General features: G+C 73.7%; 349 protein-coding genes, 7 tRNA genes, 55 pseudogenes and 3 riboswitches (1 of these 414 cut by a window edge). Of the genes and pseudogenes, 210 read left to right on the top strand and 201 right to left on the bottom strand.

What is annotated here, in order from left to right:
* On the bottom strand, positions 1-2086 hold the 5' portion of the coding sequence (locus REH70_RS18185; RefSeq protein ID WP_310749502.1) for a PEP/pyruvate-binding domain-containing protein. 389 nt of this gene lie to the left of the window's left edge; only the first 2086 of its 2475 coding nucleotides appear in the window; it begins with the start codon at positions 2084-2086; the stop codon falls past the left edge of the window.
* Positions 2087-2142: 56 nt separating this feature from the next.
* Here REH70_RS18185 and REH70_RS18190 point away from each other — a divergent pair, with 56 nt between their 5' ends.
* A complete protein-coding gene (locus tag REH70_RS18190) occupies positions 2143-2376 on the top strand; it encodes a hypothetical protein (RefSeq protein ID WP_310749504.1) in 234 nt (77 codons plus the stop codon).
* Between the two features lie 79 nt (positions 2377-2455).
* Here the strand turns inward: REH70_RS18190 and REH70_RS18195 are convergent.
* From REH70_RS18195 to REH70_RS18205, 3 genes and pseudogenes are all read right to left on the bottom strand, one after another.
* Positions 2456-3117, bottom strand: a pseudogene (locus REH70_RS18195) (methionine ABC transporter permease).
* On the bottom strand, positions 3114-4217 hold the full coding sequence (locus REH70_RS18200) for an ATP-binding cassette domain-containing protein (RefSeq protein ID WP_310754404.1): 1104 nt from the start codon (positions 4215-4217) through the stop codon (positions 3114-3116). Before REH70_RS18200 ends, REH70_RS18195 begins: the two are co-directional and overlap by 4 nt.
* Before the next feature lie 113 nt (positions 4218-4330).
* Positions 4331-5239 carry a MetQ/NlpA family ABC transporter substrate-binding protein gene (locus REH70_RS18205; RefSeq protein WP_310749508.1) on the bottom strand — a complete coding sequence of 303 codons (909 nt, stop codon included), beginning with the start codon at positions 5237-5239 and terminating at the stop codon, positions 4331-4333.
* Between the two features lie 214 nt (positions 5240-5453).
* Positions 5454-5553: riboswitch (SAM riboswitch) on the bottom strand.
* Between the two features lie 153 nt (positions 5554-5706).
* On the opposite strand from REH70_RS18205, the gene REH70_RS18210 reads away from it, so the two are divergent.
* Entirely contained in the window at positions 5707-6909 is a 1203-nt protein-coding gene (locus tag REH70_RS18210) for an FAD-dependent oxidoreductase (protein ID WP_310749510.1), read from the top strand.
* A 90-nt stretch (positions 6910-6999) separates the two neighbouring features.
* On the opposite strand, the gene REH70_RS18215 is transcribed toward REH70_RS18210, so the two are convergent.
* From REH70_RS18215 to REH70_RS20935, 3 genes and pseudogenes are all read right to left on the bottom strand, one after another.
* A complete protein-coding gene (locus REH70_RS18215) occupies positions 7000-8214 on the bottom strand; it encodes a hypothetical protein (protein ID WP_396134773.1) in 1215 nt (404 codons plus the stop codon).
* Positions 8212-11366 (bottom strand): annotated as a pseudogene (locus REH70_RS18220) (NAD-glutamate dehydrogenase); the annotation flags it as partial. The gene REH70_RS18215 and the pseudogene REH70_RS18220, both read right to left, overlap by 3 nt.
* Positions 11348-12028, bottom strand: a complete 681-nt coding sequence (locus tag REH70_RS20935; protein WP_396134575.1) for a hypothetical protein — start codon at positions 12026-12028, stop codon at positions 11348-11350. The pseudogene REH70_RS18220 and the gene REH70_RS20935, both read right to left, overlap by 19 nt.
* 208 nt (positions 12029-12236) lie before the next feature.
* On the opposite strand from REH70_RS20935, the gene REH70_RS18235 reads away from it, so the two are divergent.
* Together REH70_RS18235 and REH70_RS18240 are read left to right on the top strand one after the other, a co-directional pair.
* A complete protein-coding gene (locus tag REH70_RS18235; RefSeq protein WP_310749517.1) occupies positions 12237-14351 on the top strand; it encodes a family 43 glycosylhydrolase in 2115 nt (704 codons plus the stop codon).
* 1281 nt (positions 14352-15632) lie between these two features.
* Entirely contained in the window at positions 15633-17252 is a 1620-nt protein-coding gene (locus REH70_RS18240; protein ID WP_396134774.1) for an RNA-directed DNA polymerase, read from the top strand.
* Positions 17253-17468: 216 nt separating this feature from the next.
* Here REH70_RS18240 and REH70_RS18245 read toward each other — a convergent pair whose 3' ends face one another.
* The 5 genes from REH70_RS18245 to REH70_RS18265 all read right to left on the bottom strand — a co-directional run bounded on the left by REH70_RS18245 (position 17469) and on the right by REH70_RS18265 (position 23983).
* Positions 17469-20603 carry a type I restriction endonuclease gene (locus REH70_RS18245; protein ID WP_310749519.1) on the bottom strand — a complete coding sequence of 1045 codons (3135 nt, stop codon included), beginning with the start codon at positions 20601-20603 and terminating at the stop codon, positions 17469-17471.
* On the bottom strand, positions 20600-21289 hold the full coding sequence (locus REH70_RS18250; RefSeq protein WP_310749521.1) for a restriction endonuclease subunit S: 690 nt from the start codon (positions 21287-21289) through the stop codon (positions 20600-20602). The genes REH70_RS18245 and REH70_RS18250 overlap by 4 nt, the downstream gene beginning before the upstream one ends.
* Positions 21211-21840 carry a hypothetical protein gene (locus REH70_RS18255; protein WP_310749523.1) on the bottom strand — a complete coding sequence of 210 codons (630 nt, stop codon included), beginning with the start codon at positions 21838-21840 and terminating at the stop codon, positions 21211-21213. The genes REH70_RS18250 and REH70_RS18255 overlap by 79 nt, the downstream gene beginning before the upstream one ends.
* Before the next feature lie 167 nt (positions 21841-22007).
* On the bottom strand, positions 22008-22295 hold the full coding sequence (locus REH70_RS18260) for a hypothetical protein (RefSeq protein WP_310749525.1): 288 nt from the start codon (positions 22293-22295) through the stop codon (positions 22008-22010).
* Positions 22296-22309: 14 nt separating this feature from the next.
* The gene (locus tag REH70_RS18265; protein WP_310749527.1) at positions 22310-23983 is read right to left on the bottom strand and encodes a class I SAM-dependent DNA methyltransferase; all 1674 of its coding nucleotides are present in this window, start codon (positions 23981-23983) and stop codon (positions 22310-22312) included.
* Positions 23984-24235: 252 nt separating this feature from the next.
* On the opposite strand from REH70_RS18265, the gene REH70_RS18270 reads away from it, so the two are divergent.
* Positions 24236-24724 (top strand): HD domain-containing protein, encoded by a 489-nt coding sequence (locus REH70_RS18270; RefSeq protein WP_310749529.1) that lies wholly within the window; start codon positions 24236-24238, stop codon positions 24722-24724.
* Here REH70_RS18270 and REH70_RS18275 read toward each other — a convergent pair.
* Positions 24721-25161 (bottom strand): NUDIX domain-containing protein, encoded by a 441-nt coding sequence (locus tag REH70_RS18275; protein ID WP_310749532.1) that lies wholly within the window; start codon positions 25159-25161, stop codon positions 24721-24723. The two genes, REH70_RS18270 and REH70_RS18275, sit on opposite strands and share 4 nt — an antisense overlap.
* A gap of 98 nt (positions 25162-25259) precedes the next feature.
* Complete coding sequence (locus tag REH70_RS18280; protein WP_310749535.1) at positions 25260-25931, bottom strand: XRE family transcriptional regulator; 672 nt, start codon at positions 25929-25931, stop codon at positions 25260-25262.
* A 140-nt stretch (positions 25932-26071) separates the two neighbouring features.
* Here REH70_RS18280 and REH70_RS18285 point away from each other — a divergent pair, with 140 nt between their 5' ends.
* From REH70_RS18285 to REH70_RS18310, 8 genes and pseudogenes are all read left to right on the top strand, one after another.
* Positions 26072-26506, top strand: coding sequence for a plasmid replication, integration and excision activator (locus REH70_RS18285; RefSeq protein WP_310749537.1), 435 nt, complete (start codon positions 26072-26074; stop codon positions 26504-26506).
* A gap of 2 nt (positions 26507-26508) precedes the next feature.
* On the top strand, positions 26509-26706 hold the full coding sequence (locus REH70_RS18290; RefSeq protein WP_310749539.1) for a hypothetical protein: 198 nt from the start codon (positions 26509-26511) through the stop codon (positions 26704-26706).
* Entirely contained in the window at positions 26703-28175 is a 1473-nt protein-coding gene (locus REH70_RS18295) for an FtsK/SpoIIIE domain-containing protein (RefSeq protein WP_310749541.1), read from the top strand. The genes REH70_RS18290 and REH70_RS18295 overlap by 4 nt, the downstream gene beginning before the upstream one ends.
* A 56-nt stretch (positions 28176-28231) precedes the next feature.
* Complete coding sequence (locus REH70_RS20940) at positions 28232-28492, top strand: WhiB family transcriptional regulator (RefSeq protein ID WP_396134576.1); 261 nt, start codon at positions 28232-28234, stop codon at positions 28490-28492.
* Positions 28489-29907 (top strand): replication initiator, encoded by a 1419-nt coding sequence (locus tag REH70_RS18300; protein WP_310749543.1) that lies wholly within the window; start codon positions 28489-28491, stop codon positions 29905-29907. The genes REH70_RS20940 and REH70_RS18300 overlap by 4 nt, the downstream gene beginning before the upstream one ends.
* A gap of 138 nt (positions 29908-30045) precedes the next feature.
* Positions 30046-30237, top strand: a complete 192-nt coding sequence (locus REH70_RS18305) for a helix-turn-helix domain-containing protein (RefSeq protein WP_310749545.1) — start codon at positions 30046-30048, stop codon at positions 30235-30237.
* A gap of 200 nt (positions 30238-30437) precedes the next feature.
* Positions 30438-30716, top strand: a pseudogene (locus tag REH70_RS20945) (phage integrase central domain-containing protein); the annotation flags it as partial.
* 143 nt (positions 30717-30859) lie between these two features.
* A complete protein-coding gene (locus REH70_RS18310) occupies positions 30860-31369 on the top strand; it encodes a site-specific integrase (protein ID WP_310754407.1) in 510 nt (169 codons plus the stop codon).
* Between the two features lie 161 nt (positions 31370-31530).
* Here the strand turns inward: REH70_RS18310 and REH70_RS18315 are convergent.
* Positions 31531-31603: transfer RNA gene (locus REH70_RS18315), tRNA-Arg, on the bottom strand.
* 183 nt (positions 31604-31786) lie between these two features.
* Positions 31787-31875, bottom strand: a tRNA-Ser gene (locus REH70_RS18320).
* A 161-nt stretch (positions 31876-32036) separates the two neighbouring features.
* On the opposite strand from REH70_RS18320, the gene REH70_RS18325 reads away from it, so the two are divergent.
* Both REH70_RS18325 and REH70_RS18330 read left to right on the top strand, forming a co-directional pair.
* Positions 32037-32540, top strand: coding sequence for a GNAT family N-acetyltransferase (locus REH70_RS18325; protein ID WP_310749547.1), 504 nt, complete (start codon positions 32037-32039; stop codon positions 32538-32540).
* A 371-nt stretch (positions 32541-32911) separates the two neighbouring features.
* Positions 32912-34141 (top strand): annotated as a pseudogene (locus tag REH70_RS18330) (DUF4153 domain-containing protein); the annotation flags it as partial.
* A gap of 221 nt (positions 34142-34362) precedes the next feature.
* On the opposite strand, the gene REH70_RS18335 reads toward REH70_RS18330, so the two are convergent.
* A tRNA-Ser gene (locus REH70_RS18335) sits at positions 34363-34454 on the bottom strand.
* Positions 34455-34733: 279 nt separating this feature from the next.
* On the opposite strand from REH70_RS18335, the gene REH70_RS18340 reads away from it, so the two are divergent.
* The 4 genes and pseudogenes from REH70_RS18340 (at position 34734) to REH70_RS18355 (ending at position 38342) form a co-directional block, all read left to right on the top strand.
* A complete protein-coding gene (locus REH70_RS18340; protein ID WP_310749550.1) occupies positions 34734-35681 on the top strand; it encodes a PfkB family carbohydrate kinase in 948 nt (315 codons plus the stop codon).
* Positions 35682-35823: 142 nt separating this feature from the next.
* Positions 35824-36675, top strand: a complete 852-nt coding sequence (locus tag REH70_RS18345; protein ID WP_310749552.1) for a class II fructose-bisphosphate aldolase — start codon at positions 35824-35826, stop codon at positions 36673-36675.
* Between the two features lie 9 nt (positions 36676-36684).
* Positions 36685-37662 carry an NAD(P)H-quinone oxidoreductase gene (locus REH70_RS18350; protein ID WP_310749555.1) on the top strand — a complete coding sequence of 326 codons (978 nt, stop codon included), beginning with the start codon at positions 36685-36687 and terminating at the stop codon, positions 37660-37662.
* Between the two features lie 129 nt (positions 37663-37791).
* Positions 37792-38342 (top strand): annotated as a pseudogene (locus REH70_RS18355) (bacterial proteasome activator family protein).
* Between the two features lies 1 nt (position 38343).
* Here the strand turns inward: REH70_RS18355 and REH70_RS18360 are convergent.
* The 7 genes from REH70_RS18360 to serS all read right to left on the bottom strand — a co-directional run bounded on the left by REH70_RS18360 (position 38344) and on the right by serS (position 45259).
* Complete coding sequence (locus tag REH70_RS18360) at positions 38344-38775, bottom strand: EamA family transporter (protein ID WP_310749558.1); 432 nt, start codon at positions 38773-38775, stop codon at positions 38344-38346.
* On the bottom strand, positions 38706-39236 hold the full coding sequence (locus REH70_RS18365) for a hypothetical protein (protein ID WP_310749560.1): 531 nt from the start codon (positions 39234-39236) through the stop codon (positions 38706-38708). Before REH70_RS18365 ends, REH70_RS18360 begins: the two co-directional genes overlap by 70 nt.
* Positions 39237-39348: 112 nt before the next feature.
* Positions 39349-40305: a carbohydrate ABC transporter permease gene (locus REH70_RS18370; RefSeq protein WP_310749562.1), complete on the bottom strand. Its 957-nt coding sequence runs from the start codon at positions 40303-40305 to the stop codon at positions 39349-39351.
* Positions 40302-41333: a sugar ABC transporter permease gene (locus tag REH70_RS18375; RefSeq protein ID WP_310749566.1), complete on the bottom strand. Its 1032-nt coding sequence runs from the start codon at positions 41331-41333 to the stop codon at positions 40302-40304. Before REH70_RS18375 ends, REH70_RS18370 begins: the two co-directional genes overlap by 4 nt.
* A gap of 164 nt (positions 41334-41497) precedes the next feature.
* Complete coding sequence (locus tag REH70_RS18380; protein ID WP_310749568.1) at positions 41498-42913, bottom strand: ABC transporter substrate-binding protein; 1416 nt, start codon at positions 42911-42913, stop codon at positions 41498-41500.
* 217 nt (positions 42914-43130) lie between these two features.
* On the bottom strand, positions 43131-43985 hold the full coding sequence (locus tag REH70_RS18385; protein WP_310749570.1) for an HAD family hydrolase: 855 nt from the start codon (positions 43983-43985) through the stop codon (positions 43131-43133).
* A complete protein-coding gene (gene serS / locus REH70_RS18390) occupies positions 43982-45259 on the bottom strand; it encodes a serine--tRNA ligase (protein ID WP_310749572.1) in 1278 nt (425 codons plus the stop codon). Before serS ends, REH70_RS18385 begins: the two co-directional genes overlap by 4 nt.
* A 52-nt stretch (positions 45260-45311) precedes the next feature.
* Here serS and REH70_RS18395 point away from each other — a divergent pair, with 52 nt between their 5' ends.
* Both REH70_RS18395 and REH70_RS18400 read left to right on the top strand, forming a co-directional pair.
* Entirely contained in the window at positions 45312-46547 is a 1236-nt protein-coding gene (locus tag REH70_RS18395) for a diacylglycerol kinase family protein (RefSeq protein ID WP_310749574.1), read from the top strand.
* 174 nt (positions 46548-46721) lie between these two features.
* On the top strand, positions 46722-48296 hold the full coding sequence (locus tag REH70_RS18400; protein WP_310749576.1) for an alpha/beta hydrolase domain-containing protein: 1575 nt from the start codon (positions 46722-46724) through the stop codon (positions 48294-48296).
* A gap of 31 nt (positions 48297-48327) precedes the next feature.
* On the opposite strand, the gene pheA is transcribed toward REH70_RS18400, so the two are convergent.
* Positions 48328-49299: a prephenate dehydratase gene (gene pheA / locus REH70_RS18405; protein ID WP_310749578.1), complete on the bottom strand. Its 972-nt coding sequence runs from the start codon at positions 49297-49299 to the stop codon at positions 48328-48330.
* Positions 49300-49442: 143 nt separating this feature from the next.
* Between pheA and REH70_RS18410 the strand changes: the two genes are divergently transcribed.
* A complete protein-coding gene (locus REH70_RS18410; protein ID WP_310749580.1) occupies positions 49443-51929 on the top strand; it encodes a hypothetical protein in 2487 nt (828 codons plus the stop codon).
* Between the two features lie 68 nt (positions 51930-51997).
* Here the strand turns inward: REH70_RS18410 and REH70_RS18415 are convergent, their stop codons facing one another.
* From REH70_RS18415 to REH70_RS18425, 3 genes are all read right to left on the bottom strand, one after another.
* Entirely contained in the window at positions 51998-52732 is a 735-nt protein-coding gene (locus REH70_RS18415) for a glycosyltransferase family 2 protein (protein ID WP_310754409.1), read from the bottom strand.
* A gap of 104 nt (positions 52733-52836) precedes the next feature.
* Positions 52837-53664 carry a DUF5926 family protein gene (locus REH70_RS18420; RefSeq protein ID WP_310749582.1) on the bottom strand — a complete coding sequence of 276 codons (828 nt, stop codon included), beginning with the start codon at positions 53662-53664 and terminating at the stop codon, positions 52837-52839.
* Between the two features lie 70 nt (positions 53665-53734).
* Positions 53735-54031, bottom strand: a complete 297-nt coding sequence (locus REH70_RS18425; protein ID WP_310749584.1) for a rhodanese-like domain-containing protein — start codon at positions 54029-54031, stop codon at positions 53735-53737.
* An 86-nt stretch (positions 54032-54117) separates the two neighbouring features.
* Between REH70_RS18425 and pgm the strand changes: the two are divergent.
* Positions 54118-55796: pseudogene (pgm, locus tag REH70_RS18430) on the top strand (phosphoglucomutase (alpha-D-glucose-1,6-bisphosphate-dependent)).
* Between the two features lie 57 nt (positions 55797-55853).
* Here the strand turns inward: pgm and REH70_RS18435 are convergent.
* Positions 55854-56051, bottom strand: a complete 198-nt coding sequence (locus tag REH70_RS18435) for a GNAT family N-acetyltransferase (RefSeq protein ID WP_310749586.1) — start codon at positions 56049-56051, stop codon at positions 55854-55856.
* A gap of 236 nt (positions 56052-56287) precedes the next feature.
* Here REH70_RS18435 and REH70_RS18440 point away from each other — a divergent pair, with 236 nt between their 5' ends.
* Positions 56288-57667, top strand: a complete 1380-nt coding sequence (locus REH70_RS18440) for an MFS transporter (RefSeq protein WP_310749588.1) — start codon at positions 56288-56290, stop codon at positions 57665-57667.
* A gap of 1 nt (position 57668) precedes the next feature.
* Here REH70_RS18440 and REH70_RS18445 read toward each other — a convergent pair whose 3' ends face one another.
* The 3 genes from REH70_RS18445 to REH70_RS18455 form a co-directional block, all read right to left on the bottom strand.
* A complete protein-coding gene (locus tag REH70_RS18445; protein WP_310749590.1) occupies positions 57669-58013 on the bottom strand; it encodes a YtxH domain-containing protein in 345 nt (114 codons plus the stop codon).
* A gap of 56 nt (positions 58014-58069) precedes the next feature.
* Positions 58070-58861 carry an HAD family hydrolase gene (locus REH70_RS18450; RefSeq protein WP_310749592.1) on the bottom strand — a complete coding sequence of 264 codons (792 nt, stop codon included), beginning with the start codon at positions 58859-58861 and terminating at the stop codon, positions 58070-58072.
* Positions 58862-58925: 64 nt separating this feature from the next.
* A complete protein-coding gene (locus REH70_RS18455; RefSeq protein ID WP_310749594.1) occupies positions 58926-60077 on the bottom strand; it encodes a VIT1/CCC1 transporter family protein in 1152 nt (383 codons plus the stop codon).
* Between the two features lie 97 nt (positions 60078-60174).
* On the opposite strand from REH70_RS18455, the pseudogene REH70_RS18460 reads away from it, so the two are divergent.
* Positions 60175-60420, top strand: a pseudogene (locus REH70_RS18460) (ATP-binding protein); the annotation flags it as partial.
* Between the two features lie 165 nt (positions 60421-60585).
* Here REH70_RS18460 and REH70_RS20950 read toward each other — a convergent pair.
* From REH70_RS20950 to REH70_RS18480, 4 genes and pseudogenes are all read right to left on the bottom strand, one after another.
* A pseudogene (locus tag REH70_RS20950) lies at positions 60586-61577 on the bottom strand (TIGR03557 family F420-dependent LLM class oxidoreductase).
* A 106-nt stretch (positions 61578-61683) separates the two neighbouring features.
* Positions 61684-62343: a Gfo/Idh/MocA family oxidoreductase gene (locus REH70_RS18470; protein ID WP_310749597.1), complete on the bottom strand. Its 660-nt coding sequence runs from the start codon at positions 62341-62343 to the stop codon at positions 61684-61686.
* A complete protein-coding gene (locus REH70_RS18475) occupies positions 62340-62690 on the bottom strand; it encodes a Gfo/Idh/MocA family oxidoreductase (protein WP_310749600.1) in 351 nt (116 codons plus the stop codon). The genes REH70_RS18470 and REH70_RS18475 overlap by 4 nt, the downstream gene beginning before the upstream one ends.
* A gap of 119 nt (positions 62691-62809) precedes the next feature.
* A complete protein-coding gene (locus REH70_RS18480) occupies positions 62810-63703 on the bottom strand; it encodes an SDR family oxidoreductase (protein WP_310749603.1) in 894 nt (297 codons plus the stop codon).
* 193 nt (positions 63704-63896) lie between these two features.
* On the opposite strand from REH70_RS18480, the gene REH70_RS18485 reads away from it, so the two are divergent.
* Entirely contained in the window at positions 63897-64841 is a 945-nt protein-coding gene (locus REH70_RS18485) for an FKBP-type peptidyl-prolyl cis-trans isomerase (protein WP_310749604.1), read from the top strand.
* 359 nt (positions 64842-65200) lie between these two features.
* Here REH70_RS18485 and REH70_RS20955 read toward each other — a convergent pair.
* Positions 65201-65248, bottom strand: a pseudogene (locus REH70_RS20955) (hypothetical protein); the annotation flags it as partial.
* Between the two features lie 49 nt (positions 65249-65297).
* Positions 65298-66817, bottom strand: a pseudogene (locus REH70_RS18495) (sodium-dependent transporter); the annotation flags it as partial.
* Between the two features lie 209 nt (positions 66818-67026).
* Between REH70_RS18495 and REH70_RS18500 the strand changes: the two are divergent.
* Positions 67027-67866 (top strand): annotated as a pseudogene (locus REH70_RS18500) (NAD(P)/FAD-dependent oxidoreductase); the annotation flags it as partial.
* A gap of 152 nt (positions 67867-68018) precedes the next feature.
* Here REH70_RS18500 and REH70_RS18505 read toward each other — a convergent pair.
* The 3 genes from REH70_RS18505 to REH70_RS18515 form a co-directional block, all read right to left on the bottom strand.
* Complete coding sequence (locus tag REH70_RS18505; RefSeq protein WP_310749606.1) at positions 68019-69068, bottom strand: glycine betaine ABC transporter substrate-binding protein; 1050 nt, start codon at positions 69066-69068, stop codon at positions 68019-68021.
* A 92-nt stretch (positions 69069-69160) separates the two neighbouring features.
* Positions 69161-70045 (bottom strand): proline/glycine betaine ABC transporter permease, encoded by an 885-nt coding sequence (locus REH70_RS18510; protein ID WP_310749607.1) that lies wholly within the window; start codon positions 70043-70045, stop codon positions 69161-69163.
* Entirely contained in the window at positions 70042-71307 is a 1266-nt protein-coding gene (locus REH70_RS18515; RefSeq protein ID WP_310749610.1) for a betaine/proline/choline family ABC transporter ATP-binding protein, read from the bottom strand. The genes REH70_RS18510 and REH70_RS18515 overlap by 4 nt, the downstream gene beginning before the upstream one ends.
* Positions 71308-71942: 635 nt before the next feature.
* On the opposite strand from REH70_RS18515, the gene REH70_RS18520 reads away from it, so the two are divergent.
* Positions 71943-72590 carry a methyltransferase domain-containing protein gene (locus REH70_RS18520; protein ID WP_310749612.1) on the top strand — a complete coding sequence of 216 codons (648 nt, stop codon included), beginning with the start codon at positions 71943-71945 and terminating at the stop codon, positions 72588-72590.
* Between the two features lie 464 nt (positions 72591-73054).
* Here the strand turns inward: REH70_RS18520 and REH70_RS18525 are convergent, their stop codons facing one another.
* The gene (locus REH70_RS18525; RefSeq protein WP_310749614.1) at positions 73055-73708 is read right to left on the bottom strand and encodes an NAD-dependent epimerase/dehydratase family protein; all 654 of its coding nucleotides are present in this window, start codon (positions 73706-73708) and stop codon (positions 73055-73057) included.
* Positions 73705-74007: a hypothetical protein gene (locus tag REH70_RS18530; protein ID WP_310749616.1), complete on the bottom strand. Its 303-nt coding sequence runs from the start codon at positions 74005-74007 to the stop codon at positions 73705-73707. The genes REH70_RS18525 and REH70_RS18530 overlap by 4 nt, the downstream gene beginning before the upstream one ends.
* 165 nt (positions 74008-74172) lie before the next feature.
* Between REH70_RS18530 and REH70_RS18535 the strand changes: the two genes are divergently transcribed.
* The 4 genes and pseudogenes from REH70_RS18535 to REH70_RS18550 all read left to right on the top strand — a co-directional run bounded on the left by REH70_RS18535 (position 74173) and on the right by REH70_RS18550 (position 76682).
* Positions 74173-74928 carry a TetR/AcrR family transcriptional regulator gene (locus REH70_RS18535; RefSeq protein WP_310749618.1) on the top strand — a complete coding sequence of 252 codons (756 nt, stop codon included), beginning with the start codon at positions 74173-74175 and terminating at the stop codon, positions 74926-74928.
* A pseudogene (locus REH70_RS18540) lies at positions 74925-75703 on the top strand (uracil-DNA glycosylase). The gene REH70_RS18535 and the pseudogene REH70_RS18540 overlap by 4 nt, the downstream one beginning before the upstream one ends.
* An 86-nt stretch (positions 75704-75789) precedes the next feature.
* Positions 75790-76212, top strand: coding sequence for an organic hydroperoxide resistance protein (locus REH70_RS18545; RefSeq protein WP_310749620.1), 423 nt, complete (start codon positions 75790-75792; stop codon positions 76210-76212).
* Between the two features lie 44 nt (positions 76213-76256).
* A complete protein-coding gene (locus REH70_RS18550; protein WP_310749623.1) occupies positions 76257-76682 on the top strand; it encodes a DUF4190 domain-containing protein in 426 nt (141 codons plus the stop codon).
* Between the two features lie 28 nt (positions 76683-76710).
* Here the strand turns inward: REH70_RS18550 and REH70_RS18555 are convergent, their stop codons facing one another.
* Positions 76711-77397 carry a hypothetical protein gene (locus REH70_RS18555; RefSeq protein ID WP_310749625.1) on the bottom strand — a complete coding sequence of 229 codons (687 nt, stop codon included), beginning with the start codon at positions 77395-77397 and terminating at the stop codon, positions 76711-76713.
* A gap of 177 nt (positions 77398-77574) precedes the next feature.
* Positions 77575-77865 carry a hypothetical protein gene (locus REH70_RS18560; RefSeq protein WP_310749627.1) on the bottom strand — a complete coding sequence of 97 codons (291 nt, stop codon included), beginning with the start codon at positions 77863-77865 and terminating at the stop codon, positions 77575-77577.
* A gap of 157 nt (positions 77866-78022) precedes the next feature.
* Here REH70_RS18560 and REH70_RS18565 point away from each other — a divergent pair, with 157 nt between their 5' ends.
* Both REH70_RS18565 and REH70_RS18570 read left to right on the top strand, forming a co-directional pair.
* Positions 78023-78238, top strand: coding sequence for a helix-turn-helix transcriptional regulator (locus tag REH70_RS18565; protein WP_310749629.1), 216 nt, complete (start codon positions 78023-78025; stop codon positions 78236-78238).
* Entirely contained in the window at positions 78235-78747 is a 513-nt protein-coding gene (locus tag REH70_RS18570) for a hypothetical protein (RefSeq protein ID WP_310749631.1), read from the top strand. The genes REH70_RS18565 and REH70_RS18570 overlap by 4 nt, the downstream gene beginning before the upstream one ends.
* 49 nt (positions 78748-78796) lie before the next feature.
* Here REH70_RS18570 and REH70_RS18575 read toward each other — a convergent pair whose 3' ends face one another.
* Positions 78797-79207: a PPOX class F420-dependent oxidoreductase gene (locus REH70_RS18575; protein ID WP_310749633.1), complete on the bottom strand. Its 411-nt coding sequence runs from the start codon at positions 79205-79207 to the stop codon at positions 78797-78799.
* Positions 79208-79293: 86 nt separating this feature from the next.
* Between REH70_RS18575 and REH70_RS18580 the strand changes: the two genes are divergently transcribed.
* Positions 79294-80217 (top strand): NADP-dependent oxidoreductase, encoded by a 924-nt coding sequence (locus tag REH70_RS18580; RefSeq protein ID WP_310749635.1) that lies wholly within the window; start codon positions 79294-79296, stop codon positions 80215-80217.
* On the opposite strand, the gene REH70_RS18585 is transcribed toward REH70_RS18580, so the two are convergent.
* Positions 80201-82159, bottom strand: coding sequence for a hypothetical protein (locus REH70_RS18585; protein ID WP_310749638.1), 1959 nt, complete (start codon positions 82157-82159; stop codon positions 80201-80203). The two genes, REH70_RS18580 and REH70_RS18585, sit on opposite strands and share 17 nt — an antisense overlap.
* Before the next feature lie 353 nt (positions 82160-82512).
* On the opposite strand from REH70_RS18585, the gene REH70_RS18590 reads away from it, so the two are divergent.
* Positions 82513-83874, top strand: coding sequence for an MFS transporter (locus REH70_RS18590; protein ID WP_396134775.1), 1362 nt, complete (start codon positions 82513-82515; stop codon positions 83872-83874).
* A 31-nt stretch (positions 83875-83905) separates the two neighbouring features.
* On the opposite strand, the gene REH70_RS18595 is transcribed toward REH70_RS18590, so the two are convergent.
* The gene (locus REH70_RS18595) at positions 83906-86443 is read right to left on the bottom strand and encodes a helicase-associated domain-containing protein (protein ID WP_310749641.1); all 2538 of its coding nucleotides are present in this window, start codon (positions 86441-86443) and stop codon (positions 83906-83908) included.
* A gap of 295 nt (positions 86444-86738) precedes the next feature.
* Between REH70_RS18595 and REH70_RS18600 the strand changes: the two are divergent.
* From REH70_RS18600 to REH70_RS18625, 6 genes and pseudogenes are all read left to right on the top strand, one after another.
* Positions 86739-87617: pseudogene (locus tag REH70_RS18600) on the top strand (exodeoxyribonuclease V subunit gamma); the annotation flags it as partial.
* Between the two features lie 140 nt (positions 87618-87757).
* The gene (gene recC, locus REH70_RS18605; RefSeq protein ID WP_310754413.1) at positions 87758-90169 is read left to right on the top strand and encodes an exodeoxyribonuclease V subunit gamma; all 2412 of its coding nucleotides are present in this window, start codon (positions 87758-87760) and stop codon (positions 90167-90169) included.
* Positions 90166-93366, top strand: coding sequence for a UvrD-helicase domain-containing protein (locus REH70_RS18610; RefSeq protein WP_310749643.1), 3201 nt, complete (start codon positions 90166-90168; stop codon positions 93364-93366). Before recC ends, REH70_RS18610 begins: the two co-directional genes overlap by 4 nt.
* Entirely contained in the window at positions 93252-93731 is a 480-nt protein-coding gene (locus REH70_RS18615) for a PD-(D/E)XK nuclease family protein (RefSeq protein ID WP_310754415.1), read from the top strand. The genes REH70_RS18610 and REH70_RS18615 overlap by 115 nt, the downstream gene beginning before the upstream one ends.
* On the top strand, positions 93728-95863 hold the full coding sequence (locus tag REH70_RS18620) for an AAA family ATPase (RefSeq protein WP_310749645.1): 2136 nt from the start codon (positions 93728-93730) through the stop codon (positions 95861-95863). The genes REH70_RS18615 and REH70_RS18620 overlap by 4 nt, the downstream gene beginning before the upstream one ends.
* Positions 95864-95958: 95 nt before the next feature.
* The gene (locus REH70_RS18625) at positions 95959-96744 is read left to right on the top strand and encodes a hypothetical protein (RefSeq protein WP_310749647.1); all 786 of its coding nucleotides are present in this window, start codon (positions 95959-95961) and stop codon (positions 96742-96744) included.
* A 238-nt stretch (positions 96745-96982) separates the two neighbouring features.
* Here the strand turns inward: REH70_RS18625 and REH70_RS18630 are convergent, their stop codons facing one another.
* Entirely contained in the window at positions 96983-97795 is an 813-nt protein-coding gene (locus REH70_RS18630) for a response regulator transcription factor (RefSeq protein WP_310749649.1), read from the bottom strand.
* The gene (locus tag REH70_RS18635; RefSeq protein WP_310749651.1) at positions 97792-98940 is read right to left on the bottom strand and encodes a histidine kinase; all 1149 of its coding nucleotides are present in this window, start codon (positions 98938-98940) and stop codon (positions 97792-97794) included. Before REH70_RS18635 ends, REH70_RS18630 begins: the two co-directional genes overlap by 4 nt.
* A gap of 130 nt (positions 98941-99070) precedes the next feature.
* Here REH70_RS18635 and REH70_RS18640 point away from each other — a divergent pair, with 130 nt between their 5' ends.
* Together REH70_RS18640 and REH70_RS18645 are read left to right on the top strand one after the other, a co-directional pair.
* On the top strand, positions 99071-99790 hold the full coding sequence (locus tag REH70_RS18640) for an ABC transporter ATP-binding protein (RefSeq protein ID WP_310749654.1): 720 nt from the start codon (positions 99071-99073) through the stop codon (positions 99788-99790).
* Positions 99787-100695 carry an ABC transporter permease gene (locus REH70_RS18645; RefSeq protein WP_310749656.1) on the top strand — a complete coding sequence of 303 codons (909 nt, stop codon included), beginning with the start codon at positions 99787-99789 and terminating at the stop codon, positions 100693-100695. Before REH70_RS18640 ends, REH70_RS18645 begins: the two co-directional genes overlap by 4 nt.
* A gap of 144 nt (positions 100696-100839) precedes the next feature.
* Here the strand turns inward: REH70_RS18645 and mscL are convergent, their stop codons facing one another.
* The 3 genes from mscL to REH70_RS18660 form a co-directional block, all read right to left on the bottom strand.
* On the bottom strand, positions 100840-101232 hold the full coding sequence (gene mscL / locus REH70_RS18650; RefSeq protein WP_310749658.1) for a large conductance mechanosensitive channel protein MscL: 393 nt from the start codon (positions 101230-101232) through the stop codon (positions 100840-100842).
* A 98-nt stretch (positions 101233-101330) separates the two neighbouring features.
* Positions 101331-102140: a DUF4440 domain-containing protein gene (locus REH70_RS18655; protein ID WP_310749660.1), complete on the bottom strand. Its 810-nt coding sequence runs from the start codon at positions 102138-102140 to the stop codon at positions 101331-101333.
* A gap of 133 nt (positions 102141-102273) precedes the next feature.
* The gene (locus REH70_RS18660; protein ID WP_310749662.1) at positions 102274-102714 is read right to left on the bottom strand and encodes a hypothetical protein; all 441 of its coding nucleotides are present in this window, start codon (positions 102712-102714) and stop codon (positions 102274-102276) included.
* A gap of 204 nt (positions 102715-102918) precedes the next feature.
* On the opposite strand from REH70_RS18660, the gene REH70_RS18665 reads away from it, so the two are divergent.
* Entirely contained in the window at positions 102919-103422 is a 504-nt protein-coding gene (locus REH70_RS18665) for a hypothetical protein (protein WP_310749664.1), read from the top strand.
* Positions 103423-103469: 47 nt separating this feature from the next.
* Here the strand turns inward: REH70_RS18665 and REH70_RS18670 are convergent, their stop codons facing one another.
* Positions 103470-103943 (bottom strand): hypothetical protein, encoded by a 474-nt coding sequence (locus REH70_RS18670; RefSeq protein ID WP_310749665.1) that lies wholly within the window; start codon positions 103941-103943, stop codon positions 103470-103472.
* A gap of 250 nt (positions 103944-104193) precedes the next feature.
* Here REH70_RS18670 and REH70_RS18675 point away from each other — a divergent pair, with 250 nt between their 5' ends.
* The 5 genes and pseudogenes from REH70_RS18675 (at position 104194) to REH70_RS18695 (ending at position 109594) form a co-directional block, all read left to right on the top strand.
* Complete coding sequence (locus REH70_RS18675) at positions 104194-105054, top strand: HNH endonuclease family protein (RefSeq protein ID WP_310749667.1); 861 nt, start codon at positions 104194-104196, stop codon at positions 105052-105054.
* 27 nt (positions 105055-105081) lie between these two features.
* A complete protein-coding gene (locus REH70_RS18680; protein WP_310749669.1) occupies positions 105082-105393 on the top strand; it encodes a hypothetical protein in 312 nt (103 codons plus the stop codon).
* Positions 105394-105477: 84 nt separating this feature from the next.
* A pseudogene (locus tag REH70_RS18685) lies at positions 105478-106859 on the top strand (multidrug effflux MFS transporter).
* A gap of 63 nt (positions 106860-106922) precedes the next feature.
* Positions 106923-107924, top strand: a complete 1002-nt coding sequence (locus tag REH70_RS18690; RefSeq protein WP_310749671.1) for a TIGR03885 family FMN-dependent LLM class oxidoreductase — start codon at positions 106923-106925, stop codon at positions 107922-107924.
* A complete protein-coding gene (locus tag REH70_RS18695) occupies positions 107921-109594 on the top strand; it encodes an alpha-amylase family protein (RefSeq protein WP_310749673.1) in 1674 nt (557 codons plus the stop codon). The genes REH70_RS18690 and REH70_RS18695 overlap by 4 nt, the downstream gene beginning before the upstream one ends.
* A gap of 29 nt (positions 109595-109623) precedes the next feature.
* Here the strand turns inward: REH70_RS18695 and REH70_RS18700 are convergent, their stop codons facing one another.
* The 4 genes and pseudogenes from REH70_RS18700 to REH70_RS18715 all read right to left on the bottom strand — a co-directional run bounded on the left by REH70_RS18700 (position 109624) and on the right by REH70_RS18715 (position 115808).
* On the bottom strand, positions 109624-112770 hold the full coding sequence (locus REH70_RS18700; protein WP_310749676.1) for an AAA family ATPase: 3147 nt from the start codon (positions 112768-112770) through the stop codon (positions 109624-109626).
* Positions 112770-113974, bottom strand: a pseudogene (locus tag REH70_RS18705) (exonuclease SbcCD subunit D). Before REH70_RS18705 ends, REH70_RS18700 begins: the two are co-directional and overlap by 1 nt.
* 72 nt (positions 113975-114046) lie before the next feature.
* The gene (locus REH70_RS18710; protein WP_310749678.1) at positions 114047-115375 is read right to left on the bottom strand and encodes an APC family permease; all 1329 of its coding nucleotides are present in this window, start codon (positions 115373-115375) and stop codon (positions 114047-114049) included.
* A gap of 52 nt (positions 115376-115427) precedes the next feature.
* Complete coding sequence (locus REH70_RS18715) at positions 115428-115808, bottom strand: STAS domain-containing protein (protein WP_310749680.1); 381 nt, start codon at positions 115806-115808, stop codon at positions 115428-115430.
* A 203-nt stretch (positions 115809-116011) separates the two neighbouring features.
* Here REH70_RS18715 and REH70_RS18720 point away from each other — a divergent pair, with 203 nt between their 5' ends.
* The 3 genes from REH70_RS18720 to REH70_RS18730 all read left to right on the top strand — a co-directional run bounded on the left by REH70_RS18720 (position 116012) and on the right by REH70_RS18730 (position 118944).
* Complete coding sequence (locus REH70_RS18720) at positions 116012-116509, top strand: YbaK/EbsC family protein (protein ID WP_310749682.1); 498 nt, start codon at positions 116012-116014, stop codon at positions 116507-116509.
* Positions 116509-116955, top strand: a complete 447-nt coding sequence (locus tag REH70_RS18725; protein ID WP_310749684.1) for a MarR family transcriptional regulator — start codon at positions 116509-116511, stop codon at positions 116953-116955. Before REH70_RS18720 ends, REH70_RS18725 begins: the two co-directional genes overlap by 1 nt.
* Positions 116956-117300: 345 nt before the next feature.
* Entirely contained in the window at positions 117301-118944 is a 1644-nt protein-coding gene (locus tag REH70_RS18730; RefSeq protein ID WP_310749686.1) for a DUF222 domain-containing protein, read from the top strand.
* Positions 118945-119029: 85 nt separating this feature from the next.
* Here REH70_RS18730 and REH70_RS18735 read toward each other — a convergent pair whose 3' ends face one another.
* From REH70_RS18735 to REH70_RS18750, 4 genes are all read right to left on the bottom strand, one after another.
* The gene (locus REH70_RS18735) at positions 119030-119860 is read right to left on the bottom strand and encodes a hypothetical protein (protein WP_310749688.1); all 831 of its coding nucleotides are present in this window, start codon (positions 119858-119860) and stop codon (positions 119030-119032) included.
* Positions 119857-120633 carry a SigE family RNA polymerase sigma factor gene (locus REH70_RS18740; RefSeq protein WP_310749690.1) on the bottom strand — a complete coding sequence of 259 codons (777 nt, stop codon included), beginning with the start codon at positions 120631-120633 and terminating at the stop codon, positions 119857-119859. Before REH70_RS18740 ends, REH70_RS18735 begins: the two co-directional genes overlap by 4 nt.
* Before the next feature lie 2 nt (positions 120634-120635).
* Positions 120636-120842 carry a peptidoglycan-binding protein gene (locus REH70_RS18745; RefSeq protein WP_310749692.1) on the bottom strand — a complete coding sequence of 69 codons (207 nt, stop codon included), beginning with the start codon at positions 120840-120842 and terminating at the stop codon, positions 120636-120638.
* Between the two features lie 145 nt (positions 120843-120987).
* Positions 120988-121173, bottom strand: a complete 186-nt coding sequence (locus tag REH70_RS18750; RefSeq protein WP_310749694.1) for a hypothetical protein — start codon at positions 121171-121173, stop codon at positions 120988-120990.
* Positions 121174-121969: 796 nt separating this feature from the next.
* Here REH70_RS18750 and REH70_RS18755 point away from each other — a divergent pair.
* From REH70_RS18755 to REH70_RS18765, 3 genes and pseudogenes are all read left to right on the top strand, one after another.
* A complete protein-coding gene (locus REH70_RS18755) occupies positions 121970-123520 on the top strand; it encodes a helicase-related protein (RefSeq protein ID WP_310754417.1) in 1551 nt (516 codons plus the stop codon).
* A gap of 38 nt (positions 123521-123558) precedes the next feature.
* Positions 123559-125235, top strand: a pseudogene (locus tag REH70_RS18760) (DUF3418 domain-containing protein); the annotation flags it as partial.
* A 377-nt stretch (positions 125236-125612) separates the two neighbouring features.
* Positions 125613-126488 carry a DUF3418 domain-containing protein gene (locus REH70_RS18765; protein WP_310754418.1) on the top strand — a complete coding sequence of 292 codons (876 nt, stop codon included), beginning with the start codon at positions 125613-125615 and terminating at the stop codon, positions 126486-126488.
* A 70-nt stretch (positions 126489-126558) separates the two neighbouring features.
* Here REH70_RS18765 and REH70_RS18770 read toward each other — a convergent pair whose 3' ends face one another.
* Together REH70_RS18770 and REH70_RS18775 are read right to left on the bottom strand one after the other, a co-directional pair.
* Positions 126559-128235, bottom strand: a complete 1677-nt coding sequence (locus REH70_RS18770) for an ATP-binding protein (RefSeq protein ID WP_310749696.1) — start codon at positions 128233-128235, stop codon at positions 126559-126561.
* A gap of 209 nt (positions 128236-128444) precedes the next feature.
* The gene (locus REH70_RS18775) at positions 128445-129734 is read right to left on the bottom strand and encodes a glucose-1-phosphate adenylyltransferase family protein (protein WP_310749698.1); all 1290 of its coding nucleotides are present in this window, start codon (positions 129732-129734) and stop codon (positions 128445-128447) included.
* Positions 129735-129924: 190 nt separating this feature from the next.
* A riboswitch (SAM riboswitch) is annotated at positions 129925-130020 on the top strand.
* Between the two features lie 4 nt (positions 130021-130024).
* Here REH70_RS18775 and REH70_RS18780 point away from each other — a divergent pair.
* Positions 130025-130900 (top strand): annotated as a pseudogene (locus tag REH70_RS18780) (methylenetetrahydrofolate reductase); the annotation flags it as partial.
* Between the two features lie 160 nt (positions 130901-131060).
* Positions 131061-133510 (top strand): annotated as a pseudogene (gene metE / locus REH70_RS18785) (5-methyltetrahydropteroyltriglutamate--homocysteine S-methyltransferase).
* Between the two features lie 126 nt (positions 133511-133636).
* Here metE and REH70_RS18790 read toward each other — a convergent pair.
* The 8 genes and pseudogenes from REH70_RS18790 to REH70_RS18825 all read right to left on the bottom strand — a co-directional run bounded on the left by REH70_RS18790 (position 133637) and on the right by REH70_RS18825 (position 142803).
* Complete coding sequence (locus tag REH70_RS18790; protein WP_310749700.1) at positions 133637-134116, bottom strand: Hsp20/alpha crystallin family protein; 480 nt, start codon at positions 134114-134116, stop codon at positions 133637-133639.
* A 206-nt stretch (positions 134117-134322) separates the two neighbouring features.
* A pseudogene (locus REH70_RS18795) lies at positions 134323-134825 on the bottom strand ((deoxy)nucleoside triphosphate pyrophosphohydrolase).
* Between the two features lie 111 nt (positions 134826-134936).
* Positions 134937-135680 (bottom strand): putative sulfate exporter family transporter, encoded by a 744-nt coding sequence (locus REH70_RS18800; RefSeq protein WP_310749701.1) that lies wholly within the window; start codon positions 135678-135680, stop codon positions 134937-134939.
* Between the two features lie 492 nt (positions 135681-136172).
* The gene (locus REH70_RS18805; RefSeq protein WP_310749704.1) at positions 136173-136370 is read right to left on the bottom strand and encodes a helix-turn-helix transcriptional regulator; all 198 of its coding nucleotides are present in this window, start codon (positions 136368-136370) and stop codon (positions 136173-136175) included.
* 391 nt (positions 136371-136761) lie between these two features.
* A complete protein-coding gene (gene gcvH, locus REH70_RS18810) occupies positions 136762-137133 on the bottom strand; it encodes a glycine cleavage system protein GcvH (RefSeq protein ID WP_310749706.1) in 372 nt (123 codons plus the stop codon).
* A 111-nt stretch (positions 137134-137244) separates the two neighbouring features.
* Entirely contained in the window at positions 137245-138426 is a 1182-nt protein-coding gene (gcvT, locus tag REH70_RS18815; protein ID WP_310749708.1) for a glycine cleavage system aminomethyltransferase GcvT, read from the bottom strand.
* A pseudogene (locus tag REH70_RS18820) lies at positions 138423-141424 on the bottom strand (glycine dehydrogenase (aminomethyl-transferring)). The gene gcvT and the pseudogene REH70_RS18820 overlap by 4 nt, the downstream one beginning before the upstream one ends.
* Before the next feature lie 211 nt (positions 141425-141635).
* Positions 141636-142803, bottom strand: a pseudogene (locus REH70_RS18825) (pyridoxal phosphate-dependent aminotransferase).
* Between the two features lie 173 nt (positions 142804-142976).
* Between REH70_RS18825 and REH70_RS18830 the strand changes: the two are divergent.
* From REH70_RS18830 to REH70_RS18840, 3 genes are read left to right on the top strand one after another with little or no spacing between them, the layout of a single operon-like run.
* Complete coding sequence (locus REH70_RS18830) at positions 142977-143870, top strand: magnesium and cobalt transport protein CorA (protein WP_396134578.1); 894 nt, start codon at positions 142977-142979, stop codon at positions 143868-143870.
* A gap of 24 nt (positions 143871-143894) precedes the next feature.
* Positions 143895-144158 (top strand): hypothetical protein, encoded by a 264-nt coding sequence (locus REH70_RS18835; RefSeq protein ID WP_310749712.1) that lies wholly within the window; start codon positions 143895-143897, stop codon positions 144156-144158.
* A 5-nt stretch (positions 144159-144163) separates the two neighbouring features.
* Positions 144164-144514 (top strand): hypothetical protein, encoded by a 351-nt coding sequence (locus REH70_RS18840; protein WP_310749715.1) that lies wholly within the window; start codon positions 144164-144166, stop codon positions 144512-144514.
* A gap of 21 nt (positions 144515-144535) precedes the next feature.
* Here REH70_RS18840 and REH70_RS18845 read toward each other — a convergent pair whose 3' ends face one another.
* Complete coding sequence (locus REH70_RS18845; protein WP_310754420.1) at positions 144536-145048, bottom strand: low molecular weight protein-tyrosine-phosphatase; 513 nt, start codon at positions 145046-145048, stop codon at positions 144536-144538.
* A gap of 56 nt (positions 145049-145104) precedes the next feature.
* The gene (gene map, locus REH70_RS18850) at positions 145105-145965 is read right to left on the bottom strand and encodes a type I methionyl aminopeptidase (RefSeq protein WP_310749717.1); all 861 of its coding nucleotides are present in this window, start codon (positions 145963-145965) and stop codon (positions 145105-145107) included.
* A gap of 615 nt (positions 145966-146580) precedes the next feature.
* Here map (REH70_RS18850) and REH70_RS18855 point away from each other — a divergent pair.
* Positions 146581-147727, top strand: a pseudogene (locus REH70_RS18855) (ScyD/ScyE family protein).
* A gap of 90 nt (positions 147728-147817) precedes the next feature.
* Here REH70_RS18855 and REH70_RS18860 read toward each other — a convergent pair.
* Positions 147818-148420, bottom strand: coding sequence for an NAD(P)H-dependent oxidoreductase (locus REH70_RS18860; protein WP_310749719.1), 603 nt, complete (start codon positions 148418-148420; stop codon positions 147818-147820).
* A 49-nt stretch (positions 148421-148469) separates the two neighbouring features.
* Here REH70_RS18860 and REH70_RS18865 point away from each other — a divergent pair, with 49 nt between their 5' ends.
* Positions 148470-149171: an NADPH-dependent F420 reductase gene (locus REH70_RS18865; protein WP_310754422.1), complete on the top strand. Its 702-nt coding sequence runs from the start codon at positions 148470-148472 to the stop codon at positions 149169-149171.
* 83 nt (positions 149172-149254) lie between these two features.
* Here REH70_RS18865 and REH70_RS18870 read toward each other — a convergent pair.
* Positions 149255-149336 (bottom strand) — tRNA-Leu (locus REH70_RS18870).
* A 272-nt stretch (positions 149337-149608) separates the two neighbouring features.
* Here REH70_RS18870 and REH70_RS18875 point away from each other — a divergent pair.
* From REH70_RS18875 to pknB, 8 genes and pseudogenes are all read left to right on the top strand, one after another.
* The gene (locus REH70_RS18875; RefSeq protein ID WP_310749721.1) at positions 149609-150319 is read left to right on the top strand and encodes a DUF3662 and FHA domain-containing protein; all 711 of its coding nucleotides are present in this window, start codon (positions 149609-149611) and stop codon (positions 150317-150319) included.
* A 9-nt stretch (positions 150320-150328) separates the two neighbouring features.
* Complete coding sequence (locus REH70_RS18880) at positions 150329-150823, top strand: FHA domain-containing protein (protein WP_310749723.1); 495 nt, start codon at positions 150329-150331, stop codon at positions 150821-150823.
* Between the two features lie 10 nt (positions 150824-150833).
* A complete protein-coding gene (locus REH70_RS18885; protein WP_310749725.1) occupies positions 150834-151529 on the top strand; it encodes a protein phosphatase 2C domain-containing protein in 696 nt (231 codons plus the stop codon).
* A 757-nt stretch (positions 151530-152286) separates the two neighbouring features.
* Positions 152287-153797 (top strand): annotated as a pseudogene (locus REH70_RS18890) (FtsW/RodA/SpoVE family cell cycle protein).
* 53 nt (positions 153798-153850) lie between these two features.
* Complete coding sequence (locus tag REH70_RS18895; protein WP_310754424.1) at positions 153851-154597, top strand: penicillin-binding transpeptidase domain-containing protein; 747 nt, start codon at positions 153851-153853, stop codon at positions 154595-154597.
* A pseudogene (locus REH70_RS18900) lies at positions 154489-155244 on the top strand (penicillin-binding transpeptidase domain-containing protein); the annotation flags it as partial. The gene REH70_RS18895 and the pseudogene REH70_RS18900, both read left to right, overlap by 109 nt.
* On the top strand, positions 155241-156848 hold the full coding sequence (locus REH70_RS18905; protein WP_310749727.1) for a serine/threonine-protein kinase: 1608 nt from the start codon (positions 155241-155243) through the stop codon (positions 156846-156848). The pseudogene REH70_RS18900 and the gene REH70_RS18905, both read left to right, overlap by 4 nt.
* 9 nt (positions 156849-156857) lie before the next feature.
* Positions 156858-159149 (top strand): Stk1 family PASTA domain-containing Ser/Thr kinase, encoded by a 2292-nt coding sequence (gene pknB, locus REH70_RS18910; protein WP_310749730.1) that lies wholly within the window; start codon positions 156858-156860, stop codon positions 159147-159149.
* Here pknB and REH70_RS18915 read toward each other — a convergent pair.
* The 3 genes and pseudogenes from REH70_RS18915 to REH70_RS18925 form a co-directional block, all read right to left on the bottom strand.
* Positions 159046-159670: pseudogene (locus tag REH70_RS18915) on the bottom strand (aminodeoxychorismate/anthranilate synthase component II). The gene pknB and the pseudogene REH70_RS18915 sit on opposite strands and share 104 nt — an antisense overlap.
* 315 nt (positions 159671-159985) lie before the next feature.
* A pseudogene (locus REH70_RS18920) lies at positions 159986-160570 on the bottom strand (class E sortase); the annotation flags it as partial.
* 107 nt (positions 160571-160677) lie between these two features.
* On the bottom strand, positions 160678-161508 hold the full coding sequence (locus REH70_RS18925) for a DUF881 domain-containing protein (protein ID WP_310749731.1): 831 nt from the start codon (positions 161506-161508) through the stop codon (positions 160678-160680).
* A gap of 178 nt (positions 161509-161686) precedes the next feature.
* On the opposite strand from REH70_RS18925, the pseudogene REH70_RS18930 reads away from it, so the two are divergent.
* A pseudogene (locus REH70_RS18930) lies at positions 161687-161848 on the top strand (cell division protein CrgA); the annotation flags it as partial.
* Positions 161849-162088: 240 nt separating this feature from the next.
* Here REH70_RS18930 and REH70_RS18935 read toward each other — a convergent pair.
* Together REH70_RS18935 and REH70_RS18940 are read right to left on the bottom strand one after the other, a co-directional pair.
* Complete coding sequence (locus REH70_RS18935; protein WP_310749733.1) at positions 162089-162706, bottom strand: rhomboid family intramembrane serine protease; 618 nt, start codon at positions 162704-162706, stop codon at positions 162089-162091.
* A 273-nt stretch (positions 162707-162979) separates the two neighbouring features.
* Positions 162980-163519: a peptidylprolyl isomerase gene (locus REH70_RS18940; RefSeq protein ID WP_310749735.1), complete on the bottom strand. Its 540-nt coding sequence runs from the start codon at positions 163517-163519 to the stop codon at positions 162980-162982.
* Positions 163520-164005: 486 nt separating this feature from the next.
* Between REH70_RS18940 and REH70_RS18945 the strand changes: the two genes are divergently transcribed.
* Positions 164006-164812: a hypothetical protein gene (locus REH70_RS18945; RefSeq protein WP_310749737.1), complete on the top strand. Its 807-nt coding sequence runs from the start codon at positions 164006-164008 to the stop codon at positions 164810-164812.
* 130 nt (positions 164813-164942) lie between these two features.
* Here REH70_RS18945 and REH70_RS18950 read toward each other — a convergent pair.
* The 11 genes from REH70_RS18950 to dnaA form a co-directional block, all read right to left on the bottom strand.
* Positions 164943-165015, bottom strand: a tRNA-Ala gene (locus REH70_RS18950).
* Between the two features lie 38 nt (positions 165016-165053).
* Complete coding sequence (locus REH70_RS18955; protein WP_310749739.1) at positions 165054-165173, bottom strand: DLW-39 family protein; 120 nt, start codon at positions 165171-165173, stop codon at positions 165054-165056.
* Positions 165174-165201: 28 nt separating this feature from the next.
* Positions 165202-165275: transfer RNA gene (locus REH70_RS18960), tRNA-Ile, on the bottom strand.
* Positions 165276-165365: 90 nt separating this feature from the next.
* Positions 165366-165677 carry a DUF3566 domain-containing protein gene (locus REH70_RS18965; RefSeq protein ID WP_310749741.1) on the bottom strand — a complete coding sequence of 104 codons (312 nt, stop codon included), beginning with the start codon at positions 165675-165677 and terminating at the stop codon, positions 165366-165368.
* A gap of 732 nt (positions 165678-166409) precedes the next feature.
* Positions 166410-168944: a DNA gyrase subunit A gene (gene gyrA, locus REH70_RS18970; RefSeq protein ID WP_396134776.1), complete on the bottom strand. Its 2535-nt coding sequence runs from the start codon at positions 168942-168944 to the stop codon at positions 166410-166412.
* 224 nt (positions 168945-169168) lie between these two features.
* The gene (gene gyrB, locus REH70_RS18975; RefSeq protein ID WP_396134579.1) at positions 169169-171220 is read right to left on the bottom strand and encodes a DNA topoisomerase (ATP-hydrolyzing) subunit B; all 2052 of its coding nucleotides are present in this window, start codon (positions 171218-171220) and stop codon (positions 169169-169171) included.
* Between the two features lie 152 nt (positions 171221-171372).
* Positions 171373-171654 (bottom strand): DciA family protein, encoded by a 282-nt coding sequence (locus tag REH70_RS18980; RefSeq protein ID WP_310749742.1) that lies wholly within the window; start codon positions 171652-171654, stop codon positions 171373-171375.
* Positions 171655-171984: 330 nt separating this feature from the next.
* Positions 171985-173229, bottom strand: coding sequence for a DNA replication/repair protein RecF (gene recF, locus REH70_RS18985; RefSeq protein ID WP_310749744.1), 1245 nt, complete (start codon positions 173227-173229; stop codon positions 171985-171987).
* 43 nt (positions 173230-173272) lie between these two features.
* Positions 173273-174211 (bottom strand): phosphogluconate dehydrogenase (NAD(+)-dependent, decarboxylating), encoded by a 939-nt coding sequence (gene gnd / locus REH70_RS18990; protein WP_310749746.1) that lies wholly within the window; start codon positions 174209-174211, stop codon positions 173273-173275.
* A gap of 15 nt (positions 174212-174226) precedes the next feature.
* Positions 174227-175357 carry a DNA polymerase III subunit beta gene (dnaN, locus tag REH70_RS18995; protein ID WP_310754428.1) on the bottom strand — a complete coding sequence of 377 codons (1131 nt, stop codon included), beginning with the start codon at positions 175355-175357 and terminating at the stop codon, positions 174227-174229.
* Between the two features lie 584 nt (positions 175358-175941).
* On the bottom strand, positions 175942-177405 hold the full coding sequence (gene dnaA / locus REH70_RS19000) for a chromosomal replication initiator protein DnaA (protein WP_310749748.1): 1464 nt from the start codon (positions 177403-177405) through the stop codon (positions 175942-175944).
* Between the two features lie 390 nt (positions 177406-177795).
* Between dnaA and rpmH the strand changes: the two genes are divergently transcribed.
* From rpmH to REH70_RS19040, 8 genes are all read left to right on the top strand, one after another.
* Positions 177796-177933, top strand: coding sequence for a 50S ribosomal protein L34 (gene rpmH, locus REH70_RS19005; RefSeq protein ID WP_012880118.1), 138 nt, complete (start codon positions 177796-177798; stop codon positions 177931-177933).
* A 9-nt stretch (positions 177934-177942) separates the two neighbouring features.
* Positions 177943-178311, top strand: a complete 369-nt coding sequence (gene rnpA / locus REH70_RS19010; protein WP_310749754.1) for a ribonuclease P protein component — start codon at positions 177943-177945, stop codon at positions 178309-178311.
* A 28-nt stretch (positions 178312-178339) separates the two neighbouring features.
* Entirely contained in the window at positions 178340-178654 is a 315-nt protein-coding gene (gene yidD / locus REH70_RS19015) for a membrane protein insertion efficiency factor YidD (RefSeq protein WP_310749756.1), read from the top strand.
* 27 nt (positions 178655-178681) lie between these two features.
* On the top strand, positions 178682-180211 hold the full coding sequence (gene yidC, locus REH70_RS19020; RefSeq protein WP_310749758.1) for a membrane protein insertase YidC: 1530 nt from the start codon (positions 178682-178684) through the stop codon (positions 180209-180211).
* Positions 180132-180602 carry a R3H domain-containing nucleic acid-binding protein gene (locus tag REH70_RS19025; RefSeq protein WP_310754429.1) on the top strand — a complete coding sequence of 157 codons (471 nt, stop codon included), beginning with the start codon at positions 180132-180134 and terminating at the stop codon, positions 180600-180602. The genes yidC and REH70_RS19025 overlap by 80 nt, the downstream gene beginning before the upstream one ends.
* Before the next feature lie 217 nt (positions 180603-180819).
* Complete coding sequence (gene rsmG / locus REH70_RS19030; protein ID WP_310749760.1) at positions 180820-181515, top strand: 16S rRNA (guanine(527)-N(7))-methyltransferase RsmG; 696 nt, start codon at positions 180820-180822, stop codon at positions 181513-181515.
* Positions 181516-184375: 2860 nt separating this feature from the next.
* Positions 184376-185290, top strand: a complete 915-nt coding sequence (locus REH70_RS19035; protein ID WP_396134777.1) for a ParA family protein — start codon at positions 184376-184378, stop codon at positions 185288-185290.
* Complete coding sequence (locus REH70_RS19040) at positions 185283-186446, top strand: ParB/RepB/Spo0J family partition protein (protein ID WP_310749764.1); 1164 nt, start codon at positions 185283-185285, stop codon at positions 186444-186446. The genes REH70_RS19035 and REH70_RS19040 overlap by 8 nt, the downstream gene beginning before the upstream one ends.
* A 168-nt stretch (positions 186447-186614) precedes the next feature.
* Here REH70_RS19040 and REH70_RS19045 read toward each other — a convergent pair.
* From REH70_RS19045 to REH70_RS19090, 10 genes and pseudogenes are all read right to left on the bottom strand, one after another.
* Positions 186615-187554, bottom strand: a pseudogene (locus REH70_RS19045) (D-alanine--D-alanine ligase).
* A 166-nt stretch (positions 187555-187720) separates the two neighbouring features.
* Positions 187721-189046: a PLP-dependent aminotransferase family protein gene (locus tag REH70_RS19050; RefSeq protein WP_310749766.1), complete on the bottom strand. Its 1326-nt coding sequence runs from the start codon at positions 189044-189046 to the stop codon at positions 187721-187723.
* 117 nt (positions 189047-189163) lie between these two features.
* Positions 189164-189532 carry a thioredoxin gene (trxA, locus tag REH70_RS19055; RefSeq protein WP_310749768.1) on the bottom strand — a complete coding sequence of 123 codons (369 nt, stop codon included), beginning with the start codon at positions 189530-189532 and terminating at the stop codon, positions 189164-189166.
* Complete coding sequence (gene trxB, locus REH70_RS19060) at positions 189529-190545, bottom strand: thioredoxin-disulfide reductase (RefSeq protein WP_310749770.1); 1017 nt, start codon at positions 190543-190545, stop codon at positions 189529-189531. Before trxB ends, trxA begins: the two co-directional genes overlap by 4 nt.
* Before the next feature lie 271 nt (positions 190546-190816).
* On the bottom strand, positions 190817-191131 hold the full coding sequence (locus REH70_RS19065; protein ID WP_310749771.1) for a hypothetical protein: 315 nt from the start codon (positions 191129-191131) through the stop codon (positions 190817-190819).
* The gene (locus tag REH70_RS19070) at positions 191128-193032 is read right to left on the bottom strand and encodes a protein kinase family protein (RefSeq protein ID WP_310749773.1); all 1905 of its coding nucleotides are present in this window, start codon (positions 193030-193032) and stop codon (positions 191128-191130) included. Before REH70_RS19070 ends, REH70_RS19065 begins: the two co-directional genes overlap by 4 nt.
* A 127-nt stretch (positions 193033-193159) precedes the next feature.
* Entirely contained in the window at positions 193160-195001 is a 1842-nt protein-coding gene (gene murJ, locus REH70_RS19075) for a murein biosynthesis integral membrane protein MurJ (RefSeq protein WP_310749775.1), read from the bottom strand.
* Positions 194998-196749, bottom strand: coding sequence for a DUF6049 family protein (locus REH70_RS19080; protein ID WP_310749777.1), 1752 nt, complete (start codon positions 196747-196749; stop codon positions 194998-195000). The genes murJ and REH70_RS19080 overlap by 4 nt, the downstream gene beginning before the upstream one ends.
* 3 nt (positions 196750-196752) lie before the next feature.
* Positions 196753-197157 (bottom strand): DUF6049 family protein, encoded by a 405-nt coding sequence (locus REH70_RS19085; RefSeq protein ID WP_310749779.1) that lies wholly within the window; start codon positions 197155-197157, stop codon positions 196753-196755.
* 304 nt (positions 197158-197461) lie between these two features.
* Positions 197462-198009, bottom strand: a pseudogene (locus REH70_RS19090) (NUDIX hydrolase).
* A 189-nt stretch (positions 198010-198198) separates the two neighbouring features.
* On the opposite strand from REH70_RS19090, the pseudogene REH70_RS19095 reads away from it, so the two are divergent.
* Positions 198199-199622, top strand: a pseudogene (locus tag REH70_RS19095) (CCA tRNA nucleotidyltransferase); the annotation flags it as partial.
* Positions 199623-199717: 95 nt separating this feature from the next.
* Entirely contained in the window at positions 199718-200323 is a 606-nt protein-coding gene (locus REH70_RS20960) for a pyrimidine dimer DNA glycosylase/endonuclease V (RefSeq protein ID WP_396134581.1), read from the top strand.
* Here REH70_RS20960 and REH70_RS19105 read toward each other — a convergent pair.
* The 3 genes from REH70_RS19105 to REH70_RS19115 all read right to left on the bottom strand — a co-directional run bounded on the left by REH70_RS19105 (position 200280) and on the right by REH70_RS19115 (position 203465).
* Positions 200280-201596 (bottom strand): MFS transporter, encoded by a 1317-nt coding sequence (locus REH70_RS19105; RefSeq protein WP_310749781.1) that lies wholly within the window; start codon positions 201594-201596, stop codon positions 200280-200282. The genes REH70_RS20960 and REH70_RS19105 overlap by 44 nt on opposite strands.
* Before the next feature lie 124 nt (positions 201597-201720).
* Positions 201721-202824 carry an inositol-3-phosphate synthase gene (locus tag REH70_RS19110; RefSeq protein ID WP_310749783.1) on the bottom strand — a complete coding sequence of 368 codons (1104 nt, stop codon included), beginning with the start codon at positions 202822-202824 and terminating at the stop codon, positions 201721-201723.
* Positions 202821-203465, bottom strand: a complete 645-nt coding sequence (locus REH70_RS19115) for a PadR family transcriptional regulator (RefSeq protein ID WP_310749784.1) — start codon at positions 203463-203465, stop codon at positions 202821-202823. The genes REH70_RS19110 and REH70_RS19115 overlap by 4 nt, the downstream gene beginning before the upstream one ends.
* A 397-nt stretch (positions 203466-203862) precedes the next feature.
* Here REH70_RS19115 and REH70_RS19120 point away from each other — a divergent pair, with 397 nt between their 5' ends.
* The 5 genes from REH70_RS19120 (at position 203863) to rplI (ending at position 208173) form a co-directional block, all read left to right on the top strand.
* Entirely contained in the window at positions 203863-206265 is a 2403-nt protein-coding gene (locus tag REH70_RS19120; protein WP_310749786.1) for a penicillin-binding protein, read from the top strand.
* A 245-nt stretch (positions 206266-206510) separates the two neighbouring features.
* The gene (gene rpsF / locus REH70_RS19125; protein ID WP_310749788.1) at positions 206511-206798 is read left to right on the top strand and encodes a 30S ribosomal protein S6; all 288 of its coding nucleotides are present in this window, start codon (positions 206511-206513) and stop codon (positions 206796-206798) included.
* Between the two features lie 59 nt (positions 206799-206857).
* Complete coding sequence (locus REH70_RS19130) at positions 206858-207394, top strand: single-stranded DNA-binding protein (protein WP_310749790.1); 537 nt, start codon at positions 206858-206860, stop codon at positions 207392-207394.
* Positions 207395-207472: 78 nt separating this feature from the next.
* Complete coding sequence (rpsR, locus tag REH70_RS19135; protein WP_146898683.1) at positions 207473-207709, top strand: 30S ribosomal protein S18; 237 nt, start codon at positions 207473-207475, stop codon at positions 207707-207709.
* 14 nt (positions 207710-207723) lie between these two features.
* Positions 207724-208173 carry a 50S ribosomal protein L9 gene (rplI, locus tag REH70_RS19140; RefSeq protein WP_310749793.1) on the top strand — a complete coding sequence of 150 codons (450 nt, stop codon included), beginning with the start codon at positions 207724-207726 and terminating at the stop codon, positions 208171-208173.
* A 111-nt stretch (positions 208174-208284) separates the two neighbouring features.
* Here rplI and REH70_RS19145 read toward each other — a convergent pair whose 3' ends face one another.
* Positions 208285-209637 carry an MATE family efflux transporter gene (locus REH70_RS19145; protein ID WP_310749795.1) on the bottom strand — a complete coding sequence of 451 codons (1353 nt, stop codon included), beginning with the start codon at positions 209635-209637 and terminating at the stop codon, positions 208285-208287.
* Positions 209638-210037: 400 nt separating this feature from the next.
* Between REH70_RS19145 and dnaB the strand changes: the two genes are divergently transcribed.
* From dnaB to REH70_RS19180, 7 genes and pseudogenes are all read left to right on the top strand, one after another.
* Positions 210038-212515: a replicative DNA helicase gene (dnaB, locus tag REH70_RS19150; RefSeq protein ID WP_396134778.1), complete on the top strand. Its 2478-nt coding sequence runs from the start codon at positions 210038-210040 to the stop codon at positions 212513-212515.
* Between the two features lie 356 nt (positions 212516-212871).
* A complete protein-coding gene (locus REH70_RS19155; protein ID WP_310749800.1) occupies positions 212872-214236 on the top strand; it encodes an ABC transporter substrate-binding protein in 1365 nt (454 codons plus the stop codon).
* Positions 214233-215363, top strand: coding sequence for a sugar ABC transporter permease (locus REH70_RS19160; RefSeq protein WP_310749802.1), 1131 nt, complete (start codon positions 214233-214235; stop codon positions 215361-215363). Before REH70_RS19155 ends, REH70_RS19160 begins: the two co-directional genes overlap by 4 nt.
* On the top strand, positions 215360-216259 hold the full coding sequence (locus tag REH70_RS19165) for a carbohydrate ABC transporter permease (protein WP_310749804.1): 900 nt from the start codon (positions 215360-215362) through the stop codon (positions 216257-216259). The genes REH70_RS19160 and REH70_RS19165 overlap by 4 nt, the downstream gene beginning before the upstream one ends.
* A 332-nt stretch (positions 216260-216591) precedes the next feature.
* Positions 216592-218184, top strand: coding sequence for a diguanylate cyclase (locus REH70_RS19170; protein ID WP_310749806.1), 1593 nt, complete (start codon positions 216592-216594; stop codon positions 218182-218184).
* A gap of 76 nt (positions 218185-218260) precedes the next feature.
* Positions 218261-218338 (top strand): annotated as a pseudogene (locus REH70_RS19175) (FAD-binding protein); the annotation flags it as partial.
* On the top strand, positions 218308-219507 hold the full coding sequence (locus REH70_RS19180; RefSeq protein WP_310749808.1) for an FAD-dependent oxidoreductase: 1200 nt from the start codon (positions 218308-218310) through the stop codon (positions 219505-219507). The pseudogene REH70_RS19175 and the gene REH70_RS19180, both read left to right, overlap by 31 nt.
* 152 nt (positions 219508-219659) lie before the next feature.
* On the opposite strand, the gene REH70_RS19185 is transcribed toward REH70_RS19180, so the two are convergent.
* Positions 219660-219845, bottom strand: a complete 186-nt coding sequence (locus REH70_RS19185; protein WP_310749809.1) for a heme biosynthesis protein HemY — start codon at positions 219843-219845, stop codon at positions 219660-219662.
* A gap of 82 nt (positions 219846-219927) precedes the next feature.
* Between REH70_RS19185 and REH70_RS19190 the strand changes: the two genes are divergently transcribed.
* The 3 genes from REH70_RS19190 to REH70_RS19200 all read left to right on the top strand — a co-directional run bounded on the left by REH70_RS19190 (position 219928) and on the right by REH70_RS19200 (position 224369).
* A complete protein-coding gene (locus REH70_RS19190; protein WP_310749811.1) occupies positions 219928-220509 on the top strand; it encodes a hypothetical protein in 582 nt (193 codons plus the stop codon).
* 421 nt (positions 220510-220930) lie between these two features.
* Positions 220931-223072, top strand: coding sequence for a DEAD/DEAH box helicase (locus REH70_RS19195; protein WP_310749812.1), 2142 nt, complete (start codon positions 220931-220933; stop codon positions 223070-223072).
* A gap of 121 nt (positions 223073-223193) precedes the next feature.
* Positions 223194-224369 carry an aminotransferase class I/II-fold pyridoxal phosphate-dependent enzyme gene (locus tag REH70_RS19200; protein WP_310749814.1) on the top strand — a complete coding sequence of 392 codons (1176 nt, stop codon included), beginning with the start codon at positions 223194-223196 and terminating at the stop codon, positions 224367-224369.
* A 104-nt stretch (positions 224370-224473) separates the two neighbouring features.
* On the opposite strand, the gene REH70_RS19205 is transcribed toward REH70_RS19200, so the two are convergent.
* Complete coding sequence (locus REH70_RS19205) at positions 224474-224689, bottom strand: hypothetical protein (protein ID WP_310749816.1); 216 nt, start codon at positions 224687-224689, stop codon at positions 224474-224476.
* A 116-nt stretch (positions 224690-224805) separates the two neighbouring features.
* Between REH70_RS19205 and REH70_RS19210 the strand changes: the two are divergent.
* Positions 224806-225783 (top strand): annotated as a pseudogene (locus tag REH70_RS19210) (NTF2-like N-terminal transpeptidase domain-containing protein); the annotation flags it as partial.
* Between the two features lie 314 nt (positions 225784-226097).
* Positions 226098-226838: a penicillin-binding transpeptidase domain-containing protein gene (locus tag REH70_RS19215; RefSeq protein ID WP_310749818.1), complete on the top strand. Its 741-nt coding sequence runs from the start codon at positions 226098-226100 to the stop codon at positions 226836-226838.
* A gap of 30 nt (positions 226839-226868) precedes the next feature.
* Here REH70_RS19215 and REH70_RS19220 read toward each other — a convergent pair whose 3' ends face one another.
* The 8 genes and pseudogenes from REH70_RS19220 to REH70_RS19255 all read right to left on the bottom strand — a co-directional run bounded on the left by REH70_RS19220 (position 226869) and on the right by REH70_RS19255 (position 232790).
* Positions 226869-227849: a carbohydrate-binding domain-containing protein gene (locus REH70_RS19220; protein ID WP_396134583.1), complete on the bottom strand. Its 981-nt coding sequence runs from the start codon at positions 227847-227849 to the stop codon at positions 226869-226871.
* A gap of 8 nt (positions 227850-227857) precedes the next feature.
* Positions 227858-228787, bottom strand: a complete 930-nt coding sequence (locus REH70_RS19225) for a carbohydrate-binding domain-containing protein (protein WP_396134585.1) — start codon at positions 228785-228787, stop codon at positions 227858-227860.
* The gene (locus REH70_RS19230) at positions 228784-229683 is read right to left on the bottom strand and encodes a polyphosphate polymerase domain-containing protein (RefSeq protein ID WP_310749820.1); all 900 of its coding nucleotides are present in this window, start codon (positions 229681-229683) and stop codon (positions 228784-228786) included. The genes REH70_RS19225 and REH70_RS19230 overlap by 4 nt, the downstream gene beginning before the upstream one ends.
* On the bottom strand, positions 229680-230354 hold the full coding sequence (locus REH70_RS19235; RefSeq protein WP_310749822.1) for a DUF4956 domain-containing protein: 675 nt from the start codon (positions 230352-230354) through the stop codon (positions 229680-229682). The genes REH70_RS19230 and REH70_RS19235 overlap by 4 nt, the downstream gene beginning before the upstream one ends.
* Before the next feature lie 120 nt (positions 230355-230474).
* On the bottom strand, positions 230475-230873 hold the full coding sequence (locus REH70_RS19240) for a sensor histidine kinase (RefSeq protein WP_310749824.1): 399 nt from the start codon (positions 230871-230873) through the stop codon (positions 230475-230477).
* 184 nt (positions 230874-231057) lie between these two features.
* A pseudogene (locus REH70_RS19245) lies at positions 231058-231723 on the bottom strand (histidine kinase dimerization/phospho-acceptor domain-containing protein); the annotation flags it as partial.
* A gap of 76 nt (positions 231724-231799) precedes the next feature.
* Positions 231800-232027: a hypothetical protein gene (locus REH70_RS19250; RefSeq protein ID WP_310749826.1), complete on the bottom strand. Its 228-nt coding sequence runs from the start codon at positions 232025-232027 to the stop codon at positions 231800-231802.
* A gap of 4 nt (positions 232028-232031) precedes the next feature.
* The gene (locus REH70_RS19255; RefSeq protein WP_310749828.1) at positions 232032-232790 is read right to left on the bottom strand and encodes a response regulator transcription factor; all 759 of its coding nucleotides are present in this window, start codon (positions 232788-232790) and stop codon (positions 232032-232034) included.
* A 210-nt stretch (positions 232791-233000) separates the two neighbouring features.
* On the opposite strand from REH70_RS19255, the gene REH70_RS19260 reads away from it, so the two are divergent.
* Together REH70_RS19260 and REH70_RS19265 are read left to right on the top strand one after the other, a co-directional pair.
* Positions 233001-233474: a hypothetical protein gene (locus tag REH70_RS19260; RefSeq protein ID WP_310749830.1), complete on the top strand. Its 474-nt coding sequence runs from the start codon at positions 233001-233003 to the stop codon at positions 233472-233474.
* Between the two features lie 93 nt (positions 233475-233567).
* The gene (locus REH70_RS19265; protein ID WP_310749832.1) at positions 233568-234608 is read left to right on the top strand and encodes a 1-acyl-sn-glycerol-3-phosphate acyltransferase; all 1041 of its coding nucleotides are present in this window, start codon (positions 233568-233570) and stop codon (positions 234606-234608) included.
* Between the two features lie 76 nt (positions 234609-234684).
* On the opposite strand, the gene REH70_RS19270 is transcribed toward REH70_RS19265, so the two are convergent.
* The 3 genes and pseudogenes from REH70_RS19270 to REH70_RS19280 form a co-directional block, all read right to left on the bottom strand.
* Positions 234685-234918: a DUF6480 family protein gene (locus REH70_RS19270; protein WP_310749834.1), complete on the bottom strand. Its 234-nt coding sequence runs from the start codon at positions 234916-234918 to the stop codon at positions 234685-234687.
* Between the two features lie 78 nt (positions 234919-234996).
* The gene (locus tag REH70_RS19275; protein WP_310754431.1) at positions 234997-235548 is read right to left on the bottom strand and encodes a D-arabinono-1,4-lactone oxidase; all 552 of its coding nucleotides are present in this window, start codon (positions 235546-235548) and stop codon (positions 234997-234999) included.
* 386 nt (positions 235549-235934) lie between these two features.
* Positions 235935-236315, bottom strand: a pseudogene (locus tag REH70_RS19280) (FAD-binding protein); the annotation flags it as partial.
* Between the two features lie 171 nt (positions 236316-236486).
* Here REH70_RS19280 and REH70_RS19285 point away from each other — a divergent pair.
* Entirely contained in the window at positions 236487-237533 is a 1047-nt protein-coding gene (locus REH70_RS19285) for a hypothetical protein (RefSeq protein WP_310749836.1), read from the top strand.
* Complete coding sequence (locus tag REH70_RS19290; protein WP_310749837.1) at positions 237530-237853, top strand: helix-turn-helix transcriptional regulator; 324 nt, start codon at positions 237530-237532, stop codon at positions 237851-237853. Before REH70_RS19285 ends, REH70_RS19290 begins: the two co-directional genes overlap by 4 nt.
* Before the next feature lie 69 nt (positions 237854-237922).
* Here the strand turns inward: REH70_RS19290 and REH70_RS19295 are convergent, their stop codons facing one another.
* Together REH70_RS19295 and REH70_RS19300 are read right to left on the bottom strand one after the other, a co-directional pair.
* Positions 237923-238114: a cupin domain-containing protein gene (locus REH70_RS19295; protein ID WP_396134587.1), complete on the bottom strand. Its 192-nt coding sequence runs from the start codon at positions 238112-238114 to the stop codon at positions 237923-237925.
* An 82-nt stretch (positions 238115-238196) separates the two neighbouring features.
* On the bottom strand, positions 238197-238508 hold the full coding sequence (locus tag REH70_RS19300; protein ID WP_310749839.1) for a helix-turn-helix transcriptional regulator: 312 nt from the start codon (positions 238506-238508) through the stop codon (positions 238197-238199).
* A 47-nt stretch (positions 238509-238555) separates the two neighbouring features.
* Between REH70_RS19300 and REH70_RS19305 the strand changes: the two genes are divergently transcribed.
* The 3 genes from REH70_RS19305 to REH70_RS19315 all read left to right on the top strand — a co-directional run bounded on the left by REH70_RS19305 (position 238556) and on the right by REH70_RS19315 (position 240704).
* A complete protein-coding gene (locus tag REH70_RS19305; protein WP_310749841.1) occupies positions 238556-239470 on the top strand; it encodes a class I SAM-dependent methyltransferase in 915 nt (304 codons plus the stop codon).
* 86 nt (positions 239471-239556) lie between these two features.
* Positions 239557-240009 (top strand): FAD-dependent oxidoreductase, encoded by a 453-nt coding sequence (locus REH70_RS19310; RefSeq protein ID WP_310749843.1) that lies wholly within the window; start codon positions 239557-239559, stop codon positions 240007-240009.
* Complete coding sequence (locus REH70_RS19315; RefSeq protein WP_310749845.1) at positions 240006-240704, top strand: NAD(P)/FAD-dependent oxidoreductase; 699 nt, start codon at positions 240006-240008, stop codon at positions 240702-240704. The genes REH70_RS19310 and REH70_RS19315 overlap by 4 nt, the downstream gene beginning before the upstream one ends.
* A gap of 152 nt (positions 240705-240856) precedes the next feature.
* On the opposite strand, the gene REH70_RS19320 is transcribed toward REH70_RS19315, so the two are convergent.
* Positions 240857-242026 (bottom strand): pectinesterase family protein, encoded by a 1170-nt coding sequence (locus REH70_RS19320; RefSeq protein WP_310749847.1) that lies wholly within the window; start codon positions 242024-242026, stop codon positions 240857-240859.
* 19 nt (positions 242027-242045) lie between these two features.
* On the bottom strand, positions 242046-242885 hold the full coding sequence (locus REH70_RS19325; RefSeq protein ID WP_310749849.1) for a rhamnogalacturonan acetylesterase: 840 nt from the start codon (positions 242883-242885) through the stop codon (positions 242046-242048).
* Between the two features lie 365 nt (positions 242886-243250).
* Between REH70_RS19325 and REH70_RS19330 the strand changes: the two genes are divergently transcribed.
* The 8 genes and pseudogenes from REH70_RS19330 to REH70_RS19365 all read left to right on the top strand — a co-directional run bounded on the left by REH70_RS19330 (position 243251) and on the right by REH70_RS19365 (position 253786).
* A complete protein-coding gene (locus REH70_RS19330; protein ID WP_310749851.1) occupies positions 243251-244849 on the top strand; it encodes an NAD(P)/FAD-dependent oxidoreductase in 1599 nt (532 codons plus the stop codon).
* A 153-nt stretch (positions 244850-245002) separates the two neighbouring features.
* Positions 245003-247528, top strand: a pseudogene (gene nirB / locus REH70_RS19335) (nitrite reductase large subunit NirB).
* Positions 247525-247860, top strand: coding sequence for a nitrite reductase small subunit NirD (gene nirD, locus REH70_RS19340; RefSeq protein WP_310749853.1), 336 nt, complete (start codon positions 247525-247527; stop codon positions 247858-247860). Before nirB ends, nirD begins: the two are co-directional and overlap by 4 nt.
* Positions 247857-249281 carry a uroporphyrinogen-III C-methyltransferase gene (gene cobA, locus REH70_RS19345; RefSeq protein ID WP_310749855.1) on the top strand — a complete coding sequence of 475 codons (1425 nt, stop codon included), beginning with the start codon at positions 247857-247859 and terminating at the stop codon, positions 249279-249281. The genes nirD and cobA overlap by 4 nt, the downstream gene beginning before the upstream one ends.
* Positions 249269-250174: a hypothetical protein gene (locus REH70_RS19350; protein ID WP_310749858.1), complete on the top strand. Its 906-nt coding sequence runs from the start codon at positions 249269-249271 to the stop codon at positions 250172-250174. The genes cobA and REH70_RS19350 overlap by 13 nt, the downstream gene beginning before the upstream one ends.
* Positions 250138-250527 (top strand): hypothetical protein, encoded by a 390-nt coding sequence (locus tag REH70_RS19355; protein WP_310749862.1) that lies wholly within the window; start codon positions 250138-250140, stop codon positions 250525-250527. The genes REH70_RS19350 and REH70_RS19355 overlap by 37 nt, the downstream gene beginning before the upstream one ends.
* Positions 250524-253262 carry a multicopper oxidase domain-containing protein gene (locus tag REH70_RS19360; RefSeq protein ID WP_310749864.1) on the top strand — a complete coding sequence of 913 codons (2739 nt, stop codon included), beginning with the start codon at positions 250524-250526 and terminating at the stop codon, positions 253260-253262. Before REH70_RS19355 ends, REH70_RS19360 begins: the two co-directional genes overlap by 4 nt.
* 59 nt (positions 253263-253321) lie before the next feature.
* Positions 253322-253786 carry a DUF2249 domain-containing protein gene (locus tag REH70_RS19365; protein WP_310749867.1) on the top strand — a complete coding sequence of 155 codons (465 nt, stop codon included), beginning with the start codon at positions 253322-253324 and terminating at the stop codon, positions 253784-253786.
* Between the two features lie 75 nt (positions 253787-253861).
* Here the strand turns inward: REH70_RS19365 and REH70_RS19370 are convergent, their stop codons facing one another.
* The gene (locus REH70_RS19370) at positions 253862-255235 is read right to left on the bottom strand and encodes a pectate lyase (protein ID WP_310749870.1); all 1374 of its coding nucleotides are present in this window, start codon (positions 255233-255235) and stop codon (positions 253862-253864) included.
* Between the two features lie 417 nt (positions 255236-255652).
* Between REH70_RS19370 and REH70_RS19375 the strand changes: the two genes are divergently transcribed.
* From REH70_RS19375 to REH70_RS19400, 6 genes are all read left to right on the top strand, one after another.
* Entirely contained in the window at positions 255653-256660 is a 1008-nt protein-coding gene (locus REH70_RS19375; protein WP_310749873.1) for a hypothetical protein, read from the top strand.
* Positions 256661-256748: 88 nt separating this feature from the next.
* On the top strand, positions 256749-258278 hold the full coding sequence (locus REH70_RS19380) for a hypothetical protein (protein ID WP_310749876.1): 1530 nt from the start codon (positions 256749-256751) through the stop codon (positions 258276-258278).
* Positions 258279-258445: 167 nt separating this feature from the next.
* Positions 258446-259102 (top strand): ABC transporter ATP-binding protein, encoded by a 657-nt coding sequence (locus tag REH70_RS19385; protein ID WP_310754435.1) that lies wholly within the window; start codon positions 258446-258448, stop codon positions 259100-259102.
* Between the two features lie 498 nt (positions 259103-259600).
* Positions 259601-260428, top strand: a complete 828-nt coding sequence (locus tag REH70_RS19390) for an ABC transporter permease (RefSeq protein WP_310749879.1) — start codon at positions 259601-259603, stop codon at positions 260426-260428.
* Between the two features lie 124 nt (positions 260429-260552).
* Positions 260553-261059, top strand: coding sequence for a 2'-5' RNA ligase family protein (locus REH70_RS19395; protein ID WP_310749882.1), 507 nt, complete (start codon positions 260553-260555; stop codon positions 261057-261059).
* Between the two features lie 76 nt (positions 261060-261135).
* On the top strand, positions 261136-261636 hold the full coding sequence (locus REH70_RS19400) for a DUF2975 domain-containing protein (RefSeq protein WP_310749883.1): 501 nt from the start codon (positions 261136-261138) through the stop codon (positions 261634-261636).
* Here REH70_RS19400 and REH70_RS19405 read toward each other — a convergent pair.
* From REH70_RS19405 to REH70_RS19410, 3 genes are read right to left on the bottom strand one after another with little or no spacing between them, the layout of a single operon-like run.
* Positions 261572-262405, bottom strand: coding sequence for an FAD-dependent monooxygenase (locus REH70_RS19405; protein WP_396134779.1), 834 nt, complete (start codon positions 262403-262405; stop codon positions 261572-261574). The two genes, REH70_RS19400 and REH70_RS19405, sit on opposite strands and share 65 nt — an antisense overlap.
* Positions 262342-262728 carry a hypothetical protein gene (locus REH70_RS20965; protein ID WP_396134780.1) on the bottom strand — a complete coding sequence of 129 codons (387 nt, stop codon included), beginning with the start codon at positions 262726-262728 and terminating at the stop codon, positions 262342-262344. The genes REH70_RS19405 and REH70_RS20965 overlap by 64 nt, the downstream gene beginning before the upstream one ends.
* Entirely contained in the window at positions 262650-263885 is a 1236-nt protein-coding gene (locus REH70_RS19410) for an SDR family NAD(P)-dependent oxidoreductase (RefSeq protein WP_310749887.1), read from the bottom strand. The genes REH70_RS20965 and REH70_RS19410 overlap by 79 nt, the downstream gene beginning before the upstream one ends.
* A 67-nt stretch (positions 263886-263952) precedes the next feature.
* On the opposite strand from REH70_RS19410, the gene REH70_RS19415 reads away from it, so the two are divergent.
* The 5 genes from REH70_RS19415 (at position 263953) to REH70_RS19435 (ending at position 267664) form a co-directional block, all read left to right on the top strand.
* Positions 263953-264690 carry a GNAT family N-acetyltransferase gene (locus tag REH70_RS19415; protein ID WP_310749889.1) on the top strand — a complete coding sequence of 246 codons (738 nt, stop codon included), beginning with the start codon at positions 263953-263955 and terminating at the stop codon, positions 264688-264690.
* A gap of 169 nt (positions 264691-264859) precedes the next feature.
* Positions 264860-265447, top strand: a complete 588-nt coding sequence (gene sigK / locus REH70_RS19420) for an ECF RNA polymerase sigma factor SigK (RefSeq protein ID WP_310754436.1) — start codon at positions 264860-264862, stop codon at positions 265445-265447.
* 355 nt (positions 265448-265802) lie between these two features.
* Positions 265803-266240 carry an anti-sigma factor domain-containing protein gene (locus REH70_RS20970; protein ID WP_396134592.1) on the top strand — a complete coding sequence of 146 codons (438 nt, stop codon included), beginning with the start codon at positions 265803-265805 and terminating at the stop codon, positions 266238-266240.
* Positions 266241-266316: 76 nt separating this feature from the next.
* Entirely contained in the window at positions 266317-267099 is a 783-nt protein-coding gene (gene map / locus REH70_RS19430) for a type I methionyl aminopeptidase (RefSeq protein ID WP_310749895.1), read from the top strand.
* Positions 267100-267163: 64 nt separating this feature from the next.
* Positions 267164-267664 (top strand): superinfection immunity protein, encoded by a 501-nt coding sequence (locus REH70_RS19435; RefSeq protein ID WP_310749898.1) that lies wholly within the window; start codon positions 267164-267166, stop codon positions 267662-267664.
* Between the two features lie 106 nt (positions 267665-267770).
* On the opposite strand, the gene REH70_RS19440 is transcribed toward REH70_RS19435, so the two are convergent.
* Positions 267771-268481, bottom strand: a complete 711-nt coding sequence (locus REH70_RS19440; RefSeq protein ID WP_310749901.1) for a fasciclin domain-containing protein — start codon at positions 268479-268481, stop codon at positions 267771-267773.
* Positions 268482-268638: 157 nt separating this feature from the next.
* On the opposite strand from REH70_RS19440, the gene REH70_RS19445 reads away from it, so the two are divergent.
* From REH70_RS19445 to REH70_RS19460, 4 genes and pseudogenes are all read left to right on the top strand, one after another.
* Positions 268639-269376 (top strand): hypothetical protein, encoded by a 738-nt coding sequence (locus REH70_RS19445; RefSeq protein WP_310749904.1) that lies wholly within the window; start codon positions 268639-268641, stop codon positions 269374-269376.
* A gap of 104 nt (positions 269377-269480) precedes the next feature.
* Positions 269481-269729, top strand: coding sequence for a hypothetical protein (locus REH70_RS19450; RefSeq protein WP_310749908.1), 249 nt, complete (start codon positions 269481-269483; stop codon positions 269727-269729).
* Entirely contained in the window at positions 269681-270934 is a 1254-nt protein-coding gene (locus REH70_RS19455; RefSeq protein WP_310749911.1) for a cytochrome c biogenesis protein DipZ, read from the top strand. The genes REH70_RS19450 and REH70_RS19455 overlap by 49 nt, the downstream gene beginning before the upstream one ends.
* A 151-nt stretch (positions 270935-271085) precedes the next feature.
* Positions 271086-271403: pseudogene (locus REH70_RS19460) on the top strand (cytochrome c biogenesis protein DipZ); the annotation flags it as partial.
* A gap of 71 nt (positions 271404-271474) precedes the next feature.
* Here the strand turns inward: REH70_RS19460 and REH70_RS19465 are convergent.
* The 4 genes from REH70_RS19465 to REH70_RS19480 form a co-directional block, all read right to left on the bottom strand.
* Positions 271475-271732, bottom strand: coding sequence for a Txe/YoeB family addiction module toxin (locus REH70_RS19465; protein ID WP_310749914.1), 258 nt, complete (start codon positions 271730-271732; stop codon positions 271475-271477).
* A complete protein-coding gene (locus tag REH70_RS19470) occupies positions 271729-271974 on the bottom strand; it encodes a type II toxin-antitoxin system prevent-host-death family antitoxin (protein WP_310749916.1) in 246 nt (81 codons plus the stop codon). Before REH70_RS19470 ends, REH70_RS19465 begins: the two co-directional genes overlap by 4 nt.
* A gap of 113 nt (positions 271975-272087) precedes the next feature.
* Positions 272088-272978 (bottom strand): ABC transporter permease, encoded by an 891-nt coding sequence (locus tag REH70_RS19475; protein ID WP_310749919.1) that lies wholly within the window; start codon positions 272976-272978, stop codon positions 272088-272090.
* Complete coding sequence (locus REH70_RS19480; RefSeq protein WP_310749922.1) at positions 272950-273849, bottom strand: ATP-binding cassette domain-containing protein; 900 nt, start codon at positions 273847-273849, stop codon at positions 272950-272952. Before REH70_RS19480 ends, REH70_RS19475 begins: the two co-directional genes overlap by 29 nt.
* 130 nt (positions 273850-273979) lie before the next feature.
* Here REH70_RS19480 and REH70_RS19485 point away from each other — a divergent pair, with 130 nt between their 5' ends.
* The 4 genes from REH70_RS19485 (at position 273980) to REH70_RS19500 (ending at position 277242) form a co-directional block, all read left to right on the top strand.
* Positions 273980-275398, top strand: a complete 1419-nt coding sequence (locus REH70_RS19485; RefSeq protein WP_310749924.1) for a histidine kinase — start codon at positions 273980-273982, stop codon at positions 275396-275398.
* Positions 275389-276051 carry a response regulator transcription factor gene (locus REH70_RS19490; RefSeq protein ID WP_310749926.1) on the top strand — a complete coding sequence of 221 codons (663 nt, stop codon included), beginning with the start codon at positions 275389-275391 and terminating at the stop codon, positions 276049-276051. The genes REH70_RS19485 and REH70_RS19490 overlap by 10 nt, the downstream gene beginning before the upstream one ends.
* A 150-nt stretch (positions 276052-276201) precedes the next feature.
* Complete coding sequence (locus REH70_RS19495; RefSeq protein WP_310749929.1) at positions 276202-276744, top strand: RDD family protein; 543 nt, start codon at positions 276202-276204, stop codon at positions 276742-276744.
* A gap of 63 nt (positions 276745-276807) precedes the next feature.
* A complete protein-coding gene (locus tag REH70_RS19500; protein WP_310749932.1) occupies positions 276808-277242 on the top strand; it encodes a hypothetical protein in 435 nt (144 codons plus the stop codon).
* A 145-nt stretch (positions 277243-277387) separates the two neighbouring features.
* On the opposite strand, the gene REH70_RS19505 is transcribed toward REH70_RS19500, so the two are convergent.
* The 3 genes from REH70_RS19505 to REH70_RS19515 form a co-directional block, all read right to left on the bottom strand.
* Entirely contained in the window at positions 277388-277894 is a 507-nt protein-coding gene (locus REH70_RS19505; protein ID WP_310749935.1) for a DUF1648 domain-containing protein, read from the bottom strand.
* Between the two features lie 146 nt (positions 277895-278040).
* A complete protein-coding gene (locus REH70_RS19510) occupies positions 278041-279261 on the bottom strand; it encodes a lysylphosphatidylglycerol synthase transmembrane domain-containing protein (protein WP_310749938.1) in 1221 nt (406 codons plus the stop codon).
* A 44-nt stretch (positions 279262-279305) separates the two neighbouring features.
* Positions 279306-280502, bottom strand: a complete 1197-nt coding sequence (locus tag REH70_RS19515; protein ID WP_310749941.1) for a hypothetical protein — start codon at positions 280500-280502, stop codon at positions 279306-279308.
* Between the two features lie 822 nt (positions 280503-281324).
* Here REH70_RS19515 and REH70_RS19520 point away from each other — a divergent pair.
* On the top strand, positions 281325-282071 hold the full coding sequence (locus REH70_RS19520) for a DUF222 domain-containing protein (protein ID WP_310749944.1): 747 nt from the start codon (positions 281325-281327) through the stop codon (positions 282069-282071).
* 41 nt (positions 282072-282112) lie between these two features.
* Complete coding sequence (locus tag REH70_RS19525) at positions 282113-282910, top strand: HNH endonuclease signature motif containing protein (RefSeq protein WP_310749948.1); 798 nt, start codon at positions 282113-282115, stop codon at positions 282908-282910.
* Positions 282911-283086: 176 nt separating this feature from the next.
* Here the strand turns inward: REH70_RS19525 and REH70_RS19530 are convergent, their stop codons facing one another.
* Positions 283087-283875: a CPBP family intramembrane glutamic endopeptidase gene (locus tag REH70_RS19530; protein ID WP_310749951.1), complete on the bottom strand. Its 789-nt coding sequence runs from the start codon at positions 283873-283875 to the stop codon at positions 283087-283089.
* 143 nt (positions 283876-284018) lie between these two features.
* On the opposite strand from REH70_RS19530, the gene REH70_RS19535 reads away from it, so the two are divergent.
* The 4 genes from REH70_RS19535 (at position 284019) to REH70_RS19550 (ending at position 287180) form a co-directional block, all read left to right on the top strand.
* Positions 284019-284717, top strand: coding sequence for a hypothetical protein (locus tag REH70_RS19535; RefSeq protein ID WP_310749954.1), 699 nt, complete (start codon positions 284019-284021; stop codon positions 284715-284717).
* On the top strand, positions 284717-285184 hold the full coding sequence (locus tag REH70_RS19540) for a transcriptional regulator (protein ID WP_310749957.1): 468 nt from the start codon (positions 284717-284719) through the stop codon (positions 285182-285184). The genes REH70_RS19535 and REH70_RS19540 overlap by 1 nt, the downstream gene beginning before the upstream one ends.
* Positions 285181-286269, top strand: coding sequence for an ABC transporter ATP-binding protein (locus tag REH70_RS19545; protein WP_310749960.1), 1089 nt, complete (start codon positions 285181-285183; stop codon positions 286267-286269). The genes REH70_RS19540 and REH70_RS19545 overlap by 4 nt, the downstream gene beginning before the upstream one ends.
* Before the next feature lie 179 nt (positions 286270-286448).
* Positions 286449-287180 (top strand): ABC transporter permease, encoded by a 732-nt coding sequence (locus REH70_RS19550; RefSeq protein ID WP_310754438.1) that lies wholly within the window; start codon positions 286449-286451, stop codon positions 287178-287180.
* 104 nt (positions 287181-287284) lie between these two features.
* Here the strand turns inward: REH70_RS19550 and REH70_RS19555 are convergent, their stop codons facing one another.
* The 10 genes and pseudogenes from REH70_RS19555 to hemE all read right to left on the bottom strand — a co-directional run bounded on the left by REH70_RS19555 (position 287285) and on the right by hemE (position 298373).
* Positions 287285-289873 (bottom strand): heavy metal translocating P-type ATPase, encoded by a 2589-nt coding sequence (locus tag REH70_RS19555; protein ID WP_396134593.1) that lies wholly within the window; start codon positions 289871-289873, stop codon positions 287285-287287.
* A 139-nt stretch (positions 289874-290012) separates the two neighbouring features.
* On the bottom strand, positions 290013-290240 hold the full coding sequence (locus REH70_RS19560; RefSeq protein ID WP_310749963.1) for a cation transporter: 228 nt from the start codon (positions 290238-290240) through the stop codon (positions 290013-290015).
* 98 nt (positions 290241-290338) lie between these two features.
* Positions 290339-290620: a metal-sensitive transcriptional regulator gene (locus REH70_RS19565; RefSeq protein ID WP_310749967.1), complete on the bottom strand. Its 282-nt coding sequence runs from the start codon at positions 290618-290620 to the stop codon at positions 290339-290341.
* Between the two features lie 303 nt (positions 290621-290923).
* A pseudogene (gene hemL / locus REH70_RS19570) lies at positions 290924-292320 on the bottom strand (glutamate-1-semialdehyde 2,1-aminomutase).
* Positions 292317-293447, bottom strand: coding sequence for a porphobilinogen synthase (hemB, locus tag REH70_RS19575; protein WP_310749970.1), 1131 nt, complete (start codon positions 293445-293447; stop codon positions 292317-292319). The pseudogene hemL and the gene hemB overlap by 4 nt, the downstream one beginning before the upstream one ends.
* 10 nt (positions 293448-293457) lie before the next feature.
* On the bottom strand, positions 293458-294315 hold the full coding sequence (locus REH70_RS19580; RefSeq protein ID WP_310749973.1) for a uroporphyrinogen-III synthase: 858 nt from the start codon (positions 294313-294315) through the stop codon (positions 293458-293460).
* 125 nt (positions 294316-294440) lie between these two features.
* On the bottom strand, positions 294441-295460 hold the full coding sequence (gene hemC / locus REH70_RS19585; protein WP_310749977.1) for a hydroxymethylbilane synthase: 1020 nt from the start codon (positions 295458-295460) through the stop codon (positions 294441-294443).
* A gap of 188 nt (positions 295461-295648) precedes the next feature.
* Positions 295649-296899 carry a protoporphyrinogen oxidase gene (locus tag REH70_RS19590; protein WP_310754487.1) on the bottom strand — a complete coding sequence of 417 codons (1251 nt, stop codon included), beginning with the start codon at positions 296897-296899 and terminating at the stop codon, positions 295649-295651.
* 146 nt (positions 296900-297045) lie between these two features.
* A pseudogene (locus REH70_RS19595) lies at positions 297046-297273 on the bottom strand (FAD-dependent oxidoreductase); the annotation flags it as partial.
* Positions 297274-297278: 5 nt separating this feature from the next.
* Positions 297279-298373 (bottom strand): uroporphyrinogen decarboxylase, encoded by a 1095-nt coding sequence (hemE, locus tag REH70_RS19600; protein WP_396134781.1) that lies wholly within the window; start codon positions 298371-298373, stop codon positions 297279-297281.
* A gap of 31 nt (positions 298374-298404) precedes the next feature.
* Here hemE and REH70_RS19605 point away from each other — a divergent pair, with 31 nt between their 5' ends.
* The gene (locus REH70_RS19605; RefSeq protein ID WP_310754441.1) at positions 298405-300057 is read left to right on the top strand and encodes a glutamyl-tRNA reductase; all 1653 of its coding nucleotides are present in this window, start codon (positions 298405-298407) and stop codon (positions 300055-300057) included.
* A 98-nt stretch (positions 300058-300155) separates the two neighbouring features.
* Here the strand turns inward: REH70_RS19605 and purB are convergent, their stop codons facing one another.
* The 5 genes and pseudogenes from purB to REH70_RS19630 form a co-directional block, all read right to left on the bottom strand.
* A complete protein-coding gene (gene purB, locus REH70_RS19610) occupies positions 300156-301610 on the bottom strand; it encodes an adenylosuccinate lyase (RefSeq protein WP_310749984.1) in 1455 nt (484 codons plus the stop codon).
* 62 nt (positions 301611-301672) lie between these two features.
* Positions 301673-302266 (bottom strand): GNAT family protein, encoded by a 594-nt coding sequence (locus REH70_RS19615; RefSeq protein ID WP_310749987.1) that lies wholly within the window; start codon positions 302264-302266, stop codon positions 301673-301675.
* A gap of 87 nt (positions 302267-302353) precedes the next feature.
* Entirely contained in the window at positions 302354-303547 is a 1194-nt protein-coding gene (locus tag REH70_RS19620; RefSeq protein WP_310749990.1) for a methyl-accepting chemotaxis protein, read from the bottom strand.
* Between the two features lie 170 nt (positions 303548-303717).
* A pseudogene (locus tag REH70_RS19625) lies at positions 303718-303966 on the bottom strand (MCP four helix bundle domain-containing protein); the annotation flags it as partial.
* A 63-nt stretch (positions 303967-304029) separates the two neighbouring features.
* Positions 304030-305022 (bottom strand): DMT family transporter, encoded by a 993-nt coding sequence (locus REH70_RS19630; RefSeq protein WP_310749993.1) that lies wholly within the window; start codon positions 305020-305022, stop codon positions 304030-304032.
* Between the two features lie 234 nt (positions 305023-305256).
* On the opposite strand from REH70_RS19630, the gene REH70_RS19635 reads away from it, so the two are divergent.
* Genes REH70_RS19635 through REH70_RS19645 form a run of 3 tightly spaced genes read left to right on the top strand, consistent with a single transcriptional unit; the run spans position 305257 to position 307239 of the window.
* Positions 305257-305649: a hypothetical protein gene (locus REH70_RS19635; RefSeq protein WP_310749996.1), complete on the top strand. Its 393-nt coding sequence runs from the start codon at positions 305257-305259 to the stop codon at positions 305647-305649.
* Positions 305639-306364 (top strand): hypothetical protein, encoded by a 726-nt coding sequence (locus REH70_RS19640; protein WP_310749999.1) that lies wholly within the window; start codon positions 305639-305641, stop codon positions 306362-306364. Before REH70_RS19635 ends, REH70_RS19640 begins: the two co-directional genes overlap by 11 nt.
* Positions 306361-307239, top strand: coding sequence for a hypothetical protein (locus tag REH70_RS19645; RefSeq protein ID WP_310750002.1), 879 nt, complete (start codon positions 306361-306363; stop codon positions 307237-307239). The genes REH70_RS19640 and REH70_RS19645 overlap by 4 nt, the downstream gene beginning before the upstream one ends.
* Here REH70_RS19645 and REH70_RS19650 read toward each other — a convergent pair.
* On the bottom strand, positions 307208-307597 hold the full coding sequence (locus tag REH70_RS19650; protein ID WP_310750005.1) for a phage holin family protein: 390 nt from the start codon (positions 307595-307597) through the stop codon (positions 307208-307210). The genes REH70_RS19645 and REH70_RS19650 overlap by 32 nt on opposite strands.
* Positions 307598-307723: 126 nt before the next feature.
* Here REH70_RS19650 and hisC point away from each other — a divergent pair, with 126 nt between their 5' ends.
* Complete coding sequence (gene hisC / locus REH70_RS19655) at positions 307724-308806, top strand: histidinol-phosphate transaminase (protein ID WP_310750008.1); 1083 nt, start codon at positions 307724-307726, stop codon at positions 308804-308806.
* A gap of 24 nt (positions 308807-308830) precedes the next feature.
* Here the strand turns inward: hisC and REH70_RS19660 are convergent, their stop codons facing one another.
* Positions 308831-309415: a GGDEF domain-containing protein gene (locus REH70_RS19660; protein WP_310750010.1), complete on the bottom strand. Its 585-nt coding sequence runs from the start codon at positions 309413-309415 to the stop codon at positions 308831-308833.
* The gene (locus tag REH70_RS19665) at positions 309412-309750 is read right to left on the bottom strand and encodes a PAS domain-containing protein (RefSeq protein ID WP_310750012.1); all 339 of its coding nucleotides are present in this window, start codon (positions 309748-309750) and stop codon (positions 309412-309414) included. Before REH70_RS19665 ends, REH70_RS19660 begins: the two co-directional genes overlap by 4 nt.
* A 380-nt stretch (positions 309751-310130) precedes the next feature.
* On the opposite strand from REH70_RS19665, the gene pdhA reads away from it, so the two are divergent.
* From pdhA to REH70_RS19720, 11 genes and pseudogenes are all read left to right on the top strand, one after another.
* Complete coding sequence (pdhA, locus tag REH70_RS19670; protein ID WP_396134594.1) at positions 310131-311324, top strand: pyruvate dehydrogenase (acetyl-transferring) E1 component subunit alpha; 1194 nt, start codon at positions 310131-310133, stop codon at positions 311322-311324.
* Positions 311321-312451, top strand: a complete 1131-nt coding sequence (locus REH70_RS19675) for an alpha-ketoacid dehydrogenase subunit beta (protein WP_310750017.1) — start codon at positions 311321-311323, stop codon at positions 312449-312451. Before pdhA ends, REH70_RS19675 begins: the two co-directional genes overlap by 4 nt.
* Positions 312452-312597: 146 nt before the next feature.
* Positions 312598-314162: pseudogene (locus tag REH70_RS19680) on the top strand (dihydrolipoamide acetyltransferase family protein).
* An 83-nt stretch (positions 314163-314245) separates the two neighbouring features.
* A complete protein-coding gene (locus tag REH70_RS19685; RefSeq protein ID WP_310750020.1) occupies positions 314246-316471 on the top strand; it encodes a bifunctional copper resistance protein CopD/cytochrome c oxidase assembly protein in 2226 nt (741 codons plus the stop codon).
* Positions 316472-316515: 44 nt separating this feature from the next.
* Positions 316516-318649, top strand: a pseudogene (locus REH70_RS19690) (prolyl oligopeptidase family serine peptidase).
* A gap of 165 nt (positions 318650-318814) precedes the next feature.
* On the top strand, positions 318815-319270 hold the full coding sequence (locus REH70_RS19695; protein ID WP_310750023.1) for a hypothetical protein: 456 nt from the start codon (positions 318815-318817) through the stop codon (positions 319268-319270).
* 147 nt (positions 319271-319417) lie between these two features.
* Complete coding sequence (locus REH70_RS19700; RefSeq protein WP_310750027.1) at positions 319418-319645, top strand: DUF6458 family protein; 228 nt, start codon at positions 319418-319420, stop codon at positions 319643-319645.
* Positions 319646-319859: 214 nt separating this feature from the next.
* Positions 319860-320855, top strand: a complete 996-nt coding sequence (locus tag REH70_RS19705) for a hypothetical protein (protein WP_310750030.1) — start codon at positions 319860-319862, stop codon at positions 320853-320855.
* Positions 320856-320907: 52 nt separating this feature from the next.
* Entirely contained in the window at positions 320908-321126 is a 219-nt protein-coding gene (locus tag REH70_RS19710) for a hypothetical protein (RefSeq protein WP_310750033.1), read from the top strand.
* Between the two features lie 9 nt (positions 321127-321135).
* The gene (locus tag REH70_RS19715) at positions 321136-321411 is read left to right on the top strand and encodes a hypothetical protein (protein WP_310750035.1); all 276 of its coding nucleotides are present in this window, start codon (positions 321136-321138) and stop codon (positions 321409-321411) included.
* A gap of 69 nt (positions 321412-321480) precedes the next feature.
* Positions 321481-323438 (top strand): annotated as a pseudogene (locus tag REH70_RS19720) (NHL domain-containing thioredoxin family protein).
* Between the two features lie 209 nt (positions 323439-323647).
* Here REH70_RS19720 and REH70_RS19725 read toward each other — a convergent pair.
* The gene (locus REH70_RS19725; RefSeq protein ID WP_310750038.1) at positions 323648-324253 is read right to left on the bottom strand and encodes a TetR/AcrR family transcriptional regulator; all 606 of its coding nucleotides are present in this window, start codon (positions 324251-324253) and stop codon (positions 323648-323650) included.
* A 343-nt stretch (positions 324254-324596) separates the two neighbouring features.
* Here REH70_RS19725 and REH70_RS19730 point away from each other — a divergent pair, with 343 nt between their 5' ends.
* The 4 genes from REH70_RS19730 to REH70_RS19745 all read left to right on the top strand — a co-directional run bounded on the left by REH70_RS19730 (position 324597) and on the right by REH70_RS19745 (position 327103).
* Positions 324597-324926 carry a DinB family protein gene (locus REH70_RS19730; RefSeq protein WP_310750041.1) on the top strand — a complete coding sequence of 110 codons (330 nt, stop codon included), beginning with the start codon at positions 324597-324599 and terminating at the stop codon, positions 324924-324926.
* 406 nt (positions 324927-325332) lie between these two features.
* Positions 325333-326259, top strand: a complete 927-nt coding sequence (locus REH70_RS19735) for an ABC transporter ATP-binding protein (protein WP_396134782.1) — start codon at positions 325333-325335, stop codon at positions 326257-326259.
* Positions 326256-326681 carry a hypothetical protein gene (locus tag REH70_RS19740; RefSeq protein ID WP_310750047.1) on the top strand — a complete coding sequence of 142 codons (426 nt, stop codon included), beginning with the start codon at positions 326256-326258 and terminating at the stop codon, positions 326679-326681. The genes REH70_RS19735 and REH70_RS19740 overlap by 4 nt, the downstream gene beginning before the upstream one ends.
* 11 nt (positions 326682-326692) lie before the next feature.
* Positions 326693-327103, top strand: a complete 411-nt coding sequence (locus REH70_RS19745) for an ABC transporter permease (RefSeq protein WP_310750049.1) — start codon at positions 326693-326695, stop codon at positions 327101-327103.
* 22 nt (positions 327104-327125) lie between these two features.
* Here the strand turns inward: REH70_RS19745 and REH70_RS19750 are convergent, their stop codons facing one another.
* Both REH70_RS19750 and REH70_RS19755 read right to left on the bottom strand, forming a co-directional pair.
* Positions 327126-328214 carry a manganese transporter NRAMP gene (locus REH70_RS19750; protein ID WP_310750052.1) on the bottom strand — a complete coding sequence of 363 codons (1089 nt, stop codon included), beginning with the start codon at positions 328212-328214 and terminating at the stop codon, positions 327126-327128.
* Positions 328211-328588, bottom strand: a complete 378-nt coding sequence (locus tag REH70_RS19755; protein WP_310750055.1) for an Nramp family divalent metal transporter — start codon at positions 328586-328588, stop codon at positions 328211-328213. Before REH70_RS19755 ends, REH70_RS19750 begins: the two co-directional genes overlap by 4 nt.
* Positions 328589-328940: 352 nt before the next feature.
* Here REH70_RS19755 and REH70_RS19760 point away from each other — a divergent pair, with 352 nt between their 5' ends.
* Positions 328941-329279 carry a DUF3140 domain-containing protein gene (locus REH70_RS19760; RefSeq protein ID WP_310750058.1) on the top strand — a complete coding sequence of 113 codons (339 nt, stop codon included), beginning with the start codon at positions 328941-328943 and terminating at the stop codon, positions 329277-329279.
* 165 nt (positions 329280-329444) lie between these two features.
* Here the strand turns inward: REH70_RS19760 and REH70_RS19765 are convergent.
* Positions 329445-331064, bottom strand: a pseudogene (locus REH70_RS19765) (peptide chain release factor 3).
* A gap of 78 nt (positions 331065-331142) precedes the next feature.
* Positions 331143-331544 (bottom strand): four-helix bundle copper-binding protein, encoded by a 402-nt coding sequence (locus tag REH70_RS19770; protein WP_310754443.1) that lies wholly within the window; start codon positions 331542-331544, stop codon positions 331143-331145.
* Positions 331545-331674: 130 nt separating this feature from the next.
* Here REH70_RS19770 and REH70_RS19775 point away from each other — a divergent pair, with 130 nt between their 5' ends.
* From REH70_RS19775 to REH70_RS19790, 4 genes are all read left to right on the top strand, one after another.
* Positions 331675-332001 carry a biopolymer transporter Tol gene (locus REH70_RS19775; RefSeq protein ID WP_310750061.1) on the top strand — a complete coding sequence of 109 codons (327 nt, stop codon included), beginning with the start codon at positions 331675-331677 and terminating at the stop codon, positions 331999-332001.
* Positions 332002-332086: 85 nt separating this feature from the next.
* Positions 332087-332983, top strand: a complete 897-nt coding sequence (locus REH70_RS19780; protein ID WP_310750065.1) for an SDR family oxidoreductase — start codon at positions 332087-332089, stop codon at positions 332981-332983.
* A gap of 134 nt (positions 332984-333117) precedes the next feature.
* Entirely contained in the window at positions 333118-333642 is a 525-nt protein-coding gene (locus tag REH70_RS19785; RefSeq protein WP_310750068.1) for a septum formation family protein, read from the top strand.
* An 80-nt stretch (positions 333643-333722) separates the two neighbouring features.
* Positions 333723-334184 carry a DUF3817 domain-containing protein gene (locus tag REH70_RS19790; RefSeq protein ID WP_310750070.1) on the top strand — a complete coding sequence of 154 codons (462 nt, stop codon included), beginning with the start codon at positions 333723-333725 and terminating at the stop codon, positions 334182-334184.
* Between the two features lie 178 nt (positions 334185-334362).
* On the opposite strand, the gene REH70_RS19795 is transcribed toward REH70_RS19790, so the two are convergent.
* A complete protein-coding gene (locus REH70_RS19795) occupies positions 334363-334560 on the bottom strand; it encodes a hypothetical protein (RefSeq protein WP_310750072.1) in 198 nt (65 codons plus the stop codon).
* A gap of 164 nt (positions 334561-334724) precedes the next feature.
* Between REH70_RS19795 and REH70_RS19800 the strand changes: the two genes are divergently transcribed.
* The 5 genes and pseudogenes from REH70_RS19800 to REH70_RS19820 all read left to right on the top strand — a co-directional run bounded on the left by REH70_RS19800 (position 334725) and on the right by REH70_RS19820 (position 337734).
* Entirely contained in the window at positions 334725-335663 is a 939-nt protein-coding gene (locus REH70_RS19800; RefSeq protein ID WP_310750075.1) for a chemotaxis protein CheB, read from the top strand.
* Positions 335611-335850, top strand: coding sequence for a hypothetical protein (locus REH70_RS19805; protein ID WP_310750078.1), 240 nt, complete (start codon positions 335611-335613; stop codon positions 335848-335850). Before REH70_RS19800 ends, REH70_RS19805 begins: the two co-directional genes overlap by 53 nt.
* Before the next feature lie 46 nt (positions 335851-335896).
* A pseudogene (locus tag REH70_RS19810) lies at positions 335897-336619 on the top strand (CheR family methyltransferase); the annotation flags it as partial.
* Positions 336523-337080: pseudogene (locus REH70_RS19815) on the top strand (PAS domain-containing protein); the annotation flags it as partial. The pseudogenes REH70_RS19810 and REH70_RS19815, both read left to right, overlap by 97 nt.
* Before the next feature lie 216 nt (positions 337081-337296).
* Positions 337297-337734 carry a PAS domain-containing protein gene (locus REH70_RS19820; RefSeq protein ID WP_310754444.1) on the top strand — a complete coding sequence of 146 codons (438 nt, stop codon included), beginning with the start codon at positions 337297-337299 and terminating at the stop codon, positions 337732-337734.
* Here the strand turns inward: REH70_RS19820 and REH70_RS19825 are convergent.
* Together REH70_RS19825 and REH70_RS20975 are read right to left on the bottom strand one after the other, a co-directional pair.
* On the bottom strand, positions 337715-338140 hold the full coding sequence (locus REH70_RS19825) for an ANTAR domain-containing protein (protein WP_310750081.1): 426 nt from the start codon (positions 338138-338140) through the stop codon (positions 337715-337717). The genes REH70_RS19820 and REH70_RS19825 overlap by 20 nt on opposite strands.
* A gap of 454 nt (positions 338141-338594) precedes the next feature.
* Positions 338595-339251 (bottom strand): annotated as a pseudogene (locus tag REH70_RS20975) (PAS domain-containing protein); the annotation flags it as partial.
* Between the two features lie 12 nt (positions 339252-339263).
* Here REH70_RS20975 and REH70_RS19830 point away from each other — a divergent pair.
* Positions 339264-340454, top strand: a complete 1191-nt coding sequence (locus tag REH70_RS19830; RefSeq protein ID WP_310750084.1) for a sensor domain-containing diguanylate cyclase — start codon at positions 339264-339266, stop codon at positions 340452-340454.
* A gap of 4 nt (positions 340455-340458) precedes the next feature.
* Here the strand turns inward: REH70_RS19830 and REH70_RS19835 are convergent, their stop codons facing one another.
* Together REH70_RS19835 and REH70_RS19840 are read right to left on the bottom strand one after the other, a co-directional pair.
* Positions 340459-341145: a PP2C family protein-serine/threonine phosphatase gene (locus REH70_RS19835; protein ID WP_310750086.1), complete on the bottom strand. Its 687-nt coding sequence runs from the start codon at positions 341143-341145 to the stop codon at positions 340459-340461.
* A gap of 115 nt (positions 341146-341260) precedes the next feature.
* Positions 341261-342034: a hypothetical protein gene (locus REH70_RS19840; protein ID WP_310750088.1), complete on the bottom strand. Its 774-nt coding sequence runs from the start codon at positions 342032-342034 to the stop codon at positions 341261-341263.
* 252 nt (positions 342035-342286) lie between these two features.
* Here REH70_RS19840 and REH70_RS19845 point away from each other — a divergent pair, with 252 nt between their 5' ends.
* From REH70_RS19845 to REH70_RS19865, 5 genes and pseudogenes are all read left to right on the top strand, one after another.
* Complete coding sequence (locus tag REH70_RS19845; protein WP_310750091.1) at positions 342287-342922, top strand: TetR/AcrR family transcriptional regulator; 636 nt, start codon at positions 342287-342289, stop codon at positions 342920-342922.
* A gap of 142 nt (positions 342923-343064) precedes the next feature.
* Positions 343065-345583: pseudogene (locus tag REH70_RS19850) on the top strand (MMPL family transporter).
* A 128-nt stretch (positions 345584-345711) separates the two neighbouring features.
* Positions 345712-346293 carry a sugar O-acetyltransferase gene (locus REH70_RS19855; protein ID WP_310750094.1) on the top strand — a complete coding sequence of 194 codons (582 nt, stop codon included), beginning with the start codon at positions 345712-345714 and terminating at the stop codon, positions 346291-346293.
* Positions 346290-346856, top strand: coding sequence for a TetR family transcriptional regulator (locus REH70_RS19860; protein WP_310750097.1), 567 nt, complete (start codon positions 346290-346292; stop codon positions 346854-346856). Before REH70_RS19855 ends, REH70_RS19860 begins: the two co-directional genes overlap by 4 nt.
* 59 nt (positions 346857-346915) lie before the next feature.
* Positions 346916-348154 (top strand): MFS transporter, encoded by a 1239-nt coding sequence (locus REH70_RS19865; RefSeq protein ID WP_310750100.1) that lies wholly within the window; start codon positions 346916-346918, stop codon positions 348152-348154.
* On the opposite strand, the gene REH70_RS19870 is transcribed toward REH70_RS19865, so the two are convergent.
* The 5 genes from REH70_RS19870 to REH70_RS19890 all read right to left on the bottom strand — a co-directional run bounded on the left by REH70_RS19870 (position 348132) and on the right by REH70_RS19890 (position 352391).
* Positions 348132-349379 carry a TIGR03862 family flavoprotein gene (locus tag REH70_RS19870; protein ID WP_310750103.1) on the bottom strand — a complete coding sequence of 416 codons (1248 nt, stop codon included), beginning with the start codon at positions 349377-349379 and terminating at the stop codon, positions 348132-348134. The two genes, REH70_RS19865 and REH70_RS19870, sit on opposite strands and share 23 nt — an antisense overlap.
* Positions 349372-349887, bottom strand: coding sequence for an isopentenyl-diphosphate Delta-isomerase (idi, locus tag REH70_RS19875; protein ID WP_310754446.1), 516 nt, complete (start codon positions 349885-349887; stop codon positions 349372-349374). The genes REH70_RS19870 and idi overlap by 8 nt, the downstream gene beginning before the upstream one ends.
* A gap of 161 nt (positions 349888-350048) precedes the next feature.
* Positions 350049-351530 carry an FAD-dependent oxidoreductase gene (locus REH70_RS19880; protein ID WP_310750106.1) on the bottom strand — a complete coding sequence of 494 codons (1482 nt, stop codon included), beginning with the start codon at positions 351528-351530 and terminating at the stop codon, positions 350049-350051.
* A 34-nt stretch (positions 351531-351564) separates the two neighbouring features.
* Positions 351565-351765, bottom strand: a complete 201-nt coding sequence (locus REH70_RS19885; protein WP_310750109.1) for a hypothetical protein — start codon at positions 351763-351765, stop codon at positions 351565-351567.
* A complete protein-coding gene (locus REH70_RS19890; RefSeq protein ID WP_310750112.1) occupies positions 351747-352391 on the bottom strand; it encodes a UbiA family prenyltransferase in 645 nt (214 codons plus the stop codon). The genes REH70_RS19885 and REH70_RS19890 overlap by 19 nt, the downstream gene beginning before the upstream one ends.
* A 332-nt stretch (positions 352392-352723) precedes the next feature.
* Here REH70_RS19890 and REH70_RS19895 point away from each other — a divergent pair, with 332 nt between their 5' ends.
* Both REH70_RS19895 and REH70_RS19900 read left to right on the top strand, forming a co-directional pair.
* Positions 352724-353026 carry a glycosyltransferase gene (locus REH70_RS19895; RefSeq protein ID WP_310754448.1) on the top strand — a complete coding sequence of 101 codons (303 nt, stop codon included), beginning with the start codon at positions 352724-352726 and terminating at the stop codon, positions 353024-353026.
* Entirely contained in the window at positions 352951-353910 is a 960-nt protein-coding gene (locus REH70_RS19900; protein ID WP_310750116.1) for a nucleotide disphospho-sugar-binding domain-containing protein, read from the top strand. The genes REH70_RS19895 and REH70_RS19900 overlap by 76 nt, the downstream gene beginning before the upstream one ends.
* A gap of 75 nt (positions 353911-353985) precedes the next feature.
* Here REH70_RS19900 and REH70_RS19905 read toward each other — a convergent pair whose 3' ends face one another.
* The 8 genes and pseudogenes from REH70_RS19905 to REH70_RS19935 form a co-directional block, all read right to left on the bottom strand.
* The gene (locus REH70_RS19905) at positions 353986-354756 is read right to left on the bottom strand and encodes a hypothetical protein (RefSeq protein WP_310750119.1); all 771 of its coding nucleotides are present in this window, start codon (positions 354754-354756) and stop codon (positions 353986-353988) included.
* Positions 354757-355135: 379 nt separating this feature from the next.
* Positions 355136-355714 (bottom strand): annotated as a pseudogene (locus REH70_RS20980) (ATP-binding cassette domain-containing protein); the annotation flags it as partial.
* 20 nt (positions 355715-355734) lie between these two features.
* Positions 355735-356379, bottom strand: a complete 645-nt coding sequence (locus REH70_RS19910) for an ABC transporter ATP-binding protein (RefSeq protein WP_310750122.1) — start codon at positions 356377-356379, stop codon at positions 355735-355737.
* Positions 356376-358013 (bottom strand): hypothetical protein, encoded by a 1638-nt coding sequence (locus REH70_RS19915; protein WP_310750125.1) that lies wholly within the window; start codon positions 358011-358013, stop codon positions 356376-356378. Before REH70_RS19915 ends, REH70_RS19910 begins: the two co-directional genes overlap by 4 nt.
* Positions 358014-358098: 85 nt before the next feature.
* Positions 358099-358524: a hypothetical protein gene (locus tag REH70_RS19920; RefSeq protein WP_310750128.1), complete on the bottom strand. Its 426-nt coding sequence runs from the start codon at positions 358522-358524 to the stop codon at positions 358099-358101.
* Positions 358525-358591: 67 nt separating this feature from the next.
* Entirely contained in the window at positions 358592-359200 is a 609-nt protein-coding gene (locus REH70_RS19925) for a hypothetical protein (protein WP_310750130.1), read from the bottom strand.
* Between the two features lie 23 nt (positions 359201-359223).
* Complete coding sequence (locus REH70_RS19930) at positions 359224-359835, bottom strand: stage II sporulation protein M (protein ID WP_310750133.1); 612 nt, start codon at positions 359833-359835, stop codon at positions 359224-359226.
* 101 nt (positions 359836-359936) lie between these two features.
* On the bottom strand, positions 359937-360260 hold the full coding sequence (locus tag REH70_RS19935) for a hypothetical protein (protein WP_310750136.1): 324 nt from the start codon (positions 360258-360260) through the stop codon (positions 359937-359939).
* A 714-nt stretch (positions 360261-360974) separates the two neighbouring features.
* Here REH70_RS19935 and REH70_RS19940 point away from each other — a divergent pair.
* The 3 genes from REH70_RS19940 to REH70_RS19950 all read left to right on the top strand — a co-directional run bounded on the left by REH70_RS19940 (position 360975) and on the right by REH70_RS19950 (position 363297).
* Positions 360975-362534: an endo-1,4-beta-xylanase gene (locus tag REH70_RS19940; protein ID WP_310750139.1), complete on the top strand. Its 1560-nt coding sequence runs from the start codon at positions 360975-360977 to the stop codon at positions 362532-362534.
* Positions 362535-362671: 137 nt separating this feature from the next.
* Positions 362672-362920, top strand: a complete 249-nt coding sequence (locus REH70_RS19945) for a type II toxin-antitoxin system prevent-host-death family antitoxin (protein WP_310750142.1) — start codon at positions 362672-362674, stop codon at positions 362918-362920.
* Entirely contained in the window at positions 362905-363297 is a 393-nt protein-coding gene (locus REH70_RS19950; RefSeq protein WP_310750144.1) for a type II toxin-antitoxin system VapC family toxin, read from the top strand. The genes REH70_RS19945 and REH70_RS19950 overlap by 16 nt, the downstream gene beginning before the upstream one ends.
* Positions 363298-363345: 48 nt before the next feature.
* Here the strand turns inward: REH70_RS19950 and REH70_RS19955 are convergent.
* Positions 363346-363416 (bottom strand) — tRNA-Gly (locus tag REH70_RS19955).
* 102 nt (positions 363417-363518) lie between these two features.
* Here REH70_RS19955 and dcd point away from each other — a divergent pair.
* The 8 genes and pseudogenes from dcd to mnhG form a co-directional block, all read left to right on the top strand.
* Positions 363519-364093: pseudogene (dcd, locus tag REH70_RS19960) on the top strand (dCTP deaminase).
* A gap of 5 nt (positions 364094-364098) precedes the next feature.
* Positions 364099-365157: a hypothetical protein gene (locus REH70_RS19965; RefSeq protein ID WP_310750147.1), complete on the top strand. Its 1059-nt coding sequence runs from the start codon at positions 364099-364101 to the stop codon at positions 365155-365157.
* Between the two features lie 204 nt (positions 365158-365361).
* Positions 365362-368517 (top strand): Na+/H+ antiporter subunit A, encoded by a 3156-nt coding sequence (locus tag REH70_RS19970; RefSeq protein ID WP_310750150.1) that lies wholly within the window; start codon positions 365362-365364, stop codon positions 368515-368517.
* Positions 368514-368993 (top strand): Na(+)/H(+) antiporter subunit C, encoded by a 480-nt coding sequence (locus tag REH70_RS19975; RefSeq protein ID WP_310750153.1) that lies wholly within the window; start codon positions 368514-368516, stop codon positions 368991-368993. Before REH70_RS19970 ends, REH70_RS19975 begins: the two co-directional genes overlap by 4 nt.
* A pseudogene (locus tag REH70_RS19980) lies at positions 368990-370644 on the top strand (Na+/H+ antiporter subunit D). The gene REH70_RS19975 and the pseudogene REH70_RS19980 overlap by 4 nt, the downstream one beginning before the upstream one ends.
* On the top strand, positions 370641-371222 hold the full coding sequence (locus tag REH70_RS19985; protein ID WP_310750156.1) for a Na+/H+ antiporter subunit E: 582 nt from the start codon (positions 370641-370643) through the stop codon (positions 371220-371222). The pseudogene REH70_RS19980 and the gene REH70_RS19985 overlap by 4 nt, the downstream one beginning before the upstream one ends.
* Positions 371219-371590, top strand: a complete 372-nt coding sequence (locus REH70_RS19990; protein ID WP_310750158.1) for a monovalent cation/H+ antiporter complex subunit F — start codon at positions 371219-371221, stop codon at positions 371588-371590. Before REH70_RS19985 ends, REH70_RS19990 begins: the two co-directional genes overlap by 4 nt.
* Positions 371590-371886: pseudogene (gene mnhG / locus REH70_RS19995) on the top strand (monovalent cation/H(+) antiporter subunit G); the annotation flags it as partial. The gene REH70_RS19990 and the pseudogene mnhG, both read left to right, overlap by 1 nt.
* Positions 371887-372066: 180 nt before the next feature.
* On the opposite strand, the gene REH70_RS20000 reads toward mnhG, so the two are convergent.
* Positions 372067-372318, bottom strand: a complete 252-nt coding sequence (locus REH70_RS20000) for a DUF4235 domain-containing protein (RefSeq protein ID WP_310750161.1) — start codon at positions 372316-372318, stop codon at positions 372067-372069.
* A 131-nt stretch (positions 372319-372449) separates the two neighbouring features.
* Positions 372450-372565, top strand: a riboswitch (TPP riboswitch).
* 83 nt (positions 372566-372648) lie between these two features.
* On the opposite strand from REH70_RS20000, the pseudogene REH70_RS20005 reads away from it, so the two are divergent.
* The 4 genes and pseudogenes from REH70_RS20005 to REH70_RS20020 form a co-directional block, all read left to right on the top strand.
* Positions 372649-373344, top strand: a pseudogene (locus REH70_RS20005) (thiamine ABC transporter substrate-binding protein); the annotation flags it as partial.
* 80 nt (positions 373345-373424) lie between these two features.
* Positions 373425-373745 carry a hypothetical protein gene (locus tag REH70_RS20010; RefSeq protein ID WP_310750163.1) on the top strand — a complete coding sequence of 107 codons (321 nt, stop codon included), beginning with the start codon at positions 373425-373427 and terminating at the stop codon, positions 373743-373745.
* Between the two features lie 56 nt (positions 373746-373801).
* Positions 373802-375482: pseudogene (locus tag REH70_RS20015) on the top strand (ABC transporter permease).
* A 213-nt stretch (positions 375483-375695) separates the two neighbouring features.
* On the top strand, positions 375696-376865 hold the full coding sequence (locus REH70_RS20020; protein ID WP_396134783.1) for an ABC transporter ATP-binding protein: 1170 nt from the start codon (positions 375696-375698) through the stop codon (positions 376863-376865).
* Between the two features lie 51 nt (positions 376866-376916).
* Here REH70_RS20020 and REH70_RS20025 read toward each other — a convergent pair whose 3' ends face one another.
* Entirely contained in the window at positions 376917-378029 is a 1113-nt protein-coding gene (locus tag REH70_RS20025; RefSeq protein WP_310750170.1) for a GNAT family N-acetyltransferase, read from the bottom strand.
* A gap of 78 nt (positions 378030-378107) precedes the next feature.
* Here REH70_RS20025 and REH70_RS20030 point away from each other — a divergent pair, with 78 nt between their 5' ends.
* The 3 genes from REH70_RS20030 to REH70_RS20040 all read left to right on the top strand — a co-directional run bounded on the left by REH70_RS20030 (position 378108) and on the right by REH70_RS20040 (position 379923).
* On the top strand, positions 378108-378551 hold the full coding sequence (locus tag REH70_RS20030; protein WP_310750172.1) for a hypothetical protein: 444 nt from the start codon (positions 378108-378110) through the stop codon (positions 378549-378551).
* Positions 378524-378751: a hypothetical protein gene (locus REH70_RS20035; RefSeq protein ID WP_310750175.1), complete on the top strand. Its 228-nt coding sequence runs from the start codon at positions 378524-378526 to the stop codon at positions 378749-378751. The genes REH70_RS20030 and REH70_RS20035 overlap by 28 nt, the downstream gene beginning before the upstream one ends.
* An 869-nt stretch (positions 378752-379620) precedes the next feature.
* Positions 379621-379923: a hypothetical protein gene (locus REH70_RS20040; RefSeq protein WP_310750177.1), complete on the top strand. Its 303-nt coding sequence runs from the start codon at positions 379621-379623 to the stop codon at positions 379921-379923.
* A 108-nt stretch (positions 379924-380031) separates the two neighbouring features.
* On the opposite strand, the gene REH70_RS20045 is transcribed toward REH70_RS20040, so the two are convergent.
* Entirely contained in the window at positions 380032-380667 is a 636-nt protein-coding gene (locus REH70_RS20045) for a DUF305 domain-containing protein (RefSeq protein WP_310750180.1), read from the bottom strand.
* Between the two features lie 255 nt (positions 380668-380922).
* Positions 380923-382002, bottom strand: coding sequence for a tryptophan--tRNA ligase (gene trpS / locus REH70_RS20050; protein WP_310754449.1), 1080 nt, complete (start codon positions 382000-382002; stop codon positions 380923-380925).
* A gap of 908 nt (positions 382003-382910) precedes the next feature.
* Here trpS and REH70_RS20055 point away from each other — a divergent pair.
* Entirely contained in the window at positions 382911-383501 is a 591-nt protein-coding gene (locus REH70_RS20055) for a hypothetical protein (RefSeq protein WP_310750182.1), read from the top strand.
* A gap of 115 nt (positions 383502-383616) precedes the next feature.
* On the opposite strand, the gene REH70_RS20060 is transcribed toward REH70_RS20055, so the two are convergent.
* From REH70_RS20060 to REH70_RS20080, 6 genes and pseudogenes are all read right to left on the bottom strand, one after another.
* Entirely contained in the window at positions 383617-384285 is a 669-nt protein-coding gene (locus tag REH70_RS20060) for an EcsC family protein (RefSeq protein ID WP_310750185.1), read from the bottom strand.
* A 68-nt stretch (positions 384286-384353) separates the two neighbouring features.
* On the bottom strand, positions 384354-384662 hold the full coding sequence (locus tag REH70_RS20065) for a hypothetical protein (protein WP_310750187.1): 309 nt from the start codon (positions 384660-384662) through the stop codon (positions 384354-384356).
* Positions 384663-385017: 355 nt separating this feature from the next.
* The gene (locus tag REH70_RS20070) at positions 385018-385245 is read right to left on the bottom strand and encodes a hypothetical protein (RefSeq protein WP_310750190.1); all 228 of its coding nucleotides are present in this window, start codon (positions 385243-385245) and stop codon (positions 385018-385020) included.
* 577 nt (positions 385246-385822) lie between these two features.
* Positions 385823-386215, bottom strand: a pseudogene (locus REH70_RS20985) (helix-turn-helix domain-containing protein); the annotation flags it as partial.
* Positions 386216-386641: 426 nt separating this feature from the next.
* Positions 386642-386863, bottom strand: coding sequence for an RNA polymerase subunit sigma-70 (locus REH70_RS20075; protein ID WP_310750194.1), 222 nt, complete (start codon positions 386861-386863; stop codon positions 386642-386644).
* A 92-nt stretch (positions 386864-386955) separates the two neighbouring features.
* Positions 386956-387150 carry a hypothetical protein gene (locus REH70_RS20080; protein ID WP_310750198.1) on the bottom strand — a complete coding sequence of 65 codons (195 nt, stop codon included), beginning with the start codon at positions 387148-387150 and terminating at the stop codon, positions 386956-386958.
* A gap of 323 nt (positions 387151-387473) precedes the next feature.
* Here REH70_RS20080 and REH70_RS20085 point away from each other — a divergent pair, with 323 nt between their 5' ends.
* The 4 genes from REH70_RS20085 (at position 387474) to REH70_RS20100 (ending at position 392356) form a co-directional block, all read left to right on the top strand.
* Positions 387474-388607: a DEAD/DEAH box helicase family protein gene (locus REH70_RS20085; protein ID WP_310750201.1), complete on the top strand. Its 1134-nt coding sequence runs from the start codon at positions 387474-387476 to the stop codon at positions 388605-388607.
* On the top strand, positions 388493-390214 hold the full coding sequence (locus REH70_RS20090) for a hypothetical protein (protein WP_310750206.1): 1722 nt from the start codon (positions 388493-388495) through the stop codon (positions 390212-390214). Before REH70_RS20085 ends, REH70_RS20090 begins: the two co-directional genes overlap by 115 nt.
* Before the next feature lie 3 nt (positions 390215-390217).
* Positions 390218-391291, top strand: a complete 1074-nt coding sequence (locus REH70_RS20095) for a DNA methyltransferase (protein ID WP_310750208.1) — start codon at positions 390218-390220, stop codon at positions 391289-391291.
* Positions 391292-391489: 198 nt separating this feature from the next.
* Positions 391490-392356, top strand: coding sequence for a DNA methyltransferase (locus tag REH70_RS20100; protein WP_310754450.1), 867 nt, complete (start codon positions 391490-391492; stop codon positions 392354-392356).
* Positions 392357-392532: 176 nt separating this feature from the next.
* On the opposite strand, the gene REH70_RS20105 is transcribed toward REH70_RS20100, so the two are convergent.
* Positions 392533-393342: a hypothetical protein gene (locus REH70_RS20105; protein ID WP_310750212.1), complete on the bottom strand. Its 810-nt coding sequence runs from the start codon at positions 393340-393342 to the stop codon at positions 392533-392535.
* Positions 393343-393541: 199 nt separating this feature from the next.
* Here REH70_RS20105 and REH70_RS20110 point away from each other — a divergent pair, with 199 nt between their 5' ends.
* A complete protein-coding gene (locus tag REH70_RS20110; RefSeq protein WP_310750215.1) occupies positions 393542-393826 on the top strand; it encodes a hypothetical protein in 285 nt (94 codons plus the stop codon).
* A gap of 187 nt (positions 393827-394013) precedes the next feature.
* On the opposite strand, the pseudogene REH70_RS20115 reads toward REH70_RS20110, so the two are convergent.
* Positions 394014-394617: pseudogene (locus tag REH70_RS20115) on the bottom strand (IS5 family transposase).
* The gene (locus REH70_RS20990) at positions 394517-394924 is read right to left on the bottom strand and encodes an IS5 family transposase (protein WP_396134596.1); all 408 of its coding nucleotides are present in this window, start codon (positions 394922-394924) and stop codon (positions 394517-394519) included. Before REH70_RS20990 ends, REH70_RS20115 begins: the two are co-directional and overlap by 101 nt.
* Before the next feature lie 445 nt (positions 394925-395369).
* Here REH70_RS20990 and REH70_RS20120 point away from each other — a divergent pair, with 445 nt between their 5' ends.
* From REH70_RS20120 to REH70_RS20995, 3 genes are all read left to right on the top strand, one after another.
* Positions 395370-395978, top strand: coding sequence for a hypothetical protein (locus tag REH70_RS20120; protein WP_310750218.1), 609 nt, complete (start codon positions 395370-395372; stop codon positions 395976-395978).
* On the top strand, positions 395975-396205 hold the full coding sequence (locus tag REH70_RS20125) for a hypothetical protein (RefSeq protein WP_310750221.1): 231 nt from the start codon (positions 395975-395977) through the stop codon (positions 396203-396205). Before REH70_RS20120 ends, REH70_RS20125 begins: the two co-directional genes overlap by 4 nt.
* 356 nt (positions 396206-396561) lie before the next feature.
* On the top strand, positions 396562-397350 hold the full coding sequence (locus REH70_RS20995) for an S-layer homology domain-containing protein (RefSeq protein WP_396134597.1): 789 nt from the start codon (positions 396562-396564) through the stop codon (positions 397348-397350).
* On the opposite strand, the gene REH70_RS20130 is transcribed toward REH70_RS20995, so the two are convergent.
* Complete coding sequence (locus REH70_RS20130) at positions 397256-397492, bottom strand: hypothetical protein (RefSeq protein WP_310750224.1); 237 nt, start codon at positions 397490-397492, stop codon at positions 397256-397258. The two genes, REH70_RS20995 and REH70_RS20130, sit on opposite strands and share 95 nt — an antisense overlap.
* Positions 397493-397935: 443 nt before the next feature.
* On the opposite strand from REH70_RS20130, the gene REH70_RS20135 reads away from it, so the two are divergent.
* Both REH70_RS20135 and REH70_RS20140 read left to right on the top strand, forming a co-directional pair.
* Positions 397936-398850, top strand: coding sequence for a hypothetical protein (locus REH70_RS20135; protein ID WP_310750227.1), 915 nt, complete (start codon positions 397936-397938; stop codon positions 398848-398850).
* 325 nt (positions 398851-399175) lie between these two features.
* On the top strand, positions 399176-399631 hold the full coding sequence (locus REH70_RS20140; RefSeq protein ID WP_310750229.1) for a hypothetical protein: 456 nt from the start codon (positions 399176-399178) through the stop codon (positions 399629-399631).
* Between the two features lie 269 nt (positions 399632-399900).
* On the opposite strand, the gene REH70_RS21000 is transcribed toward REH70_RS20140, so the two are convergent.
* The 5 genes from REH70_RS21000 to REH70_RS20160 form a co-directional block, all read right to left on the bottom strand.
* Positions 399901-400512: a Pycsar system effector family protein gene (locus REH70_RS21000; RefSeq protein ID WP_396134598.1), complete on the bottom strand. Its 612-nt coding sequence runs from the start codon at positions 400510-400512 to the stop codon at positions 399901-399903.
* Entirely contained in the window at positions 400439-401173 is a 735-nt protein-coding gene (locus REH70_RS20145; protein ID WP_310750232.1) for an SEC-C metal-binding domain-containing protein, read from the bottom strand. The genes REH70_RS21000 and REH70_RS20145 overlap by 74 nt, the downstream gene beginning before the upstream one ends.
* A 3-nt stretch (positions 401174-401176) precedes the next feature.
* The gene (locus REH70_RS20150; RefSeq protein ID WP_310750235.1) at positions 401177-402682 is read right to left on the bottom strand and encodes an adenylate/guanylate cyclase domain-containing protein; all 1506 of its coding nucleotides are present in this window, start codon (positions 402680-402682) and stop codon (positions 401177-401179) included.
* A 135-nt stretch (positions 402683-402817) separates the two neighbouring features.
* Positions 402818-402949 carry a helix-turn-helix domain-containing protein gene (locus REH70_RS20155; RefSeq protein ID WP_310750237.1) on the bottom strand — a complete coding sequence of 44 codons (132 nt, stop codon included), beginning with the start codon at positions 402947-402949 and terminating at the stop codon, positions 402818-402820.
* A complete protein-coding gene (locus tag REH70_RS20160) occupies positions 402928-403182 on the bottom strand; it encodes a recombinase family protein (RefSeq protein WP_310750239.1) in 255 nt (84 codons plus the stop codon). Before REH70_RS20160 ends, REH70_RS20155 begins: the two co-directional genes overlap by 22 nt.
* On the opposite strand from REH70_RS20160, the gene REH70_RS20165 reads away from it, so the two are divergent.
* Positions 403144-404133, top strand: coding sequence for a hypothetical protein (locus tag REH70_RS20165; RefSeq protein ID WP_310750243.1), 990 nt, complete (start codon positions 403144-403146; stop codon positions 404131-404133). The two genes, REH70_RS20160 and REH70_RS20165, sit on opposite strands and share 39 nt — an antisense overlap.
* Positions 404134-404221: 88 nt before the next feature.
* Here REH70_RS20165 and merA read toward each other — a convergent pair whose 3' ends face one another.
* A complete protein-coding gene (merA, locus tag REH70_RS20170) occupies positions 404222-405598 on the bottom strand; it encodes a mercury(II) reductase (RefSeq protein WP_310750246.1) in 1377 nt (458 codons plus the stop codon).
* A 72-nt stretch (positions 405599-405670) separates the two neighbouring features.
* On the opposite strand from merA, the gene REH70_RS20175 reads away from it, so the two are divergent.
* Complete coding sequence (locus REH70_RS20175; protein WP_310750249.1) at positions 405671-406111, top strand: heavy metal-responsive transcriptional regulator; 441 nt, start codon at positions 405671-405673, stop codon at positions 406109-406111.
* A gap of 143 nt (positions 406112-406254) precedes the next feature.
* Here REH70_RS20175 and istB read toward each other — a convergent pair whose 3' ends face one another.
* Positions 406255-407013 (bottom strand): IS21-like element helper ATPase IstB, encoded by a 759-nt coding sequence (gene istB, locus REH70_RS20180; RefSeq protein WP_310750252.1) that lies wholly within the window; start codon positions 407011-407013, stop codon positions 406255-406257.
* 47 nt (positions 407014-407060) lie between these two features.
* Positions 407061-408779 carry an IS21 family transposase gene (istA, locus tag REH70_RS20185; protein WP_310750255.1) on the bottom strand — a complete coding sequence of 573 codons (1719 nt, stop codon included), beginning with the start codon at positions 408777-408779 and terminating at the stop codon, positions 407061-407063.
* Positions 408780-408904: 125 nt separating this feature from the next.
* Between istA and REH70_RS20190 the strand changes: the two genes are divergently transcribed.
* Positions 408905-409348, top strand: coding sequence for a hypothetical protein (locus REH70_RS20190; protein WP_310750257.1), 444 nt, complete (start codon positions 408905-408907; stop codon positions 409346-409348).
* A gap of 682 nt (positions 409349-410030) precedes the next feature.
* Here REH70_RS20190 and REH70_RS20195 read toward each other — a convergent pair.
* On the bottom strand, positions 410031-410894 hold the full coding sequence (locus REH70_RS20195; protein ID WP_310750260.1) for an RHS repeat-associated core domain-containing protein: 864 nt from the start codon (positions 410892-410894) through the stop codon (positions 410031-410033).
* Between the last annotated feature and the right edge of the window lie 552 nt (positions 410895-411446).

Genomic DNA, 411446 nt, shown 5'->3' on the forward strand with positions numbered 1-411446 from the left:
AGGGGCTCGCGGCGAGCTCCGCGTACGCCGACCGCCGCCGTCGGACGGCGCCGCGCAGGTCGACCGCGGCGTCGCCCGTCGCGGTGCGGTGGTCCACCGTCGCGGTGCGGTCGTCGACCGTCGCGAGCTCGTCCAGGGTCAGCATCCACACGTCCTCCGCGTCGTCCAGCAGCCCGCGGCGCTGCAGCCGGCGCCCCGCCTCCTCGACCGCGCGCCGGACCGGTGGCATGGTCCGGGTGAGCTCGAAGTGGGTGTCCTCGCGGAAGGCCACCCCGGCCGCGGCCCGGTGGACCAGTCCCTCGAGGCGCGCGCGGGAGCGGGTCAGCCGCACCACCGGGTGCCGGAGCAGCACCTCACGGGCCGCCGCGCTCCGGGTGCGGGCGTCGCCGCCGCCGCGCTCGTCCAGCAGCACCCGCACCAGCCTCAGCACCGTGCCGGGCGCCTCGCCCCAGCCCGGGTCGCGCACCAGCAGGATGCTCGTGGTCTCGCGGTGGCCGAAGGTCGCGGCGAAGTCGTGCAGCCGCGCCCGCAGCCCGGCCGCCGCGTCGTCGTCGGCGACGAGCGCGGCCGCCCCCGTCGGGTCCGCAGCGGTGAACGCCGCGACCAGCCGCGGGTCCTGCCGCACGAGGTCCGCGAGCGCGCCCAGGGCCGCGTTGGCCGCCTTGGTCGCGGTCGGCGCGTCGAGGACCAGGTCCCCGAACAGCCGGCCGCGGTGCAGCACGGCGAGCAGCACCCGCAGGCGGCCCAGCGCCAGGCCGGCCGCCGGCAGGTGGTCGACGCGCAGACCGGTCACCAGGTCCACCAGCTCCGCCGCGCGCGCCGGGACCGCGATCAGGTCGGCCCACGCCGACCCGGCGGGGTCGGTCGCGCCGAGTGCGTCGACGCCGTCGCGGTAGCGGCCGTACCGGGGGTCGGACCGCCAGTCGTCGAGCCGCACGTGCCGCGCCCGCCGGAGCGACCGCCACAGCCGGACCGGGGTCCGCCGGGTGGGCCGGGGGCTCGGCGGCACGAACGCCTGGACGTCGTCGTCGTCGGCCGGCAGCAGCGCGTCGAAGCGGAGCGCGACACCCGCCGCGCCCGCGAACATGCGCTCGAGGTGCGTCGCGACCGTCGGCCGGATCCACGCCGTGAGCTCCATCGGCAGGGGCCGCCGCGGCAGCAGCTCGAGCAGGACGGGTCCGACGCGGCGCTGGACCGGACCGAGCCGGACCGGTGGGGGCGGCAGCGCGGTCATCGGCCGGGCCTGCAGGACCCACAGTCGCGTGCCCTGGATCGCCCACTCGACGTCCTGCGGACGCCCGAAGTGCGCGGCGACCCGGCGTCCGACGTCGGCCAGGCGCACCAGGTCGACGTCCGGCACTGCGGGGAGCTCGCCGCCGGGGACCCGGTGCATCCCCGTCCCGTCGCCGTGGGCGGTGAGGACGACCTCGCGCCGGCCCGCGCGGCGCTCGACGACCCGGCCCCGGGCGTCCAGCACGGCGTGGTCCGGCGTGACCAGCCCGGAGACGACCGCCTCGCCGAGCCCGGGGCTGGAGTCGACGACGACGCGCGACCGGTCACCGGTCACCGGATCCGCCGTGAGCAGCACCCCCGCGTGGTCCGCGACCACGAGCCGCTGGACGACGACCGCCATCGCCACCTCGGTCGCGTCGATCCCCAGGCGCTGCCGGTAGGCCACGGCGCGCTCGGTCCACAGCGACGCCCAGCACCGGCGGACCGCGGCGACCACGTCGTCGGCCCCGAGCACGTCGAGAAGGGTGTCCTGCTGGCCGGCGAAGGTCGCGCCGGGCAGGTCCTCCGCGGTGGCGCTCGACCGCACCGCGACCGGACCGGCGCCGAGCTGCGCGTAGGCCGCCCGGATCGCGGCCGCCACGTCACGCGGTACCGGTGGCGCCGCGACGTCGTGCGTCGGTGGCGGCTCGGTGCGGCCGTGGGCGAGCCGGTAGGCCGCGGTGGTCACCACGAAGCCGTCCGGGACGTCGAAGCCGGCGCGGACCAGCTCGCCCAGGTTCGCGCCCTTCCCACCGGCCAGCGGCACGTCACCGCTGCCCAGGTCCGACAACGCGCGGCAAAGGGCGCCCGCCATGACCCCACCGTAGCGAGCCGTGGACTCCTGGTGGGGAGGGGCGATCTCCTACCGTCGTGGCATGCCCCGGACGCGCCACCCGCGAGATCGCGAACCCCGCCCAGGTCCGCATGTTCGACGACGTCGAGGTCGGGCGGCGCGTCGCCCCGCACCTGCGGGTCGCGTTCGAGGTGGACGACGCCGCGTCGACCAGGAGCTCGACGCCCCCGAGCAGCGGGCTGCGGAGCCCGGCGCCGGGACCGAGGCCACGCGCGGCTAGGTGCACCGGTGGCGGCCGGCCGGCCGGCTGAGCGCGCCGGTCGCAGCGGAGCCGCCCGGCCGAGGGAACGGCTCACCCGGGCCCGGTCCGCCGGCCGGCGCGCCCCGCGGTCAGCGGCGCAGGACGCGCCGCGCCAGACCGTTGCCCACCATCTGCGCCCCCTGGACGACGATGATGATGACGCCCACGGTGACCCACGTGACGGCCGGGTTGAACCGCTGGTAGCCGTACACCAGCGCGAAGTCCCCGAGGCCGCCCCCGCGACCGCTCCCGCCATGGCCGACATGTCCACGATCGCCACGAACAGGAACGTGTAGCCGAGGATCAGCGGCCCCAGCGCCTCCGGGATGATGATCGTGCCGATGATCCGCAGGCGGCTCGCGCCCACCGCCCGGGCGGCCTCCACCACGCCGGGGTCGAGCGCGACGAGGTTCTGCTCGACGATCCGTGAGGTCCCGAAGATCGTGATGATCGCCATCGGGAAGATCACCGCACGGGTCCCGAAGCTGGCGCCGGTGACGCTGTGGGTCAGCGGCAGGATGGCGGTGATGAAGATGATGAACGGGATCGGCCGGAAGATGTTCACGAGGACGTTGAGGACCGAGAACACCCCGCGGTTCGCGAGCACGTTGCCGGGCCGGGTGACGTAGAGCAGCGTCCCGAGGGCCAGACCGCCGAGCCCGCCCGCCGCCAGGGTCGCCGTGACCATCCACAGCGTCTCGCCCAGCGCGGTCAGCAGCAGCGGCCAGAGGTTGGTGCCCCCGTCGGTCATCGGACCTCCTCCGAGGACGCGCCGCCGACGGCGGCTGTGGTGGCGGTGGTTCGGGACGGCAGCGGCCGGCCCGCGTCGTCGTACTCCACGACGTCGGACCGCACCCGCAGGTCGTCCAGGACGGCGTCGACGCGGTCCGGGGCGCCCACGAGCTCGAAGGTGAGGGAGCCGAGCGGTCGGGCCCCGACCTCGGTGATGCCGCCGAACACGACGGAGGCGTCGACGTCGTGGGCGCGGAAGGTCTCCGTCAGCGGGGTGCGGTCCTCACCGGTGACCTCGCGCACGGTCACCGTGACGATGCGGCCGGGATGGCGCTCCCGCAGGCGCGCGACGACGTCGGGTCCGGGCCGGTCGTGCAGCGCGGTCCCGATGAACCTCCGCGTCACGTCCCGCTGCGGCGCGGAGAAGACGTCGTACACGTCACCGAGCTCGACGACCTTCCCCGCCTCGAGGACCGCGACCCGGTGGCACAGGTAGGAGACGACCGCCATCTCGTGGGTGATGACGACGATCGTCACGCCGAGCTCGGTGTTGATCCGCCGCAGCAGGTCCAGGACGTCCCGCGTGGTCTCCGGGTCCAGGGCGCTCGTCGACTCGTCGGCGAGCAGGAGCGCCGGCGACGTCGCGAGCGCCCGGGCGATGCCCACACGCTGCTTCTGCCCGCCGGAGAGCTGGTCCGGGTACTGGCGCGCCTTGTCGCCCAGCCCGACGAAGTCCAGCAGCTCGGCGACGCGCTCCTCGCGCCGCTTGCGCGACCAGCCGGCGACGCGCAGCGGGTAGCCGACGTTGCCGGCGACGGACCGCGAGGACCAGAGGTTGAACTGCTGGAAGATGAACCCGATCCCGGTGCGTGCGCGGCGCAGCTCGCGCTCCGACGCCCGGGTGAGCGACTGCCCGTCGACGACCACGTCGCCGCTGTCGGGGAGCTCGAGCGCGTTCATCAGCCGGACGAGCGTGCTCTTCCCGGCGCCGGAGTAGCCGATCACGCCGAAGATCTCGCCCTTGGCGATGTCCAGGCTCAGGCCGTCGACCGCTCGGACGGGTCCCTCCTTGCCGGGGAACACCTTCGTCACGTCGCGCAGCGACACCATCGTGGTCATCAACAAGCCGTCCTCGTCGGGCGCCCGGTGGCGCGGTCCTCGGCGTGCGGTGGTGTTCGCCGGAGCGGCGGCGGTGCGGGTGGTCCCCGCACCGCCGCCGCCGGCGGTCATGGTCAGCCGGCGTCGCTGGTCCGGACGAGCTCCTCGAGCTCGGCCAGCTCCGCCTGGAGCTCCTCCGGCGGGACGACCTCGGTGATCGCGGTGCCGCCGTTCTGCTCCTCGAGCGCCTCCAGCACCTCCGGCGACTGGTAGATCTCCACGAGCTCGAGGTACGTCGGGTCGTCGGCGTCCTCGGCCCGCGCGACCCAGACGTTCAGGTACGGGCGCGCGGCCTCGGTGTCCTGCAGGTCGGAGTAGATCGCCGTCGTCGGGTCGATGCCCGCGTCCGTCGCGAAGTTGTTGTTGATGACGGCGGCGTCCAGGGTGTTGACCTGCACCGCGGTCTGGTTGGCGTCGACCGGGACCACGGTCACGCGCGACGCCTCCTCGTCGATCTGGGCCGGCGTCGAGAACGCGTTGCCGCCGCCCTCGAGCTCGATCAGCCCGGCCGACTGCAGCACGAGCAGCGCGCGCGCCTGGTTGACGACGTCGTTCGGGATGGCGATCTCGGCGCCGTCGGGGATGTCGTCCGGGGACTCGTAGCCCTCCGTCGTGTAGAGCCCGAGCTGGTAGAGCGCCGTGGACCCGACCGGCACGAGGTCGTCGTCCGCGGCGACGTTGTAGTTCGCCAGGTACAGCAGGTGCTGGAACTGGTTGAGGTCGAGGTCGCCCTGGCTGAGGATCGGGTTCGGCTGGGTGTAGTCGGTGAAGTTGACGAGCTCGACCTCGATCCCGGCCTCCGCCGCGAGCTCCTCGAAGGTGCGCCAGTAGTCCTGGGCCTGGTCGGCGACGCCGATCTGGATGGGGCCCTCGGGCTCGGCCCCGCCGGCGGCCGCGCCGTCCGCACCGTCGGCACCGCCGCACGCCGCGAGGCTCGCGGCGACGGTGGCGGTGGTGAGGAGTCCTGCGATGGTGCGCTTCATGGGGGTGGTGCCTCTCTGGGGTACGGGTGCTCGGGGATGCCCGGCGGCGTGCGCCGGTCGCGGGACTGGCCCGGACGTGGTGGTGCGAAGGGTGGCAGCGCAGCGCTGCGTGGGACGGCGTCCGTCGGGCCCGGGGCGGGGGTGCGGTCGGACGGTCGGTCCCCGCCGTCCCCGACGTCTCGTCGTGGGTCGCCTGCGTGCTCGGTCGCCAATGCCTCCATCGGTCCTGGCGGTAGCACCCATGTCGGGACACGGTGGTCCCCGGGTTGCTGCGGCGTCGTCGAGCCAGATCTCTCGGCCGCTCTGGATGGTCGAGGTGATGGTAGGAACGCCGACCGCGGCACGTCCAGCCACAACCCTCGGTCGCCCAAATAGCGAGATGTTTCTCTCGTCATTCGACACGCGCTCGGGGTGGGCGGTCACAGTGGGGCACGGGGTGCGCCCGGCACCGGGTGGGAGGAGCGACCATGACGGACAGGGTCGACGTCGACGTCGCCGTCGTCGGGGGCGGCGCGATGGGTTCCGCCGCGGCGTGGCAGCTCGCCGGCCGCGGGCTCGACGTGGTGCTGCTCGAGCGGTTCGCGCCCGGGCACGTGCACGGTGCGTCCCACGGGGCCTCCCGGCTGTTCCGCCACAGCTACCCGGAGCCGGACTACCTCGACCTGGCCGAGGAGGCCCGTCGGCTCTGGCGCGAGCTCGAGGACGTCGCCCGGACGGAGCTGCTGACGATCACCGGGGGCGTGACCCACGGCCCCCGCATCGACCCCCACCTCGCCGACGCGCTCTCCGCCCGCGGGGTGCCGTTCGCCTGGCTCGCGCCGGACGAGGCAGCCGAGCGGTGGCCCGGGCTGCGGTTCGACGGACCGGTGCTCCACGAGCCGCACTCCACCGGGCGGCTGCACGCCGACCGGGCCGTCGCCGCCCTCCAGCGCGCCGCCGGCCGGTCCGGCGCCACGGTGCGGCACGAGGCCCCCGTCCGCCGGCTCGAGATCGCGCTCAGCGGGGACGCGGTCCGGGTGGTCACCGACGGGGGCTCCGTGGTCGCCCGACGCGTGGTGGTGACCGTGGGCGCGTGGTCGGCCGCTCTCCTCCAGGGCGTCGCCGGCTTCCCGGCGGACGCCGGAGCGTGGCCGCTCGTCGTCACCCAGGAACAGCCCGCGCACTTCGCGCTGCGGGACGGCGCGCCGGCTCTCGCCGACTGGCCGGGCTTCGTGCACGCCGTCGCCCCCGGGACCTGGCCCAGCGTGACCTACGGCCTGGCCACCCCCGGTGAGGGGATCAAGGTCGGCTTCCACGGGACCGGGCCGGTCACCGACCCCGACCGGCGCACCTTCGCCCCGGAGCCGGCGCAGCTCGAGCAGCTGCGGTCCTACGTCGCCCGGTGGGTCCCGGGCGCCGACCCGGACGTGCTCGACCCGATCTCGTGCACCTACACGACCACGCCGGACAGCGACTTCGTGCTCGACCGACGGGGTCCGGTCGTGGTGGGCGCGGGCTTCTCCGGGCACGGGTTCAAGTTCGCCACCGCGATCGGCCGCGTCCTCGCGGACCTCGCCGACCCGCGGACGCCGTCGTCCGGCACCGCGCGCGGCGCCGGCGAGCGGTTCGCGCTCGCCCGTCTGGTCACCGGTGCCTCGTCGCGCGCCACCGCGCCGTCCCGGGCGCGCTGACCCGCCGGGCGCAGCTGACGACGACCTGACGTGATCGCCGGCGGTCGAGCCGCGGCCCGTCGTCCCGCCGTCAGTCCGAGCCGGCCCGGATCACGGAGCGCAGCGAGCGCAGGGCGACCGACAGGGGGCGAGCTCCACCCGATCGAGGCCCTTCATCTCCTCGATGGTCCGGCGCGTGCGGGCGAGCTGGCCGGCGTTCTCCTGCTCCCAGGCGGCGGTCCGCTCCTCGACCGAGCCGTCACCGTCCAGGGTGAGGACCGAGCGCGTGAGCGCCTCCAGCGCTGCGTAGAGGTCGTCGCGCATCGCCCCCCGGGCGAGGGCCTGCCAGCGGTCGCCGCGCTCCAGCTGCGCGATGCGGTCCAGCAACGCGCTCGCGCCGTAGCGCTCGGACAGGTGGAAGTACAGCCTCGCCACCTCGTCGGCGTCCTCGGTGGCATGGGTAGCCGTCTCGGCGACGTCGAGGAGCGCGAACTCGTCGAGCAGCCCGGCGTACCGGGTGGCGAGCTCCTCGGGGACGCCGAGGGCCAGCATCTCCTCGGCACCCCGGCTGATCCGCTCGTGGTCGGACCCGACGAGGAGTTCACCCATGCGGCCGCGCCAGCGCCGGACGACCGGGGCGAAGCGCCCGATCTCCGCGGCGACGTCGAAGTCGTCCCGGACGTTGCGCAGGAACCACCGGACCGACCGGTCCAGCAGGCGCCGGAACTCCAGGTACATGGTGGTCTGCACGCCCACGTCCACGACGTTGTCCAGCGCCTCGACGGCGTCGACGTACTCGCGCAGCCCGAACAGCTCGCGGCAGACCGCGAAGGCACGGGCCACGTGCTCCACGCTCGCCCCCGTCTCCTCCACCGCGCGGGTGACGAAGGTGATGCCGCCGCGGTTCACCATGTCGTTGACGAGGCACGTGGTGACGATCTCCCGGCACAGCGGGTGGCTCTCGAGCCGGTCGCCGTACCGCTCCACCAGCGGCTGCGGGAAGTAGTCCCGCAGCAGCCGGCGGCTCCACGGCTCGTCCGGCAGCGCTGTGGCGAGCAGTCGGGCGGCCAGGGTCATCTTCGAGTACGCGGCGAGGACGGCGAGCTCCGGGCTCGTGAGCCCCAGGTGGGCGTCCTTGAGCGCGTCGAACTCGGCGTCCGTGGGCAGGAGCTCCAGGGCACGGTCCAGCAGCCCGTCCGCCTCGAGCGCGCGGACGAACTGGTGGTGCACGTGGAGCATCGACGGGGCCAGCCGGCGGGCGTTGCCGAGCAGCACGTTCTGCTCGTAGTTGTTGCGCAGCACCAGCCGACCGACCTCGTCGGTCATGGCCTCCAGCAGCTGGTCGCGCCCCTCGCCGGTGAGGTCGCCGTCCTCGACCACCGCGTTGAGCAGGATCTTGATGTTGACCTCGTGGTCGGAGCAGTCGACGCCGGCCGAGTTGTCGATCGCGTCGGTGTTGATGTGGACGCCGGACCGCGCCGCCTCGACCCGCCCGCGCTGGGTGAACCCGAGGTTGCCGCCCTCCCCGACGACCCGGACCCGCAGGTCGGCGCCGTCGACCCGGATGGCGTCGTTGGCCTTGTCACCCACCTCGGCGTGCGACTCGGTCGAGGCCTTGACGTAGGTGCCGATGCCGCCGTTCCAGAGCAGGTCGACCGGCGCGGTCAGGATCGCCGACAGCAGCTCGGCCGGGGTCAGGTGGGCGGGCCGGCCCTCCAGGCCGAGCACCCTGGCCACCTCGGGGGTGATCGGGACCGACTTCGCGGACCGGGGTGCACGCCTCCGCCCGGGCTGATCAGCGCGGGGTCGTAGTCGGCCCAGGACGAGCGCGGCAGCCCGAACAGCCGGCGCCGCTCGGCGAAGGACGCCGCCGCGTCGGGGTCGGGGTCGAGGAAGATGTGCCGGTGGTCGAACGCGGCCACGAGGCGGATGTGCTCGCTGAGCAGCATCCCGTTGCCGAACACGTCACCGCTCATGTCCCCGACCCCGACGACGGTGACCTCCTGCGACTGGGTGTCGACGCCCAGCTCCCGGAAGTGCCGCTTGACGGACTCCCACGCTCCCCGGGCGGTGATCCCCATCGCCTTGTGGTCGTAGCCCGCCGACCCGCCCGACGCGAAGGCGTCGCCGAGCCAGTGCCCGTACTCCGCCGAGACCGCGTTGGCGATGTCCGAGAAGGACGCCGTCCCCTTGTCCGCCGCCACGACGAGGTAGGCGTCGTCGCCGTCGTGCCGCACGACCCGGGGCGGTGGCTGCACGCGGCGACCGCCGGGGGCGGAGTCGTCCGCCACGATGTTGTCGGTGACGTCGAGCAGCCCGCGGATGAACGTCCGGTAGCAGCGCACCCCCTCGGCGAGCCAGGCGTCGCGGTCGACGGCCGGGTCGGGCAGCGCCTTGCCGACGAACCCTCCCTTCGCGCCGGTCGGCACGATCACCGCGTTCTTGACCATCTGCGCCTTGACGAGCCCGAGCACCTCGGTGCGGAAGTCCTCCCGGCGGTCGCTCCAGCGCAGACCTCCGCGAGCCACGGCCCCGAACCGCAGGTGCACGCCCTCCACGGTGGGCGCGTAGACCCAGATCTCGAACGCCGGCCGCGGCTCCGGCAGGTCGGGGAGCCGGGTGGGGTCGATCTTGAACGAGGTGTAGTCCTTGGGCCGGCCGGTCGCGTCGCGCTGGTAGAAGTTCGTCCGCAGCGTCGCGGTGATGACGCGCAGGAGCGACCGCAGGATGCGGTCGTGGTCGAGGCTGGCGACGTCGTCCAGGGCGGCCTCGATCCTCTCGGTGAGCGCGGCCGCCGCCTCGGCGCGGCCGGCGACGTCCGCGTCCGGGGCGCCGTCCGGGGTGCCGTCCGCACCGTCCGGGGCGCCGTCCGCGGGGCCCGCGGCGTCCGTGGGGAGGAACCGGGCCTCGAACAGCTGCACCAGCAGCCCCGTGATGCCCACGTTGGCGGCGAGGCAGCCCTCGACGTAGTCCTGGCTGAAGGTCGACCCGGCCTGGTGCAGGTACTTCGTGTACGCACGCAGGATCACGACCTGGCGCCAGGTGAGGCCGGCCCGCAGCACGAGGTGGTCGAGCCCGTCCGACTCGGTGCTGCCCTGCCAGGCGGCCAGGAAGGCCTCGGTGAAGGTGGTGTGGGCGTCGTCGGACGCGGCCTGCACCGGGAACCGGAGCCCGAAGTCGTAGATCCAGGCGGTCGTGCTGTCCGGACGGCGCAGGTGGTAGGGACGCTCGTCGATCACCTCCACGCCGAGGTTGCGGAAGTACGGCAGGACGGCCGTCAGGGACAACGGTGCGTACCGGAACAGCTTGAACCGCCGCTCCTGCGGGTCGGCGCCGGGTGGTCGGTACAGGTCCGTCGCGAACGCCCGCTCCACGGCGCCGGCGTCCCCGGCCGCCGCGCGGTCCCGGGTGTCGGCGGCCAGCCGGTCGAGCCGGCGCAGGTCCCCCACCGCGACGCTCGCCGGGAAGTCCTCCTTGTACGCCTCGGGGAAGGACCCGCCCCACACCCGCTGCATCCGGGCCGCGACCTCGTCACCCAGGTCGTCGCGCAGCGACTCGGCCAGGTCCTCCTCCCAGCTGCGGCAGGCGTCGACGAGCCGGGCCTCCAGCGCGCGCTCGTCGACGTCCGGGACCTCGTCACCGGGCGCGACGCGCAGCACGAAGTGCAGACGCGCGAGGACGGACTCGCTGACCCGGGTGGTGAAGTCGACCGACTCGGCATGCAGAGCGTCCTTGAGGATGCCCTCGATCCGCAGCCGGATCGCCGTGGTGTACCGGTCGCGCGGCAGGAAGACGAGGGCGGACATGTAGCGGCCGTACACCTCGCGGCGCAGGAACAGCCGCGTCCGCCGACGCTCCTGGAGCCGCAGGACCGCCAGCGCGGTGGTGTAGAGCTCCTCGACGTCCACCTGGAAGAGCTCGTCGCGCGGGTACGTCTCCAGGATGGCCTGCAGGTCCTTGCCCGAGTGCGAGTCCGGCGCGAAGCCCGACCGGGCCAGGACCGCGTCGACCTTGGCGTCCACGAGCGGCACGCGCCGGACGCTCTCGGTGTAGGCCGCCACGGAGAAGAGCCCGAGGAAGCGGCGCTCGCCGACGACGCGGCCGGTGCTGTCGAACGACTTCACGCCGACGTAGTCGAGGTAGGCGGGCCGGTGGACCGTGGCGCGGGAGTTGGCCTTCGTCAGCACGAGCACCCGGCGCTCGCGCGCCTTGGCACGTGCTCGCGCCGGGAGCCTGCTGAAGCCGCCGCTGTTCTGCCCCGCCGCGGACCGCAGGATGCCCAGACCGCTGCCGGGGGCGGCGCTCAGCGCCTCCTCGCCGCCGGCGTCCGCGAGCGCGTACTCGCGGTACCCGAGAAAGGTGAAGTTGTCGTCCGCGAGCCAGTCGAGGAACCGTGCCGCCTCGGCGGCCTCGCCCTCCAGGTCGGACGGCGGCTGCTCGCGGAGCTCGCGGGCGAGCGTCAGCGCCGCCGTGCGCATCGCGGGCCAGTCCTCCACGGCGGCGCGGACGTCGTCGAGCACGCCGTGCAGGGACGACGTGAGCGCCGCGAGCGCGGCCTCGTCCGGCTCCCGGTCGATCTCGACGCGGATCCATGACTCCACGCGGGCGTCGGCGGCCAGGGCGCGTCCGTCGTCCTCGCCGGCCGCGGACGGCGACACGTCGAGCACCTCCACGAGGTCGCCCCCTCGTCCCTGCGGACGAGCAGGGTCGGGTGGATCACGAGGTGGATCCCGCGGTGCTGGCGGGAGAGTTCGGCGGTCACGGAGTCGACGAGGAACGGCATGTCGTCGTTGACGATCTCGACGACCGTGTGGCCGCCGCCCCGGCCGTGCTCCTCCACGGGCGGCGTGTGCAGGCGGACGTTGGCTGTCCCGTCCGGCCGCCGGGAGGCGAGCTCGCGGTGGCGCAGCACGCACGCAGCGAGGCCGTCGGGGCTCCACGCCGCGAGGTCCTCGTCGGCGACGTCCCGGACGTACCGGGTGAGGAGCACGCGGAGCTCGTCCGCCGGCAGGTCGCCGCGGTCCCCGGCCCCGACAGCCGCGTCGATGGCCTGCGCTCGTGAGTCGTCGACAGAGGGCATCGTGGCGGACCACCTCAGTGTGAGCACCGGTGAGCGCACGCTTCGCGCATGCGGGCGCATCTGACCTCACGACCCTAGACCGATGGGGTGCGCAGCGTCCGTCGGGCCGTCCACCCCGAGGAGCCGGCCTGCCGGGATGCCTCTTTACATCGTTGTAGACCGTGGTCATACTCCTGCGTGACTGCTGGCACGCACCATGCAGCGACGCATGCCCGAACGACGGCAGCGTCCGCGACGAGGCGGGCGCCCTCCGAGAAGAGGTCTCTCCATGACCCGTTCCTTCCTCCGCCGCGCGTGGGCAGCCGCGCTCACGGCAGCCGTGCTGGTGGCGCCGGCGGCGATCGCGGCGCCCACCGTCGCGGCACCCACGCCCGACCCGCTCCCGCTCGTCGCCCCGCCCGACCGCCCCGAGGACCCTGTCTCCCACGACCCGACGCTGGCCAAGGAGGGCGACTGGTTCTACCTCGCCAGCACGGGTGACGCGGCCACCGGCACCGACTACATCCCGATGCGGCGCTCGAAGGATCTGCGCACCTGGGAGGACCTCCCGCCGGTCTTCACCGAGCTCCCCGCCGGCGTCCTCGCGGCCATCGGCGCCACCGCAGCCGACGCCCCGGCGGACGCCTGGGCGCCGGACCTCAGCTGGACCGGCACCGAGTGGCGGCTCTACTACTCTGTCTCGCGCTTCGGCACCACCAACTCCGTGACGGCACTGGCGACCACGACGTCGCTGGACCCGGCCGACCCCGACTACGGCTGGGTGGACCGCGGCGCGGTGCTCGAGAGCGAGCCCAACAGCGACGCCTTCAACGCGATCGACGCCAACGTCGTCGAGGACGCCGAGGGCGGCACGTGGCTGACCTTCGGCTCCTTCTTCGGCGGGCTGAAGATCGTCGCGCTCGACGCCGCGACCGGCATGCTCGCTCCGGGCGCCGAGATCTTCCCGCTCGTGGACCGGCAGATCCAGTTCAACCCGGTCGAGGGACCCTCGATCATCCGCAACGGCGGCTTCTACTACCTCTTCGCGGCGTTCGACTACTGCTGCCGCGGCGTGGACAGCGACTACCGGGTGGTGGTCGGCCGGTCGGAGACCGTCACCGGCCCCTACCTGGACAAGGACGGCGTCTCCCTGCTCGCGGGCGGCGGCAGCGAGGTGCTGCGCGGCTACAACGAGTTCCAGGGCACCGGTCACCCGGACGTCCTCTCCTCGGGCGGCGTCGACTACTTCGTCAACCACTACTACGACGCGCTCTCCGACGGGTTGCCGCGCCTGAACGTGCGCACCCTGTCGTGGTCCGACGGCTGGCCGACGGTCAGCGACCCGGTCAACCCCAGCCGCTCGGCCGGGCACGGCTCGGCCTACGTCCGGCCGATCCCGCGGGACAGCGACACCGTCGTGTCCAACGCGACCTGCGGCTACGCCGGGGCCGACGTGACGCTCGCCGCGCCCTCCCCGACCGACCTCTGCCAGCAGTGGCAGATCGACGCCCGCGACGCCGTCCAGGTCACCGACGGCAGCGAGACGGGATCCCGCTTCCAGAACCGCCGCAGCAACATGGCCGCCGACTTCCCTGGCTGCGCGGAGGCGCAGACGACCGGTGACGTCGGCCAGTTCGACTGGCTGGGCAGCTTCTTCTACAACGTCTGCCAGCGGTGGCTGTTCGCGCCGGCGGCCGACGGCTACACGACGATCAGCTCCATCGCGGGGCGCAACCTGGTCTGGACCGCCGAGGGCACGAACCCCGGCGCCGACCTCGGCGTCGCGACACCGACCGGTGCGGCCAACCAGCAGTTCCGGTTCCAGCCGGTCGGTGAGGTCCTGCTGGGCAGCGCGACCGACCCGACCCGGACCCTCGGGGTGGCCGGCTGCAAGCCGGCCCGGGGCAACGGCAACCAGGTGCGGATGGAGACCCGCGTCGCCGACTCCTGCCAGACCTGGACGATGACCTCCACCGGCGGCGCCGGCTACACGGTGACCAACGCGGCGACCGGGTCGGTCCTCACGGCGACGTCGTGCGACCGCGGCAGGGCCCCGGCCCGACTCCGCCTGCTCCCGGCCGGCCGGGCGGACGCGACCTGCAGCGCCTGGACGCTCGTGCCGGGCAACGACGGCACGTGGACGCTGGCCACCACCGGCAGCGCGCAGACGGTCCGGCTGCTCCTCCCTGACGGCATCGTCGCTGCCGACGGGGCGACGGCCGGCGTCCTGCACGAGGACGCCGGCCGTCGCGCGTGGCGAGCGAAGGCGGCGGCCACCGTGCCCGGACGGCAGAAGGCCCCGACCGCATCCATGCCGGTCAGGGCCTTCTCACTGCTGTCTGTCACCTGTGACTTGTACTTGTGCGCCCGAAGGGATTCGAACCCCCAACCTTCTGATCCGTAGGCGCCCGGCCCGTCCACCCTCCGAGGCATCAGCGCTGCTCGGGCGCAGGCGTCGCAACGTGGTGGCCGTCGACTTGCCGCCGCACATGGACCGCGTTGCTGTCAGGATTGCTGTCGGAGCCGACAGGCTGAGCCACCGACCCGTAGCGGAGCACAAGAGCGCGACGGAGGGCCGGGGCAAGGGTGGCCGAAGGCCATCGCGGAGCGACGCGAAGCGCCCTTGCGGCGGACCGGAGTCAGTGCGGATGCTCGGCGCAGGGTCGGCGGCGGTTGTGTGCTCACCGGGATCTGTGAGCCGTGCCCGATGTCCTTGGCAGCGTGTCACAGAGGCGCGGCACGAGATGATCGAAGGCCATCGCCCGGCTAGGCGAGGCGCCAGGCGATGTGACTCGCAGTCCCGCGGCTGATCGGATTAAAGGCCGGCGGAGGATCGTCGACATCAGGGCCGTAACAGGCGCGCCCGCCACTCCACGTCCGGTCCCACGTGTGACCGGCGTCGCGGGGGCCAAGCCAGAATGGTGCGGTTCTGCGCCGGGCCATAGGCTGCCCGGATGGAGCACAACGGTCACATTCGTAGCGAGCTCACGCGACGGATCTACCGGGCCATGCGTGATGGCGACGGCCAACCGGACCGTGGAACGAGTTCTAGCGCCCTGGGTGTGCGCGTGCCCATGGACCTTCCCGTGAACGACGACGGAACGGTGGTTCCCGGCACGGGTGGTATGTCGGTCGCGCCGGACGATCCCCGATATCTCCAACAATCCAGGCGGCCTCGCAGCCTCGGAGGCACGGGGCGGCACCCTGTGTGGTGGATAGAAGTGAAGGCGCAGGAGGCGCCGGTGAGTTTCCTCCACGACAGACCGCCGGGCCATGGAGTGGTCGAGCCCGCCTACCAAATGCCATTCGAGGACTACGTGGAAGGCCTGTACGCAACGGCTCCCCACTGGGTGCGGTTCACCTCGGAGTCATCGCTCCCGCTCCCGCCAGAGGGAGCGTCGATCGGACGGGAGGGGGCGGAGCATTGAGCGACTCAAACTCTTTGCAAGGTGATCACGGCGTGTTCTCGCCCGTGCGTAGTGATGGCAGCAGTCCTGACTCGCTCGAAACACTCCTCCGTAATGACGGGACTCCAGAGCAGCTGTTTGTTGTGCTTCGGCTCCTCCAAAACGAGGGCCTTGACGCGGCTGACCTCCGTGTGCATATCGAACGAGTTCGCGCGGTGAATGAGTCGCGGGAAGCACCCGATGAAGACCTCGAAGATCGGTGTCTGTGGGCCCTTGACATGGTCGAGGGAGTCGCCCCCGGGAGGTCGCTTAGGTGGGATCCGGCTAGTACGGCAAAGGTCTATATCGGACGAGTGCTTTCGCCTGCTGCGATACGGGATTCTCTGGCATTCGCACTCACTCCGAGCGACCTGCTGCCACCGCGGCCGACGCAAGATTTGAGCGCCCAAGACACCGCCAGCGTGGTCGCACAGGTCACATTACGGTTTTGGGAACGCGAGTACCGTCCCGCGCTCGCGGATACTTTCAGGGTACCTAAGGGGCCTATGACAAGTCGGCCCGCTTCTTTGCTTGCGCCGATCGATCGAGTCGTGTATGAAGCGCTAGCTGGGACGGTTCTAGCAAGCGTTCGCGACCGCATGGCTCCGACAGTTTTCTGGCCACGAGACAGAGCCTCCGACCCCGCCGCCGCAGCCCTCGCGCACGGCGTCTATGCATCGCAGCCTTTGCTGTGGCAGCACGACTACGTAGTGGTCGCGGACATCGAAAGCTTCTACGAGAGCATTTCCCACAAGCGGCTTGCTACCATGATGCAACGAGACTACGCGCCTACCGACCCCTCATTTGGCGCCGCACTCGAACTTTTTCTGGATGCCGTCATGGGCTCCGAGTACGGGTTGCCTCAGGGTCCGCTCGCCAGTGATGTGTTCGCAACAGCGTTCCTAGCACGCATCGACCAGTCATCCGCGACGTCAGGTTTCCCCTACGCTCGTTACGTCGACGATATGCTTATTGGTTGCGACTCAGTGCAGCACGCCCGTCGCAGGATCGATTTGCTTGAGGGCCAACTTGCAGACCTCGGTCTACGGCTAAGCGGATCGAAGACTCGAGTGATGAAGACGGCTACTTACGTAGCCAACCTCGACCGGCCTGGCAACTCAGAGGGCCACCAACTAGGCGAACGCCACCGTCACGTTTCGGAAAGCTCCGGCTTGGGGGAGAGAAGCGCAGAGGACGACATCCCGGGCCTCGAGGACGTCGACTGGGACGAAGATGAGGTCTCCGATTCGATCTACCGTTGGACGGCGAACGTTGACGATGTCGTAGCAAGTTATAGGGTAGATCTTGATCCCCGCCTGGTCGAGGCGTTCGCGCAACGCTTCGCCGAAGCGACGTCGGCCCTCGACCAGCACGAGGCTGGGTCAAAATACTGGGCTATCGAACGCGACTTCCGGGACAGCATTCCGTACCTCGCTGCCGGGGATTATTTGGTCGAACTAGGAGCGCTGTCCCGAGCGGTTCGATGGTTTCCCGCGCTAGCGCCATTGGCGGGCGCGTACATGGCGGCTATCTCGCATCGATACCCCGCGCCGGTGGCGGAGGAAATTGAGGTGTGGCTTTCGTCTTCGGACGAGAGCGATTGGGTAGTCGCCTGGATTGCGCACGCTGCCCGTAGGTCGTCGCTGCCGACTCGCCAGCGCCTACTGGCGCCGCTCATGGCGGCCGCTCTTGCGGGCCAGCCTTTGACCCGAGCGAGCGCTACCTGGACGTTGTATCAAGAGGAAGCGGTGGACGACTACCTGCTCGCGTCGCTAGCCGCGTCACTTAGCAGTGCGCTCTGGGCAGAGATGCGGTTCGGCGGTTTGGGCGCCGGGCGATACCCACGCCTTCTGGAATGAGGTGCGACTGTCGATCCACACTCCTTCGATAGCGTCATGGTGGCCGAGGACGGCGCGCCAGCGCCGCCTGCAGGCCGTGCGCCGGCGGAGCCGGCGCCTTGATCTCATAGAGGTCAATTCGGCAGTGCGACCCTCAGACCCTCAGACCCTCAGCGAAGACCCTTGGCGGCCCTCCGCGACTCTCCTGCCGCTGCAAGCCCTGGGACCCGCGGGCTGCTAAGCGCTCTTGCCGTAGGTTTGGCGGAACACCGCGTCTGCGAGCCAGGCCCGGAAGCTGTCGTTATCGCTGAACTGCTTGAACAACTGCGTCTCGTCTCGCATCATCGAGAGCACGACGCGTCCGAGGGCCTTGTCGAGCTCGATGCGGGCGTTGACGGGATCGTTGTTGAGCTGGGCATTCTGGTAGGCGACGTCCTCGGCGACCCTGGCGGGGATCTCTTCGGTGATGCGCTTGCGGACGCGGTCGGCGTCGTCCCACTCAATGTTGCCGAATTGGTCATTGAACGAAGCCAGGATATGTGAGAGTCGCTCGAGGTCGGGATCGGGCTTGGTGCCTCCGCCGGCGGTGGGGACGGGACCAAGTTCGCCGTCCTCGTCGGCTAGGGCAATGGCCATAGCGGTGCGCTTCTCCACCCGGTAGGAGTCCATGTCGACGGTCTCAAGGATCCCGGCGGACAGGTCGTCTTCCTTAGGGGCGGGCAACTTCGGCAGGAGGAAGTCGAGGAAAATCGACAGCTTTTCCCATTCGACATTGGAGTAGGGCAGGATCGCCGAGAGGAAGCCGTAGGTCCTCACAAACGCTTTCGCCGAGCCCTTGAACGCGACCTGGTCGTCCTCGTCAAGGTGCTCGATGTACTCGGCGGCGCACGCGTCGAGCAGCGGGTCGAGCTGGTCGCGAGGGACCTCAGTCAAGTACCTCTCCACGAACGTGTCGACGTGCTCGGAGGTGAATACGCCAGACGCACGCAGGTCGCCGGCGAGGTCGTGGAGTTTGTTGGGGTCAGTCTCCTCGGCCAGCACGGTGGTGCGGTAGTAGTCGGCAAACGACCTCTCGATCGCGTCAACGTCGTTGGCGAAGTCCAGGATCGCCACGTCGCGCTTGTCGGGATGGGCGCGGTTGAGCCGGGACAGGGTCTGCACGGCCTTGACCCCAGAGAGGGTCTTGTCGACATACATGGTGTGCATCAGGGGCTCGTCGTAGCCGGTCTGGAACTTGTCTGCGCATACGAGAATCCGGTAAGGGTCCTCGCGGATGCGGTCGGCGATGTCCTTACTGGGGAAGCCGTTGTAGTCGGATTCGGTGACCTTGACCCCGTCGCGATCGGTGTCGGAGAACGCCACGATCGCCCGGTAGGGGCTCTTGCGCTCGGTTAGGTAGGCGCTGATCGCCTCGTAGTAGTCGATCGCCCGGTCGATGCTGGAGGTGACGACCATGGCGCGGGCCTGGCCCTTGATCTTCTGCTTGGCAAGTACCTGGGTGTGGAAGTGGTCGACCATGATCTCGGCCTTGAGCCGGATTGCGTGTCGGTTCGACTCGACGTAGGTACGGAGCTTCTTCGAGGCGCGGCTCGCGTCGAACTCCGGGTCGTCCTCGACGGTCTTGACGAGCTTGTAGTAGCTGTCGACCGGGACGTACGAGGCCAAGACGTCCAGGATGAAGCCTTCTCCGATGGCCTGCTTCATCGTGTACGCGTGGAACGGACGGTGCCCCGTCTTCCCGTCCGGCTTGGGGAACGGCACCCCGAAGGTCTCCAGTGTCTTGTTCTTCGGAGTGGCGGTAAACGCGAAGTAGGAGGCGTTCGTGGGCATCTTCTTAGCTTCCATAAGCCGGTTGAGCTGGTCCTCGACCTCGTCACCTTCCACCACCGGCAGCCCCGCGGCGGACAACGAGGTCGCCAGCGCTGCGGTGGCCTTGCCGCCCTGGCTGGAATGCGCCTCATCAATGATGATCGCAAAGCGGCGGTCCCGGTGACCGGTGCCAAGGTTGGCGACGATGTAGGGAAACTTCTGCACCGTGGTGACGATCACCTTCTTGCCCGCCTCGATCGCCGTGCGCAGGTCGGCGGACCGGTCGGCGTGCACGACCGTCGAGCCGACCTGAGAAAAGCCCTTAATGGTCGCCTCGATCTGACGGTCGAGAATCTTGCGGTCGGTCACGACGATGACCGAGTCGAACGCCGCCTCACCGTCGTGGCGAGCGGTGGTGAGTTGGTGGGCCAGCCACGCGATCGAGTTCGACTTGCCGCTGCCGGCCGAGTGTTCGATCAGGTACCGCTGGCCCGCCCCGTTGGCCTCCACGTCGGCAAGCAGGCGCCGCACTACGTCAAGCTGGTGGTAGCGCGGAAAGACCTGCGCGCTGGTCTTCTTGCCGGTCCGCGGATTCTTGACCGTGACGATCTGGGCGTAGTTCTCGATGATGGTCGCGAGTGACGCTGGCTTAAGGATGCGCCGCCACAGGTAGTCGGTAGCTAGGCCGTCAGGATTCGGCGGGTTGCCGGCGCCGTCGTTGAAGCCCTGGTCGAAGGGCAGGAACCACGAAGCCTTTCCCGCAAGTTCCGTGCAGAATCGGACCCGGTGGTCGTCGACCGCGAAGTGCGCCATGCAGCGGCCGAACGCGAACAGCAACTCGCGCGGATCCCGGTCGCGCTTGTACTGCTCGACGGCGTCCTCGACGGTTTGCTTGGTGATGGAGTTCTTCAACTCGAACGTCATCAGGGGCAGGCCGTTGACGAAGAGCGCCAAGTCCAGGGCCCGGCCGGTGTCGGTGGGGCTGTAGCGCAGCTGGCGGATGATGGTGAACCGGTTGAGGGCGAACCGGTCTGCCGCGCGGGCGTTCCCCGGCGTGGGCGTCGGGTAGTACAAGTCGATCGTGTGCGCACCGTGCTGCACACCGTTGCGCAGCGCGGCTACCCCTCCGTGCTTGGTCACCTCGCCCTGGAGCCGAGCCAGGAACGCACGCCTCGTGGTCGAGTCGTGCTCCAGGTCGAGCGCCTCGGCGGTGGCGGGCTGAGTGGCCTTAAGGAATGCCGTCAGGTGGGTGAGGTCGACGGCGTGCGCGCGGTCGTAGTCGCCTGCGGAGCCCTCGATCCACCGCACCGCGTCGCTCGCTGAGTCGCCGGTCATCTGGGCGACAATCAGCGTTTCGAGGCTCTCCTCATTGAGGCTGGCGACCATCGGTTCGTTCCCCCTGTGTCCGGTGTCGCTCGCAGCTGAGCAAAGCACCTTGATCACTGATCGAATCGGCTGCCGCACCACTGAACTCCAGTCCGCGACGACGTGTCCGAGCCGGCGCGCCTTTCGGTGCATAGGGTGGTCAACCTGGCTATGCGCCACCGACTCTGGCTGGCTCACGCGTCGACCTCCTCAAGAACCTCTGCAGAGTCGTCGAGAAGGTCATCGTCGCTGCCATCGGAGACCTTCTCCGAATCTAGGGCGGGGAGCGTTGCCGCGATGTGCCGGACGTCGAACCGCCCAGTCACCACATCCGACGTTAGACGAGTGCGGTATTCGCGGAGCAGAACGATTTCCGTCTCGATAACCCGACGGCGTTGCCGGCTTGCGCTTTCCTCTCTCGCGAGAACCTCGACGATCTCACGTTGTTCTGTGATCGGAGGAACCGGCAAACGCAAGCGAGCGATCATCTGGGCATTCAGGTTTGGCATGGTTGCGCCGGTGGACTGCGCCGCCAACTCGGCACGGGTCGCGGCCGAAGACACGCGCACCTGAAGGTATCGCGAATCGATACCGTGATCGGGCCTCACGATCAGGCTTCCTGTGCCGCATAGCCACCCCGCTTCCTCGACACCCACCACGGCGCATCGACCCAGTTCGCCGCGCCGAGCGATAACCACGTCGCCGACCTGGAAGCGATGCCTCGACAAGCGCACGGCCGTACGTTCAGAAACTGAGACGCGAAGGTCCGCGTCGATGCCTGAAGTGGAAATATGCGACGGGTTGATCACCGGAACCCCACCGCTGACGTACTCGTCGGCGTGGAGCTGGCTGCCGAACGGGCCCGTCTGCACGAGTGTCGACACCGCGCCGATGGGTTTGACGTCCCAGTGAGCTGGTACCTGTCCCAGCCAGAGGATGCCTGTGTCTTTGAGGGGGCCGTGGAGTCGAGGCCGCGGCTGACGGCTTTATTGATGATCGCCTGCTTCTGCTCTTCGAGCAGGGTGATGAGTTTGCGCTTGGCGGCGATGGTCTGGGCGATGCGGTGGTGAGCGTGGCTGAGGTACTTCACGATCGCCGCCTGCTCGTGGGCGCTCGGGATCAGGACGGGTAGACCCCGGAATCGGTTAATCGCGAGGTCCCACTGCCCGATCCGAACACCGTCAGAGGCCGCAGCAAACAGATCCACGTAGCGGCGACTGCGGAGCAGCGCTTGCAGGTAGTAGCGATCATCAAAGTCGACTCCGTACACGTAGTAGGCCGGGCTCACCAGCCCATCGCACGGGGCAAGACCGAGCGAACCCTGCCATGCCTTCATCTTGTTGATGACCAAGTCGCCAGAAAGCGCGACCTTGTAATTAGTGAGGTCCTCGGGAATCGCGTTATGGTTCTCGTCATCAGCCGTGCGGACGAACACGCCCCGCTCACGGGCTACGGATAGGAGCGGAAGGTCTGACCTGTTGCGCTGAGAGCGTGACCGCAGGAGGGCTCGCATGGGCTTAACTTCCCAGTGCCGCGGAGCCTCGACCAGTCCAGCGTCGCAGAGAGGCCTGTATGAGTCATACGGCTTGAGGTCGCTAAACATCAGCCGACGATCTCACTGAGCAGGTCCTCGGTCTCTGCTTCGACCGCGCGGATGTCGGCTCTGATCTCATCGAGGGTGCGTAGTGGCCTGGGCTTATAGAAGTGCTCCGTAAAGCTGATCTCGTATCCAACCTTCGTCTTGGTCTCGTCGACCCAGGCGTCGGGGGCGTAAGGCAGCACGTCACGTCGGATGTAGGCCTCGATACCGTCGCGCCATTCACCTGCGGGTTCGGTGAGGGGAATCTGCTCGAATCCCCGCAGGTCGCTGTCGGGCTCGTACTCGACCACCCGGGTGTGCCCGTCTACCACCGCCTCGAATCGGCCGAGCAGCGGGTCCGCACGGGTCCCCACACGGTGGAGCTTCTTAATGACCGGTGCGGCGGACTCGTCCCGCTCCGCAGATTCCTTAAGCTTGCGGATCTCGGCAGCTGTGTAGACCCGCCCGGCGTCGGCACCGGCGAGCCGCAGTGGCCTCTCGACGACGACCTTGAAGTAGCCAAAATCAGCGTTGTCGAAGACCTTGGAGTAGTCGGCGCCGTCGGCGTCTTCGAAGGCGAGGAACGTCGCGAGTACGCGGTCGATGTCCGCCGTGGACAGCTCGCAATTCTTCTTGCCGAGGTTCTTGCGCAGGGGGTGGACCAGCCGCTCGCGTCAATGAGTTGCACCTTGCCCTTGCGGTGGACGGGCTTGCGGTTGGTCAGCACCCACACGTAGGTGGCGATGCCAGTGTTGTAGAACATATTCAGCGGCAAGGCGACGATCGCCTCGAGCCAGTCGTTCTCGATAATCCAGCGGCGGATGTTGGACTCGCCCTGGCCCGCATCACCGGTGAACAGCGACGAGCCGTTGTGGACCTCGGCGATGCGGCTTCCAAGCGGGGTCTTGTGCTTCATCTTCGAGACCAGGTTGGCCAGGAAGAGCAGCTGGCCGTCGCTGGAGCGAGTGAGCAGGGAGTACTCGGGGTCATCATCATGGGTGACGATGAAGCGGGGGTCGCGAATGCCGGTCTTGCCGCCCATGCGGTCCAGGTCGGTCTTCCAGGACTTGCCGTACGGAGGGTTGGAGAGCATGAAGTCGAACTCCATGCTGGGGTAGGCGTCGTTGGAGAGGGTCGACCACTCAGGCCCGCCGACGACATCGTCGGCGGCCTTGCCCTTGCCCTTGAGGATGAGGTCGGCCTTGGCGATGGCGTAGGTCTCGGCGTTGATCTCCTGGCCGTACAGGTGGGTGGAGACTTGAATGCCGCGAGCCGCGGTGAGGCCTTCGAGGGTCTCCTCGGCGACGGTCAGCATGCCGCCGGTGCCCATTGCGCCGTCGTAGAGCAGGTAAGTGCCTGAGGGGATCTGGTCGGCGATCGGCTCGAACATCAGCCGGGTCATCAGCCGCACTGCGTCGCGCGGGGTCCAGTGCTCGCCGGCCTCCTCGTTGTTCTCCTCGTTAAACCGGCGCACAAGCTCCTCGAACACAGAGCCCATGCCGTGGTTGTCCAGGCCGCCGGGGTTGGCTGCGGTGCGCGGGGAGAGGTCCAGGGTGGGATCGAGGAACTTTTCGATGAGCGCGCCCAGTGCGTCGGCCTTCGTCAGACGCGAGATCTGGTTACGGAACTCGAAGTTGTCCAGGATCTCCTGCACGTTCGGGGAGAAGCCGTCCAGGTACGCCTCGAAGTCAGCCCGCAACTGAGCTTGCGATCGGGCTGCCCGCAGATCGCGCAAGGTGAACGGCGAGGTGTTGTAGAAGTCTTGCTCGGCTGCCTGGCGCAGCGCGGCGTCCTGGTTGTCGATGCCGCTGTTGTCCAGCGCGGACTTCATCGTCAGGACGGACTTCTTCGTCGGCTCCAGGACGCTGTCCAGGCGTCGCAGCACCGTGAAGGGCAGGATGACGTCGCGGTACTTGCCGCGAACGTACAGGTCCCGCAGCACGTCGTCGGCAATGCCCCATATGAACGAGACGATCCTGGAATGGGTGCTGCTGTTCAACTGGTGATGCTCCTTGCTGAGGCAAGCCTGCCGTCCGGACGTCGTCTGGGAGCAGAGTAGTGATCTCGTCGGTCAGGTAGAGGACGACCGGGGCTGCCTTCACTCTAGCGAGGGTGCCGGGCCTCTTAGGTCACGCGCCGGTGGGGGTCTCGGGGGATTGACTAGTCTGCAGCCATGGGGCCTCGAACTCTCGGGCACGCAGTGGAGCTCGCACGGGAGCACCTCGCTCGACTGGAGCCACGGTGGACCCACGTGCGAGCGGTTGGTGAGCGCGCCGAAGTCCTGTGTCGGGAGCACCGGCTGACCGACGACCTTGCAGCGGCGGCCTGGCTGCACGACGTCGGCTACGGCGAGCAACTCATGGCGACTGGCTTCCATCCGCTGGACGGCGCACGGTTCCTTAGGCGCATCGGCGTCCGAGATCTGGTCACGTCACTCGTGGCGCACCACTCCGGAGCGACGTTCGAGGCAGAGGAGCGAGGGCTCGTGGTGGAGCTCCGCGAGTTCGCGCTGCCGCCTCAGGACCTCCTCGACGTCCTCAACCTCGTCGACATGACCACGAGCCCGACCGGGGAGCGAGTGTCTGTGGACGATCGACTCTCCGAAATCCTGAGCCGCTATGAGGCCTCGGACCCGGTATCTCGTGCCGTCAGCCGCTCGGGTCCTGTGCTGCGTGTGTCCGCTGCAAGAGCTGCTGCGCGACTCGGCTCAGCCGATGTAGGGAGTCTGCCGGTCCTCTAGCGCGTGCTGGATGCGGAGGCGCATGGAGGGTGCAGCTCCAGACTTGGAAGTCGCGCTGGCTCCATCCACTCCACGGCCTTGCTTTCACTGCTCGTGCGAGGCGTGCCCCCGAGCAGCCGCGCACGAAAGGCGATCGAGAACTGCTGCCGCACTTCCCCATCGTCGTACGCCATGACGTGTGCCGGGTTGGTGTAGAGGCCGGTGACTCGCTCGACCGCGACGTCGTAGCCGGTCTCTTCCTTCACCTCTCGAACGACGGTGTCGGCGATCGACTCACCGATCTCGTGGCCTCCACCCGGTAGCGCCCAAAGGTTGTTGTCCGTCTTGTGGATGAGCAGGACGCGGCCAAGGTCGTCGGCGACGATCGCAACGACCGAGGGCACCACGCTGTTGGCCTTCGGGGCGTTCGGGTCGTCGATGTAGTCGATGCGAGCCACCTTGCGAGCCTAGGACGTCGTCGTGGGCTCCACGGGGCGCGCCGTCTCCCACACCCGCTCGAAGGCCGCCATGAAGTGCGGGAAGAGCCGGCCGCCGGCTACGCGATGGAGATGCAGGACCGGCGAGTGGTTGGCCGGCGCACCGTAGGCGTGGGTGTTGGCGAGCAAGTCTTCATCGCAGCGGAAGACCAGACCGTGGAGTAGAGGGTCGTGTCGTGGGCTCGCGCTTCGATGCCCGGCACGCCGAGGCATGGCCGAAGGTACTTCCAGGTCAGGGAGCATCGCGCGGCCAGCGACTCACCGATGCCCTCCTCGTCTCCTCGGATCCGTACGGCCTGACCACCCGGGTCGCCGAAGAGCAGGCGGACGCGTACGCCGTCCCGCGCCTTCCGCAGGAGCAGCTCGTCGAAGTCGGCGATGGTGTCGTGCAGGAAGCTCGCGGCGAACGCCAGCAGGTCGATGGACTCGTCCGCTGCTTCCAGGAGCGACTGCCAGGTGCCAGCAGGGACGGAGCCGCGGTTCGGGTGGATCGCAACGAACTCGGCCTGACTGGCAGACTGCGCCCGCGCCTCGGACACCGCGGCAGGCCAGAGGAAGTCCTCGTCGCGGCCGAGGGCGGCGCTGAGGGCCTGACGGTTCTTTCGGTGCGGGACGCGCTCCGTGGCAACCCACCGCTCGATGGTCTTGGTGTCGACGCCGATCCGCTCACCAAGCGCGGGCGCCGTCATGCCAGATCTAGCGATAGCCGAGCGGAGCCTCTCGTTGGCCATGCCAACCACTGTGCCGTATTGGGACGTCCTGTCAACAACAAGACGTCCTCAAACGTCCTGCGGCGTGGTGATGCCGTCCGCGACCGCAGCGGTCCCCTTGGCGAGGAGCCACTCCGGCTCATCACCAGGGAGGAAAGCAGATGGCGATCGCGCGGCGGTTCAAGATCACGCACGACGAGGTGTTCCCGTTCGGGGCGTACCTGATCAGTGAGGTCGGGCCGGTGTTCGACTTTGAGAAGTCGACCAAGGACACCAAGGTGCAGCAGGTCGATAAGGACACCGGCCTGCTGCTGTGGTCCGTCGACGTCCTGGACGCGGACCCGGACGCGGGCCGCAAGTCGCGGACCGTGTCGGTGAAGATCGCGGCTAAGCACCAGCCGGTCCCGCCGCCGGCACAGGAGGGGTCGCCGTTCCGGCTGGTGGTGTTCGAGGGGCTGTCGGCGCTGCCGTACATCGAGGAGTCGGGGAACTTCTCCCGGATCGCGTGGTCGTTCAAGGCCGACGGCCTGACCGCGCCGACCCGCGCCCCGCGCGCTGTGCCAGGGCAGGCGTCGGCTGACGGGAAGGCGGCGTAGCGATGAGCGTCGTGGCGGTCGCCGTGGTCATCGCGGCGGTGGTGGTCCTGCTGCTGCGCACCAACCAGCTGAAGGTCGGCTCGGCGGTGGTGTGCATTCTTCTTGGCCTGGTGCTCGGGGCGACCCCGGCGGGTCCGGCGATCAACGACGCGGTCAACGGCGCCGGGGCGTGGCTGTGGGCTCAGGTGACGGAGCTGTGAACCGCCTCGGCGGCGACCGTCGCGACACCGGCCCGCTCCGGCTGAACGTCGCCAAGGTGCATGTCCCGCTCACCGCTGTCGTGTTCGCGTGGGCCGGGCGACGCGCAGCAGCCGCGGCGTGGTGGCTAGCTCGTCGCCCGGTGGCCGTCGCGCTGCTCTTGGTCGTCCTGCTGGCGACCTGGTTCACGTCGGCGCACGGCCCCCTGCCGCTGCTCGCCGTCGCGGCCGTGGTGGGTGCGACGTTGCTGATCTGGCGGCATGTCAGCCCCGGGACCTACACGCCGCTGGTGGTGTGGCGGGTGCGCGGGTTGTGGCGGTCGGCATCGGTGTACCGGTGGGCGTGGCAGCCCGCCATGGTGGCCACCGGGCTGGCGATGCGAGTGGACAGCACCGAGTACCTGCCCCGCATCGCATCGCTCACCTCGACCGGGTCGGTCGACCGGGTGAGAGTGCGGATGCTCCCCGGCCAGACGCAACCCGACTGGGCCACGAACGGCCAACGCCTGGCGCAGACCTTCGGGGCGGTGGACTGCAGTATCCGCTCCGTGCCCGGGCGCGTGCACGAGCTGGTGCTGTCGTTCCTCACCGAGGACCCACTGACTGAGCCAGTGCCGCCGTTCGAGCCGGCCGACCCACCCGCGCTCACCGCCCTGCCGGTCGCGAAGGGTGAGGACGGGCAGATCCACCGAGTGCGACTGCTTGGTGCGCACCTCCTCGTCGTCGGAGCCACCGGAGCCGGGAAGGGTTCGGTGCTCTGGTCCCTGATCACGGCTCTGGCCGCCGGCATTCGCAACGGGCTGGTTCAGGTGTGGGCGATCGACCCCAAGGGCGGCATGGAGCTGGCGCCCGGAAGCCCGTTCTTCAGTCGGTTCGTCTACGGCGACACACCCAATGGCGGTGATGGTGGGGCGGCCTACGAGCTGGAGTTCGCCCAGGTGCTCGAGGACGCCGTCAGCGTCATGCGCCGTCGGCAAGCGACGCTTCGTGGCAACGCTCGGCTGCACACCCCCACCACGGCGGAGCCGCTCATCGTGGTGATTGTCGACGAGCTCGCCTCGCTCACTGCGTACGTGGTCGACCGGGACGCGAAGCGACGCATCACCGCCGCCCTGTCCCTTCTGCTGTCCCAGGGCCGCGCCGTCGGTGTCTCCGTGGTGGGGGCGGTGCAGGACCCCCGCAAGGACATCGTCTCCATGCGGGACCTGTTCCCTACTCGCATCCTGCTGCGGGTCACCGAACCCGAGCACGTGGCCCTCACCCTCGGGCAGGGGGCACGCGACCGCGGCGCCACCGCCGACCTGATCGACGACGCCACTCCGGGCGTCGCCTACGTCGGGCAGGACGGCGCACCGGAGGCCGCGCGGGTCCGCTTCACGCACGTCACCGACGACGACATCACGGCCCTCGTCCAGCAGTACACGCCTAGGGCGGTGCCGATGCTGCCGGGCGGACTCACGGTGGTGGCCTGATGCCCGCCCACGGGCTGCCGGCTCGCTGGAGCGACGCCGATCACGGCACAGATTGGATGCGTCACGGAGCCTGCCTCCCAAGGACCGACCTGCCGTGGACAGCCGACGGTCACCGCACCACGTCGATCGAACGACTGGAGATGGCCGCGGTGTGCGCCGGTTGCCCGGTGCTGGCGCGATGCTCGGACTTCGCCGCCCTCGCCCGCATGACCGGAGGGTTCTGGGCCGGAGCAGCGCGCGATGAGGCCTCGACCACGACACTGACGGCGCGCCTGCAGTTGCCGGGAAGTACGGGCGACGTAGGCGGTGCCGCATGAGCCGATCGCCGCTCGGGATCACGGACGACGTCGTGCGCACGCTGGCCGTCGCGGAGGCGGTCTGCGTCCGGCCCCTCATGCGCCGGGTGACGGACCGCGCCACCGGAGCCGTCACCACGGTCGCCATCGCGTGCGGCTCCACCCGGGATGCCAAGTGCCCCAGCTGCGCCGTGAAGGCTCGAAGGCTGCGCATGACCCAGTGCGCCGAGGGCTGGCACGCCGACGTCGAGCCTGTGCCGATGGACGGCCGACGGCCGACGGACGCGCCTGCCGAACAAGACGAGGAGCTGGGCGACTGTGAAGGTGCTGGACGCCAGACCCGGTCGACGCGGCGTCGCTCCGACGTCCCAGACCTGCCGACCCGCCCGGTCGAGAACCGCACCGTCGGGCAGGTGTTCGCCGCCCCGGACGGCAAGACCTACCGGCCGTCCATGTTCGTGACGGTGACGCTGCCGTCGTACGGCAAGGTCAAGCCCTTCACCGGCGTCCCCGTGAACCGAGCCGCGTACGACTACGACCGGGCTGCGCTGGACGCCCTGCACTTCTCCAAGCTCGTCGACCGGTGGGTGCAGAACCTCCGCCGGTGCGCCGGCTACAAGGTGCAGTACTTCGGTGCCGTCGAGGCGCAGCGCCGGCTCGCCCCGCACTTCCACGTGGCGATCCGCGGCGCGATCCCCCGCGCCACCGTCAGAGCGGTGACGAGGGCCACCTACTTCCAGCTGTGGTGGCCGCCCATGGACCGTCCCGTGTACGTCCACCGGATCCCGATCTGGGACGGCGAGCGGTACCGCGACCCCGACACCGGGTTGGCGCTGCCCACCTGGAAGCAGGCCATCGCAGCCCTCGACGACGATCCGGACGCCAGGCCGGCGCACGTCATGCGCTTGGGGCAGCAGGTGGACATCAAGGGCCTGATCGCCGGCACGCCGGACTCCGACCGCGCGGTGCGCTACCTGACCAAGTACCTCACCAAGGCCGTCGCCGAGACCTACGCCGACGAGGACGGCACCGATCCGGCGTACGAGTCCCACATCGACCGGCTGCACGAGCAGGTGCGCTGGCTGCCGTGCTCGGAGGAGTGCGCGAACTGGCTGCGATTCGGGGTCGAGCCGAGGAACGCCGGCCCTGGGCTGATGCCCGGGTGGTGCCCGTCCAAGGCGCACGACCGTGAGCACCTCGGGGTCGGCGGCCGCCGGGTGCTGGTCTCTCGCAGCTGGTCCGGCAAGACGCTCACGGAGCACAAGGCCGACCGGGCCGCCGTGGTGCGAGCTGCCCTGGAGGCCGCCGGCATCGCTCCCCTGCTGCGGACCGGATGGCGGCGGAGACGCTCGACGAGGACGGGCGACCTCGCTTCATCTGGGCTGACGTGCCGGTCGGCTCCCTCGACTACGCGCGGGTCGTCATGGCCACCGTGATCGAGGCACGGCGTTGGCGCGCTCAGTACGACCGCGCGAAGGCGCTCGCAGGTGGTGCTGACCCTCCTGTGGACAACGGTTCGGCAACCGGCCGGCCGATGTCATCACTGGCTGCTGTCTGACGAGGGAAGGAACACCATGGAGAAGCTCCTGCTGACCGTCGGTGAAGCGGCGGTCGTCCTGGGCGTCGGCAAATCGCGCGTGTACGACCTGATGCGGCTCCGCCAGCTGCGCAGCGTGAAGATCGGACGCTCTCGACGCGTGCCGGTGGACTGCTTGCGCGAGTACGTGGAGCGCATCGCTGCCGAGGATCACGAGGTGGTCCCGTGACGCGGCGTCGGAACGGTGAGGGGTCGATCTACAAGCGGTCCGACGGCCGCTGGACCGGTGCGACCTACGTGCTCAACGCCGACGGGGGACGTCAGCGGCGTCAGGTCTACGGCGCCACGCCCGCCGACGTCGCGGAAAAAATTGCCGAGCTCCGGGTCCGGACGGCCCACGGTCTCCCCTCGGCCGCCAACCGGTCGACGGTGAGGACGTTCGGCGATCTGTGGCTGGCGCAGCTCCCGCAGTCGGGACTGAAGCCGGCGACGGTGAGCAACTACCGGTGGACGCTCGAGCGGTACGTGTACCCGGAGGTCGGCTCGGTCCGCCTGACGGCGTTGACGCCTCAGCACGTGCGCCAGGTGATGACCGCGGTGACGCGTCGTGGCGCCTCGGCGAGGACCGCGCAGCTCACCCGCGCCGTGCTCCGGTCGATGCTGGCTGACGCCGAGCGGGAGCAGGTCGTGCACCGCAACGTGGCCACCCTGGTGCGCGGTCCACGGGTCGAGCGGGTGGAGGTGGTCCCGTGGTCTGCGCAGGAGGCAGCGAAGTTCCTCGCCTCGATGCGTGAGCACCGGCTCTACGCCTTGGTCGCGGTCGGTATCGCTCTCGGGCTACGCAAGGGGAGCTGCTTGCGCTGCGTTGGGACAACGTTGACCTCGAGGGCGGAACGCTGCGAGTGGTGGAGACGGTGCAGCGTCTGGGCAAGGGGGTCGGCCTGGTCACGGGCACCCCCAAGACGGCGCGGTCACGCCGGACCGTCCCGCTGCCGGAGGTCTGCCGGCACGCACTCCTCGACCACCGGGAACTCCAGGACAAAGAGCGGGAGGCCGCTGGCGCCGGCTGGACCGAGCACGGCCTGGTCTTCACCACCCGCACCGGGACCGTGCTCGAGCCTCGCAACGTCAATCGGCTCCTCGACGAGCGCATCGCGGCAGCCGGCCTCCGGCGGATCCGCTTCCACGACATGCGGCACACGTGCGCATCGCTGTTGCTCTCGCAGGGGGTCCCGGTGCGTGTCGTGATGGAGGTCCTCGGCCACTCGCAGATGGCCATCACGACCGACCTCTACGGGCACGTGATGCCGCTCGCGACCCGCGCCGCGGCGGCCGCCATGGACGACGTCCTCGGTGGATAAATGCGCAGGTCAGACGGCTACCCGGGTGTTGGGCTGCTGTCAGGGCTGCTGTCAGTGTCGTCGCAGCCGCCCACGGGATGCCTGCCCGGGCCGGAACCAGAACGGCCCCGGATCCGCGTTTCCGCAGGTCCGGGGCCAGTCGTAGTCGCTGTCTCAACGAGTGCGCCCGAAGGGATTCGAACCCCCAACCTTCTGATCCGTAGTCAGATGCTCTATCCGTTGAGCTACGGGCGCGTGGCCTTGCGGCCGGGTACGAGAGTAGCGTCCCGGCGCCGTGCACCCAAACCGGGGCGGCGCGGCGGACGCGTGTGCTCGGTCACGCGCGCCCGGACCCGTGGCCTCGCCGCCACACCGACCGCCACGCACGGGGCTGAACGCGATCGGCCCCGGTCCACGAGGAACCGGGGCCGATCGATGCGGAGACGGTGGGATTTGAACCCACGGAAGGGTTGCCCCTTCACGACCTTAGCAGGGTCGCGCACTAGACCTGGCTATGCGACGTCTCCAGGCTCGCACAGGCTACCTGCCCGGCCGACCGCCTCGCAAAGCGCATGCGCCGCCGCCCGACCGCCCACCCGGACGGCCGGCCACAGGCCCCGATCGGCCCCCTCACGTTCCCACCGACGACGGTGACGGGTATGTTCGAGCGGCCTGCGAGGAGGACACCGTGCCCTACACCGTCATCACCATTCGCCCGGAGCAGTGGGTCGAGTTCCGCGACATCCGTCTGCGGATGCTGGAGGACGCCCCGATCGCCTTCGGCGAGACGCTCGAGCACGCGCAGGCCACCCCGGAGGCCGGCTGGCTCGCGCGGGTCACCCGCGCGACCCAGCCCGACCGCACCGCGGTCGCCGCGGTCGACGACGACGGCACGTGGGTCGGCACGATGAGCGCCTACCTCTCCGAGTCGGGGGCCGCCACGGTCGCGGCCGTCTGGGTCGACCCCGAGCACCGTGGCGCCGACGCGGGCGTCACCGACCGCCTCATGGAGGCGATCGTCGAGTGGGCCCGCACCACCGCGCGTGCCAGCCGCCTGCGCCTGTCCGTGCACGAGAAGAACGAGCGCGCCGCCGCCTACTTCGCGCGCGCCGGGTTCGCCCCGACGGGCGAGACCCAGCCGTACGAGCTCGAGCCCGGCGGCTCCCTGCGGATCATGCAGCGCGACCTCTGACCCGTCGCTCGTCGAGTCACCCGCACTACCCCACCGGGCGCCCCGCGCGCCGGGCGAGTCGGCCCGCTGACGTCCATCTGCACACGTCGTGCGCAGGTCGTCACAGCCGGCACGTCCCGCGCACAGCATCCGCACCGGATGTCCCGACGTCGTCCCGTCGGCCGCGCACGCAGGCTCCTAGCGTGACCGGCATGACCGACCGCCCCCTCCCCGTCGACACCGTCCCCGACGACGCCCTCTCCGCCGACACCGTCCCCGCCGACGCCCTCCCCGGGAGGGCAGCACCCACCGCGGCGCGCGCGGTGGCCCCGCGTCCGCCCGGGCCGCTGACCGGCGTCCTGACGCGGTTCTGGGCGGGCGCCCGAGCGCCGATGCCGACCACCGCGCTGGTGGGCAGCGCCGTGGCCGGGGTCGCGGGCGGCGTCGTGCTGGTCGGGCACCGGCCGGGGCTGGGAGCGGCCGTCGTCGGGCTGGTCGTGTGGCTCCCCGCCCTGCACGTGCTGGCACGCCGGCGGTCCGCCGGGGACGCGGTCACCGCCGCACTGTCCCTCGCCTTCCTGGTGGTCGTGGCCGTGCGCGACGCCGGCTGGGTCGTCGCCCTGTGCACGGTCGTGGCGGTGTGGGCCGGCGCGGTCGCGGTGACCGGCGCCCGGTCCGCACCGGCCGTCGTCCTCAGTGCGCCGGCGTGGGCGGCCGGTCTGCTGCGCGCGGTCCCGTGGGTCAAGCACGCCGCCGGCGGCCTCGCCGGCTCCCGTCGTGACCACCTGCGCGCCGCCGCCCGCACCGGTGCGGTGACGCTCGGCCTCCTCGTCGTCTTCGGGCTGCTGTTCGCGAGAGCGGACCGGGTCTTCGCGAGCTACCTGCCGAGCCTGACGGCGGACAGGCTGCCGGGTCAGGTCGTCGTCGGTGCCCTGGTCGCCGTCGTCACCGCCGGTCTCGCGCACCTCGCCCTGGCGCCGCCGGCGCTGTCCGACGTCGCCGTGCGCCCCGGACGGCCGGTCCGTCGCGTCGAGTGGCTGGTGCCCGTGCTCGCCCTCGACGCGCTCGTGCTGGCGTTCGTGCTCGTGCAGGTGGGTGCGCTGCTCGGTGGTCACCGGCACGTGCTCGCCACCGCCGGCCTGTCCTACGCCGAGTACGCCCGGGAGGGCTTCGCCCAGCTCGTCGTGGTGACGGCGCTGACCCTCGTCGTCGTGGCCGTGGCCGCCCGCCGTGCCCCGCGCGGGTCGACCCGTGACGCGCTGCTGACGCGGCTCGCTCTCGGCCTGCTGTGCGGGGCGACGCTCGGGGTGGTGGCCTCGGCGCTGCGCCGGATGGACCTCTACGTCGACGCGTTCGGGCTGACCCGTCTGCGCGTGCTCGCCGTGACGCTCGAGCTCCTGCTGGCCGTGGTGCTGGTGCTCGTCCTCGTGGCGGGCGCACGGTGGCCCAGCACCCCCGCGCGATGGCTGCCCCGCGCCGTGGTGCACGCGACGGCGACCGCCGCGCTCGCGCTCGCCGTGGCGAACCCGGACGCGCTGATCGTCCGGCACAACGCCGCGGCGGACCTCGACGGCGGGCTCGACGTCGGCTACCTGCAGGGGCTGTCCGCCGACGGCGTCGCCGCCATGGCCGCCCTCGACGAGCCGCTGCGTTCGTGCCTGCTGCGCGGTGTCGGCGTCGACGCGCCGGCCGGACCGGTCGACTGGAACCTCGGCCGCGCCCGGGCGGCGGACGCGCTCGCCGGTGCCGACCCGACAGGCTGGTCGCCGTGCCGCCCCCGGGCGATCCGACGGGCCGGTAGTCCGTCGGAGCTTCGGTTGGGACCACGTCGGGACCACGTGGGCGGAGGGCGTGGGATTCGAACCCACGAGAACGGGGGTGTCCCGCTCCAACGGTTTTCAAGACCGTCTCTTTCGGCCGCTCAGACAGCCCTCCCGTGCGGGGGACATCATGCCAGCCCCGTGCGGCGCGTCCCACGGGCGCGGGGCGTGGGAGCGGCCGGGAGGATCACCGTCCCGCTTCGCCGGACGCCGCCGGGGGCGTCGGCCAGGATGTGGGCACCGACCCGCGGCCCGGCCGCACCAGCGAAGGACGCGCAGTGACCCTCATGACCGAGCGGGCCCACCGCCGGACCGCGGACCGGCCGTCGGGCCCCGCCCGCCCCGGCGCGGACGCTGCCGGGCCTGGCGCGGTCGGCCCCCGATGATCTCGGCGGTGGCTCTGAGTGCGTCGCTCGACATCACGTACGTGGTCGCCGAGCTGCGGGGGATCCAACGTCCGACCGACGTCCGGCACGTGGGTGGCGGCAAGGCGCTCAACGCGGTCCGCGCGGCCTCCCGCCTCGGCGCTCCCACCCGGGCCGTCGCCGTCCTGGGTGGGGGGACGGGTGAGGCGGTCCGGGCATCCGCCGTGTCCGACGGCGTGGAGGTGGAGATGGTCGACGGCGGCGAGCCCACCCGGGTCTGCGTGTCCGTCCTGTCCCGGGACACCGGTGAACTGACCGAGATCTACGAGCACGCGACGCCGGTCGGCCCGGACGTCCTCGACCGCGTGCTCGACCGTGCGGAGGGCGCCGCGCGAGCCCGTCCGGGCTGGTGGCTCGTCTCCGGCGGGATGCCGGCGTCCCTCGGCGACGACGTGCTGCTCCGGGTCGTCGCCGTGCTCCAGGGCGCCGGCTGCCGCGTCGCCGTGGACAGCCACGGGCCGGCCCTGCGCGCGGCGCTCGCCGGGTCCAGCCCCGACCTCGTCAAGGTCAATCGCGCCGAGGCGGCCGAGCTCGTCGACCACCCGGTCGACACGCCCCTGCCGGACCTGCTGCGCCTGGTGGCGACGCGCACGCGCGGCCTGGTCGTCGTGACCGACGGCGCCGCCGGGGCCATCGCGGCCGGCCCCACCGATGGGACCGAGCACGGACCCGGCGTGCGCGCATGGTTCGACGGACCGGCCGGCCGGTTCCCCGTCGGCAGCGGTGACGCCTTCCTCGGCGGGATGCTCGTCGCGCTCGACGGCGGCGCCGACCTCGCCGGGGCGATGCGGACCGCGACCGCCGTAGCCGTGGCCAACGCGCAGGTCGCGGGGGCCGCGGTGTTCGACCCGACTGCCGTCGGGCCCATGACCGACCTCGTCCGGGTGACCTCGCTGCCCGAGGCGGTGGGGCGGTGACGCGCGGGCGCTTGCCCCCGGCGCCCGTGGCCACCCAGGATCCGGGCATGGTCGCGCCCGTCCCCACCCTCGATCCACCGCCACAGCCGCAGCCGCAGCCGCAGCACGCACCGCTGCGGACCCTCCTCCCGGTGGACCGGACGTGACGCTCGCGGCGACCGGCGGGCTCGTCGAGCGAGCGGTGTCCGCCCGCTCCGGCCTGCTGGCGTTCAACGTCATCACGCTGGAGCACGCGGAGGGCATCGTGTCGGGCCTCGAGGCGGCCGGGGTGGCCGGCACGCTCGGGATCAGCGAGAACGCCCTGCTCTTCCACGGCGGGCGCCTGGCTCCGCTCCTCTCGGCGTGCCGGGAGCTCGCGGACGCCGCGCGGGTGCCGGTCTCGATCCACCTGGACCACGTCCAGGACCCCGCCCTGTGCCGGGACGCCATCGCCTCCGCCGAGCGGCTGGGCGTCACGTCCGTCATGGTCGACGCCGCCCACCTCGACGACGACGCCAACGTCGCGCGCACGCGAGAGCTCACCACGCTGGCGCAGGCCGCCGGGCTGTGGGTGGAGGCGGAGCTGGGCGAGGTCGGCGGGAAGGGCGGCGCGCACGCGCCCGGGGTCCGGACCGACCCCGACGAGGCCGCCGACTTCGTCGCCCGCACCGGCGTCGACGCGCTGGCCGTCGCCGTCGGCAGCACCCACGCGATGACGACCACCACCGCGGAGCTCGACCTCGAGCTGGTGGCGCGGCTCGCGGCCGCGGTGCCCGTCCCGCTGGTCCTGCACGGGTCCTCCGGGGTGCCGCCGCAGACGGTCCGCGCAGCGGTCGCCGCCGGCATGCGCAAGGTCAACGTGGGCACCGCGCTCAACGTCGCCTACACGGCCGCCGTGCGCGAGCGCCTCACGGCCGACCCCCGGCTCACCGACCCACGCCGCTACCTGCGCCCCGCGCGGGACGGCGTCGCCGACGCCGTCGCCCGCCTGTGCGCGGAGGTCCTCGCGACCTAGGGTCGTCGGATGCATGCCGTGACCGTCCCGCAGCCCGGCGGGCCCGACGCCCTCGTCGCCACGACCGTCCCCGACCCGGTCCCCGGGCCCGGCCAGGTCCTCCTCGACGTCGCCGCCGCCGGCGTCAACCGCGCCGACCTGCTGCAGCGCACCGGTCACTACCCGTCCCCGCCGGGCGCACCGGAGTGGCCCGGGCTCGAGGTCTCCGGGACGGTCGCCGCGCTGGGCGACGGCGTGGACACCTGGACGGTGGGCGAGCCGGTGTGCGCGCTGCTCGCCGGCGGCGGGTACGCCGAGCGCGTCGTCGTCGACGCCGGCCACGTGCTGCCGGTCCCGGACGGCGTGGACCTCGTCGACGCCGCCGGCCTGCCCGAGGCGGTGTGCACCGCGTGGTCCAACCTGGTCGACGTCGGCCGGCTGCGGGCCGGGGAGCACGTGCTGGTCCACGGCGGCTCGGGCGGCGTCGGCTCGATCGCGATCCAGCTCGCCGCGGCGCTGGGGGCGCGCGTCCTGACCACCGCCGGCGGCCCGGACCGCGCCGCGCGGTGCCGCAGCCTGGGCGCCGCCGTCGCGATCGACCACCGGTCCGACGACGTCGTCGCTGCGGTCCGCGACGCGACCGGCGGGCGGGGGGTCGACGTCGTCCTGGACGTCCTCGGCGCCGGCGCGCTCGCCGCCAACCTCGACTGCCTCGCGACCGGGGGCCGGCTCGTCGTGATCGGGATGCAGCGTGGACGGCGCGCCGAGCTGGACCTCGGGCTGCTCCTGACCAAGCGGGCCACCGTCGTGGGGACCACGCTGCGCTCGCGGCCCGCGGCCGAGAAGACGGCGCTCGTCGCCGCGGTGCGCGAGCACGTCTGGCCGATGCTCGCCCGCGGCGCCGTCCGGCCGGTCGTGCACGCCCGCGTCCCGCTCGCCGAGGCGGGCCGGGCGCACGCGATGCTCGACAGCGGTGACGTGTTCGGCAAGCTCCTGCTGGTCCCGTGACACCGCCGGCGCGCAGGTGCGACACCACGCGCGCCGTGGTGATGATGGACGCATGACCACGCCACCGCCCCCGGCTCCGGCTCCGGCCCCGGGCGCCCCACCGACGACGACGGCGCCCCCGCGCCCCGGATCGTCGTCGTCGGCGCGGACGGGCACCCGGTCGAGCGCCGGCCGACCGACCCTCAGCCGGCGCAGGCGGCGCAGCCCGCCGATCGCGACGACGACGCGGAGACGTCCTCGTCGGTGGACCAGCCGACGAAGGTCATGCGGATCGGCACGATGGTCAAGCAGCTGCTCGACGAGGTCCGCAGCGCCCCGCTGGACGAGGCCGCCCGCGCCCGGCTCGCCGAGATCCACGCCCGCTCGGTGCGCGAGCTCGAGGACGGCCTCTCCCCGACCTCGTCGACGAGCTCCGTCGGATCACGCTGCCGCTCGAGGTCGACGGCCCGCCGTCGGACGCCGAGCTCCGGATCGCGCACGCGCAGCTGGTGGGCTGGCTCGAAGGCCTGTTCCACGGGATCCAGGCCGCGCTCGCCGCGCAGCGGATGGCGTCCCAGGCCCAGATCGCCCAGGCGCGGCACGCCCTGCCGCCCGGCGCCGTCGTCGGGCAGCCCCCGGCGCGGCCGGGCGCTGCCGGTGAGGGGCCCGACGTCCGGCCGACCCCGGGTCAGTACCTGTGACCTAACCCGGGGTCACCGGCTCCGGGGCCCGGGACGCCGGTGCGGACCGGCCCGAGGTCAGCACGATCGCGCCGGAGACCGCCAGCAGCCCGACGACCTCGAGACCGTGCGGCCACTGCCGCAGCCCCACGGCGCCGACGACCGCCGCCGTCGCCGGCAGCAGCGCGAGGAGCACCGCGAACGCGGCCGACCCGATCCGCCGCAGCACGACCTGGTCGATCGCGTACGGCACCGCGGAGGACAGCACGCCGACCCCGACCACCGCGAGCGCGAGCCGCCAGTCGACGAGGACCGGGGCGGCGTCGCGCGCGAGGAACGGCGCGAACACGACCGCCCCGGCGAGCATCGCCAGCGACAGCGAGCTCACCCCGGAGCCGCGGACCGCGATCCGCCGGCCGAGCAGGATGTACCCGGCCCAGCACAGCGCCGACACGCCGATCGCGACCAGCCCGACGACGACGTCGGGCCCCCGCCCGCGTGCACCGTCACGCCGGCGAGCAGGACGACGCCCGCGGCGGCGAGCGCGATGCCGACGCGCTCGCGCCAGCCGCGCCCGGTGACCGCGGCCACCGCGACCGGGCCGATGAACTCGATCGCCACCGCGGTGCCGAGCGGCAGGTGGTCGATCGCGACGTAGAAGGCGACGTTCATCGCCGCCAGGACGGTCCCGAACAGTGCGGCCGCGGCCAGGTCGCGGCGCTCCCAGCGCACCCGCCAGGGCCGGCGCCACGCGAGCAGGACGACCGCGGCGACGACGATCCGCAGCCACGCGACCGTGGGCGCCGCGAGGGTGGCGAACAGCCCGACGGCGATCGCCGCACCGACGTACTGGGTGAGGCCGGACGCGACGAACAGCGCGGGCGCGGGGACGCGGTCGAGGGCACCGGATCGCACGCCGACCCCTCCCGCCATGCGCCCGCGAGCGCCGTCCGGACCCCGGCGCAGACGCGTCCGGGCGCCGAGGTCAGCAGACCTCGACGCCCGGACGGTAGCCCACCCGCGGCGGTCAGCCCTTGACGGAGCCCGCCAGCAGACCGCGGACGAAGTACCGCTGCAGCGCCAGGAACACCACGACCGGGACGACCATCGCGACGAACGCCCCGGACGACAGCAGGTGCCACGTCTCCCCGCGGTCACCGGCCAGCGTCGCGAGCCGCACGGTCAGGGGCGACACCTGCTGCCCCGGCCCGAAGACGAGGGACACGAGCAGGTCGTTCCACACCCACAGGAACTGGAAGATCCCGAAGGCCGCGACGGCCGGGACCAGCAGCGGCATGAGCACGCGGAAGAAGATCTGCACGTGCCCCGCCCCGTCGACCCGGGCCGCCTCGACGAGCGAGGGCGGGATGTCCTTCATGAAGTTGTGCAGCAGGAAGATCGCCAGCGGCAGCGCGAAGATCGAGTGCGAGAGCCACACCGCCCAGAACGTCCCCGCCACCTCCCACCGGTTGTACTGGGTGAGGAGCGGGATCATCGTGATCTGGATCGGGATGATCTGGAGCGCGAACACCGCGACGAACAGGATGTTGCGGCCCTTGAAGTCGATCCACGCGAACGCATAGGCGGCGAGCAGCGCGATGCTGATCGGGATGATCACCGCGGGGATCGTCACGACGACCGAGTTGAGGACGTACTGGGCCAGCGGCTGGTCGCCCTCGAACAGCACCTCGCGGTAGTTGTCCATCGTCACGCTCGGGCTGGTGAAGAAGTTCCACCAGCCGTTCGCCCGGATGTCCTGGACGGGCCGGAACGAGGTGACGAGCAGCCCGAACGTCGGCACCGTCCACAGGATCGCGATGACGATCGCGATCCCGGACGCCCACGGCGAGGACAGGCGCTTGCGCGCCACCTCGGCGCGCTCGCCGACGCCCTTCTTGCGGCGTCCGGGCGGGGACCCGCCGTCGACCTCACCGGGGCCCTTGGTAGTCGCGAACGCCTGCGGCGGTGCCGGGTTCGTGGTCATCGGATCTCCTCGGACAGACGCAGCTGGCGGACGTTGTAGATGACGACCGGGATGACGATGATGAACAGGATCACGGCGAGCGCGGCACCCATCCCGGCGTCCCCCTGGACGAACGACTGGGAGTAGAACTCGTTCGCCACGACCGACGTCCCGAAGTTGCCGCCGGTCATCGTGCGCACGATGTCGAAGACCTTGAGCGTCGTCATCGCGATGGTCGTGATGACGACCACGAGCGCCGGCCGGATGCTCGGGACGGTGATGTACCGGAACATCTGCAGGCCCTTGAGCCCGTCGAGCGTTGCGGCCTCCACGATGTCGTCCGGGATGGCCTTGATCGCCGCGGAGAGGATCGTCATCGCGAACCCGGCCTGGATCCAGATGAGGACGGCGATGAGGAAGACGTTGTTCCACGGCTGGTCGATGAGGAACTGGTACGGCTCCAGGCCCAGCCACACGAGCAGCTGGTTGGCCAGGCCGGTCTGCGCGCGGGACCCGTCACGGAACTCGTACACGAACCGCCAGATGATCGACGCGCCCACCAGGGAGATCGCCATCGGCAGGAAGATGAGCGCCTTCGCCACCTTCTCGAAGCGGGTGCGGTCCACGAGCACCGCGTAGACGAGCCCGAAGAACGTCGCCAGGGTCGGCACGAGGAGCACCCACAGCGCGGTGTTGCGCAGGACGACCTGGAACGACTCCTGCGTGAAGGCCGTGACGTAGTTGTCCAGGCCGACGTACTCGGAGCCGTTGCGGTTGAGGAAGGACTGGTAGGCCGTGCGCAGGGCCGGGTACACGAGCCCGAAGCCGAGGGCGACGACCGCGGGCCCGGCGAACCCGAGCGTCACCACCCAGTTCGGGATGTGCTTGGGCCGGTCGACCGCGAGCAGGATCGCTCCCATGACGACGACGAACAGCAGCACCGCCACGAGCATGAGGGCGAGCTTGTGCCCCGGCGTCTCGGCGTTGAGCAGGAAGTCCTTGACCGGCTCCCAGAAGTAGTTGATCCACAGTCCGATGTTCTCGAGCATCCATGCCTCCGCAGCTGTTGGTCCCACCGCACCGCTGCGGTGGACCCGCCGATCAGGACGGTGTGCCGCGCCCCACGGTGCACCGGCGACGTCCGCGGTGACGAGGTGGGGACGGGCCGACGGCAGGGGCCCGGCGTGGCCGGGCCCCTGCCGTCGTCACTGCGTCAGCTCGACGGCCAGGAGCCCTCGATGAAGGTCAGCACCGAGTCCTCCGTGGTGGACGGGTCGCTGAGGTAGTTCGTCATGCCCGTCCAGAACGACCCGGCACCCACCGGGCCCGGCATGAGGTCGGACGCGTCGAACCGGAAGGTGTACTCGTCGCTCGCGAGGATCTCGCTGGCGAGGCGGTCGATCGGCGACTGCAGGAGCTCGACGTCCAGGCCGCTGTTCGCGGAGACCCAGCCGGCGTTGGACACCTCGGCCTTGTCGTTGGCCCACACGTCGCTCGCGGTGAACGCGTGGAAGGCGTGCACCTCGGGGCGGTCCTCGAAGGACACCACGAACTCGCCACCACCGAGCATCGGCCGCTCGTCCGCGCTCGCGGCGGGCAGGTAGAACGCGAAGACGTCGCCGTCCTCGGCGATCTCGACGTCGGCCTGGGCCTGCTGCCAGTTCACGCCGTAGAAGTTCGCCGCCCGGTGCATCCAGCACTGGCCGTCGAGGATCGGGAAGCCGGCGGCGTCCCACTCGGTGGTGGCGATGCTGGAGACGTCACCGAGCCCGCCGTTGACGTAGTCCGAGTTCCGGATGATCTCGCCGGTGGCCTCGAGCGCCGAGACGATCTGCGGGTCGTTGAACGGGATCTCGTGCGTGTACCACTGGTCGTAGACGTCCGGACCGGCGGTGCGCAGGACGACGTCCTCGAGCCAGTCGGTGGCCGGCCAGCCGGTCGCGTTGCCCGAGGCGATGCCGACGCACCACGGCTTGGTGTCCGGGTGCTCGGCGACGATCTGGTCGGAGAGCGCGATCATCTCGTCCCACGTGGTGGGGATCTCGTAGCCGGCCTCCTCGAACATGCTCGGGGAGTACCAGACGAACGACTTGGCGTTGGCGCCGAGCGGCGAGCCGTACAGCGTGCCGTCGACGGTGCCGTAGTCGCGCCACTCCTCGGTGAAGAACTCGTCGACGTTGGCGGCGACCTCGTCCGAGGCGGGCAGGATCGCGTCCGGGAAGTCGTTGACCAGCCGCTGGAGCAGACCAGGCTGCGGGATGTAGGCGACGTCGGGCGCGCTGCCGGACTGGATGCGCACGGCGATCTGCGCCTCGAACTCGTCGTTGGCCTCGTAGACGATGTCCGAGCCGGTGCAGCGCTCGTACTCCTCGTACGACGCCTCCTGCGCCTCGGCCTCGTCACCGGTGATGGTCGTGTAGACGGTCACCTCGGTGCCGTCCAGGTCGCCCATCTCGATGAACTGCTCGTAGTCCTCGCAGCCCTCGGCGACCTCACCGCCACCGCCTCCACCGCCCGTGCCGCCGCCCTCGTCCTCCGGCGGCGGGGTGCAGGCGGCCAGGACGAACGCCAGGGACATCGTCCCGGCGAGCGCCGTCGCGAGTCCGCGACCTCTCGTGATGCTGCTCATGCGGCTTCCTCCACGTCGACGAGGGCGTCGTTCACCCCGGACCAGCCCGACGACATACACGGAATCGCGCACCGCGCCGGGCACCGATGCCATGCAAGCGTTCCCACACCGACCGAAGCAACCCATATCGGCCACATTGCGATACGTGTCCGGTAACGATGTGGTCACGCTCCCGCACGACCGGCGTGCCGGCCCCGAGCGCCGTCCGGAACCCGGGTCAGGGGACGAGGCGGCGCAGGACGTCCAGCAGACCGTCGTCGTCGATGGTGCCGGTGACCTCGTCCGCGACCGCCCGGACGGGTTCGGGCGCGTGCCCCATGGCGACCCCGAGCGCCGCCCACTCGAGCATCGCGAGGTCGTTGTTGCCGTCCCCGACGGCGACCGTCCGCGACGGCTGGACGTCGAGGTCGCGCCGCACGTGCTCGAGAGCGCTGGCCTTGGTGACGCCGTGCGGCGCGACGTCCATCCACGCGGTCCAGCCGATGGCGTAGGTGACGTCCTCGAGGCCCATGCGGTGCACGAGCCGGTGGAACTCCTCGGTCGTGTGCCCGGGGCTGCGGACGACGAGCCTCGTCACGTGGTGCTCGGAGAGCTCGTCGATGCTCACCACCGCGTGCACCCCGGTGAGCTCCCCGGGCGGGAACGGCGCGCTCATCCGGAAGCCGACGCCGACCTCCTCCACGGCGAACAGGGCATCGGGCATGGCGGCGTGCATGAGCCGCAGGGCCGGGCCGGGGTCGAAGGTGATGAGGTCGGTCACGCGGTAGCCGCCGGCCTCCGCGGGGTCCAGCCGCGCGGTCACCGACCCGTTCGACGCCACCGCCCAGCCCTCGGTGATGCCGAGCTCGTGCGCGACCGGGACGGTGGCGTGCAGCGACCGGCCGGTGGCCAGCACGACGTGCGCCCCGGTGGCGCGCACCGCGGCGACGGCCTCGCGGACGTCGTCGCTGATCCGCTCGTCGTAGGTCATGACGGTGCCGTCGATGTCGAGCGCGACGAGCAGCGGCCCGTGACCGACCAGGCCGGCCCGGTCGAGGCGGTCGTCGGCGGGCCCGGCGCCGGACGCGGTCATCGGGTCACCGGCTCGAGGACCTCGAGGCCGCCGAGGTAGCCGCGCAACCCCTCCGGCACGCGCACCGAGCCGTCGGCCTGCTGGTGGTTCTCGAGGATCGCGACGATCCACCGCGTCGTGCCCAACGTGCCGTTGAGCGTGGCGACCGGCCGGGTCTCGCCGGACGCCGTCCGCTCCCGGGTCCCCAGGCGCCGCGCCTGGAACGTCGTGCAGTTCGACGTCGACGTCAGCTCGAGGTACCGCTCCTGGGACGGGAGCCAGGCCTCGCAGTCGAACTTGCGGGCGGCGCTCGAGCCGAGGTCACCGGCTGCGGTGTCGATGACCCGGTACGGCAGCTCGGCGCGGGTGAGCATCTCCTCCTCCCAGGCGAGCAGGCGCCGGTGCTCGGTCTCCGCGTCCTCTTCCCGGCAGTAGGAGAACATCTCGACCTTGTGGAACTGGTGCACCCGGATGATGCCGCGGGTGTCCTTGCCGTAGGACCCCGCCTCGCGGCGGTAGCACGCCGACCAGCCCGCGTACCGGCGGGGACCGGCCGCGAGGTCGAGGATCTCGCCCGCGTGGTAGCCCGCGAGCGCGACCTCGCTCGTGCCGGTGAGGTACAGGTCGTCCGCCTCCAGGCGGTACACCTCGTCCGCGTGCGCGCCGAGGAACCCGGTGCCCGCCATGACCTCGGGCTTGACCAGCGTCGGGGTGATCATCGGCGTGAAGCCGGCCGCGACGGCCTGGTCGACGGCCGCGTTGAGGATCGCGAGCTCCAGCCGCGCGCCGATGCCGGTGAGGAAGTAGAAGCGCGAGCCGGAGACCTTGGCGCCCCGCTCGGTGTCGATCGCGCCGAGCGCCTCGCCAATCTCGAGGTGGTCGCGGACCGTGACGCCCTCCGCCGCGAAGTCGCGGCGCCGGCCCTCCTCGCGGAGCACGACGAAGTCGTCCTCCCCGCCCACCGGGACGCCGTCGCCGACGACGTTCGGGATGCGCCACAGCGTCTCGTCCAGGGCGGCCGCGGCGGCGTCCGCCTCCGCCCCCCGCGCCTTGACGTCCTGCGCGAGCTGCTTGGTGCGGACCAGCAGCGCGGCCTTCTCCTCGCCCTGCGCGCCGGCCACCTGCTTGCCGAGCGCCTTCTGCTCGGCGCGCAGGCCTTCGAAGTCGGTGAGCGCCGCCCGACGGCGGGAGTCGGCCTCCAGCGCGGCGTCGACGAGGGCGGGGTCGTCACCGCGGGCACGCTGGCTCGCTCGGACGACGTCGGGCTGGTCTCGGAGCTGGCGCAGGTCGATCACCCTGCGAGGGTATCGACCCGGCCCGTCCGGTGATCCACCGTACGGTTGCGCCATGGTGTGGTCGGAGTGGCTCAGCGTCCTCGCCCTGCTCGTGGCGATCGGCGCGCTGCTCGTGTCGACCGTCGCGCTGCGGGTCGCGCAGCGCACCCGTCGCACCCGGCTGCGTCCGCGTCCGGTCCGTGGGGCACGCGCTGCCGTGGCGGTCACCGCGGCCACGGGGGTGGGCGCGTTCGCCCAGCCGATGTCCCCGACGAGCGGCGCGCAGGTCGCCTTCGTGTGCAACCCCACCAAGCCGGGTGCGGTCGAGCTGCGCGACGCGGCGATCCGCGCGTGCGCGTCGCGCTACATGCCCGAGCCGATGTGGTTCGAGACCACCGCCGCGGACCCGGGCGTGGGTCAGGCGCGCGCCGCCGTCGAGCGGGGGGCGATGACCGTCGTCGCCGTCGGCGGGGACGGCACCGTCCGTGCGGTCGCCGAGGCCCTCGCGGGCACGGACGTCGCGATGGGCCTCATCCCGCTGGGCACCGGCAACCTGCTCGCCCGCAACCTCGACCTGCCGTTGACCGACACCGACGAGCTGCTGCGGCTCGCCCTCACCGGACCGCCGCGCGCGATCGACGTCGGCTGGCTGCGGGTCGAGCGGTACGAGGACTCCGTCGCGGACGACATCGCCGAGGCTGCCGACGACGTCCCGGACGCGTCCGGCGGGCGCGTCGGCGCGTCGGCGCCGGACGGGGTGGGCGAGCCGCCGCGCGACCACATCTTCCTCGTGATCGCGGGCCTGGGCTTCGACGCCGCCGTGATGGGTGCCGCCGACGAGGACCTGAAGAAGCGCGTCGGCTGGTTCGCCTACGCCCTGGCCGGCATCCGCCATCTCAACTCGAGCCGGATGCGGCTGACGATCGCCGTCGACGGCGGGGAGCCGACCCCGGTGCGCGTCCGGAGCCTCCTCGTCGGCAACTGCGGGCGCCTGCCCGGCGGGATCACGCTGCTCCCGGACGCCCGCATCGACGACGGCGTGCTCGACCTCGGCGCGATCGACACCCGCGGCGGCATCGCCGGGTGGACCCAGCTCGTCGGGGAGGTCGCCCTGCAGGGCATCGGCGTGCGCACCGAGCTGCCGGGGAAGATGGGCAAGATCGAGCACTCCCGCGCGCGGACCCTGCACGTCGTCGCGGACCACCCCGAGCAGATCCAGGTCGACGGCGACAACATCGGCGAGGCGTTCGAGCTCACCGTGCGGGTGGACCCGCGCGCGCTGCGCGTGCGGACCGCGACGCCGGCCTGACCTGGCTCGCCGCCGGCAGCACCACCCAGCACCCCGGTCACTGCACGTTCGTGCACGCTCCTTGTGCGCCCACCCGACCGCGAGAAGCATGACCGCGGGGGCACGGGCGGCGACGGAGCCGCTCCGACGACCCCGCGTTCCGGATCGCTGACGGGGTCGATCGAGGAGGAGACCGTGAAGAGAGCCGCACGCTCGCTGGGCGCGTTGATGGCATGGACGTTCGCCGTGGCCGGGACCGTGGGGGCCGCGGCACCCGCCGCATCGGCCGCCCCCGGGTCCCACCCGGCGACGGCGGCGGTGGAGGACGCGCGCGTGACGCCGGTGCCGGACGTGTCCGGACCGCTGCCGGCGACCGACGACTCGTACCCGTTCGGCGCCGCCGACCGGCAGCTGGTCCCCCAGGACCTGTCCCGCGAGCACTACGTCGAGGAGGAGTTCGTCGTCAGCGGCACGGCGAACGTCTACACCTGGCCCGAGACCGGGCCCGCCGTCGTGCGCACGCCGGACGCGCCGTACACCACGCGGGTGCTCGTGCGCCGGCCCGCGAACGGCGCCCGGTTCAGCGGGAACGTCGTCGTCGAGATGCTCAACCCGTCGAACCTGTTCGACCTCAACATCGGGTGGGCGGTCGCGCACCGGCAGATGATCGCCAACGGCGACGCGTGGGTCGGGATCACCGCCAAGCCGATCGCCGTCGACGCCCTGCAGACCTTCGACCCCGGGCGCTACGGCGCCCTCTCCTTCGCGAACCCGCTGCCGCTGGACGACCCGCTCAACTGCGCGACGGTCGCGGCCGACAGCTCGCGCCTCACCGAGAACGGCCTGGTGTGGGACATCTACAGCCAGGTCGGCACGTGGCTGCGCAGCGACGACGCGAGCAACCCGCTGCGGTACCGGTCCACCGAGAGCCAGGTCGAGCGGGCGTACGGGTTCGGCTACTCCCAGACCGGCGGGTACCTCGTCAACTACATCAACGCGGTGCACCCGCTCGTCGTCGAGTCCGACGGCGCCCCGGTCTACGACGCGTACCTCGTGGCGGTCGCGGGCGGCGGGTTCGCCGGTGCCTACCCGATGAACCAGTGCGAGCCCGCCCCGCCCGCGGGCGACCCGCGACGGCAGATCCACGACGCCGGCGTCCCCGTCATGCGGATCATGTCCCAGTCGGACTACCTGCCCGGCATCGGGTCACGCCGTCCGGACAGCGACGTGCCCGGCGACCGGTATCGCCACTACGAGATGGCCGGTGCCGGCCACGCCACCCCGGACGAGCTGTACTACTCCGCGCAGCCGGCGGACATCCTCCGGGCGGACCGCAGCGTCCCGCCGATGTCGTGCGACGAGGGGCCGCGCAGCCGGTTCCCGAGCGCGATCTTCTTCGACGCCGCCCTACGCAACCTCGACCTGTGGGTCCGTGAGGGCGTCGCCCCGCCGCGCTCGGAACCGATCGAGGTGGTCGACGGCGCCCCGGTGCTCGACCGGTTCGGCAACGTCCGGGGCGGGCTGCGCTCGCCGTACCTCGACGTGCCCACCAGCACCTGGTACGGCACCGCGACCGGTGCGTCCTTCTGCTTCATCGCCGGGTACGAGCGGCCGTTCGACACCGCGACGCTCACCGAGCTCTACGGCAACGAGGGCGTCTACATCCGCGCGGTGCGGGCGAGCATCAATGAGCTTGTCGACGAGCGGTGGCTCACGAAGGACGACGCGCGGTGGCTGTTCCGCGAGGCGACGCGGGTCGACATCCGCTGATGCGACCGCGCTGTGATCAGACCTGGACGCGTCAGCTCGCGCGTCCCCCGCGCAGGTCCTCGACCCACTGCCGGGCGCCGGCGAAGGCGTCGTCGGTCATGCCGGGCTCGATGCGCGGGGCGACGCCGTCGGCCCGCGGGTAGGAGCCCAGGAAGCGCACGTGCGGGCACACCCGGTGCAGCCCCATGAGGGCCTCCGCGACGCGCTCCTCGGCGACGTGCCCCTCGGCGTCGATCGAGAACGAGTAGCGGCCCATGAGGTCGCCGATGGGCCGCGACTCGATCCGGGACAGGTTCACCCCGCGCGCCGCGAACTGCTCGAGCATCTCCAGCAGCGCACCGGCGTCGTTGCTCGGCAGGTGAACGACGAGCGACGTCTTGTCCGAGCCGGTCGGCGCCGGCACCGGGCCGGGCCGGCCCACGACGACGAACCGGGTCACCGCGCGCTCGTTGTCCGCGACCTGGGTCGCGAGCACCTCGAGCCCGTACAGCTCGGCGGTCAGCGGCGCGACCAGCGCCGCCTCGAAGCCGGGGTCGGCCGCGGCGCCGGACCCGGCCGCCGGGTCGGCGAGCAGCGCACCGGCGGCCGCGGTCGACGTCGCCGGGACGTGCACCACCCCGGGCAGGTGGGTGTTGACCCAGCGCCGGCACTGCGCCCACGCGTGCGGGTGGGTCGACACCCGCCGGACGTCGGCGAGCCGGGTGCCGGGTCGCCCGGCGAGCACGAACGTGATCGGCACGAGGACCTCGCGCAGCAGGACGAGCGCCAGGCCGGTCGCCAGGGTGTCCAGGGTCGCGGTGACGCCGCCCTCGACGGAGTTCTCGATCGGCACGACGGCGTAGTCGGCCCGCACCGCCCGCACTGACTCCAGCGCGGAGACGACGTCGACCTGCGGCAGGTACTGCGCCTCGTCGGGGGACGCGACCTGCCGCAGCGCGGCCTCGGTGAACGTGCCGGCCGGTCCCAGGTAGGCGTAGCGCGGGGGCGGTGCGGTGGCTGGCACGGTGGCGCTCCTGAACGGGTCGCGGGACGCGGGCGCGGCCGGTCGGCCGCAGCGCGGCGCCCTGCCAGGACGATGGGCAGCAGGGCGCTGCGAGCCTAGTGGCCGGTCCGTCGCGGCACCGGGGGCGCCCGTAGGCTGGAGCGGTGCCCCTGCGTCCGAGGTCCGTCCGTGCGCTGTGCGCCGCCGTGATGGCCGCCGCAGCCGTGCTGCTGACCGGTCTGGCGGGTGTGCTCACCGCGCCCGCCGCCGTCGCCGCCCCCGAGCCGGACGAGCGCCGCGTCGTCGTCGTCGGTGCCGCGGGGCTGCGCTGGGACGACGTCGGGGCGCTGACCACCCCGGCGCTGTGGGCGCTGTCGCGCGAGGGCGCGGTCGGCACGGTGTCCGCGCGCAGCGTGCGGTCGTCGGCGTGCCCCGTGGACGGGTGGCTCGCCCTGTCCGCCGGCGCCCGCGCCGCGGACCTGCCCGGCGAGACCTCGAACGAGTGCCGCCGCATGCGGCTGCCGGCCACGGGCGAGCCCGTCCCGGGCTGGGCCGACTACCTGCAGTCCGCCGACGAGGAGGCGTTCAGCGCCCGGCCCGGGATCCTCGGCGACGCCGTCCGGGACGGCGGCGTGACCGCGACCGGGTTCGGCGGGGGCGCCGCGATCGCGCTGGCCGGGCCGGACGGTCTCCCGGTCGGCGAGGTGCGCCCCGTGCCGGTCGACGCCGACGCACTGGCCGACCGCATCGGGGACGCCCTGGCGGCCTCGGAGCTGGTCGTGCTCGACGCCGGCTCGGTGCGCGACCCGGGCCAGGGCCTCGTCGACCGCCCGTCGTCCGGCCTGGACGCCGACGGCGACGGCCTCCCGGACCCGGACGCCGAGCCGGTCCCCGAGCCCGAGCCCGTGGACGACGACAGCCTGACCGCCCCGGACGCCGTCACCGAGCCGACCCGCTCCGAGCAGGTGCGCGTGCTCGACGAGCGCGTCGGCGCGGTGCTCCGCGCGGTCACCCGCGCCGACCACGCCACCACCGTCCTGGTCGCGTCGCTCGCCGACTCCGGGCGGTCCCCGCACCTGCAGCTCGCCGCGGCGCTCGGACCGCCCGCGGTCGCCGGCACCGGTGCGTTCGACGGCGACCTGCTGTCCTCGCGCTCGACCCGCCAGCCGGGGTACGTCATGACGACGGACCTCACCCCGACGGTGCTGACCGCGCTCGGCGTGCGCGACGCCGCCCCGAGCGGCGCGCTCGTCGGATCGCCGGTCACGACCGTCGACGGCCCGCCGCTGGCGAGCCAGCGGGTCGCGGCGATGATCGACGAGGACCGCCACGCGTGGGCGGTCCGGCCCCTGGTCGGGCCGTTCTTCACGCTGCTCATCGTGGTCAACCTCGTGCTCTACGCCCTCGTCACGCTCGGGCTCAACGGCGCCGTGCTGGAGAGCCTGGGCAGCGGGCTCAACCGGGTGCTGCCCGGTCGGTGGGGTCGTGCGGTCGCGTCGGCGCTGCACGGGCGACCCGTCCCCGTGCTCGCCGGGCTGCGGGTCGCCGGGGTCGCGGTGGCGTCGGTCCCGGTCGCGACGTTCCTGGCCAACCTCCTGCCGTGGTGGCGCGCGACCCCGCCGTCGTACGCGCTCGCCGGGCTCGTCGTCGCGTGGGTCGCGGTCGTGACGGCGCTGGCCCTGCTGCCCCGGTGGAAGACGTGGCCGCTCGGACCGCTCGGCGTGGTCGCCGCGGTGACCGCGGTCGTCGTCACCGCCGACGTCGTCACCGGCGGCCGCCTGCAGATCTCCTCGCTCATGGGGGTCCAGCCGCTCGTCGGGGCGCGGTTCTACGGGTTCAACAACCAGGCGTTCGCGCTGTTCGCGGCGAGCAGCGTCCTGCTCGCCGTCGCGCTCGCCAACCCCCTCGTGCAGCGCGGCCGACGCCGCCTCGCGGCCGCCCTGGTCGCCGTCCTCGGCGTGGTCGCCACGGTGCTCGACGGCATGCCCGGCCTCGGCAGCGACTTCGGCGGGCCGCCGGCGCTCGTGCCGGGCTTCGCCGCCCTCGCCCTGCTCGCGGCGGGCGTCCGGATCAGCTGGCTCAAGGCGGTGGGCGTGCTCGCCGGAGCCGCGGTCGTGGTGATCGGCTTCGCGGTGATCGACTGGACGCGTCCGCCCGACGCCCGCACGCACCTGGGCCGCTTCGTCGAGACCGTGCTGGACGGCGGGCTGTGGCCGGTCATCGTGCGCAAGGCCGGGCAGAACCTGGAGATCCTGTTCGGCAACTGGCTGACCCTGCTCGCGATCGGCGGGATCGCGCTCGTCGTCCTCGTCCTGGGCCGCCCGCTGCGGACGGCGGCGTCCGCGCCCGACGGCGGCCCGTTCGGCTGGCTCTCGGCCGGTGCGCCGCTCACCCGGCTCGAGTCCGACGCGCCGATGCTGCGCCCGGGGCTGATCGCGCTCGCCGTGACCCTCGGGATCGGGTTCGCGATCAACGACTCCGGCGTCGTCATCCCGGCAGTCGGCGTCGCGGTCGCCGTCCCCCTGCTGGTCGCGGCGTGCGCGGGCTGGATGCTGTCGGTGCGCCCGGAGCCGGGCACACCGGCGCCGGCCATGCCGCGGGCGCCGTCGGGCACGCCGGCGGGGGCGACGCGCGCGACGACGCCGCGCTGACCGGCTGACCGGCCGGCCGGCGAGGTCGCGCGGCGCTGCGCCGACGCTCGGTCGGCCGGTGCGCCGGGTCAGCGGTGCGTGCGCGGCCCGGGCGGCGGCAGGACCGTCTGGCGGGCGCCGCCGACCGCGGAGCGCAGCCGGCGGTTGCTCACGGCGAGCATGACGTCGCGGTACTGCGCGGCCCGGTGCAGTTGACCCTTGAGGTCCTTGCCGGACGGCCGGTGCCGCAGCTCGCACGGGACCTCGACCGCGATGAACCCCTGGCGCAGCAGGTCGATCGTCATGCCCGTCTCGACACCCCAGCCGCGCGCGAGCGGCGTCGCGGCCTCGAACGCCCGCCGGGTCAGGCAGCGCATGCCGGACAACGGCTGGGTCGGCGTCCACCCGGTGGCGCGCTGGATCGCCCGTCGCGCGGCGCCGACGACGATGCCGTGGCCGCCGGCCCCCGGCTGCCGGGGCAGCAGCGCGATGGAGACGTCCGCCTGCCCCTCGAGGACCGGTGGGACGAGCGGCGCGGTGTTGACCGCGGTGTCCCCGAGGTCGCCGTCGATGAACAGCAGCAGCCGGGGCGGCCGGTCGGCGACGTCGCGCATCGCGACGACCGCGGCACCGGTCTCCATCGCGGCGGCCTTGCCGCGGTTGTGCGAGTGCCGCACGACCACGGCGCCGGCCTCGCGGGCGACGTGCTGGGTGTCGTCGACGCTGCCGTCGTCGACCACGAGGACGAGGTCGACGTGCGGGATCGCCCGCGCGGACCGGACCGTCGCCGCGATCCGGCGCGACTCGTCCTTCGCCGGGATGATGACGGCGACGCGCTGCCGGGCACGCGCGGCACCGCGGGGGCTGCCGGCTGCGTCGTCACGCGTTCCACCCTAACGAGATGTCCGGACGGGGCCAGGCGACCACGTCAGCGCAGGGTGACCTGGCGCGAGACCAGGCCGGCACGGGCCCGGCGGGCCGCGGGGTCGAGCGGCGACGTGTCCGCGAGCGCCTCGGCGAACCGCTCGCCCCACTCGACCGCGGGGGCCTCGACCTCGCCGGCCTCGGTCCCCGGCGGCAGCTCCCACACGGGAACGACGACGCCGCTGGAGCGGAAGTAGCCGACGAACCGTGCGTCCCCGATCGCCGAGCGGCGGGCGCCGTGCAGGCGCGCGAGCGCGTCGACCATGACCTGCTCGTCGTGCGGCATGGCCCAGCGCAGGAACTCCTTGTCACCCATCCGGCACCAGTAGGCCGACTCGACCGACGTGAGCTTGACCGTCGGGATGACCGTGGAGTTGGCCTCCTCGAGGGACGCGGTCACGTCCGGGGTCACCTCGGTGTCCGGGGCGAGCCAGTAGTCGAAGCCGTCGTGCACGGTGACGTCGAACGGGACGGTGGGGTCGAGGATGTCCTGCAGGCGCGGGCCGGGCTCGGGCAGCGCGGTCGTGGTGACCGGCATGCCCGGCTCGAGCTCGAGCGCCTCGAGGAGCGCCGCGGCGACGTCCCGGCTCGCGTCGCCCGAGCCGGCGCGGGTCTGCAGGGCGAGCAGGACGACGCCGTCGGCGCGGTGCAGCGCGGGCCAGCCCATGGGCAGCAGCGTCGTCACGACGACGTCCCGGGCGCCGTGCTCGGCGGTGGTGCGGGCGGTCGCTGTCGCGGCCGGGACGATCTCGCGCATCGCGACCCAGTCGGGCTCGCCCGGCAGCCCCTCGAAGGGGCGCAGCACGAACGGGACGGGAGCTTTCTTTGCCATGCCGTGAGACTACCGGGCTGTGCCGGTGAGCTGCCGGTGGACTGCCGGTGGGGCCGGGCTGACCGACCGGTCAGACGACGGGCAGCCCGGCGCGCGCCCAGTCGACCATGCCGCCCTCGACGTTGACCGCGTCGCGGCCGCCCTGCACGAGCCAGGCCGTGGCCTGGGCGGAGCGCCCGCCGGCGTGGCACACCACGAGCAGCCGCTGGTCCTCGGGGAGCTCGTCGACGCGGTCGGGCAGGTCGCCGAGCGGGATGTGGACGGCGTCGGGCGCGTGGCCGGCGTCCCACTCGTCCTGCTCGCGGACGTCGAGCAGGACCGTGCCCGACGGCACGGGCTGGGCGGGGTCGAGATCGGTTACGGCCACGGAGGGCACCTGAGGCGGGAACATCGCCTCAGGCTAGTGCGGGCGAACCCGTGCCGCAGGGGCCGCCCGGTGCAAGGATCGGCGCCATGCACCCGCGCGCCGGAACCACCGCCCTGCCCGAGGACCTCATCGACACCGATGCCGTCGTGAGCGCCTACTACGACCGCGTGCCCGACCTCGACGACGTCGCCCAGCAGGTCGTGTTCGGCACGTCCGGGCACCGCGGGTCCAGCCTCGACGGCGCCTTCAACGAGCCGCACATCATCGCGACCACCGCCGCGATCGTGGAGTACCGACGCGCGCAGGGCACCGACGGGCCGCTGTTCATCGGGCGCGACACCCACGCGCTGTCCGAGCCGGCCTGGCGCACCGCCCTGGAGGTGCTGGCCGCGGCGGGTGTCGAGGTGCACGTCGACGCGCGGGACAGCTTCACCCCGACCCCTGCGGTGTCGCACGCGATCCTGCTGCACAACGGCGCCGCGACGTCGCAGGGCGTGCGCACGAACGGCCCCGGTCTCGCCGACGGCATCGTCGTGACGCCGTCGCACAACCCGCCGCGCGACGGCGGCTTCAAGTACAACCCGCCGCACGGCGGCCCCGCCGGGTCGGACGCCACCGGCTGGATCGCGAACCGGGCGAACGAGCTGCTGCGGTCGGGCGTGGGTCAGGTGCCGCGGGTCAGCGTGGAGAAGGCGCTGGCCGCGGACACCACGCGCCGGCACGACTTCCTGTCGGCGTACGTCGACGACCTGCCCAACGTGCTGGACCTCGCCGCGATCCGCGACGCCGGCGTGCGCATCGGCGCCGACCCGCTGGGCGGCGCCGCGGTCGAGTACTGGGGCGCGATCGCCGAGCGGCACGGGCTCGACCTCACCGTGGTGAACCCCGCGGTCGACCCGCGGTGGTCGTTCATGACGCTGGACTGGGACGGCAAGATCCGGATGGACTGCTCGTCGCCGTCGGCCATGGCGTCCCTGGTCGCCACCATGGCCGGTTCGGGCGGGTCAGCCCCTACGACATCGCGACCGGCAACGACGCCGACGCCGACCGGCACGGCATCGTCACCCCGGACGCCGGGCTGATGAACCCGAACCACTACCTCGCCGTCGCCATCCGGTACCTGTACTCCGGTGCGCGCCCGCAGTGGCCCGCCGGGGCGGCGATCGGCAAGACGCTGGTGTCCTCCGCGCTGATCGACCGGGTCGCCGCGGCGACCGGCCGGACCCTGCTGGAGGTCCCGGTCGGCTTCAAGTGGTTCGTGCCGGGGCTGCTCGACGGCTCGGTCGGCTTCGGTGGGGAGGAGTCCGCCGGCGCGTCGTTCCTGCGCCACGACGGCAGCGTGTGGACGACCGACAAGGACGGCATCCTGCTCGCCCTGCTCGCCTCGGAGATCACCGCCACGACGGGCAGGACGCCGTCGCAGCACCACGCCGAGCTCGTCGGGCAGTTCGGGGAGTCCTGGTACGCCCGGGTTGACGCCGCCGCGACGCTCGAGGAGAAGGCGACCCTCGGCAAGCTCGCCCCCGAGCAGGTCACCGCGACCGAGCTCGCCGGCGAGCCGATCACCGCGAAGCTCACCGCGGCACCGGGCAACGGCGCGGCGATCGGCGGGCTCAAGGTGACCACGGAGAACGCGTGGTTCGCGGCGCGGCCGTCCGGCACGGAGAACGTCTACAAGATCTACGCCGAGTCCTTCGTCTCCGCCGAGCATCTCGAGCGGGTGCAGAGCGAGGCCAAGGACGTCGTCGCGGGCGCCCTGGGCTGAGCGGCCGGTCGGCCGGGTCCGCCCGGCCGGCGGGGTCCGCCCGGCCGGCCGGGGCGGTCAGCCGCCCTGGCCCCGCCCCGCCTCGGTCCGCACCAGGTCCTGGTAGTCGGGGTGCTCGCGGATGAACGCCGAGACGAACGCGCACAGGGGCATGACGCCGCGCCCGGACGCCCGGACCTGGTCCAGCGCCTCGCGCACGAGCTGCGTCCCGATGCCGTGGCCCTCCTCGCCGGGGTCGACCTCGGTGTGCACCATCTCCAGGTCGGCGGCCGAGGAGTCCTCCCCGTGAACTGCGCGGGCCGGTAGTCGATGAACCCGACCACCTGCCCGTCCGGCGTGCGGGCCTCGAAGCGGGAGCGCTCGGGGTGGTCCTCGACGGTGATGGTGTCCATGACCCGATCCTGCACCGGTGCGCCGGGGTGCGCAGCGTCACCGGTTCCCAGGCCTGCGCCGGCGGCGCCGGCGTGCGCGCCGGGTGGGACACTGCTGCGGTGCTGCGCCCCTACCGTGACGTCCTGAGCCGACCGGGGGCGCTGGCCTTCTCGATGACGGGCCTCCTCGCCCGTCTGCCGATCGCGATGGTCGGCATCGGCATCGTCCTGATGATCTCCACGCTGTCCGGCTCGTACGGTCTCGCCGGGCGTGTCTCCGCCGTGTACGTCATCGCCAACGCGGTCTGCGGGCCGCGGATCGCGCGGCTCGTCGACCGGCACGGCCAGGCGCGCGTCATGCGGCCGGCGATCGCGATCGCGACGCTCGGCCTCGGTGCCCTCGTCGTCGCGGCGCTCGTCGAGGCGCACCCGGTGTGGCTGTACGCGACCGCGGTGCTCGCCGGCGCCCCGGCCGGGTCGTTCGGCGCGCTCGTGCGCGCCCGCTGGTCGCACGTGCTCACCGACCCCCGCCAGGTGCACACCGCCTACTCCCTGGAGTCGGCGTTCGACGAGGTCGTCTTCGTCATCGGCCCGGTGCTCGCGACCGTGCTCGCGACGTCGGTCGCGCCGGCGGCGGGGCTGGTCGTGCCGATGGTGGCCGCCGTCGTCGGCGGGTACGCGTTCCTGTCGCTGCGCGGCACCGAGCCGCCGCCCCGCCCGCTGTCCGCCCGAGAGGTCGGCGCACCGCCGAGCCGCGCCGTCATGCGGTCCCGCGGCATGGTGGTCATCGCGCTCGTCTTCGTCGCCGTCGGGGCGATGTTCGGCGCGACCGACGTCTCCACCGTCGCCTTCGCCGAGGAGCAGGGGTCGAAGGGCTCGGCCGGCTTCGTCCTCGCCGCCTTCGCGATGGGCTCGCTCATCGCGGGACTGGGCTACGGCGCCCGCCACTGGCTGAGCCCGCTGTGGCAGCGCTTCGTCCTCGGCGTCGTCGCGCTCGCGGTCGGGGTGTCGTTCTTCCTGGTGGTCACGAGCATCCCGGCGCTGGCCGTGGTCATGTTCGTCACCGGGTTCGCGATCGCCCCGACGCTCATCAACGGCAACGGCCTCGTCCAGCAGCTCGTCGCGCCATCACAGCTCACCGAGGGGCTCACCTGGGTGGCGACGTCGCTCGGCGTCGGGGTGTCGCTCGGCTCGTCCGTCGCGGGTGTCCTCATCGACCGGCAGGGCGCGCACGGGGGCTTCACGGTCGTCGTCGTCGCGGCCACCGCGGCCGTGGTCGTGACCCTGCTCTCCGCCGGCGTGCTGCGCGCGGACAGCTCGGACGGCGAGGCGCAGCCGGTCACGGAGCCGACCGTCGTCGAGGCCGCTGCCGCACCGGGGCACCCGCCCGTGCCGCCGCCCGGCAGCCCGACCGCGGGGGCCGCGGTGGCGAGCGCCCCGCTGCCGGACGCCGCCGCCGACCGCCGCGCGGAGGACGGCGACGACGCCCGCGAGGGGTAGGTCAGACCGTGCTCGACGGCGTCCCGTTGCCCGCGGCGGTGCCGGGCACCACGGGGGCACCGGGCGACACCGGGACGGTCCCGACCGGCTCCGCGGGCGCGAGCCCGCGCGCGGACCCCAGCGACGTGCGCACGCTCTCGGTCACCCGACCCTTGATCGCCTGCGCCTCGGAGCGCGCGAGGTCGGCCGCCCTGCCCTTGAGCTCGGTGACGCCGGCCTGCACGCGCGGGTTGCTCCACGCGGTCGCCGTCCAGCCCTTGATCGTGTCGAACCGCTGCCGGCCCGCGCGGGTCCCGAGCACGTAGCCCAGCCCCGTGCCTGCGATGAATGCCGCCTTGGACCCCATGTGCTGCCTCCTGTGGAACCGGGTGGTCGCGGACCCCTGGCCCGCGGACGCCGACGCTACCCGGCCGACGCCTGCGCCCGCGCCTGGACCGACCCGCTGGACCCGGCGGTCCACATGGCGGCGAGCGGGGAGTCGTCGATCTCCCGCAGGAGGTGGGCGGCGTCGTCGTAGACCGCGACGGCGCCCGCCTCGGTCAGCTCGGCCGCGCTCGTGCCGCCCGCGAGCAGGCCGACGCACGGCACCCCGGCGCGGGCGGCGGCCTGCACGTCCCACACGGCGTCGCCGACGAACACCGCCCGGTCCGGCGGGACACCGGCCTTCCGCAGCGCGGTCTCCACCAGCTCGGGGTCGGGCTTGGCCGCGTCGACGTCCTGGGCGGAGGTGATCGCGTCGAGGACGTCGTCGAGGTCGAGCAGGGACTGCAGCCGCTCGAGCTCCTCGGGGGCCGCGGACGTCGCGAGCACCGTCACCGCGCCGCGGTCCGCGACCGCCCGCACGAGCTCCCGGGCGCCGTCGAACGCGCGCAGCCGGTCGCCCAGCTCCGCGTACCGCTCGGCGTGCCCGTCCTTCACCGCGTCGCCGAGGCGGTCGACGTCGTCACCGAGGAGGTCGGCGAGCAGGAGCGGCGACCCCATCCCGATCGACCGGTGGATGCGCCATGCGTCGACCGGGTGGCCAGCGTCCGCGAACGCGAGGGCCCAGGCGTGCACGTGGAGGAAGTTGGAGTCGACGAGCGAGCCGTCGATGTCGAACAGCACCGCGCCGGGACCGGCCCAGGTGTCGGCCCCGGGCTCGGGCCGGTCCGGCTCGGGGGCGGCCGCGTGGTCGGCGTCAGGGGTGGGAACCATGCCGTCAGGTCTACCGTGCACCGGTCCACCGTGCGCGGTGGCCGGTCGCCGCCCGCGAGCGCGGTCAGGCGATCGTCGTGCCGAACGCCAGCCCGAGGACGTAGGTGATCCCGGCGGCGCCGAAGCCGATCGCGAGCTGCCGCAGCGCACGGCGCAGCGGTGACGCTCCGGACAGCACGCCGACGGTCGCGCCGGTCGCGAGCAGCGCCACGCCGACCAGGGCGCACGCCACGAGCACCGCGGTCAGACCCTCGAGGCCGAACAGGTAGGGCAGCACCGGGATCAGCGCGCCGGACGCGAAGAAGCAGAAGCTCGACGCGGCGGCGCCCACGGCCGAGCCGACCGCCTCGTGCTCGTCGACGTCGTCCGGCGGGACCGGGGGCGGGGCGTCCGCACCCGGGCCGCGCGACGCCGCGCCACCGGCGTCCAGGCCCTCGAGCACCTCCCGCGCGTGCTCCGCCGCCTCGTCGGCGTCCATCCCGCGGGCCCGGTACACGAGCGCGAGCTCGTTGGCGTCGACGTCCAGGTGCGGGAGGACCTCGCGGGCCCGCGGGTCGGGGGTCGACGCGGCGAGCAGCTCGCGCTGCGAGCGCACGGAGACGAACTCCCCCGCCGCCATCGACAGCGCCCCGGCGAGCAGACCGGCGATCCCGGTGAGCAGCACGGTCGCGTGCGCGACTCCGCTCGCACCGACGCCGAGCACGAGCGCGAGGTTGCTCACCAGCCCGTCGTTCGCCCCGAAGACGGCGGCCCGGAAGCTGCCGGAGATGCGGTTGCGGCCCCGGGTCGCGAGCCCGCGGACCACCTCCTCGTGGATGCGCTCGTCCGCCGCCATCGTCGCCGTCGCGTCCGCCTCGGTCGCGTAGTCCGACCGCGCCTCGGCCCGCTGGGCCAGCGCGAGCACGAACACCGAGCCGAACCGGCGAGCGAGCAGCGCGAGGATCCGGGTGCGGACATCACCGCGCCGGGGCCGGCCGACGTCGGGGCCGAGCAGCGCCAGCCAGTGGTCGGCGTGGCGTCCCTCGGCCTCCGCGAGCGCGAGCAGGATCGCTCGCTCCTCACCGGTGCGGCGTCCGGCGAGGTCGCGGTACACCGCGGCCTCGGCGCGCTCGTCGGCGAGGTACTGGCGCCAGCGGCGCAGGTCCCGGGGTGTGCGGGTGGTCCCCGGGGCCTGCTGAGACGGGTGGCGCGACGGGTCCTGGGTCGACGCGGGCATGGGGAGGATCATCCCAGACCGTCCGAGTTGCCGACCCCCTGCTCATGCCCGACCGTGGACGGGCCCGTCCAGACGCCGCGGGAAGGGGGCGGGACGCATGCACGACGCACGACCCATCGAGGCGGAGCTGTCCTCGATCACGCCAGCACGCCGGTGGGCGCGCGAGCGCTTCGACGAGGCCGGACTGCGGCCCGAGGTCCGCGACCTGCTCGTCCTGCTCGTGAGCGAGGTGGTCACGAACGCCGTCGAGCACGCCGCCCCACCGCTGCTCCTGCGCATCGACGTGACCGACGAGGCGACGCGGGTCGAGGTCCAGGACCGGGCGCGCGACCTGCCCATCCTCAAGGACCCCGACCCGACCGAGCTCGGTGGGCGCGGCGTGAAGTTCGTCGACGACCTGGCGACCCGGTGGGGCACCGAGCCACCCGCGGAGCCGGACGGGCTCAAGACGGTGTGGTTCGAGGTCGCGCACCCCGTCGACGACGGCGCCCAGCCCCCGGGGCCTGAGTCAGCCCGCGGACGGCGCCGCGGCGCGCAGCTTCTCCAGCAGCGGACCGGCCGCGGTGTCGAGGAACCGCTGCTGCGCCTCGTCGCCCACCTGGACGAGCGCGATGTCGGTGAACCCGGCCTCCCAGTACGGCCGGACGGACTCCACGATGGCGTCCAGGTCGGGGCCGCACGCGATCTGCTGCGCGACGTCCTCGGGCCGGACGAACTGGCTCGCGGCGTTGAACGCCTCGGTGGTCGGCAGGTCGGCGTTGACCTTCCAGCCACCCGCGAACCAGCGGAACTGCTCGTGCGCGCGGGCGACGGCGGCGTCGGCGTCCGTGTCCCAGCTGATCGGGATCTGCCCGACCTTGCGGCCGGGGGCAGGTCCACCTTCGCCCGCTCGGCGTCCCAGTGCGCGAGTGCGTCGCCGTCGGGCTCGGTCGTGATGAGATGGTCGGCCCAGGGCGAGAAGCGGGAGATGGACTGCGGCCCGGAGACGGCGATCCCGATCTCCACCTTCTCGGCGGGCAGGTCCCAGATCTTCGCGGAGTCGACCCGGAAGTGGTTGCCGTCGTACGTGAGCCGCTCGCCCGCGAGCAGCTCACGGATGATCTCGACCGCCTCCTCGAGCATGTCGTGGCGCTCGCCGACCGCCGGCCACCGCTCCCCGACGACGTGCTCGTTGAGGTTCTCCCCCGCGCCGAGCCCGAGGACGAACCGGTCGCCGGACAGCACGCCGAGCGTCGCGGCCGCCTGCGCGATGACCGCGGGGTGGTACCGGACGGTCGGGCACGTCACGTAGGTCATCAGCTCGACCCGCTCCGTGACGTGCGCGACCGCGCCGAGCATCGACCAGGCGAACCCGGCGTGCCCCTGCGCGTCGAGCCACGGGAAGTAGTGGTCGCTGGAGACCTCGAAGTCGAAGCCCCGGCGCTCGGCGTCGACCGCGTACCCCACGAGGTCCTTGGGGCTGCTCTGCTCGGTCATCAGGGTGTAACCGAATCGCGTCATGCCGTCAGGTTGGCACCGGCCCGCCGACCCGGCATCCCGGGACGGGCACCGGGACGCGGGTCGGGACGGGACCCCGGCACGGCCGCCGCCCCGAGCGCCCGCTCGATCAGCCCGCCCAGGGCTCGACCGCCGTCCGCACGGGCGTCCCGGTGCGCGCCGACTCCACGATCGCCCGCCCGACGAGGTGGTCCTGGCAGCCCTCGGCCAGCGGGTACGGCGGCGGCCCCTCGCCGGCAACCCACGCCGCCGTGCCGGCGAGCAGGGCAGCGCCCGCGATGTCGTCGTCACCGAGCCGCGCGCCCTCGAACGGGTTCCGCCAGAGCACCTCGCCGTCGAGGCTCAGGTGCTCGAGGTCGAAGCCGGGCAGGTCCTGCTCGACGCCGGTCTGCCGCCGGACGAGGTGCGACTCGACGATCGTGCGCGGACCGGTCATCCGCATGAGGCGGTCGTCGATCATCTCGCCGTGGCTGCCGCGGACGACGATCCGGTTGCCCCGGAGCCGGTTGCGGGACTGCGCGTCGGTGAAGTCGTACAGGGCGCTGCGTCCACCACCGAAGTCCAGGGTGGCGAGGGTCGTCGTGGCGTCGCGCGGCTCGTCGTCGTCGGTCCACCCGCCGCGGTCGAGCGGGCTGACCAGGGGCGCGGTGAAGGTGCGCGCGTGGACCTCGACGGGGTCGAAGCCCGTGCCGAGCAGCGCACGCACCAGGGAGACCGCGTGGTACTCGTGCGTCGAGGAGACCTGCACGGACGTCGGCGTGCCGATCACCCCCGGCGCGCGAGCGTGATCCGCGCCGCGTGGGCCGGCATCGACGGGCTGTGCTCGGCGACCTGGACGAGGCCGGACGCGCCGACGTCCGCCCACAGCGCGCGCAGGCCGGCGACGTCCGACGCGGGCGGGGTCTCCGCGAAGACCGGGACCTCCGCGGCGACGAGCTCCCGGATCACGCCGGGCGCGACGTCCCACGGCACCGAGACGAGCACGAAGTCCGGCCGGTCGGCGGCGAGCGCCTCGGCCACGGTCCGGTACGCCGGGACGTCCCAGGCGCGTTCCACCTCACCGCCCGGCTCGGCGCGACGGCTCACCACACCGGTGACCGTGAACCGGTCCGGCATCACGCGGGCGAGGCGGTTGAAGAACTGGGCACGGTAGCCGCTGCCGACGACGGCGAAGCGCGCCCGCCGGGTCGTGCTCGAGGCACCACCCGGCGGGGCGATCTGGGGGTGGGGTCACGTCAGGACAGCAGCTCTCCACCGGTGGCACCGAGGACGTCCCCGGTGACGTAGCTCGACTCCTGGGAGGCGAAGAAGACGTACAGCGGCGCGAGCTCGGCCGGCTGCCCGGCGCGACCCATCGGGGTGTCGGTGCCGAACGACTCGACCTTGCCCTCCGGCATGGTCGCCGGGATCAGCGGCGTCCAGATGGGCCCCGGGGCGACCGCGTTCACGCGGATGCCCTGCTCGGCGAGCTGCTGGGACAGCCCGCGCGTGAAGTTGAGGATGCCCGCCTTCGTCGTCGCGTAGTCGAGGAGGGCCGGGCTCGGGTCGTACGCCTGGATCGACGTGGTGTTGATGATCGTCGAGCCGGCCCCCAGGTGCGGCAGCGCGGCCTTCGTGATCCAGAACATCGCGTACAGGTTCGTCTTGAACACGCGGTCGAGCTGCTCGGTCGAGATGTCCGCCAGCCCGTTCGGCTGCGCCATCTGGTACGCCGCGTTGTTGATGAGGACGTCCAGGCCGCCCAGCTCGCGGACGGCCGTCTCGACCAGCTCGGAGCAGAACGCCTCGTCGCGGATGTCGCCCGGGATCGTCACGGCCTTGCGGCCGGCGTCCCGCACGTGGCCCGCGGTGACCTGGGCGTCCTCCTCCTCGTCGGGGAGGTAGGACAGCGCGACGTCGGCGCCCTCGCGGGCGAAGGCGATCGCCACCGCCCGGCCGATCCCGGAGTCACCGCCGGTGATGAGGGCCCGCTTGCCCTCCAGCCGCCCGGAGCCCTGGTACGTGTCCTCGCCGTGGTCGGGCTCGTCCGGCATGTCGCCGGTGAGACCCGGGTGGTCGATCTTGTCCGAGACGTTCTCGCCGTCGTCGAACTGCGTGGTCGGGTCCTGGGGGGTGGTCTGATCGCTCATGCTCCAGTGGTACCCCGGGGTGACGTGGCTCACCACCGGAGGCGGCCGGCCGTCCGCATGGTGACGGCCGGCACCGCTGTCACAGCGGACGTCCAGGTTCGGGGCGTACCGTGATGACCCACAGCCCCGCCCGCAGGCGCCCTCGTGCGCCACCTCTTCCGGGGCCGGCCTCCCAGAACCGAAGGACTCCATCTTGCGCCGACTCGCTACCGCCACGGTGTCCGCCGCCGTGGCGTCCCTGCTGCTCCTCACCGGCTGCGCCGGCTCGGACGCGGGCGACACCTCGACGCCCTCGCCCAGCGCGAGCGAGGCCACCGAGGCCGCACCGGCCGGCCCCACCGCCGAGGACGTCGCCGCGCTCGACGCCGTGACCGTCGAGGGCGAGGCCGGCGCGGAGCCGACGCTCGCCTTCGAGCAGCCGTTCGAGGTCTCCGCCGCGGTCGCCCGCGTCGTCTCCGAGGGCACGGGTGCGGCGCTCGAGGACGGCCAGATGCTCTCCATGAGCGTCGTCGAGGTCAGCGGCGAGGACGGCAGCCCGCTCAACAGCACCTACGGGGGCGCGCCCTTCGAGCTCCAGCTCGGTGGTACGCGGATGCCGCCGATCATCGGCGACATCCTCGCCGGGCAGGCCGTGGGTGTCCGCGTGCTCCTCGCCTCGCCATCTCCCGAGGCCACGATCCTCACCGCTCTCGAGGTGACGGACGCCCGAACGGTCCCGACCCGCGCCGAGGGCACGCCGGTCGAGCCGGCCGCCGGCCTCCCGACCATCACCCTGGCGGAGAACGGGGCGCCCAGCATCGAGCCGGTCACGGGTGAGCCGCCGACGGAGCTCGTCGTCCAGCCGCTCATCACCGGCGCCGGTCCCGCCGTGGAGTCCGGGCAGAGCGTGACGGCGCACTACACCGGTTGGCTCTGGGACGGGACGCAGTTCGACTCGTCGTGGGACCGCGGCGAGGCGTCGACGTTCAGCCTCGAGCAGGTCATCGCCGGCTGGGGTCAGGGACTCGTGGGCCAGACGGTCGGCAGCCAGGTGCTGCTGGTCATCCCGCCGGAGCTCGGGTACGGCGACGCGGAGCAGAACGCGATCCCGGCGAACTCGACCCTCGTCTTCGTCGTGGACATCCTCGCGGCGTCCTGACGCACCACCGCATGACGACGCCCCTCGGCCCTCCGGGCCGGTGGGCGTCGTCGTCGGTGGGCGTCGTCGTCGGTGGGCGTCGTCGTCGGTGGTCCGAGCGCGGCGTCGTCGTGCCCGCAGCGGGAGCGGGCGACGTCGTCGGGGCCCGCAGCGGGCGACGGCGTCGGTGGACCGGACCGACGGCGTCGAGGGACCGCGCCGGCCCAGCTCGGGTCAGGACCGGGTGGGCCCCGTCGTGGTCCCGCCGGTGCTCGCTCCCCGGACGGGCCCCCGGCGGCGTCGTCGTCGTCGGCGCCGTCATCGAGGTCGTCGGTGGGGTGGGCGCGCAGGTGCAGGATGCTCGCCGTCAGGCCGCCCCACACCACGGTGATCGAGATGACCAGGAACAGCACCGCGATGGGGGTCATCGCCGGGCCTCCGTCCTTGGGCCGCGGGCGACGACGCCCGGCAGCGGCTGGGGGTGAAGCGGTCGACGTCGCGGCGCCACCGGATCGCGGTGAGCACAGCGGCGGACACGGGCAGGAGCGCGACGACGCCCCAGCCCAGCACGTTGGTGAACCAGGACGGGTACCCGGCGTAGCCCTCGGTGACGAGCGCGATCACGCCGGTCACGAGGATGTAGCCGAGCACGACCGGCACGACCACCCCGACGAGGACCCGCCACCATGCGCCCAGGCGCAGCGACGACACCGCGTTGAGGTGGGCCTGCAGCTCGGGCAGCCGCCGGACGCCCCACGTCACCAGGACGGTGGTGAGGACGGCCGAACCGACCACGCCGATCTCGTTGACGTACTTGTCGACCGTGTCCAGCACCGGCAGCGCCGTCGTCGTGGAGAACAGCGCGAGCGAGATGACCGCCGCGACGCCACCGATCCGCAGGGCCCCCTGGCGCACCGTGAGGCCGAACTTCTCCTGGAACGCCGCCGAGACGACCTGCAGGATCGACAGCAGCGACGTCAGCCCGGCGAGCGTCAGCGAACCGAAGAACAGCACGCCGAAGATGGGGCCGCCGGGCATCATCGAGACGATCTGCGGGAAGGCGATGAACGCCAGCGACACCCCGGTGATGCCCTCGAGCTCGGCGACCGACGTCCCACTCTGCAGCGCCATGAACCCCAGGGCCGCGAACACCCCGATGCCGGCGAGGATCTCGAACGACGAGTTCGCGAACCCGACGACGAGGCCCGTGGACGTGAGGTTGGAACGACGCCGCAGGTAGGAGGCGTACGTGATCATGATCCCGAACGCGATGGACAGCGAGAAGAAGATCTGGCCGTAGGCCGCGATCCAGACACCGGGATCAGCGAGCGCGGACCAGTCCGGGGTGAAGAAGGCGTTGAGGCCGTCCATCGCGCCGTCGAGGAACAGCGCCCGGACGACCAGGGCGAGGAACAGCACCACGAGCACCGGCAGGAACACGAGGTTCGCCCGCTCGAGCCCCTTCTGGACGCCGAGGGCGAGGATGGCGAGCACGACCACCCACACGAGGAGCAGCGGGACGAGCACCGACGGGACGACGTCGAGGCTCACCCCGGGTCCGCGGCCTGCAGGTACTCACCGACGAAGAACCCCGCGGTGTCGTCCCCCCAGGCCTCGGTCACCGAGAACACGAGGTAGCTCGCGGACCACGCGATGATCACCGTGTAGTACAGGATGATCGCGAAGCTGATGGCGACCTGGAACCACCCGAGCGCCTCCCCGCCGCGGCCCGCCAGCCGCCGCAGCGCGGCGGGTGCCGACCCGCGGAAGCGGTGGCCGATCGAGTAGTCGAGCAGCAGCACCGGGATGCCGGCGGTCAGCAGCGCGACCAGGTACGGGACCAGGAACGCGCCCCCACCGTTGTCGTACGCGACCCCGGGGAAGCGCCAGATGTTGCCCAGACCGACCGCGGAGCCGATGGCCGCGAGGATGAACCCTCGCTGGCCGGACCACTGCTCGCGGGGGCGGGACGACTGCTTCGGCGCGGCTGGCGACATCGTGTCCTCGTTCCGGCGGTGGACGTTCGGGGCCCGGCCGGGCGCGCCGGGTGCACGTCGGCGTGGCGGCCCGGGGCCGACCCTAGTGGCGGGTGCCCCGGCGTGTCGCGACGACATCCGCGCGTGGGCGCCGACCGGTGCGCGGCCGGTGCCCCCGGTTGTAGGACCCGGTGCGGCGGGTCACCGTGATCCTCGTGACCACTGCCGACGTGCTCGTCATCGGGGCCGGCCCCGCCGGGCTCAGCGCCGCCCTCGTGCTGGGCCGCGCGCGGCGTCGCGTCGTCGTCGTCGACTCCGGCCGCCCTCGCAACGCGGCGGCGGGGAGCATGCAGGGCTTCCTGTCCCGGGACGGGACCCCGCCCGGTGAGCTGCTGGAGGTCGGCCGGGAGGAGGTCGCCCGGTACGGCGTCGAGGTCCGCCACGGTGAGGTGGTCCGGCTCGAGCGCGACGGTGACGTCCTCGTCGCGACGGTCGCCGACGGCGAGCGGCTCACCGCGCGCCGGGTGCTGGTCGCGACGGGTCTGCGGGACGCCCTTCCGGCCGTCGACGGCGTCGCCGAGCGGTGGGGCCGCGACGTCCTGCACTGCCCGTACTGCCACGGGTTCGAGGTGCGCGACCGGCCCGTGTCGGTGCTGGGACGCGGGGACGTGTCGGTGTCCGCCCACTACGCCCAGGTGATCCGGCAGTGGTCGCCGGACGTGGTGCTCCTGCGCCACACGCTCGGCCCGTGGGACGCGCGGCAGGCGGAGGAGCTCGCGGCACGCGGGATCCGGGTGGTCGACGGCGAGGTGCGACGCCTGCGCGTCGACGACGACCGGCTCACCGGGGTCGAGCTGGACGACGGCTCGGTGGTGCAGTGCGACGTCCTGTTCGTCGGCGCCGCGACGGGCACCGACCTGCACGACTCGCTGCTGCGGGACGTCGGTGCGTCGTTCGAGCAGGGGGCGGTCGCAGACCTGCCGGACGTGGATCCCACCGGTCGCACCTCGGTCCCGGGCGTGTGGGTCGCCGGGAACGTCGCGGACCCCACCGCGCAGGTGATCGTGGCCGCGGGCCAGGGCTACGCGGCGGGGGTCGCGATCAACGCCGACCTCGTCGACGAGGACGTCGCCGCAGCGGTCGCGGAGCACCGCCGCACGGTCGAGCGGGCGGACGGGCAGGGCGCCCGGCGTGATGCCGGGCGCCCCTGTCGTCGGTGGTGTCACGCCGCGTCGGCGGCGGCCTTCAGCTCGTCGACGAAGTCGGGGTTGTCCGCGAGCCACTGCTCGGCCGACTCCTCGTTCCGCTCGCCCTCGTTCTCGTTGAACATGAGGTTCTCGAGCGCGAACAGCTGGTCGCCGGTCAGCGTGAAGACGCCGAACCACCGGGCGAGCTCGGGGAAGTCGTCGGAGAAGCCGGTCCGGGCGACCGTCTCGATGTTCTCCGCCTCACCCAGCGTGCCCTCGGGGTCCTCGAGGTCCCGCAGCGGGAAGGCGTCGTACGCCCAGTGCGGGCGCCACAGCGTGACCGCGATGTCGCGGTCGGAGTCGATCGCGCCGCTGAGCTCGGCGAGCATCGCCGGGGTGGACGACTCGACGAAGTCCATGTCCTCGAGGCCGTAGGTCGGGATGACCGACTCCTTGGTGATCCGGGTCAGGCCCGCGCCGGGCTCGATGCCCACGAGGCGGTTGCCCACCGTGTCGGCCTGCTCGGCGAGCTCGGCGAGCGACGTGATGGGGGAGTCCTCGTTGACGGCGATCGTGAGGCGGGCGTCGTCGTACCAGGTGCCCACCCGCTCGAGGTCGTCGCCGAACTCCTCGAGGTAGTCGGCGTGCGTCACGGGGAGCCACATGTCGAAGTTGACGTCGAGGTCACCGCCGGCGAGGCCGGTGTAGACGAAGCCGGGGTCGGCCATCTCGAGCTCGACGTCGTAGCCCTCGTCCTCGAGGATCGCCTCCCACAGGTGGGACACGGCGATGCCCTCGTCCCAGCCGTTGTGGACGGCGATGGTCAGCTCGGACTGCGCGTCGTCGGAGGTGGCGGCGGAACCGGCGTCGGTGGACTCGTCGGTGTCCGACGCGCACGCGGTCAGCGTGAGGGTCAGGGCGGCCGCGACTGCGGCGAGGCGTGCGACGGGGCGGCGGGTGTGCGTGGTCATCGTGTCCTTCCTGGGGTCGGCGGCACGGTGCGCACCGACGTGGACCGGCGACCCGTCCGGGTCGCGGTCCGGTGGCCGGCCCGCGTGGTGCTGCGGTCCGGCGGCCCGCCACATGAGCGGCGAGGTGGTGGTGGGACCGGGCGCACCGGGGCGCCCGGGGTCGCACGGCGCGGCGCGCCGGCGTCGGGGTGGAGGGGTGGTGCGCGTCAGGCGCTCGTCGTGCGCAGCGCGCGGGAGACCGGGGCCTTGTCGGCGAGCGCGGAGGTCATCCGGTCGAGGTAGATCGCGAGGATCACCACGGCGAGACCGGCCTCGAACCCGAGGGCGACGTTGACGCGCGACAGCGCCGAGACGACGTCCCGACCGAGCCCCTCGGCGCCGACCAGGCCGGAGATCACGACCATCGACAGCGCGAGCATGATCACCTGGTTGATGCCGGCCATGATGGTCGGCAGCGCGAGCGGGAGCTGCACCTGCCGCAGGATCCGTCCCGGTGTGGCCCCGAACGCCTGACCGGCCTCGACCACCTCGTGGTCGACCTGCCGGATGCCGAGCTCGGTGAACCGGACGCCGGGGGCGAGCGCGAACAGGATCGTCGCGACGATCCCGGGGACCGCCCCGGTGAAGAAGATCACCACGGTCGGGATGAGGTACACGAACGCCGGCATGGTCTGCATGAAGTCCAGCACCGGCCGCACGGCTCGTGACACGGCGTCGTTGCGGGCGGTGAGGACCCCGAGCGGGATGGCGATCGCCAGGGCGATGACGCTCGCGACCAGCACGAGCGCGAGGGTGGCCATCGCGTTGTCCCACTGCTCGACGCCGACGATCACGACGAAGCCGACGAGCGCTCCGACACCCAGGCGCCAGCCCTTGGCGATCACGGCCAGCGCGACGAGCACGGACGCGACGACCCACGACGGCGGCCCGGTCATCACACCCTCGAGTCCCTCGTAGGCGCCGAGCAGGACCGCCTTGATCGCGTCGAACAGGACGCTGAACGTGTCGGTGATCGTGTCGACCGCGGTGTCCACCCAGCTGCCCAGCGGGAGCCGGAAGGTGGGGTCGGCTGCTGCCGCCTGGGTGCTCACAGCGCACCTCCGGTGGTCGCGACGGCGGGGGCGGTGGATGCGGCGCCGGTGGAGGCCGGACGCCGGCCGGGGTCGTGCTCCGCCGGGGGTGCGGCCATGGCCTCGAGCAGCGTCACCCGCGGGATGACGCCGGCGAGCCGCCCGTCGAGCGTGACGACCGGGAGCGGCAGCGGGGACTCCGCCGACGGGGCGAAGAGGTCGGCGAGGAGGGCGTCCTCCGGGACGGCGATGACCTCGCGGCGGGTCATCTCGCTCAGCGAGCCACCCCCGCCGCGCACCGCCGCGGCGACGTCCTCGTCCCGGACGACGCCGTGCAGCCGGCGGTCGTCACCGACCACGTAGGCGGCGGTCGTCTGCGCCTCGCGCATCTCCCGCAGGGCGACGTGCGGACCGGCGGACGACCGGACGACCGCGGCGGGTCGCACCATGACCGACGACGCGGTGAGGACCCGCGTGCGGTCGACGGCGGACACGAACTGCGCGACGAAATCGTCGGCGGGAGCGGAGAGGATCTGCTCGGCCGTGCCGACCTGGACGATCCGGCCGTCGCGCATCATCGCGATGCGGTCGCCGAGGTGCATGGCCTCGTTCAGGTCGTGCGTGATGAAGACGATGGTCTTGCCGAGCGTCTGCTGGAGCTCGAGCAGCTGGTCCTGCATCTCCCGGCGGATGAGCGGGTCGAGCGCGGAGAACGCCTCGTCCATCAGCAGCACGTCCGTGTCGGCCGCGAGCGCCCGGGCGAGGCCGACGCGCTGGCGCATCCCGCCCGAGAGCTGCGAGGGCAGCGAGTCCTGCCAGCCGTCGAGCCCGGCGAGTGCGACCGCCTCGCCCGCACGTCGGCGGCGCTCGGCGCGACCGACGCCCTGGATCTCGAGCGGGAACGCGGCGTTGTCGACCACCGAGCGGTGCGGCAGCAGGGCGAAGTGCTGGAACACCATGCTCACCCGGCGGCGACGGAGCTCGCGCAGCTCCTTCGTGCTGACGGCCGACAGGTCGTCGTCGCCGAGCAAGATCCGGCCGGCCGTCGGCCGCCACAGACCGTTGAGCATGCGGATGAGCGTCGACTTCCCCGAGCCCGACAGGCCCATGACGACGAACGTCTCACCGCTCGCGACCTCGAAGCTCGCGTCCACCACCGCTGCCGTCCCGAGCGGCCGTACCTCCTCGCGGGTCGCACCCTCCTGGAGCCGGCGCACCGCCTCCTGGGGTCGCCGGCCGAACACCTTGAACACGCCGTCGGCGCGCACTGCAGTCACATCCACCTCGTCCGTCGATCAGTGCCCGAGCCACGCCGGCGCCGGGCGCCAGGACGCGCGGCACATGGCCGCACCGTCCGGTGGGGGCTGGGACGAGAGGTCCGTCGGCGGGCGTCGCGCGCCATGGGTGGCGCTGCTGGAGCACGTCCGTGTCGACCTCTCGGCGATCAGGTCGGGACCCACCCTGCCCCCCGGCGACCGGACGATGCGAACCACAGGTCACCCCAACGGGGGTGGTCGGCGGGGCGATCGGCGTCCCGGCGATGCCATGACCTGCACTTTTGCCGATCTTGAATAGTTACCGAGTCGTAACATCCCGGCCCGGGCTTCGTGGGTCCGGCCCGCCGCACTGTGACGCACGCGGGAGGCGCGCGTCACAGCCACCGAGCGCGGTCCGACGCGGCGTGCGCCCAGGGCGCACGGCTCCCGGGGTCAGTCCAGGACGACCGACGGGTGCCCGTCCTGCCACTCCAGCGGCAGGACGTTCATGCCGCGGTAGTGGTGTCTACTCCGCCCCACCTACACGCGCGAGCGGTCGGGAGCGGCGTCGCGCCGTGGCACGCTGGACGCCCCTCCGGGAGCAGCCGCGGGGCACGAACCGCGGGCAGCGGCCGGAGCAGCAGTCGAGGAGCAGGAGCACCGTGAACCCAGCCAGCACGCCCGCGCCGGACGAGCCGACCACGCACCGTCGGCCCACCCGGTGGGAGGCCCAGGTCGAGGCCAACCCGGACCACTCGCACTGGTACGTCGAGCGGTTCAGGCAGATGGCGGCGCGCGGCGCCGATCTCGCCGGCGAGGCGCGGATGGTGGACGCGATGGTGCCGCGCGGGTCCCGCGTGCTGGACGCGGGCTGCGGTCCCGGCCGCGTGGGTGCGGAGCTCGCCGCCCGCGGTCACACGGTCGTGGGCGTGGACGTCGACCCGGTGCTCGTCGCGGCGGCCGAGGAGGACCACCCCGGGCCGACGTGGCTGGTCGGTGACCTCGCGGAGCTCGACCTGCCGGCCCGCGGCGTGGGTGAGGCGTTCGACGTCATCGTCTGCGCGGGGAACGTGCTGACCTTCGTCGCGCCGGGCACGGAGGTCGAGGTGCTGCGCCGGATGGGTGCGCACCTGCGGGACGGTGGGCGAGCGGTGATCGGCTTCGGCGCAGGCAGGGGCTACGCGTTCGACGCGTTCTTCGCCGACGTCGCCACGGCCGGCCTGCGGCTGGACGTGGCGCTGTCGACCTGGGACCTGCGCCCGTGGTCCGACGGGTCGGACTTCCTGGTGGCGGTGCTGTCGCGCCCCTGACGTCGCGCCACAGCGCACGGCATGGCCGGCGAGCCGCGCCGCTGGCGGCGGTGCCCGCGGGTCAGGGGCGCGCCGTCAGCGCTGCGAGGAAGGACGGCGCCGGTGGTGGACCCGGCGGCGCGCTCCGTCACCGGCCGGCGGGACGGGTCGGTGTGCGGGTGCTCGTGCTTGCCGAGGAGCCCGCGCGTGCCGTCGTTCAGCGGTCGCTCGGCCGGCCTCCGGGGGCTCGGCACCTGACCGGTGCGCCCCGTGCGGGTCTGAGCTGTCATGCGGTTCGTGGTCATCTCTGCGCCCTTCGTCGGGTCTCGGATCCGTGCCACCTGGTCGAGCACGAGCTGCCCAGCGTGTCGTGGCCCTCACCCCAGGCTCCCACCACTGCCGGCGAGCGGCATGTCCACGGGTCCAGGTGCTGATCGCCACATCGTCCGGTCACATCGTCCGGTCGATGCCCGGACTGAGGAGACTCACCCGGGAGATCCAGTCTGCCGGATCAGGCCAGTGTCCCGGTACTGAGCGACGACGGCGGCCACCACGTCGTCCCACGGCGTCGGGGCCAGGGCGAACGTGGTCTCGGCGGCCGTCGAGTCGAGGACGAACGGGCGCTCGAACTGGTGCAGCACCTCCGGGAGCTCGCGGACCAGCGGGCTCACCAGCCCTGCGACCCGCAGCATCGGGCGCCCGACCACGCCGACCGGCACCGGCGGGACGCCGGCCACCCGGCACAGGTCGGTCACCACCTCGCGCTGGGTGCGGGGCGGTCCGCTCGGCACGTGCCACGCGCGTCCCCACGCGCGCTCGTCGGCGGCCACGACGACGAGCAGTCGGGCGACGTCGTCCACCCAGGTCCAGGTGTGCGGCATGTCCGCGCTGCCGAGCACCCGGACGCGGCGGCGCCGCAGGAGCCGCGGCACCACGCGGTCACCGAGCTGGCTCTGGGCGCCCGCGCCGAGGTAGTCCGAGCCGCGGACCTCGGTCGCGCGGACGCGGCCGGCGCGGTGGGCGGCGAGCGCATCCGTCCACATCCGCGCGCGGACCTGCCCCTTGGCGCCGGTGGCTACGAGCGGGTGGTCCTCGGTCATCGGGCCGTCCACGTGTCCGTACCCGTACAGGTTGCTCACAGTCGCCAGGACGGCACCGGTGCGCTCGGCGGCGGTGAGCAGCGACGCCGCGAGGGCGGCCAGTCCGTGGCCCAGCGGTGGTACGCCGGGTTGGCGCAGTCGTAGAGGGCGACCGCACCGGTCGCGAGGGTGGTGAACGCGTCGACGTCGGCGGCGTCGGCGGCGACCCGGGTCAGGCCCGGGCCGGTCGGCCCACCGCCGGAGCGGCTGACGACCGTGACGGCCTCACCCCGACCGGCGAGGAGGCGAGCGGTGGCGGTCCCGACGGACCCCGCTCCGACGACGACGTGGTGGGACATGGCGGCCTCCCGGGCTCGGTCGACCCGGGCTCGCGGCCGGATCGTCGATCTCTGTCGAGAGCGGTGCTCTCTGTCTCTCAGCATCCTCGCTGCCGTTCGTCGCGTCGTCAAGAGCACTGCTCTCGTCGGTTGCCGATGATCGCGTCGAGGACGCAGGATGATCCGGTGCCTGTGCCCCTCGACGACGACACCCGAACGCCTGCTTCCCGCACGGCGCGCGAGCGGGTGCGGCGCGAGCTGACCCGCGAGATCACCGACGTCGCCCGTCGCCACCTGGCCGAGGCGGGGGCGGCGTCGTTGTCCGTCCGCGCGATCGCCCGTGAGCTCGGCATGGCGTCGTCGGCGCTGTTCCGCTACTTCCCGAACCGGGACGCCCTGCTGACCGCGCTCATCGTCGACAGCTACGGGTCCCTCGGCGACCACGTCGAGGCCGCGGAGCGCGCGGTGCACGACGCCGACGTCGCCACCCGGTGGTCGGCGGTCTGCCACGGCGTGCGCGACTGGGCACGCACGCACCCCCACGAGTACGCCCTCATCTACGGGTCGCCGGTGCCCGGGTACGCCGCCCCGCAGGACACGGTGGGCCCGGCATCCCGCGTCCCGCTGCTGCTCGGCTCGTTGCTGGCCGACATGGCAGCACGGGCCGACGACCGTCGGCCCGACGACGCGGGACCCGGCGCCCCGCCGGCCGCCCCGGCACCGGAGGACGACGCGCTGGCCGGCGCACTCGCGCCGGTGCGCGCGACGATGCCGGACGAGGTCCCGGTCGACCTGCTGGCGCGCGGCCTCATGGCGTGGACGTTCCTGTTCGGCGCCGTGTCGTTCGAGACCTTCGGGCACCTGCACGGCGTGGTCGACGACCTCGACGCGTGGTTCGACCATGAGGTCCACCGCGTCGCGGACGCCCTGGGGCTGCGATGAGCGACCCGACGACCGCCCCGGCGGACCATCCGCCGCCCGACCCGACGAGCGAGGAGCCCGCGTACCCCCTCCGCGGGCGCTCCGCCCGGACGATCGCCGAGCTCGACGCGCTCGTCGTCGGGTGCCGCGCCTGCCCGCGCCTGGTCGCATGGCGCGAGGAGGTCGCCGCCACCAAGCGCGCCGCGTTCCGCGAGGAGACCTACTGGGCCCGCCCCGCACCCGGCTTCGGCGACCCCGACGCGCGCATCCTCGTGGTCGGGCTGGCGCCCGCCGCGCACGGCGCCAACCGCACGGGGCGGATGTTCACCGGCGACCGCAGCGGGGACTTCCTGTTCGCCTCGCTGCACCGCACGGGCTTCGCGTCGCAGCCGACGTCGACCCACCTCGGCGACGGGCTGACGCTCACCGGCCTGCGCCTGACGGCCCCGGTCCGGTGCGCGCCGCCCGCGAACCTGCCGACCCCGGACGAGCGCCGCACCTGCGGGCCGTGGCTCGGCCGGGAGCTCGAGCTCGTGGCGCCCGACGTCGCCGTCGTGCTCGGTGGGTTCGGCTGGACCGCGCTGCTGACGACCCTCGCCGAGCAGGGGTGGGCGGTCCCCGCCCCCGGCCGCGGTTCGCGCACGGGGCCGAGGTGGTCCTCGGTGGTCCCGGCGGTCGCACGCTGACCCTGCTCGGGTGCTTCCACGTCAGCCAGCAGAACACCTTCACCGGTCGCCTCACGCCCGCGATGCTCGACGCCGTCCTCGTGCGGGCCCGGGAGCTCACCGCGGCGTGAGCGCCGGGCGCCGGGACCGCCGTCGGGCGGGGCACGTCGCCCGGGGCGACAATCGAGCACCCAGTCCCCCAACGGAAGGCCACCTCGTGACCACGCTCTACACCGCCATCGCCTCCTCGACCGGCAACGGCCGCAACGGTCACGTCCGCAGCTCGGACGGCCTGCTCGAGATGGACCTCGCGACCCCGAAGGAGATGGGCGGGTCCGGTGACGCCTCCAACCCCGAGCAGCTCTTCGCCGCCGGGTACGCCGCGTGCTTCCACTCCGCGCTCAAGGGCGTCGCGAAGAAGCAGGGCGTCACGCCCACGGACTCCGCCGTGACCGCCGAGGTCGGCATCGGCCCGAACGACGCCGGAGGCTTCGGACTGTCGGTCGCCCTCACCGTGGAGCTCAGCGGGGTCGACCAGGCGACGGCGGACTCCCTCGTCGAGGCCGCGCACGTGGTCTGCCCCTACTCGAACGCCACGCGGGGCAACATCGAGGTGACGCTCGAGGCGAGCGTCGTCTGAGACGGTCGGACACGTCCACCCGCCCGACCCGACCGGGAGCACCCATGAGCCACTCCGACCCGTCGTCCTCGTCGTCCGGCGAGCCCACCGGCTCCACGCCGTATCCCGGTGCCGGCCACACGTCGCCGTCGGGCTGGCCCGAGGCGTCCCCGCCGCCCCGACCCAGCGGCCTGGCGATCGCGTCGGTCGTCGTCGGCGGCGTGTCGCTGCTGCTCTGCCTCGTCCCGGTGGTCAACGCCGTGTCGATCGTGGGCGGCATCGCGGCAGTCGTGCTCGGGCTCGTCGCGCTGCGCCGGCTGTCCCCGCAGGTGTCGGGCAAGGGGCTCGCCCTCGGCGGGATCGCGCTGGGGGTCGTCTCGGCGATCATCTCGGTGGCGATCTGGGTGCTCATCGGGGCCGCCGTGGGCGGGCTCGTCGACGACGGCGGGATCAGCTCCGTCGTCGAGGAGCTCGAGTCGTCCACCGACTGACCGGATCCACCGACGGACCGGCGAGGCGTCAGGCCTCACCCGTGCCTAGCTGACGCCGCTGCCTCTCCAACCGCTGCGTCTCCAGCCGGTGCTCCTCGCGCTCGGCCCACCCGGCCGGGATCCACGCGCCGGAGCCCAGCTGGGGGTGCCCGGGGTGGCGCGCGAGGCACCACAGCACGAAGACCAGCTCGGCCCAGTCCGTCCGGAGCGTCCAGCTGACCGGCCCCTGCGCGGTACGGCCCCGCACGTGCACGGCACCGGGGCCCGCGAGCTCCATGCTGTCGACGTGCGGCCATGCCCACGGCTGCAGGGTGTGGCCGGTGTCGAGGTAGAACCCGTGCGTGGAGACGAAGACGACGCCGCCGGCGTCGACCACCCAGCGCGGCACGGCGGCCTCGGCCGCTGCCCGACGACGGCTGCGGTCGTTCAGGGCCCGGACGCCGGCGACGGCTGCCGTGGCGGCGAGCCCACCGCGTCCGGTGGCGAAGAAGAAGCCCCCGCTGCCCGGCTGGAGCGCGCCATCGCCCAGCGGGCGGAACGTCAGCAGCTCGAACCCGCCACGCGCGACGACGCGCTCGTCGGGGCCGAGCTGCGGCAGGAACGTCGTCGGGACGTGCGGGAGCCGGTCGACGCGTCCCTCCCACAGCGCGTGCAGCATCGACCGCGTGTGCCAGACGGCGGCGTCGTGCTCGCTGTACGCGGGCTCGGTGCCCATGGACGCTCCCTCCGGCGGTCGCTGCCGCCCGGTGCCTGCAGGCGGGTGAACGCAGGAGTCAAGCCCGCGTCCGGGCACGCGTCCAGCCGAGGCGCCCGTCGGCCGTGGGCGGGTCACCCGTGTGCGCGGATCACCGCGAGGGCGGACCCCTGGAAGCCCCGGTGCCGACGTCGCCGATCAGCGCAAGGGGTACCAGCGGTTGCCGAACCGGCGGGTGACCCGGCTGGTCTCCACGACGACCAGCTCCGCCACCCGCGCCACGACGGCCTGCCCGACGTGCGCGGCGGTGAGGTCGTCGGGCGACTCGTACCGGACGGTGACGCGAGGCTGCCCGCGGACCACCTCGACGGTGCCGGCCTCGACGGTGGTGTGCTCCCCGGCGGCGTCGATCGCGGCGGGCAGGACGTCCGCGGGGTCGGTCCCCCGGTGCAGCACGCCGGGGACGAGTCGGACGCGGTAGGACGGCACCGGTCGAGCGTACGGGCGCCCCGAGTGCTCGGTCGCCCGTCGTGGATGTCCTCCGCTACGCCATGGGTGTTGTGCCACTTGCAGTAATACTGCTACGAATAGTCACATGGGCCGACAACCTCGCACCGACACCGACCGTGTCCATGACCGCATCGCGATGCTCCGCGCGGAGCGCAAGGTGAGTCGCAAGGACCTCGCCGAGGCCGTCGGCGTGCACCCCCAGACCATCGGCTACCTCGAGCGGGGCGAGTACAGCCCGTCCCTCGCTCTCGCGTTGCGCATCGCTCGCTACTTCGACCTCCCCGTGGAGGCCGTCTTCTCCCTCGACCCGCTCCCCGCGCTCAGCCACGAGCTCTACCGGAGGACACGATGACCAGTCAGCCTGCGCAGACCTTCCTGTCCCGAGCCGTCGAGGACGGCCGCTACGACTGGACCCGCTCCGTGCGCGTCCGGCGCCGGCTCGTCCTCGCCGAGGTCGGGCTCCTGACCGCTCTGCTCATCGGGGCGGTCGTGGCCTCCACCACCGACGACGGCTGGACGGCGCCGTACCTCGTCGCCTGGGTGGTCGGCATGTTCGGCTTCATCCCTCTGCACTCGCTGCTCAACACCGGCATCCGGTGCGTGTTCGACCGCAGCCCCCGCTCCCTCGACGAGCACCAGCGCCGGCTGCGCGAGCAGTCGACCGCCGCGATCCAGTGGCCCGGCGCGGTGCTGACCGCGCTCGCCCTCGTCGGCGCCGTCGGGCTCGCGGAGCTCACCGGTCACACGACGCTGGGCCTCGGGGTCGGGTTCCTGCTCTGGTTCGCCGCCACCCTGCTGGCGTACTGGCACCTCGCGTGGACGCTGCCCGACGAGGACGACGGCTTCGACCTCGACGCCTGAACCTGCGCGCCCGGTCGGCCGGACCCCCGGCTCGACGCGAGAGGTCGGCTCAACCGCTCACGGTCGGGCCGGCCTCCTCGGGCGTCAGCACGAGGACGCACCGCTGCTCGCGCTGCATCGCCGCGCGGTAGCCGTCCCAGTCGTCGTGCTCGCCCGCGGCGAGGCGGTAGTACTCGACGAGCAGGTCCATGGCGTCCGGCAGGGACACCACCTCGACCGTCCCGGTGACCTGCACCCACTCACCGAAGAACCGGTCGGTGAAGACGCACACCGACGCGCGCGGGTGCCGGCGGACGTTGCGCGTCTTGACCGCCGCCTCCCGGGTGCTGATGAGGAGTCGCCCGGCGTCGTCGGCGACGACGAGCACCGGCGACTGCTGGGCGTCACCGGTGCGTCGGCGCGTGGCGAGGACGGCGCGGCCGTGGCTGCGGATGAAGTCGAGAGCGTCGTCGATCGTCATCGGTCAGGGGTACCACGGAGGTCGAGGTGACGTCCCGCACCCCGGCAGCCGGAAGAGGACCGCCGGGTCGACGGTTGCCCACCCACATGAGAGCCATCGCCTACTCCCGCTACGGCGGCCCCGACGTCCTCGAGCTGACCGACCTGCCCGACCCGAAGGTCGGCCCCGACTCTGTCCTCGTGCGCGTCCGCGCGACGTCCGTCAACCCGGTCGACTGGAAGGTCCGCGAGGGCTACCTCGACGGCATCATGGACACGGTCTTCCCCGCCGTCCCCGGCTGGGACGTCGCCGGCGTCGTCGAGCAGATCGGCCTGGACACCCCCGAGCTCAGCGTCGGGGATGAGGTCTACGGCTACGTCCGCAAGGACGTCGTCAGCGGCGGGACGACGGCCGAGCTGGTCGCCGCACCCGTGCGCACGCTGGCCCGCAAGCCGGCGTCGCTGTCCTTCGAGGAGGCGGCGGCCGCGCCGCTCGCCGGGCTGACCGCGTACCAGGCGCTGCGCCGCCTCGGAGTCGGCGAGGGCGACACGGTCCTGGTCCACAACGCCGCGGGCGGCGTCGGCACCTTCGCGGTGCAGATCGCCAGGGCGTGGGGCGCGCGCGTCATCGGGACGGCGTCACCCGCGCGGCACGACTTCGTCCGCAGCCTCGGCGCGGAGCCGGTCCCGTACGGCGACGGCATGGTCGAGGCCGTCCGCGCGCTCGTGCCCGACGGCGTCGACGTCGTCGCGGACTTCGTGGGCGGCGGCACCGCGAGGACGACGCCCCAGGTCGGCGCCGCCGACGTGCGGCTCGGCTCCATCGCCGACGCCGACGTCGCCGAGCTCGGCGGGACGAACTTCTGGGTGCGCCCGGACTCGGCGGACCTCGCGGCGCTGGGCGAGCTGATCGACTCCGGCGCCGTCACGGTGCACGTCGCGGAGGTGTTCCCGCTGGAGGAGACCGCCGCGGCGCACCGACTCAGCGCGACCGGGCACGTGCAGGGCAAGGTCGTCATCCGGGTCGCGTGACCCGGCCGAAGAATGCCCCAGTGGCCCGCGGGAGCTTCTCACCACGGGCCACCGGCGTCTGTGGGGCCGTCCGGCCGCGGGTCTCAGCGGCCGGTGATCTGGGCCGCGGTCGCTCCGGTGAGGCGCGAGACGACGGCGACGGCGTCGTCCCAGTACCTCGCGTAGTGGTTGGGGTCGGCGTTGCGCTGGACGGTGTGCGCGACCCGGGTCGGCGGCATCGCGTCGCGACCGCCGACCCGCTCCAGCGCGCTGAAGAAGCCGGTCGCGCTCGCCGCGGGGTCCATCCGCTGCGCGAGCGTCCCCAGGCGCCGTTGTCGCGCTGCTGGAACAGGCCGCGGCTGTCCGGGCCGGCGGTGTCGCCGTGGCCCAGCACCCTGAGCGACGACTCCCCCATCGCGGTCATGACACCGATCGTCTGGTCCCGCAGGGACAGACCCATCCGCCTGCCTGCGGTGAGGATCGCGCCCGCGTTGTCGAGCTGGACGCCGCTGTAGCCGGCGACGGACCCGGTCGAGGTCGTGTGGGTGACCTCCGTCGCGAGCGCTGCGGCGAACCGGGACGCGGACGACGACGCCGGGGCGGCGCCGCTCCGACCGGCCACAGACGGCGCGGCGGAGGCCGTGGTCACCGACGTGTCCGACGCCGTGACCGGCTGCGGACGCAGCGACGCCAGGGTGCCCTGGATCGTCGCGATACGGCTGCCGATCGCTGCGATGCCGTCCACGTGCGCTCCCCGTCCCGTCGCCGTCCGCGTCCTCATCGGCCGCCCGGAACGGGTCTTGAGGGCCTGCCGGGCGACGACGGGCCGCCCGAGGTCACACGTCCGCGCATCCCTCCTCGTGCGGGAGGAGGGTCGGAACCACACGTCGTACCGCACGCCGTCCTGGTCGAACTGGGTCGTGAAGCCGGCGCCGACGAGAGCGTCGTGCAGCGTCGCGGCCTGCTCCCCGTCCACGAGCACGCAGTCGTGCGCGTCCGCGAGCGGCACGTCGATGGGCCACGGCAGCACCTGACGTGCCAGGCCGTCGTCCGGCGCGGGCATCGTGCCTGCCGGGTCGGTGGCCTCGCTCGGCGCGGGGGCGCCGGTCGTCTCACCCGTGACGTCATCCGGCGCCGGTCGCGCCATCACGGCGAACGCGGGGATGTCGTACGACGAGCCCTCGCCCGTCGTCCCGACCAGCTCGTGCGCACGGGACACGAACGCCGCCAGCTGGGCGCGTGCGGCTCGCTCGGCCTCGGTGAGGCCGGGCAGCGGCTCGGCACCGGGCAGGTCCGGGGTGGGCGCCGGCTCGGCGTCGTCCACCATCCCGTCGTCCACCGCCCCGCTGTCGTCGACCGCGCCGTCGTCGACCGTCCCGTCCTCCGCGGACCCCGTCCCCACGTCGCCGTCGGCCATGCCGAGGGCCTCGGCGGCGTGCGCGTACGTGCGGCCGTCGACGTGCAGGGTGACGAACGTCGTGGGCGCGTCGGCGACCGGCGGGTGCCCGTACTCCGGCGCGTCGTCGTCGAGCAGGCCGGCGTCGCGCGCCGCCGTGACGAGTGCCTCGACCGTGGCGTCGTCGAGGTCCTGGCGCAGCAGGTTCGGCAGCGTCGGAGGCGGGTAGATGGCGATCTGCGGGCCGTGGGTGATCGCAGCCCCGTCGGGGTAGACGGTGAGCTCCGGGACGCTCGCGAAGTCCCACCCCATGAGCACGAACCCGCCGCTGCGCTCGATCTGCAGCAGCGGCCGGTCGGCGTCGGCGACGACGTCGCCGGACGTGCCGGGTGTCGGGGTGCCGGCGGAGCCGGGGACGGCCGCGCTCGCGCAGCCGGCCATCGTCATGACCGCGGCGAGCGCCGTCGCGACCGGGAGCTGTCGGGGGCGGCGTCGGCGGCGGGCACGGGGTGCCCCGCCGGATTCCTCGGGCCGGCTCGCGTCGGGCCGGATCGATGCCGTGCTCATCACGTCCTCCTCATGTCCGTGCCGGACGTCGTCGGGCCGGACGTCGTCCCGGGCCGGGGCGCCGGGACCGCGGGTCCGCAGGGGACGCCCACCCCGTACGTGTGCGCGGCGCGCAGGTTCTTGCACGGCCGGCCCCTGCTACCGAGTGCCGACGGGTGGGCCTCCGGGGGTGGAGCGGTGCGGGGGGTCGTACGGTGGTGTGCGCCGTCGGCGCCGCGCCGACGCCCCCGGCCGCCGCATCGCCGCCGCCGGAGGAGAACCGAAAGAGGCCCCCGCTGAGCACCGCCGACACGACCACGACCTCCGACGGCGTCGGCTTCCGCTCCACCCGCGGCCCGATCCTCATCGCGATCATGATGACGACGAGCCTGGTCGCCATCGACTCCACGATCCTGGCGACCGCCGTCCCGACGATCGTCGCGGACCTCGGCGGGTTCACGAGCTTCCCGTGGCTGTTCTCGATCTACCTGCTGACGCAGGCCGTCTCCGTGCCGATCTACTCCAAGCTCGCCGACACCGTCGGTCGCAAGCCGGTCATCCTGTTCGGCGTCGGGCTGTTCCTGCTCGGGTCGATCCTGTGCGGGTTCGCCTGGTCGATGCCCGCGCTCATCGCGTTCCGCGCGGTCCAGGGGCTGGGCGCCGGGGCCGTGCAACCCATGGCGATCACGATCGCCGGGGACATCTACACGGTCGCCGAGCGCGCGAAGGCGCAGGGCTACCTGGCGAGCGTGTGGGCCATCTCGGCCGTGGTCGGCCCGACGCTCGGCGGGGTCTTCTCGGAGTTCGCGACCTGGAACTGGATCTTCTTCGTCAACATCCCGCTGTGCGGGCTCGCCGGGTGGCTGCTGGTCCGCCACCTGCACGAGACCGTCGAGCGCGAGAAGCGCCGCATCGACTGGCTCGGCGGAACCCTGCTGACCGTCGGGGTCAGCCTGCTCATCCTGGCGCTCCTCGAGGGCGGGAACGCGTGGGCGTGGGACTCCCCGATCAGCGTCGGGGCGCTGACGACCGCCGTCGTGCTGCTCACCGTGTTCGTGCTCGTCGAGCGCCGCGCCGTCGAGCCCGTGCTGCCGCTGTGGGTGCTGCACCGCCGGCTGCTGGTCGCCACTGCCCTGATCAGCATCGGCGTGGGTGTCATCCTCATCGGCCTGACGTCGTACGTCCCGACCTTCCTCGAGGCGCTCCTCGGCGTCTCACCGCTGGCGTCCGGCCTGACCCTCGCGATGCTGACGATCGGCTGGCCGATCGCCGCCACGCTGTCCGGCCGCATCTACCTGCGGATCGGCTTCCGCTCGACCGTCCTCATCGGGGCGGGGATCGTCGTCGCCGCCACCAGTGCGCTGGCGGTGCTGTCGCAGACGCCGTCGATCCTGTCCGTGGGCCTGTGCTGCTTCGCGGTCGGGCTCGGCATGGGGCTGGTCGCGTCCCCGAGCCTCATCGCGGCGCAGTCGAGCGTCGGCTGGAGCGAGCGCGGCGTCGTGACGGGCGCCAACATGTTCGCCCGGTCCGTGGGCAGCGCCGTCGGCGTCGCCATCCTCGGGGCGATCGTCAACGCCCGGCTGGGCGGCGCGGAGGCGCTGGAGGAGCCCGAGCTGTTCGGCGACGCCGTCAACGGGGTGTTCGTGTCGGTGATCGGTGTCGCGATCGCGGTCGTGCTCGCCGGGCTGCTCATGCCGCGGGGGCAGCGGGCCGACGGCGCGGTGCCCCCGGCGTGAGCCCGCGGCCGCACGTCCGGCGGTCCTGCACCTAGCCCGCACCCGGGACGGCCGAGATCGCGAGTATCCGGGACAGCGTGAAGGACCGTTGGTCCTCGCGCAGGTGGCACCACGCGAACAGGCTCCCGCCGAGGAGCTGGAGGTCGGACAGGAGCCGGACCGTCACGCCCCCGGACGACGATCGGTACCGGACGGACACCGGCAGCCCGTGCACGAGCGCGTGCGCGAGCTGCCGCACCTCCGCTGCTCCGAGCCGCAGGCCGTTGTCCCGCAGTCGGTCCTCCACCGCCGCCAGGTCGTTCCGGTGCGACCCTTCCTCACCCCGCACCAGCCGCTGCGCCGCACCGTCAGGAGTGTCCTCCCGCGGTGGCAACGGCGGGCTGCCGAGGAGAGCCGCTGTCTGCTCCCGGGCCCACCGACGGAGCACCTCGTCGGCGTCCTCCGATCCCACCTCCGGCGAGCGGGACGGATCAGGTCCGTCCGGGACGGCCAGGGCTGCGGTGCCGTCGGCGCCCGTCCGTGGGTGCAGTGCGCGCAGGCCCACCACCGGGCTCCCGTCGTCGGACACCTCGACCGGCAGGAACCCGGCCGAGCGCAGTGCCGTGAGCACATGCGGTACGGGCAGAGTGGCGACGAGCACGGTCGGCGCCACCTGCCTCAGGCCGAGGTGCCGCAGGCCCCGGTGCGTCAGCACCTCGGCCAGCAGCGCCGCGTCCTCGCCGGTCAGCACCGTCGCCGCGGAGCTCACGCGCAGATGGCCGTGCCGACGCTCCACGTCGCGGACGAGGTAGTCGACGGGTTGCGGCACGGTCCCGCCGATCGTCTCGAGCGCGGACAGGACGGCGTCAGCCGTCAGACCGCTGTCCAACGCCTCTCGCACGCTCGCGGCGGTCAGGCGCCACGTGCTCGCCGCACCTCCTGCCTCACGCACCGCGACGGCGTCCAGGACGTCCACGACCGTGGGGTCCGGGCTTCCCGGGACCACGACGGTCAGGTCGGAGCCGATCAACGCGCGCCGCTGCACCGCCGGCAGCACCGATGTCAGCACGGCCTCGAGGTCCTGGGGGCCGCCGCGGAGGACCGCCCGACCGATGTCGGTGCACGCGCCGTCGACCACGACGCCGAGACGTTCGGCCTCCGCCCACGTCCGCGCAACCCACTCGGGTGACCACGGGTCTGCGGCCAGGGGAAGACGCCAGCGAACCGCCTCGACCAGAGCGTCGGTCGAGGCGATGCCGACACCGTCGTCGAGGTCGGCAGCCGCGGAGACCAGCACCGCCCTGATCCCCGTGGGATCGCGTACCTCGGCGAGGGAGGTCAGGGCAGGCCGGGTGCGCCCGTCGGCGTGGCGGTCCACCGTCGCGATCGTCGGCAACCCGAACCACGCCCGCAGGAGGGCTCTCGCCCGCTGCGGTGGGGTCTCGCCGCGCCAGGCGGCGAGCTCCGTCGCCGCCACGAGGCTGCGCCCGCTCGCCGTCACCAGACCCACGGCGGTCGCGATCTCGAGGACCAGGCGCACGTCGTCGGTGGTCGCGCCGACGGACCTCGCCACCCGCTGCACCTCACGCGCCCCCACCCCGCCCGACTGCAGCAGCGTGAGCGGTTCGCGGGCCACGAGCTCGAGCACCGCCATCGCCGCACCCAGCCACTCGGTCACGGCACCGCCGGCTGCCGAGGCGAGCGACCGTGGGGGCACGGGTGCCGTGGGCACCGCGGGCGGCTGTGCGCGGAACGGCACGCAGAAGCGCGGTGGTGCGAGCGCGACGAAGACCTCGGCCGGGAAGGTCACCGATGTCGAGTACGGCTCCGTCGGGTAGGCCAGACCGTGTTCGACCGCCCAGGCCCACGCCGCACGCTCGCGACGGAATGCCACCGGGTCGAAGGGTGTCGGCGCGTCGTCGGCCTCGGGCTCGGCCTCGGTGCCGTCCGCGGTCCAGACCGCGGTCCGGGCGCGGTCCAGCGCCCGCCGCACCGACTCGAGCAGCACGTCGGCGACCTCGGGCTCGGCCTCGCTGACAACACGTCGGACATGGACCGGGTCGGCAAGACGCCCCGCGACGGCGTCGACCAGGTCGGCCTTGCGCTTGGCCACGTCCATCCCCCACGCCCGTGTCACCTTCATCAGCTCGGTCGCCGGGATGCCGACGAGAAGCGCCCGCGCCGGAGGGGCGAAGGCGAGCGGCGCCGTGAACACCGCACGGGCACCGGGGTTCACGGCGAGCACACCGCCCTGCCCCGGGACCACCAGGGCCGCCGAGATCATCCCGTCGATGACGGCGCGGACGTCGGCGTCGTGCGAGTCGGGAGCCGTCGAGCCGTCGAGGAGCCGCGCGACCGCCTCGACGGAGGCGCCGTCGCCCAACGCCGTCACCACCTCGAGCACGGCGAGCCACGGCGCGGCGAGTCCCGTGATCGCGTGCGTGACCGAGGCGGGGTGCTCGAGCCGCTCGGCGAGGTCCTCGAGGTCGGCGACCGGCACGCCCCACAGGACGTCGGGCCGCAGGCGCAGGCACGTGGAGAGCTCGTCGGCGTCGAGCGTGGTCAACCAGCTGAGCAGAGTCGGGGGCACCCCCTCATCGTGTCCCGGAGCCGGAACCGGCGTCATCCCGGTCCGGCAGGCCGGTGGATGGTCCACGGCGCCGGTCGCCGGAGATCACGGGGGACCTGAGCGGCGCCGAGGGCGACGTGGACCTGCGGTCCAGGATGTCGGAGGCCGCAGGTAGCGTGCCCGCGACGGGCACCGACGCCCGGCACCGAGATCTCGGCCGGAGAGCGACCGACCACTCGCGTCGAGGGAGGAGGGCACCGTGCTGCGACTGCACCGGTCCGAGCGCGCGGACGCGCTGGTGGCACCGCTCGCCGACGTGCTCGCGGTGGCTCCGGACGACCCGTTCGCCCTCGACGTCGTCGCCGTGCCGACCCGCGGCGTCGAGCGGTGGCTCGCCCAGCGGCTGTCGCACCGCCTCGGCGCCGGGCCCGCACCTGAGCCCGGGTCGGAGTCCGGGTCCGGACCCGAGGGCGGCATCGCCGCCGCCATCCGCTTCGACTCCCCCGGCCGCCTGCTCGACGACGTCGCCCACACCGTGCTCGGGACCGGCCACACCGCCGACGACGACCCGTGGTCACGGGACCGCCTGGCCTGGCACCTGCTCGACGTGATCGACGCGTGCGCGGGCGAGCCGTGGTGCAGCCCGCTCGGTCGTCACCTGGGCACCGACCGCGACCCGGACGACGTCCGGCGCGGCCGCCGCATGCAGGTCGCCGCGCACCTGGCGGGGCTGTTCACCTCCTACGTGACCCAGCGGCCCTCGATGCTCACCGCCTGGGCCCGGGGCGACGCGGAGGACGGCGCGGGAGCGCCGGTCCCGGCCGACCTCACGTGGCAGGTCCGGCTCTGGCAGCAGCTGCGCGAGCGGCTGGGCACCGCAAGCCCGGCGGAGCGGCTCGGTGACGTGGTGACGCGCCTGCGGGACGACCCCGACGCGGTGGGCCTGCCCCCGCGGCTGTCCGTCTTCGGCGCGACCCGGCTGGCCGCCGGCCCCGTGCGCGTGCTCTCCGCACTGGCCGCGCACCGGGACGTGCACCTGTGGCTGCCGCACCCCTCGCCCGTGCTGTGGGACGCCGTCCGGCGGGCGGCCGGGTCTGCGTCCGGAGCGGCGCCGACCGGGGCAGCGCCCACCGAGGCAGCGCCGACCGGGGCGGCGCCGGTCGCCACGCCGCGCCGCACCGAGGTCGCGGTCGCCGCGGAGCACCCGCTGCTCGCGTCGATGGCCCGCGACGCCACCGAGCTCGGTCTGCGGCTGACCGCGACGGGCGACGTCGTCGACACCCACCACCCCGCACCCGAGCCGCCCCCACGCTCCTCGGCGCCCTGCAGCGCCGGCTGCGCGACGACGCCCCGGACGCGCCCCCGCAGGTCCCCGCGCACGTCCTGGCGCCGGGTGACCGGAGCGTGCAGGTGCACGCCTGCCACGGGCGGTCCCGGCAGGTCGAGGTGCTGCGCGAGGTGCTCATCGGCCTGTTCGACGCCGAGCCCACGCTCGAGCCCCGCGACGTCATCGTGCTGTGCCCGGACATCGAGGCGGTCGCACCGCTCGTCGCCGCGACGTTCGGCCTCGCACCCGACGACGCCGGTCCGCACGAGGTCCACCCGGGCCACTCCCTGCGCGTCCGGCTCGCCGACCGCTCCCTGCGCCAGACCAACCCGCTGCTGTCGCTGGTCAGCCGACTGCTGGAGATCGCCGACGGCCGCGTCACCGCGTCCGACGTCGTCGACCTCGTCGGCAGCGAGCCGGTGCGTCGTCGGTTCCGCCTCGGGGACGAGGACGTCGACCGGATCCGCGAGTGGGCGGTCGAGTCCGGCGCCCGGTGGGGCGAGGACCGCGCGCGGCGGGAGCGGTTCGGCGTCGGGCACGTCGCGCAGGGCACCTGGGAGACGTCGCTCGACCGCATCCTGCTCGGCGCCGCGATGGCGGAGGAGGACCAGCGCTACGTCGGGTCCGCACTGCCGCTCGACGACGTCGACAGCACGGACATCGCGCTCGCCGGGCGCCTCGCCGAGGTGGTGGACCGGCTCACGGTCGTCCTGGGGTCCCTCGACGGCACCGGACCCGCCGCGCGCTGGTTCGACGCCCTGGACCGGGCGCTCGACCTGCTCGGCGGCACGGCACCGGCAGACCTGTGGCAGGAGGTCGAGGCCCGCGCCGTGCTCGACGAGGCGCGCCGCGGGGCCGCCGCGGCCGGCGGTGACCCCGACCTGCGGCTGCCGGACGTCCGCGCGCTGCTGTCCCGTCGGCTGCGCGGCCGCCCGACCCGCGCGGGCTTCCGCACCGGCGCCCTGACGATGTGCTCGCTCGAGCCGATGCGCGCGGTCCCGCACCGGGTCGTCGTGCTGCTCGGCATGGACGACGGCGCCTTCCCGCGCGGCTCCCGGGCGGACGGCGACGACATCCTGCTGCGGGACCCGCTGGTCGGCGAGCGGGACCGCCGCACCGAGGACCGGCAGCTGTTCCTCGACGCGGTGACCGCGGCGACCGGGCACCTCGTGGTCCTGTACTCCGGCGCCGACGAGCGCACCGGCGCGTCCCGGCCGCCGGCCGTCCCGGTCGGTGAGCTGCTCGACGCCCTCGACGGGGCCGCGACCACAGCCGATGGCGACCCGGCCCGGCACCGGGTGCTCGTCCGGCACCCGCTGCAGACCGTCGACGAGCGCAACTTCACCGCCGGTGCCCTCGGGGCGCCGGGACCGTTCAGCTACGACGCCGTCGCGCACCGCGCCGCCCTCGCGGGCCGGGGCGACCGCACCGCTCCGGGTGCGTTCCTGGCTGCGCCGCTCGGACCGCCGGACCCGGCCATGCTCGCCGACCTGGACCTCGACGAGCTGGTCCGCGACCTCGAGCACCCCGTCCGGGCGTTCCTGCGCCGTCGGCTCGGTCTGTCCCTGCCCGCCGAGGCGCAGGACGTCGACGACCACCTGCCGCTCACCGTGGACGGGCTCGGACAGTGGGTCGTCGGTGACCGGCTGCTCGCGGCGGCGCTCGCCGGCGTCGACCTGGACCGCGCCCGTGGCGCGGAGCTGCGACGAGGCGCGCTGCCGCCGCTGCGGCTCGGCGGGGCGCTGCTGGACGACCTGCGCGGGCGGGTCGAGCCCATCGCCGAGACGGCACGACGGCACACGTCCGCACCGGCCCGCACGCTGGACGTCACCGTGCCGCTGCCGGACGGGCGCGAGGTGACCGGAACGGTCGCGGGCGTGCACGGCGACGTCCTGGTCCGCGCCGTGTACTCCAAGCTCGCCGCGAAGCACCGGCTGCGCGCGTGGGTCCAGCTCCTCGCGGTCACCGCGGCGAGCGGCACCCGCGCCCACTCCGCCGTGACGGTGGGGCGGTCGCCGAGCACCCGGGCGCTGGCCGCGATCGCCACGATGACGGCCCCGGCACCCGATGAGGCGCTCGAGCACCTCGCCGAGCTCGTGGCGCTGCGCGACGCCGCCCTGAGCGAGCCCCTGCCGCTGCCGTCCGCCGCGGGCTGCGCGTACGCCCGCGCCCGGGACGCGGGTGACCTGCCCGAGCAGGCCCTGCTCACGGCGGACCGTGAGTTCCGCGGCTCGTACGAGAACCTCGACGACCATCACCGGTACGTCTGGGGTGACGACGTGTCCCTGGGCCTGCTGCTCGCGGCCGACCCGGTGGGGCGCGAGGGCGGGTGGTGGCCTGACGAGGGCACCCGGTTCGGCGTCCTCGCCCGGCGGGTGTGGCAGCCGCTGATCGCCCACGAGCGGACGGAGACGGTATGAGCGCGGCGTTCGACACAGGCGCGGTGCTCGGCACAGGCGCGGTGTCCGACACGAGCGCGGTGCTCGACGCGAGCGCGGTGTTCGACGTCTGCGGCCCGCTGCCCACCGGGACGACCGTGCTCGAGGCGAGCGCCGGGACCGGCAAGACCTTCACGATCGCGGCGCTCGCCACCCGGTACGTCGCCGAAGGTGTCGCCGAGCTGTCCGAGCTGCTGCTCGTGACCTTCGGGCGCGCGGCGACGTCCGAGCTCCGCGACCGGGTCCGGGAGCGGCTCGTGGCCACCGAACGCGCGCTGCACGACCCGGCCGCGGCGTCGTCGGGCGACGCGCTCGTCCGGCACCTCGCGACCGGTGACGACGCCGTCCGCCAAGAGCGTCGGCGTCGCCTCACCCGCGCCCTCGCCCAGTTCGACGCCGCCACCATCACGACGACGCACGGGTTCTGCCAGGGGATGCTCGGCGCGCTGGGCACGGCCGGCGACGTCGACCCGGACGCGGACCTCGTCCCGGACATCGCCGACCTCGTCGACGAGGTCATCGACGACCTGTACCTGCGCGGGTACGCCGCGCACGCCCAGCCCGTCCTGGGCATCGGGGACGCCCGACGGACCGCGCGGGCGGCGGTGTCCGACCACGACGCGGGCCTGCGCCCCGACGACGCCGACCCGGCCACCCCCGCGTCGCACCACCAGCGGTTCGCCGCCGCGGTCCGCGCCGAGCTCGTGCGCCGCAAGCGCGCCCGCCGCGTCCTGGACTACGACGACCTGCTCGTCCTGCTGCGCGACGCGCTCGTGCACCCGGTGACCGGCCCCGCCGCGGTCGACCGGGTCCGGTCCCGCTACCGGGTCGTCATGGTCGACGAGTTCCAGGACACCGATCCCGTGCAGTGGGAGATCCTGCGCACCGCCTTCCACGGCCACCGCACGCTCGTGCTCATCGGCGACCCCAAGCAGGCGATCTACGCGTTCCGCGGCGCCGACGTCGTCACCTACCTGCGCGCACGGGACGAGGCCGGCACGGTGCGGACGCTCGGCCGCAACTGGCGCAGCGACGAGCCGGTCCTCACCGGGCTCTCCGCCGTCCTGGGCGGTGCGGCGCTCGGCGACCCGCGGATCGTCGTCCGCCCGGTCGACGCCGAGCACACCGGGCGCCGGCTCGACGGCGCGCCGCCGGTCCGGCTGCGGCAGGTCACCCGGGCATCGTTCGGGCTCAAGGGGGTCAAGAACCCGAAGGTCGGCGAGGTGCGGGCGCTCGTGTACGCCGACGTCGCGGCCGAGATCGTGGCGTCGCTCGCGACCACGCGGCTGCGGGACACCGCCGACGGCGGGGACGGGTGGCGCCCGCTGCGCCCCGGTGACATCGCGGTGCTGACGCGCCGCAACGCCGACGCCTCCGCCATCCGCGCGGCGCTCGCCGCGGCGGGCGTCCCCGCCGTCGAGTCGGGCGTCTCGAGCGTCTTCACGACCCCCGCGGCGCGGCACTGGCTCGCGCTGCTCACCGCGCTGGCGCAGCCCGGGCACGCCGGGCGGGCTGCCGCGGCTGCCCTGACCGCCTTCGTCGGGTGGGACGCCCGGGGGCTCGCCGAGGCGTCCGGTCCCCGGCGCGACGAGCTCGCGGACCGGCTGCGGACCTGGGCGCACGTGCTCGACGACCGCGGTGTCGCCGCGCTGCTGGAGATGGCGAGCGCCGAGGGCCTGACGGAGCGGCTCCTGCGGAAGAGCACCGGGGAGCGCACGCTCACCGACCTGCGGCACATCGGCCAGGCGCTGCACGGGGCGGCCGTCGCGGAGCGGCTCGGGACGGTCGCGCTCACCGAGTGGCTGCGCACCCGGATCACCGAGGCCGAGCAGGACTACGCCGAGGAGCGCAGCCGCCGGTTGGAGACCGACGCCGCCGCGGTCCAGGTGGTGACGGTGCACGCCAGCAAGGGCCTGGAGTTCCCGGTGGTCCACGTCCCGTTCGCGTGGGACCGCTACGTCGAGAAGACCCCGCCCCTGCTGCGCTACCACGACGACGAGGGCGCCCGGCTGCTGCACGTCGGAGGCCCCGGGTCGCCGGGGTACGACGACGCCCGCGCGCGGCACGCCGCCGAGGAGCTCGGCGAGGACCTGCGCCTGGCCTACGTCGCCCTGACCCGCGCGAGCTCGCAGGTCGTCGCCTGGTGGGCGCCCTCGACCAACAGCGCGGCGGGCCCGTTGACCCGCTTGCTGCTCGGCGGGCACGGGCCCGGCGGGGAGCCGCCGGCGACGGTCCGGCTGCCCGACGACGACGCGGTGGCTGCGGCGCTCGGCGCGCTCGAGGCGAGGTCCGCGGGGGCGGTCGTGCACGAGGTCGTCGCGAGCCCGGTCGTGCCGGCGCGGTGGACGCCACCCGCCACCGACCGTGCCGAGCTCGTCGTGGGCCGGCTCGGTCGGCGTCCGGACCCGGTCTGGCGGCGGACGTCGTACTCGGGTCTCACGGCCGCCGCGCACGAGGCGGCCATGGCGTCGGTCGCCAGCGAGCCGGAGCTCACCGGCATCCAGGACGAGCCCGGCCCGGTCGCCGGGTCTGCCACGGTCGCGGGGCCGACCCCGGGGTCTGGTTCGGGAGGGCGGTCCGAGTCGGCGCCGGGGTCTGAGTCGGGGCTGGGCGCGAGGGCCGGGTCAGCGGCGGCAGCAGGCCCGAGCCGCGCGGCAGCGGTCCCGGGCGCCGCGGCGGAGGCGGCATCCGCCGACGACGCGCTGCGGGCGATCCCGTCACCGATGAGCGGACTCCCCGGGGGCACGGCGTTCGGCACGCTGGTCCACGAGGTGCTCGAGCACGTCGACACCGCCACCGGCGACCTGCCGGCGGAGCTGCGGCGGCACTGCCGTGACGCGGCGCTGACCCGCGGGCTCGGCGTCGACCCCGATGCCCTCGCCGCCGCGCTGGCGCCCGTCATGGCCACCCCCTCGGCAGGCTCGCCGGTGACCGGACGCTCGGTGACGTCGCTCCGGCGGACCGGCTGGCGGAGCTCGAGTTCGAGCTGCCGCTCGCCGGTGGGGACGAACCGCGACGGGGCGCCGCGACGCTGCGCGCCATGGCCGACCTCCTGCGCCGCCACCTGGCCGCCGACGACCCGTTCGCCCCGTACGCCGACCGGCTCGCCGGTCGCGGCATGCCGACCGAGCCGCTGCGCGGCTACCTCACCGGGTCGATCGACGCCGTCCTGCGTCTGACCGTCGACGGCGACGTGCGGTACGTCGTCGTCGACTACAAGACCAACCGCCTCGCACCGCCGAGCGAGCCGGTGACGGCCTGGCACTACCGTCCCGCGGCGATGACCGCGGCGATGATCGACGCCCACTACCCCCTGCAGCTGCTGCTGTACTCCGTCGCGCTGCACCGCTTCCTGCGCTGGCGCCTGCCCGGGTACGACCCCGACCGACACCTGGGCGGCGGCCTGTACCTGTTCGTGCGCGGGATGGTCGGGCCCGCCACACCGGTCGCCGACGGCATGCCGTGCGGCGTGATGACGTGGCGCCCGCCGACGGCGCTCGTGGTCGAGCTGTCGGCGCTGATCGATGCCGGAGGACCCCGATGACCGCACCGATCCCTCCGGCCGGCACCGCGATCGCCCCGAGCACCGGGGGCACCGGCGGCCCAGGGAGCGCCGGGAGCACCGCAGGTGCGGGCCCCCTCGACGCCCGGCTGGCCGTCCGCGCGCGCGGACTGCTCGCCACCGCCAACGCAGCCGGTGTGCTCGATGCGGCCGACGTGCACGTCGCCCAGCGGCTCGGGCGGCTGACCGGTGAGGCGGACGAGCGGGTCCTGCTCGCGGTGGCCCTGGCGGTCCGCGGCGTCCGCGCCGGCTCGGTGTGCGTGGACCTGGCCGACGCGCAGCGGCTCGCAGTCGCGGACGCCGCCGACGACGACGGCGGCACGGACGACGAGTCACCCGCGACCCAGGCGACACAGGTCTCGGTCGAGACGGTCCCCTGGCCGCCGCTCGACGCGTGGACCGCCGCGATCGAGGCGAGCCCGCTGGTCGCGGTCGGGGTCGACGGACCGGCCGACCGCCCGGTGCGGTGGGTCGGCGGCCGGCTGTACCTCGACCGCTACTGGCGTGACGAGCAGCTCGTGCGCCGCGAGGTCGACGCACGCCTGACCGCCGACCCGTTCGCGGTGGACCCCGGCACGCTCGCCGCCGTGGTGCGGCGGCACCTGCCGGATGCCCCGCGACCGGAGGTCTCTACGGATGCCGGCACCCCGGTCGACCACAGCCGGCAGCGCGTCGCCGCAGCGGCGGCCGTGCTGGGCCGACTCACCGTCCTGACCGGTGGCCCGGGCACCGGCAAGACGACGACGATCGCCCGGCTCCTCGCCGTCCTGCAGGAGGTGTCCGGGCCGGGGCTGCGGATCGCGCTCGCCGCGCCGACCGGGAAGGCCGCCGCCCGGCTGCAGGAGGCGGTGCGCGACGTGGTGCGCGGCATGGACGCCGCTGACCGCGAGCGCGTCGGCGAGCCGACCGCGACGACGATCCACCGGCTCCTCGGCTGGCGTCCGGGGTCCGCGACCCGGTTCCGGCACGACGCCGGTCACCGCCTCCCGCACGACGTCGTCGTCGTCGACGAGACGTCGATGGTGTCCCTGCCGCTCATGGCCCGGCTCCTCGAGGCGTTGCGGCCGGGCGCGCGGCTGGTCCTCGTCGGCGACCCCGACCAGCTCGCGTCGGTCGAGGCCGGCGCCGTCCTGGGTGACCTCGTGCGACGGCCGCCCGTCGCCGACGGGCTCCCGCAGCGCGTGCGGGCCGTCCTCGGGGACGACGTGCCGACCGGGCCCGACGACGTCGCCGCGCTGCGCAACGGCGTCGTCCGCCTGACCGAGACCTTCCGCTACGGCGTGGAGCTGGGCCGGCTGGCCGAGGCGATGCGCCGCGGTGACGTGGACGGGACCCTGGCCGAGCTCCGCGCCGGGTCGGGCTCGGTCGTCTGGGTCGAGACCGGTGACCACCTCACGGATGCGGACGTGGCAGCCGTCCGCGCCGACGTCGTCAGGACCGGGGCTGCCCTCACGGCCGCGGCCACGGCCGGGGACGCGACCGCCGCGCTCCACGCCCTCGAGGACCACCGGCTCCTGCTCGCGCACCGTCGGGGGCCGGCCGGCGTCGCAAAGTGGGCGGGTGTCTCGGGGGCGTGGGCGGCCGAGGGCGGATCCCATCCGGCGGCCGGGTCCGCCGCCGGGTCTGCCGCCGGGTCCGGCGCCGGGTCGCACGGCGATGAGGCGCACGGGCCGTGGGCGCTGGGCGTGCCGCTGCTGGTGACCACGAACGACCGGGACACCGGTCTGTACAACGGGGACACCGGCGTCGTGATCGCGGACGGCGCCGGCGGCACGGTCGTGGCGTTCGGCGACCCCCGCGACCCGCAGCTCGTGCGTCCGCACCGGCTGCCCACGGTGCAGCCGGTGCACGCGATGACGATCCACCGTGGGCAGGGCAGTCAGTTCCGCCGGGTGTCGGTCGTCCTGCCGCCGGAGACGTCGCCGCTGCTCACCCGCGAGCTGCTCTACACGGCGGTGACCCGTGCCCGTGAGCTCGTGCGGGTGGTCGGCAGCGAGGCCGCCGTCCGCGCCGCCGTCGGGCGTCCGATCCGGCGAGCGAGCGGGCTGCAGGAACCCGTCCCCACCGGTCCCGACGCGGGGCGCGGGCCGGTGGCTCCGCCGACGACCGGCTGACCAGCGGGCCGGCTGACCGGCTGACCGGCTGACCGGCTGACCGGCTGACCGAGGGCGGTACCTGTCCACCTGGGCACGTGTCTACCCTCGGGAGGATGCCGGACGAGAAGCCGCCGCAACGGTGGGACCTGTCGGTCCACGGTCGGCGGCACCGCGTCGAGGTCGTCAGCGGATCCGTCTCCCGGACGATCACCTGGCACGTCGACGGCCGGCTGGTCGCCACCCGGCGGTCCGCCGACGAGCACGTCCGCCTCAAGCCGGGTGACGGGCTCGACGACGAGTCGGGCGCCGACGACGAGCCCGCGGCCGACCCCGAGGCCGAGCCCGCGACGGACACCGGCACCGACACCGGAACCGACGTCGACGACCAGGCCCGGGCCGACGACCAGGCCGGCGCCACCGACCTCGGCGCCGTCGGGGTGCGGTTCACGACGTTCGGCCGGCCGCGGCGAGCCACCTGGTACGAGGCGGACGGCCGGATGAGCGCATCCGCGCGGGCGGCGATCGGCACCGGTGGGATCGACCTCGACCCCGAACCGGGCTCCCCGCGGCGCTCTGGGAGGAGCGGATCCGCCGGAACCCCCGACGTCACGCGGCCATCGCCGCGATCGGGGGCGTCGCCAAGGTCGTCCTCCCGCTGCTGCTGGGCCTGCTCGCGTTCCGGCTCGTCGTCGCCATCCCGTGGCCGGACTGGGAGCTGCCGTCGATCCCCTGGCCGCACGTCGACCTGCCGTCGATCCCGTGGCCCGACTGGGACCTCCCGTCCATCCCGTGGCCGGACATCGACCTGCCGGACGTCACCCTCCCGGCGTGGCTGCAGTGGGTGCTCGAGCACGCGCAGTACGTCGTCCCCGTCGTCGTCGCCCTGGTCCTCGCCCTGACGGAGATCCGACGCCGACGCCGTCAGGACGCCCTCCGGGCCCAGCTGGCGGCCGAGGCGCGGGCCCACGCCCAGCCAGGCGCCGCGACCGGCGGGGCGACACCGCCCGACACCGACGACCCAGGCCACGACGACCGCGCCGACACCACCCCCGATGAAGGCGGCCCGACCCCGCACCCCACGGGACCCCATCCGGACCCGAGGCCCGGCGGGGCGGGTTGACGGGGCCGCACGCCACCTCAGCGGTCGTCGGGCGACCGGCCCCGGTCCGATCGGCTCCCACCCGTTCGACGCTCGCCCGGTCCCCCCGGTCCTCCTGGTCCCCCCGATTCCCCCGGTCCCCCTGGTCCACCAGAACGGCTCGAACGTCCCGGACCGCCCGGACCGCGCTCCGCCGGCGGTGGGCCCGCGAGCAGCCCGAGGTCGAGCGCACGGAGCACCGCGCGGGTGCGGTCCCGCACGCCGAGCTTGAGGAGGACCGCGGTGACGTGGTTCTTCACCGTGCCCGGGGCCAGGTGCAGCGCCGACGCGATCTCGTTGTTGGAGTACCCGGCGGCGACCAGCCGGAGGATGTCGAGCTCGCGAGCCGTCAGGGGCTCCGCGCGGCCCAGCGCTCCGTCGGGGGCCGAGCGGCCCGCCGCCACCGCACGCAGCAGCCGGTCGGTCAGCGTGGGCTGGAGCATGGTGCCGCCCGCGGCGAGCGTGCTCACCGCCCCGAGCAGCTGGTCGAGGGTCACGTCCTTGAGCAGGTAGCCCCGGGCGCCGGCCCGCACCGCGCGCAGGACGAGCTCGTCGTCGTCGAAGGTCGTGAGGACCAGCACCGGCACGGCGTCGCCGCGCTCGCGCATCGCCTCGAGGGCCGCGATGCCGTCGCGGCGCGGCATGCGCAGGTCGAGCAGCAGGACGTCGACGTCGCCTCGGGCCACGATCGCGAGCGCGTCGTCACCGTCCTCACCCTCGGCCACCACCTCGATGTCGGCGCTGAGCGCCAGCAGGCTGCGGATGCCGTGCCGCACGAGCGTCTGGTCGTCGACGATCGCCACCCGGGTCATGGCGCCGGGATCCTCGCCGTGACCCCGAACCCGCGGCCCGCACCCGGGTCGAACGTGATGACACCACCGCGGTCCTCGACGCGCTCGACCATCCCGGTCAGCCCGTTGCCGAGCTCGAGCCGGTGCACGCCCTGCCCGTCGTCCCGCGCCTGGAGCGTGACGCCGTCGGCGTCGGCGACCACGCGGACGTCGAGCACCCGGGCACCGGCGTGCCGCAGCGCATTGGTGACGAGCTCCTGGACGCACCGCACGACGACGACGGCGTCCGCCCCGTCGACCGGGACGCGCTCGTCCACCTGCACCGACACGTCGAGGCCGGGTGCGGTACGGGCGACGTCGCGCAGCGCGGCCTCGAGCCCGTGCACCGCGGTGCGCAGGTCCCCGACGGTGGACCGGACGTCCCGCAGCAGGTCCTTGGCGATGCCACGGGCGCGGACCACGTGCTCGGCGCCGTCACCCGTCACCTGGTGCGAGGCCACCTCGAGCTCCAGGGCGAGCGCCGTGAGCCCGTGCCCGACGACGTCGTGCAGGTCGCGGGAGATGCGCAGCCGCTCGGTGTCGCGGCTCGAGGCGGCCAGGAGCGTCAGGGTGGCCCGCAGCTCGGCGTGCGCGGCCGCGAGCGCCGCGCGGCTCTCCGCCTCCCGCCGCGCCGTGAGCACGAGGAGCCCGGCGAACGCCTGGAACGACGCGTAGACGAGGGCCAGGAGGACGACGTCGGTCGTGGAGCGGCCGAGCATCGCGGTACCGATCGCGACCACGAGGGTCTGCACCGCGACGACCACGAGGAAGACGATGCGGTGGTGGACGAAGGCCACGGAGACGGCGCTGACCACGAACAGGACCGACGTCCAGCCGGCGTGGGGAGCCGCGAACCACACCGCGATCGCCGCGGCCACCTCGACCAGGGACAGCACCTCCGACCGCAACGCGGGGTGCCGGTGCGGAGCCGGAGGCAGCCCGAGCGGCACGAGGTCGGAGTCGAGGACGAAGACCGCGACGAACACCGCGTAGCCCACCCACCACGCAGCCGGCAGCGCCACCCCGGATCCGTCCGTCCACACCCCGACCAGCCCGGCGATCCCCACCACCAGGGTGGCGGCGAGCCCGGTGCCCGCGGCGAGCCGCTCGTCCGTGCGTGTGGGCATGCGCGCCACCCTACGAGCGGTCCCGCCCCGCACGACCGTGCCAGAGGTCATGACCACGATCGATGACCTCCGGCACCTGTCCCCCGACGTGGTCTCCCTAGCGTCGGAGGGGCACCGAAGGAGGCCACCGATGACCGTCATCGAGATGTCCGCAGTCACCAAGGAGTACGGCCAGGTCCGCGCCCTGGACGGGCTGGACCTGACCGTCCGGCGCGGCGAGATCGTCGCCCTGCTCGGCCCGAACGGCGCCGGGAAGACCACGACGTTCGAGCTCCTGCTCGACCTCGCCCGCCCGAGCGACGGTCGGGTCGAGGTGCTCGGCGGTCCGCCGTCGGCTGCCCGTGGCCGGGTCGGGGCGATGCTGCAGGGCGCCGGCCTGCCCGAGCAGGTCACCGTCCGCGAGCTCGTCCGGCTCGTCGGCCGGTCCTATCCGCGGGCGGTTCCCGTGGACGACGTCCTGGAGCGTGTGCGGCTCACGAGCCGGGCGACCCGGGCCGTCACCACGCTGTCCGGCGGCGAGCGTCAGCGCCTGCTGCTGGCGCTCGCTCTCGTCGGCGAGCCGGAGCTGCTGCTCCTCGACGAGCCGACCGCCGCCATGGACGTCGTGTCCCGTCGGTCCTTCTGGGCGCAGGCCCGCACCGCCGTCCGGCACGGGGCGACGATCCTGTTCGCGACGCACGACATGGCCGAGGCGGAGGCTGTCGCCGACCGCATCGTCGTCATCGCCGGCGGCCGCCTCATCGCCGACGGCGCACCCTCGGAGCTCGTCGGCGACGACGACCTCGAGGACGTCTTCCTCGCCCTGACGGAGGAGCTCTCCGCCGCGCACCCCGAAGGAGCGGTCCGATGACCACGCGCACGCCCCCGACCCACCTCGCGGCGCACCGAGGCGGTGCCGACGCCACGCGCGGGACGGCTGCCCGGACCGCCCCCGAGGACACCGGGGAGCGAGCGCGCCCCACCGGCGGCCGAGGCGGCCTGCTCGCCCTGCAGGTCGCCACGGAGGTGCGGGCCAACCTGCGCAGCCCCGAGTTCGCCGTCGGCGCCGTGGTGATCCCCGTGATCCTCTACGCGATGTTCGGCCTGACGAACGCCGCGAGCCTCCTGCCGGACGGCACCCGGATCGGGCTCGCCATGCTGGTGTCCCTGTCCTGCTACGGCGTCGTCACGCTCGCGATCGTGGTGTTCGGAGAGGACGTCGCCAAGGACCGCGGCCGGGGATGGCTGCGCACGCTCGCCGCGACACCGTTCCCGACGAGCATCTACCTCGCCGGAAAGGTCGGTGCGGCCCTCGTCCACGGGCTGCTGATCGTCGTCACCATGGCGGCGCTCGCCGCGACCGCGGGCGGTGTCCGGCTGGAGCTGAAGGAGTGGGCGCTCTTCGGCGGGACCATGCTCGCCGGTGTCGTGCTGTTCAGCCCGCTCGGCTTCGCGATCGCGTACCTGGTCCGGCCCAAGGTGGCGGTCGTCATCGCGAACGTGGTGTTCCTGCCGCTCGCGTTCGCGTCGGGGTTCTTCGTCCCGCTGTCCGAGCTCCCCGACCCGATCGGTGACATCGCCCCCGTCCTGCCGACCTACCACTTCGGCCAGCTCGCCTACCGGGCGCTCCTGCCCGCCGGCGACGTCGAGGCGTTCACCGGGGCTCCGCTGCAACCGGTGGCACTGCACGTGGCGTGGGTGCTCGGATCCGCGGTGCTCCTGGGCGCGGCAGCGCTCCTCGCTGCTCGCCGCGAGGCGGTGACCCGTCGTGGGTGACGCCGAGGAGCAGGGCGCGGTGCGGTCGGCGACGCACGGCCGACGCCCGCCGGCGACGGACGCGGGGACCTTCGGGGGTCGCCGCGTCCGTCGAGCTGTGCCGTCGGGCTGTGCCGTCGAGCTGTGCCGTCGGAACGTGCCGCGTCAGACGGTCCGGCGGGCGGCGAGCAGGTCGCGGATCTCCTGCAGCAGGAGGATGTCCTCGGCGGGCGCCTGGGGCTCCGGCTCGACGCCGGCCTTGCGGCGCTCCGCGAGCCGATTCATCGGCAGCACGATCGCGAAGTACACGGCCGCGGCGACGAGGAGGAAGTTGATGACCGCCCCGATGACCATCCCGATCGAGAACACGGCGTCGTTGACCTCGAACACGAGCGCCGAGTCCAGGTCGACGGTCCCGAAGACGGCCGCGACGAGCGGGTTGATGAATCCGTCGACCAGTGCGGAGATCACCGTGGCGAACGCGGCGCCGATGACGACGGCGACCGCGAGGTCGATCACGTTGCCGCGCATGATGAAGCTCTTGAAGCCGGCCAGCATCGCAGTGCCTTTCGCTGTGGGTGCGCGCCCGGGATCGGGCGCGCCACGAGCATGACAGCGCAGACCGGCTGCCCGGAACCACCGAGCGCCCCGCCGGGTCAGCCCGGCGTCTGCTGGTGGGACACCAGGCGCCACGTGCCGTGCTGTCGGACGTACAGGCTCGCGCACAGCGCCGCGTACTCCACGTCACCGCGGGTCGCCCGGGCCGCGTAGTGCACGAGGGCTGTGCCCGGTGCCGGCTCGAGGACGGTCACGTCCGACAGGCGGTGCGACGACCACGGCGGACCGCTCATCGACGCGATGACCTGCGCCCGGTCGGTGAGCACCAGGCCACCAGGCAGCAGCATGACGGCCGTCGCGGCGAGGACGGCGTCGTAGAAGGCCGTCGCCTCGGCGGGTCCGGTGGACAACGCCTCCCAGCCCGCTCGCTCCAGCGTGACGACGTCGACGTCGACGCTCGGGCCGGCGGCCGGTGTCACGTCACCGTGGGGTGCCGCCCGGTGGCCCCGAGGCGGCTCGACGAGGCCGAACGGTGATCCCTGGTCGTCCCGGCACATCGCGAACCGTCCGTGCGCGATGTCGGTCTCCCGCCCGTCCTCCGGCGATGGCTCCACACCCAGGTCCAGGTCCGGATCCGGGTCCGGGTCCGACGAGCCCTCCACCGTCCCACCGAGCCTCCGCACGGTCGCCGTCGCCGCGTCGAGGTCGTCGACCCTGAAGAACAGGGCCGGGGACGCGGCCGGGTCACCGGCGTGCAAGCCACCCGGGACGGTGGGCGTCCGGATCACCGCCCCGTCACCACCGGACGGACCAGGGCCGAAGGACCATCCGAAGAGCGCCCCGTAGAACGTCCGTGCCCGCCCGGCGTCCTCGACGCCGAGCTCGAAGAAGGCTGGCTCACCGGACACGTCGTCCCCTCCGCTCCACGCCACCGTGCTGCGGCGCCCACTGCGATGGTGGCCCCGAGGACGGTCCCGGGTCGAGGGCGGATCCGGGTCGAGGGCGGATCCGGGTCGAGGGCGGATCCGGGTCGAGGGCGGGTCAGGCGGGCTCGACCCACAGGTAGACGTCGAGGCCCTCGCGCGACGCACTGGTCACGAGCTCGACGAGGTCCGCGACGATCGGCTGGGCGACGCTTGCGTCGATCCCCATCTCCTCCGACGCCGCCCAGGCCGCTGCGACCTCGGCCAGCGCGTCGGGGTCCTCGGCCTTGCCCAGCTCGGCGAGGACCTCGCAGAGGAACGGCGGGAGCTCGAACAGCGACTCGTGGTCGAGGTCCACCTCCTCGAGCTCGAGGTCACCGGTCCCGAACCGGAGCGTGCTGGCGGCGATCTCCCCGAGCACCTCGAGCTCGAGCGTCGTGACGTCGCTCAGCTCCAGGTGCGGGACGTCCTCGGGTGCGTCACCACCGGCGTCGAGCGCCTCGGCCCGCGCCAGGGCGCCCTTGTGCTTGGTCGCGAAGATCTCGGACAGGACAGCCATGTCTGCTCCCGGCGGTCGGATCGCGCAGAGCCGGTCGGCCTCGCGGGCGGCAGCCTAGACCCGTCCGCGCCGCGGTCGCCGGTCGGGCGCTGCCCGGTTCCCGGGTCGCGCCGGCCGCCGGGGTCGACGGGCAGCGGGGGACGGCGACGCGCCCCCGGCCCGCCTCCGGGTGCGCACCGGGGAGGCGCGCCCGACGATGTCGGCATGACGCAGCCCGACCCCACCGAGGTCCTCGCCGGCGCACCGGCCCTGCCGTCCGACCCCGATCGGCCCGACCCCGCGCACGAGCCGCCGCCCGAGGTCGACGAGGCGACCGTCGTCGCGGTCGGCAAGGTCACCGCCGCTCTCGAGGTCGCCGACCACGCACGCGGCATGCTCTACGCGTTCCACCGCCTCATCGGCCGGGCGGACAACGAGCTGCAGGACGCCCTCGACCAGCTCGAGGACGCCGGCCACGGCGAGCTGGCCGACGCGGTGCGGGGTGAGCTCGTGGGGCGCAACGTCCTCGAGGGCCGCTGGTCGTTCCAGGTCGTGGAGGACTTCGACGACGGCTACTGGACCACCTTCCGGGAGTCCGAGCGCGTGGTCCGCGAGCGCCTGGTCGGTGGGCGACGCCACGTGTACGAGTCGACGATGAAGGAGCGCAACCGCACGCACGGGCGGCGCGGCCACGAGGCCACGCCGGGCGAGGCGACGTCGGGCAAATGAGGTCGGGCGAGTGAGGCCGGACGGCGCGACGTCGTCGGGCGCAGGCGTCAGGCGGCCGCGAGCAGGTCCACGCCCCACATCGCCAGCAGCCCGAAGGCGGCCCCCCACAGGATGATCGAGACCGTCTGCCACCCGATGACGAGCTTCTTCGGGGCGCCGAAGGACACCAGCGCCATCGAGGTGATCTGGCTGGGCAGCAGGGTCTGGCCCAGCAGGCTCACGCCGGCCACCCCGTACCGGTCGAACGCGCGCCGCACCTTCTGCTGCCGCGGCGTGGGCTCCGGGCGCGGCCGCCCCACCCGGCTGCGGACCCCGTCGGCGGCGAGCACCAGCACGAGCATCGAGACGACGTTGCCCACGACCGCGGCCAGGACGGCGACCGCCACCGGGAGACCGGCCAGCACGCCGATGACGGCACCGAGGTAGGACTCCACGAACGGGATCGCCCCGGCGAGCACCACTCCCAGCCACTGCAGCAGCGGCGGCAGCGAGGCGGTGACGTCCTGCAGGGTCTCGATCATGGCGGGCTGGTCCTCTCGGTCGTGGAGCGGCTCCGGCGTCGGTCCGCACGTCGATCCTCACCGCGGGCGGAGCCGGTCGGTAGGCCGGCGCGTCATCCACGGGTCAGGAGTTCGGCACGCCCCGGACGTGACATCTGTCATCCGCGGATCGCCGGGAGGGCCGACCCCCGACTGCCGGCGTGGCCGGGGCGCCCACCGGTCCGACCGACCGGGTCGGGCCGCGGGTGCGCGCGGTGGCACGCTCGTCCTCGTGCCGCCCGCCCCTCCTCGTCGTGCCCGACGCCGCGCCGTGTCGGTGGTCGTCTACCTGCTCTCCACCGCAGCGGTCGTGGTCGGAGTGCTGCTCGCATGGCCCGGTCTCACGTCCGGGGACTCCGGTCCCCGCTACCCCGTGACCGCGGCCGAGATCACCTCGGCCCGTGCAGCCCTCGACGCGCTCGAGGTCAAGGGCCGCGCGCCCCGCACCGGGTACGAGCGCGAGCTGTTCGGGCCGGCGTGGGCCGACGTCGACCGGAACGGGTGCGACACCCGCAACGACGTCCTGGCGCGCGACCTCGTCGTCCTCGAGGTGAGACCTGGAACCGGTGGCTGCGTCGTGCAGGCCGGGACGCTCCAGGACCCGTACAGCGGGCGGCCCGTCGACTTCGTCCGCGGCGCCGACACGAGCGCCGAGGTCCAGATCGACCACGTCGTCGCGCTGTCCGACGCGTGGCAGAAGGGAGCGCAGGCCTGGGATCCGGCGACCCGGGCGGCGTTCGCGAACGACCTCCGCAACCTGCTCGCCGTCGACGGCGACCTCAACCAGGCCAAGGGGGCCGGTGACGCGGCCACGTGGCTTCCACCGCACCGCCCGTTCCGGTGCCGGTACGTCATGCGGCAGGCGGAGGTGAAGGCCGCGTACGGGCTGTGGGTGACGGCGGCCGAGCGGGATGCGGTCGAGCGCGAGCTCGACCGGTGCGAGGTCGTCGAGCCACCGACGTCGGGGGTGGACGCTGAGACCCGACGCCGAGGCAAGACGCCGAGCGGACGCGGGCTGGACCGTGTGGCGGCGATCCGGTCGGCATGTTCCCCTCCCGCCCGTGGCGTCCGCGTGGTGCCCGGCCTAGCCTGAGGTCTCACGCCGACGAGGTGACCCGCGATGAGGTGGCTCCTTCTCCGGCTGCGGCGTCCCGCGCCGCCCCCGGACCCCTTCGAGGTCCTGCGGGTCCAGATGCGACTCGCGGTCCTCGCCGACGAGGTGCGCGCGCTCGAGCGCAGCGCCGACGTCTACGCGCGGGTGCACCACCTGCGCGCCACCGAGGCCGCCTACGACGCGATGCTCGTGGAAGCCTGCCGGCTCGCCGGCGTCCCCACCCAGGGTCCGCCGGGGCGGGTCTCGACCGTGGCGCAGGACCGGCACGAGCGGTTCCGCGAGGAGGTCGAGCTGGCCGCGCGCGGCTGGTCGTGGTGACCAACCGCCGGGACCACGCGTCCACGATCCGGACGATCCACGTCGTCGGGAAGAACTGAGCCCCCTGGCGCCGTTCCGCCCGGCATGCCCGCTCTCTCCGCGCCCACGCGGACCCGTCCTGACGCCCCCGCCCGCACGCGGATCGGCGCGGGCTTCATCCTGCTGCTCTCGGCCCTCACCGCCGTCGGACCGCTGACGTTCGACACCTACCTCGCGGCGTTCCCGGAGATCGCCGCGGACCTCGGTGCCGCACCGGCCACGGTGCAGCTCACGCTCACCGCCTCGCTCGCGGGACTGGCGCTGGGCCAGGTGCTCCTCGGGTCGCTGTCCGACACGTTCGGACGTCGGCGGCCCCTGCTCGGGGGCTGGCGGTCTACATCCTGGCGTCCGCGGGACTCGTCCTGGCGGACTCGATCGCCCTGTTCACCGTGCTGCGCTTCGTCCAGGGGTTCAGCGCGGCCGCCGGCATGGTGCTGTCGATGGCGATCCTGCGGGACAGCTTCGAGGGGATCGCCGTCTCCAAGGCGATGGCACGCCTCATGCTCGTCGTCGGGGTCGCTCCGGTCCTCGCGCCGACCCTCGGCGCCCAGCTCCTGCGATTCGGGTCGTGGCGGCTGATCTTCGGCTTCCTGACCGTCGTCGGTGTGCTGCTCATCGTGCTGGCCGCCGTCCGGCTGCGCGAGACGCTCCCCGTGGAGAAGCGCCGCACCGGCGGCACGTCCGCGGCGCTGCGGACCTACCGCGAGCTGCTGCTCGACCGCGGATTCCTCGGTCTGGCCCTGCTCTCGGCCGCGTACCTCGCGGCGCTGTTCACCTACGTCGCCGGCTCGACGTTCGTCTTCCAGGACCAGTTCGGGCTCGATGCCCAGCAGTTCGGGTACGTCTTCGCGGCTGGGGCGGTCGCCATCACGATCGCGAGCCAGGTGTACGGCGCGCTGGTCGGCCGGTTCCGGCCCGAGCAGATCCTCGTCGTCGCGGTCGCGGTGGGCGTCGTGCTCTCCGCAGCCCTGCTGGTCGTCGCGCAGGCGGGCGGCGGCCTCGTCCCGGTCACCGTCCTGCTCGTGCTGACCCTCGCCACCGTGGGCCTCGTCATGCCGTCCGCCCCGGCGATCGCGCTCAACGCGAACCCGCACCGCGCGGGCAGCGCCGCCGCGCTCCTCGGTGCGCTGCAGTTCGGGACCGGCGCCGTCGTCGCCCCGCTCACCGGTGTCATCGGCGGGTCCCCGGCCACCGCGATGGCCGCGGTGATGGCGGGGTCCATCCTCGTCAGCGCCGCGCTGCTCCTCGGCGTCTCCCGCGGCTGGCGTCGCACCGCGCGGGCCGAGGTGGTCGCGGCCTCCGCGCCGGCGACGTCGGCGTCGGCGTCGGCACCTGCGGCGTCCGCACCGGCGTCGACGTCGGCACCGGCGGCACCGGCGCCTGCGACGTCCGCACCGGCGTCCGCTGCCGAGGTGCCGGTGGCCTGACCCGGCCCCCGGACCCTCGCGGGTGGGTGGGCACCCGGACGCTGCTCACGGTAGACACGTCGGATGACGACGATCGGGATCCACGCCTCCCACGAGCAGATCCACCCCGCCGAGCTGCTGCGTGTGGTGCGCCGCGCGCAGGACGCCGGCTTCGACGCCGGCATGTGCTCGGACCACATCGCGCCGTGGAGCGAGCGGCAGGGCCACTCCGGGTTCGCCTGGTCCTGGCTCGGGTCGGCGCTCGCCACGACGGACCTGAGCTTCGGGACCGTGAGCGCTCCGGGCCAGCGGTACCACCCGGCGGTGCTGGCCCAGGCGAGCGCGACGTTGGCGGCCATGTACCCGGGCCGGCTGTGGGTCGCGCTGGGCTCCGGGGAGGACCTGAACGAGCACATCACCGGTGACCGCTGGCCGTCCAAGGCCGAGCGCGACGAGCGGTTGCGTGAGTGCGTGGACATCATCCGCGCGCTGCACGCCGGGGAGGAGGTCAGCCACCGCGGGCACGTGGTGGTCGACCGGGCCCGGCTGTGGTCGCTCCCCGAGGAGCCGCCCATGCTCATCGGCCCGGCCGTGACGGTCGCCACCGCGCGCGCCCATGCCGACTGGGCCGACGGCCTCGTCACCACCAACCAGTCGATCGACAAGCTCCGCGAGGTCGTCGGGGCCTACCGGGACGCGGGCGGCCGCGGCGAGGTCTCGGTGCAGGTGCACCTGTCCTGGGCACCGACCGAGGGCGAGGCGTACGCACTCGCGCACGACCAGTGGCGCACCAACGTGTACCCGCCGCCGGTGTGCTGGGACCTCGAGACACCTGCGCACTTCGACGTCGTCGGCGAGGGGGCGGGCGAGGACCTGGTCCGCGACGTCGTCATGGTCTCCGCCGACCTCGCGCGGCACACCCAGTACCTGGCCGACCTGATCGACGTCGGCTTCGACCGGGTGTACCTGCACCACGTCGGCCAGCAGCAGGACGCCTTCGTCGACGCGTTCGGCGAGCACGTCCTGCCGCAGCTGCGGACGGCGACCCGCCGGTCGACCGGCCCCGCGGCGGGGGTCGCGTCGTGAAGATCACCGACACCGGCGACCTGTGGTGGAAGAACGCCGTCGTGTACTGCCTGGACGCCGAGACGTTCATGGACTGGAACGACGACGGCGTCGGCGACTTCCCCGGGCTCGCGCAGCGCCTCGACCACCTCGCCGAGCTCGGGGTGACGTGCCTGTGGCTCATGCCGTTCTACACGTCGGCCGAGCGTGACGACGGCTACGACATCATCGACTTCTACGGCGTCGACTCCCGGCTCGGGACGCACGGCGACCTGGTCGAGCTCATCCGCACCGCACGGGACCGCGGCATCCGGGTCATCGCCGACCTCGTCGTCAACCACACCTCCGACCAGCACCCGTGGTTCGTGCAGTCGCGGTCGTCGAAGGACAACCCCTTCCGCGACTTCTACGTGTGGCGCGCCGACGAGCCGCCGGACACGAGCGACCAGGTGGTCTTCCCCGACCAGGAGGACAGCATCTGGGAGCTCGACGAGACGACCGGCGAGTACTACCTGCACCGCTTCTACAAGCATCAGCCGGACCTCAACGTCGCGAACCCGCACGTGCGCGACGAGATCGCCAAGGTCATGGGGTTCTGGCTCGAGCTCGGCCTGTCGGGCTTCCGGGTCGACGCCGTCCCGTACCTCCTGGAGGGGGCCGGTGGGCGGGACGGCAACCCGGACGGCGACCCGCACGACTACCTGCGGTCGCTCCGGTCGTTCCTCGGCCGACGCTCGGGCGACGCCATCCTGCTCGGGGAGGTCAACCTGCCCTACCCCGAGCAGATCCGGTTCTTCGGGGACGGCGCCGGTGACGAGCTCTCGATGATGTTCGACTTCGTCGGGATGCAGCAGTTCTACCTGGCGCTCGCCCGGCAGGACGCCCGCCCCGCGGCGCAGGCGCTGCGCGACCGGCCCGAGATCCCGGTCGACGCCCAGTGGGCGACGTTCGTGCGCAACCACGACGAGCTCACGCTGGACAAGCTCACCGACGACGAGCGGCAGGAGGTGTTCGACGCCTTCGGGCCCGAGGAGTCCATGCAGCTGTTCGGCCGCGGGCTGCGGCGCCGGCTGCCGCCGATGCTGGACGGCGACCCGCGCCGCATCCGGATGGTCTACTCGCTGCTCTTCTCCGTGCCGGGCACGCCGGTGCTGTTCTACGGCGAGGAGATCGGGATGGGCGAGAACCTCGACGTCCCGGGCCGGCTGGCCGTGCGCACCCCCATGCAGTGGACCGCGCAGCGCAACGGCGGGTTCTCGCACGCCGAACCGGACGACCTGGTCGCGCCCGTCGTGACCGGCGGCTTCGGTCCGGAGCACATCAACGTCGCCGCGCAGCGCAACGACCCCGACTCGTTGCTCAACTTCATCGGTCACCTGGCCCGGCGCTACCGGGAGTGCCCCGAGCTGGGGTGGGCTCGCGGGGAGGTGCTCGACCAGCCGCACCACGCGGTCCTCGCGCACCGCTGCACGTGGGACGACAGCTCGCTCGTCGCGGTGCACAACCTGTCCGCGGAGCCCTGCGTCGTCCCGCTCGTGCTGGACGACGTCGGCCCGGACACCGAGCTGGTGGACCTGCTGCAGGAGGGGCGGGTCACGTGCTCCGAGGACGGCACGGTGCAGGTACCGATCGGCGGGTACGGCTACCGGTGGCTGCGCGTGGTGCAGCCCGGGAGCCGCCGGCTGGTGTGAGGGACGCTGACCGTCCACGCGAGGTCCGGCTACCCCGCGCGGACGGTCAGCGTGCTCGACCCGTCGGGCAGCCGCCGCACCTCGATGCGCTCGGCGATGGACTGCTTGAGCGCCTCGACGTGCGAGACCACGCCGACCACCCGGCCACCGGCGCGCAGGCGGCCGAGCTCGGCGAGGACGGCGTCGAGGGTCTCGGGGTCCAGCGTGCCGAAGCCCTCGTCGACGAACAGCGTCCCGAGATCGATGCCCCCGGCTTCGGCGGTGACGACGTCGGCCATGCCGAGGGCCAGGCACAGCGAGACGTAGAAGGTCTCGCCGCCGGACAGCGTGCGCGGGTCGCGCTCGGCCTCGATGCGGTGGTCGATCACCTTCATCGCCAGCCCGCGCTTGCGGGAGCCGACGTCCTCGCGCTCCTCACTGCGCACGAGCTCGAAGCGACCGTCCGACATCCCGGCGAGCCGGTCGTTCGCGGCCGCGACGACGTCCTCGAACCGTCGCGCCAGGACGTACGTGGCGAGCGTGAGGCGCTTGGCGTTGTCGCCGCCGGACGCCGAGGCGAGGTCGGCCATCCGGACCACCGGCTCCGCCGCGCGACGCGACGCCGCGTGCGCCGTCAGGGCCCGCTCGACCTCGCGCACCCCGGCCGCCGCCGCGTCGGCGCACCGCGCCGAGAGCGTCGCCTGCCGGGCGGACTCGGCCGCGGCAGCCTCGGCGTCGGCGCACGCCTGCCGTGCGGCCGCCACGTCGACGACGACGTCGTCGCCGAGCCCGGCGAGGGCCGGCTCGGCGAGCGCCGCTTCGACCCGGGCGAGCTCGGCCGTGTAGCGGGACACGATGTCCTCGAGCTGCCGCAGGTCCGCTGCGGGCAGGATCGCGGCCCGCGCCTGGGCCGCATCGGCGAAGCGCTGCTCGGCGAGGCCGTGCTCGAGCTCGGCGGTCCGGCGGAGCAGGTCCCGCTGTGCGCCGTCGAGGGCGGTGAGCGCCCTGGCGAGCGCGGTGATCGTGCGCACGTCGGCGGTGATCTGCTCGACCCGGGCCGCGACGGACACGGCACCCACCCGCGCGGCGTCCACCTCCTTGGCATCGGCCTCCAGCGCCGTGACCAGCCCGTCCAGCGTCGCCCGGCGGTGCGCGACCGCGACGTCGAGGCCGCGGGCACGGTCGAGCAGCACGTCCGTCTCCGCATCGTGCGCCTGCAGGCGGCGGCGTGCCGCGGCGAGCGCACGCTGCGCGTCCTCGCTCTCCTGCACGCGTGCCGCGAGCCCGGTGAGCAGCACGTCGAGCTCGTCGGGCCCGGCGCCTCCGGCGCGGACCCGCTGGGCCGCTGCTCGCTCGGTCAGTCGCGCCATCTCGGCGAGCGCGTCGGACGCGACCGACTCGGCGCGGGCACGGACCGCCTCGGCGGCGCTGACGGCCTCGGCATCGGGGTGCTGCAGGTCGAGCTCGGCCGGCGCCGGGTGGTCGGCGCCACCGCACACAGGGCACGGCTGCCCCGGGCGGAGGGACACGGCCAGCTCGCCGGCCATCCCGGCGAGCCGCCGGGCCCGCAGCTCCGCCTCCGCGTCGATCGCGTCCTGCGCGGCCACCACCGCCTCCGCGGCGCGCACCTGGGCCGATGCGGCCTCGTGGTCGAGCGTGACGGCGAGCCCAGCCGCCTCGCGACGCTCACGGGCGGCCGCGAGCTCCCCGCGCCGGGTCGCGAGCTCGGCCCCCGGGTCCCCGAGGTCCTCGACGGCGTCGACGAGCAGGGCCCGCAGCGCGGGGCGACCGGCGAGCTCGCTGGTGAGCGCTGCCCGTTCGGCCCCGTCGGCGGCGAGCGCACCCTCCTGCGTGGCGAGCGCACGTCGCCGCGCCGGCAGCTCGCGTTCGATCGCCTCGAGCCGTCCCAACCGCGCGACCTCCGCCGCCAGCGCCTCCCGCGCCCCGGCGAGCTCGTCGCTCCCGGCGTCCGTCAGGCCCGGGTGCTCGCCGCGCAGCCGGTCGACCTCGTCCTGCAGGGACGCCACCTCGAGCCCGGCGGCCTCGGCTCCCGCGAGCAGCGACGCGACGACCGCGCCGCGTCGCGCGAGGTCGCACCGGGCGACCGCCTCGGCGTGCTGGTCCGCTGCTGCGAGCAGCTGCCCGTGCTCGCGCCGCAGGGCGTCCCGGCGAGCCACCGCGTCCGCGAGCACGCGCACGGTGTCGAGGTGCTCCCGCGCGGTGGCGAGCGCCTGCCGGGCAGCGGCGTCGGCCTGCGCGTCCGCCTCCGCCTCGTGCGCCAGGGCCACGACATGGGCGTGCGCCGCGGGAAGCAGGTCCGGGTCGGCGGCGTCGCCGAGGGCGCGCAGCTCCGATGCCGTCGCGAGGGGGACGTCCGGGTCGATCGGAGCGTCCGGGCCGATCGGGGCGTCCGGGCCGATCGGAGCGTCCGGGCCGATCGGAGCGTCCGGGCCGATCGGGGCGTCCCCGTCCGCCGCCGCGTGCGCGCGGCCCCACGCGAACGCCGGGTCGTCCGTGACCGACGCCGCACCGACGAAGTGTGCGGCGGCGATCGCCACGGCCGAGCGGGCAGCATCGACCGACGCCTGCACCTCGCGCCGCATGGCCACGAGCCGGTCCTGGACGCGCTCGTAGACCTCAGTGCCGAACACCTTCTGCAGCAGCCCACGGCGCTGCTCGGGGTCGGCGCGCAGGAAGCTCGCGAACTCGCCCTGCGGGAGCACGATGGTCTGGACGAACTGGGCACGGTCGAGCCCGATCACACGCTGGATCTCCGCGCCGGCCTCGTCGAGGCGGGTCGACAGGAGCTCGCCGCCGTCCGCGTCATCGGCGCTCGCCAGCCGCCACAGCTTGATGGTCGCCTGCTGCTTCGTCGTCCCGGTCCCGCGCTTCTTGGCCCGCTGCCGCTCCGGCGTCCGGCGCACCCGGAAGACGCCGGCGCCGGTCTCGAACACGAGGTCCACCACGGTGTCGACGTCGTCGGACGCGTACCCCGAGCGCAGGCGGTCGTCGCTGGTCGCGGTGGAGGCGACCTTGCCGTAGAGCGCGAACACGACGGCGTCGATGAGCGTGGACTTGCCGGCGCCGGTGGGGCCCTCGAGCAGGTAGATGCCGGACGCACCCAGCTCGGCGAAGTCGATCGTGTGGGTGCCCGCGAACGGCCCGAGGGCCTGCAGGGTCATCGTGCGCAGGTACATCAGGCGCTCCGTTCCGCGGCGACGACGTGCTCGAGAGCCGCGCGGAGCACAGCGACCTCGTCGGCCGACGGCGGGGCGCCGGTCACGTGCTCGACGAAGTCACCCGCGACGTGGAGCGGGTCGTGCGCGGCGGTCACGGCGACCGCCGCACGCTCACCGACGACCGGGGGGCGGTGCTGGACGACCAGGGCGTGCGGGAACCGGCGTCGCACCCGGGCGAACAGCTCCGGCGGACGGGCGGCGTCGGTGACGACCACGCGGACCCAGTCGTCGACGTACGGCTCCCCCGCCGGGCCGAGGAGGTCGTCGAGCGCGCCCGTGACGTCCGACAGCCGCCGCGGCACCGGTGCCGGCACGAGGCGCACGTCGCCGAGGACGCCGTCGGGCCCGATCTCGACGAGCGCGCTCGACTTGGTGTGGTGGCGCTCGGAGAACGAGTAGGCGAGCGGCGAGCCGGAGTAGCGCAGGACGACGCCCGGGGGCCGGCGACGCGCTGTGGTCCGTGCAGGTGGCCCAGCGCGACGTAGTCCACACCCGCGAAGGCGTCGGCCGGGACGTGGTCGATCCCGCCGACCCGGATGTCGCGCTCCGACTCGGAGGCCGCACCACCGAGGACGAAGGCGTGCGCGAGCACGACGGTCCGCGGCGGTGGCGCCGCCGGATCGGCAGCAGGCGCGGCAGCGGTTCGGGCGGCGACGTCGGCCCGGACGCGGTCCATCGCGGCGCGGACGACCGCCTCGTGGGAGCGGGCGAGCGGCTGCTCCGGGTCGGTCGACAGCGCCCGGCGCGACGCGTCCGGGTCCAGGTAGGGCAGTCCGTAGACCAGGACGGACGTGGGGTCCCCCGCCGCGCGTGCCCGCAGGAGGACCGGGGAGCCGACGTCGGCCACGCGGGTGCGCAGGTGGACGCCGTCGCGCATGAGGGCGGCACCGAAGCCGAGCCGGGCGGCGGAGTCGTGGTTGCCCGGGGTCAGGACGACCGGGCACAGCTCCGTGAGCCGCGCGAGCGTCTCGGACAGCAGGGTGACGGCCTCGACGGGCGGGATCGCACGGTCGTACACGTCCCCGGCGACGAGGACCGCGTCGACCCCCTCGTCACGCACCACGTCGACCAGGTGGTCGAGGTAGGCGGACTGGTGCTCGAGCAGGTCGACACCGTGCAGGGTGCGACCCAGATGCCAGTCGGAGGTGTGCAGCAGCCGCATGACGCGACGGTAACCCGGGCCACCCACACGCCCGTCAGGGCGTGCCCCGACACACGGCATCGGACCCGACGGTCAGGCGTCCTGCTGCGGCGCCGAGCTGCGTCGGGTGACGAGGTACAGGACGACTCCCACCGCGAGCAGCGCGCCGGCCAGGAGCCAGTGGGACGCCTCCTGCTGGGTGAAGAGCACGAGGCACGAGACGACCGCGAGCACAGGGATCGGCGTCCACGCGCGGAAGTGGCTGTGCGCCACGCGGTCCTTGCGCAGCACCAGGACCGCGATGTTGGTGCTGAGGAACACGAACAGCAGGAGGAGGACGACGGTCGAGGCCAGGTCCTCGAGCGTGCCGGTGACGGTGAGGAGCATCGCGACGGCGGTGGTGACGACGATGGCGACCCACGGCGTCCGCCGCTGCGGCAGCACGCGTCCCAGGGCGGACGGCAGCAGCCCCCGGTCGGCCATGCCGTAGGCGAGGCGGCTCGCCATGATCATCGTCAGCAGCGCACCGTTCGCCACCGCGATGAGGGCGACGACCGCGAACAGGTCGAGGGGGACGCCGCCGGCGACGCGGACCACCTCCAGCAGCGGCCCGGTCGACCCGGACAGCTGGTCGAGCGGCACGACGATCGGCGCCACCAGGCCGATGAGGAGGTACACGGCACCGGCGGCGATGAGCGACCCGAACAGCGCGCGCGGGTAGACGCGGCGCACGTCCCGGACCTCCTCGGCGATGTTGGCCGACGTCTCGAAGCCGACGAACGAGTAGAACGCGATGAGGGACCCGGCGAGGACGGCGCCACCCACCCCGACGCCGTCGGGCAGCTCGCTGAGGCGGCCGACGTCGCCGTCGCCGCGGCCGAGCACCATCGCGCCCAGGACGACGACGAGGAGCAGACCGGACACCTCGATGACCGTCATGACGATGTTGGCGCTCAAGGACTCCTTGATGCCGCGAGCGTTGAGCAGTGCGACGAGGGTGAGGAACACAAGCGCGGCCGGGACCGGGGGCACGTCGAGGAACTGTCCGAGGTAGTCCCCGGCGAACGCGAGCGAGAGGCCCGCAGCGCTGGTCACCCCGGCGGCGAGCATCGAGAAGCCCACGAGGAACGACACGAGGGGCTTGCCGTACGCGCGCTCGGCGAAGACCGCCGAGCCGCCGGCCCGCGGGTACTTGGTGACGAGCTCCGCGTAGGACGCCGCGGTGAGCAGGGCCATCCCGAGCGCCACGAGGAGAGGGAGCCAGAACATGCCGCCGGCGGCGTCGGCCATGACACCGACGAGCGCGTACACGCCGGCGCCGAGCACGTCGCCGAGGATGAACAGGAACAGGAGGGGACCGGTCACGCTGCGGCGCAGCCGGGTGGGCTCGTCCGTCACGTCTGCGGCAGGGGGCGTCGTCACGCGCCGATCGTCGCGCGACGGGAGCGCTTCCGCACCTGGGGGCGAGCGCTGCTCACGCATGCGGAGGGGACCCGTGGGTCACCTCCGCGGGGCAGACCTCCTGCGGCTTCGCGTGGAACAGCGTGTCGAGCCCGACCAGGGCGAGGAGCTCCACGACGGCGCCGGACGGGTCGCGCAGGACGACGGGCCGGCCGGCGTCCGTGGCGACACCGTGCACCTGCAGCAGGAAGGCCAGACCCGACGAGTCGATGAAGGTGACACCCGACGTGTCGAGCACGACGGGACCGTCTCCCGCCAGCACCGCGACCATGGAGCGGCTCGCCGACTCGCGCCGGCTGGCGTCGATCTCACCCCGGAGGACGACCGTCGTGGTCCCGTCGTGCTGCTCGACGGTGATGCCGGCGGGCGTCGTCGCCCCGTCGCTGTCGTCCATCGCTCCTCTGTTCTGCTCTGCCGTGCTGCCCGCTGTGCTCCGCATGCCTGCGAGCGGGTTCGTCGTCCGGTCCACGGGCGCGACGACGTTACCCGCGAGTAGCCAGGGCGACACCTCGAGACGTGCGAGCCCCGGGACGACGCCGATGCCGGCGGGGTCCCGGGTGGACGTGCCGTGTGGGGGGCCATCCGTACGCTGACGCCATGACGGACGATCCGACGACCGGTTCCCCGGGTGAGCGACGCGCCGTCGCGGCCCTCGACGCCGCCGGGATCCGGTACGGCCTCACGCGCCATGGCCGGGTGCGGTCGCTGGCCGAGGCGGCCGAGGTCCGGGGCATCGACCCGTCCGGCATCGTCAAGACGTTGGTGGTGCGGCGCGGTGAGGACGACTACCTCTTCGTGCTCGTCCCGGGCGACCGGACCATCTCGTGGCCCAAGCTGCGCGCCCTCCTCGGCGTCAGTCGCCTCTCCATGCCCGACGCCGCCACGGCGCAGGCGGTCACGGGGTACGAGCGGGGCACGATCACCCCGTTCGGGTCGACGCGCGCCTGGCCGGTCGTCGCCGACCTGCGCGTCCCGGGGCGTCCGGCGTCGATCGGCGCCGGGGCCCACGGCACGGCGGCGACCGTCGACGGGGACGAGCTGGTCCGCGTGCTGGACGCACAGGTCGCGGACGTGACGGACGCCGAGGACCCGTGATGGCCGACGCCCGCCTCGCCGTCGACGCGTGGGAGTCGCTGCTGCGCGCCCAGGTCAGCCTCATGAAGGAGTTCGCGGAGGACTTCCGTGGCGCGCCCGTGTCCATGCAGGAGTACGACGTCCTCTACACGCTCACGGGATGCCCGGGCGGCCGCAGCCGCCTGCGCGACCTCGCGGACAACACCCGGCTGAGCCAGCCCGGCCTGAGCCGGCTCGTCGAACGGATGGCGACAGACGGGCTCGTCGAGCGCGAGCGCGACCCGCACGACGGACGCGGCACGGTCGTGTCGCTCACCGAGCGCGGGCGTGGGGTGCAGCGCTCGGTGGGCCGGGTGCACGCCCGGTCGATCGTCGCGCGGATGACGGGCGCCCTCACCGACGGCGAGCAGGCGGAGCTCGCGCGGCTGTGCACCAAGCTCCGGGTCGGAGACAACGCGGCGCGCTGATCGGCGGGCGGCGCTGGCCGCGCCGGCAGTTCTGGCACGTCGGGCACTTCGGACACTTCGGGCACTTCGGGCTCTTCAGGAAGAGCGCGCCTGGTCCGCCCCACCCTCGGAAGGCTGCGTTGCCGCCGCTTGATTCATGACGCCATGGCCCCACCCGCTGTTCTGCGCATTACTGGAGTCATTTCAGCGTGCCACCACGCCGACCCCAGGCGCATTGTGAGTGACGCCGTCCACAGAACTCGAGTGCGTTGTCAGCCTTGTCAGTGGCTCGTTCTAGCATGGAGGTCAAGGAAACAAGGATTAGTGGCGAGGGCGCCGCGACCGTCTGGCGGGGAGGTGGGTGCGGTGGATTCCGACGACGTCACGCCGGCCACCTCCCGAGACGTGCGCGGGTCCTTGCCTGATCTTTCCGTGTTGCCGCCCGACGTCGCCGCGGCGGTGGGTGCGTTGCTGTCCGCGACCGACGCGGTGGCCGGGGTGGACACCACCGGCCTGGACGGGGCTCAGGCCGCGGTGATCGCTGCTGCGGCGGCGTCGGTGGTCAGCCGCCTGGGGGTCGTCGGTGCGCGGATGCTGCCGGTGGTCGAGGCCGACGGGCTGTGGGCGTTGGGTGGGGCACGGTCGTTCCCCCGCTGGGTCGCCGCCCGGCACCGCGTCAGCGTGCGGACCGCGCACGCCCAGGTGCGCCTGGGCCGGGCGCTGCGGGATCACTTGCCGGCGACTGCGGCGGCTGGCGTGGCCGGGTCGATCACCCACGAGCAGGTCCAGGTGATCGGCACGATCGCGCCCACCACCCAGCTGCGGTGCGAGGTGCTCGCCGACCCGGGCAACGACTGCAACGAGGAGTTCCTGGTCGGGCAGGCGAAGGTGTGGCCGGTCGACTCGTTGCGGATCCTCACCCGCCGGTGGGCCGCCGCCGCCGACCCCGACGCCGACGACCGCGGCTACCGGGACGCGGCGGACCGGGAGCACTTCACGATGTCGCGGACGTCGGACGGGTACCACCTGGCCGGGCAGCTCACCATCGACAACGGCCAGTACCTCAAGGCCGCCCTCGAGGCGATCACCCCCGTACCCGCGGTCGGTGACGACCGGACCCCCGCCAAGCGGCGCGCCCAAGCCCTCGGCGACCTCGCCCGCGTCGTCCTCGACCGCGGCCTGACCGGCACCCGCGGCGGAGTCCGCCCCCACGTCAGCGTCCTGGTCCCCTACAGCGTCATCACCGACGCCGAAACAGCCGCACGAGCCGGGACCGACGGGCAACACGAACCCGAGGCGGCCCGGGCCCCGTTGGACGAAGCCAGCGCCGGCGCAGCCAGCAGCGAAGCGAAGGACGATGCAGACACGGGCACGGGCACGGGTGAGGTCGACACAGGCGCCGTGGCCGGCTTCGTGCCGGCGGTCGGTGGCCCCGCAAGCGCCGCGCGAAGCGATCGGGGCAGCCAGACCGGGCAGGCACCTCTCGCCGAGGGAGCCGCGCAGCCCGTGCACGAGCCCGGCTCCGACGACCTGCTCACCGCAGCCGCGGTCAGCGGCGCCTCACCGATCGGCATCCCGCAGTACCACGACGGCACCCCCGTCCCGCGAGCGGCGTTGAACCGGTTGATGTGCGACGGCGGGTTTACCCGGTTCCTTTTCTCGGCCGACTCCCAGATATTGGACGTCGGCCGCGAGAAACGACTCTTCACCCCGCACATGCGCGCCGCCATCATCGCCCGCGACAAACACTGCGTTTACCCCGGCTGCACCGCACCACCCGTGCTCTGCGAAACCCATCATGTCGATCAATGGGCCCGCGACCACGGCACCACCAGCGTCACCAACGGGATACTCCTGTGCTGGTACCACCACGACCTCATCCACCGCATGAACATCACCATCACCTGCGACACCAACACCACCTGGGCGTTCACCGACCGATTCGGCAACCCGATCCGCAGCACGATGGAAGGCCGCCTCGGCGGCACGGACCCTCCGGGCGCCGGATGACGCCGACCACTCGCGCGACGACGGGCAACGGCGAGTACCGGGCGACGGGCAACGGGCGGCGCGCAACGAACGACGGACCGCATCCTCAGCAGCCGGCGCTCTCGTACCCGCACAGGCGCTCCCAGAGCTGTCGAGCACGTTGCGTCACCGGTTCGCGGGACGATTCCGTGGAGCCGTCACCGCCGTCCACGGTGGCCAGCGCGAGCGCCGACCCGCGCCGGGTGAGGACGGCGTAGGTGCCGAACGGCGTCGGCGCACCCTCGCCGTCGCCGTACACGCGCGCCACCCCGGTCCCCTGCGCACCCACCTCCACCGTCTCGGTGGAGATCAGCTCACTGCTCGCGTCACAGGCGGCCAGCGCAGCCCGCACCCGGTCAGCCTCGGCCACCGCGGTGGCGGCGTCGGCGAACAGCGCGACCTGCTGCACGTCGATCCGCGCTTCGAACTCACCGGTGCCGTCCCGTGCCGTGAGCATGGCCGTCGCGGTCGACGGCGATCCCGCCGCGCACTCCTCGGGCAGCGCCCACGCAACGGTGCCGTCGGTGGTCGTCCGAGGTTCGAGCAGGGCCGGCGCGAGGACCTCGGTGGGCACCGGGATAGTCACCGCGGAGGACGGGGTCTTGGTGGGGTCCGGCGTCGTCGAGGGTTCCGGGGTGGGCGTCGTCGGCGCGGGCGCGGGGGGCGCCGTCGCGACCGGAGCCGGCCACGTCGGGAGGTCGACGCGGTCCAGAGCGGGGACCCCCACGGCGATCGCCGCGACGGCTGCCGCCGTCCCGATCACCGCTGCGGTGCGCCGCCGCCGTCGCCGCCGGTGGATGCCGGTGGCCACCTGCGCCCAGATCGCGTCGTGGTCGAGGGCACCGGCCGCGTCCGCCTCCGAGCGCAGCACCCTGCGCAGGTCGTCCGGCGTGGTCATCGGTCCTCCTCGGAGAGGGCTGTGGAACGCAGGGTGGCGAGGGCCCGGGTGGCGGTCGAGCGCACCGTGCTCGGGGCCACGTCGAGGATCTGGCTGATCTCGTGGTCGTCCATGCCCTCGAGGTAGCGAAGGACGAGCACGGCACGCTGGCGCGGCGCGAGCCCGGCCAGTCGCCGCTGCACGTCCTGCCGGTCGACCACGGCGTCGGCCGGGTCACGACCGACCCGGGCGCGCGCTTGCAGCATCCCGTCGCCGGTGGCCGTCACGGTCCGCGTGTACCAACGGCGCCGCCAGGACAGGTGCTCGTTGGTGACCATCCGCTTGACGTACAGGTCGGGCCGGTCGCTCGCCCGGATGCGCCGCCACCGCGACGACGCCCGCACCAGGACCTCCTGGACGATGTCGGCGCCCTGGTGCGAATCGCCGGCGAGGGCGGTGGCGTAGCGGAGGAGGTCCCCCATCCGGGCCCGTGCGAAGGTCTCGAAGTCCTCCTCGTCGCCACGGACGGCCTCACCACGGATCACGACGTCCCACGCGGGGTCGCCGACGTCGGACCCGACGGGATCCGCCGACTCCGCCTGCTCGGCCTGCTCGCCCTGCTCGCCCTGCTCGGGCTGGTTGGCCTGGTTGGCGTGCGCAACCCGCTCAACCCGCTCGACCCGCTCGGCCCGCTCGGCCTCCTCGGCCACGGACGCGATCCCGACGTCGCGCGTGCCGGGGCGGGCGTCGCCGGCTCGGCGACGCCCACCGCCTGCCCCACCGAGCGCGCTCATGCTCAGTCCGGGATTCCCTCGAGCAGCCAGCCGACGGCCAGCCGGGTCCGCGGCCCGACGACGCCGTCCTCGGCGACGCGCGCGACGCGCTGCAGGGCGACCGTCGCCCGGTGGGTCTGCGGTCCGAACACCCCGTCCTCGGCGATGCGCGGATGGTCGAGCTGCCCGAGCCGGAGCGCGACGTTCACGATGCCCTGCCAGTCCCGCACGCCGTCACCGCGCGCACCGCGCGCGAGCGCACGCTCCCCGCCTCCACCGGACCGCTGCCGGCACCGGGTCCGATGCCCGCCTGCGCCTCGGCCTGGGCGACCGCGGCGCGGGTGCGAGGCCCGACGACGCCGTCCTGCGCCACGCTCAGGCGCGCCTGGACGGTACGGGTCGCAGCCCGGGTCCGGGGCCGAAGAAGCCGTCCTCGACCAGGGCGGGGCCGGCCACGACCCCGACCGCGACGAGGCCATTGACCCGCGCCTGCCACGTCGCGACCTGCGTCCCTCGGTCACCGAGGCGGAGCGTCGCGGCCGAGGCCGCGGACCGGGCCACGCGTGCAACCACAGAGCGAGCAGCGAGCACGGCCCGGACGTCCGATGCGGTCGCGGACGACGACGCGGCGGCGGACGCAGATGCGGTCGGACCAGCAGATGCGGGCGGAACAGCGGTCGCGGCGGTCGCGGGGAGCACCAGCCCACAGCTCACGGCCAGCAGGACGGTCGCCTTCCCCGCAGTGGACCTCCGGACAGTGGCCCTCCCCGCAGTGGACCTCCGGACAGTGGCCCTCCCCGCAGTGGACCTCCGGACGGCGGCCCTCCCCACAGTGGCCTTCCGGACGGTGGCCTCCCGGACCGTCGTCTTCGGGACAGTGGTCTTCCGGACGGTGGTGCGCATGGCGGACCCCTCTCGGTGATCGGTCGAGTCTGACCACCTCCAGACGTCTGCGGGGCCCGATCTGCTGCGTCGGACGAGTCAAGTCTGTGTCCCCGACCGCCCCCGACGTGATCGCCTGGTGACGCACGCCCCACCGGCCCGCGCGCCCACCCGCCGGTGGTCGGGGAGAATGGTCCGTCGTGAGCGACGTCGAGGGCACCACCGGCCGGGACCCCCGACCCGCCGCGCCCGGTGAGGCGGCACCCCGGGTGGGGCCCCCGTCGGCGGCAGCACGCGGCCCCGCCGTCGTCGCGCCGGCCGCCCGCGTCCCGACGACGACCGCGCCCGGCGCGCCCCCGCCGCGTCACGGACCCCACGCACGTCCCGCACCGACGACCCGGCCCAGGCCGACGCGCGCCAGGTCGCCCGCGTCGCGCGCAAGGCCGGGGTCCGCCGCGGCGTCGTCGTCCCGCCGATCACCTACCCGCCCGAGCTGCCCGTCTCCGCACGCCGGGACGACATCGCCGCGGCGATCCGTGACCACCAGGTCGTCATCGTGTCCGGAGCGACGGGGTCCGGGAAGACGACGCAGCTGCCCAAGATCCTGCTCGACCTGGGCCGCGGTCGGGACGGCCAGATCGGGCACACGCAGCCGCGACGCATCGCCGCGCGCACGGTCGCCGAGCGCATCGCCGAGGAGGTCGGCACCGAGCTCGGGCAGATCGTCGGCTACCAGGTGCGGTTCACCGACCAGTCGTCCGACGAGACGCTCGTGCGCGTCATGACCGACGGCATCCTGCTCGCCCAGATCCAGCGCGACCCGATGCTGCGGGGCTACGACACGCTGATCATCGACGAGGCGCACGAGCGTTCGCTCAACATCGACTTCATCCTCGGCTACCTCACGCGCCTGCTGCCCCGGCGTCCGGACCTCAAGGTCGTCATCACGTCCGCGACCATCGACTCCGAGCGCTTCGCCCGGCACTTCGCCGGCCCGGCCGCGGCCGACCACCCCGACGGCGTGCCGGCGCCGGTCGTCGAGGTCAGCGGACGCACCTACCCCGTCGAGATCCGCTACCGCCCGCTGTCCCCGGACGACGTCGGCCGGGCCGACGAGCCGGACGCCGACGACGACGCCCTCGCGTCGGGCACCCCGCTGCGGAAGGCACCCTCCGGCGCGCCGTCGGCCAGGACGTCCGGCACGTCGTCGAGCGCGGGCACAGGCGCGGGCGCGGGAACGGGCAGGCCCTCGGGGAGGCAGAGCGAGGACCGTGACCTCATGACCGCGATCACCGACGCGGTCGACGAGCTGTGCGCCGAGGGACCGGGCGACATCCTCGTGTTCCTGTCCGGCGAGCGGGAGATCCGTGACGCCGAGGACGCCCTCACCGGCGCCCTCGGCCCGCGCGTCACCGACCCGCGCCACCCCGACGCGGTCGAGATCGTGCCGCTGTACGCGCGGCTGTCGTCCGCCGAGCAGCACCGCGTGTTCGAGCGGCACACCACGCGCCGCGTCGTGCTGGCGACCAACGTCGCCGAGACGTCCCTGACGGTTCCCGGCATCCGGTACGTCATCGACCCCGGCACCGCCCGCATCTCGCGGTTCTCCAAGGCGACCAAGGTGCAGCGACTGCCGATCGAGCCGATCTCGCAGGCCAGCGCGAACCAGCGCTCGGGCCGCTGCGGGCGCGTCGCGGAGGGCATCGCGATCCGCCTCTACTCGGAGGAGGACTTCGCGTCCCGCCCCGAGTTCACCGAGCCGGAGATCCTGCGCACGTCGCTCGCCTCGGTGATCCTGCAGATGGTCGCGGTCGGCGTCGCCGCCACGCCCGACGACGTCGCCCGCTTCCCCTTCGTCGAACCGCCCGACGTCCGGTCCATCCGCGACGGCGTCCAGCTCCTCACCGAGCTCGGTGCCCTCGAGGCGCGCGGCACGACGGCCGACGGGACGACCCCGCGCAGCGCCTCACCGACGTCGGACGCGCGCTCGCCGAGCTGCCGATGGACCCGCGCCTGGCCCGGATGATCGTCGAGGGCGGACGCCGCGGCGTCGCCCGCGAGGTCATGGTGATCGCCGCCGCGCTGTCCATCCAGGACCCCCGCGAGCGGCCGGCCGAGCAGCGCCCCCAGGCAGATCAGCTGCACGCGCGGTTCGCCGACCCGACGTCGGACTTCCTCAGCTACCTCAACCTGTGGCAGTACGTGAAGGACTCCCAGCGCGAGCTCTCCGGGTCGGCGTTCCGCCGTCTGTGCCGCGCCGAGCACCTCAACTACCTGCGCCTGCGTGAGTGGCAGGACGTCGTCACCCAGCTGCGCGAGATGGCCAAGCCGCTCGGCATCCGGGTCGAGCCGCCGCGGCACGCGCCAGACGGGTCGAGCCTGACGACGACGCCCGGCACCTCGTCCGCGACGTCGTCCGGCACGACGTCCGGCACCGCACCCACTCCCCCACGCCGACGCACCGCGCCCGGCGCGGCCCAGGAGAGCCTCTCCTCCGACACCGCCGACACCACGTCCCTGCGCCTGGACTGGGACGCCGACCGCATCCACGTCTCGGTGCTGTCCGGCCTGCTGAGCCAGATCGGCATGCAGGAGGTCACCGAGGTCCGGGCGGGGGCGCCGAAGGGCACGAAGAACGCCCCGCCGCCCCGGGGGCGCAAGGGCGGCCGCAACGAGTACATCGGAGCCCGTGGGGCGCGGTTCGCGATCTTCCCCGGCTCGCCGCTGTCCCGGAAGCCCCCGGCCTGGATCATGGCCGGCGAGCTCGTCGAGACCTCACGCCTGTGGGCCCGCGACGCCGCCCGCATCCAGCCCGAGTGGGCCGAGGAGCTCGCGGCGCACCTGGTCAAGCGCACCTACTCCGAGCCGACCTGGTCCACGAAGCAGGGTGCGGCGATGGCGTTCGAGCGGGTGCTGCTCTACGGCGTCCCCATCGTCGCCCAGCGCCGCGTCCTGTACGCGAAGGTCGACCCCGAGCACGCCCGCGAGCTGTTCATCCGCCACGCCCTCGTCGAGGGCGAGTGGACGACCCACCACGCGTTCTTCCACGACAACCGCGCCCTCCTCGCCCAGGCCGAGAGCCTCGAGCACCGCGCCCGCCGCCGCGACCTCGTCGTCGACGACGACGCGCTGTACGCCTTCTACGACGAGCGCATCCCGGCCGACGTCGTCTCCTCGCGTCACTTCGACACCTGGTGGAAGACCGCACGGCGCCGGGACCCGGACCTCCTCACCTTCACGCTCGGCATGCTCGTCGCCGACGACGCGGACGTCAGCGAGACCGACTTCCCGTCCGTCTGGCCGCAGGGTGACCTCGAGCTCCCGCTCACGTACCAGTTCCAACCCGGCACCGACGCCGACGGCGTCACCGTCCACATCCCGCTGGTCGTCCTGGACCGGGTGCGCCCCGAGGGCTTCGACTGGATGGTGCCGGGGCTGCGCGAAGAGCTCGTCGTCGCCCTCGTCCGGTCCCTCCCCAAGCCGGTGCGCGTCCAGCTCGTCCCCGCGCCCGACGTCGCCCGCGAGGTCGTCGCGTGGATCGACGCGAACCTGCCCGGCTGGGCGGACACGGTGCGCGCCGGAGACATGGCGGGCTCCTTCCACGCCGCCGTCGCCGCGGCCGTCCAGGCCCTGCGCGACGTCGTCGTGCCCGACGACGCCTGGGACGACGACCGCCTGCCGCCGCACCTGCGCATGACGTTCCGCGTCGAGGAGGAGCGCGGCGGTGGCGCCGTGGTGCTCGACGAGGGCAAGGACCTCGTCGTCCTGCAGCGCCGGCTCGCGGCCCGCTCCCAGGACGCCGTCCGGGTCGCCGTGCGGTCGGCGGTCCGGGACGCGATGCGTGACGCCTCCCGGGCGGCGGGCGCCGGGGCAGGCGGCGCGGCGGATGCTGCGGCCGGTGCGGCCGGTGCGGCCGGTGCGGCACCGCTCGCGGGCTCGGCGGGTCACGCGGGCTCGGCAGGTCCCTCGGGCGCCGCTGGTGCGGGAGGCCCCGCGGGCTCGGGCGGCGCCGCGCCGGCCCACGCGGGCCACCGGTCCGACTCCGGTGCCGCGGCCGGCGCGCCACCGCTGCCGCCCCCGTCGCCGAGCGCACGGGGCTGGCCACCTGGCCGGACGGGCTGCCGGACGGTCGCCTGCCGGACGTCGTCGAGACGCCGGGCCCAGGCGGCGTCGTCATCCGCGGCTACCCCGCGCTGGTCGAGGAGCCCGGCGCCCGGCACGAGCCGACCGTCGCGCTGCGCGTTCTCGCCGACGCCCGGCGCCAGGCGGCCGAGCACCGGCGCGGCGTCCGCCGTCTGCTGACGGTCGAGGTCTCCCTCGCGACGTCCCGCGTGACGACGCGGTGGAGCGGCACCCAGGCGCTCACGCTGGCCGCCAGCCCGTACCGGACCACCGAGACGCTCGTCGCGGACGTGCAGCTCGCCGCGGTCGACGCGCTCGTCGCCGCGCTCGTGTCGGACGCCGCCACGGTGCGCGACGAGGCCGCCTACCGTGCGCTGCGGGACCGGGTGCGCCCCCGTCTCGAGGACACGGTGCACCGCGTCATCACCGACCTCGTCGCCGTCCTCGGTGCAGCGCGGGAGCTCGACGCCGCGGTGCGCGCCGGCACGAGCCTCGCGCTGCTCAACACGCTGCAGGACGTCCGCGAGCAGATGGCCGCGCTCGTGCACGACGGGTTCGTCAGCGAGGCCGGTGCCGCCCGGCTGCCGCACCTCGTGCGCTACCTGCGCGCCGCTCGGCACCGTCTGGCCAAGGCCGCCGACAACCCGAACCGGGACGCCGAGCTCGCCTGGCGAGTCCACGACCTCGAGGCGCTGCTCGACGCCGCCCGCGAGCGGGTCGCGTCCGGACCACCCGACCCGGCCCGGACGGCCGCGCTCGACGACGTCCGGTGGATGCTCGAGGAGCTGCGCGTGAGCCTGTTCGCGCAGACCCTGGGCACGCCGGCGCCGGTGTCGGAGAAGCGCGTGCGCGCGGCCCTCGCCGCGATCTGACGCTCGCCGCGATCTGACGCCTGCCGCAACCTGACGCCCTTGGTGCGCCCGGCTCCGTGACCCGTGACGCTCACCCCGGCCCGCCTCCCGGGTGCCCGTGATGCCGGCCGTCCTTCGACTCCACCACCTCGATCCCCCGGTCCTCCCCTGGGCCGTCCCCGAACCGGTCGTCCTCGAACCGGTCGACGCCCACGTCGCCGACATCGCCCGCGTCACCCGAGTCGCCCACGTCGCCCACGTCGCCCACGAACGGTCCCGCGGCGAGCACCTCACCGTCCGCCCGACCGCCGAGCAGCACGCGGGTCATCGCGTTCCGGGTGTCGAGCAGCTCGGCGAGAGCGGTCTCGAGGTCGGCCGCGCTCACCACCGGCAGCGCGTCACCGGCGACGAGCGCGGCTCGACGCAGCAACTCCTTGAGGAACGACGCCGTGACGCCGCCCGTCCGGTCGACGGCCGCACCCAGCGCGTCGTCGTCCACCTCGAGGCCACCTCGGTAGAGGTCGAGCAGCGCGCGACGTCCGTCCGCGTCCGGGAGCTCGAGCGCGATCGCCTGGTCGACCCGCCCCGGCCGGGCGGCGAGCGCCGGCTCGAGCAGGTCGGCGCGGTTGGTGGTGAGGACGAACACCACGTCGGCGTCCTCGGCCAGCCCGTCCATCTCGTTGAGCAGCTGGAACAGCAGCGGGTGCTGGCCGGGGTGCATGCCGCGGTCCTCCGCGATGAGGTCGACGTCCTCGACCACGAGCATCGACGGTTGCAGCGACCGGGCTATCGCGCACGCGTCCCCGATGAGGTGCAGGGCGTCGCCGGTGAGCTGGAGCACCGTCGTCCCGGTGAGCGTCGCGGTCAGGTAGCGCACCGTGTGCGTCTTGCCGACACCCGGCGGCCCGTACAGCAGCAGCCCGCGCTTGAGGTGCTGCCCGGCGGCCAGCAGCCGCTCCTTGTGCGCGGCGACCCCGGCGACCTGACGTTCGACGGCCGCCACCGTGGCCGCCGGCAGCACGAGCCGGGAGGCGTCCATCGTCGGGCGCGGATGGAACGTGAGGAGCGTCTGCCCGGGGTCGAACATGTCGCCACCACCGAACGACAGCACCTGCCCGCGGAACACGTTGCGCTCGGTCGTCGCCGCCCGCACCGCGGCCGCGACGTCCCGGGCATGACCGGGGTCCGTGCTGACCACCTGCAGCGTCACGTTCGCGAGGCCGCTCTCCGGCTCGGGGCCGCGGACGAGCAGGGCGGACCGCCGGACGCCGTCGTCGACGAGGTACAGCCCGCACCGGACGCAGGCGGTCGTCCGTCCGTCGGGGCCGCTCGGCAGGTTGACCCGCGCCACGCTCCCCGGTCGCAGGCCCGCCGTCTGCCCGTGCGGACCGCTCTCGGCCAGCAGCTCGCCGAGACCGAACGGCCGATGCTGGAAGCCGACGACGCCCACGAGGCGGACCTCGGCACCCGACCCGGCGACCCAGGCGTCGATCCCGGCCTGCACGTTGACGTGTTGGTACCCGCGCCACGACTCCTCGACCACGTCGAGCTCGGCCCCGACCACCCCGAGGTGCGCACGCAGCACCGACCCGAGGGTCACCGGCTCGCCGGCCCGTGCCACCCCGACCACGCCGCGCACCGCGCGCCGCACCAGGCGCGCGACGTCGGCGAGCTCGGGCCGTGACCCTCGGCGCCGCCGGGGTGGCTCCATGACGACGGTCAGGTGGCTGGCGAACGCCTCCTGCTCGCCGGCGCGTACGCGAACCATCCCCGACCTGACATGCGTCCTCCGAGCGCCCGGTGCCGGCAGCCACGTCGCGGCCGGCCTGCGGTGACCGTAGCGGCCCCCACCGACATCGCTCACCGGCAGCACGGCGGCACCCGACGGGCGCCGCACCCACGGCGGGGCACCGGTGCTCGCCGGGCGCGTCCCGCCTCACCGGTCGCCTTCAGTCCCGTCAGTCGCCGTCGGTCCCGTCAGTCGCCGTCCTCCACCGGGAGGCGACCGCCGGGCGGGACGACGACGCCGTCGTCCACCACGGTCCCCAGCGCGACCAGCGCCACCCCGTCGTCACCGTCGTCACCGTCGTCACCGTCGGCACCGTCGGCACCGTCGGCACCGTCGGCACCGTCGGCACCGTCGGCACCGTCGGCACCGTCGGCACCGGCGTCGTCCGTGTCCTCGGCCGGCCCACCCACGCGTGCACCACCGCGCACCTCGACCCGCTCGTCGAGCACCGCCCGCTCGACGACGGCACCCGACCGGACGACGACGCCGCGCAGCAGGACCGAGTCCCGCACCACCGCACCGGCCTCGACCCGTGCACCGGGTCCGACGACGCTGCGGTGCACCTCGCCCGCGACGCGAGCGCCGGGTGCGACGAGGCTCGCCGTCACCCGGGCGTCGTCGGCCACCCAGGCGGGGGCCGCCTGCTGCGGACGGGTCCGGATGCGCCACGCCGGGTCGTCGAGGTCGAACGGCGGCTGCGGACCGACGAAGTCCATGTGGGCGGCCCAGTAGGCCGGGACGGTGCCGACGTCACGCCAGTAGCCGTCGAACCGGTACTCGTGCGCACGGCCGCGGGCGACGAGGGCGGGGAGCAGGTGGTGGCCGAGGTCCTGCTCGTCGTCGGGGGCGTCGGCAGCCTCCTCGACCAGCTCGAGCAGCACGTCGGTGTCGAAGACGAAGACCTCGGTCGTGATGAGGTCCGACGCCGGCCGGTCCGGCTTGAGCGCGTACCCGGTGACCCGCCCGTCGGCGACCTCGACCACGCCGAACCGGGACGGGTCCTGGTGCGCGCGGGTCGTCACCACCGTGACCTCCGCGCCCTGCTCGCGGTGCGTGCGCACGACGTCGGCGTAGTCGAGCCGGTAGACGGCGTCCGCGCTGAGCACCACGACCTCGGGCGGGCCGAACTCGCGGATGAGCGCCGCCTGCCGCCACAGCGCGTCGGTGGTGCCCTCGTGCCACCCGGCCCGGTCCGTCCCGCGATGCGGCTGCAGGACGAGCAGCCCGCCCTCGGTGCGGTCCAGGTCCCACGGCCGGCCGTTCGCGAGGTGGTCGTTGAGGGACGTCGGGTGGAACTGCTCGATCACCCACACGTCCGGCAGCCCCGCGTTCGCGCAGCTGCTGAGCGGGAAGTCGACGAGGCGGTGGGTCCCGGCGAACGGCGTGGCGGGCTTGGCCCGGTCGTCCGTCAGCTGCTCGAGCCGCCCACCCGCACCACCGGCCAGCACGATCACCAGCGTCCTGCCCCGCACGTCCACCGCTGCCTCCCCGCGAACGCGACGGGCCGCGCCGTCGTCCGAGGTCGATCGTGCGCCGACGCGGGGCCGGCCGCACGTCGGCCGCACGTCGGCCGCACGTCGGCCGCACGACCGACACCGGCGCACGGCGGGGCACGTCAGTGGGCGCCCGGTCCGTTGCCCCCGCGGACGCGGCGCACCTATGCTGCCGCCACCATCCGGAGCGGCCGAGAGACCCGGCTCGACGACGCCGCAGCAACCCCCTCGCACCTGAGGGTGCGGGTGCTTCCGCCGGGACCGATGGAGAGCCGATGACAGATCCTGCGACCGCCGGCCGTCCCGGGCTGACGCACGGCCCCGCGGCGATCGACCGCCCGACCGTGTCGTTCGAGCTGTTCCCGCCCCGCACCCCCGAGGCGACGCAGACGTTGTGGACGACCGTGCAGCACCTCGCGGCGGTGCGGCCCGACTTCATCTCGGTCACCTACGGCGCGTCCGGCTCCACGCGGGCCACGACCCGCGACCTCGTGCGTCGCCTGCTCGCCGAGACGTCGGTGCTCCCCATCGCCCACCTGACGTGCGTCGGGTCGACCCGCAGCGAGCTCGTGACGGTCATCGAGGAGTTCCTCGACGAGGGCGTCCGGACGTTCCTCGCGCTGCGCGGCGACCCACCCGTCGGTGCCACGGACTGGCGGCCCCACCCGGGCGGGCTGAGCCGGGCGAGCGAGCTCGTCGAGCTGCTCCGCGAGGTCGAGGCGGCCCGCTGCGGGTCCTCCCCGAGCCAGGCGCTGCGGGGCGCGGCGCACAAGATGAGCGTGGCCGTCGCCGCCTTCCCGACCGGCCACCCCGGGCCGGGCAGCCCCGCCGAGCGCCGCCGACGGGACCTGGACGCGCTGCTCGCCAAGCAGGAGGCCGGCGCCGACTTCGCGATCACCCAGGTGTTCTTCGACCCCGGCACCTACCTCGACCTGCTCGACGACGCCCGCGCCCTGGGCGTCACCATCCCGATCCTCGCCGGCGTCGTCCCCACGACGGACCCGGCACGGCTGCTGCGCGTCGAGGAGCTCACCGGCGTCCCCGTCCCGGCCGACCTCCTGGCGCGGCTCCTCGCCGCCGACGACGACGAGCGCGTCCGGGTCGGCACCCGCGCGGGCGTCGACCTCGCGAACGCGGTGCTCGATGCCGGGGCCCCGGGCCTGCACGTCTACACCTTCAACCGGCACCGGGACGCGCTCGCCCTGATCAAGGGGGCGGGTCTGTCCGACGCATCCCCGGAGGCGTCACCCATCGGAGCCGCACCGATCGACGACCGCCACCGGCCGCACGACCTCGAGCCCCAGGGGCATCATGACCAGCACACCCGACCGGCCCACCGACGTCAGGCCCCGCCCCACCGACGTCGAGCCCCGCCCCACCGCGCCACCCGCGTCCCCTCCGTTCCCCCCGGCGAGCGTGCTCGGGTACCCGCGGATCGGGCCGCGTCGCGAGCTCAAGCGCGCCCTCGAGGCCCTGTGGGCCGGCACCGCGACGGTCGACGACGTGGAGCAGGAGGGGCCGCGCTGCGCGCCCGGACCCGGCGCCGCCTGGCCGACCTCGGACTGCCCACCGACGCCCCCGCCATCCCGTCAGCGTTCTCGTACTACGACCACGTGCTCGACGTCGTCCTCATGCTCGGCGCGATCCCGGACCGCTTCGCCGCCGTCGCGCCCGCGCCCGGGGAGCCGGTCGGACTGGACACGCTGTCCGCGCTGGCCCGCGGTCTACCGGACGCGCCGCCGCTCGAGATGACCAAGTGGTTCGACACGAACTACCACTACCTCGTCCCCGAGATCGGGCCCGGCACCCCGCTCCGCCTGGCCGACGACCGTGCGGTGCGCGAGCTCACCGAGGCGCTGGTCGACGGCGTGCTGACCCGGCCGGTGCTCGTGGGCCCGGTGACCTTCCTCCTGCTCGCCAAGGCGACCGACGACGCCCCGGACGGCTTCACGCCGCTCGACCGGCTGGACGACGTCGTCGCGGTGTACGCCGACGCCCTGCGCGCCCTGGCCGCCGCGGGCGCCACCTGGGTGCAGCTCGACGAGCCCGCCCTCGTCGCCGACCTCACGGGCGTCGACCGTGCCCGCGTCCACGACGCGGTCCGGCGCGCCTACGGCACGCTCGCCGGCCCGACGCGCCCTGGCGCGACGAACACCGACGCGACGAACACCGGACGCCCCGCGATCCTCGTCGCCGCGCCCCTCGGCGACCTCGGCGACACGCTCCCGGTCCTGGCCGGCACCGGGGTCGACGGCATCGCCCTCGACCTCGTGCGGGGCTCCGTGCCGCCCGGCCCGGTCCCGGGCCTGGCCGGGCGGACCGTCGTCGGCGGGGTCGTCGACGGGCGCAACGTGTGGCGCGCCGACCTCGGCGCCGCTCTGGGCCGCCTGGACGCGCTGCGGACCGCGCTCGGTCCGGACGTCACGGTGACCGCCGGCACCTCCACCTCGCTGCTGCACGTGCCGCACGACGTCGACGACGAGCCGCACCTCGACCCGACGCTGCGGTCCTGGCTCGCTTTCGCCGACCAGAAGGTCCGTGAGGTCGTCACCCTCGCGACCGGCCTCACCGACGGCGCCGCCGCGGTGGACGACGCCGTCCGCGCGGCCGCGATGGCGCGGGGCACGAGGGCGACGGCCGACGGCGTCGTCCGCCCCGAGCTGCGGGACCGCCTCGCCGCGCTGGACGACTCCGCCCTGCAGCGCGCGGACGCGGGCGTCCGGCGTGCGGCCCAGCAGCAGCGGCTCGACTTCCCGCCGCTGCCCACGACGACGATCGGCTCGTTCCCGCAGACCGCGGAGATCCGGTCCGCGCGCGCCGCGCACGCGCGCGGTGCCCTCGCCGACACCGCGTACGACGACGCCATGCGTGCCGAGATCCGCCGCGTCGTGGCGCTGCAGGAGGACATCGGGCTGGACGTGCTCGTGCACGGCGAGCCCGAGCGCAACGACATGGTCCAGTACTTCGCCGAGCACCTCACCGGGTTCGCGTCGACCGCGAACGCGTGGGTGCAGTCCTACGGCTCGCGGTGCGTGCGCCCGCCGATCCTGTGGGGCGACGTCACCCGTCCGGAGCCGATCACGGTCGGGTGGTCCACGTACACCGCGTCGCTCACCGACCGGCCGGTGAAGGGCATGCTGACCGGACCGGTGACGATCCTCGCGTGGTCGTTCGTGCGCGACGACCAGCCGCTCGCGGACACGGCGCGGCAGGTCGCGCTGTCGCTGCGCGAGGAGATCACCGACCTCGAGGCGGCCGGGATCGCCGTCGTGCAGGTGGACGAGCCGGCGCTGCGCGAGCTGCTGCCGCTGCGGGCCGTCGACCGCCCGGCGTACCTCGACTGGGCCGTCGCGGCGTTCCGGCTGGCGACATCGGGGGCCCGTGACGCGACCCAGGTGCACACGCACCTGTGCTACTCGGAGTTCGGTGAGGTGATCGGCGCGATCGACGCCCTGGACGCGGACGTCACGAGCATCGAGGCGGCGCGGTCGCGCATGGAGGTCCTCGGGGACCTCGCGGCGGCGGGCTACGCCCGTGGCGTGGGCCCGGGCGTGTACGACATCCACTCCCCGCGCGTGCCGGACGAGGCCGAGATCGCCGCGCTCCTGCGCGCGGCGGTGCGGTCGGTCGACCCCGCGCTGCTGTGGGTCAACCCGGACTGCGGTCTCAAGACGCGCCGGTACCCCGAGGTGGAGCCGGCGCTGCGGCACATGGTGGCCGCCGCCCGTACGGTGCGGGCCGCGCTCGCCGCACAGGTCTGACCTGTCGACATCGCGGCCTGCCCGGGTGGGCCCGGGTCACGTCCGCCTCCAGCCGGCGAGCGTGGCCCGCACCGTACAGGCCGGGGGACGGCCGCGGGTGGCCCCGCGGCCGTCACCGGGTCGGCGTCAGCTGCTCTGCTCGGCCGGCGCGGGCGCGTCGATCTGCTGCTGCGCCTCGCCACCACCGATCGAGGACTGCTCCGCGCCGCCCAGGTGCTGCACCTGGACCCGGCGCGGCTTGGACTCCTCGGCCACCGGGATCGTCAGCGTCAGCACGCCGTCGGCGTAGGTCGCGCCCATCCTGTCGAGCGCGAGGCCACGGCCCACCGTCAGCTGACGGGCGTAGGTGCCGCTCGGCCGCTCGTTCACGAGCCACTGCGCGTCCGCATCGGTCCGGGCGGTGCGCTCGGCGCGGATCGTCAGCGTGCGGTCCTCGATGTTCACGTCGATGGTGCCCGGGTCGGCGCCCGGCAGGTCCACGTTGAGGACGTAGTGGTCCCCGGAGCGGAACAGGTCCAGCGGCATGGTGCCGGCTGCGCGGGCGGACCCGAAGACCTGGCCCATCAGGCGGTCCATCTCCTGGAACGGGTCGAATCGAGTAGCCACACCCCTCACCTCCTCGTCACAAGAGGCCCCGGCCTCCGGGGCCCGGTGCTCCCGGTCCGGCGCCTCGCCGTCCCGGGTGGCTACGAGATTTTTAGCACTCGGCACCCGAGAGTGCCAACCGTGACGACGTTCGCCGTGAGCGATCAGCGGCGAGGATGGGTGGCGGGGATGGGTGGCGGGGATGGGCGGCGGAGATCAGCGGGGGATCAGTACGGAGCGTCGGTCCGGGCGTCGGTCCTGGGGTCGGCCCTCGCGTCGGTCCTCGGGTCGACGACCCGGTCACGGAGCTGCTGGTCCAGGGCACGCACGATCGGCACGTCGGCGTCCAGCCACGGCACCGACAGCCAGGCACCGATGTCCAGCCAGCGCAGCTCGTCGTGCTCGACGAGGGGCTGGGGGTCGCCCGCGGCTACCTGAGCCGTCCACAGCCGCATGACGTACTTCTCCGACAGGCGCCACCCCCGGGTGACGGTGCGACGACCTCGGCCCCGAGCCGGACCACGACGCCGAGCTCCTCGTGCAGCTCCCGGTGCAGCGCCACCACCGGGTCCTCGCCCGGCTCCACCTTCCCGCCGGGGAACTCCCATCGGCCGGCCAGGCTGACCGGCTGGGCGCGGCGCGCGCTGAGCAGCCGTCGGGGGGACGCGAGGTCGTCGAGGATCGCGCCGGCCACGACCAGGACGGGCGGCGCGCCGGTGGGGTGGGTCATGTCGCGCAGTCTTCCTCACCGGACGACCTGGTGACGTGACGCCCGGATGACGGCCGCGTGACGCGCGACGACGCCGTGACCGCTAGGTGACGAGGACGAGTCCGCCGAGGCTCACGCCGAGTGCGGTGACGGTCGACACGGCCCCGAGCCCCAGGGCGCGACCCCGGTCCGCAGCAGGCGTCGCAGGTGCACCTGCGCGCCGAGCCCGACCATGGCCGCGGCGAGCAGCACGGTCGTGAGCACCGAGGTGTGCGTGAGGAGCCGTTCGGGGAGCAGGCCCGTGCTGCGCAGCGCGACGGCGACGAGGAACCCCACGACGAAGAGCGGGAGCAGCGGAGGCCGTCGGCGGCCGGGCACCGGCGCGGACGACCGCCGCACCGCCACGCTGACCCCCGCCACGAGGGGCGCGAGCAGGACCACCCGCGCGAGCTTGGCGACGACGGCGGCCGCGAGCGCGACCCCGGAGACCGCACCGGCCGCGGCGACGACCTGCGCGACCTCGTGCACCGCGAGGCCGGCCCACAGCCCGGCCGTGCGGTCGGCCAGTCCGAGCACGCCGGCGAGCAGCGGGACCAGGAGGATCGTGCCGCTGCCGTAGAGCGTGACGAGGGCGACGGCGGTCGCGACGTCGTCGTCGTCGGCCTCGGCGACCGGTGCCATGGCGGCGACCGCAGCGGCCCCGCAGATCGAGAAGCCCGTCGCCACGAGCAGGCGCAGCGGGCGACCGACCCCCATCCTCCGGCCGACGAGCACGGTGACGGCGAACGTCGCGGCCACGGTGACGACCAGCACGGCGAGCTCGCCGAGCCCGAGCTCGAGCACGTCGCCCACCGCGAGCTGCAGGCCGAGCAGCACGACACCGGTGCGCAGCAGGGGCGCGAGGACCAGGCGAGCCCGGGTTCGATCCGGGCCGGGACGAGGTGCAGGTTGCGGGCGACCAGCCCGACGGCGATGGCGAGCAGCAGGGCGGACACGGCCGGGACCCGGGACGCGGCGAGGAGACAGCCGACCGCGACGACGAGGACGGCGATCACGCCCGGGGCGCGTCGGGCGACAGGGGCGAGGCGGGGGTCCGTGCGGGCGACCGCCCGGAACCGGGCGCCGCGTCGGCGGAGGCGGTGGGCACACCGCCAGCCTGCCGCATGGGCCGCTCCCGTCCCGCATCGACGGGCGCAGGGCGCCACCTGGCCGAGGTCGGCCCGGGCCCTGGTCGATGACCAGCACCGCTGGCCGGCACCGCTGACCAGCACCGATGGCCGGCACCGCGCCCGCGCCGGTCAGGACCGGGTCAGCACCCCGCAGGGCGCCGGGTCGGCGCGAGGCGCACCGCCCGGTGTGGAGCAGGGCTCAGCGAAGCCCGGCGGCGTAGGCCCAGGCGACGGCGTCGGCCCGGGTGGAGACGCCGATCTTCCGGTAGAGGCTGCGCACCTGGGACTTCACGGTGTTGCGGGTGACGAAGAGGGTCGTGGCGATCTCCTCGAGCGTCACGTCCTCGGACAGGTGCTCGAGGACGACGAGCTCGCGCCGCGTCAGAGGCTCGGACACGGGCGCGGTGTACGCGCCAGGCCTGACCAGCTCGAGAGTGCTCACGATGACCTCCGGTGTTCCTGCGGCGTGCGTCCCGGGTCGGGTGCGGCGCCTGTGCTGTCTGACACATGGAGAGACGCCCCAGGCCCGCAGCTATGACGCGGGTTTTCACCCGAAAGTTCGCAGCGCCGCACTGGCGTGCGTGGCGCGCGCCTGATACCGCGCAAAGCCGCAGGTCAGGACGTTGCGCGGTCCCGTGCGTCCGGTGCAGATCGCTCACCCGTCCGGCCCATCGCAGATCCACCGCGGCCGCTCGCGGTCCCCCGCGGACCTCCGGGTCCCCGCCCCACGGCGACCGGTCCCCCGGCCGTCGCGCGGGCGCGGTGCCCTCACGCGCGGGCGCGGTGCCTCACCCCTCGACGTGCGCCCGGTACTCGTCCGCGGTGAGCAGCGGGCCGGTGCCCGTCACGTCGACGCGCAGCAACCAGCCGGCGCCGTAGGGGTCGGAGCCGACCAGGGCGGGGTCGTCGACCGCCGCGGTGTTGACCTCGACCACGGTGCCCGTGACGGGGGAGAACAGCTCCGAGACGGACTTGGTCGACTCGACCTCGCCGCAGACCGTGCCGGCGGTGACCTCGTCCCCGACGGCCGGGAGCTCGACGTACACGAGCTCGCCGAGTGCCTCGGCCGCGGTCTCGGTGATGCCGACCGTCGCGGGGTCGCCCTCGGCGACCCACTCGTGCTCGACGGTGTACTGCAGGTTCTCGGGGAAGCTGGTCACGGCGTCTCCTCGGGCGGGGCGGGTGTCGGGGCAGGTGTCAGGTGGGGCGGCGTGTCGGGCGGGGCGGGGCGGGGCGGGGCGGAGCGGGGCGACAGCGTCACGGCAGGCGGCTCACGACGAGCGGCGGTAGAAGGGCAGGGCCACCACCCGCACCGGTTCCGTGCGCCCGCGGACGTCGACGCCGAGATCGGTCCCCGGTTCGCCCTCCTCGGGCGTCACGAAGGCCATCGCGACCGGGTGCCCCAGCGTGGGCGACGGCGCACCCGACGTCACCCGCCCGACGACGTCGCCCGGCTCGTCCCCGCCCCCGTCCGCGCCCTCGTCCCCGCGCCGGACCACCGGGTACCCCGCGCGCGCCGCGCGCCGACCCAGGCCCTGCAGGCCGACGAGCACGCGGTCCGGCACCGCGTCGGCGCGCGCCGCGAGCGCGTCCCGGCCGACGAAGTCGAGCGGGGCACCGTCGGGCTCGGACTTGTCGAGCCGCACCACGCGCCCCAGGCCGGCGTCGTACGGGGTCGTCGTACGGTCGAGCTCGTGGCCGTACAGCGGCATGCCGGCCTCGAGCCGCAGGGTGTCCCGTGCGGCCAGCCCGGCCGGGACCAGGCCGTGCGGCGACCCGGCGTCGAGCAGCGCCCGCCACAGGCCCGACGCGGCGTCGGCGGGGACGAACAGCTCGAACCCGTCCTCACCGGTGTAGCCGGTCCGGGCCACGAGCGCCGGCACGCCGGCCACGGTCGCCGGCAACCCGGCGTAGTACCGCAGGTCCGTGACGGCCGCGACGTCGTCGGGCGCGGCGAGCGAGGTGACGACCGCGGCGGCGCGGGGCCCCTGCACGGCGACCAGCGCGGTCGCGGCGGACTCGTCGGCGACCCGGACGTCGGGCCGGCCGGCCGCGAGGGTGTCCAGGGCAGCGAGCACGGCGTGCGAGTTGGCGGCGTTCGCCACCACGAGAAAGTCGTCGTCGCCGGTGCGGTAGACGACGAGGTCGTCGACGATGCCGCCGTCGGGCGCGCACAGCATCGTGTACCGCGCCCGGCCGACGGCGACCGCGGAGAGGTGCCCGACGAGCGCCTGGTCGAGCAGCGCCGGCGCGCCGGCCCCGGTCACCCGGAGCTCGCCCATGTGCGACAGGTCGAACAGCCCGGCGGCGCTGCGCACCGCGAGGTGCTCGGTCCGGTCGCCGGCGTACCGCAGCGGCATCGTCCAGCCCGCGAAGGGGGTCAGTGCCGCACCGAGCGCGACGTGCTCGTCGTGCAGCGGGCTGCGCCGCTCGGCGCCCGGGGCGGCGCTCACTGCTCGTACGCCTCGACCGGCGGGCACGAGCACACGAGGTTCCGGTCGCCGAAGGCACCCTCGACGCGCCGGACCGGCGGCCAGTACTTGTGGGTGCGCAGCGACGCGAGCGGGTAGGCGGCGAGCTCGCGCGGGTAGGGGCGGTCCCAGGTGTCGGAGATGACCGACGCCGCGGTGTGCGGCGCCCCGCGCAGCGGTGAGTCGGCCACCGCCCAGCGCCCCGCCGCGACCGCGTCGATCTCGCCCCGGATCGCCACCATCGCGTCGACGAACCGGTCGAGCTCGGCGAGGTCCTCGCTCTCGGTCGGCTCGACCATCAACGTGCCCGGCACCGGGAAGGACAGCGTCGGGGCGTGGAAGCCGTAGTCCATGAGGCGCTTGGCGACGTCCTCGGCGGTCACGCCGGTCGCCTTCGTGATCGCCCGCAGGTCGAGGATGCACTCGTGCGCGACGAGGCCGTTCGGCCCGGTGTACAGCACGGGGTAGTGGTCGGCGAGGCGCGCGGCGAGGTAGTTCGCTGCGAGCACCGCGGTCTCCGTGGCGCGCCGCAGCCCCTCCCCGCCCATGAGCGCCACGTACGCCCACGAGATCGGCAGGATCCCCGCCGACCCGGACGGCGCCGCCGAGACCGGCGGCGTCGCGCCCCGCCCGGGCAGGTACGGCGCGAGGTGCGCCGCGACCGCGACCGGCCCGACCCCGGGGCCGCCACCGCCGTGCGGGATGCAGAAGGTCTTGTGCAGGTTGAGGTGCGAGACGTCGCCGCCGAGCTCGGCCGGCCGCGCGAGACCGACCAGCGCGTTGAGGTTCGCACCGTCGATGTAGACCTGACCGCCCGCCGCGTGCACGAGGTCGCACACCGTGCGCACGTCCTCCTCGTAGACGCCGTGCGTCGAGGGGTAGGTGATCATGATCGCCGCCACCCGCCGGCCGTGCTCCGCGAGCTTCGCGCGCAGGTCGTCGAGCTCGACGGAGCCGTCCTGCGCGGTGGCGACGACGACGACCCGCATCCCGGCCAGCACCGCCGACGCCGCATTGGTGCCGTGCGCCGACGCCGGGATGAGGCAGACGTCGCGCGGAGCGGCACCCGACCCGTGTCCCGGTGCGCCGTCCTCGGCCGCCGTGTGAGCCTGGGCTCGGGCCTGGGCCTCGGCCTCGGCCTGGGCCGCCTGGGCCTGGTGGTACGCACGGATCGCGAGCAGGCCGGCGAGCTCGCCCTGGGACCCCGCGTTCGGCTGCACCGACACCGCCGCGTACCCGGTGATCTCGGCGAGCCAGCCCTCCAGGCCCGCGATGAGCTCGGTGTATCCGGCGGGGCGAACGGGTGCAGGTCGGCGAACCCGGGCCACGACATCGGCTCCATCTCGACCGTGGCGTTGAGCTTCATCGTGCAGGACCCCAGCGGGATCATCGTCCGGTCCAGCGCGAGGTCCAGATCCGAGAGCCGGCGCAGGTAGCGCAGCATCGCGGTCTCGGAGCGGTGGGCGTGGAAGACCGGGTGGGTCAGGTAGTCGCTCGTGCGCCGCACCTCGTCCGGCAGCGCCGTCCCCGACGACGACGACGCTGGGCCCGCCGACGACACCGTGCCCGACGACGCCGTGCCCGACGACGCCGCCCGGGCGCGCGTCGCCCCGTCGTCGGCGGCGCCCGCGTCGACGAACGCCGCCAGCACCGCACCGACGTGGTCGGCCGTCGTCGTCTCGTCGCACGCGACCTGGACGTGGTCGGCGTCGGCGAGCCAGAGGTTGATCCCGCGCCCGGCGGCCGCGGTGACCACGGCCTGCGCCGCGCCCGGGACGAGGGCGCGGACGGTGTCGAAGAAGGCGTCGTGCTCGACGGTGACGCCGCCGGCGCGTAGCCCGTCCGCGAGCGCGACGGCCCACCCGTGGGTGCGCTCGGCGATCGCGCGCAGCCCGTCGGGGCCGTGGTGGACGGCGTACATCGACGCGACGACGGCCAGCAGCGCCTGCGCGGTGCAGATGTTGCTCGTCGCCTTCTCCCGGCGGATGTGCTGCTCACGGGTCTGCAGCGCGAGCCGGTACGCGCGGTCGCCGTCGGCGTCGATCGACACCCCCACGAGCCGCCCGGGCAGGGTGCGCTCGAGGCCGGTGCGCACCGCCATGAACGCGGCGTGCGGCCCGCCGTGGAACATCGGGACGCCGAAGCGCTGCGCGCTGCCGACGGCGACGTCGGCGCCGAGCTCGCCGGGCGGCGTGAGCAGCGTGAGCGAGAGCAGGTCGGCGGCGACGGTCACCAGCGCGCCGGCCTCCCTGGCCCGCTCGACGACCGGCCGCAGATCCCGCACGACCCCGGATGCTCCCGGCTGCTGCAGGACGACCCCGATGACGCCGTCCTCACCGCCGAGGCCGGCCGGGATCCCGTCGGCGAGGTCGGCGACGACCAGCGGCAGACCCATCGCCTCGGCGCGGCCGCGGGCGACGGCGATGGTCTGGGGCAGGCAGTCGGCGTCGAGCACGACGACGCCGCCCGGCCGTCCCTTGGTCGCCCGGCGCATGAGCAGGACCGCCTCGGTCACCGCGGTCGCCTCGTCGAGCAGCGACGCGTTCGCGACCGGCAGCCCGGTGAGGTCGGCGACGACGGTCTGGAAGTTCAGCAGCGCCTCGAGCCGTCCCTGGGAGATCTCCGGCTGGTACGGCGTGTAGGCGGTGTACCAGGCCGGGGACTCGAGGACGTTGCGGCGGATGACGCCGGGCGTCCGGGTGCCGGAGTACCCCTGGCCGATCATCGACGTGAGCACGGTGTTCCTCGAGGCGAGGTCGCGCAGCGCCGAGAGCACCTCCTCCTCGCCCCGCGCGGCGGGGAGGTCGAGCGGCCGGTCGGTGCGGATCGCGGCGGGGACGGCGGCGTCGACGAGCGCGTCGAGGGAGTCGTGGCCGAGCGCGTGGAGCATCACCGACAGGTCCCGGCTGCGCGGCCCGATGTGCCGGTCGGCGAAGTCCACGGCTGCGTCGGTCCGGTGGGCGAGGGCGTCACGGCTCAGGTGGGTGCGCTGCGCCTGGTCGGGCCGCACCGGGTGGGACGAGGTCTCGTCGAGCTGGGTCACGAGGCGGCTCCGGTGTGCGCCCGGCTGTGCGCCGGGGACGGGTGGGTGGCCCTCCCGCCCTGTCGTCCGGCCCCGGGATCGCGCCCCGAGGTCCCGACCGGGCAGTCGGCGGTCAGCGTACGCCGACCGGTCCGGGACGAGGCGCGGGTCAGAGCGTCCGCTGCCAGGCGATGATGCGGTTGACGGCCTCGCCGACCACCTCGAGCGACGACGCGAACGACAGCCGGACGTAGGCGTCGCCGTCGACCCCGTCGAAGTCCGTGCCCGGGGTGAGCGCGACCCCGGCCTCCGCGAGCAGCCGTGCGCACCAGGTCCGTGAGTCCAGCCCGGACGCGGAGACGTCGGCGTAGAGGTAGAACGCACCGTCCGCCGGGGCGACCCGCGTCCAGCCGAGCTCGGGCAGGCGGGCCAGCAGCAGGTCGCGGCACGCGGTGTACCGCTCGACGTTGGCCTGCGCCGCCGCGTACCCCTCGGCGCTCAGCGCGGCGACGCCGGCGTGCTGCGCGAGCGCCGGCGGGCACAGCGCGACGTTCCCGGCGAGGGCGTCCACGGCCTGCACGAGGTCGTCCGGCAGGAGCATCCACCCCAGCCGCCAACCGGTCATCGCCCAGTACTTCGAGAACGAGTTGACGACGACGGCGCCCCGGTCGAGGTACTGCGCCGCCGTCGCCGGCGCCGGGCCGCCGTAGGTGATGCCGTGGTAGATCTCGTCGCTCACCAGCCGCACGCCGTGGTCGGCGCACCAGCCGGCGAGCGCGGCCAGGTCGCCCGGCGCGATCATCGTCCCGGTCGGGTTGGCGGGGCTGGCCACCACGAGACCGTCGAGCGGGCCCTCGAGCTGCTCGAGCTGCTCGAGCTGGGCGACCGTCGGCTGGTACCGGGTCTGGGGCCCGCACGCGAGCTCGACGACCTCGCACCCGAGCGCCGCGAGGATGTTCTTGTACGCCGGGTACCCCGGGCGGGCCAGGGCCACCCGCGCACCGACGTCGAACGCGGCGAGGAACGCGAGCATGAACCCGCCGGACGAGCCGGTCGTGACCGCGACCCGCGCCGGGTCGACGTCGACGCCGTACCAGCGCCCGTAGTGCTCGGCGATCGCCCGGCGCAGCGGCGGCGCACCCATCGCCTCGGTGTACCCGAGGTCACCGGACTGCAGCAGCTCGATCGCCCGGTGCCGGACGACGTCGGACGCACCGGTCGCCGGCTCGCCCGCGCACAGGTTGAGCACCGACTCCCCGCGGCGCGGCGCGCGTTGGCCGCCGCCAGGATCTCCATCACGGCGAACGGGGGACGGCGGACCGCCGCGACGGCTTCATCCCGCCATCCTGTCCCGACCGCCGCCGTCGCGCACGGGCGTCGTGCCGCAGCCGCGCCGGTAGCCTCGCCGGGTGATCGTGGACTGCGGCGTGTACTCCGGGGCCGACGACGCCCCGAGGACGAGACCGACGTCGCCCGGGCCGTCGAGGCGGCCGCCGCGCAGGACGGGTTCGTGTGGATCGGGCTGTCGCAGCCGACAGCCGCCGAGTTCGCGACGCTGCAGCGCGAGCTGGACCTGCCGCAGCTCGCCGTCGAGGACGCCGTCAAGGCCCACCAGCGACCCAAGCTCGAGCGCTACGACGACCTCACGTTCGCCGTCGTCAAGCCCGCGCGGTACGTCGACCACGACGAGGTCGTCCGGATGAGCGAGCTGGCGATCTTCCTCGGGCCGCACGTCATCCTCACCGTCCGGCACGGCGAGACCGACGTGCCCGCCCAGGTGCGCCGCGACCTCGAGGCCGACCCGGAGCTGCTCGCGCACGGGCCCGCGGCGGTCCTGTACCGGTGCCTGGACCTCGTCGTGGACGAGTACCTGTCGATCGTGGGGTCCATCGGGGTGGACGTCGACGAGATCGAGGACCAGGTGTTCGGCGGCGTCCCCGGGGAGCACGCCGAGCGGATCTACAAGCTCAAGCGCGAGGTGCTCGAGTTCCGGCGTGCCGTCGTGCCGCTCGTGGCGCCGGTGCAGCAGCTCGTGGACGGCACGGTGCCCGGTGTCGGGCCCGACGCGCGGCGGAACTTCCGCGACGTCCACGACCACCTGCTGCGCGCCGCGGACGCGATCGAGGGCTACGACGCCCTGCTGACCAACGTGCTGCAGGCCGAGCTCGCCCAGGTGACGGTCGAGCAGAACCGCGTCTCGGTCCGGCAGAACGAGGACATGCGCAAGATCTCGGCGTGGGCCGCGATCGCGCTGGTGCCGACGGCGATCGCCGGCATCTACGGCATGAACTTCGACCACATGCCCGAGCTCGAGACGCGGTACGGCTACTTCGTCGTGCTGGGCGTGATCGTCGCGGCGTGCGTCGGGCTCCACGCGCTGTTCCGGCGCAACCACTGGCTGTAGACGCCCCACCATCCCGAGGTTGACATGACCCGTGAAGCGAGCGAGCCGAGAAGCCGACGATGGAGCCTCACGTCGCTGCTCACCCTCTGCGGTCTCCTCGCGACCAACATCGTGGCCCTCTACGGCGCGTTCTACCTCGTGGTCCCCAGGCTCGAACCGCGTGAGCGCCTGGGCGCGTCCATCACCTCGATCGTCGTCGAGCAGGACGTGCCCTTCGTCGACTACGCCGCACTCCTCCACGCCGGCGACCTGGAGGGGTGGAGACCTATGACACCTCCGGCAGCATGATCTTCGTGAGCGCCTCGATCGCCGGGTTCACCGATCGGTCCTACGCCATCGCCATCGACGTCCTCGAGGGCGGCACCAACTCGAAGATCACGGGCAGCAGGCTGCGCGAGCTGCACCGTGGGGTCGACGGACCGTTCAACACCTGCGAGACCCGGACCATCGCGGCCGAGGAGGACAACGTGGCATGGCGTTGCTGGGTCGTCGACGACGTCCTGCCGCAGCAGTACTCGATCGTCGCCAAGCTGTACGACGCCGGCGTGCGGCAGCAGCAGCCGGACGAATTCACACTGGACACGACGAGCCTGATGCACTTCATGCAGAGCACCACCCTGACGCGGACCGACACGGCAGGCTGAGTCCGGCGCGTCGGTGGCGCGTCAGCCGGTGGTGACCCCGCGCGCCGCGAGGTCGGCGCGCACCCGGTCCACGACGGCGTCCGCAGCCGCCTCCACCTGGTCCAGGCACTCGACGAAGTCGGCATCCCCGCCGTACCAGGGGTCGGCGATGTCGAGCAGGTGCTCGGCGTCGGCGGCCTCGTCGAGCGGCGCCGCCGGGTCGAAGGACCGGTACATGACGACCCGGCCGGCGAGCTCAGGCGTCCGGGCCAGCCGGCGCAGGGCCCGGGCGTGCGTCGACGTCATCGCGAGCACGAGGTCGTTGCCGGTCAGGTCCGTGGCGCGCACCTGACGCGCCGCACGCCGCGGCACCTCGTACCCCCGGGCGCGCAGGACCGACTGGGCCCGGGTGTCGACGGGGTTGCCGTCCTCCTCGTCGCTGATGCCGGTCGACGTTACCTCCACGAGGTGCCCGAGGCCGGCGTCGTCCAGCCGCCGGCGCAGGACGACCTCGGCCATGGGCGACCGGCAGATGTTGCCGGTGCACACGGTCATCACCCGGTACCGGGCCGCGCTCTCGCCGCTGCCGGTGCGGGCGCGGTCCCGCGCGCTCACGCCGGGCCTCCGTCGGACGGCTCGGTGCCGGGCCCGGGCGCCGGGGCCGACGACGGCGCGCGGGGCGTCGTCGGCGCCGTCGTGGCGCCCTGGGCCGGCGCCGTGAGCACGACCGGCCCGCGGGCCGTGATCGCCACCGTGTGCTCGGCGTGCGCGGCACGTGAGCCGTCGGCGGATCGGATGGTCCAGCCGTCGTCGTCGATGAGGTAGCCGTCCCCGCCGGCCATGAACCACGGCTCGATGGCGATCACCAGGCCGGTGCGCAGCTTCATGCCCCGCCCCGCGGTGCCGAGGTTGGGCACGTGCGGCTCCTCGTGCATGGTGCGGCCGACGCCGTGGCCGCCGAAGTCCGCGTTGATGCCCAGGCCCGCGCGGCGGCCGACCTCGCCGATCGCGGCGGAGATGTCGCCCATGCGCGCACCCGGTCGGGCGGCGGCGATGCCGGCGCGCAGGGCGCTCTCGGTGACCTCGATGAGGCGCAGCGACTCGGGATCCGGTGTGCCGACCACGAAGGACACCGCCGAGTCGGCCACCCAGCCGCCCACCTCAGCGGCGAAGTCGATGCTCAGCAGGTCACCGTCCGCGAGCACGTCGTCCGACGGGAGGCCGTGCAGGGCCGCGTCGTTGACGGACGTGCAGAGCACGCCGGGGTAGGGCATCGCCCCGAACGACGGGTGATAGCCGAGGTAGACGGAACGCGCTCCGGCGTCGCGGATCATGCCGTGGGCGTGGGCGTCCAGCTCGCGCAGCGTCGTGCCGACCGTGGCCCGTTCGCGGACCGCGGCGAGGACGCCGGCGACGAACCGTCCCGCGACGGCGATGCCCTCGATCTCGGCTGTGCTCTTGAGGTCGACCATGAGCGACACCTTCTCACCCCGGGGCGGCGCCGGACGACGGGGGCCGCACCGCGACGCGCGACCGCGTCCGGGCAGGGAACAGCCCGTGGGCCGGACCTTGCGGTCCTGCCACGCCGGACGATTGCGTGGCACCCACGGGCTGCGGTGACTGCCTGGGACTCACCAGCCGCACATGGCCGTCGAGCCCGGACAGTGCCGTCCGATGGAACGGGCGACTAGTGGACAGTCACCTCTCGCGTCCGAAGAGAATTCACTTCTGGACCACCTCCTTCCTCGATGCCCCGACCGTACGTCCGTCCTTCGCAGCGCGCCAGCGATTTACGCCGGCGGCGCACGGGGACGGTGTGCGATGCCGGACGCGACGTCACCCGTCCTCGTCCGCGGACGAGCCGCGCGCCATGGCGCCGTGATCGGCGACCGCGAGTCCGAAAGATCCCTCTTGCCCCGGTATGGGCGCGTGCGCTGTGCTTCTCCCTGTGCGCTCCGGTGCACACGGCCGGCACGGCGCCGGCGGACGTCGAGGTCCGCACCCTCGCCCGACGGGGCGCGGGGCGGGCCGGTCGGGACGCGTTGGACGCCCCACGTCTGGTCCCCTCTCTCCTCCCGGGAGCACCCATGCCTGTCTCCACCCTGCCGCGAACCCTGCGCGCAGCCCTCACCTCGACCGTGCTGTGCGGAGCCCTGGTGGCCACCGGCGGTGCGGCGCAGGCACACGACCGCGACCGCGGTCACTGGCCACCACCGACTCCGGGCACCCCCGAGGTGCTCGTCGACGGTCTGGTCGGCCCCCTGAGCCTCAGCGTCGGCAAGCACCGCACCGTCTACGTCAGCCAGGACTTCGCGTTCGAGGTCGGGGCCGTTCGCGACGGGTCGTACACGACCCTCGTGGGCGACGCCGAGGGCGGGGTCGAGCACGCCGGCGTGTCGTCGGACGGCCGGACCGTGTACTTCGCCACGACCGAGTACGACCCCGTGACCAGCGCGCCGGTCGCCGGCCACGTCTGGGAGAGGGACCGGCGCGGGCGGGTCACCGAGCTGGCAGACCTGACGGAGTACGAGGCCACCCACAACCCCGACGGTGGCGTGAGCTACGGATTCACGGACCTGCCGGACGGGTGCGAGGTCCCGGACGGCTACCCCTTCCGGTACACGGGTGTCGTCGAGGCCCACCCGTACGCGACCACGCCGTGGCGGGGCTCGCTCCTGGTCGCCGATGCGGCGGGCAACGACATCCTCTCCATCGACCGTCGCGGCAAGGTGGAGACGGTCGCCGTCCTCCCCGGTCCCGGTGACGGTGAGCGCGGAGATGGTCGCCGGGATGGGGCTCCCGGGCTGCACCGAGGGGGCCACCTACCTGCTCGAGCCGGTCCCCACCGACGTCGAGGTCGGCAGGGACGGCTGGCTGTACGTCAGCGCGCTGCCCGGCGGTCCCGAGGCGCCCGGCATGCCGCCGGCCGGGTCGGTGTTCAAGGTCCACCCCCGCAAGGGCACGACGCACCTCGTGGCCACCGGTCTGGTCAGTGCGGTCGACCTCGCCGTGGGCGCCAAGGGCGAGATCTACGTCGCGGAGCTGTTCGCCGGGCGGGTCTCGGTGATCCCCCGCGGCTCGTCGACGCCGCAGCCGTTCCTCGAGGGTGTCGCCCAGCCGGGTGCCGTCGAGGTGGAGGGACGCACCCTCTACCTCACCACCGAGGTCTTCCCCGGTGAGGGTGCGCCGCCCAGCGGGAAGGTGCTGAAGATCCCGCTCCGGCACGGTCGCTGACAAGAACGGTCGCTGACCGGCACGGTCGCCTGCACGACGACGGCGGCGGGTCCCGTGGGGACCCGCCGCCGTCCTGGTGCGCGGGCGACCTCAGCCCTGCAGCCGCCGCGCGATCGCGATCGTCCGCTGGGCGAGGTGGTCCAGCGCGTCCAGCTGGGGCTGCCCCAGGGGGATGTCGTTGTCCCCGCCGGTCGCGTGCGACACGCCGTACGGGTTGCCGTCGACGAACTTCAGCGGGTCGGTGTAGCCGGGCGTGACGAGGATCCCGCCCCAGTGCGCCACCTGGTGGTACAGCGACAGCAGCGTCGACTCCTGACCGCCGTGCGCCGTCTGGGACGCGGTGAACCCCGCGTAGACCTTGTCGGCGAGCTGACCCTGGGCCCAGGCCGGCCCGGTCGTGTCGAGCAGCTGCTGGAACTGGCTCGTCACGTTGCCGTAGCGGGTCGGCGACCCGAGGAGCACGACGTCCGCCCACACCATGTCGTCCGCGGACGCGGTCGGCTCGTCCTTCATCGCCTCCACGTGAGCGGCCCACGCCGGGTTGGACGCGATCGCGGCCTCGGGAGCGATCTCCTTCGCGTGCCGACGGCGCACCTCGGCGCCGGCCGCTGTGGCCGCCTGCTCGAGCCGCTCCGCCATGCCCTGCAGGGTGCCGGTGGCCGAGTAGTACAGGATCGCGACCTTGACGCTCATGGTGCTCCTTCGTTCGGATGACGGGTGTCCGTCCGATCGTCCGGTGCGGGTGCCCGGTCGGCATCTCGACGCCCGCGCACCAGCGGGGAACACGGCGGCCCGGCGCGGGGTTGCGGCGGTCATGACAACGATCGGGCTCATCGGAGCAGGACACATCGGCGGAACCCTGGCGCGCATCGCCGTCGCGGCGGGCCTCGAGGTCGTCGTGAGCAACTCGCGCGGACCTCAGACGCTGGTCGACCTCGTCACCGAGCTGGGCGACGCGGCCCGGGCCGGGACGACGCAGGAGGCGGCCGCCGAGGGCGACGTCGTCGTGGTGAGCATCCCGCTGCACGCCTACCAGGAGGTCCCCGTCGAGCCGCTGGCCGGCAAGGTCGTCATCGACACCAACAACTACTACCCGCAGCGCGACGGTCAGATCGACGAGCTCGACGCGGGCACGACGACGTCGTCCGAGCTGCTCCAGGCGCACCTGCCCACCTCGCGCGTCGTGAAGGCCTTCAACCACATCCGGTCCGACGACCTGGGCAGCCAGGGTGCGCCCGCCGGCACCGAGGGGCGGCGTGCGTTGGCGATCGCCGGGGACGACGCGGAGGCGAAGGCCGTGGTCGCCACGCTGGTCGACCGCCTCGGCTTCGACGTGGTCGACGCCGGCTCCCTCGCCGACGGTCGCCGCTACGCGGTCGGCACCCCCGCCTACGGCCCGCGGATGGACCGCCCGGAGCTCGAGACCGCGCTCGCCGGCGCCTGACCCGACCGGGCCGATCCCGGCCAGACATGACGAGGGCCCCGATCCGCTGTCACCAGCGGGCCGGGGCCCTCGCTCTCACTGTGTGCGCGAGGGGGACTTGAACCCCCACGCCCTTTCGGACACTGGCACCTGAAGCCAGCGCGTCTGCCATTCCGCCACTCGCGCGCGCCGGAGCACATTAGCACGGTGCCGGGGGCGGTCCCGCATCGCGTCCGCGGCCGGGTCCCGGTGCCCCCGGGCCGAGGCGCGGGGCCCCGCTCAGGACCCGCTCGTGGGCGACTCGCGGGGCCTCTCACCCGCCGACACGGGGGCTGGGGGGACGCCTGATCGTTACCATCGCACGTGGACGACGGCCCGCCGTCCGGTGCCCGGCTGCCCAGGTCACGCACCGGTGCGGGCCTGCGTGGACAACGGGACGACGGTGCAGGGAGGTGGGCATGGGCATCCTCGACAGGTTCGAGCAGGGCGTCGAGCGCGTGGTCAACACGGCGTTCGCCAAGGCGTTCCGCAGCGAGGTGAAGCCGGTGGAGCTCGCCAGCGCGCTGCGCCGGGAGGTCGACGACCGCGCCGCCGTCGTCGACCGCGACCGCACGGTGGTGCCCAACGACTTCACGATCGAGCTCTCCCCGACCGACTACCAGCAGGTGGTCGACTGGGGCGAGGAGACGCTCGCGGACGAGCTCGCGGCGAACGTCACGGACCATGCGTCCGGTCAGCGGTACGCCTTCGTGGGGCCCGTCACGGTGACCTTCGACGAGCACGACGACCTGGAGACCGGACGCTTCCGCGTCCGCAGCGCGACCGCGCGCGGTGCCGTGGCTCCCGCGACGACGTCGGCGCCGAGCGCGCGGCACCCGCTGGTCGACATCGACGGGCAGCGCTACCTGCTCACCGGGCCGATCACGGTCATCGGACGCGGCTCCGAGGCGGACATCATCGTCGACGACCCCGGCGTCTCGCGCCGGCACCTCGAGATCCGGGTGACCCCGGACGGCGTGATCGCGAGCGACCTCGGCTCGACCAACGGCCTCTTCGTCGAGGGGCACGCCGTGCCGGCCGCGACGCTGCTGGACGGCAACACGATGACGATCGGCCGCACGCGGATCATGTTCTGGACCGGCGAAGCGGACGCCGCTCACGATGACTGAGCACCCGTCATGAGCGAGCTCGCGGTCACCCTGCTGCGCCTGGGCTACCTCGTCCTGCTCTGGGTGTTCGTGCTCTCCGTCATCGGGGTGCTGCGCCGGGACCTGTACGGCACCCGCATCGTGCCGCGCCGCCGGACCCGTGCGGCCGCTGGTGGGGACGCAGCCGAGGCGCCGTCGGGCGCGGCCCCGGTCCGGGAGCCGCGCCGCGACGGCGGTCCGACGCGGCTGGTCGTCACGGAGGGCCCGCTCACCGGGACGACGCTGCCGCTGACGTCGTCGGCGATCCTCGTCGGCCGCGCGCCGTCGTGCACGCTCGTGCTGGACGACGACTACTCGTCCTCGCGCCACGCCCGCCTGTACCCGCAGGACGGTCGATGGTTCGTCGAGGACCTCGGCTCCACGAACGGCACCTTCCTCGGCCAGACCCGGGTCGACCGGCCGATGCCGGTCACGCCCGGCGCGCAGGTCCGGGTCGGCAAGAGCGTCCTCGAGCTGCAGAGATGAGGACGGCCCCGTGACGATCGCCCTGAGGTACGCCGCCCGCTCGGACGTGGGCCTCGTGCGCGCCAACAACCAGGACTCCGCGTACGCCGGGCCGCACCTCCTCGTCGTCGCGGACGGCATGGGCGGGCACGCCGGGGGCGACGTCGCGTCCTCGGTCGCGGTCGCGACGCTGGCCCCGCTCGACGACGAGGCGCACGGGCCCGACGACGCCCTCGCCGAGCTCGACCGCGCGCTGCACTCCGCGCAGGACGAGCTGCTCGCCCTCGCCGACGCCGACCCCGAGCTCGCGGGCCTCGGCACCACCGTCACGGCGCTGCTGCGTGCCGGCTCCAAGCTCGCCATGGCGCACATCGGCGACTCGCGCGCCTACCTCCTGCGCGACGGCGACCTCACCCAGGTCACGACGGACCACACGTTCGTCCAGCACCTGGTCAACACCGGCAAGATCACCGCCGAGGAGGCGGAGACCCACCCCAGCGGTCGGTCGTCATGCGGGTGCTCGGCGACTTCGACATGGAGATCGTCCCGGACCTGTCCGTGCGCGAGGCGCGCGCCGGCGACCGCTGGCTGCTGTGCTCCGACGGCCTGTCCGGCGTGGTCAGCGCGGAGACGCTGGCCGAGACGCTGCGCGGCGTGCCGGACGTCGGCGCGTGCGCGGACCGTCTCGTGCAGCTCGCGCTGCGCGGCGGCGGCCCGGACAACGTGACGGTCGTCGTCGCCGACGTCGTCGACCTCGACGCCCTGCCCGACGGCGCCGCACCGCCCACCGCGGCCGACGTCGTCGGCTCCGCGGCGACCTCGCGCCATCGGCCGACGTCCGCAGTGGACGGACCGGCGGCCCGCGCGGCGGGGCTGGGCGGCGCCGCCGGGGGCACGTCCGGGCGCACCGGCGGCGGAGCGGGCTCGCCGGCCCAGGGTGCCGGCGCCGGGGCAGCCGGCGCGCGCAGCGGCGGGACAGCCACGACGGCCGGACCGGGTGACCCCGACGGCGAGGACGCCGAGGACCGACCACGCTCCGGCCGGCGGGTGGTCGCCGCCCTCGTGGTCGTCGTCGTCCTCGCGGCGGTCGGCGCGGCCGGCGTCCTGGGGTACCGCTGGACGCAGGAGCAGTACTACGTCGGCCTCGCCCAGGACGACGTCGTCATCTACCGCGGCATCCCGCAGACGCTCGGACCGGTCGTGCTGTCCGCGGTGGTCGAGCGCACCGACCTCACCGTCGACGACGTCCCCGGCTACGTCCGCGAGCGCCTCGAGCAGAGCATCTTCGCCGACTCCCTCGCCGACGCCCGCGACCGCGTGTCCGGCCTCGACACGGTCGACGACACGCAGCCGGACGCGCAGCCCGGCACGCAGCCCGGCACGCAGCCCGACACGCAGCCCGACTCCGACGGGGCGCCGGACGCCCCGACCGCAGTGCCCACCGCAGTGCCCACCGCAGTGCCCACCTCGCCGGCCGGTCCCTGATGGTCACGGTCGCCCCCCACCACGTCCGCTCCGGCCGCGGCGTCGAGCTGGGGCTGCTCCTCCTCGCGCTCGCGCTCGGGGTGGGCGCGTACGCGCTCGTCGGCCTCAACGTCACCGGCGAGCTGCCCGGCAACATCGCCGGCTACGGAGCCGGCATGGCCGCGCTCGCGCTCGTCCTGCACCTCGTGCTCCGCTGGCGCGCGCCCTACGCCGACCCGGTGATCCTGCCCGCGACGATCGCCCTGAACGGCATCGGGCTGGCGATGATCTACCGGATCGACCTCGCGTACGCCGCTCGGGACAACGCGACCGCGTTCGCGACCCGGCAGCTCGCGTGGACAGCCCTCGGGGTGCTGCTGGCGGCCGTCGTGCTCGTCCTGCTGCGTGACCACCGGACGCTGCGCCGGTACACGTACACCGCGATGGTCGCCGGTCTCGTCCTCATCGTCCTGCCGCTCGCCCCGGTGCTCGGGACGGAGATCAACGGCGCGCGGATCTGGGTCCGGCTCGGGGGATGTCGCTCCAGCCGGCCGAGTTCGCCAAGATCGCCCTCGCCGTCTTCTTCGCCGGCTACCTCGTGACCCACCGGGACACGCTCGCCCTGGCCGGCCCGCGGATCGGCGGGCTGCACCTGCCGCGCCTGCGGGACCTCGGGCCGATCCTCGTGGTGTGGGCCTGCTCGCTCGCGGTCCTGGTGTTCGAGCGAGACCTCGGGACGTCGCTGCTGTTCTTCGGGCTGTTCGTCGCGATGCTGTACCTCGCGACCGAGCGCACGAGCTGGATCGCGCTGGGCATGCTGCTCTTCGGGGGCGGGGCGATGCTGGCCGCCCAGACGTTCCCGCACGTGGGCGCCCGCTTCGACGCGTGGCTGAACGCCTTCGACGACGACGTGTTCAACCAGTCGCCGGGCGGGTCGGGACAGCTCGTGCGCGGGCTGTACGGGATGGCGAACGGCGGGCTCTTCGGGACCGGGTGGGGGCAGGGGCGGCCCGACCTCGTGCCGTTCGCGGAGTCGGACTTCATCGTCGCCTCGCTCGGCGAGGAGCTCGGGCTGACCGGCCTGCTCGCGCTGCTGGTCATCTACCTCGTGCTCGCCGAGCGCGGCATGCGCACCGCGATCGGCGTCCGCGACGGGTTCGGCAAGCTGCTCGCCGGTGGTGTCGCGTTCGTGGTCGCGTTCCAGTGCTTCGTCGTCGTCGGCGGGGTCACCCGGGTCATCCCGCTGACCGGGCTCACCATGCCGTTCCTGGCGTACGGCGGGTCGTCGCTGCTCGCCAACTGGGTCATCGTCGCCCTCATCCTGCGGATCTCGGACAGCGCACGGCGTCCCGCCCCCGCGGTCCGCGGCTACGCGGACCCGGGCCCGGCGGGCGACGACGACACCCACCGCCGCGACACCGACCCTGCCGACGGCCACCGCGCCGACACCGACCACCCTGACGCCGACCACCCCGGCACCGACCACCAGGACACCGAGATCCTGCGCGGCCTGCGGGAGGGGCGCGGATGAACACCCCGCTGCGCCGCATCGCCGTCGTCGTCATCGTCATGTTCCTCACGCTCATGGGCGCCGCGACCTGGGTCCAGTACGTCCAGGCGGCCCAGCTCAACGCCGACCCCCGCAACGTCCGCACGCTGTACCGCGAGTACGACAACTTCCGCGGGCCGATCGTCGTCGGCGGTGAGCCGATCGCGTCGTCGACTCCCGTGGACGACCCGTTCGGGTTCCAGCGCAGCTACGCCCAGGGGCCGCTGTACGCGCACGCCACGGGCTTCTACTCGGTGATCTTCGGCCGCACGGGCATCGAGCGGGCCGCGAACGAGGTGCTGACCGGCACCGCCGACTCGCTGTTCTGGTCCCGCATCGAGGACCTCGTCACCGGGCGTCAGCCGCAGGGCTCGTCCGTGGAGCTCACGATCCACCCCGCGGCGCAGGCCGCGGCGACCGCGGCCCTCGGGTCGCAGCGCGGCGCGGTCGTCGCGCTGGACCCGACCACGGGCGCGATCCTCGCCCTGGTGTCCTCGCCGAGCTTCGACCCCAACGTCCTCGCCGGGCACGACACCAACGCGGTGAGCCTCGCGTACCGCGCCCTCGCCGACGACCCGGCCGACCCGCTCGTCAACCGCGCGATCGCCGGGGACACCTACCCCCGGGGTCGACGTTCAAGCTCGTCGACGCCGCCGCGGCGCTCGAGGCCGGCCTCACCGAGGACAGCCAGCTCGCGGCACCCGACGTGCTCCCGCTGCCGAACTCGAGCTCGACGATCGGCAACTTCGGCGGTGCGTCGTGCGGCGCCGGCGGCACCGTGACGCTGCGCGAGGCGTTGCGGATCTCGTGCAACACCGCCTTCGCCCAGCTGGGCCTCGACCTCGGCGACGACGCCCTCCGCGAGCAGGCCGAGCGGTTCGGCTTCGGGTCCGCACTGAGCATCCCGCTGCGGGTCGAGCCGAGCCGGTTCCCCGAGGACCCGGACGCGCCGCAGACCGCGCTCGCCGCCATCGGCCAGCACGACGTCCGTGCCACCCCCATGGGGATGGCCATGGTGTCGGCCGCCATCGCCAACGGCGGGGAGCAGCGGCAGCCGTTCCTCGTCCGCACGGTCCGGGACCCGGATCTCGAGGTCGTCGACGAGACGTCACCGCAGACGCTGCGCACCTCGGTCTCCCCGAGCACCGCCGACGCGCTGACGGACATGATGGTGGGCGTCGTCGAGAGCGGCACCGGGACCGCAGCGCAGATCCCCGGCGTCCTCGTGGCCGGCAAGACCGGCACCGCCCAGACCACCGCCGACGCCGCCCCGCACGCGTGGTTCACCGGCTTCGCACCGGCCGACGCCCCCCAGGTCGCGGTCGCCGTCGTCGTCGAGAACGGCGGCAGCGCCGGCAACGAGGCCACCGGTGGCCGCATCGCCGCGCCCATCGCCCGCGCGGTGATCGAGGCGGTGCTCGCGTCATGAGGCCGACGACCGGGACCGCGCTCGGCGGCCGCTACCGCCTCGACCGGCTCATCGCGGTCGGCGGCATGGGCGAGGTGTGGGTCGGGCACGACCTCTCCCTGCGCCGGTCGGTCGCGGTGAAGGTGCTGCGGACCGAGTTCGCCGGCGACCCGGGGTTCCTCGAGCGCTTCCGGACCGAGGCGCGCAACGCGGCGTCGCTGACGCACCCGAACATCGCGGCGACGTACGACTACGGCGAGCAGTCCGGATCGAGCTACCTGGTCATGGAGCTCGTCGACGGCGAGCCGCTCAGCGACCTGCTCGAGCGTGAGCCCGTGCTGCCCGAGGCGCGCCTGCTGCCCGTGCTCGCGCAGACCGCCCGCGCGCTGGACGCCGCGCACGCCGTCGGTGTCGTCCACCGCGACGTCAAGCCGGGGAACATCCTGCTCGGACCCGGCGGACGGGTGAAGATCACCGACTTCGGCGTCTCCACCGCCCCGGACCAGGCGCCGATGACGGCGACGGGCATGGTCATGGGCACCGCGCAGTACCTCTCCCCGGAGCAGGCGGTCGGCCGCCCCGCGACCGCGCTCTCGGACCTGTACTCGCTCGGCGTCGTGGCCTACGAGGCCCTCGCCGGGAAGCGCCCCTTCACCGGCCCGACCGCGGTCGACATCGCCGTCGCCCACGTCAACGACCCCGTGCCGCCGCTCCCGCCGCACGTGAGCCGCCCGGTCGCCGACGTCGTCCGGCGGCTTCTGGCGAAGGACCCGGCCGATCGTCCGGCGTCGGCCGGTGCGCTCGCCCGCACCCTGGACGCGCTCGCCGGGCACACCCCGCCCGACGGCGTCCCCGACGTCGCCCCGGCGACGGCCGCGCCGTCGGCACCCCCGGCAGCACCATCGGCAGCCCACCCGGCCCAGGCGGCGGCACGGGGCGCGGCGTCGGGCGCCCCGCGACCGACGCTCCCGCCGGCGCACGCCCCCGCGTCCCGCCCGCCGTCGCCCGCGCCGCGCGCACCGTCCCCCGCTCCTCGCCCACCGTCCCCCGCTCCTCGCCCGCCGTCGCCCGCGTCGTCCGCGCCGTCCGCTGCCTCGGTGGACGCGCGACGGGTCCCCGGCACGTCCGTGCCCGCGGCGGCCGCGCCGCTCACCGGCGGTCCGCCCCCTCGTACCCCCCGCGCCGCGAGGTCCGTGACCCCCGGACGGCGCCGTCCCGGCCCCCACCGCCCCGGCGGCGGCAGGCACCCGGGGTGCTCGTGCCTCGGCACCTGCCCCGACCCGAGGCACGGGCGCCACGGCGGCGCGCGCGTCGTCGTCAGCGGGTGGCCCGCCCGGGCGCGGGCCCACGTCCGGCGCGACGCCGGTGCGCACGTCGACCACCACGGGTCAGCGGTTCGGCCGGCTGGGCCGCTGGAGCTGGCCGCTCGTCGGCCTCGTCGTGCTCCTCGTCGCCCTCCTGGTCGCGTCGCTCACGGGCGACGCCGGCGCCACCGGCGCGGCCGCCGCCGGCACGGTGGACGTGCTGCAGGGGACTCCCGGGCCCGGTGCCCGCGGCGACGATGGGATGATCGAGCCAGGTGCGCCGCCGAGAAGTCCGGTGGCGCCGACACCCTCAACCCCTAAGGACGCGTAGTGGTCGACGACGCACCCCGGATCCTCGCCAACCGGTACGAGGTCGGTGAGCTCATCGGCCGTGGTGGCATGGCCGAGGTGCACATCGGCCACGACACCCGGCTCGGGCGGACCGTGGCGATCAAGATCCTGCGGTCCGACCTCGCGCGGGACCCGTCGTTCCAGGCGCGCTTCCGCCGAGAGGCACAGGCCGCGGCCTCGCTCAACCACCCCTCCGTCGTCGCCGTGTACGACACCGGCGAGGACGTCATCACGGCGCCGACGGGCGCCGTCGCGCACGTGCCGTTCATCGTCATGGAGTACGTCGAGGGGCACACGGTCCGCCACATCCTGGGCGACGGTCAGGCCGTCCCCATCGAGGAGGCGGTCGAGATCACGGCGGGCGTGCTGTCCGCGCTCGAGTACTCCCACCACGCCGGGATCGTCCACCGTGACATCAAGCCGGCGAACGTCATGCTCACGCCGACCGGCGCCGTCAAGGTCATGGACTTCGGCATCGCGCGGGCCCTGGCGGACTCCGCCGCGACCATGACGCAAACCCAGGCCGTCCTCGGCACCGCGCAGTACCTGTCCCCCGAGCAGGCGCGGGGCGAGCAGGTCGACGCCCGCAGCGACCTCTACTCCACGGGGTGCCTGCTGTTCGAGCTGCTCACCGGCCGCCCGCCCTTCACGGGCGACTCCCAGGTCGCGGTGGCCTACCAGCACGTCCGGGAGCCGGCTCCCGCGCCGAGCACGTACGCCTCCGACGTCCCCGAGGTGCTCGACCGGATCACGCTCAAGGCGCTCGCCAAGGAGCGCGACTCGCGGTACAGCTCCGCGGCCGAGTTCCGCTCCGACCTCGAGTCGGCAGCCCGCGGCGGCCGGGTCGCCGCGCCGGCACTCGGCGTGCTCGCCGCGACCGCGGCCGCCGAGGCCGCCGCCGCACCGGCGACCGAGCTGCTGACCCCGCTGGCCGGTCCGTCGACGCAGGTCATGCCCGCGAGCGGCGGCGCCTGGCCGCACACCGCGGCGAGCCCCGCCACGGCCGCAGCCGGTGCACCCGTCGCCACCCGTCCCGACCCGCCCAAGCGCCGACGTGGGCTGGTGTGGGCGCTCGTCCTCATCGGCCTCGCCGCGATCGCCACGATCGCCACCCTGGCCGTCCTCGACCGGCGCGACACGGCGGCCGAGACGGTCGCGGTCCCGAACCTCGTCGACATGACGCGGGAGGCGGCGCAGGCCGAGCTGGAGATCCGTGAGCTCACGATGGAGCCGATCGAGGAACCCGACGACGACGTCGAGGCCGGGCGCGTCATCCGCACCGATCCCGGTGCCGGCGAGGCCGCCGCGGTCGGGTCGGCCGTGACCGTCTGGATCTCCGCCGGCCCCGGGACCGCCGAGGTCCCCGAGGTCGCCGGCATGACCCAGGAGCAGGCGTCGCGTGAGCTGCGCGACGCCGGGTTCGAGGTCGGCAGCGTCGAGTTCGAGAACGCCCCACGGGTGGACCGCAACGAGGTGACCAAGACCGTCCCGGCCGCCGGCGAGCAGCACCCGAGGAACACCCCGGTCGTGCTGTACGTGGCGTCCGGGCAGGTCGACCTGCCCGACCTCGTGGGGAGGACCCGCGCCGACGCCCTCGCGGCGCTCGAGGAGCTCGGGCTGAGCTCGACCATCACCGAGGAGGAGAGCGACGCCGAGCCGGACACCGTCATCGCCCAGGGCCGCAGTGCGGGTCAGGTGCCGCAGACGACGAGCGTCGCGCTGACGATCGCCGTCGCGCCCACCACCGCGACCGTCCCGTCCGACCTCGTCGGTGCGACCTACGACGACGCCGCGGCGCAGCTCACCGCCCTCGGTCTCACCCCGGTGCGGGTCGACGTGGAGAGCGACCAGCCCGTGGGGCAGGTCATCTCGAGCGACCCGAACCGCGGCACGACCGTCCAGCTGGGGTCGGAGGTGACGCTCAACGTCTCGGCGGGTGCCGAGGACGAGGAGGGCGACACGAACGCGGGGTCGGCAGACGGCGTCGCGCCGGCCGGGACCGGCGCGGGGGCGGCGGCCCCGGTGCGAACGGCAACGGGAACGGCAACGGCAACGCGGGCGGGAACGGCAACGGCAACGCCGGCGGGAACAGCAACGGGAACGGCAACGCGGGCGGGAACGGGAACGGGAACGGCCGCAACGGCTGACGCCGCACGCCCCGGTGCGACTACGTGCGCACGAGCGGGTGCAGCCCCTCCGAGCGCGCGACGGCACCGGCGTCCCCGCAGATCTCCAGCCAGTTCGCCAGCAGCCGGTGCCCGCCCTCGGTGAGCACGGACTCCGGGTGGAACTGCACGCCGTGCAGCGGCAGCGTCCGGTGCTGCAGTCCCATGATGATGCCGTTGGCCGTGCTCGCGGTGACCTCGAGCTCGTCGGCGACCGTGCCGTCGACCACGGCGAGGGAGTGGTAGCGGGTCGCGGTGAAGGGTGTGGGCAGCCCCGCGAGCACACCGTCGCCGTGGTGCTCCACCAGGCTCGTCCGGCCGTGCATGAGCTCGCTCGCGTGCGTCACCGTGCCGCCGAACACCTCGCCGAGCGCCTGGTGGCCCAGGCAGACGCCCAGCATCGGGGTCTCGCTCTGCGCGCAGTCGCGGATGACGTCCATGCTCGCGCCCGCGTCAGCGGGGTCCGGGACCAGGCGACACCAGGACGCCGTCGTACCGGGCCCGCTCGATCGCGGACGGGACGGCGTCGTTGCGGACGACGACGGTCTCGGCCCCGAGCTGGTCGAGGTACCCGACGATCGTGTAGACGAACGAGTCGTAGTTGTCGATGACCAGGATGCGGGTCACTGCTCCACCTCCACGGTGGTCTCGTTGAACGGCATGAGCGGCGCGATCGCCGGGTACACCGTGGTGAAGCACAGCACCGCCACGCCGACCAGCGCCGCGAGCGCGATGAGCGCACGCACCCACGTCGGGCCCGGCAGGTGCCGCCAGATCCACCCGTACATCATGCGCCTCCGTCGTCGGGCAGGTCGGCAGCCGGGTCGGCGGCCACGTCGGCCGAGGCTGCCCCGATGACCTCCGCCGGCGGGGTCCCGACGTCGGCGCCCAGTAGTCGAGCTCACCGTGCACGATGAAGCGCTCGCGCGCGGAGAACATCGGGTGGCAGGTGGTGAGCGTGATGAGCCGCTGCGTCGCCTCCGCGCCGGGGTCGGCCGGGTTCGGTGCGATGACGTCGACGTCGGAGGGCGTGACGATCTCGCTCGCGACGACCCGGTAGACGTACCAGGTGTCGGGTGTGCGCACGACCACGGGGTCGCCGACGACGAGCTCCGCGATGCGGTTGAACGGCTTGCCGTAGGTGGTCCGGTGGGCGGCGACGGCGAAGTTGCCCACGGCGCCCGGCATGGCCGTCCCGGGGTAGTGCCCGATGCCGAGCGGGTCCAGCACGGTCGCGCGGTCGACACCCTGGGTGACCGGCCGCTCCGGCTCGCCGTCCCAGCGCGGCACGATCATGGTGGCGAAGGTCGTGCGGTGCTCCGGCTCCGCCGCGACCGGTGGCTCGCCCTCGCCCGGCACGGCGACGGCGGGGGCCGCCTCGCCCGGCTCGGGCGCCGCGGCGGGCACGACCGGCTGCGCCCAGTCGAGCTCCTCGATCACCTCGGCCTGCGCGCGGTCGCCCTCGACGTCCGTCCACCACAGCTGCCACACGATGAACCCACCGAGCAGCACGCCGGCGGTGATCATGAGCTCCCCGAGCACGCCGACCGCTCCCAGCACCACCCGGCGGCCCCGACCGGGTCGGGCCGCCCCGCGACCGGTCGGTGTCTGCCGGGCGTCCTGCGCGACGGCGGTCACCGACCCGCCCCGGCGTCGCCGGCACCGGCGGCCGCGAGGTCACCACGGCCTCGCGCACCCGTGGGGAAGACGTCGACGCCGTCGGGCACCCGGGCGTGCGTGAGCCCGCCACCGAGCTCGGCAGCCGGCAGCGCGAGCGACTCCTCCTCCGTCACCGACCACCCCAGCCCGTCCCGGGCCACGTACCCCAGGTAGGTCTGCACCGACTCAGCGGCCATCAGCGCCTCCCGCAGCGCGCGCGGGTCGCCCACGGCGTGCACCTCGTAGGGCGGGGAGTACACGCGGCCACCGAGCGACAGGACGTTCCCGACGCAACGGAACGCGGTCAGCGCGGTGACGCGCTGGTCCTCGAGCGCCATCGCCTCCGCGCCACCGGCCCACAGGGCGTTGATGACCCCCTGCAGGTCCTGCTGGTGCACCACGAGGTCGTCGGGCGTGGCGTCCGGGTGCCGGACGCGCCCTGCCGGGGCGTCCGTCAGCTGCACCGTGAGCCCGGGGCCGGTCACCGCGGCACGGCCTGCGGCGATCGCCACGAGCTCGGCCGCATCGGCGTCGCCGGTCTCGATGGTCTCGATCTGCTCGTCGGTCAGGCTCTCCACCTCGGCGCGCAGGCCGTCCACCCGGGCGGCCAGCATCTCGACGCGCGACGACTCGCGATCGGCGAGCTCGCCGAGGTCCTGCGGGTGCCGTGCCTCCTGGGAGCTCGCGAGCCGGGCGTTGGCCGTGAACATGAGCCCGGCCAGGGCCAGCACGAGGCCGACCGAGGCGGTGCCCCGGACGGCGCTCCGCCCGGCACCCCGCCCGGCACGGTGCGGTCGCTCGGTCACGTTCTCCCCCTGGATGTCGTCGGCACTACGCTAGTTGACGAGGCGCGCCTCGATGACGCCGCCCGACCCCGCTGGACAAGGAGCAAGCCGACGTGCCTGAGTCGAGGTCGCGGAAGAAGCCCGCGTACGTCCCCCGCCCGCGAAGGCCGACGGCCCGAAGGTCAACCCGCGGTGGCTCGTCCCCGTGATGCTGGGCCTGATGATCCTGGGACTGCTGTGGATCGTCGCGACGTACCTGCTGAGCGCGCAGTACCCGATCCCCGGCATCGGCCAGTGGAACCTCGCCATCGGTTTCGTCCTCATCATCGCCGGATTCGCCCTCACCACCCGCTGGCACTGACGCCGGCGTCGCCGGGCACCAGCGGTGCCCGGCCCTCTCATCGGCAGGGATCAGGACGGATCGAGCCGCTGGGAGAGCCCGACCGGCGCGGTCGCCGTCGTGCACAGCGGTGGACAGTCCTGTGGATAACTACACGGGTGTAATTCCACACCTGTGAGGAAGCCTGGGGACAACCTCCCGACCGGGCCGATGTCGGTCCACCGGCCGACCTGACTCAGACGGTCGCGTACTTCACCAGGGTCAGCAGCAGCAGCGCGAGGGCCGTGCCGGCGACCGCGACGACTCCCCACACGGGCCGGCGGTCCCGGGGGCGTAGGCGAACGCCGCCCCCAGCACCAGCCCGGTGACGAGCCCGCCGAGGTGCGCCTGCCATGCGATGTTGGGCAGCACGAACCCCAGCGCCGCGTTGATGGCGAGGAACACGAGGATCTGACGGGCGTCCCCTCCGAGCCGGCGCAGGACCACGAGCACGGCCCCGAAGAGCCCGAACACCGCGCCGGACGCACCCACCACCGCCGTCAGCCACCCACCGCCCGGGACGGGCGCGGCCAGCAGCGTCACCCCGACCTGACCGCCGACGGCGGCGAGCACGTAGAGCGCGACGAACCGCAGTCGGCCGAGCGCCTGCTCGAGGTACGGCCCCACCAGCCACAGCGCGTACATGTTGAAGGCGATGTGCAGCAGGCTCGTCGGTGAGTGGAGGAACGCGGCGGTCACGAACCGCCACGGCTCCACCTCACCGGCGAACGGCGCGAACGCCCACTGGTTGGTCCAGCCCGGGACGGCACGCTGCAGCACGTAGCTGACCACGCACAGCACGACGATCGTCAGGGTGACGACCGGTCGCCCGTCGCGCACCCGCCCCCGAGCGACGTCCGCACGACCGGGGCGGACCGCGCGGCCTCCCGCACGCAGTCGACGCAGTGGACCCCCACCGCGGCGGGGCGCTGGCACTCCGGGCACGCCGGCCGCCCGCACCGCTGGCACCGGACGTACGACACCCGGTCCGGGTGCCGCGGGCACACCGGCGGGCCGTCGGCGGGCAAGGCACCGCCGGCAGGCATGGCGCCGTCGGGCGGCGGGGCGGTCACGGGCGGCCGGTCGGGGGGACGGGCGTCGTGGTCGGCGTCGTCAGTCCTCGACCGTCACCGACGTGATCGTGATGTCGTCGACCGGGCGGTCACCGGGGCGGGTCGGTGCGGCGGCGATCTGGTCGACGACGGCGCGGCTCGCCTCGTCGGCCACCTTGCCGAAGATCGTGTGCTTGCCGTTGAGCCACGTGGTCGCTGCGACCGAGATGAAGAACTGCGACCCGTTGGTGCCACCGAGCTTGCCCGTGATCGGGTCACGCCGCTGACCGGCGTTCGCCATGGCGAGCAGGTAGGGCTCGTTGAAGGTGAGCTCGGGGTGGATCTCGTCATCGAACGAGTAGCCCGGGCCGCCGGTACCGGTGCCCAGCGGGTCCCCGGTCTGGATCATGAAGCCCTCGATGACGCGGTGGAACAGCACGCCGTCGTAGAGGGGCTCGTTGCGCTCCGCGCCCGTGCGCGGATCCGTCCAGGTCTTGCTGCCCGACGCGAGGCCGGTGAAGTTGGCCACGGTCTTCGGGGCGTGGTTCGGGAAGAGCTCGACACGGATGTCGCCGGCAGAGGTGTGCAGAGTCGCGATCATGCGGGACAGTCTTCCACGGAGCGGTCACCCGCTCTCCTCCGCCGTGACGGCCCCCGCCGTGGCCGGTGCCGCGGGACCTCGGGCGCCGCGACACAGCGGCAGGGGCCCGCGCCGGATGGCAGAGTGGGTATCCACGACTGCACTGCCGTCGAACCAGGGAGTGGACATGCCTCGCATCATCCGTCGTTCTGCCAATGCCTCCGCAGTGAAGAAGGCTGCCGAGGCCACCGCCGCTGCGGCCGCCGCCGAGGAGGCCTCAGCCGCCGCGCTCGAGGCCGCTGCTGCGTCCGGGACCGCCGGCCTGAAGTCGCACGCCGTCAAGGCGGGCGCTGCGCTCGCGGGCGCCACCGGCCTCGCCGGGCTCTCCGCCGCCCAGCTGACCGAGCAGGCCCGGTCGGCCGCCGACGCCGCCCGTGCCGCCGCCAACGAAGCAGCGGCCCACGCCCGGACCGCTGCCGATCAGGCCCGCTCGTGGGGGACCCCCGCGTGGAGTCGGCCGTCGCGTGGGCCACCCCGCGCCTGGAGACCGCGTGGCGCGAGAGCGTCCGCGCGGCCGCGCCGCAGGTGGAGAAGGCCGCCGGCAAGGCGACCCCCGCCATCGACACCGCGCACGACAAGATCGTCGACGAGTTCCTGCCGCGCGTCGTCGCGCTCGTCAACGAGGCCGCCGACCGCGCGACCGGCGCCACCAAGGCGAGCGAGGCAGCCGCAGCCGCGGCTGCCAAGGCCGCCGGGGGCAAGAAGCACCGGGGCGCCAAGGTCTTCTGGCTGCTGACGCTGCTGGCCGGCGCGGGTGCGGGCCTCGCCGCATGGCAGCGCAACCGGAACGCGACCGACCCGTGGGCCGACCCGTGGGAGCCGGCGAGCGCGACCCCCGGCTCGAGCACGGACCAGCGCGCCGACCGCACCGGTGGGGCGGCAGAGGCCGTCGGTGAGGCGGCCGGTGCCGGCCTGGCCCGGACGCGCGAGGCGACCAAGAAGGCGGCCGAGCGCGTCGCCGACGTCCGCGGTGACCTCACCGAGAAGGTCGGCGAGGCGCGGGAGGCCGCGACCAAGCTGGCGTCACGCCGGCGCGCGTCCGGCGAGTCCGACGAGGGCTCCGGCGTCGACGAGGCGAGCACCCCGGTGACGGCCTCCCCGGAGTTCGGCGCCGACACCGGTGACACGCTCAGCAGCACCACGGAGACCGTCGCCACCGACGTGCCGAGCGGCACCCCGGACGACGACGCCCCGAGCGACGGCGCGAAGAACTCGGCCGGCCAGTGGGGTTCGGGACAGTCGTCGACCAGCTGACGCCGGTCCCCCGCCGCCGGGTGACCGGCGGCGGGGATGACGCGAGGGCCCGGCACCGCTTCGGCGGTGTCGGGCCCTGTGCGTCGTACCGGTGGAGCTGCGTCGTACCGGTGGAGATCGGTCGTACCGGTGGAGCCAAGGGGACTCGAACCCCTAACCCCCTGCTTGCAAAGCAGGTGCGCTACCAATTGCGCCATGGCCCCTGGGTCGCACCGCTCGGCGCGTGGGTCGTGCTCGGGCGTCAGTCGACCGTGTCGGTGATCTCGGCCCACAGGTCGCGGTCCTGGCGGTCCTCCTCGACCCGGCGCCACACGGCGAAGCCGGCCGCCGCGACGAGCAGGAGGACCAGCAGCTTCTTCATGGTTCCCCTTGACTCGTCCGCACTCGAGTGGGCCTAACAGGACTTGAACCTGTGACCTCTTCCTTATCAGGGAAGCGCTCTAACCGCCTGAGCTATAGGCCCGCACCCGCGCCCCGGTCACCCCGGGCGCCGGATGAGACTACCCCAGCGCGGCCGTGGGACCCAATTCGCCCCCGGCCCGCGCCCGTCCGCTCACTCGTCGGTGAGGGTGACGTTCACCCCACCCACCAGGGCGGCGGTGATGTTGTAGAGGAACGCGCCGATCGTCGACAGCGCCGTGAGCAGGACGACGTCGACGATCGCGACGACCGCAGCACCGGAGACCACGCGTGGGAACTCCACGATGGCCAGCAGGTCGACCGGCGACTCCTCCCCGACGATCTCGGTGATCATGTCGTTGATCGTGGTGAACACGGCGAGGCCGTCGAGCACGAGCCAGATGACCGCGGCCGCGACCACGATCATGATGCCGATCGCGAACGACAGCAGGAACGACAGCTTCATGACCGACCAGGGGTCGATGCGGGAGAGCGACAACCGCACGCGACGCGGTCCCGCGTCCGGTGCAGCGACCGGCGCACCGGCGGGACGGGCGCTCGGGCGCGCCGTCCTCGCACCGGTCGGCGCCGCCCCCGCGTCAGCACCGGCACCGGCACCGCGGTCGGGTCCGGGTGCTGTGCCGCCCCGAGGGCGTCGGTGCCCTCGGAGGTGTCCGTGCCACCGGAGCCGGGGGCGACCCCGGTGACCGCCGTGGTCGCGCTGCGCACTGCCCGGCGCACGGCTCCGGCTGCGGCTCCACCCGCCGCCGTCGCCCGGGCGCGGGCGGCCGACGGCGCCTTCGCCGCGTGGTCGTCCCCCGGATCGACCGTCCGGGTGCTCGTGGTCGCCGCGCCACCCGCGGCCGACGCGCGCGCGTCGGTGCCGCGCGAATCGGCTCCACGCGGGTCCGTGCCCCGCGAATCCGTACCGCGCGGGTCCGTGCCACGCGGATCCGTGCCGCGCGCGTCGGTGCCGCGCGGGTCCGACGCCGGTGCGGCAGCCGGCGCGGCCGGACGCTTGCCCGCCGGCCTCCCGCCGCCCCCGTCGGGGACGAGGACCCGGTGGTCCCGCCCGACGCGCCCGCCGGACCAGCAGCCGGACGCTTCCCTGCCGCCGGGACGCTCGCTGTCGCGGGGATGCCGCTCTGCGGCGTCGGGCGGCGGGGTGGGATCGACGGCGGGGTCGGCTGGTCGGTGCTCATGCGTCGTCGTCCTCGCTCACCACGATGGTCTCGTCGGTCCCGACCTGCGGGACATCGTCACCCAGCGTCTCGCCGGCCGGCTCGGCGTGGAGTTCGCCGTCCACGGTAGCGCTCTCCTCCACGGCCCGTTCGATGTTGCGGGCCACCGCGATGATGCGGTCACCCTTGTCGGGCTTGGCGAAGGTCACGCCCTGCGTGTTGCGGCCGGTCGTGGTGACCTCGGCGACCGCGGAGCGCACGATCTTGCCGCGCTCCATGATCACGAGGACCTCGTCGGCCTCGTCGGTGATGAGGGCACCGACGAGGTCGCCACGGGCCTCGACGAGGTTGGCGACCTTGATGCCCAGCCCGCCGCGGCCCTGGACGCGGTACTCGTCGACGTCGGTCCGCTTCGCGAACCCGCCCTCCGTGACCACGAACAGCTGCGCCCCCGGACGCACCACGTCCATGGCGAGCAGCTCGTCGTCGGGCCGGAACTTCATGCCGGTGACGCCGGACGTCGCCCGGCCGAGCGGGCGCATCGCCTCGTCGCTCGCGGTGAAGCGGATCGACTGGCCCTTGCGCGACACGAGGATGAGGTCGTCCGTGGAGTCGACCAGCCGGGCCGAGACGAGCTCGTCGGTCGCACCCTCGTCGTCCTCACGCAGGTTGATCGCGATGACCCCGCCGGACCGGTTGGAGTCGTACTCCGTGAGCCGGGTCTTCTTGACCAGCCCGCGGCGCGTCGCGAGCACGAGGTACTCGGCCTGCTCGTAGTCGCGCAGGTCCAGGACCTGCGCGATCTTCTCGCCGGGCTGGAACGCCATGAGGTTGGCGACGTGCTGCCCCTTGGCGTCACGGCCGCCCTCCGGCAGCTCGTACGCCTTGGCGCGGTAGACCCGCCCGAGGTTGGTGAAGAACAGCAGCCAGTGGTGCGTCGTCGTGACGAAGAAGTGGTCGACGATGTCGTCCTCGCGCAGCTGCGCCCCGCGCACACCCTTGCCGCCGCGGCGCTGGGCCCGGTAGCTGTCCGTGCGGGTCCGCTTCGCGTAGCCGCCACGTGTGATGGTGACGACCACCTCCTCCTCGGCGATGAGGTCCTCCATGGAGACCTCGCCGTCGAACGGCAGGATCGTGGTGCGGCGCTCGTCGCCGTACCTGGCGACCATCTCGCCCAGCTCGTCGCCGACGATGCGACGCTGGCGGCTCTCGTCGCTGAGGATGTCCCGCAGGTCGGTGATCTGGCGCTCGAGCTCCTCGAAGCGCTCGAGGATCTTCTGCCGCTCCAGAGCGGCGAGACGCCTGAGCTGCAGGTTGAGGATCGCGGTGGCCTGCACCTCGTCGACGTCGAGCAGCTCCATGAGGCCGTCGCGGGCCTCCTCGACCGTCGGGGTGCGCCGGATGAGGGCGATGACCGCGTCGAGCGCGTCGAGCGCCTTGAGGTACCCGCGCTGGATGTGGGCGCTCTCCTCCGCCTCCCGCAGGCGGTACCGCGAGCGGCGGACGATGACGTCGAGCTGGTGGGTGACCCAGTGCCGGACGAAGGCGTCGATGCTCAGGGTGCGCGGGACGTCGTCGACCAGCGCGAGCATGTTGGCGGAGAAGTTCTCCTGCAGCTGGGTGTGCTTGTACAGGTTGTTGAGCACGACCTTCGCGACGGCGTCGCGCTTGAGGACGACGACCAGGCGCTGGCCGGTGCGGCCCGAGGTCTCGTCGCGGATGTCCGCGATGCCCTGCATGCGGCCCTCCTTGACGAGGTCCGCGATCTTCGTCGCGAGGTTGTCCGGATTCACCTGGAACGGCAGCTCGGTGATCACGAGGCAGATCCGGCCCTGGATCTCCTCGACGTTGACCACCGCGCGCATGGTGATCGAGCCGCGACCGGTCCGGTACGCCTCCTCGATGCCACGGTGCCCGAGGATCTGGGCACCGGTGGGGAAGTCCGGGCCCTTGATCCGCTCGAGCAGCGCCTCGAGGAGCTCCTCCTGGGTCGCCTCGGGGTGCTCGAGGTGCCAGCGCACGCCCTCGGCGACCTCGCGCAGGTTGTGCGGCGGGATGTTGGTCGCCATGCCGACCGCGATCCCCGCACTGCCGTTGACCAGCAGGTTCGGGAAGCGCGAGGGCAGGACGGCGGGCTCCTGCGTGCGGCCGTCGTAGTTGTCCCGGAAGTCGACCGTCTCCTGGTCGATGTCCCGCACCATCTCCATGGCGATGGGAGCCATCCGGCACTCGGTGTACCGCGGCGCGGCGGCCGGATCGTTCCCGGGCGAGCCGAAGTTGCCCTGCCCGGCGACCAGCGGGTAGCGCAGCGACCAGTCCTGGACGAGACGCACCAGCGCGTCGTAGATCGACGTGTCGCCGTGCGGGTGGAACTTCCCCATCACGTCGCCGACGACGCGCGAGCACTTGGAGAACGCGCGGTCAGGGCGGTAGCCGCCGTCGAACATCGCGTAGATGACGCGCCGGTGCACCGGCTTGAGCCCGTCACGCACGTCGGGCAGCGCGCGCCCGACGATGACGCTCATCGCGTAGTCGAGGTACGACCGCTGCATCTCCAGCTGGAGGTCCACCTGGTCGATCCGCCCGTGGGCCAGGACGTCGTGGAACGCCCCGTCCGACTGGCCCTCGCCGCCCTGCGCGCCGACCGGCCCGTCGACCTGCCCGTCGCCCCCGTCCGGGGAGTCTGATCCGTCACCGTCTACCTCGTCTCTGCGTGCGGCATCGCCGCTCGGGTCCCTGCTCTGCGTCGTCGGGCGGCCGCGTCGGCCGCGCCGGGTCAGATGTCGAGGAACCTCACGTCCTTGGCGTTGCGCTGGATGAACGACCGGCGGGACTCGACGTCCTCGCCCATGAGCACCGCGAAGATCTCATCCGCGGCGGCGGCCTCGTCCAGGTTGACCTGGAGGAGGGTGCGCTGCTCGGGGTCCATCGTGGTGTCCCACAGCTCGGAGTAGTCCATCTCCCCGAGGCCCTTGTACCGCTGCACCGAGTTGTCCTTGGGGATCCGCTTTCCCGCGGCCTGGCCGGCGGCGAGGACGGCGTCGCGCTCCCGGTCGGAGTACACGTAGTCGTGCTCCGCGTTCGACCACTTGATCCGGTACAGCGGGGGCTGGGCGAGGAACACGTTGCCGTTCTCGATGAGCGGGCGCATGTACCGGAAGAGCAGCGTGAGCAGCAGCGTGCAGATGTGCTGGCCGTCGACGTCGGCATCGGCCATGAGCACGATCTTGTGGTACCGGAGCTTCGAGATGTCGAAGTCCTCGCCGATGCCGGTGCCGAACGCCGTGATGAGGGCCTGGACCTCGAGGTTGCTCAGCGCCTTGTCCAGCCGGGCCCGCTCGACGTTGAGGATCTTCCCGCGGATCGGCAGGATCGCCTGGGTGCGCGGGTTGCGGCCGCGCACCGCCGAGCCGCCCGCCGAGTCCCCCTCGACGATGAAGACCTCGCACTCCTCGGGCTTGTTCGACTGGCAGTCGCGCAGCTTGCCGGGCATGCCGCCGGACTCCAGCAGCCCCTTGCGCCGGGTCGCCTCGCGCGCCTTGCGGGCCGCCATCCGCGCCGCCGCCGCCTGGATCGACTTGCGGATGACGTCGCGCGCCTCGGTCGGGTGCGACTCGAGCCAGTCGCCGAGCTGGTCGTTGACCACGCGCTGCACGAAGGTCTTGGCCTCGGTGTTGCCGAGCTTCGTCTTCGTCTGGCCCTCGAACTGCGGCTCGCCGAGCTTGATGGAGATGACGGCCGTCAGGCCCTCACGGATGTCGTCCCCCGTGAGGTTCTCGTCCTTCTCCTTGATGATGTTCTTCTCGCGCGCGTAGCGGTTGATGAGCGACGTCATCGCGGCACGGAATCCCTCCTCGTGGGTCCCGCCCTCGGTCGTGCTGATCGTGTTCGCGTAGGTGTGGACCGACTCCGAGTAGGCGTTGGTCCACTGCAGCGCGATCTCGAGGGAGAGCTTGCGCTCGGTGTCCTCGGACTCGAAGTCGATGATGTTCGGGTGCACCACCTCGACCTTCTTGGCCGAGTTCAGGTGCTTGACGTAGTCGACGAGCCCGCCGTCGTACTTGTAGGTCACGCGCCGGCGGTGCGGTGCCGGGTCGTCGGTCTCGGCGGGGGTCGCCTCCGTGTCGCCGCCCGCGACCTCGTCCTCGGTCCCGGTGTGCTCGGGACGCTCGTCCGTGAGCGAGATCCGCAGGCCCTTGTTGAGGAACGCCATCTGCTGGAAGCGCGACCGCAGGGTCTCGAAGTCGAAGACGGTGGTCTCGAACGTCTCGGCACTCGCCCAGAACGTGACCGTCGTACCGGTCGTGTCCGCGGGCCCGACCTCCTCGAGCGGCGCCTGCGGGACGCCGTTGCGGTAGCTCTGGCGGTACAGGCGACCACCGCGGCGGACCTCCACCGCGAGCCGCTCGGAGAGCGCGTTGACCACCGAGACGCCGACGCCGTGCAGGCCGCCGGAGACGGAGTAGCCGCCGCCGCCGAACTTGCCGCCCGCGTGCAGCACCGTCAGGACGACCTCGACCGCGGGCCTGCCCTCGCTCTCCACGATGTCGACCGGGATCCCGCGCCCGTTGTCGACGACGCGCACGCCGCCGTCGGCGAGGAGCGTCACCTCGATCGTGTCGCAGTGGCCGGCGAGGGCCTCGTCGACCGAGTTGTCGACGACCTCGTAGACGAGGTGGTGCAGCCCCCGCTCGCCGGTGGATCCGATGTACATCCCGGGGCGCTTGCGGACCGCTTCAAGGCCCTCGAGGACGGTGATGTTGCTGGCGTTGTAGCCGCCGTCCGGCGTCCTGACGGGGGCCCCGGTGGGCAGGGTTTGCTCGGCCACGTCGAGTGGTGCTCCTTCAGGCGTCGTGCACGCGCGCGGACCATGCTCGGAGGCCGATCAGTCCGGGGCGCTGGAGTTCCGGGCGCAGACGCGCCAGGAATGACCTCTACAGTCTACCTGGCGAGACGGGTCGGCCCCCCGTTCTGGACGCCCTATCCCCAGGTGTCGCGCGGACCGCGTCCGGGCACCGACCGCGGGCCCCGCTTGAAGCCCGGTCCGGCGGGCCCCAGCACGCGCACCTCTCGCACGACGTCCTCGCCGACGTCGTCCGCGAGCCGGCGCAGCAGCTGCGGCACGAGCAGCCGCAGGTTCGACGCCCAGCTCGTCGAGTCGGTGCGCACCGTCAGGACGCCGTCCTCGAACGTCTCGGGCTCGCAGTGGTCGGCCACCTGGTCGCCGACGACGTCGCGCCACCGCCCGACGACGCCGCCCACCGACACGTCCGCCGTCCACCCCGGTCACGCACCAACGCCGCGAGCGTGTCCGACACCAGCCGCGGATCACGCCCGTCCTTGCCCGGCGACCCGCGCGGCGGGTCCAGCGGGGTCCGACGCCGGGCCTCCTGACCTGGGCGGACACCCCGCGCAGCGGCCGCGGCCTTGGCCCGGTTGAGGGCCGCTCGGGCGACCTCGGCCGGCGGCGTGAGCTCGACCCGCTCGCCGACCGGGCGGACGTCCTCCTCCACCGGTCGCCGGGGTGCGTCGTCCGGCACCGCGGCCGGCGATCCCTCCGGCCGTCCGTCCGGCGGGCCGGTACGGGAACGGTCAGACGACACGGGTGACCTGGCCGGCCATGACGTCGACCCGCGCCCCTGCGAGCTGCTCGGGGACGTCCCCGGCGACGGCGGCCGTGACGAGCACCTGCCGGGCGTCGGCGACGAGCGAGGCGAGACGGTCGCGGCGCCGCACGTCGAGCTCGGCGAACACGTCGTCGAGGATGAGCACGGGCTCGCCGTCCTCACCCCAGTCCGAGACCCAGTCGGGTCCGTCCGGCTCGGTGAGCAGCCGGTAGGACGCGAGCCGCAGGGCGAGGGCGATCGACCACGACTCGCCGTGGCTCGCGTACCCCTTGGCGGGGAGACCGCCCAGCGACAGCACGAGGTCGTCCCGGTGTGGCCCGACCAGGCACACACCCCGCTCGATCTCCTTGGGTCGCAGGCGTCCCATGGCCTCCATGAGCCGAGCCTCCAGGCCCTCCACGCTGGGACGGTCCGCCGACGGGGCAGTCCCGGGCACGGTCGTCCCGGGCACGGGACCGGTGCCGCCGCCGTCCCGGGCCTGCGCATCGTCGCCCAGGGCGGCGTCGAGCGACGAGCGGTACGCGATCACCGCCTCGCCCTGCCCCGAGCTGACCTGCTCGTACGCGGCGGCGACCCGGGGGTGGAGCGCGTCGACGAGAGCGAGGCGTGCGGCGATGATCTGCGCCCCGGTCTGCGCCAGCTTGGCGTCCCACACGTCGAGGGTCCGCAGGTCGGCCGAGCCCCGCGACCCGCGCACCGCGGCGCCGGCGGACTTCAGCAGCGCGCTGCGCTGACGCAGCACGCGCTCGTAGTCGGACAGGACCGACGCCATGCGCGGCGTGACCAGCAGGGACAGCTCGTCGAGGAACCGTCGGCGGCCGTCCGGGTCACCCTTGACGAGCGCGAGGTCCTCGGGGGCGAACAGCACGGTGCGCAGGACGCCGAGCACGTCGCGCGCCCGGGGGACCGGGGAGCGGTTGATGCGCGCCCGGTTCGCCTTCCCCGCGGTCACCTCGATCTCGACCAGGGTCGGGCGGTCGGCGCGGACCACCTTGGCCCGGACGACGGCGCGCGGCGCGCCCGCGCGGATGAGCGCGGCGTCGCTCGGCACCCGGTGGCTGCCGAGCGTCGCGACGTAGCCGACCGCCTCGACCAGGTTCGTCTTGCCCTGACCGTTCGGCCCGACGAGCGCGGTGATCCCCGGCTCGAGCTCGAGCTCCACCGCGTGGTACGACCGGAAGTCGGTCAGCGACAGGTGCGAGACGTACACGGAGCTCCGGGTGCGGGGAACAGCGGGTCGGCGGGGCCGCCGGTCACCCGGCGACGCGCGGCTGCTCGTCGCCGGCGCCGGCGGGCGGCGCCTGCACGCCGGAGGCCCGGACCGCGTGGCCACCGAACTGCTGACGCAGCGCGGCCACGGCCTGCATCGCGGGGGACGGCTCCTGGCGTGAGGAGAACCGGGCGAACAGGGCCGCGGAGATCACCGGCAGCGGGACGGCGGCGTCGATGGCCTCGTCCACGGTCCACCGGCCCTCGCCGGAGTCCTCGACCCAGTCGTCGATCGACCCGAGCGCAGGGTCCGCCTCGAGCGCCTTGACCAGCAGCTCCAGCAGCCACGACCGGACGACCGTGCCGCGCTGCCACGCCTTGAGCGTGCCGGGCACGTCCTGGACGATGTCCTTCGTCTGCAGCAGCTCGTAGCCCTCGGCGTACGCCTGCATGAGGCCGTACTCGATCCCGTTGTGGACCATCTTCGCGTAGTGCCCCGCGCCGACGCTCCCGGCGTGGACGAAGCCCTCCTCGCGCGGACCCTCGGGGCGCAGGACGTCGAACACCGGGAGCAGTGCCTCGATGTCCTCCGGGGCGCCGCCTGCCATCAGCCCGTAGCCGTTGAGGAGCCCCCACACGCCGCCGGACACACCGACGTCGACGTAGTGGATGCCGCGGGCGCCGAGCACCTCGGCGTGCACGAGGTCGTCCTTGTAGTACGAGTTGCCGCCCTCGATGAGGATGTCGCCCTCGCCCAGCAGGTCGGCGAGGTCGTCGACGACGCCGCGGGTGATCGGTCCGCTCGGGACCATGACCCACACCACGCGCTGGCCCGCGGGCAGGGCAGCCACCATGGCCTCGAGGGAGTCGACGTCGGTGACGTCGGGGTTCCGGTCGAACCCCGTCACCTCGACCCCACCCTTGCGCAGGCGGTCGCGCATGTTCGCGCCCATCTTGCCGAGACCCACCAGGCCGATGTGCATGGGGATAACCCTCCGTCAGCTCGCGAACCGGATCGGCACCAAGAGGTACCGGTACTCCTGAATGTCATCACCGTCGAGCGAGGTCTGCCCGGTGAACTCCACCGGCTTGTTGGGGTGCGTGAAGGACAGGCGCACGAAGTCCGTGGTCAGCGCGCCGAGACCGTCCAGCAGGAACTGCGGGTTGAACGCGACCGAGATGTCCTCACCGACGAGCAGGGACTCGAGCGCCTCGGAGGCCTGGGCGTCGTCGCCCTGCCCCGCGTCGAGCACGACCTGTCCCTCGGAGAACGACAGCCGGATGGGGGTGTTGCGCTCGGCCACCAGCGCGACGCGCTTCGCGGCGTCCATGAGCAGCGGCCGCGAGACGACGGCGTGGATGGGTGTCTCGTCCGGGAACAGGCGCCGCACCGCGGGGTAGTCGCCCTCGACCAGCAGGGACGTGGTGTGCCGGCCGCCGGCCTCGAAGCCGATGAGGTCCACACCGGCACCCGTGGCCAGGGCGAGGTTGACCTGGCCGGACCCGCCGAGGGACTTGGCGGCGTCGGACAGCGTGCGTGCGCGGACCAGGGCGACCGCGGACATGTCGGGCGAGGCCGGTGTCCAGGTGAGCTCACGCAGCGCGAGGCGGTAGCGGTCGGTCGCGAGCATCGTGATGCGCTCGCCCTCGATCTCCACCCGGACCCCGGTCAGCAGGGGCAACGTGTCGTCACGGCTGGCCGCCACGGTCACCTGCGCGACCGCCTGGGTCAGCGCGTCACCGTCGATGGTCCCGGAGACGGGCGGCATCACCGGCAGAGCCGGGTAGTCCTCGACCGGCATCGTCAGCAGGGTGAACCGGCTCGCGCCGCAGGTGACGGTGACCTTCGTGCCGTCGAGGACGACGTCGACCGGCTTGCCGGGCAGGGCGCGGGAGATCTCGGCGAGCAACCGCCCCGAGACGAGGACCGTCCCGGGCTCGCTCACCTCGGCGGCGACCTCGGAGCGCGCCGACACCTCGTAGTCGAAGCTCGACAGGTGCAGCATCCCCGCCGCGTCGGCCTCGATGCGCACCCCGGCCAGGACGGGTACGGGCGGACGGGTCGGCAACGAGCGTGCGGTCCAGGTGACGGCCTCGGCCAGGACGTCGCGCTCCACCCGGAACTTCATGCCACTCCCCATCCCGTCGTCACGCACGACGACGTCGTGGCGCTTGTGATTCGGCCCGAACACTACGCGAGTGGATCAGGGGTGGGTACCGGGTCGTGGCGTCGCGACGCGGCATGCGCCGGCACGTCGCTCCATCCCCATGAAGGCGTTGTGGATCTTGATGAAGATGACAAGTCCATCGTTGTCATCGCCTCTGTGCAGTGTGTGGACGACAAGTCTTCACGCAGGTCAGAGCGGGGCCCGCCGTGTGGACGCCGACGGGGACGGCGCCGGGGACGAGCGGTCGGCGCCGTGGACGGACGTCCGGACGACACCCGGCGTCCACGGATGTGTCATTCCGCGTCCACATGCGTCGTGGGGGCTGTCCACCGTCGTCCACAGAGATGTGCACAGGTGTGAACAAGCCTGATGAGCGGTGTGCCCGGGCCTGGGTGTGAGCCAGTCGTCAGATCCCGTCCCGCCCTGCGCTCCGTCCGGGCAGCGGTGCAGGCGTGCGCAGCGTGGCCGGGGGCGTCGCCCGGAACCGGTGCGCGTCGTCGCGCACCGGTGGGACGTGGGGATGAGTCCAGCGGGTGGGACGCGGCTCAGCCGCGGCGCTGCTGTTTGATGCGGCTCGTGAGCTCGGTGACCTGGTTGTAGGTGGACCGGCGCTCGGCCATCTGCTCGCGGATCTTGCGGTTCGCGTGCATCACGGTGGTGTGGTCGCGGCCGCCGAAGGCCTGACCGATCTTCGGCAGCGACATGTCGGTCAGCTCGCGGCACAGGTACATCGCGATCTGGCGGGCCGTGACCAGGACGCGGGAACGCGACGACCCGCACAGGTCGTCGATCGTGAGCCCGAAGTAGGCAGCGGTCTGGCCGATCACGGCCGAGGCGGTGATCTCCTCGGCGTTCTCGTCGGTGATGAGGTCCTTGAGGACGATCTCGGCGAGGGCCTTGTCGACCTGCTGACGGTTGAGGTTCGCGAACGCCGTCACCCGGATCAGCGCGCCCTCGAGCTCGCGGATGTTCGTGGAGATCTTGGACGCGATGTACTCGAGGACGTCGTCCGGCGCCTGGAGCCGCTCGCTGCCGGCCTTCTTGCGCAGGATCGCGATGCGAGTCTCGAGGTCCGGCGGCTGCACGTCGGTGATGAGGCCCCACTCGAACCGCGACCGCATGCGGTCCTCGAAGCCGTTGAGCTGCTTGGGCGGCAGGTCGGAGGTGATCACGACCTGCTTGTTCGCGTTGTGCAGGGTGTTGAAGGTGTGGAAGAACTCCTCCATCGTCTGCTCTTTGCCCTGCAGGAACTGGATGTCGTCGACGAGGAGGACGTCCACCTCGCGGTAGCGGCGCTGGAAGGCGCCGGCCTTGTCGTCGCGGATCGAGTTGATGAAGTCGTTCGTGAACTCCTCGGAGTTCACGTACCGGACCCGGACACCGGGGTACAGGTTGTGTGCGTAGTGGCCGATGGCGTGCAGCAGGTGCGTCTTGCCCAGGCCCGAGTCCCCGTAGATGAACAGCGGGTTGTAGGCCTTGGCCGGTGCCTCGGCGACCGCTACCGCCGCGGCGTGCGCGAAGCGGTTGGACGACCCGATGACGAACGTCTCGAACAGGTACTTGGGGTTCAGCCGGGCCGGTTCGACCGCGATCGGCTTGCCGGCCTGGGTGCGCTGGCCGAGGTACGCGGGCTGGAGCGGCTCGTCGCCGAAGTCGTCGTCGTCCAGCACGCGGGACGTCTCCGAGGTGCCGTTGGTGGCGACCGGTGGACGCAGCGGTACGGGATCCGGACCACCGGTCTCGAGGTCCGGGTCCACCGTGATCGCGAACCGCGCCTCGCGGCCGAGAGCGTGGCTGAGAGCGGCGTTGACCTCCGAGCGCACGCGCGACTCGAGGTAGTCCTTCGTCAGGTCGTTGCGGACCGCCAGGAGCACGGTCCCGTCGAGGAGACCTAGCGGCTTGGCGAGCTTGACGAACGCCAGCTGGCGCGGGGTGATGTCGGGGCTGTCCTCGATCTGTGCCAGCGCGCGGTCCCAGACATGGGCGATGCTCTCGTCCTGTCCTGACACGGTCATCCTCGCTGCAGCTGGTCGCAATTCCGGCGGCGAGTCTCGCACGCGCCTCCGTGATCCACACACTTGTCCACAGCCTGTGTGATCTTCGCGACCTGGCCGTGACCTGTGTGGCACCATGGCCACCACGCCGAGCGGTGAGCCGCTGGAGGATCCTCCCCGGCGTGGCCTCCCGGCGCCAGACCCGCATCGGTGATATCGCACTCGTCGCATGCCATTTGACCGCTCGCGGGGCCGAGCGTAACGTTGGCAAGCCGCTCCGACGGCTCCCGCTGTCGTGCCCGCACGATGGCGCGGTACGGCTCGCGCCGTGCCCGTCGAGGTGGCAGCAGACCTGGTACCGCTCGCGCCGAGCGGTGCGATTCCCCGAAGTAGTTGGAGAACCTCGTGAGCAAGCGGACCTTTCAGCCGAACACTCGGCGTCGCGCGAAGACCCACGGCTTCCGCCTGCGCATGCGCACGCGTGCCGGTCGCGCCATCCTCGCCGCTCGTCGGCGCAAGGGCCGCACCGAGCTCTCGGCCTGACGCCTCTCCGTGCTCCCCGCGGCGTCGCGCATGCGCCGCTCTGCTGAGTTCGAGCAGGCGGTGCGGCGGGGCGTGCGCAGCGGCACGTCCTCACTCGTCGTCCACCTCGGCAGCGACCCTGCCGACCCGGGCCCGGCGCATGTGGGCTTCGTCGTTGCGAAGAGCGTCGGGAACGCGGTCGTCCGCAACCGGGTCAAGCGCCGGCTGCGGGCTGTGGTGAGCCACCGGATCGACCAGCTGCCCGACGGTGGGCGGCTGGTCGTTCGTGCGTTGCCGGGCGCGGCGGACCTGGGGTCCGACGTCCTCGCGCGCGACTTCGACCGAGCGGTCGCGGGTGCGTCGCGGCGGCTGCGCACCCGGTCCGCCGTGCGGTCGTGACCGCGGCGGACCGTGTCCCCCGGGCCACGTGACGACGAGGTGGGCGGGGCTCCGCGACCTCCCACGGCGCGCCGTCGTCGCCGTCCTTCGCGCCTACCAGCAGGTCGTGTCGCCGCTGTACGGCCCGACGTGCCGCTTCTACCCGAGCTGCTCGCAGTACGCGGTCATCGCGATCGGGCGGCACGGCATCGTGCGCGGTGGCGGCCTGGCGGCGTGGCGGCTCCTGCGTTGCAACCCGTGGAACGCCGGCGGGGTGGACGACGTGCCCGCGGCCAGGGGCAGGATGAGGTCCGGACCCCGCACGACCACCATCACTGAACCGTCGCCCCCCGCGGGCACCTGAGCTCTGACCGACGTAGGGATCGCACCGATGGACTTCTTCGCCTTCCTGGCACCGATCGAATGGGCTGTCGCCTGGATCATGTACCTGGCGCACTCCGGTCTCACGGCGCTGGGGATGGCGCCGGAGTCCGGCATCGCGTGGGGACTGTCGATCGTCGTCCTCGTCATCGTGATGCGCATCCTGCTGATCCCGCTGTTCTTCAAGCAGATCAAGGCGTCGCGCGGCATGCAGATGATCGCGCCGGAGATGCAGGCGATCCAGAAGAAGTACAAGGGGAAGACCGACCCTGCGTCCCGCGAGGCGATGAGCCGCGAGACCATGGCGCTGTACAAGAAGCACGGCACGAACCCCTTCGCGTCCTGCTTGCCGATCCTCGCCCAGTCGCCGATCTTCTTCGCCCTGTTCCGCGTCCTGAACTCGCTCGACGAGATCGGCGCCGGCACCGCGGACCCGATCGGTCCCATGGGCCAGGCCGTGGCCCAGCAGGCGGAGAGCTCGACGATCCTGGGTGCGCCGCTGTCGTCGACGTTCATGCAGGCCGCCGCGGAAGGCGCGGCCGCCGGGAACACGCGGATCGTCACGGTCCTGCTCATCGTCGCGATGTCGGCGACCACGTTCCTCACCCAGCGTCAGCTGACGATGAAGAACATGCCGCCGTCGGCCCTCAAGGGCCCGATGGCGCAGCAGCAGAAGGTACTTCTGTACGTCCTGCCGCTCATCTTCGCGTTCTCGGGCGTCAACTTCCCGATCGGCGTGCTCCTGTACTGGACCACGACGAACCTGTGGTCGATGGGCCAGCAGTTCTACACGATCCGCCGGATGCCGACACCGGGGTCCGAGGCGGAGCGCCGCCTCAAGGAGCGTCGCGCACGCAAGGGCAAGGACGTGCCCGACGACGCCGGCGCGGGCGCCGGGACGACCGTCATCGAGACTCCGGCTCCGAAGGGGCAGCGTCAGCAGCCCGTGGGCAAGGCGCGGGCCAAGGCGAAGCCGCCGGCCGCGACGCGGCCCCCGGGGAGCGGAAAGGCCTCGACGGGCACGGCGCCCGCGGCGAAGCCGGGCGGTGCCGGGGCAACCGGTGGGCCGAAGAAGGCGGGGCCTGCGAAGCCCGAGGCGGCGCGCTCGGGTGCCGGCACGACCGCTGCGAAGTCGGGCCAGGGGAAGTCCGGGGCCCCTCGGCCCCCGGCGGGAAGGCCGGCGCGCGGAAGCCCGGAGGCTCCGGGACCCCGTCATCGGGCAAGCCGCGGGCCGGCGGGGCGACGGCTGTGCAGCCCGGTGCCCGCGGCAGCGCTCGGTCCGGTGACCGCACCGTCGACGACGCCGCGTCGGGCGACCGCTCGCGCGGGCCATCGACCGGTGACGGGACGAACGCGCCGGGCACCGACCCCACCCACTGAATCGTGCCCTCCCGGCACGACCTTGATGAGGAGCAGCCATGACGACGTCCGCGGACGAGGAGCAGGTCCCCACCACCGGGTTGAAGCGTCTCGAGGAGGAGGGCGAGATCGCGGCCGACTACCTCGAGGAGCTGCTGGACATCGCCGACCTCGACGGTGACATCGACATCGACATCGACCACGGACGAGCCGCCGTGGAGATCGTCGCCGAGGCTGGGTCCGAGCGCGGGTTGGCGCGTCTCGTCGGCGACGACGGTGAGGTGCTCGACGCGCTCCAGGAGCTCACCCGGCTCGCGGTGCAGGCGAAGACCGGCGACCGCAGCCGGTTGATGCTGGACGTGGCTGGATACCGAGCGGGTCGGCGGGCGGAGCTGCTCGCGGTCGCCAAGGAGGCGATCGAGACGGTCCGTACGTCCGGCCAGGAGCTCGCTCTGGGCGCGATGAACCCGTTCGAGCGCAAGGTCGTGCACGACGCGGTGGCCGAGGCGGGTTTGACGAGTGACTCCGCCGGTGTGGAGCCGCAGCGGCACGTGGTGATCCGGCCGGCCTGACCGGGACGGTGAGGCCCTGTGGTCAGCGGACGCCGCTCACCGGACGCTCGCGCCACGGAGCACGGCAGCACGGTTGGCGGCGCCTCGTCCGTGGACGAGGGATTCCGGCGTCACCGTCGGCTGCGGTAGATGAACGTTCAATGACCAGCACGGTAGACGGGTGTCGGATGTGAGCGGGACCGAGCGGAGCGGGTCGGGCGAGGACGGGCGCCGCACCATGGACGTCGACGACGGCGTCGAGCGTGGGGAGCCGGCCCTCGACGCCGACGCCGGAGACGACGGAGCACGAGATCCGGAGGTCGATCCGCTGTCGGAGGATCCTCGAGTGCAGGCGCGGCTCGGCGAGGCGTACCCGACGCTCGAGAGGTTCCACGCCCTCCTCCGCGAGCAGGGTGTGCTGCGCGGGCTCATCGGTCCCCGCGAGGTCGGACGACTGTGGGAGCGTCACCTCCTCAACAGCGCCAGCCTGGCTCCGTACCTCCCCACTACTGGCACCGTGGTGGACGTCGGGTCAGGAGCGGGCCTGCCCGGTGTCGTCCTGGCCGCGCTCCTCCCGGGTACCGAGCTGGTGCTCCTGGAGCCGATGGAGCGACGCGTGACCTGGTTGACCGAGGTCACTCAGCAGCTCGGCCTGGACAACGTCACGGTGCGGCGAGGTCGCGCGGAGGAGCTCCACGGGGCGATCGCGGCCGACGCCGTGACTGCGCGAGCTGTCGCACCGATGGATCGCCTCGCGCGCTGGACCCTCCCCTGCTCCGGCCCGGCGGCTCGCTGGTGGTGCTCAAAGGACGACAGGCGGGCGCCGAGCTCGACGCGGCACGACACGTGCTACGCAAGCTGCGCGCCTCGTCGAGCGAGATCCTCACCGCTCCGACGCTGCCGGGCCTGGAGCCGACCACGGTCGTCCGGGTGACCAAGAGCGGCTGACCACAGCACACGCGCTGCTGCCGGATTCGCTCCGGTGGGTGCGGTCGACGGCCTGGCAGCCCGGTGTGGAGGGCTCGGCTTCAGCGCGATGCTTGCCTTAGGCAACGATTCTGACGATCTCCAGAAGAGATAGCGCGTCGGGTGTCGAGGTGGGCGCCGGCCGCCACCGTCTGCGCGGACGGTGCGGAGTCCGGCTCTGCAGACTGCCTGCGTCGGGAGTTGAAGCGTCCGGGGCGCTGACCGAGCCTCGATTCGGTGGGCGGCCGCCAACGCGCGCGCCACCCCTGCGCTGTGATCTGCGCACTGGCTGGCCTTGTGCCTTGTGCCTCCTTGCCCGACTGGCGCCCTGTGCGCTGCGACGGGGCCCCACGCCCAATGTCCCACGGACCCGAGACCTCGACGGCGACGCTCACGCTGAATCGGTGGGCGTGCGCCGTGCGACGAGCAGACAGTGAGGCGTGGTCCTCACGGAACAGATGAGGGGGAACTGGAGCTTCGAGAAGGCCCAGACGACACAGGCTGCGCAGGTTGCGTCGTCCGTTCCCCACGATCCGCCCTCTCGGGCAACGCGCGATGGACGGACGGTGTGTGGTGCCTGTCCGCCGCGGATGGCGGCGGCGCTTCGGGCCGCTGTGGTTCCACGTGGAACGAGATCACAGCCTCCACCGCGGCCGTGGCGGTGTTCCTGGCGTCCCGAGCAGGCACGTGCATTGCTGCAAGGTCGTTGCTACAGCGGCTGGCGACCGGTGAGGGCGCGTGTCGGCGATCCATATGTGTGCTGTCCGACGGAACGCACGCCAGCGCGAGAGGCCTGCGGACACCGAACGCCTGATGCGTCACCCGGAGGGCGAGAAGCAGGCCAGATGGGAACGTTCCACCAGTCGTCGAGGTGGTGCGCATCGGGAAGGCGCCGTTCCACGTGGAACCACTCGTGGGGGCACTGCGCAACGAGCCCGAAGGAAGACGCAGTCCGGCCGTCGAGCCGTGCGAACCAACTTGAGCCACCCACTCCCCACGGATAGACCGTGCTTCCCGGTGCCTCGCTCGGGGCCGGGCGGGCGGATGACAGGCGTGGCGTGGCTAGCCGGCGTCCGTATCGGCGCTACCAGCCTGTCATATGGCCTGGCGAAACTGGCCCCGCCGCCTGTGCGCTTCGGAAGCAGCTCTGAACAAAAGGCCGTCCCGTGCTGACCAGTGGCCGACGCTCGTGACTACGTGACATGACAGAGACCTCTGAGACGTCCCTCTGCCGCTCCCGGGGACATGGCGCGGCGACGATGGTGGTCGCATAGCCCCTCGCCAGATCTGCTGCGATGTATCGCACCTGGAGCGCGACGTCGCCGGGCTGCATGGTGACTCGGTCCTAGTCAGGCGGTCGCCCCCTCGGGCTAGTCACAGCAGATGTCTGAGCCCGGCCCGGCGGCACGTGGTGCTCCTTCGTAGGCGTGAATACCGAGCTCTGCGTCGTCGCCTCTGGACGCCACCGTGTCGGGCGTGGCAGCGCTGCACCACCGCTCCACTTCGCGACAACCCCGTCGCAGAGAAGGCGGCACGCTGCCTCTGAGCCGCCTCCATGACCCTCGCGGGTCCAGTCTTCACGGAGGCGTGCGCGTGACGACGGCGTGTGCTCTGGTGGCGGTCACACTCTGCGGAGCGCGGACGCGCTGGACGGCACGAAGCCTGTGCAGCAGCGTGGCGCATTGCCGCACGTGGCCTTCGACTGAGCACGACCTGTGTCGCCGCGCTGTTGTGCGTGGCGATGAGATCGACCAAGGCCGGCAGTGTGAAGGCGCTGTGCGCGCTGATGGATGACCCGTGTTCCACGTGAAACGCCACCGGCGGTGAAGTGCGCCGGCAACGATTTGCGCACGCGTGTCGTGGAACTTCAGTCAGATCGACCTCCAACAGAACCGCCCTTGCGGGGCCTCGGACACGTCCTCGTCCCGGAAGAGGACTGGTCGACCTAGCCACCTCATCGGAGGCACTTGTCCATCAGCATGGTGCCCGGTGGGCGCGACGGCGGACGCTCGACGTATGCATCGTCGGTTCTACGGGGACGACCCACGGCTCACCGTGTTGTTCGGGCTACTTGTCGATTCGCGGGGCTGTACGCATGGCCGGCTCCAGGTCAAGCAAGTGTCGCCGCACGCCATACAGATGACACGCGAAGTCCGAAGTGGCCACGAGTGCGCAATTGGTTCCACGTGGAACGAGCGCCTCCTGTGCCCTCTCGATCCTGTTCCACGTGAAACCGGCCAGGCCCACCGCGGCGTGGAGCGGGTGCTCAGGATGTATAGGTAGCGCGTGCTGCTCATCTCGATCGGTGAGGCACAGCGGCGTGGGCATCGCCGGCATGGTGGCCGAAACAGTGAGTGGCGCGGATCGCGCCACGTGCCCCTGGTGGTGGAGTGCGCCGGGGCGAGCGACGCGAGCGACGACCGAGCACCGCGTGGGTGCGTGCGGCGTGGTGAGCTGCGGCGGTCCTCGTGCGCAGGCGCGACGAGCTGGGTCGTGGCCATGCATCGTGCATCAGCACAGGCGCAACCGTGGCCTCACGGCACGACGTCGTACGGGGGTCTGCGTCGGCGGAGTGGCGCGGCTGCGTCCGTCGGGACGCGGGATAGAGTCTCGCGGTGGTCGCGAACGAGCGAGGCGGGATGAAGGATCTTGATGGCGTGGAAGACGTGAGAGGCCAGAGCGCTGGGACGCACGGCATCGGCGACGGGACCGGGCGTTCCGGACCCCGGGCCCGTGACAGCGTTCCACGTGAAACCGGTGGACCGGACGACCTGCGACGTGCCGCACTGGTCGACAGCCTGCCGGACGGCGATGAGACGACTCCCTTGATGGCCGAGCTCGCTCGGGACGCTCGTCGGCGCATCGAGTTGCGTGGTCGTCGGTTCCCCCGACCGCCGGCGACTCGCGTGCTCACGGTCGCAAATCAGAAGGGTGGGGTCGGGAAGACCACGACGAGCGTGAACCTGGCGGCCGCGCTCGCCAAGGGCGGGCTCAACGTCCTCGTGATCGACAACGACCCGCAAGGAAATGCGTCCACTGCCCTGGGCATCGAGCACCGCAGCGGTACGCCGTCCGTGTACGAGGTACTGGTGGACGACGCGCCTCTCGCCTCGGCTGTCCGGACGTGCCCGGACTTCGCCAATTTGTGGTGCGTACCGGCCACGATCGACCTGTCAGGTGCGGAGATCGAGCTCGTCTCGATGGATTCACGTGAAACACGACTACGAACCGCGCTGGACACCTACCTGTCCGAACGTGACGCCAGCGGCCAGGACCCCATCGACTACGTCTTCATCGACTGCCCACCCTCCCTGGGTCTTCTCACGGTGAATGCCTTCGTGACGGCGCGGGAGGTGCTCATCCCGATCCAGTGCGAGTACTACGCGTTGGAGGGCCTGAGCCAGCTGCTGAACACCGTGGAGCTGATGCGCGCGCACCTGAACGCCGAACTTCGGGTCAGCACGATCCTGCTGACCATGTACGACGCCCGGACCAACTTGGCTCAGCAGGTGGCTGCGGAGGTGCGTGAGCACTTCCCCGACATCACGCTCCGGACCACGGTCCCGCGGTCGGTACGCATCTCGGAGGCCCCGGGGTACGGCCAGACGGTGATCAGCTACGACGCCGGCTCCAGCGGAGCCCTCGCGTACCTCGAAGCGGCTCGCGAGCTGGCAGTCCGCGGTGTCGAACCGGATCAGGCACCCACCTCGACGACGACGACGAAGGACGATGGACATGAGTGAGAAGCGACGCGGCCTCGGACGGGGCCTGGGTGCCCTGATCCCGACAGCGAGTGATGCACAGCGGCCGGTCGACGTGTTCTTCCCGGACGTGACTGGCGCTGCTGCCGCGGCGGCCGCGGCGAAGGCAGCAGCGGCAGGTGCTGTGGACACGGCTGCGTCGGACAACCCGGCGGTGCGCGCGGATGAGGGTGGGGTGAGGGGTGCCAACACCGCCACGATTCTGGTCCAGGAGGCCGGTGACGAAGTACCGGACGACGAGCCGATCAGCAGCCCGCAGGGGGACGACGTTCCACGTGGAACGGGAGACCTCGTGCCCGTGCCGGGTGCGCGGTTCGCCGAGCTGCCCGTGGACTCCATCCGGCCGAACTCCCGCCAGCCTCGGACGGTGTTCGACGAGGATGCACTCGAGGAGCTCACCGTCTCGATCCGCGAGATCGGGGTGCTGCAGCCGATCGTGGTGCGGCCCGCGCGGGATGACGAGTCCGGCTACGAGCTGATCATGGGCGAGCGCCGTTGGCGCGCGACTCAGCGCGCTGGATTGCCGACCGTGCCCGCAATCGTGCGTGACACGGACGATGCCGACCTGCTTCGTGACGCGCTCCTGGAGAACCTCCACCGCAGCGAGCTCAACCCCTTGGAGGAGGCGGCGGCGTACCAGCAGCTCCTCGACGACTTCGGGTGCACGCACGACGAGCTCGCGACCCGGATCTCCCGGTCGAGGCCGCAGATCTCCAACACCTTGCGCCTGCTGCGTCTGCCACCGCTCGTGCAGCGCCGGGTCGCCGCGGGAGTGCTCTCTGCCGGCCATGCGCGCGCACTGCTCGGACTGACGGACGGAGCAGCCATCGAACGACTCGCGCAGCGGATCGTCGCCGAGGGTCTGTCGGTGCGCGCGACGGAGGAGATCGTGTCGCTCGGCGGCGACCCGGAGCGTCCGGTCAGCGCGAGCAGACGCTCACGCGGTGGCCACCGGGCGGACGCCGTCGACGAGCTTGCCGCTCGTCTCTCGGACCGGTTCGAGACGCGGGTCAAGATCGCGCTTGGGAAAAGTAAAGGGCGCATCACAGTGGAGTTCGCATCGGTGCAGGATCTCAACCGGATCCTGTCGACCCTGTCACCTGCGGACGCGGGTGTGCTGGCCGCCCCTGAGGACTGACGCCGTGAGCGACTGGCAGCGCCCCGTGGGACGCCACGCCGGCGTCCCACGGGCGGTGCCCGGCGTGTCCGGGGGCGACCCGGCGGTGGACCGCGCCACGCGACGTGACGTGGGCAGCGCGTGTCGGCGCACGGTACGACGCAGGCACGGCGGTAGTGCTGAACCAGGTCAGCGCGGTGCGACGGCCTCAGCGGCGAGCGCGAGCTCGACGAGGTCGCGGTACATCGACCCCAGGTCGTGGCCCCCGGCGGCTGCTGCCTGGGGGAAGAGCGACGTCTCGGTCATGCCCGGGGCGACGTTCACCTCGAGGAAGTGCGGGATGCCGTCGTCGTCGACGATGAGGTCCGTCCGCGACAGGTGACGCAGGCCGAGGGCGCGGTGCGCGGTGACGGCCATCGCGGCGACCGCCGCCTCCTCGCCCGGGTCGAGCCGGGCAGGGACGAAGTACTCGGTGCGGCCCGGGTTGTACCGCGCGTCGTAGTCGTACGGGCCGTCGGTGACGATCTCCACCCCCGGCAGCGCATGGACGCCGTCGGGGCCCTCGACGACGCTCACGGCCACCTCGCGGCCCTCGACGGCACGCTCGACCAGCGCGGTGTCGCCGTAGGAGAACGCGTCGACCATGGCGCGTGCGAGCTCGGGGGCGCTGGTGACGAGGGTGACGCCGAGGGCGGACCCCGCGTGACGGCTTCACGACGAGCGGGAGCCCGAGACGGTCGACGATCGCGTCGAGGACCCGCCCTGCGCCGAGCTCGCGGAACAGGCTCTGCGGGAGCGTGACGAACGCCGGCGTGGACAGCCCGGCGCGCGAGACGACCGTCTTCGCCACCGGCTTGCTCCACGCCAGTCGGCTGGCCCGTGGGTCCGTGCCGAGGTACGGGATGCGCAGCAGCTCCAGCACGTCCCGCACCGATCCGTCCTCCCCGGTGGCACCGTGCAGGAGCGGCCACACGAGGTCGGGGCGCGTCTGCGTGAGCGCGGGGATGAGGTCGGCGTCGACGTCGTGCACCGTGACCTCGATGCCTGCACCGCGCAGGGCCTCGGCGACGCGGCGCCCTGAGCGCAGCGAGACGTCCCGTTCGTGGGACAGGCCACCGGCCAGCACCACGACGCGCGGGCCGGGCGCGGCGGCAGGATCCGGGCCGGCCGGGGCTCGCGTGCTGGAGGCACCGGTGGACGACGCCGCGGTGGGCTCGGCCGTCGACGGCTCGGCGGGGATGGGGGCAGGGGTCACGTCGGGATCCTCTCGTCGGTTGGGCCGGCCGGGCGAGGCGTCACGCCAGGTCGGGACCGGGGGCCTGCACGTCGCGCGCGGGCCGCGTCCCGGACGTCCCGAACAGCGACACGAGCTCGCTCTCACCGGCGACGACGCCCGCGAGCCGGCGCACGCCTTCGCGGATCCGGTCCGGGGTGGGGAAGCAGAACGACAGCCGCATGTGGTCGGTGCCGCGGTCGTCGAAGTAGAAGGCCGTCCCCGGGACGTAGGCCACGCGCGCGGTGACGGCACGGGGCAGCATGGCGCGGGCGTCGAGACCGTCCGGCAGGCGCACCCAGGTGTAGAAGCCGCCGTCGGGCACGGTCCACGACGCGTCCGGGAGGTGCTCGGCGAGGGCGCCGACCATCGCGTCACGCCGCTCGCGGTACAGCTCCCGGAACGACTTGATCTGGCCCTTCCAGTCGCAGGTGGCGAGGTAGGTCGAGATCGCCAGCTGGGACGCGTTGGAGGGGCTGAGGATGGCGGACTCGCTGGCCAGCACGAGCTTCTCGCGCACGGCGTGGGGCGCGACCGCCCACCCGACGCGGTAGCCGGGCGCGAACGTCTTCGAGAACGAGCCGAGGTAGATGACGCCGTCGGCCTCGAGGGAGCGCAGCGCGGGCAGCGGGTCGTGGGAGAAGCCCAGCAGCCCGTAGGGGTTGTCCTCGAGGACCAGCACGCCGTGGCGGCGCGCGATCTCGAGAACCTGCGGCCGGCGCTCGGCGGACATCGTGACGCCGGCCGGGTTGTGGAAGTTGGGGACGGTGTAGAGCAGCTTGACCCGGCGCCCCTCGCGCTCGAGCGCGGTGAGCGTCTCCTCGAGCGCAGCCGGGACGAGGCCGTGCTCGTCGAGCGGGACGTGGACGACGTCGGCCTCGTAGGCGCGGAACACGCCCAGCGCCCCGACGTAGGACGGCGCCTCCGCGACGACGACGTCGCCCGGGTCGACGAAGATCCGGGTCACCAGGTCGAGCGCCTGCTGGCTGCCGGTCGTGACGACGACGTCGTCGGGGTGGGCCTCGATGCCCTCGAGGCGCATCACCTCGAGGATCTGCTCGCGGAGGGTCTCGTCACCCTGCCCCGACCCGTACTGCAGGGCGGTCGTCCCCCGCGTCGCGACGACGTGCCGGCTCATGTCGGCCAGGACGTCGAGCGGGAGCCCCTCGAGGTACGGCATGCCGCCCGCGAGCGAGACGACCTCGGGGCGGTTGGCGACGGCGAACAGCGCCCGGATCTCCGAGGCACGCATCGCGTGGGCGCGGTCGGCGTACGCGTGCAGCCACGGGTCCAGGCGGGTGCCGTGCGCACCGGAGCCGTCGCCGGTCGAGGGGTGGAGGGGCGACACGCGCTGGGTGGCGGCGGCCCCGGTGGGGGCAGCGCACCTGCCCCGTGCGTCTCGGAGGTCATCCCCGAGTGTCGCACGCCGGGAACGTCGTCCCGGCGTGCGACCACGCGACACGTCTCAGGGTGTGAGCAGCGTCGTCTCGATCTGCTGGACCAGGAACGGCTTGGGCCGCGCGCCGACGACCGTGTCGACGAGCTCGCCGTCCCGGACGAAGTGCATCGTCGGGATGGAGACGATGCCGTAGTCGGCGGCGACGCGCGTGTTCTCGTCGGTGTTGACCTTGACGATCTTCACGCGGCCCGCGTAGGTCTGCGCGAGCTCGTCGAGGACGGGCGCGACCATGCGGCACGGCCCGCACCACGGGGCCCAGAAGTCGACCACGACGGGGACGTCGGACTCGAGCACCTCGGCGCGGTAGGTGTCGTCGGTCGCGTGCACCGGCGCCGCGGGCGTGGCGGACGACCCGGAGGTGGGGGTGGCGGTCATCGGATCTCCTGGAGTGCGTCCGCGGCCTCGGGCAGGACGGGGCCCTCGGTGCCCACGTCGCCGAGCCCGGTCAGGTAGTGCTGGGCGTCGAGGGCGGCCGCGCAGCCCGAGCCGGCGGCGGTGATCGCCTGGCGGTAGGTGTGGTCGACGGCGTCACCGCACGCGAAGACGCCGTCGAGGTTGGTGAGCGTGCTGCGACCGACCACCTCGATGTAGCCGTTCTCGTCCAGGTCGACCTGGCCGACGAGCAGCTCGGTGCGCGGGATGTGACCGATGGCCACGAACAGCCCGCCGGCGTCGACGTCACGCTCCGCGCCGGTCACGGTGTCGCGCAGCGTGACCCCGGTGACCTTGTTCTCGCCGTGGATCGCGACGACCTCGCTGTTCCAGGCGAACTCGATCTTGGGGTCGTTCTTCGCGCGGTCGGCCATGATCTTCGAGGCTCGCAGCTCGTCGCGACGGTGCACCATCGTCACCTTGCGGCCGAAGCGGGTCAGGAAGGTGGCCTCCTCCACGGCGGAGTCCCCACCGCCGACGACCAGGATGTCCTGGTCGCGGAAGAAGAAGCCGTCGCACGTCGCGCACCACGACACCCCGCGGCCGGACAGCCGCTTCTCGTCCGGCAGGCCCAGCTCGCGGTAGGCGGAACCCGTCGCGAGGATGACCGCGTGGGCGGACACGGTCTCGCCGCCACCGGTCCGCAGGGTCTTCACCTCACCCGCGAGCTGCATCTCGACGACGTCGTCCCACAGCACCTCGGCGCCGAACTTCTCGGCCTGCTTCTGCATGGCCTCCATGAGCTCGGGGCCCTGGATGCCGTCGGGGAAGCCGGGAAAGTTCTCGACCTCGGTGGTGTTCATCAGCGCGCCACCGGCGGTGACGGAGCCCGCGATGACCAGGGGCCGCAGCCCCGCTCGGGCGGCGTACACCGCCGCGGTGTACCCGGCAGGGCCCGATCCCACGATGACGACGTCGCGGGGGCCGGGCGTCTCGGTGGGAATCTGCTCGCTCAACGCGCTACCTCGTCCTGGTCGTGTCCGGCTGGTGACGGGCAGGTGTGCGCCGTCGATGTCCGGAACCGATCCTAGGGCGGAAGTGTTCCCCGACCGTGGCGCGCCGAGACGTCGGTCGCCAACCGGTCAGTCGCCAACGGGTCAGCGGGCCCGTGGACCGGTCAGGAGACGGTGACCTCGGCGAGCTCGACGCGGTTGGAGCCGTCGTCGGTCTGCGGCAGCTCGGTGAACCACAGGACGACGTGCTGGGTCTCGGTCGGCTCGGGGAACGTCAGCACGGTCTCGGGTGAGAGGGCCGCCTCGGCGAGGACGGCGCCCTCGGTGGGCGTCGACGGGTCGGTCGCACGGACCTCGACGCGCCCCCGGAGCCTCGGACCTGCAGGGTGACGGTGGAGACGGGGGCCGGCTCGGCGAGCGTCACGGCGTAACCGAGACCGTCCTTGAGGCCCCCGAACTGCGGCGTGCCGTAGGTGCGGGTGTACCAGACCGTCGACGGGTCGCCGTCGATGGCGAGGTCGACCGCCTCGGGGTGCTCGTTCTCGTCGCCGGCCGGGGGCGGGTCCAGCTGCGCACCCGACGCGATCACCGGCGGGCCGGCGGGTGCGGGGGCTCCTCCGGTGCCGGCTCCTCGGGCTCCGGCTCGGGCTCCGGGTCGGGCTCCACCGGGGTCACCGGCTCGGTCGCGACCGGCTCGCGGTCCGCCGACGGCGGTCCGACCGGACTGGTCAGCGCGTTGGTGGCGACGAACAGCCCGACCACGATCGCCAGCCCGACCAGCAGCAGGACGAGCCGGGTGGGGTCGAAACGGTGCGCCGCGATGGACTCGCGCGCCGCGGCGACGTCGAGCCCGCCGGGACGTCCACCACCGGGCGGGCGCGGCGAGGGGCCGCCCGCAGCGGTGGACGCCGCAGCGGTGGACGCTGCGGGTGCCGACCGGGCCGGCGTGGGCTTCGCCGAGGTGGACCGGGCCGGCGTGGGCTTCGCCGGTGCGGGGCGGTCCGCCGTGGGCTTCGCCGACGTGGACCGGGCAGAGGTGGGCAGAGCAGCGGTAGCCGCAGCCGCACCCGCGGCGCCCGGAGCGGACTGCTGGGCAGGCGCCGGCGCCGCGGTCGCCTCCGTTGTTCGCGGGGGCTTGCCCTTCCCCTTCGCCGCGCGAGGTGCCGCGGACGCCTCGGCACCGGTCGCCTCGGCACCGGAAGCCTTGCCACCGGTCGCCTCGGCACCGGAGGCCCCGCCACCGGGCGCCGCGACCCCTGCGCGTCCCGTACCCCGTGCGCGGTCCACGCCCTCCGCGACCTCTGCGCGCTCCGTCGAGCGAGCCGACGGGACGGCGGGACTCCGGGTCGTGGCGACGTCGTCGGCCGTCGCGGTGCTGGCCGGCGCCGCAGAACCTGCCGCCGTGGCACCGGCGGCACCGGCGGCACCGGCTGCCCCGGCCGCACCGGCAGCGCCCGCAGCCGCACCGGCAGCCACCCCGCCGGACCCGCTCAGGGCGGAGGACCGCGTCGGCACGGCGGGCGGCGGCGTCCCGGGGCGCGACGGGGCGCTCGAGCCCTGCCCCGTGAAGGCGGACCGCACCGACGTGCGCTGCACGCGACCGGGCGTGGTCGGGGTGCCGCGCGGCGGGGACACCGGGCGCCGGACCGGTGGCGACGCGACCGAGAGCGGCTGGGTGACCGCGAAGAGGTCGGTCGCCCGGATGTCACCCCACGGCTCGAGCTCCTGGACGAGCTGGGCGGGCGTCTGCGGGCCGTCGTCGTGCACACCGAGCGTCACGGCGCACAGGGTGTCGAGGTCGTTCGGGACGCCCGAGGCGACCTCCGCCGGCGGGACGGGCGCGCCCTCCATGACGGGCGCCGGGTCCAGGCCGGACCCGTGCCGGTCGACGGCCGCCGACGGCACGGCCCCGGGGACCGTCGCCGGCCAGCGCCCGGTGAGCGCGGCGTAGAGCAGGGCGACGAGCCCGAGGGTGTCGGTCCGGGACGCCGCGGCGGCGTCGTGGGACTCGTGGCCGACGAGCGCGGCGTCGACCGCGATGCCGGTCACGAGGATCCGGTCGTCCGGTGTCAGGTGCAGGACGGACGGGCGCAGCGCGCCGTGGTGGACGCCGCGGCGTCGGGCGGCCTCGAGGGCAGACGCCGCCTCTCCCACGATGGCGCGGGCCTGGTCGGCCGGGAGCGGCCCGCGGGCGACGAGCTCGGCGAGCGACGGACCCGTGACCTGCTCGGTGACGGTGTACGCGACACCCTCGTGCTCGCCGACGTCCAGCACCCGGACCAGCCGGGGGTCCGTCACGAGGGCGGCGCGGCGTGCGGCGTCGAGCGCCTGCGGGACCTGCCCTGCGTGCAGCACGGTGACCCGGACCGGGCGGTCGAGGATCTGGTCGGTGGCGTCCCAGGCGGACGCGCCGGGGAGGTCGAGGGCCAGCGGTTCGAGGGTCCGGTACCGGCCGGCCAGCAGGGTGCCTCGTCCGACGACGCCGTCCACCGTGCCCCCCGTCCCTCTTCTCGCGTGCTGCACGCACGTCCGTGCCGACGGCCACCGTCGGTGGCGCCATGCTACGCGGACGCGTCGGGCCGGACCCGGCCGACGTGGCCGCGCGGGGCCGACGGACCTACGCCCGGCGGCGGGTCAGCCGCCGCGCCAACGGGGCAGCGAGCTCGTCGAGCTCACGCACCCGCATGAGGCGCAGCAGCGCGACGTAGACCGCGAGCATCACGAGCCCCACCCCGGCGCACACGAGCGCGGCGCGCAGCATCCCGGCGCCCACCGCGACGTCCGCGGCGTCGTCGGGCAGGGCACCGACGGCCCGGACGATCGCCCAGCCGACGCCCGCGGAGACCGCGGCCGCGATCCCGGCGCGCACGTACAGGCGCAGGACGCGTGCCGTCCCCAGGTGCTCGAGGCGGCGTCGCAGGCCCGCGATCGCGAGCACCGTCCCCACCACGTGGGACAGCGACATCGCCGCGGCGATCCCGGTCACCCACCACCACGGGTCGAGGACCGCACGCGAGGCCAGCGCCCCGCCGGCCACGACGGCCGCCATGACGACCTGGACCCAGAACAGCGAGCGCGCGTCCTCGTAGGCGTAGAACACGCGCTGGCACAGCGACCAGGTGCCCAGCGCGGCGACGCCGGCGGTGAGGGCGACGACCACGGGGGTGGTCGCGGCGGCCTCCGCGGGCGACTGGGACGGGAGCACGAGCCGCAGCACCGGCAGCGCCAGCACGGCGAGGGCCGAGGTCGCGAAGAGCGTGAACACGCCGATGGTCCGGGCGCCGCGGGAGAAGTCGGCGCGCACACCGGCGGTGTCCTCGTGCGCCGCGTGCGTCGAGAGCCGGGTGAACAGCGCCGTCAGCAGGGACACCGTGACCAGGGAGTGCGGGAGCATGTAGAGGGTGAAGGCGGCCGTGTAGACGGCGTTGCCGGCGACGACGACGCCGCCGTCGGCGAGGGTCTGCGCCGTCCGGTCGGCCGCGGTCATGACCTGGGTCGCGACGAGGAAGCCGACCTGCCCGACGGCGAGTGCGGCGAAGGTCCACCCGGCGACGCGGCCCGCGCCGCCCAGCCCCGAGCCGCGCAGCCCCCAGCGCGGGCGGTACCGGAAGCCGATCCGGCGCAGCGGCCACACCAGGACCGCGGCCTGGCAGACGACGCCCAGGGTCGCCGTGCCACCGAGGAGCGCGATCCGACCGGGCGTCCACCACTGGGGGTCGGCGGGCGCGAGATCGGCGTGGAACGGGCCGAACAGACCGAGGAAGACCCCGAGGCCGGCGATCGCGACGACGTTGTTGACGACCGGTGCCCACATGAACGGACCGAAGCTGCCGCGTGCGTTGAGCACCTGACCGAGCAGCGTGTACATGCCGTAGAAGAACACCTGCGGCAGGCACCACAGCGCGAACGCGGTCGCGAGCGCGCGCAGCTGCGGGCCGCTGGCGGTGTCGCTGTACAGCCGCACGAGCACGCCGCCGCCGAGCGTGAGCAGCACGGTGACCCCGAGGAGCAGCGCGGCGCCGAGCGTGATGACCCGGTTGACGTAGTCCTCGCCGGCGGAGGTTCGGTAGGCCCGCACCACCTGCGGGACGAGGACGGCGTTGAGCACGCCGGTGGCGAGCAGCATGACGGCGATGTTCGGCAGCTTGTTGGCGAGGTCGAAGGAGTTGGCCGCCAGACCGGTGCTGCCGATGGCGGCGACGAGCATCGCGCCCCGCACGATCCCGAGCACGCGCGAGACGGCGGTGCCGGCGGCCATCACGGCGGCGCTGCGGCCCAGGCCGGGGCCGGAGCCGGCGGGCGTGGGGACGTCGCCGGAGGTGCCACCGCGAGTGGTGCCCTCCCTGGGGGCGGCGGGTCGGGCCGGTGGCCGCGACCCCGACGCGCCGACGGCGTCCGGTGCGGGTCGGGCCGGGGCGCTCTCGGGGACCGGGCCCTCGCTGGGCGGGACGGTCGTCATGCGGACTCCTCCGGCAACCGGGCGATCTCGGACACCGGCGTGCTGCCGGCGCCGCGTTGGGCCGTCTGGCCGCGGCGGATGGTGCGGACGATGCCCACCACGAGCGCGAGGGCGAGCAGGCCGGCGACGACGCCGGTGCCGACGTTCTCCCAGTCCGCGCGCACGCGCACCGTGAACAGCTCGGGTGCGGCGATCGGCGCCCCGTCGGGGCCCAGGAGCGCGACCGCCACCCGGACGTCACCGCTGCCGACGGCGTGGAACGGCACCCGCACCTGGGTCTCGGACCCGGCCGGGATGGTGACCGTCTGGGCCTCGTCGATGACCAGGACCGGGCTGCGGGGCGTGAGGGCGACCCGCACCGTGACGTCCTGCGGCAGGTCGTTGCGCAGCCCCAGCGGGAAGCGTCCCGACTCCGAGCCGAGGTACAGGTCGCTCCCGGGGACCACCGACACCCCGGACCTCCGAGCGGCGAGATCGGTCACGATCCCGTCGACGACGGCGGTGCGCTGCACCGGCTCGGCGCGCCAGGCCACGGACAGCGGGATGTGGACCGCGTCGTCGACACCGTCGAGCAGGGCAGCGGGGTCCGGCACGATGCCGGCGAAATCCTTGAGCTCGTCGCGCGCACGCAGCAGGGCGGCCACCTGACCCGGCGGGATCTCGGCGTCCGCGACGGCCTGCGTCGGCAGGGCCGGCCGCTCGACGCCGGGGTCCGGGGCGGCGGCGAGCGTGGAGACCGGCGCGAGCTCGACCCATGGCGCGGTGGCCAGGGCGGCGAGCTGCGCGGAGGCGACCGCGGGGTCGGGGTCCCACCCGCGGTCGACGGCGACCAGGAGGTGGCGCTGCTCGCTGGGCCGCTCACGGGTGATCACGGCGGTCTCGGCGAGCACGCGCTGCACGGCGGCCGCGGTGGTGGTGTCGGTGGGGGCGTCGAGGTGCGCGGTGAGCACGGGGTCGGTCACGAGCGCCGCGATGCCGGCGGTCGCGGCCTGGGTGCCGGCGCTCGTGTCGGCCGTCGGGCGCACCCCGCCGGCGGGCACCGTGGCGCGGCCGGTCGGGGTGTAGGTGAGCCCGGCGGGGGCGAGGAGGTCGCCGTCGACGACCAGCGAGGTCGCCCCGGCACCGGCGGCGAGACGAGCGGTCGCCGCGTCGGGACCCGCGCCGGGCGGCCAGGCGACGTCGGTGCGGACGCTCGCGCCGAGGACGGGGTCGGTCTGCGCCTGCGCGGCCGCGACGGCCTCGGCGAGCAGCGCATCGGCCGACGCGTGGGCGAGCGCAGCGAGGTCCGGGTCGTGGGCGGGCAGGGTGAGGACCTCACGGGAGCCGGTGGCTGCGGTGAGCCGCTCGACCCACCGGTGCGCGGTGCTCCCGGGCTCGGTCGCCCGTGCCGCGGCGACCAGCGCCGGGTCGACGGCCCAGGTGATGCGCGGCCGGTCGGCCGTCGCGGACAGCACCGCGTCCAGCCGGTCGAGGACGTCGTCGCTCGGCGCGGCCACGGTCGCGGTGGCGGAGGGGTCGGAGCGGACCGGGCGTCGTCTGACGGGGTGGGGGTGGCCGGGTCCGTGCCCGGGTCCTCGGCGGCGTCGCCCTGCGCAGCGCCCCCTCCTCGGTGCCCTCCGTCGCGCCTGCGTCGTCGGAACCGTCGTCGGTGCCTTCGTCCGTGCCGTCGTCGTCGGCGCCCGCGTCGCTGCCGGATCCCTCGGCGGCGCGTGGCGTCGGTCCGGGCGTGGTCGGGTCGACCGGACCACCGGTCAGCGGGACCACGACGCTGAGGCGGGTGGGGGTGACGACCTGGTCGGTGGGCTGCCACACGAGGAACGTCCGGTGGACGGCCTCCCGGCGCCCCCGTCCGTGACCTCGACCGACAGGCCGCGCGGCCCCCAGGCGCTGTCCGCGGTGGACAGGCGCAGCTCACCGGCCGGCACGCGCAGCTCGACGTCCGCGGTCTGCCCGGGGGCGAGGGGACCCGTCAAGGGCGCCGAGACGAGGCGGTCACCCACCGTGCCGCTCAGCGGCTGGTCCGCCCAGCGGTCGAGCGATCCGCGGGTCGACTGCAGGAACCGGTTGACCCGCAGCGACGCCTGCGGCGCGGCGAGCTCGTCGTCCGTCCCGTTGCGCACCGTGGCCCGGACGACGAGCTCGTCCGCCGGACCCACGACGCGGGGGACACCTGCGTGACCTGGACCTCGACGACGTCGTCGTCCACGCCCTGGGTCGGGCCCGCCTCGGCGGAGGCGCCGCGGCCGTCGGTCGCGCGCGGCGAGGGGGACGGGACGTCAGTCGCGGCAGCGCCGGCGACCACGTCAGCCCCGGCGACCACGTCAGCCGCGGTGGTCCCGGACGACGCCCGGACGGGGAAGGACGCGGCCGCCGGCGCACCGAGCAGCGTCGCCAGGACGGTCAGCACGAGGAGCAGCGGCGCAGCGCGCCCGGGACGGCGGCTGGGGTGGCGGGGTGCGGTCATGCCCCGCTGAGCAGGACGAGGCGCGCCGCCTCCGCGAGGCGCCGCTCGTTCGGGTACGCCAGGCGGTGGGCGAGGTCCCGGAGGGCGACCCACTCGGCGTCCTCGGCCTCGCCGTCGGGGTCTCCCTCGACGGTGAGGTGGCCGCCGACGGCACCCAGCAGGAAGTGGTGGACCACCTTGTGCACCCGCCGGTCGTCGCCGGTGAACCAGTAGTCGATCACGCCGAGCCGGCGCAGGATCTGCCCCTCGATGCCGGTCTCCTCGGCGATCTCGCGGACGGCTGCCTGCTCCGGGGTCTCGGTCCCCTCGAGGTGCCCCTTCGGCAGGCACCACTCGAGCCGTCCCGCGCGGTTGCGACGCGCGATCACCGCCGCGTGGTGGATGCCCTCACGCAGGCTGACCACGAGGCCCCCGCCGACGTCTCGTCGACCACGGGTAGCGGGAGCGCCGCCGGGCGCAGCGCAGCGGGGTCGATGCGCAGGGCATGTCCACCCGGGGGCGCGGGCACGCCCGGCGGGCGTGGCTTCGGCGCGGGGCTGGACATGCGGCCACTGTAACGACAGGGGACGTGGCACTCCCCGCGACACCGCCGGGCCCCGCCTCCGCACCGCGGGGCCCGGCGAACGGCCCGCGGTGACCTCTGGCAGGCTTGGACGTCGTGTCCCCGACCGAGCTCCCCGACGACGCCCCGACCTCCGCGCATCCGGGTGGCGACCCCGCAGCGCTCGCGGCCCTGCAGCGACGCGCCCTCGGCGTGCTGGGTCAGCTCGCGCCGTCGGCCCTGCAGCTGGGCGAGGTGTTCCGCGCGGCGGGTCACGAGCTCGCCCTGGTTGGTGGGCCGGTGCGCGACGCCTTCCTCGGCCGGGTCAGCGCCGACCTCGACTTCGCGACGTCGGCGACCCCGGACCAGACCGAGGCGCTCCTGACCGCGTGGGGTGACGCGCACTGGGACATCGGCAAGGCGTTCGGCACCATCGGGGCGATGCGCCGGGTCGAGGGCCGCGAGGTCGTCGTCGAGGTCACCACCTACCGGACCGACGCCTACGACCCGACCTCGCGCAAGCCCGAGGTCGTCTTCGGCGACTCCCTCGAGGGTGACCTGTCACGCCGCGACTTCACCGTCAACGCGATGGCCGTGCGGCTGCCGGACCTGACCTTCGTCGACCCGTTCGACGGGCTGGCCGACCTCGCCGCGCAGGTCCTGCGCACGCCGGTCACCGCCCGGCAGTCCTTCGACGACGACCCGCTGCGCATGATGCGGGCCGCGCGCTTCGCCGCCCAGCTCGGCTTCCGGATCGACCCGGACGCCGCCGACGCGATCCGCGACATGGCGGAGCGCATCACGATCGTCTCCGCCGAGCGGGTGCGGGACGAGCTCGTCAAGCTCCTGCTGGCGCCCGCCCCCCAGCCGGGCATCCGCGCGCTCGTCGAGCTGGGGCTCGCGGACCACGTGCTGCCCGAGCTGCCCGCGCTGCGGCTCGAGATCGACGAGCACCATCGGCACAAGGACGTCTACGAGCACTCGCTGACCGTCCTGGACCAGGCCATCGCCCTGGAGACCGGACCCGACGGACCGGTTCCCGGGCCCGACCTCGTGCTGCGGATCGCGGCGCTGCTGCACGACATCGGCAAGCCGGCGACGCGCCGGTTCGAGTCCGCCGGAGGCGTGAGCTTCCACCACCACGAGGTGGTCGGCGCGAAGCTCGCCGCGCGCCGGCTCAAGGCGCTGCGGTTCGACAAGGACACGGTGCAGGCGGTCGCGCGGCTGACCGAGCTGCACCTGCGCTTCCACGGCTATGGCGACGGCGCCTGGACGGACTCCGCGGTGCGCCGCTACGTCACCGACGCCGGCCCACTGCTCGAGCGGCTGCACCGGCTCACCCGGTCGGACTGCACGACGCGCAACCGGCGCAAGGCGCAGCGGCTGTCGGGGGCGTACGACGACCTGGAGGCGCGCATCGCGGCGCTGCGCGAGCAGGAGGAGCTCGCCTCGATCCGCCCCGACCTGGACGGGCAGCAGATCATGGCGATCCTGGGGATCGCGCCCGGGCCGGTGGTCGGCCGCGCCTACAAGCACCTGCTCGAGGTCCGGATGGATCAGGGCCCGCTGGACGAGGGGCGGCGCGCGCGGCGCTCCTGGACTGGTGGGCGACGCAGCCGGAGGCGGCGCAGTCGGAGGCGGCGCAGTCGGAGGCGGCGCAGTCGGAGGCGGCGCAGTCGGAGGCGGCGCAGTCGGAGGCCGACGGGGCGCCATGAGGATCTGGTCCGTCCACCCGCGCTACCTCGACCGGCAGGGCCTGACCGCCGGCTGGCGCGAGGGCCTGCTCGCGCAGAAGGTCCTCACCGGCACCACCAAGGGTTACCGCAACCACCCGCAGCTGCGGCGGTTCCGCGCCGCCGGAGACGGGGCGCGGATGGACGAGGCGGTCGCGTCCGGCGGTGGCGGGTCGGGAGCGCACGTCGCCCCCGCCCCGGGCCTGACCCCGGGCGGTCACGTCCCCGGCACACCGCTCGACGTCGTGCCCGACGACGGCGCCGGGCCCGCCATCTCGACCTACCTCCACGGCATCGTCGACGAGGCGTCGCGGCGCGGGTACACCTTCGACCGCTCCCTCGTGCTCGGCCCGGCCGTCACCGAGCTGCGGCTCGAGGTCACCGACGGCCAGCTCGCCTACGAGTGGGAGCACCTGCGGGCGAAGCTCGCGGTTCGCAGCCCCGACGTCGCGAAGCTGTGGGTCGACGTCGTCGTGCCGGACCCGCACCCGTTGTTCCACGTGGTGCCCGGCCCGGTGGCGGAGTGGGAGATCGTGACGGTCAGCGAGGAGCCGGGTCCGGCGTCGTCGTCACCACCGGCGTGACCCGCGCGTCGCGTCGCGCACCGGCGCGGTAGACCACCGCGGCGAGGACGTAGGCGACCGCGAGGGCGGCGAACACGGGGCGCGAGTAGCCCGTGTCCGGCAGCGCGAGGGCCGCGAGCGCCGCGGCACCCACGAAGGCCGCGTTGTACAGGACGTCGTAGAGCGCGAACGCCCGGCCGCGGTAGGCGTCGGCGGTGTCGCGCTGCACGATGGTGTCCACCGCGATCTTCGCGCCCTGCGCCGCGAGGCCGAGCAGCCCGGCCCCGACGAGGACGGCCGGCAGGGCCACGGTCACGGTGAGCAGCACCTGGCTGAGCGCCGCCAGGAGCAGGCACGCGGCGATCCAGGTGTGCGGACCGGTGCGCGGGCTCAGCACGGGCGTCAGCACGACGGCGAGCGCGAACCCGACCCCGGACGCCCCGAGCACCGTGCCGAACACCGCCAGGCCGTCCTGCCCCGGGCCCGCGAGCAGGTTGCGGGAGATGAGGATGCTGGCGATGAAGGTCACGCCGTACAGGAAGCGGTGCGTCGCCATCACACCCAGGGCGCGGGCGGGCGTCCGGCGGGCGACCAGGTGACGGGCACCCGCGACGAGGCCGTGCGCGAGGTTGCGCATCTCGCGGCGCATCGCCTCGGCGTCGGCGGGCTGGTCCGGGCCGAGCTGACGTCTGCCCAGGCGGGTCGCGAGCGCGGCGGCGGAGCCGAACAGCAGGGCCGCGCACAGCAGGACGGTCGCGTCCTTGCCGCGCCCCGGCTCGAGCACGAGCCCGAGCACGAGGCCGATCCCGCCGCCGACGCCGGCCGCGCCCGCACCGAGCGTCGGCGTCAGGGAGTTCGCGGTGAGCAGCAGCGGGCCGTCGACCACGCGCGGCAGACCCGCGGACAGCGCCGAGAGCAGGAACCGGTTGATCGACAGGTTGAGCAGCGCGAGCACGTACACCGCCGGGCCGACGCCCTGGGTGAGCAGCAGGAGCGACAGCACGAGCGCGATCGCCACCCGGACCAGGTTCCCGAACAGCAGCACCTGCCGCCGCCGCCACCGGTCGAGCAGCACACCCGCCCAAGGCCCGACCACGGTGAACGGCAGCAGCAGCACCGCGAACGCGGCGGCCACGCCGGTCGCCGTGCCGGCGCTCTCCGGGGAGAAGAAGAACAAGGTGGCGAGGCCGACCTGGAACATGCCGTCGCCGGCCTGGCTCACCAGCCGGACGGCGAACAGCCGGCGGAAGCCGTGGAGCCGCAGGAGCCGTCGCAGCTCGAGGAGGACATGCACGCCGGTCAGGCTATCGGGCGCCGGTGGTCGGGTCGGACGCCGGCGAGGCCGGACCCCGGGGGTCCGGCCTCGCTCGCCGCACTGTGTTGGCGCACTGGTCAGCCGCAATGATCGGCCGCACCGATCAGCCGCACTGATCAGCGGGGGCGTCCCCCGCGATGAAGGCCTCGAGCTGCGCGCGGCCCGCGGTGTCCTCCATCTGCACGGGCGGCGACTTCATGAAGTACGTCGACGCCGACAGGATGGGGCCGCCGACCCCACGATCGAGGGCGATCTTCGCGGCCCGGACCGCGTCGATGATGATGCCGGCCGAGTTGGGCGAGTCCCAGACCTCGAGCTTGTACTCCAGGTTCAGGGGCACCTCGCCGAACGCGCGGCCCTCGAGCCGCACGTACGCCCACTTGCGGTCGTCGAGCCACGCGACGTAGTCCGACGGCCCGATGTGGACGTTGCGGTCGTCCTTCTTGCCGGCGAGCGAGCCGGTGAGGTTCGAGGTGACGGCCTGCGTCTTGGAGACCTTCTTGGACTCCAGGCGATCCCGCTCGAGCATGTTCTTGAAGTCCATGTTGCCGCCGACGTTGAGCTGGTAGGTGCGGTCCAGCACCACGCCGCGGTCCTCGAACAGCTTCGCCAGCACGCGGTGCGTGATGGTCGCCCCGACCTGTGACTTGATGTCGTCGCCGACGATCGGCACCCCGGCCGCCTCGAACTTCGCGGCCCACTCCGGGTCGGACGCGATGAACACCGGCAGCGCGTTGACGAACGCCACCCCGGCGTCGATCGCGCACTGGGCGTAGAACTTCGCGGCCTCCTCGGAGCCCACCGGCAGGTAGCAGACCAGGACGTCGACCTTCGCCTCGCGCAGCACGCGCACGACGTCGACCGGCTCGGCCTCGGACTGCTCGATGGTCTCGGCGTAGTACTTGCCGATGCCGTCGAGCGTCGGGCCGCGCTGGACGGTGATGCCCAGCGGCGGGACGTCGGCGATCTTGATCGTGTTGTTCTCGCTGGCGTTGATCGCCTCGGAGAGGTCGAAGCCGACCTTCTTGGCGTCGACGTCGAACGCCGCGACGAACTCGAGGTCACGGACGTGGTAGTCGCCGAACTGCACGTGCATCAGTCCGGGGACGGTGGCCGACGGGTCGGCGTCCGCGTAGAAGTGCACGCCCTGGACCAGCGACGAGGCGCAGTTGCCGACGCCGACGATGGCGACGCGGATGGAGGTCATCCTCGCTCCTTGAGTTCCGAGCCGGGACGGCGGGCGCCCTCGGCGGTGTCGACATCGACCGGTCGGTCGGTGCCGGTGGGGCGAGCGGGACGGACGCCCCGCTCGTTGTCGATGAGGCCGTCGAGCCAGCGCACCTCGCGCTCGACCTGCTCCAGCCCGTGGCGCTGCAGCTCGAGCGTGTACTCGTCCATGCGCTCGCGGGTCCGGTGGTAGGACTGGCGGATCGTCTCCAGGCGCTCGGTGAGGCGGGAGCGCCGACCCTCGAGGATCCGCAGCCGGGTCTCGACGTCGGTCTGCCCGAAGAAGGCGAACCGCACGTCGAAGTTCTCGTCCTCCCACGCCGCCGGGCCGGACGACGCCAGGATCTGCCGGAAGTGCTCCGTACCGGCCGCCGTCAGCGTGTACACGATGCGCGCCCGGCGCCCGGTCAGCGCGTGCGGAGGCACGGTGGGGGACTCGTCGCCGGTGATCCAGCCCCGCACGACCAGCGACTTCAGGCAGGGGTAGAGCGAGCCGTAGGACAGCGCGCGGAAGGAGCCCAGGAGGAGGTTGAGCCGCTTGCGCAGCTCGTAGCCGTGCATGGGGGACTCGTGCAGCAGTCCGAGGATCGCCGGCTCGAGCACGTCGGAGCGTCCGCGCACCTCGTCCCCCTCCGTGATCCCGGGTCCGCCGTCTCCGCCCGGCGATGCGATGTATCGAGTCGATACATCGCCGACATTAGGGGCGCTGGTCGGTGACTCGCAACACGCCGCGCCGCCAGAGGGCGAGGCCGGAGGGTGGCGATCGTGTGAAGGCCCGCCCCGATGGCCCCGCGGGCCCCGGTGGGCCGGAGCCGGTCGCGCATACTGGGGCCGCGGGTCCGTGCGGGCGCACGTCCCGCGGATCAGCGTGACATCAGCGTCGTCGGCGAAGGGCAGCACGTGGCACGCGGGAACACCCCGAGCAGGACACCGGTCGCTCGACGGGTGGGCAACCCCCCGACGTCGGGCCGGGGCGGTTCCGGCGGCACCGGCCGACGCCAGGTGCTCGGCTACCCCGGTGGGACCGGCGCGGTCCGCGGCGCTGGCTCCCTCGTGGCGGGTCGTGCTCGGCACGATACTCACGCTCGGCTTCCTCGGCATCGGGCTGCTCGTGGCGGCCTACGCCCTGACGAGCATCCCCGAGCCGGACGAGTTCGCCCAGGCCCAGACGACCCGCGTGTTCTACGCGGACACCACCACCGAGATGGGCACGTTCGCGAGCCAGGAGCGCGAGATCGTCGACATCGCGACGCTCCCGGAGTACGTCGGCCACGCCGTCGTCGCCTCCGAGGACCGGTCGTTCTACGAGAACGCCGGGATCTCGCCCACCGGCATGGCGCGCGCGCTGATCAACAACCTGCGCGGTGGCCCGACCCAGGGTGGGTCCACGATCACGCAGCAGTACGCCGAGCGGTACTACGCCGGCCAGACGACGACCGACTACGTCGGCAAGGCCCGCGAGGCGCTGCTCGCGGTGAAGATCGGCCAGAGCGAGGACAAGCAGCAGGTCCTCGGCAACTACCTCAACACGATCTACCTCGGCCGCGGCACCTACGGCATCCAGGCCGCGTCGCAGGCCTACTTCGGCGTCGACGCCGCCGACCTCACGATCGCGCAGGCCGCGCTCATCGCGGGCATCATCCCGTCGCCGTCGAACTGGGACCCGGTCGTGGACCCCGAGCGTGCCGAGCAGCGGTGGAACCGTGTGCTCGACCTCATGGTCGAGGACGGCTGGATCACCGCCGACGAGCGGTCCGCGCAGGTCTTCCCGGAGACGATCCCGCTCGAGACCGGCAACACCTACGGCGGCACCCAGGGCTACCTGCTCGACATGGTGCGCCGCGAGCTGCGTGACCGTGCCGGGTTCACCGACGAGCAGATCGACACCGCCGGCCTGCGGGTCGTCACCACGATCGAGAAGCCCGTGCAGGACGCCGCTGTCGCCTCGGCGACGTCGCTCATGGACGGCACGCTCGCCGGCGAGGCCCCGGCGGCGAACCTGCGCGCCGGCATCGTCTCGATCGACCCGGACGACGGCGCGATCGTCGCGCTGTACGGCGGGCCGGACTTCCTCGAGCAGCCGTTCAACAACGCGACGCAGGGCGCCGCGCAGGCCGGCTCGACGTTCAAGCCCTTCACGCTGGTCGCCGCGCTGGAGAACGGCATCCCGCTGTCCGAGCGCTACCGCGGTGACAGCCCCATGTCGCCGGACGGCTGGGGCGGCGAGGTGCGCAACTTCGGCGGCCGGGACTTCGGCACCATCGACCTCGTGCGCGCCACGGAGGAGTCGGTGAACACCGTGTACGCCCAGCTCAACCTCGACGTCGGCCCGGAGAGGACCGCCCAGGTCGCCCAGCGCGCCGGCATCACGACCGAGGTCGGGACCAACCCGGGGAACGTGCTCGGCACCGACACCGTGCACCCGCTCGACATGGCCAACGCCTACGCGACCTTCGCCGCGCAGGGCTTCCGGTCCACCCCGTTCATCGTGCGCGAGGCCACGTACCTGACCGACGGGAGCGTCGCCTACCAGGGTGCCGGAACCCGGGAGCAGGTCTTCTCGCCGGAGGTCGTCGCGGACGCCACGTACGCGATGACCCGGGTCGTCACGAGCGGCTCGGCGGAGCGCTGGGTCAGTCCGCTCGGCCGGCCGATCGCCGGCAAGACCGGGACCTCCAACGAGAACCGGTCGGCGTGGTTCGTCGGATACACCCCGGGGATCGCGACGGCCGTCGGGCTGTACCAACCCGCGACGGTCGACGCGGCAGCGGCGGACGCGGTCGCCGGTCAGGAGACGATCACCCCGTTCGGCCGTGGCGTGCGCGAGGTCACCGGTGGCACGTGGCCGGCCGCGCTGTGGGCGGACTACATGGATCAGGTATTCGACGTCGAGAAGTACGCGCCGGTGGAGGACTTCCCCGAGCGGTCGAACGTCAACCGGCCGACCCGCACCTCCACCCCGACCCCGACACCGACGTCGACACCCACGCAGGAGCCCACCCCCACGGAGCCGGCCGAGGTGACCGTCCCCGCGGGGCTGGCCGGCCGGACGCAGGCGGACGCGGAGGCGGCCCTCGTCAACGCGGGCCTCACGGCGAGCGTGACCCAGCAGCCGTCGCCGTCGGTCCCCGCGGGCCGGGTCATCAGCGCCAGCCCTGCCGGCGGCGCCGTCCCCGCCGGGTCGACCGTGACGCTCGTGGTGTCCACCGGTCCGGCGACGCCGGCACCGCGGCCGACGCCCGCCCCGACCCCGACGGTGCCTGCGCCCGCCCCGGGAACGGACCCGGACGACGGCGAGGACGACGACACGGAGGATGCCGCCACGCAGGGTGCCGCCACCCAGGGGGCCGCGACGCAGGGTGTGGCGACGCAGGGCGCGGCGACCGAGGGTGTGGCGACGCAGGGTGGGGCGACGGGGTAGGAGCGCGCGCGTCGTACGGGTCCTGCGGCCGGCAGCGGCACGACCCAGGGCTGCCCGTCCCGGCACGTGATCCACAGCGCACGCCGCGTGGACCTGCGCCGGGCCGTCAGCCGGTATCGTGGGCGGCTGCTGTGCCCGCACCGGCCACGTCGCCATCGACGTCGGCCGCGGTCATTGCGACGCAAACAGCCCTCCTGCCACGGAGAGACCGTGGCCGCACTAGTCCACAGGAGGTGGGTCACCGCATGCGTCAGTACGAGATCATGATCATCCTCGACCCCGAGATCGAGGAGCGCACCGTCGCTCCCTCGCTCGACAAGTACCTGTCCGTCATCAAGAACGACGGCGGCTCGGTCGACAAGGTCGACATCTGGGGACGTCGCCGTCTGGCGTACGACATCCAGAAGAAGTCCGAAGGCATCTACGCGGTCGTGGACTTCCACGCGACCCCGGCCACGGCCAAGGAGCTCGACCGTCAGCTCGGCCTGAACGAGGCCGTGCTGCGCACCAAGGTCCTGCGCACCGACGTCTGAGGCGTCGCGTCCGGCGTCGCCCGCACCCCGCTCGTCCACACACCCTCTGAGGAGTCCGCATGGCTGGTGAGACCGTCATCACGGTGATCGGGAACCTGACCGGTGACCCGGAGCTGCGCTTCACCCCGTCGGGTGCGGCCGTGGCGAACTTCACCGTGGCCTCCACGCCGCGGACCTTCGACCGTCAGGCGAACGAGTTCAAGGACGGCGACACGCTGTTCATGCGCTGCTCGATCTGGCGCGAGGCGGCCGAGAACGTGGCCGAGTCCCTCACCAAGGGCATGCGCGTCATCGTCACCGGCCGGCTGGTCCAGCGGTCCTACGAGACGCGCGAGGGCGAGAAGCGCACCGTCGTCGAGCTCCAGGTCGACGAGGTCGGTCCGTCCCTGCGGTACGCCAGCGCCAAGGTCACGCGCACGCAGCGCAGTGGCGGCGGCGGAGGCGGGGGCGGCTACAGCGGGGGTGGCGGCGGCGGCTTCGGCGGCGGCTCGTCCTCCGGCGGTGGCGGCGCCCAGGCCGACGACCCGTGGGCCACGCCGGCCCAGGGCGGCTCGTCGGGCGGCTACTCGGACGAGCCCCTTCTGATCCGGTCGTAGCAGCCGGATCGCTCATCACCCATCCCGGGGCATGGCAACGCCCCGGGCTCCAGAGACTTCACACCAAGGAGCACCGCGATGGCCAAGGCCGTTGTACGCAAGCCCAAGAAGAAGCAGAACCCGCTGAAGGCGGCGAAGATCGACGTCGTCGACTACAAGGACACCGCGCTCCTGCGCAAGTTCGTGTCCGACCGCGGCAAGATCCGTGCCCGTCGGGTGACCGGCGTGTCCGTGCAGGAGCAGCGCGCGATCGCGCGCGCCGTCAAGAACGCGCGCGAGGTGGCCCTGCTGCCGTACTCGTCGTCGGCTCGCTGAGAAGGAGGAGGACCATGGCAAAGCTCATCCTGACCCATGAGGTCACCGGTCTCGGTGCGCCCGGTGACGTCGTCGAGGTGAAGGACGGGTACGCCCGTAACTTCCTCGTCCCCCGTGGCCTGGCGACCACGTGGTCCAAGGGCGCCGAGAAGCAGGTGACCTCGATCCGCAAGGCCCGCAAGGCGCGCGAGATCGAGACCCTCGACGAGGCGAAGGCGATCCGCGACGCGCTGCAGTCCAAGCCCGTCGTCGTGCGCGCCAAGTCCGGCGAGGCCGGTCGCCTGTTCGGCGCGGTCACCACGACCGAGATCGCCGACGCGGTCAAGGCCGCCGGTGCGCCCGCGGTCGACAAGCGCAAGGTCGAGGTCGGTCAGCCGATCAAGGCCCTGGGCGACTACACGGTGCAGGTCCGCCTGCACCCCGAGGTCACCGCGAAGATCGACGTCACGGTCGTCTCGCTCTGACCCGAGGAGGCTGACGACGAGCCCGCAGGTCTCGTCGGAGCACCACACGAAGGACCCGGTCCCCTGTGGGCCGGGTCCTTCGTCGTCCCGGTCGGCGCCGGTCGGTGTCGGTCAGGCGCCGACGACCATCCATCCCTCCCCGCGGGCGCGCAGCCCGGTGGCGACGGCGCGGGCGCCCATGAACACGCCGGCGAACGCCGCCCACAGCCACGCCAGGCCCACCGCGCCGTCCGGGGCCCAGGCCGCGACCGCCCAGGCGGCCGGCACGTAGGCGCCGAGGGTGAGCATCCCGGCGGCCGCGAGGTAGCGGCCGTCGCCGGCGCCGATGAGGACGCCGTCGAGCACGAAGACCCAACCCGCGACCGGCAGGAAGACCGCCGCGACGAGCAGGCCCCCGGTGACGGCGGACCGGACGTCCGGCTCGGGGCTGAATGCGCCCGGCAGCACGCCCGCGACGACGGCCACGACCACCCCGAGGACGACGCCGGCGCCCGTCCCCCACTGCAGCGTGCGGCGCAGCACGGCGCGCGTGCGCTCCAGGTCACCGGCACCCAGGGCGTGCCCGACGAGCGCCTGGGCGGCGATCGCGAGCGCGTCCAGCGCGAACGCGGTGAGCGCCCAGACCGCGTTGACGACCTGGTGCCCGGCGAGCGCGGTGGCGCCCAGGCCGGTCGCCACGACGACCGTGAGGAGGATCGCGAGCCGCAGCGACAGCGTCCGTACGAGCAGCGGCGCGCCGGCCCGCACGTTGGCCCGGATGCCCGCGATCGCCGGCCGCAGCGGGGCACCGGCGCGCCGGGCACCGCGGACGACGACGACCACCAGGACCGCACCCATCGCGAGCTGGGCGAGCGTCGTCCCCAGGCCGGACCCGGCGATACTCAGGCCCGCACCGTGGACGAGCGCGACGCTCAGGACGGCGTTGAGCACGGCGCCGCCGGCCGCCACCCACAGGGGCGTCCGGGTGTCCTGCAGACCGCGCAGCGCCCCCGTGGACGCCAGGACGAGCAGCATGCCCGGCAGGCCGGGCGCGGACCACCGCAGGTAGGTGACGGCCTGGCGGGCGACCTCGCCGTCGGCGCCGAGCGCGGCGGTGAGCCAGGGCGCCGTCGTCCCCACGGCGGCGGCGAGCACGACCCCCAGGCCCGCGGCGAGCCAGAGCCCGTCCACACCGAGGGTCAGGGCGCCGCGGACGTCGCCGGCTCCGAGGCGCCGGGCGACGGCGGCCGTGGTCGCGTAGGCGAGGAACACGCAGAGCCCGACGACCGTGAGCAGGACCGTCGACGCGAGCGCGAGACCGGCCAGCGGCGCGGTGCCGAGACGGCCGACGACGGCCGAGTCGACGAGCACGAACAGGGGCTCTGCCACGAGCGCACCGAGGGCCGGGACGGCCAGGGCGAGGATGCGCCGGTCCAGGGACGGGTCCGCCCGCGCGGTCGATCGTCCACGCCTTGGATCATCCACCGAAGATTTCTCCCGTCCACAGCGTGTGCGCGGTGTCCACGCCGCTCACACGCACGCCGTCGACACCGCCGTCCACCTTATCCACAGGACTGTCCACCGCCTGTGCACAAGCGCTGGGCGGGGCGTCCACAAGGCGTCCCCAGGTCGGTCAACAAGGGCGTTTGGACGCGTCCCGGCGACCCCATAACCTCGCCCAGGCGCGGGGGCTGGACGTTCGTCGCGGCGGGTCCGCCCCGGTGTGGGTGCCCACCGGTAGAACACGGGTACGGCCCGACGCGAGGTTTGGAGTGGCATGTCGATCGACGAGCTCGAGCAGGGTCTGCGGGCCGGCGGCGGAGGCGGCTTCGACCGCACCCCGCCGCAGGACGTCGCCGCGGAGCAGAGCGTCCTCGGCGGGATGATGATCTCGAAGGACGCGATCGCCGACGTCGTCGAGCAGCTGCGCGGCACGGACTTCTACCGTCCGGCGCACGAGGTCATCTACGACGCGATCCTCGACCTGTACGGCCGCGGCGAGCCCGCGGACGCCGTCACCGTCTCGGCCGAGCTGGTCAAGCGCGGCGAGATGGGCCGGGTCGGTGGCGCGCCGTACCTGCACACGCTCATCTCGATGGTGCCGACCGCGGCCAACGCGGGGTACTACGCGCGCATCGTCCGGGAGCGTGCGGTCCTGCGCCGCCTCGTCGAGGCCGGCACCCGCATCGTCCAGCTCGGGTACGCGACCGACGGCGGCGACGTCGACGACATCGTCAACAACGCCCAGGCCGAGGTGTACGCGGTCACCGAGCGGCGCACCGCGGAGGACTACCTGCGCCTGGGCGAGGTGATCGGCGCGACGGTCGACGAGATTGAGGCGGCCGGCAACCGCGGGGAGGGGATGATCGGCGTCCCGACCGGCTTCGCCGACCTCGACCGGCTGACCAACGGCCTCCACCCGGGGCAGATGATCGTGCTGGCGGCCCGTCCGGCCATCGGGAAGGCGCTCGCGCTCGACACGCCGCTCCCCACCCCGTCCGGGTGGACCACCATGGGCGACGTGCAGGCCGGCGACCTCCTCCTCGCCGCCGACGGCACCCCGACGCGCGTCGTGCGGGCGACCGACGTGCTGGTGGACCGTGAGTGCTACCGGGTGACCTTCGATGACGGAACGACGATCGTCGCGGATGCCCAGCACGAGTGGGCCACCACCACACGCGCCGAGCGACGGAAGCCGGGAGCCCGCGCCGCCGTGCGGACGACAGCACAGATCGCCGCCACGGTGCGGTGCCCCACGGCGGAAGCGCGGACCAACCACGCGGTCGCCACGACGCTGCCGCTCGCGCTTTCCGAGGCCAACCTCCCGCTCCACCCGTACGCGCTCGGTGTCTGGCTCGGGGACGGGCATGCCGCCTCGGCGCGGTTCACCTCGGCCGACCCCGCGATCGCGATGCGCCTGGAAGGGCTCGGGCTGGTCGCCCGTGAGTCCGGCCGATTCGCCGGGTCGGCTCGTCTCTACTCGCTCCAGCTCCCGGCGCCGGCGCCGGCGGAGGCCCGCCGCTGCGTGGTTTGCGACGCCGCCTTCGTGCCGCAGACCACGCAGGTCCGCACGTGCGGCCGCTCGTGCGGCGGCAAGGCGAAGGCGGTCTCGGCCCGCGTGCCCGCACCGACGTGCCCGGACTGTGGCGCGCCGAGCTCGGGCATGCGGCGCTGCCAGGCGTGCCACCGCCATCACGGCACGGTGGGGGGTATCTTGCGGTCGCTCGGCGTGCTCCACGACAAGCACGTCCCCGCGACCTACCTGCGCGCGAGCGAGATGCAGCGACGCGAACTCCTCGCGGGGCTGCTCGACACCGCCGGGACCGTGAACCCGACCGGCAGCCCCCAGCTCACCGTCACGAACCGGCGCCTCGCCGAGGACTACCGCGAGCTCGTGCACTCCCTCGGATACCGATCGGGCTGGTCCGAGCGGCAGGTCCGCGGTCGGAGCGGCGCCTCGTCGACCGCGTTCACCATCACGTTCACCACCGACGACGACGTCTTCGCGCTGGAGCGAAAGGCCCTGCTGCACAAGGAGCGCCGTCGGCGGAGCACGCCACGGCTGCGTCAGCGTTCCATCGTGGCGGTCACGCCCGTGGAGTCGGTCCCGGTGCGATGCGTCGAGATCGAGCACCCCGACCACCTCTACCTCGCCGGGCGCTCCATGGTGCCGACGCACAACTCGACGCTGGGCCTGGACATCGCACGGTCAGCGTCCATCAAGAACGGCCAGACCAGCGTCGTGTTCTCGCTCGAGATGAGCCGCAACGAGATCACGATGCGCCTGCTGTCCGCCGAGGCCCGCATCCACCTGCAGAAGATGCGCAACGGCACCATGGGTGAGGACGACTGGCAGAAGCTCGCCGGGACGATGGGCAAGATCTCCGAGGCGCCGCTGTTCATCGACGACTCGCCGAACATGTCGCTCATGGAGATCCGCGCCAAGTGCCGGCGGCTGAAGCAGAAGCACGACCTCAAGCTCGTGGTCATCGACTACCTGCAGCTCATGAGCTCCGGCAAGCGCGTCGAGTCCCGCCAGCAGGAGGTCTCGGAGTTCTCCCGTGCCCTCAAGCTGCTCGCCAAGGAGCTCGAGGTCCCGGTGATCGCGATCAGCCAGCTGAACCGTGGTCCCGAGCAGCGCACCGACAAGCGGCCGGCGATGAGCGACCTGCGTGAGTCCGGGTCGATCGAGCAGGACGCCGACATGGTGATCCTGCTGCACCGCGAGGACGCCTACGAGCGCGAGTCGCCGCGCGCCGGCGAGGCCGACCTCATCGTCGCCAAGCACCGCAACGGCCCCACCGACGTCATCACCGTGGCGTTCCAGGGGCACTACTCACGCTTCGTCGACATGGCGGGCTGACCGGGTACGCCGGGGTGGGCTGCCACCGCAACGGTGGTGCCGTGCGGTGCGACCCTTCGCTGCAGCTCGGAGGTGAATCTCTGGTTGGCGAGCTTGGCCTGGTCGTAGGCGGCGACGCGGCTGTACGACCGCTCTCACTGCAGGGGTCATCGAAGTGGAGCCGCGCGGAGGCGGTGGCCGGTGCTGCTGACGGTCACGACGCGTGACCCGCCTGCCGTGCGCACCCCCGGACGCGGTCGCGGTGCACGGGACGAGACGCGACATACCGTGCATCGCGCGCGGCAGGGCGGCGCGGGTCTATGGTCCTGAGCATCGCGGGTCAGCGTTGTCCCGCGCGACGGGACGAGGAGGTCCTGATGAGCGGATCGAGACGACGGGCAGTCGCCCTGGTGGGCGCCGCAGCAGTCAGCGGGGCGCTGCTGGCCGGGTGCCTGCAGAACCCCAGCCAGGGCGGGGCGGCGGGTGCGGGGCTCGCGGGCTTCGTGGACAACGCCGAGGCCGACGGCGACGGGGTCGTCACGATCCTCGGCGCGTTCGGCGGTCAGGAGGCCGAGGCCTTCGAGGCGTCGTTGACCGAGTTCGCCGAGTCGTCCGGGATCGACGTGCAGTACACCTCGGACCAGGACTTCACCAACACGATCCGCCAGCGCACCGGGGCTGGGCAGGCGCCGGACATCGCGATCTTCCCGCAGCCGGGCGGACTGCTCGAGCAGGCCGAGGACGGCTACGTCCAGCCGATCGACACCTACCTCGACTTCGACGCGCTGGAGGACACCCTCGTCCCCGGGTTCCTCGAGGCGGGGCGGCTCAACGGGCGCGTGTACGGCGCACCGATGCGCATGGCCGTGAAATCCCTCGTCTGGTACAACCAGGCCACCTACGCGGCCCAGGGGTACGACACGGAGCCCGGTGACCTCGGGGAGCTGGCGGCCATCACCGACCAGATCCGTCAGTCGGGGACCGCTCCGTGGTGTATGGGGTGGAACTCCGACCAGGCGACCGGATGGGTCGGCACCGACTGGATCGAGGAGTACATGCTCCGGCTGTGGGGCCCGGACGTCTACGACGACTGGACCTCGCACGAGATCCCGTTCGACGACGAGCGGGTGATCGCCGCCTTCGACGCCTTCGGCGAGCTGGTCCTCGCCGAGGGAGCGGTCGCCGGCGGCACCCAGGCCGTCATCGCCACCCCGTTCTCCGAGTCCATCCTCCCCGCCTTCGAGGACCCGCCCGAGTGCTACCTCGAGCGCCAGGGGAACTTCATCACCGGGTTCATGCCCGAGGAGGTCCAGGCGAACCTCGACAGCACCGTCGGGCTCTTCGCGTTCCCGCCCGCCGTCGACGGGTACGAGGGTCAGCCGATCCTCGGTGGCGGTGACCTCGCGGCCCTGATGAACGGCGACGACGAGGACTCCATCGCTGTCATGGAGTTCCTCACCTCCCCGGACTTCGGTGGTCCGTGGGCCGAGGCAGGCGGCTGGCTCTCGCCGCACACCACCTTCGACACCGCCCTCTACCCCGACGAGATCACGCGCCGGACGGCCGAGATCGTCGCCGAGGCGGACGTGTTCCGGTACGACGGCTCCGACCTCATGCCCAACGCGGTCGGTGGCGGCAGCTTCTGGACCGGGATGGTCGAGTGGCTCACCGGCGCCAAGACCGCCGAGCAGGTCACGGCCGAGATCGAGGCGAGCTGGCCGACGTCCGAGGAGGACTCGTGAGCACCGCGGTCGCGGTCCCGGCCGGCCAGGCACCGGCGACCCGTCGCGGTGGGTCCCCCGCCCGCCCGATGCGCATGGTGCTCGGCATCGTCGGGGTGGCGGTCGTCGCCTGGCTGATCATCAACGTGTTCCTGTCCATCGCCTGGTTCCCCGGCTGGTACTTCAACAACCGGCCGCTGATGGCCGTCGTCGGCATCGTCGCCGGGCTCGGCGGTGCGGCGCTGCTGTTCTACTTCGCGAACGTGTTCGCCGAGTCCCTGCCCCAACGGCTGGCGCAGGGGGTGGCCCCCTACGTCTTCCTGCTCCCGGCGTTCGGGATGATCTCCCTCATGCTGCTGTACCCCACGGTGCAGACGGTCAACTACAGCTTCGCGAACGACGACAGCACCCGGTACACCGGCCTCGACAACTACCGGGCGATCTTCACCGACAACGAGTTCTGGCTGTCCATCACGAACAACCTGCTGTGGCTGCTGATCGTGCCGGCGGTGACGGTGGCCTTCGGGGTGGTGATCGCGCTCTTCGCCGACCGGCTCTCCGCGACCGGGGAGAAGATCGCGAAGAGCCTGATCTTCCTGCCGATGGCCATCTCCTTCGTGGGCGCGGCGACGATCTGGCGGCTGGTCTACAACCTCGACGCGGACACCGGGTTGCTCAACGCGATCGTCACCGGGCTCGGGGGGACGGCGCAGGACTGGTTGCGCTTCGACACGGCTCGGCTCAACTCGCTGCTCATGATGGTCATCCTGGTCTGGTTGCAGGTCGGGTTCTCGATGATCCTGCTGTCCGGTGCGATCAAGGCGGTGCCGGAGGAGACCCTGGAGGCCGCACGTCTGGACGGCGCGAACGAGCGTCAGCTGTTCTTCCGGGTGATCATCCCGCAGATCCGCGGCACGATCCTCACCGTCTTCATCACGGTGGTCATCCTGGTGCTCAAGGTCTTCGACATCATCTACGTGCTGACCAACGGCCAGGCGCGGACCAACGTCATCGCGGTCCTGTTCTTCCAGGAGCTTTTCACCGCCCAACGAGCCGGGCAGGCGTCCGCCATCGTCGTCGTGCTCCTCATCCTGGTCCTGCCCATCCTGCTCTACCAGGTCCGCAGCTTCCGCGAGGAGAACCGATGACCGTCGCCACCGCCCCGCGTGCAGCGCTCGGTACCCGGCGCTCCGTCACGAAGGAGGGCACACGCCGCAGCTGGGCCGCACCCGTCGTCATGATCGTCCTGTGCCTGCTGTGGACCGTCCCGACGCTCGGGCTGCTCGTCACGAGCCTGCGCCGCCGGGAGGACGCGGCCACGACCGGCTGGTGGACGGCCGTCCTCAACCCGTTCGGCCAGGGCTGGACCACGGAGAACTACGCCGGTGCCCTGCGGGGCCAGGACATGGCGCAGGGCTTCCTCAACAGCGTCGTCGTCGCGGTACCCGCGACCATCCTGCCGATCATGCTCGCGGCGTTCGCCGCCTACGCCTTCACCTTCATGGAGTTCCGTGGGCGGGACGTGCTGTTCATCGTCATCGTCGCCGTCATGGTCGTGCCGATCCAGGTGGCGTTCCAGCCGATGCTGGACCTGCTCGGCCCCAACGGCATCGGCATCTCCGGCCAGTTCGTCGCCGTGTGGTTGCTGCACACCGGCTTCGGCATGCCCCTGTGCCTGTACATCCTGCGCAGCTACATGGCGACGCTCCCGCACTCGGTCGTGGAGTCGGCGAAGATCGACGGTGCCAGCCACTACCAGACGTTCTGGCGACTAGTGGTCCCCATGTCGATGCCCGCGATCGCCGCGTTCGCCACCCTGCAGTTCCTCTGGGTCTGGAACGACCTGCTCATCGCCAAGCTGTTCCTCAGCCCGGGCAACGCCACGATCATCGTCCAGCTCCAGCAGCTGCTCGGCACCCAGGGTCAGGGCGAGGAGCTGCTGCAGGCCGGAGCCTTCATCTCGATCCTCCTGCCCATGGCGGTCTTCTTCGCGCTCCAGCGCTTCTTCGTCCGCGGCCTCACGGCCGGGTCGGTCAAGGGGTGATCGACCCGGTGGTCGCCGCTCCGCAGCACTGATCCGGCGGTGAGCCGCCGGACGGTCCGCCTCATACCGGTGCCGCCCGACGCGCCCACCGGACCGGCCCCGGGCACTGGGCCGATCTGGGGAACCACTCGCGGCGTGCCCGCGGAACCCGTTCATCCCCGCCTCCGCAGCCGATGAGAGGAGGTCGGCAGCCGCCGGCGACAGGACCGGACTGGCTTCACCCGCACCGCCCGTGGGACCGCCCCAGCCCGAACAGGGGACGACCCCGAGCCGCGGAACGCGGATCGCCCGGCCGGAGGGACGCGACCCGGCCGCTGGTGGGAGGAGCACAGATGACCAGCACCCGGCCCGGCACAGACCTGGCCGTCATCGGCGACTTCGGGCCGTACGACGCCCTCGCCGACGTGGTGCACGGCCTGTACCTCGACGGGGTCTCGACGCGCGCGGTCGACGTGGCCCGGACCTGGCTCGCGCTCACCGAGGCTGCGGGTGACGTCCTGACCTCGCGCTACCTGCGCTACATCGCGGCGATCGCGCTGCAGGACTACGGGCGGCACGGCGAGGCGGTGGCCGAGGCCACCGCGCTGGCCGAGAGCCTCGGGAACGACTCCGAGCCGGTGTGGCGCGCCAAGGCGCTGGCCGTCCTGGCCGAGTCCGCGGTGCGCATCGGCGAGCACGGCCGCGCGATCGCCGCGCTCGCCGAGGCCGACTGGCACCTCCGGTCGATCAGGGTCGGCACCTACGGGCACCTCTCGGCGAGCATGGCCGTCGCGCTGTCGATGCGGTCGCTCAACCTTCTCGAGGACGCCGAGACGCTCCTCGTCGCGATCCAGGACGACGGCTCGACGCAGGCCGACCTGTTGATCGCGCTCGAGTCCGCGGGCCTCAGTGCGTACTGGGGCACGGCACTGGTCACCATCGGCCGGCAGGACGACGCCGGCGTCCACTTCGTGGTGTGCGCCCAGCGTGCCGTGCGGGCCCGGCGCATCGCCGAGCGGCTGGGCGACGTGCAGATGACCTCGCGCGCCGAGGTGGTGGAGGCCTTCGCCCTCATGCACCTGGGTCTGCTCGACCTCGCCGCGGCCCGGGCGCGAGCCGCCGCCGAGCGCGCCACCTTCCGCATCGAGCTCGTCGACACCTACCTGCTGCACCTGGTGCTGGGCCGGGCGGCCGTCGAGGAGGGCCGGCTGGACGAGGCGCGCGAGCGGCTGACGCTCGTCCAACGCAGCGCCGCGTCGGCCGGGCGGGAGGTGTGGTCGGTCGCCGCGACCGGCGCGCTGGCCGACCTGCACACCGTGGAGTTCGGCCCGCACGAGGGCATGGACCTGTGGCGGTCCGTCGCGCAGGAGGCGCTGCAGCGCAGCTGGTCCGAGCGTGAGGGCCGGTTCGCTGCCCTGCAGGACCGCAGCCGGCTGCGCGAGCTCACCGCCCACAGCGCGCGCATGGGCCGCGCGGCGGTGCAGGACCCGCTGACCGGCCTCGGCAACCGACGGATGCTCCAGGAGGCGTCCGAGACGAACGGGGGCGCCGCGCGCCCGACCTCGGTCATCTTCATCGACGTCGACCAGTTCAAGGACGTCAACGACACCCACACGCACGCCGTCGGCGACGCCGTCCTGCGGGAGGTGGCGACCATCCTGCGCGTGGTGTCCCGCGAGGAGGACATGCTCATCCGCTTCGGTGGTGACGAGTTCCTCATCCTGTCCACCGGGCCGCTGGAGGGCGCGGTCGCGCTCGCGCACCGGGTGCACGGCGCGGTCCGCGCGCACTCCTGGGACCACGTCGCCCCGGGCCTGGAGGTCACCGTGTCGATCGGGGTGGGCCGCGTCGCGGAGACCGGGCACGCGTCGATGCTCGCCGCCGACGGCGCCCTCATGTCCGCCAAGCGGTCCGGCCGCGACCGCGTCGTCGTCGACGAGCACTGAGGACGCACCCGCCGAGCGGGCCCCCGCGGCCCGGTGGCACGGGGGTCGCCGCCCGCCGGCGACCTACGCTGGCGGCATGGACTGTGACGTGGTGGTGGTCGGCGCGGGCCTGGCCGGTCTGGAGTGCGCGCGGTCGCTGCACGAGCACGGCGTCGCCGTCCGCGTGATCGAGGCCGCCGACGCCGTCGGGGGCGGGTCCGCACCGACCACGTCGACGGCTTCACCCTCGACCACGGGTTCCAGGTGCTCAACCCCGCCTACCCCGCCGTCCGGGAGCGCGTCGACGTCGTCGCGCTCCGCATGCAGCCGTTCCTGCCGGGCGTCGGCGTCCGGCAGGACGGCGGTCTCGCCGTCGTGGCCGACCCACGGCGCGCGCCGACCACGCTGCCCCGCACGCTGCGCAGCGGGTACGTCCGTCCGCGCGAGCTCGCCGCCCTGGTGCGGTGGGCCGCACCGTCCGTCGGGCCGGTGCGGCGCGTGCTCGAGGGATCGGACACGACCCTGGCGGGTTCCCTCGACGCCTCCGGCGTACGCGGCCGGATCCGCCGGGAGGTGCTCGAGCCGTTCCTCGCCGGGGTCCTCGCCGAGGACGACGGCGGCACCTCCGCCGCGTACGTCCGGCTGCTCGTGCGCACGTTCCTGCTCGGCACGCCCGGGGTGCCGGCGGAGGGCAGCGCCGCGCTGCCCGAGCAGCTCGCGCGGCACGTCCCCGACATCGCGCTCAGGGAACGGGCTGAGCGGATCACACCCGTGGCCGGCGGATACCGGGTGACCACGGCCGGCGGCGCGGTGAGCGCCCGCGCCGTCGTCGTCGCCACCGACGCCGTGACCGCCGAGGTCCTGACCGGGGTGGTCGCACCGACGATGAACGGCCTGGTGACGTCGTGGTACGCGACCGACGAGGCGCCCACCGACCTGCCGGCCATCGTCGTGGACGGCCGCCGCCGCGGGCCGGTGGTCAACGCCGCGGTGATGAGCGCCGCCGCGCCGTCGTGGGCGCCGCCCGGGTCCCACCTCGTGCAGGTGACGTGCCTGCTGAAGGGTCAGGCACCGCCGGAAGCCGAGGCGCGCCGGCAGGCGGGGCAGATGTTCGGGGTGTCCCCCGCCCGGTGGCGGGAGATCGCCCGGCACGCGATCCCGGGCGCGCTCCCGGCCCAGCCGCCGCCCTTGCGGACCCGGCGCGACGTCGACCTGGGGGACGGCCGGTTCGTGTGCGGCGACCACCGCGACACCGCGTCGCAGCAGGGGGCGATGGTGTCCGGCCGGCGGACCGCCACCGCCGTCCGGCGGCGACTGGCCGGAGCAGGGCCCACCGGGCGCTGACCGGGCTCGGCGGGGAGCAGGGCGAGCGCTGCATGAGCGACCGCCGTGCGAGGCGACCGTTGCGCGAGGCGACCGTTGCGCGAGACGACCGTTGCGCGAGACGACCGCTGCGCGAGACGACCGCTGCGCGAGGCGCTGGCGAGCGCGTGAGGTCACTCCGCGTTGCGCAGCAGGAACTCCGTCTCGGTGTCGCGACCCATGGTCGGGTCGGGTGCATCCCGGGTCTCGTGGGTCTCGATCATGTCCTCGACGGCGATGCGCCGGGGCAGCTCGCGGTACTCGGCCGCGTCGCGGCTCGCCGGTGCCGGCGCCGGTGCCGGTGACCTGGTGACGTCCATGGCGACTCCTCGCGCGTGCTGCGGTGGATCCGTGGTCCGACGGTACTGCTCGCTCGCCCGTCCGGCGCGTAGCCTGCCGAGGGTGGTCGGAGTGCGGGATGGCCTGCTGACGTCGTGGGGACGCATCGCCGGTCCGGGCGCGGGGGTGGTCGAGAACGTCGGCACCCTGGGGCTCGGTGTGTGCGGGGCCGTCCTTCGACCGCGGCTCGTGCGTCCGCGGGACCGGCACGGTCCCGTCGGCGCCGCTGTCGTGCGGGTCCTGGCGTCGGACCTGTGGGGCGGGGCGTGGTGCAACAACACGCCGGCCGCGGCGCGCTGGTACCACCGTGAGGGCCACGGACCCCGCCGGCGTCTGCTGTTCTGCGCGGCGCATCTGCACCCGTTCGTCCTGGCCTGGCTCGACCGGGAGCCCGGACGACGCCCGCGGTGGGGCCGTGCCGGCGTGCAGTACGTCTACGGGCTGGGGGCAGCCGCCGTCGTCGAGCACGCCGCGCCCCGGTCACGACGCGCGATCGGCCTGCTGGCCACGGGGGGCGGCGTCGTGCTGGACCGGGCGCTGGGCGTCTCGGCCACGGCGCCGTGGTTCGCACCGGTCCTCTTCACCAAGCTGCTGGCCGGCCATGCCGCCGGCGCCGCGCTGCTGCCGCGGGTCCGGTCGCGCTGAGCCGCGTGCACCGTCGCGGTCGACGACGTGCACGGTGGGCATCGGTCATGCAGGCGCAGGCGCAGGCGCAGGCGCAGCGCGGGTGCAGGTGGGCGCAGGCCCGGTGCAGGCGCATACTGGGTGCAGGCGCCTGCCCGGTGCAGGCGTCCGGCGGCACGTGACAGGATCTCCGGCGGGTCACGCGAGGGCACGACGCGCTGGCCGGTCCACCGATGCCCCGGCGTGGCGCGTCACCATCGGCGTGAGCACGCACCAGCGAGCGGCGCAAGCAGCCCTGCGCGGTGGCCCGGCACCGGATGCGGTGCCCGGCCCGGGTACCGGCGACACGGCGCGGGGGACCGACGCCCGACTGCGGCACAGGCCGCTGTGCCGGGTCCGTCCTGGACCGGTCGGCGGTACGGACGTGCGAGAAGGAGGAGATGTGGCACGACAAGGCCGCGGCCGGACCGACGGCGCGCGCGCGGGCTCCGGCGCTCAGCGCCGCCGCGCCACGCGCCCGACCGAGCCCGGGATCATCCCGGTGCTCGCCGAGGTCGCGCGCGAGGTCGACGGCGCAGTGCGGCGACCGCCGACGCGCCCGGCCGTGCGCACCAAGTTCCAGGTGGTGGCCCTGCTCGTGCGCGAGGAGCGGGCCCGCGTGATGGCCGAGGGCGGGCCAGGCGAGTCTCGGCGCGCCACACAGCTCAAGCGGCTCGACGGGGTGGCGACACAGCTGGCGAAGACCGCTGCGCGGGACACCTCCCTGCTCGCGCTGCTCGCCGAGGACGCCCGGGTCTCCGATGCGGCCCGCGCCCTCAAGGCGACCCTGATGCGCGCCGGGGGCCTGGAGCCGGTCGAGGAGCCCGCGCCGCCCGCCCCGGTCGCACCGGTGGCCGCCACCGAGACCCAGGTGGTGCCACGATCGGTGATCGCGCGCCAGCTCGCCAACCCCTTCCTGGCCCCGGACTTCGAGGCCGCGGCCGAGCGGACGGCGTCGCGGGCCCGCCGACTGGCCGGCTGGGAGCTGCTCGAACCGCTGTTCCGGTCCTTCGAGCAGGCCGCCACCGGCGTCCCCGCCTGCATGCCGTTGCCCGAGCCGCGCTCGGTGACCGCTCCCCACGGCCGGGAGCTGATGCCGCACCAGGCCCGGGTCGTCGCAGCGACGGCCAACGGCCATCGCACCTTCCTGCTCGCCGACGAGCCCGGGCTCGGCAAGACCGCGCAGGCCCTGCTCGCCGCCCAGGCGGCCGACGCCTACCCGCTGCTGGTCGTGGTGCCCAACGTGGTGAAGACGAACTGGGCCCACGAGGTCGGGATGTGGACCCCGCAGCGTCGCGCCACGGTGGTGCACGGCGACGGCGAACGGGTCGACGGGTTCGCCGACGTCGTCGTGGTGAACTACGAGCTCCTGGACCGGCACGTCGGCTGGCTCGGTGACCTGGGGTTCCGCGGCATGGTCGTCGACGAGGCGCACTTCATCAAGAACAAGAAGTCCCAGCGCTCCCAGCACGTCCTCGCGCTCTCCGAGCGCATCCGCGCCCGCACCGCCCGACCGCTGCTGATGGCGCTCACCGGCACCCCGCTGATCAACGACATCGAGGACTTCCGGGCGATCTGGCAGTTCCTCGGCTGGATCGACGACGAGAAGCCGCTCGGCCGGCTGCAGACCGCCCTCGAGGAGACGGGTCTGACCCCGGCGGACCCGGGGTTCTCGGCCGCCGCGCGGGCCAGCGTGATCGACCTGGGCATCGTTCGACGCCGCAAGGTCGACGTCGTCGCCGACATCCCCGCCCGCCGGGTGGCGGACCTGCCGGTGGAGCTCGACGGTGCGGTGGGCCGCTCGATCCGCGCCGCCGAGGCGGCGCTCGCCCGCCGGCTGGTGCGGCGCTACCGGTCCGCGATGGAGGTGCGCACCGGCGGGGTCGTCCCGGACGCGATCGACCTCGAGCTCGCGCGTCGGGTCGCGGCGGCGGAGCTCAAGGAGTCGAGCTCGCAGACCGACGGCGAGAACGTGTTCACCATGGTCCGCCGCATCGGCCAGGCGAAGGCCGGGCTGGCCGCCGACTACGCCGCACAGCTCGCCCGCAACGTCGGCAAGGTGGTGTTCTTCGCCAAGCACGTCGACGTGATGGACCAGGCCGAGGAGACCTTCGCCCAGCGCGGCATCCGCTACGCCTCCATCCGTGGCGACCAGACGCCCCGGGTGCGTGAGCAGAACATCACCGCGTTCACCGAGGACCCCGAGGTGTCGATCGTCGTGTGCTCGCTGACGGCGGCGGGGGTGGGGCTGAACCTCCAGGTCGCCTCCAACCTCGTGCTGGCCGAGCTGTCCTGGACGTACGCCGAGCAGACCCAGGCCATCGACCGCATCCACCGGATCGGCCAGTCCGAGCCCGTCACCGCGTGGCGGATCATCGCCGCGCAGACCATCGACTCGCAGATCGCCGAGCTGATCGACAGCAAGTCCGGGCTGGCTGCGCGGGCGTTGGACGGAGCGCCGGACGACGACGTCTCGCCGTCCACCACCGTCCAGCTCGAGGCCCTCGTCGGGATGCTCACGGACGCGTTGGCCGCCGAGGGGTGAGCTGACCGTGGCGGCGTCGGGCACCGGGAGTGCACCCGGCACGGAGCCGGCCGCGAGGCCGGACCCCGCCCGGTGGCGTCGCGTCGCCGACGCCACGGGTCTGCTGAAGGCCGACGGCAGCGTGTCCGCGACCGTCTTCGCCGAGATGTCCGCGCTCGCCGCCCGCACCGGCGCGCTCAACCTCGGGCAGGGCTTCCCCGACGAGGACGGCCCGGAGTACCTGCGCCGGCTCGCCGCGGACGCCGTCGTCGGCGCCGACGGCGCTCCGGCCGGTCTCAACCAGTACCCACCCGGATCCGGACTGCCGTCCCTGCGCCGCGCGGTCGCCCACCACCAGCACCGGCACTACGCGCTCGACGTGGACCCCGAGACCGAGGTGCTCGTCACCGCCGGAGCCACCGAGGCGCTGGCCGCGAGCGTGCTGGCGCTGGTGGAGCCGGGCGACGAGGTGGTGACGCTCGAGCCGTACTACGACGCGTACGCGGCGGTGATCGCGCTGGCCGGCGGGGTGCACCGGACCATCTCGCTGCACCCGGGACCGGACGGCTTCCGGATCGCGGAGGCCGACGTCCGGGCCGCGTTCTCCTCCCGCACGCGGTTGGTCATCGTCAACACGCCGCACAACCCGACCGGCACGGTGCTGACCCGGGACGAGCTGGGGTGGATCGCCGCGGCCGCCACCGCCCACGACGCCGTCGTCGTCACCGACGAGGTCTACGAGCACCTGACCTTCGACGGTGCGACGCACGTCCCGCTCGCCACGCTCCCCGGCATGGCTTCGCGGACGCTGACCGTGTCCTCCGCCGGCAAGAGCCTGTCGATGACCGGCTGGAAGGTCGGCTGGGTGCACGGCCCGGCCCCGCTCGTGACGGCCGTCCGGACGGTCAAGCAGTTCCTGACCTACGTCGCCAGCGGGCCGTTCCAGCACGCCGTGGCGGTCGCGCTCGCCGACGACGACGGGCGCACGGCCGACTACCTGGCCGGGCTGCGTGGGTCGCTGGCCACCCGACGGGACCTGCTCGTGGCGGGGCTCACGGCCGCCGGCCTGCGCCCCGTCCCATCGCGGGGCACCTACTTCGTGGTGGCCGACGCCGCGCCCGCGGGCCACGAGGACGCGGCCGAGCTGTGCCGGCGGCTGCCGGACGTCGCCGGGGTCGTCGCCATCCCGGTCACCGCGTTCTGCGTGGCCGGCAGCCCGACCGCGGACGCGCTGCGCTCGTACGTCCGCTTCACGTTCGTCAAGAGCGAGCCGACCGTCACCGAGGCGGTCCGGCGGCTGGCGGCGTCGCGCGGCTGACACGCGTCACGTCGCGACCGACGTAGACCACGGTCGTGGGGTCGGGGACCCAGGTCGTACAGCGGTTCCGGACTTCCGCGTGGGCCCGGGTGGACCCGGACACCTCAGGCGCCGGGCTCGCGGAAGTCGGGGGCGAGGTCGCCGGCACCCGGGTCGTCGCCTGTCGCGGCCAGCGGGGCGCCGTCCTCGACCGCGAGCTCGTAGGCGGTTGTCCCCTCGAGCGGGGAGTCGGCGCCCGCGTCCGGGTCGGTGGTGTGCTGCGGCACCTCGGGTTCGGCGACGCTGCCCTGCGGCGCGCGCTCGGCGGGTGACTCGGTCATGGGGCCCTCTCCGGTGTCGGGGGTTCCATGCTCGCCGCCGCCGGACCGACCCGCATGGCGAACGGTCCGTCCGAACGGTCCGTCCGAGCCACCCGTGCGCGCGCCGCGGCCGGGGGATGCCGCCGGACAGGGCAGGCTTGCCCCGCACGTGCCCGCAGGGCGGGCTTGACGAGGGGGCACACCAGCATGACGTCGTCGCGACGCGAGGCCGCGCACACCCAGCGATCCACGACTGGTCGACCGGTCGCGGCCCTGCTGCTGACCGCGCTGGCGGCCGGTGCGCTCGTCGGCTGCACCCCGACCGACCCGCGCCGGACGCGACCGTCGAGGCGCTCGCGACCGGGCTGGAGCGGCTCGACCTCGCCGGCGTGCCGCTCGAGGGCGCGACCCCGGTGGAGGCGACCGAGCAGCTGACCACCGCGGTCGCCGGTCTGGACCCGTGGCGCCCGCAGGTCGACGTCGCCGCGGTGCAGGTCGACGAGGAGGACGACACCGTCGCGACCGCGCGGCTCGACGTCGTCTGGGACGTGGACGCGAGCGAGGACGACTGGACGTACCAGGTGGACGCGCCGTTGGAGTACGTCGAGCCGGACGACGGCGACGGGCAGTGGCGCGTCCGTTGGTCACCCGACCTGGTGGCACCCGGGCTCGTCGACGGCGAGCAGCTCGCGGTGGAGCGGGTCCCGGCGCCGCGGGGCGACGTGCTCGGTGCAGGCGAGACCGTGCTCGTGGTCGACCGACCGGTGCTGCGCCTCGGGGTCGACAAGACCCGCGTCGACGCCGCCGGGCAGGACGCCGCTGCCCGCGCCCTCGCCGCGGTGGCCGGCCTGGACGCGGAGGCGTACGCGGGCCGTGTGGCCGCTGCGGGCGAGAAGGCGTTCGTCGAGGCGATCGTCGTGCGGGAGACCGAGCCGGGGGACGTCGACGTCGACGCGGCGCGCGCGATCCCGGGTGTCGTCGTGCTCCCCGACACCCTCCCGCTCGCGCCGACCCGGCGCTTCGCGCGACCGCTGCTGGGCACGGTGGGTAAGGCGACCGCCGAGATCGTCGAGGCCTCCGAGGGCGCCGTCGTCGCCGGCGACGTGGCCGGGCTGTCCGGTCTCCAGCAGCAGTACGACGCCCAGCTGCGCGGGCTCCCCGGGCTGACGGTCACCTCGACGATCCCGTCGACCGGCGCGACCCGCGACCTCTTCCGGTCCCAGCCCGTCCCGGGCGAGCCGTTGCGGACCACGCTCGACGCCCCGCTGCAGGACCTCGCGGAGTCGACCCTCGCCGACGTCGGGCCGCCGAGCGCGATCGTCGCGGTCAGGCCGTCGACCGGCGAGGTGCTGGCGGCGGCGAGCGGGCCGGGCAGCGGGGGTACTCGACCGCGACCCTCGGGCAGTACGCCCCCGGGTCGACGTTCAAGATGGCCACCGCCCTCGGGCTCGTCCGCGCCGGCCTCACCCCGGACAGCACGGTCGCCTGCCCCGACACGATCAGCGCGGACGGCCGCCCCTTCCAGAACTATCCCGGGTACCCGGCCGACGCCCTGGGCGACGTCACCCTGCGGACCGCGATCGCGCAGTCCTGCAACACCGCGATGATCGGCGCGCGGGACACCGTCCCGCAGGCGGCGCTCGCGGACGCGGCGGCCTCGCTGGGCCTGGGCCAGCCCGCCGACGTCGGCTTCCCCGCCTTCCTCGGCGCTGTGCCGGCCGACGCCACCGGGACCGAGCACGCGGCGTCGATGATCGGGCAGGGCCGGGTGCAGGCCTCACCGCTCGCGATGGCCGTGGTCGCGGCGTCGATCGCGAGCGGCCGCACCGTGCAGCCGGTGCTCGTCGTGACGGACGAGCACGCGCCCGGAGCCGACGCCGTGGCCGCCACGCCGCTCGCCCCGGCCGAGGCGGACGCGCTGCGCACGCTCATGCGCGCCGTCGTCACCGAGGGCTCCGGCGACTTACTCGCCGCCCTGCCCGGCGAGCCGGTCGGCGCCAAGAGCGGCACCGCCCAGTTCGGCACCGACGACCCGCCGCGCAACCACGCCTGGATGATCGCCACCCAGGGCGACCTCGCCGTCGCGGTCTTCGTCGAGGAGGGCGACTTCGGGACGACGACGGCGGGGCCGCTGCTGGAGGCCTTCCTGCGGGGTGCCGCGACACCCTGAGGGCGACCGCTGAACGCCGAGGGCCGTCGGTCAGGCGCCGGACGCCGTCGTCGTGCCCAGCTGGGTGGCGCCGGTGAGGTCGCCGCCCGTGCCGTAGCCACCGACCGTCTCGGTCACGGTGCCGCCCTCGTACACGGTGTACGCGTCGCCGGCGAGGAGGTCGGGGGTCGAGACGACCAGTGTGGAGGCATCCTTGGCGAGCTCCACGGACGCGACCACGGTCCCGTCGGAGGCCACCACGTGCACGACACTCCCGGCGGGGAGCGTGCCGCCGAGGCTGAAGCCGACGGATGCCTGGGTCGACGCGGTGCCCGGTGCCTGAGCCATGCCACCGTCGTCCGCGGCGACGAGCACACCGCCGGAGATCTCCAGTGCGGCGTCGGAGTCCAGCGCCCCGTTCCCCGGTGCCGTCGGGCCGTGGACGACGACGACGCCGCCGGTGACGGCCAGCGTGCCGTTGGAGTCCAGCCCGTCTCCCTCGGCGTCGACCACGAGTGTCCCGCCGGAGATGGTGACCGACGGCGTGGCCGTGCTGGTGGCGGTGTCCGTGGCCGTGTCCGTGGCCTCGGGCGTGACGGTCTGCACGACGACGGCGTCGTCCGCCGACACCGTGCCACCCGTCACCGCGGTGTCGGACGCGGTCCCGGCGGAGGCGTCCGCGCCCGGGCGACCGCGACCGCCCATCCCGCCGCCCATCCCACCGTCCATGGTGCCGCCGGGACCTGCGGCTCCGGAGCCGTCGACGCCACCGCCGGCGTTCACGCCGTCGTCGCTCGTGGTCAGCGACGTGTCGCCGCCGCTGACCACGATGGTGGTCGCCTCGAGCCCCTCGTAGGCACCGGTGACGGCGAGCGTCCCGCCGGACACCGTGAGCGTGTCGTCCGCGTGGACGCCGTCGTCGGACGTCGCCAGGGTCACCGCGCCGTCCGAGACGGTGACGCTGCCGTCGGAGTGCAGGGCGTCGTCGGCGGAGTCGACGTCGACCGTGCCGCCGCCGACGACGACGCTCACCGCGCCCTTCACACCCTTCGTCGAGGCATCCTCGGAGACCGTCCCCCGCTCCCGCCGCCGGCGACGACCGTCAGCTCGCCGCCCGTGACGATCACGTCGGTCGCGGCGTCCACGCCGTCACCCTCCGCGGTGACCGTGACGCTGCCCGCGGAGAGCTGGACGTACCCGGCGCCGGGGTCCGACTCGTCGTCGGACTTCAGGCCGTCGCCGCCCGCGGTCACCGCGAGCGTGCCACCCTCGACCACGAGGTAGTCCTTGCCGCGGATGCCGTCGTCGACGGCCTCGACCGTGACGTCACCGGACGTGATGACCAGGCCGTCCTTCGACGCGATGCCGTCATTGCTGCTCCCGGTGACGGACAGCGAACCCTCACCGGTGAGCGTGAGGTCCGCGGTGGAGAAAAGGGTGGCGTTCGGCTCGTCGGTGCTCGCGTCGGGATGGACATAGGTGGCCGCGTCGGCGAGCACGTTGGTGGTGCCGTCGGCGAGGACGACCATCGCCTCCTCGGCGTCCATGACGGCGATCGCGCTCGTGGTCGAGCTCGTGATCTCGGCGTCGTCGAGGATGATCCGCACGATGCCGGTGTCGGCGGTGTCCACGACGACCTGCCCGGCGAGCGTGCCGGTGAGCCGGTAGGTGCCGGCCGCCGTGAGCGTCACGGTGCCCGCGTCGACGGTCACGCCGTCGCCGTCGCTCGTGGCGGTGTCGCCCTCGAGCAGGACGGCGACCTCGGCGGCGACGTCCCATTCGTGGTCCGCGGGGTCGTCGTGGTCGGAGACGTTCTCCGTGGTGGCGACCGTGGTCGTCGTGCCCGACCCGTCGGTGGTCACGGTGGTGCTCGTCGAGGCGGCGGTCTCGGTGGGGGTCGTCGAGCACCCAGCCAGGATGGCGAGGGTGAGGGCGAGCGGGACGGCGACGAGGCGGTTCGGGCGCTTCATGAGGTGCTCCAGAGGTGGTGGTGGCTGTGCCCGGTGTCGGGCTGGACGGGGAAGTGGCGCCGCAGCACGGGACGCCACCGCGTGGCGGGCAGGTCCGGGTGCAGGGCGGCGAGGCCGGTCGCGAACTTGGACACCGCGACGGGCCGGTGACCGAGCGACCACAGCGCGCGGTCCGCCACCGAGGGGCGGCCGAGGGTCTTGGTCTCGACGACGGCGCGGCCCGCGAGTCGCAGACTGCGCGATTCGGGCCTGCGCTCGGTGGTCCCGCCCTGCGCCGCACCGGACGGGCCGGCGCCGTCGGCGCCGGCGCTGTCGGTGCAGACGAGGTCGGTGTCGAGGGTGACGCGGGTGTCGTCGTCCAGCAGCAGGAGGGTGCTGCGGTTGTAGTGCGTCACGAGCGTCGGCGCGAGGCGCGATGTCAGCTGTTGCGCATCCTGCATCCCGAGCTCGCCCAGGACGGCGTCGGCGAAGAGGGCGCCGTCCTCGGTGAGGCGGGTGCTCGCGGCCGGGTCGTGCGCCCGCCTGTGCTTGACGGTGCGGCCGCGCCGGTCGCGCGTCTTCACCTCGAGCCAGCACTGCTGGGAGTCGACGTACGTGCGGGTGCGGATCTTCCACCGGACCGGCCGGCGGTGCGCCGCGAGCCGGTAGGACAGCAGGTCGGGCGTGTCGAAGTACACCGAGGCGTAGCCGAACGCACGGGCGCCGTCGATCTCGAGGACGCGGGCGGCGCGGTGGGACCTGCGGTCCCCGAGCTCGGCGAGGAGCCGGTGCACGTCCGCGAGCGGCAGCACGTACTTGCGGTCGACGCGGGTGAGCAGCGCGGCACGGTCGGTCAGCTCGTCGAGGCCGGCGGGGGAGAGGGCGCGGAGCGCGGGGGCGAGGCCGGTGACGGTCATCGCAGCGCTCCCGTGGTGGTGCCCACGGTGGCGTCGTGGGTCGTCCCGGGCGTCGCGGAGCGGGCTGCGTCGGCAGGCGTCCCGGGCCGACCGGTCAGGGCCGGGGCCGGGGCCGGTGCGGCGCCTCCGCGAGGCACCTCGTAGCGCACCTCGACGAGCGTGGTCTCCAGGACGAGGTCGACCTTGACGACGTGCGCGGCGTGCACGCGCGCCCCCAGTCGGCGCTCGAGCTCAGCGACGAGCGCGGTGTCGTCGGTGATCGCGACGTCGAGGTTCACGAGCCGGCTGCGGTGCCGCGTCAGGAGCCGCGGGTGGTCACCGACCCACAGGGCGACGAGCACCAGAGCCATGAGGCTCGCGGTGAGCCAGAGCGGCGTGGCCGCGAGGCCACCCACGAGGCCCAGTGCGAGGGCCGAGAAGTAGTACGCGACCTCGTGCTGACCGAGCTCGGTGGAGCGCAGCCGGATGATCGACAGCACCCCGAACAGCCCGAGGCCGAGACCGGCACCGATCGTGCCGGAGCTCAGCGCGACGGACACGGCGAGGACGCCGACGTTCACGCCCAGCAGGGCGACGACGAGGTCGCGGCGGCGGTGGCGGGGGAAGTACAGCGCGAAGGTGAGGAGCGTGATCGCCACGATGTCGAGGGCGAGCGGTGCTGCGGTGGTCATCGGTTCTCCAGGTCGGTCTCGGTGAGGAGACGACCTTCGGCCCCGAAGGTGTGGCGATCGCGGGTGCCGCCTGTGCGCGGTCTGTGAGACCCGCGCGGGGACGCCCGGAGGCGCGCGACGTCAGGGAACGACGGCGGGCAGGACCACGCGGAACGTCGTCCCAGCCGGTGAGCTGGACACCGCGATCTGCCCGCCGTGCGCGGTGACCACCGCGTCGACGATCGCCAGCCCGAGACCGGTCGACCCCGCGCCGGGGGACCGGGCGCTGTCGCCGCGGGTGAAGCGGTCGAACAGGTGCGGCTGGAGGTCCGGAGGGATGCCGGGACCGTCGTCGGTGACGCGCAGCTCGACGGTGCCGTCGGGGCATGCCTGCACGGAGGTCGTGACCGTCGTGCCGGGCGGGGTGTGCACGCGCGCGTTCGCGAGCAGGTTGGCGAGCACCTGGCGGAGCCGGTCCTCGTCCCCGCGTACCGCGGGGACGATCACGTCGAGGTCGCCGGCAGCGTCGTCGTCGGGCACGTCGTCGTCGGCGACGTCGGGCAGCTTCGAGCCGCCACACGTGGTCCGGTCCGGCCGCGTGCGCGTCGGAGACGGCGTCCACCACCAGGGCGGTGAGGTCGACCTCCTCGGCGGCCAGCGGGCGGCCGGCGTCGAGGCGGGCCAGCAGCAGCAGGTCCTCGACGAGCGCCGTCATGCGCCGGCTCTCGGACTCCACCCGCTGCAGGCTCCGGGCCGCGTCCGCGGGCAGCTCGTGCTCCCGGCGTCGTACGAGCTCGGTGTAGCCGCGGATCGACGCCAGCGGGGTGCGCAGCTCGTGGCTGGCGTCGGCGACGAACTGACGCACCCGGGTCTCGCTGTCCTGACGTGCGGCGAGCGCACCCTCGACGTGTCCGAGCAGCTGGTTGAGCGCCCGTCCCACCTGGCCCACCTCGGTCCCGGCGTCGGCGTCGGCCACCGGGACGCGCTCGCGGAGCGTCACCTCACCCTGGTGCAGGGGCAGCCCGACCACGCGGGTCGCAGTGGCCGCGACGCGCTCGAGCGGGCGCAGCTCGCGGCGCACGAGCAACCCGCCGGCGACGGCGGCGAGACCGAGGCCGGCGAGCAGCACGAGCACCTGCACGACGACGTACTGCTGGACCGTCGCGGCGGCCTCGGCGAGGGGCAGCGCGGTGACGACGAGGTCGTCGTCGGGCAGGGACGTGGCGACGACGCGCAGGTCGCCCAGCCCGTCGAGGGACACGGTGCGCGGGCCACCGTCGGCGGGGACCGCGGCGAGGGCCGTCTCCTGCTCCGCGGTCAGGTCGTCGATGTCCCCGCCGCGGGTGATCCGGCCCGACTGCACGACACCGTCGCGGACCGCGAGGGTCACGGTCCCGGCACCCTGCCCGAGCGCGTCGAGGCCGCGCGGCGGTCCGTCCCCGGGCCGCTGCGGCAGCGGCTCGAGGTCACCGTCCGGTGGGACGGGCGGGAATCTTCTCCGCGCCGACCGCCCGCTCGCTCGACGCCTCGAGCTGCTCGTCGAGCTGGGCGACGAGGGAGTCCTGCAGCGCGAGGGTCGACACCGTGGTGGTGCCGGCCGACACGACGGCGAGGAGCCCGAGGACCAGCACGACGAGGCGACGACGCAGCGTCCAGCGCAGGCCGGGGCGGGGTGCCGGACGTCGACGCGTCACGCCGTCACGCCGTCTCGCCGTCGGCTGGCTTGAGCACGTAGCCGACGCCGCGCAGCGTGTGGATCATCGGCGTCCGGCCCTTGTCGATCTTGCGGCGCAGGTAGGACACGTAGAGTTCGACGATGTTCGCCTGACCGCCGAAGTCGTACTGCCACACGCGATCCAAAATCTGCGCCTTGGACAGCACGCGGCGGGGGTTGCGCATGAAGAACCGCAGGAGCTCGAACTCCGTCGCGGTGAGGTGGATCTCGGCGCCGCCGCGGGTCACCTCGTGGCTGTCCTCGTCCATCCGCAGGTCACCGACGACGAGCACACTCTCCTCGGGCGCCGCGGTCGCGCCGCTGCGGCGCAGCAGCCCCCGCAGCCGGGCGACGACCTCTTCGAGGCTGAACGGCTTGGTCACGTAGTCGTCACCACCGGCGGTCAGGCCCGCGACGCGGTCCTCGACGGCGTCCTTGGCGGTGAGGAACAGGACCGGGACGTCAGGCAAGGTGGCGCGGATGCGGCGCAGGACCTCGAGCCCGGTGAGGTCGGGGAGCATGACGTCGAGGACGATGACGTCCGGCCGGCTCTCCTTGGCCGCCCGGACCGCGGCGTGCCCGGTGACGGCGGTCTGGACCACCCAGCCCTCGTAGCGCAGCACGGTGGACAGCAGGTCACCCAGCGACGGCTCGTCGTCGACCACGAGCGCACGGATGGGCGAGCCGTCATGGCGGGTCAGGGACTCGCGGGTGCGTGCCGCGGGCGAGGTGTCGGTGCTCATGCTGCACAGCATCGGTCACGTCTCTGCCGGTTGCCTGAGCTGTTCCTGTGGATCGGCTGTGCGACCCCGTTCCGCGGTGAGGAGCGGCGTGACGGGGCCGGGTCGCCGGCCGCCCGGTGCACAGGGGACGCACAGGGCCGGCTCAGTTGGGTCGTGGGATCCGCCGCGATGCTCGTCGCCGTACCGATCCACCAGTCGAGGAGACCAGTCATGACCACCACCGACGCACCCGTCCACGCAGACCCCCGCGCAGCCGGCGCGGCCGCCGCGCATCCGGACGGTGACGGACGGGCCACGACGCAGGGCGACGGACCGGACCGACCGGCCGGGTCGCCCACCCGCCCGGATTCTGGATGGGACCGCCTGCGGTCCTGGGTCGCCGCGCGCGGTGTGCTGGCTGCCGTCCTGGCGGTCCTGCTGACCGCGGCGCTTGCCGGGGGAACCGGGTATGCCGTCGGCTGGGCGGCCGGGACCGCGGACGCCGATGCGCAGGTGACGCAGTGGACCCCCGGTCAGGGCCCCGGGGGCGGCATGCCGCCCGAGGGCGCGCCGGGCGGCATGGGTGGGATGGGGGGCATGGGCGGCGGGCTGCCGGAGCTCGAGCCCGGCAGCGGCACGACCGACGGCGCGACCGACGGCGCGACGGATGGCGCGACCGACGGCACGGCCGGCGCGACCACCTGACGGCGCCCGGGCGGCGGGTGCCCGGCTAGGGTCACCGCGTGATGACGCGATGATCCGGCGCACCCTGGCCCGGGCCTACTGGGCCACTAGCCGTTGGACGCACCGGTCCGAGCCGCTGCCCCCGGGGAGGTCGGGCTGCTCATCGGGGCGCCGCACACGTCCAACTGGGACTTCGTCCTCATGCTCGCGATCACGTGGCGCCTGGGCATCGACTCCAAGTTCCTCGGCAAGGTGGCGCTGTTCCGCGGTCCGCTCGGGCCCGTCATGCGCGCCCTGGGCGGCATCCCGGTGGACCGCCGCAACCCGGCCGGCCTGGTCGACGACGTGGTCGCGCGCGTGCGCGCCGGAGAGCGCTTCTTCCTCGTGGTGACCCCGGAGGGGACGCGCAGCAGGGCGGAGCACTGGAAGTCCGGGTTCTACCGGATCGCCCTGGACACCGGTCTGCCGATCACCCTGGGCTACGTCGACCGGCGCACGATGACGACGGGCCTGGGGCCGACGATCCGCCTCACCGGTGACGTCCGGGCTGACATGGATCGCATCCGGGCGTTCTACGCCGACAAGAGCGGGATGCGGCCGGAGAACCGGACGGAGCCTCGGCTGCGGGACGAGCCGTCGTCGGCCGCGGGGATGCCCCGGTCTGACCGGCACACCGTGCGCCCGCCCGCGGTGCGCGGCATGCTGGGCAGCGGACGGACGGACGTGTGGACGGACGGGCGAGACAGACGGACGGACGACCCGCGACCGGCGCGTGGACGCGCTGATCAGGTGGGCGCGCTGCAGGACGGCGCGCTGGTCGGCCGGGTTGGGCGACGCGACGACAGGGTGGGCGACGTGGTCAAGCGGGTGGCACGAGCAGCGGTGGCCGCCTCGAGCCGGTGGACCGACCCGGATGGCGTGCGGATGCCGGCAGGCGAGGTCCACGCCTGGGAGCGCGGCACGAACGGGACGGTCTGCGGGCTCGCGCTGAGCCGCACCGAGCTGCAGCGCTTCCCGCACGTGGACTGGGCCGACGTCCAGCCCGCGACCGGCCGGCACGCCGACGAGGTGGGGCGGGTGTGCCCGCGGTGCGCGGCCGGCATGGGGGCGCGCCGGGACGAGCGGTCCTGGACGCGTCGCAACCCCCGGCCGTAGTCCCCGGACAGCCCCGGCCTCTCACGGACGGAGACCGCCCACGAGTCGCGACGGGCGGCCCCGGGCGGGGGGCCGATCAGTCTCCGATGCCCACCGCGTAGCCGACGAGCATGACGGCGACGAGCGCGACGACCACGAGGATCCCGACGTAGACGGCCTTGTTCGTCTTCTCCGAGGGCAGGTCGGGCTGGCGGTAGGCGTTGCCGGACGTGCTGGCCTCGATGGGCGGCGTGTCCCCCGGGTCCACGCTGTTGCCGTGCTGCATGCCCGGGGTGTTCTCCGGGTCCGGATCGGTCGGCTTGGCGGTCATGCGCCCACGCTAGGCCTGCGTCCGCGCACCCGCCACGCAGACGGGCCCGCGCGGCCGGGTACGGGACACCGTCTCGGGTCAGAGCGCCGGGAGGTACCGGTCGAGGAACTCGTTGCGGAACTTGCCGTCCGGGTCCATCGCGCCTGCCAGACGCCGGAAGTCGTCGGCGCGCGGGTACCGCGCACGGACCTCCTCCGGGTCGGTCCCGAAGACCTTGCCCCAGTGCGGCCGGGGGCGAACGGCGCGAGCACCCGTTCGACGTCGGGCAGCACGGCCGCGACCCCGGCCGGGTCCTTGTGGAACGTGAAGTGGATCGCGACCGCGTCCCGCCGGTAGCTCGGGCTCAACCAGAGCTCGTCCGCTGCGACCGTGCGGATCTCGGACACGTGCAGCACCGGCGCGATCCGGTCCCGGAGCGTCGCCACCGCCGCGAGCGACTCCTCGCCGTGCTCGGCGGGCACGAGGTACTCGGACTGGATCTCGTCGCCGCTGCTCGGGGTGAACTCCATCCGGAAGTGCGGCAGGCGCTCGTGGAACGGCCCCGGGACGCCGCCCTGCTGCGTGCAGTTCTCCGCGGGCATGCTCGGCAGCGGGTGCAACGGGCCGTCCGCCAGGTGCGCGTCGTGCCAGACGGGCGGGAAGGGGGACGCGGCGTCGTCGGGCAGCCCGCTCGACGCCGCGCGGTGCGCCTCGTCACCCGGCGTGCCGCCCACGCGCTGCTTGACCCACACCTGCTCGACGTCGGTCGAGTGCCAGCGCGTGAACAGGCTGAGGCTGTAGGCGCCGCGCAGCACCTCGGTCAGGTGCCCACCGGTCAACCGGGCCGCGGGCAGGTCGCGGTAGACCACCTGGCGGACGTCGAAGGTCGGCACGAGGTCGAGCGTGAGGGAGACGACCACGCCCAGGGCGCCGAGCGCGACGACGGCGCCGGGGAACCGGTCCGGGTCGGCGTCGCGGGAGAGCTCGACGAGCTCGCCGTCGGCCGTCACGAGGCGGATCGCGCGGACCGACGACGCCAGGTTGGCGTTGCGTACCCCGGACCCGTGGGTGCCGGTCGCGCTGGCCCCGCCCACGCTGATGTGCGGCAGGGACCCCATGTTCGCCAGCGCGAACCCGGCCTCGTGCACCGCGCGGGCGACCGCGCCGTACCGCACGCCCGCGGCGACGGTCACGCACGCGCCCGCCCGGTCGATCTCGATGACGGGGGGCAGCCCGGAGACCGACACGAGGTCGTGCGCGGTGTCCGCGACGTGGCTGAAGGAGTGCGCGGTCCCCAGGGCCCGGATGCGCGGGGTGGTCGCGACCAGCTCCTGGAGCTCGGCGACCGAGGTGGGGGTGTGGATCCGGCGGGCGCCGAACGTGACGGTGCCGGACCAGTTGGTGGCGTGGGTGGGCATGGGTCAGGTCTACCAGCCGTACCGACGTGGCCGACGTGGCCGCTCGCCCCACGGCGCGCGGCCGGCCGGGCCACCGACGCCGGGCCACGGACGCCGGGCCACCGACGCCGGGCCACCGACGCCGGGCCACGGATGTCGCGGGCGGGAACTCTTGACCGCCCCCGCGCGCTCATGGTCGTATCTAGGTACGACGTCGACTTAGGTATGGAGCAGATGACGGAGAGCACGACGTGGTCGGACGAGGACCGGGCGTGGCACGAGCGCTACCGGAGGTCGATCACCGGCAGGCACGTGCCGGCGGACGTGCTCGCAGGTCGGGAGGCCGAGCTGCTCGAGGCGGTGCAGCGAGCCGGCGTCCCCGCGGAGGAGCTGTTGGGTGACGCGGCCGTGCTCGCGGCGGAGGACGTCGCCGACCTGGCGACCGTGGAGGAGGAGGTCCGGACCTCCGCGGGTGGGGGACCGCGTCCGGCCGTCCGGGACGCCGGCGGCACGCTGGTGGCGATGGCCGCCGTCGCGGTCGTGCTCATGGTGATCCGGGGCGGGTGGGCCGTCGACCTCGACCTCGCGCGCCTGCTGGTCGCAGCCGCCGTGGCGCTGCTCTTCCTGGGCTGGGTCGTCGGCCGCGCGCTGCTCTCCGCCGGGCGACCGGTGTCGACGGCCGGCGTGCTCGTCGCCGTCGGTGCGTTCGCCCTGGGCTGCCTCGCCTCCGCGGCGAGCGTGGGCCCCGGGTACGTCCTGGCTCGCGGGGTGCCCGTGCCGCTCCTCGGCGTGGGGCTGCTGGCTCCCGGTGTGGTGGCTCTCGTCGCCGCCGGTCGCATCCCGTCGGGGACGCTCCGCGCCGGATGGGACGACGCCGCGTGGCTGCGCCGGTTCCGCGACGGGCTGCGCACCCGGCTGGTGCCGCGGGTGACCGTGCGCGGTCACGTCGCCGAGGTCGAGCAGGCCGTCCGGGCCGGCGGGACCTCCGCCGGGGACGAGTTCGGCCACCCGCTGGTCCTGGCCCGCCGGCTGGCGGACGCCGACCGCACCGCACGCGCACGGCACTGGTGGGTGTCCACGGTCACCGGCGTGGTCGCCCCGCTGATCACGGCAACCCTCGTGCTGGCGATGGACAGCTGGGGCGCGCTCACGGTGCCGGTGGTCGTCGTCCTCGTGCTCGGTGCCCTCGTCACCCCGGTCGTCGGGTGGGACGACCGGCCCTGGGCGCAGCGCCGATGAGCACCGCCGCGTGGCAGCGCGCGTCCCTGCCGATGCTGATCCTCGACGTTCTCGCGGTCGCGCCGCGGCACGGGTACGGCATCTCGCAGGCGCTGGTGTCGGCAGGCCTCCAGGCGATCAGGGGTGGGCAGCTCTACCCCGCGCTCGTGCGGCTGGAGGACGACGGGGCGATCGAGGCGCGGTGGGAGGAGAGCGAGTCGGGCCCGGCGCGCAAGAGCTACCGCCTGACGGCCGCCGGGCACGCGCAGCGGGACCGGCTGCACGCCGAGTGGGCTGGCTTCGTCGCCGCGGTGGAGAACGTCGGTCGCCCGGACGGGTGAGGGCTCATCCCTGCTCCTCCCGGGCTCGTCTCCTGCCTCATCCCTGCTCGTCCCCCGCTCATTCCCTGTTCATCGCCGGGTCGACCCGGGCGTCGGCATGTGCGCCCGCTCGCCGTCCTGGTCGAAGATCGTGAGGATCTCCGCCGGGCCGTCCACCGCCCCGAGCGAGTGCGGCACCATCGTGGAGAACTCCGCCGCGTCGCCGGCCTCGACGAGCATCACCCGGTCGCCCAGGTGCAGCCGGATGGTCCCGGACAGCACCGTGAACCACTCGCGCCCCGGGTGGACGCCCTGGTGGTCCGGGCCGGACGGGTGGTCGGGGAGAACCGCATCTTGGCCACGGTCACCCCCGCACCGTGCTCTCGCGCGACATGAGCCACGTCGTGACCCCCGCCGCCTGGTGCGGCTCGGGGCGGATGACGACGTCGTCGTCGGTGACGACCTCGACGAGGTGGTCGAGCGTGGTGTCCAGGGCGCGGGCGATCGGGACGAGCTGGTCGAGGGCGATGCGCCGGTGACCCGTCTCGATCCGGCTCAGGGTCGACGGGCTGAGGTAGCAGCGGGCCGCCAGGGCGTCGAGGGACCAGCCGCGCGCGACGCGCAGCCCGCGGATCCGTCGGCGGATGACGGCATCCAGGTCCAGTTCTTGCTTCATACGCAAGAGCCTATGTCTGATGAGCAATGTCTGCCTAGCCTGGAGCCATGACCGAAGCGCACACCCACCATCACGGCGGTGGCCGTGGACCCGACCACGGCCACGGCCACGGCCACTCGACGCACGCCGCGCACGCCGCGCACGCCGCGCACGCCGCGCACGCCGCGCACGCCGCGGACCTCCCGGGACTCCTCGACGGGGACGCCCAGGTCCTCGGCGCGTACCTGCCCGCGGTGACCGCCTGGACCGCCGAGCACGTGACCGACGTCCGGACGGTCCTCGACCTCGGCGCCGGGACCGGGGTCGGCGCGCTCGCCCTCGCCGACCGCTTCCCCGCGGCGCACGTCGTCGCGCTCGAGCGGTCCCCGGTGATGGTCGAGCGCCTCGCCGCCGCCGCACTCGCCCCGGCACTGGCGGGCCGCCTCCGGGTGGTCCCGGCGGACCTCGACGAGGACTGGCCCGACCTCGACCCGGCCGACCTGATCTGGGCGTCGAGCACGCTGCACGAGGTCGCCGACCCCGCCCGCGTCCTGCGCGCCGTCCGCGACGCCCTGCGTCCCGGAGGCGTCGCGGTGGTCGTCGAGATGGACGCCCTCCCGCGCCTGCTGCCCGACGACGTCGGCACGGGCCGCCCCGGTCTGGAGGCGCGCTGCCACGCCGCCCTCGCGGCGGCCGGCTGGAACGCCGTCCCCGACTGGGCGCCCGCGCTCGCGGTCGCCGGGCTGGACGTCATCGGGCAGCGGCGGTTCCCCGTCGAGGCCGGCCCCGGGACCGCCGGCGCCGAGGAGTACGCCCGCGCGACCCTGCGTCACCAGCGCCGTGCCCTGGGTGACGCGCTCGCGGCCGACGACCTCGCCACGCTGGATCACCTCCTCGCCGACCACGGCCCCCGTGCCGTGCTGTCCGGAGCCCGCCTGACCGTCCGTGGGAGCCGCACCGCGTGGCTCGCCCGGCGTCCCTGACCCGCCGTCGCCGACCTCGCCGTCGTCGACCTCGCCGTCCGCACCCGACCGCCCGTCCCCCGTTCGTCCCTGATCAGGAGCCCGCCATGAGCACCCCGACCGCCGCCCTCGACGCCGCCGCCTTCGACGCCGCCGCTCGCGACCTCGCCCACCCCGACCCCGCCCGTCCCGACGCGGCCCACCCCGACCTCGCGCACCCTGAACTCACCCACCCCGACCCCGCCCACCTCGAGCCGGACGACCGGCACGTGCACGACGTCGTCGTCGTCGGTGGGGGTGCGGCCGGCCTCAGCGCGGCCGTGACCCTCGCCCGCTCCCTGCGCGACGTCGTCGTGGTCGACGCGGGCGAGCCGCGCAACGCGCCCGCCGCGGGCGCTCACAACCTCCTGGGTCGCGAGGGCGTCCCGCCGGGGAGCTGCTCGAGGTGGGGCGCCGGGAGGCGCTCGCGTACGGCGCACACCTCCGCCGCGGGCGCGTCACCACGGCGCGCCGCTGCGCCGACGGCTTCACCCTCACGCTGGCCGACGGCGGCACCGTGACCGCACGGCGTCTGCTGCTCGCCACCGGCCTGGTCGACGAGCTCCCCGACGTCCCCGGCGTGCGCGAGCTGTGGGGCCGCGACGTGCTGCACTGCCCGTACTGCCACGGCTACGAGGTGCGTGGGCGCCGCATCGGGGTGCTCGGGACCAGCCCGAACGTGCTCCACCAGACGCTCCTGCTGCGCCAGCTCAGCGCCGACGTCACCCTGTTCCTGCACAGGTCGCCCGAGCTCGACGACGAGGGATGGGAGCAGCTCGCGGCTCTCGACGTCCCCGTGGTCGTCGGTCGGGTCCGGGAGCTGGCCCGCGACGGCGACCGCGTGCGCGCCGTCGTGCTGGACGACGGGCACACGTTCGACGTGGACGCCGTCGCCGTCCAGCCGCGGTTCGTCGCGCGGGCGGAGCTGTACGAGCAGCTGGGCGGCACGCTGACCGAGAACCCCATGGGCCGGCACATCACACGCGACCCCGCCGGGGCGACCGACCTGCCCGGGGTGTGGGCCGCGGGCAACGTGGGCGACCTGAGCGCCATGGTCGGTGCCTCGGCTGCACAGGGCGTCATGGCAGGTGCGGTGATCAACGCCGACCTGGTGATGACCGACGTCCGGGACGCGGTCCGGGCCCGCGCGGACCGGACGGCGGCCCGGTCTGCCGCTGGGTCCGCCGTCACAGGCCGGGGCGTCGTCGGCCGCTGACCGATCGGGCACCGCGCGCAGGGGCCATCACCGTCGTCCGCTCCGGAGCTCGCCCCCGACCGCCGCAGAGCTCGACACGACGGCGGAGGTGAGCGGGTCGACGTCGGCCTGAGGTGATTCGATGCGCGGCGATGTCCGCGCGACCGGCTCGGTCAGCGGGTCGGGTCGGTCGGGTCCCACCCGTCGTCGCCCGCGAGGTAGTCGGCGATCTCGTGGTCGCGGGCCTGCGCGTCGGTCAGCTGCGGCCGGTCGGCCGCCGCGCCCTTCGCCCCCGGGCCGACGTTGCGGTACTCCGCGGCGTTCGCCCCGGTCCAGTCCCGACCGGACATCTCGGTCCACGGGTCGGCCGCGATGTGCTTGGCCAGGTAGGAGTCGCGCACGACGACCCGCGGCTCTGCCGACGGGTTGCTGCTGGGCCGCCACGGCCGGCCCAGGGAGTAGGTGCCGCGCTTCGCGGTCGAGATGAACCGGCTGTCCGTGACCAGGAAGCCGCGCGAGAACTCCGCGGACGTGCTCGGGGCGAGGACGTATCCGTTCGGGGTGCTGTCCCGCTCCAGCGCCCGGATCGTGGCACCGTCGATGACGGCGGTCGCTCGGCCGAAGATGAAGTCGACATCGCCCTCGACGTAGGAGTCGCGGACGTAGACGCGGGCGGGCTCGGTGGCGTTCGGCGAGTCGAGGTAGAGCGTGTCCTGGTTGCCGAGGAAGCGGACGTCGTCGAACACGATGCGGTCCGCGGTCGTCTTCACGGCCACCGCCTGCCGGTTGGTGATGCCGGGGTGCGCCGCCTCGTCGAAGGAGTTCTCGAACGTGACGTCCCGGGCGGTGAAGTCCGCGCCGGCGAGGGTGACCGTGGCGCTGCCGGTGGTGCCGTACGTGCCGCCGCCGGGCTTCGGTGTCCCGCTGGCGTTGTCGTAGGTGAGGACGACGTCCTTCGCGTGCCCCGTCGCCCCGATGAAGGACAGGTGCGTCTTGTCCCGGTCGACCCGGACGACCTCCCGGTAGACGCCCCGCTCGATGACGATGTCGACGGGCTCGGAGGAGTGGGTCGGGGCGGCGTCGACCGCGGCCTGGACGGTGGTGTGGTCGCCGGTGCCGTCCTGCGCGACGGTGATCTGCAGGCGGTCGGCGTCGGCGGTGCCTGCCGGTGCGGCGGCCTGGGCGGCCTGGGCGGGAGCAGCGGTCACGGCCAGGGCCAGCAGGCAGGCGCTCGCCGCGGCGGTGCGGAGGAGGTGGGGGTGCGCATCGAGGTCCTCGTCGTCGTCGACAGGTCGTGGGTAGGGGTGGTCGGAAGGTCTCGGGGCCACGGCGTGCCCGGCCATGCGGTGAGTGCTGTGCGGGCTACCAGATCTCGGGCCCGGCGGGCCGCTCGGCCGGCCACTCGAGGTCGGAGTCGGCAACCTTCGCGCGCAGGCCACGGGCCTGCCACGGCCGCAGCACGCGCTGGTCCTTGAGGTCGCCGACGACGAGGCGGGCGAGCTCGATCGCGCCCCGCGCCCCGAAGTGGGTGTTGTCCGCGACCCCGTCGGGGTAGTTCGGGCGCTCTCCGGGTGCCAGGTGCAGGAACTCCCCGGTGGTCCCGTTCGGGCCGAGCTCGGCCCAGCGCTCCAGGCTCAGCGCGGTCAGGTCGACCAGCGGCACGTCCTCACGCTGCGCGAGCTGCCGCATCGCCTCGGGGTACTCCCCGTGCGACGTCCGGACCGCACCGGTGTCGGTGAACCGGCGCCGCTCCACCGGCGTGACGAGCACGGGCTGCGCGCCGCGCGCACGGGCGCCGTCCACGTAGCGCAGCAGCGTCGACTGGTAGGTGGTGTACGGGTCGGTGCCGCGGTCGTCGGTCTTGGAGTCGTTGTGACCGAACGAGATCAGCAGCACGTCCCCCGGCTGGATCCGGTCGAGGATCCGGTTCAGCAGACCGGCCTCGGCGAAGCTCCTGGAGCTGGCGCCCGACCAGGCGAGGTTCACCACGTCGACCTCGTCGCGGAGGAACTCCCCGAGGGCCTGACCCCAGCCGGCCCGTGGGGCCTCGTGCCACGCGTACGTCGCCGCGGTCGAGTCGCCGGCGACGTACACCGTGACGTCCCGATCGGCCGGCCCCGCCGTCGCGGCCCCGGCGGGGAGGGAGAGGGCGGCGGTCAGGGCCACCACGAGGAGCGGGCGCAGACGACGGCGCACGGACACGCGGACCTCCGTTGGTCGATGGGCGTGGGTCGGTCCGTGAAACCGCTTTCCGGTCCGACATCACGAGGGTGACTCAGGTCATAGCGCGGAGTCAAGGCCGTCTGCCCCGCCCCCGCCCCGCCCCCGCCCCGCCCCGGCCCCGTGCCGGCCCCGCCCCGCCCCGGCCCCGCCCCCGCCTACTGCGACCTTTCGCACCCATGCGGAGCCGTCATGGGTGGAGAACGTCGCACTCGGCGGGGGCCGCCGCTCGGGCCGCGCTCGGGCCACCCGGCCTCGGGCCCCGCCCGGACTCGGCGCAGACGCCGGTTTGCCCCGGGCGGGGCACGGTGCGAGCGTGGGGCCGACCCGTCGACGGAAGGACCCGCGTGAGCACTCGGACCGTGGACGCCGTGGTGATCGGAGCCGGACCCAACGGCCTCGTCGCCGCGAACGCGCTGGTGGACGCCGGGTGGGAGGTCCTCGTCCTGGAGGAGCAGGACCACGTCGGCGGGGCCGTGCGCACCGCCGAGGTCACCGCTCCCGGCTTCCACAACGACCTGTTCAGCGCCTTCTACCCGCTCGCCGCCGCCTCGCGCATCATCCAGGGGCTCGACCTGCAGGACCACGGCCTGACCTGGCTGCGCGCGCCGGATGTCCTGGCTCATGCGCTCGACGACGGCCGCGCCGCCGTCCTGCACCACGACCCGGCCGAGACCGCGGCGGGCCTCGAGCGGTTCGCCCCCGGCGACGGTGAGGCGTGGCTGCGGATGGTGCAGGCCTGGGACCGCATCCGAGACCCGCTGCTCGACGCGCTGTTCACCCCGTTCCCGCCGGCCGTCTCCGCGGTGAAGCTGCTGGCCCGGTCGGGCATGGCCGGGGCGCTCGACCTCGCGCGGCTGGCCGTCCTGCCGGTGCGGCGCCTGGGTGACGAGCACTTCCGCGGGGAGGGCGGGCCGCTGCTGCTCACCGGCAACGCCATGCACTCCGACGTCCCCCCGGACGCCGCCGGCAGCGGGATCTTCGGGTGGCTGCTCGCCATGCTCGGGCAGGACGTCGGGTTCCCCGTCCCGCAGGGCGGCGCCGGCCGGCTCGCCGGTGCGCTCGCGGCCCGGGTGGTCGCCGGGGGCGGCGACATCGAGACCGGCATGCGCGTCGACTCGGTGGTGGTCCGTGGTGGCCGCGCCGTCGGGGTGCGCACGCAGGACGGCACCGAGGTCCGCGCCCGGCACGCCGTCGTCGCCGACGTGACCGCCCCCGCGCTCTACCGCGACCTCGTCGGTCTGCAGCACGTGCCGGCCAAGGTGCGCCGCGACCTCGACCGCTTCCAGTGGGACCACCCGACGTTCAAGGTCAACTGGGCGCTCGACCGCCCCATCCCGTGGACCGCACCCGGTGCGCGCGGGGCCGGCACGGTGCACCTGGGCGTGGACGGCGACGGGTTCGTCGACATGGCCGCCGACCTCTCGGTCGGCCGGGTGCCCGAGCGCCCGTTCCTGCTGTTCGGCCAGATGACGACGTCCGACCCGTCCCGCTCGCCCGCGGGCACGGAGTCCGCGTGGGCCTACACGCACGTCCCGCACAGCTCGGCCTGGGACGACGACGCCGTCGCGGCGCACGCCGAGCGCGTGCAGGCGGCGGTCGAGCGGGTGGCGCCCGGTTTCGGCGACGCCGTCCTGGCGCGGCACGTGCAGAGCCCGCTGGACCTGCAGGCGGCCAACTCCAGCCTGCACGGCGGCGCGGTCAACGGCGGCACCTCCGCGATCCACCAGCAGCTGTTCTTCCGGCCCACGCCGGGGCTCGGCCGACCCGAGACACCCGTCGCGAACCTGTTCCTGGCCAGTGCGTCCGCCCACCCGGGCGGCGGTGTGCACGGCGCCTGCGGGTGGAACGCGGCCCGCGCCGCACTCGGGGCGTCCGGGCGCACCGGGGCGGTGCGCCGGCTGCTCACCCGGACGGTCTGGGAGCGGGCCCTGGGGGCGGGGTGACGGCACTCACGCCCCCCGGTGGCGACGTAGGCCCAAGGGCCTGCGGGACGGGCCGCGCCCGCCCGCACACTCGACGGCGGCAGACCGAGAGCAGGGGAGCAGGACGTGGTGACAGGGCAGGGACCGGGGCGTGTGGTCGTGGTCGGTGCGGGGATGGTCGCGCACCGGTTCGCGGAGGGGATGTGCCGGCGCTCGCAGGACACGACATGGTCGATGACCGTGATCGGGGACGAGCCGTACGAGCCGTACGACCGCGTCCACCTCTCGGAGTTCTTCACCGGCCGGCGCATCGACCAGCTCGCGCTGCAGGGCGGCCCGTGGAAGGACCCCCGGGTCCGGCTGATCACCGACGACGCCGCCGAGACGATCGACCGCGACGCCCGCACCGTCACGACCCGCTCCGGGCTCGTCGCGGAGTACGACACCCTCGTCCTGGCGACCGGCTCGTGGGCGTGGACGCCCCGGACCGAGGGCACCGACCTGCCGGGCGTGTTCTCCTACCGCACCGCCGCCGACGTCGTCGGGCTGCGGGACTGGGTCGCCGACCGCGCCGCGGCGCTCGGCCGCCCGCTGCGCGGCGCCGTCGTCGGCGGCGGGGTGCTCGGGCTCGAGGCCGCCGCCGCGCTGCAGACCCTCGGCGCGAGCGCCGCGGTCGTCGAGTTCGCGGACCGGCTGATGAGCGTCCAGCTCGACGACGGCGGCGGTGAGGCGCTGCGCGTGCTCATCACCGGCATGGGCATCGACGTGCACACCTCGACCGCCGCGACCCGCCTCGGCGCCGCCGCCGACGGCGCGGTGGGCACCCTCGAGCTGTCGGACGACTCGGTGCTGCCCGCGGACGTCGTCGTCTTCTCCACCGGAATCCGCCCGCGTGACCGGCTCGCGCGCGAGTCCGGGCTGGCGATCGGGGAGCGCGGCGGCGTCGTCGTCGGCCCCACCTGCCGGACGTCCGACCGCGCGGTCTGGGCGATCGGCGAGTGCGCGTCGGTCAACGGCGAGGTCTCCGGGCTCGTGGCGCCCGGCAACGCGATGGCGGACGTCGTCGTGGACCAGCTGCTCGGCGGGACCGAGACGTACACCGCGGCCCCCGAGGGCACGAAGCTCAAGGGCGTCGGGGTCGACGCCGCCAGCTTCGGCGACGTCTTCGGCCTCACACCCGGCGCGCTCGAGGTCACCTTCGCCGACCCCGTCGCCCGGACGTACAAGAAGCTCGTGGTCTCCGACGACGCGAGCACGCTCCTCGGTGGGGTGTTCGTCGGCGACATCGGCCTGTACTCCTCGCTGCGCCCGCTGCTCGGCCGTCCGCTGGGGGCCGACCCGTCCGCCTTCCTCGTCCCCGAGGGCGGGGGCGCCGCCCCCAGCACCGACCTGCCCGACGACGTCGTGGTGTGCTCGTGCGCGAACGTCTCGGCCGGCACCGTCCGGGCGGCGGTGACCGAGCACGGCTGCACGAGCGTCGGGGACGTCAAGGCCTGCACGAAGGCCGGCACGGTCTGCGGGTCCTGCGTGCCGCTGCTGACCAAGATCGTCAACACCACGCTCGAGGCCACCGGCGTCGCGGTCTCGACCGCGATGTGCGAGCACTTCGCGATGTCCCGCGCCGAGCTGTACGCGCTGGTCAAGGCGCAGGGGCTGCGCACCTTCACCGAGATCATCGCCGAGCACGGCCGCGGTCGCGGCTGCGCGATCTGCAAGCCCGTGGTCGCGGGCATCCTGGCCCAGCTCGGCGTGGGGCACGTGCTCGCCGGCGACCAGGCCCCCTGCAGGACACGAACGACCGCGCGCTGGCGAACCTGCAGAAGGACGGCACCTACTCCGTCATCCCGCGCATCCCCGGCGGGGAGATCACCCCGGAGAAGCTCGTCGTGCTCGGCGAGGTGGCGCGCGACTTCGGGCTCTACACCCGCATCACCGGCGCCCAGCGGATCGCGATGTTCGGCGCCCGGATCGACCAGCTCCCGCTGATCTGGCAGCGGCTGGTCGACGCCGGGTTCGAGTCCGGGCAGGCGTACGGCAAGTCCCTGCGCGCGGTGAAGTCCTGCGTGGGCCAGGCGTGGTGCCGGTTCGGCGTGCAGGACTCGGTCGGCATGGCCGTCCGCCTGGAGATGCGCTACCGGGGCTGCGCTCGCCGCACAAGTTCAAGGTCGGGGTCTCGGGCTGCGCCCGGAGTGCGCCGAGGCGCGCGGCAAGGACGTCGGCGTCATCGCGACCGAGCGCGGCTGGAACGTCTACGTGGGCGGCAACGGCGGCTTCACGCCGGTGCACGCCCAGCTGCTCGCCGAGGACCTCGACGACGACGCGCTCATCCGGGTCATCGACCGGTTCCTCGGGCTCTACATCCGCAGCGCCGACCGCCTGCAGCGCACCGCGCCCTGGGTCGCGGAGTACCCGGGCGGCATGGCGGAGCTGCGCCGCGTGCTCCTCGAGGACTCCCTCGGGATCGGCGCCGAGCTCGACGCCGAGATCGCGCGGCACGTGGACAGCTACGCCGACGAGTGGCGCACCACCCTGGAGGACCCGGAGAAGCTGCGCCGGTTCGTCTCGTTCGTCAACGCCCCGGGCGAGCACGACCCGGACCTCGCCTACACCGCCGAGCGCGGCCAGGTCCGCCCGGCCCGGCCCGGCGAGCCGAGCCACCCCAACCCCGTGTTCGCCCGCACCCTGGAGGTCCGCTCGTGAGCGCCCGCACCTACGTGTGCCGACTGGACGAGCTCGACCCCGAGCGCGGCGTCCCGGCGCTGGCCGGCGGGCAGCAGGTCGCCGTCTTCCGCCTCGCGGACGACCGCGTGCTCGCCGTCCAGCAGCGTGACCCGTACTCCGGCGCCAACGTGCTGTCCCGCGGGATCGTCGGGAGCGTCGGCGAGCGGCCGGCGATCGCGTCGCCCATGTACAAGCAGGTGTGGGACCTGGTCACCGGGGAGTGCCTGGACCCGGCCGGGAAGGAGCCGATCCCGTTGACCGCCTACCCGGTCGAGCGGATGGGCGACGAGGTCTGGGTGCTGACGCCGTGAGCGCGCAGCTGACCCTGCTCGGCGTCGACCTCACCGGTCGGCCGGTGCTCGTGGTCGGTGCCGGACCGGTCGCCGCCCGCCGCTGCCACGCGCTCGTCGACGCGGGTGCCGTGGTGACCGTGGTGGCGCCCGAGGCGTCCGCGGAGGTCGTCGCCCTGGCCGCGTCCGGGCGCGTCACCCACGTCCCGCGCGAGGTCGTGGCCGACGACGTCGACGGCGTCTGGCTCGTCCAGGCCTGCACGGGCGACCCCGCGGTCGACGCGCAGGTCGCCGGGTGGGCGCACGAGCGGCGGGTGTTCTGCGTCGTGGCGTCCGACGCCGCGGTGGGCTCGGCCCGGACGCCCGCGACCGCGCGGGTGGGCGACGTCGTCGTCGGCGTGGTGTCCGACGCGGGCCCCGACCCGCGCCGCACGACCGCGCTGCGGGACCGGATCGCGGCGGACCTGCGCGCCGGGCGTCACGACCTGGCCGCGCACCGGAGCGGTACCGCAGCGGGCTCGGGCTCGGGCTCGGGTGCGGGTGCGACCGACGGCACCCCGGCCGCCGGACCCTCCACGCTGCGGCCGGGCACCGTGGCGCTCGTCGGGGGCGGCACCGGGGACCCCGAGCTCATGACCGTGCGGGCGCGCGTGCTGCTCGCCCAGGCCGACGTCGTCGTGACCGACCGGCTCGGGCCCACCGCGGTGCTCGACGAGCTCGCCGACGGCGTCGAGATCGTCTACGTCGGCAAGAGCCCGGGCGTGCACCAGGTCTCGCAGGACGGCATCAATCACCTCCTCGTCACGCACGCCCGCGAGGGACGCCGCGTCGTGCGGCTCAAGGGCGGCGACCCGTTCCTGTTCGGCCGCGGCGGCGAGGAGGTCCTGGCGTGCCGCGCGGCCGGCGTCGAGGTGCAGGTCGTGCCGGGCATCACCTCGGCGGTCGCGGCGGCCGAGGCCGCCGGGATCCCGGTCACGCACCGCGGCACCAGCGCGCGGGTGCACGTCGTCAACGGCCACGGCCCGCTCAGCGCCCTGGACGTCGCGGCGATGGGTGAGCCGGACGTGACGGTCGTCGTCCTCATGGGGATGCAGGGACTGGCACGGCTGACCGCGCAGGCCGTCACGGACGGTGTGGACCCCGCGACTCCCGCCGCCGTCGTCGCGCAGGCCACGCTGCCCGGTCAGCGCGTCGTCCGGGCACCGCTGGGCGACCTCGCCGACCGGTGCGCGGCCGCGGGGTCGGGTCACCCGCGGTGGTGGTGGTCGGCGCCGTCGCGCGCGAGGGCTTCCTCGAGCCCGGGCACCCGGGCAGCGCCGTCCCCGTGCCGCCGCGCCGGTCGCGGCCCGACGCCGAGCGGATCACCGCGCCGGCAGGCCGCTAGCATCCGCGCGGGCGCCCAGGGACCTAGGTCCGGGGCCGGGGCGCCGTGCCGTTCGTAGCGTGGCCGGGTGACACGGCGCGGACTCCTCCTGGTCCCCGGGGGCTCGCGCTCCTCGCGGGGCTCGACGCCGCCCTGCTCCTGCTCGGGCTGCCGGCGCCGGTCACCACCGAGCGGTTGCCGCAGGTGCACGGGCCCATCCTCGTCCTCGGCTTCGTCGGGACGGTGATCGCCCTGGAGCGCGCCGTCGCGCTGCGCCGCCCGTGGGGGTACCTGGCCCCCGCGGCCCTCGGTGGGGGTGGTCTCGCGCTGCTCGTCCCGGCGGTGCCGCTCGCCGTCGGGCAGACGTCGCTCGTGGTCGGGACGGCGGTCCAGCTCGGGGTGTACGCCGCGGTGTGGCGGCGCGCGGGGTCGGTCGCGCTCGCGGCGCAGGCGCTCGGCGCGGTCGCCGCCGCCGGCGCGGCCGTGCTGTGGCTCGGCGGGGCGCCGGTCGCCGTGGTCCTGCCCTGGTTCACCGGCTTCCTCGTCCTGACCATCGTCGGCGAGCGCGTCGAGCTCGCCCGGGTCGCGCTGCCCGACGGCGCCGAAGGGCGCGCCCTCGCGCTGTGCGCGGCGGTGTTCGCGGCCGTCGTCGGCACGGCGCTGTGGCCGGGTGCCGCGGTGCCGCTCCTGGGCGCGGCACTGCTCGCCGTCGTCGGCTGGCTCGCGGTGCACGACGTCGCCCGGCGCACCGTCCGCAGCACCGGCCTCCCGCGGTACATGGCCTGGTGCCTGCTGGCCGGGTACGCCTGGCTCGCCGTCGCTGGAGCGATCTGGCTGCTGGCCGGTCCGGTCGGGACGGCCGCCGGGGCTCCGCCGGGGTCGTCACCGGGGTCGTCAGCGGGGGCGTCAGCGGGGGCACTGCGTACGACGCCGTCGTGCACGCCGTGTTCCTCGGCTTCACGCTGTCCATGATCATGGCGCACGCGCCGGTCATCCTGCCCGCGGTGCTCGGCCGACCGCTGCCCTACCGGCCGCACTTCCTCGTCGCGGTCGGGCTGCTGCACGCGTCCCTCGTGCTGCGGCTGCTGGTCGGTGACGCGTACGAACAGCCGTGGGCGCTGCAGGTCGGCGGGTCGCTGGACGTCGTCGCGCTGCTGACCTTCGTGGCCATGGTCGCCTGGTCGTCGGCCCGTGGTCGCCGACCGGTGGCGTCGGTCCGGCCGGTGGTCGCGTCGGCGGACACCCCGGGCGCTGCGTCCGGGCGGTCCGTGCCGCCCGGCCCACCTGTGCCATCCAGCACGGTCGTGGCGAGGGGGCACGCGTGAGGGCCCGCTGGCACGTGCGTGCCAACGCTCTCGTGGTCGGGTGGCTGGTGGTGGCGGCTGCCCTGGCGAGCGCGCACCGCGCCGTGCCGCAGGCCCCGTGGCTCATGGTCCACGCACTGCTGCTCGGCGCCGTCAGCACCGCGATCCTCGTCTGGAGCGCCCACTTCGCCGAGGCGCTGCGCCGCCGACCGCTGCCGGGCGGCCACCGCGGCCAGGTGCTGCGCCTCGCGGGGCACACGGTCGGTGCGGTCGGCGTGATCGTCGGGCTGCTCACCGGGATCTGGCCGGTCGTCGTCGTCGGCGCCACCACGGTGGGCGGCGTCGCGCTGTGGCACCTGGGCACCCTGCTCGCGCAGAGCCGCCAGCCCGTCGTCACCCGGCTCGGGTGGACCACCTGGTACTTCGTCGTCTCCGCCGCGGCGCTGCCGGTCGGCGCCGCCCTCGGCGCGGTGCTCGCCCGTCCGGACCTCGCCGGCGACGCCGCCGCCCGCGCCCACGTCGCCCACGTCGCGGTGATGCTGCTCGGCTGGGTCGGCCTGGCCGTCGTCGGGACGCTGGCCACGCTGTGGCCCACGATGCTGCGGGTCCAGGTCGACGACGCGGCGCAGCGCGCGGCCCGGCTCGCCCTCGGCCTCCTCGGGGCGGCGCTGGTCGTGGCCCTCGCCGGGACGGCGACGGGCGCCCGCCCGGTCACGGCGGCGGGCCTCGTCCTCTACGCCGCCGGCGTGGTGTGGGCGGTGCGCCCGCTCGTCGGCCAGGCCCGGCTCCGGCCGCCGACCGCCTTCGCCCCGTGGTCGGTCGCGTGCGCGGTGCTCTGGCTGCTCGGCGCCGTCCTCGCCTGGGCGTGGGGTGTCGGGTCGGCCGACGGCTGGCCGGCGGCGCAGACGGCCTTCGCTCCGGTGCTCGCACCGCTCGCTGTCGGGTTCGCCGCGCAGGTGCTGCTCGGGGCGCTGTCCCACCTCGGTCCGATGGTGCTGGGCGGTGGTCCCGCGGTGGTCCGGGCGGCGATCGCCCGGACCGAGCGCGGCGCCGGTGGGCGGCTCGTGCTGGTCAACGCCGGGCTGCTGCTGTTCGTCCTCCCTGCACCCAGCCTGGTGCGGGTCGGCGTCTCGGTGGTCGTCCTCGCCGCGCTCGCGGCGACCCCGGTGCTGCTCGTGCGGGCCGCCGTGGCGTCCCGGCGGGCGGTCCGACGCGCCGCCGTGCGCGACCGACGCGAGCACTCCGCCGGCGCGGGCGGCGGGACCGGCCCGGTCGCGGTCGCCGCTGCCGAGCTGCTCACGCCACCACGACGTCGGACGCTCGGCCCGGCGGTGGTGGGAGCAGCCACGCTCGCCCTCGTGGTCGCCGTCGGGGTCGCGGCCGACCCGGCCGCCGCCGGCTTCGGTCCTTCCGCCGCCGACGGCGTCCCGGCCACCGGCAGCGTCGTCGAGGTCGCCGTCGAGGCCGGCGACATGCGGTTCACCCCGGACACCGTGCACGTGCAGGCCGGGGATCGGCTCGTGCTGGTGGTCGCCAACGCCGACGACGTCGTGCACGACCTCGTGCTGGACTCCGGCGCGAGCAGCGGCCGCCTCGCCGCCGGCGCGACGACCCGTGTGGACGTCGGCACCGTCGGGCGGTCCCTGGCCGGCTGGTGCTCGGTGGCCGGGCACCGGGGGATGGGCATGACGCTGCAGGTCGTCGTCGACGGCGGCGCAGCCGACACGGCCGGCGGCGGCACGGTCGACGGCGCGGCGACGCACCTCGGCGCGGAGGCCGCCACCGGTGCGGGGGCGCCCGGGGCGGCGTCGTCGGACGAGCGGGACCCGTCCGCCCGGGAGGACCTCGACCTGCGGGGTGAGCCCGGGCCCGGGTTCACCCCGTACGACCCCGTGCTCGCACCCGCACCGCGGGGGACGACGCACCGGGTGACCCTCACGGTGCGGGAGGTCGAGCGCGAGGTCGCTCCCGGCGTACGGCAGACCTTGTGGACCTTCGGCGGGACCGCGCCGGGGCCGACCCTGCGCGGCGCCGTCGGCGACAGGTTCGAGGTGACGCTCGTCAACGACGGGTCGATCGGGCACTCCGTGGACTTCCACGCCGGTGCGCTCGCACCGGACGAGCCCATGCGCACCATCGAGCCGGGCAAGTCCCTGACCTACACCTTCACCGCCACCCGCTCGGGCATCTGGATGTACCACTGCTCCACCGCGCCGATGTCGCTGCACCTCGCGAACGGGATGGTCGGCGCGGTCGTCATCGACCCTCCCGACCTGCCCGCGGTCGACCGCGAGTACCTGCTGGTCCAGTCCGAGCTGTACCTGGGACCGCAGGCCGGGATCGCCGACGTCGACGCGATCACCGCCGAGCGCCCGGACGCCGTCGCCTTCAACGGCTACCCCGCCCAGTACGACCACGCGCCCCTGACCGCCCGGGTCGGGGAGCGGGTCCGGGTGTGGGTGCTCGATGCCGGACCCAACCGACCCAGCGCGTTCCACGTCGTCGGCAGCCAGTTCGACACGGTCTTCCTCGAGGGTGCGTACCGACTCGGTGGTCCGCCGGCTCCCGGGACCGACCGGACGCGTTCCGACGTCGGGACGGGGGGCGCGCAGGTGCTCGGGCTGCTGCCGGCCCAGGGGGGCTTCGTCGAGCTGACCTTCCCCGAAGCCGGCACGTACCCGTTCGTGTCCCACCTCATGGTCGACGCCGAACGCGGTGCCCACGGGCTGATCGAGGTCCGTGGGGCCGCACGGTGATGGCCCCGCTTCTCCACCACCGCACGGACGCACCTGCGTCACCGACGAGAGGAACCACCATGACCACCCCGCGCTCCACGCCCACGCCGTCCCTGTCCCCGCTCGGGTCCCCGACGTCACCGACGCCGCGCTCGGACGGGTCCGCCGGCGTGCCCGACCCCGGCTTCCTCACGGTGGGGGTCACCGCCGACGGCGGGTGCGGGTGTGCCGGGTGCGGGTGCGGCGGTGGCGGTGTCGCTGCGCCGGAGGCGGTGCAGCTCGCGGCCGGACCCCGCACGGCGTCGGGCGTCGCCGCGGACGACCTGGACCTGCGCCCGTTGACCCGCGAGCAGCGCCACGACACGGTGTTCGCCGCCGCGGCCGCGCTCGTCCCGGGAGAGGCCTTCGTGCTCGCCGTCGACCACGACCCGGTCCCGCTGCGCGAGCGCCTGCTCGCCCAGGAGGCCGGTGAGCTCGGGTGGACGTACCTGCAGTCCGGCCCGGACCTGTGGCGGGTGGAGGTCTCCCGCGTCACCTGCTGCTGAACCCGGACGCGCCGACGGCGGCGGGGTCGTCCCGCCGCCGTCGGCGTCGTGCGTGGTGCGGTGTGGTGCCGGTGATCAGCTCAGGAAGCCGGCACCCGCCTTGACGCGCACCGTCGCCCGCACCGCCTGGACCGGCTGGATCCGGTCGTGCCACTGCGGGGTCCAGCCGGCGTCGTCGAGCAGCGGCTGCTCGGGGTTGGCCGCGTTGTAGAGCGCGAGCAGGTCGACCGCGCGGCGGTCGACCCGGTTGCCCGTCTCCGTGATCGCCGTGCCGCCCCAGTACGCCACGACGTCGGCCGGGTCGGCCCCGTCGGCGAGGTAGAGGTCGTTGTTCTCGACGTACAGCGCCGACTCGCGACCGGCGCCCCAGTAGTAGCTGAAGCCCTCCGCCTGCGTCTGGGTGTACAGGTTGTTGTAGACGTGCACCTGGCCGTACCGGACGCGCGGGGCGCGCTGGCCGATGTCCTGGAACCAGTTGTGGTGGATGGACACCCGCAGCGTGCCGCGGTCGTCGGTGCGGGAGTCGGAGGACCCGATGAGCATGGTCTTGTCGTGCTCGCCGAGCACGTTGTACGAGACCGTCACGAGGTCCGAGCTGTGGGTGATGTCGAGCAGCCCGTCGTGCACCTCGTACGGGCGGCCGTAGACGGTGCGGAGCTCCGACGGCGGGAGGTCGCCGGAGTCGAGGGTGTTGTGGTCGATCCACACGTGCGTGGACGTCCAGATCGAGATGTTGTCGTACCGCGAGTTCCAGTTGCCCGCGCCGGTGTCGCTCGGGTCCCACTCCGGGAAGCAGTCCGTCGAGTCCGAGACGGTCAGGTTCCGGACGATGACGTCGTCCGCGTCCCGGATGCGCAGGTTCGCCCCGACGATTCGGGCGTCGTCGCCGACGCCGATCACCGTCGTGTTCGACCCGATGTGCTGCTGCGTCTGCATGGCCTGGACGTCCGCGGCGGCGTCCTGGAGATCCTGCAGGGCCGCCATCTCGTCCGGGGTGACGGTGTAGTCCCAGGTCACCGGGTCGAACGCGGCGATGTAGTCGGCCTGGCTGAAGCCGGCCTGCGCGGCGAAGTCGTCGCACGACGCCCGCGTGCCGTCGGCCCGCTCGAAGGCGTCGAGCTCGCCCTCGACGTACACGATGCGCGGGGTGGTGCTGCCGCGTGCGTCCGCCCCGCCGAGCGCGGCCTGGAACTCCGGCCACGAGTCGACGTGGTGCACCTCGGCGGCCGTGGCGGCCGAGCCGCCCGTCGTCCCGCCGTCCGCCGCGGCCCAGCCGTCGGTCGGGCCGAGCACCGCGCGCCCGAGGTCGCCGCCGCGAGGGCTCCCGGCCGATCGCGGGTCGGCTGACTGCGCCGGGCTGGCGGGTGCGGGGGCGGCGAGCCCGAGGACGAGCGCCGAGGTCAGTGCCGCCATCGGCAGCGTGGTTCGTGCGGTCGGTTGCCACTGCATGCGACAGACTCCCTTGTCCGTGCCGGCCCGTCGATCGGTCACCACCCTGCGCCACGGCGTCTCCCACAGCCCTGTGGTGATGACTCGCCCGGCCGCGCTGCGGCCGGCGCACCGGATCGGTGCAGCGCCCATGCCGGCGAAAGCGCTTACCGCGACTATCGCACGGCCCCTCGCGGCATACAACGACACCCCGGTCCCGCGGTCCCGCTCCGGGCCGGTGTGGGCCGCGGGAGCGATCGCGGTCAGCGGTGAGCGGGTCCATACCGCGAAACGCGGTCATCGGCACGCTGACTGCCGCTACGGTGTGCCCGTGACTGGACGACGGCGTCCGGCCCGGGGCCCGGACGGGACCGATCTCACCACGTGAAAGGCACGACCATGAGGCGACGCACGATGCGGGGGGCGGTCGCTCCGACGGTGGCTCTGCTGGCACTCACCCTCACCGGATGCGGGGCGGGGGACGGCGGTGCCGGCGCGGACGGCGCGGACGGCGGCGGCGCGGAGGTCGAGCTCGGCCCCCTCGAGGAGTACTACGAGAAGGCCTACGGCGAGTACGACGAGGACCAGGCGGCGCGGGAGATGCGCCGGGTCGAGGAGGTCGTCGCCGAGTGCATGGCCGAGCAGGGTTTCGACTACCTGCCCATGGACACCTCGTCGACGGGCATGTCCATGTCGTCCGAGGAGCTCGACGTCGAGTGGGGCACCGAGGAGTTCGCCGAGCAGTACGGCTACGGCATGACGACCAACCCCTACGGCGACCTCGAGCAGCCCATGCCGGAGGAGGCGTTCGTCGACCCGAACGCCGACTACGTCGCGGCGATGTCCGAGTCCGAGGCCGAGGCGTTCTACCTCGCCCTGCACGGTGACCAGATGGCGCAGATGGAGGCCATGGAGGCGGGCGAGGAGGAGTTCGTCTACGACTGGGAGCAGAACGGCTGCCAGGGCCGGGCGCAGCACGAGGTGTACGAGGGGGGCGGCGACGAGGTCGCGAGTCTCCAGGAGGAGATGGTCGCCGTCTGGGACCGGACCCTGGAGGACCCGCGGATGACGGAGGTCACCACCGCCTGGGTCAGCTGCATGGGCGACGCCGGGATCACGGGGCTGGCGACGGTCGACGACGCGATGATGCGCATCTCGGAGAAGGTCGACGTCGTCCACGAGGAGGCGTACGGGGACGGCAGCGACGTCACGGAGATGCCGTCGGAGGAGGACTTCGCCGCGATCGAGGCCCAGGTGCAGGAGCGCCTGGACGCGATCACGGAGGAGGAGATCACGACGGCGGTCGCCGACCACCGGTGCCGTGAGTCGAGCGGGTACGCCGACGTCCTCGAGACGGTCAGCACCGAGCTCCAGCAGGAGTTCGTCGACGCCCACCGCACCGAGCTCGAGGCCTGGGTCGAGGCCGTGGCGGCGGCACGGTCCTGAGCGGGGGACCGAACGGCTGACCGAGCGACCAGGGAGCAGGACGCACACCATGTCGAGGACGTCACGATCCACCCGGACCATCGCGGCCATGGCGGCGGTCGCCGTGGTGAGCCTGGGCGCGGGTCTGGGCCTGAGCCGGATGATCGTCTCGCCGGCCGAGGCGGCGGCCGCGGCGGCGCCGCCGGATGCCGGGCTCATCACGGTGCCGGTCGAGCAGCGGGTGCTCGCCAACGACGTCGTCCTGCGCGGCGACGTCGTCTACGAGGACCCGGTGGACGTCGTCCTGGAGACGGGCGACCTCGGCGGACCGGCCGTGGTGACCGGCGGCGTCCCGGACGTCGGCGGCACCATCGACACCGGCGCCGTCCTGCTCGAGGTCACCGGGCGCCCGGTGATCGCGCTGCCCGGGGCCCTGCCGGTGTACCGGACCCTGCGGGCGGGCGTGTCCGGGCCCGACGTCGTCCAGCTCAAGGAGGCGCTCGTCTCCCTCGGGATCGACCCGGGTGACCCGGCCGACCCCGAGTACGACGCCGCCACGTCGGCAGCCGTCGTGGACCTGTACGCCCGCGTCGGGTACCCCGCCCCGGCGCCCGACGACGAGGTGAAGGCGCAGGTCCAGGCCGCGGTCGACGCCGTCGACGCCGCCGACGACGGCGTGCGGCTCGCCCGGGCGGATCTGGCAACGGCGTCCCGCGGCGAGAACACGCACCCGCGCCGGGTCGCGCTCCAGGCGGCCGTGAACACCGCCGTGGCGGTCCTGGAGGAGACGCAGCGCGCGTGCGCGGCGGACCCCGCGACGTGCCGGGGATCGGACCTCACCGCCGCCGAGGGGGCGGTCGCCACCGCGGTGGCCGAGCGGGACGCGGCCACCGAGGCGCCGGACACCTCGATGCAGCGCGCGGCCGTCACCGCCGCCGAGAAGCTCCAGGAGCGGGCCCGCGCGGACCTCGCGACCGCACAGGCCGCTGCCGTGACGCACCTGCCGGCGAGCGAGGTCGTGTACCTGGCGTCCATGCCGCGCCGCGTCGACTCCGTCGCGGTCGAGCGCGGCGCGACCGTCGCCGGGACCCCGGTCATGAGCGTCTCCGGTGCGACGCTGCAGGTCAGCGGCGCGGTGGCCGACTCCGACGCGCGCCTGCTCGTGGTCGGCGCGCCGGCGAGCATCGCCCTGCCCGACGGCGGCGAGGTCACGGGAACGGTCACGGCGCTGGGCGGTGACGACCCGGCGGCGCAGGGCACCCCCGAGACGACCGCGGGCCGGACCCGGGTGGTCATCACGCCGGGTGAGCTGACCGACGAGCAGCGCACGGCGCTCCAGGGGTCCAACGTGCGGGTGACCATTCCGGTGAGCTCGACGGGTGGCGAGGTCCTCGCGGTCCCGCTGGCCGCACTGACCGCCGGACCCGGCGGGGAGGCCCGGGTCGAGCTGCTCGACGGCGACGTCTCGACCCTGGTCGAGGTCACGACCGGTCTGGCCGCGGACGGGTTCGTCGAGGTGGAGCCCGTCGACGGCGACCTGTCGACGCAGGACCGCGTCGTCGTCGGTCGTGCGGGGCAGGTCACGGGCGAGACCCCGGCCGACGGGGACGCACCGGACGACGCGGGGACGGACGCGTGAGATTGCTGCGGCGCGCTGCCGACCCGCCCGCTGCCGACCCGCCCTCTGCTGACGCGCGCCTTGGCGACGCGCCCGCTGCCGACCCGTTTCCCGACGCGCCCGCTGACGACGCGCCCCCTCCCGCGGGGCCCGGTGCGCCGCTCACCCCGGTCGCCCCGGTCGTCGAGCTGCGCGGGGTGACCCGGGCGTTCGCCGGTGACCCGCCGGTCGAGGCGCTGCGCCGGGCCGACCTCGTGGTGCACCCCGGGGAGTACGTCTCGATCGTGGGCCCGTCGGGGTCCGGCAAGTCGACCCTGCTGCACATCCTGGGGCTGCTGGACCGCCCGACCACGGGCGACTACCTCCTGGACGGGCTGGCCACCCGGGACCTCGCCGAGCAGGACCGCTCCGCGCTGCGCGGCGGACGGATCGGCTTCGTGTTCCAGTCCTTCCACCTCCTGCCCCACCGCAGCGTGCTCGACAACGTCCTGCTCGCGACGCTGTACAGCGGCGTGCCCCGTGCCGAGCGGCGGGAGCGGGCGCTCGCGGCCCTCGAGCGGGTCGGGATGAGCCACCGCCTCGACTTCCTGCCCCCGGTGCTGTCCGGCGGGGAGCGCCAGCGGGTCGCCGTGGCGCGCGCCGTGATCGCCTCCCCGCACGTGCTGCTCGCGGACGAGCCCACCGGCAACCTCGACTCCGTGACGTCCGGCGGGGTGCTCGACCTGTTCGACGAGCTGCACGCCGAGGGGCTGACGCTCGTGGTCATCACCCACGACCCGACCGTGTCGGCCCGCGCCCACCGGTGCGTGCGGATCACCGACGGCGTGCTGCACGAGGTGGCCTGACGTGCGGGTGCTCCGGGCGCCGCGGGTGCCGCGGGTGCCGCGGGTGCTGCGGGTGCCGGCGCTGCGACGGCGCCCCGGCCCGGGCGTCGTCGTCCCCCGCGGCGTGCCGCGCGACCGGTTCGGACTGCGCGACCTGCTCGCCGAGGCGGCGCACGGCATCGGGTCCCGGCCGGCGCGCCTGCTGCTCACCATCGTGGGGACCGTGCTGGGCATCGGGTCCCTCGTGGTGACGATCGGCCTCGCGCAGACCGCCGCGGGCCAGGTCGCGCGCCAGTTCGACGCCGTGGCCGCGACCCAGGTCGTCGTCGAGCCGGCCACGACCGGCGCCGGCTCGTCGCAGCGCGCGACCGGCCGGATCCCGTGGGACGTCGAGGACCGGCTCGGACGGCTGGCCGGGGTCGAGTCCGTCGGGGCGGTCAGCACGGTGGACATCGGGTCGGCCGCGGTGTCCGCGCTGCCGGTCAACGACCCGTCGGCCGCCGCGCTCACCCCGCCCCCGTGCTCGCGACCACGCCCGGCCTGCTCGACGCCGTCCGCGGCACCATCGCCACCGGCCGATACTTCGACGCGGGCCACGACGCCCGGGCCGACCGCGTGGTCGTCCTGGGCGCCCGGGCGGCGCAGCGGCTCGGCGTGTGGCGGGTGGACCGGCAGCCGTCGATCTTCATCGGGGAGCGGCCGTACACGGTGATCGGGATCGTCGACGCGGTGCAGCGCCGCTCCGACCTGCTCGACGCGGTCCTGCTCGCCGTGGGCACCGCGCGTGCCGACTTCGCGCTGCCGGGGCTCGAGCAGGCGCAGGTGACGATCGCCGTCGGCGCCGGTCCGGTGGTCGGCGAGCAGGCCCCGATCGCCCTCGACCCCACGACGCCGGAGGCGGTGGACGTCCAGGTGCCACCCCCGCCGTCCGCCGTCGGCGGGCAGGTGCAGGCGGACATCAACGCGATCTTCCTCGCGCTCGGCGGGGTGGCGCTGCTCGTCGGCGGCCTCGGCATCGCCAACGTGACCCTGCTGTCGGTGCGGGAGCGGATCGGGGAGATCGGGCTGCGCCGTGCGCTGGGTGCCACGACCCGCGACGTCGCGCAGCAGTTCCTCGTGGAGTCGGCCGTGATCGGGCTGCTCGGTGGGCTCGTCGGGGCGGCGCTCGGCGTGCTCGTCGTCGTGGTCGTCTCCGTCACGAAGGAGTGGACGCCCGTGCTCGACGACGTCGCGGTCGTCGCCTCGGCGCTGCTCGGCGGCGTCATCGGGCTCGCCGCGGGCACGTACCCGGCGGTCAAGGCCGCCCGGATCGAGCCCATCGCCGCGCTCCGCGGGGTCGCGCAGTAGTCGGTGGGTCGGACTGGGCCGGACCGCGTCGGGCCCGGCCGGACCGCGTCGGATCGAGCTGGGCCGGGTCGGATCGGGCTGGTCCGGGCGCCGGGCCGCAGCCGCGGGCCGTACCGTCGACGGCGTGCCGGACGCCCCGCTGATCCTCACGCTCGCCCTCGACGCCGCCGCGCAGGAGAGGCTCGACGCGCTTCGGCGTCAGCACTTCCCGCCGGAGCGCAACGTGCTCGCGGCGCACGTGACGGCGTTCCACGCGCTGCCGGCCGACCGCGCGGACCAGGTGCTCGCCGACCTCGTCTCGTCGGCACCGGGGCAACCCGTGCCGGTCGCGGTGGACGGTGTGCGGTTCCTCGGGCGTGGGGTCGCGATCGACGTGCGCGCCCCGGTGGCCGAGAGGGTGCGCGCCGACCTCGCCGGTCGGTGGCAGCCCTGGCTCACCGCCCAGGACTGCCAGCGCTGGCGCCCCCATGTCACGGTGCAGAACAAGGTGGACCCGGACGTCGCGCGGGTGCTGCACGCGCAGCTCACCGCCGGCTTCAGCCCGTGGGACACCGTGGCCGTCGGGTGGCGGCTGTACCGATACCTCGGTGGGCCGTGGGAGTACCTGCGGAGCGTCCCGTTCGAGCGGTGACGGGTTGCCCGTCCGACTCTCGACGGTCGGTGCCTTTCTATTGTTCCTCGATAGATCAGCGGGTAGCGTCGCGGGCATGACCCGCCACACCGCACCGCTCCGGTTCGCCCTGGTGCTCGTCGTGCTCGCGCTGCTCGGCGGGTGTGGCCTCCTGTACCTGGCGAGCCTGGAGTCCGTGCGGAGCTGGCCCGAGCTCGCCCACCTGCGGGCACCGACGCTCCTCGCCCTGGGAGTCGGCCTCGTGCCGGTCGTCGCCGCGATCGGGTCGGCGTTCGCCTTCCTCGGGCTCGTCGACCGCGGGGAGGAGCTGTCGCCGCGCGGTGGTGCGGTGCTGCGCCGGATCCGGATCCTCCTGGGGGTCGTCGGCGGCTACCTGACGCTGGGGCTGGTCGGGTTCGGGATCGTCTCCGGGCTCATGCACGTGAGCCTCGTCTTCGCCTGGTTCGTCCTCGAGGCAGCGACAGTCCTCGGGCTCGCCTCGGTGTGGTGGCTCGAGCGTCAGCTCACCGTCGTCACGACCGAGGTCGCCGGGACGCGTGGACGTCGTCGTCCGGACGCCAGCCGACGACGGACGTGAGCCCGCGCGACGCGACGGACGGCGGCAGCACCCCGGCCGCGCGGATCGCCAGGTCGCGCAGCCGGGTCGTGCGTGGACCGGCCGCCTGGCCGACGCGGGCGAGACCGCGCGACCGCGCCGCGATCCGCGTGACCCGGGGCAGCCGCACCGCGGTGTACCGCGCCAGTGCCGCGTCCACCGTGGCGTGCCGGTCCGTCAGGAGCGCCAGCGTGACGGCGTCCTCCAGCGCCAGGCAGCCTCCCTGGCCGAGGTCGGGGGTGAGGGCGTGACCGGCGTCCCCGACCAGCGCGACCCGTCCGGCGTGCAGCGCGGGCAGCGGCGCGGCGAGCTCGACGACGTCGTGCCGCAGGATCCGGTCGTCCGGTGTCGCGGCGATCAGCGCGGGGATGGGCTCGTGCCAGCCGCCGAAGCGGGACAGCAGCTCGGCGCGGTCGTCGTCGACGGCGCGACCCGGCGGGAGCGTCACCGTGGCCCAGCAGTAGACCTCGCCGCCGGCCATCGGCAGCGCGCTGAAGCGCCGACCGCGGCCCCAGGTCTCGAACTGGTCGACCGGCACGGCGGGTCCCGGCGCAGGCATCAGCCGCCAGGCCACGTACCCCGCGTACCGGACCCCGCGGTGGCCGGGGAACAGCTGCCCGCGCAGCGACGAGCGCGCGCCGTCGGCAGCCACCACGAGGTCGGCCTCGAGGGCGCCGTCGTCCACGGTCACCACCGCACGGCGACCTCGCTCGCCGGCCTGTACGGCGCGCACCGGGGTGCCGAGGCGCACGGTGCCGGGCGGGAGCGCGGCGACGAGGAGGTCGACGAGGACCGACCGCCGCAGCACGACAAACGACTCCCCGAGGGCCGCGACCATGGCGCCGAGGTCCTGCCGGAGCAGCCAGCGCCCCTCGGGTCGCGGAACCCGCCGGCACCCTGGGTCGCGGCCCGGGACCGGACGGCGTCCCCGAGGCCGAGCACGTCCAGGGCGCGCAGCCCGTTGGGAGCGATGGCGATGCCCGAGCCGACCGGGGTCAGGTCGGCCGCACGCTCGACGACCTCGACAACCCACCCGCGCCGCTGCAGCGCGAGCGCGCTCGCGAGCCCACCGATCCCCGCGCCGACGACGACGGCGCGGCGTCCCGTGGCCGGCATGGCGTCCATGCGCCGATCCTGGCAGACCTCACAGAGTCAACAGACCCGGCAGACCCGGCAGACCTGGCGGCGCGGGTCCGAGGCGGTCGATCAGGTTTGGGGGTGCGCTCCCCGTCAGCGGTGAGCGCACCCGCGGCGGCGATCGCGCCGACCGCGACTGCCCCGGCGCCGACCGCGACGACGCCGCGCATCCAGTGCCGGCCCCACTTGCCGTACGTGTCCTCACCGCGCGGCACCGGCGCGAACACGTTCCCGGTGTGGTCCTCCGGCGACCGCGTCATCGACATCCCGGCGCGGGACATCAACGGCGTGACCAGGACGTCGAACACCCCCGGCAGCAGGCGGAAGCCCGCGGTGTACAGCCCGTTGGCCAGGCCGACGGAGGTCTCGCGGCGCGGGCGGTCGAGCACCTTCGCGATCGCGCGGGCCATCGCCTCCGGCGGGTCCACCGGGATCGGCGGACGGCCCTCGCGCCGGGCGTAGCTCGCGGCCTGGGAGTAGATCGGCGTGTCGACGCCGCCCGGGAACACGAGGGACACGTCGACGCCCTTGACCCACCGGACCTCGGCCTGCAGCGTGCGGGCCAGCCCGTGCAGGCCCCACTTGCTGGTCACGTAGGAGCTCATGAACGGCGTCGCGATCTTGCCCAGGAGCGATCCGACGAGCACGAGGTGTCCGGCGCCGGAGGCCTTGAACAACGGGAGCGCCAGCCGCGCGACGTTGGCGGCGCCGAGCAGGTTCGTGGTGATCACCTGGTCGAAGACCTCGGCCGGGACGTCCTCGAAGTGCCCGTAGGCGACGACGGCCGGGGCGTGGACGATCGCGTCGATCCGCCCGTGCCGGGCGAGGGTGACGTCGAACAGCCGCTCGACCGAGGGGCGCAGGCTGACGTCCGTGGGGACGACCGAGACCGCCGGTGGGCCGCTGCGGTCCCGCCGCCGGGGGCGCGGCGCGGCGTCGCGGCACTCGCGCTCGACGTCGGCGAGGGCCTCGGCGGAGCGGGAGGCCAGCACGAGGGTGTCCCCCTGCGCCGCGAGGGCCACAGCCGTCGCCCGGCCGATACCGCTCGAGGCGCCGATGACGACCACGACCCTGCCGGTGCTGCGTCGGCTCATGCCGGTGTCCTCCAGAGGGATGGGGCGGATGCCGCCGGTCGTGACCGGGGCGTGACTGCGCCCGTCGATGCTCGCACCCGGGTGCCGGGGCCGCGACCGGGTCCCCGGCGAGGCGACCGGCGAGGCGACCGGCGAGGCGACCCGCGACGTGACCCGCGAGGCGACCGGCGAGGCCGCGGGCCGGGCCGACGTCGGCCACGTGCGCGAGCACTACGGTCGGAGGGTGCACGTGCGCGACGCCGTCCCCGCCGACGCCGACCTCCTCCTCGACCTGCTGCTCGAGGCCTACAACTGGACCGGCGAGATCCGGGTGACCCGCGAGGCGATGCTCGCCGACCCGCACGCACGCCGGTACCTCGACGGCTGGATGCGGCCCGGTGACCTCGGGGTGGTCGCCGTCGACGAGGCGGCGGGCGACCCGGCCGCCCCGCTCGGTGCCGTCTGGGCGCGGGCGCTCACCCGGGACGAGCCCGGCTACGGCTACGTGGCCGACGACGCCCCGGAGCTCGGCATGGCCGTCGTACCCGGCCGGCGCGGCACCGGCGTGGGCGCCGCGCTGCTCGCCGCCTTCCTCGACCGGGCGCGAGCGGCGGGCGTGCGAGCGGTGAGCCTCAGCGTGGAGGACGGCAACGTGCGGGCGCGCAGCCTGTACGAGCGGCACGGTTTCTCGGTGGTCGGGCGCACCGGTGGGTCGGACACGATGCTGCTCGTCCTCGGTGACGGGGCCGAGAACGCTGCCGAGGACGACATCGCCGAGGACGTCGCCGAGGACGCGGCCGGAACCGGCGCCCCGTCGGCCCGCTGACCCATCCGCCGCGGGGCAGGCTCCGAACCACCTTTGCCCAGCGACCGACGCCTCGCCGTCGCCGTCCCACTCCGACCCTCCGAGCCCCCATGACCCTGCTCGATCTCGCTCCGCGCCCCGCGAGCGCTCGCCCGGCGCGTGCCTGCGGCAGACTGTCGCCGGTGAGCACATCCCCGACGGCGCCGTCCGCGCACCCGCGGACGACGAGCGGCCGTCGACCGACGTGCTCCTCGTCCGGGTCGCCGACGGCGACCAGGCCGCCTTCGCGCAGGTCTACGACGCCCTGTCGTCCGGGGTCTTCGGCACCTGCCTCGCGGTGCTGCGGGACCGGGATCACGCCGCGGAGGTCAGCCAGGAGGTCATGGTCGAGATCTGGCGCACGGCGTCCCGTTTCGAGCCGGTGCGTGGGTCCGCCCGCACCTGGGCGCTCACGCTCGCGCACCGCCGGGCCGTCGACCGGGTGCGGTCGGTGCAGGCCCAGCGCACGCGCGACCAGCGCGCGCTCGACGAGGCGGTCGAGCGTCCGTTCGACGTCGTCGCGGAGGAGGTCGAGGACTCCCTCGACCGCGAGCGCGTCCGGCACTGCCTCGAGGGCCTGACGCCGACGCAGCACCGGGCGGTCGTCCTCGCCTACTACGGCGGACGCACCTACCGGGAGGTCGCCGAGGACCTCGCCGCCCCGCTCGCCACCGTGAAGTCCCGGATCCGGGACGGCCTGCTCCGACTGCGCGACTGCCTCGGGGTGGTGGCGGCATGAGCACGGACGACCCCCGCGGCACGGGCGCGGGCACGGGCGGAGGCGCCGACGCATCCGACGACGACGTCCGCGACCTGCTCGCCGCCTACGCGCTGGACGCGGTCGACGACATCGAGCGCCGGGCGGTCGAGCGATTGGTCGAGCGGGACGCGGACGCCGCACGCGAGCTCCACGAGCTGCGCGCGACCGCAGCGCTGCTCGGCTCGGCGTCCAGCGCGCCCGCGCCGGTCGCGCTGCGGGCCGACGTCATGGATCGGATCACGCGGACGCCGCAGGTCCCCGCGGCCGGACGCGCCGTGGGGCCCACACCCTCGGCCGACCGGGCTCGGGGCGGCCGGCCGCGCCGCGCGACGACATGGCTCGCGGTCGCCGCCACCGCGCTGGGCGCCGCTGCCATCCCCAGCGTGCTCGCGGTCCGGCAGGCGCAGGAGACCCAGCGGGTCGAGGCGCAGTCCCGGGCCGTGGTGGACCTCCTCGCCGATCCGGGCGCCGTCGTCGTCCGCGCCGAGGTGACCGGGGTGGGACCGCGGTCGGCGTGCTCGCCGAGGACCGCGCGCTGTTCACCGCCACCGGCCTCACCGAGCCCGGCACCGGGACGGAGTACCAGCTGTGGGTCCTGCGCGACGGGGTCGCGCTGTCCCAGGGCGTCATGCCCGACGACGCCGGCCGGGTGCGCGCGGTCGCCGACGACTACCGGACCGGTGACCTGCTCGCCGTGACGGTGGAGCCGGCCGAGGGTTCGCAGCAGCCGACCTCGGACCCGGTCGTCGTGCTCGAACCGACGCAGGCGTAGGTTCGGCGGGACACCGGTTCGACAGACCGAGAGACCGACCGGCCGGACGCCGGCCGGACACCGAGCAGAGGACCGCATGATCGAGATCCTGAGCCCGAGCGAGCTGCCGCGGGCCCGACGGACGGGAGCGCTCGTCGCGGGCATCCTGCAGAGCCTGCGGGACCGCGCGACGGTCGGCACGAACCTCCTCGAGATCGACCGGTGGGCCCGGGCCATGATCCTCGAGGCCGGCGCAGTGTCCTGCTACGTCGACTACGCGCCGTCCTTCGGACGCGGGCCGTTCGGGCACTACATCTGCACGTCGGTCAACGACGCCGTCCTGCACGGGCTGCCGCACGACCGGACGCTGGCCGACGGCGACCTGCTGACCCTCGACCTCGCCGTGTCGCTCGACGGGGTCGTCGCCGACTCCGCGATCAGCTTCGTCGTGGGCGGGTCGGCGCGGCCGGCCGACGCCGCGATGATCGCCGCGACCGAGCGCGCGCTGGCCGCGGGGATCGCCGCCGCCGGTCCGGGGGCGCGCGTCGGTGACCTCTCGCACGCCATCGGGACGGTCCTGTCCGCCGAGGGTTATCCGATCAACACCCAGTTCGGCGGCCACGGCGTCGGGTCGACGATGCACCAGGACCCGCACGTGGCGAACAGCGGGCGTCCGGGCCGCGGGTACCCGCTGCGGCCGGGGCTCCTGCTCGCGCTCGAGCCCTGGGTCATGGCCGACACCGCCGAGCTCGTCACCGACGCCGACGGGTGGACGCTGCGCAGCGCGACCGGCTGCCGGACCGCCCACAGCGAGCACACGATCGCCATCACCGAGGACGGCGCGGAGATCCTCACCCTGCCGGAGCCCGCAGCCCGGTGACATCTGGTCCCGGGAGGGACTGTCGGACCGAGGGTGTGCGGTGGGAGCATCGCGAGCACCGACCATGGTCCGGGCACAGGGGGACGCGATGAACGACATGCAGCCGTACGGGCCGGGGCCGGTCGGACCGCCGTCACGACCGACGCCGCCCGTTGCGCAGTGGCAGCGTCCCGGACCGCTGACGGATCAGCGGACGCCGTCCGGCGCCGTCGTGGTGATCGCCTGGCTGAGCGCCGTCCTCACGTTCGCGTACATGCTGCCGTGGGCGATCGCCGTCGCGCGCGGACGGTCGAACATGGCGGCGATCGGCGTGCTGAACCTGCTGCTCGGCTGGAGCCTGATCGGGTGGATCGCTGCGCTCGTCATGGCCTGCCAGTCCCATGCGCCGGTGTACGGCATGGCTCCGGTCAACGTGCTGGTGGCGCAGCAGTTCCCGCAGGGCCACCCCGGTGTGCCGGTCCAGTCCGCGGCGCTCCTGCCGCCCGCCGGCTGGTACCCGTCCCCGGACGGCCAGGGTGGCCGGTACTGGGACGGCCAGGCGTGGACGGAGCACCGCGCTCCCTGACACGTCCACTCGACGGCTCCACACGCACGAGGCCCGCGCTCCGGTGGAGGAGTGCGGGCCTCGTCGTCGTGCAGGGGCGTCGTGCGCGGGCTTCGTGCGCAGGGCGTCACATCGTCGGCATCAGCACCCCGTCGATGAGGTAGACCGTCGCGTTGGCGGTGTGCACGCCGCCGCAGACGACGTTGGCGCCGTTGACCATGAGCATGTCGCCCTCACCGGTGACCTCGACGGTCCCGCCCTGGACGGTGGTCTGCTCCCCGACGACCATCTCGGGCGAGAGCTGCCCGGGGACGACGTGGTACGTGAGGATGCTCGACAGCATGTCGGCATCGGTCTTGAGGGTCTCGAGCGTCGCGGCGTCGATCATCGCGAACGCGTCGTCGACCGGGGCGAACACGGTGAACTCGTCGCCGTTGAGGGTGTCGACCAGGTTCACGTCCGGGTTGAGCTGCCCGGACACCGCGGAGACCAGCGTGGTGAGCATCGGGTTGTTCGACGCCGCGACGGCGACCGGGTCCTGCGACATGCCGGTCACGGAGCCGGGGCCCTCGGGGACGGCCTCGGCGTAGGCGGCGCAGCCGGGGCCGACCAGGTCGGCGGCCGGGTCGGCAGCCATCATCTCGTCGTCGGTGCTCTCGGTGCTCTCCGTGCTCTCGGACTCCTCGGCCTCCGGGGTGGTCGCGGGGGCCTCGGCAGTCGTGTCACTGCCGGCGGTCATGTCCTCGGCGGTGTCGGAGCTGCAGGCCGACAGGCCGAGCGTGCTCACGGCGAGGAGACCGATGGTGGCCATCCGGATGCGGGTGGTGGAGCGGGTCATGGCAGTTCTCCCTCGTCAGGTCCGCCGCGGGTGGCCCGGGGCGGGTGGTCGTCCCGCCGGAGCGGGACCTTCGAGGGCTGGTTCGGAGCGGTGCGGGGGTGGATGGGTCGGATCGAGAATCCCTCGGCAGCGGCGCTCGCCGCCGTAGGTTGGCCGGATGACCGCGCCGACCGGACCTGCCGTCGCCGGGTCCGTCGTCACCGAGCCGGGGCCGGGTGAGTCGGGTGTGGGTGCGTCCGGCGCGGGGCCACGGGTACGGCTCGCGCTGCTGGGCGTCGTCCTGCTCGTGACCCTGCTGGCCGGTCCGCTCGGCGTGCACCCGTCCACCCCGGAGCAGCTGCGTGCCGACGTGTCGAGCGGGCGGGTTACGTCCGTCGAGGCTCTCGGGTACCGCGTGCCGGATGCCGCCGGCGGCGAGGGCTGGATGACCGAGGAGATCCGCTGGCGCACCGGCGTCCTCACCCGATCGGCCGCCGTGGCCGCCGGCGCCCTCGACGGCGCCGTAGCCGACGGCGCCGTAGCCGACAGCGCCGCAGCCGACGTCGTGCCGGTGCTGCGCGACCTGGCACCGGCCCTCCAGGTCGAGCGACGTGACGCACCGTCGCAGGCGTGGTCGCTCTACGGCGTCGTCGTGCCCGGGTGGCTGGCGCTCGCGGCGTGCCTGGGGTGGGTCGGCGCGTTCGTCGCGCTGGTCCAGGGCCCTGAGCCGTGGCGTCTGACGCGCTGGGGATGGGCCTGGTCCTTCATCCTCGTCCCACCCGTGGGCATCACCGCGTTCGCAGTGCTCGCCGGGCCGACGCGCGCCCTGCCGCGCCCGCGACGCACGCGTCGCGTCGGTGGCCTCGGCGGCCTCGGGCTCGCCCTGCTCCTCCTGGCCCTGCTGCCGGCGCGCTAGCGCACCGCAGACCGAGCGCGGTCGCGCTCCTACCCTGCCCGGGCACACGGGCGTGCGGACCGCCCCAGACCCATCCGCAGCCCGCCCCGCGCCGAACACCGGCCATGGACCTGCTCACGCTCGCGCTCATCGGCCTCGTCGGTGGCCTCATCACCGGCATCTCGCCGTGCATCCTCCCGGTGCTGCCGGTCATCTTCTTCTCGGGCGGGGTGCAGAGCGCCCGCGGGGGCTGGGCACGACGACGTCGGTCAACTCCCGCCGCGCGGTCGGTGCGTCCGGCGTCGGCCCGCTGGGGGTCGGTGCGATGCGGCAGCCCACCTTCGGTGCGTCGACCCGCGCCACAGCGGGTGTGACGACGACCGGCACGACTCCCGGCACGACGACCGCCGTGCTGGACGGGCCACCGGACGGCGACGCCGGGACGGCTGCACCGGCCCGGGGTGAGGCGTGGCGGCCCTACCTCGTCATCGCTGGGCTGGTCACGAGCTTCACGCTGTTCACCCTGCTCGGATCGCTCGTGCTCGCGCTGCTGAACCTGCCGCTGGACCTGCTGCGGTGGGCCGGCATCGTCGTGCTCGCGCTGCTGGGCATCGGGCTGCTCGTCCCGCGGTTCGAGGAGGTCCTCGAGCGGCCGTTCGCCCGCTTCGCGCCGAAGCGGGACCGCACCGCGAACCGCAGCGGGTTCCTGCTCGGTCTGGGGCTCGGCGCGGTGTACGTGCCGTGCGCCGGACCGGTGCTCGCGGCGATCACGGTCGCCGGGGCGACCGGGGACATCGGCGTCGGGACGGTCGTGCTGACGGTGTCGTTCGCGCTGGGTGCAGCGCTGCCGCTCCTGGTGTTCGCGCTCGCCGGGCGCCGGGTCGCCGAGCGGGTCAAGGCGTTCCGGGCGCACCAGCGCGGCATCCGCGCGACCGGCGGCGTGCTCATGCTCGCGCTGGCCCTCGCGCTGTCGTTCAACCTCACCGACGCGATCCAGCGCGCGCTGCCCGGGTACACCGAGACGCTGCAGGCCCGGATCGCGGAGAACGAGACCGTCCAGCAGCAGCTCGACCTCGGCGGCCTGGTCACGGAGGAGAACGCCGGCCTGGACCGCTGCACCAACAACGCCGCCGAGCTGCAGGAGTGCGGCCCCGCGCCGGAGATCCGCGGGATCGACACCTGGCTCAACACCGACGACGGCGCCGGGCTGACCCTCGCGGACCTGCGCGGCGACGTCGTCCTCGTCGACTTCTGGGCCTACTCCTGCATCAACTGCCAGCGGTCGGTCCCGCACGTCACCGCGTGGGACGACGCCTACCGCGACGCAGGGCTCACCGTCATCGGCGTCCACACGCCCGAGTACGCGTTCGAGCGGGAGACCCGCAACGTCGTCGCCGGCGGGGAGCGGCTCGGCATCGAGTACCCGGTCGCGCAGGACAACGCGTACTCCACCTGGACGGCGTACCGGAACCGGTACTGGCCCGCGCACTACCTGATCGACGCCACCGGCGTCGTCCGGCACGTGTCGCAGGGCGAGGGGGCTACGCGAACACCGAGGCGCTCATCCGCGAGCTGCTGACCGACGCCGACCCGAACGTCGAGCTGCCCGACCCGACGACCACCGTCGACGAGACGCCGCGCGGCGAGGGCACGACGCCCGAGACGTTCCTCAGCGTCGGCAAGCAGTTCAACGCCGCCGGGGAGTACAGCGAGGAGAGGCGACCTACACGTTCCCGGCCGACCAACCGGCCGACTCGTTCTCCTTCGACGGCACGTGGACCACCGACTACCAGGCCGCGACGGCCGGCCCGGACGCACGGGTCCGCCTGACCTTCACCGCGCAGGACGTGTTCATGGTCCTCGGCGGTGAGGGGACGGTGCACGCCGTGGTGCGGGACGACGCCGGTGACGTGGTGGCGGAGCGCGACGTCGAGGTGTCCGGTGCGCCCACCCTGTACGGGCTGCTCGAGGCGGACGCCCCGGTGACCGGGACCGTCGAGGTCGACGTGCCCGCCGGGATGGCGGCGTACTCCTTCACCTTCGGGTGACCGGGCGGGGGCGGGCCCGCCGCCGGTCCGTCGGCTCACGTCGCGCAGCGCGGCAGCCCCGGCTCCCTCGGTCACTCGTAGTGGAAGCGTGCCTGGAGGATCACCAGGTCGTCGCCGTCGACGAGGTAGACGAGGCGATGCTCTTCGGTGATCCGACGCGACCAGACGCCGGTGAGCATGTGGCGCAGCGGCTCCGGCTTGCCGATACCTGCGACGGGATCACGCAGGGCATCGTCGATGAGGCGGTTCACCCGTGCGAGGGTTCGGCGATCCGCCGCGAGCCAGGACGTGTAGTCGGCCCAGCCGTTCGGCGTGAAGACCAACCTCATCGGACGAGGTCGTGCTCGTCCCGCTGGCCGGCCCTGGCCTGCTGGAGGCTCTCGAGGAGGTGCCGCGCATTCGCGGGCACGCGCAGCAGGTGAGCCGTCTCCTCCAGGGCGTCGTAGTCAGCGCGGGACATCAGCACCGCATCGCCGCGCCGAGACGTGATCTCCACCGGGGTGCGGTCCGCGTTCACCTGCTCGATGAGCGGGAACAGGTTCTTGCGGGCCTCGCTCGCCGTGACAGCCATGACCGGGACCTCCACTGGTACGGGTTCTGGTACCAGAGTGCCATCCGCGCGGCCTGGCGTCCAAGGGACGACGGCTACCCCCGGGGCGACGGACACCCCGGGGCCGTCAGCCGTCAGCTCACGTCGCGCCGCGCGGTGCGCCACAGCCCGAGCACGAGCGGCAGGGCGACCCACACCGCGACCGAGACGGCGAGCCGCGCCCACGCGTCGCCGCTCATGTCGCCGGCCATGAGCGGCAGCGTCGTGAGGTTCATGTCGAGCCACTGCCCCGGCTCGCGAAGCGCGGGGACGAGCCCGGCGACGATGGTCCACACCGTCGGCACCGCGAGGTACGCGACGATCGCGAGCGGTGTGCTGAGCAGGAGCAGCCCGAACGCGACGCCCTGGGTGACGAAGATCAGCAGCGCGAGGGTGTTCCCCCCGAGCAGGCCCGCGTCCACCGCCCACGAGCCGTCACCGTCGCGCCACACCGCACCGACGACGTTCCCGACGGCGGCGGCGAGCAGGGTGAGCGCCATGACGACGAGGCCGAGGGCGTTCGCGGACGTCAGCTTCGCGAGGTTGACCCGCGTGCGGCGCGGCTCGAGGGCGAACGTGGTCAGCGCGGTCCGCTGCGACCACTCGCTGGTCGCCGCCATGACGCCGATCAGCGGCAGCACGAGCATCCCGATCAGCGACGTGACGTTGGTCAGCCCCATCCAGGTGAGGTCCTGCGACCCGCCGGTGAACAGCAGGATCGCGATGAGCCCCGCGTTGACCAGGACGACCGTCGTCAGCAGCCACACCCCGGCGCGGGTGTCGACCTGCTTGCGGAGCTCGACGGCGACGAGTCGGGGGAAGGGGATCCCGCCGGTCGTGCGGTGCGGGGCCGGGGTGGGGCGGGCGGTGGTGACCGGGTCGCTCCGGCGGTCGCTGCGCGTCGTGGTCGGCGACGGCGGCCGGGGCGCAGGCTGTGCGGGGGTGCGGTGTGGGTGCTCACGCGGCGATCTCCTCTCGCCCGTCACGGGCGGTGGTGTCGAAGAACAGCTCTTCCAGTCCGGTGCCGGCGGTGGGTCGCAGGTCGACGACGACGACGCCGGCATGGAGCGCCACCCGCCCGACCTCCTCGGGTGTGGCCGGGGTCGCGAGGGCGCCGTCGGCCGTGCGGGTGACGTCGTGGCCCGCCGCGGCGAGGGCGCGGGCGAGGGCGTCGTCGTCCAGGCTGCGGACCCGGGTGCCGGGCTGGGCGAGCAGGTCGGCCGCGGCGCCCTGGGCGAGCAGACGACCCCCGCCGATGATCAGCAGGTCGTCGGCGACGGCCTCCACCTCGAGGAGGAGGTGCGAGGACAGCAGGACGGTGCCGCCGTCGTCGGCGAAGGCGCGCAGCAGGTCGCGCATCCAGCGGATGCCGGTCGGGTCGAGGCCGTTGACCGGCTCGTCGAGGATCAGCACCTGTGGCTCCCCGAGCAGCGCGTGCGCGATGCCCAGTCGCTGCCGCATACCCAGGGAGTAGGTGCGGACGCGCGCGCCGGCCTCCCGCGGGGTGAGCCCGACGAGCCCGACGACGTCGTCGACCCGGGACTGGGGGAGGCCCATGAGCCGTGCCGACAGCGTGAGTGCCTCGACGCCGGTCCGGCCGGCGTGCTGCGCGGAGGCGTCGAGCAGGACGCCGACGTGCCGGCCGGGGTCGGCCAGCTCCCGGAAGGGGCGGCCCAGGACGGTCGCCGAGCCGCTCGTCGGGGTGGTGAGCGCGCACAGCATGCGCATCGTGGTGGACTTCCCGGCGCCGTTGGGGCCGAGGAAGCCGGTGACCCGTCCGGGGCGGACGGAGAAGGACACGTCGTCGACGACGGTCCGGGCGCCGTAGCGCTTGGTGAGGTGCTCTGCGGTGATCATGGGACCACCGTCGCGGCCGGCGGTGGGCCAGCGGATCGGCCGCGGGGGTCGAGCGGGTCCACCTTTGGTCGGCGGGTGCGGCGACCGGCGGTGGAGTCGCCGCGTACCGCGGCTGCCTAGGCTCGCCGTCATGTCCAGCGCCCTGTCGTCACCGTCGCCGCCACCACCGCTGCGTCCGTGGTCACGGATCTGGCGGTACGGCGTCGCCCTGCTGGTCGGGCTGATCGTGTGGCTCGGCGTGGCCGCCGAGGCGCTGCCGGTGGACCCCGACGCGGCCGTTCCGGACGCGGTCGGCGTCTTCCTCCTGCTGGACGTGCTGGCCGGTCTCGCAGCGGTCGCCCTGCTGCCGCTGCGCCGCCGGTGGCCGGTGGTCACCGTGACCCTGACGGGCCTGCTCACGTCGATCTCGGGTTTCGCGGTCGGCGCTGCGGCACTGGCCGCGGTGTCGATGAGCACCCGGCGGCGCTGGCGCGGCGTCGTCGTCGGCGCGCTGGTGTGGGCGCTCGCGGCGTGGGTGTACGAGGGGATGTACCGGCGGTCGATCCCGGGTGCGGACGACTCCATGGTGCTCGCCGTGGCGAGCGGCGCTCTCGCGGTCGTCGGGTACGCGATGTGCGTCGCGACCGGCTTCTACATCGGGGCCCGGCGCGACCTGCTCGTGCAGCTGCGCGAGCGCGCGGACACCGCCGAGCGCGAGCAGGCGCTCAAGGCCGACGCCGCCCGTGAGGCCGAGCGGACGCGGATCGCCCGCGAGATGCACGACGTGCTCGCGCACCGCATCTCGCTCGTCGCGATGCACGCCGGCGCCATGGCGTACCGGACCGACCTCACGCGCGAGCAGACCGCGGAGGCCGCCGGGATCATCCAGGCGAACGCGCACCTGGCCCTCACCGAGCTGCGCGGGGTGCTCGGCGTGCTGCGCAACGGGGCCGACGGGGGCGCCGAGCCGCCGCAGCCGACCCTCGCGGAGCTGCCCGCGCTCGTGGCGGACGTGCGCGAGGCGGGCACCGACGTGCACGTCGACCTCACGGGGTTGCCGGGCGGTGACGCGTCCACGCTGGACCGGCTCTCCGAGACGACGTCCCGCACGGCCTTCCGCATCCTGCAGGAGGCGCTGACCAACGCGTGCAAGCACGCCCCCGGTGAGTCCGTGGACCTGGCGCTCGCGGGTGCGCCCGGGGACCGGTTGACCTTCCGGGTGCGCAACCGGCTCCCGGTGGGGGCGCCGGCGGGTGCCTGGGCCGGCTCCGCTGCGCCGCTCCCTGCCTTCGGGTCGGCGCCGACGTCCGCCCTCGGACCCGGCTCCGGCCGGCCCTCCGGCGGGACCTCTGGCCAGGCCATCGACGGAGGCGCCGTCCGGACCGCTGCGCCCGGCGCTGCGCCAGGCGTTGCGCCGGGCGTTGCGTCCGGCGTTGCGCCCGGTGCCGTGCCCGGGGCGGGGATGGGACTGCTGGGCCTCGTCGAGCGGGCCGAGCTCGCGGGCGGATCGCTGCGCAGCGGTCCCGAGGACGGGGTGTTCGTCGTGGCAGGGTGGCTGCCGTGGAGCTGAGCACCGTGCGGGTCGTGGTGGTCGACGACGACCCGCTGGTCCGCGCCGGCCTGCGCATGATCCTCGGGGGCGACCCGGCGATCGAGATCGTCGCCGAGGCCGCCGACGGGCTCGACGGCATGGACGCGGTCGCCCGCACGACGCCGGACGTCGTGCTGCTCGACATCCGGATGCCGCGCCTGGACGGCCTCGCGACGACGCAGCGGCTGCAGTCCCGCGGCGACCGCGCCCGGGTCATCGTCCTCACCACGTTCGACAGCGACGAGATGGTGCTGACCGCGCTGCGCCACGGCGCGGCCGGGTTCCTGCTCAAGGACACCCCGCCGGCCGAGCTGGTCGCGGCGGTCCGCCGCGTCGCGGCCGGCGAGCCCATGCTGTCGCCCAGCGTGACCGCCCAGCTCATCGCGGCAGTCACCCGCCCGCAGGACGACACCCGACGGCTCGTCGCCGAGCAGCGGCTCGCACGGCTCACCGAGCGTGAGCGGCAGGTCGCGGTCGCCATCGGGCGCGGGCTGACCAACGCGGACATCGCGGGGGAGCTGTTCCTCGGGGTGGCGACGGTCAAGACGCACGTCGGGCAGCTGTTCGCCAAGCTCGAGGTGACCAACCGGGTCCAGATCGCCCGCTACGTGCACGACGCCGGGCTGGCATGAGCGGGCGATGAGCGTGCCGCGGGGTCGCACACCGGGCGGAGCAGCGGGCACGGCGCGGAGCACGGCCCCGAGCACGGCCCCGAGCACGACCCCGGCGGGTGGCGCGGCCCGGTGGCGGGCGTCGGCGTGGGACTACGTCGTCATCGTCGGGTGGCTCGCGGTGCTCACGGTCGTCGGCGTCGTGGTGCGGGCGCTGCTGCCCCTGCCGACGCGGACGCCGCCGCCGCGGTGTCGCCGCTCGTCGTCGACGTCGGCGCCTTCGCCGCGACCGTCCTGCCGGTGTGGGTCTACCTCACTGCGACGGAGGCCGGACGCCGGCACGCGACGTGGGGCAAGCGCCGTGCGGGCCTGCGGGTGGTCGCGGCTGGTGATGGCGGTCCCGGGGTCGCTCCCGAGGCCGCTCCCCTCGGTGTCGTCTGGGTCGCGGTGCGCAACGCGGTCAAGCTCCTGCCGTGGCAGCTCGCGCACATCGCCGTGGCGCGGATCCTCCTCGAGGCGGGCGGCTCCACCGACGCGGGGACGGACGGAGGGATGGACGCAGGCCTGGAGCCCGGCACCGCGGCGGTCGTCGGCGTCACCTACACGCTGTCCCTCGTCATCCCGCTGGTCAGCATCGTCATGGCGTGGCGGGATCCGCTGCGGCGCGCCCTGCACGACGGCGTGGCCGGAACACGCGTGGTGCGGCGCCCCTGACCCCGGTGCGCGCTGGGCGCGGTGCGCCGCCACGGTCGGCGCCGGACCGCCTACCGTGGGGCCATGGTGAGCCTGCGTGTCCCGACCGACTTCCCCATCGCCACGGTCGCCGGTGTCGACGTCGTCCTGGAGAGCGTCGACGTGCTGCCGGACGGCCTGGAGATCCGCTGGCACGGCGTGCCGGGGGACGCCACGGAGCGCATGGACCGGGACTGGGAGACCGCCATGGGCGCCTGGACCGAGCGTCGCGACGAACGCGGGCCCGACGGTGCCGGTGCGCCGCCGACGATGCCCGGCACCCTGCTGGCGCGGATCCAGGCGCACCTCACCGACGACGTCGGCACCGAGTACACCCCGCGCACCGGCCGGGCCGCGGGGAGCGACAGCGCATGGGAGTCGGCGTGGCGCTTCACCCCGGCGCCGCCCGCCGAGGCCCGTCACCTGCGGCTCGACCTCGCGGTGGACGGTGAGCGCGTCACGGGCTGCGACCTCCCCTGACGTAGCCGGGGACGACGGCGCCGTCCGCTCGCACCGCGCACCGCGGCACCGCGCAGCCCGCATCGCGCACCGCGGCACTGCGCACCGCGGCACTGCGCACCGCGGCACCGCGCGCTGCGCCACCGCGCGCCCGCACGTCCGCCGCTCATCGACCGGCGTGCGGCCCCTGCGCTCCGACGGCGTCCTGCGGCGGCCGGTACCGGCGCGTCGCCATCCACACGCACAGCGCCAGCACGTACGCGAGGTAGGCGCCGAGGAGGACCCCGGCGAGCGGGGACAGTCGTCCGTCACCTGCCAGGGCGGCCTGCGTGGTGAGGACGACGACTCCCGCGACGAGCAGCAGCGTGGCCGCACCCAGGTGGAGGAGGTCGACCGCCAGGCGCCGACGCAGCTCGGGCACGTGCGGCGCGGCCTTCCAGTGGTCGGCGTGCGGGACGTTCACCAGGTCGAGCGGGAGGTGGCGCACCGCGACGCTCAGGAGACCGAACAGCACGACCATCCCTGCGGCCACACCGGCCATGCCGAGCAGGAGCTCGTCGCGGGAGCCGAACCGGTCGGCGTCGAGCCCGGGGCCGAAGTGCAGGGGGACCTGGTCGGGCGCGACGGTCGCGGACCACGCGATGGCGACGGCCACCACGGCGGTGCTGGTCACGAAGGCGCCGCGTGCGGGGCCGGCGCCGCGCGCCGCACCATCGCCCCGCGCGGCACCATCGCCTCCCGGTGCGCCGTCGCCTCCCGGTGCGCCGTCGCCGCGCGTGACGCCGTCTGTCCCTGCCGCGTCGCTGGACCGCGCCACGGTCAGAGGTCTCCGGCCCGCTGCAGGACGCGCATCGCGACCCACCCGATCGGGATGCGCAGCCAGTAGGTGAGCACGCGGAACAGCAGGGCGACCGAGGCCGCGACACCGGGATTGAGCCCACCGGCGGTCAGGCCTGTGGTGAGGGCGATCTCGATCGTGCCGATGCCGCCCGGGGTCGGTACGGCCGCGCCGGCCGCGTTCCCGACCAGGTAGATGAGCGCCACCTGCACGAGCGTGAGGTCCTGCCCGAAGGCGGCCAGGCACGCGTCGAACGCGAGCACGTAGCCCATCGTCATGACGACGTTGCCACCGACGGCCAGGCCCATGCGCCACGGGTGCCCGACGACGGCGATGAGGCGCGGCCAGGTCTGCCGCACGGTGGGCAGCGTCTTGGCGGCCACCCACGTCCGCACCGCGGGCACGAGCAGGGACGAGGCGACGAGGGCGGCGACGATGCCGATGACGAGCAGCAGCGTCGGGCTCGGGGTGAACCGGGGGGCGTTGCTGGTCCCGGAGATGACCGAGAGCAGCAGCAACAGCAGGACCGTGACGACGAACTGGGAGACCTGCACGAGGGCGACCGTCGCGACCGACAGCGACGCGGTGACCCCGCGTCGGTTGAGCATGCGCAGGTTGAGCGCCGCGGGGCCGATGCCCGCCGGCGCGGCCAGGGCGACGAACGCGCCGGCCGCCTGCACGAGCGTGGCCCGCCAGACCGGGAGGCGGATCGGGGCGAACGCGACGAAGGCGAGTGCGGCGCCCGGGAAGGTCAGCAGGCCCAGCCCGAAGGCGACCACGCTCCAGCGCCAGTCGCTGCCGGCGATCGCCTCGGTGATCTCCTCGACGTTCACCGTCGTGAGGACGATGTAGACCGCGACGACGGTCAGCAGGATGGTGATGAGGGTGCGCGCACCGAAGCGCAGGAGCTGTTCGGGCTGGACGTCGGCGTCCGGCAGGAGCTCGACCAGGGCCGACCGCAGCTCGGTCAGCACCTTGGGGTGCGCGCGGACCTCCTCCCGCGTGCGCCGGGGCAGCGCGGGTGTCTGCAGCAGGGGGCCGATCGCGGCGACGTCGTCGGCGGGCAGGACGTCCACCGCCGACTGCAGCGCGCGGGCGGCACCGACCCGGACGGCGAGGAGCGCGAGCATCTGGGTGAGGTCCATGCGGCGTGACAGCTGGTTGGAGGCGACGTCGCCGTTCTCCCAGCGCGTGATCCACACGATCGGTCCCGCGCCGCGGTCCTCCACCAGGACGACGTCGGAGGTCAGGGCGCGGTGCGTGATGCCGGCGTCGTGCGCGAGCTGGAGCTGTTCCCAGATGGCGTGCAGGTGGGCGTCGGTGAGCCATGCCGGGTCCAGGTCGCGCAGCGGACCGCGCGGTCGATGCGCTCCTGGACGAGGAGCATGGAGTCGTCGGCCTCCGCGACGCTCAGCAGGGCGGGCGTCCGGACACCGGCGGCGTGGGCGGCGTAGGCGAGCAGGGCGGCGCGTTCGGCGGCCTGGCGCAGCGACACGAACGACCGGCCCTCGATACCGCGCAGGCGCAGGGAGCGCCAGAGGCGGGCGAGCGCGCCGATGACCTGGCGGTCGCCGTCGAGCACGACGACGGTGAGGCGCCCGTCGCCCGTGGTCGTCAGGTCGTAGACGCGGTCGTCGGAGTACCGGGTGATGGCCCGCGTCGCGGCGGGGCTGGCGTCGGGTGGGTCGCCGGTGAGGGTGCCCGGCGGCCCGACCGTGGTGGGCGGCTCCGCCGCGACCTCGGCCTCGCGGACGCGGTCGATCCGCACCGGGTCGAACCCGGCGCGACGCACGCCGTCGACGAGTGCCGGACCGTAGGCGCGCTCGGACTGGACACCGGACACGTAGCGCACGGCGGCGCCCGCCGCCCGTCCCAGCAGGAGGGCGACGCCGGTGCCGGGCAGCGAGGCGGCACCGGTGATGAGGGCGATCCCGACCGTCACCCAGACGAGGTTCCACGACCACGTGACGGTGCGGCGTCGCGCACGTGGTCCGGCGGCGGTGAGCAGGGCTGCCACCGTCACGAGGTAGGCGGGGATGGTCAGCGAGACCTGGCCCCGTACCCGTGCGGAGAGGGCCGCGACCAGTACGTCGCCACCGACGGCGGCGACCGTGGCGGCGACGACGGCGGCCAGCACGAGCCCGACGATCGCCGCGATCGTCGCGTCGAGCACCTGGCGACCGAGCCGTCGGATCGCGAGCTCGGTGAGCACCGCAGCGGGGGCGATGAAGGTGACCAGCACCTCGAGCAGCGCCACCGGGACGGTGAAGATCTGCCGGACGATGCCGCCGACGCCGCGCACGTCCTCCGCGACACCGGTCGTCGTCTCGTGCGCGTACACGGCGAGCAGCATGACGACGGCGACGCCGAGCGCGGAGAGCACCAGCATCAGGAGGTCGCTGGGGTGGTGGACGCGGACCGTGGGAGTGTCGATGATCTGCACCCCGTGCGCAGTCGCTGGGGTGGCCCTCGGCGACCGCTCCGGTCGCGGCTGCTCCGCGCCCGGGGGGCGGTGAGCTGATCCGGCATGGGCGCGAGTCTAGGTGCGGGGGTGGGTGATCCCGTGGCGATCACCGGGTGAGGCGGCGGGGCGTGGTGTCGGGCGCGTCACTCGGTCCGGCCGTGGTGGGAGCCTGGTCGCGGTGGGGGCTGGGGCCGCGTTCGGCGCCGGTCCGCCCGGCGAGCGGGCTCGGGCGATGTGTTGTCGATGCGGGCCCCCGGATGCAGGTCCCCTCGATGCTGGCTCGGGATGCCGCCCGCTCGATGCTGACCCCCACCGATGCTGCCCGGTCGATGCTCGTCCCTTCGCGACGCTGGCCCCCTCGATGCTGGAGCTCGCGATGCCGCCCCTCGCGACGCAGACGTATTGACTCAGTGGGTCGGTGGAGGCTGCACCGGTCGAAGTCGTTCGGTTGGCCGCCGATGCTGATTGCTCGAGGTCAGCGCGCACCGCACGTCCGTGCCGTCTCGTCCCCGAACAGGAATGGCTCGCGCTGCACCTCTGGTGTCACGTGATTCAGCGTCCACCGAGTGCGCCGCGAGAAGCCGTTTACCGACCCCAGTCGCTTTCATTGCGACGCCGTCCACAGAACTCGGGTGCCTTGTCGGCTTTGTCAGCGGCTCGTCCTAGCATGGTCGTAGAAAGACAAGGGATAGCGGCGAGGACGCCGCGACCATTCGGCGGGGAGGTGGGTGTGGTGGATTCCGACGACGTCACGCCCACCCTGCGGGAATTGCGCGCGGGTCTTCGCCTGACCTTTCCGTGTTGCCGCCCGACGTCGCCGCGGCGGTGGGTGCGTTGCTGTCCGCGACCGACGCGGTGGCCGGGGTGGACACCACCGGGCTGGACGGTGCCCAGGCGGCGGTGATCGCTGCTGCGGCTGCGTCGGTGGTCAGCCGCCTCGGGGTGGTCGGTGTGCGGATGCTGCCGGTGGTCGAGGCGGACGGGCTGTGGGCCCTGGGTGGGGCACGGTCGTTCCCCCGCTGGGTCGCCGCCCGCCACCGGGTCTCGGTGCGGACCGCGCACGCCCAGGTGCGCCTGGGCCGGGCACTGCGTGACCACCTGCCCGCGACCGCGGCTGCTGGCGTGGCTGGGGCGATCACCCATGAGCAGGTCCAGGTGATCGGCACGATCGCCCCCACCACCGACCTACGCCGCGAAGTCCTGGCTGACCCCGCGAACGAGTGCAACGAGGCGTTCCTCGTCGGGCAGGCGAAGGTGTGGCCGGTCGACTCCCTGCGGATCCTCACCCGCCGGTGGGCCGCCGCCGCCGACCCCGACGCCGACGACCGCGGCTACCGCGACGCCGCCGACCGCGAGCACTTCACCATGTCCCGCACGTCCGACGGGTACCACCTGGCCGGGCAGCTCACCATCGACAACGGCCAGTACCTCAAGGCCGCCCTCGAAGCGATCACCCCCGTACCCGCGGTCGGTGACGAACGGACCCCGCCCGGCGGCGCGCCCAAGCCCTCGGCGACCTCGCCCGCGTCGTCCTCGACCGCGGCCTGACCGGCATTCGCGGCGGGGTCCGCCCCCACGTCAGCGTCCTGGTGCCGTACAGCGTCATCACCGACGCCGAAACAGCCGCACGAGCCGGGACCGACGGGCAACACGAACCCGAGGCGGCCCGGGCCCCGTTGAGCGAAGCCAGCGCCGGCGCAGACAGCAGCGAAGCGAAGGACGATGCAGACACGGGCACGGGCACGGGTGGGGTCACGGGTGAGGTCGACACAGGCGCCGTGGTCGGCTTCGTGCCGGCGGTCGGTGGCCCCGCCAGCGCCGCGCGAAGCGATCGGGGCAGCCAGACCGGGCAGGCACCTCTCGCCGAGGGAGCCGCGCAGCCCGTGCACGAGCCCGGCTCCGACGACCTGCTCACCGCAGCCGCCATCAGCGGCGCCTCACCGATCAGCATCCCCCAGTACCACGACGGCACCCCCGTCCCCCGGGCCGCGTTGAATCGGTTGATGTGCGACGGAGTATTCACCCGGTTCCTGTTCTCCACCGACTCCCAGATATTGGACGTCGGCCGCGAGAAACGACTCTTCACCCCGCACATGCGCGCCGCGATCATCGCCCGCGACAAACACTGCGCGTATCCCGGCTGCACTGCACCGCCGGTTCTCTGCGAAACCCATCATGTCGATCAATGGGCCCGCGGTCACGGCACCACCAGCGTCACCAACGGGATACTCCTGTGCTGGTACCACCACGACCTCATCCACCGCATGAACATGACCATCACCCGCGACACCAACGCCTGGACCTTCACCGACCGGCATGGCAGCCCCATCCACGCCATGACGGAGATGTGGCGAGGCGACCTGCACGTGCCGGATCCCGATGGGTGACCAGCACCCGGCGGAGGCCGGTACGCGTGGTGGGCGACGCGGACTGAGGAGACGCCGGCTGCGGGGAACCGGCCTCGAGGCGCATCCCCGACCCCGGCTCACCACGCGACCGCACCGCGGAGACTCAGGTCGTCGTGACCGTGCTGAGCGTGAGCGGCGGTGTGCGACGTGGGAGGTCAGCTCAGGCCGAGCGCCGTCCGCCACTCCTCCGGGACGAGGGCGTAGCCGACGAAGGCGACGACGTCGAGCACGGTGTGGGCGACGACGAGGGGCATGACGCGCCGCCGTCGGCGGTAGTACTCCGCAAAGACCACGCCCATGACGACGTTGCCGACGAGCGGCCCGATGCCCTGGTACAGGTGGTACGACCCGCGCAGCAGGGCGCTCGCCACCACGATCGCGACCGGTGACCACCGCAGGGTCGCGAGCCGCTCCATGAGGTAGCCGACGGCGACGACCTCCTCCAGCAGCGAGTTCTGCAGTGCGGACAGGATGAGGACCGGAACGGCCCACCAGGTCGCGTTGAGGGCCGACGCCTGCACCTCCACCGTCACACCCAGCGCTCGCCCCACCGCGTACAGCGCGAGGCCGGGGATGCCGATGAGTCCCGCGAGCCCTACGCCGAGCGCGAGGTCGCGTCCGGGGTGCGCGCCGTCGAGGCCGATGCGCCGGACCGCGCTGCGACCACCCGCGGAGAGCAGGTACAGGGCGAGGAGCACGGGCACGAGTGCAAAGCCGATGCCGAGCAGCTGGTACGTCAGGTCCAGGTAGGGACGAGGGGACCGGCTGGGGTTGAGGGTCGCCGTCTGCTCGGCGAGCGGCGTGCCGGACGTCAGTCGTGCGGCGATGTTGACCAGCGCGTATACCCCGGACTGGCCGACCGACAGCCCCAGCACGATCCACACCTCGACTGTCAACCGTCGGCGTACCGCCGCAGGGCCGGGGGCGGTGACGTCAGCGCTCATCCCTGAAACCTAAGCGCCCGTCCTCTCCGCAGCCCGTGCTCGCCTGCCGCAGCGGGACCGTCGGGCACCGGGGTCTTGTGGACCGCGCGTCCGCGAAGTACTTTGTGCCACAAACCACTCTGTAGATGAGGACTGGAGCTCCCATGACGGACAGCCGTGAATCCCTGGTCGGTGAGGTCGCGTCCGGGGACGAGGTGCCGTTGGACCCCGCCACCAGCGCCGCGGTGATCGCCGCCCAGCGGGCCCGCGTCCTCGACGAGACCGACGTCGACGGACGGCTGCTCTTCGGGGTGTGGGGCGTCGCATGGCTGCTCGGCTACGGCGCGATGTACTTGGTCGCCGGTGACGCGCCGTTGCTCGACTGGTCCCCGGCGGCCGCGGGCGGCATCTTCGCAGGACTGCTCCTGTCCGCGGCTCTCGTGACGGCCGTGCACATCGCGCGACGGACGTCCGGCGTGCACGGGGAGTCCGCGGAGCGCGGAGCCATGTACGGCTGGGCCTGGTTCGGCGGGTTCGCCGGCGTCTTCGCCCTGGCCGTCGCCCTCAACCGCGCCGGCGCGGATCCCGTGGTCGTCGAGACGGCGATGTCCATCGTGTCGCCGCTCGTCGTCGGGGTGCTCTACGTGGCCGGTGCCGCCATCTGGCGTGACCGTGCGCAGTTCGCCCTCGGTGCCTGGATCCTCGTGGTGACGATCGCCGCGGCCCTCGTCGGGATGCCGCACCTGCTCGCGGTCATGGCGCTGGCGGGCGGCGGCGGGATGCTCGTCGGTGCAGCCGTCGAAGGCGTCCGCCGCCGTCGGCGCGCCCCCGACGACCTCGCTCTCGACATCGAGGTCCGGTGATGGCCGGCACCTCCGGCGAGCCGCTGGACCCCGTGATCCACACCCAGGCGCGGCTGCGCATCATGACCACGCTCGCCGCTCTCCCGCCCGACGACCGGATCACCTTCCCGCGTTTGCAGAAGCTGCTCGACGCGACCGCCGGCAACCTGTCGACGCACCTGCGCAAGCTCGAGGACGCCGGGTACGTCGTGGTGACCAAGGGTCACGTCGGGCGGGTGCCCGCCACGCACGTCGCCGCCACCAGGAGCGGGCGGCGTGCGTTCGACGACTACCTCGCTCAGCTCCGTGCTCTCCTCACGCCGCCGTCCGGCACCACGGCCGCCACCAGCACCACGGCCGCCACCAGCACCACCGACGGCGCCGACGCTGCGTCCGCCGCCACCACCGCGCAGACCGCCACCACCACGACCACCACCTCCGCCACCACCTCGACCACCACCGACGCTGTTCCCGAGGAGATCCGATGACGCCACCCACGACCGACGGCCCAGTGCTCGAGGCCCACCACGTCACCCGCACGTTCGGCGACACCGTGGCGCTGCGCGACGTCAGCCTCGCGGTCCACCCCGGCGAGCTCGTGGGGCTCCTCGGCCCGAACGGCGCCGGCAAGACCACCCTGCTCAGCCTCGTCACCGGCCTGCGCAAGCCGGACTCCGGCACCGTCCGGCTCTTCGGTGGGGACCCGCGCAACGCCGCGAGCCGAGTCCGCCTCGGGACGACACCGCAGGAGACCGGCCTCCCGCCCACGCTCACCGTGGGGGAGGTGGTCGACTTCATCGCCGGTCACTACCCGGACCCGATGCCGCGCGGCGAGCTGCTCGACCGGTTCCGGCTCGGCGACCTCGCGCGGCGCCAGACCGGCGCACTGTCGGGTGGCCAGAAGCGCCGCCTCGCCGTCGCGCTCGCCGTCGTCGGCCGCCCGCGCCTCGTCGTCCTCGACGAGCCGACCACCGGACTGGACGTCGAAGGCCGCCACACGCTGTGGCAAGCGCTCCGTGAGTACCACGCGAGCGGCGCGACGGTCGTCGTCACGAGCCACTACCTCGAGGAGATCGAGGCGCTCGCCCAGCGCGTCGTGGTCATCGGTGGCGGCACCGTCCTGGCCGACGACGCCCTCGCCGCCGTCCTCGCCCGCGTCCAGGTCCGGCGGGTCGCCTTCACGCTGGACGGGCCCGACGCCGCCGGCGCCGACGTCCTGGACCGGCTGCCCGGCGTGGTCGACGTCTCCCGGGACGGCGACCGCCTGCACGTCCTGGCCGCCGACGCCGACGCCCTCGTCCGTGCGCTGGTCGGGTCGGGCATCGGGTTCCGCGGCCTGGAGATCCGCGGAGCGTCTCTCGAGGAGGCGTTCCTGGCGCTCACCGCCGAGTCGTCCGGTGCGGGTCCGCGCGCCGCGACCCGTGGCACCTCCGGCAGCGGCACATCCAGCAGTAGCGCCGCCGACGGTCACGCACCCGGCAGCAGCACCGCCGGCAGCCACGCACCCGGCAGCAACACCTCCGGCAGCAGCCCAGCAAGCACCCCCGTCCCGTCCGAGGAGATGGCCCGATGACCACCGGCCCGACGAGCACCGGCCCCATGTCCACCAGCATCGCGACCACCGGCACCGCGACCACCGGCACCCCGACCACCGGCACTGCGACCCACCCCGGAGCCACCGCCGGCCGCGCCCCCGCCCCGACCCCGGCGACCCGCTCCTCGTTGCCGCCCGTCGGCACCCTCCGGCTGGCGATGCTGCACGCCCGCTACCAGTTCCTCGAGACGGTGCGCGTCCCGATCGCCGTCATCGGCAACATGCTGTTCCCGGCGCTGGCGATGTTCTTCTTCGTCGTCCCGCAGGAGTCGGTGGCGGGAAACCCGGTCGCGGCGACGGCCGCCGTCGGGCAGCTCGGGATGTTCGCCGTCATGTCGACGTGCCTGTTCACCTACGGCGCGGGGGTCTCCGAGGACCGTCAGCAGCCGTTCGACCCGTTCCTGCGCACCCTGCCGGCCGGAGCGGGTCCGCGGATGGCCGGACGGGTCGCGAACGGCGCCGCGTTCGCGCTCCTGGGACTGCTGCCGCTCGCGCTCATCGGGTGGCTCTTCACGGACGCCACCGTCACCGTCACCCAGTTCCTCACGAGCGTGCTGGTCATCGCGGCGGTCGCCCTGCCGTTCCTGCTGCTCGGCATGGCGATCGGGTACTCGCTGTCAGCCAAGGCGGCACTGCCCGTCGTGCAGGTCGTGCTGTTCCCGCTCGCGTTCGCCGGCGGGCTGTTCATGCCGCCGGAGGCGTTCCCCGGGTGGCTCGACACGCTGTCCAAGGCCCTGCCCAGCCGCGCGGGCCGCGACCTGCTGGTGCAGTCGCTCACCGGCAGCGAGGCGCCGCCGACGGCGCTCCCGGTCCTGGTCGCCTGGGGCGTCGCCTTCGCGGCACTGGCGGTGTGGGCGTACCGGCGCGACGAGGGCCGCCGCTTCCGCTGAAACCGTCGCGGCCCGTGGCCGCGCTCGCACGGCGACGTCCGCCCGGTCACCTCGGGGGTGGCCGGGCGGACGTGCGCGGACGCGACCCGCGGGGCGGGCCGTCCTCAGGCGAAGCGGCGCAGCCGCAGCGAGTTCGCGACGACGAGCACCGAGCTGAACGCCATCGCGGCGCCCGCGATCATCGGGTTCAGCAGCCCGAGCGCGGCGAGCGGGATCGCCGCGACGTTGTACGCGAACGCCCAGAACAGGTTCTGCTGGATGATCCGCAGCGTCGCGCGCGACAGCCGGATCGCCTGCCCCGCGGACCGCAGGTCACCGCGGACGAGCGTCAGGTCGGCGGCCTCGATCGCGACGTCCGTGCCGGTCCCCATGGCGAGGCCCAGGTCGGCCGCGGCCAGCGCGGCGGCGTCGTTCACGCCGTCGCCGACCATCGCGACCCGGGACCCCTGCGCCTGCAGCCGCCGGACGACGTCGACCTTGTCGGCCGGCATCACCTCGGCGACGACGTCGCCCTCGTCGATCCCGACCGCCCGCGCCGCCTCGTGCGCCGCACCGACGTTGTCCCCGGTCAGCAGCACGGGCCGCAGCCCGAGGGAGCGCAGCTCCCTGACCGCCTCGGCCGACGTCGCCTTGACCGGGTCACGCAGGACGACGACGCCCCGCGCGCTCCCGTTCCAGGCGACGACGACGGCGGTCCCTCCCGCGGCCTCGGCGCCGGCGAAGGCGGCGTCGAGCGTGGCGTCGGACGTCACGCCCTCGCGGGCGAGCCAGGACGGCCGCCCGACGAGCACGCGCGTGCCGAGCCCGAGCCCGGAGTGCGCGGTACGGATTACGCCGCTGACCCCGGACCCGGCGTCGGCGCGGAAGTCGAGCACCTGGTCCGACCCGATCTCGACGCCGTCGGCGCCGACCGCGACCGGCTTGCCGGCAGCCTGGTCGGTCGTTCCGTCGCCGGCTCCGTCGGCCGGGTCCGCACCCGCCGCGTCCGCACCTGCCGGGTCCGCACCTGCCGCGTCCGCACCGACCCCACGCACACCCGCCGCGGCGATGGCGCGCGCGATGGGGTGCTCGCTGAGGCGCTCGACGGCGGCCGCGCGCCGCAGGACGTCGTCGGGGGACGTCCCGTCGGCCGCGACGACGTCGACCACGCGCATGCGGCCCTCGGTCACGGTGCCGGTCTTGTCCAGCACGACGGTGTCGACCCGGCGTGTCTCCTCGAGGATCTCCGGACCCTTGATCAGCACGCCGAGCTGCGCGCCGCGGCCGGTCCCGACCAGCAGCGCCGTCGGCGTCGCGAGCCCGAGGGCGCACGGGCACGCGATGATCAGCACCGCGACGGCCGCGGTGAACGCCGCCTGCACGCCACCCCCGGTGAGCAGCCAGACAGCCAGCGTGCCGAGCGCCAGCACGAGCACGACGGGCACGAACACCGCCGAGATCCGGTCGGCGAGCCGCTGCACCCGTGCCTTGCCGGTCTGCGCGGCGGACACGAGACGCCCGATCTGCGCGAGCACGGTGTCCTCGCCGACGCGCGTCGCCCGCACCACGAGGTACCCGGACGTGTTGACGGTGGCGCCGGTCACCGGGGATCCGGCGGTGACGTCCACCGGCACCGGCTCGCCGGTCACGAGGGACGCGTCGACCGCGCTGGTGCCCTCGACGACGACGCCGTCGGTGGCGACCTTCTCCCCGGGCCGGACCGCGAACACGTCACCGACCGCGAGGTCTCCGGCGGGGACCTGCCGCTCGACGCGGCGACCCGCGTCGTCCGTGGTCAGCAGCGTCGCGTCCTTGGCGCCCAGGTCCAGCAGCGCCCGAAGCGCGTCCCCGGCCCGGCGCCGCGAGCGGTGCTCGGCGTATCGACCGGCCAGCAGGAACGTGGTCACGACGGCGGCGACCTCGAAGTACAGCTCCGGCATGCCGGCCGCCCCGTGGTCGGCGCGCGGCCACAGCGTCGGCTCCATCCGCATGCCGATCTCCCCGGCGCCGCCCAGCAGCAGCGCCCACACCGACCACGCGGTCGCCGCGACGATGCCGATCGACACCAGCGTGTCCATCGTCGACGCGCCGTGCCGCGCCGCCCGGGCCGCCGCGCGGTGGAACGGCCACGCCGCCCACGTCGCGACCGGCAGGGCGAGCGCGGTGACGACCCACTGCCACCCCGCGAACTGGAGGGCCGGGATCATGGAGAGCAGCACGACCGGCACCGTGAGCACCGCCGACACCCGCAGACGTCGGCGCAGGTCGGCGCCCCGGTCGGTGGTGGGGGCGGAGAGGTCGTCGTCGGCGGACATGTCGTGGCCGGGCGCCATGGAGTGGCCGGACAGCGCCATCTCGCGGTCGCTGTGCGGGTGCGACGCCCCGGCGTGGGACGCGGGCTCCGTCGCGTGACCGTCCATGCCCGACGCCGACGCCGACGTCGACGACACCGGTGCCGCCGAGGCCGAGGCCGACGTCGATGCCGCCGACGCCGCGTCGTCGGGCCGTGTCCCCGACCGGCCGGTCACCCGCGCGTCGTAGCCCGCCGTGCGGACGGCCGCGATGAGGTCGTCCTCGCCGGCGAGCCCGGAGGCGTCGTCGGGCACGGTGAGCTCGACGTGCGCGGACTCCAGGGCGAGGTTCACCGTCGCGCTCGCGCCGGGGACGCGGTTGAGCTTCTTCTCGACCCGAGCCACGCACGACGCGCAGGTCATCCCCTCGACCGCGAGGTCGAGGGTGACGACGGGCCGGGTGGGGATGACAGGGGGTGCTGCGTGTCGTGCGACATGGTCGGTCCTCGCTAGGAGAGCACTTGAGGAAGGGCGGTCGATGGGGTGCGGACCGCCCCGGTGGTCAGGGGACGACGGTGTAGCCGGCCTCGTCGACGGCCCCGCGGACGGCGGCGTCGTCCATCGGCTCGTCGGAGACGACGGTGACCTGCGACGTGCCGCCGGCGTCGAGCTCGACCGACACGGACTTCACGCCGGGCAGGGCGGAGACCTCGTCGGTCACGGACTGCACGCAGTGCCCGCAGGTCATGCCGGTGACGTCGTAGGTGGTGCTCAGGGGAGTGGTGCTCATGGTGTCGTCCTCTTCCGTGGGGGCCCGGCGCGGTGCCGGTCGTGTGGTGCGGGGGTGTGGGGGTGTGGGTGCGTGGTGCGGGCGTGTGGTGCGTCGGCTCAGCTGCGCACGAGGCGCGCGATCGCGTCGGCCGCCTCGCGCACCTTGGCCTGGCCGGCCTCGTCGGAGGCGCGCGCGGCGTCCACGACGCAGTGCGCCAGGTGGTCCTCGACGAGCCCGAGGCTGACGGCCTGGAGCGCCTTGGTCACGGCCGACACCTGGGTGAGGACGTCGATGCAGTAGGTGTCCTCGTCCACCATGCGCGCGATCCCGCGGACCTGTCCCTCGATGCGGCGCAGCCGCTTCAGGTAGTCGTCCTTGGTCCCGGTGTAGCCGGTCATGGGTGTCTCCGTCCGTCGCTGTGTCCGGTCCAACCATGTACCCCCTGGGGTATTCCGTCCAGCCGCGGAGGCGCCGGAGGCGACGAGGCAGGCCCCGGACAGCCCCTCGAAGCGAGGGCACCGCACACGACCCCGTGCCGAGTGCGACGTCTTCCACCTGTCCCGTCGACCGACAGGTGGAGAACGTCGCACTCGGCGGGCGTCAGACCGGGCGCGGCGTCACGCCGGGCGGGGCGTCAGGCCGGGCAGGGCGTCACGCCGGGCGGGGCGTCAGGCCGGGCAGGGCGTCACGCGGGCGGGGTGTCAGGCCGGGCGGGCCTCGGCTGCCGCCCGCGTCGCGGCAGGCAGCGCGGAGACGATGCGGTCCAGGGCGGCGTCGTCGTGCGCGGCCGAGACGAACCAGGCCTCGAACACCGACGGCGGGAGGCTGACGCCGGCGTCGAGCATCGTGTGGAAGAAGGGCGCGTACCGGAACGTCTCCTGGCCTTGCGCGCCGGCGTAGTCCTGCACGCCGCGCTCGGCGGCGTCCGGCCCGAACATGACGCTGAAGAGGTTCCCGGCGTGCTGGACGCGGTGCGCGACCCCGGCGGCGGTGAACGCCGCCGACACCTCGGCGGAGAGCGTCGCCGCGGTCCGGTCGAGCCGGGCGTAGACGTCGGCGTCCGCGGCGAGCAGCGTCGCGAGGCCCGCGGCCGTCGCGACCGGGTTCCCGGACAGCGTCCCTGCCTGGTAGACGGGGCCCTCGGGAGCGAGGTGGCCCATGATCTCCGCGCGACCGCCCAGCGCGGCGACCGGCAGGCCACCACCGACGACCTTGCCGAACGTCACCAGGTCGGGCGCCCAACCCTCGCTCGCACCCTCCAGCCCCCACCACCCGGCCGCGCTGACGCGGAACCCGGTGAGGACCTCGTCCTGGATCATCAGGGCGCCGTGCGCGCGGGCGATGCGGGCGAGCGCGGCGTTGAACCCGGGCAGCGGTGGGACGACGCCCATGTTCGCCGGCGCCGCCTCCGTCATCACCGCGGCGATGCGGTCGCCCCGCTCGGCGAACGCCTCCTCGACCGCGGCGAGGTCGTTGTACGGCAGGACGATCGTCTCGGCGGCGCTCGCGGCGGTGACCCCGGCGGACCCGGGCAGCGCGAGCGTGGCGACCCCCGACCCGGCCTGCGCGAGCAGCGAGTCGACGTGGCCGTGGTAGCAGCCGGCGAACTTCACGATGAGCTCGCGGCCGGTGAACCCGCGCGCCAGCCGGACGGCGGTCATGGTCGCCTCGGTCCCGGTCGACACGAGCCGCACCCGCTCCGCGGCGGGCACCCGGCGCCGGATCTCCTCGGCGAGCGCGGTCTCGCGCGGCGTCGGCGCCCCGAACGACAGGCCCTGCGCCGCGGCCTCCTGCACGGCCTGCACGACGGCGGGGTGCGCGTGCCCGAGGATCATCGGGCCCCACGACGAGACGAGGTCGACGTACTCGCGTCCGTCGGCGTCGGTGACGTACGGGCCACGCGCCGACACGAGGAACCGCGGCGTCCCGCCGACGGAGCCGTAGGCGCGCACGGGGAGTTCACACCACCCGGGAGGACGCCACGGGCGGCGTCGAACAGCCCGTCGTTGCCGGTGGCGGTGCCGGTGACGGGCGTACCGGTGGTGGCGGTGGCAGTCGCGGTGGCGGTGGCCTCGGCGGTACGGGCGGTGGCGCTCATGCGGTGCTCCCAGGGGTGACGGGACGGACGTCGGGCGTGGTGCCGGCGGGGAGGGTGGGCGTGTCCAGCGTGACGGTCCCCGGGCCGGCGGGCACCCCGGAACCCCGGAGCCAGCCGGCGATCTCGGTCGCCCAGTACGTGAGGACGAGGTCGGCGCCCGCGCGGCGGATCGCCAGCACCGACTCCTCGATCGCGCGGCGCCGGTCGATCCAGCCGTTCGCGGCGGCCGCCTCGACCATCGCGTACTCGCCGGACACCTGGTACGCCGCGACCGGGACCGGGCTCGACGCGGCGACGTCGGCCAGCACGTCGAGGTAGGGCAGCGCGGGCTTGACCATGACGACGTCGGCGCCCTGCTCGACGTCGATCGCGACCTCACGGGCCGCCTCGCGCCGGTTCGCCGGGTCCATCTGGTAGCTCTTGCGGTCGCCCTCGAGGGTCGACTCGACGGCGTCGCGGAACGGCCCGTAGAAGGCGCTCGCGTACTTGGCCGCGTACGCCAGGATCGTGACGTCACCGAACCCGGCGTCGTCGAGCGCGTCCCGCACGGCGGCGGTCTGGTTGTCCATCATCCCGCTCAGGCCCAGCAGGTCCGCGCCGGCGCGGGCCTGGGCGAGCGCCATGGCGGTGTACCGCTCGAGGGTCGCGTCGTTGTCGACGACCGTCTCGCCGTGGGGACCGGTGGTGAGCACGCCGCAGTGGCCGTGGTCGGTGAACTCGTCCAGGCACAGGTCGGCCATGACGACGAGGCGGCCGCCGGCGGCCTCGACCGCGTCGGTGATCGCGACGTTGAGGATCCCGTCCGGGTCGGTGGCGCCGGAGCCGACCGCGTCGCGCACGGCCGGGACGCCGAACAGCATGACCCCCGCGAGGCCGGCGTCGGCCGCCTCGCGCACGGCGTCGCGCAGGCTCTCGCGCGTGTGCTGCTGGACGCCGGGCATCGACGCGATCCCGACCGGTTCCGTCAGCCCCTCCTTGACGAACAGCGGCAGCACGAGGTCGCCCGGGTGCAGGCGGACCTCGGTGGCCATGCGTCGCAGCGCGGGCGTGGCGCGCAGGCGGCGAGGGCGGTGGCGCCGGTCGTGAGGAGCGGAGTCGTACGCCGGGGACGCGGGTGCGGAGGACATGCGGGTCACCTCAGGTGGTGGGACGGGACGTCGTGGGCGGGTGCGGGCTGGACGTCGTGGCGAGGCCCTCGCCCCCGAGCGGGCGGTCCCGCGCTCCGCGGACGAGCGCCTCGACGACGGCCCGCGGGTGCGGCTCCTGCGCGACCAGCCCGACGGGCAGCCCGAGCTCGGCGGCGACCTCCGCGGTGCGCGGGCCGATGCAGCACACGAGCGTCGACGGCGGCAGCGTCACCTGGTCCGCGAGCCGTCGGGCGGTGCTCCCGGACGTGAGGACGACGCCGCCGACGGCGCCCGAGGCGAGGTCGGCCACCAGCTCGGGCGTCAGCGGCGGCGCGGGGTTGTTGCGGTACGACGTCACGACCTCGGGCTCCATCCCCAGGCCGGTCAGGCCGTCGGTGAGCGTCGGCTCGGCGAGGTCGCCCTGCGGGACCAGCACGGTGCAGCGTCCGGCGGGCAGGGCACCGGGCGACGGCTCGGGCCACTCGGCGAGCATGCCGCGCGCGGACTGCTCGCCGGCCGGGACGAAGTCGACGTCGACGCCGGCGCGCCGCAGGGCCGCGGCGGTCGCGTCCCCGACCGCGGCGACGCGGGTGCTGCCGGGCCGCGCGGCGCGTCCGGCGCGCACGACGTCGCCCAGGGTGCGGCCGGCCCGGGCCGCGGAGGCGTCGAGCGCGTCGACCGTGAACCCGCTGGTGACGGACAGCCAGTCGTACCGGCCGGCCGCGAGGCGGGCCAGGGCGTCGTCGAGGGCGCCGAGGTCGTCGGGCGGACCGATGTGGACGAGCGGGGCGGCGACCGGCTCCGCGCCGGCGCGGCGCAGCGCACCGATCAGCGCGCCGGCGCGCTCGGGAGCGCGGGGGACCAGCACCCGCAGCCCGGCCAGCGGGCCGTCCGCGCGCGACGCCGAGCGGTCAGGACCGTCAGGCCCGTCAGGCCCGCTCGCTCCCGCCCGACCCGAGGCCGGCTGCCCCGGAACCTCCCGGCTCGACGGGGTCACTGCAGCGCGCCGAGCTCGGCGAGGTCACCGGCGCCGTCCGCGAGCAGGACCTCGGCGACCTCGGTCCCGAGCCCGACCGCCGCTGCGAGCTGTGCCCCGTCGACGACGGCGTGCCCGTCCCCCGAGGCCACGGCGAGCGCCCCCACCTCGACGATCTGGCTGCGGCGCAGCCGCTCCGACCCGTCCACGCGGCACACGACGGCGTCCAACGCGAGCGTCGTCCCGGTGAGCCGTGCGTGCGCACCGATCGGTGCCGCGCACCCGGCCTCGAGGCGGGCGAGCAGCGCGCGCTCGGCGGTCACGGCGAGCCGGCTCGGTGCGTGGTCGACGGCGGCCAGGGCCCTGGCGAGCGGGTGCCCCGGGTCGGTGGCGGCCTCGCTGCGTACCTCGACGGCGAGCGCACCCTGCCCGGGCGCGGGGGACATCGTCAGCACGTCGATGAGCTCCGTCACGGCGTCCAGCCGTCCGAGGCGGGCGAGGCCGGCCCGGGCGAGGACGACGGCGTCGAGGTCGCCCGGCGCGACCCGGCGCAGGCGGGTGTCGACGTTGCCGCGGATGTCGAGGATGACCAGATCCGGACGTGCGGCGCGCAGCTGGGCGGCACGCCGCGGTGACCCCGTCCCCACCCGGGCGCCCGCCGGCAGCGTCGCGAGCGTCAGCCCGTCGCGTGCGCACAGCGCGTCGCGCGGGTCCTCGCGCACGGGGACCGCGCCCAGCACGAGCCCGTCGGCGCCGGCGCTCGGCAAGTCCTTGAGGGAGTGGACCGCGACGTCGCAGCGTCCGTCGAGCAGCGCCTCGCGCAGCGCGGTGACGAACACCCCGGTGCCGCCCAGGGCGACCAGCGACCCGGTCAGCCGGTCGCCGTCGGTCGTGATGCGCACGAGCTCGGTGCGCAGCGGGCCGGCCGCCGCGAGGAGGTCCGCGACGGTGCCGGTCTGGGTCAGGGCGAGGGCGCTGGCACGGGTGCCCACACGCACCGTGGCGGCGGCGTCCTCGGTGCTCGGCGAAGGGGGCATGGGTCCATCTTGCGACGGTCGCGACGACGATGTCGAAAGGGGTGACGGAACGCACAGAAGTGATGTGACAATGCGTCAGGAAGCCCCGTCGCGGTGTCGCGCAGGTCACGGTCGGGGCGTGTCCGACCGATTTCCCGGCATTTTCCTGACGAATTGTCAGGAAAATGCGGAGCGGGGCTCTTCGGAGTTCAGGGGGCCGACGCGAGCCGCCGTCCGGCCGCCCGGGCGTGCGGGACGACGGCGGCCAGGCCGTTGCCCGCGACCCACGCACCGCAGACGGCGAGGCCGGGGGCGGCGTCGACGGCGGTGCGGACGGCGTCGACGGACGCGCGGTGCGCGGTGCTGGCCTGGGGCAGCGACTGCGACCAGCGCACCCGTGCCGAGCCGCGGACCGCTCCGGGGTCGAGCGGGGTACCGAGGAGGATCGCGGCGTCGCGGACCGCGAGGGCGGCGAGGGCGTCGCCGGGCAGCCCGACGACGTCCTCGAGGGAGCCGGCGCCGCCGGCCCGCCCGTAGGAGAGCCGGAGCACGTGCCGGCCGGGGCCCGCCTGCTCGGCCAGCCAGCGCCACTTGGCCGTCGCGTGCGTGAGCGCCTTGGCGCGCACGCCCCGGCTGCCACCGGCGCGCTGGGCGGCGGGGGAGACGAGCACGCCGGTGCCGCGTGGTGCGCGGTCGAGGGCCGGGGCGTCGACGACGAGCGTCGCCAGGACGACGTCCGCGCCGGGATCGGTGCGGACACCGGCGAGTCCGGGCAGCACCGGTGCGAGGAGGTCGAGGGTGGCGGCGGCGGGCGTGGCGAGCACGAGCCGCGGCGCCGTGAGGCGCGCCGGTCCGTCCGGGCCTTCGACGTGCACGGTCCAGCCGACGCGCGGCGCCTCGCGGACGTCCACGAACGGGCCGTCCGCCGGGGCGACGTCCCCGTCGGCGGCCCGGTCCGGCGACCGCTCGACGGATCGGACGGCCGTCCCCGGCCGCACCTCCGCGCCGCGGGCGGCCAGGTCGGCGACCAGCGCGTCGACCAGCGTGTGCATGCCTCCGACCAGCCCGTTCACGGCCGCACCGGCCGGCGCGAGGGCCCGCAGCGACGCGACTGCGGCCCCCAGCGACCCGTGCTCGGCGAGCGCGGGCAGCAGGCCCGGCGCGATGGTCCGGACGTCGAGCTCGGTGGGGTCGGCGGAGTGCACCCCGCCGACGACCGGACTGACCAGGCGCTCCAGGACGCGCCTGCCCATGCGCGTCCGGACGAGCCCGCCGAACGTGACAGCGCCCGGATCTTCACGCTGGTCTGCACCTGCACCTGCACCTGCACCTGCACCTGCGCCCGAACCCGCGCTGCCCGCCCCGACCCGCGCCGGCAGCAGCCGGTCGGCGCTCGCCCGCAGGGCGCCGACCAGGCCGATCGTGCGCCGGACGTCGGCGGCCCACGGGTTCGCCGGCACGCCGAGCAGCCCGGCCCGGGGAGCGTGCCGGGACCGGTCGGCCCCTGGACCCAGGCGCCGAGCGCGGCCGGTGCGGTGATTGCCGGGCCGAGACCGAGCTCGGTCGCGAGGGCGGCGACGGTCCCGCCGCGGGTCGCGAACGACTCGGCGCCCGCGTCGAGGGTCAGGCCCGCGACCGTGTGCCGACCGACCGCACCACCGACGGTCCGCGAGGCCTCCAGCACGACGACGCGGAGCCCGGCGACGGCGAGCTCCCGCGCGGCGACGAGGCCCGCGACACCGCCACCGACGACGACGGCGTCCCCGCCCGGCACGCCGGCATGCCCGTCCCCGCCGCCGGCCCCGGCGGCGCTCGTGCCCCGGCCCCCGTCCACGCCGGCTACGCGCCCAGCCCGTGCACCAGCTCGACGACCCGGGTCAGCACGTCCGGGTCGGTGGTCGGCGGCACGCCGTGCCCGAGGTTGACCACGTGCCCCGGGGCGCTGGCCCCGCGGCGCACGACGTCGCGCACGTGCGCCTCCAGCACGGGCCACGGCGCGCCCAGGAGGGCCGGGTCGATGTTGCCCTGGATCGGGGTGCGGCCGCCGAGCAGGCGGTTCGCCTCGTCGAGCGGGGTCCGGTAGTCGACGCCGACGACGTCCGCGCCGACGTCGCGCATCGCGGTCAGCAGGTGCTCGGTCCCGGTCCCGAAGTGCACGACCTTCACGCCGAGGTCCGCCACGTGCGACAGCGCGCGGGCGCTCGACGGCGCGCAGTGCGCCTCGTAGTCGGCGCGGGACAGCGACCCGGCCCACGAGTCGAACAGCTGGACCGCGCTCGCGCCGGCCAGCACCTGCGCGCGCAGGAAGGCGCCGGTCACGTCCGCGGCCCACTCGGTCAGCGCGCGCCAGGTGTCCGGGTCGGCGTGCATGAGGGTCCGGGCGGCGAGGTGGTCCCGCGACGGCCGACCCTCGACGAGGTACGCCGCGAGGGTGAACGGCGCCCCGGCGAACCCGAGCAGCGGCGTCCGGTCCAGCTCGGCGACGGTCAGCCGGACGCCCTCGCTCACCGGGGCGAGGGCCTCGGGGGTGAGGGGCCCCGCGTCGACCAGGCGGGCGACGTCGTCGGCGGTGCGAACCGCGGAGCCGAGCACGGGGCCCACGCCGGGGGCGATGTCGACGTCGACGCCCGCCAGGCGCAGCGGGACCACGATGTCGCTGAAGAAGATGGCCGCGTCGACGCCGTGGCGGCGGACCGGCTGGAGCGTGATCTCGCTCGCCAGGTCCGGCTGCAGGCACGACTCGAGCATGCCGACGCCCTCCCGGACGGCGCGGTACTCGGGCAGCGAGCGGCCCGCCTGTCGCATGAACCACACCGGCGGGTGATCCGGTCGGTCAGCGGAAAAGGCACGGACGACCGCAGAATGGGCGGTGCGTCCGTCGGTCAGGGGTGGTCCGGGGGCAGGGTCACGGCGCAATTGTGCCCATGTTCCGATCGCCTGGTTGAATCGAGGTGCTGTGGTGCTGATGTCATTGATCGCGAGCCACCGCGACCTCGACCTCGATGTGCTCGAACGGCTCAGCGCCGGGGCGCACTCGGTGGGCCGGACCGTCGCGGAGACGAGCGCTGCCCCGACGGGGGCCGTCGTCCTCGCGACCTGCAACCGCTTCGAGGTCTACCTCGAGGTCGACCGGGCCGAGGACGCCCCGGTGGCGGTCGACGCCACGACCGAGGTCATCGCCCAGGCGTCCGGCATCCCGGCGCCCGAGGTCAGCGCCACGCTCCAGGTGCTCGAGGGGCCCGACGTGCCCGTCCACCTGTTCGCGGTCGCGTCCGGGCTCGAGTCGATGGTGGTCGGGGAGCGGGAGATCACCGGCCAGGTCCGCCGGGCGCTCGCGACCGCCCGCAGCGAGGGCACGACGTCGTCCGGGCTCGAGCGGCTCTTCCAGACCGCCTCGCGCGCGTCGCGCGACGTCGGGACCCGCACCGGGCTGGGCGCCGCCGGCCGATCCGTCGTCGGGGTCGCGCTGGAGCTCGCCGAACCCGGCCTGCCGCCCTGGCCCGAGGTCCGTGCGCTGCTCGTCGGCACCGGCTCCTACGCGGGCGCGAGTCTCGCGGCGCTGCGGCGCCACGGCTGCCACGACGTCCGCGTGTTCTCCCCGTCCGGCCGCGCCGCGACGTTCGCCGCGGCGCGCGGCATCACCCCCGTGCACGACGGCGGCCTGGCGGACGCCATCGGGACGTCCGACCTCGTGGTCGCGTGCAGCGGCACCGTCGGGCGCGTGCTCGACGCCGAGCTCGTCGGCCGCACGTGGGCCGCGACCGGGCACCCGCAGGTCGTCGCGGACCTCGCACTGCGCAACGACGTCGACCCCGCCGTCGGCCGGCTGCCCGGCGTGCGGCTGATCAACCTCGACACCATCCGGCGGCACGCGCCCGAGGAGCAGGCCGCCCCCGTCGAGCTCGCGCACGAGCTCGTGGCGGCGGCCGCCGCCGACTTCGAGGCGGTCACCCGCGCCCGCGAGCTCGAGGCTGCCGTCGTCGCCGAGCGCCGGCGGGTGCTGGGCGAGCTGGAGGCGGAAGCGGGCCGGATCCGCGCCGCCGCCGCGGGGGCCGATGCGCCGGCCGGTGCCTCCGCTTCCGCCGGAGCGGCCGTTCGCTCCGCAGCCGACCCAGCCGTTGCGGATGCTGCTGGCGGAGACGCCCCCGTCGCCGACCGACCTGCTGCCGACGGACCCGTTGGTGGTGGAGCCGCTGCCGCCGGACCCGGTGCCCTCGGAGCCGGTGCCCACGGCGCCGGTGCCGACGGCACCTCGGTGGGCCAGGTCGCCGGCGGCACGACCTCCGCCCCGGCTGCTGCCCCGACGGTCGACGAGCACCACGCCCGGTTGGTCCGGTCGCTGCGGCGCCGGACCCGGGCCCTCCTGCACCCGCCGACCGTGCGCGCGCGGACCGCCGCGCGTGCCGGGGACGACCGTGCCTACCGTGCGGCGCTGGCCGAGCTCGCCGCGATCCCGGCCCCGCCCGTGCCGGTGCGACCCGGCGTGGTGACGGACGGTGACGGGACCGGGCACCGGAACGCGAACGGCGCGCGCAGCGCGAACGGCGCGAACGGCGCGAACGGTGCGAATGGCGTGGACGCGCCGGTCGAGCGCGGAGCCGACGACCTGGCCCGCTGAGGCGTTCGCCAGGCCGTCGTTCCCCCACCGTTCGCTGGGGCCGTTCGCTGAGCGTTCGCTCAGGCGCCCGCTGAGGCGTTCGCCGAGGCGCGCACGCCTCAGTCCCGCAGGTGGTCGACCAGCTCGGACGCGAGGCCGGTGTACGTCGCGGGGGTGAGCTCCACGAGCCGCGCCGCGACGTCGGCGGGCAGACCGAGGCCACCGATGAACTCGCGCATGTCGTCCGCGGTGAGGCGCTTGCCGCGGGTGAGCTCCTTGAGCCGCTCGTACGGGTTCTCCATGCCGGTCACGCCGGCGACCGACACCGCACGCATCGCGGACTGGACCGGCTCGCCGAGCACCTCCCAGTTGGCGTCGAGGTCCCGCTCGAGCAGGTCGCGGTCGACCGCGAGCGCGCGCAGGCCGCGGCGCACGTTGTCGATCGCGAGCAACCCGTGGCCGAACGCCGGGCCGATGTTGCGCTGGGTGGTCGAGTCCGTCAGGTCGCGCTGGAGGCGGCTGGTCACGAGCGTGGACGCGAGCGTGTCGAGCAGCGCGCTGGACAGCTCGAGGTTGGCCTCCGCGTTCTCGAACCGGATCGGGTTGACCTTGTGCGGCATCGTCGACGAGCCGGTCGCGCCGGCGACCGGGATCTGGATGAAGACCCCCATCGAGATGTACGTCCACACGTCGGTGGCCAGGTTGTGCAGGATCCGGTTGAACCGGGCGACGTCGCTGTAGAGCTCGGCCTGCCAGTCGTGGGACTCGATCTGCGTGGTCAGCGGGTTCCAGGTCAGGCCGAGGCCCTCGACGAACGTCCGGGAGACCTCGGGCCAGTCCGCGCCGGGGACGGCCGCGACGTGCGCGCCGTACGTGCCGGTCGCGCCGTTGAGCTTGCCGAGGTACTCGGCGCCCTCGACGCGGCGCAGCTGCCGGCCCAGGCGATGGGCGAGGACGGCGAGCTCCTTGCCGAGCGTCGTCGGGGTGGCCGGCTGGCCGTGGGTGCGCGCGAGCAGCGGGACGTCGCGGTGCTGACGGGCCATCGCGGCGACCTCGCCGACGAGCGCCCGGGCCGCGGGCAACCAGACCTCGGTCACCGCACCGCGCACCATGAGCGCGTAGGAGAGATTGTTGACGTCCTCGCTCGTGCAGCAGAAGTGGACGAGCTCGGAGACGGCGGGCAGCGCGGTGTCGGCACCGAGGACGTCGGGGGCGGCGGCCAGGTGCTCCTTGAGGAAGTACTCGATGGCCTTGACGTCGTGGACGGTGACCTTCTCGATCGCGCCGAGCCGGGCGATCTCGTCGGCGCCGAACGTGGTGACGACGCCCCGCAGGTAGTCCTCCTCGGCGGCCGACAGCCGCGGCGCACCGGGGACGACGCCGGTGCGGGTGAGATGGATGACCCACTCGACCTCGACGAGCAGCCGCTCGCGGTTGAGGGCCGGCTCGCTCAGGTGGTCGACGAGCGGCGCGACCGCAGCGCGGTAGCGGCCGTCGAGCGGGCCGAGCGCGATCGCGGGGGACACGTCGGCGAGGGGGACGCGGGCAGCGGGGGAGGTCGTGAGGTCGGTCACGGTGGCCATGGTCCCACGGCCGCGCCCGCGCCAACGGTCACGGTCACGGTCAGGGAGGCCGCTCAGCCCCTGGGCGGGGACGGCGCCGGGATCGTCGTCGCCGGCCAGTCCCGCGACGGCTCGCGCAGGTCGCCGCGCAGCAGCGTGCCCATCCACTCGTCGCGCCGCCGTCCGCGTTGGATCGCGCCCCCGCGGACCGTGCCCTCGAACGTGAAGCCCACGCGCCACGCCGCCCGCCACGACGCCCAGTTGCCCGCGACGCAGCGCCACTCGACCCGCTCGAGCCCCAGGCCCGCGGGGGCGAAGCCGTAGGTCAGGACGAGGTGCAGCGAACGGTGCAGCAGCCCCCGGCCGCGTGCCTGCGGACCGAGCCAGTAGCCGACCTCGGCGGACCGGACCGGGCCCGGCGTGAGGCCGACCATGCCGACCAGGTCGCCGTCGACCCGGACGCCCCAGGTGCACTGGGTCCCGGCGTCCCAGCCGTCGCCGACGAGCGTGGCGACGAACCACTCGGCGTCGGCCCGCGCGTAGGGGCTCGGGACCGTGGTCCACGCCTGGATGTCGGGGTCCTGGCACAGGGCGGTCACCGCGTCGACGTCCGCGGTGGTCGGTGCGGTGAGGTCGACGACGTCGTCGCGCAGGCGAACCGGTTCCATCCCGCCACCGTAGGGCGCGCCCGTGCCGGTCAGCACGACGGCCACGACCCCGGGGCGGGGTCGTGGCCGTCGTGGTGGGCGTGCGGGTCAGTACCGGAAGGTGCCCACCAGGGTCTTGAGGTCGGCCGACATGCGGGCGAGCTCCTCGACGGCCTGCTGGGACTCCGCGGCGCCCTGCGTGGTCATCGCGGCCGCGTCGGCGACCCCGGAGATGTTGACCGCGATCTCGCCGGAGCCGGCGGCGGCCTCGCTGACGTTGCGGGTCATCTCGTTCGTGGTCGCGGTCTGCTCCTCGACCGCCGCGGCGATGGTCGCCTGGAAGTCGTTGATCGACGCGACGATCTCGGAGATGTTGCCGATCGCGTCCACCGCGCCGGCGGTGTCGCCCTGGATCGCGAGTACCCGACGCGCGATGTCCTCGGTCGCGCGTGCGGTCTCCTGCGCGAGCTCCTTGACCTCACCGGCGACGACGGCGAAGCCCTTGCCCGCCTCCCCGGCGCGAGCTGCCTCGATGGTCGCGTTCAGGGCGAGGAGGTTGGTCTGCTCCGCGATCGAGGTGATCGCCTTGACGACGTCGCCGATCTCGCGGCTGGACTCGCCCAGCCGGGACACGGTCGCCGTGGTCTCCTGCGCGGCCGTCACGGCCTGGGCCGCGATGCGTGCCGCCTCGGAGGCGTTGTGGGCGATCTCGCGGATCGACGCACCCATCTCCTCGGTCCCGGCGGCGACGGTCTGCGTGTTGCGGGAGACCTGCTCGGCGGCGGCCGAGACGACGCCGGCCTGCGCCGCGGTCTCCTCCGCCCCGGACGCGATCTGCACGGCGGTGGCGGACATCTGCGTCGAGGCGCCGGCGAGAGACTCCGACGACGCGTCGATCGTGGACACCACTCCGCGCAGCGTCGTCAGCGCGTTGTCCAGCGCCTGGCCCATGGTGCCGACCTCGTCCCGGCTGGTCAGGCCGACCGGGACCGTCAGGTCGCCACCTTCGAGCGCCGTCACGGTGGCGCGGACCCGGTCCAGACCACGCACGATCGTGCGGGCGACGACCAGGCCGACCGCCAGCGCGAGGGACAGGCCCACGACCAGCATGACGATGGACATCGTGCGGGCGCCCTCGTACTCCGCCTGTGACGAGGCGATGAGCTCCTCGGCGGCCGTCTTCTCGCCCTGGACGAGTGCCGCAGTGGCGTCGGCCATGGTGGCGATCGCGTCGGCGGCGACGCCGTCACGGGCGGCCTCCCAGGCGGCGACGTCACCGGCGCGGCCGGCGGGCAGCAGCACGTCCTCGAGGGCCGTGCCGTACGCCGCCAGCCCCGCCTCGAAGGTGTCGAGCGCGGCGATGTTCTCCGGGCTGCTGAGGTACGGGCGGTAGTCCGCGACCTGCTCGGCGAGGAAGCTTGTAGCTCGCCGATCTGCTCCTCGGCCTGCGCCATCTGAGACGGGTTCGAGGAGATCACGTGGTTGGCGGCCGAGAGGCGCAGGGTCAGTGCGTCCCGGCGCAGGCCCGCGGACTTCTCCAGCCCGATCATCTTGTCCTCGTACATCAGCGTCGTGTTCGCGTTGAGGCTGCTCATCGAGGACAGCCCGACGAGGCCCACGACACCCGCGACGAGGGCGGCGATGAGGACGGCGACGAGGATCTTGGTCCGTACGCCCAGGTCGGCGAACCGCGAGGCGCGGCGGGTGGTGGTGGTGCTCATGGTCGGTGCTCCGGTCGAGGTGGGAGGGTTCTCCCCCGCCTCATCGGCAACCGGCGGTCGTGGTCAAGGAAGCGTCGGGGACGTGATGCGCTCCACGGGCTCGGTGACCACGGGCTCGGTCACCACGGGCTCGGTGACCACGGGCTCCGGCACGACGACGGCGGGGCGGACCCGCGCGGTCTCGGCCAGCGCGACACCGGCGACGACCACCACCCCGCCCGCGACCTGCAGCCCCGTCATGGACTCGCCCAGCACGAGCCAGGCGGCCCCGGCGGCGGCGACCGGCTCGATCATCCCGAGGAGGCCGGCACGGGCCGCGCCGATCACCTGCACCCCGACGAGCACGAGGGTGTAGGGCACCACGGTCCCGAGCACCACGACCCACGCGACGAGCGCCCAGGTGGGCGTGGTCGTGCCGGTGAGCGGCCCGGGCAGGTCGGTCGTCGTCGCGAGCACGGTGGCGTCGAAGGTCCACAGCGGCTGGAGCACGACCCAGAACAGCGCAGCGAACGCGAGCGACCACGCCTGCGTGGACAGCGGGTCGCGGGTGGCGACCAGCCGCTCACCGAGCAGGTAGTAGGTCGCGAGCGCGACCGCGGCCCCCGCGGCGGCGGCGAGGCCGACGGCGTCGAGCTCGACGCCGCGGCGCACCTGGGCGACCATCGTCAGCCCGACCAGCGACGCCGCCAGCCCCCACCACGCGCGTGGCCGCACCAGCTCGTGCAGCACGAACCGCGCCCACAGCGCGATGAGCAGGGGCGCGGTGTACTCGATGAGGAGCGCCAGCCCGACCGGCAGGCGGGAGATCGCCACGAGGTAGAACCACTGCACGGCCGCCATGCCGACGATCCCGAGCGCGGCCATGACGAGCACCTCACGCCGACGCAGGGCCATCCGCCGTCGGACGACGAGCACGGCGACCGGGACCAGCACGAGTGCCGAGCCGAGCGTGCGCAGCTCGACCAGGCGCGTGGGACCGAGGCCGCTGGTCATCGCCAGCTTGGCGACCGTCCCGTTGACGGCGAAGAGCACGGCGGCGACGACGACGGCGACCACGCCGAGAGTCGCGACCCTCGGGGAGGCCGGCCGGCGGCTGCGCGGCGCGACGGTCGTCCCGGGGGCAGGGTCGCGGGCGGGCGGGTGGGCACGCGCCGAGGCTACTGGCGCAGGACCTCCACCCCCAGACCGAGTCTCGGTACCGGCGTCCCCAAGCGTCCGGGCACGCCGGTACCGCACCGGTGCGGCCCGCCTAGCGTCCCGGCGCATGGGTGGTGAGCTGGTGCCGGGCGGATGCGGGGCCTGCCCGTGATCGGTGCCGACAGCGCGGCGTCGACCCGTGCCGCGGCCGCGGCACGCGCGCTCGAGCGGGCCGGGGACGCGACCGTCCGCGCGCTGCGGCACCTGCGGCGCGCGGCGGAGGTCGAGTGGTCGGGTCCGGGCGCCGCCGGGTACCGGGCGGCGCTCGACGACGTGATGCGGGACCTGCAGCGCACCCACCAGCAGATCGGCCGCGCGGCGGCGGCGATGGAGCAGCACGCCGCCGCCGCGGCGGCGCACCCGCTGGCGGACCTGACGCCGGACGCGCTCGCCGACGGTCGGCTCCTCGACCTCGCCGGCCTGGGTCCGCTCGCACGGCTCGCGGCGTCGGCCGGGCACGCGGGACGCGCGCGCCATGACGACTGACGGCGCAGCGGCCGGCGCCTGGACGGCCGACCCCACGACCACCGACCCCACGACCACCGACCCCACGACCACCGACCCCACGACCACCGACCCCACGACCACCGACCCCACGACGACCGGCATCGAGGTGCACGGCGGCGTCGGCGGCACCGTCGCCGTGCTCGAGCGCCTGACCGACGCGGTGCACGCCCTGCGCACCGCCGCCGAGCTGCTCGACGACGCCGCGGCGTCGGTGCGCTGGGCGGACGCGCAGGTCTGGGCGCCGACCACCGGGTCGCCGACGACCGCGGGGAGCGCGCAGGAAACCGTGACGCCGCTGGTCCGGGGCCCGACGTCGCTGGCCACCCACGAGGGGTCGGTGCGTGAGGTCGCCGGCCGCCTCCGCCGGGCGATCGGGGCGTACGAGGACGCGGAGGGGCGTGCGAGCGCCGTCGTCCGCAGCCTGGTCGCCGTGCTCGGGCACGCGGCCGGGAACAACCCCGTCGGTGCCGTGGTCGGCGCGGTCGTCGGTGGGCGACTGCTGCTCCACGGCGCACTGGTCACGTCCGCGGCGCTGCGGCTGTCGGGTCGGCGCGTGGATGCCCGGCGGCTCCTGCAGCGGGCGGACGCCGCCGAGATCGCGGTGCAGGGTCTCGCGGGATTCGGCCGCGGCCTGCCCCCGGCCCCGGGTGGCCGAGCGCCCAGCCCGTCGTCGGGACCGCCGGCCGGGTCGTGACGGGCACCGCGGTCGCGGGCGTGGCGGTGCCGGAGCTGCGCCGTCGTCCGCTCCGGGTCACCGCGCGCCTCGAGGCGACGGGGCCGACGACACCGCCCACCGACGCCGCCACCCTGCTCGAGCGAGTCGGCGCGCTCTACCCGCGCTCCGGCGGGACCGCGGGCACGGTGGGCGTCGACCGCCTGGACCACCCCGACGGCACCCGGTCCTGGGTCGTCGCGATCCCGGGCACGCAGGCGATGTCGCTCGGCACCGGCGCAAACCCGATGGACATGGCCACCAACCTGCGCCTCATGGCGACCGCGGCGGACGACACGGGGCTGCTGGTCACGCGCGCGCTGGAGCAGTCCGGAGCCCGACCGGACGAGCCCGTCCTGCTCGCCGGGCACAGCCAGGGCGGCATGGTCGCGATGGCGCTCGCGGGCAGTGCGGCGTTCACCGCACGCCACCGGGTCGGTGCGGTGCTCACCGCGGGGTCACCGGTCGCGACGATGGCGGCGCCGCGCACGGTGGCGACCCTGCACCTCGAGCACCGGCAGGACCTCGTCCCGGCGCTCGACGGCTGGCGCAACCCCGACGAGCCGCACCGGACGACGGCGGTCCGTGACCTCGAGGTGGCCGGCACGGTCGCCGACCGCCTCGCCGCCCGCTCGCCCGGGACCGCGCACGAGGTCGGGACCTACGTGCGCACGGCCGGGGTGGTCGCCGCCGTCGGCGGTGCGTCCGTCCGGGAGTGGGAGCGCGCGGCCGCGGGCGTGCTGGGTGGGCCGGGGACCACCGCGGTGCACCGGGAGTTCACCGGCGAACGGGCGGAGCCGGGCGAGCGCGCCCGCGCGGCCCGGCTCAGTCCCGCTTCCGGCGGTTCACCCCGGTGACCGCACCGAGCAGGAGGCTGACCAGGGAGATGACGAGCGCGCCGATCAGCGCGGTGCCGAAGCCGTCCACCCGCAGGCCGACCGTCGTCCACTCCGTGACCCAGGCGGTGAGCATGAGCATGAGCGCGTTGACCACGAGCGTGAACAGGCCGAGCGTGAGGACGTACAGCGGGAATGTGAGCAGCTTGACCACCGGTTTGATCACCGCGTTCACCAGGCTGAAGACGAGCGCGACCGCGGCCAGCACGCCGACCCGCTCGAGCGTCGTCGCCCCGCCGACGATCGCGAGACCGGAGAGCAGGGCGGTCGCCAGCCAGATCGCGACCCCGTTGATGATGACCCGCAGCACGAAGCTCATGCCCCGATCCTCTCGCACGTCCGGCGCCGCGTGCGGGACCGGCACGGCTCGCCCGCCCGGGGACCGAGCCGTCCGGCGCGTGGCACCGGGCGGAGGTCGGCACGCCGCCGGTGGCATGCTGGCGTCGTGACACCGCGCCCCGTCCCGCTCCGTCCGGCCGTCGCGGACCTCCCCGCCTACGTCCCCGGCGCCCGGGCACCCGTGGGCGCGGCGGCCTACAAGCTCTCGTCCAACGAGAACCCGTACCCGCCGCTGCCGGCCGTGGTCGCCGCGATCGCCGACGCCGCGGCCGACGCCAACCGGTACCCGGACATGTACGCCACCGAGCTGACCGCGGCGCTCGCGGCCACCCTCGGCGTCGCGCCCGAGTCCGTCGTCACCGGGTGCGGCTCGGTCGCGGTGCTGGGGCACGTGCTGGTCGCGGTCTGCGCCGCGGGGGACGAGGTCGTCATCCCGTGGCGCTCGTTCGAGGCGTACCCCATCGCCGTCGCGGTCGCGGGTGCGACCGCCGTCCCGGTGCCGGTGACCGACGACGGCCGGCTCGACCTGGTCGCGATGGCGGCCGCGGTGACCGAGCGCACCCGCGTCGTGGTGGTGTGCACGCCGAACAACCCCACCGGCCCCGCGGTGCGCGCCGACGAGCTCGAGACGCTCCTCGCCGCGGTGCCGTCCGACGTGCTGGTCGTCCTCGACGAGGCGTACGTCGAGTTCGTCCGCGACCCGCACGCGCCCGACGGCCTGGCCGTGCTCGCCGCGCACCGCAACGTCGTCCTGCTGCGCACGTTCTCCAAGGCCTACGGCCTCGCGGGACTGCGCGTCGGGTACGCCGTCGCCCGTCCGCGGCTCGCGGCCGGGATCCGCGCGACGTCGACCCCGTTCGGCGTCTCCCACGTGGCGCAGCGGGCGGCGGTCGTCTCGCTGGGCGCGACCGCGCAGCTGATGGACCGCGTGGAGTCCGTCGTCGCCGAGCGTGCGCGCCTGCTCGACGGCCTGCGCCGCCAGGGATGGACGGTCCCGGACAGCCAGGCGAACTTCGTCTGGTTGCCCCTCGGGGACCGTGCCGCGGCCTTCGCCGCCGACGCCGCGCGCGCGGGCGTCCTCGTGCGTCCCTTCGCCGGGGACGGCGTGCGGGTCAGCGTCGGCGAGCCCGAGGCGACCGACCTGCTGCTCGACGTCACCGCGGACTGGTCCGAGCGCCGCTCGGCCTGACGACGGGCACGCGCCCCGCCGACGTCAGGCGTCCGCAGCGGCCGGGCCCGACGGCGCCGGACCGTCGCGCCGGGACTTGTGCCGGTACATGGCGGTGTCGGAGTGCGCGATGAGCTCCCGGACGGTCGTCCCGTCCGCGGGGGCCAAGGCGACGCCGACGCTCACGGACACCCGGTGCTCGACGCCGTCCACCGTGAACGGCTCGGCCATCGAGCCGCGCAGGTCTGCGACGACGTGCTCCACTGCCGCGCCGCCGTCGTCGGGCAGGTCGGTGACCACGGCGACGAACTCGTCCCCACCCACCCGGGCCGCGAGGTCGTGAGCGCGCAGCCGCCGACGCAGGCAGGCTGCGACGTGGCGAAGGTAGGCGTCCCCGACCAGGTGCCCGTGGGTGTCGTTGACGTCCTTGAACGCGTCGAGGTCGAAGAAGAGCACGGCGACCGTGGTGCCCTGGCGCCCGGCGCGGGCGAGCTCACGCTCGAGCCCGGCCGCGAGCGCCGACCGGTTCAGGAGGCCGGTGAGGGAGTCCCGAGCCGCGGCGTCGACCGCGGCCTGCTGCGCGGCGACCTCCGCGGTGACGTCGTGCTGCACGGCGACGAAGTGCGTCACCGCACCGGCGTCGTCGCGGACGGGGAGAGGTGCAGGTCGACCCAGTACGCGGTCCCGTCGGCGCGGTGGTTGACCAGCCGCACACGCGTGAACCGACCCGCCTGCAGGCCTTCGCGGATGAGCCGGACGGACTCCGCGTCGGTCTCGGGCCCCTGCATGAACCGCGCGTTGCGGCCGATCACGGCGTCGGCGGCGTACCCGGTCATGCGCTCGAACGCCGGGTTGACGTAGATCAGCGGGGTGTCCGGCTGGGTCGCGTCGGCGATCGACAGCGCGGTGTCGCTCGCGGTGACGCTCGCGAGCAGCAGGTCCGCCAGCTCCCCGTGTCCGGCCACGGTCACCTCGTCTCAGAAGGCTCGGGCCCCCGGCGGTCGCACCGTACCCCGCGCTGCGCACCCGGGACGGACGACGGCGCCCCGCGTCACCGCATCGGGTGCCGACGACGGCGCCACGTCACCGGATCGGGGGTCCCGGCAGGGCGGGCGCGGCGGTGCGGCGTCGCACGGGGCACGGACCGCGGCCGCGCGGGAGGCGGGTGGCGCGGCGGCGGGAGGTGGGAGGCGCGGGATGCGCGGGAGGGGCGGGAGGCGCGGCTGAGGTTCCCCACAACGGTGGGCGGGGGTCTTCTGTGCCCCCGCGCAGACGAACCTACGGTTGCGTAGCCTACGCTGACGTAGGTTCCCGACCGTCCCGCTGCGCCGCCCCGCGCCGCCCTGTGAAAGAGCACCGCGTGAGCACCTCCGGTCCGACCACGGACGCCGACCTCGTCCAGCTGCTCACCCCCGCGGGGGAGCTGGTCGAGCACCCGGACTACACCCCGCGCATCGCCCACCTCGACGCGGCCGCCCTGCGGGGCATGTACCGCGACATGGTGCTGGTGCGCGCCTTCGACGACGAGGCGACGTCGCTGCAGCGCCAGGGCGAGCTCGGGCTGTGGGCGCAGAGCCTGGGCCAGGAGGCCGCGCAGGTCGGGTCCGGCCGCGCGCTCGCGACGCAGGACTACGTCTTCCCGTCCTACCGCGAGCACGGGGTCGCGCACACGCGCGGCGTCGACCTCGCCCAGATCCTCACCCTGTTCCGGGGCGTGGACCAGGGCGGCTGGGACTCCGAGGAGCATCGCTTCGCGCTGTACACGCTGGTCATCGGGTCCCACACACTGCACGCGACGGGGTACGCGATGGGGGTCCAGCGCGACGGGCTCGTGGGCACCGGCGACCCGGACCGGGACACCGCCGTCGTCACGTACTTCGGCGACGGCGCGACGTCGCAGGGCGACGTGAGCGAGGCGCTCGTGTTCGCGGCGGTCAACAACGCACCGCTCGTGCTGTTCTGCCAGAACAACCAGTGGGCGATCTCGGAGCCGACGACGCGCCAGACCCGCGTCCCGCTCGCGCGCCGCGGTGAGGGCTTCGGGGTCCCGGGCGTGCGCGTCGACGGCAACGACGTCCTGGCCAGCTACGCCGTCACCGCCGAGGCCCTGGAGCGGGCCCGCAGCGGTGGCGGCCCCACCCTGATCGAGGCCTTCACCTACCGGATGGGTGCGCACACGACGTCGGACGACCCCACCCGCTACCGCAGCGCGGAGGACGACGAGTACTGGCGGCGCCGCGACCCGATCGACCGGCTGCGCCGCTACCTCGAGTCCGCCGGCGAGCTCGACGACGAGTTCCGCGCGGAGCTCGACGCCGACGTCGCCGCCCTCGGGCAGCGGATCCGGACGACGGTCCGCGCCATGGAGCCGCCCGCACCGGCCAGCATGTTCGACCACGTCTACGGCTCGCCGCACGCGACCCTCGACGCGGAGCGGGCCTGGTTCGCCGACTACGAGGCGTCGTTCGTCGACGCGCCGCCGCAGGGGGCGGTCGCTCCGGCGCCGGCCGGCGCGGCGGCGGGGGAGGTGGCCCTGTGAGTGGCATCGAGGCGGACGGCCACCGCGGCACCCAGCGGCTGACGCTGTCCAAGGCGATCAACGCCGGGCTGCGGCGAGCGCTCGAGAGCGACCCCAAGGTCCTGCTCATGGGTGAGGACATCGGCCCGCTCGGCGGCGTGTTCCGCGTGACCGACGGCCTGCACAAGGACTTCGGCCCGGACCGCGTCGTGGACACCCCGCTCGCCGAGTCCGGGATCGTCGGCACGGCCATCGGGCTCGCGCTGCGCGGCTATCGGCCGGTGTGCGAGATCCAGTTCGACGGCTTCATCTTCCCGGCGTTCGACCAGATCACGACCCAGCTCGCCAAGATGCGCTACCGGTCCCGCGGCCGGCTGTCGCTGCCGGTCGTCATCCGCGTGCCCTACGGCGGCGGGATCGGCGCGATCGAGCACCACAGCGAGTCCCCGGAGGTGCTGTTCGCGCACACCGCCGGGCTGCGCGTGGTGACGCCCGCGACGCCGGCCGACGCGTTCGTCATGATCCAGCAGGCCATCGCCTCGCCCGACCCGGTGATGTTCTTCGAGCCCAAGGGGCGCTACTGGGACAAGGGCGACGTCGACCTGGACACCACGGTCACCGCGGCCGCCGGCACAGCGTCCGGCACGGCGTCCGGCACGGCGTCCGGCACGGCGTCCGGCACGGCGTCCGGCACAGCGGACGGCGCCGGTGCGCCCGAGGCAGCGCTCGCGGCGTCGCTCGCCACCATGGACCGCGCCCACGTGGCCCGCGAGGGGACGGACCTCACCGTCGCGGCGTACGGCGCCGGCGTGACCGTCGCGCTGCGTGCCGCCGAGGCCGCGGCGGCCGACGGGGTCAGCCTCGAGGTCGTGGACCTGCGCAGCATCTCGCCGCTGGACGCCGAGACCTTGGTCGCGTCGGTGCGGCGGACCGGACGGTGCGTCGTCGTGCACGAGGCCCCGGTGTTCTACGGCGCCGGCGGGGAGATCGCCGCCCGGGTGACCGAGGAGTGCTTCTACCACCTGCAGGCGCCGGTGCTGCGGGTGGGGGGCTTCCACACCCCGTACCCCGCGAGCAAGATCGAGCACGACTACCTGCCCGGCGTGGACCGCGTGCTCGACGCCGTCGACCGCGCCATGGCCTTCTGACCCGGGTCGGCGCCGTCCGTGCCGTCCGTGCCACGGACCCGCACCGACACCCCGCGCCGACCGACCCGCGCCGACCGATCCGCCGACCGACCCGCCGACGAGAACCGGCCCCGACCGCCCCTGATCGTCTCCCTGGAGGACCACCCGTGCCGACCTTCGAGCAGTTCCGCCTCCCCGACGCGGGCGAGGGCCTGACCGAGGCCGAGGTCGTCACCTGGCACGTCGCGGTCGGCGACCATGTCACGGTCAACCAGGCGATCGTCGAGATCGAGACCGCGAAGTCGCTCGTCGAGCTGCCCAGCCCGTTCACCGGCGTCGTCACCGAGATCCTCGTCGTCCCGGGCACGACCGTGGAGGTCGGGACGCCGATCATCGTCATCGACACCGACCCCTCCGGGCCGGCGCCGGACGTCCCCGCCTCCTCCTCGGGGACAGGGGCCGCGACCGCGTCCGCACCAGCCCCCGCCTCCGCCTCGACGCCTGACGCCGACCCGGCCGACGGCAGTGGCGGCGGAGCGGTGCTCGTCGGCTACGGGGTCGCGGGTCACGCACCGGTGCGTCGCACCCGGCGCACCGCCGGTGACCCGAGCCGCTCGGCGGCCGGGGCCGCAGCGGACACGCCGGCGGCGGTCCCCGCACCTGCCCCGGACGCCGCGCCCGCCCCGGTCCCTGCGCCTGCCCCGGTCGCCGCGCCTGCCCCGGTCCCCGCGCCTGCACCGGCCGCCGCCCCTGTCCCGGACCGCGCCCCGGACGCGGCCGCCGGCGACGCGGCGTCGTCGGGCACGACGGACGCCCCCGGGCCACCCGGCACGCCCTCGCCAAGCCGCCCGTCCGCAAGCTCGCGCGGGACCTCGGCGTGGACCTGGACAGCGTCGCGGGCACCGGGCCCGGCGGGATCGTCACGCGCGAGGACGTCCTCGCCCACGGCGCCGAGACCGAGCCGCGCACCCTCGCGACCTACCCGGGCGACGACTCGCCGTGGCTCGCGTCCGGCACGGTCTCCGACGACGGCCGTGAGACCCGGGTGCCCGTGCGGTCCGTCCGCAAGCGCACCGCCGAGGCCATGGTGACCAGCGCGTTCACCGCGCCGCACGTCACCGTCTTCCACACGGTCGACGTCACGAAGACGATGAACCTCGTCGCGCGACTGCGCGAGGACCGTGAGTTCACCGACGTCCGGGTCACGCCGCTGCTCATCACGGCCAAGGCGCTCATGCTCGCCGTGCGCCGGCACCCGGAGGTCAACGCGTCGTGGGACGACGCGACCCAGGAGATCGTCTACAAGCACTACGTGAACCTCGGCATCGCCGCGGCCACCCCGCGCGGGCTCGTGGTGCCGAACATCAAGGACGCGCACCGGCTCGGGCTGCACGACCTCGCCGAGGCGATCGCCGACCTCACGTCCACCGCGCGCGCGGGCCGCACCAGCCCGGTGGACATGTCCGGCGGCACGATCACCATCACCAACGTCGGCGTCTTCGGCATCGACACCGGCACCCCGATCCTCAACCCCGGTGAGGCCGCGATCCTCGCCTTCGGCGCCATCCGCGAGCAGCCCTGGGTCCACAAGGGCAAGATCAAGAAGCGCTGGGTCACCCAGCTCGCGCTGTCCTTCGACCACCGGCTGGTCGACGGCGGCCTCGGGTCGCGGGTCCTGGCCGACGTCGCCGCCGTGCTCGCCGACCCGGCGCAGGGGCTCGTCTGGGGCTGACCCGTCCGGGGCCGGCACTGTGACCCACGAGGCCACCCCGCGGGCGGTCATCGGTCCGGTGCCGACCTACCCTGGACCGTGTGGTGACCAGGTGGAACGTCGCGCGGCTCGTCGTGCTCGGCTCGGCCGGCGCGATCGCCGTCCTCGTCGGGCTCATCGCGTCCGGCGCCGCCGCGCCCGGTGTGCTGGGCGACCCGGGGGCCGTCGTGCGGTGGGGTCTGCCGGTCACCGAGACGATGGCGCAGCTCGCCGCCTCAGTCACCATCGGCGCGCTCGTCCTGGCGGTGTGCGTGCTGCCACGCTCGTCCGGCGGCACCGGCGGCACCGGCGGCACCGGCGGCACCGGCGGCGCCGGCGGCTCCGGCAGCACCGGCTCCTCCGGCAGCCCGGGCAGACCGGTCCGGCGCGGAGCGGCCATCGTCGACGGCCGCGCCTATCCCGCCGCGCTGACCCTCGCGGGGGCCGCCGCGTCGGTGTGGACCGCGCTGAGCGTCGTCGGGCTCGTGCTGACGTACGCGAGCGTCGCCGGCCGCCCGGTGGGCGGGCCGACCTTCGGGTCCGAGCTCGGGGTGTTCATCGGGCAGATCTCGCTCGGCCGGACCCTGATCGGCGTCGTCGTCGTCGCGGCCGTGACCAGCGCCGTCGCGTTGCTCGTGACGACGCCGACCGGCGCCGCGTGGGCCGCCGCCCTCGCCGTCGTCGCGCTCGTCCTGCAGTCGCAGACCGGTCACTCCGCGGGCGCGACCAACCACGAGCTCGCCATCACCTCGTTCTTCCTGCACCTGCTCGGCGCCGCCGTGTGGATCGGCGCGCTCGCCGCCCTCGCGGTGCTGGACCGCCGGCTCGGGGCCGACGTCGGCCCGGCCGTCGCCCGCTACTCGCCCGTCGCCGCGTGGTGCTTCGTCGCCGTCGCCGTGTCCGGCGCCGTGAACGGCGCGCTGCGCCTCGGCGGTGTCGACGGGCTGACGACCCCGTACGGGGCGCTGCTCCTGGCCAAGATCGGGCTCTTCCTCGTCATCGGTGCCGTCGGGTGGGGTCACCGGCGCGCCGTCATCCCGCGCCTGACCACGCCCGACGGCGACCGCGCCCCGCGGGCGACCATGCTGCTGTGGCGGCTCGTCACCGTCGAGCTGCTGCTCATGGGCGCCGTCTCGGGGGTCGCCGTCGCGCTGTCGGTCACCCCGCCGCCCGTGCCGGACGACCCGGTCACCGACCCCACGCCGGCCGAGATCGTCACCGGCCACCCGCTCCCGCCCGCACCGGTCGGCGACGCGTGGTTCACCCAGTGGCGGTGGGACCTGCTGCTCGCCGCGGCGTGCGCGGCCGGGCTGGTCGTCTACGGGCGCTGGGTGCTGCGGCTGCACCGCCGCGGCGACGCGTGGCCGGTCGGGCGGACCGTCGTGTGGGTGATCGGGATGCTGCTCCTCGCGTGGACCACGTCCGGGAGCCTCGCGACGTACGGCCACGTGCTGTTCAGCGTCCACATGGTCCAGCACATGATCCTGGCGATGGTCGTGCCGATCTTCCTCGTGCTCGCGGCCCCGGTGACCCTCGCGCTGCGGGCCCTGCCCGGCCGTCGGGACGCCTCCCGCGGACCGCGGGAGTGGCTGCTCACGCTGGTCAACAGCCGGGTTGCCCAGTTCTTCGGCCACCCGGTCGTCGCCGCGGCGAACTTCGCGCTGTCGATGATCGCGTTCTACTACACGGGCCTGTTCGAGCTCGCGCTGCGGACCACGCTCGGGCACCTGGCGATGATCGTGCACTTCTCGCTCGCGGGGTACCTGTTCGTCAACGCGCTCGTCGGGATCGATCCCTCGCCGCACCGTCCCGCCTACCCCCAGCGGCTCCTCCTGCTGCTCGGGACGATGGGGTTCCACGCCTTCTTCGGCGTCACGCTCATGGGCGGCGAGGTCCTGATCGCGCCCGACTGGTTCGGCAACCTCGGCCGTGAGTGGGGGCCGTCCGCCCTCGTCGACCAGCAGCAGGGCGGCGCGATCGCGTGGGGTATCGGCGAGGTGCCCACGATCGCGCTGGCGATCGTCGTCGCGTTCTCCTGGGCGCGGGACGACGAACGGGTCGCCCGCCGCCGCGACCGCAAGGTCGACCGCGACGGCGACGTCGAGATGGATGAGTACAACGCGATGCTGGCCCGCCTGGCCGGGCGCGACCCGCAGGCCGGTCCGGCGCGCGGCCCGCAGGACGATCCCGCGCACGGTCCGAAGGACGGTCCGGCGCAGGGTCCGCAGGATGGTTCGGCGCACGGTCCGCGGTCCGACACAGGCCGGGACGCGGCGCGCGCCCGGGACTGACACCCGACGTGTCGTCGTCGGACACCGGTGGTAGGACTGCGCAGGTGAGCTCCGACACCACCCCGCAGACCACCGACTCGCCCGACGCCGCCGCGACACCCGACGCCGCCGACCCCGGCACCCCGTTCCACGACCTGGAGCGCTACATCGCACTGCCCCGCACCGGCGGCCTGGCGCTCTCGCCCGACGGCACCCGCCTGGTCACCTCGGTGGCCACCCTCGACGACAAGCGCACGAAGTACGCCACGGCGCTGTGGGAGATCGACCCCGCCGGCGAGCGTCCGGCGCGGCGGCTCACCCGCTCGCGGCACGGTGAGTCCGGCGCCGCCTTCACCTCCGACGGCGACCTGCTGTTCACCTCGGCGCGGCCCGACCCGGACGGGACCGAGAGCGACGACGCGCCGTCGGCCCTGTGGCTGCTGCCCGCCGACGGCGCGGAGGCGCGCGTCGTGGCCGGTCGACCCGGCGGCGTGAGCGCCCCGGTGACCGCCCGCCGCGCACCGGTCGTCGTCGTGACGTCCGACGTGCTGCCCCGGGCCCGCGACGCGGCGCACGACGACGAGCTGCGCGCTGCACGCAAGGACAAGAAGGTCGCCGCGATCCTGCACAGCGGCTACCCGGTGCGGTACTGGGACCACGATCTCGGGCCGGCCGCGCCGCACCTGTTCACCGCACCGGTGACCGGGGACCTCGTGGCCCCGACCGCCGGCGAGCCCGAGCCGAGGCTCGACCTGCGTGACCTCACGCCCGACGCCGGTGCGGCCGCCCTGCGCCAGGGCTCGGCGTCGCTCAGCCCTGACGGCACCACGCTCGTCGCGGCCTGGTCCCGCACGGTCCGCACCGCGGTGCGCACCGCGATCGTCGCGATCGACGTCGCGACCGGGGAGCGCCGCGTCCTGGCCGACGACGTCGCCGCCGACCTGTCGTCCCCGGTCGTCTCGCCCGACGGTGCGTGGGTCGCGTTCGAGCGCGAGACGATCAGCACCCCGATCGAGCCCCCGCCGGACGCTCGCGCTGGTCCCGCTCGCCGGTGGCGACGTGCGGCCGCTCGCCGAGGGCTGGGACCGCTGGCCGCACGGCGCGCAGTGGGTCCCCGACTCGAACGCGCTCGTGGTCGTCGCCGACGACGACGGCCGCGCACCGGTGTTCCGCATCGACGTCGCGTCCGGTGCGGTCACCCGCGTCACCGCCGACGACGCCGCCTTCAGCGACCTGCAGGTCAGCCCGGACGGCACATCCGTGTACGCGCTGCGGTCCTCCTTCCTCGAGCCCGCGCACCCGGTCCGCATCGACCTCGCCGCGGCGGTCGACGCCCCGGTCGAGGCCGTCGCCCTCCCCGGTCCGGCCCCGCTGCCCGAGCTGCCCGGTCTGCTCACCGAGATCGAGACGACCACCGACGACGGCACGCGGGTGCGCGCCTGGCTCGCCGTGCCGGAGGGGTCCGACGACGACGCACCGGCACCGCTGCTGCTGTGGATCCACGGTGGCCCGCTCGGGTCGTGGAACGCGTGGTCGTGGCGGTGGAACCCGTGGCTGCTCGTCGCCGAGGGCTACGCCGTCCTGCTGCCCGACCCGGCGCTGTCCACCGGCTACGGGCAGGACTTCGTGCAGCGCGGGTGGGGCGCGTGGGGCGGCGCGCCGTACACGGACCTGCTCGCGATCACCGACGCCGCGTGCGCCCGCCCGGACGTCGACAGCACGCGCACCGCCGCGATGGGCGGCTCGTTCGGTGGCTACATGGCGAACTGGGTCGCCGGCCACACCGACCGGTTCCGGGCGATCGTCACGCACGCGAGCCTGTGGGCGCTGGACCAGTTCGGCCCGACGACCGACGCGGCGTACTTCTGGGCGCGCGAGATGACCGAGGCCATGGCGCTGGAGAACTCCCCGCACCGGTTCGTGGAGAGCATCCGGACACCGATGCTCGTGATCCACGGCGACAAGGACTACCGGGTGCCGATCGGGGAGGGGCTGCGGCTCTGGTACGAGCTGCTCGAGCGCTCCGGCCTGCCCGCCGACGAGGAGGGGCGCAGCCCGCACCGGTTCCTGTACTTCCCGGACGAGAACCACTGGGTGCTCACGCCGCAGCACGCGGTGGTCTGGTACGGCGTCGTCTCGGCGTACCTGGCCGAGCACGTGCTCGGCGAGCAGCGCGACCTGCCGGAGGTCCTGGGATGAGAGCCTCGGATGAGGGCCTCGGATGAGGGCCTGACCGGTCCCCGCTGACCGACCGGGCGGGCGCTCAGCCCTCGTGGGCGTCCGCCGGGTCGCCGTCGTGCGCGGGGTGGGCTGGCTCGTCACCGTCGTGAGGAGGAACACCGAGTCCTCGAGCGCGGTCACGGCGTGCCGCAGGTGCGTGAGCACCTGCAGCTCGCCGGCCGCGATCTCCGGTCCCTCGACGCCGGTCACCCGCACGCGCCCGCGCAGGACGTGCAGGCTCGCCGCCGGCGGGGAGTTGTGCTCGGCGAGCTCCGTGCCGGCGGTCAGCGCGATGACGGACTGGCGCAGCGGGCCGTCGTGCAGGACGAGCTCGGCGCTGCGGCCGTGCGCCGAGGCGCGCGCGGCCTGGAGGTGGTGCTCGGTCAGATCGGTCAGGTGGGGCACGGTGCTCCTCGGGTGGTCGGTGCGTCGGTGCGGTCCTGCGGTCCTGCGGTTCTGCGGTCGTGCGGTCGTCAGGGCGGCCTCGCCCAGCGCGCCGCGACCCTCAGCCGACCACGGGCGAGCACCGCCGTCCAGCGACGGCTGGAGTCGACGACGCCGTCCCGCCGCGGTGGCGCGGCCGACGCAGCGACCCGGTGACCCGGTGACCCGATGACCCGGTGAACTGGTGACCCGTGGTCACCCGATCGAGCCGTGCGCGCGTCACCCGACGCGCGCACGGCGGGTCGCGCCACCAGACTCGGGGAAGGCTCGGAGAACCCCGGCCACGACGAAGGGACCGGATCGATGGGAATCGGCGGAGGGATCTTCCTCATCGTGGTGGGCGCCATCCTGGCGTTCGCCGTCAGCGACAGCGTGGAGGGCGTCGACCTGGCGATGATCGGCTACATCTGCATGGGCGCGGGTGTGCTGGCTCTGATCATCGCGCTGGTCGTGAACGCCCAGCGCAGCAACACCTCGCACCGCGAGGTGGTCGAGCGGCACGACGACCGTCGCCCGCCGCCCGCGTACTGACGCCGCGCACCAGGGTCGGGCGTCCCACCGAGCCCGGCGTCCCACCCGGCCGGGTGACGGTCGAACCGCCGCGACCGGTCGCGCACCCGGGCGTGCCTCCGGTCGGCCCGGGACCGGGCGTGCGCCCCGCGGCCGGTGGCCGTGTGGGTGGGGTCCGGCACACTCGACCGCAGCGGACCGAGCGGTGGTCCGGCGTGGACGAGCAGGGGGACGCATGGACAGGGATGAGGCCCGCACGGTCAAGCGGCAGCTCGCGGGGTACGTCGGGGAGCTCCTCGCCGGCCGGGTGCGGGCCAGCGGCGCCGCGCCGGCGAGCGCAGGCATCGGGCTCGGCCTCGCGCCCCTGCCCGACGGCGGCTACGGCGTCGCCCTGCGGTACCGGCTCGGTGTGCCGACCGCCCGCATGGTCGCGCGCAAGGTCGCAGAGCAGGTCGGGCCGACGGTCGACGTGCGCCGCACCGGCCGGATCCGCGCGACACCGGGGCGCACCGCCCCCGCGCCCCGCCCGCCGGTCGTGACCGCGCTCGCCCTCGGTGAGACCGGACGGGCGCGACCGCTGCGTCCCGGGGTCTCCATCGCCCACGCGGACGTCAGCGCCGGCACCCTCGGCGCCTTCGTCGAGGTGGACGGGGCCCTGCATGCGCTGTCCAACTACCACGTGCTCGTCGGGGCGCCGTCGGCCCGGGTCGGCGACACCGTGCTGCAGCCCGGACCCGCCGACGGCGGCCGCGACCCCGACGACCGCGTCGGGGTCCTCGCGGCCTTCGACGCGCTCACCCGCGGCCGCACCGCGACGGTGGACGCCGCGGTCGCCCGTCTCGACGACCCCGAGGTCGACCTGCGCTACCCGGTCGGGCTCATCACGACGACCGCCGTGGCGGACGGCGGCGAGTCGGTCGCCAAGATCGGCCGGACCACGGGCCTCACCGAGGGCCGGGTGAGCGCGATCGAGCTCGACGACGTCGTCGTCGGGTACGGCGAGGAGCTCGGGGAGCTGCGCTTCGACGACCAGATCGAGGTCGAGAGCACCAGCGCGGCGCCGTTCTCGCGCGGCGGCGACAGCGGGTCCCTCGTGTACCGGGCGGACGGCGTCGCCCTGGGCCTCCTCTTTGCCGGGAGCGAGACAGGGGGCGACAATGGCAGCGGGCTGACCTACCTCAACCCGATCGGCGCGGCCCTCGACGCACTGGGGGCACGACTGGCCGGCTGAGCGCGGGTCACCGGCGCGACCCTCGCGCCGGACGACCCGGGCGAGGTGCGCGATGGCAGAGCTGGAGAAGGCGCGGGCCGCGAAGGCGCGGTTGCGCTCCGACCTGGCCGGACAGCCGGGTGTCTGCGGCGTCGGGATCACGCACGGCCGCGACGGCTACGGGGTCCGGGTCAACCTCCGCCGGGAGTCCGACCGCGACGGCGTCCCCGGCCAGGTGGACGGCGTCCCCGTCGACGTCCGCGTCAGCGGGAGCATCCGGGCCGGCGGCTGACACGCCCCCGTGCCCGACGCCGTCGTCCTCGCCTTCGTCTTGGCCGCCGCCGCGGCTGCTGCTCTCGTGGCGCGTCTGGCGTTCGTCATCGGGGGCCGAGGCGGTCTCTCCCTCCTCATTGGAGGGTTCTCGGTGCTCGCTGTCGCGAACCTCGTCATGATGCCCTTCACCGACCCGGCCCGGATCGCCTCCGGCGCGGCGCTGGGGTTCGTCATCGGCGCCGTCGTCGGGCTGGTCCGGTTCGGCGCGCCGTTCACCCGGCGCCCGGGCGACGGCCGCGGCTGACGGGACGCTGCGCGACCGCGGACCGGACGCGCGGGCATATCGACGCCCCTCATCCGGTTCACTACCGCTGTGACCACCACCGCCTCCTCCTCGCTGCCCCGGGTCCGCGCCTCCGAGCTGGTCGGACGCGGCTGGCTCAACACCGGAGGGCGCACCGTGACCCTCGCGGACCTGCGCGGGAAGGTCGTCGTCCTCGACTTCTGGACGTTCTGCTGCATCAACTGCCTGCACGTCCTGGACGAGCTGCGCGAGCTGGAGGAGCGTCACCGCGACGAGCTCGTCATCATCGGCGTGCACTCGCCGAAGTTCGTCCACGAGGCCGACCCCGTCGCGCTGGCCGCCGCCGTCGAGCGGTACGAGGTGCACCACCCGGTGCTGGACGACCCGGACCTGGTCACCTGGTCCGCCTACACCGCACGCGCGTGGCCGACGCTGGTCGTCGTCGACCCCGAGGGCTACATCGTCGCCCAGATGGCCGGCGAGGGGCACGCCCGCAACCTCGAGATCCTCGTCGAGCGGCTCGTCGCCGAGCACGACGCCAAGGGGACGCTGCACCGAGGCGACGGCCCGTACGTCGCACCCGAGCCGACGTCCGGCACCCTGCGCTTCCCCGCCAAGGCCCTGCCGCTGCCGGGCGGCACCTTCCTCGTCGCCGACGCCGGGCACCACTCCCTCGCCGAGGTCGCGGCCGACGGCGAGACGCTCGTGCGTCGCATCGGGTCCGGCGAGCGCGGACTGGTCGACGGCGGTCCCGACGACGCCCGCTTCAGCGAGCCCAACGGCCTCGCCCTCCTGCCCGACGACGTCGCCGCGGTGGTCGGGTACGACGTCGTCGTCGCGGACACCGTCAACCACGCGCTGCGCGGGGTCCGCCTCGCCGACGGCATGGTCACCACCGTCGCAGGGACCGGCGAGCAGTACATGGTCGGTGCCGCGGACAACGAGCCGGCCGACCGGCGAGGTCAGGGTGCGCTCGGCATCAAGCTGTCCTCGCCGTGGGACGTCGCCTGGTGGCCGGCCGCCGGCACCGTGGCGGTCGCGATGGCCGGCAACCACACGCTCTGGGCGTTCGACCCCCGTGCCGGTCGGACCGAGCTCGTCGCCGGGACGATGAACGAGGGCCTGCAGGACGGCCCGCTCGCCGACGCGTGGTTCGCGCAGACCTCCGGGCTCGCCGTCGGGCCCGACGGCGGACGGCTGTGGCTGGCCGACTCCGAGGTGTCCGCGCTGCGGCACGTCGACCTCACCCCGGCCGACGACGCCGTCGGCGACGACACCCTCGAGGTCGTCCGGTCGCGGGCCACCGACCCGCGCAGCGCCGTCGGCACCGCGGTCGGTGCGGGGCTGTTCGACTTCGGGCTGCGCGACGGCGCCGCCGACCAGGCCCTGCTCCAGCACCCGCTCGGCGTGGCCGTCCTGCCGGACGGCTCCATCGCGATCGCCGACACCTACAACGGTGCCGTGCGCCGGTACGCGCCCGACGCCGACGGCGGCCCGGGCACCGTGACGACCCTCGCCCGCGATCTCGCGGAGCCGAGCGGGCTCGTCGTCCTGCCGTCCCAGGACGGCATCGAGCTGCTCGTGGTCGAGTCGGCCGCGCACCGGCTGACCCGCCTGCGCCTGCCGCGCGACGTCGCGGGGAGATCCTCGACGCCGGTGCGCACCGCACCCAGCGGCCGGTGACCGACGTCGCCCCCGGGGCGTTCCACCTCGACGTCGTCTTCACGCCCGCGCAGGGTCAGAAGTACGACGACCGGTACGGCCCCTCGACGCGGCTGCAGGTGTCGTCGACCCCGCCCGAGCTGCTGCTCGACGGCGCGGGGGACGGCGTCGACCTCGTGCGTGAGCTCCGCATCAACCCCGAGGTCACCGAGGGCGTGCTCCACGTGACCGCCCACGCCGCGAGCTGCGACGCGGACCCGGCGATCGAGTACCCCGCCTGCCACCTCAACGCCCAGGACTGGGGCGTGCCGGTGCGGGTCGTGCCGGGCGCCGCGCCGACGCTCACGCTGCCGCTGCACGGCTGACGACCGTCGACTGACACGGCTGACTCGGTGCCCCCGCGCCGCATCAGCCGCCGCAGCAACCGCCCCGTCCGCCCAGTGCGACGTTCTGGACCCTTCGCGCGACGGGAAGGGTCCAGAACGTCACACTCGACGAAGTGGGACGCGGACGGACGCGGACGGGACGCCGGGCGGCGCGGGGCGGGATCCGGGCGGTGCGGGGCGGGAGCCGGTCACGCCAGAGCGGGCACCGGGGCGCCGACCGCGCGCAGCACGAAGGCCTCGGTGGCAGCCGCGGCCTGGTCGCGGGCGGGTCCGTCGTCCGGCACGCCGCGACCGGACAGGCACGCGTGCACGAGCGGGACGGTCGTGTCGATGTCCTGCGGGGGCAGGACGCCGGCGTCGATGCCGGCGACCAGGATGCGCCGCAGGACGCCCTCGACACCGACGACGTGCTCGCGCAGCCGGTGCTGCGTCCCGCGGGACAGCACGGTGCGCAGATCCGGCCCGGGGGCGAGGTGGAAGACGCGCGACAGCCGGGTCTGCTGGCGCACGTAGGTGCGCAGCTGCTCGACCGGGTCGTCGATCCCGGCCAGCGCCTCCTCGAGCGTCGCGACGTACTGCGCCGTCTCGTGCGCGATGAAGCCCAGGAGCAGCGACTCCTTGTCGGCGAAGTGGTTGTACACGGCCGTCCGACCGACGCCGGCCGCCGCCGCGATCTCGGCGAGCGTGATGGCGTCGAACCCGCGCTCCGCCATGAGCTCGGCGAGCGCGGCGAAGAGCTGCTGGCGGGTCCGCTCACGGTGCTCGTGCAGCGACCCGCCGATGATCTTGGGCATGGTGACATCCTCGCACGATCTGTCAGGTCCCGTGCAGGCTGGACGCGCGCGGTTGTGTGGGCGCGGCTCGCTAGCCTGCGGTCATGACCGAGGACGCCCGCGACGCCGTCGAGCCGGACACTGCCGTCGAGCGCGACACCGTCGTCGAGCCAGACGCCGCCGTCGAGCCGGACACGAAGGACTGGACGTGGGTGCTCGAGCGGCCGTGCCCCGAGTGCGGCTTCTCCGCGGCCGATGCCGACCCCGCCACGATCCCTGCCGCGGTCCGAGCCCTCACCCCCGGTGGCAGGCGGCGCTCGCCCGCCCGGACGCGCGCACGCGGCCGTCGCCCGGCGTGTGGTCGGTGCTGGAGTACGGCGCGCACGTGCGCGACGTCCACCGGCTGTTCGGTGAGCGCGTGCGCCTCGTGCTGACCGCGAACGACCCGGTGTTCGCGAACTGGGACCAGGACGAGACGGCCGTGGTCGAGCGGTACGCGGAGCAGGACCCCGCCGTCGTCGCGGCCGAGCTCGCGCGGGCCGCCGCCGATCTCGCCGACCTCCTCGACGCGGTGCCGGACGCCGCCCGCGAGCGTCCGGCGCGCCGGTCCAATGGGTCGACCTTCACCCTGCGCACCCTCGTCCAGTACTACCTGCACGACGTCGTCCACCACACGCACGACGTCGCTGCGTGACCCGTGGGGCGTGCGGGGCACCGAGCGGACGGCGGTTCTCCACAGATTTCGTCCACACCTGTGTGCACCGCGCGCCCTCCGGTGTGCACAGCTTGTGGACAAACGTGTGCATGGTGTGGACGGGGAAACCCGGACCGATGCGGGGGTTGTGCGTACGCGGGGAGTCGTGCAGGTGCACGGCGGGCGTGACGCCCGCGCGGCCCGACCGTGCGGCGCCGCCCTTGTGGCGCCGATCGGCGCAGTCCTAGCCTCGAGCCGGAGTGCCCGGCACGCGATGGACCGCCAGGAGGCCACGATGCCCCATCCCGACATCGGACCACCGCACGCCGGACCGCCACCGGACCTCCAGCTCCCGCGTCCTCAGCCACCCCGGCCGGACGACGCCGTCGTCGTCCAGGGGCTGCGGATGCGGTACGGGACCACCGACGTGCTCGACGGCGTCGACCTCACCGTGCACCGCGGCGAGGTGATGTGCCTGCTCGGGCCCAACGGCGCCGGGAAGACCACGACGATCGAGATCCTCGAGGGTTTCCGGCTGCCGTCGGACGGGACCGTGCGGGTGCTCGGTGCGGACCCGGCGCACGGCAGCGAGGACTGGCGGGCGCGCACCGGCGTCGTCCTGCAGTCGTGGCGGGACCACCCGCGGTGGACCCCGCGCCGCCTCCTCTCCCACCTCGGTGAGTACTACGCGCCCTACTCCACCCCCGAGCGCACGCGGCCGTACGGGGTGGAGGCGCTGCTCGAGCGCGTCGGTCTGACCGAGCTGGCCGACCACAAGATCGCCACGCTGTCCGGTGGGCAGCGCCGCCGTCTCGACGTCGCGATCGGCATCGTCGGGCGCCCCGAGCTGCTGTTCCTCGACGAGCCGACCGCCGGCTTCGACCCGCAGGCGCGCCGCGACTTCCACACGCTCGTGCTGGACCTGGCGCGCAGCGAGGACACGACGATCCTGCTCACCACGCACGACCTCACCGAGGCCGAGAAGCTCGCCGACCGCATCCTCATCCTGGCCGGCGGGCGCATCGTCGCGGACGGCACCCCGGACGAGCTCGCCCGCGCGGTCGCGACCGAGGCGCAGGTCGGCTGGACGCGCGACGGGACGGCGTTCCACGAGTCGACCACCGACGCGACGGCGTTCGTCCGCCGGCTGCTCGACCGGTACGGCGACGCCGTGCGCGACCTCGAGGTGCGGCGCGCGAGCCTCGAGGACACCTATCTCGCGATCGTCCGCCGGCACGAGACCCACGGACCCCACGGACCTCACGGCGCTGCGCCGCCCGCCGCGTCGCCGCCCTCGACCGGCGCGCCCGCGCACCAGGAGGTGCCCCGATGAACAGCCACGCGATCCGGGTCGGGCTGCGCCGCGGCTGGACCGAGTTCGTCCAGAGCCTGCGCAGCACGCAGGACCAGGGGTTCTACCTGTTCACCGCGGTCGGTGTGCTGGCCTACCTGTTCGTCAACCGCGACAACGACGTCGCGGGGACGTCCCTGAGCTACCCGTCGGTGGCGATGCCGAGCATCCTCGGTGCGCTGCTCACGTTCGGCGTCGTCATCGGCCCCGCGTACGCGCTCGCGATGGAGCGGGAGGACGGGACCCTGCTGCGGGCGAAGGCGGTGCCGCACGGTCTCACCGGGTACGTCACCGGGCAGGTGCTGTTCCAGTCGCTCAGCCTGCTGCCGTCGCTCGGCGTCATCCTGCTGCCCGGCTTCCTGCTGTTCGACGGGCTGATGAGCGGCGGTCCGGGGGCTGGCTGACGGTGGTGTGGGTGATCGTCCTGGGGCTGCTGGCCGCGATGCCGATCGGCATCGTGATCGGCTCGCTCGTGCCGAACACCCAGAAGGTCAGCACGTGGGGGATGCTGCCGATCCTCGTGCTCGCCGGCATCTCCGGGATCTTCTTCCCGCTCTCGCAGCTGTGGGGCTGGCTGCAGGTGGTCGCGCAGGTCTTCCCGATGTACTGGATCAGCCTGGGGATGCGGTCCGCCTTCCTGCCCGACGACGCCGCGGTCCTGGAGGTGGGGGAGTCGTGGCGGACCCTGGAGACGGTCGGCGTGCTGGGCGCATGGGCGGTGGTCGGCTTCCTGGTGACCCCGGTCGTGCTGCGCCGGATGGCGCGGCGCACGTCCGGGTCGCAGGTCGAGGCGGCACGCGACGCGGCACTGCAGTGGGTGCGCTGACACCCCTCCGTAGCGACCCGGCTCAGCCGATCTCCACCAGGCCTGCCGCCGACAGCGCGCTGTACACGCCGAGCAGGAGGATCGCGACGCCGCTGACGCCCAGCGCGACCGTCGAGAAGCGACCGCCGCGCAGCTCCGGGTCGACCTCCGTGTACCGCAGGTACCAGGCTGCGACCGCGACGGCCGCGAGGAAGATCCCCCCGGCGATGCCGCCGATGAGGATCATGACGAACGGCGACGAGATCCACAGGAACGTCAGCAGCCACATCAGCGGCAGCGCGACGATGAAGAACCGCATCCACCCGTTGCGGCGCCGGGCGTCGGACCAGTCGTAGACGCCGAGGATGCTCAGCGCGTTCGCCCACGACCGCGACCAGGACGGGATCGCCGCCCAGATCGTCGAGCCGAGCGCGGCCACGGCCCCGACGAGGAACAGGGCACGACCCCAGTCGCCGAGCACGCCCGAGTAGGTCTGCGACAGCACGAGGATCATGTCGTTGCCCTGCGGCACGAGCCCCTGCGGGTGCAGCACCGCCGCACCCATGACGTAGAACGACATCGTGGAGACGGTGTAGATGAGCCACGCGGCGACCGCGTCCTTCTGCATGACCGCGATCCACCCGCGCACCCGGCGGCGCCGGTCGTCCGAGCCGTCGTCGGGCCCCGACCAGCGGCCGTACCCCTTCTCCAGGCACCAGTACGTGTACGCGGTGATCTCCTCGGACCCCACACCCGTGAGGCCGAACATCGCGATCGCGATGCCCAGGGCACCGGCCGGGAGGCTGAAGGACAGCCCGGACGCGAGCTCCCCGCCGGTGTAGGCGAACTCGGTCATCGGCAGCCCGAGGGCGATGACGATCGTCACCACGACGAAGGTCATCGTGAGGAAGACGGCGACCTTCTCGATGAGGCCGTAGCGGTTGGAGTAGAGGGTGGCGATCGCGACCAGCGTGACCAGGACCGCCCAGATCGTCAGCGACGTCGTCTCGAGCGGTCCGGACCCGATCGGCAGCAGGATGCTCAGCGCCGCCGCCATCCCGCCGATGAGCCCGCCGGTCTGGATGAGCTTGGAGATCGCCATGAGCGCCCACATGACGAAGACCCAGCTCACGCGCCCGAACCGCGGTGGGACCTTCGCGTAGCCCTCCATGCCCCCTGGCCGGTCACGATGGAGTACCGGGCCATCTCGACCTGCACCGCGATCTTCACCAGCGTCGAGAAGACGACGAGCCAGAGCAGCACGAAGCCGGCCTCGGCGCCCAGGGCGGTCGCGGTGATGAGCTCGCCGGCGCCGACGACGGACGCCGAGACGATCAGCCCCGGGCCGAAGAACCGGACGGACCCGCGCCACGTCGTCGGGGGCTCGCGGACCGCCGCCGGGTCGAGCCGGTAGGGGTCCTCCTCGACGACGACGCCCTCGGGCGGCGGCGCCGCGCTGTGCGCAGCGGTGCGTCCTGCGGTGGGCGTCGGACCGTCGGTCGCCATGGCTCTCCCCCGGGACGAGCAGCGGGTCGCGGGCGGCGCGCGGCGGGCACCTCGGCATGCAGGGCGTGCGTGGTGCTCGTGGTGGTCGTCGTCGACCCCGGTGCTCCCAGCGTAGGACCGTCGACCCGTGTCCACCGGGAGCGCGCGCCCTGCATCCGAGGCCCGGCCGGGGACGGACCGACCCCGGTTGCCGGCACCGGGCCACGGCGGGAGGCTCGAGGAGGCGCCGTGCCTGGCGCGGGGCCGCCGGTGGTCCGGCGCCGTGCCGGACGCACCTCACCCGACCGAATCGACCGAACCGACCGAACCGACCGACCCACCCAACCGAGCGACCCGGCTCAGGAGGCGACCGATGGCCACGACACCGATCGACGACGCACTGTGGCAGGACTTCCACGACGCGGTGAACATGACGTCCCGCGAGCTGCGCGAGTGGCTCGCCACCGCGGACGCGGGCGAGGGGACCGAAGCGCTCCCGGACCAGGCGGGTGACGACCGCTCCCGCGCGGTGCTCGACGTCCTGGGCAAGCGTCGCACCGACCTCACCGACGACGACGTCGCCGTCATGCGATCCGTGGTCGACGAGGTGCGTGCGGCCCGTGGCGAGGACCGTGAGCCGGTCGCCGGGGACACCCGGTGGCGTCACAGCCTCATGTCCATCGGTCACGACCCGCTCAAGCCCGCCCCGTAGCCGGCCGCCTCGCCCCGTCGCCCACCGCGCGGCGGCTCGTGCAGCCGTGCGCGAGCCGCCGACGCCGCGACGCCGCGGCCCGCGGCCGCCCCTCGCGTCAGTCGACGGGCGGCGCGGGCTCGGCCTCGGCGATCGCCGGCGTGGTGTGGGACCGGCGCCCGGTCCCTACTCCACGCCGGCGGCGAGCAGCGGCGTCAGCGTCAGCTCGGGGACCGCGCGCTGCAGCGAGCTGAGCCGCCACTTGTCGGTCAGCAGCGCGAGCAGCGTCCCGTCCGCCCGGCGAGCCAGCTCGACGCCGGTGCGCCCGGCCAGGCGGGCGGCGTCGTCATCGGTGGCGTTCATCGCCAGGGAGAAGCTCAGGTGGTCGGTGCGCATGGGCGCGTTGAACTCGTGCGCCATCCGGAACTCGGCGACCTCGAACTGCAGCGGCCCTACGGCGGCCAGGATCGGCGAGGCGTCACCGCGCGCCTCGGAGACCAGCACCTGGACGACGCCCTCCTGCTCGAGCTGGGCGATCCCGCGGCGGAACTGCTTGGAGCGCGCCGGGTCCGCGACGTGCGCGGTGATGAAGTGCTCGGGCGCGAAGGTCGGCATCGGGGGGTACCGGACGCCGGGTCCGTCCGCGGCGTGCAGCGTGTCGCCGACGGCCAGGGCGGTCGCGTTGACCAGGCCGACGATGTCCCCCGGGTAGGCGGTGTCGACGACGTCGCGGCTGCGCCCGAACACCGAGAGCGCGTACTTCGTCGCGAACGGCCGGCCGGTTCCCCGTGCGTGGCCACCATGCCCCGCTGGAACTCCCCGAGCACACCCGCAGGAACGCGAGGTGGTCGCGGTGGTTGGGGTCCATGCCCGCCTGCATCTTGAACACGAAGCCGCTGAACGGGGCGTCGACCGGCCGCGGCGTGCCGTCGACCCCGGGACGGGCCGACGGTGCCGGCGCGAGCTCGGCGATGGCGTCGAGCAGCTGCCGGACGCCGATGTTGGTCAGCGCCGCGCCGAAGAGCAGCGGGGACGTCCGGCCGGCCCGGAAGGACTCGAGGTCGAGCGGGCCGAGCAGCGCGGAGGCCTCGAGGGCGTCGTCGACCTCGCCCGGGAAGCGGTCGCGCGCGGCGTCGAGCGTGAGGTGCTCCTCCTCGGCCAGCGTGGCACCGCCGGGGAGCGCCCGTACAGGGTGACGCCGCGCTCACGGACGTCGAGCAGCCCGTGGAAGGTCCCGGCCTCCCCGACCGGCCAGGTGATCGGGGTGGGGTGCAGGTCGATGCGCTGCTCGAGCTCGTCGCACAGCTCGAGGGCCTCACGGCCGGGCCGGTCCCACTTGTTGATGAAGGTGATCACCGGCACGCCGCGGCGGCGGCACACCTCGAACAGCTTGAGGGTCTGCGGCTCGAGCCCGCGCGAGGAGTCGAGCAGCATGACGGCGCAGTCGACGGCGGTCAGGACGCGGTAGGTGTCCTCGGAGAAGTCCGCGTGCCCGGGGGTGTCGAGCAGGTTGATGACCACGCCCTCGAACTCGAACTGCAGGGCGGCGGACGTGATCGAGATGCCGCGCTTCTGCTCCATCTCGAGCCAGTCCGACACGACGCCGGACCGGCCCTGCTTGCCGTGGACGGCGCCGGCCTCACCGATCGCCCGGGCGTGCAGCGCGAGCGCCTCGGTGAGCGTGGACTTGCCGGCGTCGGGGTGGGAGATGACCGCGATGCTGCGGCGGCGGGCGGCCTGGGCGGTGACGACCGCCGGGGGTGCGGCGAGGTCCGTCACCGACGACGCCCCGGCGTGCGGCGGCATCGCGCGTGGTCGAGCGCCGCGTCCGGCTGGGCCCTGTGCATGGGCCCGAATCTACCGTCCGCGGCACGTCGCCTGCGCTCACGCGATCGTGATGAGCAGCTCCCGGCACGCCTCCTCGCACGCGCGGCACGCCTCGGCGCAGACCCGGCAGTGCTCGTGCATGCCGGCGTGGCTCTCGCACTCGTCACCGCAGGCCCGGCAGGCGGCGATGCACGCCTGCAGGTGGGCGCGGGTGATGTTCGCGTCGTAGCCGGTGTGCCGGGACAGGATCCGGGCCGTGGTCCCGCAGCTGTCGGCGCAGTCGAGGTTGAGGCGGATGCACGTGCGCAGGTCGGCCACCATGTCCTCGCTCAAGCACGCGTCCGCGCACGCGGTGCACGCCTGCGAGCAGGTGACCAGGGCGTCGATGACGCGGGCCAGCAGCTCGCGGTCGAGGTCGATCCGGGCGGGGGTGGTCTGCATCATCGCGGCGATCTTCATCGGGTCCTCCAGCTGTGGGCGGAGCACGGGTGCGGTGGACCGGCTCGGGCCGGGGCGCACGCTGACCCCTCGACGGTAAAGAGATCCTCATGTGTGCGCATCCCACGGGCACCGACCTACGCTCGGCGACATGGCGCCCGTGATCACCCCGGACGGCCGGTACCTCGTCGTCCGCGGGCGCCTGTGGCGGTGCGCGGACCCGGGCTTGGACCCGGCCGAGCGGGACCGGCTCACCCGCAAGCTCATGGCGGCGCGCCGGGCGAAGGGTGCGGCGATGCGGGCGGGTGACGCCGTCGCCCAGGAGGAGGCACGAGCGCGGGTCGACGCCGCCAAGGTCGCGCTGGGGGAGCGCGGCCCCGTGTGGTGGACGGACGGCGCCCCGGACCTGACCCGGCACCTGGCGCGCACCGGGCCGTACGCGGAGTGGTTCGCGTCGTTGCCGCCCGAGGCGGACTGACCCGCGTGAGACCCGCCTGCGGATCTGCCGGTCGGGCGGCCTCGCTCGCCGTGCGGCCCCGGGGACGGCGGGTGACGATCGACGCATGAGCGACCAGGACCAGACCGCCCCGGACCCCACGACCGCCCACCCCCAGCCGCCGCAGCCCGAGCAGGTGCAGCCGGCCCCGGGCCTCGCCCGCGAGATGACGCCGCGACCCGACCACGGCGAGGAGAGCTACGTCGGCCACGGCCGGCTCGAGGGACGCGTCGCCGTCGTGACCGGTGCCGACTCCGGCATCGGCCGCGCCGTGGCCATCGCGTTCGCCCGCGAGGGCGCCGACGTCGTCCTGTCCTACCTCCCGCAGGAGGAGCCGGATGCGCAGGAGGTCGTGCGGCTCGTCGAGGAGGCCGGCCGCCGGGCGATCGCCGTCCCGGACGACCTGTCCACCGAGGAGGCGAACGTCCGCCTCGTGCGCAGCGCGGTGGAGCAGCTCGGCCGCATCGACGTGCTCGTCGCCGTGGCAGGCAAGCAGGTCGCGGTGGAGGACATCGCCGACCTGACGTCCGAGCAGTTCGACCTGACCTTCCGGACGAACGTGCACGCGCTGTTCTGGCTGAGCAAGGCCGCCCTGCCGCACATGCCGCCGGGCAGCTCGATCATCACGACGTCGTCGGTCCAGGCGTACAACCCGTCGCCGACGCTGCTGGACTACGCGTCGACCAAGGCGGCGATCAACACGTTCAGCAAGGCGCTCGCGCAGCAGGTCGCGCCCAAGGGCGTACGCGTGAACGTGGTCGCCCCGGGGCCGTTCTGGACGCCGCTGCAGGTCAGCGGCGGTCAGCCGACCGAGGCGCTCCCCGACTTCGGGTCGCAGGCGCCGCTCGGCCGCGCCGGCCAGCCCGCGGAGCTCGCGAGCACGTACGTCTACCTCGCCTCCCCGGAGTCGAGCTACACGACCGGGGCGACGGTCTCGGTGACCGGGGGCACGCCGACGCCCTGACGACAGGCGGGTGAAGCGCCTCGGCGGACGGGTGACGCCCGCCGCCGAGGCGTCCGTGCGACCGGCGTGCCGGACTACTTTCGGCGCGCTGGTCGGCGCCTGCCCTCCGGCTCCTGCCGCGAGAGGCTCCGCCCGTGTCCCGCTCCACCCGTCGTCCCGTCGCCACTGCCGGTGCGCTCGTCGCCACCGCACTGCTGCTCACCGGCTGCTCCGCGCTCCAGGGCGCCATGGGGGGTGTCGAGCCGGAGCGTGACGAGGCCACCGGGGAGATCACCGAGGCGGCGCAGGCCGACGCGTTCGCGCTCCGTGTCGGTGACTGCCTGACCCTCGAGGCGGAGGTCACCGAGGAGCTGCAGGAGTTCGCCTCCGTCCCCACCGTGCCGTGCGAGGAGGCCCACGACAGCGAGATCTACGCCGCCCACGACCTCGAGGGCGACGAGTACCCGGGGGACGACGCGGTCGTCGCGAGCGCGGACGAGCTGTGCCTCGCCGACTTCACGACGTTCGTCGGCACCCCGTACGAGGAGTCCGTGCTCGAGCTCACGACCTTCTTCCCGTCGTCGGACAGCTGGAGCATGCAGGACGACCGTGAGGTCCTGTGCGTCGTCGTCGACGTCGAGGGTGGCGTCACCGGGACGCTGCAGGGCGCGCAGTACTGACGCGCGCGACCCGCGGAGACGCACCGGTCCCGGCCGTGGCCGCTTTGGAGCCGCAGCGGGCGGCGTGATGGCATGGGCGCATGCCTCTGCCCTCGCCCCGTCCCGCCCTCGTCCGCCGCGCGTTCACCGTGGTCGCGGTGCTCGAGGCGTTCACCTGGGTCGGCCTGCTGGTCGGGATGTACCTCAAGCACGTCGCGGGGACGACCGAGGCGGGCGTGTGGCTGTTCGGGCGGCTGCACGGCGCCGCGTTCGTCGCCTACGTGCTGACGACCCTGGTCACCGCGCGGGTGCTGCGCTGGGGGCCGGTCGTCACGCTGGTCGCGCTCGCGGCGAGCGTGCCCCGCTGGCGACCCTGGTGTTCGAGGTGTGGGCACGCCGGCGGGGGCTCCTCGGCAGCCAGACGGCCGACGACGCCGCTCGGCTCGCGCGTCGGGGTCCGCGCGTCGCCCCCGCGCAGCCGTGAGACCTCCCCGCGCCGGTCGCGGGGAGGTGTCCTAGGGTCGGCACCACGACGGTTGAGAAACCAGCCGCCGCTCGGATGAACGAGCCCGACCATGCGCGCACCACGTCAGCATCCGCCCCGCTCCGACCAGCGACCACACTCCCCGCACCCCCTGCCCCCGGTGGGCCGCACCTTCGTCGCGGGCTTCGAGAGCACGTACCACCCGGCGGCCGGCGTAGACAACACGCTCGCGGTGGACAACACGCTCGCGGCGCGTGTCACGGCACCGGTGGGAGGGTGACGGCGCCGTGCACGTGCTCGTGGACTTCGCGCCGGCGCAGCTCGCGCACGAGCTCGAGGAGCTCGTCGGCCGCGCGAGCGCGCTCCTCGGCGCCCTCCGCGTCGAGTCGACGGCCGATGACGGCGGACAGTCGGGCGTCGAGCTCAGCGGTGCTGCACGCAGCGATGTCGCACATGGTGGGTCCACATCACGGAGCAGGTGGCGATGGCTTCACCGGACGACGACCTCAAGATGTCACACGCACCCGTCGGCGTACACCCCGGTCCGCCCCGTGGTCCGGCGGCCCGCGACCGGGGTGGGCGTAGGGTGACGGGACGACGCTCCGGAGAGGAGCTGAACGTGATCGAACGCGACGAGCCGAACGAGATCCGACGTGACGTGGTGGTCGTCGGTGCCTCGGCCGGCGGCGTCGAGGCGCTCCGGACGCTCGTGGCCGGGCTGCCGGCGGACTTCCCGGCGACCGTCCTGGTCGTCCTGCACACCCCGGCCACGTCGCACAGCGCGCTCGCCGCGATCCTCGACCGCTCCGGCCCGTTGACCGCCGTGCAGGCGCGCGAGGACGACCGGCTCGAGCCCGGGCGCGTCGTCGTGGCGCCGCCGGACCGCCACCTCATCGTGCACGGCGACGGGGTGACCCTCTCCCGCGGACCCCGCGAGAACGGGCACCGGCCCGCGGTCGACGTGCTGTTCCGGTCCGCGGCGCGGGCGTTCGGCCCGCGGGTGGTGGGCGTCGTGCTCTCCGGCACGCTCGATGACGGCGCTGCCGGTCTGGTTGCCGTGGACCGCTGGGGCGGTGTGGGTGTCGTCCAGGACCCCGCCGACGCGATGTACCCGAGCATGCCGCGGGCGGCCATGGCGGAGGACCACCCCTGCCATGTGCTGCCGGTGGCCCAGATCCCCGGCCTTCTCGACCGGCTCGTCCGCGAGCCCGTCGAGGCGCCCCGGAACGGCGGACGCCACGTCCACCACGTCCGCACAGAGCGGGACGACGACGAGGTCTCGGCGTCGACCACGGACACGGAGATCGCCATGGCAGGCAGTGACGGCGGCGCGCTGAACAACCCGGACCGGCCGGGGTCCCCATCCCCTTCGCGTGCCCGGACTGCCACGGGGTGCTGTTCGAGATCGCGGACGGTCACGTCCACCGCTACCGGTGCCGGGTCGGCCACGCGTGGTCGCCGCGCAGCCTCGCCGCGCAGCAGACGTTCGCCGTCGAGGGCGCGCTGTGGATGGCGCTGCGCGCCCTGGAGGAGAAGGCGGCGCTCGCCGACCGCATGAGCACCGGTGCGCGCAGCCGGGGCACACGATCACCGCGCAGTCGTTCGCCGCCCAGGCCGCCGAGTCGCGCTCGTCCGCGCTCGTCCTGCGTGACCTCATCGAGCAGACGACCGCGCTCGACGCCGACGCGGACGGTGACGCGGACCTGTCGGTGGCGGCGTCCACGACGGCGCGGCGCAGCGGCTAGCGTGGACCGCCGCCCCACCGCGGGCGCCGGACCGTGGGAGGCCGCCGTGGACGAGGAGCTCGACCCGCACTTCGAGGCCTTGCTGCTGCATCTCAAGGAGCAGCGTGGGTTCGACTTCACCGGGTACAAGCGGCCGAGTCTCGTCCGGCGGGTGCAGCGACGCATGGACGTCCTCGGCATGGCCGGGTTCGAGCAGTACGTGGACCACCTGCAGGTGCACCCGGACGAGTTCGCCGCACTCTTCGACACCGTGCTCATCAACGTCACGAGCTTCTTCCGCGACCCGGACGCCTGGGACTACCTGCGCGACGTCGTCGTCCCGGAGATCCTCGACCGCAACCGCGGGCCGATCCGCGTGTGGACCGCGGGCTGCGCGACCGGGGAGGAGGCGTTCTCGGTCGCGATGACGTTCGCCGACGTCATGGGTGTCGCGGACTTCCGCGAGCGCGTGAAGATCTACGCGACCGACGTCGACGAGGAGGCGCTCGCGCAGGCGCGCGCGGCCACGTACGACGAGCGCCGGGTGCAGGGCGTGCCGCCGGCGCACCTCGAGCGGTACTTCGAGCGCACCGGCGCCGGCTACGTCGTCGTCAAGGAGCTCCGCCGGGCGGTGATCTTCGGTCGCAACGACCTCGTCCAGGACGCACCGATCTCCCGCGTCGACCTGCTGACGTGCCGCAACACGCTCATGTACTTCAACGCCGAGACGCAGGCGCAGATGGTGCGCCGCCTGCACTTCGCCCTGCGGACGGACGGGGTCCTGTTCCTCGGCAAGGCCGAGATGCTGCTCGCCCACAGCGAGCTGTTCACCCCCGTGGAGCTCAAGCGGCGGTTCTTCCGGCGCATCGGCCCCCGCTGGTCCGGGCCGGTGGGCTCGCCCTCGGGCGCCACCCGGCGGGCGCCGCCACCGAGCACGGCCCGGCCGACCGCCTCAAGGAGGAGGCGCTGCTGGCGAGCCCAGCCGCGCAGGTCGTCGTCGCGGCGTCGGGTGAGCTCATCGCCGTCAACCGACGCGCGGAGCTGGTCTTCGGGATCGGCTCCCGGGACGTGGGCCGCCCCTTCCAGGACCTGGAGATGTCCTACCGGCCGGCGGAGCTGCGCTCCACGATCGAGCAGGCGCTCGCCTCACGGGAGTCGGTATGGGTGCGTGACGTCGCGTGGACCCGGGCCGGCGGTGACGCGGCCACGTACGACATCCAGGTCATGCCCCTGTTCGACGCGGACGGCGGGACGCTCGGTGCCTCGGCGGTGTTCAACGACGTCACCCGCTACCGGAGCCTGCAGGACGAGCTCGAGGACGCGAACCGGCGACTCGAGCTCGCCTACGAGGAGCTCCAGTCCGCGAACGAGGAGCTCGAGACCACGAACGAGGAGCTCCAGTCGACGATCGAGGAGCTGGAGACCACGAACGAGGAGCTCCAATCCACGAACGAGGAGCTCGAGACCATGAACGAGGAGCTCCAGTCGATGAACGACGAGCTCACCGTGACGAACGAGGAGCTGCGCCTGCGGACCCTCGAGGTGTCCCAGCTGAACGACTTCACCGAGACGGTGCTCGCCGGGCTGCGCGCGGGGGTCGCCGTGGTCGACCGTGACCTGCGTGTCATCGCCTGGAACAACGAGGCCGCCGAGCTCTGGGGCATCCGCGAGGACGAGGTGATCGGGACCGGGCTCGCCGACCTCGACATCGGCCTGCCGCTGGAGCCGCTCGGCCCCCTCGTGCGCACCCAGCTCACCGGCCACGCCGCCCCGGCCGAGCGGACCCGGCTCGCGGCGGTCAACCGCCGTGGGCGCTCGGTGCAGGTCGACGTCACGGTGAGCCCGCTGCGCCGCGACGGTCAGGGCGTGTCGGGTGCGATCGTCGTCATGAACGTCGTCGACTGACCCCCGCCGCCGTCTCGGTCTGGACGACGAGCGCGCGGGCGAGGTCCCGCACCTTGACGTTGCGCTGCTGGCTCAGCGCCGCGAGGTGGGCGAACGCCTCCTCGGCCGTGCCGCCGCGTCGCGCCATGATGATGCCCTTGGCCTGGTCGATGACGGCTCGCGACGTCATCGCCTGGTCGAGCTGAGCGGCCACCTCCCGCAGCCGCGTCGTCTCGGCGACCGCCTCCAGCGCCGCGCCACCGGCGAGCGCGAGGACCTCCGCGGCCTGCGCCTGCGCCTCGGTGAAGGTCCCCGCCGCCGCGCTGTAGATGTTGAGGCAGCCGACCTTCTCGCCGCCGGCGACGACCGGTACCGCGAGGACCGCGGTGGCGGGCGACCTCTCCACACCGCGCGCAGTCGCGGCCACCGGGACTGCGCGGCGACGTCGTCCACGAGGACCGTCTCCTGCTCCTCGAACGCGTCGACGCACGGCCCCTCGCCGGTGCGCACCTGCAGGCCGTCGACGACGGCGGCCGCCTCGTCGCTGGACGCGAGCTGGGTCGGCTCCGCGGGGTGCCCGAGGTTGGCGCTCGCCCACACACCGTCGCCCAGCACACCCGCCGACGTGCGGGCGATGCCGGCCAGGAGCCGCCGGGGGTCGTGGTCCCCGACGGCGAGGCGCGAGATCTCGGTGACCGCAGCGGCCAGCCGCACGGGATCGACCGCACGGGCCGACGCGTCGGCCTGGACGAGGAGGGTGCACTCGACCTGCTTCCGGGCGTCGGCGTCGACACCGGGGGTGAGCACGAGGTCGACGGGGACGGGGACGACCGGCGCGGGCTCAGGCGGAGACCGACCCGCAGCGGATCCATCGCCGCCTCGGACAGCGAGCTGCGCACCAGGCCGCGGTCGGCGTCCAGGACGAAAGAGACGAGCGGCTTGCCGACCAGACGCACGAGCGGGACGTTGACGAGCGCGGCCGCTGCCGCGTTCGCCTCGGTGATCCGACCGGCGCCGTCGAGCGTCACCATGGGCACCGGCAGCAGCGACGCTACCCGGCGCCGCTGCGCCGTCCGCGCCCGGCTCAGCTGGAGCAGCTCGTCGAGCTGGTCGCGCTGGACGCGCATCTCCTCGTCCGCGACCCGGAGCTCCTCACGAGCCGTCTCCAGCTCGAGCTCGAGCTCGAGCGCGAGATCGGTCGGGTCGCGGCGCACCCGGTCCACGAGCGCGTCGAGAGCGGCGAGGTCGTGCGAGGTCCAGACGTAGGCGCCTCGGCCGACGCTCGCGGTCGGCCGCTCGTCCTCGACGCTCATGGTGTCTCCCTCGTGTGCGTGCGGCTCCGTGCCGGGCGGGCCGCGTCCCATGGTCCCAGTCGCCGACGGCGTACGCAGCGGGATGGCCGGCAGAAGGCCGGGGCGCCACCGAACCGCCTCCACCGGCGTACCGGGCGGTGATCCACCCCGTGGTCGGTGCGTGCACCGTGAGCGGTCCCATGCCACGCTGACCCCCGGAGGTGGAGCCACGTGCCCCGGGGCCATCCGAGGACCCTCATGTCCGAGCTCGCCGCGCCGGCGGACGACCGTGGCCGGGTCGCACGTGGACCCCAGGACCGTGCGGTGCTGCGTGCCGTCGCGCGGCTGGCGACGCTGGCCGCCGCGCCGGGGAAGCCGGACGACGTGCTGCGCGAGCTGTGCGGTGTCGCCGCCCAGGTCCTCGAGGTGGACGGCATCGGGGTCATGAAGCTCGAACCCGGTGGCCCGGCGGGACGGGTGGAACTGGTGCACGCCGAGACGCCGGTCCACGACCTGGAGCGGCTGCAGGGGTCGCTGCAGGCCGGGGCGTGCCGCGACGCGATCGACTCGCTCGGTGTCGTCGCGATCGGCGACATCCGGGAACGGGCCGACCGGTACGGGGACTTCGCCACGGCGATGCTCGCCGCCGGCATGCACGCGGTCCTCGCCGCGCCGCTGACCGGTCGTGGGCGGACCTGGGGGTCGCTGGACCTCTACCGGCGCCGTCCCGGCGCCTGGTGCGCGCAGGACGTCGAGGCCGCACGGCTGCTGGCCGACCTCGCGGTGTCGCACCTCGCCCTGGCGAGCGACCGGGACGAGGCCCGCGCGGCGCGCCGGGAGGTCGAGCACCGGTCGCTGCACGACGCGCTCACCGGGCTGCCGACCCGCGCGCTGCTGTACGACCGGATCGACCATGCGCTCGTGGCCGCGCGGCGCCACTCCGCGGTGGTCGGCGTGGCCTTCGTCGACCTCGACCGCTTCAAGGCCGTCAACGACACGCTGGGTCACGCCGCCGGTGACGACGTGCTCGTCGAGGTCGCCCGACGCCTCGCGTCGGTCGTCCGGGCGGAGGACACCCTCGCCCGCCTGGCGGGGGACGAGTTCGTGGTCGTGCTCGCGGACCTGCCCGCGGACGCGGTGGAGCGCGGACGCGTCCTCGTCGACCTCGTCGCCCGGCTGCGTCGGGTGCTGGAGGCACCGGTGCACGCGGGCGGTCACCCGGTCGCGGTGACGGCGAGCATCGGCGTCGTGGTCCCCGAGGCAGGGCGTACCCCGTCCGCGGCGCAGCTGATCCACGAGGCGGACGGCGTGATGTACGCGGCGAAGGTGGACCGCGACGCCGTCGTCGTCCACGACGGTGTGCGCGACGGCGACCACACCCGCGCGGTGGGCGTGGTGCCGGGGCGGGTGCCGAGCGCGGGTGCGGCGGTGCCGGACGTCGGCGTCTGAGCCGTCATCGTCCTCCGGTGTCGACATTCGCCTGCCCCCGCCTGGTCCAGTGCGCGAGCAGGAGGGTCGCGTCGTCGCCGAGCTCGCCGCCGGACCGGTCGGCCACGGCGCGGGCCGTACGCCGGGCGACCTCGGGCAGCGGCGTCGTCGCGGTCATCTCCCGGGACAGCAGCTCGGTGAGCCCGTCCAGGCCGAGCGGGTGCCCTCCGGGGTCCCGCGCGTCGGTCATGCCGTCGGTGTAGAGGACCAGCAGGTCCTCCGGCTCCAGACGCTCGTGAGCGACCACGACGCTCAGCGGCGCGTCGAGCCCGAGGAGCGTGCGCCGACCCCCGCAGAGGGTGCGGACGGGTCGACCACTGCGGAGCACGACGGGGTACGGGTGCCCGGCACTGACGTACCGCAGATCACCCGTGGCCAGGTCGAGGCGGGCGACGACCCCGGTGGCGAGCGCCCCGACGCCGAACTCCTCGACCAGCGTGTCGTGCACCACCTGGGCCTGCCCGATGAGACCGTGCCCGTCGCGCCGGGCGCTGCGGTACGCCGCGAGCGCGACGGTGGCGATGACCCCCGCGTGCAGGTCGTGCCCGGTGCCGTCGAAGATCGCGAGGTCGAGCGCGCCGGGGGACAGGGCGTAGTCGAAGACGTCGCCGCCCAGGCGCTCGCACGGCTCCACCACGCCGCTGACGAGCACCCGGTCGGTGCCGGCGTCCAGAGGAGGAGCATCCGCGACACCAGCTCGGCGGTCAGGCCGGCCGGGCGCCGTCCGCGGACGGCGCGCAGCCCGTCGCCGTAGCGGTCGACGGCCGTCACCAGGTGACCGAGCCAGTGCGCGAACGTCCCGCAGTCGTCCCGCCACGACGGGTCGTGCACGCGGTCGCCGTCGTCCGGCATGACTTCGAGGACCCCGACGCGGTCGAGCCCGTCCAGGACGGGCACCCACAGGTGAGGGTGCCGTTGCTGCCCACGACGGTCCGGAGGAGGCGGAACGCGCGGCCCGCCGTGCTGATCTCGACGTCGAGCGGCGGGCCCCCGTCGTGGCCCGCCACCGGTACCAGGACGTCTGCGGCACGGTCGACGAGGTAGAGCGTCGCCCGGGCACCCAGTGACCGCGCCGCCCGGTCGACCGCGTCCGGGAGCGACGCGGGCGCGTGCAGGCGGGTCGCCCGCAGCAGCTCGTCGAGGGCTGCGGACGGGACCGCGTCGGACCGGGGCGGGGTGGGCGTCGTCGCGGATTCGTGCCGCTGCGACGGGGAACCTGCGGCGCCGGCCACGTCCCCGAGGTGCTCGTCGACGGCGACGGCGAGGAGGTCGGCCTGGCCCGGGGCGAGCGGCGGGCCACCGGCGAGGTACAGGTCGACGTCGAGCGGCGCAGCCGTGCCGCCGAGCGAGAAGTAGCGCAGCCACAGCTCCTCACCGGTCAGGTGCCCGCCGTCCAGTGTGGCGCGGAGCGCAGCGCGCCGGCGCGCGTCAGCCGCGGCCTCCCTCGCGGGGGTGGCGTGCGGGGGCGTCGGCGTCGGGGTGGGGGTGGGGGTGGGGGTGGGGGTGGGGCGGACGGCAGGGCGTCCATCGAGCTGGGACATCGGTGCGCCTGTGCAGCGAGCCGTCGGGCGTGGTCTCCACCCGCGCGGAGCCTGCATCGTCCCACGTCGCGTCCACCCTGCGCGAGGCGCCGCCGGTCCGGCGCGGGCCAGGCGGCGTCCGCGCGCGCCGGTGGCCGCAGTCCGGATGAGCGTCGTCGTCCACCATGTCTGGAGCGCGAGGGCACACGGGTGTGACGAGGGCGTCACCGCCAGGCCGTGCACGGAGTGCGACGTTGCACTTAGTGTCATCACGTGACCGCGGCGCCTGATCTCACCGACCGCCGGGCCGCGCTCAAGGCGCGCCACCGGCGGGCGATCGTCGCCGCCGCCGAGTCCCTCATCGCCGAGACCGGTGGGCTCGGGTTCACGATCGACGACCTCGCGCGGCGCGCCGACATCTCCCGGCGCACGGTGTTCAACCACTTCGCGTCGATCGACGACATCGTGACCGAGGTCTTCAGCGATACGCTCGGCGCGATCGTCGACTCCCTCGAGCGGATCGACCCCGCCGGGGACGACCCCGCCTCGCTGCTCGACGAGCTCGCGCAGGCGCTGCGCGCCACGGACCTCGTCACGCCGATGGCGTACCTCACGCGCTCGCTGCGGTCGCAGGACGACCGCTCACCGCAGTTCGCGGTCGCCCTCGTGCGCGTGCTCGGCCAGGTCGGCGACCGGCTCGCCACCGCGATGGTGGCGCGGCACCCCCGCGCCGACCTGCTCGACGTCCACCTCCTCGTGAACGCGGTGATCAGCGGCCTCGTGGTGCTGCACCAGCACTGGGACGCCGCGACCGGTGCCTGTGACGACGACGACGCCAGGCAGGTCTGGGCGCGGCTCGTGGACCGCCTCGTGGAGAACACCCGTCACGGCTACGGCCGGATGCCCTGATCCCCACGTCCCCCGACGACGCCGTCGTCGGGCACCCGCCCTGCACGTCGGCACCCCCGCACGACCCACCCTGCACCTCGAAACCCCCGCACGACCCACCCCGCACGACCCGCCCCGCACGTCCCGAACACTGAAGGCAGACATGGCTGAGCTCCTCTTCCGCATCGGTCGCTGGGCCGCGCGGCGCGCCCGCACGGTGATCATCGCCTGGGTCGCGGTCCTCGCGGCCGTCGGCGTCGCGTACGCCGTCGTCGGCGGCACCCTCGCGACCACCCTGTCCATCCCCGGGACGCCGACCGCCGAGGTCACCGACCGGCTCGCGGACGAGTTCCCCGAGGCGTCCGGCGGCACCGGCAGCGTCGTGCTCAGGACGCAGGACGGCGAGCCGTTCACCGACGCGCAGCGCGAAGCGGTGAGCGACCTCGCCGCCGGGGCCGCCGAGGTCGACGGTGTGGAGTCCGTCGTCGACCCGTTCGCGACCGAGGCCGAGCGGGCCGAGGCCCTGGCCCAGATCGAGGGGGTCGCGCCCAGCTCGAGCAGGGCAGGACGCAGCTCGAGCAGGGTCAGGCCCAGCTCGACGCCGCCCGGGCGCAGGCCGAGGCGGCCGGCGCGATCGCGGTGGTCGGGCCGGAGCTCGACGCGCAGCAGGCCACGATCGACGCCGGCCTCGCCGAGCTCGAGGCGCAGGAGGAGCAGCTCGAGCTCGGTGCGTCCCTCGCGGACCTGGCGGCCGAGATCCGCACGGTGTCGCAGGACGGCAGCGCGGCGATCCTGACCGTCCTGTTCACCGACACCCAGTTCGACGTCACGCCGGAGACCAAGGAGGCCGTCGTCGAGGTCTTCGAGTCCGGCCCGGTCGAGGGCGTCGTCACGGACTACTCCGCGGACCTGACCCAGGGCGTCCCGGAGATCCTCGGCGTCGGCGAGGCGGTGGGCCTCGTGGTCGCCGCGATCGTCCTGGTCGTCATGCTCGGCACGCTCGTCGGTGCCGGCCTCCCGATCGTCGCGGCCCTCGTCGGGGTCGGCATCGGCGCGCTCGGTGCGCTGTCCCTGTCCGGCGTCGTGGAGATGGTGTCGGTGACGCCGATCCTCGGCGTCATGCTCGGCCTCGCGGTCGGCATCGACTACTCGCTGTTCATCATCAACCGCCACCGCCGCCAGCTGAAGCAGGGCTACGACACCGAGGAGTCGATCGCCCTGGCGAACGGAACGTCCGGCAACGCGGTCGTGTTCGCCGGCGCCACGGTGCTCATCGCGCTCGTCGCGCTCAACATCACCGGCATCCCGTTCCTCGGCCTCATGGGCACCGTCGGCGCGATGTGCATCGCGATCGCCGTGCTCGTCGCCGTGACCTTCACGCCCGCGCTCCTGTCCCTGGTCGGAGCCCGGGTCCTCAGCAAGCGGGAGCGCGCGCGGCTCGCCGCCGCGGGCGTGGGCGCTGCCGCCCCGGGTGCCACGGCCCCCGCCCCCACGTCCCGGCGCGCGGTCGCCGCTGCCACCCCGCCCGCACCGGCCACGCCGATGTCGACCCGGAGCGCCGTCGCTCGCGTCGTCGTCGCCGTCGGTGCGCTGGTCGTCGTCGCGCTCCCCGCGTTCGACCTGCGGGTCGGGCTGCCGGACGGGTCGTCCGAGCCGCACGACTCCACGCAGTACCGCGCCTACACGACGACCGCCGAGGAGTTCGGCGCCGGCCAGAGCGGGCCCCTGCTCGTGGTCGCCGACCTGCCGGGCGGGACCACGGAGGAGGACCTCCTCGCGCGTCAGGTCGAGGTCGGCGAGCAGCTCTTCGCCCAGGACGACGTCGTCGCCGTCGCCCCGGTCGGGACGTCGCCGGACGGCACCGTCGCCACGTTCCAGGTGGTGCCGACCGAGGGCCCGACCAGCGAGTCGACCGAGGAGCTCGTCCACGCGCTGCGTGAGCTCTCGCCCCTCGACGGCGGCGTGGAGATCGCCGTCGCCGGCCAGGCGAGCGGCAACATCGACATCTCGGAGAAGCTGTCGGACGCCCTGCCGGTCTACCTCGCGGTGGTCGTCGGACTGTCCCTGGTCATCCTCGTGCTGGTGTTCCGGTCGATCTACGTCCCGGTCATCGCGACCGCCGGGTTCATCGGGTCGTTCTTCGCCGCCCTCGGTGGCGTCGTGGCGATCTACCAGTGGGGCTGGTTCAGCGGCGTGTTCGGCGTGGAGTCGCCGGGCCCGGTGCTGAGCTTCCTGCCGACCATCCTCGTCGGCATCCTGTTCGGCCTGGCGATGGACTACATGCTGTTCCTCGGGACGGGCATGCGGGAGGCCTACGCGCACGGTGCGCCGGCCCGGGTCGCGGTCGCCGAGGGTGTCCGCGCCGGCCGCGCGGTCGTGACCGCGGCGGCGATCATCATGGTCTCGGTCTTCGGCGGGTTCGTGTTCTCCCACAGCGCGATGATCCGGCCGATCGGCTTCGCGCTCGCCTTCGGCGTGCTCGTCGACGCGTTCGTGGTGCGGATGTTCCTCATCCCGGCGCTCATGCACCTCGCGGGGGACAAGGCCTGGTGGCTGCCGCGCTGGCTGGACCGGCTCCTGCCCGACGTCGACGTCGAGGGCTCGTCCCTCGAGCGTCGCCACCCGCACGCCGTCGTCGAGGCGCCCGGTGCGCTGACGGCGCAGGACGCGGCCGTCCGGTAGCGATCGCCCCTTCGCACCCCCAGGTGCCCGCGTCGGACCCTGTCCGGCGCGGGCTCCGGTCTGCCTGCGGGTGTGCGGGCATCGGCCGTTGTGTACAGATGTACACCATCGTGGATACGCTCGACCGCATGTCGACGCCTCCCGAGGACACCCGGACCATGCGCGAGCGGATGCTCGCCGGTGACCTGTACATCGCCGACGACCCGGAGATCGCCGAGGCGGCGCACGCGTCGCTGGACCTCATGGCGGCCTACAACGCCACCTCGTCGCGCCAAGAGCCGCTGCGCCGCCGCCTCCTCGACGAGCTCCTGGGCTCGCTCGGCGAGGACTCCGTGATCCGGCCGCCGTTCTACGTCGACCTCGGCAGCAACATCCGCATCGGTGCGCGCTGCTTCGCCAACTTCGGCCTCACCGCCCTCGACGTCGCCCCCATCACGATCGGCGACGACGTCCAGATCGGGCCGCACGTCCAGCTGCTCACCCCGACCCACCCCGTCGAGCCCGAGCCGCGGCGCGCGAAGTGGGAGGCGGCCCGGCCGATCACCATCGGCGACAACGTGTGGCTGGGGGGCGGCGTCGTCGTCTGCCCTGGCGTGACGATCGGGCAGAACACCGTCGTGGGCGCGGGCGCCGTCGTCACCCGCGACCTGCCGGCCGACGTGGTCGCGGTGGGCAACCCGGCGCGGGTCGTCCGAACCATCGAGGCGTGAGCGCGCCGGCCGCGCGGGTGCGCCGCGTCGACCCGCACCGCCGCGAGCGGATCCTCGACGCCGCGATCGACGTCATGGCGGCGCGCGGCGTGGCCGGCACGACGCACCGCGTCATCGCCGCGGCGGCCGACGTCCCGCTCGGTTCGCTCACCTACTACTTCACCGGCCTGGACGACCTGCGCGCCCAGGCGTTCGCGCGGCTGGCGGAACGGGCCACCCGGGCCTACGCCGCGCACTTCGACGGCGTCCGCTCGGCCGAGGACCTCGTCGATGCCGTGACGGACCTCGTGCACGACGCCGCAGGCTCCCGCCCCGACGAGTGGGTCGTCGCCTACGAGCTGTACCTCGCCGCGCTGCGCGACCCCGCGCTGCGGTCCGTCACCGAGGCGTGGATGCGCGCGAGCCGCGGCGTGCTCGAGCGCTTCGTGGCCCCCGACGTCGCCCGCGGCCTGGACGCGCTGGTGGAGGGACTGATCATGCACCGCACACTGTCCACGGCCCCGGCGAGTCGCGACGAGACGCGCGCAGCCGTCCGGCGCGCCCTCGCGCCGCTGCCCGGCTGATCCGGGCGTCCCTGTCACGCCTGCTCGCCCGTCCTCCCTCCTGCCCGAGAGCCGCCGCCATGCCCTCCGTGTCACCCCTCGCCCGCACCGTCGAGCCCCGCCTGCGGCGCGCCCGGGCCGCCGTGGCGGCGGTCTTCTTCCTCAACGCGGTGGTCTACGCGAACCTCGTGCCGCGGCTGCCCGACCTCAAGGACCGCCTCGACCTGACCAACGCCGAGCTCGGCGCCGCGGTCGCGGCCATGCCCGCGGGTGCGCTGCTCGCCGGGCTGCTCGCGCCGGCGCTGCTCCAGCGGCTCGGGTCGGCGAAGGTCGGCGCGTTCGGGCTCATCGGGCTCGCGGTCGCGGTGGCCGGCGTCCCGCTGACCGGGTCCTGGGCGGCGTTCGCGGCGCTGCTGCTCGTCGCCGGTGCGCTCGACGCCGTGATCGACGTGGCCCAGAACGCGCACGCCTTCCGGGTGCAGCGCGCGTACGGGCGGTTCATCGTCAACTCGCTGCATGCCACCTGGAGCATCGGCGCCGTCGTCGGCGGCCTGCTCGGGTCGGCCGCGGCGGGCCTCGCGATCCCGCTGGGCGTCCACCTGTGGGTGTCCGCGGCGGTGTTCAGCGTGGTCGCCCTGCTCGCGTACCGGTCGATGCTGCCCGGACCCGACGACACCGAGCGCACCCCGCCGGCCGTGGGCGCGGGTGCGGGCGCGGAGGTGCCGTCCGGTGCCGGACGCCGGCTGCTGGGCCACGTCACCGGCCGCACCGTCGTGCTCCTCGTCGTGCTGGGCCTGCTCGCGTCGGCGGAGGGGTTCGCCCAGGACGCCGGCTCGACGTGGGGTGCGCTGTACATGCGCGGCGAGGTGGGGACGAGCGCCGCCGTCGCGGGGCTCGCGTTCGTCGCGCTGCAGGTCGCCATGGTCGCCGGACGCCTCGTCGGCGACCGGGTCATCGACCGCGTGGGGCAGCGTCGTGCGGTGCGCGTTGGCGGAGCGGTCACCGCCGTCGGGATGGGGCTGGCGATCGCGGTGCCGGCGGTCCCGACCACTCTCGTCGGCTTCGCGCTCACCGGGCTCGGCGTCGCGACGCTGGTGCCGGCGGTCATGCACGCCGCGGACGAGCTGCCCGGGCTGCCGCACGGCGTCGGCCTGTCGGTCGCGAGCTGGCTGCTGCGGGTCGGCTTCCTGCTGTCCCCGGCGATCATCGGGGTGGTCGCGGACGCGAGCAGCCTGCGCGTCGGGCTCGTGGTCGTGGTGCTGGCCGGGGTCACCGTGGTGGTGCTGGGCCGGGTGCTCAGCGCCCGGGACCCCGACTGAGCCAGTCGAGCGCGCCCTGCGCGGCGACGACCCCGCTGCTGAACGACGCCTGCAGCAGGTAGCCCCCGGTGGGTGCCTCCCAGTCGAGCATCTCCCCGGCGACGAACGTGCCGGGCAGTTGGTGCAGCATGAGCGACGCGTCGACCTCCGACCACGCGATCCCCCCGGCCGACGAGATCGCCTTCTCGATCGGCATCGGGCCGGTGACGAGCACCGGGACGGCCTTGACCAGGTGGGCCATCGCCGCGGCGTCGTCGGGCAGGGTGCCGCCGGTCGCCTCCCGCAGCAGCCCGACGGCGACCGGGTCGAGGCCGGTCGTGCGGCGCAGCCAGGAGGTCGCGGAGTCCTTCGGGCGGCGCTGCCGCAACCGGTCGGTGAGCCGGTCGGCGGTGTGGTCGGGGCGCAGGTCGAGCTCGAGGACGCAGCGCGCGTCGGCGTCGAGCGCGGCGCGGATCGCCGCGCCGAGCGCATAGACCGGTCCGCCCTCGAGCCCGCTGCGCGTCACCATCGCGTCGCCGCGCACCGGTCCGGCAGCCGGCCCGCTCGCTCCGCGCACCAACAGCGCGAGGTGCTTGACCGGCGTCCCCTCGAAGCGGTCCGCGAAGACGTCGGTCCAGCCCACGCGCACCCCGACGTTCGCCGGGCGCATCGGTGCCACAGCCACGCCGCGCGCGCGGAAGGGCTCGACCCAGGCGCCGTCGGACCCGAGCCGGGGCCACGACGCCCCGCCGAGCGCGAAGACGGTCACGTCCCCCGTCACCTCGGTGGTGCGCCCGTCGCGGTCGGTGACGCGCAGCGCGCCGTCGTCGGCCCAGCCGGTCCACCGCTGCCGGGTGCGGACCTGCACGCCGAGCCCGGCGAGCCGCGCCAGCCAGGCGCGCAGCAGCGGGGTCGCGCGGAACCGCTGCGGGAAGACCCGTCCGCTCGAGCCGACAACGGTGGGCTCACCCAGCTCCGCGCACCAGCGACGCAGGTCGTCTGGACCGAAGGCGGCGAGCAGGGGCATGACCCGGTCGGCCGCCTCGCCGTAGCGCGGCCCGAAGCGGGCGACGTCCTCGGAGTGGGTGAGGTTGAGCCCGCCGTGACCGGCCATGAGGAGCTTGCGGCCCACCGACGGCATCGCGTCGAGAACCGTGACCGCGACCCCGGCCCCGGCGAGGCGCTCCGCGGCGATCAGGCCGGCGGGCCCGCCCCCGACGACGACCGCGGTGGGTCGGTCATCCACGCAGGTGCGGGGCGATCCGGTCGAGGGAGCTGACGAGCCACGGGCTCATCGCCCACGGAGCCGCCTCGACCGCCCGGACGAGGTCGGCCGGCGCGACCCAGGCGAGGTCCATGACCTCGTCCGGGTTCGCCGCGGGCGCCTGGGTGGTGCGCGCGAAGTAGATGGGGCAGATCTCGTTCTCGACGATCCCGGAGGCGTCCGTCGCCCGGTAGCGGAAGTCGGGATCGACCAGCTCGACGTCCGTCAGGGTGAGCCCGAGCTCCTGCAGCCCGCGCCGGGCCACCGCGTCCTCCATCGGCTCGTCGACCCCGGGGTGCCCGCAGAAGCTGTTCGTCCACACGCCGGGCCACGTCCGCTTGCTCAGCGCGCGCCGGGTCACCAGGACCCGCCCCTCCTCGTCGAGGACGTGGCAGGAGAACGCCAGGTGCAGCGGCGTGCTCGGGGTGTGCACCTCCGCCTTGTCCGCGACACCGATGTGCCCGCCGGACTCGTCGAGCAGGACGACCATCTCTGCAGGGCTCACGACGGCTCTCTTCCTCGGCGACGGACGTGCATGGGGTGGGTGATCGGGCATGGGGTCGGTGGTCGGGGGCCCGGGTGACGGGCGACACCGTGCCACCGTCGGAACGGCCGGCCGCCGGGGGTTGTTCCGCGTGCCGGTGGACGGGCTCAGGTCGGCACCGCCCGGAGCAGCCGCCGCGTCGCGATCATCGCGCCGCCCAGCACGGCCGGGATCCCGCCGCCCGGGTGCACGGACGCCCCCACCCGCCACAGCCACGGCCGCCACGGGTCGCGGTACGACGGGCGGTGGAACGGTCCGCTCTGCCACACCGGGCGAGCCGCTCCGTACAGCGCGCCGTGCGGCTCGCCGAAGCCGCCGTAGTACTGCGGGTCGAGCACGACGTGCTCGTCGAGCAGGTCGGTGAGCGGGGAGTCGAGGCCCAGAGCGGTCGAGACCCGCTCGACCTCCCGCCGCACGAAGGGGTGCTCGAGGGTGTAGCGCCCGCCGTCGGCCGGAGCGGTGAGCAGGATGCCGACGGTGCTCCGCCGGTTCGGGTACACCTCGCCCGCCCGGTACTGGTTGACGAACACCATCGTGTCGGCCGGCTCGTCGCCCGCCTCGAGGCTGCGGTACAACGCGGCGGGCCTGGTAGGGAGGACGACGCTGTGCGCCGCGAGGCTGGCGGGCAGCTCCTCGCGCAGCACCCCGTACACCGCGATGCCCGAGCACGACAGCGTGCGGGGACGGGCGCGTGGGCGGGTCCGCTGAGGGCTGAGCGGCTGACGGTCGCCGGGCTGGCGGCTGAGCGGCTCACGGCTGAGCGGCTGGACCGGGCCGACCAGTGACGCGAGGCGGTCGCCGTCGAGCGCGCTGACGACGACGTCGGCGCGGTGCTCGGCCGCGGTGGTGGTGACCCGGCCCCGCTCGAGGTGCGTCACGGCCTCGCCGAGCCGCACCTCGACGCCGGCCGCCTCGGCCAGCCGGGCCAGGGCGAGCACGATCTCGTACACCCCGCCCCGCGGCACCCAGGCGCCGTCGGCGGCCATGATGGCCGGCATGCTCGCGTAGAGCGCGGGTGTGCGCGACGGCGAGACACCGGCGTTGAGCGTGTGGATGGCGAGGATGTCCCGCAGGCCGTCGGGCAGCCAGGTCAGGCCGTCGAGGTAGGCGCGGGTGGTCAGCCGTGACCCGTAGACGTCGAGCAGCCGGCGCAGCGCCGGGAGCGCCGCGCGGTCGAGCGGTTCGGCGAGCAGCAGCGCCGACACGTCGTCGGCGAGGGGCGCGTGCAGGTCGCTGAAGCGGCGCCAGGCGGGGTACCAGGGGTGGTCTGGCGCGACCGGCAGCGACGTCTCGTCGTCCCGGTAGAGGTACCGGCCGACCTCGGGCATCCGCACGAGGTCGAGGCGGCCGTCGTCGGAGGCGGGCCGCCGGCCGTCGTCGAGCCGGCGCAGCAGCTCGTCCCAGACCGCCGGGAACGTCACCAGCGACGGTCCGGTGTCGATCCGCTCGCCGCCCAGCAGCACGCGGTGGCTCTTGCCGCCCAGCGTGCCGGACGCCTCGAGGAGCGTGACCCGGTGCCCGGCCCGGGCGAGGAGGGCGGACGCCGCGAGCCCGCCGATCCCGCCGCCGACGACGACGACGCGGCTCACGCCCGGCCCCCGCCCACGGCGCACGCCCGCGCCGTCACGGGTACCGCCCGACGAAGATCCCGACGGTGAGCAGCACCCCGGCGACGGAGCCCGCCAGGTACGGGAAGGCGACGGACAGCGGGTAGAGCCGGTGCCCCGTCGCGGGCGTCGGGTCCCGGAGCAGGCCAACCACGAGGACGCCGGCGATCGCGAGGCTGACCGCCGCCACCGGCACGCTCACCAGGGCGAACAGCACCGACGACAGCACCCACCAGAACCCGCTCCACAGTGCGACCCCCTCGGCCCGAGGCGGACCGCCGTCGTCATGATGCCCGCCTCACGGTCCTCGACGATGTCCTGCACCGCGTCGAACGGGTGCTTCGCGACGCTCCACGCCATCAGCCCGACGGCCGCGGGCCACACCGGCGCGACGCCGAGGGCGGCGGGCACGATCACCAGCGGCAGCGCGTACGCGGCGTTGCTCACCGAGTCCAGGAACGGGCGCGCCTTGAACCGCAGCGGCGGCGCCGAGTAGAAGACGAACACGGCCGCGTAGAGCGCGATCGCCGCGTTCGCCGCCGCCGGCAGGGCTACGAGGAAGTAGACGAGGAACGGGATGTTGGTGGCGGCCACGCCCCACGCGATGAGCCGGACCTCCGACGGCCGGATCCGCGCGCCCTCCATCGAGCCCTTGCGGGGGTTCGCCGCGTCCGTCTCCTGGTCGTAGATGTCGTTCACGCCGTAGATCAGCAGGTTGAACGGCAGGGTCAGCCACAGCAGGACCGGCAGCGCCCGCACGTCCCAGAGCGTGCCGGTGAGCCAGACGCCGACGACCCCGCCGCCGATGGTGTTGATCCACAGGACGGGCCGAGCGATGTGCACGAGCCGGCCGATGACGGACCCGATCCCGGCGATCCCACCGGTCCGGGCCGGCGAGGCCGGCGCCGTCCCGTCGGCCGGGTCGGCAGCGGGGAGCCTTCGGCGCGACGAGCGCCGGGCATGCTGCGTTCGCGCATGCAGTCACTCCTCGAGGTCGTCGCGGCCGCCCTGCGGGCCCGGCGGGTCGGGCACCGCCCCGCCCTCGAGCGTCGTCGGCGCGCGTGACGGTAACCCGGCGCGACGACCCCCGCCAGCCGGTCCGTGGCGATGCGGTCGCCCCTCAGGGCCCGGCCCGACCGTGCGCGGCGCCGGGGCAGACTGGGCGGGTGCGGATGATGCTGCTGACAGCCGGGACGCGCGGCGACATCGAGCCGTTCCTGGCCCTGGCCCGGTACGCCGCCGCCCGCGGGCACGACGTCCGGCTGGGGATGACCGAGGGCGCCGGTATGCCGTCGGACGTGGATGCCGTCGGGCTGGGCCTGGACTTCCGGCGGGTTCTCGCACCCCCGGCCGCACGCCGTGGGCGCTCGCCCGGCACCTCAGCCGCGAGGTGCGTCCCGGGATGCGGCGGATGCTCGCCGCCGCGGTGCGGGAGACCGTGGCGTTCGCTCCCGACGTCGTGGTGCACCACCCGCTGATCCTGTCGGCGCCGATGGCGGCGGACGCGCTCGGCGTCCCCCGGGTGCTCGCCGAGTTCTCCCCGGTCGCGACGGCGTCGGAGGGCTTCCCGGCGGCGGGCGGGCCCACCGCCACGTACGACCTCGGCCGCTGGAACCGGTCCACCTACGCCGTGCCGCGGGCTGCTGCGCGGGTCTTCGCCGCCGACGTCGTCCGCGCCGCGGCACAGCTGCCCCGCGGACGGCGTCCGGCGTCCCGGACGCCGTCGCGCGCGACGCTCATGGCCGTCAGCCCCCAGCTCCTGCCCCGGCCGCACGACTGGTCCCCGCGCGTGCACCTCACCGGCTCGTGGCACGACGACGGGCTCGCGGACGCCGTCGACCCGGCCGTCGCGGACTTCGTGCACGACGGCGGCCACCTCGTCGCCTCGTTCGGCTCCATGGCGGTCGGCGGTGCCGAGGCGCGAGCCCGGGCGGTGGTCGGCGCCGCCCGGGCCCACGGGCTCCGCGTGCTCCTGCTCACCGGGTGGGGCGGTCTCGCGCTGCCCGACGACCTCCGGGGGTCCGACGTGCTCGCGGTGCGGGCGGCACCGTTCCCCGCGGTCCTGCCGGGGGCGGCCGTCGTCATCCACCACGGCGGTGCCGGCACCTCGCACGCGGTCGCCCGGGCCGGCGTCCCCGCCGTGGTCGTGCCGGTCACCGCCGACCAGCCGTTCTGGGGCACCCAGCTGCACCGGCGGGGGATCGCCGCGGCGCCCATCCCGGTCCGCCGCCTGACCACCGCTGCGCTCGTCACCGCGGTCGCCGACGCACTGACCCGCGGTGGGCGGGCCGCCGAGGTCGGCCGGGCCATGCGGCGGGAGGACGGGCTCGCGGCGGCGCTCGACGTGCTCGGGTTGCTGTAACGCGCTGCGCGCTGTGCCCTGCGTCCTGTGGCCAGGCCCCGACGCGGGCCCGGGCGCCGGGCGGCGTCGTCGGCCCTACGCCGTGTCGACCACCGCGAGGTCCGCCCGCCGGAAGACGAGGTAGCCGGCGAGCGCGGTGAGGGCCGCCACGCCGAAGAAGACGGCTGCCGGCCGACCGATGGAGTCGGCGGGGAAGTACATCCCGGCCGCCCCGGTGCCGACGAGGAACTCCCCGCCGGCGGTGAACGGCAGCAGCGACACCAGCCACGACCACGTCCGGGGGACGAACACCAACGAGGCCAGGAGCGCGGGCTCGACCATGAACGCCGCGACCACCGGGATCGCGATCGCCCCCAGCAGGTGCCGGCGCACGATGCTCGCGACCCCGACGCCGATGAGGGCGAAGCCGACCGCGTACAGGGTCGCGCGACCCGTGGTCGCGAGGGCCGACCCGGTCGACACCGCGCCCGCCGTGAGACCGATCGCGACCAGGCCGACCGCTGCGCTCAGCAGGCTGAGGAGGACGGCCGCCCCGACGGCGACGACGAGCTTGGCCCACCACACCCGCTGCCGGCTGCCCGCCCGCAGGATCGCCCCGAGGACCAGGCCGCGGCGTGCGTCGGCGAGGGTCGCCGCGACGGCGAGCGTCACCGCCCCGACGGGCAGGGCCATGTTGAGGCGCATGACGCTGACGAAGAGCCCGTCGGGCGTGAGCCCGAACTCGGGGAACAGCGAGAACATCGCCGCGGCGGCGAACGAGCCCACGACGATGACGACGGTCAGCACGACCGCCAGCACGCGCACGTGCCGCAGGGTGCGCAGCGCGTACCACTCGTAGCCGATCACTTCGCTCCTCCGTCGCCCCGACGGTGACGGGGTCGGTCGAACCGTGGGCGGCGCCGGTGGGGGTGGTCGACCGCAGGAACGCCTCCTCGAGGGTGGCGTGGCGCTCACGCAGACCGAGGACGAGCACGCCGGTGTCGCGGACCAGGCGTGCCACGGCGTCCACGTCCTGACCGCTGACCAGGAGCCCGGTGCGCTCCGCACGGACGTCCCACCCGAGCGCACGAGCCGCCTCGGCGAAGCGGGCGGGCGCGTCGACGTGGAGCTCCACCTGGACGAGGTCGTGCCCGCGCAGGTAGGCGTCGAGGGGCTCGTCGGCGACGATCCGGCCCTCGGCCAGCACCAGCACCCGGTCGGCCACCCGCTCGAGCTCGGCGAGGATGTGCGACGCGACCAGGACGGTGCCTCCTCGGTCCGCGTGCGAGCGCAGCAGGTCCTTCACCCGCTGCACGGCGGCCACCTCGAGCCCGTTGATGGGCTCGTCGAGGATGAGCACCGCCGGGTCGGGCAGGAGCGTGGCGGCCAGCGCGACGGAGCGTCGCATGCCCGTGGAGAAGCGCCGGGGGACCTTGTCGACGAGGCCCTCGATGCCGAGCAGCCCGACCACCTCGTCGACGCGCTCGCGGCCGTGTGGCACGTGGCGCGCGAGGAGCCGCAGGTGGTCGCGCACGGTGCGTCCGGGGTGGGCCTGCAGGGTCCCCAGGTCGACGCCGAGCACGCGGTGCGGCGCCTCGTGGTCGAGCAGTGGGCGGCCACCGAAGGTCACCGTGCCGCCGCCGTCGACGAGCCCGGCGATGCGCCGCACGGTGGTGGTCTTGCCGGCGCCGTTGCGGCCGAGGAACGCGGTGACCGTGCCCGGCTCGACGCTGACCGTGATGTCGTCGAGCACGACCGTGGACCCGTACGCCTTGGACAAGGACCGGGCGTCGAGCCGGGTCGGCGGGAGAGCGGTGGTGGGCACGATGCTCCTGGTGGTCGGGGTCAGCGGACGGGGCTGGTGGCGGCCGGCTCGACGACGCGACCGGCGGCGAGCGTGATCCGGCGGTCCACCAGCCCGTGCAGGGGGGCCTCGTCGTGGCTGGTCACGAGCACGGCGCGCCCGTCGCTGCGCCACGTGCGCAGCAGCGTCCGGACGGTCTCCACGGTGTCCGCGTCGAGCCCGCTGAACGGCTCGTCGACCAGCACCACGGGCGGGTCGTGCAGGGTCGTCACTGCCAGGCCGAGCTTCTTGCGCATGCCGAGGGAGAGCTCGCTGACGAGCGAGTCGAGCGCGTCGGCGAGGCCGATCCGCTCCACCGCCGCGACGGCGCGGGCGACGGGCACTCCCCACAGGCGCGCGGCGAGGGTCGCCGTCTCGCGCGTGGACAGGTAGTCGTAGAGCGGTGGGGTGTCGGGCACGTAGGCGCGCGACGCCCGCGCCGTGGCGGACGTCGCGTCGTGACCGCAGATCCGCACCGCGCCGTCGTCCGGTACCTCCAGCCCTGCGGCCAGGCGCAGCAGGGTGCTCTTGCCGGACCCGTTGTGCCCGCGGAGCAGCACCGTCTCCCCGGGCTGCACCGTGAGGGTGACGCCGGCGAGTGCCTGCGTCGTCCGGTAGACGACGCGCACGTCCGCGACCTCGATCATCTCCACCTCCGGGTGAGGGTGTCGCTGCGGGCCACGCCGGCACCGACGCCGACGAGCAGCCCGAGCAGGACGGCCGCGGTGACCGCGGGTGCGACGTCGTCGCCGGCCAGGGTGTACGCCAGGACGACCGGCAGGACGGCGACCAGCAGGGCGACGCCGTGGATGATCGTCGCGACCGGGTCGCGCTCGACGAGGCTCTGCGTGCTGCCCTCGGTGCGCCGGGCCAGGACCGACCCGAGCGTCGCCCCCGCGCCGGACGCGGCGAGGAGCAGCACCACGAGCAGCACCAGGGCGACCCGCTCGGCCGGCGACCGACCCAGGACGAGGCACCAGGCGACCAGCGGCGCGCCCACCATCCCGGCGACCTGGCGGGACACCGAGACCGACTTGGCGACCAGCAGCACCCCCGTCGGCACCGGCGTGCTCCGCAGCAGCGCCCATGCCCGCCGCTCGGCCTCGATGCCGGCCACCGGCACCACGGTGTCCTGCACGCCGGCGACGACGCCGATCACCGCGACCGCGAGGCCGGCGGCCATCCAGGTCACGGCGTGCAGGTGCGTGGCCCCGCCGGCGACGGCGAAGCCCAGCGCGGCACCGGTCGCGCCGGCACCGAGCGCGCGCGCCCGCCGCACGGGGGCGGCGGCGACGGCGGGCAGCCGCCGCAGCGCGAGCCCGTCCTTGACCACGACGAGGGCGACGACGCGGAGCGCGGTCGGGGCGACGTCGCCGCGGCCGGCGACGGCCGTCCACACGCGCCCGGCGACGGTGGTGGGGGCCGCGCGCCGGGCGGCGGGTCCCACGGGGGCGAGCGCGTGCCGTCGGGCCACCCGACGCAGCAGGACGACGGCGAGCGGTGCGGCCAGGAGCGTCACGGCGAGGGCGGCCCCGAGCACCGCGGGCGCCCCGGCGTCCACGAGCCGCTCCCAGCCCGGGGGCCTCGTCACCAGCACGCGGTCCAGCACGGACCGCTGCAGGGCCGCGCCGATCTCCGCCGCCGTCCACCCGCGCCACCGGCCGACCAGCACCGGGGCGACGACGCCCAGCGCGACGCCGACGACGAGGCCGGTGGCGGCCGCCAGGACCAGGGTCCGCGCGCGTCCGGCGCGAGCCGGCACGAGGGCCAGGGCCGCCAGGGCGGCGAGCCCGAGCACGCTGCCGACGACGGCGCCGCCGGCGACCGCGGCGACCGCGAGGGCGGCCGTCGACGAGAGCCCCCACAACGGCAGCGCGACCGCGGCCGCGGCGAGGGTCAGGGTCAGGGTCTCGACCACCGCGGGCATGACCGCGGTGACCGCGACGTGCTGCCCGCTCGTGAGCGGGCTCAGGGTGAGGAGGATCTGGCGGTCGGGCACCTGGCGCAGGGCCAGGGCCGTCCCGGGGGACGCGCCCCCGAGCGTGACGACGACGGCGAGGAGCGCGAGCACCCAGACGAGGGTGGCCGCGCCCTGCGGTGCGAGCTCCTCGCCGAAGCCGAACCGGCGCAGCACCGCCCCGACGGCGACGAGCGCCAGCAGCAGTCCGACCCGTCCGGCGACGGTGAGCGCCGTGGCGACCCGCCACTGCCAGGGCAGCATGACCCGCCCGTTGAGCTGGTTCAGCGACCGCCGTCGGTACCCGACCGTCAGCCCCCACACCGCCCGTGGCGTCAGCGGCACCCGCGGGCGCGCACCAGCCGTGACCGGCGGTGCTGCGGCCCGGGGCGGGTGCTGCTGGTCACCGTCATCGCGAGGCGGCCAGGGCGCGCACGAACTGGACGACGACGAGTGCGGCCGCGATGCCCTGAGCCGCGGCGACGACGGCGAGCACCGGATCGAGCGGGAAGTACGCGCCGAACAGCGGCAGCACGGGCGTGCTCGCCACCCCGAGGACGAGCACGGCCACGTGCCCGACACCCACGAGCGCGACCGTCAGCACGCTGGCCAGGAGGAGCACCGGCAGGACGACCCACGCGATGATCGACCAGTCGAGGACGTCGGCGATGAGGGCGACCTCGCCCGGGTCCACCTGACGACGGCCGAAGAGCTCGCGCTGCGGCAGCTGCTCGAGCACGCCGGTCCGGCGCAGTCCGTAGACCGCCGCGTACAGCCAGCTCAGGGCGAGCGACACCGCCGCGGTGCGGACGGTGGCGCGCATCGTCGGCGTCATGGTCCGAGCCTGCCCGGCGGGGCGCCCGGCAGCCAGGTCGGCGCGGGTCATACCAGCGACCGCCAGTTCACGAAGACCGCGACGACGGCGGCGACGACGAGTGCGGCGACGACCGAGCGCTGCCAGGACGCGGCGGCGACCCGACGCGCGACCACGGCAGCGAGGACGACGGCCACCGCGAGCCCGAGGTCGACGTCGAGCGCGGCGAACGCGACCATCTCGTCCGGTCCGGGCTCGGGGTGCGTGAGGCCGACCACCGCCAGCCGGACGGCGAAGTACGCGCCGACCAGCGTGCTGAGCGCGGTCCCCAGGGGCGTGCCTCGTCCCGCGTCAGCCGTCCGACGACGCGGTGGACCAGCGCGGCGGCCGCCCCGGCGAGCACGGCGGCCAGGACGGTCCCCATGACCAGGACGACGGCCGTGGTCAACCACGCGGTCGCGACCGTCACGCCGATGAAGTCGGTGCTGTCGGGTGACTCGGCGAGCGCGGTGCGCTCGAACAGCGGGAGGTCGCGACGGGTCACCACGAACGCCAGGACGACGAGCACGACGAGCACGAGGTCGCGCAGTCGTCGGGAGGCGAGGACGGTCGACGGCGACCGGGACGACCCGGTGCGGGCCGGGTCGGAGGCGGGGCCGTGCTCGACTGAATCGTGCGCGGTCTCGTGGACGGTCATGGAGGCTGTCTCCTCGTCTGTGCTCATGCGCTGACCCACGTCTCGATCGTGGCCCCGATCGCCAGGGCGACCAGTGCGAGGAGCTGCAGGACGAGGGCGTCCCGCAGCACCTGCCCGACGGCGAGGCGGGTGGACCATCCGCCGATCCGCCGGGCCACGGCCACCACGGACGTCAGTCCGGCCGCCGTGGCCAGCACGAAGCCGGCCATCTCGGGCACGAGGTGCGGACCGACACCGAGCGCGAACTGCGCGGGGCCCACGAGGCCGATCGCCTGAGCCGTGAGGACCCCGAGGATCGTCGCGGACGTCGCGGTGAGCAGGACCGTGGTGATGCCGAGGCAGACCAGGCCGGAGAAGAGCCCGAGGGTGATGTGCGCGTTGTTGGAGAAGATCTCCCACCACAGGGCCCCGGACACGGTGACCGCCTCGCGCTCGACGACGTCCGTCCCGCGCAGGCCCTCGCCGTACCCCACGGCGACCATCGCCGACCACAGGAGCGCCGCGAGCACGAGGGCCGGCCACTGCCGCCTGAGGCACGCCGACACGGTGCGACCCGCCCCCATGCGGCGCCGCACCGGGGCGTCCCCGGTGCGCGTCAGCGACCCCGCTCGAGGTGCTGCCACGTCGCTGCTCATCCCGTTCCCCCTGGCTCGGTCGATGTGCGCGGGGTCGACCCGCGCCGCCGGTGGTGGGGGTGCACCGCCGCCGGACCGGCGCGGCGGTGCACCCACCGGTCCTACCTGACGATCGCGGGGATCGCCGCCCGCTTCGCCGCGTTGGTCGTGGCCAGCCGCAGGATCGTCCGGATGCCGGCAGCGGCGAACGCCGCTGCCCCGGTCCAGATCCCGAAGATCGCCACCAGGGTGAGTGCGATGTCCGCCCCGTTGATGATGCGGTTGACGACGAGCGTGACCGAGCCCGTCGTCGCGGCGATGCCGAGCCCCTGAGGAGCTCGGGTGAGGCGATCGCGATGGCCATGACGGCGAACATCGCGACCGTCACGCTGCCGCCGGCTACGAGGGCCTTGCTGTAGGCCCGCGTCGTTCCATTCATGGGACAACCCCTTGTTGTTGACTGCGGATTCGCAGGTGCGCGCGGGGATGCCATCCGCTGCAGTCGAACACCGCCCCCCGGCCCAGCGAGGTGAGCCTCTCGGAACCACTGCCCCGCGGATACGGTTTTCGCACCTCGTCCCACGCAGTGAGACAAAGCCGTGACTTGAGTCACGGCCCCTTATCACTCGAGAGACCGGGTCGGTGCCGTTTCGGGTCAGCAATCAGGGGAGGGCTCCGGGCCCCGGTCGCCGTCATGTGGGGAGGCGCCGGGAGGGATGAGGGGGCGGGCGGCGACCCGAGCCAGGTCGCCACCGGCTCGCCGACGGGTAACACGGGTCGAGGTTGGGGTGGGCCGCCGGAGGAAGCCCTCGCCTTGCCTGGTCCGGCCGTTGCGGCTAGCGTGCCGATCGCACCCGATGTGTAACGTTATCTACTGCACGGAACCCGACATCGAGTGAGAGTGCTGCAACGACGCGGCGCACGGCCCCTGCGCTGACGGCGACGACGCCGCGAAGGACGAGAGGTGTGGGGCGGTACCCGAACAGGACGTCGGCCCGGGCGTGGGCTCACCCCCGCCACGCCGGCTCCCGAGCGCAAGAACGAGAGGATCGATGATGATTCGACGCACCACACGACGACGTGGGGGCACTGCGGTGACGACGCCGCGGCCCCACCGACCAGGCGTCCGGCAGTGGGCCGGCGCAGGTCTCGCCGTCACCGTGGCGGCGGTCGGCCTGGCCACACCGGCCCAGGCTGCCGTCACCGACCCCAGCGCGCCGATCGCCTCCCTCAAGGAGGTCTACAGCGACTACTTCGACGTCGGGAACATCTACTCCTCCCCGGCGACGTACGCGGCCGGGTCGCCGAACTCGGCGGTGGTCGAGCGGCACTTCAACATCATGACCGCCGAGAACAACATGAAGCCGGACCAGCTCCTGCCGAACGCCAACATCAACCCGGAGACGGGTGAGTGGACGTACAACTTCGGGCCCGCGGACGCCTTCGTCGACGAGACCCTCGCGCGGGGCATGAAGGTCCACGGGCACGTCCTGGTCTGGCACGGCCAGTCGCCGCCCAACCTCAACCGGGGCCTCACGCGCGATGAGGCACGCGCCAACATGGAGCGCTACATCGAGGACGTCCTGACGCACTTCCGCGGGCGGACCGTCTCCTGGGACGTCGTCAACGAGGCGTTCGTCGACGGGCTCGCGGAGTTCGACCCTGAGACCCAGGACTGGCGGGACTTCCTGCGCGGCGGCCCGAACGGTGGGTTCTCCGACTGGTACAACGCCTACGCCAACGGCGCCGACCTGGCGGCGGGCGAGTCGCCGGCGGACTTCCTCTACGACGCGTTCGTGTTCGCCCGGACGTACGGCCCCGAGACGCGGCTCGAGTACAACGACTTCAACGTCTTCCAGTCCGAGGGCAAGGGCCAGGCGATCATCGCGATGGCCACCGACCTCAACGAGCGGTACGCCGCCGAGCACCCCGAGGACCCGCGGCAGCTCGTCGAGGTCATCGGCCTGCAGTCGCACAACTACATCAACCAGACGCCGGCCTTCGCCTGCTCCGACCTCACGCGCCTGCCCGAGCTCGTGGACGACGACGCCGCCGAGTGGCGGCCGGGTGCCTGCTCGAACGAGGCGTCCGTCGAGCGGTCGCTCCAGCTCATCACCGAGGCCGGTTTCGAGGCCAACATCAGCGAGCTCGACCTGCAGGTGTGGGAGGCCTGGAACGGCCAGCCGGAGGGTGACGACCGGTCGCTCTACCGCGACCTCAACGACCCGTCGGTCGCCGACCGGATCTCGCGCGGCGAGTTCGACTACTGGGTCGGGAAGATCAACAGCCGCACCGAGCTCGAGGCCATCCAGGCCCAGCGGTTCGCCGAGTACTTCGCCGTCTACAAGAAGTACTCCCAGGACATCCACCGGGTGACCTTCTGGGGCCTGAACGACCAGCTCAGCTGGCGGTCCACCCACAACCCGCTGCTGTTCAACAGCGACTGGACCCAGAAGCTCGGCGCGGTCGCGGTCGCCGACCCCGAGGAGTGGCTCGGCCTGCGCAAGCCGGTGACCGACACGTCGAGGCTCCAGGCGGTCGTCGCCGAGGCCAACGAGCTGAAGCCCACCGGCCGGGACTACACCGGCAAGAGCGTCGCCGCAGTCCGGGTGGCCGCGGGCAAGGCGCGCGTGGTCATGGCCACGCGCAGCACCCAGGCGGAGGTGGACGCCGCGACCGCTGCGGTCGTCGCTGCCATCAACGGGCTCGAGCGGAGGTAGTCCGCACCGGACGGTTGAGGCCCTCGACGGGCCGGGAGGTGGTCACCGCCTCCCGGCCCGCGAGGGCCTCGGCCGTGTCCGCCTGTGCGGCGCGCAGGGGCTCTACGAGGCGGTAGCACAAGTGCTACCGTTGAAGCATGACGACCGTGGGCCTTCGCGAGCTCCGCCAGCAGGCATCCGAGCTGGTCCGGCGCGTCGAGGCCGGCGAAGAGGTCACCATCACCGTGGCCGGTCGCGCCAGCGCGCGTCTGGTGCCCGCGGACACACGCACGTGGCGTACCTGGTCAGACGTCGAAGAGCTGTTCTCCGGACGTGACGACCCGGACTGGGACCGAGACCGAGGACTCATCGACAGCGAGATCACCGATCCATGGGAACCGCGGTGAGGGCTGTCCTGGACACCAGCGTCGTCATCGCCACCGACGTCGGTCCCCTGCCCGGCGAGCTGGCCATCAGCGCTGTCACTCTCGCCGAGCTGCACTTCGGCGTGCTCGTCACCGCCGACACCGCGGTCCGTGCCGAGAGATTGCGGCGCCTGTCGGTCCTGCAGCGACGCTTCGACGCGCTCCCTGTCGATGAGGCCGTGGCCGCCAGCTACGGCCGGCTGGCTGCTGCGGTCGTCGCAGCCGGTCGCCAACCGCGCGCCAGGACCATGGATCTTCTGATCGCCGCGACGGCTCATGCTCACGGCGCGCGGCTGTACACCCGCAATGCAGTCGACCTGACGGGCGCGGACGACCTCGTCGAGGTCGTCACGGTCTGAAGCCGACCCGACGGATCAGACGCCTCTCCGACCTGCGGTGATGCTGGGAGCGGGTGACGGGAATCGAACCCGCGCTATCAGCTTGGGAAGCTGAAGTTCTGCCACTGAACTACACCCGCGCTGCGCTCGGGGCGTGAGCGCGCGGACCGAGCATACCCAACGCGGCGCCGTCGTCGGACACCGGCGCACGGCGGGGCCCCCACCACGACTACCGTGTCCGCGTGCTGCTCTCCGACCGTGACATCCGCGCCGAGCTCGACGCCGGCCGCGTCGTGCTCGACCCGTACGACCCCGCGATGATCCAGCCGTCGAGCATCGACGTCCGGCTGGACCGGTACTTCCGGCTGTTCGACAACCACAAGTACTCGGTCATCGACCCGGCGCAGGACCAGCCCGACCTCACCCGGCTCGTCGACGTCGACCCCGCGGAGCCGTTCATCCTGCACCCGGGCGAGTTCGTCCTGGGCTCGACGTACGAGGCCGTCACCCTGCCCGACGACGTCGCGGCGCGCCTCGAGGAAAGTCGTCCCTCGGCCGCCTCGGCCTGCTGACCCACTCGACGGCGGGCTTCATCGACCCGGGCTTCACCGGGCACGTGACCCTCGAGCTGTCCAACGTCGCGACCCTGCCGATCACGCTGTGGCCCGGCATGAAGATCGGCCAGCTGTGCTTCTTCCGGCTGTCGTCGCCGTCGGAGTTCCCGTACGGGTCGGCGCAGTACGGCTCGCGCTACCAGGGCCAGCGCGGCCCGACGCCGTCGCGCTCCTCGCAGAGCTTCCACCGCACCCCGGTCTAGCCGCCGTGCTCCCGCCCCGGCTCGCCGCGGACGACCCCCGGCTCGCGACCCGCCACCTGCTCGCGCTGCCGGACGACGTCGCGGCCGATGAGGTGGAGGCGCTCGCCGTCAGCCGGTTCCTCGGCGCCCGCTGGGACACCCCGGTCCCCGCGACCGCGCCGCGCGGCCGGGCGGCGCGCGACCCGCTGGCCGGCGTCGGCGTCCTGCGCCTGTCGCGGCACTCGTCCGCGGCCGGACCGTTCGCCCTCGCCCCCGACGACGCCGCCCGCCTCGGCCTCCCGCCCGGCGCTGCGACGGCGTACCTCATCTCGGCACCGCGCGAGCGCGGCGAGCCGCCCTATCCCGGCGGCGACCGGGACGGGCTCAAGCGCGCGTTTCCCGACGGCATGCCGGTCCGCGACGAGGAGCGCGTGCTGCGCTGGCTCGTCGACGCCGCCCGCCGGCTGGGTGGCGCGGTCCGGGTCGCCGACGGCGCCGCGGTGCTCGCCCCGGACCCGGCGGGCGCGACGGACCTGACCGTCTACTCGGCCGTCCGGCTCGAGCCGGGTGCGGCGCTCGCCGTCGTGCAGCGCGTCGTGCCCGGGGCGCGGCTCGCGATGGACGCGGTCCCCTGGACCGGCCCACGGCCGGACGCGCTGCCGGTCGACGCCCCCGTGCCGGCCATCGGCGAGCGGGTGCGGCGGCGGGTCCAGGAGCGCGCGGCAGCGTGGGACGCCGAGGCCCTCGCCGCCCCGGACCCGCTCGACGGATACGGCATCGAGGTCGTGCAGGACGCCGACGGCGTCGTCGTGGTCGAGGCGGGCAGTGACGCGGGCGGCGTGGCCGTGCTGCCGGTAGCGCTGCGCGGGCTCACCTGGCCCGCCGACGGCGTCGCGACGTACCGGGTCCGGTGGGAGCCGGCCGACGACGAGGAGGCCGAGCAGGAGAACCCGCCCGCGGCGCACCGCGCCGCTCGTGACCGGGCGCAGCCAGTGGTCGCCGCGGTCGCCCGCGCGCTGTACGCCGCTGTCGGCGGCGAGGTCATGGACGCCGCGGAGTTCCTCGTGGAGCCCGTCGACCTCTGACGGGGCGATCGGACGCGACGCGAGGCATCGACCGTCGCTTGATATCGTGACGCCACATCCGTGACGCACCGTGCCGGGGTCCTCCCCTGGCCGCGTGCCCGCACCTGTGCCTCTCGACAACGCCAGGCCTGTCGCTCGGGACCCCTCCCGGTCGGCAGGCCGATCTGTCCATCGCCCACCCGCCCCCGACCGGACGGAGCGGACGTGCTCTACCTCCTCGCGGCCCATGTGGTCATGGCGCTCGCCGCGCCTGTCCTCGTCGCGTGGTGGGGCCGCCGGGCGTTCCTCGTGCTGGCCCTCGCGCCGGCGTCGGCCGCGGTCTGGGCGCTCGCGCAGACCCGTGCGGTGCTCGACGGCGCCGGACCGGTCGAGGTGGTCGAGTGGGTCCCCGGGCTGTCGCTCGAGCTCGCGTTCCGGATGGACACCCTCACGTGGCTCATGGTGCTGCTGGTCGGCGGCGTGGGTGCCCTCGTGCTCGTGTACTGCTCGGCGTACTTCTCGAAGTCGGCCGGCGGCCTGGGTCGCTTCGGCGGTGTGCTCGTCGCGTTCGCCGGCGCGATGCTGGGCCTCGTCGCGAGCGACGACCTGCTCATGCTCTATGTGTTCTGGGAGCTGACGACCGTCTTCTCCTACCTGCTGATCGGCCACTACGCCGACCGCAAGGCGAGCCGGCGCGCGGCCATGCAGGCCATCATCATCACGACCGCGGGTGGCCTGGCGATGCTCGTCGGGCTCGTCCTGCTCGGCCACGCGGCGGGCACCTACCGGTTGTCCGAGGTCATCGCCGACCCGCCGGGCGGCACCGTCGCCACCGTCGCGGTGGTGTGTCTCCTCGCCGGTGCGGTGACGAAGTCCGCACTCCTGCCGTTCCACTTCTGGCTGCCCGCGGCCATGGCGGCGCCGACGCCGGTCAGCGCCTACCTGCACGCGGCCGCGATGGTGAAGGCCGGCGTCTACCTCGTCGCGCGCTTCGCGCCCGCCTACGCCGACCTCACCGCCTGGCGCGTCATCGTGCTGACGCTGGGCTGCGGCACGCTTCTGCTCGGCGGCTACCGCGCGATGCGGCAGTACGACCTCAAGCTCGTGCTCGCGTTCGGGACGGTCAGCCAGCTCGGCCTCATCGTGCTGCTCGTCGGCTACGGCACCCAGGCCACCGCGCTCGCGGGCGTCGCGCTGGTCGGGGCGCACGCCATGTTCAAGGCCGCCCTGTTCCTCGTGGTCGGGGTGGTCGACGCCGCCGCCGGCACCCGCGACCTGCGCCGGCTCTCCGGGGTGGGTCGCGCGCTGCCGGTGACCGCGACCGTCGGCGTGCTCGCCGCCGCCTCGATGGTCGGCCTGCCGCCGTTCGCCGGGTACGTCGCCAAGGAGGCGGCCCTCGAGGCCGTCCTGCACGACGACGACGGCGGCTGGGTCGCGATCGTCGTCCTCGCGGCGGTCGCGGTCGGCTCCGCGCTGACCGTCGCGTACGGGCTGCGCTTCGTGTGGGGTGCCTTCGCCTCCAAGCCGCAGCCGCCCGTGGCCCCCGCCGGCACCGACGCGGCCGCCGAGCAGCCGACCGGCTTCGCCTCCATCTCCCAACCGTCGTTCGTGATGACGGTGCCCGCGCTCGTGCTCGCCGTCCTCGGTCTGGTCCTGGCGCTCGTGCCCACCGTGGGGGAGGAGGTGCTCTCGCCCTACGCGTCGACCCTCCCGCGCGGCGAGGCGGGCCACCTCGTGCTGTGGGCCGGGTTGACCCCGGTCCTGCTCATCACGATCGGCGTGCTCGTGGTCGGGACGGCCCTGTTCGTGGCCCGGACGCGGGTCGAGCGCGTGCAGGTCGCGCTGCACGTCGACGTCGACGCCGACCGCGCCTACCGCCGCACGATGCGCAAGCTCGACGACTTCGCCGCCGACGTCACCGCGCAGACCCAGCGCGGATCGCTGCCCTTCTACCTCGGCGCGATCCTCATCGTGCTGGTCGCGCTGACCGGGACGGCTCTGGTGACCGGGACGCGGCTGCCGGACGCCGTCCTGTGGGGCGACTCCGTGCTGCAGGTGATCATCGCGGTCCTCATCCTGGGCGCGGCCGTCCTGGCGGCCCGCTCGCGCCGCCGGCTCAAGGCCGTGGTGCTGCTGGGCGCCTGCGGCTACGGGATCGCGGTCCTGTTCCTCCTGCACGGCGCCCCGGACCTCGCGCTCACGCAGGTGCTCGTCGAGACCATCACGCTGGTGGTGTTCGTGCTCGTCCTGCGCCGCCTGCCCCCGTACTTCTCCGACCGTCCGCTGGCCCGGAGCCGGTGGCTACGGCTCGCGATCGCGCTCGCCGTGGGCTCGGCCGTCGGGGCGCTCGCGCTCATCGCCCCCGGTGCGCGCCAGCACCTGCCGCAGTCGGTGCCCTTCCCCGAGGAGGCCTACTCGTTCGGGGGCGGCAAGAACATCGTCAACGTCGTCCTCGTCGACATCCGCGCCTGGGACACCATGGGCGAGATCGCGGTGCTGCTGGTCGCCGCGACCGGCGTCGCGTCGCTCATCTTCCTCCAGCGCCGCAGCGGCGAGCTGCACCGGCTCGGCGACGTCGACGAGCGGACCGCTGCCCGCGTGTGGGGTGGCGGGCTCGACGCCGGTGCCCGGCTGCGGCGCCCTGCGGTCGCCCTGACGACGGACGCGCCGCTGCCGTCGTCGCCCATCGACGCCGGCTCGGTCGGGATGGCGAGCCGCCGGGCGCGCTCCTGGCTGCGGGCCGAGCAGACCCTGGCGCCGCAGCGCCGCTCGGTGATCTTCGAGGTCGTCACGCGGCTGCTCTTCCACACGATGGTCGTCGTCGCGCTCTTCCTGCTGTTCTCCGGCCACAACTCACCCGGTGGCGGGTTCGCGGCCGGCCTGATCGTGGGGGTCGCGCTCATCGTGCGGTACCTCGCCGGCGGGCGCTACGAGCTCGGCGAGGCGGCGCCGGTCCACCCCGGTCTGCTGCTGGGGTCCGGGCTGTTCCTCTCCGCCGGTGTCGGGCTCGTCGCGCTCCTCGCCGGTGGTGAGGTGCTGCAGAGCGTGATCATCGACCTCGAGGTCCCGGTTCTCGGGACCATCCACCTGGTGACGTCGCTGTTCTTCGACATCGGGGTCTTCCTCGTGGTGGTCGGTCTGGTGCTCGACGTCCTGCGGTCCCTCGGTGCGGAGATCGACCGGCACGGCGAGGAGGACGGCGCGGACGCCGCCGGGTCCGAGCACGGCGTCGAGGCGCACCTGCCGTCGGAGCCGGGCGAGTCCGACGCCCCCAGCGGGACGCGCGCCGGGAGCGCCGTCGACGACAAGCGCGGCTCCGGCGGCGCCCGCGACACCCCCGGCCCCCGGGGCACCCGTCACACCGAGGAGGTGACCCGATGATCGACCCGGACATGACGCCGAACATCCTGCTCGTCATCGTGGTGGCCGGCCTCGTCTCCACCGGCGTCTACCTCATGCTCGAGCGCAGCCTGACCCGGATCATGATCGGCATCGTCCTGGTGAGCAACGGCATCAACGTGCTGTTCCTCGTCGCCGGCGGTGCCTCCGGTGGGGCGCCGATCGTCGGCTCGACACCGACCGAGGAGATGAGCGACCCGCTGCCGCAGGCGATGGTGCTCACCGCGATCGTCATCACCCTCGGCATGACGGCGTTCGTGCTCGCGATGGCGTACCGGTCGTGGCAGCTCCACCGTCACGACGAGGTGCAGGACGACCTCGAGGACCGCCGCATCGCGAGCATCGCGGCCGCCAACCAGGCGATCTTCTCCGACAGCGACACCCCGGACGTCACCAGCGACCTGGACCTCGACGCCGTCGAGGCGCGCGACGAGACCGGGGAGGGCAGGCGCCGGTGAACGACCTCACCTGGCTCGTGCCGCTGCCCGTCGTCCTGCCCCTCACCGGGGCCGGTCTCGCCCTCGCGATGTGGCGGCACGCCCGCGCGCAGCGGATCATCAGCCTCGTCGCGCTCACCCTGACGCTCCTCGCGTCGCTGACCCTGCTCTGGCAGGTCGACAGCGGGCCGCTCGTCGTCGACGCCGGCGGCTGGTCGGCGCCGGTCGGCATCAACCTCGTCGCCGACCGCCTCGCCTCGCTCATGCTCGCGATCTCGTCGGCGGTGACGCTCGCCGTCCTCGTCTACTCCCTCGCCCAGGGTCTGGCCGACGGGGACGAGGAGACGCCGGTCGCGATCTTCCACCCCACGTACCTCGTGCTCGCCGCGGGGGTCGCGATCGCGTTCCTGTCCGGCGACCTGTTCAACCTGTACGTCGGCTTCGAGGTCCTGCTGGCCGCGAGCTACGTGCTCATCACCCTGAGCGGGTCGGCCGAACGGATCCGGGCCGGGACGATCTACGTCGTCGTGGCGCTGCTGTCCTCGCTCATCTTCCTCATGGCCATCGCGCTCACCTACGCCGCGACCGGCACGGTCAACATGGCTCAGCTCGCGCAGCGGCTCCCGGAGATCGACCCCGGTGTGTCGCTCGTCCTGCAGCTGCTCCTGCTGCTGGCTTTCGGCATCAAGGCGGCGATCTTCCCGCTCTCGGCGTGGCTGCCGGACTCCTACCCGACGGCGCCCGCCCCGGTCACCGCGGTCTTCGCCGGCCTGCTGACCAAGGTCGGCGTCTACGCGATCCTGCGCATCCAGACCCTGCTGTTCCCCGGGGGCGCGCCGACGACCTGCTCATGTGGGCCGCGCTCGCCACGATGGTCGTCGGCATCCTCGGCGCCGTCGCGCAGACCGACATCAAGCGTCTGCTCTCGTTCACGCTGGTCAGCCACATCGGCTTCATGATCTTCGGCATCGCGCTCTCCAGCGAGGCCGGCGTCTCCGCCGCGGTCTTCTACGTCGTCCACCACATCACCGTCCAGACGACGCTGTTCCTCGTCGTGGGGCTCGTCGAACGCCGCGGCGGCACGACGTCGCTCGACCAGCTCGGCGGGCTGGCGAAGATCGCGCCCTTCCTCGCCGTGCTCTTCTTCGTCCCCGCGATGAACCTGGCCGGGATCCCGCCCTTCTCGGGGTTCCTCGGCAAGGTCGGTCTCATCCAGGCCGGCGTCGCCCTGGGGACGCCCCTCGCGTACGCGCTCGTCGCGGGCAGCGTGGTGACGTCCCTGCTGACGCTGTACGCGCTGGTCAAGGCGTGGAACAAGGCGTTCTGGCAGACCGCGCCGGAGAAGGTGGAGGCCATCCGCCTGCCGCGCGCCATGGTGGGCTCCGCGGCGTCGCTCGTGGTCCTCGGGGTCGGCCTGACCGTCGTCGCCGGGCCGCTGTACGGGTACACCGAGCGGGCCGCGACCGACCTGCGGGCGCGCCTGCCGTACATCGAGTCGGTCCTCCCGGGCGGCGGTCGGGGCGACGGCGTCTCGGACGAGGCCGCCCGCGACGCGGAGCCCGGCCGCGCGGACGACGACGCCGACGACGACGTCACCGAGTCCGAGGCCGAGTCCGGCACCGAGTCGGAGTTGGAGTCCGAGTCCGGCACCGAGGACGGTGGGACGCCATGAGCCTGCACACGCGTCGGCGGCGCATCGCCGTGCAGTGGCCGACCCTGGCGTGGCTGACCGTCGTCTGGGTCCTGCTGTGGGGTGACCTCACGGTGGCGAACGTGCTCGCGGGGCTCGCGATCGCACTCGTCGTGAGCATCGCGTTGCCGCTGCCCCCCGTCGCCGCGGAGGGGCGCCTGCGTCCCCTCGGGATCCTCCGGCTGTTCGCCGTGTTCGCCAAGGACGTCGTCGTGGCCAGCGTGGTCGTCAGCATCCAGGCGTTCCGTCGCCGGCCGCCGCGCAGCGCCGTCATCCGGGTCCGGCTGCGCAGCTCCTCCGACCTGTACCTGACGCTCACCGCCGAGTTCTGCTCCCTCGTCCCCGGCTCGCTCGTCGTCGAGGCGCACCGCCTGACCAGCACGCTCTACATGCACGTGCTCGACGCGGGCGGTGCGGACGGCATCGAGGACGCGCGCCGGCGCGTCCTGGACCAGGAGGAGCGGGTGATGCGCGCCTTCGCGTCCGACCGTGAGATCGAGGCAGCCGGCCTCGACCGGTCCCGGCAGCCCGTCGAGTCCTCCCACGAGGTGCCCGCATGACCGTCGTCGCCTGGATCTGCGCCACCCTGCTCGCCGCGGGAGGCATCCTCGCGGTCGTGCGCATGGAGCGCGGCCCCAGCATGCTCGACCGCACCATCGCGCTGGACGTGCTCACCACCACCCTGGTGGGCATCGTCGGGCTCGAGGCGGCGGTCTCCCGCCGCACCGACACCATCCCGCTGCTCGTGGCGCTGTCCCTGGTGGGGTTCGTCGGGTCGGTGACCATCGCCCGCTTCGCGTCCAAGGAGCCGCCCGGCCAGGGCCGGGTCCGGACCCGCGAGGAGATCGCACGCGACGAGGCCGAGCGGCTCGGCCTCGACGAGTCCGACGCCGTCGCGACCCCGACGCGGAACGACCCGGAGGCATGATGGACGGCATCGACTGGACCGTCGTGGCCGACGCCCTCGCGGCGCTGTGCCTGCTCGGCGGTGCGCTGCTGGCGTTCGCCGCCGGGATGGGCGTCCTGCGCTTCCCCGACCTGCTGTCCCGCATGCACGCCGCGACGAAGCCGCAGGTGCTCGGGCTCGTGCTGGTGCTCCTCGGGCTCGCGCTGCGGCTGCGGTCCGGCCCGGTGCTGTCGATCCTCGCGCTGGTGGTCGTGTTCCAGCTGCTCACGTCACCGGTCGCCGCGCACATGGTCGGTCGGGCCGGCTACCGCACCGGGAAGGTCCGCCACGACCTGCTCCTCGTCGACGAGCTGACGGCGGATCAGGACGCCGCCGACGAGCAGGCCGCGGAGCAGGACGCGCGCGAGGCCCAGCGGCAGCTCACCCCGGCCGAGATCGCCCGGGACACCGAGGGCGGCCGCCCGCCGGTGCCCGGGAATCCGGTGACGGGCCGCGCGTCAGCTGAGGAAGCGCGCGGTCCCACGCGTGGCGAGCACGCGGGCCAGGGACGCGACGACGGCCGTCAGCGCCGCGGCGATGGCGACCTCCGTCAGGCCGGCGTCACCCTCGTCCTCGGGCTTGGGCGGCGTGTGGCCGGTGACGGCGTTCCAGGCGGCGGCGACCGCCTTCTGCGCGAGCCAGACGGTGCCCCCCGCGACGGCCAGGCCGACGACCTTGGAGACGGTGGACTGCGTGGACTCGTCGACCACGGGAACCTCCTGAGCAGTGGGTGGAGCGCCCACGCTATCGGCGCCGAGAGGTCGGCGCCGGGCCGGCGGGGGCCGTCCCCGCGGGGGTGGCCGGCGATCGGTACCCCCGACGGCCCCGGTGTAGGGTCCGGGGTGAACGACAGGGGAGCGCCGCCGGGTGACCGGACAGCGCTGAGAGTGCGGTGATCCGCAGACCCTCGAACCTGATCCGGCTCACACCGGCGTAGGGAGTCGGGCTTCTCTTTCCCCGTGACGCTGTGGATGCGCCCGCGTGCGGGCTGCTCCCCGGTGCCACGGGGTACCCCTCCTGCACCGATGAGGAGGACGCACATGGCGAGGACCGCTCGCACCCACCGCACCACCACCGCGCTCACCGGCCTCGCCGGGGCCGTCACGCTGGCCCTGGCCGGCTGCTCCGTCGCCGGCTCAGGCGCCGGCACCGGCTCCGAGCCCGACGCGTCCGGCTCGGGCGGTGGCTCCGTCACGCTCGTCACCCATGACTCCTTCGGTCTGGGCGAGGACTTCGTCGCCGCGTTCGAGGCGGAGACCGGGCTCGAGCTGACGGTCTCCCAGCCGGGGGACGGGGGCACGCTCGTCAACCAGCTCGTGCTCACCCGGGAGTCGCCGCTCGGTGACGCCGTCTACGGCATCGACAGCTCGTTCGCGTCCCGGGCGATCACCGAGGGCGTGCTCGAGCCCTACACGTCGCCCGCGCTGCCGGCCGGCGCGGAGGGCTACGCCGCCGACGACGAGGGTCACCTCACCCCGGTCGACGTCGGCGACGTGTGCGTCAACGTCGACCACGACTGGTTCGCCGAGCAGGGGATCCCGGAGCCGGTGACCCTCGAGGACCTCACCGATCCCGCGTACCGCGACCTGCTCGTGGTGACGAACCCGGCGACGTCGTCCCCGGGGCTGTCGTTCCTGCTGGCGACCGTCGGTGCGTTCGGTGAGGACGGCTGGACCGAGTACTGGGCCGCGCTGCGCGACAACGGGGTCAAGGTCGTCGACGGCTGGTCCGACGCGTACAGCGTCGACTTCTCCGGGTCGTCCGGCGAGGGGCTCGCCCGCTCGTCGTCTCCTACGCGTCGTCGCCGCCGGCCGAGGTGCCCGAGGGCGCGGACGAGGCCCCGACCGGTGCGCTGCTCGAGACGTGCTTCCGCCAGGTCGAGTACGCCGGCGTGCTCGCCGGCGCCGAGAACCCCGAGGGCGCCCGGCAGCTCGTGGACTTCCTGCTCTCCGCCGACGTCCAGGCGGACATCCCGGACGCGATGTACATGTACCCGGTCGACGGGTCGGTTGCGCTGCCTGAGGCCTGGGAGCGGTTCGCACCGCTGTCGCCCGAGCCGTTCACGGTCGACCCCGAGGCCATCGACGCGAACCGCGACGAGTGGATCCGGACGTGGACCGACACGGTCATCGGCTGACGACCGCGCTCGCGGCACACGCCGGCCCGACGACGACGCGTCCGTCGCCGTCGGGCTTGTCGTCGCGCCGGACGACGTCCGCCCGGGCGGTCGCCGGGTGGACGGTGGCCGCGGGGCTGCCGCTGGCGTTCCTCGGGTTCTTCTTCGGCTGGCCGGCCGCGACGCTCGTCGCGCGCGGCTTCACCACCGAGGGCGCGCCGGACCTGTCCGGGTTCGTCGAGGTGTTCAGCCGCCCGCGCACGTGGCGCATCGTCGGCCAGACGCTGCAGCAGGCGGCGCTGGGGACGACGATCTCGCTCGCGCTCGGGATCCCGGGGGCGTACGTGCTGTACCGGCGCCGGTTCCGTGGGCGTGGGCTGGTGCGGGCGTTCGTGACCGTGCCGTTCGTGCTGCCCACCGTCGTCGTCGGCGTCGCGTTCCGCTCGCTGCTGACCGAGGGCGGTCCGCTCGCGGGCCTGCGCCTGGACGGCACCATGACGGCGGTCGTCGCGGCGCTCGTGTTCTTCAACTACGCGGTGGTCGTCCGGACGGTCGGCAGCCTGTGGGAGCGGCTCGACCCGCGTGCGGAGCAGGCAGCCCGGGCGCTCGGCGCCCCGCCGTGGCGGGCGTTCGTCGGCGTGACCCTGCCGGCGCTGGCGCCGGCGATCGCGTCGGCCGGATCGCTCGTGTTCCTGTTCTGCGCGACGGCGTTCGGCACCGTCCTCGTCCTCGGCGGCCCGCGGCTGGGCACGGTCGAGACCGAGATCTGGGTGCAGACCACGCAGTTCCTCGACCTGCGCACCGCGTCGGTGCTGTCCGTCGTGCAGCTCGTGATCGTCGCCGGTGCGCTGTGGGTGGCCGGTCGCGCCCGGACGCGGGGAGCGGGCGCTGCACCTGGCCGGCTCGGGCCGGGCCGCCCCGCTGCGGTGGCGGACGTCGGGCTGGGGCGACCGCGGCGCGGTGGCGGTGACCGGCGTGGTCCTCGTCGGGCTGGCGCTGCCGCTCGCCACGATGGTCGCGCGCTCGCTGCGCACGCCGGACGGGTGGGGGCTCACCAACTACGTGAACCTCGGCACCGTCGGGGACGGGCTGTCGGTGACGGTGTGGCAGGCCGCGGCCAACTCGCTGCGCGCCGCCGTCGACGCGACGGTGCTCGCGCTCGTCGTCGGCGGCCTGGTCGCGCTCGTGGTGTCCCGGCGCCCGCGCGCCCGCGCCGGACGACGCGCGGTGCGCCTGCTCGACGCCGCCTTCATGCTGCCGCTCGGCGTCTCCGCCGTGACAGTCGGCTTCGGCATCCTCATCACGCTGGACCGGCCGCTCGGCCTGCCGGTCGACCTGCGCACGAGCGGGCTGCTGGTGCCGGTCGCCCAGGCGGTCGTCGCGGTCCCGCTCGTGGTCCGCACGGTGCTGCCGGTGCTGCGGGCGATCGACCCGCGGCTGCGTCAGGCGGCGTCGGCCCTCGGCGCGGCGCCCGGTCGCGTGCTGGCGGCCGTCGACCTGCCGATCGCGGCGCGCGCCGTCGGCCTCGCGGTCGGGTTCGCGTTCGCGGTGTCGCTCGGGGAGTTCGGGGCGACGTCGTTCCTCGCCCGGCCGGACGCCCCCACGCTGCCGGTCGTCATCTTCCGGCTGATCGGGCGGCCCGGGGCGGACAGCGCCGGCATGGCGCTCGCGGCCTCGGTCATGCTGGCCACCATGACCGCCGGCGTGATCGCGCTCGCCGAGCGGCTGCGCGGCCCCACGAACGGAGGGTTGCTGTGAGCCGGGGAGGCGCTGGGAGCGCAGCGAGCAGGGCACCGTCGGCGAACCGAGGGTGCTGTGAGCCGGGGAGGCGCTGGGAGCGCAGCGAGCAGGGCACCGCAGGCGAACCGAGGGTGCTGTCAGCCAGTCAGAGGGAGGCACCGTGAGCGTCACCGATCGGGCGCAGGACCGGACCGCAGTCCCGGAGGTCCCCCGCCTCGGCGGCCGCGCGGGCTGGAGGTGCGCGACGTCGTCGTGCGCTACGACGACGGCGACGCCGGCCCCACGACGGCGGTCGACGGCGTCTCGCTCGACGTCGCGCCCGGTGAGGTCGTCGCGCTGCTCGGGCCGTCCGGGTGCGGCAAGTCGAGCCTGCTGCGCGCGGTCGCGGGCCTGGAGCCACCCGTCGCGGGGTCGGTGCGCTGGGACGGCGCCGACCTCGCCGACGTGCCGGTGCACCGCCGCGGGTTCGGGTTGATGTTCCAGGAGGGACAGCTGTTCCCGCACCGCGACGTCGCGCGGAACGTCGCGTTCGGCCTGGAGATGGCCGGGATGGGGCGGTCCGGGCGACGCCGGCGCGTCGAGGAGCTGCTGTCCGTCGTCGGCCTCGAGGGGTACGGCGGGCGGGCGGTCAGCACGCTGTCCGGCGGCGAGCAGCAGCGGGTCGCCCTCGCCCGCGCGCTCGCGCCCACGCCGCAGCTGCTGCTCCTCGACGAGCCGCTCTCCGCGCTGGACCGCTCGCTGCGCGAGCGCCTCGCGGCGGACGTGCGCGCGACGCTCGTCGACACCGGCACGACGGCGCTGTTCGTCACGCACGACCACGACGAGGCCTTCACCGTCGCCGACCGCGTCGCCGTGATGAGCGACGGGCGCGTGCTGCGCGTGGACACCCCGGCGCGCCTGTGGCGCGAGCCGGGATCACGTGAGGTCGCGCAGTTCCTCGGCTACGAGGCCTTCGTGCCGCTGGACGCGCCCCCGGCCGGTGCGGGCGCGGCGAACGCGGGGGCGCTGGCTGCGGCCGACGCCGCTGACGACGGCGCGGTCACCGGGACCGCGCGGGCCGCCGCGGCGGTGCGGGATGCCCTCGGCGAGCGCCCCGGGACGGCGGGCGGCGCCGTCGCGGCGCTCGCACGCGGCGCACTCGTCGTCGACCGCGCAGGGGGCCGGTCGACGACGGGTGCGGATGCGAGCGCCCGGACGGGCGGAGGGCGCCCGGACGGTCCGGGCGCCCTCACCGGGGTGGCCGGGGCGGTGACGTTCCGCCACGGCCGGTCGGAGGTCGCCGTCGACGTCCCCGGGCTCGGGACGGTCACCGCGGTGGCGCCGGGCGTCGCGGCGGTCGAGGCCGGCGCGACGGTGACGCTGCGGGTCGACCCGGGGTTCGTCGCCGTCGTCCCGGGGTGAGCCCGGCCGTGCGGACCAGGCGGACCGTGCGGACCGTGCGGACCAGCTGGCTCAGTCGACCGCCGTCGTCCACGAGCCGCACACCCCGACCGGCCGGAAGCCCAGCGCGACGTTGATGCGCAGCATGTAGCTGTTCTCCTCGGCGTTCCACGTGTGGACCCGGCGTGCGCCGGGCCGGACCTCCGCGAGCCGTTGCAGGTTCACCGCCTTGACGAGCTGCCCGAGGCGGTGACCGCGGTGCTCGCGCAGCACGAGCGTGTCCTCCTGGAACACGACCTCCGGCTGCTCGATCGGGTACTCCAGCTCGGTGAAGCCGGCGAGCGTGCCGGTCGCGACGTGGACGGCCGCCGTGCCGAGCGATGCCAGGCCGCTCGCGGCCGACGTCGCCTCGGCCTCGCGCACGCGGTCGGCGTCCCACGGGTCCTCCTCGATCTCCAGCGCGCCCATCGGGGAATCCGTGGTCATCCGGGTCTCGAGGACGGCGAACTGGTCCACCCACTCGTCGGGGCAGCGGTCCTGCCAGGTGATCAGCCGGTAGTCGGGTCCCGCGACCACCTCCGCCTCGGCGCGGAGCCGTTCGAGGTGACCGGTGTCCACCGGCAGCGGCAGGACGCTGTAGCGGTCGGACTGGTCGAGGCGCAGGCCGTGCCGCTCCGCGAACCGGGCGAAGGGGTCACGCCGGGAGATGCGTCCGCTGCCGCTCGGCGGGGTGATGGCGTCCGGGTCGTCCGCCGCCGGCTCGGTGCCGTGGTCGGAGCCGATGATGAGCAGGCGACGGCCCACGGCCCGGGTGTGCCGTTCGGCCGCCTCGAGCAGTGCGGTGCCGATGCCCTGGCGGCGGTGGTCGGGGTGCACGAGCAGCTCGCCCTCGACGAGGTGGGTGTTGCCCCGCTGCGGGGCCACCAGGTGGGCGGCGCCGACGACGTCGCGGGGCCGGTCCGGGTGCGTCACCACGAGGTGCGTGCGCTCGACCGAGTCGCGGGCGCGAAGATGGGCGAGGACGGCCGGGGCCGGGAACGCAAGATCCGCGTGACCCCAGGTAGCGCGGTGGACGGTGGCTTCGAGGGCCGCCTCGCCGTGGAGCGCCCAGGCGTCGTCGTCGTCGAGCGACGACGGCACGGGGACCGGCTGGACGGTCCAGCGGGTGATGCCGGTGGTGGTCATGCCTCCAGCGTCCGCCGGTGCGCCGGCGGGGTCCAGGCTTTTCCGCGGGACCGGTGGTGGCACGGCTACGCTCCGCGGATGGTGTGGCTCGAGGCCGTCGGCTGGCTCGGCTCGGCGCTCGTCGTGCTCTCGCTCACCCTCGCGGGCGTCTGGCGGTTCCGGGTCCTCAACTTCGCCGGCGCGCTCATCGCGACCGGGTACAACACCTGGCTGGAGATCTGGCCGTTCGCGGCCATGAACGGCGCGATCACGGTCATCGACGCGTACTGGCTCGTGCGGCTGCACCGCGAGCGGCACGACGAGGCCACCTACGACGTCGTCGAGGTCGGGCCCGACGACGCCTACCTCGCCCACACCCTGCGCACCCATGCCGCCGACATCGCGCGCTTCTACCCCGGGTTCACGACCGACTCGTCCGGGGTCGGCACGCGTTCCTCGTGCTGCGCGGGGACGAGACGGTGGGCGCCGTCGTCGTCCGGGACGCCGGGGACGGCGTGGCGCGGATCGAGCTCGACTACGTGACCCCGCGCTTCCGTGACTTCACCCCGGGGGAGTTCGTGTACCGCCGCAGCGGCGTGTTCGCCCGGCACGGGTTCCGGCGCCTGCTGGTGCCGCGGGACGTCGTCGGGTCGCAGGACTACTACGCGCGGGTGGGCTTCTCCGCGACCGACGACGGCTGGGTGCGCGACGTCGACGGCGTCGCGGGCGCGTCGTCCCGGTGAACTCGCACCTCCTGCTCGTGGTCGCACCGTGCACGGTGCGACCCCGAGCGCGGGGTGCGATCTCTCGGGCCGGGGCCGGGGCCGGTGCCGGGGCTCGGGCCGAGGCCGGGGCCGGGGCCGGTGCCGCGACCTCCGCGCTGTGGACGGTGGGGGCGTGCACCGTCGGAGTGGTGGAGGGGCCTGTCCTCGGGCGTCGGGGGAGCACTGTCGAGTGGTGCCTCTGCGTCCCGGGTCCTCGCCGGTCCCCCTCCGCCTCCCTCGCTCCCGACGATCCACCGCGCCTGTGACCACGCGCCGCCGGTCGTCGCTGCCCACGTCCGCGCGGGACGGTGGACGAGGGTCCGGAGGGGCGTCTACGTCGACACGGCGCGCCCGTCGGCCGGCCGGTACGCCGCGGCCCGGGCGGCGAGCCTTGCTCGCATCGCGGCCGTCCGTGCACAGCTGCGCGGCAGCCACGTCCTCAGCCACATGTCCGCTGCCCTGCTGTGGGGCCTCCCGGTCCTCGAGGAGCCGTCGGCCGTGCACGTCATCCAGCCGACGAACCCCAACGCCTCCCTGCCGGGGGACGTCGTCCGTCACGTGCTGACCCTGACGGCGGACGAGGTCGCCACCCGTGCCGGGCATGCGGTCACCACGCTCGAGCGCACCGCCGTCGACTGCGCGATGACCCTCGGGCCTGCCGGTGGCCTGGTCGTCATGGACGCAGCACTCCATCACGGCGCGGACCGGGAGCTCATGGCGGAGCTGCTGCGGCGACGGTCCCGCGCTCGGGGAGTGCGGGTGGCCCGCGCGGTGCTCGCGGTGGCCGACGGCGGCGCGGAGTCGCCGGGGAGTCCATCGCCCGGCTCACGGTCGTCCGCCTGGGTGTCGTGCCGCCGACCACACAGGTCGCCGTCGACACGGACCTCGGGGTCTTCTGGGCCGACTTCGGATGGCCGGAGTGGCGCGTCGTCGCGGAGTACGACGGCGCGGCGAAGTACACGGCGCGCGGGACCGCTGTTGAGACCGTCCTCCGGGAGAAGCGACGTCAGGAGGCCATCGAGGAGGCGGGCACGGCGGTGTTGCGCCTCGTGTCCGAAGACTGCCGCGCTCCGGCGCGACTGCTCGGGCGGCTCCGACGGGTGCTCCCGTCGGACGCGTTCGGCGTCCCCGTCGACCCCTACCTCCGCTGACGGGGCGCCCGGCGGCGCCGGTCTCGCATCGTGCGCGGCGGATCGCACGGTGGACGATGCGATCGGGTGGGCCGGGTGCGAGCTCGGTGCGGGAGCAGGGCGACGCCCCTACAGTCCCTCGAGCAGCGCCTCCATCTCGCTGACCTCACGCGTCTGGTCGGCGACGATCCGCGCGGCCAGGTCGCGGGCCTCGATGTTCTGACCGTCGGTGCGCTGCGCCTCGGCCATCTCGATCGCGCCCCCGTGGTGCGCCGTCATGAGGTCCAGGAAGCTGCGGTCGAAGTCGCGTCCCTCGAGCCCGGACAGCACCTCCATGGCCTCGTCCTGGCTCAGGCCCTCGACCTGCGTCCCGCCGTGGTCCATGGCCCCGTGCTCCGCATCGGCCGCCCTGTCCTCGCCCCACGCCTCGAGCCACCCGGTCATGAGCACGATCTCCGGATCCTGGGCGTCCGCGATGCGCTCCGCGAGCGCACGCACCTCCTCGGTGGCTGCCTGCCGGACGGCGAGCTCGGACATCTCGAGCGCACCCTCGTGGTGGACGATCATGAGCCGGGCGAACTGCGTGTCCGCGTCGTTGTGCACGTCCGACTCACCGACCTCGCCTGCGTCCGTCGTCTGCTCGGCTGCGGTCGGCGCGGTGATCGTCCCCGGCGTCGCGGAGCACGCGCTGAGGGACAGGCACAGGGCGGCGGCGATCAGGCCGCTCGTCGCGGCGCTCGGGCGGTGCCGTGTCGCGGTGGTCATGGGTGTCCTCCCGGGGGTAGGCCGCAAGTGCCCGCAGCGTGCGGGAGGGGCGAGGGGTGTCACCTGCGGCATGGACGCGGGCCACGTCGTGAGCGGCACGTCGACACCGAGTCGAACACGGCCGTCGCGCCTGCGCCCGCGCAGCAGCAGGTCACGCCGCTGTGAGCGGATGGGCGCGGACGGTCGACGCTCTCCTTCCACCCTCCTGAGTGTGCTCTCGAGCACGCGACGAGGTCCGGATGGCTGGGGTCGTCGTCAGTAGGTCATGCCCATCGCCTCGTGGACGGTGCGCAGGGTGCGGTCGGCGACGTCTTTGGCTGCGGCGTCGCCGGCCGCGAGGACGTCCCGCAGGTGGTCGTCGGCGTCGGACAGCTCGCGACGTCGAGCCCGCAGCGGCCGCAGGTGCTCGTTGACGGCCTCGACGACGAGCCGTTTGAGCGCCCCTGCCCCGCCGTCGCCGATGGCCTCCGCGATCGCCTCGGGCGTTCCGTGCGTGCACAGGGCGGCGGTGAGCAGGAGGTTGGAGACCTCGGGGCGACGGGTGGGCTCGTAGGTGATGCGCCGCTCCGCGTCGGTCTTCGCCGACCGGATCAGGCGAGCGGTCCCGTCCTCGCTCGCGCGCAGCGGGATGGCGTTGCCGGCGCTCTTGCTCATCTTCGCTCCGTCGGTGCCCAGCAGGAGGGCGGCGGACAGCAGCGCCTCGGGCTCGCTCAGGACGGCATGGCCGGAGCCGTAGCGCTCGTTGAACCGGCGAGCGATCAGCCGCGTCGCCTCGAGGTGCGGCAGCTGGTCCTGACCCACAGGAACGAGGTCGGCCCCGCAGAAGAGGATGTCCGCGGCCTGGTGCACCGGGTAGGTCAGCAGCAGCCCGCTGAGCGCGCGCCCGCCCGCCGCGGCCGCCTCCGCCTTGACGGTGGGATTGCGCTGCAGCTCGGCGACGCTGATGAGGCTGAGGAAAGGCAGCACGAGCTGGTTGAGGGCAGGCACCGCGCTGTGGGTGAAGATCGTCGCACCGGTGGAGCCCGAGCCGGGACCTGAGCCGGATCCGGTGCCGCCGCGAGGGACGATGCCCGCGGCGAGGTAGTCCAGCAGCAGCTCGCGGACGTTGCCCCGGACGTCCCCGACGGTGTCGCGGTCCGTGATGACCTGATAGTCGGCGATGACGAGGAACACCTCGACCCCGGCGCGCTGCAGGCGCACGCGGTTGGCGAGCGTCCCGAAGTAGTGGCCCAGGTGCAGCGGGCCGGTCGGGCGATCACCGGTCAGCACACGGAACCGTCCAGGATCCTCCATGACCTGCTGCTCCAGCTCGGCACTGCGCCGCTGAGCGGCCAGGACGGGCGCGGTGGTGACCGACGCGCGGGGCGGGGTCGTCGCCGTCGGTGAGGGAGCAGTCGGTGAGGTGGCGGTCAGGGACGTGGCAGGCGGGTGGATCACGAGCTCTCCTCCAGGGGGAGCCGCCCACGTCGTGCCAGTCGAGTGCCGTCCTCCGGCACAGGTCCGAGCCGCCGTGGGCAGCTCGGACAGGGTCCGGTCGCAGCCGCCTCTACAGCGACTGCCACCAGGTGCAGGGAATCGTCAGCACCCGTGGACCCTAACGCGGTGGCCTCGACGGCGGCCAGGTGATGCGGGTGTAGGAACTCGCTGGAGATGTCCGATCGCCAGCGCGGTGACCTGGGCACTGACACGAGCGTGAGACGGCTCGTGTCTCACGTTCGTGTCCGAATCCTCAGCGAGAGGTGTGAGTGACCACCCGGTTACCGCTCATGGTCGATGAGCGCGAACGTCGCGAACTCCCCAAGGCCGGTCTCGTGATACCTGGTGGCGCACTGCACGCACCTCTACTGTCAGCGCTTGCATCTAAGGTCGTGGCTATGTCGCTCAAGAGCCCGCACCATCCGATGCTGCGGCGGCGCGCCGGTCACGGTCAGACCGGGCGCGAAGTGACGGCGTGAGCGTTCCCTATCCCGGCGCCGACTCGGGACGGAGGAGCCAGAACGACGACCACCTAGCGGGCCTCGCCAGCCGCTACATCGAACAGAACCTCGACCAGACAGTCGTATGGGACGAGGTCGAGGAGCATCTCCGAGCACAGCACAGCACGGCAAGACGAAAGCCGAGGCCGCTCGAGGTGTCCTCTTGGCGGTACTCGATCTCGAATGGACGGGGGTGATGCAGTACGACCACGAGTTCTTCCGGCGACCGGGGCTGCCGGCTGATGCCAAGTTCGCCCCCTGCCCGAGGTGGCAAACGCAGTCCTCGCCCTCGGCTGGCCGCGCCCGTCGGATGGCAGGCGAAGCCGGACGATCCATGAGTGCTACCTCGAGCTCGACGGCCGGTACCGACACTGCGATGTCTATTGGGCTATGCACGAAAAGCTCAAGAACGCGCGCCTCGCCTGCCACCGCAGATACTGGTCGCTGCTCGACGAGAAGGCGATCCTCGCCGACCCGACGTTGTCACTAGCGGAGCGGGCAGAACTTGAACTCACCGTCGAAGCGGATCTGTGCGACAGGTACGCTGCGTCCCTTTCGCACGCTGTGGAGCGCGAGTATCCCCTCGACAATCGGCGAGCTGACATCTTCGACCACAAACGGCAGCTCATCATCGAGGCAAAGGCGTACGTCGACGACGTAGTTGTGCTCGGCGCCATCACACAGGCGATGCTCTACCGGACCATCGCAAACCGAGACACCAAAGTTGTCGATCGCGTCGCCGTCCTGATCCCCGGCGAGCCGTCGCAACTCGCTAGACAGGTCGCACGTACCCACGAGCTCGACGTCGATGTCATCTGGTGCGATGGCACGACCTTTCGACATGAGCCCTTCGAGTGAGCGCTGGCATCCGGCTAACGGAGGGCACCGACTGGCATTGATGCTCATGCCGCGCACCGGTACGCCCGGAGTTCGCCTTGCAGCCATTCCGAGACGGGCGCCTCCGCGAGCCCGGTCACACGTGCGTGCCCGGCGGGTCCTCCGGAGTGGGCGGGTCGAACCCGGTCGGGTGGATGTCGGCCAAGGCCGGCGGCAGCGGCAGCCCGTACCGTTCACTGAGCCACCGTGTCTGGCAGTACGCGCGCGTGTGCTCGGCGACCCGCCCGAGAGTGCGCGCGTTCGTGCCCGCCCCGATAGCGATGCCAACTCCCCACAGCGCCTTGCCAACGTGCTGCACCGGCACATGCCCGCCCCGATACCACCGGGCCATAAACTTTTCGAGCCCATCGACCAGGCGGTGGTCCTCGCGCAGTTTCTTGGACCACCTCAACCGCCCGCGCACAGCGCCGTGGGCCTTGTGGGCAGGGACCAGCGGGCCAGTTTTCGCGAGGTTCCACGCCACCGCGGTTTCGATTACCGTGTCGATGAACTCCCGCTCCGCTGGATCTCGGGCATCAAAGCCGTACGAGTGTGCCACGCGTGTCGCAATCGACAGCGACAGGACATCAATCACGACGACGTCGGCGCCCATCGACACGGGAAGCCCGGCGACCGGGATCATGGCCAGTGCGCCCATGGCACCGCCTTCGAGGGCTCCCACGGTGCGCCACTTCAGCGTCTGGCGGGTCAGGAGCCGGTCGCAGTCCTTGAGCCCGACCTTGCGCAGCTCGGAGATGTCGGTCACTTCCAGTCCCCGCTTGCGGGCAATTGCAACAACTGTGTTCGGGTCGTGCAGCGCGACTGCCCAATCATTCACGAGCCTAATAGGTGAAGGGCGCCGTCGACGGTGGGATGCAGCGCCCGGTCCAAGATCGCCGAACCGGTGGACTGGGCAGCGTCCTTCACCTGGTGGGGGATGACGTTGCCGACCGCTCTACCTGCCTCTCCGACAGCTCTACCCGCCTTGCCGGTAACCTCGCCGACGGCCCGTGCGCCGTCGGTCAGCCAGGCGGGTGCGCCTCGCTCGTTCGCGCGCGCAGCCCAGTACTCGTGCAGGCGGGCCCACTGTTCACGCTCGTACGGCGTCATCTCCGCTGAGGCGGGGCCGAGGTGCTCGGTCATCGAACGCACTCCATTTCATTGAGTTCGCCCATGATCTCCGACATCGACGCCGAGGCGCGGTATAGGGCCGGGTGAACCATCAGCGCCGAACCAAGAGCGGATAAATGAGTTGGCCTTCCGATCCGCGGGATGGACCTGGCGGTCCACCACCGAGGCAACAGTTCAACGTAGCTGCCTCGATGACACTGGTCGGGTGGCCCAGTGGCAGCCGACGTTCCTTCGGAGCGGCACCGTCCGGCGCGAGCAATGGAGTCGACGCGTTCACGCTCAGCCGCTGTCCGGTGGCCTTCGGGGCGCGCGCCTTGAGAGGCGGTCGTGCGCATGCACCTGGTCGGCCGGCACCCAAGCGATGGGCCTAGCGGCGGTTGCGGCCCTGGGCGATCTCGCGTGGGTGGGCGTACGGGAGGTACCGCGAGGTGACGCCGAGCCCTCGCAGGAGCGGCTCCACGAGCCGGCTCACGACGTCAGGCGTCTGGCTCACGAGCTCGCCCGAGGTCGCGGTGACGACGCGGAGGAATTCCGGCCGCGGGTACCCGGCGAAGCGACGCCCCGAGAAGCTGTCCAGGACCTCGGTCGCCGGCACGCCTTCGAGACGATCGACCCGGACGCCGAGCCGCCACGGTCCGCCGTAGGAGAACCGCTTGCTCGAGAGCTGACCGGTGATCTCGGCGAAGCTGTGCGCGAGCTCGACGATGTGGCCCGCGTTGACGAGCTGCTGCGAGGGCCGGTCGCGACTGAACTCCGACGGGTCCGTCGTTCCCTCGCTTGAGGTCAGGGCGATCCTGCCGTCGTCGGCGACGAGCGCCCGCAGCGCGTACAGGTCCTTCTCGAGGGGCTCCGCGGGCGGGAACGACGTCGCGGCTATGCCGTCGGGATCCGCGCGCCGGTAGGTGAGCCAATCGATGGTGGGTGCGAACTGTGGGCGGAACCGGATGCTCGAAGTTTAAGAGCTCGAGCAGGTGCTCATCGTGCCCGTTGGATGGTTGTGCATGGACGGGGGCGAGAGGCTCGGCGAGCAGGTAGACGTGTCCCTTGCGTCGCTCGCGCGCGGGTAGTTCGAACGTCTCGGCCATATCCCGCAGCCGGGTCTCGAACCCGGCCGTCTGCGCCTGGCGGGTCATCAGCAGCCGCCTGACCTCCGGGTCGGACAGGCGCCGCTTACCGGTCGCTCCACGGCCCCAGTACGCGCCGTCGACCATGTGCGGCGCGTCCGGCGACGCCGGCGCCCCTACCAGCAGGACGCCGCGCTCGGCGTCATCGGGGTGGTCCACCCGGGTGATCGTGACGCTCAGAGGCGGGGTGATCTGCCCGTTGGCGACCTGATCGATCCGAGTTTCCAGACCCTGCAGGCGCGCACCGACGACGTCGCCCGCCTTCCGGTCCGCGTCGGCGACGCCAATCACGAGCAGGCCGCCGTCAACGGACAGCGACGCGAGGTCCTTGGCGAGCTCGAGGTTGGCCGACTTGCTCGAGGCCGGCACGTCCTGCTTCAGCTCGACCCACTGGGTCTCGTCAAGCACACCTGCCTGCGCGGCGGATATGACCTCCCCCACGACTTGAGCGGCACCGGTCGCCGCGTGGGGCCCAGATAAAACGACTCCGTGATCACAGCTCCATGGTGCCGTAGAGCGTCGTCCCGCGGACTCGGACGCGGTGAGGGCGAGTGTGCGCGAGTCGGGCTACGAGCGGGTGCTCCCGGGCGTCTGGTCACAGCCGCCCTCCGGTGGCCGGGCACGTTCTGGCTCCGCGACGGCGTCCGTAGCGGAGCCATCCAGGTGCCGGAAATCGTTGCCGCAGACCGTCCTGTCGCCACCGCGGCGCGCGATCACCACCACCACGACCTACGCCGTCGCGCTCGAGCTCGACGTCGTCGCGACGTCCCCCGGATACGTCTGCGTCGAATAGCCGCGCCCCGGCCGCGACCCGTGGAACGACTGGCTGCCTTCGGTGCAGGCTCGCTCGACCCCTGTAGCGGCCGCTCAGGGCGCCAGCTCGTCGCCGCCGAACCGCTGACGCGCCGCCTGCCGGGAGACGCCGAGGTCGGCCGCGACGTCCGTCCACGTCGCGCCGCGCACGCGGAGCTCCTGCACCAGCAGCGCCACCCGGGCGTCCGCGCGGCGCCGCTCGAGGACCGCCGCGCGCAGGTCGCGCCCAACCCGCGCGCGCTCAGCCGCCGCGGCCGCCGGCTCTGCCGTCTCCACCGCGCCAGGGTGCCCCGCTGGCAACGAATCTTGTCGCGCGACGCGCGGCGCCAGGCCGGCCCCACCGGGCCGGCCGCCACGCCGCGCGCCATTCACAGCACCCCGGCGTCACGGAGCGCGTCGTACACACCGGCGTCACGGAGCGCCTCGTGCAGCTCAGTGGCGCTGCGGCTGGCGCGAAGCACCGCGTCAGCCGCTCGCGCTGTCGCGGCGATCTCACGAGCTCGCGCGAGCACCGCCTCACGTCGGCTCGGCCGATCGATCTGGGTGGAGGTGGTCTGGCTCATGGTGGTCCCGTTCTCGAGGGGGCGATGCACCGCGGCGGGACGCCGCGATCACACCGACCTCATGTGCGGCACGTGACCGCTCGTGCACCACCCCCGGTCGACGGGAGCCGTCGACCGTTCGCCGCGGTGGCTCCCCGGGGTCGGACAGGTGACCTCCCCATCTCGTCGGGTCAGTAGCCCGGCCAGTGGTGCAGCCGGGGGATGCGGCCCGGTGGCCGACGCGCTGGCTCTGACGTTGACCGTCGCTGACGCTGGTCGCCGTCTGTGGACGCGGCGGGGGCGCGGCTAGGCTCCGACGGCCGCGGGTCGCCAAGGGAGCGTGTGTGAAGTACGAGCTGTTCGACTACCAAGAGGTCGCCGTCGCGGCGATTTCCAAGCACCTCGTCCGTGCGACCCGGGACCATGACGATGACCCGGACGAACGCTCCGCTGTCGTCCTGGCTGCGCCGACAGGTGCGGGCAAGACCGTCATCGCCACCGGCGTCATCGAAGCGTCCCTCGACGGAGACGAAGCTACGGCCGGCGTTGAGGACGCGACGTTCCTGTGGGTCACCGACGACCCGTCGCTGAACCGACAGACTCTGCAGAAGATGCTCGACTCGTCGTCGGACATCAAGCTCAACCGGTTGACGATCATCGAGAGCGACTTCGACGAGGAGGTCTTCGCTCCCGGGCGCGTCTACTTCCTCAACATCCAGAAGCTGAGCGCCAACGCGACGCTGTCCAAGTCCAGGATCGACGGACGCATCTACTCGCTGTGGGAGACGATCGCGAACACGATCGTGCAGCGTCCGCACGGCTTCGTCGTCGTTGTCGACGAGGCCCACCGGGGCACCACGACGGCTGCCGCGTCTGGCAGGACCCGGGAGACGATCGTCAGCCAGATCATCGGCGGCGGCGCGACCGGCCGGCCTGCCGCGCCCGTCGTGTGGGGTATCTCGGCGACGCCGCGGCGGTTCCTCGGAGCCATGGCGGAGGCCGGTCGGACGACGAAGCAGCACACCATCCGCACCGAGGACGTGCGCGCCTCGGGGCTCCTCAAGGAGCAGATCGTCCTGGGTCACACCCAGGGAGTCGACGCGGCCGAGTCCGCGCTCGTGCGGTTCGCGGTGCAGCGCGTGCGGCTGTACGACCAGAAGTGGGCCGCGTACACCGCGGCGACCGGAGAGCCGGCAGTCCATCCCGCGCTGGTCATCCAGGTGGCGGACAAGCCAACGCCGGCCGAGCTGGCAACCCTGATCAGCACGGTGCTCGAGGAGTGGCCGGGCATCGGCCCCGAGGCCATCGTGCACACGTTCGCCGATCACACCCCCGTGACCGCAGGCGGATACGAGATCCCCTGGTGCCCCCCGAGGACATCCAGGACCGCACCGGAGTCCGCGTCGTGCTGTGCAAGACGGCCATCACGACCGGCTGGGACTGCCCGCGCGCAGAGGTCCTGCTCTCGTTCCGGGTAGCGCGTGACCTTGACCTGATCACCCAGGTGATGGGACGGATGGTGCGCACGCCCCTCGCACGGCGCATCGACACCGACCAGGACCTCAACGCGGTCCACTGCATCCTGCCGAAGTTCGACAAGGTGGCGGTCGAGGCGATCGCCGAACGGTTCCGGGTCGGCGACGACGAGACCCTCGCGAACGGCACCACAGTCATCGTCGACGCCGTCGAACTCGCTCGGAACCCCACCCTTGCCCCGGCACCGGCAGCCGCCCTCGACGTCACGCTCCGGACCCCATCGTCCTCTCCCGTAAGCCCGCCGTCGGATGACCTCGACCTGGCGTCGGTCGATGAGGCGACGGCGACTCTCGCCTCACCGACCGGGCCCGTGCAGCCGACGACGTCGAGCGCGACGACCGCGGCCAGCCACCGGACGCCCGACGCTGGCGGGCTGTTCGCCGCCGACGCGACACCGGTGCACGACCTGAGCGCCACGGCATCGACATCGGTGTTCGACGTGATCGGTGCCGTGCCGTCGTACACGATCCCGCGACGTACGCTGCGCTCACCTGTGGACCGGCTCACCCAGATGGCAATCCTGCTCGCCGGTGAGCACGACGGGGTGACGATCGACGCCAAGGCGCCGATCAAGGCCCGGACCGCACTGGTGTCGGTGATCGACGAGCATCGGGCGGTCCTCGAGGAGTCCGGCGAGCTCGACCAGCTGGTGCGCGGCGCCGGCGTCACACGCCTCTTCGAACACACCGTGGGCTTCGCCAACCCGACGGCGGCCAGCACCGACACCAGCTCCGAGCTCGTGCTCGACGCCCGCGGCGTGCACATCCTGATGAAGCGCGCGGAGGCGCTGCTCCCGCAGGGTCTGGCCAACGCCTACGTCAAGCGGCTGGCCGAACATGACGACCAGATCCGCCAGGCGCAGCTGACCACCATCGCTCTGGCCGGCGACCCCAGCCTGCCGGCCGCGCTGAAGAGCCGTGCCTCGCACATCGTCGAGCAGTGGTTCAAGGACTATGGCGGTGCCATCACCCGGCTACCCGCCCCTGAGCAGGAGCGGTTCGACCGCATTAAGCGTGAGTCGGACCGGCCTCTGCTGACCACGATCACGCTGCCGAGCAACAAGACCGAGAGCTCGGCCGGCACGGCGTGGGAGCGGCACATCCTGTCCGACAGCGAAGGGCTGTACCGCGCGGAGCTGCAGGGCTGGGAGGAGCACGTGCTGCGGACCGAGCTCAACGCGGGCGCCGTGGCTTGGTATCGCAACCCCTCCACCGGTAGGCACTCGCTGCAGATCCCATACACGACCGCTGGCGGTATCAAGGGGCTGGCTCCCGACTTCGTCTTCGTTGACCAGGTCGCCGGCCAGCTGGTCGCCTCCCTCGTCGACCCGCACGGCACCCACCTCGCCGACGCCGTCGACAAGCTCAAAGGGCTGGCCCACTACGCCGCGACCCACGCGGACGCCTACCACCGGATCCAGTCTGTCGCGCTCGTCGACGAGCACTACCTCCTGCTCAACCACAAGGACCCGCAGATCCGCGACGCCATTGCGACCTTCGAGGGCACCGACTCGCGCGAGCTCTTCCGCGCGCACGGGACGAGGTACTGACCCGTGGCCCACATCGACAACCTCATCGACTCCATCAAGGACCCCCAGCTGCGCACAGCGCTGCGCGCCGAGTACGACAAGGTCACCAAGAACCGGCGCCTGGGCCTGGTCTTCGACCGGCACCTGCCCGAGTCGGTCGTCCTCCCCGGGTTCGCGATTCGGGAAGGGGAGAAGGTCCAGGTCCTCGCGGATGGCTCGGACGACCCCGCAGACCTCGACGGTTCCGGCGTCTGGACCGTGACCGACGTCGGCGCGACGCACACGTCACTGCGTGACGGCAATGGCGAGACCCGGCAGGTCGGCAGCGCGCGCCTGGTCGCCACGCGCGAATTCGGGGACCCCATCTACCCGGGCCTGGTGTCCACCGGGCGCGTCGTGCGCGGCGGCGCCGCAGATGGTAATGACGGCGGCAAGCCGTTCCACACCGTGATCAACGCCGAGAATTACCACGCGCTAGAGGCGCTCCTCTTCGCACATGAGGGTCAGGTCGACGCGATCTACATCGACCCGCCCTACAACACCGGCGCCCGCGACTGGAAGTACAACAACGACTACGTCGACGACGCCGACCCCTACCGCCACTCCAAGTGGCTCAGTTTCATCGAGCGCCGCCTGCTTGTGGCCAAGCGACTGCTCAACCCCGCGGACTCCGTCCTGATCGTCACCATCGACGAGAAGGAGTACCTGCGCCTCGGCCTGCTGCTCGAGCAAATGTTCTCCGACGCACGGATCACGATGGTCACCGCGTCGATCAACGCGGGCGGCTCAACACGGACCGGCACCTTCGCGCGCTCCGCCGAGTACATCTTCTTCGTCCAGCTTGGTGCCTCCCATCCTGCCCCGCTCCACCTGGGCGACGAGTGGAATCCGGTCAAGACGGCCAACAAGAACAACCTGCGATGGAACATGCTCATGCGGTCCGGCACGCAGCCGTTCCGCACGACGCACCCGAACCTCTTCTACCCCGTCTTCATCCGCAGCACTGCGGACGGTCCCGTCTTCGACTCGGTCGGAGAGCCGTTCTACGGCGACGGTTGGCAAGACGTCGCGCCGCCTGCCGGGTGCGAAGCCGTCTGACCCATCCGCCAGGACGACAAGGAAGGTCGCTGGCAGACCTCACCTGAGGCTCTCCGCGAGCTCATCTCCCTCGGCTACGCCCGGATCGGCACCTGGCGGGGGGCCAGCAGCACGCTGACCTACCTCAAGCAGGGCGAGCGCAAGAAGGTCGACGACGGGCTCTTCCCTATCACCGGCCGCCGCTCCGACGGGTCCGTCATCACCGACGGCTCTCAGTACCAGGCGCGCTACGTTCCCAACGACGTCTGGCGCCTGACCAGCCACGACGCCGGGAACAGCGGAAGCCGCCTGCTCTCGCGGTTCCTACCCGACCGCACGTTCCCGTTCGCCAAGGCCCTCTACGCGGTAGAGGACGCACTGCGGTTCTTCGTCGCCAACAAGCCCGACGCGCTTGTCCTCGACTTCTTCGCCGGCTCAGGGACGACCACCCAGGCCGTGATGCGGCTCAACCACCAGGACGGCGGTCACCGCCGCAGCATCTGTGTCACCAACAACGAGGTCGGCGTTGCCGAACAGGCCGAACTTCGCGCGCGAGGGCTCAAGCCCGGCGACAAGGACTGGGAGGCGATGGGCATCTGCGACTACATCACCAAGCCGCGCATCCGTGCCGCCATCACCGGCACCACGACGACCGGAACCGCGGTCACCGGCGACTACCGGTTCGTTGACGAGTTTCCGATGGCCGACGGGTTCCGGGAGAACGTGGAGTTCTTCACCCTCACCTACGAGGACCCCACGCTCGTCTCGCTCGGGCGCCGGTTCGAGGCGATCGCGCCGCTGCTCTGGCTCCGCGCGGGGGCGCGGGGCGAGCGTATCGCCGAGGTGGCCGAGGAAGGCTGGTCGATCCCTGCATCGGCCTGCTACGGGGTCATGTTCGACACCAGCGCCTGGGGCGCGTTCGTGTCGGCGGCTGCACGACGTGACGACCTCACGCACGCGTTCATCGTCACCGACTCCCTCGTCGAGTACCAGCAGATCGTCGCGCGGATCGACCCGGCCCTCCTAACGACCCGGCTCTACGCCGACTACTTACGCAGCTTCGAGATCAACACTCGAGCGCAGTAGCGGCGCACCAGCCGGGCCGGTGTGCGGTCACGGCTGACCCACCGAGCCGGTGGTGCATCGGAGGTCGTGGGCGCGCCAGCCGAGGGATCTTCGGAGGGCGAGTCGATCGTCGTCTCACTGCGTTCAGCTTCGGCCACACTTGCTCCCGCACGCCGGCCGGCACTGGAAGGCTCGCCTCACTCTCCTAGCGGTTTGAACTCGGTGTCCGCGCCATACCGGACGACGCCGCTGCCGTCGACCCAGATGAAGTGCTCGTAACTGCCCCGACCGAACTTCACGTCGGTAAGGCGCCGGCCACGCAAGCCGCAGGCATCCAGGTCGTCATCCGTGGGGGTGATCTCCCGCACCGGTTCGTCGCAGAGGACGTCCCTGTTGATCGACAACGCTCCTGGGACATATCGATGCGCGGGGGGACCGGCTGCGCCGAGCAGAACGAAGGGGCGGCTGCTCGGGTCGGTGACCCACGCCGGCAGGACTCGTTCGAGTAGCCACGACCTGACCAGGTTGTCGACGATGACGTCGTCCTGCTGCTGCGAGAACGGGTCCAGGCGCGGGCGGCCATCCGCAAGATCGGGCCCGAAGCTGTTTCGCACTACCAGCGCTCCTCCGGTAATCCGTCCGAGCTCCCCGAGGGTCAGGGGTGGCTGCAGTGGGCGATCGGCCAACTCTCCGGGCACGCCCAATGGTCGGAACTTCGGGCCTGCGCCGGCAGCTTCATTGACCAGCGCCGCCTGGGTGCCACTACGGCTAAGGGCTGAGATCAGCGCCGCCTCAACGAGAGCCGCCTCAGCCGGGGACGGATAAGGCCCCGCCACCTCGAGGACGTACTCCCCGGTCTCGATTAACGCGCGTAGGCCCGGGTTGTGGGAGCCGCCGGTGTGCTGCAGTGCCCTTTCTGGGCTTGCCCCTTTGCCGACGTAGCGAATCTGAGCACTGCCCTGCCCTCGGTACAGATACACGCACGCCTGCGAATCGACTGCACCCACATCGGCTCCTTGAGTTGCCGCGATCAACGATCATGACCGAAGAGACATTATCTGTTAGGTCTGGCCGAACGCCCACCACGATGCGTACTGCGGTGGTTCGTCGGGCGATGCCGTGCGCGTCGGTGGTGCAACAGGATGGGCATGACGAGACCGACGTCGTGCGGGCGGTCTGCGGGGAGACGCTCAAGGCTGATCGCTCGTGGTCGCGCGCCAGGGCGACGTGCTCGGCACGGGCTGCGCGTACGGCGTCAAGCAGGAACGTCTGGGAGAAGCCGAGCGCGTCTCGGGCGTCCGGTGGAGCGAGTTCCGCCCGGTCGCCCTCGATCCGGACGACGACGATGTCGTCCGCCCCGGCAACGGTTCTGTCACGACACCGTCGACGGCCTGGCGCACGCTCGCGCTCAGGGACGCCTGGGGGTGCCCGACCGTCATGACGCCGGAGGCGGCTGGAGGGCTGCCCAGCGGCCTCCGCGCGTCGGGCTAGAGCCTCGACATGATCGCGCGGGTGCTGAGCTTCGGGGCCGTTCCTCCGTGACCCGGGCGCTCGCCCAGCTCGAGAACTGAGCCGGGCCGTAGGCAAGGCGGTTGCGGCGGTCGACTCTTGCCCCAGAGACTGGGTGCGGCCCCGTCGCTGCAACGACGGAGCCGCACCCAGAACTAGGGCACGTCTCCTATATGCGAGACCAGGTGAGGCAGGCGGCGAGGATGACGGCGGCGCGGTAGGTGATGGCGAGCTTGTCGTAGCGGGTGGCCAGTCCTCGCCACTGCTTGGCGAGGGCGAAGTGGCGTTCGACGACGTTGCGGCGCCGGTAGGCGTCGGTGTCCAGGCCGGGCGGTCTGCCAACCGCGTGAGCCCCGGCGTCTGCGGGCGGCGATCTCGTCGGACTTCTGCGGGATGACGACGGCGATCCCTCGGGCGCGCAGCGCGCGCCGGTAGGTGCCGGCTGAGTACGCCTTGTCCGCGATCACGGCGTCGGGGCGGGTGCGGGGACGGCCCGGTCCGATCCTGGGCACCCAGATGTCAGCCAGGACCGCGGCGAGCACGGCGCCGTCGTTGCGGTGCCCGCCGGTGACGACCGCGGCCAGCGGACGCCCGCGCCCGTCGACCGCGGCGTGGATCTTGGTGGTGAGTCCTCCACGTGAGCGCCCGACGCCGTGACCTGCGGGTTCAGGCTCAGCGGTCGGCTGATTCCTGTGATTCGACCGGGCCCCCTGTGTCCTGATCGGGGCGGGTTGTGTTCGTCGCGTGCTGGTGCGCCCGGGCGATCGTGGCATCGACCGATACCGCCCAGTCGACCTTTCCTGCGGCGTCGGCCTCGGCCAGCAGCCGCGCCAGCACCCGGTCCCACGTCCCGTCGGCGGCGTACCGGCGGTGCCGCTTCCACGCCGTCTGCCACGGCCCGAACTCCTCACGCGGCAGGTCCCGCCACGCGATCCCGGTGCGGTACCGGTAGGCGATCGCCTCGACCACCCGACGATTGTCACCGAACGGGTGCCCACGCCGGCCCGCGTTCGAGGGCAGCAACGGCTCCACCCTCGCCCACTGCTCATCGGAGAACACCCGGTACCGAGAAGACGTCACCCCGTCACAGTGCCGCGAGCCTCACCACATCTATGGGAGACACGCCCTAGTAGGGCTCGAGCGTGATGGAGACCGAGCCACGGGACCATGTGACGGTCAGTCGAAATCCGCGCTTCACGAGCATCACCTCCTTCTCCTGGGGTTCTCTCACCTGTCAGGGCCGGGCCGGGCGGCCCGGCCCTGACGTCTTCCATGATCCTGGCGAAGCCGGGGAGCACCAAGGCAGAAGTTTGGCCATCCGAGCGGCGTGCGCTGTCGACGCAGCGGGTTAGGTAGCCACCGGAGCGCGGATTTTGACCGCCCCGGCGACGCTCTCGTACCATCTGAGCGGTCCACTTTCGTGGGTTCACGTGCAGGCATGTCTCTACGCCATGACCCCATGACCCCATTGACCCCGCTACGGCAGCGGGGGGCTCAGATGGTCAGTCAGTATTCGGAGGTGTCCGTGGGAACTTTCACCGTGACGGCCAAGGGGCTGCTCACCGACGCGGTCAAGGGGTCCGGCCGCAAGGCGACGGTGCAGCTGGCGGAGGAGTACGCGCGGAGGAAGGCCCCCGGCCAGTCGTCGACCGACCTCTCGAAGCTGTTCGCGCTCGGCGAGGTGCCGATGAAGCTTTACCTCACCCTCGTCATGCTGACTCGCAAGCCGCCGCACGTGCTCTACCGGGCCCGGCCGGACCACTACTGGGCCGAGATGCTGGGCTACGAGGAGCTCGATGCTCGTCGCCCCGAACCAGGCGCCGGCACGCGACGCATCAAGCGCGCGTTCGTGGTGTTGGGCAAGGCAGGACCTCGCGGCACGAGCATTGTGACGCGCACGCCGGAGCCGGGCCACGGCGCCCGCATCGCGGTCCCCATCCATCCCCCCAGCCGCCGAAGACGCACCGAGGGCCGTACATCACGATCCCGATACAACTGTGGTCTCGCGGCTGGATCAACGTGCTGTCAGCTCGAGCGCTCTTCGTCTACCTCTGTCTACGGCTCGTGCTCGCAGGTCGACCCGAGACCGAGGGCGCCCCCGTCTCCAGCTGGGACAGGGAGAACTTCTGCATGAAGGAGGACACCTGGCAGCGCGGATTCAATGAACTTAAGGCGCTTGGCCTGGCCCGGGGCCAGGTGGAGGACGAGGTGCCGCGCGATCGCTGGTCCACGGACCTGCACAAGCGCAAGGTGTACTACCTCAACAAGACGTTCCTCGAGACGACCGACGCCCCCGACAGCAAGGGCGACCCCGCGGACGGCAGCGCGCCGGCCGAGACGGACGACTTGGCCGCCCGGTAGACCGGCCGGTCTCGCCCAGGCCTGGGTCGGCGCCGCTGAGCGACGGACCGCAGACGTCGTCGTCGGCCGCCTACCTCGAGAGGATCGGGAGAGCTTCCTTCGCGAGTGCGGCAAGGGCCAATGCGAGTACGACGCGTCCACCAACCCGGTGTCCTCGTGCGGCGCGCCGCCCCCACCTGCCCGGCTTCTTCTACGACACCCTGCTCCTGCAGGCAGGCGCGACGACGGCCGCCGCACCCGCCTCGCCCTACCGTCCCGAGCCTGCGTCGTTCGTCCTTCCCGTCAGGCACACCTTCACCACCAGCGACGGCGAGTACCGGCTGACCGTCCTGTCGACCCCGCCCACCGGCGCGCAGGTGCGGTTCATCACCCGCCACGACCCCACCCGTTCCACGACCAGGTGCGGTGGCTCGTCACCGCGGGCATCACCACCGGCCACCGCGACGGCACCTTCCGCGGCGCCAGCCTCCGCCTCCCGCGAGGCGACCGCCGCCTTCCTGCACCGCGCCGCCGGATCACCAGCCCCGGCCGAGCTCGTCCGCGAGTTCGTCGACGTCCCGACCTCCCACCGGTTCCACGACGAGATCCGGTGGCTCGCCTCCACCGGCATCACCACCGGGTACCGCGACGGCACCTTCCAAGGCTCCGGCAGCGTCTCCCGGGAGGCGATGGCCGCGTTCCTGCACCGCGCCGCCGGATCACCAGCCCCGGTCGGGCCCGTGCGCGAGTTCGTCGACGTCCCCGCCGACCACCCCTTCCACGACGCCGTCGCCTGGCTCGCCTCGACCCGCATCACCACCGGCTACCGCGACGGCACCTTCCAAGGGTCCGGCGCCGTCTCCCGCGAGGCGATGGCCGCGTTCCTCTACCGGTACGACCACGCCGGGCTGAGACCCGCGAGGTCTCCGCCGCGGGCCCGACAGCCGCCGCGGCCGCCCGGTTTGTCGTCTCCACCGCGCCAGGGTGCCCCGCCGGCAACGGAGCTTGCTGCGCGACGCGCGGCGCCAGGCCGGCCCCACAGGGCCGGCCGGCCGCCGCACCGAGCGCCGTTCACAGCACCCCCGCGTCGCGGAGCGCGTCGTACAGCTGAGTGGCGCTGCGGCTGGCGCGGAACACCGCGTCAGCCGCTCGGGCGATCGCGGTGACCTCGCGAGCTCGCGCCAGCACCGCCTTACGCCGGCTCAACCGAGAGGTCTGGGTGGAGGTGGTCTGGGTCATGGTTGTCCCGTTCTCGAAGGTGCGATGCGCCGCGGCGGACGCCGCGATCCCTCCGGTGATGTGCGGCACCAGCCGCCGCGTGCACACCCACCGGTCGAGGGGGCCATCGACCGTTCGCCGCGGTGGCTCGTCCGGGTCGCTTGCGCGACCTGACTGCGTCCAGTCGGGGCGGTAGCCCGGCCAGTGCTCTCAGCCGGGGACCGAAGGGCTGGGGCCCGCGAGTAGGTGCGTCCTGCCGGACCCGTGCCCGTGCCCGTGCCCGGAAACGGTGGCGGGCTCAAGGGGTCAACGCACCACCACGATGATCACGACCCGTGGAGGTGCCCGTGCCCCGACCCAGCTATCCCTCGAGCAGCAAGACCGCGCCTGGGAGCAGTGGCGCACCGGGCAATCGGTGCGCTCTGTCGCTCACGACCGCTTCTTGGCCGCACGAAAGGCGGTGCGCCGAGGGGGCACCGAGGTAATCGGACGACGACCGGCTGGCGCCGGCTCCTTCCCGCTACCCTCACTCAGTGGCAGTAGAGGCCGAGTCCTGGAGTGACCGAGCGATGATGGAGCGCGCGGTTGCTCTCGCTCGTCAGTCCGTCAGCGAGCCTGACCGTGTGTCTCCAAGGGTCGGAGCAGTCGTCGGGCGTGATGGCGTCTTCCTTGGTGGGGCGTTCCGAGGAGAGCTCGGTCAAGGCGAGCACGCCGAGTTCACCCTGCTCGAGCGAAAGCTCGCCGACGACACCCTCGCTGGTACGACGTTGTTCACGACGTTGGAGCCGTGCACGGCTCGGAACAGCCCGAAGATTCCCTGTGTCGAACGCATCATCGAGCGCCGCATCAGGCGCGTCGTCATCGGCGTGCTCGACCCGAACGAAGACATCCGCGGACGCGGTGAGCTTCGGCTGCGCGACGCAGGGATCGAGGTCGCGCGGTTTGATCACGACCTGATGACCCAGATCGAGGAGTTAAACCGCAACTTCGCTCGGCTCCATATAGGACCCGGACTGGAACGCTCGAAGGCGGAGACGACCGATCCGGTCGAGCCGGACGCGGTTGGGCCCAACGGGCACCCGATCGGCTACACGCCCGAGGGAGACAAGGTCGAGTGGATCCCTAGCGATGAGGTCCCTGGCGAGACCTGGCCGCTCCTGCTCCGTCGAAACGATGAAGACATCTTGAGGCTCTACAACGAGTTCTGGGACAAGGTCTGGTGGAACCGACACCAGGTCTGGCACGAGAAGCTCGAGCGCGGCGAGAAGCTCAAGGCTGGTCAAGAGCAGATCCTCGAGCAAGCGTGCAAAGCCGCAGCACGCATCGAGGAGAAGTACGGACGCGAGAACCTCGGCTGGGACGACTTCGAGTGGGGTCTCCTCAGCGGGCGGATGTCAGCTCTGTCCTGGGTGCTCGGCGCCGAGTGGGGCGAGTCGCTCGATTCCTAAAGAGGAATGCCCCGGTGACCCCTTCGACACCGTCCACTGCACGTTCCAACTCGAGCCCGCCCGGGCACGCCGCCCACGAGCTCGCGCGACACGACTGACCGCGCGGACACACCCATGCAGCCCACGCCGAGGCTCACCGCGGGGCTCCATGGCGAACCCGATCTTCGGTGGAACACCACAACGCCGGCGCCTGGACCGCATTCGGTCGTTTTCGAGACGGGGCAGCGCCGGGCTGGCGAGTGGACCGTCTTCGTCCGGTTCCGGCGGAGCCGGCCACGGTTCAGGCGCGCCGGAGGGTGTGGCGGTTACCTTGGATGGACTTCCGATGGAGGGCGGCACCGTGACGGCTACCAGGACAGACACCGAGCGCTTGACCCGTCGCGGGCGCCCGAGGTGGAAGGTTGTGGCGGCCGGGGTCGTGGTTGCGCTGCTCCTCGTGGTGCTGATGAACGAGCTCGAGAGGAACTGGGTGTCGTTCTCGGTGGGCGAGCCGTACAACGAGGGGTACTTGGTCTGGACCGCCGTGATGGCCGCGGTGGCGGCGTTCGTGGGCGCCCGATTCCCTGCCCTCGGGATGTGGGCTGGCGGGACGCTCGCGTGCCTTGTGGCGGCTGGGTTGCTGCTCGGCGAACCGAATGACGCCTTAGCTGCGGCGTCGTCGGTCTTGAGCGATCCAGTGGGGGTCGTCAGGTGGGCGGCGCACCACTTCCCGATCGTGGTAGCCGCTGGCAGTGCACTCGCAGCGGCCGGCGCCTCGCGAGGGCGTCCGAGGAGTCGGTAGGCATCGACGGCATCTCCGCCCGCGAGTGGTTCGCGGACGTTCAGCGGACCCATTCACAGACGCTGGGCATGCTGTGGGCTGGTGTGCTTGGGCGCCTTGCCATGCAGTCGGCCATACGGTGGTTTATGCGGCTCTGGAGCAGGGGCTCCGTTGTAGACGTTCCTGCTCGACGAAATGGCGCCGCCGCGCGACTGGACGTATCGCTAGGCCGAACGACCCGGTATGGCAGGGAACTTCAGGCGTGCCCGGTGCGAGTCCGCCCAGCGCCCTTACCTAGGCGAAGGCGCGGTGGCTCCGCAAGTTACGGGGTAAGCAACCACAAGTACAGCTAATCCCGCCGCAAATAGCACGGTCAGGACGGAAACGCGAACGCATTGGTGCTTGCGCCAATTGCCCTTGCTCATGGCGACTAGTTGTCTGCCAAGCATGGCTGACTCCTGCTGGGCAGTCAGCTGGCGGAGTCGCGAAGTGACGTCATGCGGGTTAAGGTGTCGCAGGTGGCCAAAGTATATGAAGTTTTCGCTGGCGTGCTGCCTGTGCTCCCTAACGGATCCCAAGATCGGAAAAACAGCCGCGGCCGCCGATATGATGGCTATGATCAGTAAGCCTACGCTGGCGTACAAGGCATTCTGGCGCCACCCGTTCACATCAGCGAATGTGCCGCCCTCGGCGAAGCCGGCAAAGACGGCTACGAGGAGCCCTCCCTCGAGGGCGAGGAGGATGGACGCCTTCGTGTCGACCTTAGCAGTCCATGCTTCTTGGGAGTTGTGCACGCGCCAACCAAAGTCGACGCCTGAGTGCGAGGCGTCACCCGTCAGGGGTGTGCTGGCGGGCTTCCTCGAGGAGCGATTCCAAAGCATCTCGTCCTTCTGCAATCTCATAGAGTTCAAGCCATATCGTCACACCTGCATGCCGGGCGGCTTCCTGTAGCGCTCGAAACCAAGTGGCGTGACAGCGACCGAAGTTCCGGCCGCCACCGCATGGGCACGCCGCTCGTGCCAGCGGAGGCTTGCTGAGAGCAGCGCTGAAGCGCCCAACTTGGAGCGGAGTTAGCCCTTCGACGTGCTCGCGCAGCCATTCCCGGTAACCGTCGTTCCCGTGTCCCCACTGCTCGCCCGGCCAACACGGCGCAATTTGGCGGGCGATCCGGCCCTCACAGATGATCTGCAAGGTGATGAACTCGCGAATGCGGTTCAAGTGGCGTGCAAGCCCGTCCGGCTTCGCGAAGTCATCATAATCGGTGTGCGGTAGCCACATGCAGAACCGGCCGTCGGTTTCGATGTGCCGGTCCGGGTCGCGTGCGAAACGTGCACCCGGGTCGTAAGTCTCGGGCGTCTGGAATGGGTTGAGACCCTTGTCGGTTACCGAGTACCGGATCTCTATATAGAAGTGGTCGCGTCGTCCCGCGCCGAGGGGCACGACGATGTTGCCAGTGATCTTCGCTGTGTCGGCGTCCTCGTCTAGCACAAGCTTAAGGCCCGGCTCCTGCTCGATAAGGTACTGCTCGTGCTGCCGGAAGCGTCGGCGTGCGTCGGCCTTCAAGCGTCACCGCGCCCACGGGCGGAGCGGGGCGTCTGGTGCCGGTCGCGTCGACCCGACGTAGGCGGGGCTTGTCCGAGCGGCCTTGGCCTCCTCGGACTTCTCGGCGGCCTTCTCCTCGCGCTCAATGACGTCGAGCGTGAGGTCGTGCGCCACGTAGGCGCCTCCGCTGTACACGTAGTACTGCTGGAGCCAGGCGGGAAGCGAGTCATAGACGGCCTTATTGATGCCGGTGACGGTGCCGTCGAGCCGTTGCTGAATGCGAGCGGCTTCGGCGACGGCAGGCCCGAGCGCCACGACGTCCCGGTCTCCGTGTTCGCCGAGCTTTGACAGCAATATTGAGCCGGCCGCGACGCCGATGGCGAGTGGCTTCGCTGCGCTGGCGTCAACCACTTGCGGCATAACGTTCGTAGCCACGGACTGTAGCGCGGCAGCGACCTTAACGGCGGTCAGGGCGGCTTTTGCCTCGTCGTCGAACGGCAAGTAGGCAATTGCCTGCATGCGGTCGCCCTGGTACTGAATGCGGAGGGAGTCGTAGTCGATGACAGCGGTGCTCCGCATCTCCTTGCGAAGCGTGTGAAACGCCCGGACTGCCTCGATGAGGTCTTCGTCTTGCTCGGTCGCTTCGTCGATGTACTTAGTGAACCCGTCAACGTCTGCGAAGATCGACACTGCATGGAGTCGCTTGCTGTTCGACAGACCCAGTGCCGACTTATCAATCGTGACGGTCGGCTTCTTTACCGTCGCGCAGCCAGGCGGGTACTTTTCGGCCGCTTCGTCAGGGCGTTTGCGAGTCTGGTCCGCGCTCCAAGTCCAACCGTAGTGTTCGCACAATGCTTCGACTTGATCCGCAGTCATTGATACCTTGCAGACGACATCGTCGTTTGTTTCCGAAACGTACGCTCTGACGTCGTCGGGTAATAGGTCTGCGGCGTCGGCTGAGATGCGGACTCCGGCGCTGATCATCTTGGCCGCGTAGTTTGCGGGGGCTCCGAGGAACAGAAGCTCCCGGTCTCCGCCGGTGCCATTCCTTGTGGCGATGACGTCGCCAAAAGCAATGCCTGCCGCGGTCTTCCACGCGAGGTCGCCGCTGAGCCGAAACACTTCGTTGAAAATTGTTGCGGTGTGTTGAATCGCCGCGGCGGCGACGACCGCCTTCGCGACCATCTCAGCGTCGTCGCTGATTGGTCGGTACGCGACGGCGTGCAGGCGCGGTCCCTGGAAGTGGACCTTGACAGCGTCGAGGTCGGCCTCCACCACTCGCGTCACCTCCCGCGCATAGAGGTGCACCAGCCGAAGCATGTCCTCGTCGGTGCCCTCCTCCGGCTGCCCAAGCAGGTCGGTAAAGTTGGTGACGTCTAGGTAGAGATGCGCTCCTCGTACCCGCCGCGGGTTGGTAAGGCTGATCGACTCGAAGTCCGTCTTGCGGGCCACTGTGCTCACGCTTACGTCGACTGTGGCCTCGTACGTATCGCGCGCCCGCTCCAGCGATGCCTGCTCCGTCCAACCCATTTTGGCCCTCCAGCCGTGTGCTTACACGAGTGTCGTTCGCTTCACCTGTCCATTGGAGCACGGGCCACCGACAGTGGCGGAGGCCGAGTGAAGGGAGCCGGGCCCCCGGGCCGTGGGTGCGCAGCGCGGGGCGGCCTACGTGGTGCTCCTCGGCAGCCGCGGAGAGCTCGTGGTGGGTGGGCGGTTGAGCGCCCGGTAGATGGTCGTGCGGCTGACGCCGAGGACGTTGCCGATCTGGGTGACGGTCATGTCGTTCTGCTCATACATCCGCCGGGCTGCTCGGACCTGGTCGGCCGACGGCAGTGCGGGTCGTCCACCGGTACGTCCGCGTGCCTGGGCGGCGGCCAGGCCGGCGAAGACGTGAAAGACGAGCCGGCCGCCGGGGAGGTGGTGTCGATGGTTTCCTGCAGAGACCGGAACCCGACGCCGCGGTCGGCGAGGACCTGAAGCTGGTCGATGAGATGGCGGATGAAGCGGCCCAGGCGGTCCAGGCGCCGCACGACGAGGGTGTCGCCGGTTCCACGTACTGGACGAGAGCGGCGGCGTTTCGTCTCGTCGCCGCGCAAGCCGATCTCGTACCCGACGATCAGGTGGCTGAGATTGCCGAGCAGGCGATCGCGGTCCTGGATGCCGCGGCGGAACGGACCCTGGTGGACACGCCGCTGATTGGGCCCTCGGTGTACGTGGCCGCCGTCGAAGCGCTCGCCGGGCTCGGCGACCGCCTCGCGTCAGACCAAGCCGAACGGCTCCTCGTCCAGCTGGCGCCCTACGCCCACGCCGAGCCCGGGCGCGGCTGGCAAACCGACGACGCCCACGCCGAGGTATGCGGACGCATAGGTCGGGCGCACCCAGCGCTGCTCGACCGGGCGCTGGACCAACTCCTGGAACTGCTAGCGCGCGCGAGCCACTCACTCCGCTCTGAAGCGCGCGAGCTGCTCACCGACAACATCGACCGGGTAGATGAGCGGCTGCGCGCCATCGCCCCGACCACCGCCGATGCGGCCGAGCTGCTCGCTTACGCGCGGCCCGAACAAGTCGACCCCGCAGACATGGAAGCCGCCGCCGCCAGTCTCTCGGCGCCGCTAACCAACGGACCGGGGGCCTACAGCGTGGGTACCAACGCTGTTAGCAAGTCGGTCATCGCCGCGGGCTTGCCCGCCGCTCGGCGCGCCGAACTCATCGAGCACCAAATCGAACGGGCACGGTCCCCGTACGAAGCCGCCAGCGACCGCAACGACTACCTGATCGCGGCCGCCAACCTCGTCGCTGACTTGGACGACGACGACATCGCCCGGCTCCTGCCCCAGGCGCTCGCTCTCGCCCACGACCCGCCACCTTCGGAGGCTGACTCCGTGATGGGGCAGTTCAGCCACCCCCTCGGAGCGTTCCGCTACTCCGGCGGCAGCGACAGCCGCCCCGCCGCCGTTTACCTGGTGAGTGTCGTCAAGTGAAGTGGCCCCTGCTGTCGTCACGGTGCTGGCCCCACTTTGGGGGTGTGCGAGACGTGATGCAGGAGTCGGTGGTGGCGCTGGTGGGTCCTCAGGCGCAGCAGCTGGTCGGGGTGTTGGTGCGGAAGAGTCCGGCGGCGAGGCGCAGCGCTTCGCTCATCGTGAGGTAGGGCGCCCAGGTGTCGGCGATGTCGTCGATGGTGAGGCCGAACTTGATGGCGTAGGTGGCGGCGAGCATGAGTTCCCCGGCACCGTCGAGCGCGGCGTGGACGCCGAGGATCTGGCGGCTGTGGACGTCGATGACGAGCTTCAGGACGCCTCGGGGGTCCTGGTTGACCAGGGCGCGTGGGAGGTCGTGGGCGGTGAGGACTCGGCAGTCGCAGGTGTGCCCGAGTTCGAGGGCGCGCTGTTCGGTGAGTCCGGCCGAGGCGAGCTGCGGGGTGGTGAACACGACGCCGGGAAGGCCCCGGTAGTCGACCGGGGTGGGGTCGCCGAGGGCTCCGGCGGCGGCCGCGTGTCCGGTCCGTGCGGCGACGTAGACGTACTGAGGTGCTCCGGTGACGTCGCCGGCGGCGTAGATGCGCGGGTTGGTGGTGCGTTGGTGGGGGTCGACGACGATGAAGCCGCGGGCATCCGTCGCGACTCCGGCGTCGTCCAGGCCGAGGCCGGTGGTGTCGGCCGTCCGTCCGGTCGCGACCAGCAGCCGTTCGCCGGCCGCCGTGTGGCCGCTGGCGGTGTGCACGAGGACTGTGTCGTCGGCCCCGCGCTCGACGGCGACGGCGTGCTCCTCGACGATTTGGATGCCGTCGGTGAGGAACGCCGCGCGCAGCACGTCGGCGACCTCGGGTTCGGTGTGCGGGGCGACTCGGCCGACCAGGGTCACGTGCACTCCGAGGTGGGACCACAGCTGCGCCTGCTCGAGCCCGACGTAGCCGCCGCCGATGACGACCATCGATTCAGGGAGCTGCTGCTGCTCCATCGCGGTTGTCGAGGTGAGGTGGGCGACGTCGTGCAGGCCGGGTAGGTCCGGCAGGTGCGGCGCGGCGCCGGTGGCGATGACGTAGGCCGCCGCGCGGACGGGCTCGTCCTCGACGTGCAGTGTCGTGTCGTCGACGAACCGCGCGTGCCCGTGCCGGATCGGGAAGCCGTGCGCGGCGGCGACGTCCTGGTACTTGGCCTGCCGCAGCGCCTCGATGAGGTTCTGCTTGCCTGCCATGAGTGCCGGGAGGTCGACGCCGCCGGCGGTGGTGGGGACCATCGGGAAGGGGTTGGTCAGGGCGCGGTGGCGCTGCGCGGCGGCGGCGAGCAGGTTCTTGCTCGGGATGCACCCGATGTTCAGGCACGTCCCGCCGAGGGGGCCGTGCTCGACGAGCAGGACGCGTCTGCCGCGTGAGCGGGCTTCGATGCCGGCGGCCATCGCTGCGGCGCCGGTGCCGACCACGACCAGGTCCCAGGTGTTCTCGTTCATGGCCGGAGACGGTAGAGGTTCCAGTGCGGGGGAAGGTCAAGGCGTAGTGTCGGTGAGGTGAGGATCGGGGAGGTGGCCGAGCGCGCTGGCCTGACCACGAAGGCGCTGCGGTTCTACGAGCAGGCCGGGGTCCTACCGGTGCCCGCCCGGACGGCCTCGGGATACCGGGACTACGACGACAGCGTGCTCACGCGGCTCGGGTTCGTCCGCGCCGCTCAGGCTGCCGGGCTCACCCTTGCTGAGATCCGCACGGTCATCGAGGTCCGGGAGGACCAGGGCCCACCGTGCGAGCACGTCACCGCCCTCCTCGACCGGCATGCCGCCGCGCTCGACAAGCGCATCGCCGAGCTCGAGGCGACCCGCACCGAGGTCCGGCGGCTGCGGGCCCGCGCCGCCACCCTGGACCCGGCAGCCTGCGGCGAGGACGGCGTCTGCCAGGTCCTGCCGACCGGTGCACCCGTCAGCGGCGCGACGCCCGCCGCCACGCCCACACCGCGCACGGCCGGCAGATGAAGACCCCCGGTGTCGACCCCAGCTCCGCCAACCGGCGCCGCTGACGCCCACAACAACCACACGCCGGAGCCGGCTGCGACACGCCTCCGACCTCGCTGCTTGTTTCCTGCACAGCCTCACACAAGCAGGCTCCGCCCCAGGGTCTAGCCCGTGCGCTGGGCTCGGGCGTGGGTGAGGCGGTAGGACGTCGAGCCGGTCTCGATGATGTTGCCGGCGAAGGTGAGGCGGTCGATGATCGCGGCGCACAGGCGTGGGTCGGTGAAGGTCTTGGTCCAGGCGGAGAAGGACTGGTTGGAGGCGATGGCGACGGAGTTGGTCTCTTCGCGTTCGGTGAGGACCTGGAAGAGGAGGTCGGCGCCGCGGCGGTCGAGTTCCATGTAGCCGAGCTCGTCGATGCAGAGCAGGTCGACCCGGCCGTAGCGGGCGATGGTCTTGGCGAGGATCTTCTCGTCGGCGGCCTCGACGAGCTCGTTCACGAGCTTGGTCGCCAGGGTGTACTTGACCCGGTAGCCGGCCTCGGCGGCGGCGGTGCCCAGGGCGATGAGCAGGTGGGACTTGCCGGTGCCGGAGTCCCCGATCAGGCACAGCGGTTGGCCGTCCTTGACCCAGGTGCTGGTCGCGAGCTGGTGGATGGTGGCCGGGTTGAGGTTCGGGTTGGCGTCGAAGTCGAAGTCTCCGAGCCACTTCTCCCGGGGGAACCCGGCAGCCTTGACCCGGCGGATGGAGCGGCGCCGGGACCGGTCGTCGCACTCGGTGAGCAGGAGCTCGGCGAGGAAGGCACGGTAGGACAGCTGCTCGCGTTCGGCGGCGGCGATCATGTCCTCGGTCTTCGCGCGGATGCTGGGCAGTCGCAGCGCCCGGCACGCCTGGTCGACCGCGGCGAGGGCGGCTTCCTCGCTCATCCCGCGCCGGCGTCGCAGCGCCGGTATGGGCGCGGTGGTGGGTGTGGTCATGACACCTGTCCCTCGGTGGTCGCGGACGCCGGCGTGGGACCGGTCGGGTCGGGGTGGGCTCGTCGCAGCCGTAGGAGCTCGTCGTAGTGCGCGACGGACGGCAACGGTCGGGTGTCGGCGGGTAGTCCGGCGATGACCGCGGCCGGATCGCTCAGGCGCCGTTCGGTCAGGCGGACCACGACCCGCTCGGACAGGTCCACCACGGCCGGCTGCCCGAGCCCCGCGTCCAGCGCGGCGGCCAGGTCAGCCGCGGTCGTGTTCTGGGCGATGCGGCGGGCCTCGACGGCGACGACGTCGGCGCGCACCGCTCCGACCGACGTCGCTGCGAGCAGCCCGGCGACCACGTGCTCGGCCCGCAGGTGACGGTGCAGCAGCAGCACCTCGACCAGCTCACGGGTGCCGTCGGCGTCACCGAGCGCGGCGCGGGCGGCCGCCCAGAACGCCTCGTGGGCGCTGGTGAACGCTCCCGAGCGGCGCGCCTGTGCCAGCGCGGTGGCGCCGGGCAGGGCGCCGGGCTTGCGGGCGAGCACCTCGAGGTAGTGATCCAGCACCAGGGTCATGCCGTGCTTGCGCGGGGACCGTTCGTGGTGGGCGACTTCCACCCGCGCTGAGGACCCAGCCGCGCCGGGCGCGGCGGCATAGACGAGAACCTCGTGGGCGCGCAGCAGAACCCGCACCTGCCGGCCGACCAGTCGGGCGGGCACCGAGTACTGGTGGCAACGGACCGTGATCCGGGCATGGCGGTCCACCCGCGGGAACAACGTGATCCCCGCCTCGAACGCGGCCGGTGGCAGCGCCTGCAGCGCGGGCTGTTCCTCGGCGAACTCCGCCCCGATGGGGTGGGCACGACCGGGCAGGTGCCGGGCGTCGTCGAGGTGACCGGCGCGGGCGAGCAGCGCGTTGAGCTCGGTGACGGACTCGACTTCAGGGACGGGGACCAGGTGCCGGCGGCGGAACCGGCCGATCTCTCCTTCCACCCCGCCCTTCTCGTGCGCGCCCTCCAGGCCAGGGCGGCAGAAGAAGGAGTCGAACCCGTAGTGGGACCGCAGCTCGAGGAACCGGTCGGCCTCCTGCCGGCCGCGGCCCTGCAGCACCCGGACCACCGCAGACTTCAGGTTGTCGTACTTGATGCGCTCGGGCACCCCACCCAGAGCTTCGAAGGCCCGGACGTGGCCCTCCAGGAACGCCTCCTGCCCAGCGCTGGTGAACGCGACATGCACCGCCTTCCCGGACCCGGACAAGCGCAGCACGAACAGCTGGCACTTGGTCATCGTCCCGGCCACGACCGCGAAGAACTCCCCGAAGTCGACCTCCGCGTCCACCCCGGGCGCGTGCTCCTGGACGACGGCGACCTCCACCCCACCCAAGCCCAGCTCGGCCTTGCAGCGGCGCACATACCGGTAGACCGTCGCCTCCGAGACCTGCGCCCCGTGCTCGGTGACCAGTCGCTGCCAGATCCGCCGAGCGGTGTGACGTTGCTTGCGCGGCGCCTGAAGATCCGCAGCAAGGATCGCGTCGATCACCGGCTTGAACTCCTCCAACGCCAGCCCCGCCCGGACCGGCGGTGCCTTGCGCGGTGGCGGGGTCGGGGCCTTCAGCGCCTGACGGACCGTGCGCCGGTGGACCTGATGACGACGCGCCAGCTCCCGGATCGACAGACCCTCACGCCGAGCATCCCGACGGATCGCCTCGAACAGCTCCATCCGACCCCGCATCCCACAGCCACCCTCCCGCCGCCAGCCCCCGCAGCGACAGGACCCACCTCACCGACCCCGGGGCCAACCCCAGTGACGACACACCGAACAACCCCACATCCACCCCGCGAAGTGGGGCCACAACGGTGACGACAACAGCCGCTACCGGAGCCAGATCAGGTGACCACACTCACCTGGCGGCGCGACTTGCCCGCACGCCAGAACAGCGCGACCTTGCTAGGACCAGTGCCCTGGCGATTATCAGCGCCGGCGGGCAAGAGAGCTACCATGCGACCCGCGCGCTGCAGGCCCTACAAGACGACCTCGAGCAAGACGTGCCGCTACTCGCCGGCCTCGGCTGGCCGTTGCGGTCGCTCGCGGGGATCGCTTGGGTGGCGTCGGATGCGCTAGACCCCGTGATCGGCGACCGGCTAGCCGTGGACGCCGACCCGCGGGTCCGCCGCGCGCTTGCCGGAGCCCTCTCCGGCCGCGCGGCCGACGGACGGACTGCCCGCGCCCGCGAGATTCTCGCCTCCGACCCCCGCTACAGCGTCCGCCGGGCGCTGGAGGGCATGGACACCGACAGTTGACGAACCTGTCGCAGGGCGCACAACGGGGGTCTGCGATCGTGGGCATGCAACCGCCCATGGTTCCTGGTGGCCTCGGTCTGACAGGTTCGTGAGAAATCTGACACGCGTCTGACAAGAAGGCGAGAAGTGGCCAACTCGTCCGAGAACCTACAAGGGGCGGGTGTAGGAACTCGCGGAACCTGTCCGCTTGCCAGCTCCGTGACCTGCGCATTGACATCAGCGTGAGACAGCTCGTGTCTCGAGTACTTGTCCGAATCTTCAGCGGTGGGGGTGAGAGCCCGTCGAGTCCATACCGCGGACGTAGGACGGAAGTTGCTGAACCCGCCAGTCCTGTGCTCGGGCGGCCGCCGCCCTGAGCGGTCACGCTCCCGCGGGAGGGGACACGGAGCGGCGTTCCATGTCGGGCGACGCAGGCAAAACATGAGTATCGCCATTTCAATCCCATCGGCCCGCCGCCGGCAACGGGGCGGCGGGCCGACGACGATCCGGTGACGCGCGAATCGGTCTAACCACCGACAACTTCAGGTGAGGTCACGCTCGGGGCGTGAGGTTGGGCCCGTTGGGCGGACGCTTACTTCTTGGAGCGGCCTCTCGTAAAAACGATGACCAGTCCAACAATCACGATTGCGAAGAAGAGCGGAACGCCATAGGGGACATTCAGTGCTCCGTTTGCCATCCTCGATCACCCGTCCTCTGCAAGTCCTGCACCGATGCCTAGGCCACTGTACCCCGCACTTACGGCAACTGACGTTCGGTAGCCGACTCCCAGCGCATTCGATGCAACGCTGAAGCCAGTCCCGACAGCCCCGAATGCACCCGCAACGACGGCGCCGCGTGTGTCACCAGCCGCCAGCTCAGACCCCACCGATAGGGCGGTGGATCCGGCAGCAAGACCAACTGCCAGGCCGCCTGTGGCGAAGACCGCGGCTGCGCCCACAACAAGACCGGCAGCGCCTAGGACGGTCGATGCGCTGACGCGCCCCGTGGGGTCGGTGTAGTTGACGGGATTGTTGGCGGCATAGGCGTAGCGGTTGGCGTTGGCGGGGTCGAGGGGTGCGTCGAGGGTGTCGTACTGGGTCCAGCGCCCTTCGGTGGGGTCGTAGTAGCGGGCGCCTTGCTTGATCCAGCCGGTGGTGCGGTCGTGCAGGCCGCCGGTGTACAGGAAGGGGGTCTGCTTGATGGCGTTGCCACCGGAGGTCTGGTCGAGCTCGGCGACGCCGTAAGGGTCGAAGGAGTATTGGAACGCGGTGGTGTCGAAGGAGGTCACCAGTGCGACGGGGGAGCCTTGGGCGTCGTAGATGTACAGCAGCGGCTGCCCGGTAGAGGTGCGCAGCATGATGGGTTGCCCGGTGGGGTCGTTGTCCAGGTGGGCGGTCTTGCCGTCGACGGTGACCTGCTCGATGACAGGGCGTCCGGGGACGGCGCTGTCGGCGCCGTAGGTGTAGGTGTACAGGTCGTTGGGGGTCTCGTTGCGGAGAAGCTCGTTGTTCCCGATGCCGGCGTAGGTGTAGTCGTAGGTGACGCCGCCCGTGGTGACCGAGGCCATCTGGTCTCCGGCGGTGTAGGCGATGGTGCCGGCGTCGGGGTCGCTGGTGAGGTTCCCGGCGCCGTCGTAGGTGAACCCGCTGGTGGTGATCTGGTTGCCGGGGTTGTGGGTGCGGGCCTGGTCGGCCGTGGCGGTGGTGGTGGCCGTGGTGCGGTTGCCGCGGGCGTCGTAGGTGTAGGTGTACGACGTGGCGGCGATGGGCCCGCGGCGTCATTGCCGGCCGTCGTGGCAGCGCCGGTCAGGCGGCGGGCGTTGTCGTAGGTGTAGGTGGTCAGCTGGCCGGTGACGTTGTCGCGGACCCACTGGGTCAGTGACCGGTCGTCGGTCGTGGTGGTCGAGCAGTTGGGGTAGGTGGAGTTCGTGGCGTAGCAGTACTGCAGGTCGACCACGGTGTCGGGTGAGCCGCCGTTGATGGAGGGGGCGTTGCGCTTACCGAGGATCCGGGACGGTCGTCCGGAGGCGTCGTAGTCGGTGTGGGAGTGCGCGGCCCACACGGTGTTGGCGGCGTTGGTCTGCATCCAGGTGTCGGTGCGCCGGCCCTTGTCGTCCACG

The organism is Cellulomonas sp. ATA003, from assembly GCF_031582905.1.
Lineage (GTDB): Bacteria > Actinomycetota > Actinomycetes > Actinomycetales > Cellulomonadaceae > Pengzhenrongella.

Coding starts and splice junctions, on each gene's coding strand:
- REH70_RS18200 (WP_310754404.1), bottom strand. CDS start 4,217: ATGACCACGATGGTGTCGCTGCGCGACGTGACGAAGGTGTTCCCCGGC.
- REH70_RS18205 (WP_310749508.1), bottom strand. CDS start 5,239: ATGAAGCGCACCATCGCAGGACTCCTCACCACCGCCACCGTCGCCGCG.
- REH70_RS18210 (WP_310749510.1), top strand. CDS start 5,707: ATGACGGACAGGGTCGACGTCGACGTCGCCGTCGTCGGGGGCGGCGCG.
- REH70_RS18215 (WP_396134773.1), bottom strand. CDS start 8,214: ATGACCGACGAGGTCGGTCGGCTGGTGCTGCGCAACAACTACGAGCAG.
- REH70_RS20935 (WP_396134575.1), bottom strand. CDS start 12,028: ATGCGCCCGCATGCGCGAAGCGTGCGCTCACCGGTGCTCACACTGAGG.
- REH70_RS18235 (WP_310749517.1), top strand. CDS start 12,237: ATGACCCGTTCCTTCCTCCGCCGCGCGTGGGCAGCCGCGCTCACGGCA.
- REH70_RS18240 (WP_396134774.1), top strand. CDS start 15,633: ATGGTCGAGGGAGTCGCCCCCGGGAGGTCGCTTAGGTGGGATCCGGCT.
- REH70_RS18280 (WP_310749535.1), bottom strand. CDS start 25,931: ATGGCCAACGAGAGGCTCCGCTCGGCTATCGCTAGATCTGGCATGACG.
- REH70_RS18285 (WP_310749537.1), top strand. CDS start 26,072: ATGGCGATCGCGCGGCGGTTCAAGATCACGCACGACGAGGTGTTCCCG.
- REH70_RS18290 (WP_310749539.1), top strand. CDS start 26,509: ATGAGCGTCGTGGCGGTCGCCGTGGTCATCGCGGCGGTGGTGGTCCTG.
- REH70_RS20940 (WP_396134576.1), top strand. CDS start 28,232: ATGCGTCACGGAGCCTGCCTCCCAAGGACCGACCTGCCGTGGACAGCC.
- REH70_RS18300 (WP_310749543.1), top strand. CDS start 28,489: ATGAGCCGATCGCCGCTCGGGATCACGGACGACGTCGTGCGCACGCTG.
- REH70_RS18305 (WP_310749545.1), top strand. CDS start 30,046: ATGGAGAAGCTCCTGCTGACCGTCGGTGAAGCGGCGGTCGTCCTGGGC.
- REH70_RS18350 (WP_310749555.1), top strand. CDS start 36,685: ATGCATGCCGTGACCGTCCCGCAGCCCGGCGGGCCCGACGCCCTCGTC.
- REH70_RS18370 (WP_310749562.1), bottom strand. CDS start 40,305: ATGACCACGAACCCGGCACCGCCGCAGGCGTTCGCGACTACCAAGGGC.
- REH70_RS18375 (WP_310749566.1), bottom strand. CDS start 41,333: ATGCTCGAGAACATCGGACTGTGGATCAACTACTTCTGGGAGCCGGTC.
- REH70_RS18380 (WP_310749568.1), bottom strand. CDS start 42,913: ATGAGCAGCATCACGAGAGGTCGCGGACTCGCGACGGCGCTCGCCGGG.
- REH70_RS18385 (WP_310749570.1), bottom strand. CDS start 43,985: ATGACCGCGTCCGGCGCCGGGCCCGCCGACGACCGCCTCGACCGGGCC.
- REH70_RS18395 (WP_310749574.1), top strand. CDS start 45,312: ATGGTGTGGTCGGAGTGGCTCAGCGTCCTCGCCCTGCTCGTGGCGATC.
- REH70_RS18420 (WP_310749582.1), bottom strand. CDS start 53,664: ATGGCAAAGAAAGCTCCCGTCCCGTTCGTGCTGCGCCCCTTCGAGGGG.
- REH70_RS18435 (WP_310749586.1), bottom strand. CDS start 56,051: ATGGTGCACACCGAGGTCGACCCCGGCGAGGAGGGCCACGGCATCGGG.
- REH70_RS18445 (WP_310749590.1), bottom strand. CDS start 58,013: ATGGGGTCCAAGGCGGCATTCATCGCAGGCACGGGGCTGGGCTACGTG.
- REH70_RS18450 (WP_310749592.1), bottom strand. CDS start 58,861: ATGGTTCCCACCCCTGACGCCGACCACGCGGCCGCCCCCGAGCCGGAC.
- REH70_RS18455 (WP_310749594.1), bottom strand. CDS start 60,077: ATGCCCGCGTCGACCCAGGACCCGTCGCGCCACCCGTCTCAGCAGGCC.
- REH70_RS18475 (WP_310749600.1), bottom strand. CDS start 62,690: ATGCCGGACCGGTTCACGGTCACCGGTGTGGTGAGCCGTCGCGCCGAG.
- REH70_RS18480 (WP_310749603.1), bottom strand. CDS start 63,703: ATGAGCGATCAGACCACCCCCCAGGACCCGACCACGCAGTTCGACGAC.
- REH70_RS18505 (WP_310749606.1), bottom strand. CDS start 69,068: ATGTGGCGGGCCGCCGGACCGCAGCACCACGCGGGCCGGCCACCGGAC.
- REH70_RS18530 (WP_310749616.1), bottom strand. CDS start 74,007: ATGTCCCACCACGTCGTCGTCGGAGCGGGGTCCGTCGGGACCGCCACC.
- REH70_RS18550 (WP_310749623.1), top strand. CDS start 76,257: ATGAGCCACTCCGACCCGTCGTCCTCGTCGTCCGGCGAGCCCACCGGC.
- REH70_RS18555 (WP_310749625.1), bottom strand. CDS start 77,397: ATGGGCACCGAGCCCGCGTACAGCGAGCACGACGCCGCCGTCTGGCAC.
- REH70_RS18565 (WP_310749629.1), top strand. CDS start 78,023: ATGCTCCGCGCGGAGCGCAAGGTGAGTCGCAAGGACCTCGCCGAGGCC.
- REH70_RS18570 (WP_310749631.1), top strand. CDS start 78,235: ATGACCAGTCAGCCTGCGCAGACCTTCCTGTCCCGAGCCGTCGAGGAC.
- REH70_RS18575 (WP_310749633.1), bottom strand. CDS start 79,207: ATGACGATCGACGACGCTCTCGACTTCATCCGCAGCCACGGCCGCGCC.
- REH70_RS18580 (WP_310749635.1), top strand. CDS start 79,294: ATGAGAGCCATCGCCTACTCCCGCTACGGCGGCCCCGACGTCCTCGAG.
- REH70_RS18585 (WP_310749638.1), bottom strand. CDS start 82,159: ATGAGCACGGCATCGATCCGGCCCGACGCGAGCCGGCCCGAGGAATCC.
- REH70_RS18590 (WP_396134775.1), top strand. CDS start 82,513: ATGATGACGACGAGCCTGGTCGCCATCGACTCCACGATCCTGGCGACC.
- REH70_RS18610 (WP_310749643.1), top strand. CDS start 90,166: ATGAGCGCGGCGTTCGACACAGGCGCGGTGCTCGGCACAGGCGCGGTG.
- REH70_RS18620 (WP_310749645.1), top strand. CDS start 93,728: ATGACCGCACCGATCCCTCCGGCCGGCACCGCGATCGCCCCGAGCACC.
- REH70_RS18625 (WP_310749647.1), top strand. CDS start 95,959: ATGCCGGACGAGAAGCCGCCGCAACGGTGGGACCTGTCGGTCCACGGT.
- REH70_RS18630 (WP_310749649.1), bottom strand. CDS start 97,795: ATGACCCGGGTGGCGATCGTCGACGACCAGACGCTCGTGCGGCACGGC.
- REH70_RS18635 (WP_310749651.1), bottom strand. CDS start 98,940: ATGCCCACACGCACGGACGAGCGGCTCGCCGCGGGCACCGGGCTCGCC.
- REH70_RS18640 (WP_310749654.1), top strand. CDS start 99,071: ATGACCGTCATCGAGATGTCCGCAGTCACCAAGGAGTACGGCCAGGTC.
- REH70_RS18645 (WP_310749656.1), top strand. CDS start 99,787: ATGACCACGCGCACGCCCCCGACCCACCTCGCGGCGCACCGAGGCGGT.
- mscL (WP_310749658.1), bottom strand. CDS start 101,232: ATGCTGGCCGGCTTCAAGAGCTTCATCATGCGCGGCAACGTGATCGAC.
- REH70_RS18660 (WP_310749662.1), bottom strand. CDS start 102,714: ATGGCTGTCCTGTCCGAGATCTTCGCGACCAAGCACAAGGGCGCCCTG.
- REH70_RS18665 (WP_310749664.1), top strand. CDS start 102,919: ATGACGCAGCCCGACCCCACCGAGGTCCTCGCCGGCGCACCGGCCCTG.
- REH70_RS18670 (WP_310749665.1), bottom strand. CDS start 103,943: ATGATCGAGACCCTGCAGGACGTCACCGCCTCGCTGCCGCCGCTGCTG.
- REH70_RS18680 (WP_310749669.1), top strand. CDS start 105,082: ATGAGGTGGCTCCTTCTCCGGCTGCGGCGTCCCGCGCCGCCCCCGGAC.
- REH70_RS18690 (WP_310749671.1), top strand. CDS start 106,923: ATGACGACGATCGGGATCCACGCCTCCCACGAGCAGATCCACCCCGCC.
- REH70_RS18700 (WP_310749676.1), bottom strand. CDS start 112,770: ATGTACCTGCGCACGATGACCCTGCAGGCCCTCGGGCCGTTCGCGGGC.
- REH70_RS18715 (WP_310749680.1), bottom strand. CDS start 115,808: ATGGACGACAGCGACGGGGCGACGACGCCCGCCGGCATCACCGTCGAG.
- REH70_RS18720 (WP_310749682.1), top strand. CDS start 116,012: ATGACGGACGATCCGACGACCGGTTCCCCGGGTGAGCGACGCGCCGTC.
- REH70_RS18725 (WP_310749684.1), top strand. CDS start 116,509: ATGGCCGACGCCCGCCTCGCCGTCGACGCGTGGGAGTCGCTGCTGCGC.
- REH70_RS18735 (WP_310749688.1), bottom strand. CDS start 119,860: ATGACCACGCCGGACGACCTGCGCAGGGTGCTGCGCTCGGAGGCGGAC.
- REH70_RS18740 (WP_310749690.1), bottom strand. CDS start 120,633: ATGAGCGCGCTCGGTGGGGCAGGCGGTGGGCGTCGCCGAGCCGGCGAC.
- REH70_RS18770 (WP_310749696.1), bottom strand. CDS start 128,235: ATGGTTCGCGTACGCGCCGGCGAGCAGGAGGCGTTCGCCAGCCACCTG.
- REH70_RS18835 (WP_310749712.1), top strand. CDS start 143,895: ATGACCCGTGAAGCGAGCGAGCCGAGAAGCCGACGATGGAGCCTCACG.
- REH70_RS18845 (WP_310754420.1), bottom strand. CDS start 145,048: ATGACCGTGTGCACCGGCAACATCTGCCGGTCGCCCATGGCCGAGGTC.
- map (WP_310749717.1), bottom strand. CDS start 145,965: ATGGTCGACCTCAAGAGCACAGCCGAGATCGAGGGCATCGCCGTCGCG.
- REH70_RS18860 (WP_310749719.1), bottom strand. CDS start 148,420: ATGAGCGTCAAGGTCGCGATCCTGTACTACTCGGCCACCGGCACCCTG.
- REH70_RS18875 (WP_310749721.1), top strand. CDS start 149,609: ATGGGCATCCTCGACAGGTTCGAGCAGGGCGTCGAGCGCGTGGTCAAC.
- REH70_RS18880 (WP_310749723.1), top strand. CDS start 150,329: ATGAGCGAGCTCGCGGTCACCCTGCTGCGCCTGGGCTACCTCGTCCTG.
- REH70_RS18895 (WP_310754424.1), top strand. CDS start 153,851: ATGGGCGCCGCGACCTGGGTCCAGTACGTCCAGGCGGCCCAGCTCAAC.
- REH70_RS18905 (WP_310749727.1), top strand. CDS start 155,241: ATGAGGCCGACGACCGGGACCGCGCTCGGCGGCCGCTACCGCCTCGAC.
- REH70_RS18940 (WP_310749735.1), bottom strand. CDS start 163,519: ATGATCGCGACTCTGCACACCTCTGCCGGCGACATCCGTGTCGAGCTC.
- REH70_RS18955 (WP_310749739.1), bottom strand. CDS start 165,173: ATGAAGAAGCTGCTGGTCCTCCTGCTCGTCGCGGCGGCCGGCTTCGCC.
- REH70_RS18965 (WP_310749741.1), bottom strand. CDS start 165,677: ATGAAGCTGTCGTTCCTGCTGTCGTTCGCGATCGGCATCATGATCGTG.
- gyrA (WP_396134776.1), bottom strand. CDS start 168,944: ATGCAGCGGTCGTACCTCGACTACGCGATGAGCGTCATCGTCGGGCGC.
- gnd (WP_310749746.1), bottom strand. CDS start 174,211: ATGCACATCGGCCTGGTGGGTCTCGGCAAGATGGGCGCGAACATGCGC.
- dnaN (WP_310754428.1), bottom strand. CDS start 175,357: ATGAAGTTCCGGGTGGAGCGCGACGTCCTGGCCGAGGCCGTCACCTGG.
- yidC (WP_310749758.1), top strand. CDS start 178,682: ATGGACTTCTTCGCCTTCCTGGCACCGATCGAATGGGCTGTCGCCTGG.
- rsmG (WP_310749760.1), top strand. CDS start 180,820: ATGGACGTCGACGACGGCGTCGAGCGTGGGGAGCCGGCCCTCGACGCC.
- REH70_RS19035 (WP_396134777.1), top strand. CDS start 184,376: ATGGCCGAGCTCGCTCGGGACGCTCGTCGGCGCATCGAGTTGCGTGGT.
- REH70_RS19040 (WP_310749764.1), top strand. CDS start 185,283: ATGAGTGAGAAGCGACGCGGCCTCGGACGGGGCCTGGGTGCCCTGATC.
- trxA (WP_310749768.1), bottom strand. CDS start 189,532: ATGACCGCCACCCCCACCTCCGGGTCGTCCGCCACGCCCGCGGCGCCG.
- murJ (WP_310749775.1), bottom strand. CDS start 195,001: ATGACGACCGTCCCGCCCAGCGAGGGCCCGGTCCCCGAGAGCGCCCCG.
- REH70_RS20960 (WP_396134581.1), top strand. CDS start 199,718: ATGAGGATCTGGTCCGTCCACCCGCGCTACCTCGACCGGCAGGGCCTG.
- REH70_RS19110 (WP_310749783.1), bottom strand. CDS start 202,824: ATGACCTCCATCCGCGTCGCCATCGTCGGCGTCGGCAACTGCGCCTCG.
- rpsF (WP_310749788.1), top strand. CDS start 206,511: ATGCGTCAGTACGAGATCATGATCATCCTCGACCCCGAGATCGAGGAG.
- REH70_RS19130 (WP_310749790.1), top strand. CDS start 206,858: ATGGCTGGTGAGACCGTCATCACGGTGATCGGGAACCTGACCGGTGAC.
- rpsR (WP_146898683.1), top strand. CDS start 207,473: ATGGCCAAGGCCGTTGTACGCAAGCCCAAGAAGAAGCAGAACCCGCTG.
- rplI (WP_310749793.1), top strand. CDS start 207,724: ATGGCAAAGCTCATCCTGACCCATGAGGTCACCGGTCTCGGTGCGCCC.
- dnaB (WP_396134778.1), top strand. CDS start 210,038: ATGATCTCGAAGGACGCGATCGCCGACGTCGTCGAGCAGCTGCGCGGC.
- REH70_RS19155 (WP_310749800.1), top strand. CDS start 212,872: ATGAGCGGATCGAGACGACGGGCAGTCGCCCTGGTGGGCGCCGCAGCA.
- REH70_RS19165 (WP_310749804.1), top strand. CDS start 215,360: ATGACCGTCGCCACCGCCCCGCGTGCAGCGCTCGGTACCCGGCGCTCC.
- REH70_RS19170 (WP_310749806.1), top strand. CDS start 216,592: ATGACCAGCACCCGGCCCGGCACAGACCTGGCCGTCATCGGCGACTTC.
- REH70_RS19185 (WP_310749809.1), bottom strand. CDS start 219,845: ATGGACGTCACCAGGTCACCGGCACCGGCGCCGGCACCGGCGAGCCGC.
- REH70_RS19205 (WP_310749816.1), bottom strand. CDS start 224,689: ATGACCGAGTCACCCGCCGAGCGCGCGCCGCAGGGCAGCGTCGCCGAA.
- REH70_RS19215 (WP_310749818.1), top strand. CDS start 226,098: ATGGCCACCGCCCTCGGGCTCGTCCGCGCCGGCCTCACCCCGGACAGC.
- REH70_RS19225 (WP_396134585.1), bottom strand. CDS start 228,787: ATGAAGCGCCCGAACCGCCTCGTCGCCGTCCCGCTCGCCCTCACCCTC.
- REH70_RS19230 (WP_310749820.1), bottom strand. CDS start 229,683: ATGACCGTCACCGGCCTCGCCCCCGCGCTCCGCGCCCTCTCCCCCGCC.
- REH70_RS19235 (WP_310749822.1), bottom strand. CDS start 230,354: ATGACCACCGCAGCACCGCTCGCCCTCGACATCGTGGCGATCACGCTC.
- REH70_RS19255 (WP_310749828.1), bottom strand. CDS start 232,790: ATGAGCACCGACACCTCGCCCGCGGCACGCACCCGCGAGTCCCTGACC.
- REH70_RS19260 (WP_310749830.1), top strand. CDS start 233,001: ATGACCACCACCGACGCACCCGTCCACGCAGACCCCCGCGCAGCCGGC.
- REH70_RS19270 (WP_310749834.1), bottom strand. CDS start 234,918: ATGACCGCCAAGCCGACCGATCCGGACCCGGAGAACACCCCGGGCATG.
- REH70_RS19285 (WP_310749836.1), top strand. CDS start 236,487: ATGGTCGTATCTAGGTACGACGTCGACTTAGGTATGGAGCAGATGACG.
- REH70_RS19290 (WP_310749837.1), top strand. CDS start 237,530: ATGAGCACCGCCGCGTGGCAGCGCGCGTCCCTGCCGATGCTGATCCTC.
- REH70_RS19300 (WP_310749839.1), bottom strand. CDS start 238,508: ATGAAGCAAGAACTGGACCTGGATGCCGTCATCCGCCGACGGATCCGC.
- REH70_RS19305 (WP_310749841.1), top strand. CDS start 238,556: ATGACCGAAGCGCACACCCACCATCACGGCGGTGGCCGTGGACCCGAC.
- REH70_RS19310 (WP_310749843.1), top strand. CDS start 239,557: ATGAGCACCCCGACCGCCGCCCTCGACGCCGCCGCCTTCGACGCCGCC.
- REH70_RS19320 (WP_310749847.1), bottom strand. CDS start 242,026: ATGGCCGGGCACGCCGTGGCCCCGAGACCTTCCGACCACCCCTACCCA.
- REH70_RS19365 (WP_310749867.1), top strand. CDS start 253,322: ATGACCACCCCGCGCTCCACGCCCACGCCGTCCCTGTCCCCGCTCGGG.
- REH70_RS19370 (WP_310749870.1), bottom strand. CDS start 255,235: ATGCAGTGGCAACCGACCGCACGAACCACGCTGCCGATGGCGGCACTG.
- REH70_RS19380 (WP_310749876.1), top strand. CDS start 256,749: ATGGCGGCGGTCGCCGTGGTGAGCCTGGGCGCGGGTCTGGGCCTGAGC.
- REH70_RS19400 (WP_310749883.1), top strand. CDS start 261,136: ATGACCCGCCACACCGCACCGCTCCGGTTCGCCCTGGTGCTCGTCGTG.
- REH70_RS19410 (WP_310749887.1), bottom strand. CDS start 263,885: ATGAGCCGACGCAGCACCGGCAGGGTCGTGGTCGTCATCGGCGCCTCG.
- REH70_RS19415 (WP_310749889.1), top strand. CDS start 263,953: ATGCTCGCACCCGGGTGCCGGGGCCGCGACCGGGTCCCCGGCGAGGCG.
- REH70_RS20970 (WP_396134592.1), top strand. CDS start 265,803: ATGGCTCGCGGTCGCCGCCACCGCGCTGGGCGCCGCTGCCATCCCCAG.
- map (WP_310749895.1), top strand. CDS start 266,317: ATGATCGAGATCCTGAGCCCGAGCGAGCTGCCGCGGGCCCGACGGACG.
- REH70_RS19435 (WP_310749898.1), top strand. CDS start 267,164: ATGGTCCGGGCACAGGGGGACGCGATGAACGACATGCAGCCGTACGGG.
- REH70_RS19440 (WP_310749901.1), bottom strand. CDS start 268,481: ATGACCCGCTCCACCACCCGCATCCGGATGGCCACCATCGGTCTCCTC.
- REH70_RS19445 (WP_310749904.1), top strand. CDS start 268,639: ATGACCGCGCCGACCGGACCTGCCGTCGCCGGGTCCGTCGTCACCGAG.
- REH70_RS19450 (WP_310749908.1), top strand. CDS start 269,481: ATGGACCTGCTCACGCTCGCGCTCATCGGCCTCGTCGGTGGCCTCATC.
- REH70_RS19455 (WP_310749911.1), top strand. CDS start 269,681: ATGCGGCAGCCCACCTTCGGTGCGTCGACCCGCGCCACAGCGGGTGTG.
- REH70_RS19465 (WP_310749914.1), bottom strand. CDS start 271,732: ATGAGGTTGGTCTTCACGCCGAACGGCTGGGCCGACTACACGTCCTGG.
- REH70_RS19470 (WP_310749916.1), bottom strand. CDS start 271,974: ATGGCTGTCACGGCGAGCGAGGCCCGCAAGAACCTGTTCCCGCTCATC.
- REH70_RS19480 (WP_310749922.1), bottom strand. CDS start 273,849: ATGATCACCGCAGAGCACCTCACCAAGCGCTACGGCGCCCGGACCGTC.
- REH70_RS19485 (WP_310749924.1), top strand. CDS start 273,980: ATGTCCAGCGCCCTGTCGTCACCGTCGCCGCCACCACCGCTGCGTCCG.
- REH70_RS19500 (WP_310749932.1), top strand. CDS start 276,808: ATGGTGAGCCTGCGTGTCCCGACCGACTTCCCCATCGCCACGGTCGCC.
- REH70_RS19530 (WP_310749951.1), bottom strand. CDS start 283,875: ATGAGCGCTGACGTCACCGCCCCCGGCCCTGCGGCGGTACGCCGACGG.
- REH70_RS19535 (WP_310749954.1), top strand. CDS start 284,019: ATGACGGACAGCCGTGAATCCCTGGTCGGTGAGGTCGCGTCCGGGGAC.
- REH70_RS19540 (WP_310749957.1), top strand. CDS start 284,717: ATGGCCGGCACCTCCGGCGAGCCGCTGGACCCCGTGATCCACACCCAG.
- REH70_RS19545 (WP_310749960.1), top strand. CDS start 285,181: ATGACGCCACCCACGACCGACGGCCCAGTGCTCGAGGCCCACCACGTC.
- REH70_RS19550 (WP_310754438.1), top strand. CDS start 286,449: ATGCTGCACGCCCGCTACCAGTTCCTCGAGACGGTGCGCGTCCCGATC.
- REH70_RS19555 (WP_396134593.1), bottom strand. CDS start 289,873: ATGACCTGCGCGTCGTGCGTGGCTCGGGTCGAGAAGAAGCTCAACCGC.
- REH70_RS19560 (WP_310749963.1), bottom strand. CDS start 290,240: ATGAGCACCACTCCCCTGAGCACCACCTACGACGTCACCGGCATGACC.
- REH70_RS19565 (WP_310749967.1), bottom strand. CDS start 290,620: ATGACCGGCTACACCGGGACCAAGGACGACTACCTGAAGCGGCTGCGC.
- hemB (WP_310749970.1), bottom strand. CDS start 293,447: ATGTCCTCCGCACCCGCGTCCCCGGCGTACGACTCCGCTCCTCACGAC.
- hemC (WP_310749977.1), bottom strand. CDS start 295,460: ATGCCCCCTTCGCCGAGCACCGAGGACGCCGCCGCCACGGTGCGTGTG.
- REH70_RS19605 (WP_310754441.1), top strand. CDS start 298,405: ATGTCATTGATCGCGAGCCACCGCGACCTCGACCTCGATGTGCTCGAA.
- REH70_RS19615 (WP_310749987.1), bottom strand. CDS start 302,266: ATGGAACCGGTTCGCCTGCGCGACGACGTCGTCGACCTCACCGCACCG.
- REH70_RS19635 (WP_310749996.1), top strand. CDS start 305,257: ATGCGGGGCCTGCCCGTGATCGGTGCCGACAGCGCGGCGTCGACCCGT.
- REH70_RS19640 (WP_310749999.1), top strand. CDS start 305,639: ATGACGACTGACGGCGCAGCGGCCGGCGCCTGGACGGCCGACCCCACG.
- REH70_RS19650 (WP_310750005.1), bottom strand. CDS start 307,597: ATGAGCTTCGTGCTGCGGGTCATCATCAACGGGGTCGCGATCTGGCTG.
- REH70_RS19700 (WP_310750027.1), top strand. CDS start 319,418: ATGGGAATCGGCGGAGGGATCTTCCTCATCGTGGTGGGCGCCATCCTG.
- REH70_RS19705 (WP_310750030.1), top strand. CDS start 319,860: ATGGACAGGGATGAGGCCCGCACGGTCAAGCGGCAGCTCGCGGGGTAC.
- REH70_RS19710 (WP_310750033.1), top strand. CDS start 320,908: ATGGCAGAGCTGGAGAAGGCGCGGGCCGCGAAGGCGCGGTTGCGCTCC.
- REH70_RS19725 (WP_310750038.1), bottom strand. CDS start 324,253: ATGCCCAAGATCATCGGCGGGTCGCTGCACGAGCACCGTGAGCGGACC.
- REH70_RS19735 (WP_396134782.1), top strand. CDS start 325,333: ATGCGGTACGGGACCACCGACGTGCTCGACGGCGTCGACCTCACCGTG.
- REH70_RS19740 (WP_310750047.1), top strand. CDS start 326,256: ATGAACAGCCACGCGATCCGGGTCGGGCTGCGCCGCGGCTGGACCGAG.
- REH70_RS19755 (WP_310750055.1), bottom strand. CDS start 328,588: ATGGCGACCGACGGTCCGACGCCCACCGCAGGACGCACCGCTGCGCAC.
- REH70_RS19760 (WP_310750058.1), top strand. CDS start 328,941: ATGGCCACGACACCGATCGACGACGCACTGTGGCAGGACTTCCACGAC.
- REH70_RS19770 (WP_310754443.1), bottom strand. CDS start 331,544: ATGAAGATCGCCGCGATGATGCAGACCACCCCCGCCCGGATCGACCTC.
- REH70_RS19775 (WP_310750061.1), top strand. CDS start 331,675: ATGGCGCCCGTGATCACCCCGGACGGCCGGTACCTCGTCGTCCGCGGG.
- REH70_RS19780 (WP_310750065.1), top strand. CDS start 332,087: ATGAGCGACCAGGACCAGACCGCCCCGGACCCCACGACCGCCCACCCC.
- REH70_RS19790 (WP_310750070.1), top strand. CDS start 333,723: ATGCCTCTGCCCTCGCCCCGTCCCGCCCTCGTCCGCCGCGCGTTCACC.
- REH70_RS19795 (WP_310750072.1), bottom strand. CDS start 334,560: ATGTGCGACATCGCTGCGTGCAGCACCGCTGAGCTCGACGCCCGACTG.
- REH70_RS19820 (WP_310754444.1), top strand. CDS start 337,297: ATGAACGAGGAGCTCCAGTCGATGAACGACGAGCTCACCGTGACGAAC.
- REH70_RS19830 (WP_310750084.1), top strand. CDS start 339,264: ATGTCCGAGCTCGCCGCGCCGGCGGACGACCGTGGCCGGGTCGCACGT.
- REH70_RS19840 (WP_310750088.1), bottom strand. CDS start 342,034: ATGTCCCAGCTCGATGGACGCCCTGCCGTCCGCCCCACCCCCACCCCC.
- REH70_RS19855 (WP_310750094.1), top strand. CDS start 345,712: ATGTCGACGCCTCCCGAGGACACCCGGACCATGCGCGAGCGGATGCTC.
- REH70_RS19865 (WP_310750100.1), top strand. CDS start 346,916: ATGCCCTCCGTGTCACCCCTCGCCCGCACCGTCGAGCCCCGCCTGCGG.
- idi (WP_310754446.1), bottom strand. CDS start 349,887: ATGGTCGTCCTGCTCGACGAGTCCGGCGGGCACATCGGTGTCGCGGAC.
- REH70_RS19895 (WP_310754448.1), top strand. CDS start 352,724: ATGCTGCTGACAGCCGGGACGCGCGGCGACATCGAGCCGTTCCTGGCC.
- REH70_RS19900 (WP_310750116.1), top strand. CDS start 352,951: ATGCGGCGGATGCTCGCCGCCGCGGTGCGGGAGACCGTGGCGTTCGCT.
- REH70_RS19910 (WP_310750122.1), bottom strand. CDS start 356,379: ATGATCGAGGTCGCGGACGTGCGCGTCGTCTACCGGACGACGCAGGCA.
- REH70_RS19920 (WP_310750128.1), bottom strand. CDS start 358,524: ATGACGCCGACGATGCGCGCCACCGTCCGCACCGCGGCGGTGTCGCTC.
- REH70_RS19925 (WP_310750130.1), bottom strand. CDS start 359,200: ATGACCGTCCACGAGACCGCGCACGATTCAGTCGAGCACGGCCCCGCC.
- REH70_RS19930 (WP_310750133.1), bottom strand. CDS start 359,835: ATGAGCAGCGACGTGGCAGCACCTCGAGCGGGGTCGCTGACGCGCACC.
- REH70_RS19945 (WP_310750142.1), top strand. CDS start 362,672: ATGACGACCGTGGGCCTTCGCGAGCTCCGCCAGCAGGCATCCGAGCTG.
- REH70_RS19950 (WP_310750144.1), top strand. CDS start 362,905: ATGGGAACCGCGGTGAGGGCTGTCCTGGACACCAGCGTCGTCATCGCC.
- REH70_RS19975 (WP_310750153.1), top strand. CDS start 368,514: ATGATCGACCCGGACATGACGCCGAACATCCTGCTCGTCATCGTGGTG.
- REH70_RS19985 (WP_310750156.1), top strand. CDS start 370,641: ATGAGCCTGCACACGCGTCGGCGGCGCATCGCCGTGCAGTGGCCGACC.
- REH70_RS19990 (WP_310750158.1), top strand. CDS start 371,219: ATGACCGTCGTCGCCTGGATCTGCGCCACCCTGCTCGCCGCGGGAGGC.
- REH70_RS20025 (WP_310750170.1), bottom strand. CDS start 378,029: ATGACCACCACCGGCATCACCCGCTGGACCGTCCAGCCGGTCCCCGTG.
- REH70_RS20030 (WP_310750172.1), top strand. CDS start 378,108: ATGGTGTGGCTCGAGGCCGTCGGCTGGCTCGGCTCGGCGCTCGTCGTG.
- REH70_RS20045 (WP_310750180.1), bottom strand. CDS start 380,667: ATGACCACCGCGACACGGCACCGCCCGAGCGCCGCGACGAGCGGCCTG.
- REH70_RS20065 (WP_310750187.1), bottom strand. CDS start 384,662: ATGACCGAGCACCTCGGCCCCGCCTCAGCGGAGATGACGCCGTACGAG.
- REH70_RS20080 (WP_310750198.1), bottom strand. CDS start 387,150: ATGAGCCAGACCACCTCCACCCAGATCGATCGGCCGAGCCGACGTGAG.
- REH70_RS20125 (WP_310750221.1), top strand. CDS start 395,975: ATGAAGGAGGACACCTGGCAGCGCGGATTCAATGAACTTAAGGCGCTT.
- REH70_RS20140 (WP_310750229.1), top strand. CDS start 399,176: ATGGAGGGCGGCACCGTGACGGCTACCAGGACAGACACCGAGCGCTTG.
- REH70_RS21000 (WP_396134598.1), bottom strand. CDS start 400,512: ATGAGATTGCAGAAGGACGAGATGCTTTGGAATCGCTCCTCGAGGAAG.
- REH70_RS20150 (WP_310750235.1), bottom strand. CDS start 402,682: ATGGGTTGGACGGAGCAGGCATCGCTGGAGCGGGCGCGCGATACGTAC.
- REH70_RS20155 (WP_310750237.1), bottom strand. CDS start 402,949: ATGTATGAGCAGAACGACATGACCGTCACCCAGATCGGCAACGTCCTC.
- REH70_RS20165 (WP_310750243.1), top strand. CDS start 403,144: ATGGCGGATGAAGCGGCCCAGGCGGTCCAGGCGCCGCACGACGAGGGT.
- merA (WP_310750246.1), bottom strand. CDS start 405,598: ATGAACGAGAACACCTGGGACCTGGTCGTGGTCGGCACCGGCGCCGCA.
- istB (WP_310750252.1), bottom strand. CDS start 407,013: ATGAGCGAGGAAGCCGCCCTCGCCGCGGTCGACCAGGCGTGCCGGGCG.
- istA (WP_310750255.1), bottom strand. CDS start 408,779: ATGCGGGGTCGGATGGAGCTGTTCGAGGCGATCCGTCGGGATGCTCGG.
- REH70_RS20195 (WP_310750260.1), bottom strand. CDS start 410,894: ATGGCCTCGGTCACCACGGGCGGCGTCACCTACGACTACACCTACGCC.